At 65.9% G+C, this 461373-nt stretch carries 390 protein-coding genes, 1 tRNA gene, 1 other RNA gene, 2 pseudogenes and 2 riboswitches (2 of these 396 only partly in view); of the genes and pseudogenes, 187 read left to right on the top strand and 207 right to left on the bottom strand.

Features of this window, described 5'->3' with window-relative positions; all coding sequences use genetic code 11:
* Positions 1–1645, bottom strand: the 5' portion of a protein-coding gene (locus ABRP17_RS13425) for a Six-hairpin glycosidase-like protein (protein WP_349984616.1). Its footprint begins 569 nt before the window's first position; only the first 1645 of its 2214 coding nucleotides appear in the window; it begins with the start codon at positions 1643–1645; the stop codon falls past the left edge of the window.
* Between the two features lie 237 nt (positions 1646–1882).
* On the opposite strand from ABRP17_RS13425, the gene ABRP17_RS13420 reads away from it, so the two are divergent.
* Together ABRP17_RS13420 and ABRP17_RS13415 are read left to right on the top strand one after the other, a co-directional pair.
* The gene (locus tag ABRP17_RS13420; protein WP_349984617.1) at positions 1883–3937 is read left to right on the top strand and encodes a glycoside hydrolase family 97 protein; all 2055 of its coding nucleotides are present in this window, start codon (positions 1883–1885) and stop codon (positions 3935–3937) included.
* Positions 3938–4171: 234 nt separating this feature from the next.
* Positions 4172–6934, top strand: a complete 2763-nt coding sequence (locus tag ABRP17_RS13415; RefSeq protein ID WP_349984618.1) for a TonB-dependent receptor — start codon at positions 4172–4174, stop codon at positions 6932–6934.
* Between the two features lie 575 nt (positions 6935–7509).
* On the opposite strand, the gene ABRP17_RS13410 is transcribed toward ABRP17_RS13415, so the two are convergent.
* The gene (locus tag ABRP17_RS13410; RefSeq protein ID WP_349984622.1) at positions 7510–9126 is read right to left on the bottom strand and encodes an alpha-amylase family glycosyl hydrolase; all 1617 of its coding nucleotides are present in this window, start codon (positions 9124–9126) and stop codon (positions 7510–7512) included.
* A gap of 226 nt (positions 9127–9352) precedes the next feature.
* On the opposite strand from ABRP17_RS13410, the gene ABRP17_RS13405 reads away from it, so the two are divergent.
* Entirely contained in the window at positions 9353–10351 is a 999-nt protein-coding gene (locus tag ABRP17_RS13405; protein WP_349984623.1) for a polyprenyl synthetase family protein, read from the top strand.
* Between the two features lie 264 nt (positions 10352–10615).
* On the opposite strand, the gene murD is transcribed toward ABRP17_RS13405, so the two are convergent.
* The 3 genes from murD to ABRP17_RS13390 all read right to left on the bottom strand — a co-directional run bounded on the left by murD (position 10616) and on the right by ABRP17_RS13390 (position 16017).
* Positions 10616–12022, bottom strand: coding sequence for a UDP-N-acetylmuramoyl-L-alanine--D-glutamate ligase (gene murD, locus ABRP17_RS13400; RefSeq protein ID WP_349984625.1), 1407 nt, complete (start codon positions 12020–12022; stop codon positions 10616–10618).
* Complete coding sequence (gene murL / locus ABRP17_RS13395) at positions 12003–13355, bottom strand: UDP-N-acetyl-alpha-D-muramoyl-L-alanyl-L-glutamate epimerase (RefSeq protein WP_349984626.1); 1353 nt, start codon at positions 13353–13355, stop codon at positions 12003–12005. Before murL ends, murD begins: the two co-directional genes overlap by 20 nt.
* A gap of 67 nt (positions 13356–13422) precedes the next feature.
* Positions 13423–16017: a bifunctional aspartate kinase/diaminopimelate decarboxylase gene (locus ABRP17_RS13390; RefSeq protein ID WP_349984627.1), complete on the bottom strand. Its 2595-nt coding sequence runs from the start codon at positions 16015–16017 to the stop codon at positions 13423–13425.
* A gap of 75 nt (positions 16018–16092) precedes the next feature.
* Between ABRP17_RS13390 and ABRP17_RS13385 the strand changes: the two genes are divergently transcribed.
* Both ABRP17_RS13385 and ABRP17_RS13380 read left to right on the top strand, forming a co-directional pair.
* Entirely contained in the window at positions 16093–16965 is an 873-nt protein-coding gene (locus tag ABRP17_RS13385; RefSeq protein WP_349984628.1) for a PhzF family phenazine biosynthesis protein, read from the top strand.
* A gap of 30 nt (positions 16966–16995) precedes the next feature.
* Positions 16996–17871 (top strand): PhzF family phenazine biosynthesis protein, encoded by an 876-nt coding sequence (locus tag ABRP17_RS13380; protein WP_349984630.1) that lies wholly within the window; start codon positions 16996–16998, stop codon positions 17869–17871.
* 128 nt (positions 17872–17999) lie between these two features.
* On the opposite strand, the gene ABRP17_RS13375 is transcribed toward ABRP17_RS13380, so the two are convergent.
* Positions 18000–18434: an OsmC family protein gene (locus tag ABRP17_RS13375; protein ID WP_188326434.1), complete on the bottom strand. Its 435-nt coding sequence runs from the start codon at positions 18432–18434 to the stop codon at positions 18000–18002.
* 347 nt (positions 18435–18781) lie between these two features.
* On the opposite strand from ABRP17_RS13375, the gene ABRP17_RS13370 reads away from it, so the two are divergent.
* The 4 genes from ABRP17_RS13370 to ABRP17_RS13355 all read left to right on the top strand — a co-directional run bounded on the left by ABRP17_RS13370 (position 18782) and on the right by ABRP17_RS13355 (position 21011).
* Positions 18782–19180 carry an HU family DNA-binding protein gene (locus ABRP17_RS13370; RefSeq protein ID WP_188326433.1) on the top strand — a complete coding sequence of 133 codons (399 nt, stop codon included), beginning with the start codon at positions 18782–18784 and terminating at the stop codon, positions 19178–19180.
* 267 nt (positions 19181–19447) lie between these two features.
* Positions 19448–19756 (top strand): DUF3861 family protein, encoded by a 309-nt coding sequence (locus tag ABRP17_RS13365; RefSeq protein ID WP_349984632.1) that lies wholly within the window; start codon positions 19448–19450, stop codon positions 19754–19756.
* Positions 19757–19802: 46 nt separating this feature from the next.
* Positions 19803–20342 (top strand): hypothetical protein, encoded by a 540-nt coding sequence (locus tag ABRP17_RS13360; protein ID WP_349984633.1) that lies wholly within the window; start codon positions 19803–19805, stop codon positions 20340–20342.
* Positions 20343–20414: 72 nt separating this feature from the next.
* The gene (locus ABRP17_RS13355) at positions 20415–21011 is read left to right on the top strand and encodes a DUF1439 domain-containing protein (RefSeq protein WP_188326430.1); all 597 of its coding nucleotides are present in this window, start codon (positions 20415–20417) and stop codon (positions 21009–21011) included.
* A gap of 84 nt (positions 21012–21095) precedes the next feature.
* Here the strand turns inward: ABRP17_RS13355 and ABRP17_RS13350 are convergent, their stop codons facing one another.
* Together ABRP17_RS13350 and ABRP17_RS13345 are read right to left on the bottom strand one after the other, a co-directional pair.
* Entirely contained in the window at positions 21096–21638 is a 543-nt protein-coding gene (locus tag ABRP17_RS13350; RefSeq protein ID WP_188326429.1) for a type 1 glutamine amidotransferase domain-containing protein, read from the bottom strand.
* Positions 21639–21722: 84 nt separating this feature from the next.
* A complete protein-coding gene (locus ABRP17_RS13345; protein ID WP_188326428.1) occupies positions 21723–22190 on the bottom strand; it encodes an SET domain-containing protein in 468 nt (155 codons plus the stop codon).
* A gap of 209 nt (positions 22191–22399) precedes the next feature.
* Here ABRP17_RS13345 and ABRP17_RS13340 point away from each other — a divergent pair, with 209 nt between their 5' ends.
* From ABRP17_RS13340 to ABRP17_RS13305, 8 genes are read left to right on the top strand one after another with little or no spacing between them, the layout of a single operon-like run.
* A complete protein-coding gene (locus ABRP17_RS13340; RefSeq protein ID WP_188326427.1) occupies positions 22400–22855 on the top strand; it encodes an SUF system Fe-S cluster assembly regulator in 456 nt (151 codons plus the stop codon).
* A 16-nt stretch (positions 22856–22871) separates the two neighbouring features.
* The gene (gene sufB / locus ABRP17_RS13335) at positions 22872–24347 is read left to right on the top strand and encodes a Fe-S cluster assembly protein SufB (protein ID WP_192081467.1); all 1476 of its coding nucleotides are present in this window, start codon (positions 22872–22874) and stop codon (positions 24345–24347) included.
* On the top strand, positions 24344–24754 hold the full coding sequence (locus ABRP17_RS13330; protein WP_349984635.1) for a lysozyme inhibitor LprI family protein: 411 nt from the start codon (positions 24344–24346) through the stop codon (positions 24752–24754). Before sufB ends, ABRP17_RS13330 begins: the two co-directional genes overlap by 4 nt.
* Positions 24755–24798: 44 nt before the next feature.
* Positions 24799–25563, top strand: a complete 765-nt coding sequence (gene sufC, locus ABRP17_RS13325) for a Fe-S cluster assembly ATPase SufC (protein ID WP_188326425.1) — start codon at positions 24799–24801, stop codon at positions 25561–25563.
* Positions 25563–26825: a Fe-S cluster assembly protein SufD gene (gene sufD, locus ABRP17_RS13320; RefSeq protein WP_349984637.1), complete on the top strand. Its 1263-nt coding sequence runs from the start codon at positions 25563–25565 to the stop codon at positions 26823–26825. The genes sufC and sufD overlap by 1 nt, the downstream gene beginning before the upstream one ends.
* Entirely contained in the window at positions 26822–28078 is a 1257-nt protein-coding gene (locus ABRP17_RS13315; protein WP_349984638.1) for a cysteine desulfurase, read from the top strand. Before sufD ends, ABRP17_RS13315 begins: the two co-directional genes overlap by 4 nt.
* Positions 28079–28137: 59 nt before the next feature.
* Positions 28138–28677 (top strand): GNAT family N-acetyltransferase, encoded by a 540-nt coding sequence (locus ABRP17_RS13310; RefSeq protein ID WP_349984639.1) that lies wholly within the window; start codon positions 28138–28140, stop codon positions 28675–28677.
* Positions 28674–29006 (top strand): non-heme iron oxygenase ferredoxin subunit, encoded by a 333-nt coding sequence (locus ABRP17_RS13305; RefSeq protein ID WP_349984640.1) that lies wholly within the window; start codon positions 28674–28676, stop codon positions 29004–29006. Before ABRP17_RS13310 ends, ABRP17_RS13305 begins: the two co-directional genes overlap by 4 nt.
* Here the strand turns inward: ABRP17_RS13305 and ABRP17_RS13300 are convergent.
* Positions 29003–30049: a hypothetical protein gene (locus ABRP17_RS13300; RefSeq protein WP_349984641.1), complete on the bottom strand. Its 1047-nt coding sequence runs from the start codon at positions 30047–30049 to the stop codon at positions 29003–29005. The genes ABRP17_RS13305 and ABRP17_RS13300 overlap by 4 nt on opposite strands.
* Before the next feature lie 307 nt (positions 30050–30356).
* Between ABRP17_RS13300 and ABRP17_RS13295 the strand changes: the two genes are divergently transcribed.
* From ABRP17_RS13295 to ABRP17_RS13250, 10 genes are all read left to right on the top strand, one after another.
* Positions 30357–30662 carry a hypothetical protein gene (locus ABRP17_RS13295; RefSeq protein ID WP_349984642.1) on the top strand — a complete coding sequence of 102 codons (306 nt, stop codon included), beginning with the start codon at positions 30357–30359 and terminating at the stop codon, positions 30660–30662.
* Positions 30663–30779: 117 nt separating this feature from the next.
* Positions 30780–33104 (top strand): catecholate siderophore receptor Fiu, encoded by a 2325-nt coding sequence (locus ABRP17_RS13290; protein WP_349984643.1) that lies wholly within the window; start codon positions 30780–30782, stop codon positions 33102–33104.
* A 57-nt stretch (positions 33105–33161) separates the two neighbouring features.
* Complete coding sequence (locus ABRP17_RS13285) at positions 33162–33839, top strand: Fe2+-dependent dioxygenase (RefSeq protein WP_349984644.1); 678 nt, start codon at positions 33162–33164, stop codon at positions 33837–33839.
* Between the two features lie 164 nt (positions 33840–34003).
* Positions 34004–34402, top strand: a complete 399-nt coding sequence (locus ABRP17_RS13280) for a hypothetical protein (protein ID WP_349984645.1) — start codon at positions 34004–34006, stop codon at positions 34400–34402.
* Between the two features lie 147 nt (positions 34403–34549).
* Positions 34550–36931 (top strand): TonB-dependent receptor domain-containing protein, encoded by a 2382-nt coding sequence (locus ABRP17_RS13275; protein WP_349984646.1) that lies wholly within the window; start codon positions 34550–34552, stop codon positions 36929–36931.
* A gap of 116 nt (positions 36932–37047) precedes the next feature.
* The gene (locus ABRP17_RS13270) at positions 37048–37686 is read left to right on the top strand and encodes a PepSY-associated TM helix domain-containing protein (RefSeq protein WP_349984647.1); all 639 of its coding nucleotides are present in this window, start codon (positions 37048–37050) and stop codon (positions 37684–37686) included.
* A gap of 31 nt (positions 37687–37717) precedes the next feature.
* Positions 37718–38236 carry a DUF2271 domain-containing protein gene (locus ABRP17_RS13265; protein ID WP_188326413.1) on the top strand — a complete coding sequence of 173 codons (519 nt, stop codon included), beginning with the start codon at positions 37718–37720 and terminating at the stop codon, positions 38234–38236.
* An 88-nt stretch (positions 38237–38324) separates the two neighbouring features.
* Positions 38325–39128, top strand: a complete 804-nt coding sequence (locus ABRP17_RS13260; protein ID WP_188326412.1) for a DUF4198 domain-containing protein — start codon at positions 38325–38327, stop codon at positions 39126–39128.
* A 94-nt stretch (positions 39129–39222) separates the two neighbouring features.
* Positions 39223–40182, top strand: coding sequence for an FAD:protein FMN transferase (locus ABRP17_RS13255; protein WP_349984648.1), 960 nt, complete (start codon positions 39223–39225; stop codon positions 40180–40182).
* Positions 40179–41786, top strand: coding sequence for a flavodoxin domain-containing protein (locus tag ABRP17_RS13250; protein ID WP_349984649.1), 1608 nt, complete (start codon positions 40179–40181; stop codon positions 41784–41786). The genes ABRP17_RS13255 and ABRP17_RS13250 overlap by 4 nt, the downstream gene beginning before the upstream one ends.
* Positions 41787–41800: 14 nt before the next feature.
* Here the strand turns inward: ABRP17_RS13250 and ABRP17_RS13245 are convergent, their stop codons facing one another.
* The 4 genes from ABRP17_RS13245 to ABRP17_RS13230 form a co-directional block, all read right to left on the bottom strand.
* A complete protein-coding gene (locus ABRP17_RS13245; RefSeq protein ID WP_349984650.1) occupies positions 41801–42400 on the bottom strand; it encodes a HutD family protein in 600 nt (199 codons plus the stop codon).
* A 128-nt stretch (positions 42401–42528) separates the two neighbouring features.
* Positions 42529–43245, bottom strand: coding sequence for a murein L,D-transpeptidase catalytic domain family protein (locus ABRP17_RS13240; protein WP_188326408.1), 717 nt, complete (start codon positions 43243–43245; stop codon positions 42529–42531).
* A 31-nt stretch (positions 43246–43276) separates the two neighbouring features.
* Positions 43277–44335 carry a L,D-transpeptidase gene (locus tag ABRP17_RS13235; RefSeq protein WP_349984651.1) on the bottom strand — a complete coding sequence of 353 codons (1059 nt, stop codon included), beginning with the start codon at positions 44333–44335 and terminating at the stop codon, positions 43277–43279.
* 323 nt (positions 44336–44658) lie between these two features.
* Entirely contained in the window at positions 44659–44985 is a 327-nt protein-coding gene (locus tag ABRP17_RS13230) for a helix-hairpin-helix domain-containing protein (RefSeq protein WP_349984652.1), read from the bottom strand.
* A 342-nt stretch (positions 44986–45327) separates the two neighbouring features.
* Here ABRP17_RS13230 and ABRP17_RS13225 point away from each other — a divergent pair, with 342 nt between their 5' ends.
* The 4 genes from ABRP17_RS13225 to murU all read left to right on the top strand — a co-directional run bounded on the left by ABRP17_RS13225 (position 45328) and on the right by murU (position 48970).
* Positions 45328–46821, top strand: coding sequence for a M20 family metallopeptidase (locus ABRP17_RS13225; protein ID WP_349984653.1), 1494 nt, complete (start codon positions 45328–45330; stop codon positions 46819–46821).
* A gap of 91 nt (positions 46822–46912) precedes the next feature.
* Positions 46913–47185 (top strand): GlsB/YeaQ/YmgE family stress response membrane protein, encoded by a 273-nt coding sequence (locus ABRP17_RS13220; RefSeq protein ID WP_188326404.1) that lies wholly within the window; start codon positions 46913–46915, stop codon positions 47183–47185.
* 52 nt (positions 47186–47237) lie between these two features.
* Positions 47238–48260 (top strand): phosphotransferase, encoded by a 1023-nt coding sequence (locus ABRP17_RS13215; protein WP_349984654.1) that lies wholly within the window; start codon positions 47238–47240, stop codon positions 48258–48260.
* The gene (murU, locus tag ABRP17_RS13210; RefSeq protein WP_349984655.1) at positions 48257–48970 is read left to right on the top strand and encodes an N-acetylmuramate alpha-1-phosphate uridylyltransferase MurU; all 714 of its coding nucleotides are present in this window, start codon (positions 48257–48259) and stop codon (positions 48968–48970) included. The genes ABRP17_RS13215 and murU overlap by 4 nt, the downstream gene beginning before the upstream one ends.
* Before the next feature lie 433 nt (positions 48971–49403).
* Here murU and hda read toward each other — a convergent pair whose 3' ends face one another.
* The 3 genes from hda to ABRP17_RS13195 are packed head-to-tail and all read right to left on the bottom strand — an operon-like array spanning position 49404 to position 52416.
* Positions 49404–50114 carry a DnaA regulatory inactivator Hda gene (hda, locus tag ABRP17_RS13205; protein WP_188326401.1) on the bottom strand — a complete coding sequence of 237 codons (711 nt, stop codon included), beginning with the start codon at positions 50112–50114 and terminating at the stop codon, positions 49404–49406.
* A complete protein-coding gene (locus tag ABRP17_RS13200) occupies positions 50111–51283 on the bottom strand; it encodes an AI-2E family transporter (RefSeq protein ID WP_188326400.1) in 1173 nt (390 codons plus the stop codon). The genes hda and ABRP17_RS13200 overlap by 4 nt, the downstream gene beginning before the upstream one ends.
* A complete protein-coding gene (locus ABRP17_RS13195; protein ID WP_188326399.1) occupies positions 51280–52416 on the bottom strand; it encodes a DUF2066 domain-containing protein in 1137 nt (378 codons plus the stop codon). Before ABRP17_RS13195 ends, ABRP17_RS13200 begins: the two co-directional genes overlap by 4 nt.
* Before the next feature lie 98 nt (positions 52417–52514).
* Here ABRP17_RS13195 and purM point away from each other — a divergent pair, with 98 nt between their 5' ends.
* From purM to ABRP17_RS13165, 6 genes are all read left to right on the top strand, one after another.
* Positions 52515–53576, top strand: a complete 1062-nt coding sequence (gene purM, locus ABRP17_RS13190) for a phosphoribosylformylglycinamidine cyclo-ligase (RefSeq protein ID WP_342029532.1) — start codon at positions 52515–52517, stop codon at positions 53574–53576.
* 133 nt (positions 53577–53709) lie between these two features.
* Positions 53710–54150, top strand: coding sequence for a hypothetical protein (locus tag ABRP17_RS13185; protein ID WP_349985713.1), 441 nt, complete (start codon positions 53710–53712; stop codon positions 54148–54150).
* Positions 54151–54157: 7 nt separating this feature from the next.
* Positions 54158–54595, top strand: a complete 438-nt coding sequence (locus ABRP17_RS13180; protein WP_192081491.1) for a hypothetical protein — start codon at positions 54158–54160, stop codon at positions 54593–54595.
* Positions 54592–55257: a phosphoribosylglycinamide formyltransferase gene (gene purN, locus ABRP17_RS13175; RefSeq protein ID WP_349985714.1), complete on the top strand. Its 666-nt coding sequence runs from the start codon at positions 54592–54594 to the stop codon at positions 55255–55257. The genes ABRP17_RS13180 and purN overlap by 4 nt, the downstream gene beginning before the upstream one ends.
* Before the next feature lie 64 nt (positions 55258–55321).
* Positions 55322–56122, top strand: coding sequence for a DUF3108 domain-containing protein (locus ABRP17_RS13170; protein WP_192093976.1), 801 nt, complete (start codon positions 55322–55324; stop codon positions 56120–56122).
* 2 nt (positions 56123–56124) lie between these two features.
* Positions 56125–56808 (top strand): DUF3108 domain-containing protein, encoded by a 684-nt coding sequence (locus ABRP17_RS13165; protein WP_192081494.1) that lies wholly within the window; start codon positions 56125–56127, stop codon positions 56806–56808.
* Between the two features lie 103 nt (positions 56809–56911).
* Here the strand turns inward: ABRP17_RS13165 and ABRP17_RS13160 are convergent, their stop codons facing one another.
* From ABRP17_RS13160 to ABRP17_RS13150, 3 genes are read right to left on the bottom strand one after another with little or no spacing between them, the layout of a single operon-like run.
* The gene (locus ABRP17_RS13160) at positions 56912–57211 is read right to left on the bottom strand and encodes an EF-hand domain-containing protein (protein WP_349985715.1); all 300 of its coding nucleotides are present in this window, start codon (positions 57209–57211) and stop codon (positions 56912–56914) included.
* Positions 57208–58479 carry a UDP-N-acetylglucosamine 1-carboxyvinyltransferase gene (murA, locus tag ABRP17_RS13155; protein ID WP_349985716.1) on the bottom strand — a complete coding sequence of 424 codons (1272 nt, stop codon included), beginning with the start codon at positions 58477–58479 and terminating at the stop codon, positions 57208–57210. The genes ABRP17_RS13160 and murA overlap by 4 nt, the downstream gene beginning before the upstream one ends.
* Positions 58480–58500: 21 nt before the next feature.
* Entirely contained in the window at positions 58501–58731 is a 231-nt protein-coding gene (locus tag ABRP17_RS13150) for a BolA family protein (RefSeq protein ID WP_012510288.1), read from the bottom strand.
* 53 nt (positions 58732–58784) lie between these two features.
* Here ABRP17_RS13150 and ABRP17_RS13145 point away from each other — a divergent pair, with 53 nt between their 5' ends.
* From ABRP17_RS13145 to ABRP17_RS13060, 18 genes are all read left to right on the top strand, one after another.
* Entirely contained in the window at positions 58785–59810 is a 1026-nt protein-coding gene (locus ABRP17_RS13145; RefSeq protein WP_188326390.1) for a KpsF/GutQ family sugar-phosphate isomerase, read from the top strand.
* 62 nt (positions 59811–59872) lie between these two features.
* A complete protein-coding gene (locus ABRP17_RS13140) occupies positions 59873–60421 on the top strand; it encodes an HAD hydrolase family protein (RefSeq protein WP_349985717.1) in 549 nt (182 codons plus the stop codon).
* The gene (gene lptC, locus ABRP17_RS13135) at positions 60418–60978 is read left to right on the top strand and encodes an LPS export ABC transporter periplasmic protein LptC (RefSeq protein ID WP_192081499.1); all 561 of its coding nucleotides are present in this window, start codon (positions 60418–60420) and stop codon (positions 60976–60978) included. The genes ABRP17_RS13140 and lptC overlap by 4 nt, the downstream gene beginning before the upstream one ends.
* Before the next feature lie 54 nt (positions 60979–61032).
* The gene (lptA, locus tag ABRP17_RS13130; protein ID WP_192081500.1) at positions 61033–61542 is read left to right on the top strand and encodes a lipopolysaccharide transport periplasmic protein LptA; all 510 of its coding nucleotides are present in this window, start codon (positions 61033–61035) and stop codon (positions 61540–61542) included.
* Complete coding sequence (gene lptB, locus ABRP17_RS13125; RefSeq protein ID WP_188326386.1) at positions 61542–62261, top strand: LPS export ABC transporter ATP-binding protein; 720 nt, start codon at positions 61542–61544, stop codon at positions 62259–62261. Before lptA ends, lptB begins: the two co-directional genes overlap by 1 nt.
* Complete coding sequence (locus ABRP17_RS13120) at positions 62221–63750, top strand: RNA polymerase factor sigma-54 (RefSeq protein WP_372486786.1); 1530 nt, start codon at positions 62221–62223, stop codon at positions 63748–63750. Before lptB ends, ABRP17_RS13120 begins: the two co-directional genes overlap by 41 nt.
* A 54-nt stretch (positions 63751–63804) precedes the next feature.
* Positions 63805–64137, top strand: coding sequence for a ribosome hibernation-promoting factor, HPF/YfiA family (gene hpf / locus ABRP17_RS13115; RefSeq protein ID WP_188326384.1), 333 nt, complete (start codon positions 63805–63807; stop codon positions 64135–64137).
* Between the two features lie 21 nt (positions 64138–64158).
* Complete coding sequence (locus ABRP17_RS13110) at positions 64159–64611, top strand: PTS sugar transporter subunit IIA (protein WP_188326383.1); 453 nt, start codon at positions 64159–64161, stop codon at positions 64609–64611.
* Positions 64608–65558: an HPr(Ser) kinase/phosphatase gene (hprK, locus tag ABRP17_RS13105; protein WP_188326382.1), complete on the top strand. Its 951-nt coding sequence runs from the start codon at positions 64608–64610 to the stop codon at positions 65556–65558. The genes ABRP17_RS13110 and hprK overlap by 4 nt, the downstream gene beginning before the upstream one ends.
* 90 nt (positions 65559–65648) lie before the next feature.
* A complete protein-coding gene (rapZ, locus tag ABRP17_RS13100) occupies positions 65649–66530 on the top strand; it encodes an RNase adapter RapZ (protein WP_188326381.1) in 882 nt (293 codons plus the stop codon).
* Between the two features lie 149 nt (positions 66531–66679).
* Positions 66680–67072, top strand: a complete 393-nt coding sequence (locus ABRP17_RS13095; RefSeq protein WP_349985719.1) for a PTS sugar transporter subunit IIA — start codon at positions 66680–66682, stop codon at positions 67070–67072.
* Complete coding sequence (locus ABRP17_RS13090; RefSeq protein ID WP_188326379.1) at positions 67065–67334, top strand: HPr family phosphocarrier protein; 270 nt, start codon at positions 67065–67067, stop codon at positions 67332–67334. The genes ABRP17_RS13095 and ABRP17_RS13090 overlap by 8 nt, the downstream gene beginning before the upstream one ends.
* A 2-nt stretch (positions 67335–67336) precedes the next feature.
* On the top strand, positions 67337–69094 hold the full coding sequence (gene ptsP, locus ABRP17_RS13085) for a phosphoenolpyruvate--protein phosphotransferase (RefSeq protein ID WP_349985720.1): 1758 nt from the start codon (positions 67337–67339) through the stop codon (positions 69092–69094).
* Positions 69095–69232: 138 nt separating this feature from the next.
* The gene (mgtE, locus tag ABRP17_RS13080) at positions 69233–70594 is read left to right on the top strand and encodes a magnesium transporter (RefSeq protein WP_349985721.1); all 1362 of its coding nucleotides are present in this window, start codon (positions 69233–69235) and stop codon (positions 70592–70594) included.
* Positions 70595–70605: 11 nt separating this feature from the next.
* Positions 70606–70872, top strand: coding sequence for a hypothetical protein (locus ABRP17_RS13075; RefSeq protein ID WP_188326376.1), 267 nt, complete (start codon positions 70606–70608; stop codon positions 70870–70872).
* Between the two features lie 73 nt (positions 70873–70945).
* The gene (locus tag ABRP17_RS13070) at positions 70946–71746 is read left to right on the top strand and encodes a prolyl oligopeptidase family serine peptidase (protein WP_349985722.1); all 801 of its coding nucleotides are present in this window, start codon (positions 70946–70948) and stop codon (positions 71744–71746) included.
* 252 nt (positions 71747–71998) lie between these two features.
* Entirely contained in the window at positions 71999–72949 is a 951-nt protein-coding gene (locus tag ABRP17_RS13065) for a hypothetical protein (RefSeq protein ID WP_349985723.1), read from the top strand.
* Positions 72946–73437 carry a hypothetical protein gene (locus tag ABRP17_RS13060; RefSeq protein WP_349985724.1) on the top strand — a complete coding sequence of 164 codons (492 nt, stop codon included), beginning with the start codon at positions 72946–72948 and terminating at the stop codon, positions 73435–73437. The genes ABRP17_RS13065 and ABRP17_RS13060 overlap by 4 nt, the downstream gene beginning before the upstream one ends.
* A gap of 76 nt (positions 73438–73513) precedes the next feature.
* On the opposite strand, the gene ABRP17_RS13055 is transcribed toward ABRP17_RS13060, so the two are convergent.
* From ABRP17_RS13055 to ABRP17_RS13045, 3 genes are read right to left on the bottom strand one after another with little or no spacing between them, the layout of a single operon-like run.
* Positions 73514–74464: an aspartate carbamoyltransferase catalytic subunit gene (locus tag ABRP17_RS13055; protein WP_188326373.1), complete on the bottom strand. Its 951-nt coding sequence runs from the start codon at positions 74462–74464 to the stop codon at positions 73514–73516.
* Between the two features lie 17 nt (positions 74465–74481).
* Complete coding sequence (gene ruvX, locus ABRP17_RS13050) at positions 74482–74949, bottom strand: Holliday junction resolvase RuvX (protein ID WP_188326372.1); 468 nt, start codon at positions 74947–74949, stop codon at positions 74482–74484.
* A complete protein-coding gene (locus ABRP17_RS13045; protein WP_188326371.1) occupies positions 74942–75508 on the bottom strand; it encodes a YqgE/AlgH family protein in 567 nt (188 codons plus the stop codon). The genes ruvX and ABRP17_RS13045 overlap by 8 nt, the downstream gene beginning before the upstream one ends.
* Before the next feature lie 81 nt (positions 75509–75589).
* Between ABRP17_RS13045 and ABRP17_RS13040 the strand changes: the two genes are divergently transcribed.
* Both ABRP17_RS13040 and ABRP17_RS13035 read left to right on the top strand, forming a co-directional pair.
* The gene (locus ABRP17_RS13040; RefSeq protein ID WP_349985725.1) at positions 75590–77386 is read left to right on the top strand and encodes a DUF4153 domain-containing protein; all 1797 of its coding nucleotides are present in this window, start codon (positions 75590–75592) and stop codon (positions 77384–77386) included.
* Positions 77383–77919 carry a DNA-3-methyladenine glycosylase I gene (locus ABRP17_RS13035; protein WP_349985726.1) on the top strand — a complete coding sequence of 179 codons (537 nt, stop codon included), beginning with the start codon at positions 77383–77385 and terminating at the stop codon, positions 77917–77919. The genes ABRP17_RS13040 and ABRP17_RS13035 overlap by 4 nt, the downstream gene beginning before the upstream one ends.
* A 209-nt stretch (positions 77920–78128) precedes the next feature.
* Here ABRP17_RS13035 and ABRP17_RS13030 read toward each other — a convergent pair whose 3' ends face one another.
* The 5 genes from ABRP17_RS13030 to ABRP17_RS13010 form a co-directional block, all read right to left on the bottom strand.
* A complete protein-coding gene (locus tag ABRP17_RS13030; protein WP_192093984.1) occupies positions 78129–78836 on the bottom strand; it encodes a YitT family protein in 708 nt (235 codons plus the stop codon).
* Between the two features lie 166 nt (positions 78837–79002).
* Complete coding sequence (pilB, locus tag ABRP17_RS13025; RefSeq protein WP_188326367.1) at positions 79003–80727, bottom strand: type IV-A pilus assembly ATPase PilB; 1725 nt, start codon at positions 80725–80727, stop codon at positions 79003–79005.
* 686 nt (positions 80728–81413) lie between these two features.
* Entirely contained in the window at positions 81414–84461 is a 3048-nt protein-coding gene (locus tag ABRP17_RS13020) for a fused MFS/spermidine synthase (protein WP_349985727.1), read from the bottom strand.
* Between the two features lie 244 nt (positions 84462–84705).
* Positions 84706–87768, bottom strand: a complete 3063-nt coding sequence (locus tag ABRP17_RS13015; protein ID WP_349985728.1) for a fused MFS/spermidine synthase — start codon at positions 87766–87768, stop codon at positions 84706–84708.
* A gap of 113 nt (positions 87769–87881) precedes the next feature.
* On the bottom strand, positions 87882–88301 hold the full coding sequence (locus tag ABRP17_RS13010; protein WP_349985729.1) for a pilin: 420 nt from the start codon (positions 88299–88301) through the stop codon (positions 87882–87884).
* Between the two features lie 355 nt (positions 88302–88656).
* Here ABRP17_RS13010 and ABRP17_RS13005 point away from each other — a divergent pair, with 355 nt between their 5' ends.
* Genes ABRP17_RS13005 through coaE form a run of 3 tightly spaced genes read left to right on the top strand, consistent with a single transcriptional unit; the run spans position 88657 to position 91394 of the window.
* Positions 88657–89916, top strand: a complete 1260-nt coding sequence (locus ABRP17_RS13005; protein ID WP_349985730.1) for a type II secretion system F family protein — start codon at positions 88657–88659, stop codon at positions 89914–89916.
* 3 nt (positions 89917–89919) lie between these two features.
* Positions 89920–90783 carry an A24 family peptidase gene (locus tag ABRP17_RS13000; RefSeq protein ID WP_192081514.1) on the top strand — a complete coding sequence of 288 codons (864 nt, stop codon included), beginning with the start codon at positions 89920–89922 and terminating at the stop codon, positions 90781–90783.
* Positions 90780–91394, top strand: coding sequence for a dephospho-CoA kinase (gene coaE / locus ABRP17_RS12995; protein WP_349985731.1), 615 nt, complete (start codon positions 90780–90782; stop codon positions 91392–91394). The genes ABRP17_RS13000 and coaE overlap by 4 nt, the downstream gene beginning before the upstream one ends.
* 127 nt (positions 91395–91521) lie before the next feature.
* On the opposite strand, the gene ABRP17_RS12990 is transcribed toward coaE, so the two are convergent.
* Positions 91522–94050, bottom strand: a complete 2529-nt coding sequence (locus ABRP17_RS12990) for a hypothetical protein (protein WP_349985732.1) — start codon at positions 94048–94050, stop codon at positions 91522–91524.
* Between the two features lie 461 nt (positions 94051–94511).
* Between ABRP17_RS12990 and ABRP17_RS12985 the strand changes: the two genes are divergently transcribed.
* Entirely contained in the window at positions 94512–94925 is a 414-nt protein-coding gene (locus ABRP17_RS12985) for a hypothetical protein (RefSeq protein ID WP_349985733.1), read from the top strand.
* A gap of 108 nt (positions 94926–95033) precedes the next feature.
* Here the strand turns inward: ABRP17_RS12985 and ABRP17_RS12980 are convergent, their stop codons facing one another.
* The 4 genes from ABRP17_RS12980 to rimK all read right to left on the bottom strand — a co-directional run bounded on the left by ABRP17_RS12980 (position 95034) and on the right by rimK (position 98916).
* Positions 95034–96407, bottom strand: coding sequence for a sensor histidine kinase (locus tag ABRP17_RS12980; RefSeq protein ID WP_372486785.1), 1374 nt, complete (start codon positions 96405–96407; stop codon positions 95034–95036).
* Entirely contained in the window at positions 96370–97047 is a 678-nt protein-coding gene (locus tag ABRP17_RS12975; protein ID WP_188326358.1) for a response regulator transcription factor, read from the bottom strand. Before ABRP17_RS12975 ends, ABRP17_RS12980 begins: the two co-directional genes overlap by 38 nt.
* 146 nt (positions 97048–97193) lie before the next feature.
* Positions 97194–97688, bottom strand: coding sequence for a hypothetical protein (locus ABRP17_RS12970; protein WP_349985734.1), 495 nt, complete (start codon positions 97686–97688; stop codon positions 97194–97196).
* A gap of 349 nt (positions 97689–98037) precedes the next feature.
* On the bottom strand, positions 98038–98916 hold the full coding sequence (gene rimK / locus ABRP17_RS12965) for a 30S ribosomal protein S6--L-glutamate ligase (RefSeq protein ID WP_349985735.1): 879 nt from the start codon (positions 98914–98916) through the stop codon (positions 98038–98040).
* A 292-nt stretch (positions 98917–99208) separates the two neighbouring features.
* On the opposite strand from rimK, the gene ABRP17_RS12960 reads away from it, so the two are divergent.
* Positions 99209–102463 (top strand): ATP-binding protein, encoded by a 3255-nt coding sequence (locus ABRP17_RS12960; protein WP_349985736.1) that lies wholly within the window; start codon positions 99209–99211, stop codon positions 102461–102463.
* 28 nt (positions 102464–102491) lie between these two features.
* On the opposite strand, the gene ABRP17_RS12955 is transcribed toward ABRP17_RS12960, so the two are convergent.
* The 3 genes from ABRP17_RS12955 to ABRP17_RS12945 all read right to left on the bottom strand — a co-directional run bounded on the left by ABRP17_RS12955 (position 102492) and on the right by ABRP17_RS12945 (position 105880).
* Positions 102492–103337, bottom strand: a complete 846-nt coding sequence (locus ABRP17_RS12955; protein WP_349985737.1) for a hypothetical protein — start codon at positions 103335–103337, stop codon at positions 102492–102494.
* A gap of 380 nt (positions 103338–103717) precedes the next feature.
* Positions 103718–103791 (bottom strand) — tRNA-Gly (locus ABRP17_RS12950).
* Between the two features lie 274 nt (positions 103792–104065).
* Entirely contained in the window at positions 104066–105880 is a 1815-nt protein-coding gene (locus tag ABRP17_RS12945; RefSeq protein WP_349985738.1) for an autotransporter domain-containing protein, read from the bottom strand.
* Between the two features lie 187 nt (positions 105881–106067).
* Here ABRP17_RS12945 and thiS point away from each other — a divergent pair, with 187 nt between their 5' ends.
* The 4 genes from thiS to ABRP17_RS12925 all read left to right on the top strand — a co-directional run bounded on the left by thiS (position 106068) and on the right by ABRP17_RS12925 (position 109745).
* Entirely contained in the window at positions 106068–106268 is a 201-nt protein-coding gene (thiS, locus tag ABRP17_RS12940; protein ID WP_349985739.1) for a sulfur carrier protein ThiS, read from the top strand.
* A 61-nt stretch (positions 106269–106329) separates the two neighbouring features.
* The gene (locus ABRP17_RS12935) at positions 106330–107124 is read left to right on the top strand and encodes a thiazole synthase (protein ID WP_349985740.1); all 795 of its coding nucleotides are present in this window, start codon (positions 106330–106332) and stop codon (positions 107122–107124) included.
* Positions 107124–107858, top strand: a complete 735-nt coding sequence (gene trmB, locus ABRP17_RS12930) for a tRNA (guanosine(46)-N7)-methyltransferase TrmB (protein WP_192081523.1) — start codon at positions 107124–107126, stop codon at positions 107856–107858. The genes ABRP17_RS12935 and trmB overlap by 1 nt, the downstream gene beginning before the upstream one ends.
* Before the next feature lie 39 nt (positions 107859–107897).
* Complete coding sequence (locus tag ABRP17_RS12925; protein ID WP_188326350.1) at positions 107898–109745, top strand: SLC13 family permease; 1848 nt, start codon at positions 107898–107900, stop codon at positions 109743–109745.
* Positions 109746–109921: 176 nt separating this feature from the next.
* Here the strand turns inward: ABRP17_RS12925 and ABRP17_RS12920 are convergent, their stop codons facing one another.
* Positions 109922–110254, bottom strand: a complete 333-nt coding sequence (locus tag ABRP17_RS12920) for a Rieske 2Fe-2S domain-containing protein (protein ID WP_188326349.1) — start codon at positions 110252–110254, stop codon at positions 109922–109924.
* A 182-nt stretch (positions 110255–110436) separates the two neighbouring features.
* Between ABRP17_RS12920 and ABRP17_RS12915 the strand changes: the two genes are divergently transcribed.
* The 4 genes from ABRP17_RS12915 (at position 110437) to ABRP17_RS12900 (ending at position 113557) form a co-directional block, all read left to right on the top strand.
* Complete coding sequence (locus ABRP17_RS12915; protein WP_188326348.1) at positions 110437–110712, top strand: hypothetical protein; 276 nt, start codon at positions 110437–110439, stop codon at positions 110710–110712.
* A gap of 109 nt (positions 110713–110821) precedes the next feature.
* Complete coding sequence (locus ABRP17_RS12910) at positions 110822–111529, top strand: fumarylacetoacetate hydrolase family protein (protein WP_188326347.1); 708 nt, start codon at positions 110822–110824, stop codon at positions 111527–111529.
* Between the two features lie 52 nt (positions 111530–111581).
* On the top strand, positions 111582–111986 hold the full coding sequence (gene mscL, locus ABRP17_RS12905) for a large-conductance mechanosensitive channel protein MscL (RefSeq protein WP_188326346.1): 405 nt from the start codon (positions 111582–111584) through the stop codon (positions 111984–111986).
* 149 nt (positions 111987–112135) lie between these two features.
* Positions 112136–113557: a M28 family peptidase gene (locus tag ABRP17_RS12900; RefSeq protein WP_188326345.1), complete on the top strand. Its 1422-nt coding sequence runs from the start codon at positions 112136–112138 to the stop codon at positions 113555–113557.
* A 226-nt stretch (positions 113558–113783) separates the two neighbouring features.
* On the opposite strand, the gene ABRP17_RS12895 is transcribed toward ABRP17_RS12900, so the two are convergent.
* On the bottom strand, positions 113784–115238 hold the full coding sequence (locus ABRP17_RS12895) for an alanine/glycine:cation symporter family protein (protein WP_349985741.1): 1455 nt from the start codon (positions 115236–115238) through the stop codon (positions 113784–113786).
* Between the two features lie 409 nt (positions 115239–115647).
* Here ABRP17_RS12895 and ABRP17_RS12890 point away from each other — a divergent pair, with 409 nt between their 5' ends.
* A complete protein-coding gene (locus ABRP17_RS12890; protein ID WP_349985742.1) occupies positions 115648–116988 on the top strand; it encodes a YcaO-like family protein in 1341 nt (446 codons plus the stop codon).
* A gap of 221 nt (positions 116989–117209) precedes the next feature.
* Here ABRP17_RS12890 and ABRP17_RS12885 read toward each other — a convergent pair whose 3' ends face one another.
* The 4 genes from ABRP17_RS12885 to ABRP17_RS12870 all read right to left on the bottom strand — a co-directional run bounded on the left by ABRP17_RS12885 (position 117210) and on the right by ABRP17_RS12870 (position 123997).
* A complete protein-coding gene (locus ABRP17_RS12885) occupies positions 117210–118046 on the bottom strand; it encodes a TrmH family RNA methyltransferase (protein WP_349985743.1) in 837 nt (278 codons plus the stop codon).
* A complete protein-coding gene (locus tag ABRP17_RS12880) occupies positions 118047–119552 on the bottom strand; it encodes a sodium:alanine symporter family protein (RefSeq protein ID WP_188326341.1) in 1506 nt (501 codons plus the stop codon). It lies immediately after the preceding gene.
* A 168-nt stretch (positions 119553–119720) separates the two neighbouring features.
* Complete coding sequence (locus tag ABRP17_RS12875) at positions 119721–122846, bottom strand: efflux RND transporter permease subunit (RefSeq protein ID WP_349985744.1); 3126 nt, start codon at positions 122844–122846, stop codon at positions 119721–119723.
* Entirely contained in the window at positions 122843–123997 is a 1155-nt protein-coding gene (locus ABRP17_RS12870) for an efflux RND transporter periplasmic adaptor subunit (RefSeq protein WP_349985745.1), read from the bottom strand. The genes ABRP17_RS12875 and ABRP17_RS12870 overlap by 4 nt, the downstream gene beginning before the upstream one ends.
* A gap of 258 nt (positions 123998–124255) precedes the next feature.
* Here ABRP17_RS12870 and ABRP17_RS12865 point away from each other — a divergent pair, with 258 nt between their 5' ends.
* Positions 124256–125758, top strand: coding sequence for an amidase (locus tag ABRP17_RS12865; RefSeq protein ID WP_349985746.1), 1503 nt, complete (start codon positions 124256–124258; stop codon positions 125756–125758).
* A gap of 62 nt (positions 125759–125820) precedes the next feature.
* Here ABRP17_RS12865 and ABRP17_RS12860 read toward each other — a convergent pair whose 3' ends face one another.
* Positions 125821–126804: a LysR family transcriptional regulator gene (locus ABRP17_RS12860; protein ID WP_188326337.1), complete on the bottom strand. Its 984-nt coding sequence runs from the start codon at positions 126802–126804 to the stop codon at positions 125821–125823.
* Between the two features lie 209 nt (positions 126805–127013).
* On the opposite strand from ABRP17_RS12860, the gene cysK reads away from it, so the two are divergent.
* Positions 127014–127973, top strand: coding sequence for a cysteine synthase A (gene cysK / locus ABRP17_RS12855; protein WP_349985747.1), 960 nt, complete (start codon positions 127014–127016; stop codon positions 127971–127973).
* 135 nt (positions 127974–128108) lie between these two features.
* The gene (locus tag ABRP17_RS12850) at positions 128109–128705 is read left to right on the top strand and encodes an O-acetyl-ADP-ribose deacetylase (RefSeq protein WP_192081536.1); all 597 of its coding nucleotides are present in this window, start codon (positions 128109–128111) and stop codon (positions 128703–128705) included.
* A 60-nt stretch (positions 128706–128765) separates the two neighbouring features.
* Here ABRP17_RS12850 and ABRP17_RS12845 read toward each other — a convergent pair whose 3' ends face one another.
* The 9 genes from ABRP17_RS12845 to gap form a co-directional block, all read right to left on the bottom strand.
* The gene (locus ABRP17_RS12845; protein ID WP_349985748.1) at positions 128766–129893 is read right to left on the bottom strand and encodes an ABC transporter substrate-binding protein; all 1128 of its coding nucleotides are present in this window, start codon (positions 129891–129893) and stop codon (positions 128766–128768) included.
* Positions 129894–130022: 129 nt separating this feature from the next.
* A complete protein-coding gene (locus ABRP17_RS12840; RefSeq protein WP_349985749.1) occupies positions 130023–131027 on the bottom strand; it encodes a class I fructose-bisphosphate aldolase in 1005 nt (334 codons plus the stop codon).
* Between the two features lie 150 nt (positions 131028–131177).
* On the bottom strand, positions 131178–132644 hold the full coding sequence (gene pyk / locus ABRP17_RS12835; protein WP_188326332.1) for a pyruvate kinase: 1467 nt from the start codon (positions 132642–132644) through the stop codon (positions 131178–131180).
* Positions 132645–133005: 361 nt separating this feature from the next.
* Positions 133006–133635 carry an HAD-IA family hydrolase gene (locus ABRP17_RS12830; RefSeq protein WP_372487011.1) on the bottom strand — a complete coding sequence of 210 codons (630 nt, stop codon included), beginning with the start codon at positions 133633–133635 and terminating at the stop codon, positions 133006–133008.
* Positions 133636–133695: 60 nt separating this feature from the next.
* Positions 133696–134871, bottom strand: coding sequence for a phosphoglycerate kinase (locus tag ABRP17_RS12825; RefSeq protein ID WP_349986798.1), 1176 nt, complete (start codon positions 134869–134871; stop codon positions 133696–133698).
* 157 nt (positions 134872–135028) lie between these two features.
* A complete protein-coding gene (locus ABRP17_RS12820) occupies positions 135029–136375 on the bottom strand; it encodes a DUF3999 domain-containing protein (RefSeq protein WP_372487010.1) in 1347 nt (448 codons plus the stop codon).
* An 8-nt stretch (positions 136376–136383) separates the two neighbouring features.
* Complete coding sequence (locus ABRP17_RS12815; RefSeq protein WP_349986797.1) at positions 136384–139074, bottom strand: DUF2339 domain-containing protein; 2691 nt, start codon at positions 139072–139074, stop codon at positions 136384–136386.
* Between the two features lie 89 nt (positions 139075–139163).
* A complete protein-coding gene (locus ABRP17_RS12810; RefSeq protein ID WP_349986796.1) occupies positions 139164–140318 on the bottom strand; it encodes an N-acetylmuramoyl-L-alanine amidase in 1155 nt (384 codons plus the stop codon).
* 159 nt (positions 140319–140477) lie between these two features.
* Positions 140478–141482, bottom strand: coding sequence for a type I glyceraldehyde-3-phosphate dehydrogenase (gene gap, locus ABRP17_RS12805; RefSeq protein ID WP_188326327.1), 1005 nt, complete (start codon positions 141480–141482; stop codon positions 140478–140480).
* A 191-nt stretch (positions 141483–141673) separates the two neighbouring features.
* On the opposite strand from gap, the gene ABRP17_RS12800 reads away from it, so the two are divergent.
* Positions 141674–142303 (top strand): OmpW family outer membrane protein, encoded by a 630-nt coding sequence (locus tag ABRP17_RS12800; protein ID WP_349986795.1) that lies wholly within the window; start codon positions 141674–141676, stop codon positions 142301–142303.
* Between the two features lie 196 nt (positions 142304–142499).
* On the opposite strand, the gene ABRP17_RS12795 is transcribed toward ABRP17_RS12800, so the two are convergent.
* Positions 142500–143192 carry an aspartate/glutamate racemase family protein gene (locus ABRP17_RS12795; RefSeq protein WP_349986799.1) on the bottom strand — a complete coding sequence of 231 codons (693 nt, stop codon included), beginning with the start codon at positions 143190–143192 and terminating at the stop codon, positions 142500–142502.
* A 118-nt stretch (positions 143193–143310) separates the two neighbouring features.
* Here ABRP17_RS12795 and ABRP17_RS12790 point away from each other — a divergent pair, with 118 nt between their 5' ends.
* Both ABRP17_RS12790 and ABRP17_RS12785 read left to right on the top strand, forming a co-directional pair.
* Positions 143311–144138 carry a S1/P1 nuclease gene (locus ABRP17_RS12790; RefSeq protein ID WP_349986794.1) on the top strand — a complete coding sequence of 276 codons (828 nt, stop codon included), beginning with the start codon at positions 143311–143313 and terminating at the stop codon, positions 144136–144138.
* Positions 144139–144149: 11 nt separating this feature from the next.
* Positions 144150–144950, top strand: a complete 801-nt coding sequence (locus ABRP17_RS12785; protein ID WP_349986792.1) for an MBL fold metallo-hydrolase — start codon at positions 144150–144152, stop codon at positions 144948–144950.
* A 56-nt stretch (positions 144951–145006) separates the two neighbouring features.
* On the opposite strand, the gene ABRP17_RS12780 is transcribed toward ABRP17_RS12785, so the two are convergent.
* From ABRP17_RS12780 to ABRP17_RS12770, 3 genes are read right to left on the bottom strand one after another with little or no spacing between them, the layout of a single operon-like run.
* On the bottom strand, positions 145007–145588 hold the full coding sequence (locus ABRP17_RS12780; protein ID WP_372486783.1) for an energy transducer TonB: 582 nt from the start codon (positions 145586–145588) through the stop codon (positions 145007–145009).
* Positions 145585–146793, bottom strand: coding sequence for a TonB family protein (locus tag ABRP17_RS12775; RefSeq protein WP_349986150.1), 1209 nt, complete (start codon positions 146791–146793; stop codon positions 145585–145587). The genes ABRP17_RS12780 and ABRP17_RS12775 overlap by 4 nt, the downstream gene beginning before the upstream one ends.
* Entirely contained in the window at positions 146786–147148 is a 363-nt protein-coding gene (locus ABRP17_RS12770; RefSeq protein ID WP_349986152.1) for a BlaI/MecI/CopY family transcriptional regulator, read from the bottom strand. The genes ABRP17_RS12775 and ABRP17_RS12770 overlap by 8 nt, the downstream gene beginning before the upstream one ends.
* Before the next feature lie 206 nt (positions 147149–147354).
* On the opposite strand from ABRP17_RS12770, the gene ABRP17_RS12765 reads away from it, so the two are divergent.
* Positions 147355–149304 carry an acetyl-CoA hydrolase/transferase C-terminal domain-containing protein gene (locus ABRP17_RS12765; RefSeq protein WP_349986153.1) on the top strand — a complete coding sequence of 650 codons (1950 nt, stop codon included), beginning with the start codon at positions 147355–147357 and terminating at the stop codon, positions 149302–149304.
* Positions 149305–149493: 189 nt separating this feature from the next.
* Here the strand turns inward: ABRP17_RS12765 and ABRP17_RS12760 are convergent, their stop codons facing one another.
* From ABRP17_RS12760 to ABRP17_RS12690, 15 genes are all read right to left on the bottom strand, one after another.
* Complete coding sequence (locus ABRP17_RS12760; RefSeq protein WP_349986154.1) at positions 149494–150177, bottom strand: ankyrin repeat domain-containing protein; 684 nt, start codon at positions 150175–150177, stop codon at positions 149494–149496.
* Positions 150178–150397: 220 nt separating this feature from the next.
* A complete protein-coding gene (gene tkt, locus ABRP17_RS12755) occupies positions 150398–152398 on the bottom strand; it encodes a transketolase (RefSeq protein ID WP_349986156.1) in 2001 nt (666 codons plus the stop codon).
* Between the two features lie 226 nt (positions 152399–152624).
* Positions 152625–153953, bottom strand: coding sequence for a dicarboxylate/amino acid:cation symporter (locus ABRP17_RS12750; protein WP_349986157.1), 1329 nt, complete (start codon positions 153951–153953; stop codon positions 152625–152627).
* A 65-nt stretch (positions 153954–154018) separates the two neighbouring features.
* Positions 154019–155719 carry a BatD family protein gene (locus ABRP17_RS12745; RefSeq protein WP_349986192.1) on the bottom strand — a complete coding sequence of 567 codons (1701 nt, stop codon included), beginning with the start codon at positions 155717–155719 and terminating at the stop codon, positions 154019–154021.
* On the bottom strand, positions 155719–157530 hold the full coding sequence (locus ABRP17_RS12740) for a VWA domain-containing protein (protein WP_349986159.1): 1812 nt from the start codon (positions 157528–157530) through the stop codon (positions 155719–155721). The genes ABRP17_RS12745 and ABRP17_RS12740 overlap by 1 nt, the downstream gene beginning before the upstream one ends.
* The gene (locus ABRP17_RS12735) at positions 157530–158531 is read right to left on the bottom strand and encodes a VWA domain-containing protein (protein WP_188326315.1); all 1002 of its coding nucleotides are present in this window, start codon (positions 158529–158531) and stop codon (positions 157530–157532) included. Before ABRP17_RS12735 ends, ABRP17_RS12740 begins: the two co-directional genes overlap by 1 nt.
* Positions 158528–158977, bottom strand: coding sequence for a DUF4381 family protein (locus ABRP17_RS12730; RefSeq protein WP_349986160.1), 450 nt, complete (start codon positions 158975–158977; stop codon positions 158528–158530). The genes ABRP17_RS12735 and ABRP17_RS12730 overlap by 4 nt, the downstream gene beginning before the upstream one ends.
* Positions 158974–159894, bottom strand: coding sequence for a DUF58 domain-containing protein (locus tag ABRP17_RS12725; RefSeq protein ID WP_349986162.1), 921 nt, complete (start codon positions 159892–159894; stop codon positions 158974–158976). Before ABRP17_RS12725 ends, ABRP17_RS12730 begins: the two co-directional genes overlap by 4 nt.
* Positions 159895–159899: 5 nt before the next feature.
* Positions 159900–160937, bottom strand: coding sequence for a MoxR family ATPase (locus tag ABRP17_RS12720; RefSeq protein WP_188326312.1), 1038 nt, complete (start codon positions 160935–160937; stop codon positions 159900–159902).
* Positions 160938–161028: 91 nt separating this feature from the next.
* Positions 161029–161313, bottom strand: coding sequence for a YkgJ family cysteine cluster protein (locus ABRP17_RS12715; RefSeq protein WP_188326311.1), 285 nt, complete (start codon positions 161311–161313; stop codon positions 161029–161031).
* 242 nt (positions 161314–161555) lie between these two features.
* A complete protein-coding gene (locus tag ABRP17_RS12710) occupies positions 161556–163535 on the bottom strand; it encodes a type IV pilus secretin PilQ family protein (protein ID WP_349986163.1) in 1980 nt (659 codons plus the stop codon).
* Positions 163536–163556: 21 nt separating this feature from the next.
* On the bottom strand, positions 163557–164090 hold the full coding sequence (locus ABRP17_RS12705; protein WP_188326309.1) for a pilus assembly protein PilP: 534 nt from the start codon (positions 164088–164090) through the stop codon (positions 163557–163559).
* The gene (locus tag ABRP17_RS12700) at positions 164087–164773 is read right to left on the bottom strand and encodes a type 4a pilus biogenesis protein PilO (RefSeq protein ID WP_349986165.1); all 687 of its coding nucleotides are present in this window, start codon (positions 164771–164773) and stop codon (positions 164087–164089) included. Before ABRP17_RS12700 ends, ABRP17_RS12705 begins: the two co-directional genes overlap by 4 nt.
* On the bottom strand, positions 164770–165594 hold the full coding sequence (locus tag ABRP17_RS12695; RefSeq protein WP_188326307.1) for a PilN domain-containing protein: 825 nt from the start codon (positions 165592–165594) through the stop codon (positions 164770–164772). Before ABRP17_RS12695 ends, ABRP17_RS12700 begins: the two co-directional genes overlap by 4 nt.
* Positions 165594–166652 carry a pilus assembly protein PilM gene (locus tag ABRP17_RS12690; protein WP_342589185.1) on the bottom strand — a complete coding sequence of 353 codons (1059 nt, stop codon included), beginning with the start codon at positions 166650–166652 and terminating at the stop codon, positions 165594–165596. Before ABRP17_RS12690 ends, ABRP17_RS12695 begins: the two co-directional genes overlap by 1 nt.
* 218 nt (positions 166653–166870) lie before the next feature.
* Between ABRP17_RS12690 and ABRP17_RS12685 the strand changes: the two genes are divergently transcribed.
* Positions 166871–169291 carry a penicillin-binding protein 1A gene (locus ABRP17_RS12685; protein WP_188326305.1) on the top strand — a complete coding sequence of 807 codons (2421 nt, stop codon included), beginning with the start codon at positions 166871–166873 and terminating at the stop codon, positions 169289–169291.
* Positions 169292–169444: 153 nt separating this feature from the next.
* Positions 169445–170074, top strand: coding sequence for a hypothetical protein (locus ABRP17_RS12680; protein ID WP_349986167.1), 630 nt, complete (start codon positions 169445–169447; stop codon positions 170072–170074).
* 10 nt (positions 170075–170084) lie between these two features.
* Here ABRP17_RS12680 and ABRP17_RS12675 read toward each other — a convergent pair whose 3' ends face one another.
* The 6 genes from ABRP17_RS12675 to ABRP17_RS12650 form a co-directional block, all read right to left on the bottom strand.
* Positions 170085–170780, bottom strand: a complete 696-nt coding sequence (locus ABRP17_RS12675) for a pilus assembly protein (RefSeq protein WP_188326303.1) — start codon at positions 170778–170780, stop codon at positions 170085–170087.
* Between the two features lie 19 nt (positions 170781–170799).
* A complete protein-coding gene (locus ABRP17_RS12670; protein WP_349986169.1) occupies positions 170800–171810 on the bottom strand; it encodes a CfaE/CblD family pilus tip adhesin in 1011 nt (336 codons plus the stop codon).
* Between the two features lie 110 nt (positions 171811–171920).
* Positions 171921–174644 carry a TcfC E-set like domain-containing protein gene (locus ABRP17_RS12665; RefSeq protein WP_349986171.1) on the bottom strand — a complete coding sequence of 908 codons (2724 nt, stop codon included), beginning with the start codon at positions 174642–174644 and terminating at the stop codon, positions 171921–171923.
* A gap of 50 nt (positions 174645–174694) precedes the next feature.
* Positions 174695–175243 (bottom strand): CS1 type fimbrial major subunit, encoded by a 549-nt coding sequence (locus ABRP17_RS12660; RefSeq protein WP_372486777.1) that lies wholly within the window; start codon positions 175241–175243, stop codon positions 174695–174697.
* Between the two features lie 191 nt (positions 175244–175434).
* Entirely contained in the window at positions 175435–177393 is a 1959-nt protein-coding gene (locus tag ABRP17_RS12655; RefSeq protein ID WP_349986173.1) for an asparagine synthase-related protein, read from the bottom strand.
* A 73-nt stretch (positions 177394–177466) separates the two neighbouring features.
* Positions 177467–178117 (bottom strand): porin family protein, encoded by a 651-nt coding sequence (locus tag ABRP17_RS12650; RefSeq protein ID WP_349986174.1) that lies wholly within the window; start codon positions 178115–178117, stop codon positions 177467–177469.
* A gap of 238 nt (positions 178118–178355) precedes the next feature.
* Between ABRP17_RS12650 and ABRP17_RS12645 the strand changes: the two genes are divergently transcribed.
* Together ABRP17_RS12645 and ABRP17_RS12640 are read left to right on the top strand one after the other, a co-directional pair.
* Positions 178356–179051 carry a response regulator gene (locus ABRP17_RS12645; RefSeq protein WP_349986175.1) on the top strand — a complete coding sequence of 232 codons (696 nt, stop codon included), beginning with the start codon at positions 178356–178358 and terminating at the stop codon, positions 179049–179051.
* Entirely contained in the window at positions 179048–180379 is a 1332-nt protein-coding gene (locus ABRP17_RS12640; protein WP_349986177.1) for an ATP-binding protein, read from the top strand. Before ABRP17_RS12645 ends, ABRP17_RS12640 begins: the two co-directional genes overlap by 4 nt.
* Before the next feature lie 88 nt (positions 180380–180467).
* On the opposite strand, the gene ABRP17_RS12635 is transcribed toward ABRP17_RS12640, so the two are convergent.
* The 9 genes from ABRP17_RS12635 to ABRP17_RS12595 form a co-directional block, all read right to left on the bottom strand.
* Complete coding sequence (locus tag ABRP17_RS12635; RefSeq protein WP_197974546.1) at positions 180468–181787, bottom strand: citrate synthase; 1320 nt, start codon at positions 181785–181787, stop codon at positions 180468–180470.
* 255 nt (positions 181788–182042) lie between these two features.
* Positions 182043–182285: a type B 50S ribosomal protein L31 gene (locus ABRP17_RS12630; RefSeq protein ID WP_188326295.1), complete on the bottom strand. Its 243-nt coding sequence runs from the start codon at positions 182283–182285 to the stop codon at positions 182043–182045.
* 106 nt (positions 182286–182391) lie between these two features.
* A complete protein-coding gene (locus ABRP17_RS12625) occupies positions 182392–183327 on the bottom strand; it encodes a nucleoside hydrolase (RefSeq protein WP_349986179.1) in 936 nt (311 codons plus the stop codon).
* A gap of 454 nt (positions 183328–183781) precedes the next feature.
* A complete protein-coding gene (recG, locus tag ABRP17_RS12620; protein WP_349986180.1) occupies positions 183782–185893 on the bottom strand; it encodes an ATP-dependent DNA helicase RecG in 2112 nt (703 codons plus the stop codon).
* Between the two features lie 7 nt (positions 185894–185900).
* Positions 185901–186287, bottom strand: coding sequence for a RidA family protein (locus ABRP17_RS12615; protein WP_042614411.1), 387 nt, complete (start codon positions 186285–186287; stop codon positions 185901–185903).
* Between the two features lie 128 nt (positions 186288–186415).
* The gene (locus ABRP17_RS12610; RefSeq protein WP_349986182.1) at positions 186416–188572 is read right to left on the bottom strand and encodes a bifunctional (p)ppGpp synthetase/guanosine-3',5'-bis(diphosphate) 3'-pyrophosphohydrolase; all 2157 of its coding nucleotides are present in this window, start codon (positions 188570–188572) and stop codon (positions 186416–186418) included.
* A gap of 103 nt (positions 188573–188675) precedes the next feature.
* Entirely contained in the window at positions 188676–188975 is a 300-nt protein-coding gene (rpoZ, locus tag ABRP17_RS12605) for a DNA-directed RNA polymerase subunit omega (RefSeq protein ID WP_188326291.1), read from the bottom strand.
* Positions 188976–189085: 110 nt separating this feature from the next.
* Positions 189086–189754 carry a guanylate kinase gene (gene gmk / locus ABRP17_RS12600; RefSeq protein WP_349986183.1) on the bottom strand — a complete coding sequence of 223 codons (669 nt, stop codon included), beginning with the start codon at positions 189752–189754 and terminating at the stop codon, positions 189086–189088.
* Complete coding sequence (locus ABRP17_RS12595) at positions 189751–190611, bottom strand: YicC/YloC family endoribonuclease (RefSeq protein ID WP_349986185.1); 861 nt, start codon at positions 190609–190611, stop codon at positions 189751–189753. Before ABRP17_RS12595 ends, gmk begins: the two co-directional genes overlap by 4 nt.
* Positions 190612–190732: 121 nt before the next feature.
* Here ABRP17_RS12595 and rph point away from each other — a divergent pair, with 121 nt between their 5' ends.
* The 7 genes from rph to pepQ all read left to right on the top strand — a co-directional run bounded on the left by rph (position 190733) and on the right by pepQ (position 198069).
* Positions 190733–191458: a ribonuclease PH gene (rph, locus tag ABRP17_RS12590; protein WP_188326288.1), complete on the top strand. Its 726-nt coding sequence runs from the start codon at positions 190733–190735 to the stop codon at positions 191456–191458.
* Positions 191455–191847 (top strand): VOC family protein, encoded by a 393-nt coding sequence (locus ABRP17_RS12585; RefSeq protein WP_188326287.1) that lies wholly within the window; start codon positions 191455–191457, stop codon positions 191845–191847. The genes rph and ABRP17_RS12585 overlap by 4 nt, the downstream gene beginning before the upstream one ends.
* On the top strand, positions 191844–192458 hold the full coding sequence (gene rdgB / locus ABRP17_RS12580; protein ID WP_349986186.1) for an RdgB/HAM1 family non-canonical purine NTP pyrophosphatase: 615 nt from the start codon (positions 191844–191846) through the stop codon (positions 192456–192458). Before ABRP17_RS12585 ends, rdgB begins: the two co-directional genes overlap by 4 nt.
* 26 nt (positions 192459–192484) lie before the next feature.
* Positions 192485–193720 (top strand): radical SAM family heme chaperone HemW, encoded by a 1236-nt coding sequence (gene hemW, locus ABRP17_RS12575; RefSeq protein ID WP_349986193.1) that lies wholly within the window; start codon positions 192485–192487, stop codon positions 193718–193720.
* Between the two features lie 62 nt (positions 193721–193782).
* Positions 193783–196257 (top strand): DUF1631 family protein, encoded by a 2475-nt coding sequence (locus tag ABRP17_RS12570; protein ID WP_349986188.1) that lies wholly within the window; start codon positions 193783–193785, stop codon positions 196255–196257.
* Positions 196254–196610, top strand: coding sequence for a PilZ domain-containing protein (locus tag ABRP17_RS12565; RefSeq protein WP_188326284.1), 357 nt, complete (start codon positions 196254–196256; stop codon positions 196608–196610). Before ABRP17_RS12570 ends, ABRP17_RS12565 begins: the two co-directional genes overlap by 4 nt.
* A gap of 124 nt (positions 196611–196734) precedes the next feature.
* A complete protein-coding gene (pepQ, locus tag ABRP17_RS12560; RefSeq protein ID WP_349986189.1) occupies positions 196735–198069 on the top strand; it encodes a Xaa-Pro dipeptidase in 1335 nt (444 codons plus the stop codon).
* Between the two features lie 599 nt (positions 198070–198668).
* On the opposite strand, the gene ABRP17_RS12555 is transcribed toward pepQ, so the two are convergent.
* Together ABRP17_RS12555 and ABRP17_RS12550 are read right to left on the bottom strand one after the other, a co-directional pair.
* Positions 198669–200012: an aminopeptidase P N-terminal domain-containing protein gene (locus tag ABRP17_RS12555; RefSeq protein WP_349986340.1), complete on the bottom strand. Its 1344-nt coding sequence runs from the start codon at positions 200010–200012 to the stop codon at positions 198669–198671.
* Positions 200012–200560 (bottom strand): UPF0149 family protein, encoded by a 549-nt coding sequence (locus ABRP17_RS12550; protein WP_188326281.1) that lies wholly within the window; start codon positions 200558–200560, stop codon positions 200012–200014. Before ABRP17_RS12550 ends, ABRP17_RS12555 begins: the two co-directional genes overlap by 1 nt.
* Before the next feature lie 143 nt (positions 200561–200703).
* On the opposite strand from ABRP17_RS12550, the gene ABRP17_RS12545 reads away from it, so the two are divergent.
* The 8 genes from ABRP17_RS12545 to ABRP17_RS12510 all read left to right on the top strand — a co-directional run bounded on the left by ABRP17_RS12545 (position 200704) and on the right by ABRP17_RS12510 (position 204814).
* The gene (locus ABRP17_RS12545; protein ID WP_188326280.1) at positions 200704–200925 is read left to right on the top strand and encodes a TIGR02449 family protein; all 222 of its coding nucleotides are present in this window, start codon (positions 200704–200706) and stop codon (positions 200923–200925) included.
* Positions 200922–201215 (top strand): cell division protein ZapA, encoded by a 294-nt coding sequence (locus ABRP17_RS12540; RefSeq protein WP_188326279.1) that lies wholly within the window; start codon positions 200922–200924, stop codon positions 201213–201215. Before ABRP17_RS12545 ends, ABRP17_RS12540 begins: the two co-directional genes overlap by 4 nt.
* Before the next feature lie 149 nt (positions 201216–201364).
* Positions 201365–201550, top strand: a non-coding RNA gene (gene ssrS, locus ABRP17_RS12535) — 6S RNA.
* A 96-nt stretch (positions 201551–201646) separates the two neighbouring features.
* On the top strand, positions 201647–202234 hold the full coding sequence (locus ABRP17_RS12530) for a 5-formyltetrahydrofolate cyclo-ligase (RefSeq protein ID WP_349986338.1): 588 nt from the start codon (positions 201647–201649) through the stop codon (positions 202232–202234).
* Positions 202231–202710 carry an EVE domain-containing protein gene (locus ABRP17_RS12525; protein WP_349986337.1) on the top strand — a complete coding sequence of 160 codons (480 nt, stop codon included), beginning with the start codon at positions 202231–202233 and terminating at the stop codon, positions 202708–202710. The genes ABRP17_RS12530 and ABRP17_RS12525 overlap by 4 nt, the downstream gene beginning before the upstream one ends.
* Positions 202711–202774: 64 nt before the next feature.
* A complete protein-coding gene (gene rpiA, locus ABRP17_RS12520) occupies positions 202775–203422 on the top strand; it encodes a ribose-5-phosphate isomerase RpiA (protein WP_188326276.1) in 648 nt (215 codons plus the stop codon).
* Positions 203423–203454: 32 nt separating this feature from the next.
* The gene (locus tag ABRP17_RS12515) at positions 203455–203895 is read left to right on the top strand and encodes a DUF192 domain-containing protein (RefSeq protein ID WP_188326275.1); all 441 of its coding nucleotides are present in this window, start codon (positions 203455–203457) and stop codon (positions 203893–203895) included.
* Between the two features lie 73 nt (positions 203896–203968).
* Positions 203969–204814, top strand: a complete 846-nt coding sequence (locus ABRP17_RS12510) for a SirB1 family protein (RefSeq protein ID WP_188326274.1) — start codon at positions 203969–203971, stop codon at positions 204812–204814.
* Between the two features lie 42 nt (positions 204815–204856).
* Here ABRP17_RS12510 and ABRP17_RS12505 read toward each other — a convergent pair whose 3' ends face one another.
* Positions 204857–205048, bottom strand: a complete 192-nt coding sequence (locus ABRP17_RS12505; protein ID WP_188326273.1) for a rubredoxin — start codon at positions 205046–205048, stop codon at positions 204857–204859.
* Positions 205049–205149: 101 nt separating this feature from the next.
* On the opposite strand from ABRP17_RS12505, the gene thiE reads away from it, so the two are divergent.
* Positions 205150–205788, top strand: coding sequence for a thiamine phosphate synthase (gene thiE / locus ABRP17_RS12500; RefSeq protein ID WP_192094036.1), 639 nt, complete (start codon positions 205150–205152; stop codon positions 205786–205788).
* Entirely contained in the window at positions 205785–207065 is a 1281-nt protein-coding gene (gene hemL / locus ABRP17_RS12495; RefSeq protein ID WP_349986336.1) for a glutamate-1-semialdehyde 2,1-aminomutase, read from the top strand. Before thiE ends, hemL begins: the two co-directional genes overlap by 4 nt.
* Positions 207066–207151: 86 nt before the next feature.
* Here hemL and azu read toward each other — a convergent pair whose 3' ends face one another.
* The gene (gene azu / locus ABRP17_RS12490) at positions 207152–207604 is read right to left on the bottom strand and encodes an azurin (protein WP_223202983.1); all 453 of its coding nucleotides are present in this window, start codon (positions 207602–207604) and stop codon (positions 207152–207154) included.
* A gap of 104 nt (positions 207605–207708) precedes the next feature.
* Between azu and ABRP17_RS12485 the strand changes: the two genes are divergently transcribed.
* Positions 207709–208323, top strand: coding sequence for an HAD-IA family hydrolase (locus ABRP17_RS12485; RefSeq protein ID WP_349986335.1), 615 nt, complete (start codon positions 207709–207711; stop codon positions 208321–208323).
* 200 nt (positions 208324–208523) lie between these two features.
* Here the strand turns inward: ABRP17_RS12485 and ABRP17_RS12480 are convergent, their stop codons facing one another.
* The gene (locus ABRP17_RS12480) at positions 208524–209750 is read right to left on the bottom strand and encodes an acetylornithine transaminase (RefSeq protein ID WP_188326269.1); all 1227 of its coding nucleotides are present in this window, start codon (positions 209748–209750) and stop codon (positions 208524–208526) included.
* 64 nt (positions 209751–209814) lie between these two features.
* On the opposite strand from ABRP17_RS12480, the gene ABRP17_RS12475 reads away from it, so the two are divergent.
* On the top strand, positions 209815–210687 hold the full coding sequence (locus ABRP17_RS12475) for an ion transporter (protein WP_188326268.1): 873 nt from the start codon (positions 209815–209817) through the stop codon (positions 210685–210687).
* Positions 210688–210728: 41 nt separating this feature from the next.
* On the opposite strand, the gene ABRP17_RS12470 is transcribed toward ABRP17_RS12475, so the two are convergent.
* From ABRP17_RS12470 to ABRP17_RS12460, 3 genes are all read right to left on the bottom strand, one after another.
* Positions 210729–211676, bottom strand: coding sequence for a YiiG family protein (locus ABRP17_RS12470; RefSeq protein ID WP_349986333.1), 948 nt, complete (start codon positions 211674–211676; stop codon positions 210729–210731).
* A gap of 43 nt (positions 211677–211719) precedes the next feature.
* Complete coding sequence (locus tag ABRP17_RS12465) at positions 211720–212700, bottom strand: YiiG family protein (RefSeq protein WP_349986332.1); 981 nt, start codon at positions 212698–212700, stop codon at positions 211720–211722.
* Positions 212701–212770: 70 nt separating this feature from the next.
* Positions 212771–213589 (bottom strand): NAD(P)-dependent oxidoreductase, encoded by an 819-nt coding sequence (locus tag ABRP17_RS12460; protein ID WP_349986331.1) that lies wholly within the window; start codon positions 213587–213589, stop codon positions 212771–212773.
* 112 nt (positions 213590–213701) lie between these two features.
* On the opposite strand from ABRP17_RS12460, the gene ABRP17_RS12455 reads away from it, so the two are divergent.
* Positions 213702–214382 carry a hypothetical protein gene (locus ABRP17_RS12455; protein ID WP_349986330.1) on the top strand — a complete coding sequence of 227 codons (681 nt, stop codon included), beginning with the start codon at positions 213702–213704 and terminating at the stop codon, positions 214380–214382.
* A gap of 47 nt (positions 214383–214429) precedes the next feature.
* Here the strand turns inward: ABRP17_RS12455 and ABRP17_RS12450 are convergent, their stop codons facing one another.
* Positions 214430–215092, bottom strand: a complete 663-nt coding sequence (locus tag ABRP17_RS12450; RefSeq protein WP_188326264.1) for a serine/threonine-protein kinase — start codon at positions 215090–215092, stop codon at positions 214430–214432.
* A gap of 86 nt (positions 215093–215178) precedes the next feature.
* On the opposite strand from ABRP17_RS12450, the gene ABRP17_RS12445 reads away from it, so the two are divergent.
* Positions 215179–217170: a VTT domain-containing protein gene (locus ABRP17_RS12445; RefSeq protein ID WP_349986329.1), complete on the top strand. Its 1992-nt coding sequence runs from the start codon at positions 215179–215181 to the stop codon at positions 217168–217170.
* A 104-nt stretch (positions 217171–217274) separates the two neighbouring features.
* Here ABRP17_RS12445 and ABRP17_RS12440 read toward each other — a convergent pair whose 3' ends face one another.
* From ABRP17_RS12440 to ABRP17_RS12430, 3 genes are all read right to left on the bottom strand, one after another.
* Entirely contained in the window at positions 217275–217853 is a 579-nt protein-coding gene (locus ABRP17_RS12440; RefSeq protein ID WP_188326262.1) for an LON peptidase substrate-binding domain-containing protein, read from the bottom strand.
* Entirely contained in the window at positions 217850–219214 is a 1365-nt protein-coding gene (mpl, locus tag ABRP17_RS12435) for a UDP-N-acetylmuramate:L-alanyl-gamma-D-glutamyl-meso-diaminopimelate ligase (protein ID WP_349986327.1), read from the bottom strand. Before mpl ends, ABRP17_RS12440 begins: the two co-directional genes overlap by 4 nt.
* A gap of 492 nt (positions 219215–219706) precedes the next feature.
* Positions 219707–220273 (bottom strand): adenylate kinase, encoded by a 567-nt coding sequence (locus ABRP17_RS12430; RefSeq protein ID WP_349986325.1) that lies wholly within the window; start codon positions 220271–220273, stop codon positions 219707–219709.
* A gap of 135 nt (positions 220274–220408) precedes the next feature.
* On the opposite strand from ABRP17_RS12430, the gene ABRP17_RS12425 reads away from it, so the two are divergent.
* Positions 220409–221665, top strand: coding sequence for a 6-phosphofructokinase (locus tag ABRP17_RS12425; RefSeq protein WP_349986324.1), 1257 nt, complete (start codon positions 220409–220411; stop codon positions 221663–221665).
* Between the two features lie 46 nt (positions 221666–221711).
* On the opposite strand, the gene ABRP17_RS12420 is transcribed toward ABRP17_RS12425, so the two are convergent.
* Positions 221712–222215, bottom strand: a complete 504-nt coding sequence (locus tag ABRP17_RS12420; protein WP_192081326.1) for a hypothetical protein — start codon at positions 222213–222215, stop codon at positions 221712–221714.
* Between the two features lie 239 nt (positions 222216–222454).
* Here ABRP17_RS12420 and ABRP17_RS12415 point away from each other — a divergent pair, with 239 nt between their 5' ends.
* Positions 222455–224482, top strand: coding sequence for a sodium-translocating pyrophosphatase (locus tag ABRP17_RS12415; protein WP_192094047.1), 2028 nt, complete (start codon positions 222455–222457; stop codon positions 224480–224482).
* A 124-nt stretch (positions 224483–224606) separates the two neighbouring features.
* The gene (locus ABRP17_RS12410; RefSeq protein ID WP_349986322.1) at positions 224607–224864 is read left to right on the top strand and encodes a DUF2789 domain-containing protein; all 258 of its coding nucleotides are present in this window, start codon (positions 224607–224609) and stop codon (positions 224862–224864) included.
* A 13-nt stretch (positions 224865–224877) separates the two neighbouring features.
* Here ABRP17_RS12410 and ABRP17_RS12405 read toward each other — a convergent pair whose 3' ends face one another.
* On the bottom strand, positions 224878–225327 hold the full coding sequence (locus tag ABRP17_RS12405; RefSeq protein WP_349986320.1) for a hypothetical protein: 450 nt from the start codon (positions 225325–225327) through the stop codon (positions 224878–224880).
* The gene (locus ABRP17_RS12400; RefSeq protein ID WP_349986318.1) at positions 225324–225839 is read right to left on the bottom strand and encodes a hypothetical protein; all 516 of its coding nucleotides are present in this window, start codon (positions 225837–225839) and stop codon (positions 225324–225326) included. The genes ABRP17_RS12405 and ABRP17_RS12400 overlap by 4 nt, the downstream gene beginning before the upstream one ends.
* A 180-nt stretch (positions 225840–226019) precedes the next feature.
* On the opposite strand from ABRP17_RS12400, the gene ppa reads away from it, so the two are divergent.
* A complete protein-coding gene (gene ppa / locus ABRP17_RS12395; RefSeq protein WP_042614993.1) occupies positions 226020–226556 on the top strand; it encodes an inorganic diphosphatase in 537 nt (178 codons plus the stop codon).
* 153 nt (positions 226557–226709) lie between these two features.
* Positions 226710–227831: an HDOD domain-containing protein gene (locus ABRP17_RS12390; protein ID WP_349986317.1), complete on the top strand. Its 1122-nt coding sequence runs from the start codon at positions 226710–226712 to the stop codon at positions 227829–227831.
* 214 nt (positions 227832–228045) lie between these two features.
* On the opposite strand, the gene ABRP17_RS12385 is transcribed toward ABRP17_RS12390, so the two are convergent.
* The 5 genes and pseudogenes from ABRP17_RS12385 to thiC form a co-directional block, all read right to left on the bottom strand.
* On the bottom strand, positions 228046–230889 hold the full coding sequence (locus tag ABRP17_RS12385; protein ID WP_349986315.1) for a TonB-dependent receptor domain-containing protein: 2844 nt from the start codon (positions 230887–230889) through the stop codon (positions 228046–228048).
* Between the two features lie 47 nt (positions 230890–230936).
* Positions 230937–231836, bottom strand: coding sequence for an AraC family transcriptional regulator (locus ABRP17_RS12380; protein ID WP_188326251.1), 900 nt, complete (start codon positions 231834–231836; stop codon positions 230937–230939).
* 126 nt (positions 231837–231962) lie between these two features.
* The gene (locus ABRP17_RS12375) at positions 231963–234299 is read right to left on the bottom strand and encodes a winged helix-turn-helix domain-containing protein (RefSeq protein ID WP_349986314.1); all 2337 of its coding nucleotides are present in this window, start codon (positions 234297–234299) and stop codon (positions 231963–231965) included.
* A gap of 248 nt (positions 234300–234547) precedes the next feature.
* Positions 234548–235225, bottom strand: a complete 678-nt coding sequence (locus ABRP17_RS12370; RefSeq protein ID WP_188326249.1) for an ion channel — start codon at positions 235223–235225, stop codon at positions 234548–234550.
* A gap of 60 nt (positions 235226–235285) precedes the next feature.
* Positions 235286–237061: pseudogene (gene thiC / locus ABRP17_RS12365) on the bottom strand (phosphomethylpyrimidine synthase ThiC); the annotation flags it as partial.
* Between the two features lie 84 nt (positions 237062–237145).
* A riboswitch (TPP riboswitch) is annotated at positions 237146–237247 on the bottom strand.
* A 198-nt stretch (positions 237248–237445) separates the two neighbouring features.
* Between thiC and ABRP17_RS12360 the strand changes: the two are divergent.
* Positions 237446–239023, top strand: a complete 1578-nt coding sequence (locus ABRP17_RS12360) for a BCCT family transporter (protein WP_349986312.1) — start codon at positions 237446–237448, stop codon at positions 239021–239023.
* A 619-nt stretch (positions 239024–239642) separates the two neighbouring features.
* Here the strand turns inward: ABRP17_RS12360 and ggt are convergent.
* Positions 239643–241364 carry a gamma-glutamyltransferase gene (gene ggt / locus ABRP17_RS12355; protein ID WP_349986790.1) on the bottom strand — a complete coding sequence of 574 codons (1722 nt, stop codon included), beginning with the start codon at positions 241362–241364 and terminating at the stop codon, positions 239643–239645.
* Between the two features lie 508 nt (positions 241365–241872).
* Between ggt and ilvC the strand changes: the two genes are divergently transcribed.
* From ilvC to leuB, 9 genes are all read left to right on the top strand, one after another.
* Positions 241873–242847 carry a ketol-acid reductoisomerase gene (gene ilvC / locus ABRP17_RS12350; protein WP_188326247.1) on the top strand — a complete coding sequence of 325 codons (975 nt, stop codon included), beginning with the start codon at positions 241873–241875 and terminating at the stop codon, positions 242845–242847.
* A 39-nt stretch (positions 242848–242886) separates the two neighbouring features.
* Entirely contained in the window at positions 242887–244623 is a 1737-nt protein-coding gene (gene ilvG, locus ABRP17_RS12345; RefSeq protein WP_349986788.1) for an acetolactate synthase 2 catalytic subunit, read from the top strand.
* Positions 244607–244855 carry an ACT domain-containing protein gene (locus tag ABRP17_RS12340; RefSeq protein WP_349986787.1) on the top strand — a complete coding sequence of 83 codons (249 nt, stop codon included), beginning with the start codon at positions 244607–244609 and terminating at the stop codon, positions 244853–244855. The genes ilvG and ABRP17_RS12340 overlap by 17 nt, the downstream gene beginning before the upstream one ends.
* A gap of 87 nt (positions 244856–244942) precedes the next feature.
* Positions 244943–246043: a threonine dehydratase gene (locus tag ABRP17_RS12335; RefSeq protein ID WP_349986785.1), complete on the top strand. Its 1101-nt coding sequence runs from the start codon at positions 244943–244945 to the stop codon at positions 246041–246043.
* A complete protein-coding gene (locus ABRP17_RS12330) occupies positions 246040–247623 on the top strand; it encodes a 2-isopropylmalate synthase (protein WP_188326243.1) in 1584 nt (527 codons plus the stop codon). Before ABRP17_RS12335 ends, ABRP17_RS12330 begins: the two co-directional genes overlap by 4 nt.
* A 10-nt stretch (positions 247624–247633) precedes the next feature.
* The gene (locus ABRP17_RS12325; RefSeq protein WP_349986783.1) at positions 247634–248413 is read left to right on the top strand and encodes a methyltransferase domain-containing protein; all 780 of its coding nucleotides are present in this window, start codon (positions 247634–247636) and stop codon (positions 248411–248413) included.
* Between the two features lie 61 nt (positions 248414–248474).
* Positions 248475–249893: a 3-isopropylmalate dehydratase large subunit gene (leuC, locus tag ABRP17_RS12320; RefSeq protein WP_349986781.1), complete on the top strand. Its 1419-nt coding sequence runs from the start codon at positions 248475–248477 to the stop codon at positions 249891–249893.
* Positions 249893–250471, top strand: a complete 579-nt coding sequence (gene leuD, locus ABRP17_RS12315) for a 3-isopropylmalate dehydratase small subunit (RefSeq protein ID WP_349986779.1) — start codon at positions 249893–249895, stop codon at positions 250469–250471. Before leuC ends, leuD begins: the two co-directional genes overlap by 1 nt.
* Positions 250461–251525 (top strand): 3-isopropylmalate dehydrogenase, encoded by a 1065-nt coding sequence (gene leuB, locus ABRP17_RS12310; RefSeq protein ID WP_188326239.1) that lies wholly within the window; start codon positions 250461–250463, stop codon positions 251523–251525. The genes leuD and leuB overlap by 11 nt, the downstream gene beginning before the upstream one ends.
* Before the next feature lie 535 nt (positions 251526–252060).
* Here leuB and ABRP17_RS12305 read toward each other — a convergent pair.
* Both ABRP17_RS12305 and ABRP17_RS12300 read right to left on the bottom strand, forming a co-directional pair.
* Positions 252061–255225, bottom strand: a complete 3165-nt coding sequence (locus ABRP17_RS12305) for an efflux RND transporter permease subunit (RefSeq protein ID WP_349986389.1) — start codon at positions 255223–255225, stop codon at positions 252061–252063.
* A gap of 4 nt (positions 255226–255229) precedes the next feature.
* The gene (locus tag ABRP17_RS12300; protein WP_349986387.1) at positions 255230–256372 is read right to left on the bottom strand and encodes an efflux RND transporter periplasmic adaptor subunit; all 1143 of its coding nucleotides are present in this window, start codon (positions 256370–256372) and stop codon (positions 255230–255232) included.
* Between the two features lie 120 nt (positions 256373–256492).
* On the opposite strand from ABRP17_RS12300, the gene ABRP17_RS12295 reads away from it, so the two are divergent.
* The 3 genes from ABRP17_RS12295 (at position 256493) to ABRP17_RS12285 (ending at position 259344) form a co-directional block, all read left to right on the top strand.
* Positions 256493–257182 carry a TetR/AcrR family transcriptional regulator gene (locus ABRP17_RS12295; protein WP_349986386.1) on the top strand — a complete coding sequence of 230 codons (690 nt, stop codon included), beginning with the start codon at positions 256493–256495 and terminating at the stop codon, positions 257180–257182.
* A 139-nt stretch (positions 257183–257321) separates the two neighbouring features.
* Complete coding sequence (locus ABRP17_RS12290) at positions 257322–257969, top strand: protein-L-isoaspartate O-methyltransferase (protein ID WP_188326235.1); 648 nt, start codon at positions 257322–257324, stop codon at positions 257967–257969.
* Between the two features lie 16 nt (positions 257970–257985).
* Positions 257986–259344 carry a TolC family outer membrane protein gene (locus ABRP17_RS12285; RefSeq protein WP_192081306.1) on the top strand — a complete coding sequence of 453 codons (1359 nt, stop codon included), beginning with the start codon at positions 257986–257988 and terminating at the stop codon, positions 259342–259344.
* An 82-nt stretch (positions 259345–259426) separates the two neighbouring features.
* On the opposite strand, the gene ABRP17_RS12280 is transcribed toward ABRP17_RS12285, so the two are convergent.
* Positions 259427–260389 carry a hypothetical protein gene (locus ABRP17_RS12280; protein WP_349986384.1) on the bottom strand — a complete coding sequence of 321 codons (963 nt, stop codon included), beginning with the start codon at positions 260387–260389 and terminating at the stop codon, positions 259427–259429.
* On the opposite strand from ABRP17_RS12280, the gene ABRP17_RS12275 reads away from it, so the two are divergent.
* The 4 genes from ABRP17_RS12275 to ABRP17_RS12260 all read left to right on the top strand — a co-directional run bounded on the left by ABRP17_RS12275 (position 260388) and on the right by ABRP17_RS12260 (position 263754).
* Positions 260388–260666: a hypothetical protein gene (locus tag ABRP17_RS12275; RefSeq protein ID WP_349986382.1), complete on the top strand. Its 279-nt coding sequence runs from the start codon at positions 260388–260390 to the stop codon at positions 260664–260666. The two genes, ABRP17_RS12280 and ABRP17_RS12275, sit on opposite strands and share 2 nt — an antisense overlap.
* Before the next feature lie 239 nt (positions 260667–260905).
* Positions 260906–261574 carry a hypothetical protein gene (locus ABRP17_RS12270; RefSeq protein ID WP_349986381.1) on the top strand — a complete coding sequence of 223 codons (669 nt, stop codon included), beginning with the start codon at positions 260906–260908 and terminating at the stop codon, positions 261572–261574.
* Positions 261575–261640: 66 nt separating this feature from the next.
* On the top strand, positions 261641–263026 hold the full coding sequence (gene mgtE / locus ABRP17_RS12265) for a magnesium transporter (RefSeq protein ID WP_349986380.1): 1386 nt from the start codon (positions 261641–261643) through the stop codon (positions 263024–263026).
* On the top strand, positions 263026–263754 hold the full coding sequence (locus ABRP17_RS12260) for an MgtC/SapB family protein (RefSeq protein ID WP_349986378.1): 729 nt from the start codon (positions 263026–263028) through the stop codon (positions 263752–263754). The genes mgtE (ABRP17_RS12265) and ABRP17_RS12260 overlap by 1 nt, the downstream gene beginning before the upstream one ends.
* A gap of 52 nt (positions 263755–263806) precedes the next feature.
* On the opposite strand, the gene ABRP17_RS12255 is transcribed toward ABRP17_RS12260, so the two are convergent.
* Positions 263807–264763: a hypothetical protein gene (locus tag ABRP17_RS12255; protein ID WP_349986376.1), complete on the bottom strand. Its 957-nt coding sequence runs from the start codon at positions 264761–264763 to the stop codon at positions 263807–263809.
* Between the two features lie 103 nt (positions 264764–264866).
* Positions 264867–266168, bottom strand: coding sequence for a lipid IV(A) 3-deoxy-D-manno-octulosonic acid transferase (gene waaA / locus ABRP17_RS12250; RefSeq protein WP_349986374.1), 1302 nt, complete (start codon positions 266166–266168; stop codon positions 264867–264869).
* A 71-nt stretch (positions 266169–266239) separates the two neighbouring features.
* On the opposite strand from waaA, the gene ABRP17_RS12245 reads away from it, so the two are divergent.
* A complete protein-coding gene (locus ABRP17_RS12245) occupies positions 266240–267160 on the top strand; it encodes an LpxL/LpxP family Kdo(2)-lipid IV(A) lauroyl/palmitoleoyl acyltransferase (protein ID WP_349986373.1) in 921 nt (306 codons plus the stop codon).
* Positions 267161–267305: 145 nt separating this feature from the next.
* Here the strand turns inward: ABRP17_RS12245 and ABRP17_RS12240 are convergent, their stop codons facing one another.
* The 3 genes from ABRP17_RS12240 to ABRP17_RS12230 are packed head-to-tail and all read right to left on the bottom strand — an operon-like array spanning position 267306 to position 269947.
* Complete coding sequence (locus ABRP17_RS12240) at positions 267306–268637, bottom strand: O-antigen ligase family protein (protein WP_349986371.1); 1332 nt, start codon at positions 268635–268637, stop codon at positions 267306–267308.
* Entirely contained in the window at positions 268618–269733 is a 1116-nt protein-coding gene (locus tag ABRP17_RS12235) for a glycosyltransferase (protein WP_349986370.1), read from the bottom strand. The genes ABRP17_RS12240 and ABRP17_RS12235 overlap by 20 nt, the downstream gene beginning before the upstream one ends.
* 16 nt (positions 269734–269749) lie before the next feature.
* Complete coding sequence (locus ABRP17_RS12230) at positions 269750–269947, bottom strand: zinc-finger domain-containing protein (protein ID WP_042614687.1); 198 nt, start codon at positions 269945–269947, stop codon at positions 269750–269752.
* Between the two features lie 236 nt (positions 269948–270183).
* On the opposite strand from ABRP17_RS12230, the gene ABRP17_RS12225 reads away from it, so the two are divergent.
* On the top strand, positions 270184–273531 hold the full coding sequence (locus tag ABRP17_RS12225) for a GH92 family glycosyl hydrolase (RefSeq protein ID WP_349986368.1): 3348 nt from the start codon (positions 270184–270186) through the stop codon (positions 273529–273531).
* Entirely contained in the window at positions 273528–274232 is a 705-nt protein-coding gene (locus ABRP17_RS12220; RefSeq protein WP_372486764.1) for a basic secretory protein-like protein, read from the top strand. The genes ABRP17_RS12225 and ABRP17_RS12220 overlap by 4 nt, the downstream gene beginning before the upstream one ends.
* A 273-nt stretch (positions 274233–274505) precedes the next feature.
* Here the strand turns inward: ABRP17_RS12220 and ABRP17_RS12215 are convergent, their stop codons facing one another.
* Positions 274506–276797 carry an NADP-dependent malic enzyme gene (locus ABRP17_RS12215; RefSeq protein WP_188326222.1) on the bottom strand — a complete coding sequence of 764 codons (2292 nt, stop codon included), beginning with the start codon at positions 276795–276797 and terminating at the stop codon, positions 274506–274508.
* A 215-nt stretch (positions 276798–277012) separates the two neighbouring features.
* On the bottom strand, positions 277013–278356 hold the full coding sequence (locus ABRP17_RS12210; protein WP_188326221.1) for a dicarboxylate/amino acid:cation symporter: 1344 nt from the start codon (positions 278354–278356) through the stop codon (positions 277013–277015).
* Between the two features lie 232 nt (positions 278357–278588).
* On the opposite strand from ABRP17_RS12210, the gene ABRP17_RS12205 reads away from it, so the two are divergent.
* Together ABRP17_RS12205 and ABRP17_RS12200 are read left to right on the top strand one after the other, a co-directional pair.
* The gene (locus tag ABRP17_RS12205) at positions 278589–279749 is read left to right on the top strand and encodes a porin (RefSeq protein WP_349986366.1); all 1161 of its coding nucleotides are present in this window, start codon (positions 278589–278591) and stop codon (positions 279747–279749) included.
* Positions 279750–279805: 56 nt separating this feature from the next.
* On the top strand, positions 279806–282454 hold the full coding sequence (locus ABRP17_RS12200) for a PAS-domain containing protein (RefSeq protein WP_349986365.1): 2649 nt from the start codon (positions 279806–279808) through the stop codon (positions 282452–282454).
* 273 nt (positions 282455–282727) lie between these two features.
* Here the strand turns inward: ABRP17_RS12200 and ABRP17_RS12195 are convergent, their stop codons facing one another.
* The 4 genes from ABRP17_RS12195 to ABRP17_RS12180 form a co-directional block, all read right to left on the bottom strand.
* Positions 282728–283375, bottom strand: coding sequence for a response regulator transcription factor (locus ABRP17_RS12195; RefSeq protein WP_188326218.1), 648 nt, complete (start codon positions 283373–283375; stop codon positions 282728–282730).
* A gap of 87 nt (positions 283376–283462) precedes the next feature.
* Positions 283463–284515 carry an ABC transporter substrate-binding protein gene (locus ABRP17_RS12190; protein ID WP_349986364.1) on the bottom strand — a complete coding sequence of 351 codons (1053 nt, stop codon included), beginning with the start codon at positions 284513–284515 and terminating at the stop codon, positions 283463–283465.
* Positions 284512–285906 carry a sensor histidine kinase gene (locus tag ABRP17_RS12185; protein ID WP_349986363.1) on the bottom strand — a complete coding sequence of 465 codons (1395 nt, stop codon included), beginning with the start codon at positions 285904–285906 and terminating at the stop codon, positions 284512–284514. The genes ABRP17_RS12190 and ABRP17_RS12185 overlap by 4 nt, the downstream gene beginning before the upstream one ends.
* A complete protein-coding gene (locus tag ABRP17_RS12180; RefSeq protein ID WP_192081289.1) occupies positions 285893–286591 on the bottom strand; it encodes a response regulator transcription factor in 699 nt (232 codons plus the stop codon). Before ABRP17_RS12180 ends, ABRP17_RS12185 begins: the two co-directional genes overlap by 14 nt.
* Before the next feature lie 413 nt (positions 286592–287004).
* Here ABRP17_RS12180 and ABRP17_RS12175 point away from each other — a divergent pair, with 413 nt between their 5' ends.
* The 4 genes from ABRP17_RS12175 (at position 287005) to ABRP17_RS12160 (ending at position 292868) form a co-directional block, all read left to right on the top strand.
* The gene (locus tag ABRP17_RS12175) at positions 287005–288195 is read left to right on the top strand and encodes an OprO/OprP family phosphate-selective porin (RefSeq protein WP_372486763.1); all 1191 of its coding nucleotides are present in this window, start codon (positions 287005–287007) and stop codon (positions 288193–288195) included.
* Positions 288196–288242: 47 nt separating this feature from the next.
* Entirely contained in the window at positions 288243–289571 is a 1329-nt protein-coding gene (locus ABRP17_RS12170) for a CitMHS family transporter (RefSeq protein ID WP_188327188.1), read from the top strand.
* Between the two features lie 32 nt (positions 289572–289603).
* Entirely contained in the window at positions 289604–290344 is a 741-nt protein-coding gene (phbB, locus tag ABRP17_RS12165; RefSeq protein ID WP_188326214.1) for an acetoacetyl-CoA reductase, read from the top strand.
* 238 nt (positions 290345–290582) lie between these two features.
* Positions 290583–292868, top strand: a complete 2286-nt coding sequence (locus ABRP17_RS12160) for a TonB-dependent receptor domain-containing protein (RefSeq protein WP_349986341.1) — start codon at positions 290583–290585, stop codon at positions 292866–292868.
* Between the two features lie 508 nt (positions 292869–293376).
* Here ABRP17_RS12160 and ABRP17_RS12155 read toward each other — a convergent pair.
* Both ABRP17_RS12155 and rsgA read right to left on the bottom strand, forming a co-directional pair.
* Positions 293377–294630, bottom strand: a complete 1254-nt coding sequence (locus tag ABRP17_RS12155) for a flavohemoglobin expression-modulating QEGLA motif protein (RefSeq protein WP_188326212.1) — start codon at positions 294628–294630, stop codon at positions 293377–293379.
* Positions 294631–294760: 130 nt separating this feature from the next.
* Positions 294761–295864: a ribosome small subunit-dependent GTPase A gene (rsgA, locus tag ABRP17_RS12150; RefSeq protein ID WP_372486762.1), complete on the bottom strand. Its 1104-nt coding sequence runs from the start codon at positions 295862–295864 to the stop codon at positions 294761–294763.
* A 112-nt stretch (positions 295865–295976) separates the two neighbouring features.
* On the opposite strand from rsgA, the gene ABRP17_RS12145 reads away from it, so the two are divergent.
* From ABRP17_RS12145 to ABRP17_RS12135, 3 genes are all read left to right on the top strand, one after another.
* Positions 295977–297254, top strand: coding sequence for a pyridoxal phosphate-dependent aminotransferase (locus ABRP17_RS12145; RefSeq protein WP_188326210.1), 1278 nt, complete (start codon positions 295977–295979; stop codon positions 297252–297254).
* A 5-nt stretch (positions 297255–297259) separates the two neighbouring features.
* Entirely contained in the window at positions 297260–297871 is a 612-nt protein-coding gene (locus ABRP17_RS12140; protein WP_192094069.1) for an SGNH/GDSL hydrolase family protein, read from the top strand.
* A 67-nt stretch (positions 297872–297938) separates the two neighbouring features.
* The gene (locus tag ABRP17_RS12135; protein ID WP_349986344.1) at positions 297939–298598 is read left to right on the top strand and encodes a methyltransferase domain-containing protein; all 660 of its coding nucleotides are present in this window, start codon (positions 297939–297941) and stop codon (positions 298596–298598) included.
* 31 nt (positions 298599–298629) lie between these two features.
* On the opposite strand, the gene ABRP17_RS12130 is transcribed toward ABRP17_RS12135, so the two are convergent.
* Positions 298630–299409, bottom strand: a complete 780-nt coding sequence (locus ABRP17_RS12130) for a polysaccharide deacetylase family protein (RefSeq protein WP_349986345.1) — start codon at positions 299407–299409, stop codon at positions 298630–298632.
* A gap of 59 nt (positions 299410–299468) precedes the next feature.
* Here ABRP17_RS12130 and grxD point away from each other — a divergent pair, with 59 nt between their 5' ends.
* Positions 299469–300395, top strand: coding sequence for a Grx4 family monothiol glutaredoxin (grxD, locus tag ABRP17_RS12125; protein WP_188326206.1), 927 nt, complete (start codon positions 299469–299471; stop codon positions 300393–300395).
* Positions 300396–300494: 99 nt separating this feature from the next.
* On the opposite strand, the gene ABRP17_RS12120 is transcribed toward grxD, so the two are convergent.
* The gene (locus ABRP17_RS12120; RefSeq protein ID WP_188327187.1) at positions 300495–301034 is read right to left on the bottom strand and encodes a DUF924 family protein; all 540 of its coding nucleotides are present in this window, start codon (positions 301032–301034) and stop codon (positions 300495–300497) included.
* A gap of 186 nt (positions 301035–301220) precedes the next feature.
* Here ABRP17_RS12120 and ABRP17_RS12115 point away from each other — a divergent pair, with 186 nt between their 5' ends.
* The 6 genes from ABRP17_RS12115 (at position 301221) to ABRP17_RS12090 (ending at position 307011) form a co-directional block, all read left to right on the top strand.
* Entirely contained in the window at positions 301221–302624 is a 1404-nt protein-coding gene (locus tag ABRP17_RS12115; protein ID WP_349986347.1) for an amidohydrolase, read from the top strand.
* Complete coding sequence (locus ABRP17_RS12110; RefSeq protein ID WP_372486761.1) at positions 302624–303907, top strand: amidohydrolase family protein; 1284 nt, start codon at positions 302624–302626, stop codon at positions 303905–303907. The genes ABRP17_RS12115 and ABRP17_RS12110 overlap by 1 nt, the downstream gene beginning before the upstream one ends.
* Before the next feature lie 19 nt (positions 303908–303926).
* Positions 303927–304556: a 2-hydroxychromene-2-carboxylate isomerase gene (locus ABRP17_RS12105; RefSeq protein WP_192094073.1), complete on the top strand. Its 630-nt coding sequence runs from the start codon at positions 303927–303929 to the stop codon at positions 304554–304556.
* Between the two features lie 83 nt (positions 304557–304639).
* Positions 304640–305581, top strand: a complete 942-nt coding sequence (locus tag ABRP17_RS12100; RefSeq protein ID WP_188326202.1) for a DegV family protein — start codon at positions 304640–304642, stop codon at positions 305579–305581.
* Positions 305582–305653: 72 nt separating this feature from the next.
* Complete coding sequence (locus tag ABRP17_RS12095; protein WP_349986349.1) at positions 305654–305989, top strand: hypothetical protein; 336 nt, start codon at positions 305654–305656, stop codon at positions 305987–305989.
* 161 nt (positions 305990–306150) lie between these two features.
* Entirely contained in the window at positions 306151–307011 is an 861-nt protein-coding gene (locus tag ABRP17_RS12090) for a PA4780 family RIO1-like protein kinase (protein ID WP_188326200.1), read from the top strand.
* Positions 307012–307094: 83 nt separating this feature from the next.
* Here ABRP17_RS12090 and fghA read toward each other — a convergent pair whose 3' ends face one another.
* The 3 genes from fghA to ABRP17_RS12075 form a co-directional block, all read right to left on the bottom strand.
* The gene (fghA, locus tag ABRP17_RS12085) at positions 307095–307913 is read right to left on the bottom strand and encodes an S-formylglutathione hydrolase (RefSeq protein ID WP_349986350.1); all 819 of its coding nucleotides are present in this window, start codon (positions 307911–307913) and stop codon (positions 307095–307097) included.
* Positions 307914–307964: 51 nt separating this feature from the next.
* Positions 307965–309074: an S-(hydroxymethyl)glutathione dehydrogenase/class III alcohol dehydrogenase gene (locus tag ABRP17_RS12080; protein WP_188326198.1), complete on the bottom strand. Its 1110-nt coding sequence runs from the start codon at positions 309072–309074 to the stop codon at positions 307965–307967.
* 88 nt (positions 309075–309162) lie between these two features.
* Positions 309163–309438 carry a metal/formaldehyde-sensitive transcriptional repressor gene (locus tag ABRP17_RS12075; RefSeq protein WP_188326197.1) on the bottom strand — a complete coding sequence of 92 codons (276 nt, stop codon included), beginning with the start codon at positions 309436–309438 and terminating at the stop codon, positions 309163–309165.
* Between the two features lie 163 nt (positions 309439–309601).
* Here ABRP17_RS12075 and ABRP17_RS12070 point away from each other — a divergent pair, with 163 nt between their 5' ends.
* Entirely contained in the window at positions 309602–318313 is an 8712-nt protein-coding gene (locus ABRP17_RS12070; RefSeq protein WP_372486760.1) for a GH36-type glycosyl hydrolase domain-containing protein, read from the top strand.
* A 25-nt stretch (positions 318314–318338) separates the two neighbouring features.
* Here ABRP17_RS12070 and ABRP17_RS12065 read toward each other — a convergent pair whose 3' ends face one another.
* From ABRP17_RS12065 to ABRP17_RS12055, 3 genes are all read right to left on the bottom strand, one after another.
* On the bottom strand, positions 318339–318599 hold the full coding sequence (locus ABRP17_RS12065; RefSeq protein WP_349986354.1) for a hypothetical protein: 261 nt from the start codon (positions 318597–318599) through the stop codon (positions 318339–318341).
* Positions 318600–318789: 190 nt separating this feature from the next.
* Entirely contained in the window at positions 318790–319200 is a 411-nt protein-coding gene (locus tag ABRP17_RS12060) for a hypothetical protein (protein ID WP_349986356.1), read from the bottom strand.
* A gap of 131 nt (positions 319201–319331) precedes the next feature.
* Entirely contained in the window at positions 319332–320216 is an 885-nt protein-coding gene (locus ABRP17_RS12055) for a LysR family transcriptional regulator (protein ID WP_349986357.1), read from the bottom strand.
* A 104-nt stretch (positions 320217–320320) separates the two neighbouring features.
* Between ABRP17_RS12055 and ABRP17_RS12050 the strand changes: the two genes are divergently transcribed.
* Positions 320321–321373, top strand: a complete 1053-nt coding sequence (locus ABRP17_RS12050) for an NAD(P)-dependent alcohol dehydrogenase (protein WP_188326193.1) — start codon at positions 320321–320323, stop codon at positions 321371–321373.
* Positions 321374–321879: 506 nt separating this feature from the next.
* On the opposite strand, the gene ABRP17_RS12045 is transcribed toward ABRP17_RS12050, so the two are convergent.
* On the bottom strand, positions 321880–323244 hold the full coding sequence (locus ABRP17_RS12045) for a glutamate--cysteine ligase (protein WP_188326192.1): 1365 nt from the start codon (positions 323242–323244) through the stop codon (positions 321880–321882).
* Between the two features lie 153 nt (positions 323245–323397).
* Between ABRP17_RS12045 and ABRP17_RS12040 the strand changes: the two genes are divergently transcribed.
* Both ABRP17_RS12040 and ABRP17_RS12035 read left to right on the top strand, forming a co-directional pair.
* Complete coding sequence (locus ABRP17_RS12040; protein ID WP_188326191.1) at positions 323398–324255, top strand: AraC family transcriptional regulator; 858 nt, start codon at positions 323398–323400, stop codon at positions 324253–324255.
* Positions 324256–324356: 101 nt separating this feature from the next.
* Positions 324357–325322: an MBL fold metallo-hydrolase gene (locus ABRP17_RS12035; protein WP_188326190.1), complete on the top strand. Its 966-nt coding sequence runs from the start codon at positions 324357–324359 to the stop codon at positions 325320–325322.
* A gap of 129 nt (positions 325323–325451) precedes the next feature.
* Here the strand turns inward: ABRP17_RS12035 and yihA are convergent, their stop codons facing one another.
* Positions 325452–326051: a ribosome biogenesis GTP-binding protein YihA/YsxC gene (gene yihA, locus ABRP17_RS12030; protein ID WP_188326189.1), complete on the bottom strand. Its 600-nt coding sequence runs from the start codon at positions 326049–326051 to the stop codon at positions 325452–325454.
* A 123-nt stretch (positions 326052–326174) separates the two neighbouring features.
* Between yihA and ABRP17_RS12025 the strand changes: the two genes are divergently transcribed.
* The 5 genes from ABRP17_RS12025 (at position 326175) to fhuE (ending at position 331828) form a co-directional block, all read left to right on the top strand.
* Positions 326175–326963, top strand: a complete 789-nt coding sequence (locus ABRP17_RS12025) for a c-type cytochrome (RefSeq protein ID WP_188326188.1) — start codon at positions 326175–326177, stop codon at positions 326961–326963.
* Positions 326964–327066: 103 nt separating this feature from the next.
* Positions 327067–327723 (top strand): thiol:disulfide interchange protein DsbA/DsbL, encoded by a 657-nt coding sequence (locus ABRP17_RS12020; RefSeq protein ID WP_188326187.1) that lies wholly within the window; start codon positions 327067–327069, stop codon positions 327721–327723.
* Between the two features lie 100 nt (positions 327724–327823).
* Positions 327824–328636, top strand: coding sequence for a thiol:disulfide interchange protein DsbA/DsbL (locus ABRP17_RS12015; RefSeq protein WP_349985501.1), 813 nt, complete (start codon positions 327824–327826; stop codon positions 328634–328636).
* Positions 328637–328688: 52 nt separating this feature from the next.
* Positions 328689–329426 carry an endonuclease/exonuclease/phosphatase family protein gene (locus tag ABRP17_RS12010; RefSeq protein ID WP_192081356.1) on the top strand — a complete coding sequence of 246 codons (738 nt, stop codon included), beginning with the start codon at positions 328689–328691 and terminating at the stop codon, positions 329424–329426.
* A 236-nt stretch (positions 329427–329662) separates the two neighbouring features.
* Positions 329663–331828: a ferric-rhodotorulic acid/ferric-coprogen receptor FhuE gene (gene fhuE, locus ABRP17_RS12005; RefSeq protein WP_349985502.1), complete on the top strand. Its 2166-nt coding sequence runs from the start codon at positions 329663–329665 to the stop codon at positions 331826–331828.
* A gap of 67 nt (positions 331829–331895) precedes the next feature.
* Here fhuE and ABRP17_RS12000 read toward each other — a convergent pair whose 3' ends face one another.
* Positions 331896–334769 (bottom strand): TonB-dependent receptor, encoded by a 2874-nt coding sequence (locus ABRP17_RS12000; RefSeq protein WP_349985503.1) that lies wholly within the window; start codon positions 334767–334769, stop codon positions 331896–331898.
* A gap of 221 nt (positions 334770–334990) precedes the next feature.
* Here ABRP17_RS12000 and ABRP17_RS11995 point away from each other — a divergent pair, with 221 nt between their 5' ends.
* Both ABRP17_RS11995 and ABRP17_RS11990 read left to right on the top strand, forming a co-directional pair.
* The gene (locus ABRP17_RS11995; protein WP_349985504.1) at positions 334991–336970 is read left to right on the top strand and encodes a transglycosylase SLT domain-containing protein; all 1980 of its coding nucleotides are present in this window, start codon (positions 334991–334993) and stop codon (positions 336968–336970) included.
* A gap of 130 nt (positions 336971–337100) precedes the next feature.
* Positions 337101–338327, top strand: a complete 1227-nt coding sequence (locus ABRP17_RS11990; RefSeq protein WP_349985505.1) for a multifunctional CCA addition/repair protein — start codon at positions 337101–337103, stop codon at positions 338325–338327.
* Position 338328: 1 nt separating this feature from the next.
* On the opposite strand, the gene ABRP17_RS11985 is transcribed toward ABRP17_RS11990, so the two are convergent.
* From ABRP17_RS11985 to ABRP17_RS11955, 7 genes are all read right to left on the bottom strand, one after another.
* A complete protein-coding gene (locus ABRP17_RS11985; protein WP_188326181.1) occupies positions 338329–338763 on the bottom strand; it encodes an SseB family protein in 435 nt (144 codons plus the stop codon).
* Positions 338764–339013: 250 nt separating this feature from the next.
* The gene (locus ABRP17_RS11980) at positions 339014–342178 is read right to left on the bottom strand and encodes an autotransporter outer membrane beta-barrel domain-containing protein (RefSeq protein WP_349985506.1); all 3165 of its coding nucleotides are present in this window, start codon (positions 342176–342178) and stop codon (positions 339014–339016) included.
* A 204-nt stretch (positions 342179–342382) separates the two neighbouring features.
* Positions 342383–343450: a heparan-alpha-glucosaminide N-acetyltransferase domain-containing protein gene (locus ABRP17_RS11975; protein ID WP_349985507.1), complete on the bottom strand. Its 1068-nt coding sequence runs from the start codon at positions 343448–343450 to the stop codon at positions 342383–342385.
* Complete coding sequence (gene nagA / locus ABRP17_RS11970) at positions 343447–344595, bottom strand: N-acetylglucosamine-6-phosphate deacetylase (RefSeq protein WP_349985508.1); 1149 nt, start codon at positions 344593–344595, stop codon at positions 343447–343449. The genes ABRP17_RS11975 and nagA overlap by 4 nt, the downstream gene beginning before the upstream one ends.
* Entirely contained in the window at positions 344595–345623 is a 1029-nt protein-coding gene (locus tag ABRP17_RS11965; RefSeq protein WP_192081263.1) for an SIS domain-containing protein, read from the bottom strand. Before ABRP17_RS11965 ends, nagA begins: the two co-directional genes overlap by 1 nt.
* Positions 345624–345631: 8 nt before the next feature.
* A complete protein-coding gene (locus tag ABRP17_RS11960; RefSeq protein ID WP_349985509.1) occupies positions 345632–346699 on the bottom strand; it encodes a LacI family DNA-binding transcriptional regulator in 1068 nt (355 codons plus the stop codon).
* Positions 346700–346741: 42 nt separating this feature from the next.
* Positions 346742–348031, bottom strand: a complete 1290-nt coding sequence (locus ABRP17_RS11955) for a sugar MFS transporter (RefSeq protein WP_349985510.1) — start codon at positions 348029–348031, stop codon at positions 346742–346744.
* Between the two features lie 364 nt (positions 348032–348395).
* Here ABRP17_RS11955 and ABRP17_RS11950 point away from each other — a divergent pair, with 364 nt between their 5' ends.
* The 7 genes from ABRP17_RS11950 (at position 348396) to ABRP17_RS11920 (ending at position 356640) form a co-directional block, all read left to right on the top strand.
* A complete protein-coding gene (locus tag ABRP17_RS11950) occupies positions 348396–349415 on the top strand; it encodes a glucokinase family protein (RefSeq protein WP_349985511.1) in 1020 nt (339 codons plus the stop codon).
* Positions 349416–349580: 165 nt separating this feature from the next.
* On the top strand, positions 349581–352202 hold the full coding sequence (locus ABRP17_RS11945; protein ID WP_349985512.1) for a TonB-dependent receptor: 2622 nt from the start codon (positions 349581–349583) through the stop codon (positions 352200–352202).
* Between the two features lie 108 nt (positions 352203–352310).
* On the top strand, positions 352311–354653 hold the full coding sequence (locus ABRP17_RS11940; RefSeq protein ID WP_349985513.1) for a family 20 glycosylhydrolase: 2343 nt from the start codon (positions 352311–352313) through the stop codon (positions 354651–354653).
* A gap of 85 nt (positions 354654–354738) precedes the next feature.
* Positions 354739–355011 (top strand): hypothetical protein, encoded by a 273-nt coding sequence (locus tag ABRP17_RS11935; protein ID WP_349985514.1) that lies wholly within the window; start codon positions 354739–354741, stop codon positions 355009–355011.
* Positions 355012–355538: 527 nt separating this feature from the next.
* A complete protein-coding gene (locus ABRP17_RS11930; protein WP_349985515.1) occupies positions 355539–355790 on the top strand; it encodes a hypothetical protein in 252 nt (83 codons plus the stop codon).
* 81 nt (positions 355791–355871) lie between these two features.
* Complete coding sequence (locus ABRP17_RS11925; protein ID WP_349985516.1) at positions 355872–356147, top strand: hypothetical protein; 276 nt, start codon at positions 355872–355874, stop codon at positions 356145–356147.
* A 133-nt stretch (positions 356148–356280) separates the two neighbouring features.
* On the top strand, positions 356281–356640 hold the full coding sequence (locus ABRP17_RS11920; protein WP_349985517.1) for a hypothetical protein: 360 nt from the start codon (positions 356281–356283) through the stop codon (positions 356638–356640).
* Positions 356641–356662: 22 nt separating this feature from the next.
* Here ABRP17_RS11920 and ABRP17_RS11915 read toward each other — a convergent pair whose 3' ends face one another.
* The gene (locus ABRP17_RS11915) at positions 356663–357049 is read right to left on the bottom strand and encodes a VanZ family protein (RefSeq protein ID WP_349985518.1); all 387 of its coding nucleotides are present in this window, start codon (positions 357047–357049) and stop codon (positions 356663–356665) included.
* On the bottom strand, positions 357046–358230 hold the full coding sequence (locus tag ABRP17_RS11910) for an SAM-dependent methyltransferase (RefSeq protein ID WP_349985519.1): 1185 nt from the start codon (positions 358228–358230) through the stop codon (positions 357046–357048). Before ABRP17_RS11910 ends, ABRP17_RS11915 begins: the two co-directional genes overlap by 4 nt.
* 57 nt (positions 358231–358287) lie before the next feature.
* Between ABRP17_RS11910 and ABRP17_RS11905 the strand changes: the two genes are divergently transcribed.
* Positions 358288–359025, top strand: a complete 738-nt coding sequence (locus ABRP17_RS11905; protein WP_188326168.1) for a pteridine reductase — start codon at positions 358288–358290, stop codon at positions 359023–359025.
* 117 nt (positions 359026–359142) lie between these two features.
* On the opposite strand, the gene folK is transcribed toward ABRP17_RS11905, so the two are convergent.
* On the bottom strand, positions 359143–359643 hold the full coding sequence (folK, locus tag ABRP17_RS11900; RefSeq protein ID WP_349985520.1) for a 2-amino-4-hydroxy-6-hydroxymethyldihydropteridine diphosphokinase: 501 nt from the start codon (positions 359641–359643) through the stop codon (positions 359143–359145).
* An 86-nt stretch (positions 359644–359729) separates the two neighbouring features.
* Between folK and ABRP17_RS11895 the strand changes: the two genes are divergently transcribed.
* Positions 359730–360470 (top strand): 20S proteasome subunit A/B, encoded by a 741-nt coding sequence (locus ABRP17_RS11895; protein ID WP_349985521.1) that lies wholly within the window; start codon positions 359730–359732, stop codon positions 360468–360470.
* Positions 360471–360497: 27 nt separating this feature from the next.
* Here ABRP17_RS11895 and ABRP17_RS11890 read toward each other — a convergent pair whose 3' ends face one another.
* The 3 genes from ABRP17_RS11890 to ABRP17_RS11880 all read right to left on the bottom strand — a co-directional run bounded on the left by ABRP17_RS11890 (position 360498) and on the right by ABRP17_RS11880 (position 363021).
* Positions 360498–362015, bottom strand: a complete 1518-nt coding sequence (locus ABRP17_RS11890; protein WP_349985522.1) for an ATP-binding protein — start codon at positions 362013–362015, stop codon at positions 360498–360500.
* 138 nt (positions 362016–362153) lie between these two features.
* Positions 362154–362525: a hypothetical protein gene (locus ABRP17_RS11885; RefSeq protein ID WP_349985523.1), complete on the bottom strand. Its 372-nt coding sequence runs from the start codon at positions 362523–362525 to the stop codon at positions 362154–362156.
* A 118-nt stretch (positions 362526–362643) separates the two neighbouring features.
* Positions 362644–363021 (bottom strand): BON domain-containing protein, encoded by a 378-nt coding sequence (locus ABRP17_RS11880; protein WP_188326163.1) that lies wholly within the window; start codon positions 363019–363021, stop codon positions 362644–362646.
* A gap of 169 nt (positions 363022–363190) precedes the next feature.
* Here ABRP17_RS11880 and ABRP17_RS11875 point away from each other — a divergent pair, with 169 nt between their 5' ends.
* Positions 363191–364240, top strand: coding sequence for an oxidoreductase (locus ABRP17_RS11875; RefSeq protein ID WP_349985524.1), 1050 nt, complete (start codon positions 363191–363193; stop codon positions 364238–364240).
* Positions 364241–364314: 74 nt separating this feature from the next.
* Here ABRP17_RS11875 and gnd read toward each other — a convergent pair whose 3' ends face one another.
* The 8 genes from gnd to ABRP17_RS11835 all read right to left on the bottom strand — a co-directional run bounded on the left by gnd (position 364315) and on the right by ABRP17_RS11835 (position 372864).
* Complete coding sequence (gene gnd / locus ABRP17_RS11870; RefSeq protein WP_349985525.1) at positions 364315–365220, bottom strand: phosphogluconate dehydrogenase (NAD(+)-dependent, decarboxylating); 906 nt, start codon at positions 365218–365220, stop codon at positions 364315–364317.
* A 5-nt stretch (positions 365221–365225) separates the two neighbouring features.
* The gene (locus ABRP17_RS11865; RefSeq protein ID WP_349985526.1) at positions 365226–366518 is read right to left on the bottom strand and encodes a hypothetical protein; all 1293 of its coding nucleotides are present in this window, start codon (positions 366516–366518) and stop codon (positions 365226–365228) included.
* Positions 366519–366520: 2 nt separating this feature from the next.
* Entirely contained in the window at positions 366521–367096 is a 576-nt protein-coding gene (locus ABRP17_RS11860) for a DUF2242 domain-containing protein (protein WP_192081252.1), read from the bottom strand.
* A gap of 114 nt (positions 367097–367210) precedes the next feature.
* A complete protein-coding gene (locus ABRP17_RS11855; RefSeq protein WP_349985527.1) occupies positions 367211–369388 on the bottom strand; it encodes a carboxy terminal-processing peptidase in 2178 nt (725 codons plus the stop codon).
* Positions 369389–369702: 314 nt separating this feature from the next.
* Entirely contained in the window at positions 369703–370716 is a 1014-nt protein-coding gene (gene lipA, locus ABRP17_RS11850) for a lipoyl synthase (protein ID WP_349985528.1), read from the bottom strand.
* A gap of 42 nt (positions 370717–370758) precedes the next feature.
* On the bottom strand, positions 370759–371349 hold the full coding sequence (lipB, locus tag ABRP17_RS11845; RefSeq protein WP_240008889.1) for a lipoyl(octanoyl) transferase LipB: 591 nt from the start codon (positions 371347–371349) through the stop codon (positions 370759–370761).
* A 95-nt stretch (positions 371350–371444) separates the two neighbouring features.
* Positions 371445–371723: a DUF493 family protein gene (locus ABRP17_RS11840; protein WP_192081249.1), complete on the bottom strand. Its 279-nt coding sequence runs from the start codon at positions 371721–371723 to the stop codon at positions 371445–371447.
* A gap of 148 nt (positions 371724–371871) precedes the next feature.
* The gene (locus ABRP17_RS11835; RefSeq protein WP_188326155.1) at positions 371872–372864 is read right to left on the bottom strand and encodes a CsgG/HfaB family protein; all 993 of its coding nucleotides are present in this window, start codon (positions 372862–372864) and stop codon (positions 371872–371874) included.
* Positions 372865–373133: 269 nt separating this feature from the next.
* Between ABRP17_RS11835 and ABRP17_RS11830 the strand changes: the two genes are divergently transcribed.
* On the top strand, positions 373134–374195 hold the full coding sequence (locus ABRP17_RS11830; RefSeq protein WP_188326154.1) for a lipid A deacylase LpxR family protein: 1062 nt from the start codon (positions 373134–373136) through the stop codon (positions 374193–374195).
* 126 nt (positions 374196–374321) lie between these two features.
* On the opposite strand, the gene ABRP17_RS11825 is transcribed toward ABRP17_RS11830, so the two are convergent.
* Positions 374322–374453 (bottom strand): hypothetical protein, encoded by a 132-nt coding sequence (locus ABRP17_RS11825; protein WP_349985529.1) that lies wholly within the window; start codon positions 374451–374453, stop codon positions 374322–374324.
* A gap of 1124 nt (positions 374454–375577) precedes the next feature.
* Between ABRP17_RS11825 and ABRP17_RS11820 the strand changes: the two are divergent.
* Together ABRP17_RS11820 and ABRP17_RS11815 are read left to right on the top strand one after the other, a co-directional pair.
* Positions 375578–376042 (top strand): annotated as a pseudogene (locus ABRP17_RS11820) (ESPR-type extended signal peptide-containing protein); the annotation flags it as partial.
* A 192-nt stretch (positions 376043–376234) separates the two neighbouring features.
* Positions 376235–380911 carry a YadA-like family protein gene (locus tag ABRP17_RS11815; RefSeq protein WP_372487009.1) on the top strand — a complete coding sequence of 1559 codons (4677 nt, stop codon included), beginning with the start codon at positions 376235–376237 and terminating at the stop codon, positions 380909–380911.
* Positions 380912–381247: 336 nt separating this feature from the next.
* Here the strand turns inward: ABRP17_RS11815 and ABRP17_RS11810 are convergent, their stop codons facing one another.
* Entirely contained in the window at positions 381248–381466 is a 219-nt protein-coding gene (locus ABRP17_RS11810) for a hypothetical protein (protein ID WP_372486759.1), read from the bottom strand.
* A gap of 66 nt (positions 381467–381532) precedes the next feature.
* Between ABRP17_RS11810 and ABRP17_RS11805 the strand changes: the two genes are divergently transcribed.
* On the top strand, positions 381533–383290 hold the full coding sequence (locus tag ABRP17_RS11805) for an adenylate cyclase (protein ID WP_372486758.1): 1758 nt from the start codon (positions 381533–381535) through the stop codon (positions 383288–383290).
* Between the two features lie 386 nt (positions 383291–383676).
* On the opposite strand, the gene ABRP17_RS11800 is transcribed toward ABRP17_RS11805, so the two are convergent.
* The 9 genes from ABRP17_RS11800 to ABRP17_RS11760 all read right to left on the bottom strand — a co-directional run bounded on the left by ABRP17_RS11800 (position 383677) and on the right by ABRP17_RS11760 (position 394871).
* A complete protein-coding gene (locus ABRP17_RS11800) occupies positions 383677–384099 on the bottom strand; it encodes a hypothetical protein (RefSeq protein ID WP_349985533.1) in 423 nt (140 codons plus the stop codon).
* A 518-nt stretch (positions 384100–384617) separates the two neighbouring features.
* Positions 384618–385829, bottom strand: a complete 1212-nt coding sequence (locus ABRP17_RS11795; RefSeq protein ID WP_188326150.1) for a D-alanyl-D-alanine carboxypeptidase family protein — start codon at positions 385827–385829, stop codon at positions 384618–384620.
* A gap of 120 nt (positions 385830–385949) precedes the next feature.
* Positions 385950–387308: a septal ring lytic transglycosylase RlpA family protein gene (locus ABRP17_RS11790; RefSeq protein WP_349985534.1), complete on the bottom strand. Its 1359-nt coding sequence runs from the start codon at positions 387306–387308 to the stop codon at positions 385950–385952.
* Positions 387305–388453, bottom strand: a complete 1149-nt coding sequence (gene mltB, locus ABRP17_RS11785; RefSeq protein WP_349985535.1) for a lytic murein transglycosylase B — start codon at positions 388451–388453, stop codon at positions 387305–387307. Before mltB ends, ABRP17_RS11790 begins: the two co-directional genes overlap by 4 nt.
* A gap of 538 nt (positions 388454–388991) precedes the next feature.
* Positions 388992–390104, bottom strand: coding sequence for a rod shape-determining protein RodA (rodA, locus tag ABRP17_RS11780; protein ID WP_188326147.1), 1113 nt, complete (start codon positions 390102–390104; stop codon positions 388992–388994).
* Positions 390101–392242: a penicillin-binding protein 2 gene (gene mrdA, locus ABRP17_RS11775; RefSeq protein WP_349985536.1), complete on the bottom strand. Its 2142-nt coding sequence runs from the start codon at positions 392240–392242 to the stop codon at positions 390101–390103. The genes rodA and mrdA overlap by 4 nt, the downstream gene beginning before the upstream one ends.
* Position 392243: 1 nt before the next feature.
* Complete coding sequence (gene mreD, locus ABRP17_RS11770) at positions 392244–392729, bottom strand: rod shape-determining protein MreD (RefSeq protein ID WP_188326145.1); 486 nt, start codon at positions 392727–392729, stop codon at positions 392244–392246.
* A complete protein-coding gene (mreC, locus tag ABRP17_RS11765) occupies positions 392726–393703 on the bottom strand; it encodes a rod shape-determining protein MreC (protein WP_349985537.1) in 978 nt (325 codons plus the stop codon). Before mreC ends, mreD begins: the two co-directional genes overlap by 4 nt.
* Positions 393704–393824: 121 nt before the next feature.
* Positions 393825–394871, bottom strand: coding sequence for a rod shape-determining protein (locus ABRP17_RS11760; RefSeq protein ID WP_188326144.1), 1047 nt, complete (start codon positions 394869–394871; stop codon positions 393825–393827).
* Between the two features lie 348 nt (positions 394872–395219).
* Here ABRP17_RS11760 and ABRP17_RS11755 point away from each other — a divergent pair, with 348 nt between their 5' ends.
* Positions 395220–396158, top strand: coding sequence for a carbohydrate kinase family protein (locus ABRP17_RS11755; protein ID WP_192081238.1), 939 nt, complete (start codon positions 395220–395222; stop codon positions 396156–396158).
* Between the two features lie 194 nt (positions 396159–396352).
* On the opposite strand, the gene ABRP17_RS11750 is transcribed toward ABRP17_RS11755, so the two are convergent.
* The 3 genes from ABRP17_RS11750 to ABRP17_RS11740 all read right to left on the bottom strand — a co-directional run bounded on the left by ABRP17_RS11750 (position 396353) and on the right by ABRP17_RS11740 (position 399009).
* A complete protein-coding gene (locus ABRP17_RS11750; RefSeq protein ID WP_223202977.1) occupies positions 396353–396973 on the bottom strand; it encodes an HAD family hydrolase in 621 nt (206 codons plus the stop codon).
* Positions 396970–397698: a hypothetical protein gene (locus ABRP17_RS11745; protein ID WP_188326142.1), complete on the bottom strand. Its 729-nt coding sequence runs from the start codon at positions 397696–397698 to the stop codon at positions 396970–396972. Before ABRP17_RS11745 ends, ABRP17_RS11750 begins: the two co-directional genes overlap by 4 nt.
* A gap of 225 nt (positions 397699–397923) precedes the next feature.
* The gene (locus ABRP17_RS11740; RefSeq protein WP_372486757.1) at positions 397924–399009 is read right to left on the bottom strand and encodes an MBL fold metallo-hydrolase; all 1086 of its coding nucleotides are present in this window, start codon (positions 399007–399009) and stop codon (positions 397924–397926) included.
* A 79-nt stretch (positions 399010–399088) separates the two neighbouring features.
* Here ABRP17_RS11740 and ABRP17_RS11735 point away from each other — a divergent pair, with 79 nt between their 5' ends.
* A complete protein-coding gene (locus ABRP17_RS11735) occupies positions 399089–399724 on the top strand; it encodes a TetR/AcrR family transcriptional regulator (RefSeq protein WP_349985538.1) in 636 nt (211 codons plus the stop codon).
* Positions 399725–399966: 242 nt separating this feature from the next.
* On the opposite strand, the gene ABRP17_RS11730 is transcribed toward ABRP17_RS11735, so the two are convergent.
* Together ABRP17_RS11730 and ubiE are read right to left on the bottom strand one after the other, a co-directional pair.
* Positions 399967–401895, bottom strand: coding sequence for a M1 family metallopeptidase (locus tag ABRP17_RS11730; RefSeq protein ID WP_349985539.1), 1929 nt, complete (start codon positions 401893–401895; stop codon positions 399967–399969).
* 115 nt (positions 401896–402010) lie between these two features.
* Positions 402011–402772 carry a bifunctional demethylmenaquinone methyltransferase/2-methoxy-6-polyprenyl-1,4-benzoquinol methylase UbiE gene (gene ubiE, locus ABRP17_RS11725; protein WP_188326138.1) on the bottom strand — a complete coding sequence of 254 codons (762 nt, stop codon included), beginning with the start codon at positions 402770–402772 and terminating at the stop codon, positions 402011–402013.
* A 77-nt stretch (positions 402773–402849) separates the two neighbouring features.
* On the opposite strand from ubiE, the gene ABRP17_RS11720 reads away from it, so the two are divergent.
* Together ABRP17_RS11720 and ABRP17_RS11715 are read left to right on the top strand one after the other, a co-directional pair.
* Entirely contained in the window at positions 402850–403302 is a 453-nt protein-coding gene (locus ABRP17_RS11720; RefSeq protein ID WP_188326137.1) for a nucleoside deaminase, read from the top strand.
* Positions 403303–403446: 144 nt separating this feature from the next.
* On the top strand, positions 403447–403773 hold the full coding sequence (locus ABRP17_RS11715; protein ID WP_188327183.1) for a hypothetical protein: 327 nt from the start codon (positions 403447–403449) through the stop codon (positions 403771–403773).
* 138 nt (positions 403774–403911) lie between these two features.
* On the opposite strand, the gene ABRP17_RS11710 is transcribed toward ABRP17_RS11715, so the two are convergent.
* Genes ABRP17_RS11710 through smeD form a run of 3 tightly spaced genes read right to left on the bottom strand, consistent with a single transcriptional unit; the run spans position 403912 to position 409706 of the window.
* Positions 403912–405303 carry an efflux transporter outer membrane subunit gene (locus ABRP17_RS11710; protein WP_349985540.1) on the bottom strand — a complete coding sequence of 464 codons (1392 nt, stop codon included), beginning with the start codon at positions 405301–405303 and terminating at the stop codon, positions 403912–403914.
* On the bottom strand, positions 405300–408446 hold the full coding sequence (gene smeE, locus ABRP17_RS11705; protein ID WP_349985541.1) for a multidrug efflux RND transporter permease subunit SmeE: 3147 nt from the start codon (positions 408444–408446) through the stop codon (positions 405300–405302). Before smeE ends, ABRP17_RS11710 begins: the two co-directional genes overlap by 4 nt.
* A 12-nt stretch (positions 408447–408458) precedes the next feature.
* Entirely contained in the window at positions 408459–409706 is a 1248-nt protein-coding gene (smeD, locus tag ABRP17_RS11700; protein WP_349985542.1) for a multidrug efflux RND transporter periplasmic adaptor subunit SmeD, read from the bottom strand.
* Between the two features lie 179 nt (positions 409707–409885).
* On the opposite strand from smeD, the gene ABRP17_RS11695 reads away from it, so the two are divergent.
* Positions 409886–410536: a TetR family transcriptional regulator gene (locus tag ABRP17_RS11695; protein WP_349985543.1), complete on the top strand. Its 651-nt coding sequence runs from the start codon at positions 409886–409888 to the stop codon at positions 410534–410536.
* A 402-nt stretch (positions 410537–410938) separates the two neighbouring features.
* Here ABRP17_RS11695 and ABRP17_RS11690 read toward each other — a convergent pair whose 3' ends face one another.
* The 16 genes from ABRP17_RS11690 to ABRP17_RS11615 form a co-directional block, all read right to left on the bottom strand.
* The gene (locus tag ABRP17_RS11690; RefSeq protein ID WP_372487008.1) at positions 410939–411340 is read right to left on the bottom strand and encodes a fimbrial protein; all 402 of its coding nucleotides are present in this window, start codon (positions 411338–411340) and stop codon (positions 410939–410941) included.
* A gap of 556 nt (positions 411341–411896) precedes the next feature.
* Positions 411897–412673 (bottom strand): molecular chaperone, encoded by a 777-nt coding sequence (locus ABRP17_RS11685; RefSeq protein ID WP_349985545.1) that lies wholly within the window; start codon positions 412671–412673, stop codon positions 411897–411899.
* 28 nt (positions 412674–412701) lie between these two features.
* Positions 412702–415212, bottom strand: a complete 2511-nt coding sequence (locus ABRP17_RS11680; protein ID WP_372486756.1) for a fimbria/pilus outer membrane usher protein — start codon at positions 415210–415212, stop codon at positions 412702–412704.
* Between the two features lie 172 nt (positions 415213–415384).
* A complete protein-coding gene (locus ABRP17_RS11675) occupies positions 415385–416131 on the bottom strand; it encodes a fimbria/pilus periplasmic chaperone (protein ID WP_349985547.1) in 747 nt (248 codons plus the stop codon).
* 83 nt (positions 416132–416214) lie between these two features.
* Positions 416215–416763, bottom strand: coding sequence for a fimbrial protein (locus ABRP17_RS11670; RefSeq protein WP_349985548.1), 549 nt, complete (start codon positions 416761–416763; stop codon positions 416215–416217).
* 227 nt (positions 416764–416990) lie between these two features.
* On the bottom strand, positions 416991–417536 hold the full coding sequence (locus ABRP17_RS11665; protein WP_349985549.1) for a fimbrial protein: 546 nt from the start codon (positions 417534–417536) through the stop codon (positions 416991–416993).
* Positions 417537–417808: 272 nt separating this feature from the next.
* On the bottom strand, positions 417809–418354 hold the full coding sequence (locus tag ABRP17_RS11660; protein WP_349985550.1) for a fimbrial protein: 546 nt from the start codon (positions 418352–418354) through the stop codon (positions 417809–417811).
* A gap of 347 nt (positions 418355–418701) precedes the next feature.
* Complete coding sequence (gene hslU / locus ABRP17_RS11655) at positions 418702–420078, bottom strand: ATP-dependent protease ATPase subunit HslU (protein WP_372486755.1); 1377 nt, start codon at positions 420076–420078, stop codon at positions 418702–418704.
* 75 nt (positions 420079–420153) lie between these two features.
* Positions 420154–420705 (bottom strand): ATP-dependent protease subunit HslV, encoded by a 552-nt coding sequence (hslV, locus tag ABRP17_RS11650; protein WP_188326125.1) that lies wholly within the window; start codon positions 420703–420705, stop codon positions 420154–420156.
* 102 nt (positions 420706–420807) lie between these two features.
* Positions 420808–421344 carry a fimbrial protein gene (locus ABRP17_RS11645; protein ID WP_349985551.1) on the bottom strand — a complete coding sequence of 179 codons (537 nt, stop codon included), beginning with the start codon at positions 421342–421344 and terminating at the stop codon, positions 420808–420810.
* A gap of 178 nt (positions 421345–421522) precedes the next feature.
* Positions 421523–422416, bottom strand: a complete 894-nt coding sequence (gene xerC / locus ABRP17_RS11640) for a tyrosine recombinase XerC (protein ID WP_349985552.1) — start codon at positions 422414–422416, stop codon at positions 421523–421525.
* 8 nt (positions 422417–422424) lie between these two features.
* A complete protein-coding gene (locus ABRP17_RS11635; protein ID WP_349985553.1) occupies positions 422425–423102 on the bottom strand; it encodes a DUF484 family protein in 678 nt (225 codons plus the stop codon).
* On the bottom strand, positions 423099–423950 hold the full coding sequence (gene dapF / locus ABRP17_RS11630; RefSeq protein WP_188326121.1) for a diaminopimelate epimerase: 852 nt from the start codon (positions 423948–423950) through the stop codon (positions 423099–423101). The genes ABRP17_RS11635 and dapF overlap by 4 nt, the downstream gene beginning before the upstream one ends.
* Positions 423943–424206, bottom strand: coding sequence for a lipoprotein (locus tag ABRP17_RS11625; protein WP_188326120.1), 264 nt, complete (start codon positions 424204–424206; stop codon positions 423943–423945). The genes dapF and ABRP17_RS11625 overlap by 8 nt, the downstream gene beginning before the upstream one ends.
* Before the next feature lie 65 nt (positions 424207–424271).
* Complete coding sequence (locus tag ABRP17_RS11620; RefSeq protein ID WP_349985554.1) at positions 424272–424697, bottom strand: YbaN family protein; 426 nt, start codon at positions 424695–424697, stop codon at positions 424272–424274.
* An 82-nt stretch (positions 424698–424779) separates the two neighbouring features.
* Entirely contained in the window at positions 424780–426891 is a 2112-nt protein-coding gene (locus tag ABRP17_RS11615; protein ID WP_349985555.1) for a S9 family peptidase, read from the bottom strand.
* A gap of 123 nt (positions 426892–427014) precedes the next feature.
* On the opposite strand from ABRP17_RS11615, the gene ABRP17_RS11610 reads away from it, so the two are divergent.
* On the top strand, positions 427015–428214 hold the full coding sequence (locus tag ABRP17_RS11610) for a pyridoxal phosphate-dependent aminotransferase (RefSeq protein ID WP_372486754.1): 1200 nt from the start codon (positions 427015–427017) through the stop codon (positions 428212–428214).
* A 98-nt stretch (positions 428215–428312) separates the two neighbouring features.
* Here ABRP17_RS11610 and ABRP17_RS11605 read toward each other — a convergent pair whose 3' ends face one another.
* From ABRP17_RS11605 to ABRP17_RS11570, 8 genes are all read right to left on the bottom strand, one after another.
* Complete coding sequence (locus ABRP17_RS11605) at positions 428313–428804, bottom strand: dihydrofolate reductase (RefSeq protein WP_349985562.1); 492 nt, start codon at positions 428802–428804, stop codon at positions 428313–428315.
* Positions 428805–428809: 5 nt separating this feature from the next.
* Positions 428810–429604 carry a thymidylate synthase gene (locus tag ABRP17_RS11600; RefSeq protein WP_349985557.1) on the bottom strand — a complete coding sequence of 265 codons (795 nt, stop codon included), beginning with the start codon at positions 429602–429604 and terminating at the stop codon, positions 428810–428812.
* Entirely contained in the window at positions 429601–430491 is an 891-nt protein-coding gene (lgt, locus tag ABRP17_RS11595) for a prolipoprotein diacylglyceryl transferase (protein WP_188326114.1), read from the bottom strand. Before lgt ends, ABRP17_RS11600 begins: the two co-directional genes overlap by 4 nt.
* A 42-nt stretch (positions 430492–430533) precedes the next feature.
* The gene (locus tag ABRP17_RS11590; protein ID WP_349985558.1) at positions 430534–431028 is read right to left on the bottom strand and encodes a TPM domain-containing protein; all 495 of its coding nucleotides are present in this window, start codon (positions 431026–431028) and stop codon (positions 430534–430536) included.
* A complete protein-coding gene (locus ABRP17_RS11585; RefSeq protein WP_349985559.1) occupies positions 431028–431897 on the bottom strand; it encodes a TPM domain-containing protein in 870 nt (289 codons plus the stop codon). The genes ABRP17_RS11590 and ABRP17_RS11585 overlap by 1 nt, the downstream gene beginning before the upstream one ends.
* A gap of 3 nt (positions 431898–431900) precedes the next feature.
* Positions 431901–432524, bottom strand: a complete 624-nt coding sequence (locus tag ABRP17_RS11580; RefSeq protein ID WP_349985560.1) for a LemA family protein — start codon at positions 432522–432524, stop codon at positions 431901–431903.
* A gap of 598 nt (positions 432525–433122) precedes the next feature.
* The gene (locus tag ABRP17_RS11575) at positions 433123–433872 is read right to left on the bottom strand and encodes a TerC family protein (RefSeq protein ID WP_192081213.1); all 750 of its coding nucleotides are present in this window, start codon (positions 433870–433872) and stop codon (positions 433123–433125) included.
* Positions 433873–433902: 30 nt separating this feature from the next.
* Complete coding sequence (locus tag ABRP17_RS11570) at positions 433903–434283, bottom strand: diacylglycerol kinase (protein ID WP_349985073.1); 381 nt, start codon at positions 434281–434283, stop codon at positions 433903–433905.
* A gap of 199 nt (positions 434284–434482) precedes the next feature.
* Between ABRP17_RS11570 and ABRP17_RS11565 the strand changes: the two genes are divergently transcribed.
* Positions 434483–435202, top strand: coding sequence for an SGNH/GDSL hydrolase family protein (locus tag ABRP17_RS11565; RefSeq protein ID WP_349985072.1), 720 nt, complete (start codon positions 434483–434485; stop codon positions 435200–435202).
* 201 nt (positions 435203–435403) lie between these two features.
* Here the strand turns inward: ABRP17_RS11565 and ABRP17_RS11560 are convergent, their stop codons facing one another.
* The 3 genes from ABRP17_RS11560 to ABRP17_RS11550 form a co-directional block, all read right to left on the bottom strand.
* Positions 435404–436675 carry a HAMP domain-containing sensor histidine kinase gene (locus tag ABRP17_RS11560; protein ID WP_188326107.1) on the bottom strand — a complete coding sequence of 424 codons (1272 nt, stop codon included), beginning with the start codon at positions 436673–436675 and terminating at the stop codon, positions 435404–435406.
* Between the two features lie 104 nt (positions 436676–436779).
* Entirely contained in the window at positions 436780–437493 is a 714-nt protein-coding gene (locus tag ABRP17_RS11555; RefSeq protein ID WP_042613699.1) for a response regulator transcription factor, read from the bottom strand.
* 88 nt (positions 437494–437581) lie between these two features.
* Entirely contained in the window at positions 437582–438226 is a 645-nt protein-coding gene (locus ABRP17_RS11550) for an arylesterase (RefSeq protein WP_192081211.1), read from the bottom strand.
* Positions 438227–438301: 75 nt separating this feature from the next.
* Between ABRP17_RS11550 and ABRP17_RS11545 the strand changes: the two genes are divergently transcribed.
* The 4 genes from ABRP17_RS11545 (at position 438302) to ABRP17_RS11530 (ending at position 443220) form a co-directional block, all read left to right on the top strand.
* Complete coding sequence (locus ABRP17_RS11545; RefSeq protein WP_188326105.1) at positions 438302–438949, top strand: ABC transporter ATP-binding protein; 648 nt, start codon at positions 438302–438304, stop codon at positions 438947–438949.
* Entirely contained in the window at positions 438946–441462 is a 2517-nt protein-coding gene (locus ABRP17_RS11540) for an ABC transporter permease (protein WP_188326104.1), read from the top strand. Before ABRP17_RS11545 ends, ABRP17_RS11540 begins: the two co-directional genes overlap by 4 nt.
* A gap of 212 nt (positions 441463–441674) precedes the next feature.
* Positions 441675–442817 (top strand): alginate lyase family protein, encoded by a 1143-nt coding sequence (locus tag ABRP17_RS11535; RefSeq protein ID WP_349985071.1) that lies wholly within the window; start codon positions 441675–441677, stop codon positions 442815–442817.
* A gap of 64 nt (positions 442818–442881) precedes the next feature.
* Positions 442882–443220, top strand: coding sequence for a DMT family protein (locus ABRP17_RS11530; protein ID WP_188326102.1), 339 nt, complete (start codon positions 442882–442884; stop codon positions 443218–443220).
* A gap of 114 nt (positions 443221–443334) precedes the next feature.
* Here the strand turns inward: ABRP17_RS11530 and ABRP17_RS11525 are convergent, their stop codons facing one another.
* The 3 genes from ABRP17_RS11525 to ABRP17_RS11515 all read right to left on the bottom strand — a co-directional run bounded on the left by ABRP17_RS11525 (position 443335) and on the right by ABRP17_RS11515 (position 445522).
* The gene (locus ABRP17_RS11525) at positions 443335–443910 is read right to left on the bottom strand and encodes a Hemin transport protein (RefSeq protein ID WP_349985070.1); all 576 of its coding nucleotides are present in this window, start codon (positions 443908–443910) and stop codon (positions 443335–443337) included.
* Between the two features lie 174 nt (positions 443911–444084).
* Positions 444085–444279, bottom strand: coding sequence for a hemin uptake protein HemP (gene hemP, locus ABRP17_RS11520; protein WP_188326101.1), 195 nt, complete (start codon positions 444277–444279; stop codon positions 444085–444087).
* A gap of 268 nt (positions 444280–444547) precedes the next feature.
* On the bottom strand, positions 444548–445522 hold the full coding sequence (locus tag ABRP17_RS11515) for an aldo/keto reductase (protein WP_349985069.1): 975 nt from the start codon (positions 445520–445522) through the stop codon (positions 444548–444550).
* 190 nt (positions 445523–445712) lie between these two features.
* Between ABRP17_RS11515 and ABRP17_RS11510 the strand changes: the two genes are divergently transcribed.
* The 4 genes from ABRP17_RS11510 (at position 445713) to ABRP17_RS11495 (ending at position 450183) form a co-directional block, all read left to right on the top strand.
* On the top strand, positions 445713–447011 hold the full coding sequence (locus tag ABRP17_RS11510) for a NupC/NupG family nucleoside CNT transporter (RefSeq protein ID WP_188327180.1): 1299 nt from the start codon (positions 445713–445715) through the stop codon (positions 447009–447011).
* A gap of 42 nt (positions 447012–447053) precedes the next feature.
* Positions 447054–448016, top strand: coding sequence for a ribokinase (locus tag ABRP17_RS11505; RefSeq protein ID WP_188326099.1), 963 nt, complete (start codon positions 447054–447056; stop codon positions 448014–448016).
* 301 nt (positions 448017–448317) lie between these two features.
* The gene (gene dusB, locus ABRP17_RS11500) at positions 448318–449313 is read left to right on the top strand and encodes a tRNA dihydrouridine synthase DusB (RefSeq protein WP_349985068.1); all 996 of its coding nucleotides are present in this window, start codon (positions 448318–448320) and stop codon (positions 449311–449313) included.
* Between the two features lie 42 nt (positions 449314–449355).
* Positions 449356–450183: a methyltransferase domain-containing protein gene (locus tag ABRP17_RS11495; protein ID WP_192081206.1), complete on the top strand. Its 828-nt coding sequence runs from the start codon at positions 449356–449358 to the stop codon at positions 450181–450183.
* A gap of 121 nt (positions 450184–450304) precedes the next feature.
* Here the strand turns inward: ABRP17_RS11495 and ABRP17_RS11490 are convergent, their stop codons facing one another.
* Positions 450305–451339, bottom strand: coding sequence for a metal-dependent hydrolase (locus tag ABRP17_RS11490; protein ID WP_349985067.1), 1035 nt, complete (start codon positions 451337–451339; stop codon positions 450305–450307).
* A gap of 252 nt (positions 451340–451591) precedes the next feature.
* Here ABRP17_RS11490 and metK point away from each other — a divergent pair, with 252 nt between their 5' ends.
* Positions 451592–452803: a methionine adenosyltransferase gene (gene metK / locus ABRP17_RS11485; RefSeq protein WP_188326095.1), complete on the top strand. Its 1212-nt coding sequence runs from the start codon at positions 451592–451594 to the stop codon at positions 452801–452803.
* Between the two features lie 185 nt (positions 452804–452988).
* Entirely contained in the window at positions 452989–453495 is a 507-nt protein-coding gene (locus ABRP17_RS11480; protein WP_188326094.1) for an acyl-CoA thioesterase, read from the top strand.
* Positions 453496–453785: 290 nt separating this feature from the next.
* On the opposite strand, the gene ppc is transcribed toward ABRP17_RS11480, so the two are convergent.
* Positions 453786–456497, bottom strand: a complete 2712-nt coding sequence (ppc, locus tag ABRP17_RS11475; RefSeq protein ID WP_349985066.1) for a phosphoenolpyruvate carboxylase — start codon at positions 456495–456497, stop codon at positions 453786–453788.
* A 159-nt stretch (positions 456498–456656) separates the two neighbouring features.
* Positions 456657–459161 (bottom strand): prolyl oligopeptidase family serine peptidase, encoded by a 2505-nt coding sequence (locus ABRP17_RS11470; RefSeq protein WP_349985065.1) that lies wholly within the window; start codon positions 459159–459161, stop codon positions 456657–456659.
* Positions 459162–459269: 108 nt separating this feature from the next.
* Positions 459270–459344, top strand: a riboswitch (S-adenosyl-L-homocysteine riboswitch).
* A 35-nt stretch (positions 459345–459379) separates the two neighbouring features.
* Here ABRP17_RS11470 and ahcY point away from each other — a divergent pair.
* The gene (ahcY, locus tag ABRP17_RS11465; RefSeq protein WP_188326091.1) at positions 459380–460825 is read left to right on the top strand and encodes an adenosylhomocysteinase; all 1446 of its coding nucleotides are present in this window, start codon (positions 459380–459382) and stop codon (positions 460823–460825) included.
* Between the two features lie 138 nt (positions 460826–460963).
* Here ahcY and ybaK read toward each other — a convergent pair whose 3' ends face one another.
* Positions 460964–461373, bottom strand: partial view of a Cys-tRNA(Pro) deacylase gene (ybaK, locus tag ABRP17_RS11460; RefSeq protein ID WP_349985064.1) — the 3' portion only. 58 nt of this gene lie beyond the right edge of the window; the window shows 410 of its 468 coding nt (coding positions 59–468); its start codon lies off the right edge, out of view; its stop codon occupies positions 460964–460966.

Below are 461373 nucleotides of genomic sequence, written 5' to 3'. Positions count from 1 at the left end.
AGTCGGTGCCCATCTGTCGCGCGACAGGCGCCGCCGGTGTTGCTGGTGCGTAGGCAGCTGCGTCCGCAGCTGGGCGGTCGGCGGCGATGCGCTGCGTGGGCCCCAACGCGGGGGCCGGTAGCAACTGCACGGTGGTGGTGTCACCGCTGCGCTGCACCTTTCCGGCGATCAAAAGCTCACCCTGCAGCGCTTTCGGCTTCAGCAGCACATAGCGCTTGCCGTCCATCTGCAGGCTGATCCGGTCACGCGTACCGAACAGCTCCGGCACCAGGGCCACCGGCAGCTTCGGCTGCACCCGGCCATCGGATTCCACGCCGAACACGCCCTGCAGCACCATATCCAGGTATCCCGCGACCGACCATAGCTGGCGCTCGGAGTTGACCACGGGGCCGCTCAGCGCCCCCTCGTCGACGTGGACCTTCTGCGTCAGCAGTTCGTAGTTTTCCATGTTCGAACCGGCCAACGCGGCACCGCGCATCAGCGATTCGATCTCGCGCTGTATCCGTGGTGCATCGTCCAGCACCCGCGCGGCACGCAGTGAGTACGCACTGACGAACGGCCAGATCGCGCGGTTGTGATAGACCGGCTGGGTACCTTCCTGCGGCCACACCACCGGGCTCCCCGCCGCACTCGCCGGATACGCCGAAAGTGCGCGGCGCGCGCGTTCGGTTGGCAGCACGCCAGCCAGAACGCCCAGCGACGTGGCCAGCAGGTCGTACTTCGCATAGGGCACCGGATGCGCGGCCTCGCCGATGTAGCTCATGTACTGGCCGGCCTCTTCGCGCCAGAAACGTGCATCGATCTGCAGGGCCAGCGCATCGGCCCAGGCCTTGTACTGCATCACGCGGGTGATATCACCGTGCTGGCCCGCCAGCTGCTCGCCGAGCCGCAGGGCCTGGTAATGCAGCACATTGGTGGACAGCGCGAAGGAGTCGCCGATGAAGCGCACGTCCTCCCGGGTCCAGTCGGGATAGGTCTGCTCGCGCCAGTCCAGGAATGACGTCTCGCCACGGTACAGGCCGATGCGGGCGTCGAACACCATCGCACGGTCCTGTGCCAGCGTGCCCTGCAGCGCCTGCCAGACCCGTTCGGCAAAGCCTTTGTCATCCAGCAGATGACGTGCGGCCAGGAACCACACCACCCGATCGCTGCTGATCGGCCAGCTGCCACCGGAGCCGGTGTCCTGCGCTACGAACAGGCCGGCCGTATGGCCATCGCGTGCTTCGGACAATTTGAACTGCAGCGACTGTCGGGTGCGCTGCGGATCCAGCCGCGCCAGCGCCAGATCGGCGGCGAAACTGACATCGCGGGTCCATACGTAGGGCCAGTTGGCACCGGTCTTGAAGCAGTCGCACGGCACTGGCCGGCCTTCGTCGAAAGACGGATCGCGGATCGCCTCCACGCGGTCCTGGTCCATTTCCTGCTGCGCAAGCGCAAACAGGGCGTCGAACATCGGGCTGGCGGTGTCGCTGCGCATCGGCTGCGCGGCAATGCGCACCTGGCGATCCGGCGTGTGCAGCACGAAGCCGCCACCGGCCGCGGATTCGGCATGCGCCTTGCGGCCGTCGAATTCCAGGTCGGCCGCATGCGCGGCCGAACCCAGCGTCGTCGCGATGGCGACGGTCAGGCAGATCATCTTCAGCATCGAAGCGGACGACCGGCTTGCGCCTGTCACCCTCCCTCCCTCTTTGCATGTTGTAGGTCCCTGCCTGCCAAGCGGCCGACGGGGGCGCAACGCCTCCCTCAAGGCATCGTGCGGACATGGTAGACGGCGTTCGCAGGGCACGCCCCGCCTGCATACGTATTCATGGCGCGGGGTGCCAGGCGCCCCTGACGGCTGGGCTATGGTCGGCGCAGTTCCTGCATTGCCCTGGGAGGGGACATGTCACTGTTTTCGTTGTTGCTGCGTGGCCGCACCGCGCCTTGGCTGGGCGTGGCCCTGCTGCTCGCCAGCCCGGTCCTGCTGGCTGCCACCCTGCCATCGGCCAGCGTGGAATCGCCCGCAAAGATCCTGAAAGTGACGCTGCAGGTGGATGGCGGCACTGCCCGCTACCAGGTGGAGCGACTCGGCGATGCCGTGGTGGAGTGGTCCAAGCTCGGCTTCGAGCTGCGGGATGGCCGGCTGGACCGCGACTTTGAAATCATCGGCAGCAGCACCCGCGCCTTCGATGAAACCTGGGAGCAGCCGTGGGGCGAGCGCCGCGTCACCCGCAACCACTACAACGAACTCACCGTATCGCTGCGCCAGACCGCCGGTGACAAGCGTCGGCTGGACGTGGTCTTCCGCGTCTACGACGACGGCGTTGGCTTCCGCTACGTGTTCCCGCAGCAGCCGGGAATGGCCGAGGCGATCATCGACGAAGAGCTGACCGAGTTCGCCATCGCCCAGCCGTCCACGGCGTGGTGGATCCCGGCCGGCGAGCCGATCCACTATGAGTACCTGTATGCGCGCACGCCACTGCAGGAAGTGCCGCTGGCACACACGCCGATCACCCTGCGCAGCCACTCCGGCCTGCACGTGGCCATCCACGAGGCAGCGCTGGTGGACTACGCCGGGATGTGGCTGCGGCGCACGGATGGCCAGCGCCTGCGCGCGCAGCTTTCGCCGTCGGCAGAGGGCTGGAAGGTCCGCCGCACCCTGCCCTTCAGCACGCCTTGGCGCACCCTGCAGATCGCTGACCGCGCCGGCGGGCTGGTGGAATCGGACCTGATCCTCAACCTCAATGAGCCCAATGCGCTGGGTGATGTGAGCTGGGTCAAGCCGTCGAAGTACCTGGGCGTGTGGTGGTCGATGCACCTGGACGAAGAAAGCTGGGCCACTGGCCCGCGCCATGCCGCAACGACTGCGAAGACGAAGAAGGTGATTGATTTCGCCGCCGCCAATGGCTTCCGCGGCGTGCTGGTGGAGGGCTGGAACCCTGGCTGGGACGGCAACTGGGTGGACAACGGCTACGACTTCGACTTTACCCGCGCCACTCCGGATTTCGATATCGAGGCGCTGTCCGCCTATGGTGCGAAAAAGGGCGTGCACCTGGTCGGCCACCACGAAACCGGCTGCGCCATCGAACACTACGAAGACCAGTTGGGCGCGGCGCTGGACCTCTATGCGCGCTTGGGCGTGGATTCTTTCAAGACCGGGTATGTCTGCGATGACGGCCAGGTGGACCGGCGCAACCCGGCCGGTGGCCCGCTGCTGCGCGAGTGGCACGACGGCCAGTTCATGGCCCGCCACCATCTGAAGGTAGTGCAGGAAGCGGCCGCGCGCCGACTGTCAGTGAACCCGCACGAGCCGATCAAAGACACCGGTCTGCGCCGTACCTATCCGAACTGGATATCCCGCGAAGGCGCGCGCGGCATGGAATACAACGCCTGGGGTCAACCGCCCAATCCCCCGGAGCATGAGGTCAACCTGGTGTTCACCCGCATGCTGGCCGGGCCGATGGACTACACCCCCGGCAGCCTGTCGTTGAAGGGACGCAACGGCCAGGCGATTCCCAGCACCCTCGCCCGCCAGTTGGCGCTGTATGTGGTGCTGTACAGCCCGATCCAGATGGCTGCCGATCTGCCGGAGCACTATCTGCAGCACCGCGACGCGTTCCAGTTCATCAAGGACGTCGCGGTGGACTGGGAACAGACCCGCGTGCTGGACGGCGAGGTCGGCGACTTCGTCACCATCGTTCGCCGCGACCGCAACAGCCGTGAATGGTTCCTGGGCAGCATCACCGATGAACACGGCCGCGTGCTGCCGGTGTCGCTGGGCTTCCTGGAGCCGGGTGTGCGCTACCGCGCGGAGATCTATCGCGATGGCGACGGTGCGGATTTCCGCAGCACTCCTTTTGCCTTCGCGCGCGAAACCCGCGAGGTCACCAGCGCCGACCAGCTCACCTTGATCCTCGGCCCCGGCGGCGGCCAGGCAATCCGCTTCATTCCGCTCTGAAGGGCCACGCGCTGATGGACAGCGGCCGTCACTACCCACACCCCGTCGCCGTCATCACCAACATGTAATCGCTTACACCGCATGCAACTGCATTGAATACGTATGCAGGCTGATTCCACTACCCGGCGCGCTGCATACCATAGCGACGCAGTCAGCGGCCACCGTGCCGCGACCCGTATCGGCCGTGCCGGCGCGGACCACAACTAGATTCGGCACCATTGCCTGGGAGGGGAAATGTCGAACCACAAGCGCAACACGCTGTCATTGGCGCTGGCCGTCGCACTGTCACCGGTACTCGCATTCGCGCAGTCCACCACGTCCACCACCGCCGGCCAGACTGGTGCGTCAGCGACGAACCTGGACGCGGTGCAGGTCACCGGCATCCGCCGCGGCATCGAGAACGCCATCGCCGCAAAGCAGGACGCCACCTCGGTGGTGGAAGTGATCTCCGCCGAAGACATCGGCAAGCTGCCTGATGTCAGCATCGCCGAATCGCTCGCCCGCCTGCCAGGCCTGGCCGCCCAGCGTGTCGCTGGCCGTGCGCAGGTGATCAGCGTGCGCGGCCTGTCGCCCGACTTCGCCACCACCCTGCTCAATGGCCGCGAAGTGGTCAGCACCGGCGACAACCGCAGCGTGGAGTTCGACCAGTATCCGTCCGAGCTGGTCAACGGCGTGACCGTCTACAAGACCCCGGATGCGGCACTCGTCGGCCAGGGCCTGTCGGGCACCATCGACATGCAGACCGCGCGTCCCTTGAGTTTCCCCGACCGCGTGATCGCGGTGAGCGGGCGCTACCAGAAGAGCTCGCTGGGCGATGCCGCTGGCGTGGATGAGTTCGGCAACCGCTTCAGCGCGAGCTACATCGACCAGTTCCTCGACAAGACCCTGGGTATTGCCATCGGCTACGCGCACAGCGATATGCCCATCCAGGAAAACCAGGTCGGCCTGTACGAGCCGTGGACCACCGAGAACACCGACAACGGCAACCGCCCGGGCCTGGCACCCGGCGTGGCCTTCAGCGACGGCATCAAGGCGTTGCGCCGCACCGGCAACAACAAGCGCGACGGGCTGATGGCCACCGTCCAGTTCCGCCCATCCAACAGCTGGACCAGCACCTTCGATGCGTTCCACACCGAAGCCGAGCAGATCGACACGGCCAACCAGTTCGAGGTCAACCTCAGCAACTTCAATGGCGGTTACACGCCAGGGCTTCTGATCAGCAATCCGCAGGTGAATGCCGACGGCACCTTCGCGGGCGGCACGGCCAGTGGTGTCTATCCGCTGGTGCGCGGCATGTACAACAAGCGCGAAGACAAGATCGATGCGTTCGGCTGGAACAACGAGTTCACCTTCGGCAATGGCGTCAAGCTGGTGGCTGATGTGAACTACTCCAAGGCCACCCGCGATGAGCTGAACCTGGAAAACAACCTGCAGCTGACCCCGATGCCACAGCTGGATACCATCGGCCTGGTGGTGAACCCGAACGGCTTCTCGCAGATCACCCCGGGCCTGGACTATTCCAACCCCGATGCGCTGTTCCTGACCAACACCATCTACGGCTCCGGCTACGGCAAGGTGCCCACGGTGGAAGACCGCCTGAAGGGTGCGCGCGTTGCCCTGACGCTGCCCGCGCCGGAAGCGCTCTCCCCGGTATTCGCTGACTTCGATATCGGCGTCAACTACGCCGACCGCCAGAAGGACAAGACCCAGGCCGAGGGCAACATCCTGCTGGGGGCACAGGGGGATGCGAACATCGCCGCCGACCTGCAGCGTGACCGGGTGAACCTGGGCTTTGCCGGCATCGGCTATATCCCAGCCTGGAACGTACCGGCGGCCGTGTCGCGCTACATGGTGTTCAATCCGGTCACCGACCTGGATTATCTGATCCCGAAGTCGTGGACGGTGCAGGAGAAAATCACCACCGCGTGGCTGCGCGCCAACATCAATACCGATATCGGCGTGGTGGGCGTGCGTGGCAACATCGGCGTGCAGATGCAGCATGCCGACCAGAGCTCGCAGTCGAACTACTTCGACCGCTCGCGCCCCGTTGGCCAGAACGTGCTCCCGATCGACGCTGGCAAGACCTACAACGATTGGCTGCCGAGCTTGAACCTGGCCTTCATGTTCCCGCACCAGCAGACCCTGCGTTTCGCTGCCGCCAAGCAGGTAGCGCGTCCGCGCGTGGACCAGATGCGCGCCGGCCTGGAGTTCGGCGTGGACACCGCCACCGGCCGTCCGGGTGGCAGCGGCGGCAATCCGCTGCTGGATCCGTGGCGTGCCACCGCGTTCGACCTGTCCTACGAAAAGTACTTCGCCGAGCGCGCCTACGTGGCCGCCGCCGTGTTCTACAAGGATTTGAAGAGCTACGTGTACACGCAGTCGGTGGATGACTATGACTTCTCCGACCTGCTGGCCAGCTATGTGCCGCCGCCGGGCATGGTGTCGCCGGTGCTGCAGACCGGCACGTTCTCCTCGCCGCAGAACGGCAAGGGTGGCACGCTGCGCGGCCTGGAACTGACTGCCTCGCTGCCGCTGGACATGTTCACCGAATCGCTGCGCGGTTTCGGCGTGCAGGCCAGTGCAACCTTCAATGACAGCGATATCGAGATCCTGGATCCGGAAAGTGCCTCCAGCGTCGGCAGCGACCCCATCGCCCTGCCCGGCCTGTCCGATCGCGTGTACAACTTCACCGCGTACTTCGAGCGTAATGGATTCGAGGCGCGCGTCAGCCAGCGTCGCCGGTCGGACTTCATCGGTGAGATCGGCAACTTCAACGGCAACCGCACGCTGCGCTACGTGGTAGGCGAGAACGTGACCGACGCGCAGGTCAGCTATACCTTCAGCGACAGCAGTGCGATGGCCGGCCTGACGCTGCTGCTGCAGGGGACGAACCTGACCAACGAGCCGTACCGCACCTATGCCGGTACGACGGACCGGCCGCTGGAATATGTCGAGTGGGGTCGCACCTACATGCTGGGCGTGAACTACAAGTTCTGAGATATTCAAGCGTTGAAACAAGAGGGCCCGCTGCCAGCGCAGCGGGCCCTCTTGGTTGAGTCAGCCCGGGCAGCCCGCGACCAACTTGCCGTCCTTGTTGCACACGCGATACACATTTGCGGCAGGGAAGGCCCCGAACGCGGCCGCCGAACTGCCGTCATCGCGTCGGCAGCCTGCCCATAGGTGGCACGTGCCGCCACTGCCAGCCCTGTATTCGACCTTCGTGAGCTGACAGGATGCCGCAGCGGGGGAGCGGCTGAAAGCATCCACGCAGATGGCATCATCGGACGGGTCACGAAAGGGTTGCTCGGAGGCTTGGGCCGTGAACGCGGAAGCAACCAGCAGGACACTGGCTGTGACAAACATGATTCGATGGAACTTCATAGCGCTCTCGCTGTTTGTGAGTGAGAGTGAAGCTTGTCTGCCTTGGCGCAGAATGGCCCTGAGCCAAGGGCTCGTTGGCGGGTCGGAAAACGTCGCGCTGATGGTGAAAAGGACAATGGAAAGCGTCCATTAAAAAAGGGACGTCGCTTTTTACAGCGACGTCCCTCAAGTACCACCAACGGAGAAATCGTTCAGCCGATGCGTCGGCCGCAGAACACCGAGTGCGCGGGCAGCACCAGTTCGGTGCCATCGGTCATCCCCGCATCCGGCCCAGGGATCGCTACAGCCTGCCACAGGCCAGCGGGCAGCGCATGACGCACCGATACCCCCGAGAGGTTGAAGGCCAGCAGCAGCTGCTCATCGGCGAGGGTGCGCTGGAACAACAGGACCGGCTCGGCCGATTCAAGGAAGCTGATTGCGCCATGCAGCAGCACAGGCTGTGTCTTCCGCCAGGCGAGGAATGCGCGGAAGGCAGAGAGTACTGAGGTCGGATCTTTCTCCTGTGTCGCCACGGAGACTTCCCGGTGTGCGTCTGGAATTGGCAACCACGGGGTGCCCGTAGTGAAACCCGCCCGAGGATCGTCGTTCCAGGGCAGTGGCGTGCGGCAGCCATCACGTCCCTTGAAGTTCGGCCAGAACGTGATGCCATACGGGTCCTGCAGCGCCTCGAAGGGCACGTCCGCTTCGCCCAGGCCCAGCTCTTCGCCCTGGTACAGGCAGATGGATCCGCGCAGCGAACACAGCATGGCCACCAGCATCCGCGCCAGGCGAGGATCGGCCGGATGGCCACCCCAGCGGGTCACCGCACGCTCGACGTCATGGTTGGAGATCGCCCAGCACGGCCAGCCCTCGGTCATCGCCGCTTCAAGGCGTGACACGGTTTCGCGGATATACGCTGCACTGTAATCCTGTACCAGCAGTTCGAAGCTGTAGCCCATGTGCAGGCGGGTGTCGGTGGTGTATTCGGCGGTGGTGGCCAGCGAATCCTCAGACGATATCTCACCCAGGCTGACAGCCCCCGGATACTGGTCGAGCAGTGCGCGCAGGTCTTCCAGGAACGGCAGGTTCTCCGGCTGCGTATTGTTGAAATAGTGGTATTGGTAGGCGTACGGATTATCCGGACTGAAGCCACGCCCTACGCGTTTCTCCACCGGCTTGGGCGGGTTGTCACGCAGCAGCCGGTCATGGAAGCAGAAGTTGATCGCATCCAGGCGGAATCCATCCACGCCGCGGTCCAGCCAGTAGCGGACATTCTCCAGCGTCGCGTTCTGCACCTGCGGGTTGTGGAAATTGAGGTCCGGCTGCTCGGCGAAGAAATTGTGCAGGTAGTACTGCTGGCGCCGCGGTTCCCACTGCCACGCAACGCCGCCGAACAGCGACATCCAGTTGTTCGGTGGCGTGCCGTCTTCGCGCGGATCCACCCACACGTACCAGTCCGCCTTCGGATTGCTGCGGTCCTGGCGGCTCTCCTGGAACCAGTCGTGTTCGCTGGAGGTATGGCTGAGGACCTGGTCGATCATGACCTTCAGCCCCAGCGCATGCGCCTTGGCCAGCAATCGGTCGAAGTCGTCCAGCGTGCCGAACAACGGATCGACGTCGCGGTAGTCGGCGATGTCGTAGCCGAAATCCGCCATCGGTGACTTGAAGAACGGTGATACCCATATCGCATCCACGCCCAGCGCGGCGATGTAGTCCAGGCGCTCGATGATGCCGGGCAGGTCGCCCACGCCGTCACCGTTGGCATCGAGGAAACTCCGCGGGTAGATCTGATAGATCACGGCGCCGCGCCACCATGGCGTATTGGACATCTGGCCCCCTCCGGGCTCTGTGGGCCAGCGCAGGGACGCGGGCCGGAATGCATCGGTGGAAGCTTAGCGGCGGGGGCCATGACAGGGGGCGGCCTGCATACGTATTCACGGCAAAGGCGGCCGGCCACTGCACCGCAACCTCCGCGCGCCGCGCCCGTCCTCCCCCAATGCGCCCGAATTCACGGCCAGCGCCTATAATTGGCAGCGAGCCTTGAAGCCAGACCGCATGACCATTCTCGAAGACACCCGTGCCGCCCTGGGCCTGCCCCAGATCCAGTCGCTTGCTGCCGCCGACATGGCCGCCGTCGATGCCCTGATCCGGCGCCGGCTTTCTTCCGATGTGGTGCTGATCAACCAGATCGCCGACCACATCATCTCGGCCGGCGGCAAGCGCCTGCGGCCGATGCTGGTGATGTTGGCCGGCCACGCGGTGGGCGGTTCGGGGCCGGAGCACCACCAGTTGGCGGCGATCATCGAGTTCATCCACACGTCCACCCTGCTGCACGACGACGTGGTGGACGAATCCAGCCTGCGGCGTGGTCGCAGCACGGCAAACGCCTTGTGGGGCAACGCGCCGAGCGTGCTGGTGGGTGACTTCCTGTATTCGCGCAGCTTCCAGCTGATGGTGGAACTGGACCGGATGCCGGTCATGCAGATCCTGGCCGACACCACCAACCGCATCGCCGAAGGCGAAGTGCTGCAGCTGCTGCACGTCCACAACCCCGATACCGACGAAGCCGCCTACCTGCGGGTGATCGAGCGCAAGACGGCGGTGCTGTTCGCCGCGGGCACGCGTCTGGGCGCCCTCGCCAGCGGGGTTGACGCGGCCATCCAGCAGGCGCTGTACGACTACGGCATGAATCTCGGCTATGCCTTCCAGATTGCCGACGACGTGCTGGACTATTCAGCCAATGCGGATGAGCTGGGCAAGAACCTGGGCGACGACCTGGCCGAAGGCAAGGCCACCCTGCCGCTGATCCATGCCATGGCCCATTCTGACGAAAGCACCCGCCAGCGCCTGCGCAGCATCGTGCAGGATGGCGATGCCTCGGCAATGCCGGAGGTGCTGGCCGCCATCCACGCCACCGGCGGACTCAACTACAGCCGCGCCCGTGCCGAGGAATACGCTGCCGCCGCCGAGCGCGCCCTCGACAGCCTGGCCGACAACGACGCCGTCGCCGCCCTGCGCGGCCTGGCCCGCTACGCCGTACAGCGCAGCCACTGACCCAACCGGTAGCGCCAACCCATGGTCGGCGAGCGCAGCGGAGAACGCGTGGTCGCCAGCATTCCGCCGAGCATGGCTCGGCGCTACCACGGCAGCCCCGTAGCGCCGACCCATGGTCGGCGAGCGCAGCGGAGAATGCGTGGTCGCCAGCATTCCGCCGAGCATGGCTCGGGGCTACCACGGCAGCCCCGTAGCACCGGACCCACGGTCGGCGAGCGCAGCGGCGAGCGCGTGGTCGCCAGCATCCCGCCACCGCGCCCCTTCTTACAGGCCGATGCCGGGGATGGCGCTGATCAGGTCGGGATCGAAGCCGGCCAACTCCGCGAAGTGGCGGCCGCGGGCGACATAGTCGCGGTAGGCGCCGAAGCTGGGGGCACCCGGGGACAGCAGCACGACACCGCCCTCGCTGCCCAGCGCGTTGCGCGCCTGCTCCATTGCGTCCGCCAGATCCCGAGCGGCGTGCAGGCAGAATCGTCCTGCCTCGGACAGGGGCTGCAGCAGTGCATTGATGCGCGGGCCATTGTTGCCCATCGTGACGACCGCCAGCGGCGGCTGGTCTTCCGCCATGTGGTGCACGAAATCACGCCAGTCCAGTCCGCGGTCATGCCCTCCCACCAGCAGGGCAATGCGCTGCCCGGCGAAACACTCAAGCGCCGCCAGACTGGCGTGCGGCGTGGTGCTGATCGAATCGTTGATGTAGACGACGCCGTCGCGGGCGCCGATCCGCTGCAGTCGGTTCGGCAGCGGCTGGAACGTCTCCACCGCGGGGGCCAGCGCCACGGCATCCAGACCGAGTGCTTCCAGCGCAGCCAGCACCGCGCACAGGTTGCCGCGGTTGTGGCGTCCCGGCAGCGGCGTACGCGCGGTATCGAACACCGCCTGCGGCCCGCGATGGACGACGTCGCCGCGCATGTGCCAGCCCGCTGGCTGGTTGAACCAGACCACCTGGCTGCCCGGCAGGGACAATGCCGCAAGATGCGGATCGGCTGCGTTGAGCACGGCAATGCGGGGTGCGCCCTCCGTCACCAGCTTCAACTTGTCGTCGATGTAGCGCTGTTCACTGCCGTGCCAGTCCAGATGCTCCGGGAACAGGTTCAGCACCACCGCGACCTGCGGGTGTGTGCCACTGCGCGCCACCTCGCCCGTCTGGTAGCTGGACAGCTCAACCGCCCAATAGTCCGGCGCGGGATGCGGCTCCAGCACTTCCAGCAGGGGCAGGCCGATATTGCCGACCAGCCCGGTGCGATGACCCGCTGCACGCAGCAGGTGTGCCAGCAGGGACGTGGTAGTGCTCTTGCCCTTGGTGCCGGTCACACAGATCGTGTTGTGCACCGTGCCGTCGGCTGCCGCGTGTTCGGCAAACCACAAGGCCGTGCCGCCGATGAACTGCGTGCCCTGCGCGGCTGCGGCCTGCGCCACCGGCAGGTACGGGCTGATGCCCGGCGACTTGATCACCACCTCGAAGTGGGCCAATGCGCTGGCGGTCGGCTCGCCACGCACGTCCAGCGCATCGCGGGCTTCGGCACGTGCCGCGTCGATCTCGCTTTCAGGGCAGAACAGGGTCAGAGGCAGCGCCGGCAGCCGTGCGCGCAGGACGGCGAACGCCGCGCGCCCCTCGCGCCCCCATCCCCACAACGCGACCCGTTTCCCCTCAAGCTGTGAAATCTGCACGCACGTGCTCCCACAGTGCCGCGGGAATACGGTGCTCGCCCTGCAGCTCCAACAGCGGCTCCAGCGCCAGCTCGCTGGCATCCAGCTGCGGCAGGATCTCGTTGCAGAAGCGCTTCACCAGCGCATCTTCCTTCCAGTCCGCGCGGGTCGCCAGCGTCGCCATGGCGGCGCGCGATTCGGTGCCCTCGCCCACGCACTCGAAGGGTTTGTGGTCCTGGAATTCCAGCAGCGCGTCGAAACCGCCCGCCTGGTCGAGATCGTCCAGCAGATTGCGCCCGAAGATGCGCACCAGCCGCGCCTTGGACATGAACGGTGCAAGCGCCAGGAAGACGAAGTGGCATTTCGGGCAGACCCCGCACCAGCGGTTCACCGGCCGCTCGCCAAGTATGTGGAAGTTGCGGTTGCAGCTGGAGAAATGCGCGTCGTAGAAATCGGTCTTGGTGAACTGCCGTGCGACCGCCAGCTCGGACATCGGACGCAGCAGCGAGTAGTACTGCAGGTCGGCGGCGACGTAGCGCTGCACGTGGTTGCCAAACGCCTGCTCAAACGCCCAGCCCTTCGACCACTGGTGGTTGACCTCGCCAGTGCCCGGAATCTGGCTGCCATAGCTGGCCGACCGCTCGTTGGAGAACACCACCTGGTCGGCGCCCTGCAACAGGGCCACCAGCACCATGATCGCCGAGTTCACCGCAGTGACGGGAATATGCCCGTTCCACGCGCCCTGGCGATTGAGTTCAAACAGCTCAGGTGCCAGTGCGCGGCTCAGGTTCAAGGTCGGCAGACCCGTGCGCTCTGCGCAGGCGCGGATCAGCTGCGAGCCCCCAATCCAGGTCACCGTTTCTTCGATGCCGGCACGGCGCAGCGCTTCGATGCTGACCAGCGAATCCTTGCCTCCACCAATGGCGACCAGCGCATGGGAACGCAGCCCCAGCGTCGGGGCGGCGACCTGTTCACCCTGCACGGGCAGGCGGAAGCGCCCCCGCAGATCCAGTCCGTTGCGGTAGGCGAACTCACCCAACCCGTTCAGGTAGACGGTCTCTACCAGCGCCGCCGTGGCGGCGTCGATGCGGTAACCGTCGATGGTCACGGTATCCGGCACCGCCGCCTTGTAGTAGCTGACGCCGGCGATCAGGTGCAGCAACTGCAGCGCGCGTTGTACCGCCGCGGCACGCTCGGGCTCCAGCACGAAGGGCGCGCCAGGCACGGTGATGGTCTCCACCATCTCCGGCCCTTGGTCGAAGGCATAGACCAGGCGGGCCACGCCGGTATCGACGGCGAAATCGCAGCGCACGAAACGGAAGCAGGCAACCTGGTGTTTATCGAAAGCAGTCATTTTTTATCCGGGTGGGGCACGTGACGCGCAGACGCGCGGACGGTGTCGGCAAGCAGTCGCGCACGATTCATTCCAGTACGTCCTCGTGCGGCAGCTCCCGCTGGTTGTAGGTACTGGCCATGACGTACCCGTAGGCGCCGGTGTCGGCCACCAGCATCACGTCATCCGGCGCGGTGGACGCGGGCAGCTTGCGGCGCTTGCCAAAAACATCGCTGGACTCGCAGATCGGTCCCACGACATCGAACACCGCCTCGGCGTAGCCGCCCTGGCGGCTCAGGTTTTCGATGTCATGCCACGCGTCGTACAGCGCAGGGCGGATCAGGGTGTTCATGCCCGCATCGAGTCCTACCCGGCGCACGCCCTCCTTCTCCACCACCTGCGTGGTGCGGGTCAGCAACACGCCCGATTCGGCCACCAGGTAACGGCCCGGCTCGATCGCCAGCCGGAATGCGGGATGCACGGCCTTGACCTCGGCCAGGCCGGCGGCCCACGCCTCCAGGTCGAAGGGCTCGTCCTCTTCGCTGTACGGAATCGGCATGCCGCCACCGATGTCGATGGTCTGCACCGTGCCGATGCGGCGTGCAAAGCCAGCCAGCTCGTCGCACATCAGGCGCCAGTGCTGGGCCGTCTCCACGCCACTGCCCAGGTGCGCATGCAGGCCTACCACGCTGGTGCCCAGTTCCGTCGCTACGCGGACGAACTCATCCACGCGCGACATCGGCAGGCCGAACTTCGATTCCTTGCCGCCAGTACGCACCTTGGCATGGTGGCCTTCGCCACGGCCCAGGTCGACGCGCAGCCACAGTTCGCGGTTGCGGAACAGGTCCGGCCAGCGCTGCAGGGCCTCCACGTTGTCCACGGTCACGGTGACGCCGAGGGCGAAACCGGCTTCGTACTCGCTGCGCGGGCAGAAACTGGGGGTAAACAGCACGCGCTTGGGCGACAGGTCCGGCAGGACGTTGAAGACGTGCTTCAGTTCGCCCTGCGACACGCACTCCAGGCCGAAGCCCTCGGCTTCCAGTGTCCGCAGGATCGACGGATGGCTGTTGGCCTTGATCGCGTAGTAACGCTGGTCGATCGGGGTGATCGCTGCCAGCGCGCGGGCGCGGGCACGCACGGTGGGCAGGTGGTAAACGTAGCGCGGGGTGCCGGCCTCGGCCAGCTGCAGCAGCTGGGCGCGATGCCCGCGCCACCACGGCGTGCCACGCGGGCGCACGGTGCCGGCGATCTCACGCCAGCGCGGTCCGAACACGGCGGTTTCTTCCACCGGCATGGCGCCGCTGTCGATCAGTTCGGCATGCAGGATCGGCAGCAACCCGTCCGCGTCGGTCTCATCGATCACGAAGGTCAGGTTGAGGTCGTTGGACGACTGCGAAATCATGTGTACACGCTCGCGCCCGAACGTCGCCCAGACGTCGGACAGCTTGTGCAGCAACGAACGCATGCCGCGGCCCACCAGCGTGATCGCCGCGCACGGCACGATGATCTTGACCTTGCAGATCTGCGACAGGTCCGCCGACAGCGCCGACAGCACATCGGTGTTGACCAGATTCTCGGACGGGTCCAGCGAGACGGTGACGTTGGTTTCCGCCGACCCGATCAGGTCAACGGACAGCCCATGCTTCTTGAACAGCCCGAACACATCCGCCAGGAAGCCGACCTGCTGCCACATGCCGATGCCTTCCATCGACACCAGCACGATGCCGTTGCGGCGGCTGATCGCCTTGACGCCCGGCACCGGTGCGGCATCACCGTCGATGCTGGTACCCGGCAGCTCGGGGCGTTCGGTGTCCAGGATCGCCATCGGCACGCCGGCGTCGCGGCACGGCTTGATCGAGCGCGGGTGCAGCACCTTGGCGCCGGTGGTTGCGATTTCCTGCGCTTCGTAATAGTCCAGACGCGTCAGCAGACGCGCATCCGGCACATCCTTCGGGTTGGCGCTGAACATGCCCGGCACGTCGGTCCAGATCTCCACCCGGCTGGCGCCCAGCAATGCGCCGAAGTAAGCGGCCGAGGTATCCGATCCACCGCGCCCCAGGATCGCGGTACCGCCGTCGGCATGCCGCGAGATGAAGCCCTGGGTGATCAGCAGGCGCGTCGGCTGCGCGCGGAAGCGCTGCGCCCAGTCCGCATTGGACTTCCACTCGCAGTTGACCGAAAGCCGCTGCGACCACGTGCTCTGGTTGGGCTGCGGCGGCAGTGCATCCAGCCACTCGCGGGCGTCCATCCAGCCCATGTCCAGGCCGTTCTGGCGCAGGTAGGCGGCACCGATGCTGGAGGAGAGCAACTCGCCCTGCCCCAGCACCTCGGCCTGCCAGTCCAGGGTCCGCTCGCCGGCACGGGCATCGTCCAGCAGTGCCTGCAGGGCACTGAGGCGTTCCGCCAGCACGGCACGTTCCAGGCCCAGTTCGTCCAAGAAGGCCTGGTGGCGTTCGACCAGCGCCGCCACGCGGTCACGGCTGTCGGCCGCGCCATCGGCAATGGCGGTCAGTTCGTTGGTGACCCCGGACAGCGCCGAGACCACCACCAGGACGCGCGCGCCGGTTTCTTCCGCGCGTTTCTTCGCCAGTTTCCCGATCGTGTCCCAGCGATGGCGACGCGACACCGAGGTGCCGCCGAACTTGAGGACGATCCAGCGATCGACAGGAGAAGAAACAGGCATGGAAGTATTCTGGTCTAGGTGGGGAGCCCGCTCGCAGGGAGCGGAACCCCCGATTCTAAGCCCAAGAGACCGCCGATGACCGCTCACCGCTACCTCCAGCTCGATGTCTTCGCCCCGCAGCCCGGCACGGGCAACCCGCTCGGCGTGGTGTTCGACGCCGACCGGCTGACCACCGACGCCATGCAGGCACTGGCCGCTTGGCTGAACCTGTCCGAGACGGTCTTCTTCGTAACGCCGACCGTACCGGGGGCGGACTACCACATCCGCATCTTCACGCCTGGCAGTGAGCTGCCGTTTGCCGGCCACCCCAGCGTGGGCGCGGCATGGGCAGCGGTGACCAGCGGCTTGGCGAGCGCCCGCGAGGGACATCTGCTGCAGCAATGTGCCGCCGGCCTGCTGCCGGTGCGCGTGACCGGTACGTCCGAAGCGCCTGTGATCCACCTCGCCAGCCCGCCGGCCCGTGCATGTTCGGTCGAGGCGGGAACCCTTCCGCAGACGCTGCAGGCAGTGGCCGGGCCTGACGCTCAGCCCGAACTGTGGGACAACGGACCGCGTTGGTGGCTGCTGGAAGCGCGCGATGCGGCCAGCGTCCGCGCTCTGCGACCGGACATGGCGGCGCTGCGTGACTGGACCAACGAAACCGCCGCGACGGGCGTGGCCGTGTTCGCGCCTGAAGCGTGCGACGGCCACGACCTGGTGGTGCGTGCCTTCTGCCCGGGCGATGCGGTGAACGTGCCCGAAGATCCGGTCACCGGCAGTGCCAACGCCTTGATCGCCAGCGTGCTCGCCCAGCGCGGCCAGCTACCCGGCCAGGACGGGCGTTACATCGCCAGCCAGGGCCGCGAGGTCGGCCGCGACGGTCGTGTCCACCTGCATGTCGACAGCACCGGTGTCGCCTGGATCGGGGGCCACGTGCAGCCGATCATCGACGGCACGGTGCACTGGTAAGCTGCGCGGCCAAACCATGGAGCGTTGCCGATGACCACCCGCCGATTCCTGCAGCTGGATGTCTTCTCCACCGGTGCCGGAACGGGAAATCCGCTGGCCGTGGTCCTCGATGCCGAGGGCCTGGATGACGCGGCCATGCAGGCCATCGCCCGCTGGACCCGGTTGCCGGAAACCACCTTCGTGCTGCCCGCCGTCGATGCGGCCAGCAGCTACCGGCTGCGCATGTTCAGCCCGCAGAAAGAGGTGCCCTTCGCGGGCCATCCCAGCATCGGAACCGCGCATGCGGTGATCGAAGCCGGGCTGGCGTCGCCGCGGGAGGGCCTGCTGGTGCAGGACGGCATCGCCGGCCGGTTGCCGCTGCGCGTCGAGGGGGAAGGACAAGAACGCCGTATCGCCATCCGCACGCCACGTGCTTCAGTCGCTGAGGTCGTGGACGCCTCCGATCCGCGCCTGGCCGCTGCCATCGCGGGCTGGCCGCTGGGTACTCTGCCGCCGGCGCGCATGCAGGGCGGCCGCAGTTGGTGGGTCGTCGAGGTGGCCGAAGAATCTGCGTTGCGCGCCCTGACGCCGGACTGGGACGCCGTGGCGGCGCTGGCGGAGGACACCGGAAGCATGGGCGTGTTTGCGTACGCCCGGTCTTCCGGCAAGCCATGGGATGTCGCGGTGCGGGCGTTCGTCGGGAACGGAAGGCGCTTCGAAGATGCCGCGTCGGGCGCGGCGAATGCCGTGTTGGCAGCGTGGCTGGATGAGCGCGACGCCATGCCGCGCGGGCGACGCGAGTACACGGCCAGCCAGGGTCGCGAAGTGGGTCACGATGCGCGCCTGCACCTGGCCGTGGATGATGCGGGCGAGGTCTGGTCCGGTGGCCAGATCCTGACGGTGATCCGCGGCACCATCGACTGGTAGGCAGCACGCTGAGAGGCCTAGGTAGTGACGGCCGCTGGCCGTCACGATGTACGTTGTCCTGCTGACGGCCAGCGGCCGTCACTCCCGGTTGCCTGCTGACAGCCAGCGGCCGTCACTCCGTTGGTCGGTCAGTCGAGCAGCTTGGCGTCCAACGTCACGGGCACGGCGCTGAGTGCTTTCGACACCGGGCAGTTCTGCTTGGCATCTTCGGCGATCGCACGGAACTTCTCCGCTTCGATCCCCGGCACCTTGGCTTCGACCTTCAAGGTGATCTGGGAGAGCTGCGGCCCGCCTTCCATCGACAGGTCGACTTTGGCTTCGGTATCGAGCGAGGTCGGCGGAAAGCCCGCTTCGGTCAGTTTGGCCGACAGCGCCATGGTGAAGCAGCCTGCATGCGCGGCAGCGATCAATTCTTCCGGGTTGGTGCCTTTCTCATCACCGAAGCGGCTGCTGAAGGCATAACGGGTTTTGTCCATCAAGCCACTCTGCGGCGTGCTCAATTGTCCCTTGCCTGTCTTCAGGTCACCTTCCCAGTGCGCGGTAGCGTGGCGCGAAATGCCCATTGCATGACTCCTTCGGTTGGATTCGGGACCACCCTACCCACCGCGCCGTTAGCGCAGCGTCGGCTGATGCAACGCCACGATGAAGGTCCGCCGACGAACGGCGTGCGCGTGCTGCTTGCCCTGCCGGATTTCCGCACAGCGCGGTTTTTCCGAGCAAATTCCACGCCTTCCACCGTCCCGCGCATGCGGCGTGCAGCTGAGCGCCCCCCGACCAAGGTCGAGTGATCGCGAAAAAAGCAGGCTTTTCCGCGTATAACCTATTGGCGGCGCCTTGTAGTTGCCCTACATTGCGTTTGCCGACGGGGTCGGCATGACCACACAACCAACCGTTTACGGAACAGGAAACCATGGCAAAGACCGCTAAGAAGGCTGCCCCGAAGAAGGCAGTAAAGAAAGTCGCGACCAAGGCAGCTGCCAAGCCGGCCGCGCCGAAGCCGATCAAGGAAGTGCTGACCAAGTCGGGCCTGGTTGCACACATCGTGGAAGCCTCCGGCGTTGTCGCCAAGGATGTCCGCGCTGTACTGGCCTCGCTGGAAAGCGCCGTCGCCTCGTCGGTCCACAAGAAGGGCGCTGGCAGCTTCACCCTGCCGGGCCTGCTGAAGATCTCCACCGTCAGCGTCGCCGCCAAGCCGAAGCGCAAGGGCATCAACCCTTTCACCAAGGAAGAGCAGTGGTTTGCTGCCAAGCCGGCCACCACCAAGCTGAAGGTGCGTCCGCTGAAGAAGCTCAAGGACGCCGCGCTCTGATCGCGTAGGCATACCGGGTTTCACCGCGAACGGGACGGCTCAGGCTGTCCCGTTCGTCGTTGTGGACCGCGATGCGGCCCCGCGCAACACAGTGTGCCGCCGGCTCGCGTTTCGCTGCGCTGCACCTCGTTGGCCTTGCCGTGCAAGGTTGGCACCGCTTCCGCGGATGCCCGCTGGCGGGATGGTGGAACACTGCGTGCAGCCGGCTTGGTCGTCGCCCTGTCCTGACAGCCCTATGGTGGTCGCACCCCCCAACGGATGCCCGCCATGGCCAGCCCCTCCACCCGCTACCGCCTCACTGTCACCCCGATTGAAAAGGACGGCATCCAGTGCAGCGGGCGCTGCACCATCGAGCTGGAGCACCGTGCGCAGAACGACTGGATGCGCCAGCTGGAGCGCGCGCCGCGACTGGCCGGTTTCAGCGGGGACGAGCGCGCGTCGGTATTGGTCGCCACGCAGATCCTGCGCGATGTGCTGGACCGGCATTCCGACGAGTCCGGTCATCCGCTTGTCGCCCATGCCGGATCCCTGCGCGACGCATTGGACATTCTGGATGCCCTGCACCGCCCCGCCTGAGGTCGACGCTGGCTAGACTGTCCGCTGGCCAACCGGGATCTCGGGAATGACGAAGCGCGCTATCTGGTCTGTACCCGCGATGCTGATCCTGCTGTGCGCGTGCCAGCGGGTTGCCGACCCCACCCCGACGCGCAGCCCCGGTGAAAGCGAGAGCCCCGATCAGGCCGCTGACACGCAGCAGGCGACCTCCGCAGTGCCGGTGCGGCCCTTGTCGCTGCCGCTGCTGTCTGCGCTGCCGCCCAGCGCGCAGGACCCGGGCGGGGTGGTGCGCGACTATGCCGTGCAGCTGCTGAAGCGCGATACGACCGCGGCCGATGCGGCGTGGATGGTCCCCCCGCCCCCCGGCCGTGCCGATGATGCCGCCCTGCGTGAGCTGCGCGACGTGCTCACCCTGCGCGTGGACACGCAGTCGCCGCGGGCGCGCGACCAGCAACAGCCCAGCCATCTGATCGAAGTACCGGTGCGGGTACGTGCGGTCACATCGACGGGCACGCTCCGCTATACCGGCTGGTACCGGTTGATCCCCGACACTGCACGTAACGCCTGGTTGATCCACTCGGCCAGCCTGCAGCCGGTGCTCGACTGAGCGCGTTGTCCACGCGCCGTTCAGTGCAGCGGGCTATCTTTCCCCCTGTCCTTCTCTTTTCTGGCCACGACCATGCGTCTTCGTCCCATGCTTACCCGGTTTGCCACGGCCACCGTGCTGGTTGCCGCCGCCATCGGCGCGCAGGCCGCCCCGTCCATCGAGGGGCGCCAGCTGTCTGTCGGCGCCGGCGATGTGCAGGAGTATCTGGAGAGCAGCTTCCCGCGCACCCAGGATGCGCTGGGCGGCTTGATCGCCCTGACCATGAGCCACCCACAGCTGAGCCTGCCCGCCGGCGAGCGCCTCAACCTGGGCATGGACGTTGCACTGGCCACCGCCGGTGGGGCGCCGGCCAAGCTCGGCACGGTAAAGCTGAGCAGTGGGCTGCGCTACGACCAGCAGACCCAGGGTTTCCACCTGCAGCAGCCGAGCATGGATGATTTCGTGCCTGCGCAGCAGGGTGCACGGCTCGACTCACGCACCCGCTCGCTGCTCAATGCGTGGCTGACCGACTACGCGCAGCGCGAGCCGATCTACAAGATCGACCCGGCCGTCGCCGGGTTGTTGGGCACGTTGCAGGTGCAGTCGGCACAAGTGAAGGACGGCCGCCTGCAGGTCACGTTCAACCAGGATCTCGGCACGATGGTGCCGGCGGGCCTGCTGGGGCGCTGAGCCCGGCTGGATGGCAAAACGCCGAGCATGGCTCGGCGCTTCGGTTCAAAAACGCCGAGCGTGCCTCGGCGCTACGTTCTCCGGTCAGCCTTCCAGCGCCTTGGCAACGGCCTCGCTGAAGGCGGGGATGTCATCCGGCTTGCGGCTGGTGATCAGCTGCCCGTCGACCACCACCTCGGCATCGCGCCACTGCGCGCCTGCATTCTCCAAGTCGCGACGCACCGACGGCCACGAGGTCACCTGCTTGCCCTTCGCCAGGCCGCTGTCGATCAGCAGCCACGGGGCGTGGCAGATGGCGGCGATCGGCTTGCCCGCTTTCGCGAATGCTTCGATGAACGCCAACGCGTCCTTCTCGATGCGCAACACGTCCGGATTCATCTGCCCGCCGGGCAGCACCAGCGCGTCGAAGTCCCCGGCATCAGCGCCGGACAGCGCCAGATCCACCTTGACCGCGTCGCCCCAGTCTTTTTCTTTCCAGCCCTTGATGCTGTCTTCTTTGGCAGGTGACACGACCGTGGTCTTCGCACCCCAGCCCTCCAGCAGCTTCTTCGGCTCGGTCAATTCGGACTGCTCGAACCCGTGGGTGGCGAGGATGGCGACCTTCTTGCCTTCGAGACGCTGTGCCATGGGAATGCTCCTGGGAAATGGAGCCCCAGCATCACCGCCGGCGCATTTTCCGGCAGTGATACGGATGTGGACGGCGCGTGCGGATCAGCGCTTGGGCTGCAGCATCGTGCCGGTGCACTTCTTCGACCCGCAGCGGCATTCCCATACCTTCTTCAGGCGCGCGGTGTGCCGCTCGGCCAAGGTGATGCCGTAGTTGTAGACCAGCTCTTCGCCCGGTGCGATGTCACGCAGGGCTTCGATGAACACTTTGTCCTCACGCGAATTGCCCTCCTCGCTCTCTTCGATCAACGCTTCGCAGTTGGGATCGCAACTGTGGTTCATCCAGCGCGCCTCGTTGCCTTTGTAGTTGGCATCGATCACGTAGTCATCGTTCAGCGTGAACAGGAAGGTATGCCCGCTTTCCACGTCACCACTGTCGTCTGCGTCCACGTCGGCATGGCTGCGCAGCAGGCCCTTGTACTGGATCACCCGCTCCCCCTGCTTCAGCGGTGCGATGGCGAACACGCCGTTGCCATGGATGGCGGATTTGCGGGCTTTGATCTTCTTCGGCATGGGCGTCTTCGGCATGGGCGCGGGCGCGTTGTGGACAGTGGGACGTTGATTCTCCCTTAATCTTCGTGATTGCCAAAATCCGGGCCATGTCCCACCATTCGTGCGCCCCGCCGCCGCCACGCGCCCATCGCGGGGTTACGGTCCAACTTGGACGCCGGCGAAGAAAAGCGTACAATTTCGGTCCGCTTTGCAGAACAGCCGCAGACCCCATGCTTCGCGTCACCAAGCTCACCGATTACGCCACCGTCGTGCTGACCGTGCTCGCTGCCCGTCCGAGCGAAGTCCTCAGCGCGACCGAACTGGCCGAGTTCACAGGTCTGGAACCGCCCACCGTCAGCAAGGTCCTCAAGCCGTTGGCCCAGGCCGGGCTGGTCGAAGGCCTGCGCGGCGTGCGCGGCGGCTACCGCCTCACCCGCACCCCGGGCGATATCTCACTGTTCGAGGTCGTGGAAGCAATGGAAGGGCCGCTGGCACTGACCGAATGCAGCCATGACAACCATCAGTGCGGCATGGCCCCCAAATGCGGTGCGCGCAGCAGTTGGCGGCTGATCAATGACGTGGTGTCCGAGGCACTGCGTGCGGTCACGCTCGCCCAGATTCTCTCCCCTCATCCCCTTGTTGACGACTCCCAGCGCCGCGCCATCGCGGCCGCTGTCGTCTCCTGATTTACAGGCAGCCCCCATGGCCACCGACATCATCGACACCGTCGCCACCGGCGACACGCCCAACCGCGAGATCCACGAGCAGCTCGGCCGCAAGTATTCGGCCGGCTTCATCACGGACATCGAATCGGACTCCCTGCCGCCGGGCCTGGACGAGGACACCATCCGCGCCCTGTCAGCAAAGAAGGAAGAGCCCGAGTGGATGACCCAGTGGCGGCTTGAAGCCTACCGCCACTTCCTCACCATGCCGATGCCGGACTGGGCGAAGCTGAAGATCGCGCCGATCGACCTGCAGGGCCTGAGCTACTACTCCGCGCCGAAGGGCCCGAAGTATGCCTCGCTGGACGACGTGCCGAAGGAGCTGCTCGATACCTATGACAAGCTGGGCGTGCCGCTGCACGAGCGCGCCAGGCTGGCCGGCGTGGCGGTGGATGCAGTGTTCGACTCGGTCTCTGTCGGCACCACCTTCCGCAAGGAGCTGGCTGAAAAAGGCGTGATCTTCTGCTCGATGTCCGAGGCCATCAAGGAGTACCCGGACCTGGTGCGGCAGTACCTGGGCACGGTGGTGCCGGTGGGTGACAACTACTTCGCCGCACTGAACTCGGCCGTGTTCTCCGATGGCAGCTTCGTGTTCATCCCCAAGGGCGTGCGTTGCCCGATGGAGCTGAGCACCTATTTCCGCATCAATGCGGGCCATACCGGCCAGTTCGAGCGCACCCTGATCATCTGCGAAGACCAGGCCTACGTGTCCTACCTGGAAGGCTGTACCGCGCCGATGCGCGACGAAAACCAGCTGCATGCCGCCGTGGTGGAACTGGTGACGCTGGACGATGCCGAGATCAAATACTCCACCGTGCAGAACTGGTACCCGGGTGATGAGAACGGAGTGGGCGGCATCTACAACTTCGTGACCAAGCGCGCCGAGTGCCGTGGTGCCCGCAGCAAGGTCACCTGGACGCAGGTGGAAACCGGTTCGGCGATCACTTGGAAGTATCCCTCCTGCGTGCTGCTGGGCGACGACTCGGTCGGCGAGTTCCACTCCGTGGCGCTGACCCACCATCGCCAGCAGGCTGACACCGGCACCAAGATGATCCACGTCGGCAAGCGCACCAAGAGCAAGATCATCAGCAAGGGCATCAGCGCCGGCCACGGCCAGAACACCTACCGCGGGCTGGTCAAGATCGAGCGCGGCGCTGACGGTGCACGCAACTACACCCAGTGCGATTCGCTGCTGATCGGCAAGAAGTGCGGTGCCCATACCTTCCCGTACATCGAGGTCAAGAATCCGGGCGCGACGGTCGAGCACGAGGCCACCACCTCGAAAATCTCCGACGACCAGCTGTTCTATTGCCGGGCGCGAGGCATCAGCCAGGAAGACGCGGTATCGCTGATCGTCGACGGCTTCTGCAAGCAGGTGTTCCGCGAACTGCCCATGGAGTTCGCCGTCGAAGCCAAGAAGCTGCTGGATGTGTCGCTGGAAGGTTCAGTCGGATGATCCGTGTCCTGATCAGTCTGTGCCTGCTACTGGGCGCAGCGGCACCTGCGGCCACGCAACCGGTGGAGTGCGATCCCGGCGGCAGCCAGCTTGAGCTCAATGCCTGCGCCGACCGCGAGTTCAAGCAGGCAGACGCCGACTTGAATGCCGTGTATCGGCAGATCCTCGCCAAGCTGTCCGGCGAACCCGTGGCGCTGGCGAAGATGAAAGCCGCCCAGCGGGTGTGGGTCCAGCTGCGCGATGCCGACCTGGAAGCGCGCTACCCCGTGGGTTCCGACGAAAACCCGCGTTTCCTGTACGGCTCGATGTACCCGATGCTGTACTCCGACGCCAAGGCGGCGCTGACCCGTGCGCGTACCGCCTACCTGCGTAAAGAATTCCTCGAGCGCAGCGAATACGACCTCTGAGTCGCGCTGCCTCCAGCCCCCTATCTGACAAGACGATTATCGACATGCTGAAGATCGACAACCTCCACGCACGCATCGGCGACAAGGAAATCCTCAAGGGCCTGTCGCTGGACGTAAAGCCCGGCCAAGTGCACGCCATCATGGGTCCCAACGGCGCCGGCAAGTCCACCCTGGGCAATGTGCTGTCCGGTCGCGAAGGCTATGACGTCAGCGAAGGCAGTGTGCGCTTCGAAGACGCCGACCTGCTGCAGTTGTCGCCCGAAGAGCGCGCCGCCGCCGGCCTGTTCCTGGCCTTCCAGTACCCGGTGGAAATCCCCGGCGTCAACAACACCTATTTCCTGCGCGCCGCGCTGAATGCCCAGCGCCGTGCCCGCGGGCAGGACGAGCTGGATTCGATGCAGTTCCTCAAGCTGGTGCGGCAGAAGCTCGCCGTGCTGCACCTGAAGGATGAGCTGCTGCACCGCGGCGTCAACGAAGGCTTCTCCGGCGGCGAAAAGAAGCGCAACGAGATCTTCCAGCTGGCCGTGCTGGAGCCGAAGCTGGCGATCCTGGACGAGACCGATTCGGGCCTGGACATCGATGCCCTGAAGAGCGTGGCCGACGGCGTCAATGCGCTGCGCAGCCCGGAGCGCTCGTTCCTGGTCATCACCCATTACCAGCGCCTCCTCGATTACATCAAGCCGGACTTCGTGCATGTGCTGGCGGACGGCCGCATCGTCCAGTCCGGTGGCCCGGAGCTGGCCCTGCAGCTGGAAGAGCACGGGTACGACTTCCTGAAGAATCGCGTGGTGCCGGAGGCGGCGGTCTGATGAGCGCACTGCTGGATTCACTGGCTGCCACCTTCAGCGGCAGCGCTGCGCGCCGCGAGGTTCTGGATGCCGCGCTGCATGACGGGCTGCCCGGACCGCGCACCGAAGCGTGGAAGTACACCTCGTTGCGCCAGTTGGAGCGCCGCAGCTTCAGCGCCGCGCCTGCCGTGCCGCCGGCACTGGACGTGGCGCTGCTGGACGATATCCCGGCGCCGCGCCTGGTCTTCGTCAACGGCCGCCTGCATGACGGACTGAGTGACACGCACGGGCTGCCGGCCGGCGTGGTGCTGAAACCGTTGTCGACTGCCCTGGCCGCTGGCGAAGACAGCGCGCGCTTCCTTGCGCGCCGTTACGAGCGCAGCGATGAAATCTTTGCCCGCCTGAACGGCGCGCTGGCCGATGAAGGCGTCGTGCTGCGTGTGGACGACGGCGTGCAGTTCGATGTCCCGGTGCAGCTGGTGTTCGCCAGCGTGGCCGCAGACACCGACATGGCCTGGCACCATCGCACGCTGATCGAGCTGCGCGCCGGCGCACAGCTGGGTATCGTTGAACACCATCTGCAGGTCGGCGACAGCGCCCATCTGGACAACAGCGTGGTGCATGTCCACCTGGCCCAGGACGCGGTGCTCAAGCACGCCCGGGTGCAGGCCGGCAGCGCGCGGCAGACCAGCTTCCTGCGCACCGATGCCGTACTCGCACGCGATGCGCAGTACCACCGCGTGGACCTGGAACTGGGCGCCGCACTGAGCCGTCATGAGCTCAACGTGCGCCTGGAAGGCAACAATGCGCACCTGACCGCCAACGGCGTGCTGCTGGGGACCGGCCGTCGCCATGTCGACACCCGTCTGGGCATCGAGCACATCGCGCGCGACACCAACTGCGAACTGCTGTGGCGCGGCGTGGCCGCCAACCGCAGCCGTGTGGTGTTCCATGGCGGCATCCACATCCGCGAAGGCGCCGATGGCACCGACGCCAACCTGTCCAACAAGAACCTGCTGCTGTCCGCCGACGCCGAGATCGACAGCCAGCCGACGCTGGTGATCGATGCGGAAGAAGTGAAGGCCGCGCACGGCGCCACCGTCGGCCAGCTCGATGCCAACGCGCTGTTCTACCTGCGCTCGCGCGGCTTGCCTGCAGAGGAAGCCAAGGCCCTGCTCAGCGCCGCGTTCTGCCACGAGCCGTTGAAGGTGCTGCCCGATGCGCTGCGCGAGCAGCTCGGCCGCCGTTTGGACCGCGCACTGGTCGAGGCAGGCGTGGCATGAACCTGACCACCCCGCGTCCGCAGGCTGACACCGCTACCGCGCCGGACTGGGACCGCGTGCGGCAGGACTTCCCGCTGCTGATGCGCGAGGTTCACGGCAAGCCACTGGTCTATTTCGACAACGCCAACACCGGCCAGAAGCCGGTGCAGGTGATCGGCGCGGTGGATGAGTTCTATCGGCGCTACAACGCCAACGTCAGCCGGGCGGTACATGCCCTGGGCACCGAGGCCACCGATGCCTACGAGGGCGCACGCGACAAGCTGGCGCGTTTCCTCAATGTGCGCGCCAGCGAACTGGTGCTCTGCAGCGGCACCACCTTCGCGCTGAACCTGGTGGCTTATTCCTGGGCCCTGCCACGGTTGAAGCCCGGTGACGTGATCCTGGTGTCGCGCATGGAGCATCACGCCAACATCGTGCCGTGGCAGCTGGTCGCCGAGCGGACCGGTGCAACGGTCCGCGTGGCCGAGATCACGCCCGCAGGTGCGATCGACCTGGAGGCGCTGCGCAAGGCAATGACCCCCGAGGTCAAGCTGCTCGCCATCGCCCATGTGTCCAATGTGCTGGGCACCGTGAACCCGGTGCGTGAAATCTGCCGCGAAGCCCGCAAGCGCGGCATCGTCACCGTGGTGGATGGCTCGCAGGCCGTACCGCATCGCAAGGTGGACGTGGCGGCGATCGGCTGTGATTTCTACGCCATCACCGGCCACAAGATGTGCGGCCCGACCGGGACCGGCGCACTCTGGGCGCGTCGCGAGCACCTGGACGCGATGCCCCCGTTCCTCGGAGGCGGCGAGATGATCAAGGAAGTCAGCTTCGAGGGCACCGTGTTCAACGAGGCCCCGCACAAGTTCGAAGCCGGCACCCCGAACATCGCCGGCTTCATCGGCCTGGGCGTGGCGGTGGACTACCTGGAATCGCTCGGACTTGCCCACGTGGAAGCGCGCGAGGCGGAGCTGCTGGCGCATTTCACCGAGGAGCTGCAGAAGATCGACGGCCTGCGCATCTTCGGCACCACGCCGGACAAGGCGGCGGTGGTGTCGTTCCTGATCGAAGGCGCCCATGCGCATGACCTGGCCACCCTGCTCGACCTGGAAGGCATGGCGATCCGGTCCGGCCAGCATTGCGCCCATCCGCTGCTGCAGTACTACGGTGTGGCGGCCACCTGCCGCGCATCGCTGGCGTTCTACAACACGCATGATGAAGTCGAACGCTTCGTGGTGGCGCTGAACAAGGTCCGCAAACTGTTGGGCTGAGCTGCGTTGCCGTGGTAAGGCAAATGCCGCCGAGCATGGCTCGGCGCTACAATGGCGGCATGAGTACGCTGACCTTCCGCGCCGCTACGCCGGCCGACATTCCCGCCCTTATCGCCCTCGTCACCTCGGCCTACCGGGGCGACGCCAGCCGGGCGGGATGGACCACCGAAGCGGACATCCTGGACGGCGCCCGTATCGATGCAGAGGGCCTGCAGGCAGATATCGCCCGCGCCCGTTCCACCATCCTGCTCGCCGAACGCGACGGCCACCTGCTGGCCTGCGCCCACGTCGCCGATGGCGGCGAACACGGGTACTTCGGCATGTTCGCGGTAGATCCCACCCAGCAGGGCAGCGGCCTGGGCAAGCAGCTCATTGCCGAGGCAGAAGCGTACGGTGTCCGCGCGTGGGGACTGTCCAGCATGCTGATGACCGTGATCGATGTCCGCGAAGAGCTGATCGCCTTCTACGAACGCCGCGGCTACGTCCGTACAGGCATCAAGAAGCCCTTCCCCTACGGCGACGAACGCTTCGGCATTCCCAGGCGCGATGACCTGCAGTTCGAGATCCTGGAAAAGCACCTGTCAGGGCTGCCGCGATGAGCGATGCCTGGACCTTCGTGTGTGCCAGCAACGACCTGCTGCCCGGGGAAATGAAGACCGTCTTCGATGAAGTGACCGGTACGCCCATCGTGGTCTTCAACCTGGACGGCGAGCTGTATGCGCTGGAAGACCAGTGCACGCACGAAGAATTCGAGCTGTCTTCCGGCGAGTTCAATAGCGCCGAAGGCAGCATCGAATGCGTGCTGCATGGTGCCCGCTTCGATGTACGCGACGGACGCGCCCTGTGTGCGCCCGCGTACAGCCCTGCACCGAAGTTCCCGGTAAAGCGGGAGCACGAGGCGGTCTGGACGCGGGACGACCGGGATTAGGCGCTGTCTGCGCCGTGCTCATACAGCCACTGGGCCAGGTAAAGATCCAGCACCGGCAATCCGACGCAGGTCATCAAGGCGGGACGCGCTCTCGCCGGCTCACCACGTAGCGTGTGGTCGTGCAGGCTGCGGACCCTGAAAAGTCCGGCCAGATCGGACAGACGCAGGTTCTGCCGTGAAAAATAAAGGGGCAGGCTCTGCGAGTTGCGATGGCACACACTGTCCACGTCGTCGCAGATCACGGTGCCTCGCGCCAGCGCTTGTTCGATGAAGGCAACCGGCAGTTCATCGCCCCCCAGGTGCAGCACGGCGACCTCCTTGTGCAGCATGTCGGCAGACATGATGGGGCTTCCTGCGTTGGTCGCGGTGATCACCAGATCGGCCTGCCCCGGTCCATCCGCACCACTGCGTACATCCAGCCCACTGCGCGCGGCCGCCGCTGCGGCAAAGGCCTCCGCGCTGGCCGGGCGCCGGCTGCAGACCTGGATGCGGCTGATACGCTCGGCGTGATGCGCGTGCAGGTCGTCGACGACGCAATCGGCGATGGGCCCCGCGCCGTACAGGTAGACAGAAAACCGCTCCCTGTCGGCGAGCAGGAGGTCGACCGCCATCGAGGCGTAGGCGCCTGTCCTTCGCGCGGACACGTCGGTTCCATCGAACTGGGCCAGACGTGTCATGGTCAGCTTGTCGTACAGGATCAACTGTGACTGCGAACGCGGAAGCCCAAGGGCGTGGTTGCATGCATTGGAGCCGACGATCTTGACCGCGCAGTACCGCGCATTTGCGCTCAGCAGCGCATTGAGCTTCCAGTTCAATCGCTGGTTGCCCGGGCAGGATTCGGCGGCGGTTCGACCCAGCAGCGGGGCCAGTTCGTCGTCCTGTGGCTGCAGCACCACCTTGCTGCCGTACGCGATGCCTGCGGCCATGTGGTCCACGGCGAGGCGCGCGAGTCGGCCGATGGTCTTGGGATCCAGGACCGCGCAGGGCGTGGCAGGGGGCTCGGGTAACGTCGCGACATCGCCGCTGGAAGGTGGCAGGTGCATGGGAATGAGCCAGATGAGCCGATAGTGGCGCTGCAAAGCCTAAGACTCATTGCCGTGTGGAATCCTTGACTCAATGCCCTGTGCGGCGAGCGTCTGGGTTGTACGTACCCCATTTTCCGGAATTATCCGACCCCGATGTGATTTACCGCGCAGTACGACAATTCTGTAGATGCGAATAGTTCGCGTTACTGCTACGATTTGTAACATTCCGTGTCGGAACCCGTTCTGTGTGAATGCTGGCCTGCCCTGTCCTTCAGATCCTTCCACCCCTCCGCATAGCGGAGCGTGGGTAGCGTGGGCTGTGGTGATGGTGCTGTTGCTCTGGCAGGTCGCTGGCGTCGGTGTGATCCCGCTGCACGCAGACCGGCACAGCGCTGTGCTTCGAGCGGCTGACCCGGCACCCCATCCAGGCGTGCCCTTCGAGCAGGCCCTGAGGGCGACCGAAGCCGAACCGGAACCCGGCCGCAGCACGCCGCCGAGCATGAAGCCGGTCGCCCCCACGGCACTGTTCGCACGTGCGGCAGCCAAAACGCAGGCACCGGTCGAGGCGCTGGCGTTCCACGCGCAACGGCCGCGTCGTCCGCTGGGTCAGGCGCCTCCGCGCGACACCTGACCGCCGTCGCCCGCGGGCTTCGGCGCAATCCCCTATCTGCACGCCGCCGGCCGTTGGCCAGGCGCAGCCCTGTTGTGACCTGGCGGGTAGCTAACCGCCTTTACCGAAGCCCTGCCCATGAATCCGATCAAGAGCCGCAAGCATGCCTCCCCGTTCCGTCGCCTGCCGCTGGCCACCGCCAGTCTGGCCGCGGGGCTTGGCCTGGCCGCCCTGCCCTCGCTTGCCTTCGCCGATGACAACGACGGCGCACGCACGCTGGACAAGGTCGATGTGCACGCCACGCGCGGCTACAAGGCCGACAAAGTCGCCTCGCCGAAGTTCACCCAGTCCCTGCAGGACACGCCACAGACCATCCAGGTGATCACCGCGGACCTGTTCAACCAGCAGGGCGCCACTACCCTGACCGAAGCGCTGCGCAACAGCCCGGGCGTGGGCACCTTCTTCGTCGGCGAGAACGGCAACACCGCCACCGGTGATGCGCTGTACATGCGGGGCTTCGATACCTCCAGCAGCCTGTTCGTCGACGGCGTGCGCGACCTGGGCTCCATCTCCCGCGATGTCTTCAACACCGAACAGGTGGAGATCACCAAGGGTCCGGCCGGCACCGACAACGGGCGTTCGGCACCGACCGGTGCGATCAACATGGTCAGCAAGCAGGCCACCCTGCACGATGAAGTATCCGGCACCGCCAGCCTGGGCAGTGACCAGCAGCGCCGCGCCACCGCCGACTGGAACCAGTCGCTGGGAGCGACCAGTGCGCTGCGCCTGAATGCCGTGTGGCAGGACAGCGACCAGCCCGGCCGCGACCACGTGAACACCTCGCGCTGGGGCATTGCGCCGTCGCTGGCATTCGGCCTGGGGACGGACACCCGCTACGTGCTGAACCTGCTCTACGTGGACCAGGACAATGTACCCGACGGCGGTGTGCCCACCGTTGGCCTGCCCGGCTGGAGCCCGCAACCCACGTTGGAAGCCCTGGCTGGCCGCCCGGTGGATCCGCAGAACTTCTACGGCACGCGCGCGGACCATGACGAGGTCACCGCGAAGATGGCCACGTTCCGCATCGAACACGACTTCAACGACGCCGTGCGCCTGACCAACACCGCGCGCTGGGGCCGCACCGAACAGGATTACCTGCTCACCGCGTTCATGGGCACCGGCACGCGCGCCACCAACGGCGCGCCGAGCGGAAACATCCGCTATACCGACCGCAACGACCTGTCCACGTACACCATCGCGCGCAGCCTGCCCACGTTGAAGGACCAGCGCAACACGTTGCTGACCGACCAGCTCAACCTGCGCGCCGACTTCACCACCGGCGCCATCGCGCACAACCTCAGCACCGGCGTGGAGTTCACCCGCGAAGAAATGGACAGCTTCGGCCAGGCCGTCACCGCCGGCAGCAGTTGGCCGGCGGCGAATCTGTATGACCCGGACTGGAACGTGAAGGGACTGAGCTGGGCACACAACGGTGCCGATGCGCACGGCAAAACCACGACCTCCTCGGTGTATCTGTTCGACACGCTGCACTTCGGCGAAAGCCTCCTGCTGACGGCTGGCGTGCGCGCGGATCATTACGACACGGAGTACGCCAGCGCCGTGGTCTGCGGTGGCCGCGCGGGCCCCGCCTGTGGCGGCAACCCGGCAGGTACGGTGCTGGGCGTGCCCACCCTGAAAGCCTCGGACACGTTGCTCAACTGGAAGCTCGGCGCGCTGTACAAGGTGGGCGATGCGGCAAGCGTGTACGCGAACTACGCGCTGTCGCAGCAGCCGCCGGGCGGCAGCAATTTCGCCCTCAGCAGTTCGGCCAGCAGCCTGGACAATCCGCGCCTGGATCCGCAGGAAGCGAAAACGTTCGAAGTTGGCAGCAAGTGGGCGTTCCTCGGCGATGCGCTGGCGTTCAACATGGCGATCTTCCAGACCGATGTGGAGAATGAAATCAACACGCAGGTGCTGGACGATGCGGGCAACCCGACCCAGACCGGCAGCAAGCGCGTGCGGGGCGTTGAACTGTCGGCCGTGGGCCGGCTGACCGACAACTGGTCGCTGTCAGCCGGCTACAGCCATCTGGACACCGAAGTGAAGGAGGGGGCGAACGTTGCAGCCGATGGCACAAGCAACCTGACCTATACACCCGATGATGCGTTCACGGCCTGGAGCACGTATCAGCTTCCGTTCGGCCTGACCGTTGGGGGTGGCCTGCGTTACAGCAGCGCGATGCATCGCGGCACGGACGGGGCGGTGGGCACGCCAGCCTTCACCAAGTCCTACACCGTGTATGACGCGGTGCTGTCCTACCCGGTCAGCGACTCCCTTGTGCTGCGCTTGAACGCCTACAACGTGTTCGACAAGCAGTACGTGGCTGCGATCAACAAGAGCGGGTACCGTTACACACCGGGTGCACCGCGCACGTTCCTGCTCAGCGCGGACATCCGTTTCTGAGCCGTCAGGCGCGGGCCGCGCACAGCGGCCCGCGCCGCGCCCCACTGGAGCACTTCCATGCTGCTGCACATCCCCGACGTGCTCAATGCTGAAGAACTGGCCGGCCTGCAGGGTCGCCTGCGGTTGGCCGACTGGACCGACGGCCGCGAAACCGTGGGACGGCAGGGCGCGCCGGTGAAGCACAACCAGCAGCTGTCGGATAGCTCGCCGTTGAAGGCGGCGCTGGGCGCCACCGTACTGGCCGCGTTGCACCGCAACCCGCTGTTCTTCGCGGCCGCGTTGCCGTTGAAGATCCTGCCACCCCGCTTCAACCGGTACCACGGCGGCGGCCACTACGGGTTCCACGTAGACGGTGCGGTGATGGCCAACGAGGCCAGCGGCTACCTACGTTCCGACGTGTCGTGCACGCTGTTCCTGTCCAACCCGGACGACTACGACGGCGGCGAGCTGGTCATCAATGACACCTACGGCGAGCATGAGGTGAAGCTGCCCGCAGGCGATCTCATCCTCTATCCGTCCAGCAGCCTGCACCAGGTGAACCCGGTGACGCGTGGTGCCCGGATCGCGTCGTTTTTCTGGGTGCAGAGCATGATCCGCGACGATGCACAGCGGCGTTTGCTGTGGGAGATGGATACCTCCATCGAGCGGCTGCGGCAAAGCCAGGCCGATTCAGTCGCCGTGCTGCAGTTGAGCGGGGTGTATCACAATCTCCTGCGGCGCTGGAGCGAGGTGTAGGCGGCATTCCCTCGGATCCGCCACTTCAATAATCGTTCTCATTTGCAACGGCGAACGACTCTCACTACAATCACGCCCCGTGCACGCCGGCATCCGTCGGCTGCCCTATATCGGGGTCTACCTGCTTGCGTCATCCGCACCGCCACCATCAACTCGGTACCGCCATGCGCGGCCAGCGTCCTGCGCTGGCCAGCCTGCTGGCGTGGGTGGCGATGCTGGCGCTGTTGCTGGGGTCGCTGGCGGTGGTGTCGCACGAAAGCGTCGTTGACGTGCCATCGGCCCTGCTGCAGATGCCGGTGGAAGAACGCGGCGGTGGCGAACTGCCGCTGCACGAGTCGGCGCCGGCGAAACTGCGTCGCACTGCGCTGGCGGCCGAGGCACCCCGCTCCGCGCCGACGACCGCTACTGAAGCGGGCTGCCTGCGCGGCTGGACGATATTGATTGCGGCGGCGATCGCAGCGCCCGCCGATTCCCGCGACTGGCGCCACGCCAGTGCGCAGCCGCGCCGTGCCGATGCCCCGGGCCGACGCCAGCAGCGCGGGCAAGCGCCTCCGCTGGCCTGATCCACCTTCCGTGTCCGCCGCTCAGGCGAACGCGTTGATGCCGTACCTGCATCCGTTACCCGCCGCCCGCATCGGGCTGTCCCGCCCTGCACCGCATGCCCTGCGCACCGGTGCGGCGCCTTCCTGCATCTTCTCGAGGTTACCGCCATGGCCCAGCGCCATCGTCTGCGTTCGTCCGTTTCCCGTACCGTTCTGTCCAGCGCCCTGCTGTGCGCACTTGCTGCGCCCGCCTTGGCCGACGTCGCCGCGCCGCGCACCCTTGACCAGGTGGTCGTCACCGCATCCGGTTTCGAGCAGAAGATCACCGATGCACCGGCCAGCATCTCGGTCATCACCCGCGAAGAACTGGCCAAGCGTCCCTACATGACGCTGCTGGATGCCGTGCGTGACCTGGAGGGTGTGGACGTGGGCGAGACGCGCGACAAGACGGGCCAGGGCAGCGTCTCGATGCGCGGCATGGGCTCGGATTACACCCTGCTGCTGATCAACGGTCGGCGCCAGAACAATCACGGCGACATCTACCCGAACAACTTCGGTGGCAACCAGTTCAACCACATCCCGCCGCTGGATGCGATCGAACGCATCGAAGTGATCCGCGGCCCGGCCTCGACCCTGTACGGTGCCGATGCGATGGGTGGCGTGATCAATGTGATCACCAAGCGCAACCTGGACAGCTGGCACGGCTCGGCCACCCTCGGTCGCACGTTCGAAACCGATGACCAGTTCGGCGATGACACCACGGTCGACGCGTTCCTCACCGGACCGCTGGTGCCCGGCGTGCTCAACCTCAGCGCACGCGCCAGCTGGTACGACCGCAAGGCATCCAATCCGGTGTACTCGCCGTCCACCGATCCGGGCGGCGTCGAGCACACGCGTCCGCTGGGCTTCGGCGCAGGCGGCAAGACGGTGGACAACACCAACAAGGCGGGCGGTGTCAGTCTGGAGTGGAACGTCTCCGACGCGCAGCGCGTCACGCTGGATTTCGACACCTCGCGCCAGGAGTACGACAACTCGGTCAAGATCAACGACGCCGGCGTCGAGGAATACCCGGTCGGCACGGTGGACGGCATCGCCTCCATCTGGCGCGGCAACACCACCACCTGCATCACCCGCCGCAACTGTGTGCGCGCCGATCCGCGAGTGGGCTACAGCGCCAGCCAGGAGTTCACCCGTGATGCGTGGGCGCTTACCCACGAAGGCGACTGGAGTTTCGGCCGCAGCCTGGTGTCACTGGCCCACGTCGCCACCAACAACGATGGCCGCACGATGCCGTTCACCGTCGACGAACGCCGCCAGCTGCTGCAGATGCTCAACGCCACCGGCGCATACGCAGGGCAGACCGAGGCACAGCGCCGCGCAACGGCCGAAGCCACCTTCCTGCCACGCCCGAAGCGCACGCTGGAGAGCGCGCAATACACCCTGGATGCCAAGCTGGACATCCCGTTCCAGGCCGCGGGCGAGCACATCGCCGTGGTGGGTGCGCAGGTCATCCGCGGTGAGCTCACCGACGGTGTGTTCGGCATGGAAACCGGCAATCCCGGGCAGACCCAGGACCACAACATGTATTCGGTGTTCGCCGAAGACACCTGGAACATCACCGCGCCATTCGCGCTGACGTACGGCCTGCGGTTCGATGACCACGAAGTGTTCGGCAACCACCTCAGCCCACGCGTGTACGGCGTCTATACGTTCAACGACGCCTGGACCATGAAGGGCGGCGTCAGTACCGGCTTCAAGACGCCCAAGACCACCCAGCTGTATGACGGCGTCACCGGCTTCGGCGGCCAGGGCACCACCCCGCTGTATGGCAATCCGGATCTGCAGCCGGAAACCAGCACCAGCACCGAACTGGCGGTGTACTGGCAGCATCCCGCAGGCCACAGCGCCAACGCCACGGTGTTCCACAACAAATTCGACGACAAGATCGCGAACCAGCCGTGCGGCCCGGCGCTGACGCTGGCGTGCAGCAGCACCGGTGAGTTCGGCGAGCTCGGCTATGCCAACAGCAACCGCACGGTGAACATCGATGAGGTGGTCATCCAGGGCGTGGAAGTGGCGGGCCGTTGGGCGATCAGCGATCGCTTCGCGTTGCGCGCCAACTACACCTACACCGACAGCGAACAGAAGAGCGGTGCGGAAAAAGGCCTGCCGCTGGGCCTGAGTGCCAAGCACATGGCCAACGCCACCTTCGACTGGCAGGCCAGCGAGCGTTTCAACGTGTTCCTGACCGGCGAGATGCGCTCCAAGCGGTACCGAGGCGTCAGCACCCTCAGCGGACAGCCGCAGTACTACAAGGACTACACCGTGCTGCATCTGGGCGCTTCGTTCGAGGCAACGCAGTGGCTGACGGTCAACGCCCGCATCAACAATCTGCTGGACCGCGACTTCACTACCTACCAGGCCACCTTCAACGACTTGGACGGCGACGGCGCATTCGCGGACGGCACCAACGAGGTGCTGTTCGAAGACGACTACAACAACAAGGACAAGGCCCGCAGCGTCTGGTTGAGCCTGAACTTCTCGTTCTGACGACCCGCGAGTGACGGCCGCAAAGCTTGCCGGCCAGCGGCCGTCACCATCGGCTAATTGCGAACTATTCTCATCAATGCTGTAATGCCCCGTCTCCTTGAGCCCTACCCTTCCGCGTGAGCCGTTCCGTCTCTACCTCCGTGCAACAGCAGCAGAGCCGCGGTTTCTGGCTGCGGACGCTGCATCAATGGCACTGGATCAGCTCGGCGGTCTGCCTGATCGGCATGCTGCTGTTCGCGATCACCGGTATCACGTTGAACCACGCGGCGAAGATCGAGGCGACTCCGGACGTGCAGCATCGTCAGCTGGCGCTGCCCCCCGCGGTGCTGGGCCAGCTCGGCGACCGCGAAGAGGGCAGCGCACCGGTGCCGCGCGCAGTACGCCAGTGGCTGGATGGCGAGCTGGGCACCTCCATCGGCGGCCGCGCCGCGGAGTGGTCGCAGGAAGAAATCTACCTGTCACTGCCGCGTCCCGGTGGCGATGCGTGGCTGAGCATCGACCGTGAAAGCGGCGCGGTGGAATTCGAATCCACCTCGCGCGGCGCGGTGTCCTACCTCAACGACCTGCACAAGGGCCGCAACGCGGGCCCTGCCTGGGGCTGGTTCCTGGATGTGTTCGCCGTTGCCTGCCTGGTGTTCTGCATCACCGGCCTGTTCCTGCTGCACCTGCATGCGCGGCAGCGGCGCATGACCTGGCCGCTGGTGGGCCTGGGCCTGCTGATTCCGTTGCTGATCGCCCTGCTGTTGATCCACTGACCTTTCCGTCCCCTCCCTGCTGGAGCCGCCCATGCGCGTCACCCTCACCATCGCCCTCAGTGGCCTGCTGGCCACCTCGCCGGCCTACGCAACCACCCTGGACATCACCGTCGAGGTGCCCAAGCTCAACGTTGCCGAATACCACCGGCCTTACGTGGCAGTGTGGCTGGAAGGGGCCGACCAGAAGGTCGCCGCCAACCTGTCGGTGTGGTACCAGCAGACCGGCAACAGCGAAGGCCATGGCACCAAGTGGTTGCCGGACCTGCGCCAGTGGTGGCGCAAGAGCGGGCGCACGTTGGAGGTTCCCGTGGACGGTGTGACCGGCCCGACCCGCCCGGTCGGCACGCATGCGCTGTCATTCAAGGACAGCCAACCGGCGTTGAAGCAGCTTGCGCCGGGCAACTACACCCTGGTGGTGGAGGCAGTGCGCGAAGTCGGCGGCCGCGAGCTGGTCAAAGTGCCCTTCACCTGGCCGGCGAAAACCGCGCAGGCCGGCTCGGCGCAGGGCAGCACCGAACTGGGCAAGGTCACGCTGGCAGTGAAGCCCTGATCCCTTACGTCCTGCGGTCGGATCCGGTTCGCGTCGCAACCGGGCCCGACCTCTACCGCACTTTTTCTTCTTCCGGAGTCACACGCCCATGAAGCGCACGCTCGTTCTCGCCGCCGCCCTGGCCGCCGCCCTTCCCTTCTCTGCCCTTGCCCACAAGGCATGGCTGCTGCCGTCGCAGACCGTCATCGCCGGTACCGACCCGTGGATCACCGTGGACGCTGCGGTGTCCAACGATCTGTTCTACTTCAACCACGTGCCGATCCGCGTGGAATCGGTGGTGGTGACCGCGCCAGATGGCAGCACCGCAGCGCCGCAGAATGGCGCCACCGGTAAGTTCCGTAGCGTGTTCGACGTCGAACTCAAGCAGGCCGGCACCTACCGCATCGCCTCGGTCAACGATGGCCTGTTCGCCACCTATGAACTGAACGGCGAACGCAAGCGCTGGCGCGGCAACGCGGCGACGTTCGCCGAGCTGCCGAAGGAGGCGAAGAACCTGCAGGTCTCCCAGTCGGTGGGCCGCGTGGAAACCTTCGTCACCAACGGCGCACCCAATGCCACGGCGTTGAAGCCGACCAACAAGGGCATCGAGCTGGTTGCCGCAGGCCATCCCAACGACCTGTTCGCCGGTGAAGAGGCCACGTTCCGCGTGCTGGTTGACGGCAAGCCGAGCGCTGGCCTGGAGTTCGAGATCGTCCGCGGTGCCACGCGTTACCGGAATGCCCAGGATGAGATCAAGGTCACCAGCGACGCCAAGGGCGAGATCAAGGTGACCTGGCCGGAGGCCGGCATGTACTGGCTGGAAACCGGCACCGAAGACAACAAGACCTCGGTGAAGCAGGCACAGAAGCGCCGCCTGAGCTACGTGGCCACACTGGAAGTGCTGCCCCAGTAACGTCGATACCGGTGGGTGACGGCCACGCACCGTCACTGCAGAATGGGTTGCCGGGCACTGCCCGGCGCTACCGGAAACACGTACACCGATCCCGATGACCGCTTCCCGCTTCGATACAGCCCGCCTCGGCGGCACCACCATGGGCACCACCTGGAGCGCTTCGCTGGTCGTGCCCGGAACCCGTGACCTGCACGCGATGCATGCCGGCATCCAGTCCCGGCTGGACCGCGTCGTGGCGCAGATGAGCACGTGGGAGGCCGGTTCCGATGTGAGTCGCTTCAATCGGGCGGCAGCGGACACGTGGCACCGCATGCCCCCGCAGACGCGCACGGTGGTGGACTGTGCCTGCGACATCGCCCGGGCCAGCGACGGTGCATTCGATCCCACGATCGGCCCCTTGGTTGCGTTGTGGGGATTCGGTGCGCACGCTGCGCCGCGCGACCGCCCGGATGATCGCGCACTGGCCGCCACCCGCGCACGCTGCGGCTGGCAGCAGGTGCAGTGGAACGACGACGCGCTGCTGCAACCCGGCGGGCTGGAGCTGGACCTGTCTGCAATCGCGAAAGGCTTCGGCGTGGATGAGGTCGTGCGTTGGCTGCGCACGCAGGGCGTCGAAGCGGCGCTGGTCGAGGTGGGCGGCGAGCTGCATGGCTACGGCAGCAAGCCGGACCGCACGCCGTGGCGCGTGCTGGTGGAATCCGCACCGGACGAGGACGCGACCACGCCCACGCCGCCCCGCGTGCTGGCGCTGAGGGATCAGGCCGTAGCGACCTCCGGCGATCGCTGGCACCAGTACCAGCACGATGGCGAGCACATCAGCCACAGTGTCGACCCACGCAGCGGCCGGCCCGTACGCCGCGCGACCGCAGCGGTCACCGTGGTCGCCCCGACGGCCATGCTCGCCGACGCGTGGGCCACCGCGCTGACGGTGCTGGGCGTGGATGCCGGACTGGCCCTCGCCACGCGCCTGCACCTGGCCGCGCGCTTCCTTGAACGCAGTGCGGACGGTCCACGCGAACAGCTGTCCCCGGCATTTGAAGCCTTGCTGCCATGAACCTGCGTCCATCGCGTGCGCTGCTCGGCAATGTGCTGGTGATCGGCGCCTTGCTGCTGATCGCCGCCCTCCTGCTGCGCCTGCACGTGGACGACAGCGGGTGGCAGGTTGCCCCGCGCCCGCGTGACTGGCAATGGGCCGTCACCAGCCTGCTGGCCTACGTTGGCCTGTGTGGCGTGCTGTGGTGGCGTACGCGCCCGCGCATCGAACGCGTGGATCCCAGCCAACGGCCCGTGCTGGTCGTGTGGGCCAGCCAGACCGGCTTTGCCCTGCAGTTGGCCGAACGCACGGCCGATGCCCTGCGCAGTGCCGGGCTTGCCGTCCGCCTGCGCAGCATCGAAGCGCTGGATGCCACGTTGCTGGCGCAAAGCGATCGGGTGTTGTTCGTTGCCAGCACTACCGGCGAGGGCGATCCGCCGGATCACGCCGCGCCCTTTCTTCTGCGCATGGACCAGCCCATGCCGAGCCTCGCGCACCTGCAGTACGGCGTGCTCGCGCTGGGGGATCGCAGCTATGACCACTACTGCGCGTTCGGCCATCAACTGGATGGCTGGCTGCGCCGGCACGGTGCACGCGCGATGTTCGATACCGTCGAAGTGAACAATGCCGATCCAGCCAGCCTGCGCCATTGGCAACAGCTGCTCGGCCAGCTCGGGGGTGCACCCACCGAACAACCCGACTGGACCGCCATCGACTACCAGCCATGGACGCTGGTGAAACGCGAACATCTGAATCCCGGCAGCGTGGGCGGGCCGGTGCACTGGCTGCGCCTGCGGCCTCCTGTCGACCAGGCCGACGTCCGCTGGCAGGCCGGGGACATCGCCGAGATCGGGCCACGGCATGCACCTGCAGTGGTTGATGCCTGGCTGCGGTCGCACGCGCTGGACGGGGACGCGCGGCTGGATGACGGCCAGACGCTGCACCAGCACCTGTCCCGCTCCCACCTGCCTGGCGTGACCGCAGGCGGTGATCTGCCGACTCTACTTTCCCTCCTGCAGCCATTGCCGCACCGCGAGTATTCCATTGCCTCGGCCGCGCACGAGGACGCCGTCGACCTGGTGCTGCGCCGCCAGGTGCGTGACGACGGCACCCCGGGCATCGGCAGCGGCTGGTTGTGCGACATCGCGCAGTTGGGGGACACGATCGACCTGCGGGTACGCCGCAATCCGAATTTCCATGGCGTTGCCGCAGACGTCCCGTTGATCCTGATCGGCAACGGCACGGGTATCGCCGGCCTGCGTGCGCACCTGCGCGAGCGCGACGCCGCAGGTGCCAGCCGCAACTGGCTGCTGTTCGGTGAACGCAGTGCCGCCCACGATTTCCACTTCCGCACAGAGCTGGAGCAGATGCAGCAGCGCGGCATGCTGGAGCGGTTGGACGCGGTATTCAGCCGTGATGGCGCGCCGCACCGGTACGTGCAGCACCGCTTGCAGGCAGAAGCGCCGCTTCTGCGGCGATGGGTGGACGACGGCGCAACGATCCTGGTCTGCGGCAGCCTGCAGGGCATGGCGCCGGCCGTGGACGCGGTGATCGAAGAAGTGGTGGGGGCAGAACGCAGGGACGCCCTGGTGGTCGCCGGGCGTTACCGACGCGACGTGTACTGACGCAGCGCGACGGACTATCCCCATACGCGGATCGCCAGCAGCTCGCCACCGCCGTGCAACGCGTACCGCTTGCGCTCACCTGCCGCCAACCACGCCGTATCGCCCTGCTGCATGGAGGGCAAACCACTATCCGCGTCCAAAGCCGCCTGGCCGGCAAGCAGGTGGATGGCCCACGCGACGGTGGGCTCGGTGAAGAAATACATCGGCCCCACGATGGGACGGTGCAGTACCTGTGCGGTTAGCAGGCCGCGTCGCCACATCAGGTTGAAATCGTGGGTGACGCCGTCGACCAGCTCGCCGTGCAACGCGTCCTCGCCGGCAAACCGTACCCGTCCATGCGGAGGCAGCACCTCCTGTACGCGACCATTGTCGAAGTGCAGGCGGACCCCATTGCCATGCAGCAGCACCAGCTCGCGCTCCACGCCCGGGAAGGTCGAGAATGCAGCGTCGCGTTCGATCTCCGCGATCGACAAGCGCAGCGCCCAGTCGTCGCCTGTTGGCGGTAAACGCAGGATTTCCCGCGTCCATCCCAAGCCATTGCGCCAACGCTCGCGGCGGTAATCGACACTGTGGATGACCTGGGTGGGATGCTGCAGCGTGGTGGCGATGTCCATCCCGATAGTGTGCCGTGTCCTATGCCAGAAACGGTAGCGCCGACGGTAGAGCCGACTTCAGTCGGCTGCTTGCCCGCGGGATGACAGAGCAGCCTGCCTGACGCAGGAGCAGCCGACTGAAGTCGGCTCTACCGCTGGGCCAGCGCGCCGCCGCAATCGGCGTCCAGCAACTGGGAGCGCTTCAGCCAGTCCTGGTCCGGGTAATACGCGAACACCATCGTGCCGCCACTCAACGCATCGATCAGTGGCTTGGCGACTTTCAGGCGTACCGCCGGACAGCCGAGGCTGCGGCCGAGACGGCCCTGCATCCGCGCCATCGTCGGATTCACATAGGGCGCACCGTGGATGACGATGGCACGCTCGCGTGCGTGGTCATTGAAGCCCGGCTCCAAGCCGTCCAGCCGCAGCGAGTAGCCGTTGCCGCCGACATACGTTTCCTGTGCGGTGAAGGCCCCGATGCTGGACATGAAACTCCCTTCCCGGTTCGAGAAGTGCTCGGTACGGTCGGCACCGCTGTTGCGCCCATGTGCCACCCATTCCTCGAACAACAGACGCTGGCGCCGCAGATCGAACACCCACAGGCGTTGCTGGGTGGACGGTCGCGAATAGTCGATCACGCCCAAGCGGTCCGGCACCACCCCCAGTTCCGGCCGGCGCAGCGCACAGCGCATCGCGCTGGCCGCCAGTTGCAGCACCTTGCGGTCGGCATTGGGTGCTACCCGGGCCAGGATCGCGCCGAGGTCAGCACTGGCGCCCGGCGATGGCCGGGACTGGGCGTAGGCAGGCATGACGCAGGCCGACAACAGGCCGACGGCAGCCAGCCAGTGACGGCGTGGCGGTTTCATCAGAGCAGTGAGGCGCTATCGGACACAGACGTTACAGGGTGGACCCGACCGGCTCGGATTCCAACACCGGCTGCATGCCCGGTTCAGCCGCGCTTGGGCGCACCGCCGGCAACGAGGTCACCAGCAGCGTGGTGCCCGGAACCAGCGCCGCGTAGAGGTGGCGGGCAAAATCCGCGGGGAGGGCCATCGGCAGCGACGGCGTCGCCAACAGGTCCGGCGAGGCGTCTGCCGCCGCTTGGCCGAGCAACGGATAGGCCGTCCAGCGGTGCAGACGCTGGTGGTTGTCCAACGGACTGGGGGTATCGGTAAACCCTTCGCCCATCACGAACAACGTGGTGCCGGCAAACGCGGGCAAGGCGGACGCCTCCAGCGGCGATTCACCGATCAGCACACCGTCGCGCAGCACGTAGACGCGCTGATCGTGCAGGCTGACCAATACCCCGACCTGGCCGGCCGGCGCCGCAGCGTCGTTCCAGTACGCGCCCGTTGCGTCGGTGGTGGTCACTTCGGACAAGGCCACGCCACGGCTGCTGACCGGGGCCAGCACCGCGGGATAGGCCAGTGTCATCGGCGAACTCTTGGCATCGGCGACCACCACGGTATCGCCGCGCTGGGTCGCGCTGAACAGCTTCTGCGCGAAGGCCTGAGGCAGCCGGACACAGCCGTGCGACGCCGGATGCCCGGGCAGCGCCCCGCCGTGCAGCGCGATCCCATCCCAGGTCAGCCGCTGCATGTAGGGCATCGGCGCGCTGTTGTACAGATTGGACCGATGGTCCTTGTCTTTCTGCAGGATGGTGAAGACCCCGGTCGGGGTCTCGTGGCCTGTCTTGCCCGAACTGACTGTACTGACGCCGATGGCGATGCCATTGCGGTACACATACGCCCGCTGCTCGTCCAGGCTGACCACCAGCACGATGGGGCCGGACGGTGAAATCTCGGGGTGCCAGAGATACTCGCCCGGCTTCAGATCGGTGGGCCCGCGGACCGTGGCCTCGACCGGTGCCGGTGCCGGCTTCTGCGCGAAGGTCGTCGCAGGAAGGGCCAACGCGACGGCGCTGGCGAACATCAGGGAACAACGCAGCAGTCGCATCGGTAACGTCATCCAGGGCGTGGGGACTCCACGCTATCGTGTCCGGTCGCCGGAAAAAAGATTGCCCGGCGACACACCATGTGTCGTACCGGGCAACTGTCACATCCGTGTCGACCTCCTGCCGCCCCGCGCATCCTGCGATGGGGGCAGCGTGCTCCGTGCACGGAGGTCGCGATCATCCCTGGTTGTCTATCCCAGCCCCTTCCACAGGTCTGTGATGCCACCCTCCTGGTGCAGTTGACGCCTCCCTGCGCCGGTCGCTGCCGTCACGTCCCGTGACCGGCCCTGATCCACCTCCTGTGGATCGCGACAATCCCCTTGTGTCATCGCCTGGGTACGGAGCGCACCGGTACCGCTCCGGGTACCGGATCCACCGATGACGTCCTGTCACCGAGAGTGATCCGCTGTCGATTCCGTTCGACGATTCCTTTCCCTATGCCTTTCACCTGCGTCAGGTCCTCGACGCGATGGAAAGGCCCGTGCTGCTGCCTGTGCTCGACGATCGCGGCGGCCCGGCTGGGCCCCACCATCGTCAATCCCTGCTGCAGTGCAGTGGCATCTGCGAGGTTGATGTCGACCCGCTCGGCCGCGAAGGCCTGACCGATCCACAGTCCCAGCAACAGTGCCCTTGACACGATCCACCAAGGCACGACGTTGTTCTCCTTGTGATCCGGACCCGCTCCGACCGTCTTCCCGTCGGTTCGAAACAGTGTCCGTCACCACATGTGCACAGCCTATCGTCCACTGACATTTCTAACAGCCAGCTAAATACCCGACGTCGTGTAGGAAAACCCCTACCCCCTTGAGCGCCAGCTGACAGGCCAGTCACGACAACGGCCGGCGCGTGAGGCCCCGTCATGGCGGTACGTGCGTCCGTGGACAGCGGGTCGGTCAAGGCCGCCCTCACCGCGCCCGCTCCACCGGGCCCAGCGGTCGCCCCATCGCGGCCAGCGTAGAATGGGCGGATCAGTCATTTACAACCGGAGTTCCTGATGGACAGCGCCAAGCTTGGCCACTATGTCGACAAGAAGTGGGATGACGAAATCGTCCCGCAGTTGGTGGACTACATCCGCATCCCCAACAAGTCGCCGATGTTCGACGCCAACTGGGTGCAGAACGGCTACATGGAGCAGGCCGTCGTCCTGATGGAAACCTGGGCCCGCGCGCAGGACATCCCCGGCCTGAAGGTCGACGTGGTGCGCCTGGACGGCCGTACGCCCCTGCTGTTCCTGGAGATCCCGGCCAGTGGCAGCGAGACCGGCGATGACACCATCCTGCTTTACGGCCATCTGGACAAGCAGCCGGAAATGACCGGCTGGGATGATGATCTGGGTCCGTGGATCCCGGTACTGCGCGACGACAAGCTGTACGGTCGCGGCGGCGCTGACGATGGCTACGCGATCTTCGGCTCGCTGGCCGCCGTGCTGGCGCTGCAGGCCCAAGGCCTGCCGCATGCCCGTTGCGTGATCCTGATCGAAGCCTGCGAAGAGTCGGGCAGCTACGACCTGCCCGCTTACGTGGACCACCTGGCTGACCGCATCGGCAAGCCGTCGCTGGTGGTCTGCCTGGATTCGGGCTGCGCCAACTATGACCAGCTGTGGTGCACCACCTCGCTGCGTGGCCTGACCGGCGGCAACTTCTCGGTGAAGGTGCTCAACGAAGGCGTGCACTCCGGCGATGCGTCCGGCGTGGTGCCGTCCAGCTTCCGCTTGCTGCGCCAGTTGTTGTCGCGCATCGAAGACCAGGACACCGGCCGCATCCTGATCGACGGCATGCAGGTGGAGATCCCCGCCGAGCGCCTGGAGCAGGCCAAGCGCGCTGCCGACGTCGTGGACACCGCCATCTTCGACAAATTCCCGCTGGTCGACGGGTTGAAGCCGATGAACGACGACCTGACCGAACTCGTGCTCAACCGCACCTGGCGTCCGGCGCTGTCGGTGACCGGTATCGGCGGCATGCCGACGCTGGAATCGGCGGGCAACGTCCTGCGCCCGCACACCGCAGTGAAGCTGTCGCTGCGCCTGCCGCCGACCGCCGATGGCAAGCGCTGCGGCGAGCTGTTGCAGGAAGCCTTGCTGAGCGATCCGCCGAACGGCGCGGAAGTGACCCTGGATCTGGAAAAGGCGTCCAGCGGCTGGAATGCGCCGGCGATGTCGTCGTGGCTGACCCAGGCGATCGACGATGCCAGCCAGACCTTCTTCGGCAAGCCGGCGATGTACATGGGTGAAGGCGGCTCGATCCCGTTCATGGGCATGCTGGGCGAGAAGTTCCCGGGTGCGCAGTTCATGATCACCGGCGTGCTCGGCCCGCATTCCAATGCACACGGTCCGAATGAGTTCCTGCATATCCCGATGGGCAAGAAGGTCACCGCCTGCGTGTCCAAGGTGATCAGCGAACACCATGCGGCCAGCCTGCGCGGTGAGACCAGCGGTTCGCCGGTGGCCGCCGACAGCGGTACCCGCCACGGCGACCACGGTTGCTGCTGATCGGTTGCTGCTGATCTGACGCGGAGGTGCCCGCCGGTGGCTGGCACCTCCCGTAGACTGGGCTGACCTTTTTCTCGTTGGAGTCCCGCGCATGGACGGTTTGTTCGGCAGCACCAGTTGGCTCTACATCATCCTGGTCGGTTTCGTTGTCGGATTGCTGGGTCGCTTCTTCATGCCGGGCAACAACCGCATGGGCTGTCTGCTGACCATCGTGCTGGGCATTGTCGGCGCGTTGCTGGCAGGCTGGTTCGGTCAGTACATGGGCTGGTACGCCGCCGGTGAGCCCGCCGGTTTCCTGGGCGCGGTGCTTGGTGCCGTTGCCGTGCTGGCGCTGCTGCGTCTGGTCAGCGGCGGCCGACGCTGAATTCTTTTTCCTTCTCGATGCTGGTGCCTGCGGGTGCCCGGATGTTTCCTGCATGAACGATCCTGCTTCCCATCCCGAGCGCGCGGCGCAGCGTCTGCAGTGGGCGCGCCTGCGCCTGGACGATGCGGCGGCTGTGCTGGAGCGCGCATCGGTCGATGCGGGCATGCGCAGTTACTGGCGCGCCACCGGCCGCACCGGCACCCATATCGTCATGGATTCCCCCCCGGGCCTGGAGGATGTACGGCCGTGGCTGCGCATGCGCGGTCTGCTGGCCGCGCAAGGTCTGCGGGTTCCTGCCGTGCTGGCCGAAGACCTCGAGGCCGGCCTGCTGTTGCTGGAAGACCTGGGCGGCCCCACCCTTGCCAAAGTCATCGCGGCGGACACCGCGGATGCGTGGTTCGAGCGCGCGATGGATCAGTTGCTGGCCCTGCAGCAGATGCCGGTGCCGGATGATTTCGGGCGCTTCGGTGAAGCCCTTCTGCAGCGCGATGCGGGCCTGTTCGACACGTGGTTCCTGCAGCGCCATCTCGGCATCACGCTGGATGGCGATGACGCGCAGCAGCTGCAGCATGTGCAGCAGTTGCTGATGGACAACGCGCTCGGCCAAGCACAGGTGATGACGCACCGCGATTTCATGCCGCGCAACCTGATGCCCGTCGCCGACGGCCCGGCGGTGCTGGATTTCCAGGACCTGGTGCGCGGCCCCATCGCGTACGATCCGGTGAGCCTGTTCAAGGATGCGTTCCTGAGCTGGCCGCTGCCGCAGGTGGATGGCTGGCTGGCACGCTATCACCAGCGCGCGCACGAGGCCGGCCTGCCGGTGCCGACGCGGGGGGTCTTCCTGCGCGACGCCGATTGGTTGGGCATCCAGCGCCACCTGAAATGCCTGGGCATCTTCAGCCGGCTGCGTTACCGCGATGGCAAGGGCCATTACCTGGACGATGCACCACGTTTCATTGCGTACCTGGACGAAGTGCTGCCGCGTTACCCGGAACTGGCCGGACTGCAGCACCTGTTGGACACGCGCATCAAACCCGCGATGTCAGCGCTGTCCGAGCCGGCGATGGCACGATGAAGGCGCTGATCTTCGCGGCGGGGCTGGGCGAGCGCATGCGCCCCCTCACCCTGCACACGCCCAAGCCGCTGCTCAGCGTCGGTGGCAAACCGCTGATCGTGTGGCACCTGGAGCGGCTGGCGGCGCTCGGCATCCGCGATGTCGTGGTCAATATTTCATGGCTCGCCGAGGCCTTCGCGCCGACCCTGGGCGATGGCAGCCAGTGGGGCGTACAACTGCACTTCGTCAACGAAGGCGACACGCCGTTGGAGACCGGCGGCGGCATCCTCAATGCCCTGCCCATACTGGGGGACACGCCGTTCCTCGTGGTCAACGGTGACATCTGGACCGATTTCGATTTCGCCGCGCTGCCACGCGAACCGGCGGGCCAGGCGCACCTGGTGATGGTGGACAACCCGGCGCAGCATCCGAGCGGCGATTACCGCCTTGATGCCACCGGCGTGCTGCACCATGACCGCGCCGGCGAGTGCCTGACCTACGCCGGCATCGGCGTCTACCGGCCATCGATCGTGGACGACTGGCAGCAGGTGATCGGTACCGCACCGGGCAGCGAGCGCACGCCGCCGCGCTTCAGCGTGGTGCCGCTGCAGAAGCATTTCATGGCGCAGGGACGGGTCAGCGGGCAGCACCATCGCGGCCGGTGGACCGACGTGGGCACGGTGGAGCGCCTGCGTGCGCTGGATGCGGAGTTGGGTCGGTCGAACGGGTGAGACCCCCTCGCGGGTGGCGCCTGCAAGCCGCAGCTGAGCTTGGCGACGGGCGGTGGGGCTGGGCGGGGGACGGCAAGAGCCGCTCCTGCGTGCCTCGTTTCGCGCCATCCATGGCGCTCAACGCCCCCGCGCAGCCCCACCGCCCGTCGCCCTGACAGGTTCCCGGTGCCGCCAGCCGCGTATGAAAAAAGAAGAAAAGCGGTAGCGCCGACCCATGGTCGGCGAGCGCAGCGGGCCGTTTGCGGGAACATTCCGCCGACCATGGGTCGGCGCTACCGATGACGATATCCCGTCTGGTGGAGGGAGCCCCTGAGTCAGGGGCGGCCGCGAAGCGGCGGGGTGTGGGTGCTGGTGAGACGGGGCCCATGGTTTGCGAAGCAAAGCGTGGGAGCGGCAGCGCGAATGCGATGACGTGGCCCCCCCGGCCACAGCTTTAATACCGCGGGCGGCCGTCTTCCAGCACTTGCCGCAGGAACGGCACGGTGATGCGCCGCTTGGCCGCCAGCGATTCTCGGTCCAGCCAGTCCATCAGCGTGATCAGCCCACCCAGCTCACGGCCGGAGTGCGATAGCAGCCAATCGATTGACGCCTCGTCGATCGACAGCCCGCGGCGCAGCGCGCGGTCCCGCAGCACCGCCGCGCGTCCTTCTTCGTCGAGCGCCTGCAACACCACCCGCACGCACTGGCCCAACCGCGAGCGCAGGTCGGGCAGTACGAGCCCAAGATCGGCCGGTGCCACCTGCGCGGTGTACATCACCGTCGTACCGGCAGCGCGGGCACGGTTGTGGAAATCAAACAACGCCACTTCGTCGTCGCGCGATCCGGCGATTGCATCCAGGCCATCCAGCACGACCAGATCACGCTGCTCCAGGCCTTCCAGTGCAGCGCGCACACGGCCGGTGACGGCTGCCAACGGCACATAGGTCGGCGTCCGACCGGCCTGCTCGGCACTGGAACACGTCGCCAGCGCCTGATGGGTCTTGCCGGTGCCGGCCGCCCCTTCCAGATAGACCCAGTCCTGGCTCGCCCCCACCGCGATCGCGCGCAGCTGCGCCAGCGCACCGTCCGGCGCGCCGATGAAGGTTTCCAGCCGTTCGTCCTGCGGGTAATGCAGGGCCAACGGAAGCTGCGGTACCGCGCTCACTTCGTCTCCGGGCCCTTCGGCGTGGTGTCGATGATGATGGTGGGCTTGTCGATGTACGAATCCAGCACGATGGACGGTTTTTCGCCGGCGTACAGCTCACTTTCGCGATAGCGCTGGTGGGCGTAGCGCAGCAGCACGTTGCTCACCGCCGCGACCGGCAGCGCCAGCAACATGCCCAGGAAGCCGAACAGCTGGCCACCGGCCATCACCGCGAAGATCACCGCGACCGGGTGCAGGCCGATCTTGTCGCCGACGATGCGCGGGGTCAGCACGTAGCTTTCCAGCAGCTGGCCCACCGTGAACACTACGCCGACCAGCAACAGCAGCTTCAGGTCGAAGCCCTGCGACTGCACCAGGGCGGCGACCACCGCCATCAGGATCCCGGTGGTGGCGCCCAGGTAGGGAATGAAACTGATCAGGCCGGCGATGATGCCGATCAACAGACCCAGGTTCAGGCCGACCAGGGTCAGGCCACCGGCATAGATCACGCCGAGCGCGATCATCACCAGGAACTGGCCACGGATGAACGCGCCGAGCACATCGTTCGACTCGCGCGCCAGCTGGGTGATGGTGCCCACATGATTGCGCGGGATGACCGAGCGCACGCGCTCGACCAGCAGGTCCCAGTCACGCAGGAAATAGAACGCCAGGATCGGCAGCAGCAGCAGGTTGACCACCCACGTCACCATCGCAAAGCCGGAACGCTGCACGTAGCCGAAGAACTGCTTGGCAATCCCACCGGCCTGCTGCCAGTGGCTGCGGATGTAATCCATCACCCGCTCCGAATCCAGCCACTGCATCACTTCCAGACCAGTCTTCTGCTCGAACCAGGGAATGCCCTTCTCCATCAGCCAGGCCTGCGCCTGCGGCGCTGAAGCGATCAGCGTGCTGATCTGCCGTTCGATCATCGGCACCAGGATCAACAGCAGCGCGGTGATCACCAGCACCATCGCGACGAACACCAGGATCACGCCGGTATTGCGCGAGCGCCCGGTCGCTTCGATCCGATCCACCAGCGGATCGCCCAGCCAGGCCAACGCCAGGGCCAGCACGAAGGGGGTCAGGATGGGCGCCAGCAGCCACACCACCCAGCCGATCAACAAGGCCACCGCGACGAACTTGACGCGTCGCAGGAAAAGGGCGATTTCCGCCTCGGGGGTGTGGATCATCGCAGGCGGTACTCGTTGCTGGCCGGGGCCGGGTTCTGTTCGTCGCCTTCCAGGGTGATCGCCACCGGCGCGACCGGCACCAGGATGCCGTCTTCGCCCAGCATGCGGTTCAACCCGGCCAGGCCGGTGGTCATTTCAAGATTCAGTTCCAGGCGGCTGCCCACCGCGCGCAGCGGGATGGCATCACGCACCACCGGCACCTGGCGCAGACCGGCTGCCATGCGCATGTAATCGTCCGCACTGTCGATGCCGGTCACCACGATACGGTAGGTCCCGGCTTGGCCGGTTGCGGCACCGGCCTTGGCATAGCGACGCACCAGTGCGTCGGCGGCACCGTCGGCGCCGGCAGCCATCGCACGCATCGCGTTCGCATCCTTGGTGGTCCATTTGTTCAGCTCGCGGCCGTTGTCGACGAACACCCAGTCCGCCGTCCAGCCGCCGTCGGCGCGGTACAGCTTGCCGATCAACTGCATGGGCGGGGCGTAGCGTGCCGATGCCCGGGCCACCGCGCCGCTGTCCTGGCGCCAGATCGCACCGACCAGCGCCTGCTCGGCCGTGCTTCCCGCAGGCAGGCCCAGCTTGTAGCCGCGCTCGACCGCACGCGCCAGCACCGGGCGCACCGCATTGGCCTGCGGCACACTGACCAGCCGCGGGCCGCTGCCGTCATCGATGGCCAGCCACAGCACGGGCTTGGGACGCGGCTGCGGCCACACGGGCAAGCCCAGCGCGGCCACCATGGCATCCACATCATCCTCGCGGAAACGGGCCACCAGCAGGGTACGGAAGCTGGGCGCACCGCTCACGCCGGTGCTCTGGTCCTGTTTGTAGTCATAGCTCTGCACGTAATCCTTGGCATTGCGCAGGGCCTGCACCACGCCCGGGCGGGCCGTGATGTTGCGGTCGCCGGACAACTTGCCCAGCACTTCGGCCAAGGCGCGCGACATACCGCCATTGCGGTCCGCGTCGCTTTGGCCACGCACGGGCACCTCGGCCTCGTACGCGCCGCTGGCGGTTGCCACGTCTCCTTCGGTGCGCATGCCGCTCTGCGCCAAGGCAGCAAAGGGCAGGCACGCTGCAAGAAGCAGGGTGAAGAACGTGGTCCTGAGGGGGCTGCGGGGCATCTGGACTTCCATTGGCTCGACGTATCCGGGGAGATTGTTGCCCGAATAGGGTCTTTGCGCCAACGTGGCCTGTTAAAATCGGGATCTCACCCTTGCCAGCGCCGACGCCCGTGACCAACAGCCCGTCCTCCGCCCCTACGCCCCTTACCTACCGCGACGCGGGTGTCGACATCGATGCTGGCAACGAACTGGTCGAGCGCATCAAGCCGCTGGTCAAGCGCAGCTTCCGCCCCGAGGTGATGGGTGGGCTGGGGGGCTTCGGTGCGCTGTTCGACCTGTCCAACAAGTACCGCGAGCCGGTGCTGGTGTCCGGCACGGACGGCGTGGGCACCAAGCTCAAGCTGGCCCAGCAGTTGGGCCGCCACGACACGATCGGCATCGATCTGGTCGCGATGTGTGTGAACGACGTGCTGGTGCAGGGTGCCGAGCCGCTGTTCTTCCTGGATTATTTTGCCACCGGCAAGCTCGACATCGACACCGCCGCAGCGGTGGTGGGCGGCATCGCCAATGGCTGCACCGAGGCCGGTTGCGCGCTGATCGGCGGCGAAACCGCTGAAATGCCCGACATGTATGCCCCGGGCGAGTACGACCTGGCCGGCTTCACCGTGGCGGGCGTGGAAAAGAGCGAGTTGAAAGACGGCGCCAGCGTTGCCGAAGGCGACGTGCTGATCGGCATCGCCTCCTCCGGCCCGCACTCCAACGGCTACTCGCTGGTGCGCCGCATCTATGACCGCGCCGGCCAACCGGCCGATCTGGTGCTGGACGACGGGGTGAAGCTGGTGGATGCGCTGATGGCGCCGACCCGCCTGTACGTGAAGCCGATCCTGGCGCTGCTCAAGACCCACGGCGAAGCGATCCACGGCATGGCCCACGTCACCGGCGGCGGCCTGACCGAGAACATCATCCGCGTGGTGCCCGAAGGCCTTGGCCTGGAGATCGACGCGAAGAGCTGGACCCTGCCGCCGGTGTTCCAGTGGCTGCAGCGCGAAGGCGCGGTGGCCGATGCCGAGATGTGGCGCACCTTCAACTGCGGCATCGGCTTCGTGCTGATCGTGGCGGCGGATCAGGTAGCTGCCGTGGCCGACGCCGCCGCGGCGCAGGGCCTGCAGCACTGGACCATCGGCACGGTCGTGCCGGCCGTGGAAGGCGCCGAGCGGGTGCATATCGGCTGATAGCGGATCTTCGACGGGTAGCGCCGAGCCATGCTCGGCGAGCGCAGCGGCAACGTCCCGACAGTCCGCCGAGCATGGCTCGGCGCTACCGGCGCCGGGGCCCCTGCCCCATACGGCCACCAAGGAGACCGCCATGTCCACCACGCCCCTGAGTGCGCAGGACGCTGACCATCTGCGCCTGCTGTCGATCTTTCATTACATCGTGGCCGGGATCACCGCCCTGTGTTCGCTCATCCCGGTGATCCACCTGGTCATGGGCCTGGCCATCGTCACCGGCAAGCTGCCGATGGAAAGCCAGCAAGGCAACGAACCGTTCGACCCGCGCCTGTTTGGCTGGTTCTTCGTTGCGTTCGCTGGTGCGTTCATCGTCGGTGGTCTCACCCTGGCCGGCTTCATCGCCTATGCCGGGCGTTGCCTGGCACAGCGCCGCCGCCACCTGCTGTGCATGGTCGTGGCCGGCATCGCCTGCTGCTTCATGCCCTTCGGGACGGTGCTGGGGGTGTTCACCCTGATCGTCCTGCTGCGCCCGTCGGTCAAGGCCGCGTTCGGCGTTGCTCCCGTTACCCAAGCCTGAGGCCCGGATGTCCGCCACACCTCCCCCGTTGAATGTCCCGCGCGGCTGGACGTCGATGCAGGTCGCCTCGCACCTGCACACCCTGAAAATACTGTTCTATGTGCTGGGCGGACTGGAGCTGATCCTTGCCGCGTTCCTGCTGCTGGCGACGGTGGCCGGCTATGTCAGCGAGCCCCCCGGCAGCGGCCCGGACGCCGCCCCCCTGCTGCTGTTCGTGCTGCTGGGAGCAGGCACGGCCACGTTCGCCGCGCTGGGCGGGTTGAGCATCAAGGCCGCAGGCTGCATGGGCGCGCGTCGCCAGCATCGGCTGTGCCTGATCGTCGCCGGCCTGGCCTGCCTGACCGGAGCGCTGGGCATCGCGCTTGCGGCCTATGCGCTATGGGCGCTGTTGCGCCCGGAAGTGGTGGCCAGCTTCGACGGCACCGGCCGCGCGGTCGCCGCATGACCCGGCCTGCCCGCATCGCCGTCCTGGCATCCGGCCGGGGCAGCAACCTGCAGGCCATCCTCGATGCGATCGCACAGGGCGTCCTGCAGGCCGAGGTCGTGGGGGTGTTCTCCGACAAGCCGGACGCCGCCGCTCTTCTGCGCGTTCCTGCGGCACAGCGATGGGCGGCGGCACCCCGTGGGTTCGCAGATCGTGCCGCGTACGAGACCGCCTTGGCCGATGCCGTTGCAGGCAGCGCACCGGACTGGATCGTCTGCGCGGGCTACATGCGCATCCTGGGGCCGGCCTTCGTGGCGCGCTTCGATGGGCGACTGGTCAACATCCACCCCTCGTTGCTGCCGTTGTACAAAGGCCTGCACACCCATGCGCGCGCGCTGGAGGCCGGCGACACGCAGCATGGTGCGAGCGTGCACTTCGTCGTGCCGGAGCTGGATGCAGGCACGGTGCTGGCACAGGCGCGGGTTCCCGTCCACGTCGGCGATACCGCCGAAACGTTGGCCGCGCGGGTGCTGGAGGTCGAGCATCCCCTGCTGATCGCCAGCCTGGTGCTGCTGGCCAGCGGACGCGTAGCTGAACAGGGAGGTCAGGTGCAGCTGGACGGTCACCCCCTTTTCAGCCCGCTGGTCCTAGATTCGTCGGGTGTGCTGCGCTCGCCCCTCTGAGCTGAACACGCGCCACTGACCGTGGCGCTGGCATGCTGCCCCCTTCCCTTTGCCTCTGCCCGGTATGAAGAAGACGACGCTGCACCGACCCGCGCTGTTGCTGTCCGCCCTGTTCTGCATGGCGGCGCTGCCTTCGGCTGCGCAGCAGGCCGCGCCTGCCGTCCCGGCCGAAGCGCCGCCGGTGCCCGGCCTGGCGGCGATGGCGTGGGAGCCCCCGGTACTGGAGCCGTTCACCGCCACCTACCAGGCCCTCTACAAGGGCAAGGAAGCAGGCGATGCCACCATGCGCGTCACCCATGCCAGCGGCACCCAATGGCGGGTGGACATGCAGGTGGTCGGCCGGCGCGGCTTTGCCAGCGTGCTCGGCTTGAATCTGGAACAGAGCACGGTGTTCGAGAACCGCAACGGCCAATACGTGCCGCTGAGCCAGAGCACCGTGCGCAAGGGGTTGTTCCTCGGCAAGAAAGTGACCGGCACCTATGACTGGCAGGCCGGGACGGCGCGCTGGCTGGGCGACCTGAAGAAAGAACGCACCCAGCCCATTCCGCTGCAACCGGGCGACCAGAGCGCGCTGCTGCTGAACCTGGCGATCATGCGTGACGCGCGCCCAGGCAGCAGCCTGCATTACCGCTACGTCGATGTCGGCCGCGTGCGCCAGCATGACTACCAGGCCGCCCCTGCCACTGAAAGCGTGCAGGTCGGCGAACTGTCCTACGACGCGCTGCGCGTGTACCGCACCAACGGCGGCAATGACGAAACCATCCTGTGGATCGCAAACGGCGTCCCCACGCCGGTGCGGATCCTGCAACGCAAAGACGGCGAGGACAACATCGACCTGCGCCTGATCGAATACCAAGGAGTCTGAGCATGACCACGTTCCAACGCCCGCTGACCTGGATCGCCGCTGCCGCCCTGTCGGTAGCCAGCCTGCCCGCCATGGCCCTGCAGCCGTTCAAGGCCGATTACCTGGCCAGCTACATGGGCATGCAGGCCAACGGCACCATGACACTGGCCAGTGAAGGCACCGGCAAATGGCGCTACAGCCTCAAGGTGAAGAACCAGCTGGCCGACCTGAGCCAGAGCACCGTGTTCGAGGAAGCCAACGGGCGCCTGCGTCCGCTGAGCAGCCAGGACAGCTCGGTGCTGCTGGTGAAGAAGCGCAACGTGCAGGCCAACTACAACTGGACCAGCAACCAGGCCACGTGGACCGGCGACATCAAGCCCGACCGCGCAGGTCCGGTCGCCTTGAAGGCCGGGGACATGGATGCGCTGCTGATCAACCTCGCGATCGCGCGCGACCTCGCCGCCGGCAAGCCGCTGAACTACCGCATGGTCGACGAAGGCCGCATCAAGCCGATGACCTACCGCGTGGTGGGCAAGGAAGCCGTCACCGTGGCCGGCAAGAGCTACGAAGCGACGAAGGTGTCGCGCGTGGACGGCAACAAGGAACTGATCGCCTGGATCGTGCCGGAGTTCCCGGTGCCGGCGCGGTTGCTGCAGCGTGAGAGCGGCAAGGACGCGCTGGACCTGACCATCAAGGGCATCAACTGAGGCATGGGGAGTGACGGCCGCTGGCCGTCATTCGCCGATGTACCGGTAGTGACGGCCGCTGGCCGTCAGTCCCTGTGTTGACGGCCAGCGGCCGTCACTACCCTCATTCCGCCTGAAACACCGTGCGGCAGTCCACGCGGATCTGCTCGCCGGTCTTGCGCCACAGGAAGGTGCGGCACTCGCGGTTGCCTTCCTTGGTCTCTGAAATGCCCACGGCGTAGAACGCCTGCAGGATCTCGTCACGGGTCACCGTGCCGTCGGCGTTCCAGTCCATGTCCTTCTGCTCCACTCCCTTGGTGATGGCGAGGCCGGCAAACCAGGCACACGCCAGGTAGGCCAGCATCAGCAGCACCAAGGCCAGCAGCGCCTTGCGGCGGCGCGTGAACTTGCCGCGCAGGATCATTGCACGCGCCGGATGGTGGCACCGAGCGAAGAAAGCTTCTCTTCGATGTTCTCGTAGCCGCGGTCCAGGTGGTAGATGCGGTCGATGGTCGTATCACCATCGGCCATCAGGCCCGCCAGGATCAGCGAGGCCGACGCGCGCAGGTCGGTCGCCATCACCGGTGCACCGCTCAGCCGCTCGGCACCGCGCACGATCGCCGTGTGGCCTTCGACCTGGATGTCCGCGCCCACGCGCAGCAGTTCGTTGACGTGCATGAAGCGGTTTTCGAAGATGGTTTCGTTGATCACGCCCACGCCATCGGCCACGCAGTTGAGCGCCATGAACTGCGCCTGCATGTCGGTCGGGAACGCGGGATACGGCGCGGTGGTCAGGTTCACCGACTTCGGCCGCTGCCCGTGCATGTCCAGGGTGATGGTGTCGGCGGTGGTGCTGATGGTGGCGCCGGCCTCGATCAGCTTGGACAGCACCGCTTCCATCGTGTCCGGGCGCGCACGGGTGACGGTCACGCTGCCGCCGGTCATCGCCGCCGCCACCAGGAAGGTGCCGGTTTCGATGCGGTCGGGCAGCACTTCATGGCGCCCGCCATGGAGGCGCTTCACGCCTTCGATGACCAGCCGGGCGGTGCCCAGTCCTTCGATCTTCGCGCCCAGCGCGATCAGGCACTGCGCCAGATCGGTGACTTCCGGCTCCATCGCGCAGTTGTCCAGGACGGTGGTGCCTTCGGCCAGGGTCGCGGCCATCAGCACGTTCTCGGTGCCGGTCACGCTGACCATGTCGAAGGTGAAGTGGCCACCCTTCAGCCGCTTGGCGCTGGCCTTGATGAAGCCGTTTTCGACCACGATGTCCGCACCCAGGGCCTGCAGGCCCTTGATGTGCTGGTCGACCGGACGCGAGCCGATCGCGCATCCGCCCGGGAGCGACACTTCAGCTTCGCCGAAGCGGGCCAGCAGCGGGCCCAGCACCAGGATCGAGGCGCGCATGGTGCGCACCAGCTCATACGGCGCCACGTGCTGGTTGACCGGACGCGGGTCGACCACGATGGCGCGGCCACGCGACAACGTGCCCTGGTCGATGGTCACCTTGGCGCCCAGTTCGCCCAGCAGCTTCACCGTGGTCACCACGTCGTGCAGGTGCGGCACATTGGTGATCTCGACCGGTTCGTCGGCCAGCAGGGTCGCGCACAGGATGGGGAGGACGGCGTTTTTGGCGCCGGAGATGCTTACTTCACCGTGCAGCGCTTTGCCGCCGGTCACAACGATCTTGGCCATGTATCAGGGTCTTTTTCGGGTTCAGCCGGCTTCGGCCGGGGTCACGGTCTTCAGTGCCAGCGCATGGATCGCGCCGCCCATCAGATCGCCGAGGGTGGCGTACACCATGCGGTGGCGAGCCAGCGGCATCTTGCCCGCAAAGGCATCGCAGACCACGGTCGCCTCGAAGTGCACGCCATCATCGCCCTGCACGTCGGCACGGGCGCCGGGCAGGCCGGTTTCGATCAGATTGCGGATGGTGTCAGCGTCCAACGGGCTTTCCTAATAAAATGTCGGTTCATTCTACTCTGCTGCGTGGCATCCGAATGGCTGACACCAACCTGCCCCTCCCTCCTGCCGGCCTGCCGGGCAAGGCCCCGGCCGACCCGGCCGCGCTGGTCGCCAGCGGCAAGCGCGTGTTCCAGATAGAGCAGGAAGCGCTGCAGGCCGTGGCCGCCGGCCTGGGCGATGCCTTCCAGCAGGCCTGCCAGCACATCCTGACCGGCCGGGGCCGCGTGGTGGCCACCGGCATGGGCAAGTCCGGGCACATCGCGCGCAAGATCGCCGCCACCCTGGCGTCGACCGGCACGCCGGCGTTCTACGTGCACCCCGGCGAAGCCGGCCACGGCGACCTGGGCATGATCACCGAAGCCGACGTGGTGCTGGCGCTGTCTTATTCCGGCGAGTCGGATGAGCTGCTGATGCTGCTGCCCGTACTGAAACGGCAGGGCAACGTGCTGATTTCCATGACCGGCAAGCCGCAGTCCAGCCTGGCGCGCGCCGCGGACGTGCATCTGGACGTGAGCGTACCGGCCGAAGCCTGCCCGCTGGCGCTGGCGCCGACCTCCAGCACTACTGCCTCGTTGGCGATGGGCGATGCGCTGGCGGTTGCGCTGCTGGATGCGCGCGGCTTCACCGCTGATGACTTCGCCCGCTCGCACCCGGCCGGCAGCCTGGGCCGCCGCCTGCTGCTGCACATCACCGATGTCATGCACAGCGGTGACGATCTGCCACGCGTGGACATCGGCGCCAGCCTGAGCGAGGCGCTGGTGGAAATGAGCCGCAAACGGCTCGGCATGACGGCCGTGGTCGATGCGGACGGAGTACTGATCGGCCTGTTTACCGACGGTGACCTGCGCCGCGCGCTGGACAGCGAGTTGGACGTGCGCAGCGCGCGGATTGCCGATGTGATGACCCGCAACCCCCGCACCATCAATGCCGATCAGTTGGCGGTAGAGGCCGCGCGACTGATGGAAACGCATAAAATCAACGGCTTGATGGTGGTGGATGGCGGCGGGCACGCGGTGGGTGCACTCAACATTCATGACCTGTTGCGGGCCCGGGTGGTTTAACCGAACACGTCCCGCCCCCATTCATTGATTACCGCACGACGAATCCGGATACCCCCCTGACGATGCCCTGGTCCCCCCTGCCCGCTTTCCCCGCCCACCTGCATGCCGTTGCCGGGCGTATCCGGCTGGCCTGCTTTGACGTGGACGGCACGCTCACCGATGGTCAGCTTTACTACGACCGTGAAGGGAATGAGAGCAAGGCATATTTCGTGCAGGACGGGCTGGGACTGAAACTATTGCAGAAGCACGGCATCCATCCGGTGCTGATCACCGCGCGCAACAGCCAGTCGGCGTTGAAGCGTGGGGCAGACCTGGGCATCGACACGCAGATCGCGGTCGGCGACAAGCTGGCCAGCGTGCAGGCGCTGTGCGAACAGCACGGCATCGGGCTGGACCAGGTGGCCTTCATGGGCGATGACCTGCCCGACCTGGCCCCGCTGTGCCACGTCGGCCTGTCGGTCGCGCCGGCCAATGCGCACCCGTGGATCGCCGAGCGCGTGCACTGGCAGACCCGCGCCGAGGGTGGCCGCGGTGCCGCACGCGAACTGTGCGATGTGCTGCTCGCCGCGCAGGGCCGCGTCGACGCCGTGCTTGCAGGGTTCGGCGCATGAACTGGCGCACCGTGATCGGCGGCGTACTGCTGGTGGTGGCCGTGCTCAGCGGCTGGTCGCTGTTGCGTAACCGCGACAAGGGCCCGCAGGTCACCGTGGACGACGGCACCGTGGACTACGTCCTGCACGATTTCCAGATCGTGGTGCTGGACGACGAGGGCAAGGAATCGACCACGCTGCGCGCGCCGCGGCTTGAGCGCCTGCGCGCCGACCAGACCATGACCATCGCCACCCCGGTGTTCGAAATGCCGGCCAGCGATGGCAACCACTGGACGCTGCGCAGCCAGACCGGCTGGGTCAGCGCCAAGGGCGAAGAGATGCGCCTGCGCGGCGATGTGAGTGGCGACAGCCCCAGCGAGGGGGCGACCCCGCCGACCACGTTCCGCACCACGCACCTCAACGTCTTCCCGAAAGACAACCGCGCCGCCACCGATGCGCTGGTGACCATGACCCGGCCGGGCATGGAACAGAGCGGCGTCGGCTTCGAGCTGGATTCCAAGAACAACACGTATCATTTCCTCAGCCAGTCCAAGGGCCGCTACACGCCCCGGCGCTGATCCCTCTTTTCCTGCCCGGCTGGCCCGGGCACCCCATCCGGCAGAACGGACACGATGAAAATCCACTTTGCAGTTCTTTGCGCGCTCAGCTTGTTGTTCCCGGTGGCCGCCCATGCGAAATCCACCGACCGCAACGAGCCGATGAACATCGACGCCGGCGCCCAGGCCGGCACCCTGACCGGTGACGGCAAGACCATGCTGTCCGGTGGCGTGGTCATCACCCAGGGCTCGCTGGACCTGCGTGCCGCCAATGCGGAAATCCAGATCAGGGGCGGCGAAGCGGTGCGTGCGATCTTCACCGGCAAGCAGGCCACCATGCGCCAGCAGATGGACGACGGCAGCTGGATGGACGCCACCGCCGACCGCATCGACTACGACATCACCGGTGAAATCATCACCCTGACCGGCAACTACAAGGTCACCAGCGCGCGCGGCACCAATGCGGGCCAGCGCATGGTCTACAACACGCGCAGCGGTGAAATGAACAGCGGTGGCGACGGTACCCGCGTGCGCACGGTCATCCAGCCGAAGAACAAGGCACCGGCCGCAGGGAGCAGCAAGTAATGCTCGTTGCCAAAGGCCTGCGCAAAAGCTACAAGCAGCGCGAAGTCGTCAAGGACTTCGGGCTTACCCTGGAAGCGGGCGAAGTGGTGGGCCTGCTTGGTCCCAACGGCGCCGGCAAGACCACTTGCTTCTACATGATCGTCGGCCTGGTGGCCGCCGATGCCGGCAGCATCGTGCTGGATGGCAAGGACATCACCAGCGACCCCATGTACACCCGCGCCAAGCAGGGCGTGGGCTACCTGCCGCAGGAACCCTCGGTGTTCCGCAAGCTCACCGTGGCCGACAACATCCGCCTGGTGCTGGAGCTGCGCGATGACCTGGACCGTGCCGGCCGCGAACGCGAACTGGCCAGCCTGCTGGACGAACTGCAGCTCGGCCACGTCGCCGAACAGTTGGGTGCCAGCCTGTCCGGCGGTGAGCGACGTCGTTGCGAAATCGCCCGCGCACTGGCCGCACGGCCCCGCCTGATCCTGCTCGACGAACCCTTCGCCGGTGTCGATCCGATTTCGGTCGGCGAAATCCAGCGCATCGTGACCCACCTCAAGCAGCGCGGCATCGGCGTACTCATCACCGATCACAATGTCCGCGAAACCTTGGGAATCTGCGACCGCGCGTATATCCTCGCTGAAGGTACGGTGCTCGCCCAAGGTGCGCCTGCGGATCTGCTGGACAACGCGGATGTCCGCCGCGTCTATCTGGGAGACTCCTTCAAGCTCTGAAGGTGGCCGCCGGACCCTCCTCTTTCCGTTGGGCGGTGGCATGAAAACGCGGTTGCAGACATCGCTGGGGCAGCATCTGGTCATGACGCCGCAGCTGCGCCAGGCCATCCGGCTGCTGCAGATGTCGACGACCGAGCTGGATGTCGAAATCGCCGAAGCAGTGGAAACCAATCCGCTGCTGGACTGGGACGACAGCCCGGAGCCGACGCCCGGCAGCGAAGTAGGCAGCAGTGAAGCACCTGCCGGTCAGGACGCACCGGCAGACAGCGGGGCGCCGTCCGCGGATGCCGGTGGCGATGATCACTGGACGCCCGCAGAAGTGGACTGGAGCGGCTCGGGCAGCAGCAGCGGCTCGTTCGATGAAGATGACCTGGGCAGCGCCGCCGAGCGGGTTGCCGATACCGAAACCCTCGCCGATCACCTGCTGTGGCAACTGCATCTTTCGCCGCTGTCCAGCCGCGACCGCAACATCGGTGCCGCACTGATCGATGCGATCGAAGACGACGGCTACCTGCGGGAAGCATTTTCCGGCATCGCCGAAACGCTGCTGCCCGACATCCATGCGGGCGACGACGAAATCCTGACCGTCCTGCATCAGATCCAACGCTTTGATCCGGTCGGCGTGGGGGCGCGCACACTGGGCGAATGCCTGCAGTTGCAGCTGGATGTACTGCCCTTGGACACACCGGCGCTTGCGCTGGCCCGGCGCATCGCCGGCGGCCCGCTGGAGCGCCTGCCGCGCAGCGGCGTAGCCGGTATCGCACAGGAGCTGAAACAACCCGTGGCCGACGTGGACGCGGCGGTGACGCTGCTGCGTTCGCTGGATCCGCGCCCAGGCACGCAGATCGCCGCTGTGGCACAGGACACCTATGTCGTGCCGGATGTAGTCATCTGGCGACAGGCCGGCGTATGGCGGGCCGCGCTGGCCGGTCACGCCGGGCCCAAGGTGGTCATCCACCGGGGCTACGAGAGCCTGATCCGCCGCTGTGGCGAAGCAGATGCCGGGTACCTGAAAGCCCACCTGCAAGAGGCACGCTGGCTTTTAAAGGGGCTGGAGGCGCGCGGCGAGACCCTGCTGCGGGTAGTCGGCAGCCTGCTGCAGCACCAGGCCGGGTTCCTGGAGTTCGGCGCACAGGCACTGCGCCCGCTCACCCTGCGCGAAATCGCCGGAGAGCTCGGCCTGCACGAATCCACCATCTCGCGCGCCATCGCCCGCAAGCACGTGCGCACGCCACGCGGCACCTTGCCGCTGCGTGCCTTCTTCGCCTCCGGCATCGATACCGACGGCGGCGGGGAGGCGTCCAGTACGGCCATCCAGTCGATGATCCGGAAACTGATCGACGATGAGAACCCGCGCAAGCCGCTTTCTGACGCCAAGCTGGCTGACCTGCTGAAAACCTCGGGTATCCCGGTAGCGCGCAGGACCGTGGCGAAGTATCGTGAAGCCATGAACATTTCCGCCTCGCACGAAAGAGTCAGAATCGCTTGACGCATACCGCGCCCGGCGGAAAGGTTCATTGGCAAATCCAAAAGGAGATACCCGATGCGCATTGAAACGTTTGGCAAAGACGTCGAAGTCACCCCGGCCCTGAAGGAATATGTAGAGACCAAGTTCAAGCGGCCAGGCAACCACTTCGTCGGCGAGCACTGCGAAACTCGGGTCACGTTGAAGCTGCAGAAGAACGAACACCACGTGGATGCGACCGTGAACATTCCGGGGCAGACGCTGCACGCTGAAGCCCATGGCCAGACCATGTATGCGGCCATCGACATCCTGGCCGACAAGGTCGACCGACTGCTGACGTCGGAGAAGGAAAAGAAGCAGCAGAAGAAACAAGCGCACGTCCCCCTGCCGTTGGGCGACAATGACGGCTGATGCCTTCACTTCATCCCGCTCATGCCCCTGACTGATCTGATGGCAGCCGTGCAGACCCAGGTCTGCGCGGCCACCGACCGCGACGGCGTCCTGCTGGCTGCAGCGCACCTGCTGGCCTGCCGTCAGGCCAACACCGAACAGATCCACCGCAACCTGCGCGAGCGCGAGGCGCTGGGCAGTACGGCCATCGGCCACGGTATCGCCATTCCACATGGCCGCGCACCCGCCCTGGAACGCCCCCGCGGCGCGCTGCTGAAGCTGCTGACGCCCGTGGATTTCGGTGCGGAAGAGCCGGTGGACCTGGTGTTCGCGATCGCGGTGCCGTCTCATTACACCCACCAGCACCTGATGCTGCTGTCCGAGCTGGCCGAACTGTTTTCCGAATCCAGCATCCGCGACGCGCTGCGCGACGCCAAGGACGCAGACGCACTGCGCGCCATCATCGACTTCCCGCCACCGGCGAGCGCCGCATGAATACGAGCATCACCGCACGCGAACTGTTCGACCAGCAACGCGACAGGCTGGCCTTGCGTTGGGTCGCCGGACAGAAAGGCGACAAGCGCGAGCTAGAGGCCGGCAACACGGTTTCCCGCCGCCCATCGCTGGCCGGCTACCTCAATGCGATCTACCCCAACAAAGTGCAGATCCTCGGCACCGAAGAACTGACCTGGCTGGACTCGCTCGATTCCCGGCTGCGGTGGGAGACCATCGAAAAGATCATGCAGTCGCACCCGCTGGCACTGGTGATCACCCGCAACCAACCCTGCCCGGAAGACCTGCGTGCTGCAGCCGATGAATCCAATACGCCGCTATGGCTTTCGCCCAAGCGCGGGCACGAACTGCTGAACCACCTGTCTTACCACCTGGCCCGTACGTTGGCGCCGCGGGTGATCCTGCATGGCGTTTTCATGGAGATCTATTCCATCGGCGTGCTGATCACCGGTGAAGCCGGGTCCGGCAAGAGCGAGCTGGCGCTTGAACTGCTGAGCCGTGGCCACCGCCTGGTCGCCGACGATGCCCCCGAGTTCACCCAGATCGCCCCTGATGTGCTGGACGGCACCTGCCCGGAGCTGCTGCAGGACCTGCTGGAAGTGCGCGGCCTGGGCGTGTTGAACGTGCGCGAGATGTTTGGTGACACGGCGGTAAAGAAGAACAAGTACCTTCGGCTGATCGTCCACCTGACAAAGCCGATGACCGAACCCAGCGCTTACGGATACGAACGCCTGACCGGTGATTCCGGGACCCGCCACGTGCTGGACCTGGATGTGCCGCTGATCACCCTGCCCGTGATGCCCGGACGCAATCTGTCGGTGCTGACCGAGGCCGCCACGCGCCTGCACATCCTGCGCACCAAGGGCATCGACCCCGCCGCGATGTTCATCGCCCGCCACAGCAACCTGCTCGAACGCCGCAGCCCCTGAACCCGGTAGTGACGGCCGCTGGCCGTCAACCCACGGATCACCGCCACCCCGCCAGCAGCCAACACCCCGCCCGCCACCAGTGAGCCCGCCATGAACCGCCCTGCCCCGCCCGCCCCGACCCTGATCATCGTCAGTGGCCTGTCCGGTTCTGGAAAGTCCGTGGCCCTGAAAACCTTCGAAGACCAGGATTACTACTGCTCCGACAACCTGCCCATCGACCTGCTGCCCGGATTCGTGCGCAGCGTGCTGGCGGTGAAGGGCACCGCGCCGCGGCGCCTGGCGGTAGGCATTGATGTGCGCGGCCAGAGCGACCTCAGCCAGCTCGCGCAGTGGCGCAGCCAGGCCGAAGAAGCCGGCGTGCGCGCACAGTTGCTGTTCTTCGAAGCCAACGACGAAGCGCTGCTGAAACGCTATGCCGACACCCGCCGTCGGCACCCGTTGAGCCAGCTGGGCCTGTCGCTGCCGGAGGCCATCGAGCGCGAACGCGAGCTGACGTCTCCGCTCCGCGACGCCGCCGACGCCATCATCGACACGACCGCGCTCAACGTGCACCAGCTGCGCCGGCGCATCGTCACCGAGTACGCCCTCGGCCATGCCACGCCGTTGTCGCTGCTGTTCGAGTCGTTCGCCTACAAGCGCGGCGTGCCGGCCGAGGCCGACTTCGTGTTCGATGCGCGCGTGCTGCCCAACCCGCACTGGGACCCCGAGCTGCGCCCACTGAGCGGCCGCGAAGGCGGCGTGCGCGATTACCTGGAGGCGCAGCCCGAAGTACAACGCTACGTCGGCCAGCTGACCGACTTCCTCGACACCTGGCTGCCCAAACTGGGCAACGACACCCGCAGCTACGTCACCGTGGCCTTCGGCTGCACCGGCGGCAAGCACCGCTCGGTGTTCCTCGCCGAACGCCTCGCCCGCCATGCCCGCGAACAGGGCTGGCAGGACGTAGCCACCTACCACCGCGAACTCGACTGAAAAAAGGGGACGGAGGGGATTAAGTCGTTATCGGCGTGCAGTAGCCAATAACGACTTAATCCCCTCCGTCCCCTTTTTTATGAATACGGAACACTGAAGGGCTCTACGACTGCTATCGCAGCTTCATGCCGACCTGTTAACGTTCAGGCATGACCTGTGGCATTCTCCTCGTAACCCACCCTGGCGTCGGATCTGCCCTGCTTGATGTGGCGAACCGGCTGCTGCGGCATCTTCCGTTGAAGACTGAAGCGTTCGACGTGCCGTTCGATGCAGATCTGGACACCTTGCTGCCCCACGCATCGGCTGCCATGCGCCGTGTGGATGGCGGCGATGGGGTGCTGATCCTGACCGACCTGTACGGCGCGAGTCCCAGCAACCTGGCCGCGAAACTGGCCCGGCTGGGAACGCCGGCGCGGCGGGTAGCGGCCTTGAGCCTGCCGATGTTGTTACGAGTGATGAACTATCCGGAACAGGACCTGGATCAATTGCCCGCCACTGCGGCGGCGGGTGCGCGCAATGGAGCGATAGTCGACGATGCTTGAGAAAGAACTCACCGTAACCAACCGCCTGGGCCTGCACGCCCGCGCCACTGCGAAGCTGGTGCAGGAGCTGGCGCCTTTCCGCTGCAACGTGACCATGGCCGCCAAGGGCCGCGAGATCAATGCCAAGAGCATCATGGGCGTGATGCTGCTGGCCGCCGCCCAAGGCACACCGGTGACCATCCGCATCAATGGTGAAGACGAGCAGGCCGCGATGGATGCGGTGGTCTCGCTGTTCGAGCGTCGCTTCGACGAGGACAGCTGAGCATGCCGCGCGCCCGCGCTGGATTGTCCCCCACCGGCCTGCCGCCGGTGCAATGGCTGTCCGGCCATGGCGCGTCCCGTGGTACCGCCTTGGGGCGGGCGCGGGTGCGTCTGGCGCACTCGCTGGACGTTGCCGAAAAGCGCATCGCGCCCCAGCAGGTGGAGAAGGAGCTCAAGCGCCTGCACGCCGCACTGGACGCCGCACGTGCGGAGATGCACGACCTGCGGCAGCGGCTGCAGGGGGCGTTGAACCAGGAAGCCGGCGAGTTCCTCGACCTGCACGCGCTGTTGCTGGACGATCCCGAGCTGTTGTTCGGGCTGGACGAACTGATCCGCAGTGGGCCCTACAGCGCCGGGTATGCGCTGCGCCTGCAACGCGACCGGTTGGCCAAGGTCTTCGATGGCATGGACGATGCCTACCTGAAGAGCCGCATGGACGATCTGGACCATGTGATCGGACGCATCCACGCCTTCCTGCAGCCGGTGCTGCCACCTGCGGTGAAGGGCCTGGCCGGCGAGATCCTGGTCTGCGACAACATCGCCCCGTCGGAGATGGCGCAGTTGCAGTCGCAGGGCGTGGTGGCGATCGTCACCGTGGCCGGCAGCGCGCTGTCGCACAGCGCGATCCTGGCACGCAGCCTGCACCTGCCGCTGATCGTCAACGTGCCGGGCCTGCTCAACAAGGTCAGCGACGGCGACGTGCTGATCGTGGACGCCAGCGATGGCACCATCACCGTCAACCCGCGCGCCGAAGACCTGCGCGACTACCGCGTGCGTTTGAAAGAGCACGCACGCGAACAGCGCGACCTGGGCCGCCTGCGCAGCAAGCCCAGCCGTACGCTCGACCACGTGGACATCGCGTTGCTGGCCAACGCCGAATCGCTGGAAGACGTGACTCAGGCGCATGCGCTGGGCGCGCAGGGGCTGGGCCTGTACCGCACCGAATTCCTGTTCCTGCAGCGCAACGAACTGCCGGACGAAGAAGAACAGTTCCGCACCTACCGTGATGCGGCGCTGGGCATGGCCGGCCGACTGGTCACCATCCGCACACTGGATCTCGGTGCCGACAAAGCCGACCGCACCGGCCTGACCCTGAGCAACGAGGAAAATCCCGCACTGGGCCTGCGTGGCGTGCGGCTGTCGCTGGCCCGTCCGCTGGTGGCAGACACTCAGCTGCGCGCGATCCTGCGTGCCAGCGCCTACGGCAAAGTGCGCGTGCTGGTGCCGATGGTGAGCACGCGCGAGGAGCTGCTGGCCGTGCGCCGTCGCATGGCCAAGCTGACCGTGCAGCTTCGCGCCGAAGGCCATGCGATCAGCGAACGGGTGCCGCTGGGCGCGATGATTGAAGTGCCCGCCGCCGCGTTCGCGCTGGAGAGTTTCATCGACCTGGTCGATTTCCTGTCGATCGGCACCAATGATCTGGTGCAGTACCTGCTCGCCGCCGACCGCAACAACGAAGCCCTGGGTGAGCTGTATTCGCCGCTGCACCCTGCGGTACTGCGCTTGCTGAAGCTGGTGATCGAGACCGGTCAGCGTTACCGCATCCCGGTGGCGGTCTGTGGTGAGATCGCCGGCGACGCGCGGTTGGCTCCGTTGCTGCTGGCCTTGGGACTTACGGAATTCAGCCTGCACCCCGGCACGCTGCTGGAAGTGCGCCGCGCGATCCGCGAAAGCAACCTCGGCGAACTACGCGAGCGTGCGCCGAAGCTGCTCGCCGCCCGCGACCGCCGCAGCATCGAACGCTGGCTGGAAGCCTGCTGACCGGTAGCGACGGCCGCTGGCCGTCACTTTTTCCTGGCTTCTGCTTTTCACATAGCAGGACCATAATGACGCCCTGACCACCCCTGATGCGGCATCCTCCCCGGGATCGCAGCCTTTCTCTTTCCTGCGGGAGTTCCGATGGCCGAGGCCGTACGCCACGACAAGACCGCGCGCCAACTGCGCCTGCTTTCCGATGCACTGGACAGTGGTCGGCTCGGCCCGGTGCGCCGCCTGGTCAACACGCTGGCGCCGGCCGAAATCGGCAACCTGCTTGAGTCGCTGCCGCCCGGCAAGCGCGAGATCGTGTGGGGGCTGGTCGATCCGGAAGACGACGGCGAGGTGCTGGTCCACGTCGGCGACGAAGTGCGCGAGAGCCTGCTCGCCGACATGGACCCGGACGAGATCATCGCTGCGGTCGAAGACCTGGACATCGATGACCTTGCCGACCTGGTCGAAGACCTGCCGGACACCGTCATCGACGAAGTGCTCAAGTCGATGGACCGCGAGAACCGCGAACGCCTTGAGCAGGTGCTGTCGTATCCGGAGGACAGCGCCGGCCGCTTGATGAATCCCGACGTGGTCACCGTGCGCGCGGACGTCAACGTCGATGTCGTGCTGCGTTATCTGCGCCTGCGCGGTGAGCTGCCCGATCACACCGATCACCTGTTCGTGGTCAGCCGTCGCCATCAGTACCTGGGACGCCTGTCGCTTGCGGCATTGGTCACCCACGAGGACAACACGCCGATCAACCGGCTGATCGACGACGAGCAGCCCGCCATCGACGTCGGCGAAAGCGCGGATGAAGTCGCCCGGCAGTTCTCCGATCATGACTGGGTATCAGCCCCGGTAGTGGACGACAACAACATCCTGCTCGGCCGCATCACCATCGATGACGTGGTCGATATCATCCGCTCGCAGGCCGAACACCAGGCGCTCGGCGCCGCCGGCCTGGACGAAGAAGAAGATCTGTTCTCGCCGATCAAGCGCGCCGTGCGCGGTCGCGTGGTCTGGCTGGGCATCAACCTGTGCACCGCCTTCCTCGCCGCCAGTGTGATCGGCCAGTTCGAACTGACACTGCAGAAAGTAGTCGCGCTGGCCGTGCTGATGCCCATCGTCGCCGGCGTCGGCGGCAATGCGGCGGTGCAGGTGCTGACCCTGATGGTGCGCGGCATCGCGCTCGGCCAGGTCGGCCCCAGCAATGCGAAGATCCTGCTGTGGAAAGAACTGCGGGTCGCCATGATCAACGGCACCCTGATCGGCCTGCTGGTCGGCCTGATCGCCTTCGTCTGGTTCCACAACTGGCTGCTGTCGATCGTCATCACCTTGGCCCTGATGATCAACTTCTGTGCCGCTGCACTGGCCGGCGTGCTGTTGCCGCTGATGCTCAAGCGCATGAACGTGGACCCGGCCGTGGCCGGTACCGTGGTGGTCACCGCGGTGACCGACGTCATGGGCTTCTTCAGTTTCCTGGGCCTGGCCACCCTCATTCTGCTGCACTGACCGATACCGATATGGCCACTACCGTAAACAATTACTTCCAGACCGGCTGGCGCGACCAGCAGCACACCTGCGCCTCATGCGAATGGAAGGGCAGCTCGCGCACGATGGTGATGGAGCTGGCCGAGGACGTGACCGAATATGACTGCCCGGTCTGCGAAAACCCGTTGCTGATCGTGGTCCACCCGGATATCGAACAGGTACAGGCCGCTGCGGCGGCAGGCAACGAAGAAGCCCGCGAGCAGCTGGACATCATCGCGAGTTTCCCCCGCCCCGACTGATGCAGCGCAAGATGCCGCGGCGAAAGAAGAGGAATACGATGGAAGCGATTACATCACTGCCTCCTGGACTCCCATGCGCCGTCTGCTGCTGCGTTGCTCCGCACTTGCCGTCTTCATGATGACCCTCGCCGGTTGCGCCACGGCGCCGGACCCCACCGCCGGGCATTTTGAATCGCGCACGATCACCGTTGACGGTCAGGCGTCGCGCTACCAGGTGTTCGTTCCCTCCGACGCCATCCGCGCGGCCGGCCCCCTGCCGGTGGTGCTGTTCCTGCACGGGTCCGGCGAGCGCGGCCGCGATGGCAGGAAGCAGACCAAGGCAGGCATCGGGCCGTATCTGCGCGAACATGCGAAGACGTTCCCGGCCTTGGTCGTGCTGCCGCAGGTGCCCAACCGCGAGGAATGGAGTGGCCGCAACAACCGCATCGCCTTGGCTGCGCTGGACGCCAGCGTTGCCGAGTTCGCGGCAGATCCCGCCCGTCAGTACCTGACCGGCATGTCGATGGGCGGCTATGGAAGCTGGAACATCGCACTGGCCGAGCCGACGCGGTTCGCCGCCATCGTGCCGGTATGCGGCGCGGTGCTGGCCCCGCGCGAAGAGCGGGAGAGCCTGTTCGTCGAGGCGGTCGCCCACGAAGCAGACCCCTACACGGCGCTCGCGGCGCGGTTGAAGAACGTGCCGATCTGGATGTTCCATGGCGCCGAAGATGACGTCGTGCCGCCCGGCGACGACCGCAAGCTGCACGCTGCCTTCAAGGCAGTCGGCGCACGCGATGCCCGTTACACCGAATACCCGGACGGCAACCACAACGCGTGGGATGCCACGTACGCGGACGCGGCCATGTGGACCTGGCTGTTCGCGCAGAAGCGCTGAGGCCAGGTAAGGACGGCCGCTGGCCGTCAGCCCTCCCCCACCCCACGCTCAACCCTGCACCGACTGCGCCCCGCCCTGGCACCCCGCACGATGGGCCATGAGCAGCGAAAAATTGAACGCAGGTCGCCGATCCCTCTGCGGGCACCGTGACGCCCTGACGACCAGCGGCCGGCATTCACTACACGCGCGATTTTTGATAGCCCACGACCGCTTCGCCAGATAGGTTGAAAGAAGAAGCCGCAGGGGTCTGACATGAAACTCGACACTGTTTGTTGGCGGGCGCCATCCGCGAGGCTGACCCTGCTCCTTGCAGGGCTCATCCTATCTGCACTGGCTAGCGCTGCGCCCACTGAGACGCTCCTTGTCGCCTTTAAACGTGATGTAAAGGTTATCTCGTCGCGCGATTCAAAAGACCGTGCCGATCAGATACGACGTGCGTTCCTTCACCACTTCGGTGCCACGCCCGCTGATGCCCAGTCCTCCACCGAACTCCTGAAAGCACGGCTGTACGGGCTGGCGACGGTCGCACATCACGCGCCGGATGAGGGCTTGGCTAAAGAAGCTGCCGCGCTGGCCTCGATACTGCACGGCCGGCAGGCAGCAGATCATCGCGAGATAAGCTACGTCCATCGCATGCTGCTGGCCCAGCGTGATTTCGACGGCGCTTCATACTGGTCCAAGCGCTTCCCCGAGGTTCAACTGACCACCGTGCCGAAGGTGGAGCGGATGTCCGCCCCACAGCGACATAACGCCTACGCGGTCTCTGCAGATGGGTCGCGGCTGCTGGAGCTCCCCCTGGACATGCACCCATATAGCGGCGTGTTGATCCTGGGGCATCCTGCCTGCGGTTTCTCACGCGAGGCGGCAGCCTGGATGCGCACGATCGCGCCAGAGCGGCGTCCATCTACCGTGAGGTGGCTGACGCCAGTAGACGGCAACCTGCAATTACCGCTGATAGCGGAGTGGAACGCGGCACATCGGGATCAGGCTCTCCTTATCGCCCGCCACGAACGGGACTGGCCGTTCGTGCAGGTGTGGGATACACCGCAGTTCTTCATATTCTCAAACGGTACGCTGCAGTTGCATCTCGACGGATGGAACGAGCGGACCCAGCAGGCACTGACGAGGTGGCTCGACCTGCAGGGCCAGGCCCGCCCGATGAACAGATCCGCGAACAGGGGAAACAATGAGGATGACGCATGAGAAACCATACGCTTTCCATCTTTCTATCCATCGCACTTGCAAGCTCGCCACTGGCGTCGGCCGACCCGCAGGCAACAGCAGGTAGTGGCTCCCATTCCCCGTACGAGATCCGGACTGAAAACGAATTGGAGGCATGGCTGACTCACGAGCCACAGGACTCTCCATTAAAGCTGTTGACGGCAGATGACCGAGGCAGATTCCTAGACAGCCTTTATTTTTCAGATAAAGGATTGGCATCGTTCAGCTACACGCCATTGGATGGACTACGACCGTCGGAGCTGAGTCGCCTGCTCGCATTGTTCGGCGTACCGTCCAGCTTGGATACCGTATTGACGGCCCGGCAAGAGCGCGGGTCTGCTCCAGCAACGATACGCTGGCCTCCCCCCGACCACGACACCGGAATCGATTACAAAGGCTATGTATGCAGAAGCAGGGGCAATTGTGCCAAGGCTGAAATGGACAACATCTGCATCGGCTCAAACTGCTGAGGATTGCCCCCTGGCGTGGCGCCTGGGGCAATCGGGGTAACTACGGGGCAACGGACTGAGCCGTTGCCCCGCAGGGTCAACCCAGCAGCGTTTCCAGCACCGCCATGCGCACGGCGACGCCGTTGGCGACCTGGCGCAGCACCCACGACTGCGGGCCGTCGGCCACCTCGTCGGTGACCTCCACGCCGCGGTTGATCGGGCCGGGATGCAGCACGGCGGCATCCTTGCCGGCGCGGGCCAAGCGGGCGGCATGCAGACCGTACTGCGCGTGGTACTGCTCCAGTGACGGCACCAGGCCTTCTTCCATGCGCTCGCGCTGCAGGCGCAACATCATCAGCGCGTCCACGCCTTCCAGCATGGCATCGAAGTCGTCGCCGACCACGCAGCCGTGCAGGGTGTCATCGTCCGGCAGCAGTGACTGCGGACCGCATACCCGGATCTCGCCCACGCCCAGCGTGCGCAGCGCATGCAGGTCGGTGCGGGCCACGCGCGAGTGCTTCACGTCGCCCACGATCACTACCTTCATCTTCGCGAAATCACTGCCCTTGGCCATGCGCAGAGTCAGCATGTCCAGCAGCCCTTGGGTGGGGTGCGAGCTGCGGCCGTCGCCGGCATTGATCAGCGCGGTGCCTTCGCCCGCCGAGGCAGCCAGTTCGGCCACTGCCCCATCATCGGGGTGACGCACGACGAAGCCGCGCACGCCCATCGCTTCCAGGTTGCGCAGCGTGTCGGTGGCGGTCTCGCCCTTGCGGGTGGACGAAGTGGACGCATCGAAGTTCAGCACATCGGCGCCGAGCCGCTGCGCGGCCAGCTGGAATGAGCTGCGGGTGCGCGTGGACGGCTCGAAGAACAGCGTGCAGACCGCAGACCCGGCCAGCACGGCGCGCTTGTTGCCGACCCGGCCAACGGCGGCGTCGCGGATCTGCCCCGCGCGATCCAGCAGCTGCAACAGGGTGTCGCGCGGCAGGCCTTCAAGGGTGAGCAGGTGACGCAGGCGTCCGGAAGAATCGAATTGCGAGGCAGTCATGGGCAGGGGTCGGCAGGTCAGGAAACAGGAATGGCGTCATCCGGGCTGGACAACCAACGGTCGATGATCACGGCAGCGGCCACCGCGTCCAGCGCGGCGGCATCACGGCGACGCTTGCGCCCTTCGCTGCGCTCAACCGCGAAGCGGCGCGCGGCTTCGACCGAACTGGAGCGCTCGTCGATCATCACCACCGGCAGTTTGAAACGTTCCCGCAACTGGCGGGCGAAGCCCTGCGCACGCTTGCGGTTGGGTTGGTCCTTGCCGTCCAGAGTGAGCGGATCGCCCACCACCAGGCCGTTGGGCGACCATTCTTTGATCAATCGTTCCACCGCCGCCCAGTCCGGTCCGCTGCCGTGTACATCCACCACGGCCACCGCGCGCGCATGCGCAGCGAACGCACTGCCGATGGCTACGCCGATGCGGCGCGAGCCGACGTCAAAGCCCAGCACCGTGCCATCGCGGGGGATGGCGGCCGGCTCAGACATGGCCGCTGTAATCGGTCATCCGGAACATGTCCACGCCGATGCGCGAGGCCGCGCCCTGCCAGCGCTCGTCCAGCGGCGTGCGGAACAGCAGGTCGGCGTCGGCCGGCACGGTGAGCCAGCTGTTGTCCGCCAGTTCGCCTTCCAGCTGTCCTTCGCCCCACCCGGCACAGCCGAGGGTGACCAAGGCATTGGCCGGGCCATCGCCGCGTGCCATCGCTTCCAGGATGTCGCGCGAGGTGGTCAGGAACAGGCCGTCCCCCACGGGTAGGCTGGACTCCCACGCACGTGCGTCGTCATGGATGACGAAGCCGCGTTCGGGGTGTACCGGGCCGCCGTTGAGCACCACGCGCACGCGCAGCGCCTCGTCGTCGGTGGTGATGTCCATCTGGGCCAGCACCTCACCAATGGTGTAATCCGTGGGCTGGTTCACCAGCACGCCCATGGTGCCGTTTTCATCGTGCTGGCAGATCAGCGCGACGCTACGGGCGAAGGGCGCCTCTGCCAGCGAGGGCAGCGCGACGAGCAGATGATGGGCGAGGGATGTGGAGATCTCAGGCATGGGCCACATTCTACCTGCTGGGCCGTGTGTGGGTGCGTGAGACGGTAGGATGGCGGCCACGCCGCAGCTTGTGAGACCGCGATGCCCACCAGCCCCCCACTGCCCCCGTCCACCCGCAGTGCCATCGTGCTCATTGCGCTGTTGCAGGGGCTGATGCTGTATGTGGCGCAGGAACTGGCCGGGAGTTGGCCGCTGCAGGATATCGGCTCGCGCTACCGCTGGTATGCGTGGGTGCTGACCGTGCCCACCGCCATCGCGCTGACCGCCGTGGACCTGCGTGACCGCCGACTGTGGCTGCACGCCGCAGTGGCGTCGGTGGTGGTGCTGGGGCTGTCCAGCTGGATCGGCTGGAACCTGCAGGGCGAGACCGGGCTGCGCAGCGAACCCTTGCGCCTGCCGTTCTCGCTGGCGATGGCCATTGCCACGTTCATCAGCCTGCCGTGGTGGCAGTATCGGTTGCAGCACGGGCACTGGCGCGCCAGCTATGACGCGCTGTTCGAACGCGCGTGGCAGAACGGTCTGACGCTGGCCTTGGCCGCGTTGTTCACCCTGCTCACCTGGTTGCTGCTGTGGTTGTGGGCAGCGCTGTTCGGTCTGTTGAACATCACCTTCTTCAAGGAGCTGTTCGGCCAGGACGCCTTCATCGCCTTGGCCACCGGCACGCTGGCAGGCTTCGGCGTACTTATTGGCCGCACCCAGCAGCGCGCGATCCGGATCACCCGTCAGGTGCTGTTCGCCGTATGCCGCGGGTTGCTGCCACTCTTGTCTTTCATAACGGTGATCTTCACCGTCAGCCTGCCCTTCACCGGCCTGGACGCGTTGTGGAACACCCGCTCGGCCGCCTTCCTGCTGATCACCCTGACACTGCTGCTGGTGACCTTCGTCAACGCCGTCTACCAGCATGACAGCGACACACCGCCCTACCCTGCATGGCTGCGGCGTCTGGTGGAAGCCAGCCTGCTCGCGCTGCCGGTGCTCGCCGCGCTGGCGCTGTATGCCACGTGCCTGCGCATCACCCAGTACGGCTGGACGCTGGACCGCTTCTGGGCCGTGTTGATCGCTGTGGTGGTGATCGGTTACGCGCTGGGTTACGGCTGGGCGGCGGTGCATCGGCGCGGGCGCTGGCTGCAGGGACTGGAGCCGGTCAACCGGGTCATGTGCTGGGTGGTACTCGGCGCAGCCCTGCTGTCGAGCTCGCCCCTGCTGGACCCGGCGCGCATCACCGTCGCCAGCCAGCGCGCGCGTCTGCTGGCCAACCCCGATGGCATCAGCATCGCCGATGCGATGATGCTGCGCTTCGAGGTCGGCCGCCGCGGCGTGCAGGCCCTGCGTGACCTGCAGCAGGAGCCTGCATTTGTTGCCGACGCACGTGCGAGCAGCGTGGTCACCCAGGTGCTGGCCCGCACCGGGCAGTGGGGCACAGGCGAGCCGGCCATCGACGCGGGCATTCGGGATGTCACCGTGCTGCGCAAGCGCCTGCCGCTTGCCAGCGGATCAGCATCCCCGCCGGACAGCTGGTGGCAGGCGCTGCTGGCACGAAAGCTGGAAGCCGGTGACTGCCTGGATGGCGAAAAGCCCTGCGTGATCGTGAGCGCTGACTTCGACAACGACGGCCGACAGGACGTGCTGCTGTGTGCCTTGCCGCATCAGCTGGGCGCGTATTGCCAGCTGCACGCACTGGGCCGCCAGGGCTGGTGGACCGCAGGCAGTTATGCATTTGGTTCCGGTGATACCCGCGGCGGCAGTGCACAGCTGCATGCCGCCGTGCGCGAGGGCAAGCTGGTTCCACAGGCGCCGCGCTGGCCAGGTCTGGCGGTCGATGGCCGGCCGCCGGTCAGCATCGATAATTTTTCCGAAGAACCGGAGCAGACGCCATGAGCGGCTATTGCCTCATCGCCCCAGGCCATCCCGTACATGGCCATTACCATGACCACGAATATGGCTTTCCGCAGCGCGAAGAACGGGAGCTGTTCGAACGGCTGGTGCTGGAGATCAACCAGGCTGGGCTGAGCTGGGAAACCATCCTGAAGAAGCGCGAAGGATTCCGCCGCGCCTATGACGGGTTCGATGTGGATGTGGTGGCGGCCTACGAACAGCCGGACATCGACCGCCTGCTCGGTGACGCGGGCATCATCCGCAACCGCTTGAAGGTGGCCGCGGCGATCCACAATGCGCAGGTGATCCAAGGACTGCGTGAGCGCCACGGCAGCTTCATCGGGTGGCTGGATGCCCATCACCCGCTGGACAAAGCCGAGTGGGTGAAGCTGTTCAAGAAGACGTTCCGCTTCACCGGCGGCGAGATCACCGGCGAGTTCCTGATGAGCCTGGGCTACCTGAAAGGCGCCCACGCCGATGACTGCCCGGTACAGGCGCGGATACTCGAATTGAAACCCGCGTGGGCGTCCCGGTAACGCCTGCGCCCGGTAGCGCCGAGCCATGCTCGGCGAGCGCAGCGGCCGATCAGACGCCCATCTACCGGCCCCGGCGGTAACGCCTGCGCCCGGTAGCGCCGAGCCACGCTCGGCGAGCGCAGCGGCCGATCAGACGCCCATGTACCGGCCCCGGCGGTAACGCCTGTGCCCGGTAGCGCCGAGCCATGCTCGGCGAGCGCAGCGGCCGCTCAGACGCCCATGTACCTACCGGGGCGATGGTTGAACATCAGCACCAGGCTGAGCACTACCGCGCCGATCGCCGAATACATGACCTGGATCGGCGCCAGCACCGAAAACGACACCAACATCAGCATGGCATCGAAGCTCATCTGCACCTTGCCGGCACTCCAGCCACGGGTGCGCTGCAGGTAGACCGCCAGAATGCCGATGCCGCCCAGGCTGGCCCGGTGACGGATGAAGAACAGGATGCCCAGCCCCGCCAAAGCGCCGCCTACCAACGCCGAATACAACGGCGCGATATGCGCGAAATCGGCCCAGCGCGGTAACAGGTCGGTCAGGATGCCGCAGGCGGTGACGGCTGCGAAGGTCTTCAAGGTGAACTCCCAGCCCATGCGGCGCACGCCCACCCAGTAAAACGGCAGGTTGACCAGCACGAACACCAGCCCGAAGTTCCAGCCGGCGGCGTAGTGGATCAGGAAGGCGAGCCCGGCCATGCCACCGATCATCAGCCCGCCCTTGGCAAAGATGGCCAGGCCCAACGACGCCACCAGCGTGGCCAGCACCATGCCCTGCACGTCCTCGGCATACGAATGACGCAGTGATTTGGCATCCAGCGCAGTGCCGGCAACGTCCGGCGGCGGGGTCAGCGGACCGGCAGTGACGAGGTGGCCGTCAGCGTCGTCGCACGGCGCGGGGCCATGGGATTGGAGGGACATGAGCGTGGGGTGTCGCGGTGGGGAAACGTATTAGACACGATCGCGATGACAGTTTCAGTTGAAATTATTCACCGTCGTGATGACCGAGGCGATTCAGGCTAGAGACCGGTGATGAGGGCCGATGGCCGTCAGATCCGGGAATGACGGCCAGCGGCCGTCAGCACCCTCAGTCCTTCGTCACGCGGTTGATCTCAGCCAGGCTGGTCACGCCCTTGCCAGCCTTGATCAACGCGGACTGGCGCAGGTCATTCACGCCGATCGCCTGGGCGGCATCGGCAATCTGCAGCGCGTTGCCGCCAGCCAGGATGATCGTCGAGATCTCGTCGGTCATCGGCATCACCTGATACAGGCCGGTACGGCCCTTGTAGCCTTCGGTGCACTCATCACAGCCGACGGCTTCATACAGTTCGATGCCCGCATCCAGCTGTGCCTGGGTGAAACCCTCGGCCAGCAAGGCATGCGCCGGCAGGTCGGTGCGGCGCTTGCAGTTGTTGCACAGGCGACGCGCCAGGCGCTGGGCGATCACCAGCGTGACCGAACTGGTGATGTTGTACGGCGCGATGCCCATGTTCATCAGGCGTGCGATGGTCTGCGGCGCGTCATTGGTATGCAGCGTGGACAGCACCATGTGACCGGTCTGCGCCGCCTTGATCGCGATCTCGGCGGTTTCCAGGTCGCGGATTTCGCCGACCATGATGATGTCCGGATCCTGGCGCAGGAACGAACGCAGCGCGGCGGCAAACGTCATGCCGCGCTTGTTGTTCTGCTGCACCTGGTTCACGCCGGGCAGGCGGATTTCCACCGGATCTTCGGCCGTGGAGATATTGCGCGTTTCATCGTTCAAGATGCCCAGCGCGGTGTACAGCGACACGGTCTTGCCCGAGCCGGTCGGTCCCGTCACCAGCACCATGCCGTACGGCTTGTGGATGGCGTCCAGGAACAGTTTCTGCTGATCGGCCTCATAGCCCAGCTTGTCGATACCCAGCTTGGCCGCACTGCCGTCCAGGATACGCAGCACCACCTTTTCACCGAACAACGTGGGCAGGGTGCTGACGCGGAAGTCGATCTGCTTGGTCTTGCTCAGGTTGAGCTTGATGCGCCCATCCTGCGGCACGCGCTTTTCGGCGATATCCAGCTGCGCCATGACCTTCAGGCGCGCCGCGATGCGCTGGTTCAACTTGACCGGCGCACGCGCCACCATCTTCAGCAGGCCATCGATGCGCAGGCGCACGCGATAGTCATCTTCGTACGGCTCGAAATGGATATCCGATGCGCCCTTGCGGATTGCATCCACCAGCACCTTGTTGACGAACTTCACCACCGGGGTGTCGTCGCCCTTGGCGTCGATGCCCGAGTCGCTGGCCGCCATGTCGTCGTCGGTGCCGATCTCGAGGTTCGCCATGCCCTCGTCGTCGTCGCCCATGGACGAGGTCATCGAATCGTGGCTGGTCTGCCACTGCTCCAGCGCCCGGCGGATCTGATCGTCATCGACCAGGATCGACTCCACCACCAGGTTGGTGTGGAACTTGATTTCGTCCAGCGAATGGGTGGGATTGCTGGTGCCAACGTACAGCTTGCCGCCGCGCTTGAACAGCGGCAGCACGTGATGCTTGCGCAGCAGTTCCTCGCTGACCAGGCTGATCGCGCTCTGGTTGGCGTCGAACACGCTGACATCGAACAGCGGCATGCCGAACTCGAGCGCGTTGGCCGCGGCGAGCTGCGAGGCGGTGACGACCTTGTTCTGGGCGAACCATTGCGGCAGCGGCAACCGCGCAGCGGTCGCCTTGGCCATCGCATCACGGGCGCCGGCTTCATCCAACGCACCGTCCTGCACCAGACGGCGCGCGATGCCGGTGATACCGACGAGGTTAGCGGTGGCAACTGCGTTCATGCGGCTCCTCACTCCAGACCACCCGGCGCATCCCGCCCCGCATGGCCCTGCATTGTTGGTCCGCTGCCGGCTCCCCCTGCAGCCCTTACATCTTACCTGAGTCAGCCACGTTGCCCTGCACTGCCCCCAGCGGATCACCGCCTTGACCTGTCGGTAGCGCCGACCCATAGTCGGCGAGCGCAAAGCGCGGCCTGTGTCAGGCACCACAATCCCAGACAGAACCCGCCGAGCACGGCTCGGCGCTACCGGATTGCCGATCATCCGGTAGCGCCGACCCATTGTCGGCGAGCGCGAAGCGCGGCCTGTGTCAGGCACCACAATCCCAGACAGAACCCGCCGAGCATGGCTCGGCGCTACCGGATTGCCGATCGCCCGGTAGCGCCGACCCATGGTCGGCGAGCGCGAAGCACGGCCTGCGTCAGACACCGCATTGCCGGACAGAATCCGCTGAGCACGGCTCGGCGATACCGGATTGCCGATCACCCGATAGCGCCGACCCACGGTCGGCGAGCGCGAAGCGCGGCCTGTGTCAGACACCCCATTCCCGGAGAGAACCCGCCGAGCACGGCTCGGCGCTACCGGATTGCCGATCGCCCGGTAGCGCCGACCCATGGTCGGCGAGCGCGAAGCGCGGCCTGCGTCAGACATCCCACTCCCGGACAGAATCCGCCGAGCACGGCTCGGGCCTACCGGTCCTGTTTCCCCAGCGCAGCCATGTAGGTCAGCAACCGCAGCCGACCACTGGCACGTGCATCCGGCCCCAGCGCATCCCAGTAGCGGTCCGAAAGCGCCCGCGCCAATCGCGTGTCACCGCTCGCCCACGCAGCGTGCTGCAGCGCGCCGAACAGGTAATACCCTGACCGCGCATCTGCCAGCAGCCCTGCGCTATGCGGCCCTTCCAACAACCGCTGCCCGGTCGCCAGCACCTGTGCGTGGTCATCAGACGCGGCAGCCGACACCAGGGCCAGCGCATCAATCACCGTCGGATCGCGCAGCGGGCAGGGCCGCCACGTCGGCTTCACCCACAGCGCTTCGCGTTCTTCGGGTGCAAGGAACGGCACGGTCTCCCCCGCCAGGAAGAACACCAGCCCGGCCGTCTCCAGCGGCGTAATCTCCATCTCGCACCGAGCGCCCAACGTCCGCAGCGCGTCCGCCAACGCATGGTCGCCGCCGCCAGGCAGGTCCGCGCCATGCTGCAGGCGCTGGGACAACAGCTGCGCGGTGGTGCGACGCTGCAGCACCTGCAGATTCAACTGGCTGCCCTCCGCGCGGGGCAGTCGCGGCTCCGGCCCACCCCAGTCGCGGGTCAGCGGCCAGGGCGCGGTCATGATGGATTCCACGTCGCCGACATATCCCTGCTGGAAGCGGGCCACTGGCGCGCGCAAGGTCAGAATCGGGTGGTAATCGGAATGACGCGGCGACGGATACAAAGCCGGATACGCACGCAGCGCAGCATCTCCCATGGCGAAGGTGTCGCGCAGGTCATCCAGCCCATGCACGCCCACGCGCGCCAGCTCCGCACGCAGCGCCGGCTGGTCGAAGATTCCCGCATTGAGCTCCGGCAGCCGGCCTTTCGGCGTGGCCACGATGATCAGGTCTGAATCGTTGGCCAGATACGCACGAACATCGCTGAAATGATCCACCAGCCCATCCAGTACGGACGACACCAGCTCCGGCGTGATCTCGTACAACTGCAGCCACTGTACGAACAGCCCACCCTCGTTGAGCTGCCTTGGCACGAACGCATAGAACTCATCGCTGAACAACGACGCCGTGCCGCCCACCCACGGATTGGACGGCTCGGAGATGATCAGGTCGTACCGCTGCCCACTGCCCGCGAAGTGCGCCTTGGCATCATCGATGACGATATGCGAGCGTGGATCGGTATAGGCGCGCGACACACGATCACCGAACAGGCGCGCGCCCTCCACCATCGCCGGCTCGATCTCCACCGTGTCCACACGCCCCACGCGCGGATCGCCGAGCAGCGTGTGCGTGGTAAGGCCGGATCCAAAGCCGATCACCCCCACCCGATCAACGCCATGGCCCAGCGCCAAAGGCAACGCCCCCAGCAACACCATCGTGGACTCATCGCCACTGGGCTCCTGGTCCAGGGTGACCGTCATGCCGGCATCCACCTTGCCATTGGTGGCAATCGAACGTACTGGCCCTGCGCCGCGATCGGTCTCGAATACCGACACGGTGGCGGTCTGGCCATCCTTGAAGAACAGCATCTTCGCGCTGTCATGCAGCCGGGCGCCCCCGTGGCGATACACCGACGAACTGAGGACCAGCGGGTCGAAGCGCACCAGACTGACAGCAGCCACGACGCCGGCAAGACCCAACGCGACGGCAGTGAACGCGCCCGTCCGGGAGCCTGTGCGGCGGGGTGCCTTTTCGCGGCTCGCGATTGGCCACAACAGCCACACCCCCAAACCTATGTCTGCCACCGCCGCGACCAGCAGTGCGTACTTCAAACCCAGCATAGGCATCAGGACATGCACGGCGGCCAGCACACCGACGATCGCACCCAGCGTATTGAACGCATACACCTGCCCGATCACCTTTTCACCGCGCCCCTCGCGCAGCAGCGCCAGTGTCAGCAGCGGCAACGTCATGCCTGCGAAGAACGCCGCCGGGAACATCACCGCCACCGCGATTACCGCACTGGCCACGCTGTACAGACCGTAGCCTTCCGCACTGCGCACGATCACCCGCATCAGCCAGCCGACCCACTCGAAGGCCTGCGCATAGACGAACATCGACGCCAACGCGGCAAGGCCCATAAGCACCTGCACCCAGCCCGCAACACGCAAGGGAGAGGCCATGCGGTCGGCGCGGTGGCGCAGCCACAGCCCACCGAAGGCGATGCCGGCGATGAACGCGGCCAGCATCAGTTCGAACGAATGCAACGTGGTGCCCAGAGCGAGCGACAGCATGCGCACCCAGGTTATTTCGTAGACGAAGGAGGTCGCTCCGGTCAGCAGCGCGATGCACAGCACGGCCAGCACCGGCATGATCCGGGGCGTAGAGTGCCCGCTTTTTTTACTGGATCGCGGGGGTGTTGCTGGATCCTCGGCCTTCGCGCTGACTACGTAACCTGTTCCGGCCCGCGCCAGTGGATAGATCAGCGCGGCCACCAGGATATTCAGCGCCCCTGCCACCATCACCGCACCCGGCAAGCCCAACGCAGGCAGCAGCAGATACGTGGATGCCAATGCACCACACGCCGCGCCGATGCTGTTGGCGAAATAAAGGCCCGCCAGCACTTCCCCCTGCGCCTGCGGCTGCGCACGCAGGTAGCCCGCGCTCATCAAAGGGAACGTTGCACCGAGCAGGACGCATTGCGGCAAGACCAATACCGACGCCAGCAGCCACCGCAAGGCGGTGGCGCCCTGCCCTTGCAGCCCCGGCAACAGGTAGGTGTAAGCAAGGCCGGTGATGCCCTGGAACGTCCAGTCGAAGACGAGGCCGAGGATGCCGATCAGCAGCTCGATGGCGGCGTAGGCCAGCAGCGGGTAACGCCACGCGGTGCTACGCCGGCTGGCCCACCATGCGCCCAGGGCCATGCCGCCCATGAAGAGCATGAGGACGAGGGATTGGGCGTGGGACGAGTGGCCGAGGAACAGCCCGAGGTACTGACTCCAGATGGACTGGTAGATCAGGCCGGCGAAGCCGGAGAGGATGAAGATGGGGAGGAGGTAGATGCTGGGGTGGCGTGCGACGGGGGTCATGTACCGAGGGTGCTCCAGGCAGGATTCAACGTTCGTCCACCCGCCCGTATGCAACGACGAAACAGCCGCAGAAGTGCGGATATCCCGTTCTGACGTTGTCTAATGACGCGTGGACGCTACTGAATCTAGCATCGTCTCCGCTCGTGAACGACAAAGCCCCAGCCGGCGCTTTCCACCATTCGTCACTTCGAATCGAGACTCACCCGCAGCGGGAAACCGCCGTGGGTGAGTGTCGACCGAGGCGTCACCTCGTCGCCGCGCCCCGTTCCGGTGAACCCTTCGGATCATCGGTTGAAGCCATGTACGTGAGGAGTCGAAGGGTGCCATCGCGCTGGGCCTCCGCACTCAGCCGCTGCCAATTCTGGTCCATCAACGCTTTGGCGCGTATTGAATCGCCCATCGACCATGCAGCATGCTGCATGGCACCGAACAGATAGTAGCCTGTGCCGCTGTCCGCCATCAGCGCCGTGCCATCGACGCCGTCCAACAGGCGCTGGCCGTGCAGTAGCACCTTGCCATGGTCGCCATCCGCAGCTGCGGACAGCAACGCCAAGGCGTCGTTCACGGTAGGATTCGCCGCCGTGCATCCGAGCCAGGCCCGCTCACTCCACAAGCGCCTACGTTCCGGCTCCGCGAGATAGGGAATCGTATCCCTTGCCAGTTGGAAGAGAAGCGAGGTCGACACAACCGGCTGCGCATCGAGCGTGCAGGCCGCCGCAAGCCCCCGCACTGCTTCCACCTGCACGGTCTCTTCCACCGTCAAGCCATCCGGGTGCTCACCTGCTACCGCACGCTCCAGCGCACCCGCCCTTCGCCGCTTCTCAATGAGCAGGAGCGGAAGGCGTTGACCGTTTTCCGCCCGCGACGACTCCCGCTCGACGGTCGGCAGCATGGGCCATGCCGCCGTCATGAAGGACTCGAAGTCACCCGTAAATGCGCGCTGGAAACGAGCTACGGGCGCATTGAGCATGAGCGACGGGAAGTAGTCCGAGTTGCGCGCGGCAGGATAAAGAGGCACGTACATGCGCAATGCGGTGTCATCCATGGCCAGCGCATCCTGCAGATCCGCCACGCCATGCACGCCGATGCGAGCCAAGTCGCTGCGCACTGCAGCCTGCGAGAACACACTGTCGCTGAGCGCAGGAAGCTTGCCTTCCGGCACCGCGACAATGATCAGATCACCGTTATTGGCCAGATACCCGCGGACATCAGAGAACTGCTCCAGCAGACCTGACAGCACGGAACTGACAAGCTCAGGCGTGATCTCATACAGTTGAAGCCACTGCACGAAAATGCCGCCTTCATTCAACTGCTGCGGAATGAATGCATAGAACTCGGTGCTGAAAAGCGCTGCCGTACCGCCTACCCACGGATTGGAAGGCTCGGAGATGATCAGGTCGTACTTGCGTGGGCTGGCGGCGAAATGCGCCTTGGCGTCATCTATCACCACGTGCGAGCGCGGATCATTGAAGGCGCGCTCCACGCGGCTACCGAACAGACGAGCGCCGTCCACCATCGCAGGCTCGATCTCCACCGTATCCACCTGGCCAACGCGGGCATCCCCCAACAATGTATGCGTGGTAAGGCCGGATCCGAACCCGATCACGCCAACGCGATCATAGCCATCACGCAAAGCCAGCGGCAGGGCGCCGAGCAGGACCATCGTAGATTCGTCAGTCGTCGGCACCATATCGAGCGTCGTGGTCATGCCGGCATCGACCTTGCCGTTGGTGGCAATGGACCGGACGGTGTCCGCGCCACGCAGACCTTCATACACCGCGACCGTTGCCGTCTGACCGTCGCGGTAGAACAGCATCTTCGTGGAATCAGCGAGTCGCGTGCTCCCATGACGGTAGACGGAAGAACTGAGAACAAGCGGATCGAACTGAACCAGCATGACCGAAGCGCCGATGCCCACCAGCCCCAACACGCCTGCGTAGGCAGGTGCACCCGCCCAGGAAGCGCGGCGAGACGTTGAGACATGCGCAAGCAACATCACGCCCAGAATCAAATCGACCAGCGCTGCCACGATAAGCGCATATTTCAGGCCCAGCAGGGGCATGAGCAGGTGCACGGCGGCCAGAACGCCTACGATCGCACCGATGGTATTGAAGGCATACGCCTGCCCGATAGAGCGTTCACCACGCCCACTCCGGAGCAGCGCCAGGGTGAGCAAGGGCAACGTCATGCCTGCGAAGAATGCGGCGGGGAACATGACCAGCACCGCGATGACGCCGCTTGCGAGATTATAGGCCGCGTAGCCTTCCGCGCTGCGCACGATCACCTTCATCAGCCAGCCAACCCATTCGAATGAGTTCGAGTAGATGAACATGGAGGCCAGGGCTGCAAGCCCCATCCACACTTGCACCCAGCCCGCGACGCGCAGCGGCGATTCCATCTTGTCCGCGCGGTTGCGCAACCACAGCCCGCCGAACGCGATGCCGGCGATGAACGCTGCCAGCATCAGCTCAAACGAGTGGAGCGTAGTACCCAATGCCAGCGACAGCATGCGCACCCAGGTTATCTCGTACACAAAGGAGGAGGCACCAGTCAGTGCAGCAACCAGCAGCACCAGCCAGACCTGTCGCGCGTTGCTTCGGCGCTGTGCGTCGAGAGGGCCACTTGGTGGCTGCCCAGACGCCGGAACAGGTGCCAGTGAATCGCGGGCCAGCGGGTACACCAGAATCGCGACCGCGATGTTGAGCAATCCCGCCGCCATCACAGTGCCGGGCAGACCCACTGCGGGCAGCAGCAGATACGTCGAGGCAAGCGCGCCACATGCGGCGCCAAGGCTGTTGGAGAAATACAGGCCGGCAAGCACCTGCCCCTGCGCACCAGACTGCAGGCGGATGTAGCCCGCACTCATCAGTGGAAACGTTGCACCTAGCAGGATGCATTGCGGCAAGACGAGCAAGGTCGCGAGGGCCCAGCGGAAGGCCACAAGTGCTCCGCCTTCCAGACCCGGCATGACATGGGCGAACGCCCAGCCGGTAACGGACTGGAACAGACCATCAAAGCCCAGGCCGAGCACGCCGATGACGAGTTCGATGACCGCATAGACCAGCAGCGGCCTGCGCAGCCGCTCGCTGTAGCGGCTGATGCCCCAGGCGCCTAAGGCCATGCCGCCCATGAACAACATGAGTACCAAGGATTGCGCGTGGGATGAGTGGCCGAGCAGCAGGCCGAGATACTGGGTCCAGATGGACTGGTAGATCAGTCCAGCGAAGCCCGAAAGAATGAAAATCGCCAGCAGCCACGTCGCGCCACCGTACCGCCCCCTGCTTCCGCTTGCCATGCCCTGCAACATCTCCGCCCCCTTTGCAGCTTTTCCACTGACCCGTAACCCTGCGATCACAAAGTACTCGACAAAAAAATGCCCCGCAGGTGCGGGGCATTTCTACGCGATCCTACAGACTGCCGTTAGCGGCAATCGGTCGGAACGACAGCCTTGTTCGTAATCGTGGTGCTGCAAGCCCACTTCAGCTGGCCGCTGGTACCGACGGCCGTCGGGGTCAGCACGATGTTGCCGGTCGCATTCGGGACGGTCGACACCGCGGTGACGATACCGGTGGTCGGGGTGATGGTGATGCCCGACACGTACTTGGTGGCGCCCGGGAAGGTGTAACCGCTGTTAGCAACGGTCACGTTGGCCAGACCGCCAGTGGCGGAGGCGGTTTCAGCCACAGCCAGCTTCGCCGGGGCGGCCATCACGATCACTTCAGAAACCTTGGCGCGTGCGGTGTAATCCTGGTAAGCCGGCAGAGCGATGGCGGCCAGGATGGCAATGATCGCGACAACGATCATCAATTCGATAAGGGTGAAGCCCTTCTGATTCTTCATTTTGATACATCCCCAAGAAATGGTGGTGGTAAGAAAGAGTACTGCTGCCGGAGCCGGTGGCTCCACTGTTGAGCGGGCCGCAGCACCTTGCAGGAGGAGTAAAGCAGGTAGCGTGCCAACTTCCCCGACACCCCTGCCGGACTCCCCGCGCCAATGATGGCAGCAATTTCTGTACAGGGAACCCCTCACGGCAATATTCGAGACCCGGATGACAAAGTGACGCGCTGCGTCACCTTTAGCCCCGATCGACACGGGGTGACGGGGCTGGCCCACAGACGTACTGCCCAGAAGGCTCGGAATCCGCTAGCATCGCCGGATCGATGCCTGCTGGGGATGGCAGGCCGGGGAGCCCAGAATGTCCGCAAGTCGCAGTGCGATGAAAAAAGAGCCCGTGGCGCGCAGCACCATGGAGATGGCACCGTTTGTCTGGGAGGGGACCGACAAACGAGGCGTCAAGATGAAGGGCGAGCAGTTGGCCAAGAATGCCAACCTGCTCAAGGCAGAGCTGCGCCGCCAAGGCATCACGCCCAAAGTGGTCAAGCCGAAGACCAAGCCCCTGTTTGGTCAGGCAGGCAAGCCAGTGTCGCCCAAGGATATTGCCTTCTTCAGCCGCCAGATGGCGACGATGATGAAATCCGGCGTGCCCATTGTGTCGGCGCTCGAGATCATCGGTGGCGGGCACAAGAACCCGCGCATGAAGAAGATGGTCGATGGCATCCGCATGGACATCGAAGGGGGCTCTTCGCTGTACGAAGCGATCAGCCGCCATCCCGTGCAGTTCGATGAGCTCTATCGCAACCTCGTGCGTGCTGGCGAAGGGGCAGGCGTGTTGGAAACGGTGCTGGATACCGTTGCCAACTACAAAGAAAACATCGAGGCATTGAAGGGCAAGATCAAGAAGGCGTTGTTCTACCCTGCCATGGTCATCGCCGTGGCGCTGATCGTGTCCGGCATTCTGCTGATCTTCGTCGTGCCGCAGTTCGAGGAAGTATTCGCCGGGTTCGGCGCCGAACTTCCGGCATTCACCCAGATGATCGTGAATCTTTCCCGATTCATGGTCTCGTGGTGGTGGCTGATCGCGATCGCAATCGCGGGAGTGATCGCCGGTTCCATCATGGCCTACAAGCGCTCGCCAAAAATGCAGCACACGATGGACCGCCTGATCCTCAAGGTACCGGTTATCGGCCAGATCATGCACAACAGCTCGATCGCCCGCTTCGCCCGCACCACCGCCGTCACCTTCAAGGCCGGCGTCCCGTTGGTTGAAGCCCTCGGCATCGTCGCAGGTGCTACCGGCAACAAGGTGTACGAGGAAGGCGTGCTGCGCATGCGTGACGACGTGTCGGTCGGCTACCCGGTCAACATGGCCATGAAGCAGATCAACCTGTTCCCGCACATGGTGGTGCAGATGACCGCCATCGGCGAAGAGGCCGGCGCCTTGGACACCATGCTGTTCAAGGTGGCGGAGTACTTCGAGCAAGAGGTCAACAACGCCGTCGATTCGCTCAGCAGCCTGCTGGAACCGATGATCATGGTCTTCATTGGCGTGGTCGTTGGCGGTATGGTGATCGGCATGTACTTGCCCATCTTCAAACTCGGCGCGGTGGTTGGATAACACATGGCATTTCTAGACCAGCATCCCGGCCTCGGCTTTCCCGCCGCGGCCGGCCTGGGGTTGTTGCTCGGCAGCTTCCTCAACGTCGTCATCCTGCGCCTGCCCAAGCGGCTGGAGTGGCAGTGGAAGCGTGACGCGCACGAGGTGCTGGAGCAGGAGGACATCTACGAGCCGCCGCCGCCTGGCATCGTGGTGGAGCCGTCGCACTGCCCGCACTGCAAGCACAAGCTGGCCTGGTACGAGAACATCCCGCTGTTCAGCTGGCTGATCCAGCGCGGCAAGTGTCGTCATTGCCACGCCCCGATCTCCATCCAGTATCCGCTGGTCGAGCTGCTGACCGCCGTGCTGGTGCTGGCCAGCGTGTGGCAGTTCGGCTTCGGCTGGCAGGGCTTCGGCGCCATCGTGCTGTCGTGCTTCCTGGTGGCGCTGTCCGGCATCGACGTGCGAACGCAGCTGCTGCCGGATCAACTCACCCTGCCCTTGATGTGGCTGGGGCTTATAGGGGCTGTCGATAACCTGTATATGCCGGCCAAGCCTGCCCTGCTGGGTGCGCTGGTGGGCTATCTGTCACTGTGGTCGGTCTGGTGGATCTTCAAACAGCTGACCGGCAAGGAAGGCATGGGCCATGGCGACTTCAAGCTGCTGGCTGCGCTGGGTGCCTGGGTGGGCCTGAAGGGCATCCTGCCGATCATCCTGCTGTCGTCGGTGGTGGGCGCGATCATCGGCTCCATCCTGCTGTACAGCCAAGGCCGCGACCGCGCGACGCCGATCCCGTTCGGCCCCTATCTGGCGATCGCCGGCTGGCTGGTCTTCATGTGGGGCGAGCCACTGATCAATGCCTACCTGAGTTACGCGAACCTGCGATGAGCCGGTTCGTGGTCGGCCTGACCGGGGGTATCGCCTCCGGTAAAAGTGAAGTGACCCGCCGCTTCGAAGCGCTTGGCGTTACCGTGGCCGACGCCGATGTGGCTGCCCGCACCGTGGTGTCCCAAGGCAGTCCGGCGCTGGCGATGATTGCCGAACGCTTCGGGCCGGACATGCTACAGGCCGATGGCACGCTGGACCGCGGCCGCCTGCGTGCTCATGTGTTTGCCGCCGTGGCCGAGCGTAAAGCGCTGGAAGCGATCACCCACCCGGCCATTCGGCAGTTGCTGCACGACCAGTGCGTCCAGGCGGAAAGCCCCTACGCCATTGCCGCCATCCCGCTGCTCACCGAGGCCGGTGGCCGCGATGCTTATGCGTGGCTGGATCGGATACTGGTGGTGGACGCGCCGGAAGCGCTGCAACTTGCGCGCCTGATGCAACGCGACGGCAGCGACGTGGTGCTGGCGCAGCAGATGATCGACGCGCAGGCCAGCCGCGCGCAGCGGCTCGCCCTGGCGGACGATGTGGTGCCCAACGATGGCCACCCGGATGCATTGCAGGCGCAGGTTGAGCGGTTGCACGCGATCTACCTGCAAGCCGCCGCCGAGGCCTGATCCCTGGTAGCGCCGAGCCACGCTCGGCGAGCGCAGCGGCACTTGCAGAACCGAGATATCCAACAGCCACCGACCGTCACGACACATGGCGACCCGGCTCTGCAGGCCCATCAGCGCCGCGCCGGGCTCAACGCTCTACCAGCCCCACCGCGAACAGGGCATTGCGCACCTGACGCCAGGTGTATTCCCGATGCTCGACCAGCCCCGCCCGTCGGGCAAACAGCAGGTCCGACAGTTGATTGTGCTGCAAAACGACACACCCGTCCGGGTGATAGCGAACCGCTACAAGCGCCAACACGCCGGCTCGGCCCTCTCCGTCGACATAGTCCACCTGCGCGGCGTCGGTATGGATCGCGAACGTCTTTGTTCGACCATCCCAGTTCAGCCGGGTCCTGCCCGCAAGCTCGACAGCCGATCTGTCGTTGCGAATGCGGAATCCGTTGAGCGGAAACGGCCTTTCGGTTTCAAGATCGTCCGGCGCAGGCATCCGGTTGAACCCATAGTTCTCCAGTACCTGCGCCCCTTCTTCAGCGCTAAGCCCCTGCAATCCATGTTCTCGCATGAACTCTGTTTCGGCACCCGGCAACGCGGTCAGCCTGCGACCACCTGCCGGTGCCGACTCCAGGTACAGGGCACCCGTGCGACCGTTGCGGTCAACATAGAAAATCGCATCGTCGGCGATCTGAAAGGACGTGAAGTAGACCGCAGTCCTTGATACAGATGGATCGGTTCCGTGCGCGAACGTGACCGCGCCCACCTCTTTGCGCCGCAGAAGGCCTACTTCCCTGTCAACCGGGAGTGATGGCGTTGCCTCCAAGCGGATGAACAGATGATTGGACACGATCGGCTCGACCGGGCGATGGGGGTCGGGTTGGCGAGTACCCGTGCCCGCCTGCCGCAGCCCTGACATATCCTCGATGCGCGGAATCAGATTTTCCAAGCCCAAGCTGTCACTTTCCAGCAGCAGGCCATCCTCCGCAACGACAAGGCCACTCTCGCGCACGTCGATCCTGCTGAAACCGAAGTTCATGGCCGCCATCTCAGGCGCAGAGCGTCGCGCGAAGAACGCGAGGAAGTCCTGGCCGCCCCCATCGCGCCGCGCTGTGCGCAGCACCGCGAACTGGCCGGACGCGAGCATATGGTCGTCCCGAATGTGATGCGCTCGCCGGGACGCGTCGGAGATCACGGAGATCGTCGCCACGCTGAACAACCCATAGTCCCCCAGCCGTACGGGTCTACGCGGCGCGTCGTTCAACAGCTGATCCAGTCCGCCGTACACGCGGAACATTTCGTCCTCTTGGCCGGATTCGGCGATGGCCATGAATGCAACAATATCCCCCTCCTTACCGGCCGGGGTGGGGAATAGGTGCTTGAACTGCTCCACTGCGTTGCGATGAACGCAGAAAAGCACCTCTCGCCCTTCTACGCGGTTGTGGACGCCGGACAAGGGCAACTGCCTGATCTGGTGGCGGGCGCGACCGAGGCGGTCGAAACGCAGGCACGCCTTCTCCGGCCCTGCGACGTCCGCTTCAGGCGGCGTACGATGCGACGCTGCAGCAACGGCATTGGTGCCCCGTGGATGTGCGCCGATCTTTCCGGCTGTTCCGCCCTTGCTGCCGCGGTGAGCCGCCGCTTCCTGCGCCTCCGCTTGCTCTCGGGCAACATTACGGTTCTTGTGCTTCACTGCGCCGGCGAAAACCGGCCCCGCACCATCAGGCGGACTGAAGGTGTCGCGCCGGTGAGCATGGGCCGCGTGCGCATGCCCGCCCATTCCCGTGATGATCCGCCGCCGCTTCTGTACGCCAGCGGCGGCCTTGCCGCTATGACCTTTGTGCCCGCCACCCGGCGCATTGACGGGGCGGTTCCCCCTGCGTCTGGCCCCTTTTGCGTCCACGCCCCAATTATTTCCACCATCATCTGGTGGCCCGATGTCAGGGCGGTAAAGCAGCGCAGCCGCATGAGGAAAGGCCCCCGCTACTACCCGGCGCTCGGATGACCACGCAGTGTCCATCACTGCGTGACGATGCGCCGCCTCGCCGTGGTGTTCGTGGGCGCCTGACACATTGGAGAGGATACGCAGCGCGGCAACAGAGCCGGCGACCGCGCGCCCGGTGCGGGTTTGCGGCCACGTCGGATGATCGGACTGCAGGCGTTCCAGCAACAGCGCACACAGCGCCAGTCCGACCACCACGTCACTACGCGCGGCGATGGCCTGTAGTCCGGCCATGACAGGACGCCCCAGCAGCGCCCGGAGATGCGGCGTTGCGTCCGGCTGGGCAACTGCCGCGCATAGACCCGCCTCCACGGTCTGCAGCAGATCCCAGCGCATTGCCGCGCTCAGGCACCGTACCGCATTGAACAGACCCAGCGGCAGCTGCACTCCTGGAATGCACTGCGCCAGCAGCGCTGCTGCTTGGTGGAAGCACAGATCGGCACCCCAGCGCATCATCTGCACCGAAACCGCGCGGGCAACGCGACGCACCTCGCCCGGCGTGGGCGACTGGCTGGGCCGGTCGATCACGCTCAGCTGCCTGTTGGCCACCGCTACGACGCGCCCCGGGCATACCCTCGTCAGCAAGTGCGCCATGATCTGCTGCGGATGCAGGAATGACTGCCCACAAGCCGATTGCAGAGTGGATAGATCATTGCGCATCATCTGGCTGCCTGTGCAGGTGGAGTGGCGGGACCGAACGCCACCTCCCGCCCGGCTCACGTGCAAGCGTCATCAATACCTGCACGCGCCGCCTTCAGATTTCTTGCAGCCTATCGCACACTCGGCAACGCCCCGATTACCAGCGGCTGTGGGGATGGGGTGGAGCCGGCTCATGAAACGAATACAGCTTTCCTGATGTACGCACGTGGCAGTTCTGCCCACGATGACCGGGCTGGAACGAGCAGTTCCAGCCGGGATTGGAGTCCCGTTGCTCTCAACTGGATAACTCTGTTGTCGCCCGTTCCGGGCACGGCGGAGAATGCACTGCCCCGCCGTTCTGCGGCGGGCGGTGCGTGGGGATTCCCATATCCGCCGGTTATTCCAGTTGAAGCCCGGTACTCCAACCCGCACCGTCCGCCACCTCGCCGCTGGGCAGGTGGCTTTACGATTCTGCGAGGGCTTTCATGGCAGCATTCTCTCCCCCTGGTGCACGGCTACATGCCCTGATTGGCGATGCAGTGTTGGACATCCCCTTCCATCTGGTTGAACGGCTGGACGCGGCGTTGGCTGACGGCGGGATGCCCGAGCCAAAGCCTGCTCTGATCGACTTCCTTGATTCGATGCAGCGCGGTGATGCCGGTGATGGTGAGCCGTGGGGAGAAGCCGGAATGCCGGTCGATCGCTGCGCCGACCTTGCGCGCGTGAGCAGGAACCTGACTGCACTGAGTGCGGTGATGCGCCTGCTGCACGCCGTGCACCGGACACGGCAGCAGGATGATGGCCGGTCGTCGCTGGATGCGCGCGTCGAACAGGGCCTGCTGTTAGCTGGCAGGGAGTTGGCGGACTCGGCGGTGGCTGTATTAGACGCCGGGCGATGAAGCGCCTCGCGGGCCTGCAACGATCGTCATCCCGGTAGCGCCGAGCCACGCTCGGCGAGCGCAGCGGCAAGTGCGGACGGCCAGCGGCCGTCACTACCCTGATTGCCCTCAGCCCAGCAGCTTGGGGGCGAAGGTCAACGTGGCCACGACACCCCGGTCGCCGCCGGGGCGGACACTGACCTGCCAGCCATAGAGGTCGCACAGGCGGCTGACGATCGACAGGCCGATGCCGCCGCCCTGCGAGTGACCGGCGTGGGTGCCGCGGTAACCGCGCTGGAACAGCTTGGCGGCGTCTTCTTCGCTCAGGCCGGGCCCACTGTCGGCCACCGATACGGCGTTGTTGCCCACGTTGACCCGCACTTCGCCGTCCTGCGAGTACTTCACCGCGTTGCCGATCAGGTTGCCCAACGCCACCGACAATGCCGATTCCGGTGCATCCACGATCAGGTCGCGATCACCTTCCAAGGTCAGGGTGATGGGCTTCCCGCCCAGCTGTGCGCGGTGCGATTCGAGCAACTGTTCGGCGACCCGAGCCACGTTGCTGGTGCCCTGCCCGCGCTCATTGCGCGATAGCAGCAGCAACGCGCCGATCAGATCGCTGCACTGTTGTTCGGCACGCTGGATGCGCTGCAGCCGCTGCAATACTTTCTCATCCAGCCCGGGCCGGGTCAGCAGCAGTTCGGTCGCACCGCGGATGACGGCCAGCGGCGTGCGCAGCTCATGGCTGACGTCGGCATTGAACTCGCGGTCGCGCTGCACCACCTCAGTCAGCCGCGACGAATAATCGTCCAGCGCCTGTGCCAGCTGCCCCACTTCGTCGTCAGGAAAACGCGGTGCCAGCGGTTCGGGGTCACTGGTGCCGCCGCGATACGCACGCAGCCGCTTGGCCAGGTCCGATACGGGCTTCATCACCTTGGAAGCGGACCACCAGCCGAGCACCAAGGACAGCAGGCTGAATACCAGCACGGAGATCCACAGCGCGCGTTTCAGCTGCGCCTCACCCCGCGTGGCCTCGGTCATGTCGTAGGCAAGGAAGAACCAGGCGTCATCGGCTTTGCGTACAGCCAGCTTGTAGGCGTACGGCTTGCCATCCTCGTCCAGACCACTGACGTTGTGGTTGCCATTGGGCAAGCCAGCCCACTCGGGCCGCTCTTCGCGGACGCGGTCGAACTTGTCGCGTGGGTACAAGAACGCCCGGATCTGCTGCACGGGCAGGTCCGGGTTGCGGCTGCGATCGGAGTAGTAGCGCTTGGCGTACTCGTCGATGTTCCGGTTCATCACGTCTTCGACGAGCTGGTTCTCCACGCGCGCGCGCGCCCAGTTCGTGGCGAACGCAAACAGCGTGGTCAGACAGAAGCCCAACAGCACGAAGGAGACGATGATGCGGCTGCGCAGCCGACGACGGTAAGGTCCGCGCCGGCGACGCCCCCTGCGTACGGGGTCTTCAGGCATCCGGTGCAGCGATCCGGTAGCCGATGCCATGACGGGTCTGGATCATCGGAACTTCAAAAGGCTTGTCCACCACGGCGCGCAGACCATGGATATGCACGCGCAGGGAGTCCGAATCCGGAAGTTCTTCGCCCCAGACGCGGGTTTCCAGCTCCTGGCGGGTGACCACGGCCGGCGAGGCTTCCATCAGCGCCTGCAGGATCTTCAGCGCGGTCGGGTTGAGCTGCAGCAACTTGCTCTGGCGACGTACTTCCAAGGTGTCGAGGTTGTATTCCAGATCGCCCGTTTCCAGCACGCGGGTCTGCACGCCCTTGCCGCGGCGGGACAGCGCGTTCAACCGCACTTCCACTTCCTGCAGCGCGAACGGCTTGATCAGGTAATCGTCCGCTCCGGAATCAAAGCCGGCCAGCTTGTTGTCCAGCGAATCACGGGCCGTCAGCATCAGCACGGGGGTCTGCTTGCGGGCTTCGTTACGCAGCTTGCGGCAGACTTCAATGCCGTCCATGCCGGGAAGGTTCAGATCCAGCACGATGGCGTCGAACTCGTGCACCACGGCCAGGTGCAGGCCCGTCACACCGTCGGCGGCGAAGTCGACCGTGTGCCCGCGGTCCTCGAGGTAGTCGCCGAGGTTGGCGGCAATATCACTGTTGTCTTCGATGACGAGAATTCGCACTGGGACCTCTGGTTCGTGGTGGGATGCCTGCCTTGGCGCGGTCGCAACCTGGAAGGTTACGACCCGGGCCTGTTGGCGGCTGACGCCAACCATACAGCCCCGGGCATTAACATTTCACACGAAGGGGCGCGCAGGGCGCGTCAACGTCAGAGGTTCACGTCTTTCGGGCTGGGGCGCGTCAGGGTCCTCATGTCCTTGCGGGCACGCTCGGTCGCCTCGCGCCGCTGCGCAACCGTCAGGCAAAGGCGTTCGGGGCGGTTGGTGCCGGTGGCGCGCTCGCGGCGGCAGACCATGCGGCTGTCGGCATGGGCGCGGCCGAGGATGGTGTTGACCACCGCTTCGTCATTGAGCACTTCGGTGCGTGCCTGCGGATTGAGTTGCTCCACGGTGTCGTTGTCCCCAAGGCGGACGCGGATGCGGTTGATGGCGGCGCTGACCTGGCTCTTCTCATCCATGGTGATTTCGCTGTAGCGCTCGCTGTGCAGCGCACGCTCGACCCCGCTGAGCTGCTCCTTGGCCGGCACGTTCAGGTCCAGCTGGACGGGGGCGGCGTCGTTCTGCTTCGGGGATTCCGCGTACGCAGCGGTGCTGCAGGCCATGCCCAGCGCGGCCATCAAGACCGCCTTCTGCCACGATTTCATACCCGTCACCTCCATGAATGAGAAGAGACTGTACGAGGCATGTGACGACGGAATCAAGGGCGCACTGGCCCTTACGGCACGTCAGATAAAAAAAAGCCCGGGCGAACACGCCCGGGCCTTAAGATTTCATATCCCGATACCGATCCTGCTGATGAGGCAGAGCTGCGGTAGGGAGGAGATTACGACACGCGCAATTAAAGGGTCGTTAAAACGGGGACCGTGCGCTTGCGAAATTACAGGAAGCCTTTTTGTTTCAATTGGTTATATAAGCGACCTGCAGGCGGGCGCATGTGGGGGCTTCCCGCCGAGCGTGGCTCGGCGCTACCGGGGTGATGGCATCTACGGCCCGCTAGCGGCTGACGATCTTTTCAACGTGGGCGATGATTCGACCCGCGATGTCGACGTTGCAGGCGCCTTCCACGCCCTCCAGACCGGGGGTGGAGTTCACTTCCAGCACCAGCGGCCCGCGTGCGGAGCGGATCAGATCGACGCCGGCGACGCTCAGGCCTAGCGCCTTGGCCGATCGCACCGCCATCTGCGCCTCGGCCCGGCTGGCCTTGGCCGGATGCGCGCTGCCGCCGGCATGCAGGTTGGAGCGGAAATCGCCCTCGGGCGCCTGGCGTTGCATGGCGGCCACGACCTGATCGCCCACCACCAGGCAGCGCAGATCGGCGCCTTGGGCCTCGCCGATGAACTCCTGCATCAGGAAGTTGGCATACAGGCCGCGCAAGGCCTCGACGATGCCGCGCGAGGCGCTGGCCTTTTCAGTCAGGATCACCCCGCGCCCCTGGGTACCCTCGTTGAGCTTCACCACATGCGGCGGCGGGCCGAGCATGGACAGCAGGTCCACGGTGTCATCCGGATTGTCGCCGAACACCGTCACCGGCATGTCGATGCCCTTGGCAGCCAGAAGCTGGTGCGCACGCAGCTTGTCGCGCGAGCGCAGGATCGCGTCGGACGGATTAGGGGTGCGGGCGCCCATCAGCTCGAACTGGCGCAGCACGGCCGTACCGTAGCGGGTGACCGAGGCACCGATCCGCGGGATGACCGCATCCACCCCGGTCATCGGCTTGCCCTTGTAATGCATGGTGAAGCCGTCGGCGGCGATACGCATGTAGCAGCGCAGCGGATCAAGCACGCGTACGGTGTGGCCGCGGCTGCGAGCGGCCTCTACCAGGCGCCGGGTGGAATACAGCTTGCTGTTGCGCGAAAGGATGGCGAGTTTCATCGGAGCCGGGCCGTGCAGAAGCGCGCAGCATAGCGTGTGCGCGGTGACGATGCCCGGCGGTCGAGCGCGAATGAGAGGACGCTCGTTTGGACCTTGCCCTCGGTCCGCTCTCAGCGCCGCCAAGGCCGGAATGGGCCTCCCTGTCGCGCCTTACGCGCGCCCTCTACTGCTCTTACGGAGCGCGCCTTCACTGCACATAACGGTGAGGACGCGTCAGTGCTCATGCCCCCATCGACACGCCACTTTCTCATTGCCTTCACTAGGCTGAGTTTCCTGCACGAACTGAGAGAGGATGATGCGCCTTGGCATGATGGTCGGATGGCTGCTGGCAACGTGTTGCGCTGCCAGCAGCGCGCTGTCCCATGCTCAGGCACCTGAGCTGCCGCTGACGCCGGAACAACGTGCGTGGCTGCATGCCCATCCGGTCATCCGGGTCGGTGTCTATGACAACGATTGGTTGCCCTTTGAGAAAGTCGAAAACGCTCGGCTTTCGGGCTTCGCTCCGGAGACATTGCAAGCCGCAGCGACCGCACTTGGCGTGAGCCTGGAGCCCAGGACCTATCCTAGCTGGGAGGCGGTGCTTGAGGCTGCCTGCGCAGGCGACATCGACGTGGTCATGGACGTACAGCTCACGTCCGCGCGTACCCGCTGCATGGTGTTCACGCAGAAATTTGCCACGGCTCCCCTGGGCATAACGGCGCGCTCCAGTGATCGCCGGTCCATCACCAGCCTCGACTTGGTGGGTCTACGGATAGCAGTTGAAGATGATCAGGTCACCGCCGTCGGCGTGCGGGATCGCTATCCCCGCGCTCAGATCGTGCCTGCCAGCGGAACGCTGGCCGCCTTGAAGAGCGTGGCGCTTGAGGACGCCGACCTGTATATCGGCAACGCTTACGTCATACAGCACTTGACCAAGCAGGAATCACTGCGCGGACTGACCCTGCTGCAGCGTCCTGACGTTCCCCCCATGAACCTCTACTTCGGCGTTCCAAACGCCGCTCAGCCATTGGCCGAAGCCTTGGACGTGGCACTCAATTCGCTGCCAGAAGCCACGCGCGTTGCGCTGCGCGTGAAGTGGTTCAAGCCCTTGGAATGGGCAGTCAACACGGGCGTAAGGTTTTCTCCTGAAGAGACAGAGGCCCTCTCTCAGCCCATAAGGTTGGGCGTTCCCCTGAATTGGGAACCCATCGCTTTTCGCGACAAGCGGGGCAAACCGTCAGGGATTGCCGGAGATTACCTGCAACGATTCGTGGAAGCCGGCGCCAGGAATCTGCACATCGTGGAATTCGAGGACGGCGAGGCGCTGCAGCGGGCAATGCGGGACAGGACGATAGATGCGGCACTCGCCGTCCCCATGACCAACGCGGCAGAAAGCGCGGGATGGCGTTTCAGTGAGCCGTTCATCACCATTCCGAGCGTCATTCTCACCCGCGTTGGCGCACCAAGAGTCATCGACCTGCGCGATCTCAACAACCGGCGCGTCGTGCTGTCCGAGCCAGACAGGCTGGGACCACTCCTCAAGGCGCAAGCGCCCTACGTTCGACTCATCACTGCAGCCGATGCGGCGACAGCCCTCAAGCTCCTCGATGGAGACGGTGCAGACGCCTATGTCGGCAATCTTGCTGTGCTGGATCCGTATCTCCGCGATGCGTACGCGGGGCAACTGCAGATTGCTGCACCGGCGGGAATTGATGACCGTTTGACGCTGGCGGCCTTTGGGAGCAGCGCCGCCCTGGCCTCCGCGTTTGATCAGGTTGTCGGCAATGTGGCGGCAGGAGAACGGGAGCGCATTCGAAACGATTGGCTGGGCGTTGGCGCCCAACCGGCGATCAATTGGCGGCAGATCATGCTGTGGGCATTGCCCGCCTTGTTGATTCTCCTCACTGGCGGACTTGTCCACACCGTGGGCTACATGCGACTTCGACGCGAGGTGTCCCAGCGTCGCATTGCAGAAAACCGGCTGTCCCGGGTCACACGCAAACTACCTGCCATCGTGTACCAGGTCCACCGCGCCCCGGATGGCACCTTCACATTCCCCTATGTAGCAGGCGACGTCTTTTCACTTTTCGGCGTTGAGCTGTCAGACGTCCTTGAGGACGAGCGCGCGATGTTCGCTCGAGTCCATCCCGATGATCAGAAGATGCTGGTCGATGCGACAGAACGCGCCGCTGCCACAGGCACAGGGCTGTCATTCCAGTTCCGGGCCCTGTCCCCGGCAGGATGGCGCTGGATTTACTCCAAAGGCGAGCTTATGGAAAGCACGGAAGCCGGTACGGAGTGGAGTGGCTACTGGGTGGACGTGACCGAATCGCACGAAGCGTCGATTGCCTTGGAAGACGCTATTGCAGTCGCTGAGAAAGCCGGCAAAGCGAAGGACGAGTTTCTGGCCACGATGAGCCACGAAATCCGCACGCCGATGAGCAGCGTAGCCGGCATGCTGGAAGTTCTTGGGCATACCGGCCTTGACCAGGAACAGAGTGCGATTCTCGCCAAGATCAACCGATCCGCGGCGGTGTTGCGACAGCTGCTCGATGACACCCTGGACATGTCGAAGATCGAGGCAGGCGCGCTGACACTGGAATGGACGGCCGTTGATCTCGCCAATGCAGTGGACACGGTGCGCGCGATGCTTGCCCCTCAAGCCGCCGCCAAGGGGCTTGCCCTGTCGGCAACGCTCGCCTCTACCGTCGCCAGCCGCGTCCTGGCCGATGAACTTCGCCTTCAACAAATACTGATGAATCTCACCAGCAACGCCATCAAGTTCACCGCGCACGGTGAAGTATCCCTACGTGTCGACGTCGTGGCCGATGCGGTGGGTGAGCAACGCCTGGCCTTTTCTGTCACCGACTCTGGCATCGGCATCCCTGCCGACCAGCTGGAGCGCATATTCGAGCCTTTCACCCAGGCAGACCTTTCAACCGCGCGAAAGTATGGCGGCACGGGCCTGGGCCTCAGCATCAGTCGCCGCTTGGCCGAACTGATGGGAGGCGAGCTGGGACTGAAGAGCACGCCAGGCCAGGGAACCTGCGCCGTCCTTTCCTTGCGCCTCGCCGTGTTGCCGCCAGAACCTCCCACTGCTGAGGAGGTCGCACCGTCAGGCACTGGGCCAGTTCCCTTGTTGCCTGCCCCGCCACCGGGACGCAGATGGCGCGTTCTGGTAGCAGAAGACGATGCCACCAGCCGGGAGATCATCCAGTGGCGGATGGGGCAACTGGGCGTGGAATGCGTCGCCGTGGAAGACGGCGCACAGGCGCTCGCAGCAGTGCGCGACGGGCGGTTCGATCTCTTGGTGACGGATTGCCAGATGCCCGTGATGGACGGCTACACGCTGGCCCGGGAAATCCGAGCGTCGGACGGATCAGCACGCGATCTGCCCATCATCGCGCTGACCGCGAGTATCTTCCCTGACGAGATCGAGCTGAGCGCGTCTGCTGGCATTGAAGAACTGTTGCCCAAATCCGCGTCGCTCAACGAACTGGGAGATGCCGTCGCGCGCGCCCTGCTGGGTCGAATCGACGTAACACACCCGCTGCAGGGCAAACCGTAGCCGGGAGCCGAGAGGTGGCCTGCCGGACTTACTTGCCTGTGGGGCGCTTGCGGAAGGAATACTTGATGTCAAAGCCCTTCTTTTGAACCATGTGCTTGTCGTCCAGTTGCACCATGGGCATCTGGCGGCCTGGCATCACGCCACCAATGAACTGCGAAATCTGCTGGAAACAACTGTGCGGGTCGAGGATTCGCTGGAAGCCCAAATCCTTCAAGTTAGGGTTCCGCACCATCACGACGCTGTTCCGGGGCAGGCCCTCCCAACGGACCGGCTCTATATCCAGCGTCATGGTCGACGCAAACAAGAGCACCGGGGCCCCCTGCTCAATGTGAAGGTCAGTGAAGTCGTGGGCCAGCAGGCGATCCCGCACATTTTCATACCGCCGTTCCACGTCTCGCTCGCGTTCAAAAATCTCCACCTCCACTTCCGCGATTTCATGCGGGTCCCGATCGGTGTAACGGGCATGGTTGTCCATGACAACGGCCCGATAGGACTCAAGCGAAGGGGTGCCACACACGCCTACTGCTGCCGGATCATCATGACGGCTGGCGCTCACATCCACCCATATCGGGTAGACCTTACCTGCAACACTCAAAAATGCTTCGTGGAAATAGGGGCTCAACGACGCGCTCTCTGGCAGGATGTGATGACCATGTCGCTGCCAATACGGATACTGAGGATGATGGGTTTCAAAGACAACGGCCGCCCGCGGCCCGGCTGGCCCGCCGTACTTATCTGCGACAGCCCACGGAAGCAAGTCGCCTGGCAGCGGCAGCACATCCCTGCTGGGCTCCCGCACATACACAATGCTTTCATCGCGGCCATAGGCCAACACGGTGTCGTAGTAATCGTGTTGTTTGCTGATGAGCTTCATGCGCAACTCTTCGCAGTTTTGGTGATTCTACCGCCCGATGTTCTCAGACGCAGCTCAGGCAGGTAACTCCATTCCAGACGAAAAACGTTCCGGAATAGAAACAAAAAAGAGCAGATAGGGCTCCGGGCCGGATCATCCTGATTGGCATGCGGCGGTGCATTTCCATGCAGCGGGCAGCTACGGCTGGGGTGCGAACATCGCGTGCACACCAGCGCAGCGGATTGGCCGGCTTGGGGCGACTTTCCAGCACACTCTTCTGATGCAAGCGCGCCCGCATCGGCCAGCGTATCGATCTGGGGGGGGGATGGTGAGCGCCTTGCCGCATGGCATCGAATGCTGGGCATGGCTCAATCAATCACTTGCGGACTGATTTGGAACAGTGGAGCGGGTGAAGGGAATCGAACCCTCGTCAGTAGCTTGGGAAGCTACAGCTCTACCATTGAGCTACACCCGCATCGCGGAGCACAGTTTAGGCGGCGGGGTGGCATGAGCGCAATGCGCGCATGCGGTCACCCAAGCGATGGAGCCGACTGGTAGAGCCGACTTCAGTCGGCTGCACCGGCGCGTCAGAAATCCGGGCGGTGAAAGAAGCCGACTGAAGTCGGCTCTACCTGGCTGCATCCGCCAACCCAAGGATCCGGGCGGTGGGAGAAGCCGACTGAAGTCGGCTCTACCCATGCCCATAGCGGTCCGGAATGACGGCCAGCGGCCGTCATTCCGGATCAGGGTCAGAACGCGCCGCTGACGCTGGCGAAGATGGACGTGTCCATCGCCTTCTTCTGCATCGTGGTCGCGCTCAGGCCGATGTTGCTCTGCAGGCCGAACAGTTCCATGCGCGCACCCAGGATGGCGGTGGCGTAGTCCTTGTCGAACTTCAGGCCCGGCACGCGGTAGCTGCCCACGCCCGGCAGGCTCTGCAGGAAGGCGCTGCCGTCCTGGCGGTCTTCGAACTCGTGGTCATAGGTGATCTGCACGTACGGCTTGATGCTGCCGCCGTCCAGGCGCGCCTGCCAACCGAGGCGGCCCACGGTGGAATCGGCATCCTGGTTGTTGTAACCCAGCGCGGTGCTGCTGGCGTTGCTTTCCAGGTAGCCGTCCAGCTTGATCTTCTGCCAGATCACCGCGGCCACCGGGCCATGGCGGAAGCTGCCCTCTTCACCGAACTCGTAGCCTGCGTTCAGCGCGGCGGTCAGGTTGCTGCCTTCCGGCGATCCCTTGTGTTCGCGGGTTGCCGGGCCGAGGTGCACCTTGCGGGTGACGTCGTAGTCCAGCCAGCTATAGCTGACCTGCCCGTTGACCCATGCACGCTCGCCGTACCAGCCGGCGAACAGGCCGGCCGTGGTGTCGGACTGGGTGAAATCACCCTGGCTGTTGCCGAAGTCGGCATCCATGCGGCCGTAGCCGGCGAAGCCACCGACGACCATGCCATCACGTGCCCAGTCGATGCCGAACAGGCCGGCGGGGGCCATGCCGTCGTACAGGTCGGCGTGGTCGTAGCGCTGCATGTCGCCGCGCAGGCCGCCCCACCAGGACAGGCCTTCGGCCGGTGCACCGCCCAGGTGCAGGCTGACCTGGTCAGCGCGCGAACGGCCGACGGTCTGCGCCGAATGGGTCAGCACCTGCTGCAGGCGCGGTGCTTCCAGCACGGAAATCGCGTACTGGCCAAGCATTTCGTGGGTGGCTGCAGACGGATGGATGCCATCGGCGAATACATAGGCGGTCGCCGCATCCGGCGCGACCAGGCTGGTCGGATTGCAGGTGACCGACGAGGCCACGGTGCAGGCCGCGTTGGTCACGTTGCGGAAGCCATAGGTGATCGGATCCGCGACGATTTCACGCAGGATGGTGAACGTATCCAGCGGGATGAACTCAATGCCCGCCTGGGTCAGGCCGCCGTACAGGGCGTTGTTGTAGGCCGAGGCGACCGCGGTGTACTGCGCCATCGCCGCCGGGCCACCGGCACGGGCCATCGGGGTCAGGCCGATGTCCGGCAGGTTCGGCACCACCACGTATTTGGCACCGGCCGCCTGCAGGGTGCCGACAATGCCGACCTGGCTGGTCACGGCCGCGCCGATCACGGCAGGCGCCTGCGCCGGGCTGGTAATGCCCAGCAGATTGTTCGCACCACCCCACACCGTGTACAGCGCGTTCGGATCAGCCTTGCCGCCGTTGGCCGCCAGGTAGCGGCTGGCCTGGGTGGCCAGCGACGGGGTCGGGCCCAGCGGACCCACCACGTCGGTCGCCACGGTGGCGCCGCCGGCGGCGTAGTTGTCACCGGTCTGGCCGTTGCCGTTCGGGGTGGCGTTGGTGCCGTAGTAATCGGCCACGTGTTCGGCCCACACCCATGCCGGGTTGGTGGTGAACTTGCCGGTCACCGGTTGTACCGAAGCGGGCAGCAGCGGGCGGAAGTATCCGCTGTCGGTCAAGCTGTCGCCGATGAACACCGTGCGGTTGAAGGCCGGTTCGACCGCCATGGCCGGCAGCGCAGCGAGGGCGACTGCGGCGGCAATCAGGGTGCGGACGGGACGTTTGCTGAACAACATGTGGAACTCCTGTGGTATCAATCGCCGGCAGTACGCCAGCGCACGGTGCAATGGTTTCACCAGCGCAGCCAAAGTCACGCTGCGCCGCGACATGCATTGTCGCTTTGGGGGACCTTCAGCGACATCCCTGTCCGATGACGGGCACCACCCGCGTGCCATTGCCGGAAGCATCGGGGACAATGCCGACATGAACATCCAGCTCAATGGCGAAGCCCGCACCCTGCCCTCCGGCACCACCTTGCACGACCTGCTGCAGCGCGAGCAGTTGCTGGAACGTCGCGTGGCGGTAGAGGTCAACAACGAGATCGTGACCCGCAGCCTGCATGCCACGCATGTGCTGGCGGACGGCGATGTGGTGGAGATCGTGCACGCGTTGGGCGGTGGGTGAAGCTGACCGCTGCGTTCGCCGAGCATGGCCCGGCGCTACCAACTAGGGGATAATCCGCGACATGACCGAACATGCCCCCTCTGATTCGCTGGTGATTGCCGGCAAGACGTACGCCTCGCGCCTGCTCACCGGCACCGGCAAGTTCAAGGATCTGGAAGAAACCCGCCTGGCCACCGAGGCCGCGGGCGCGCAGATCATCACCGTGGCCATCCGCCGCACGAACATCGGCCAGAATCCGGGCGAACCGAACCTGCTGGACGTGCTGCCGCCGGATCGTTTCACGATCCTGCCCAACACTGCCGGCTGCTACACCGCTGAAGATGCCGTGCGCACCTGCCGGCTGGCACGCGAACTGCTGGACGGGCACAACCTGACCAAGCTGGAAGTGCTGGGTGACCAGAAGTCGCTGTACCCGGACGTGGTGGCCACGTTGAAGGCGGCCGAGATCCTGGTGAAGGACGGCTTCGAGGTGATGGTCTATACCTCCGACGACCCGATCCTGGCCAAGCGGCTGGAAGAGATCGGCTGCGCCGCGGTGATGCCGCTGGCTGCGCCCATCGGCTCGGGCCTGGGCATCCAGAACAAGTACAACCTGCTGCAGATCATCGAAGATGCCAAGGTGCCGATCATCGTGGATGCCGGTGTAGGTACCGCGTCCGATGCGGCCATTGCCATGGAGTTGGGTTGCGATGGCGTGCTGATGAACACCGCCATTGCCGGTGCCCGCCATCCGGTGCTGATGGCCAGCGCGATGCGCAAGGCCGTGGAAGCTGGCCGCGAGGCCTTCCTGGCTGGCCGCATTCCGCGCAAGCGCTACGCCAGCGCCTCTTCCCCCCTTGATGGATTGATCGGCTGATGACCGACCCGTTTTCCAGTACCGGCTCCAAGGCGCCCGCCAAGCCGTTCACCGTGCACGAAGGCCGCCGCGAGATCCGCAGTTTCGTGCTGCGCCAAGGTCGCTTCACCCCGGCCCAGCAGCGCGCGTTCGATGACCGCTGGCCGCGTTTCGGCCTGGACTTCACTGGTGAAGTCCGCGACCTGGCCACCACCTTCGGACGCGATGCGCACAAGGTACTCGAGATCGGTTTCGGCAATGGCGTTGCCCTGCGTTTCGCTGCGCAGCAGGACGCCAGCCGCGATTACATCGGCATCGAAGTGCATGCGCCGGGTGTCGGCCGCCTGCTCAACGCGCTGGCTGACGACGATGTGGACAACGTCCGCCTGTACCACCACGACGCCGTGGAAGTGCTGGAGAAGGAAATCGCCGATGGCGCGCTTGATGAAGTGCGCATCTATTTCCCGGATCCGTGGCACAAGAAGCGCCATAACAAGCGTCGCCTGGTGCAGCCGGCTTTCGCCGACCTGCTGGTGCGAAAGCTGCGTCCAGGTGGCCGCCTGCATTGCGCGACCGATTGGGAAGACTACGCCGAGCAGATGTGGGACGTGCTTGACGCGACCGATGGGCTGGTCAACCGTGCCGGTGCGCGCGGCCATGTACCGCGCCCGGAATGGCGGCCGCAGACCCATTTCGAAACCCGTGGCCAGAAGCTGGGGCACGGCGTTTGGGATCTGTTGTACGACCGCACGTAAAGATCCACCCTCCCCCACGCTGACCGGAACGCGTCCCCCATGGAAACCGCGCTGACGCTGACAACCGACATGAAGCTCGTCCTCGGGCTGGTCGGTTTCACGATGGCGATGTTCCTGTTCGACCGCATCCGCGCCGATGTGGTGGCGCTGGTGGTGCTGGTCGTGCTGGGCGTCACCGGCCTGATCGCGCCGGAAGAAATCTTCGCCGGTTTCTCCGGTAACGCGGTGATGAGCATCATCGCCACGACCATCCTCGGCGCGGGTCTGGACCGCACCGGTGCGTTGAACCGACTGGCGGCGTGGCTGCTGCGGCGCGGCCATGGGGTGGAGCAGCGCCTGCTGTTGATGACCACGGCCATTTCCGGCTTGAACTCGTCCTTCATGCAGAACCCGTCGGTGATGGCGCTGTACCTGCCGGTGGCCTCGCGCCTGGCCGCACGCACCGGGTTGACCCTGCAGCGGCTGCTGCTGCCGATCGCCGCGGCCATCGTGATGGGCGGCGCGCTGACCATGGTGGGCAACTCGCCGCTGATCCTGCTCAACGATCTGCTGGCATCGGCCAACAACAACCTGCCCTCCGGTCTGGCCACCATCGAGCCGCTGCGGATGTTCGCGCCGCTGCCGATCGGTGTCGCGCTGCTGATCGCCTCGCTGCTGTACTTCCACTTCTACGGCAACCGCAAGCTGGTGGAAGAAGAAACACTGGCCAATGACGGCGTCACGCCAGCGCGCACGGAGAGCTACTTCGCCAAGACATACGGCATCGAAGGCGATGTCTTCGAGCTGGTGGTCAGCGCCGAAAGTCCGATGGTCGGCATGACCCTGGGCGAAGCCGAAACCCTGCACGATGCGCCGCTGCTGCTGGCGTTGAAGACCGGCAACGACACCCGCTTGGCACCGCCGGCCGAGATGCGCATCTGGGTGGGCAGCGTGATCGGGGTGATGGGCTCGCGGCGGCTGGTCAGTGACTTCGCGCAGAACCAGTTCCTGCGCATGTCCTCCCGATTGAAGCACCTCGGCGATCTGTTCAATCCCAGCCGCGCCGGCATTTCCGAAGCAGTGGTGCCGCCGACCTCCGATGTGATCGGCAAGAGCGCGGCCGAGCTGCGCCTGCGCAAGGAACGCGGCCTGAGCCTGCTGGCGATCAACCGCGACAAGCAGGTGATCCGCGAGGACGTGCGCAAAGTGCAGCTGCGCGCCGGCGACATGCTGGTCTTCCACAGCATCTGGACCGATCTGGCGCAGGCCGCCCGCGGACGCGATTTCGTCATCGTTACCGACTACCCCAAGGGCGAGCAGCGGCCACACAAGTTCAAGCTGGCGATGACCATCTTCGCGCTGACCATCCTGATCGCGCTGACATCCAACCTGCCGGTGGCGCTGACCCTGATGACCGGCGTGGCCGGCATGTTGCTGACCGGCGTGCTGCGGATGGACGAAGCCTACGCATCGATCAACTGGAAGACGGTATTCATGATGGCCGGGCTGATTCCGCTCGGCTGGGCGATGGATTCCAGCGGCGCAGCGGCCTGGGTGGCGGGGCATACGATCGACAAACTGCCCGAGGGCATCCCGGTGTGGGTGCTGGAAGTGGCGCTGGCGTTGCTGACGACCGCGTTCTCGCTGGTGATCAGCCACGTGGGCGCGACCATCGTGATGGTGCCCATCGCGGTCAATCTTGCGTTGGCGGCTGGGGGCAACCCGACCGCGTTTGCGCTGATCGTGGCGTTGTCTGCGTCTAACAACCTGATGACCGCGTCGAACCCGGTGATCTCGATGGTCATGGGACCGGCCAATTACACCCCGCGTGAGCTGTGGCGCGTGGGGGGACCGCTGTCGTTGATCTATACGATGGTGGTGGTGGCGATGATCAACATCATGTTCTGAGCCGGATTGGGGTTGGGGTCGGCTGCTGGCTGCTGGCGGGCTTGGGCTGGGGGGGCTGGTGGTAGAGCCGACTTCAGTCGGCTGCCATTGTGGAAGCCGACTGAAGTCGGCTCTACCTCTGCTGTTGGAAGCCGACTGAAGTCGGCTCTACCGTGCGGGCGGGCGCGCCGGGCGGTTCATGCCAGGAAGACATGTCCGTCGCGCACCTGCACGGCGACCGCGCGCAATCGATCACCCTTGCACGGCCCTGCTACGCATTGCCCGCTGTCCAGCGCGAACGAGGCCCCATGCGCGGCGCAGACCAGGTGTCCTTCCCGGCTTTTCAGGAACTGGCCGGGGGCCCAGTCCAGCCGGCGCCCTGCATGCGGGCAGATGTTGAGGAACCCCCGCACGCTGTCGCCTTCGCGATACAGCACCAGCGACTCGGCATCCCCGTCGATCACCACCTCGGCCTCGGCGAAGCCACCGTCGGTGATCTTGTCGACTGCGATGAGCGCTTGGTCGGTCATTTCTGACTCTACATCGGGGAAAGCACTGATTGTCGCATGCCTGTCCAAATGGCTGGCTGTTACATGAATGCAAGTCGTTGATCTGTAATGAACGAGCGGCGTACTTAACGATTTTTTCACTCATGCGCCGAAGCATCGCCCTGATACTGGTTGTTCGCTGATTTCAGCCAAGTGAGTTACCCATGATCAACCGCACCTTCCAATTCGGCCAATTCCGCACTCTGTTTGCGCCGCGCAAGCCGCGTCACCCGCTGGTGCGCGTTGCGGTGGGTCTGCTTGGGGTCGCCATTCTGGGTGTGATGGTGTTCGTGGGTGTTTTCGTCGGTGCAGCGATGATCCTTGCCGGCTTGGCGTGGAAGCTGCTGGCCCAGCGCAAGGCGCCCACCCGCGTGGCCGATGCCACCGTGGTGGAAGGCGAGTACCGCGTGGTCCGCAAGCCTGCGCTGCCGACCCACTGACAGGCCGCTCCGCTCGATAAGGCATGGCGTAGCGCTGCCTCTCCCAGCAGGCGCCACGTTCGCCGGGCGCGGCGCTACACTGCGACGACCTGATCGTTAGGACGCGCGCATGACCGATGTAATTCCCGCCCATCCTGTTCCCCGTATCCCGGTTGTCGGTGGCGGCACGTTCCCCGTACACCGCATCTATTGCGTAGGGCGCAACTTCGCCGACCACGCAAAGGAAATGGGCGCCGTCGTTCCCGATGCCGCGGCGCGGGGTCGGCCGATGTTCTTCAGCAAGCCTGCCGACGCCATCGTGGTCGGCCACGATGATGTCATCCCCTACCCGCCTGCCACCTCCGACCTTCACCACGAAGTAGAGCTGGTCGTTGCCATCGGCAGCGATGCGCCGGAAGGCGTGCTGCCCATCGAGCAGGCGCAGGCATTGGTGTACGGCTATGCCGTAGGCCTGGACCTGACCCGTCGTGACCTGCAGGCCGCGGCCAAGCAGAAGGGTCACCCGTGGGACACCGCGAAAGGGTTCGACGCCTCGGCGCCGATCAGCGAGATCGTGCATGCCGGTGAAGTCGGTGACCTCGCCGCGCTGAACCTGTCGCTGGAAATCAACGGCGAGGTACGCCAGCAATCGCTGCTGGACCAGATGATCTGGAGCGTCCCGGAAATTCTGCATGAGCTGTCGCAGCTGTGGCGGCTGCGCGCAGGCGACCTGGTATTCATGGGGACGCCGTCCGGCGTGGCCGCATTGAAACCCGGTGATCGTTTCAGTGCACGATTGGAAAATGTCGGCGAACGCCATGGCGTCATCGCCGGCTGACATTGCCTGCGATAGGATTTTTCGCAGTCAGCCCCCCTATCAGGAGATCTCCATGGGATTCATCAGTGAGTTCAAGGAATTCGCAACGCGTGGCAACGTCATCGATCTCGCCGTCGGTGTTGTCATCGGTGCGGCCTTCGGCAAGATCGTTACCGCATTGGTCGAGAAGATCATCATGCCGCCACTGGGCTGGGTGATCGGCCAGGTTGATTTCTCCGACCTGGCGTGGACATTGGCGCCTGCTCGCTTGGCGGCTGACGGGACGGAGATCCCGGCCGTGGTGATCGGCTACGGTGATTTCATCAATACCCTGATCCAGTTCGTGATCGTGGCGTTTGCCATCTTCCTGGTCGTGAAGTTCATCAACCGTATGTCGAAGAAGAAGGAAGCCGCGCCCAAGGGCCCGTCCGAAGAAGTGCTGCTGCTGCGCGAAATCCGCGACAACCTGAAGCACTGATCGCGGCACACGGCCAGGCCCGTCCTCCCGCCGGAGCGGACCTGGCCCTTTTCCTCATCTGGCCATTTCCCATGGCCATGACCTAGGGCCCATGCGCGGGGCGGCGGCACTGCTAAGCTCGGACGCTTATGCCCCTGCTGGAGTCGTCCATGCGTCGCCGCGTCCTTGCCCTCGCCTCTTCCCTTGCCCTGCTCGCGTCACCGGCCTTCGCCGCCCCGCATACCACCACGCTGGCCCCCGCCTCGCTGGGTACCGCTGCTGAACTGCGGGAGCAGGCCCTGGCCGACGACACCGGCTGGAAAGTGGTGGAATCGCTGACGACCGAGATCGGTCCGCGCATTGCCGGCAGTGAGGCAGACGCGCGCGCCGTTGCCTGGGCCGAAGCCAAATTCAAGGCGCTCGGCTTTGACAAGGTGTGGAAGGAACCGGTGACGTTCCCGAAATGGGAGCGCCGCAGTGAGCACGCAGCGGTGGTGGGCGCGCACGCACAGCCTTTGACGATTACCGCCCTCGGCGGCAGCCCGGGAGGCAAGGTGCAGGCCGAGGTGGTGCGCTTCGCTGATCTGGCTGCGCTGCAGGCTGCGCCCGCAGGATCGCTGCAGGGCAAGATCGCCTTCGTCGATTACCAGATGCTGCCGTTCCGCGACGGCCGCGATTACGGTCGTGGCGGCGCCATCCGCAGCAAGGGACCGTCCGAAGCCATTCGCAAGGGCGCGGTCGGCTTCCTGATGCGCTCCGCCGGTACCGATTCGCACCGTGTGCCGCATACCGGCATCACCCGCTATGACGATGGCCTGCAGCCGGTCCCTTCGGCGGCATTGTCGGTGCCTGACGCCGACCAGTTGGCACGTCTGGTTGCACGGGGCAGCACCACGGTCAGCCTGGCGCTGGACTGCGGCTGGGATGGAACGGCGACCTCGTACAACGTCATCGGCGAAATAACCGGGCGCTCGCTGCCGAAGGAAGTGGTCGTCATCGGGGGCCATCTGGATTCCTGGGATCTGGGCACGGGCGCGGTGGACGACGGCGCAGGCGTCGGCATCACCATGGCCGCCGGGCACTTGATCGGCCAGTTGAAGCAGGCACCGAAGCGCAGCATCCGCGTCGTCGCGTTTGCCAATGAAGAACAGGGTCTTTACGGCGGCAAGGCGTATGCCGAGGCGCACGCGAAGGATGTCGTGCGGCACCAGTTGGCTGCCGAGAGTGACTTCGGCGCTGGCCGCATCTACGCCTTCAACACCGGTTCGCCGAACCCGGACGCCTCGCGCGATGCCACGCGGCAGATTGCCGAGGTGCTGAAGCCGCTGGGTATCGAGTACGCCGCCGACAAGGGCGGCCCGGGTCCGGACATCGGCCCGCTTGCGGCCAAGGGCGGCGCATGGGCTTGGCTGGCGCAGGACGGGACGGACTATTTCGACCTGCACCACACGGCCGACGATACCTTGGACAAGATCGACCCCAAGGCATTGGCGCAGAACGTCGCGGCGTACACGGTGATGGCCTACTTGGCCGCCGATGCCGACGGCACATTCGGCAGCGAAGCCAAGGCCACCGTTCCGCCGAACGAGTGATCCACCGGACCACGCAGCCCCCCGGTAGCGCCGACCCATGGTCGGCGAGCGAAGCGGCCCGCGGTGTCGGACAGCCCCCCGGTAGCGCCGACCCATGGTCGGCGAGCGCAGCGGCCACGCGGTGTCGGATCGCCCCCCGGTAGCGCCGACCCACGGTCGGCGAGCGCAGCGGCCACGCGGTGCAGGACCGCGCCAACGGCAGCCGGCTGAAGCCGGCTCTACCTGACTACGGATGCTCCCACAACGGTGCGTTTTTCAACCCTATCGCACGCGGGTTGAACACCGGGTCGATGCCTGCGTTGCGGCTTTTCTCGTAATCGCGCAACGCGGCCAACGCGGGCTTCTGCAGCAGCAGGATGGCGATGATGTTCAACCAACTCATCACCCCCACGCCAATGTCGCCCAGGGTCCACGCCACGGTCGCGCTGTGCAGCGAGGAATACGCCACCATGCCCAGGAACGTCAGTCGGAAGGCGTTGACCACCCAGGCCGCCGGCTTGTTCCGGCAGAGATAACTGATGTTGGTATCGCCCATGTAGTAGAGCGCCAGGATCGTAGTGAACGCGAACGGCAGGATCGCCAGCGCGACGAACGATTTGCCGAAGCCCGGCAACGCCGATTCCACGGCATGCTGCACGAATCGTGGCCCTGCCTCCATCCCGGGTAGATTGGCGACCAGCATGCGCGCTTCGTCAGGCACGCCGTTCACCGCGGGATCGTACACGTTGTACAGACCGGTGGAGAGGATCAGGAAGGCCGTCGCGCTGCAGACCACCATGGTGTCGATGTAGACCGAAAAAGCCTGTACCAGCCCCTGTTTGACCGGGTGGGAGACCTCGGCGGCCGCAGCAGGATGTGCACCGCTGCCCATGCCGGCTTCGTTGGACAACACACCACGGCGTACGCCCCACTGGATGGCCACGCCCACCATCGCGCCGAAGGCAGCGTCAACGCCGAAGGCACTGCGGACGATGAGGCCGATCACCTGCGGAATGCGCTCGTAGCTCATCACCATCACCACCAGTGCAACCAGCAGATAGGCGATGGCCATCACCGGCACGACCCACTGGGTAACCACCGCGATGCGGCGCACGCCGCCAAAGATGATGAGCCCCAGCAGGGACACCACCGCCACCGCCGTCGCGGCCACCGGCACGTCCCATGCTTCGTTGAGCGCACCGGCGATCGCGTTGGACTGGGTGCCGGCCAGCATCGCGGCTGCCGCGACGGTGCACAGGGCAAAGACCAGCGCGTACCAGCGCTGTCCCAGTCCCTTTTCCATGTAGTAGGCCGGCCCGCCGCGGTAGTGGCCCTGGCTGTCCCGTTCCTTGTAGATCTGGGCCAGGGTGGACTCGATGAAGGCGCTGGATGCGCCGAAGAACGCCACCACCCACATCCACAGAATCGCACCCGGCCCGCCAAACGCGATGGCCATCGCGACGCCCGCGATGTTGCCGACGCCGACGCGGCTGGACAGCGAAATGTTCAGCGCCTGGAAGGGCGACAAGCCCGCCGCGGAACCACGGTGCTGGAACATCAGCGCCAGCATCTGCGGCAGCGCACGCAACTGGATGAAACGTGTCCGGATACTGAAGTACAGACCGGCCGCCAAGCACAGGCCGACCAGGTAGGGACTCCATACCAGGGCAACGATCGTGCTTGTTGCCGACTCGATACTCATTGCGTGTTTCCTTGCTGCCGGTGGGTGGGCCCCACGTTGCCCAGCGTGATCGGCCACAGCAATGAGAAAAAAACGAAATGACGCATTGCCCGACGTCCCGCTCGACCCGGTTCGCCATTCGAATGCAGATTTCTGCTCCCCCCGACAGACGTGTTTTTCTGACCCAAGCAGCTCTTTCGCCGTCGATCAGGAACGGTTGCGACGCAAGCCGCTGTCTGTCGTCGCGCACATTGGCAAACCGCGCCTGAAGCTGTCAGGCCGGAGTGTCCCTGCGACATGACGACGGACGCAGCATCGTCGGTGCCAGGCATACCCCGCTGCCTGCCTGGCCCCGCCGACGTCCAATGACCCCACGTCAGCAACGTACCGCGGATGCAGGCAGCCACTCGATATCTTCAGGAGCGCACCAATGAATGCACGTCCTTTGCCCCTCTGCAGCTCACCGATCGCAGACGTCGCCGGGCTGGAAAACGAGATTCCGTTTGCTGTGGCCAACAACGCGGCAAGCGAGCTGATCGCCGCGATGAAGCTGGACCATGAGCAGATCTGTCTGGACACGCAGGGGCTGCACTTGGAGAGAGTCCGTCTGCAGACGCGTGCCCGTATCGGACATGACATCGAAGTGTGCGGATCCGGCATGGATCACGCGCAAGCCCTGCGCAGCGCCCTCTTCCCGGCCATCGCCCAGCTGCTTCATGCGGATTACGCCAACACATCACGCATGGTGACGTGCAAGGCGAGCGACTATCTGACGCTGCCAGGCGTAGAGCAGGCATTCTCCGAACTGATGCCGGTGATCGCCGAGCAGCCGCGTGCGAGCATCGCGACCACCCTGTTCCATGAAGTGAATGCAAGCCGCTCGCTGCCGGTGCCCACCGCCTTGGTGAATGCCCAGTACCTGCACGACGTGACGCGCGGATCCTCGCCGACGAAGGTCCATGACGACTTCGATTACACGCTGCTGGGACGGTATAGCAGCAACCGTAGCGTGGCGGCGGGGGCGACCCAGGACGAAGCCCTGCTGCAGGGCATGTTGTCGGCCCAGGAAGAGGTGGCGCTGGGACGCTTCGCGGTGCAGGGCATCGGCCTGCGCCAGCGGCGCTACCTGCGTCGCGTGGATAACGCCACCCTGCCAGCACAGATCCGCGCGCTGTGGGAAACCACGACCAAGCGCCAAGGCAGCCCGGTGCACCTGTTCGACATCGCCGGCCAGGGCACGGTGCCGACCTATCTGGCATGCGCGGAAGGACCGACGGCCGATGCCTGGTGCGTGGCCGCCGGCGCGGGCATCAGCCCGGAACACGCAGCGACGCGCGCATTGCGGCACCTGCTGCAGCAGCACGAGGGCAGTGCCTGGACGCCCGGTCGCCATGATGGGGATGCCGTGTCCGCTCAGGGCCGGCAGGGGTCCGTGCCGCTCCTGCAGGGTGAACATCGCCAGTTCGCGCTGCAGAACCTGCAGGAGGTGATCTCCTGTGCCAGCGTCGACCACGTGCCATTCGGCCAGATGCGCGAAGGTACGGTGGGTACGACGTTGGCCAGTCGCATCGTGTTCCTGCAGGAGAACTTCAAGCGCAGCGGACTCACGGTCTGGCAGACGCAGTACTTGCCGGCTTGGGAGGCAGCAGAGCAGTCGATTGCATGCGTGCAGGTACTGCTCGCGCCGTTCGACGCGAACTATCTGCTGCTGCAGGGCATACCGGTGGCGGTCTCGCTGGCGGCATTGGACGAGGCGTCCAACCAAGGCTGACCGCTCGGCTCCTGCCGACACTGACACGCGCCACAGGCGTTGAAAAAGTACCCGGCCGCATCGCGGCCGGGTCGCCGCACCACCCCACCCCACACGGTGGGGTGCATCCCTGCGGATGTACCGGCCAACGCCATCGTCCTGCAGACTGCCAACACGATGGTGCTGTTACACGTTGCGCCTATGCCCCGACCCGGGGCATAGGGAAAGCACCGGCCGGTGGATCAGGAATTACGTGCGCCTGCCCACTGTGCGAGCAGGACGGCCGTGGCCGACGCCACATTGAGACTCTCAACAGCACCGGTGCCGGGAATGGATACCTGCTGATCGCAGTCGGCGGCGAGCTGGCGGTCCATGCCCTCGCTTTCCGCGCCCATCACATAGACCAGGCGGTCCGGCAGCGAGGCGGCGAACACGTTGGTGCCTTCGTCCACCACCGTAGCAGCCAAGCCGAAGCCGGCCTGCCGCAGCATCCGCATCGCCTCGGCGGTAGCCGGCAGGCGTACCAGCGAAACCGATTCCGCCCCACCTTCGGCAACGCGGGCGGCCGCGCCTGATATGCCCAACGTGCTGGTTTCCGGCAACAGCAGCCCGGCCACACCGAAGTGCGCCGCAGAACGCAGGATCGCGCCGAGATTGTGCGGATTGCCTACCCCGTCAAGCCACAGCGCCACCGCAGGTCCTGCGGGCAGATCCTGCAGCCACGCTTCAAGGGTCAGCATCGGCGAGCGCTGCACGTCAGCGACGATGCCTTCGTGATGGGTCGTTCCGGAGAGCTTGTTGAGGTCGCCGTCTTCCACCACGCGGTAGCCGACGCGATTGGCCACACACCACTTGAGCAGCGGCTGCATGCGCGGGATCAGCGCCTCCAGCAGGTACACCTTGCGCACCGCCTGCGGCCGCTTGTTGAATGCGGCCAGGACCGCGTTGACGCCGAACAGCCGCAGCTCATCGGTGTTGCCGCGCCCACCGCCCGGCGGCGCCGGTGCTTCGGTACGCGGCAGCGGCGTTGCACGCGGCGGACGCGCGGACGGACGGCGGTTGTTCCAAGGATTGTTCACTTACGCAGCTTCCTGTTTCTTCTGCCAGAAATCGGCATTCTTGATACCCAATGCGACCGGATCGAAGGTCGGATCCAGGCCCAGTTTTCTCTGTCGCTCGTAGTCGCGCAACGCGATCATCGCCGGCTTCTGCACGATCAGGATGGCAACGATGTTCAGCCATGCCATCAGGCCCACGCCGATGTCACCCAGCGCCCAGGCCAGCTGCGCGTTGTGGAACGCACCGAAGATGACCATGCCGATGATGCCCAGGCGCAGGGCCAGCACCGTCAGCGGACGCTTGGCGTTGTTGTTGAGGTAGGTGAGGTTGGTCTCGGCCATGTAGTAATAGGCCATGATCGTGGTGAAGGCGAAGAAGAAGATCGCCACCGCAACGAAGGCCGCACCAAAGCCCGGGATCACGCTTTCCACGGCGGCCTGTGCATAGCCGGCGCCTTCGGCGATCCCCGCCAGTCCCTGGAACACCGGCTCGGCGCCAGCAACGGGCGAATACACGTTGTAGGTACCGGCGGCGAGGATCAGGAACGCGGTGGAGGTGCACACCATCATGGTGTCGAAATAGACCGCGAAAGCCTGTACGTAGCCCTGCTTGGCCGGGTGGGAGACTTCCGATGCCGCCGCCGCGTGCGGACCGGTGCCCTGGCCTGCCTCGTTGGCGTAGATGCCGCGCTTGACGCCCCACTCCACGGCCAGACCCATCATCGCGCCAAAGGCGGCATGGGTACCGAACGCGCTGTCGAAGATGATGCCGAACATTTCCGGCACGCGATCCGCGTTGAGGATCATGATGGTGACCGCCATCAGGATGAAGCCGGCGGCCATGAACGGCACCACGATTTCGGCGAAGCTGGCGATACGCTTGACGCCGCCGAAGATCACGACGCCCAGCAGCAGGGCGACGACGATGCCGATACCCAGCTTCAGCGCCTGCACCTGGTCCATGCCGAACGCCTGGCCATCGAGCGGACCGCACAGCGAGCTGCCGCGGCAGGAATTGATGATGCTGTCAGCGATGGCATTGGCCTGCACGCCAGGCATCAGGAAGCCGGCCGCGACAATGGTGGCCAGGGCGAAGGCCATCGCATACCACTTCAGGCCCATGGCCTTTTCGATGTAGTACGCCGGGCCACCGCGATACCTGCCCTCGGCATCCTTGGTCTTGTAGATCTGCGCCAGCGTGCATTCGATATAGGACGTCGATGCGCCGAGGAAGCCCATCACCCACATCCAGAAGATCGCGCCGGGTCCGCCGAAGGCGATGGCCGTGGCCACGCCGGCGATGTTGCCGATGCCCATGCGGCCGGCCATCGACATGGCCAGCGCCTGGAATGAAGAGACGCCGGCGTCGGATTTCTCACCGGCCACGGTCAGGCGGCACATCTCGAAGAAGCCGCGGAGCTGCATGAAGCGGGTACGGACGCTGAAATACAGGCCCGCCGCCAGGCACATGAAGATCAGCGCCTTGCTCCAGATGATGCTGTTGATGAAATGTACGGCTGCTTCCACGCGCTCTCTCCAGTCGGCGGAACAAAGGACGTCCCGTCGGCTGAAGGGAACCGCGTTGATTCTAGCTGGCGAACGGCCGGTAGTGACGCCCACTGACCGTCAATGTCCGGAAAGCCTGACGGCCAGCGGCCTAAAACTGACGGCCAGCGGCCGTCACTACCCGGTCTCTCAGGCGTGGCCGCCGACCGAGGGGGTGTCCTTTTCCTGCTTTTCCAGCTCGCGGGCCACCGCTTCCGGCGAGCGCGTGAACGGGGCAAGCCGGGCATAGAACGCCGGCACCACGAACAGCGACAGGAAGGTGGACAGGGTGACGCCGAAAATGATCACCACGCCGATCGTGCCACGGCTGGCCGAGCCAGGGCCGCCGGCCACGACCAGTGGAATCGCCCCCACCACGGTGGCGATGGACGTCATCAGGATCGGCCGCAGACGCACCCGCGCGGATTCGATGATCGCCTCGCGCACCGTCCGCCCTTCGTCGCGCAACTGGTTGGCGAATTCGACGATCAGGATACCGTTCTTCGCGGCCAGGCCGACCAGCATCACAATGCCGATCTGGCTGAACAGGTTCACCGTCCCCCCGCTCACCCACAACCCGACCAAGGCCCCGAGCACGCCCAGCGGCACGGTCAACATGATGGTCAGTGGATGGATGAAGCTTTCGAATTGAGCCGCCAGCACCAGGTACACCACCAGCAGCGCCATGGCGAAGGTCAGCAGCACGGCACCACCGGAGCTCAGGTACTCGCGCGATTCGCCCTTCCAGCTCACCTGCGCGTGCTGCGGCAGCTCTTCGCGGGTGACGCCCTGCGCCCAGGTGATGGCCTCGCCCAGCGGGTAGCCCGGCGCCAGGCCGGCACTGATGGTGATCGAGCGCAGCCGGTTGAACCGGTTCAACGAGCCGGCTTCCGCCACTTCGCTCAGTGTGACCAGATTGGAGAGCGGCACCAGTTCGCCGCCGCTGGAACGCACGCGGATGGCGGCCAGGTCGGCCGGCGTCGCCCGTCCATCGCGGCCAGCCTGCACCAGCACGTCGTACTCTTCGCCGTTGTCCACGAAGGTGGTGACGCGGCGCGAGCCCATCATCGTTTCCAGCGCTGAACCGATCGCCGTCACCGGCACGCCGAGATCGGCCGCGCGCTGGCGGTCGATGTTCACGCGCATCTGCGGCCGGGTCTCTTTGTAATCCGAATCCACGCCGACCAGGCCAGGGTTGTCGGCCATGCGCAGCAGCACCCGATCACGCCACTGCGCGATCTCCGCATACTCCGGCCCGCCGAGGACGATCTGGAACGGCTGTCCGCCACCACGCACCAGTCCCCCACCGACCTGGGTGCGCACGCGCACGCCGCGCACGGTATCCAGCTCTTTCTGCAGTTCGTCGGCTACTTCCGGGGTGGAGGTCGTGCGCTCGCGCCACGGCTGCAGGAACACGCTGATGCGGCCGGTATGCATTTCCTCGCTGGAGCCCCAGCCGCCAGGCACGCGCGGGTTGGCGCGGGCGATGGGATGTTCGTCGCCTACATGGCGCGCCACGATCGCTTCCACCTGCTGCACCTGGCCGACGGTGTAGTCGAAGCCCGCCCCTTCCGGACCGTCGATCATGATCTGGAACGAGCCGCGGTCTTCGGCCGGGGCCAGCTCGGAAGGCAGCGACTTGATCAGCACCCAGCTTGCCGCCAGCGCGGCGACCATCACCAGCAGATAGATCCACGTGCGGTCGACGTGGCGATCCAGCACATTGCCATAGCCGCTGGCGAGCTTGTCCAGGTTGCGGTTGATCACGCCGTACAGCCCGCGCGGCGCCTTGCCGGAATGCGGCTTGAGCAGTTTGGAGGCCATCATCGGCGTCAGCGTCAGCGCAACGAAGGCGGACAACGCGACCGCGGCCGCCAACGCCACCGCCAGTTCGCGGAACAGGCGTCCGGTATTGCCCTCCAGGAAGCCAACCGGCAGGAACACCGCCACCAGCACGGCCGTGGTGGCGATGACCGCGAAGGCCACCTGCGCGGTGCCGCGCTTGGAGGCCACCAAGGGGGGCTCACCCAGGTCGATGCGACGCTGTACATTTTCCACCACCACGATCGCGTCATCCACCACCAGGCCGATGCACAGCACCAGCGCCAGCAGGGTGAGCAGGTTGATCGAGAAATCGAACGCGTACAGCGCGATGAAGGCCGCTACCAGACACACCGGCACGGTCACCGCCGGAATCAACGCGGCACGGAAACTGCCGAGGAACAACCAGATCACCACCAGCACCAGCAGCATCGCCTCCACCAGCGTGGCGTAGACACGATCAACCGCGGCCTCGATGAAGGTCGTGTTGTCGAAGGTGACGCCGATCTGCGTACCCTGCGGCAGCGTTTCGGCGATGCGATCGGCCTGCTCACGCGCTGAGCGGGTCACGTCCAGCGCGTTGGCGGTGGAGGTCTTGACGATACCCAGTCCGACGCCGGGCTCGCCGTTGCTGCGGTAGTAGGCGCGCCGTTCCGCCGAGGCCAGCTCGATCTTGGCCACATCGCCCATCCGCACCACATAGCCGTCGCTGCCCTTGCCCAGCGGAATGGTGGCGAAGTCCGCAGGCTTCACGTAGTTGCGCTCCACGCGCAGGGTGAAGTCCCGATCGGCCGATTCGATGCGGCCCGCGGGCAGCTCCACGTTTTCGTTGCGCAGGGCGGTCTCGACGTCGCCGGTGGTCAGCCCACGCGCTGCCAACTGGTCGCGGTCCAGCCATATCCGCATCGCATAACGCTGGCGGCCACCGATGCGCACTTGCGATACACCGTCCAGGCTGGCGAACCGGTCCACGACGTAACGCTCGGCATAATCGCTCAGTGCCAGCGTGTCCATGTTCGACGAAGACAGGTTGAACCAGATGATGGCCTCGTCGTCGCTGTTGGCTTTTTCGATCTCCGGCGCGCGTGCCTCGTCGGGCATGCGGTCGGCCACGCCACTGACCGCGTCACGCACGTCGTTGGCGGCGGCTTCGATGTCGCGGTTGCTGGTGAACTCCAGGCTGATCTGCGCACGGCCATTGGTGCTGCGCGCGTTGATCATGTCGATGCCTTCGATACCCGACAGGGAATCTTCCAGCACCTGGGTGACCCGGCTTTCAATCACCGCCGCCGACGCGCCGGGGTAATCCACCGATACCGACACGACCGGCGGGTCGATGGCCGGCAACTCGCGCAGGGTCAGCCGGGTGAACGACATGATGCCCAGCACGATGAGCAGCAGGCTCATCACCACCGCGAACACCGGCCGCTGGATGGAGATGTTGGAGAGTTTCATCCGCCGTTACCCGCCGGTGCGACCGGGGTGACCGGTGCCGTCGGGGCGTCGGCTGCTGGCGCTGGCGTCGCCGGCGGAGGCGGCATTTTTTCCGGTTCCGGCGCCGCGACGGGCGCGACCTCGCGCGCCTCCACCTTCAAGCCGGGCCGCAGTTTGCCGGTGCCATCGATGATGATCCGCTCGCCGGGGCGGATGCCCTGCTTCAACTCGACCACGCCGGCACGGCGCGCACCGGTCATCACGTCGGCGCGTTCGACGGTGCTGTCGGCCTTCAGGCGATAGACGAAGGACTCGCGTCCGACCTGCACCACCGCGATCTCCGGCACGATCAGCGCCTGGCGTTCCGGGCGATAGATGTTCACGTCCAGCAGCATGCCGGGGCGCAGCGCGTGGTCGCCGTTGGCGAAGTCGGCGCGCACGGTCACCGCACGTGTGGACGGATCGACGCGGGCGTCAATGGTGGTCACTTCGCCTTCGAACGTACGACCCGGCCACGCCACGCTGGTGGCCTCCACCTTGTTGCCGTTGGCCAGCGAGGACAGCTCGGACTCGGGCATCTGGAAATCCACGTGCATGCGCTCGATGTCGTCCAGCGTGGCGATGGCGGTGGTCGGGGTGACCAGCGAGCCGGGGCTTACCTGGCGGATGCCGAGCACGCCAGCGAAGGGCGCGCGCACGTTGCGGTCACCGATCTCGGACTGCATCTCCGCCACGCGGGCCTCGGCCGAATCGCGGATGGCTTTCTGCGTATCCAGCGTGGAACTGGCGACCAGCCGCTGCTGTGCCAGCTCGCGCTGCCGACGGTACAGCTGATCCGCTTCAGCGAACGTCGCTTGGGCCTGGGTCAGTGCAGCCTGCTGTGCCTGTCCGCGCAGGGTCACCAGCGGTGCACCGGCGCGCACTTGTTGGCCGCTGTCGAAGTGCACCTGTTCAATGATCTCGCTGACCTTGGCGGTGATGGTCACCGATTCGCGTGCTTTTGCTGTACCCAATGCCTGCAACGTATCGCTCCACGCGGCCATTTCCACGACCTGCGCGGTGACCGGCACATCGGCAGCCTGGCGGCGTGCCGCCTCCGGTTCGCCCTTGCACCCGACCACCATCAGCAGGGCAAGGCCGGCGGCCGTGCCCATTGCGAAACGTCCCAACATGAAAGATCCCGCCTTCTGCATGACCGCCGAGTGTAGGGGCCAGCATGCGAAGACCGTATGTGCCAAGCGTTTACCGTCATGTGCACGGCCTGCGGTGGCAGCCGGAACCCTTTCCGTGCAAGGGCTTGGCGCGGCGTATCGCGATGTGTCGGGATGTGTCGGGCCTTGCCTCGTCAGCTCAACGGCGCATGTGCCTCTGGTCGGCGCGCCGGGCACCGTCCATGTTGAAGGTGTCCTGCCACCTGGAAGGCCTTCACCATGGCACCCATCAATCGTCGACAGTTCCTGGCCGCCGCAGCCACCCTTACCGCGAGAGGGGCGGCGACGTCACGAAGCCCGGCGCGCGCGCCTTGGCAGCTGACGGCGCGCCAGGCCGCGACAGGCCTGCGGTCGGGCACGCTGACGTCCACGGCGCTGGTGCGCAGTTGCCTGCGTCGGATCGACGAGGTCAATCCATACGTCAATGCCCTGAACTTCGTCGATGCGGAGGGCGCGCTGCGCGCTGCCGCTGAAGCCGACAAGGCACTGACCGAAGGGCGCAGCAGCGGCCCGCTGCACGGAATTCCCGTCGCCATCAAGGACAACACCAATGTGCGCGGCCAACCGATGACCAACGGCGTGGTTGCACTGCGTGACAACATCGCCATCGCCGATGCGCCGCAGATCACCCGCCTGCGCCAGGCCGGGGCGGTCCTGCTGGGCCGCAGCAACACCCCGTGTTTTTCTTTCAGCTGGGATGCCCGCAACGATCTGCATGGCACCACGTGGAATCCCTGGAGCCCCTTGCATACACCGGGGGGATCCAGCGGCGGCGCGGCCTGCGCGGTGGCGACCGGCATGGTGCCGCTGGCGCAGGGCAACGACATCGGCGGATCCATCCGCTACCCCGCTTACTGCTGCGGCGTGCCGGGCCTGCGCCCTACCCCCGGCCGGATCCCTGGCCTGTTCAGTCCTGCCCGTGGCGAGGACGCGCTGGGGCTGCAACTGATGTTGGTCGAGGGCCCTATCGCACGATGCGTCGACGATCTTCGCCTGATGCTGGACGGGTTCAGCGGTTTCGATCCGCGCGTGGCCGGATCGATCCCACTGCCCTTCCCGGGCAGTACCGGCAGTCAGCCTCCGGTGATCGGGGTGGTGCGCGAGGATGCCATCTGTGCACGCTCGGCCACGGTGAGCGCGGCACTGGAACGGGCCGTGATTGCCTTGCAAGCCGCCGGCTACCGGGTGCAGGAACTGCGCGTGCCGGAGCTGGAAGAGGCGTGGCGGTTGTGGTGGTTGCTGGTGATGGAGGAAACGCGTGCCTTGTTGCCGGACATCGAGCGCGATGGTGACGCACCGATCAAGGCGTGGATTCGCTACAACTACGCCATCGCCGCCGAAATGTGGGGGCCGCATCCCACCCTGTCCGACTACATCCGTGGCTACACACGCAGGGCCGCGCTGATCGGCCGCGTGCAACAGACGCTGCAGTCCTATCCGATCCTTCTGCTACCCGTCGCCAACGACGAACCGATGCTGCACGGTCAGCATTACGCCTCGCTGCCGGCGGCACGTGCGGCCATCGCATCCGGCTGGCCGTTGATGGCGTTACCTGTGCTGGGCTTCCCCTCGCTGGTCGTGCCAACCGGGCTGGCCGAGGGTCTGCCCACCGGCGTGCAGCTGATGGGCAGGCGGTTCCATGAGCAGGACGTCCTGCGCATCGGCGAGGTGATCGAAGCCGCGATGCCCCGATTGACACCGATGGAGCCTGTCGGCGGCTGACGGGCGGGCCGGAGGATGTGATGGGGCGGCGGACGGCCAGCGGCCGTCACTACCGGGCTTCTTCAGGAGGTAATGGTCTGGGTCAGCGATTCCCAGGTCGGCGGCAGCGGCCACGCGGGCGCCTGGTTGCCGTCCAGCACGCGGCGCAGGTCGCGGGGATCGATCTGCGGTGCCAATACGTGCACCAGTTCCAGCGCGTAATCACGCAGCACACGGTCGCGCGGCAGCACGGCCCAGGCAATGCACTCGGCGATCGGTGCAGGGGCAACCCAGGCACGCAGATCGTGATCTGCGGCGCTCACGGCCATCTCAGCCAGCAATCCCACGCCCAACCCGCTGCGCACATAGGTCTTGATCAGGTCTGCATCCAGCGCCGTCAGCGCGATGTCCGGCGTGAGCCCGGAGCCGGCGAATGCACGCTGCAGGGACGAGGCCGTGCGCGTGGAGGATTCATAGCTGACCAGCGGGTGCGCCGCCAGGTCCGCCAGGTCCGGCGCGCGTCCGGTCCGGTCCAGCGGGTGGCCCTTCGGCACCAGCACCAGCCGACGCCAGCGGTACAGCGGCACGGCGATGCCTGCACTGGGCTCACCGCCGGCCGTGCTGATGATCGCAATGTCCGCGTCCCCTTGGCTGAGAAGGTCCAGCGCATCGCTTTCGGCGGCCTGCTGCAGGTGTACGCTGACCTGCGGATAGGCCTGCTTGATCCGCGCCACCGCCGGCGGCAGCACGAAACGCGCCTGCGTGTGGGTGGTGGTCAACACCAGTTGCCCTTGGCTTTCGCGACGCTGGTTGGCCGCATAGGTGCGGATGTTGTTGGCCTCGCCCAGCACGGCGCGGGCGCGGCTGATCACTTCAACCCCGGCCGGTGTCACCGATTCCAGGCTGCGGCCCCGGCGCACGAACAACAGGAAGCCCAGCTCGTCTTCCAGCTGCTTGAGCTGCTTGGACAAACCGGGCTGGGTGGCATGCACGCGTGACGCGGCGAGCGTGATGTTCAACTCGGCGTCGGCAATGGCCACCAGATAGCGAAGCTGGGTAAGCGTCATGACGGTGCGGGCAGGTGGGAAAGGGAGGAGAGATCCACTGTAGGGCAGATGTCATCACCAGCTTATAACCAAATGTTGTTTAAGACAGGTATCTGGTCATTTCCTGCTGTCATATGGCAGCGCTACGGTCAACCGGCCAGGGCGGATGGCAGCATCCACCGCCTTTCCTTTCCCTCCGCGCATGGCGCGGCACGTCCCCGGAGCGCCCCATGGCCCTGTACGATTCCATCCTCGACACCATCGGCAACACCCCCATCGTCAGGCTGCAGCGCCTGGCACCGGACCACGTCACCCTGTACGCGAAGGTGGAATCGTTCAATCCGGGCGGCTCGGTGAAGGACCGGTTGGCGCTGGCGATCATTCTCGACGCCGAGCAGCGCGGCGCACTGAAGCCCGGTGACACGATCGTGGAAGCCACGTCGGGCAACACCGGCGTCGCACTGGCCATGGTGGCCGCCGCACGCGGCTACAAATTCGTCGCCACCATGGTCGAGACGTTCTCCATCGAGCGCCGCAAGCTGATGCGCGCCTATGGCGCGAAGGTCATCCTGACGCCGGCGGCCGAACGTGGCAGCGGCATGGTGCGTCGGGCCGCAGAACTGGCCAAGGAACACGGCTGGTTCCTGGCCAGCCAATTCGCGAATCCGGCCAATCCGGCCTACCACCGCAATACGACCGCACCGGAGATCCTGCGCGACTTCGCCGGCAAGCGGCTGGACTATTTCGTCAGTGGCTGGGGCACGGGCGGCACCCTGACCGGCGTGGGCGAGGTGCTGAAAGTGGCCCGTCCGCAGACCCGCATCGTGGCGACCGAGCCGACCGGCGCGGCGCTGTTGAAGGGCGATGACTGGAAACCGCACAAGATCCAGGGCTGGACCCCGGACTTCGTGCCCGAGGTACTGAACCGCGATGTGGTGGACGAACTGCTGACGGTGGACGACGACCGCGCCATCGCCACCGCCCGTCGGCTGGCCGCCGAAGAAGGCATCTTCGTCGGCATTTCGGCCGGTGCGACCCTGGCCAGTGCGCTGGACGTGGCCGACCGCGCCGAACCGGGCGCGGTCATCCTGGCCATGCTGCCGGACACCGGGGAGCGCTACTTCTCCACGCCGTTGTTCGCCGACGTCAATGAAGGCTCCGACGACGAGTGGCTGGCCGGTCTGCCGTGAGGATCTGATCGCCTGTTCTTTTCCTGTTCGCACCGTGTGAGACGGTCATGACGCAGCCTGCATGCAGCCCCCGGTACGGTGGCGCATGCAACGCGGGCCGTTGCGCCGTTTCAACGACATCCAGGAGAAGTACGCATGAAGATCGAAGTGTGGCAGGGGGACATCACCACCCTGGCGGTGGATGCGATCGTCAATGCGGCCAATGAGTCCCTGCTGGGTGGCGGTGGCGTGGACGGTGCGATCCACCTGGCAGCGGGCCCTGGCCTGCTGGAAGACTGCGAGCGACTGCCGCAGGTCCGCCCCGGTGTCCGCTGTCCAACCGGTGAGGTCGTGGCGACAGACGCGCACGCCCTGCCCGCCCGCTTCGTGCTGCATACCGTCGGTCCGGTGTGGCATGACGGCCAGCGCGACGAGCGCGCCCTGCTGGCCAACTGCTATTGGAAGTCGCTGCAACTGGCTGAAAAGCTGGGAGCGCGTTCGATTGCCTTTCCAGCCATCAGCTGCGGCGTGTACGGCTATCCGCTGTACCGTGCCGCCGAAGTAGCGGCTACCGAGACCCTGGCCTGGCAGCGCAGCCATCGTGAGCCGCGCCGCATCATCCTGGTGGCCTACAACACCGCCACCTTCAAGGCTTACCAGCAGGCACTGGCAGCTGCCGGGCAACCGCTTGGCGACGCGGAGTCGAGCAGCTGGGCGGAGCGTATGCATGCTCCGCTCGCCGCGATGGCGTGACGACCGGCGGTCGCCACGCCTTCTGAGAGCCCTACCGCGAGCGCGGTCGCCCCTTCGCGATCAGGGAGTGTCCACGTCCACTGCCTCGGCGACCGGCACGGCGACATCCGCATTGGCGGCATCCCGCAGCGACAGTGATTCGCCGCCTTCATTGCTCACGCGCACCTGCACCACGGCCTGGCGTTCTTCCAGGCTCGCAACCACCAACTGGTAGCGGCCGGCCGGCAGGTTGGCCTGCAGGCGTGCGTTGGTGCCGCTGCCGCCATCGTCGTCACTGAGATCGATGGTCGGTCCGTTGAGCTGCAGCGTGGTGTCCACCTGGTCAGACAACGCATCGATCCGCACGGGGCCGGCCTGCGGCACGTTCAACATGAAACGGCGCTCGCCATCTTCCCGGCTCAGCAGCGCCTGCACGGTGATGCCCGGCGAGATCGTGGTGCCGTCGGTGGACATGATGTCAGCCGACAGCGCGGTGTTCTTGACGTCCAGGCGGAACTGCCCGCTGCTGCTGTCGTCGATCGACTTGACGGCCAGCGTGTAGGTGCCCGGCTCCAGCATCAGGTTCATGCGTGAATTGGTGGAGCTGCCGCCGTCGTCGTCTTCTTCATCCACGTTGGGGCCATGCAGCTCCAGCACCGTATCGAACGCGCCGGAGGCCAAGTCGATCTGGTACAGGCCGGCCTTTTCGACCTGCAGGGTGTACTCCTGACGGTCCGACGCCAGCAGGTCGACGATCTGCCCGCTGCCGACCAGCGGCTTGCCATCGTAGGGCACTACTTCGGCTGCCTGCAGGCGATAGGGGCCGTACGCGGATGCGCCGTCACCGTTGACTGCCACGCGATAGCGACCTGCGCCGTCGGCACGGAAGGTCACTTCCACCGGACCCTCTTCCGAGGCTTCACCGCGCGTCACCAGCGTGCCGTCTTCGCGGAACACCGACAATGCACCGGACAAGGCGCCGCTCAGCTTCAGCGAGACCGCCTGCTTGTCCTTCAGTTCAATCGCGTAGAGCTGGTAGCGGCTGCCATCGCTGAAACTCAGCGGGCTGGCCGAGGTGATCTCACCGACGGCGGTCTTGTCGAATCCGAGTGACGCCGCCTTGGCACCGTCGGCGCCTGCCTGCTTCAGTCCACAACCGCTCAGTGCCAATGCGAGCCCAGCGGCCAGCAGCGTCGTTGCAATACGCATGAATGTTCTCCCTGGCCTGTAAGGGAAGTACCGCGGGTCGGCCAGGCCCCGGGATGGCGACACCATACCCGGAAAAAACAAACGCCGGCACATGGCCGGCGTCTGCAGTGCATCAAGGGACGGTAGGACTCAGCCGTTCCACTTGCCCAGGGCGGCCTGGCCGTTTTCCTTGGCACGCTCGTACACGGTCTTCTGTGCGGCGGCGTAGTTGGCCTTGGTGTCCTTGCCCCACAGCGTCAGCGCGGCCTGCTGCATGGCACGGCCATAGGAGAACGTCAGCGGCCACGGCAGGTTGCCCATCTGGTTCATCAGGTTGAGGTGCTCGGTGGACTGCTCGTCGCTCTGCCCACCGGACAGGAACACCACGCCCGGCAGGATCGCAGGCACGGTGCTCTTCAGGCACATCACGGTCGACTCGGCCACTTCCTCGGCGTCGGCCTGCTCTTCGCAGTCCTTGCCGGAGATGACCATCGAGGCCTTCAGGATGGTGCCTTCAAGCAACACGTTCTGCTGGTACAGCGCGTCGAACAGCGAACGCAGGGTCGCCTCGGTCACTTCGTAGCAGGTCTCGATGTCGTGGTCGCCATCCATGATGACTTCCGGCTCGACCATCGGCACCAGGCCACATTCCTGGCACAGGGCGGCATAACGGGCCAGCGCATGGGCGTTGGACTCGATGCAGGTGCCCGACGGGATGCTTTCGCCGATGTTGATGACCGCACGCCACTTGGCGAAGCGCGCACCCAGCTTGTAGTACTCCTGCAGACGCTCACGCAGACCGTCCAGGCCTTCGGTGACCAGCTCGCCCGGGCAGCCCGCCAGCGGGTGTGCGCCCTTGTCGACCTTGATGCCCGGAATCATGCCGTTGTCGGACATGTACTTGGCGAACGGCACGCCGTCCTTGGTGGACTGACGGATGGTCTCGTCGAACAGGATCGCGCCGGAGATGTGCTCGTTGAGCTTCGGCGTGGTCAGCAGCAGTTCGCGGTAGGCGCGACGGTTCTCTTCGGTGTTCTCGATGCCGACGCTGGCGAAGCGCTTGGCAATGGTGCCGGTGGATTCGTCGATCGCGATGATGCCCTTGCCCGGGGCGACCATGGCCTGGGCGGTTTCAGCCAGCTGTTCGATGCTCATGTACTTCCTGTGGCGGGTGCGGGAAAAACGTGATTATAGCCCGCGCACGCCGTGACCTCGACGTGGAGGTCGGATGGAAACGATTCCAGACCATCAGCACGATCAGGCCGGCTCCCCTCTGCGGACAGAAGGGAGCCGGCCCGTGCGGGGTCAGAGCTCGCCCAGCCCCTTGGCCGTGCCGTCCACGCCGACTTCCAGCAGGCGCAGCGTGTTGGTGGCGCCATGGGTTTCCATGTGCTCGCCACTGGTGAACACGACGCGGTCACCGGCTTCCAGCAGGCCGGCGTCGGCCAGCAGGCGGATGCTGCCACGCGCCGCTTCACGCGGGGTCAGGCCGCGGCTGTCGAAGTTGATCGGGAACACATCGCGCATCAGCGCCATCTGCCGGCGCGCGCCGTCATGGCGGGTCACCGCGAAGACCGGCGCGGAGGCACGGAAGCGCGACAGGTAACGCGCGGTGCCGCCGGACTCGGTCATTGCCACGATGGCCCGCACGCCCACGTGCTGCGACAGGAACATGGTGGCCATGGCGATGGCCTGGTCGGCCCGTTCCAGGTTGCGCGGCGAGGCACTGAAATCGGTCTCGGTCTGGAACTGGCGTTCGGCCCCCAGGCAGATACGCGCCATCGCTTCGACCGCCTTGACCGGGTACATGCCCGCGGCGGTTTCGGCCGACAGCATCACCGCGTCGGTACCGTCGATGACCGAGTTGGCCACGTCCAGCACTTCGGCGCGGGTCGGGATGGGGCTTTCCACCATCGACTGCAGCATCTGCGTGGCGGTGATCACCACCTTGTTCTGCGCCAACGACGCCTTGATGATCTTCTTCTGCAGGCCCGGCAGCTCGGCATCGCCGATTTCCACGCCCAGGTCACCCCGTGCCACCATCACCACGTCACTGGCGTCGACGATCTCTTCCAGGTTCTCGATGGCTTCGGTGCGCTCGATCTTCGACACCAGCGCGGCGTAGCAGCCGTGCGATTCGGCGATCTCGCGGGCATCGTTCATGTCCTGCGCGTTGCGGCAGAACGAGACGGCGATGAAGTCCACGCCGATCTTCGCCACGATGCCGATCAGTTCTTTGTCGCGCTCGGTCAGCGCGCCCAGCGACAGGCCACCGCCCTGCTTGTTCAGGCCCTTGCGATCCGACAGCACGCCGTCGTTGAGCACGGTGTTGATGATGCGCTCGCCCTGCACTTCCACGACCTGCAACTGCATCAGGCCGTCATCCAGCAGCAGCACATCGCCCGGACGCACGTCCTGCGGCAGGCCGAGGTAGCTCACGCCGACCTGGGTGGTGTCACCGGCCGGTACGTTGGTCGCCGCCACCAGGTCGAAGCGGTCGCCGGCCTTGAGATGGATCTTGCCTTCGGCGAAGCGCTCGATACGGATCTTCGGGCCCGGCAGGTCGGCCAGGATGCCCACTTCCACGCCCACGCGGGCAGCGGCGGCGCGTACTTCGGCGGCACGCTTGGCCTGACCGGACGGATCACCATGGCTGAAGTTCAAGCGAACCACGTTGACGCCAGCGCGGAAAAGCTCCTCGAGGATGCCCGGCGGATCAGTGGCTGGGCCGAGGGTGGCTAGGATCTTGGTGCGACGCTGACGCTCGAACATGGTGGATGGGCTCCCGTTAAAGCAGAGAAATTAGCACATCCTTCACACGTCATGTATGCGGTTACATCGTTGCAGCGCCTCGGTCTGCCCGATGTCTGCAAGACAATACGGGTCAGCATTGTGAAAGCAGGTTTGTCCGCAGCGCATGTGGGCGCTGCCTTGGCGCCGCCGCCGCATGGTCGGCGAGCGCGCAGTGCGGCCTGCGTCCGGCATCGCGATGCCGGATACAGTCCGCCGAGCGTGGCTCGGCGCTACAGGACGCCGGTCACCCGGTAGCGCCGACCCGTGGTCGGCGAGCGCGCAGCGCGGCCTGCGTCCGGCATCGCGATGCCAGACGCAGGCCGCCGAGCGTGGCTTGATGCTACGGGAGCAGGGTCAACAGCGCCGCGGGCGCTTCTGCCAGCGTGCCTGCGCCGGCAGCCTGCAGCTCATCGGCACCACCAAACCCCCACAGCACGCCGATGCTGCGCAGTCCGTGATGACGCGCCCCTTCGATGTCCATGCGGCGGTCACCGATCATCCAGCACTGCGCCGGCTGCACTGACAGCCGCGACAGCGCCTCGGCCACCAGTTGCGGCTTGCTGCTGCGTAACCCGTCCGCCGTGGCGCCGATCACATCCTCAAAGCAGTCCCCGAACGGCAGGTGCTCGACGATGCGCCGCGCATGCGGCTCGTTCTTCGCCGTCACCACCGCCAGCCGATGACCGCGCGCCTTCAGCGCGCGCACCACGTCTTCGATGCCGTCAAACACCGCATGCTCATTCCAGCCGTGGGTGTCGAAACGTTCGCAGTACAACGCGACGGCCTGCTCGACCTTCGCCGCATCGTTGAATACCGGACCGAAGCTGGTCCGCAGTGACGGGCCTATCCAGCTGCGCAACGTCGCTGCAGGCGGCGCCGGATGCTGCATCTGCTCGAACGCATGGGTGATGCAGCGGGTGATGCCCACCTGCGAATCAATCAACGTGCCGTCGAGGTCGAAGAACAGCATCTCATGGCCCGCATCGGCCAAGCGCGTCTCGACGCTGGCCGTGGTCAGGTCGTCCGACACTTACGCACCCCGCGCTTCGAGCGCGGCCACCGCCGGCAGGGTCTTGCCTTCCAGGAACTCCAGGAACGCACCCCCACCGGTGGAGATGTAGCTGACGTCGTCGGCGATGTGGAACTTGTCCACGGCGGCCAACGTGTCACCGCCACCGGCGATCGAGAAGGCCTTGGAGGTGGCGATCGCGCGCGCCATTGCCTCGGTACCCTTGCTGAAGGCGTCGAATTCGAACACGCCGACCGGCCCGTTCCAGACCACGGTTCCGGCCTGCTGGATCAACTGCGCGTACTGCGTCGCCGTCTGCGGGCCGATATCCAGGATCAGGTCATCTTCGGCCACCGCGTCGACCGCCTTCACCGTCGCTTCGGCGTCCGGCAGGAACTGCTTGGCCACCACCACATCGGTCGGCAGCGGGATCTCAGCGCCCCGCGCCTTGGCATCGGCCACGATCTTCTTCGCGGTGTCCAGCAGGTCCGGCTCATACAGCGACTTGCCGACCGGGTATCCGGCCGCCGCGATGAAGGTGTTGGCGATGCCCCCCCCTACGATCAACTGGTCCACCTTGCCGACCAGGCTGGCCAGCAGCTCCAGCTTGGTGCTGACCTTGCTGCCGGCGACGATGGCGAGCAGCGGCTTGGCCGGCTCTTTCAGGGCCTTGGCCAGCGCATCCAGCTCGGCCATCAGCAGCGGCCCACCGGCAGCCACCGGGGCGAAGCGGATCACCCCATGGGTGGAGGCCTGCGCACGGTGCGCCGTACCGAAGGCATCCATCACGAACACGTCGCACAGCGCGGCGTACTTCTTCGCCAGCGCCTCGTCATCCTTGCCCTCGCCCGCGTTCATGCGGCAGTTTTCCAGCAGCACGATCTGGCCCGGCTGCACGTCCACGCCGTCCACCCAATCGCGAATCAGCGGCACGTCACGGCCCAGCAGCTCCGACAGGCGGGTGGCGACCGGCTGCAACGAGTTTTCCTCACTCCACTGCCCTTCCTGCGGGCGGCCGAGGTGGGACGTCACCATCACCGCCGCGCCCTGTTCCAGCGCACGCTTGAGCGTTGGCAGCGAGGCCGTGATGCGCTGCTCGGAGGTGATCTGGCCGTTCTCGATCGGAACGTTCAAGTCCTGTCGGATCAGCACGCGCTTACCGGCAAGGTCGAGATCGGTCATGCGGACGATGGACATGGGCAACTCCTGGTCGATGGTAGGGGCGCCGCGAAGGGCGCAGCCCACTATTGTCCGGGGTGTCACGACGCATCGCAAACCGGGATAGGTGATTGACGTCTGCACGCCATTGCGTCGCCGCGCAGGGTTGACGGCCAACGGCCGTCCCTACCCTCGGTCAGGCGTCCGCAGGCTTCTGCCGCAGCACGCTCAAGGCCAGCCCACCGACCACCAGCACGCCCAGGATCAGCAGCGACCACAGCAGCCATCGCTTCCAGTCGCGCGGTGCCTGCAATGCCGCTTCACCCGCCAGCACCTCCGGCGGCCCTTCCAGGCGCGCCAGGCTCGGCTGCCACTCCGGTCCATTGCGTGAACGCAGGTCAGCAATCACCACGCCCACCGGTGCGTCCTGCCGCGATGCGGTCGCGCTGCCCACGGCCAAGGCATACGGCGCGGCCCCTTGGCTCAGGAACATCAGAACTTCGGGACGGTACCCCAGGCGCAGCAGCGGAACGGTGGCACTGTTCGCCGGATCAGCCACCAGCTTCCAGTAGCGATCCCGCGTCGTCTCGCCGAGCTCGCGCGGAGGCGACTGCTGCTGCCCGGCCGCGTCCGCCTGCACCTGATACGCCACCCACGGCGCCGTGCGGCGTTGCCAATCCGCGCCTGGATCATCGCGACTGAAGGCCGTCCATTGCACCAGGCTGTTGCCGGTGGTTGCCACGTCCAGCCGACCGATCGGGAAGCGACCGTCCAGCTCGAACTCGAACGCGCCATCGGCCTGTTGCTTCGGCTGCAGCGTCAGCCACTCCCAGGGAATCGTTGCCGGTGCCGGCGGCACCTCGGCCAGCACGCCGCGCAACGCCGGCAGTGCCTGCGCATCGTTGCCCAGCACGCGCACGTAGCGCGCGCCATGGCCGATCTCGATCCTCCGTTGCAGCAGACGCTTGCCGGCCCGCTGCAGATCCACCAGCGGCACCTGCGCATCGATCTGCTGCCAGTTGCGCAGGTCATCGCTGACATCCACCTGCACGTTGACCTGCAGCGGCTGCTCGCGCTCGGCCCAGTCCAGTACCAATGCCGCCAGCGGTTGCTGGCCCAGCACGCTGGCGTCGATCAGCCAGCCCGCGGAGGGACCTGTGCCCGTGCTGGCGCCCACGCGGGCTTCCACACGGCGGACGCGGCCATCGGCATCGCGTTCGGTGAGCAGCTGCAGATCGTTGCGGCTGCGCGCATCCAGTGCCGGCAGGGCGAACCACGGCAGCTCACGCTGCACCGGCGGCTGCGCAAGGGGCTGGTCCGGCGCCAGCAGGGCGGACGGCAGCGCCTGCCCGGTCGCGTTGTAGACCTGCACATCGGCCAGCTGCGGCGACCACGCACGCCGGTAGATTTCCGGCTCCAGTACGACCCGATACGCACCGGACTGCTCGCTGGACAAGCGCAGCGGCCATTGCTCGACATACTGCTGCCGGTGCTCCTGGGCCAGCGCGGCAGGGGTCACGCACAGCGCCATCATCAGCGCCATCCAGGTCTTCATGCAGCTTCCTCCACGGTCTGCGACGGGCGCGGGGGCGCCGGCGCGAAGTAGCCCACGACCGTGCACAGCAGGCCGTAGGCGATGAACGATGCAATGCCCAGCAGGTTACCCAAGTGGTTGCGATCAATCAGGATCAACTTGGCCAGCACCACGGCCATCAGCACCGCGCCGACGGTCCACAACACCCGCTGGCTGCGGCGCGAGCCCCACACCCAGGCAATAACGCCCAGCACGCTCCACACCACGGTGAGGCTGGTCTGCGCGAGGCTGGACGACCACAGCGCGTCATTCCAACGCACATCGCCCCAGTGGTGCACGGCGTGCAGGGTCACGCTGGTGATGGCGATGAAACCGGCGATGGCCAGTACCGGCACGCGGATCCGCTGCAGCACGGCCGGTGCCTGCGTCGAATACAACCAGCGCGCGGCCAGCAGCAGCATGACCCACTGTGCAAGTTCGGACGGATTGACCACCGGCAGCCACGGCAACGGATCCGGCCAGCCCGGCACGAAGTGCAGGAACAGCCAGGCGATACCCAGCACGCCGAACAGCACCATCTGCAGCAATGGACGTGCCGGATCGAACGCCGCCCCCAGTGGCTGGCTGATCCAGCGCCAACGGTGCATGGTCAGCGCCACCAGCACGATCCAGGGCAGCAGCACCATCACGATCTCCCAGCCCTGCGCGATGTTGAGGCGACTGGCCACCTGCTGCAGCGCAAGTGACAACACGCACGGCCACAGCAGCCACCACAGGAACTGCGCTAGCCGCGCCAGCTTGCCCGCGCCCTGGCGCAGCGCATGCAGCGAACGGGTACCGAGCACCGCGACCAGTGCCCATGCCAGGCCGCCATATCCCGCGAACGGCTGGCGGTGCATCGCCACCTGGGCCAGCAGCAACGGGAAGGCCAAGGCGAGCATCGCCAACGTGGTCAATCCGAGCGCACGCGCCGGCTGCCGGCGGTGCACTTCCGCTGCCAGCCAGCCGGTCAGCGCCGTCAGGATCAGCAGCGCAGCCGGTTCATGACGGCTGGGCAGGAAGCGCAGGCTTTCGGCCGACAGCCCCACCAGCCACCACGACAGCGCCCACAGGTAATACACCAGCGCGATGCTGTCGCGACCGTGGCGACGATAGCTCCACGCTGCGGCAAAACCGGCCACGGCAATCAGCAGCACGCCCATCGCGGTGGGATTGAGCAGGAAGCGTGCGTCGCCGTCCCAGTAATCGGCACCGGCCACGAACGCAAACGCGGCGGCGATCTGCAGCAGCGCACCACTGATCTGCGGCAGGCGGCGCTGCTGGCGCAGGCCGAGCCAGACAAGCCCAGCGCCTTCCAGCGCGAAGATGGCACCGGTAACGCGCGCGGACAGGGCCAGTGGCACCGCCAGCGTGGCAAAGCCCACCGCCAGTACCGCGTGCGACTGCGCCAGCACCGCGAACGAGCGGCGATGGATCAAGGCGCGGGCCAGCACGGCATACAGCGCTGCCACGCCGACCGCGATGCAGGCCAGCAGCATGGGTTGGTCATGCAGCATCGCGGCCTGCAGCGAGAACGCGACCAGCGGCGTGCCGAACACCAGGCTGCCGTCGACCAGGTCGCGCTTCTCCGCTGGCTGGCGACGCGCGTACAGCAACGGGATCAGCAGGTAGAAGGCGAAGAACAGCACGAGGAACGGCTGCGTGCTTGGCAGGTCCTGCGGCCGGTACTGCAGCACGCCCCAGGCGATGCCGATGCCGAAGGTGAACGCGAAGCCGAGCAGGTTCAGCACGCGCCACGGACGGAACCAGGCGATAGCGAAGATGCCCGCGTTGAGCACGGCGTAGTAACTGAAAAGACCAACGTGGTTGCCGCTGCCGGTGGACAGCCAGAGCGGCGCCATGAAACCGGCCAGGATGCCCAGCACCGCCAAGGTGCGCGAATCCTGCACCACGGCCAGCACACACAGGCCCGCCACCAAGGCGATGCTGGCGATGAACGCCGGCAGCGGATCGACCAGGTGGTAGATCTTGAAGGCAGCGAACACAGTCAGCAGCAGGACGCCGATCGCCCCGCCCTGCAGCGCCAACGCGAAGAGGCGGCGGCTGCCGCGCTGCTTCCAGCCGAATACCAGCAGGCCCAGCGCACCCACCGTGATGCCGGCCAGGCGCAGCTCGATCGGCACATCCAGCAGGCCCTGGTCACTTACATATTTCAGCAGCGCCGCAACGCCAGCCAGCAGCACCAGCATGCCGATCTTCACCGGCACGTTGCCTTCGGTGAACCAGCGCTTGGCAGCGCTCAGCGCGCGCTCCACCGCATTCGGGCCGGAGGGCGGCGGCGGTGCGACGTAGGCGGGCTGCGGCGTGGCCTCCTGGGTGCCGGGCGGAAGCGGCGGCGGCGCGGCAACGGAGGCGGCGACCTCGCGCACGGGCGGCGCGACCACCGGTCGCTCGACATCATCCGCATCGGCAGCCGCTGCCTGCACCGGCCACGGCTGGATCGGCGGCAGCGGATCCCACGTGGCCGAAGCGGGAGCGGCCGCATCAGCGATGGGCGGCTGCGCGTGCGGTGATGCCTCACGCCCCAGCAGGGCTTCTTCCAGAACGCCTACCCGGCGCCGCAGGCCGGCGATCTTCACCAGGGCGACCACCAGCAACAACGGAATAGCCAGCAGCACCAGCACCAGCATGACAATCAACGCTTCCATTCAACGGCTTCCTGCTGTCGCTACGGGGCCACGATGGCGCCGACGGGCCGTGCCATGCTACGTCAAGCCGAGCCTGCTGGGCGCGCTGGTCACTGGCAGACGCGTTCGCCCCCTGCACCCATCCCCTGCTGGAACGCGTCATAGCCCTCGCGCAGGCCCTCGGCAACGGCCGCCTGGAATTGCGGATCCTGCAGTGCAGCCGCGTCCTGCGGGTTGGTGTGGAAGCCAAGTTCGATCAGGATGGAGGGCGCCAGTGCAAGGCGGTTTTCACCGAAGTTGCCGGTGCTCGGCTGCACGCGCACACGATAATCGGCATAGGCCGGCACCTGCCGGATGGCATCGCGCATCTTGCACAGCAGCACATGCCCCAGCCGCTGGTCTTCGCTGCGACCGGACTGATGGAAGGCCATCATGCCGGTGGCCAATGGATCGGCGGCATTGGTATGCAGGTGCACCAGCACACCGGCCCCCACTTCATTGGCCATCAGCGGGCGGCTGCGGATATCGTCGTTGTACTCGCGCAGCGGCGTGCTGCGGTCGGCGTAGCTCTGCCAGATGTCCGGGCGGTCCGGATACAGCGCCTGCGCGTGATAGCGGGCGGCCATCTGCCACCAAGGTTTACCGGCGACCGGATGCAACGCCGTCTCCACCGAGCGCGAGAACGCCCAGCGCACCTTTTTTCCATCCAGGGCGTCCGCGAATTTCTGGGCGAACTGCGGCGTCATCAGATCTTCGATCATGCCGTTTCGGAGCGGGCGCTGCAGGTACCACGTGGTGCCGCCGTGCAGGTACCAGCCATGGCTGGCCGAAATGAAAACGTCGACCCCTGATGCCCCCTCATCGAGCGGATTGTGGGCACGCGGGCGCGCCGGCGGCGACGGGAAATAGTGTTCAAGGCGGTGGCCGTTGAAGCGGAATTCCAGCGACGGCGGCATGGCCCCCTGCTGCTCACGCTGCAGCATTACCGCCAACCGGATCGCCTGCAGGCGCGCATCCAGCTCAGCCGGTATCTGCGGGCCACGCACATCGGCGAGCAAACGGCTGCCCAGTTCAACGGTCCAGCTGCCATCGGCAGCCGTGGACGCGCGTACCGTGCCGGTCGAAGGTGCGAGCGGCCGCTCCATCTGCTGCACGATAGCCGCCACGATACCCGCATCGTCCGGCGGGGCAGCCGTCGCCCCCTGCACCGTTGCAACAACGCAGAACAGCCCTGCAGAAAGCAGTGGGAAGAGAGGGTTCGACATGACGGTGCCTTACGAAGAGGAACGACAGATTTAGCATCCATGGCGTGTCCTCGGCTGTCGGAAAACCGCCTGTCGCGTGGGCTTCGTGATCGCCGACACAGGCCTGAAACGACGAACCCCGGCATCGGCCGGGGTTCGCTTATCACGCGGTGAAGCGGCTTACTTGGCCGCGACGACCTTGGCCATTTCCAGGCACTTGTTGGAGTAGCCCCACTCGTTGTCGTACCACGACACCAGCTTGACGAAGGTGCTGTCCAGCGCGATGCCGGCATCGGCATCAAACACCGAGGTGTGGGTCTCGCCGCGGAAATCGGTGGCCACGACCTTGTCTTCGGTATAGCCCAGGATGCCCTTCAGCGCGCCTTCGCTCTGTGCCTTCACTTCGGCGCAGATTTCGGCGTAGGTGGCTTCCTTCTCCAGCTCGACGGTCAGATCGACCACCGACACGTCCGAGGTCGGCACGCGGAAGCTCATGCCGGTCAGCTTCTTGTTGAGTTCCGGGATCACCACACCGACGGCCTTGGCCGCACCGGTGGACGAGGGAATGATGTTCTCCAGGATGCCACGGCCACCGCGCCAGTCCTTGTTGGACGGGCCATCGACGGTCTTCTGGGTGGCGGTTGCTGCATGTACGGTGGTCATCAGGCCGCGCTTGATGCCCCACTTGTCATTGATGACTTTGGCCAACGGCGCCAGGCAGTTGGTCGTGCACGATGCGTTGGAGATGATCGCCTGGCCGGCGTAGGTCTTGTCATTGACGCCGTAGACGAACATCGGCGTATCGTCCTTCGACGGCGCCGACAGGATCACCTTCTTCGCGCCCGCATCGATATGCTTCTGCGCCGTTTCTTTGGTCAGGAACAGGCCGGTGGATTCGATCACCACGTCCACGCCCACTTCGTCCCATTTCAGGTTGGCCGGATCACGTTCCTGGGTCAGGCGCACTTTCTTGCCGTTGACCACCAGGTGACCGCCATCAACCGATACCTCCGCCTTGAAGCGGCCGTGCACCGAATCGTACTTCAGCATGTACGCCAGGTAATCCGGCTCCAGCAGATCGTTGATGGCCACGATCTCGATGTCGTCGCCGAAGTTCAGCACCGCCGAGCGCAGGACGTTGCGCCCGATGCGACCGAAACCGTTGATACCAACCTTGATTGCCATGTTGATGAGCTCCTGCGGCCGCGCACGGCGCGGCGGGATGGATAAGGCCGGTTAGTCTAGCAAACCGCCTTCACTACCGGCGGACAGGACGCGCCAGCCCTCGCGCCCGTCAGGGATTTGATCCGGATCAAGGCGTTGCGTGCAGGGCGGGCAGAGACTGCGGGCATCAACCCCGCAACGAGACCTGCACCATGCGCCGCACCGCCCCCCTGATGATGGCCACCCTGGCCGCCGCTTCGGCCCTTACCGCCGCCCCTGCCATGGCCCAATCCAAGGGCGACTGGACGCTGTCGGCCGGCGTCCACCAGGTTGCGCCGAAATCCAATAACGGCACCTTGGCCGGCGGTACGCTGAAGGTGGACGTGGACAGCGACATCAAGCCGACGATCACCGGCGAGTACTTCATCGCCGACAATCTGGGCATCGAAGTCCTCGCCGCGCTGCCGTTCAAGCACGACATCCGCATCGCCGGCCTGGGCCGTGTCGGCAGCACCAAACACCTGCCGCCGGTGGTCACCCTGCAGTACCACTTCAACAGCGCCGGCAAGGTATCGCCGTTCCTCGGTGCCGGCATCAACTACACCACGTTCTTCAGCGAGGAGACCGGCGGTGCACTGGCCGGCAGCACGTTGAAAATGGACGATTCGTGGGGCCTTGCCGCGCACGCGGGCGTGGACTTCGCCCTCAGCGAAAAAGCCGCCCTGCGGGTGGACCTGCGCTGGATGGACATCGACAGCAAGGTCAAATTGGATGGCCAGGACCTGGGCACCGTCAACATCGACCCGCTGGCGTATGGCGTGTCGTACGTCGTGAAGTTCTGACCGGCGGCGGCTGCTACCTCTGCAGTACCGGTAGAGCCGGCTTCAGCCGGCTGGGCCCTCCCCATGAAATGCCCCGCCGAGCACGGCTCGGCGCTACCGAGGCTGGACCCTCCCATGAAATGCCCCGCCGAGCACGGCTCGGCGCTACCGAGGCTGGGCCTTTCCCATGAAATGCCCCGCCGAGCACGGCTCGGCGCTACCGCTGCGCCAGCAGATGCTGTGCGGCCGCCTGCGCGTGCAGCGCCGTCGTGTCGAACAGGGGCACGCCGGCATCGTCATCCGCAACCAGCAACATGATCTCCGTACAGCCCAGGATGATCCCCTGCGCGCCGCGTTGCACCAGCCGCCGCATGACCCCGCGATAGGCCTCCCGCGAGGCCGGCAGCACGTGGCCGCGCACCAGCTCTTCATAGATCACCCGGTGCACCAGCGCACGATCTGCTGCATCCGGCACGACGACCTGCAGGCCGTGCTGGCGTTCCAGCCGGCCCGTGTAGAACGCCTGCTCCATGGTGAACGCGGTGCCCAGCAGTCCAATGCGCTGGATACCTGCCGCTTTCACCGCCGTGGCGGTCGGGTCGGCGATGTGCAGCAGGGGAACGCCGATAGCGGCCTGCACGGTATCTGCGAGGCGGTGCATGGTGTTGGTGCAGATGACGACCGCGCTGGCGCCGGCAAGCTCAAGCCGTTGGGCCGCATCGACCAGCAGCGTGCCTGCGCCATCCCAGTCGCCTGCGGCCTGCAGCGCCTCGATCTGCGCGAAATCGAAAGACCACAACAGCAGCCGCGCCGAGTGCACGCCCCCGCGGGCCTCCCGCACCTGCTCGTTGATCAGCCGGTAATACTGCGCGGAGCTTTCCCAGCTCATGCCGCCAATCAGGCCGACCATGGTTTCTGACACGCTGCTCTCCTCGACTTCCTGCGTAAGCCAGCATACCGCTGCGTGAGTCCGGCCCCCCGCTTTTCGGGGCAAGCCACCTTGCAGGCCGACCGCTAGAATAGGGCCGATGAAAAGCCCCTTCCCCCTCCACTCTCCCCTGCCCCTTACCGCGCTGGCGCTGGCACTGGCCCTCTGCTCCGCCGATGCGCTTGCGTGGGGCGCACAGGGCCATCGTCTGGTCGGGCGCGTCGCAGAAAGCAGGCTGACGCCCACCGCACGTGCCGAAGTAGACAGACTTCTGGCAAGTGAAGCCGATCCCACGCTCGCCGGTGTGGCCCCCTGGGCCGACCAGCTGCGCGCCACCGACCGGGATCTCGGCAAGCGTTCCGCCGGCTGGCATTACGTCAACATTGCCGAAGACAACTGCGTCTACCAGGCCGCCAAGCACTGCCCGGACGGCAACTGCGTGGTCGAAGCGCTGAAGGACCAGACCCGTATCCTGTCCGACCGCAGGAACAGCGACGCCGAGCGCGCGCAGGCGCTGAAGTTCGTCGTCCACCTGGTCGGTGATATCCACCAGCCCATGCATGCGGGATTCGGCCACGACAAGGGCGGCAATGAGGTCCAGGTGCAGTTCAATGGACGCGGCAGCAACCTGCATTCGGTCTGGGACAGCGGGCTGCTCAATACCCGCGGATTGGACGATGCCGGCTACCTGACGGTGCTGCAGGCATTGCCGCAACCTGCGCTGGCGCGCCGGGTCGACGTGCGCAAGGATGCGGAGGCATGGGCTGAGTCCAGCTGCCGTATCGCGGTTGAAAAAGGCGTTTACCCCACCTCGCGTAAGCTCGGAGACGATTACACCGACCGCTATCGTCCCGTGGCCGAGAGCGAACTGCGCATCGCCGGCGAGCGCTTGGCGCAGGTGCTGAACCGCGCACTCGGCCCGCGCTGAGGAGTCACCCGATGCCTGCCCATGTCCAGTCGTTCTTCCATCCCGACAGCAACACCTTCAGCTATGTGGTGCACGATGTGGCCACCCAGCAGGCTGCCCTGATCGATCCGGTGCTGGACTACGACCCGGAAACCGGCACGGTCAGCGAGACGGCGTTGACCCCTGTGCTCGGGCATCTGCAGGCCGAGGGACTGGAGCTGCGCTGGGTGCTGGAGACCCATGCGCATGCCGACCACGTGTCGGCGGGCCGCTGGCTCAAGCAGCGCTTCCCAGAGGCCACACTGGCCATCGGCGAGGGCATCCGCGCGGTGCAGGCAACGTTCGCCCCGCGCTACGGAGTGGACCTTGCCGCTGACGGGGAGGCGTTCGACCACCTGTTCGTTGATGGCGAAACGTTCGCGCTGGGAACCGTGCAATGCCGGGTGCTCGCGGTACCAGGACACACCAGTGACAGCATCGCCTACCTGATCGGTGACGCGCTGTTTCCCGGCGACTCCCTGTTCATGCCCGACGCCGGCACCGCGCGCTGTGATTTTCCCGGTGGCGATGCCCACCAGCTTTACCGCTCCATCCAGACGCTGCTGGCACTGCCGGACAGCACGCGGGTATACGTCTGTCACGACTACGGCCCGGGTGGCCGCGCGATCAGCAACGAGACCACCATTGCCGAGCAGCGCGCGCACAACATCCACGTACGCGTCGGCACGGATGAAGCGACCTTCGTCGCCAGCCGGCAAGCCCGCGACGCCACCCTGCCGCAGCCCAAGCTGATGCACCCGGCCATCAAGGCCAACCTGCAAGGCGGCGCATAAAAAAGGGGACGGAGGGGATTAAGTCGCAAACGGCCACATCTGTGGCCGTTTGCGACTTAATCCCCTCCGTCCCCTTTTCGTCGGACGTAGTGTCGGCCCTTCACTATTTCGAAAGTGAAGGCGTACAGCAGGCTCACCGGTATGGGCTCGATGCGGTCGGCACCTTCACAGTCAGACGGCTCGCGAGGAAGCTTGCCCGGCGCGAAGTGACAGACGGCGGCGGGCGAGAATCTCCAGTGCTGCACCGCCTCCTGGACCGCTTGCCGCAGCGCCCCGTTCTCGGCTGCCGCACCGGCCCGGCACTCCGTGCGGTCGGCAATCGGGAGACTGCGCTCCACCTTGCCGTCTGCATCGACCACCAGCTGGACGCACACCGTGGTCAACGCCAGCTCCTGGCGCTGTTCTCGATCCCCCAGCACCGGGGGCGGTGCCGTGTGCAGCTGCGGCATGCGGTAGCCTTCGCCGGGTTGCAGGGTGTAGGTCTCCACGGCGCCGGACCCGATACCGGAGGGGGGCAGTGGATCCAGGCGCTGGTGGTCGACATTCTCCTCGCGTGTATCCACCGCCTGGCGGATGTCGTGGCGGGTGCAACCGAGCATCATCAACGCCGCGATCGCGATGGCGGCACGTCCTGTCATGGGCCCACCGGCGGCTGGTCGAGAGCGAACTGCACGGGGATCTGCAGCGTCCCCGGTACGTTTCGCCCATCCCTCACCGCGGGCGTGAATGTCCACTGCCGCGCGGCCTCAACGGTGGCCGCCTCGAACACACCCGCCGGCGTCGCGCTCACGACCCTGACATCACTCGCCTTGCCGTCGGCGTCGACATCAACGCGAAGTACGACCTTTCCGGTGATACCTCGTTCAAACGCCTCTTCCGGGTAGTCGGGGGCCGCCATCTGGGCCGCCTTGATATCGCGGTCAACCGGCGCCGCCGATAGCGCCTGTGCCCTGCCTGCGCCTTGGCTTGCCCAGGCCATGCCGCCTGCACCGATACACAATCCCGCCACTATCAGATAACCGCAGGCGACGGGCACGCGTCCGCTCGTTCCTTGTTTCATCATGGAAATCCTTTCCTTCAACACAGGCTGTCCGCGCCAGTGGCAGGCCACCGGTGCGATCGGGTGGGCCAGTTGCGCTGTCAGCAACGCAGTGGCGTAAGACCGCCGATGGGCCGGATGTAACCGAAGAACGCGGGCATCACAGGCGAGTTCCTGGTCGCGCTGCAGGCGGCGCGCGCTCCAGGCAGCCAGCGGATGGAACCAGAACACGCAGCGCATCAGCAGCACGACGGCATTCACCCAGTGATCGCCATGGTCGCGATGGCTGCGTTCGTGCTGAAGCACGAGATTCCGCTGCTGCGGGTCGAAGCGCGTGTCGAATCCAGGACCCACGATGATCCGCGGCCGCCACACGCCCACCAGCGCAGGCAGCCCCGCGTCCACGTCTGCCTGCCAGCTACCGTCCTCGCGCTGCCGGAGCACGCCCAACTGTCGTTCGAACCGGCGTTGGGCGATGCATGCGCTGAGCAGAGCACGCCCTGCACCCAGCCCCCACAGCGCTGCCAGCAACGTGGGCCCTCCGCTCGCGGTCACCCACGGTCCATTCTGGTTCGCCGCACCCTTCGTCATGGCGAGCAACGCCATACCGTCCGGGAGCGAGGCCGGCGGATACGGCAGCGGCACCACCAGCAGCGTCAGCAGCAGGGGCAACAGCCACCAGCTGCGATACGCCAATGGCCCGCCGCCCAGCCGGAGCAGCAGCGGGCGCGCGACGGCCAGCAGCAGTACGCCCACCGTGAGCCACACGCTGGCCCGCAATAAGAGCATCAGCAGGTCAGTCATCGCCCATCTCTCCGATCAGCCTGCGCAGCTCGGCGATGTCCTGCGGGCTGAGCTGCCCGCGTTCACTGAAATGCGCGACCAAGGGCGCGACGCGGCCCTCGAAGACGCGCCCGATGAACTGTTCGCTCTGCCGGGCCACCCACGCCTCCCGCTGCAGCAGCGGGCGATACAGGTAGCGTCGGCCATCGCGTTCAGCCGCAATCGCGCCCTTGGCCAGCAGGCGGTTGAGCCATGTCTTGATGGTCGGCTCGGCCCAGTCCCGTGCACGCAGGGCCGCGATGACCTCCTCGGCAGCCAACGGCGCCCGCTGCCACAGCACCTCCATCACCACAGCTTCTGCATCGCTGATCTGCATGTACGTTTACGCCTGTAATCGATCATTCGATTACAGACGTAATCGCAGCACGTGTCAAGCAGGAGAAAAAGGGGACGGAGGGGATTAAGTCGCCATCGGCCACGCTGTCGGCCAATTGCGACTTAATCCCCTCCGTCCCCTTTTTAGACGGCGGTTCAAGGCGGTCATGCTGTAATGCGGTCATCACGAACAAGGAACCTGCGCCGATGACCGATCACCTGACCGACCTTGATGCTGCCGTGGATTGGTTGTTGGGACGGGTGCAAGGGGCGGTGCGGATCGGTGCGCCACTGGCCCTGGGCAAGCCGCATCGGCTGCTCAACGCGCTGTATGCACGGGTAGAAAACGATCCCGCACGCCCGCTGCAGATCTACACCGCACTGTCGTTGAACCCGCCGGTGGCGAGCGGCGACGGCCTGGAAGCGCGTTTCATGGGCCCCTTCGCCGAGCGCCACTTCGGCAAGGACGTGGTGCGCTTGGCCTATGCCGATGCGATGGCGCGTGATGCGCTGCCCGACCACGTGCAGGTGGAAGAGTTCTACATGCAGTCCGGTGCGTTGCTGCGCTCGCGGCAGGCGCAGGCCAGCTACACCAGCCTCAACTACACCCACGCCGCGGATGCGGTGGCGCAGCGTGCACCGCATGCCATCGTGCAGAAGGTAGCGCGTCGCGAGGGCAGCGACCGGCTGTCGTTGTCCTGCAACAACGACATCACCCAGGACACGATCGATGCGATGGCCGCGCGGGGATTGCCACGTCCGCTGCTGATCGCCGAGGTGGATCCGCAGCTGCCGTGGATCGGCGGCACGGCCGCCGTGGAGGAAGCCTTCTTCGATCTGATCATCACTCCACCGGGCCCCTACCCCGCGCTGTTCGGCCTGCCGCGGCAGCCGGTCAGCGATGCCGACCATGCCATCGGCCTGTATGCCAGCACCTTGGTGCGCGACGGTGGCACGCTGCAGATCGGCATCGGTGCACTGGCCGATGCACTCAGCCATGCCCTCGTGCTGCGGCATACCGACAATGCGTTGTACCGCCGCGTGCTGCATGCACTGGATCCTCAGTTGGCCACGCATCCGCTGGTGGCGGAGATCGGTGGACTGGGGCCGTTCGAGGAAGGCTTGTACGGTTGCAGCGAAATGCTCAACGAAGGATTTCGCAAACTCGTGCAGTGCGGCGTGATCAAACGGAAAGTGCACGATGACCTGACGCTGATGAAGCGTCTGGACAACGGGAGCGCCTACACCGCCGACCACGCCACCTTGGCGGCGGAAGGCGAGTACCTGCACGGGGCGTTCTATCTCGGCTCGCCCGAGTTCTACGACTGGCTGCGCAACCTGCCAGAGGACGAGTGTCGCGCAATCGGCATGCGCCGCATCAGCGAAATCAACCAGCTGTACGGCAGCAATGAAGAGCTTGAGCGGTTGCAGCGGCGTCATGCGCGCTTCTTCAATTCCTGCATGATGGCCACCGCGCTGGGTGCGGCGGTGTCGGATGCGCTGGAAGATGGCCGCGTGGTATCCGGTGTCGGCGGCCAGTACAACTTCGTGGCCATGGCACACGCCTTGCCGGAGGCGCGCAGCATCCTGATGTTCCGTGCCGCCCGCGATGATGCGGGGTCACGCCAGAGCAACGTGCGCTGGAACTACGGGCATACGACCATCCCGCGCCACCTGCGCGACATCTACCTCGACGAATATGGCATCGCGGATCTTCGCGGTCTGACGGACGCGGATTGCGTGCTTGCGATGGCGGGCATCACCGAGCGACCTTTCCAGGACCCGCTGCTGCAGCAGGCGAAGGAGGCGCGCAAGCTCGGCACCGATGCTCAGCCGGACCCGCGTGCACAGCGCAACACGCCGCAGCTACTGTCGGCCACGCTGGCCGCGTTCCGCAGCGATGGCACGTTGCCGGATTATCCGCTGGGTAGTGATTTCACGGAGCTGGAGCAGGTGCTGCTGAAGGCGCTGGGCTGGCTGAAAGCCAATACGCAGACGCGCGGCGCGAAGCTGCGCACCGTGTGGGCGGCGATCTGGCAACCCGCCGGCGATGGCGATGCGGTGTACCTGCAACGGATGGGTCTGCAGGCACCTGCGAACGTTGGTGAGCGGTTGAATGCGCGACTGCTGCGATTGGCGTTGGCGCGTACGGCGTGATGCGGTGGGCGGGTGCGACCTCCGTAGCGCGGAGGGGTGCTCGGCGGCGGGATTGCGTGGGTGGATCAGCCGGCTGAAGCCGGCTCTACCAAGCGACATTGCACGCGTTGCGCGCGCGGTGGTAGCGCGGTGGCGTGCTCGGTGGCGGGATTGCGCGGAACGATCAGCCGGCTGAAGCCGGCTCTACCCTCAGTTGCAGCTTGATCGGCCGGTCTTGTGGTTGATCGCGCCCTTTCCGATCAGCAGCTGCGCCACGTCGTCGAACCCGCCTTCGCAGGCACCGCTGAGCGGGCTTTCGTTGATTTTCGGTTTTTCGTTGATCGCCACCGCGTTCAGATCCGGATGGAACTGCAGGATGTACTCCACCGTCTCCAGGCGACCGTCCACGGCGGCCACCATGAACAGCGTTTCCTGGTCGCTCTCACGCGCGTCCCAGTCGGTCTCGTCGCGCAGCAGCCCGTGCAGGTATTCGACCACCGCCACGTTGCCGCCCATCACGGCGGACTTGAGCGCGTTGTAAACGTCGGCCCGGTCCGTCGCGCGGATGTCGGCGCCCTGCTCCACCAGGTAGTGGACCATGTCCTCGTAGCCGATGAAGGCCGCCCAGCCCAACGCGGTCTGGCCCAGTGCGTCTTCGTCCTTGGCTTCGAGGTTCTGACCTGCTTCCACGCGTCGGCGGACCTCGGCGAGATTGCCCTGCTTCACCGCGTCGAACCACGCCGCATCGGGACCGGTGGACCGGAAATCATAGAAATTCCGATGCCCCAGCAGATCCGGGTTCGAGATCTTATGCATCTGCTCGACGCTGTAACGGAACAGTGCCGGATCGGCCTTTACGGCAGGCGTGGCCGCCATGGCCGGCAAGCAGCTCATCGCTATCAGGCAGGCAGCGAGAAACGGGGTGGTTTTCATTGAAGGGCCGTCGCGGCTTGGTGCGGACGGGCCAGCATGACAAGGCCATGCACTGCTGGAAACAGGCCAGGCGACAACGCATCATTCCGGCGCCGCGGCCAGAAAACCGCGACGATTCAGCGCGGTCCGATGGACAGCGGGTGCAGCGGGTCGAGGACCCGCTGCACCCTCCAGGCCGTGTTTACAGCGCCTTGGCAGCTTCCACCACGTGCGCGGTGGTGATGCCGAAGTGCTTGTACAACGCGTCAGCCGGTGCCGATGCACCAAAGGTGTCGATGCCGATCACGGCGCCGTCCAGGCCAACGAACTGGCGCCAGAAACCGGTGACGCCCGCTTCGACCGCGACGCGCTTGCGCACGGCGTTGGGCAGCACGCTTTCACGATAGGCCGCGTCCTGACGCAGGAACACATCGGTGGACGGCATGGAGACCACGCGGGTCTTCAGGCCTGCGGCATCCAGCTCCGCCTTCGCCTCGGTGGCCAGCGAGACCTCCGAACCGGTGGCGATCAGGATCACGTCCGGCGTCCCCCCCTGCGCATCCGCCAACACGTAACCGCCGCGCTCGATCTGGATGATCTGCTCGGCGTCACGCGGCTGGTGCGGCAGGTTCTGGCGACTGAACACCAGGCAGCTCGGACCGTCCTGGCGGGTAATGGCGGCCTTCCAGCTGACCGCCGACTCCACCGCGTCACAGGGACGCCACACATCGTTGTTCGGGATGTAGCGCAGCGACGCCAAGTGCTCCACCGGCTGATGGGTCGGGCCGTCTTCGCCCAGGCCGATCGAGTCATGGGTGTACACGTGGATGGCATGTGCCGGGATCAGCGCACTCATGCGCACGCCGTTGCGGGCATAGTCGCTGAACACCAGGAAGGTCGCATCGAACGGCAGGAACCCGCCATGCAGGGCCAGGCCGTTGGCGATCGCGGTCATGCCGAACTCGCGCACGCCGTAATACACGTAGTTGGCATCGGCATCGTCGGTAGCAACCGACTTGCTCGCCTTCCACAGGGTCAGGTTGGAATGGGCCAGATCGGCCGAGCCCCCCACCAGTTCCGGCAGCAGCGGCGCGAACGCTTCGATGGCCAGCTGCGATGCCTTGCGCGAGGCGATGGTCGGGCCTTCCGCGGCGACCTGCGCGATGTAGGCGTCGGCCTTGGCGATGAAATCTTCCGGCAGTTCACCATGCGAGCGGCGGGTCAACTCCTCGGCTTCCGCCGGGAAACGCGCGGCGTACTTGTCGAACTGCTGCTCCCACTCGGCCTGGCGCAGGGTACCGGTACCGCCCGCACGCCAGCCGGCGTAGATCGATTCGGGGATTTCGAACGGACCGTATTCCCAGCCCAGCGCCTTGCGCGTGGCCTCCAGTTCGTCCTTGCCCAGCGGTGCACCGTGGCTGGATTCCTTGCCGGCCTTGGCCGGGGAACCGAAGCCGATGGTGGTCCGGCAGCAGATCAGCGTCGGCTTGTCGTCCTGGCCCAGGGCCGCCTCGATACCGGCCTTGATGCTTTCCGGATCGTGGCCGTCCACGTCACGCACCACGTTCCAGCCATAGGCTTCGAAACGCTCGGGCGTGTTGTCGGTGAACCAGCCATCGGTGTTGCCATCGATGGAGATGTGGTTGTTGTCCCAGAAGCAGACGAGCTTATGCAGGCCCCAGGTACCGGCCAGCGACGCCGCTTCGTGCGAGACGCCTTCCATCAGGCAGCCGTCACCCATGAACACGTACGTGTGGTGATCGACGATCTCCAGCTCCGGGCGGTTGAAGCGCTGGGCGAGCAGCTTCTCGGCCAAGGCAAAACCGACAGCATTGGCGAAACCCTGACCCAACGGACCGGTGGTGGTCTCTACGCCGGGGGTTTCGTGGTGCTCCGGATGGCCGGCCGTCTTGCTGCCCAGCTGGCGGAATGCTTTCAGCTGCTCGATGGGCAGGTCATAACCGCTCAAATGCAGCAGTGCGTACTGCAGCATCGAGCCATGACCGTTGGACAGCACGAAACGGTCGCGGTTGAACCACTTCGGGTTGTTCGGATTGTGGCGGAGATAGTCGTTCCAGAGCACTTCAGCGATGTCGGCCATGCCCATGGGCATGCCGGGGTGGCCGGACTTGGCGGTCTCGACTGCATCGGCGGCAAGGAAACGGATGGCGTTGGCCAACTGGCGGCGGGTAGGCTGCGTCATGGTTCTATAGGAATCAGGGAGGCGGCCGCGGACGTGCGGGCACGTCATTGTAGCGCCGCGCTACGCCGGGCGGACTCACACGGTAACCCCCCGGTCAGGCAACGGGGCAGTCATGCCGGTAGCGCCGACCCATGGTCGGCGAGCGCAGCGGCGCACGGGGGAACCCGCCGAGCACGGCTCGGCGCTACCAGGGCATCATTCGACCCGGTACCGCCGATGCGTGGATTCAAGCGATGCGATCAGGCGCAGGAGTCGGCACCAGCGGGTCTTCGACTTCGCCTTTCGCCACCAGCGTGGTCAAGGCCAGATCGCCGGTGACATTCAGCGCCGTACGGCACATGTCCAGGAAATGGTTCACGCCCAGGATCAGGCCGATGCCCAGCGGGTTCACCCCGACCATCGCGCAGATCATCGCCACCACCGGCAGCGAGCCCGACGGCACGCCGGCTGTGCCGATGCCGCCGAGGATGCAGACCGCCATCACCATCACCTGCTGGCCGATGCTCAGGTCCACGCCGAAGAACTGCGCCAGGAAGATCACCGTGACACCTTCAAACAACGCGGTACCGTTCTGGTTGGCCGTTGCCCCCACCGTCAGCACGAAACGCGACACTTTCTGCGGCAGGCCCATCTCGTCCGCCACGCGCAGCGCGGTCGGCAGGGTGGCATTGCTGGAGGCCGTGGAGAAGGCCATCACCGTGGCTTCCTGCGTATCGCGGAAGAACGCCAACGGCGAGCGGCCGGACAACCAGACGGCCACGCCGTAGGTGACCACCATGTGCAGCCCCAGCGCCAGCACCACCACGCCGACGTAGGCGCCCAGGCGGATCAGCAGCTCGAAGCCGAACAACGCGGCCAGGTTGAACATGAAGCAAGCGACCGCGTACGGCGCCAGGCGGATGACCAGGTTGATCAGGGTCATCGAGACTTCGAAAATACCTTCGATCGCACGACGCAGCGGCGCGACTTTCTCTTCCGCAGTGAGCACCATGCCGATGCCGAACATCAGGGCGAAGAACATCAGTGACAGGATCGCCCCATTGCTGGAGGCAGCGGCGACGATGTTGTTCGGCACGATGGACAGCAGCATGTCCGCGCCCTTCGGCTGGCTGCCGACGCCGGCGACGATCTCCTTGGAGCGCTCCAGGTTCTCGGCCAGGATCTGGTTGGCCATCGCCGGATCCACGCCGACGCCTGGCTTGAGCACGTTGACCAGCACCAGCCCGATGGCCACCGCGATGCTGGACAACACGATGGTGTAGGCCAGCGTCTTCCAGCCAATACGGCCGAGCGAACGCACGTCGCCCATTTCCGACACGCCCATCACCAGCGCGGAGAAGATCAACGGCACGATGAGCATGAAAATGAGATTGAGGAACAGGCCCGAGGCCGGCGTGGTGACGTAATGCATCACCCACTTGGCCGCCTCCATCAAGGCCGGGTTCTGCCCGCCCAGCGCGTGCACCACGAGGCCGAGGACCAAGCCAAGGGCGAAGCCGATGCCCATCTTCCAGTGCAGGGGCATCTTCTTCTTCGCGGGGCTGGCTGCTGTCATCGGGTCGTTTTCCTTACAAGTGAGCGTACTTTAGCAAAGCGCTGCACCCCGCCACGCGGCGTGTTTCAACCGCGCGGATACAGGGGGGGCAACCCAGTCTGCGCGATTTCCACGGGCTGCGACCAGTGCGGACCGTCATGGAAGGCCTCCTTCAGCAGCCGGCGCACCGCGACCAGGTCGCCCTCGCCCGCCCAGCGCGCCTGCTGCAGCGCCTGCAGCGCCGCGCGCTGACGGGGATCGCCCAGCTTTTCCATTACCTGCTCCAGTCGCGCCACCCCGGCCAGGGTGCACAGGGTGGACGCGACCACGGACAGGTCTTCGGACTCCAGCACGCGGCGCAGCGCTTTGGTGGAGGAACGCGTGGCACCAGCGCCATCCGCAGCCGCCACCGGGACGCTCACGTCAGCACGCTGGCGCCCGCGACGCCAGCCCCACCACAGGGTCAGCAGCCATAGCAGCACCAGCCCGCCCACCGCTGCGATCCACGGCCACGGAGCCGCCGCGCGCGGCGGATGCTGGCCGTTGGCGGACAGCTCGCCCTCACTACCCGGCAAGGCGGCGTCGGTATCCACCGGCTGGACCGGCGGCACGGGGGATGCCGCGCCGGCCGCCCCCGTCGCGACGGCCAACGTCAGGTCGGGCAGCGTGCTGCTGCGCGCCTGCCCGGCCGTCACATCCCACCAGCGCAGTTGCATGCCCGGCACGGTCAGGGCGCCCTCGCGGCGCGGCACGACCGCGTACTTGCGCGTGATCTTCAGCTGCGGCGATCCACCGACGAAGGTTTCGTCGTACTGCGCTGGCTCGGCGAAGACCTGGGCATCGGCCCCCACGTCCGGCACCGGCAGTTCGGTGAACTGCGCGCGCGTCGCGCCAACGGCAACTGCTTCGACCTCGATCGTCGCCGCTTCACCGCTGCGTGCACGGTCGGGTGCAAGCGTGTAGCGCAGCCGCAGATCGTGCAGCGGCAGCCAGGGTTGCGGTGCATCCGCCGGTTGTGCCTGCACCTGGAGCGTCTGGTCCGCAGCGGCTGCACGCAGGCGGCCATCGCCGCGGCCGCCGAAGAAATCATCGAAGAAGCTGCCCGCCGAGCGTCCGTCGAAGCGCGCACCAACCAGCGTGAGCGGCCCGCTGCGTTCCGGGATCAGCAGGTAGCGACGCTCAGCCACGTTATAGCGTCGTCCGTTCACTTCGCGCACGTCGGTGCGGTCCTGTCCGACCACCTGCAGCGACGCACCCGCGGGGGTATCCAGCACCAGCGAGCCGGAGGCAAGCTGCGCGGCGTAATACAACCGCACGACCACGCCAACGCTCTGCTGCACATACGGGCTGCGATCATCCACCTCGGTTTCAATGAAGGCCAGCGCGCTGCCGTCATTGCGTGCAGGCGCCGCCTCGCGTACCTGCAGCTGCAGGGCGGGCGTGGACACCGATCCCACCTGCAACGGCGGCAACACCAGGGTGCCGGCCCGTCGCGGTGACAACGCAACGCCGTGCAGCGTGCGGGTCTGCATGCGCCCGTTGCTCCACTCCACCTGGCGGCTGCGGGTCTGGTTGCTGAGCTGGAAGTCGGCGCGCAACGGCGCCAGATCCGGCGCTGCATCGCTGTCGGTCTGGATGTTCAACGTCGCCGTGTCGCCGAGGTCCACCTGGGCGCGGTCGAGCCAGGCACGGGTCTGCGCCTGCGCGCCTGCCGGCAGGCAGAGCAGCATCAGCACCAGCAGCCACGTCGGCATCCGCATGAGGGTATAGGGGGGGGCGTGTCGCATCATGGTCCTTCGCGTTTCCTGCGTTCGGTTTCCAGCTGGAACTTGGCCCGCAGCAGATCGCCGGGCTGGTCCGGTACGCGCCGCATCCAGGCTTCCACCGCCTGCTGCTGTTCGCGTTGCTGCGGAGTCCGGCCATCCGTGCGTTGCGCCGGCTGCTGTTGCTTGCCATCACCATCGCCCTGGCCGCTCTTCATGGCCTGCTGCATGCGCTGACGCTGTTCGGCATCGGCGCGTGCCTGTGCCTGCGGATCAGCGGAAGGCTTCTGCTGCGGCGCACCTTGGCCGTCGTTGTTGGATGGCTGCGCGTTGGGGGTCGTGTTCTGCTGCGACGGCGACGGTGGGGCGCCAGCGCCTGGCGAGCCGGATGCCTTCGGTGGCTGCGCAGGCGGTTGCGCCGGCGGTTGGCCCTGCCCTGCCTGCTGCTGCCCCTTCCCGCCCTGTGACGGCGGCGATGCGCCCGCTTTCGCACCGGGCGGCTTCTTGCGCTTGCGCGCCGCATCCACCACGGCCCGGTTGGCGACCGCATCCTCCATCGCCGGCCGCTGGATCAATGCACGGTCGTAGGCCTGTATGGCCCCGTCCAGATCACCCTGTCGCGCGCGCGCATTGCCGAGGTTGTACCAGCCCTCGGCGTTGTCCACCGCTTCGAACTGCCGCGCGGCGGTGCCGAAATCGCCCTGCTGGTAGGCACGCACGCCTTGTTCCAGACGCTGTTGCCGGCGTTGGTCCAGGCGCAGCCACGGGGTGGCCTTGTCGGCCTGCGCCGACAGCGCGGCTGCCGCCTTTTCCTGTGCCTGCAGCGGCACGGGCAGCATCGTCGATGCGCCCAGCAGCACCAGCACCGACAGCACCGCCGCACGACGGCGAAACGCCAGCAGTGCGAGCAGCATCACCGGCGGCAGCAGCCAGTAGCCCTGGTCCAGCCATTGCCGTGCACTGCCGCGCTCCTGTTCACCGGACACCTGGTCCGCCTGCAGCACGTCCAGTGCCTGCAGGTCCGTACCATCGCGAGCCAGCCGCTGGTAGCGGCCACCGCCAGCTGCTGCCAACCGTGACAGGCTCTTTTCATCAAGTGCGGCGTTGCTGATCTGGCCGCGCCCATCGCGATACGCCGTGCCTGCCGGCGTACCCACGCCGAGCACCGACACCCGCATCCCCTGCGCGTGCGCCTGCGCAGCCGCCGCTACCGCGCCGTCGTCAGCCTGATCGGTCAGCAGCAGGATCTGGCCACCGCGCATGCCGCTTCGCTGCAGCAGCAGCGTGGCCCAATCCAGTGCGCGGTCGGCGCGCTGGCCGTCGGCCGGCATCACCTGCGGCGACAGGGAATCAAGGTAAAGGGCCACATTGGCGACGTCGTCAGTGAGCGGGGCCACGGTGTAGGCGTCATCGGCATAGGCCACCAGCGCGATCTGGCCTCCCTCGCGCTGCTGCAACAGCGAGGCCAGCTTCGCGCGTACCTGCAGCAACCGCGATGGCGGCAGATCGGTAGCGCCGACCCGCGTGGACAGATCCAGCACCACCACCAGCGGCGACTGCGGCTGCAGCAGGGTCTGCGTCTGTTGTCGCCACCCCGGTCCAGCCACCGCCACCACCGCGAGCAACCAGCCCAGCAGTACGGCCCACGGCCAGCGCCGCGCGCTGGCACTTCCGCCCTGCAGCAGATGCGGCAACAGGTGAGCATCCACGGCCTGTTGCCAGCGACCCGCGACGCGACTGCGGCGCCATGCCCACAGTGCGATCACGGGAAGGACCAGCAGCCCCCACAGCAGGTGCGGGCGCGTCCAGTGCACCATCGTCAGAACGTCGGACATCATCGTTGCCGCCCCGGCCACAGCCATGCCAGCGCGCCCAGCAGCATCGCCAACGCCAAGGCCCAGAAATACACTTCGTTGCGTGGCCGCAGTGCCGGCCCGAGCGCCGTCACCGGCTCCAACCGGTCCAGCTCGGCATAGATGCCAGCCAGTTGCGCGGTGTCACGCGCACGGAAAAAACGTCCACCGGTGACGTCGGCGATCCTGCGCAGGGTGGCTTCATCCACCGGATCCTGCGCTTGCCCGATGTCCATGCCGAACAGTTTCATGCCGCCATCGCCGCCGAAGGCGACGGTGTACACGCGGACGTGCTCGGTGGCAGCCAGTTCGGCCGCCCGCAGCGGAGCCAGCACGCCGGCATTGTTGACGCCGTCGGTCAGCAGGATCAGCACGCGCTGCCCCTCAGGCTGGCTGCGCAGGCGTTTCACGGCCAGGGTGATCGCATCGCCGATCGCCGTCTCGCGCCCGGCCAACCCCACCACCGCATCGCCCAGCTGTTCACGCACGCTGGCCAGGTCCGCGGTGATCGGCGTCAACGCGTAGGCGCGGTCACCGAACACCAGCAGGCCGACGCGATCCCCTGCACGCCGGTCCAGGAAGTCCGCAAGCACGGCCTTGGCCGCCGTCAGGCGCTCGACCACCTGGCTGCCCAGCACCATGTCCGGCTCGCCCATGCTGCCGGACACGTCCATGGCCAGCATCAGCTGACGGGCCTGCACCGGCGGGCTCACCGCCTCGCCAAGCAGCTGCGGCCGCGCAAAGGCGATGCACAGGCAACACCAGCCCAGCCACAGCATCGCACGATGAAGGCGGGCGCCGTCATGGCGGGCCTCGCCGGCGATCTCCTGCAGATGCTGCGCCGACCACGGCACGCGCAGGGCAGCCCCTTGCTGGGCCGCCCGCCGCGGCCACCAGCGCATCAGCCAGGGCAGCGGCAAGGCGAGCAGCGCCCACGGCCACGCAAGCAGAAGATCCGGCCACGGCCAAGCGGGCAACGTCATCGCGCGCCCTCCTTCAACAGCGACACGTAGCGTGTGCGGGCCCAAGGTTCCAGCGCGGCAAGCTGCTGCGGGTCCACGTGGGGCTGGTAGGCCCCGTGCAGCAGGAGCGCTTTCTGCGGCGGGGACAGCGAACCCGTCGGGTCCACCACCTGCAACCACGCATCGCCCTGCAGCACCTCATCGCCGGGCCGTTGCTGGCGTGCTGCACGACGCAGCAGGACCAACAGCGCCGCCACCCGTGCAGCGGCCGTGCCGGCGGCGGCGAGCTCGGCATCGAACTGCCGTTGCCAGGCCCGTTCGCGGCGAAGGCGCCGCGCACGCAACAGCAGCGGGATCGCCAGCAGAAGCAGGACAACGGCGGCCACTGCCCACCACCCCGGCGCGGGCGGCCACAGACTCGGCGCAGGGGGCAGGTGCACGTCGCGCAGTGGCAGGTTCGTGCTCATGCCACGACCTCGCGTACGGCCGGTGACAGCCAGCTCGCGCTGTCTACGTTGGTGGCCACGACATGCACCGCGATACGTCGCGCGGCAAGCGTCTCTTGCAACTGCTGCAGCGGATCGGCGAAGTGGGCCTGCCAGTGACTGCGCACGGCACTGCTGCGCAGGTCCACGCGCACGCGTCGCGATTCGGCCAGGAACGCCAACGCATCACGCGGCGGCTCCAGCTCCAGGGGATCCACCATCAACAGCACATCGATTTCATGATGCTGGGCGAGTCCCGCCCATTGCGCCAGCGGGATCGCGGCGGCGCGCAAGGGATCGGCCAGCACCAGCATCCGTGCACCGGGACGCAGCACGCGCCGGGCCTGGTGCAGCGCATGCTCCAGGCCTGCATCATCCGGTGGCGGAGCGGCATACCAGCGGCTCAGCGCATCAAGCACCCGCAGCACACCACGCGTGCCGCCGGCAGGTGGAATCGGGGCCTCGGTCAAGCTGCCGCGCAGGGCGGCCAGCCGATCACCGCGACGCTGTGCCGACCAGGCCGCGACCGCACCGACCCGAGCGGCCTGCACGGATTTGAACCGCGTACGGGTGCCGAAATAGAGCGCCGGGTCGGTGTCGGCGACGATCAGGCTGACGCGTTCGCGCTCAGCCTGGAACAGCTTGGTATGGGTGCGGCCGCTGCGTGCGGTCACCCGCCAATCGATATGCCGCGCGTCATCACCGGCGACGTACTCGCGTGATTCTGCATACTCCATCCCCCGCCCGCGCATCGCCGACGGTGCCTGCCCGGCCTGCCCTACCCGGCCTCGCCGCGGCGCCGGCGGGCGCACGGCGGAACCGCGCAGCGCGACCAGCTCGGCCAAGGTGGGCACCAGGCCATCGCCTGCGGCGATGTCATGACTGTCGTTCACCGGCATGGGGTTCAGGGTGCCGGCACGCGGGCCAGCAGTTCCTGCACCAGCCGCTCGCCATCCCAGCCCTCGGCGACGGCTTCGTAGCTGGGCAGCACGCGGTGACGCAGCACGTCGCCGGCGATCGCGCGCACGTCGTCCGGGGTGACGAAATCACGCCCGGCCAGCCAGGCACGGGCACGCGCGCAGCGCTCCAGCGCGATCGAACCACGCGGACTTGCGCCCCAGGCAATGCGTCGTGCGAGGGCCGCATCGTAGCGTGCGGGCTGACGCGAGGCGAGGACCAGTTCAACCAGATAACGCTCCAGCGCCGGCGAAAAATGCAGGTCCAGCACAGCGCGACGCGCCGCGTAGACATCGGCCATCGGCATGCGCGGGGGCGCGGTCGCGGGCGCGTCCAGCGCACCCCGCGCACGCTCACGCGCCAGGCGCAGGATCTCGGTTTCCGCGCCCTCGTCGGGGTAACCGATGCGCACATACATCAGGAAGCGGTCCAGCTGCGCTTCCGGCAGCGGGAAGGTACCTTCCTGCTCGATCGGGTTCTGCGTGGCCATCACCAGGAACAGCGGCGGCAGCGGATACGTGTGTCGACCCACCGTGACCTGGCGCTCGCCCATCGCTTCCAGCAGTGCGGACTGCACCTTGGCCGGGGCGCGGTTGATCTCGTCGGCCAACAGGATCGGGTGGAAGATCGGGCCGGGCACAAACTCGAAGCGGCCTTCCTGCGGGCGCCAGATTTCGGTACCGGTCAGATCGGCCGGCAGCAGGTCCGGGGTGAACTGCACGCGGGAAAAATCCGCGTCCAGTCGGCTGGCCAGCGCGCGGATCGCCGTGGTCTTGGCCAGCCCGGGCGCGCCTTCCACCAACAGGTGGCCGTCAGCGAGAAGCGCGATCAGCAGCCGCTCGACCAGCTCGGCCTGGCCGACGATCTCCGTACTCAGCGCGGCGCGCAGCGTCTGGAAGTCGTCATGCAGTCGCGCATGCTCGGGCGTGGCCGCGATCAGGCCGGGGGTCGGAAAGGTGTCGGGTATGGAGGGAGGTGTATTCATGGCATCCATATGACCTCCGCAACGCGCGATAGGTTCCATGCCCATGATGGCAGGATCTGCATCGGGTCTGCGTCAAACCCGGTCAGCGGCATCAGCCCTGCGCAGAACCGTGTTCGTAGTAATCCTCGCGGATCGCCTCGCAGTAGGGTCCCGCCATGGTGAATCGGTGGCAGACGGCCGGCCGGATGTCATAGATACCGCAGCGCATCTGCGTACGGTCCATCGCCACACACCAGCCGTCCTCGCCCCGCGCCATCGCCCGCTTGCCGCTGGTGTGTTCGGTCGTCAGGTGCAGCGGAACGGCGTCGTCCGCCTCGAGAATGGCGGTCAACCTGCAGCACACTGCATCACATCTGGAACAATCCGCTACTGTCATTGGAGACCACCTCGGTCAGCCGCGGCGCGCTCCATCACGGGCGCAGCTCCCAGGCCGACAAAGCGGGGACGGTACGCCCCGCACCGTGCCACGGCAATGAATTTGCGGAAGGCATGTGGCTGGGCTTCATGTTCATGCGAGGCATTGATCGACTGCGAGCGGCCTCGCACAGGCTGCGGGTCGGGCCCATGAAAAAGGGCCGCACAAGGCGGCCCTTCTTCATACAGCAGTGCGACGACGCGTCAGTCGGCTTTCTTGGCCACGCGCAGCACCTTCGGGGTGACGAAGACCAGCAGTTCGGCCTTGTCCTTGTTGCGGCCACGCTGCTTGAACAGGTTGCCGAGGAACGGCACGTCGCCCAGGAACGGCACCTTGCTGATGCTGCTGCGGTCGGTGAACTCGTACACACCACCGATGACCACGGTCTGGCCATCATCCACCAGCACCGCCGTGTTGACTTCGCGACGGTTGATCGACGGCACCGTGCCATAGCCTTGCAGTTCGATCAGCTGATCGACTTCGTCCTTTTTGACCACCATGTTCAGGAACACACGGTTGTCGTTGGTGATGGTCGGGGTGACCCGCAGTTCCAGCACCACTTCCTTGAACTGCACATTGGCCTGCGCAGCGCCACCGGCACCGCCACCGCTGATGGTGACGTAGCCAATTTCCTTACCCTGCTTGATCAGTGCTTCGCGCTGGTTAGTGGTCACAACCCGCGGGTTCGAGATCACTTCGCCACGTGATTCACGCTGCATGGCCGAAAGCTCTACGTCGAGCAGGTAGCCAGCATTGAGGATCGACAACGCCAGCGATCCCGGATTGCTCGTGGACGCCACCGGCAGGTTGAAAATGGGATTGTTGACGATGCTGCGCGGATTGCGCACTGGAGCCGCACCGGTTTGCCCGCCCGCGATCCACTCGTTCAGCGCACGCTGATACGCAGTAGCACTGGCGCCATCGCTGGTGATGTTCGCAGCATTGCCTTCAAGCTTTCCGCCGAAATACACATTGTCACGGCTGCCACTGACACCAAACTTCGCGCCCAGCTCGCGGGCGAAGGTGTCGGTAGCGATCACGATGCGGCTTTCGATCAGCACTTGGTCGACCGGACGATCAATCACGCCGATCAGTTCACGCATGCGCGCGACCTTCTTCGGAATGTCGCTGATCATCAGCATGTTGGTGCGTTCGTCAGCCACGATGCGGCCACGCGAGGTCAGGAAGCCGCTGTCTTCCTGCTGTGCGCCGCCGCCGCCACTGCCACCACCACCACCACCGCCGGACGAGCCGCCGATGCCACGGGCTTCGGTCAGCGCTTTGAAGATCGCCGAGGCGCTGTGGTAATTGATCTGCACGTAATCGGTGATCAGGTCCTCACGGTTCTCGATCGCGATGCGGGCGTCTTCTTTTTCCTGCTCGAACTTCGCCAGCTCCTGCTGCGGGCCGACCCAGATCACGCTGCCATCGCGACGCTTGTCCAGGCCCTTGGCCCGCAACACGATGTCCAGCGCCTGGTCCCACGGCACGTTGACCAGGCGCAAGGTCACATTGCCCTGCACGCTGTCGGATGCCACGACGTTCAGGTTGGACTCTTCAGCGATCAGCTGCAGCACCGTGCGAACCGGCACGTCCTGGAAATTGAACGTCACCGGGCGCCCGCTGTAACCGCGCTGCGCAACGGCTGCCGCCGCCTGGTTGATGCTGCTGGTCGTGACCGCACCGGTGGCCGCAAGACCCTGCTTCGGGGTGATCTCCACCACGTATTCGTTGCCGCTCTGGTAGGCCAGCGACTCGAACGCGGTGTTCGTGCTGAGCACGAGCTGCGTACCACCGCCATACGGCTTGGCGTCGATGCGCTGCACCGGCGTGGCGAAGTCGGTGACATCAAGCGGCTTCTGCAGCTGCGCGGGCAGGCTGGCATTGCCGACGTCGATGACCACGCTGTTGCCTTGGCTGCGCAGGTCCGGGTTGGCGCCTTGGCCATCGAACTGCAGGATCAGCCGGCCTGCGCCGTCAGCGCCACGCTTGAAGTCGATCTTGGCGACCGACAGCGAAGCCGGCGCGGCAACAGGCGTTGCGGCGCTGGCGGCGGGCGCGCCGTTGGGCGCAGCCGCGGTCGCGTGGCCGCAGGCCAGCATCAACGCGACTCCCAGCGCGCCGATGCGGTTCAAGGTTGGGCGCCGGATCGGACGCAGCCCCTTGGCATTGTGAAAGGTCATCGTGCTATCCCCAGTAAACGATCATTGATCTTCAAGCGAGAGCGCGGCCGGCCGTTCCAGCCACCCGCCCGCGCCATCCGGCACCAGCTCAATCAGTTCGATGCGGTCCTCGAAGACCCCGGTTACCCGGCCATCGCTCTGCCCCATGTACACGCCCGGCCGCACCCTGTAGCTGACCTTGTCCGGCGCCATCACCACCGCGACGGTGCCCGGACCGGTGCCGAGGGTGCCGACCATGTCCAGACTGTCCAGCGGGAAGGCCTCGAGCGGTTCTTTCCGACGGTTCGGGTCCGGACGCAGGCCACTGCCCCCCTGCGGGTTGGCCCAGGCATCGGTGAACGGATCCCGCATGCCCTGTGCCGAGTATTCAAACGTTTCGAACTGCTGCATCACCGGCAACGGCTCGAGGGGCGGCGCCGGACGCGCACGCACGTCGGCCACCCACTTCTCCAGGTTCGGCGCATCGCCCGGCGTGCTGCTGATGCCGCGACCGCAACCGGCCAACAGCACCAACATCATCAAGCCGATACCACGCAGCATCCAGGAACGGGTCATTGCGCACCCCCGTTGGCGGCGGCTGCCTTGTCGGCGGCCTCCTTCTCCTGCTGCTCCATCTCCGCCTCGTCGAGGTAACGATAGGTCTTGACCGTACCGGACAGCTCCAGCGCGCCGGCGCGGATCGAGGCCGGGTTGATGCCGGTCTTGGGATCCTTCGGCTTGAGGTTGATGTCGTGCATGGTCAGGATGACCACGCGCGGCAGCGAGGCCACGCCACTGACGAACGCACCGAACTGGTGGTAACTGCCCACCATGCGCAGCTTGATCGGCTTCTCGGCGTAGAATTCACGCACCTCTTCGGACTCCGGCTCGAACAGCTCGTTGACCAGGCCACTGGACAGCGCGGTCTGCGAAACGTCGATGATCAGGTCCGGCATTTCGGTCTTGCTGGGCAACTGGCGCAGCATCTGCTGCAGCACCTGCTCCATCTGACCGAGCTGCTGCTTCAGCGGCTCCAGGTTGACCGCGCGCCCCTGTTCCTTTTCGAACTCGGTACGCAGCTCGGTCTCGCGCACTTCCAGCGAGGCCAGCTCATCGCGCTTGCCGCTGATCAGGGCGAACCAGGACACGGCCATGATCACCAGCGCGATCAGCACGCAGAAGACGATTTTCGCCTGCTGCGGCCAGTTGCCGATGTCATTGAAGTCCAACTCGTTGAGGTTGATTTTCTTCTGGCTCATTGCGAGCGCTCCTGGCCGCTGGCCGGCGGTGTCTGCGGGGCGGCCGGGGTCAGGCGGCTGCCTGCAGGCGCCGGCGGTGCGGTCGATGCCGGTGCTGCAGCGGGTGCAGGGCCGGCGGCCGGAGCGGCCGGAGCGGCTGCATCAGCCGGTGCCAGCGGTGCCAATGCAGCCGGATCGACCGGCGCGGGCGCCGTCGGATCCGCCACCGAGCCATCCGGATTGAGCGTGGTTTCTTCGCTCTGTGCCGGCAGCTTCACCTTCACCACGAACACATAAGGAAGCGCGCTGATGTCGGCAAGCGCGAGGGCCTTGTTGCCCTCCTTTTCCTTCTCGGGATCACGCGCTTCGATGATCGCCAGCTCCGGATTGGTCATCCAGCCGGACGTTTCCAGGTTGCGCATGTACGCCGACACGCGGGCATTGGACTGTGTCCGCCCCTCCAGGGTCAGCACGTCGCCTTCCTGCTTCAACGCGGTCAGCACGACGCCATCGGGGATGGTACGTACCAGCGCGTCGAACAGATGGACCATCTGCGACCGCTTGGACTGCAGTTCCTCGATGACCGTCTTGCGCGCCAGCAGGCGTTCCTTCTGCGAATCAAGGCGATCGATCTCGGTGTTCTGCAGCTTCACCTTGTCGATCTCAGCCTGCAGGAAGGTATTGCGTTCTTCCTGGCCGCTGACCTGACGGTCGTAGTAGAACCACACCATCAGCGACAACAGCAGGCCGCCGATCGCGGCCATGCCCAACATTGCGTAGAACTCACGCTGGCGTTGCTTGCGCCGCTCGGCGCGCCACGGCAGCAGATTGATCCGTGCCATCAGTCGAAGCTCCTCATCGCCAGGCCGGTGGCGATCATCAGCGCCGGCGCATCCAGGGCAAGCGCATGCGCCTGCACCTTCGGGCCCAGCGTCATCTGCGCCAAGGGATTGGCCACCACGGTCGGCACGCCCAGCTGCTCTTCCACCAGGTCAGGCAGGCCGGTCAGCGCGGCACAGCCGCCGGCCAGCACGATGTGATCGACGCGATTGAACTCGCTGCCCGCGTAGAAGAACTGCAGCAGACGGCTGATCTGCTGGACAGTGGCTTCCTTGAACGGTTCCAGCACTTCCATTTCGTAGCTTTCCGGCAGCCCACCCTGACGCTTGGCCAGTCCGGCTTCCTCATAGCTCAGGCCGAAACGGCGCATGATCTCGTCCGTCAGCTGCTTGCCACCGAATACCTGCTCACGGCTGTACAGGCTGCGTCCCCCACGCAACACGTTCAGCGTGGTCATGGTGGCGCCGATATCGACCAGCGCGACCACGCCGTCACTGGATACCGGCAGCTCGCTGGCGACCAGGGCAAAGGCGTTTTCGACCGCGAAGGCCTCCACGTCCATCACCTTGGCGATCAGTCCGCCCAGTTCCAGCGCCGACTGGCGCAGTTCCACGTTCTCCGAACGCGAGGCAGCCAGCAGCACCTGGACCATCTCCGGGTTGTTCGGGATCGTCCCGAGCACCTCGAAGTCCAGGTTCACTTCTTCGATCGGGTACGGGATGTAGTTGACGGCTTCCAGTTCGATCTGGGCCTCCATCTCGCTCTCGTCCAGATCGGCCGGCATCGGGATCACCTTGGTGATCACCGCAGAGCCCGCCACGGCGGCCGCTGCGAACTTGGCCTTGCTGCCCGAACGGTTGACGGCGCGACGGATCGCCTCGCCTACCGCTTCGACTTCCACGATGTTCTTTTCCACCACCGCATTCGGCGGAAGTGGTTCCACAGCATAGTGTTCCACGCGGAAACGATTGCCGCTACGAGAGAGCTGCAACAGTTTCACTGCCGTTGAACTGATGTCGACGCCTATGAGCGGCGACTGGCTTTTTGGGATGAGCCCCACGGTTTCTCCCCTGCCGACGGGCACTTGGACGCATCAGCTGCGCCCGCGCATTAATAACGTTTTTTTTGCAAATGGCAACCACGCGCCGTGAAGTCGTCTTCACAGAACGTCACACAACGTCGCAGCTTCCCCTTGCACTCCCCAGGACCGACCCCAGCCAGCCCCTTGTGTAATCTATACTCTGCGGCCATGAATTCTGCAATCGGAATCTGTCACCGATGACACGCCTTCGCCGCTGGCTGCGCTGGATCCTGGTCGTTTCGCTGATCCTGGCGCTGATCGGGGCGGCCGCTGCTGGCGGCCTCTATTACGTTGTTTCCTCCAAGCTTCCGGACGTGCAGACCCTGCGCGACGTGGAAATGCAGGAGCCCATGTATGTGTACGCCGCCGACGGCAAGCTGATGGCCGTGTTCGGGGAGACCCGGCGCACGCCGATCACCATGAAGGACGTGCCCGAGCGCCTGAAGCAGGCGTTCCTGGCGACCGAAGATGCCCGCTTCTACGAGCATGGCGGCGTGGACTACAAGGGCATCGCGCGCGCGGTCTGGCTGTTGGCCACCACCAGCGATCGCCGCGTCCCGGGCGGCTCGACGATCACCCAGCAGGTCGCGCGGCAGTTCTTCCTGAGCTCCGAATACAGCTACACGCGCAAGCTGGCCGAGATCCTGCTGGCGCGGAAGATCGAGTCCGAGCTCAGCAAGGACGAGATTTTCGAGCTGTACCTGAACAAGAGTTTCTTCGGCAACCGGGCCTACGGCGTGGCGGCGGCAGGCCAGTTCTACTACGGCAAGTCGCTGGACCAGCTGGACCTGGACGAGATGGCGTCACTGGCCGGCATCCCGAAGTTCCCCTCGTCGGGCAACCCGCTCTCCAACCCGGAGCGCGCGCAGCAGCGCCGCGACAACTATGTGCTGCAGCGCATGGCCGACCTGCGCTTCATCACCCAGGCCGAGGCCGATGCGGCCAAGGCCGTGCCGATGCATGCCACGGCACATGAGCCGCCGGTGCAGGTCGATGCGCCTTACGTGGCCGAGCTGGTACGCCAGGAGATGATCGCCCGCTTCGGCGGAGATGTGGTCAACAAGGGCTACCACGTGACCACCACCATCAACGCCGAACTGCAGACCGCTGCCAACCTGTCGGTGCGCGATGGCCTGCTGGCTTATGACCACCGCCACGGCTGGCACGGCGTGGAAAAGCAGGTGGAGCTGGGCGCCGCTGACGATGCCGCCAGCCTGGCAGCGCATCTGTCCGGCATCAGCGCCCAGGCCGGGCTGCTGCCGGCGCTCATCACCGCAACGGCCGCCGATGGCAGTGCCACGGCGCTGCTGGCCAACCGCACCGAGGTCACCCTGCCCGCCGGTGCGGCGCGCTGGACCAACAAGACCCCCGCAAAGCTGGTGAAGCGCGGCGACATCGTGCGCGTGCGCGTGGGCGAGAAAGAAGGCCAGTGGCTGCTTGACCAGATCCCGCGCGGCCAGTCCGCACTGGTGTCGGTGGATGCCAACAGCGGGGCCCTGAAAGCTCTGGTCGGCGGCTTCAGCTTCTCCGGCAACAAGTTCAACCGTGCCACCCAGGCACGCCGCCAGCCGGGCTCCAGCTTCAAGCCCTTCATCTACGCGGCGGCCTTCGACAAGGGCTACAACCCGGCGTCGATCGTGCTCGATGCCCCGGTGGTGTTCCGCGACCGCCGCGGCAAGACCTGGTCGCCGCAGAACGACGGTGGCGGCTTCCGCGGCCCGATGCGCCTGCGCGAAGCGCTGGTGCAGTCGCGCAACCTGGTCTCGGTGCGCCTGCTGGACGGCATGGGCGTGGACTATGCCCGCAAATACATCAGCCAGTTCGGCTTTGCCGAGGCAGAGCTGCCGCCCAATCTGTCGATGTCGCTCGGTACTGCATCGTTGACCCCGCTGTCGGTTGCCCGCGGTTATGCGGTGTTCGCCAACGGCGGCTCGCGCGTGGACACCTGGCTGATCGACCGCGTCACCGACCGCGATGGCGTGGAGGTGTTCAAGGAAAACCCGGCGATGGCCTGCCGCGAGTGTGCGGGCACCAGCAACGGCCAGCCTGCCAGCCAGGTCGTGGACGGGTTCAACTTCGGCGCCCCTGCGGCACCGGTGGCAGCCGGTACCGATACAGCGCCGGCTGCCGCGGAAGCGCCGGCCCCGGTCAATCCGGACGCACGCACGGCGCCGCGCGCGATCGACGCCCGCACGGCGTACCAGTTGGTATCGATGATGCGCGACGTAGTCCAGCGCGGTACCGGCACGGCTGCGAAGGTTCTCGGTCGCGAAGACGTAGGCGGCAAGACGGGCTCGACCAACGACCATCGCGACGCCTGGTTCTCCGGCTTCGGTGGCCCGTATGCCACGACGGTGTGGGTGGGTCGCGATGACTTCCGTTCACTCGGTTACCGCGAATACGGCGGACGCGCGGCGCTGCCGATCTGGATCGAATACATGCGCACGGCATTGAAAGACACGCCCATCGCCCAGAACGAACCGCCGACGGGGATGGTCCAGGCCAGCCTCAACGGGGCGACCGAGTGGGTGAAGGTCGAAGACATGGATCGCCTGCAGGACTACGACCTGAATCTCAATGCCCCGCAGGCTGACGCCGCCGCGTTCGATATCTTCTGATGGCCTGACGTCACGCGCCGATGCGTTGCGTAGCGCCGAGTGATGCTCGGCGCGTGCCCCACGCGGTGATGGAATCCGCCGAGCGGGTGAGCGCTCTACGCGCCGGTCACGTTGCCGGTGTACGCTGGCCCCAGGTCCCACAGGGGAACAGCGATGCACCGCGCACGCCCGCATACCGCCACGCAAAGTCGCGAGCGACGTCATCGGCTCGCCCACGAAGCCGCCCGCCTGATGGCAGAGAGCGGGATCGGCGATTACCACCAGGCCAAGATGAAAGCCGCCCACCAGCTGGGCATCCACGATGATGCCAGCCTGCCGCGCAACATCGAGATCGAAGCGGCCCTGCGGGAACATCAGCGATTGTTTGCCGGCCCCGACCATGGCCGCCAGCTGCAGCTGCGTCGGCACGCTGCGCTGCGCGCGATGGAATTCCTGCAGGCGTTCTCACCGCGGCTGGTCGGGCCGGTGCTGGAGGGCACGGCCGATGGCAACAGTCCTGTGCAGCTGCAGTTGTTCGACGATGATGCCGACGCGGTGCAGCGCTTCCTTGACGACCACGGCATTCCGGCCGACGTCCGGGTGCGACGACTGCGGCTTGATCGCCACCGCAGCCTGGACGCACCGGCCTGGCTGTTCGAGGCCGAAGCGCTGACCTTCGAGTTGGTCGTGCTGCCCTACGATGCGCTGCGCCAAGCCGCGCTTTCACCACTGGATGACAAGCCGATGCGGCGTGCATCGCTGGCGCAGCTGCGTCAGTTGCTGGCAGAACCAGAAGCATCGTAGCCGCGCGACGTCAGGGCGACAGCGTCGTCAGATGCTCACGATACCCGTCGCGACTGAGCCGGTAGCGCAGCTGTACCGTGTGGCCTGCCACCCGTGGGAACGGGAGGTTCAGGTGGCTGCCCGGATACAGGCTGCGCGACACATCATGGGCAGTGCACCGCGTGTCCTGGCAGTCGGCGATGCTGGTGATGCCCAGACGCAGCGTGCCCGTGTTGCGCAGGTGGTCGGCCTGCAGCTGCACCTCGACCACGCCGTCGGCCGGCAGCACATTGACCAGCGCGCCCCATATCAGGCTCAGCCCCACCTTCGCCTGTGCTCCCTCTATCACTTCGGTCGCGCTTTCCTCGTTTCCACGCACGCCTTCGAAGTAGACGCGGTAAGCCGTCTCGTGGGTGACCGGTTGTAGTGGGATGACCCGTATCAGTCGATTGCCCCCGCCGGACAGCGCGAATTTTCCCGGCGTGATCGCAATGGCGGCCTGGTCCGGCGACACCTCTATTTCATGCTCGCCCTCGTCGGCCGGGTCGACGATCTGCCGGAGCGAAGCCTGCACATACTGAGGCTGTGCGGATTGCGAATAAACCCGGATCTGCGTGCCCCGCGTGCCGTCCACCGTGGTCCGCATCGGGTGCACGGTGAGGTTGGCATGAGCGGGCAGCGCGAGCAGCAGAAACACCGGCAGCAAGGGTCGCAGGCGGTTGTTCATTGGCGTGTACTCCGTGGCATCAGGGGGTCGACGTGGGCAGGCGCATCTCTACTCTGAGACCGCCACTGTAGTAACCAGCGCGCTTGCTGGAGGAGGGAAAAGAAGGGGTTTCCAGCGTCAGCGGGGTGGGCACGCAGAACACCGGATCGATGCTGCCAGGCAGCTTCACCAACCGCAGGCGGACACTGTCCAGACCGGTAAGCAGAAGTTCCTCACCATTGCGCAGCCGCTTACGTGCGCCGCCGTGGGTGAGCGACACGGCATAGTCCACGCGCCGGCTCTCGTCCCGCTCGCCATCCTGGTGCCAGACCGGGAACAGGTCGCCCTGCGACGTGTCGCCTTCACTGTCGCGCACGGTAATCCCAACGTACGCGCTGTGCGACCCCAGCCCGTCATACAGGCACATGTCCAGCTCAGTGTGCCCTGCAATTCTCTGTCCGCCTGGGTCGTATCGCAGGTTCAGCCCCACCTGTGGGGTGACGGAGTCGAAGGCCGGGAAATAGACGCCTGCCGCATCTCGGTCGGTGATCGTGAGATCGAACGTGAAGCGATAGCTGGCCAGGTGCGGCTGGGAAGGAGATCCCAGTTCAAGCGCCAGTGTGGCCGTCCAGCGGCCGGCCACCAAGCGCTGCAGTTGGCCCGTGCGCAGCCACAGACCGGCACCGGTGCCCACTGCGCCGATGCATGGAAAACGAACGGATGTCCACAGGGGCTGCACGACAGGGGACCAGCGGTCGGCACCGCAGGTGCCATGGGAATCGACCCGTCTCAGCTCTCCCTCCACGTCCAGCTCCACCTGCACGCCGCTGCGTTGCTCGGTGAAGCGGACCGGGATCACGCTGACCAGGCCGCTGGCGCTGTCCTGGGTGTCGGTGGTGGGGCATCGCCCGGTGCCTGCGTCTGTACTCGAACGACAGGTAAGGAACGCCCCGCCATGGCCGAGCGTGCCTGCCTCGTCATAGGCCAGCAGCGTCTTGCGCGGCCACAGCTCGATGTCTCCAGGCGAAGCGGCCCGGTCCCACCGGAGCACAACATGCTGCTCGCTGGAGGTGGGAACGGTGTCAGGAGGATGCTGCGCGTTTGCATTGGACAGGCCCGCTGAGGCGACGGCAAGCAAGAGCGCTGTCGCCGCCATGCGGTTCATCGCCTGTCCGCCAACGGATCGGTCTGCGTGGTGTTCGCGATAAGCGCCTGCTCCTGCAACAGACGGGTTACGCGCGGCTGTTGGCGTATGTCCGCTGGCAGCTGTGCCACTGCCAGGGGGGTGCACTGTACGGCGCCGACCAGCAACAGCACATTGCGCCGTTCACGCACGCGTAGCGGGCAGTTCAGCAACCGGGCGCCGTGCAGCACGTAAAGCGTGGTTTCGCGACGCGCGAACTCGATGGCGAAGCCGCCGCTGGTACTCGTACCCGGCACGGCGGCGTTGAGGATGCGGGCATCCGCAACGGGCCCGCCAGCGATATCCTGCGCGTTGCCGATGAAGGTGTAAGTGACTTCAATGGGGATCGGCAGCGGCAGCAACCGGCCCGGGGCCAGGAACAGGGGCCGCGCACCCTCGCCCCCATTCACGCGCACGCTGGCGCCGTTGTCCTGGGCGCTGACGTCCTGCACTTCAGCCTGATACGCCTGGTAGGCCGACAGAGGCAGCAGACGGCGTTCGCCCACACGCAGTCGCTGCGCCTGCATCCCCCCCACGCTCACCTCAGCCGCCAGTCCCCCCAGGTCCAGATCGTCGGTGCCGCCGACCTCGGCAGCGACGCCCGCCTGCGCACCATAGGCGCCGCCCCAGTACAGGCCGTGCGCGCCTACCGCCAGCCCGGAGCTGTGGTTCAGTGCGTACGCAGGCTCGCTGCGCCCATACCGCCGACTGTGTGAGAACGAGATACCGCTGTATCCAGACCTGTTCTGCACCCGGGCACTGAGCAGCCCGCTCACGCGTGTATCTTTGCCGCCGCGCAGCTCAGCGCTCGCCTCGCGGTAACCACCGTGGTGGTCCTGGCGCACGCTTTGACTGGTGCTGTAACTGATGTCCGGACGCTGGTGGCTGGGCTGGCGCACGTCCATGCCATGGCGTCGCTGTGCATGGAGGCGCTCACCGCGTTGCAAGCGCGTAAAGCTGACGCTGAAGTAGACGCCGCGATCGCGCCGGCCCAGCACCGTGCCGAGTGTTTGCTTGCGCCAGACACCGAAACGGCTGGACACGCCGAACGCATTCCAGCGGTGCGAGCGCCCGTAGCTGGCCTGCCAGGTGGCGTCCCGCTGGGCAGATCGACCTGCCGGCATCAGCAGCGACGGTGGCGGACCCAAGGGGGGAATGCCCAACGGATCGTCAAGGCGGCTGACAGGGTCGTTGCCGCTCTGCCACGTCTGCCGACGTGTATAGGCCAGATGGGCACTGCCTCCGGCCACGGGCACGGCCACCGACGCACTCAGCGAATCAGCGCAGCCCAGGCTGTCCAGCGTGTCCCCAACGGCATGGCAGGCCATACCTCGCATGCGCTGCCGGTGGAGGTTCCACGAAGCGCGGCGGCGGTAGGAAATCTGCTGCTGCTGCCCCCGGCTGCCATCACTGCCGCGCAGCGCAGTAAAAGAGGCACGCATCTCCTGCGCTGCCAGAGGTGTGCGCAGATCCAGGCGCAGTTCGGCATAGCGCACGCCCGCCACATCCAATGCACCCGCCGCCAATGATGCCTTGCGGCCCACCGGCAGCCGCAGCCCCACCATGGTCGCCAGCGCGCCTGCACCGCGCTCCCGCCTGCGCTCGTCCCGCTGGCCGGCCTGCAGGAACCATTGCACCCCCTGCTCGCCCCAGTCCGCCCCTTTGTCGAACGGCGCCTCTTCACTGCGTACCAGCACACCGTCCTCGTAGACGCGCAGGGTGACGGAGTACGTACCGAACGGAAATGCACGGGTGTCCAACAGGTTGATCCCGCCCGGCAGATAGAACGTCTGCAGCAGCCGGTCGCCAACGAACGCATCCACGCGTGCGTCGCGGGCCAGCAATACCGTGAGGGGGGCCGCTTGAGCCGTGGCATCGGAATCGACGTAGGCGTGGGTCGTGCCCACGCGGGCGCCCTGGAAACGATCCAGCGGCAGCATGCTGAAGCTGAATGTCCCTCCTACCGGGCTGGAGAGGTTGCGACGGTCCATGCGCCCCAGTTGAACGTAATGCCGCTGGTCAAGGTCGCGCCGGAAGAATGCGTTGTCGAACTGCAGCGCATGCACCACGCGGCCGTAGTAACGCTGGTAGCTGAGGTTCCAGTTGGTGGACACGTGGCTGCGCGAACCGATGCCGACCACGCCGTCGCCCTGTGCACTCAAGGCTTGGTAGCCGCGTCCACCACTCATGTTGACCATCTGCTGGTGCAGGAACGCGTTCTCACTCTGCTCGCTGACGCGATGGAAACGCGACGGCGCCGTTTCACTGGCGATCCATTGGCGGGCGAGGAAGAGATACACCACGCCCTCGCCTTCGTCGTAGAGCGCTGAAACCGCATCGGCCTCCAGCGGCGGATCCAGATAGCCACATCCCCTGCCCTGCCCGGCATGGCGACAGGCCAGGTGGCTGTTGCGCGACAACGGCCGGCTGAGCGCAGGGAGCAGCGCGCGTTGTGCCTCTTCGGGTAGTCCCAGCGCGGCCATCACCTCTTGCGGCGCCTCCAATCGTATGTGTTCCAGGGTGACATGCACCGGCGACAGACCTGCCGAGCGGTTGAACAATCGGATATCGAGATGCTCGGTCTGACCGTTGGCTAGATCCTCGAAACCAGGCGGCACGTTGCCGGCCATCACCATCGGGCTGGCCGACGCCAGCGCAAGCGAAACCGCCAGCCGTGCGAGAGCAGGTGCAGTGACGTTCAAGCGATTTACCTGAGGCGGCCGGCCCGGTGACCGGGCCGGACCAGGAGACATTACGGCGCAGCGACCCGTTGGGAGAGGATGACGTTGACCTGGCCCTCGTACAGGCCCGCCGCACTGATGGGATCAGGTGGGGTGCCCGGCGTTTTGAAAGTGCCATGCCCGATGTACAGAGGCATGGTGATCGATGCGCCCGGCGCGACACCATCGAACAGGTTGCGCGCCTCGAAGATTGAATCTACCTCGCGCAGCTCCGTACCATTCAACATGACGATCAGCGGCACGGGCTGTGCGCCTGGCGCAGCGACCACCGGCAGCAACTGTGGTTTGTTCGCCAGCTTGACGGCGACATCCTTACCGGTGTCGTTGGAAAACACTTTTACCGGCTCTTCCCAAGGCATCAGCAACCCCGTGCCTGGATTGAAGCTCAGCTCTGCATCGTCGTAAAGCGGGCTGCCGTCCGGCTTCAACATTGCCAGCGTGGTATCAACATTCGCCCACACGTGGATGTCCGCGCGACTGTCCCCAGACGCAGCGTGCGCCGATGCGGAAGCCGCCGCCAACACCAGCGCGAGCAGTGCCTTCCTTCCTTGAGCCTTCATCTGAACGTCTCTCCTGTGAGTGTCAATGCGCCACCGAAGCTGCAGTGGCGGCACGATCATAGTCATCAGGGAAATTTATCGATTTCAGAAAAGTTGCATGGCTCTTATATCAGAACCGTGCAGAGGAAGGCTCTGGTCGCCCCTTCCAACCCGCATCGCCAACCCAGCAGACACGCCCTACCTGCCGGGAATCAATGCGACCGCAGATGATGCTCGTACCAGGCCTGGAACATCAGCACCGTCCACAGCAGCGGATGCCATCGACGTTCGCCGGCCAGGAACGCGCTCCAGATCCGTCTCACCCGTGCCTCATCCAACAGACCGTGCGCCTGCAACGCAGGCAGAGACAGCAGCGCTTCCGCCCAGGGCCTCAGCGGACCCGCCAGCCACGTGGCGATGGGGGGGCCGAACCCCCGTTTTGGGCGATGCACAAGTTCGGTGGGCAGGTAGCGGCACAGCGCCTGTTTGAGCACCCACTTGTGTTCGCCATGACGAAATTTGAGCTCATGCGGTAGTGCCCATGCATGTTCCACTGTTTGCTGATCGAGCAGCGGCGAATACACCTGCAGCCCGGCACTGGCCGCTGCGCGCTGGGTCTTGACCAGGATGCCATTGCTCAGCTCCATGGCGAAGTCCAGGTACTGCACCTGATCGGCAGGCTGCACATTACGCAGTGTGCAGCCGGTATCGTCGTACAGCGTGCGCGGCAGCACGGCGCCCTTCACCATCGCCGCCGGGTCGCGCCAGCGCACGGTGCGCAGCAGGAAATGATGCCGCACGTCATCGCTGGCCACGTTGGCCAGCAAGGCCGCCGCGCCACCCAGCCGGGGCTGCTCGGGGTCACCACGCAGCCCGCGCCGAGCCACTGCTCGCACGCAGGCGGGCAGTGCCTGGGCCAGCCGTGCGTTGCGCACGGCACGCGCGTGCGTCCCGTGACCAAACCAGAGTTCATCGCCCCCATCACCCGTCAATACGGTCTGCCCCCGCTCCAGCTGCAGGCATGCCTCCAGCGTCGGCAGCTGCGACGCATCAGCGAAAGGCTCACACCACACCTGCGGCAGCTGCTGCACCAGATCGCGCGCACGCCGTCCATCCAGCAGGGCCGAGCTGTGGTTCACCCCCAGCACGCGCGCAACCGCATCGGCCCAACGGCGCTCATCGTGTCCTGCGTCATCGAATCCGATGCACACCGTGGTAACCGGCGTGTGGCTCTGCGCCTGCAGGATCGCAGCCACCATCGAAGAATCCACGCCCCCGGACAGGAACGCGGCGCAGCCGGTAACTCCGCCAATGCGTGCCACCGACGCATGGATCCGACGATCCAGTGCATCGACTGCATGGGCTGGATCGATCACGTCGCGACGCGCTGCCGAGGCCTCGTAGACCTGCCCGGCATTCCAGTAGGCACGCTGGTCCACGCCGTGCAGGTGGCCGCGTGCGCCCAGCCGAATGCGGGTTGCGTCCAATTGCAGCATGCAACCGGCACGAAGCTGGAGCACCCCGGCGAACATGCAGTGGGGCGCAGGCACGTAGCCATGCCGGAGATACAGCGCAAGCACGTTGCGGTCCACCCGGCGCTCGAACGCGGGATGGCGGGACAACATCCCTGGCTGGCTTGCGAACAGCAGCATTCCATTGGTCAACGCGTAGTACAGCTGGCGCTGGCCTGCGCGATCGCGGAGCAGGGTCACGTGGTGCCGCTCGCGGTCATACACGGCCATCGCGAATGCCCCCTCCAGCTCGTTCACGGCACGCTGTACGCCCCGCGCATCAAGGACGTTCAGCCATGCGTCCCACACGTCCATGCAGCCTTGCTGCGCCTCCTCCCTGTTGCCTCCGCTCGCTGGCGCGCAGGAACTGACCAGCACGCCATCCAGGACGCTTACGTAGCGGCCGGACGGTGAGATTCGTAATCCACGGGCGCCCGCACACACCTGCCCGGACAGGGCAATGCCGCGCAACGTATCCTCCCAGCATCCTGCGCCATCAGACGACGCCGCATCGTGGTCGTTGCTCCGGTGGTGTGCCGCCATGCGCGCCACCTGCGCGTGCAGCGGCACCGAGCGCTCATCCAGTACCCAAGCGCCGGCAATAGCGGCGCCCATCGAAGGTTGAAGCACCGGGCCTGCTTGTGTGTGCGTGGGCATCATGATCCATTCCGTGCGGGCCGTACCGGCAGGTGCCGAAAAAGCGGGGCCACGCCATCGGCGCAGCCCGGCAGGCTCAGAAGTTGTGGCCGTAGGAAACCATCACACCCGAGGAGACCAGCTTGTTGCGGCCCAGTGCCTTGGCCACAGCGTCGTTGCCTTTACCCCGAAGCGTGGTCCACTCAGTGCGCACGAAGCTGTTCTCACCCACATGGAAGTTGGCACCGGCACCGAACTGCGTGGCCATGCCGCTGCTGCGCGCCTTGCTGATGGCGCTACCGGCCGTCGGGGTAAAACTGGTGTTCATGCGGCCCACGCCAGCACGACCAAACAATTCCACGCGCTCGCCCACCGGCATGATCACCAGGCCGGAAACGGTGTAGGCGCGGCTGTTGAGCGACCCGACGTCCCCGTTCGACTTGGCGTCCTTGCCGCCATCGCGGGAGGACTTTTTCTTGCTGTTGCCGACCTGACCGTGGACATTGGTCTCAACTGCAAGGTGGTCATTCAAGCGGTAGCCACCACCGACGGTGTAGTTGAACCTTCCGTTACCCACTTTCTGCTTGCCTTGATTGAGATCGACCTTCTTGCCATGCACCTCGGTCTTGGTCTTGCCCAGGCCAACCACGGCGTAGCTGCCGGAACGGTCCTGCACATCCGCCCACGCGGCGGCGGGCGCCAGTGAAAGTGCAACGACAGTGGCGATCGGGGAGAGAATCTTCTTCATCTGCGACTCCTGGTTGATGCGTTGGTTGGAGCCGTCATGATGGAGACACAGCCTCGCGGTTTCCTCAGCGCGACTGTGGTGGTTGTGTACGCAACTGCGACCGTGTGTGACCGCATGCAACCGGCAGGAAAATGGCACCTGAACCATCGGTGCGGCGGCAGGCGCCGTGTCGCTATTACCCATGCCATATCGTCAGAGAGCTCCGCAGCATGGGGCTTTGATGATGACGAGCATTCCGATGTCACGCTTGCTTCTGGTTGAAGATGACGACCGCCTCGCCGCGCTTGTAACGCGCTATCTGATGGGCCATGGATTCGATATACGACGCGTGGACTGCGGTGAGCAGGCCATCGCAAGCATCCAGTGCGCGCCGCCGGATGTGGTGCTTCTCGACCTGGGCCTTCCGGACATGGATGGGCTGGATGTATGCCGCCGCGTGAGGGCGAATTACAACGGCGTGCTGTGCATCTTCAGCGCGCAGGCCGATGACATCCAGCAGGTGCTGGGGCTGGAACTTGGTGCCGATGACTACATCGCCAAGCCGATCGAGCCTCGCGTGCTGTTGGCGCGCCTGCGTGCCCATCTGCGTCGGCAGACACCGATGCCGGCAGCACAGGACGGCGTTGCGCTGGTGTTTGGGCAGCTGCGTATCGAGCCGGATAGCCGCGATGTGCATCTGAGTGGTGAGCCGGTGGGTCTGACCACGGCCGACTTCGATCTGCTGGTGCTGCTTGCCCGCAACCCCGGCCGGATCATCGATCGCGAGACGTTGTTCCAGGGACTGCGCGGCATTGGCTTCGACGGCATGGACCGCTCGATGGATGCGCGCATCTCGCGCTTGCGCCGCCGTCTTGGTGATACCGAACCCGACCCGACCCGCATCAAGACCGTACGCGGCCAAGGCTATCTGTTCAGCCCGGCGGCATGGGAATGACCCCGCCCACGCGCCTGCGCGGGCCCTTGTCCCTCTACATCCGATACTGCGCCGCCTTCGTGACTGCACAATTGGTCCTGCTGTTCACCGGCACGATGATGTGGGAGCGTTGGAGCGATGACACGCATGACCAGTCGATGCGTTACGAGGTAGAGGGGACCCACGCCCTGATTGCCCAGCGGCTGTTGAGCCACGATGCGGGCGACCGGATGAAAGAGATGGACGCCTTGCAGGCGGTATTCGGCTACCCCATCTACCTGCGGCCACTGGAACAGGTGCAGGCACTTGTCCCTGAGGGCGAGCGGAACGCGCTGTCGCAGGGCGAAATCATCATGACCTCGCATGGGGCCTACAGCAACCAGCGCTTGGGCACTACCGACCAGGCCGTCACCCTGGTCCGCTTCGTCGACACGCTGCCGGACCTGTCCGAGCTGCACGCCAGCGAGGTGCTCTACCTGATGGGCCTGTTGTCCACCGTGGTGGCCGCCATCGCTCTGCCCTTGTACTTCCTGATCCACCGACTATGGCATGACGTGCATGTGCTGCACGACACCGTCCACCACCTGCGGGCCAACGCGTTCGACCACCCGATACCTGCGCTGCGCACCCACCTGCTTCGTCCGCTGGGGCGGGCCCTGCAGGATATGGCGCAGCAGATGCGCACGCTGCTGGACGGGCAGCGTTTGATGGGACAGGCCATGGCACATGAGCTGCGCACGCCGATCACACGCCTTCGTTTCACCGCCAGCCTGGTGGAAGAGGCATCTGCAACGGCCGACAGTGGCGCGCACGATCTGCTGCGCGAGATGCAGGCCGACCTGCAATGGCTGGAAGACCTGACGTCGGCGGGGGTGGAATATGTCCGCTTTGGCCGGATGCCGCTGGTGGAGCTGAACTGGGTGGACATGCCCGGCCTGCTGCACTCGGCCGCCGCCAACTTCATGAACCAGAAGGGGCCGCGCCTGCGATGGGCATGCGCGCCCGGCACCGGTGTACATGCCAATGCCGTCGCGCTGGAACTGGCTGTGCGCAACCTGCTGGGCAACGCAGTGCGTCACGCACGGACCGAGGTCAGGGTCAGCGTGGAGATGCGCCGGGATGGGCTGCACCTGCGGGTGGAAGATGACGGCCCGGGCATTCCGCCCGCACATCGCCAGGACGTGTTCACGCCCTATGTCCGCCTGAGCGAAACGGCAGGTGGATTCGGGCTCGGCCTGGCGATGGTGCGCACCATCGCCGAGCGCCACGGCGGTCGCGTCGATATCCACGACTCGGCCTTGGGCGGCGCCTGCCTGACGCTTTTCCTACCCCGTCACGACCGACGATGAGGCGGCCACCTGCCTGTCACCCACCGTGCGCCAGAAAAAAAGAAGCCCCGCAGTGCGGGGCGTTCTTCACTACGAGGTAGCTGGACGATCAGCCCTGGTAGTCGCGCACGTCGCTACCGGTGTAGACCTGGCGCGGACGACCGATCTTCATTTCCGGATCTACCTGCTGCTCCAGCCAATGCGCGACCCAGCCGGAGGTACGGCCCAGCGCGAACATGACGGTGAACATCTCGGTCGGAATCTGCAGCGCCTTGTAGATGATGCCGCTGTAGAAATCGACGTTCGGGTACAGCTTGCGGGCAACGAAGTACTCGTCCTGCAGCGCAGCCTGTTCCAGCTTCACCGCCACGTCGAGCAGCGGATCCTGCACGCCCAGCTGCTTCAGCACCTTGCCGGTCATCTCGCCGATGACCTTGGCGCGCGGGTCGAAGTTCTTGTACACGCGGTGGCCGAAGCCCATCAGGCGGAAGCCGGAGGTCTTGTCCTTGGCCTTGAGCACGGCGGACTCGACGTTGTCGGCCGAACCGATCTCTTCCAGCATCTTCAGCACGGCTTCGTTGGCACCGCCGTGGGCCGGACCCCACAGCGCGGTGACGCCCGCGGCGACCGACGCGTACGGGTTGGCACCGGTCGAACCGACCAGGCGAACCGTCGACGTCGACGCGTTCTGTTCGTGGTCGGCATGCAGGATGAACAGCAGGTCCAGCGCCTTGACGACGTCCTGGTTCAGGTCGTAGCTGCCGTCGGCGGCTTCGAAGGTCTGCTTCAGGAAGCGGCTGACGTAATCCAGCGAGGTATCCGGCGTGTTCGCCGGCAGGCCCTTGCCATGGCGGTAGATCAGGGCCGACAGGGTCGGCACCTTGGCGATCAGGCGCACAGCGGCCTGGCGGCGCTGTTCGGCGTCGGCCAGGTCCAGCGACGCGTGGTAGATACCCGACAGCTGCGCGATGGCGGCGGTCAGGATCGCCATCGGATGGGCATCCTTGGCGAAGCTGCCGATCAGCGTGTTGATCGACGCGTCGACGGTGGCTTCAGCAGCCAGTTCTTCGTTGAATGCCTTCAACTGGGCGGCGTCGGGACGCTCGCCGTTGATCAGCAGGTAGGCAACTTCAACGTAGCTCGACTTTTCCGAGAGCTGCTCGATCGGATAGCCGCGATACAGCAGAACGCCCTTGTCGCCATCGATGTACGTGATGGCCGACTTGCAGCTTGCGGTGGCAGTGAAGCCGGAATCGTAGGTGAAATACCCCGTTTCCTTGGTCAGCTTCGAAATGTCGACGCAGTCGTTGCCGAGAGTGGGTTTGATGACCGGCAGAACGACCGACTTATCGCCGGCGTTGAGCGTGACCTGATCAAGATCGGACACTGTGTGCGCTCCTTCAAGGGGAAGGCGCCTGCCCAAGCGCATTGGTCAGGCACGTGAATGACGTCCACGACCTCTGCCGCGGATCGCGCCATTATCGCACAGCAGCATTTTCACGGGGTTAGACGGAAGTCGTAGATGAGGTGATCGTCGCGGCGTAGCCCCTGCCTACGGGCAAATCACCGCATCACGGCTGTACGGACGCAGCGTTCCAGCACCATACGGTGAGGCGGGCCATACGCCGGAAAGCAAACGGCCGCGCAATGCGCGGCCGCTGGCCCAAGCATGGAACTCGACGTATCAGCGCGCGTAACGCTTCTGGAACTTGTCGATACGGCCGGAGGTGTCGATCACCTTGTGCTTGCCCGTGTAGAACGGATGCGAAGCAGAAGAGATTTCGACCTTCACGAGCGGGTACTCGTTGCCGTCTTCCCACTTGGTGGTTTCCTTGGCGCCCATGGTGGAGCGGGTCAGGATCTTGAAATCGGAGGTGACGTCATGAAAGACGACGTCGCGGTACTCGGGATGGATATCGGCCTTCATGGGCTCACACCGTAAATATGGGTAAGGGAAACGCAAGAGCGGCATTATAAGCCCCGCCGCTCCTGGGGGCAACCTGCCTGGTGGCAGGGCGCCACAGGCAGCCCGGTCAGGCTCCGAGCGCGTGGCGCACCAACGCTTCGAAGCGGTTCTGGTCGTACGCCATCAGCAGGTCGCAGTTGTCCGGCTGGCCCGTCTGGCGGTTCCAGTCGACGATCGTGGCACCGCGGCTGAACACGCCGTTCAGTTCGATGTTCACCGGACGCGACTCGACCCGCTGTTCGCCCTCCGGGTTGAGCGCCCACGCCATCGCCAACGCGTCGGCGGTGAACCAGCGATCGCCCTTGCTGTCCTCCGACAGCGCGCGGGTCTTGCGGGAGATCAACTCGTAGAAGCGCGCACGGTCCGAGTCCGCGGCCAGCCAGGTTTCTGCCTGCGGCAGCGGCAGGCCGTGGGCCACGGTCGCTTCCCAATCCGACACCAGCAGGTGCGGGAAGGCGGCAAACACCACGTGCGCCGCCTCTGGATCAAAGGCGATGTTGAACTCGGCGGCCGGGGTGATGTTGCCTTGGCAGGTCACTGCCCCGCCCATCACCACGATGCGCTTGATGCGGGTCGGCAGCGTCGGGTCCAGCTTCAGCGCCAGCGCCAGGTTGGTCAGCGGCCCCAGCATGACCAGCATCAGCTCGCCCTGGTGGTGGTGCGAAAGACGCAGGATGGCCAATGCGGCGTGCTCGGCTTCGGCCGTGCGGACCGGGGGTGGCAGGTCGACGTCACCGTAGCCATCCCGCCCGTGGACATGGGCGGCATCCACCGAAGGATGCAGCAGCGGATCCGGACTGCCGGCGAAGACCGGCACATCATCCCGGCCAACGACTTCACACAGCTTGAGGGCGTTGCGGACGGTGTAGTCCAAGCCGACGTTGCCGGCAGCGATGGTCAGTGCAACCACCTCGTGGCGCTCATCGGCGAACGCGATCAGCAGGGCCAGGGCGTCATCCACACCGGGGTCGGTGTCGATCAACAGCGGGATCTTGTGGGTCATCGGTGCCGTCTTCTGAGCGGCAACGGAGTGTCGCACCCGATCACCTGCAAATACAACCGCAGCGTCGGGTGACGCGGTTTCGGGGGGGCCGGGCGAGCGGCTGCCGCATTCCGGTGGCGCCGACCCATGGTCGGCGAGCGCGCAGCGCGTCCGGCATCCGGCATCCGGCATCCGCCGAGCGTGGCTCGGCGCTACCAGATCACGCGGATGCTACCGGCCATCGCATCGCCTGATGCGAGCCGCGCTTCGCGCTCGCCGAGCACGGCTCGGCGCTACCACCTTTCTGCTTTCTTCCTTGCTGGACGCGCGCGCAGAGTGTCAGGGCCGGGCGGGAGGGGCTTGCAGGGGCGTTGAGCGCCATGGATGGCGCGAAACGAGGCCCGCAGGAAGCGGCTGTTGCCGTCCCCTGCAATCCCCTCCCGCCCGGCCCCTCCCCTGGCTCGCACGCACCGGATCACGCGGAGGCGTAGCGCACGGCGGTGCCGATCCAGCGGTCCACCACTCGGTCGGCCAAGCCGGGCTGCTCCTGCAGCAGCCGTTCGGCCAGTTCGTGCACGACCGGCAGCAACCCGGCATCGCGCGCCAGGTCGGCGATACGGAACCCCGCCAGTCCGGTCTGCCGCGTTCCCAGCAGCTCCCCGGGTCCGCGCAGCTCCAGATCCTTCTCGGCGATCACGAAGCCATCGTTGGTCTCGCGCATGGTCTGCAGGCGCTCACGCGCCATGGCGGACAACGGCATCTGGTACAGCAGCATGCAGCGCGATACGGCAGAGCCCCGGCCCACCCGGCCACGCAGCTGATGCAACTGCGCCAGACCAAGACGCTCGGCATTTTCGATCACCATCAACGACGCGTTGGGCACGTCCACCCCTACCTCGATCACGGTGGTCGCCACCAACAGGTCGATCTCACCCGCCTTGAACGCCACCATCGTGGCCAGCTTCTCCGCCGGCTTCAGCCGCCCGTGCACCAGTCCCACGCGTACGCCCGGCAGCAGCGCCTGCAGCGATTCGAACGTGGCCTGCGCCGGCGTGGCGTCCAGCTCTTCGCTTTCTTCGATCAGCGTGCACACCCAATACACCTGGCGCCCTTCACTGCAGGCCAGCGCGATGCGCTCGATCAGCTCCGGACGGCGGTCTGCGTTGAGCGCCACGGTCTGCACCGGCGTGCGCCCGGGGGGCAGTTCGTCGATGGCCGACACATCCAGATCGGCGTACTCGGACATCGCCAGGGTGCGCGGAATCGGCGTGGCCGTCATCACCAGCTGATGCGGCACGCTTTTGCCGCCCGCCCCCTTGTCACGCAGCGCCAGCCGTTGATGCACGCCGAAGCGGTGCTGCTCATCGACAATGGCCAGTGCCAGGTCCTGGAACACCACAGCGTCCTGCATCAACGCATGTGTTCCCACCACCACCTGTGCCTGCCCGTTGGCCACCTGCTCCAGCACCTTCGCACGCGCCTTGCCGGTCACTTTGCCGGCCAGCCAGGCGACCTGCACGCCCAGCGGCTCCAGCCAACCACGCAGGTTGTTGAGATGCTGCTCGGCCAGCAGTTCGGTCGGCGCAGCCAGCGCCACCTGCTTGCCCTGCTCTACCGCCAGCATCGCGGCCAGCGCCGCCACTACGGTCTTGCCCGACCCCACATCGCCCTGCACCAGTCGCAGCATGGGGCTGGGCCGCGCCAGGTCCTCACGGATCTGGGTGAAAACCCGCTGTTGTGCGCCGGTAAGGGCGAACGGCAGCTGCTTCAACAGCGCCTTGGCCAACCGGCCGGGGCCGGCCAGCGGGGGGGCGTGATGCGCCTGCAGTGCGATGCGCTGGCGGCGCAGGCTGAGGTGGTGCGCCAGCAGCTCTTCCATCGCCAGCCGCCGCTGCGCCGGGTGGATGCCGCTGGCGAGCGCGGACAGATCCGCATCCTGCGGTGGACGATGCACGGTCAGCAGTGCACTGCGCAGTGACGGCAACCCCAGCCCCTCCAACCACCCAAGGGGCAGCAGTTCCAGCGTGGACTCTTCGGGCAGGCGATCGAGCGCCTGGCTGATCAGCTTGCGCATCGTCGCCGGCCCGACCCCTTCCACCGTGGGATACACCGGATCCAGCCGGTCACCCAGCGCCGGATCTTCGTTGCGGCCCAACACCTGGTAGCTGGGATGCACGATCTCCAGCCCCACCTGACCCGGCTTGGGCGTACCAAAGCAGCGCAGCCGGTTGCCGACCGCGAACTGCGCGACCTGCTGCTGGCGGAAATGAAAAAAGCGCAGCACCAATGTGCCGCGCCCTTCGTCTTCGATGGCGACCTTCAGCATCGGCCGATAGCGCATGCCCCGCTCCACCGCAGCGACCCGGCCTTCTACCTGGGCCGGCACACCGGCACGCAGGTCTTCGATCAGGGTCAGCCGGGTACGGTCCTCGTAGCGCAGCGGCAAGTGCAGCCACAGGTCCTGCAGCGTGCCCAGTCCGCGCGCCTGCAGCTTGCCGGCCACGGCTGGACCGACACCGGCGAGGATCGCCAGCGAAGCCTCACCGGCGGGCGCCAGTGCCGGGGTGGCGACGGCCTTGCGTGCCACGCCGGTTTCAGCCGATGACCATCACCGCATCGACTTCGAAGTTGGCGCCCTTCGGCAGTCCGGACACTTCGATGGTCGAACGCGCCGGGAACGGCGCCTTGAAATAGTCCTGCATCACGGCATTGACCTTGGCGAACTCGGCCAGGTCGGTCAGGTACAGACCCAGGCGGACGATCTGGTCCAGCGAGCCACCGGCCTCTTCGGCGACGGCCTTGAGGTTGTCGAATGCGCGACGCGCCTGCGCTTCCACATCACCCACGCCGACGATGTCGCCGGTGGCGGGATCCAGCGGGATCTGGCCGGAGAAGTACACGGTGTTGCCTGCGCGCACGGCCTGCGAGTAAGGACCGATGGCGGCCGGGGCCTTTTCAGTGTTGATGATCTGGCGGGTCATGCGAGTACTCCGGTAACAGGAAAAACAGAGCGCTCATTGTACCGGGCACGGCTCGGATATCGATGACCGGAACAGGCCGCGCTGCACGCTTGCCAGACATGGCCCGGCGCTACGCTGCAGCCCGCGACCTATTGGCGGCGGACCGATTGCACCACCGACAGCCGGCGCAGGCGGCGCATCACTTCGGCCAGGTGGTTGCGGTCGCGGACCTGCACGTTGAAGGCCAACACCGCGGCGTTGAAATCGCGATCCAGGTAGTCGACGCGCTCGATGTTGGACTGGCTGTGCGCGATCGCTGCTGCCAGCTGTGCCAGCACGCCGGTTCCGTTTTCGACCTCGACCACCAGCGAGGTGTCGTAGTCGCCGGACACCGACGAATCCCAGCCTATCGGCACCCAGCGCTCCGGCGACTTGCGCAGCTCGGCCAGGTTCGGGCAGTCCATGCGGTGCACCACGATGCCCTTGCCGGCGGTGTGATACCCCATGATTTCATCGCCGGGAATCGGTTGGCAGCAGTTGGCGAACGTCACCACGCCGCGCTCGCTGCCATTGATCAGGATCTTTTCCTGCGAATGATGGCGGGCACCACCGCGCAGTTCGGCATAGGCCATCAGCGCCTGCGCCGCCTGGTTCGGCATCCAGTTGCCCAGTGCGACTTCGGCCAGCAAGGCTTCCAGACGCGGGAACCGGTGCTCGGCGAGGAACGCATCGAGGCGCCCCTTCGGCAACCGCTCCAACGAAGAGTCCATGGCTTCCAGCGCGCGATCCAGCATGCGATGGCCCAGCTGCACGGCATCTTCGTGCTCCAGCTGTTTCAGCTGGTGGCGGATGGCAGTCCGCGCCTTGCTGGTCACCACGAACTCCAGCCACTGCGGTTTCGGCGTGGCCGAGCGGGCGGTGATAATTTCCACTGTCTGGCCACTGACCAGCTTGGTCCGCAGCGGCACCAGTTTCTTGTCCACCCGCGAGGCGACGGCCGTATTGCCGACGTCGGTATGCACGCCGTAGGCGAAATCCAGCGCGGTGGCGTTGCGCGGCAGCGCCATGATCTTGCCCTTCGGCGTGAACAGATAGACCTCGTCAGGGAACAGGTCGACTTTCACGTTGTCGAGGAATTCCAGCGAACTGCCCGCGGCGCGCTGCGAGTCGATCAGCTCGACGATCCACGCATGCGCACGGCTCTGTGCACTGTTGGGCGTGTCGCCGCCGAACTTGTAGGTCCAGTGCGCCGCCACGCCGCGCTCGGCGATCAGGTCCATTTCCTCGGTGCGGATCTGCACCTCGATCGGCGACCCGTACGGCCCGAACAGCACGGTATGCAGCGACTGGTAGCCATTCGCCTTGGGGATCGCGATGAAATCGCGGAAGCGCCCGTCGAGGGGCTTGAAGGCAGCGTGCACGGCGCCAAGCGCGTGGTATGCATTCGGCACGCTGCGCACCACCAGGCGGAAGCCGAAGACGTCCATGACCTGATCGAAGGATTTGTTCTCGTCGTGCATCTTGTTGTAGATGCTCCACGGGGTCTTGATCCGGCTGACCAGCCGATGCTCGAGCCCTTCCTTCGCCAGCCGCTGACTGAGCTGCACTTCCACCTGCGCCATCGCCTCGCGGCGCACCACCGGCTGGCTGCGGATGTGTTTTTCCAGGATCGCGTGGCGCCAGGGGTACAACGCCTTGAAACCCAGGTTCTGCAGTTCGCTCTTGACCAGGCTCATGCCCAGCCGCTGTGCGATGGGCGCGTAGATCTCCAGCGTCTCGCGGGCGATGCGGCCACGCGCCTCGCTGCTCTGCGCACCCAGGGTACGCATGTTGTGCAGGCGGTCGGCCAGCTTGATCATGATCACGCGCAGATCGCGCGACATCGCCAGCAGCATCTTGCGGAAGCTCTCGGCCGCCGCTTCCTGGCGGTCGCGGAACTTCAGCTTGTCCAGCTTGGTGACCCCGTCCACCAGCTCGGCGACCGGCTCGCCAAACTCTGCGGCCAGCTCTTCCCGGGTCAGCGGGGTATCTTCAATCGTGTCGTGCAGGATCGCCGCGATCAGCGCTTCCATGTCCAGGCCCAGCTCGGCCAGCACCTGCGCCACCGCCACCGGATGGGTGATGTAGGGTTCGCCGGACTTGCGGGTCTGCCCCGCATGCGCAGCGGCGCCGACCTCCCAAGCGCGACGCAGCAACGGCAGCTGCTCCGGCGGCAGGTAACGCGCAGCGCGCTCAAGCTGAAGGACATAGTCGGGTACATCCGCGCGCGGGGGCGCGGCTACCTTGGCAGTGGGGCCTGGGTTCATGGCCGAAGCCTATGCCAGCGTCGCGTTTTCAGCAAATCCTGAATGCGAAACAGCCCGCTTGCGGCGGGCTGTTTCGTGTCTGACCTGAAGCGACGGATGCAGCTCAGTCGTCGTTCTTGGACATGTCTTCGTCGGCAACCACTTCAGCGGCGGCCCATTCCAGCGCTTCACGCTCAGCACGCTCACGCTCGGACTTCTCGACTTCGTCGATCAGCGCGTTGTCGATCTTGCGGGCTGCGATCTCGCGCAGCGCCAACACGGTCGGCTTGTCTTCGGTTTCGCTGTTGTCCAGCGTGGCCGGCACGCCATTGGCGAGCTGGCGAGCGCGCTTGGACGCCATCATGACCAACTCGAAACGGTTGTTCACGACTTCCAGGCAATCTTCTACGGTAATGCGGGCCATACGGGCTCCCGGCGACCGTCAGGCCGCTCAGTCGAATGAGGGAAAGGGGACGGAGTGTAACCGCAGCGACTAGGCGAAATCAAGCCAGCCCCTGGATGATCCTTTTGCAATCAGTCAGTTGCGCCCGCATCCGCGGTCAACAGCGCCTGGATCAGGCCGCCATGACGCACCTTCTGTGCCTCCCGGCGCAGGCGGCTGGCGGTGAAAATGGCACACAACTCATTGACCGCAGTATCGAACACCTCGTTGACGATGACGTAGTCAAAGTCGTTGAAGTGCAGCATTTCCTCGCGCGCCGCTGACAGCCGCTGGGTGATCACCGCCTCGCTGTCCTGCCCCCGCTTGCGCATGCGGTCCTGCAGTGCCTGCTTCGACGGCGGCAGGATGAACACGGTGACCGTGCCCGGCACCAGCTGGCGCACCTGCTGTGCACCCTGCCAGTCGATCTCCAGCAGCACATCCTGGCCAGCCGCCAGCTGCGGCTCCACCGACTGCCGGGCCGTGCCCTTCCAGTCCCCATGCACCCAGGCATGCTCGAAGAAATCGCCATCGGCGATCATCTCTTCGAACCGCTCTGCACTGACGAAATGGTAGTGCTCGCCATTGATCTCGCCCGGCCGTGCCGCGCGCGAAGTGAAGGAAATGGACAGCGCGATCTGCGGATCACGTGCCAGGGTGGCGTTGACGATGCTGCTCTTGCCGGCACCGGAAGGCGCCGCCACGATGTACAGCGTGCCGCGCGCAGGCGTGGCCGACGGAAGGATCGACAGGCTGCTCATTCGATGTTCTGCACCTGTTCGCGGATCTGGTCGATCAGCACTTTCAGTTCCACCGCCGCGTTGCTGGTGCGGCTGTCGACGGACTTGGAGCCGAGCGTATTGGCTTCACGGTTGAACTCCTGCAACAGGAAGTCGAGGCGACGGCCCACCGGCTCGCGCTGCTTCAGCACGCGGCGGATCTCCACGATATGGCTGGACAGGCGGTCCAGTTCCTCGTCCACGTCCAGCTTCTGCAACCACATCACCAGCTCCTGCTCGGCACGGCCGGGATCGACCGGATGCGGCAGGTCGGCCAGGCGCGCGGCCAGCTTGGCACGCTGCCCTTCGCGGATGGCCGGGATCAGGGTGCGGACCTCGGCGGCGACGCGGTCGATGGCGTCCACGCGCTCGCTGATCGCGGTGGACAGCGTGTCACCCTCGCGTTCGCGGGCAGCGACGAAGCCATCCAGCACGTGATCCAGCAGGGACAGCGCCTCGGCCTGCAACACGGCGGCATCGGCGGCTTCGCCCTGCAGCACGCCCGGCAGCTGCAGCAGCTCGGTGAAGTTGACCTGCAGGTTCGGGAAATCCGAGGTAAGCCGGTGCGCGAGCTGGCCCAGCTGGCCCAGCAGCGCATCGTTGACCTGCAGGCTGGATGACGCCTCCGGCGTGCGCAGCCGCATGACCAGGTCCAGCTTGCCACGGCTCAGGCGGGCGGCAATCCGCTCGCGCAGCTGCGGTTCCAGCGCGCGCAGCTCTTCCGGCAGGCGGGTACCGACTTCAAGGAAGCGGTGGTTCACCGAACGCAGCTCGCAGCCCAGCGTGCCCCAATCGGTGGCGCGCTCGCCGCCAGCGTAGGCGGTCATGCTTCGGATCATGGGATTTCCAGATGCTTGCAAAGAGGGAATGGTACCCTAGCGGCTTCTTTCGAGCCTCCCTGCCTGCCCCGATCAGGGTGCGGGCGTGGACGCGTTCTTCCCGCTCCAACGGTACCCCGCCATGTCCAATACCCGCCCCAGTGGCCGCCAGCCCGACCAGATGCGCACTGTCACCCTGCAGCGCGGCTTCACCCGCCATGCCGAAGGTTCGGTGCTGGTGTGCTTCGGCGAAACCCGCGTGCTGTGCACCGCCACGGTGGAGAACCGCGTACCGGGTTTCCTGCGCGGAAAGGGCGAAGGCTGGGTCACCGCCGAATACGGCATGCTGCCGCGCGCAACCCACACCCGCAGCGACCGTGAAGCGGCGCGTGGCAAGCAGGGCGGCCGCACGCTGGAAATCCAGCGTCTGATCGGCCGCAGCCTGCGCGCCTGCGTGGACCGCAATGCACTGGGCGAGCGCACCATCACCCTGGATTGCGACGTGCTGCAGGCCGACGGCGGCACCCGCACCGCGGCCATCACCGGCGCTTACGTCGCCCTGGCCGACGCGGTGAACCTGCTGATGAAGCGCGGCGACATCAAGCGCAACCCGATCATCGGTGCCGTCGCAGCGGTGTCGGTCGGCGTCTACCGCGGCACCCCGGTGCTGGACCTGGATTACGCCGAAGACAGCGATTGCGACACCGACATGAACGTGGTGATGAACGATGGCGGCGGCTTCATCGAGCTGCAGGGCACGGCCGAAGGCCACGCCTTCCGCCGCGACGAGCTGGACGCGCTGCTGGCGCTGGCCGACAAGGGCGTGGGCGAACTGCTCGCCGCCCAGCAGGCGGCGCTGTCGGCATGAAGCGTCGGCTGGCCCTGACCACCTATCTGGTCGATGACTACGACCGCGCCATCGCCTGGTTCACCAGCGCGCTGGGCTTCCAGCTGCAGCAGGACATCGACCAGGGCGCCGGCAAGCGCTGGGTGGTGGTGGCGCCAGCCGCCGACGGCGGGGCCGGCCTGCTGCTGGCCCGCGCCAGCAGTGACGTGCAGGCCTCGCGCATCGGCGACCAGGCCGGTGGCCGCGTTGCCTTCTTCCTGGAGACCGATGATTTCGCACGCGACCATGCCGCGATGCGTGCGGCGGGCGTCGAGTTCCTTGAAGCGCCGCGGCAGGAGTCCTACGCCACGGTCGCCGTATTCCGCGACCTGTACGGCAACACCTGGGATCTGCTGGAGCTGCGCGCATGAAGGACGCCGTGAACGGGCGCCTGGTACTGGCCAGCCACAACGCCGGCAAGTTGAAGGAAATGCAGGCGATGCTGGCTGACCTGCCGCTGCAGATCGTCTCGGCAGCCGCAGCGGGCGTAGGCGATGTGCCGGAAACCGGCCTGACGTTCGTCGAGAACGCGCTGATCAAGGCACGCGCCGCCTGCCAGGCCAGTGGCATGCCGGCGCTGGCCGATGATTCGGGCCTGATCGTTGATGCCTTGGGCGGTGCCCCTGGCCTGTACAGCGCACGCTACGCCGGTAGCCCGACTGACGATGCTGCCAACAACGCCAAGCTGCTGGCCGACCTGAGTGACGTGCCGGCCAGCCAGCGCACCGCGCGGTTCTTCGCGGTGATCGTGCTGCTGCGCCATGCCACCGACCCGCAGCCGCTTATCTGCGAAGGCCGCTGGGAAGGCCTGATCCTGGACGCGCCGCGCGGCAGCAACGGCTTCGGTTACAACCCGGTGTTCCTGGACCCCCGCCACGGCCTGACCGCAGCGGAAATGGAGCCGGCGCTGAAGAACACCCTCAGCCACCGCGCGCTGGCGCTGCAGCAACTGAAGCAGCGACTGTCTTCGATCGTCCTGTAAGCGAAGCGCCCATGCCTGCCCCTATGCTGCCTGCCCTGATTCCGCCGCCGCTGTCGCTGTATGTGCACCTGCCCTGGTGTGTGCGCAAATGCCCGTACTGCGATTTCAACTCGCACCAGGCCAAGGGCGCGTTGCCCTTCGATGCCTATATCGATGCGTTGATCCGCGACCTCGACCAGGACCTGCCGCTGGTGTGGGGCCGCGTGGTGCACAGCGTGTTCTTCGGCGGCGGCACGCCCAGCCTGTTCCCCGCCGAAGCGATCGACCGGTTCCTGCAACAGGCGTCGGCGCGCCTGCGCTTTGCCCCCAACGCCGAAATCACCCTGGAAACCAATCCCGGCACCGCCGAGCACGGGCGTTTCGATGGTTACCGCGCGGCCGGCGTGAACCGCCTCAGCTTCGGCATCCAGACCTTCGACGATGACGCGCTGAAGCGGCTCGGGCGTATCCACGACAGTGCCGAGGCCGAGCGCGCGGTGAAGATGGCGCAGGACGCCGGCTTCGACAACCTCAACATCGACCTGATGTACGCGCTGCCCGGGCAGACCCTGGCCGGCGCGGAGCATGATCTGCACCGTGCCTTCGCCCTGCAGCCGGCGCACATGTCGCACTACCAGCTGACCCTGGAACCGAACACCGTGTTCTTCGCCCGCCCGCCGCAGGGCATCCCGGACGAAGACAGCGCCTGGGACATGCAGGAGCATTGCCAGTCCCTGCTGGCACAGGCCGGCTTCGAGCAGTACGAAGTGAGCGCGTATGCGCGACCTGGCCGACAGAGCGCACACAACCTCAACTACTGGCGGTTTGGCGATTACCTGGGCATCGGCGCCGGCGCGCACGGCAAGATCAGCTCCGGCGCGGAACAGCAGGTGCTGCGTCGCTGGAAACCCAAGCATCCGCAGACCTTCATGGAGACCGCCGGCAGCACAGCGGGGATCGGCGGCGACGACGTCATTGCCGCCGCTCGCCTGCCCTTCGAGTACATGTTGAACCTGCTGCGTCTGCATGAGGGCTTCACCCTGCGTGATTTCGAATCGCGCACCGGGCTGTCGCGCAGCGCGCTCGACGGTCCGCTGCAGCAGGCCGTGCAGCGCGGCTGGCTGGAGATCGTGGATCCGGCAGCGGGCGAGGTCGCGGGCACCTGCGCGGACGACGCCTGCGCCGATCACCACGATCACCGCCCTGCCGACGCCCTGCTGCGCCCGACCGAACTGGGCCGCCGCTTCACCAATGACGTGGTGGAGCTGTTCCTGGGCGAGTAGCGCCGCACCGGCCGACAGGGTAGATTCCGAGCCCGACCAGGGGAAAACGGACGTCCACCATCATGTCAGCCTCGCCGCCGCCGATGCCCGGGGACGCCGCGCGCTTTGCCGCGGTCGACGCACCTCCACGCGTGCGCCGGCTGCTCGGCGCGTTGTTGGGTCTTGCCCGGCAGTCCCTGACCGCACCGCTGACCCTTACCGTGGTGGAGCTGGAGCATGAGCTGCTGCGGGATGCAGAACGCGCCCGCAATGGCCAGGTGCAGGCCGACCTGCTCGCCCAGGCACGGCAGATCCACCCTTTCTCCGAGGGCTTCAGCCAGCGTTTCCTGGAGCAGCTGGCCCAAGCATTCGCCGCCCTCTTTGCGCCGCCGGGCGAAGCACCCGCACGGGCCGAACCCGTGCGGGCGGCCATGCCCACGCTGACCTTGGTCAATGACGTCGATATCGATCGCGACATCGTGCTGGTGGACATCATGCGCCGCGAACTGCAGCGCTCGGCCAATGCCCTGCAGCTGCTGGGCCAGCGCATGGCGGTGCTGGCAGCCGCGCCCGCACTGGACGCCGAGCACGTGCCGCTGGGACCGTCTACGCTGTGCGCCATCGTGCGCAGACTGGGCGACGAAGGCGGGCTGGAGCTGGATGCGCAGCTGGCGCTGTACCGCAGTTTCGAACGTCAGGTACTGGAGCGTCTGGGCGAACTCCTGGAACGTGCCAACGTGCTGCTCGGCCACGAAGGCGTGCTGCCTGGCCTGGTGTACACGCCCTACCTCGCCCGCTCGGCGGCGACCCGGCGCATCGTGACCCAGCCGGGCCGCACTGCCGGCGCGGCAGCAGCGGCACGACCGCGCGCCACGCCGGTGACCTCATGGAACGGCGCCAACAGCAGTGCCACCCGCTCATGGTCGGCGATGATGCACGACACGCTGGGTGGCATGGCCGGGCCCGAGCCGCCTGTGCCCGCGCCCACTTCCGGCTTGCCCTCGGCGTCCGCCGCCAATGCCGCGACACCGCCCCCCTTGCCTTCGCCGTCGGTGGATCTGGCCGCGCCCGCCATGAGCGCCCTGCATCAACTGCTTGCCGGCGCACGCGGCGCGATTGCGCCGGCGGGTGATGCCGGCAACGCCGGTCACACAGCCGACGTGGGCAGCGCGGGTCTCGCAACGCAGGCGGCGGCACCCGGGAGCGCGGCAAGCGCGGCCACGCAGGTACGCCCGGTGGCCACGGCCGTGCCCAGCGCGACCGTCGATGCCGTCCTGATGCAGCTGCAGACCCGCATCGCCCATGGTGCGGCCTCGCACAGCATGGCCGACCTGCAGGCCGCCCTGCTGTCGCAGCTGCGCGCCGAACACGGGGACGACGCCGCGCTGACCGTGAAGGATGGTGACACCCTGGACCTGCTGGGCCTGCTGTTCCAGCAGATCCGCCACGAGCAACGGCCACAGTCGACCACCAATGACCTGGTGGGTCGCCTGCAGGTCCCGTTGGCGCGCGCGGCACTGGCCGATCCTGGCTTCTTCGTGCGCGACGAGCATCCCGCGCGCGAGCTGCTGAACACCATCGCCGAACTGAGCGCGAGTGGACTGCAGGCCGACGATCTCGATCCGCAGCTGGTGCAGAAGATCGAACGCACCGTGGAGACGGTGGTGGAGCAGTACCACGACGACCCGGAGGTGTTCGCTGCGGCCCACGACGAAGTGCAGCAGCACCTGCGCGCGGCCGCGCACAAGGCCGAGCTGGCCGAGCGGCGCCATGTGGAAGCGGCGCGCGGCAAGGAGCGGCTTGAGGTCGCACGCCAACAGGCCACCGCATTGATCGAGCACTGCTGCGCGCAGCACCAGCCGCCGCGCTTCGTGCAGACGCTGCTGCGCCAGGCATGGGCCGATGTGCTCACCTTGACCCAACTGCGTCATGGCGAAGACTCCGCACTGTGGGAGCAGCGGTTGCAGCAGACCACGCGCATCGCGGACATCACGTCCCAGGCACCGGGGGGCGAACACGCCGCCGATGACCTGCTGTGTGCGGAGCTGGAAGCCGCAGTGCTGCAGATCGGCTGCCATCAGGACGAGGCGCATGCGATCGCCCGGCGCCTGTCCACGCCGGGCGGCGAAGATGACAGCAGCTCGCGCACCGAACTGACAGCGCGCCTGAAGGCGCGCACCCGGCTGGGCGAGCAGGCCAATGGCCACGACACACGGCGTCTGGCGCCGCTTGCGCGCAGCGCTCTGGAAGAAGACTGCTACCGCCAACTGCGCACCCTGCCCTTCGGCACCTGGTTCGAGTTCGTGATCAACCAGCAAGGCGACCTGCACCGGCAGCGTCTGTCCTGGTACAGCCTGGTGACCGAGCATGCGCTGTTCGTCAATCCACGCGGCCAGAAGGTCGCCGAGTACACCCTGGATACCCTGGCGCGGCTGATGGCGCTGGAGCAGGCGCGGATCGTGACGGAAGACAACGGCCGCCTGATCGACCGTGCCTGGCAGGCCACGCTGCGTACACTGCGCACGCTTGCAGGCAACCGCTTGGGAGACCCCGCATGAACGGCGTCGAAGACACTCCGGACACCCGCCGCGCGCCCCGGCGCAATGTCGCCGACCTGGTGCCGGTGACCGACAGCATGACCGAGCGGGTGATCGGCCGCCTGGGCAACGTCTCGGAAACCGGCATGCTGATGCTCGCCTCGGTGCCGCTGCGCGAGGATGCCCTCTACCAGTTGCAGTTCACCCTGCCGCTCAGTGACGGACATCGTGCGCCGATCGATGTGGGTGTTCATCTGCTCTGGGCCGATCCCGCGCACGTGGCTGGCCAGACGTGGGCGGGCTTCCGCTTCATCACCCTGGGGCGTGAACACCGCGACCTGCTGCGCAGCTGGATCGGTCAACAGCCCGACTGACGCCGTCCTGCCCGGGGTTTGCGCGGTGCCGGGCACTCCCCATCACGCCCAGCGCCGGTTCCGGCACAGCAGCCAGGCAGCGCTTGCGGCACAATCGTGGATTGTTTTCCAACGAGTCACCGCGATGATCCAGCATGACCCCGGCGTCCTCTATCCCGACCACCTGGCCGTGCTCTGCCAACGTGCAGAGACCGCCTTGGCCCGCGGCGGTTTCGATCATCTGGTGATTCCCAGCGGTACCCTGCACTATCAGGTGTTCGACGATCGCGATTACCCGTATGCCGTCAATCCACAGTTCAAGGCGTGGTTGCCGCTGACGCGCGTGCCGAACAGCTGGTTGGTGTTCACGCCGGGCGAGCGTCCCAAGGTGATTTTCCACCAGCCCTTCGACTACTGGCATGTGGTGCCGGATGCACCGAGCGGCTGGTGGGCAGGCCACTTCGACATCCACATCATCCGTACGCCGGAAGAGGCGCTGGCGCTGCTGCCCAAGGACCGTGCGCGCTGCGCCGTGCTGGGCGAACCGCAGAGCACGCTGGGTGACTGGGCGCCGAACAATCCGGCGGGCGTCGTCAACTATCTGGACTACTACCGCGCGTACAAGACGCCGTATGAGATCGCCCTGATGCGTCAGGCGCAGGTATCGGGCGTGCGCGGCCATCGTGCAGCAGAAGCCGCTTTCCGCGGGGGGGCCGACGAGTTCTCCATCCACATGGCGTACTGCGCCGCCGTCGGCCAGGATGCCAACGAGTTGCCCTACGGCAACATCGTGGCGCTGAACGAACACGCCGCGGTCCTGCACTACACCGAACTGGGCCGGCAGGCGCCGCAGCCGCTGCGCAGCTTCCTGATCGATGCAGGCGCGAGCGCGCACGGTTATGCCAGTGACATCACCCGCACCTACGCCATGCACGGCCACGATGAGTTCGCCGCGATGATCGCCGCCGTGGACGCAGCGCAGCAGCAGATGTGCGCGTCGGTGCGCACAGGTGTGGACTACAAGCAGTTGCACGTGGACGCGCATCTTTCCTTGATGGGCGTCCTCAAGGATTTCGGCGTCATCACCGTGTCGCCGCAGACGGCCGTGGAGACCGGCGTCAGCGCCGCGTTCTTCCCGCATGGCCTGGGCCACCTGATCGGGCTGCAGGTGCACGACGTCGCGGGCTTCGCGGCGGGCGAAGACGGTGGCCGCATCGAACGCCCCGCCGGTCATCCCTACCTGCGCATGACACGCGTACTGGAGCCGGACATGGTCGTCACCATCGAGCCGGGCCTGTACTTCATCGACATGCTGCTGGACGAAGTGAAGCAGGCCGGTCATGGCGCCAGCATCGACTGGAACCGGGTGGATTTCTTCCGTCCGTATGGCGGCATCCGCATCGAAGACGAAGTGCTGTGCACGACCGGCGAAGCGGACAACCTGACCCGTCCGGAGTTCGCGGCGGCAGCGAACGGGTGAGACCCCCTCGCGGCGGGCTTTAGAGCTGAAGCCGTGGATGGGCCGGACGGTGGGGCTGGTCGGGGGACGCGCACAAGTACATCCATGTAGCGCTCGTTTCGCGCCATCCATGGCGCTCAACGCCCCCGCCCAGCCCCACCGCCCGGCCCCTGACAGGTTCCGTGGCCGCCCGCCGCGTATTAGAAAAAAGAAAAGCGGTAGCGCCGACCCATGGTCGGCGAGCGCAGCGGGCCGTTGGCGGGAACCCTCCGCCGACCATGGGTCGGCGCTACCGCAGGCATCGTTGACCCGTCGGGTGGAGGGAGCCCCTGAGTCAGGGGCGGCCGCGAAGCGGCGGGGTGTGGGTGCTGGTAAGACGGGGCCCACGGTTTGCGAAGCAAAGCGTGGGAGCGGCAGCGCGAATGCGATGACGTGGACCCCGCCATGGATGGCGCGAAACAAGGCACGCATGGATGCGGCCCTTGCCGTCCCCCGCCAACCCACCCCGCCCCGCCTACACGCAGCCCAGCAGCCTTTGACGTTGCCTTTGCTGTAGCTGTAGCTGTGGCTGTGGCTTTGGCTTCAAAGCCCCCCCGCCGGGCGCAACCCCGGCAAACCCCTCATCCCTGCATGAACGCTTCGATCTCGTCCGCGCTGCGTGCCAGACCCTCGGTCAGCACCCGGTGCCCGTTGTCGGTGATCAACACGTCATCCTCGGTCCGGATGCCAATGCCGCGCCAACGGGCGTCCACGCTCGTATCGTCCGCGCTCACATACAGCCCCGGCTCGATGGTGAACACCATGCCCGGCTCCAACAGGCGGGACTCGCCAGCCAAGCGGTAATCGCCGACATCGTGCACGTCCAGGCCGATCCAATGACCGGTCTTGTGTCGATAGAAGCGCTTGTAATGCGCCTCGGCGATGTTGGCCTCCAGCGTTCCCTTCAACAGCCCGAGCCGCAGCAGGCCCTCGGTCAGCACGGTGACCGCTGCCAGATGGCCCGCCTCATACGCCACACCCGGCCGTGCCTGCGCCAACGCCGCAGCCTGGGCCGCACCAACCAGGTCATGCAGCGCCCGCTGATCGGCACTGAAGCGTCCATTGACCGGAAACGTACGGGTGATGTCGCTGGCGTAGTTGCGATACTCCGCACCTGCATCGATCAGGACCAGGTCGCCATCGCGTGAGCGCGCATTGTTGTCGCGGTAATGCAGGATGCAGGCATTGTGCCCGGCCCCGACGATACTGGAATACGCGGGGCAGGCATCGTGGGCGCGGAACACGCGCTCCACCTCGGCCTGCAGTTCGTACTCATGGATGCCGGGCCGCGCCACACGCATCGCAGCCTGGTGCGCCTGCACGCTGATCCGCGCCGCTTCGTCCATCACCGCCACTTCCGCCGCGGATTTGAACAGGCGCTGTTCGTGCAGCAGATGGCCCAGTTCGAGGAACTCGTGCGGCGGTTGCGCACCGTGCCGCACCTGCGATCGCACGCGGTTCACCCAGCCGATCAGCTTGAGGTCGAACTCCGCATCGCGGCCAAAGTGGTAGTAGACGCGCGAACGCCCTTCCAGCAGGCCCGGCAGGATGTCGTCCAGATCGTCGATCGGAAACGCATCGTCCATGCCGAAATCCGCTACGGCGCCCTCCTGGCCGGCCCGCGCGCCGTCCCATGCCTCCCGTTCGGCATCGCGCTCGCGGCAGAACAGGATCACTTCCCCATGGCGGCGGCCGGGCACCAGCACCAGCACGGCATCCGGCTCCGGGAAGCCACTGAGGTACCAGAAATCCGAGTCCTGCCGGTACGGGTAATGCGTATCCAGGCTGCGGACTTTCTCCGACGCTGCCGGCAGTACCAGGATCGCATCGTCGCCCGCCATCTCCATCAACTGGCGACGGCGGCGCCTGTATTCGGCGGCACCGATGCCGGTGCGCTGACGAAGGTCCGCGCGCGCCCCGCCCATCAGTTCAGGCGCTGGCGATGGCGTGCAGCCATCACGCAGTCCCCGTGCAGCAGCAGCACCGCGATGCGGATGAACTCCTCGATTTCCGCGAGGGCTTCCTCGTCGTCCTCGGCGTCACTATCAAAATCCTCGCTGGACGCCTGGGCCAGCTTGGCCAGATCGTTGAGCGCTTCTTCGCCTTCTTCGGACAACGGCGGCCGGCTATGGCCCGAGCCCAGCCCGAATCCGCCAAGGAAGGCGCGCGCCCATCCAAACAGGGCATCGACCTGGTCGTTGGTCGCCGTGCTGTCGGTCAGCAGCAGCTCGAAGCCGAAATCGCGGTCTTCCAGCTGCTTCACCGACGCCTCCAGCAATTGCGCCAGCGCACTCCCTTCGGCCACGGAAGGCAGCGCATCGTCCGCCAGCACGCGGGCCGGCCAGTCATTTCCCGGCGCACCGCCGGCAGCCAGCCAGCCACACAGGCCGCCATGCAGTTCGGCGGGGGTCGCGCCAAGGCCCAGCGTGGCACTGGCACGGAAGACGTCGTCGACGGAAGGAAGTTCGGTCATCTGCAAGCTCATCTCGGTAAGGGGGCGACCTGCGCGTTACCGCTCGTGTCGCCGATGGGCTAGTTTAGAACGGGACGCGTCACCTCGCAGCCTATCTGCGCCGACGCTTGACCGTGGTCAAACCCCCTGAGACTCTTGCGCCCATGGACCATCCCAGCCCCTTCGACCAGTTGCAGGCCTTCGCCGCCCGGGTGGAGGCGCTGCTTGAGCGCAACCAGCGCCTTGCCGAGGAGAACCGCAGCCTGCGCCACCAGCAGGAACAGCTGGCCACCGAGCGCTCCACCCTGCTGGCCAAGAACGAACAGGCCCGCTCGCGCGTGGAAGCGATGATCACCCGGCTCAAATCCCTGGAGCAGCACACATGAGCGGCGCAGAACCGGTCAACGTCCGCATCCTGGACCGTGATTACACGGTGGGGGTCGGCGCAGAAGAGCGCGACAGCCTGATGGCCGCCTCGCGCCTTCTAGATGCGAAGATGCGCGAAATCCGGGGCAGCAACCGGATGGTCGGCGTAGATCGCGTGGCCGTACTGGCAGCCCTCAACCTGGCCCACGAACTGCAGCAGCTGCGCGACGAGAATGCCCGCCAGGCCGTTGCCCTGCAGCAGACCCTGTCCGACCTCAATCGCCGCCTCGACCGCGCGATCGACCAGTAAAAAAGGGGACGGAGGGGATCAAGGCGTTTTTGACACTGCGTATCGCGCCTTAATCCCCTCCGTCCCCTTTTTTTCTGTTTCTGAATTGGTACGCACTGTTGCCGACGAACGGACTACCCCTCCGCAGTGGGCTCGCTATACTGTTGGTGCGTTCTCTGCGGTACACGACGGCATGTGCAAACATTCGCCTTGTCCCTTAAGAACGACACCGGGAGCGCGACGGAGCCGGGAGTGCAGGTCCGCCTTGTAGCGGGAAGCCCGATGGCCCCCCAGCGTTCCCACTTGAGCCCCTGGGTTCAAGGTCGTTTCGCATGCATCGTCATTGCGGAGAATGCAATATTCGACAAAGGCGGCGTCTTCGGATGTCGCCTTTGTTTTTTCCAGCGCGGCACGCGGCACAATGGGGCGATTCCCTCACCGCCGAGCCGACGATGACCGATCCTCGCCAGGACCTGCGTGCCCTTCTGCGGCAGCGCCGTCGCGACCTGCCTGCTGCCGTCCGCATCGACGCGGCGGATCGCTTGGCCGAGCGCCTGTTCGCCCTGCCTTTTGCGCCCCGACACGGCCATGTCGCCGGTTACTGGGCGATGGATGGCGAGATCGCCCTGCATCGCTGGCAGGTGGGACTGCCCGAAGCAGTGACCTATTGCCTGCCCGTGCTGCACGGTGACGTGCTGCGCTTCGCGCCGTGGCGTCCGGGTCAGCCGCTGCGGCAGAACCGCTTCGGCATACCCGAACCGGACCTTGCCGCGGCCGACACGCTGCAAGCCGCTGACATGGACCTGGTGGTCACGCCCTTGGTGGGCTTCGATGCCGGCGGTGGGCGCCTTGGCATGGGAGGCGGCTGGTATGATCGCAGCTTCGCCTTCCGGCACGATCGCCCCGCTCCGCCGTGGTTGGTCGGCGCGGCCTTCGCCGTGCAGCAGGTCGATGCATTGCCGGTGGCGTCGTGGGACGTCCAGGTCGATGCCATCTGCACCGAGGCGACCACCCTTTTCACTTCCCCCGTGAACGCATGACTGCCCGCAAGCGCTACTGGCTGATGAAGTCCGAACCGGACGCCTTTTCCATCGACGACCTGCAGCGCGTCGGCACCGAGCCGTGGAATGGTGTACGCAACTACCAGGCGCGCAACTTCATGCGCGACGGCATGCACGTCGGCGACGGCATCCTGTTCTACCACTCCAATACCAAGGTGCCCGGCATCGTCGGGGTGGCCACCGTGGCAAGTGCCGCCTATCCCGACGACACCCAGTTCGATCCGACATCGGACTACCACGACCCGAAGAGCACCCGCGAAGAACCGCGCTGGATGCTGGTGGACGTGGCCTTCGAACGGAAGCTGGCCCGGGTGATCGCGCTGGACGAGATAAAGCAGCACACCGATGAACTCGGCGATGGCTTCCCGCTTACCGCCAAGGGCAATCGCCTGTCTGTGTTCCCGGTGACGGCCGCGCAGTGGAAGCTGCTGTTGTCGCTGGAAAAGAAAGCCTGACGCCGCCCCGCCTGCTGCGACCTGTCCGCCTCCCTCCCGCCATTCCCCTCCTGAGATTCTCCGCATGTCCGAAGCCAAGCGCCTGGCCGCCGAAAAAGCCATCGAGTACGTTGAAGACGGCATGATCGTCGGCGTCGGCACCGGGTCTACCGTGGCCTATTTCATCGACGCATTGGGCCGTATCCAGCACCGTATCAAGGGCGCCGTGTCCAGTTCCGAGCAGAGCACCGCGCAGTTGCGGAAGCATGGCATCGAGGTGATGGAACTCAACCACACCGGCACGCTGTCGCTGTATGTGGATGGTGCCGACGAGTGCGATCCGGGCAAGTGCCTGATCAAGGGCGGTGGTGCCGCGCTGACCCGCGAAAAGATCATCGCCGAGGCCAGCGAGCGCTTCATCTGCATCGTCGACCCGAGCAAGCAGGTGCCCGTGCTGGGCCGGTTCCCGCTGCCGGTGGAAGTCATCCCGATGGCGCGCAGCCTGGTCGCCCGGCAGATCCGCGACATGACCGGCGGGCAGCCGACGTGGCGCGAAGGCGTGGTGACCGACAACGGCAACCAGATCCTGGACATCCACCATCTGCAGATCACCGATCCGGAGAAGCTTGAGCGCGAGCTCAACCAGTTGCCGGGCGTGGTGTGCGTCGGCCTGTTCGCACGGCGCCGTGCCGACGTGGTGATCATCGGCGGTGAACCGCCCGTGGTGCTGTGAATCCTGCCCGCTCCCCCGAAAAGGTAAACACAATGTCGATCCGTACCCTGCTCCTGCTGCCCCTTCTTGCCTTGGCCGGCTGCGCCACCGGCGCGCCCCAGCACTGGGTGGAACTGGAAGGTGCCCGTTACCAGGTCGAGCTTGCGCAGAACGACGAGACGCGTGCGCGCGGCCTGATGTTCCGCGACAGCATGCCCGAGGACCACGGCATGCTGTTCATCCATGACCGCGAGGAACAGCAGGCGTACTGGATGAAGAACACCAAGCTGGGCCTGGACATCCTGTACTTCGACAGCGCGCGCAGGCTGGTCAGTCAGCAGCGCGATGTGCCGCCCTGCTCGGCGGGCGACATGTGCCCGCCGTACCCGAGCACCGGGCCCGCACGTTACGTGCTGGAGCTCAATGCGGGGCAGGCCGAAAAGATGAAACTCAAGGATGGCTCGGAACTGAAGTTCGGTCCCGGCATCCCGTAATCGCGGTTGCGGCGCGGCCTGATTTCACGCCGCGCAGCTTGAATACTGCCGGCGATGCCTCCAGTCTGTCTGCATGCAGGACTGGATGACATTGCCCGACTGGGATTCGCTGGCCGAACTCGATGACGAGTCGTTGCCCCTGTTGCCGACCGCCCTGCTGATCGCCCGCGATGAGTATCCTGGGCTGGATCCCGCACGCTACGACGCCACCCTGCAGGGCTATGTCGAGCACCTGCAGGCGGAGGTGGACACGATTACCGCCGCGCCGCTGAAGATGGCCGCCATCAACCGCCATCTGTTCGACGAGCTCGGCTTCAGCGGCGACCACGACGAGTACTACGACCCGCGAAACAGTTACCTCAACGAAGTGTTCGAGCGTCGTCTGGGCAATCCCATTTCGCTCGCCCTGGTGCAGATGGAAGTCGCCCGCCGCCTGGGCATCACCCTGGATGGGATTTCGTTCCCAGGACACTTCCTGGTCCGCCTGCCGATGGACGAGGGGGTGCTGGTCATGGACCCCTTCAACGGTGGCCGGCCCCTCAGCGTGGAGGAGCTCCGCGAGCGCGCCAGTTCGCATCTGGGCGGCCAGCTGCCCGATGACCAGGTGCTGGCGCAGATACTGGATCCCGCCCCCAGCCGCGCGATCCTGATGCGCATGCTGCGCAACCTGCATGGCGTCTATGCCGAGAACCATCAGTGGGATCGCGCCGCCCGCAGTGCGGATCGCCTGCTCAAGCTCGCGCCGGACAGCGGTGACGCCCTGCGTGACCGCGGGTTGGCGTACCTGAAACTGGATTACCTGGCCGGTGCGCGTCGCGACCTCGGCCGCTACGTCCAGCGCAACCCGGACGCGGGCGACGCCCAGGCATTACGAGAGAAACTGGTCGACCTGGGCGGGCCGCGCACGCGGCTGCATTGACCGCCGCCAGGCTGGGCGTTCGGCGCAGCGTCGCGTCGGGGCTCAGTCGATCTCGACCATCTCGAAGTCATCCTTGCCGACGCCGCAGTCCGGGCAGGTCCAGTCCTCCGGCACGTCGTCCCACGCCGTTCCCGGGGCAATGCCCTCTTCGGGCAGGCCATCCACTTCGTGGTACAGGAAGCCGCAGACCACGCACATCCACGTGCGTGCCGCGTTCGGGCGACTCTCGCTCATCGCACGTTATCCTTAAAGATCACATTACCCTTCAAGATATGGCCTTGCCTCTGCATCCTGCGGCCATTGTCCCACTGCGGCCGCACAACCGGTAGCCATCCATGACCCGAGCCCCTGTGGCGCCTCGCGGCGTCTATCTGATCACCCCCGACGAAGCCGACACAGCGCGCCTGCTGGTTCGCGTCGCCCCATTGCTGGCGGCGGGTGCGTGCTGGCTGCAGTACCGTAACAAATCCGCCGATGCAGTGCTCCGCCACGAACAGGCCGCCGCCCTGCAGGCCCTGTGCGATGCGCATGGCGTGCCGCTGATCATCAACGATGACGCGGTGCTGGCCCAGCGCATCGGCGCTGCAGGCGTGCATATCGGCGAAGACGACGGCGACATTGCCGCCGCGCGCGCCCTGCTGGGCCCCCGGGCCATCATCGGCGCCTCCTGCTATGACGACCTGGGCCTGGCCGAACGTGCCGTGGCAGCGGGCGCCAGCTACATTGCCTTCGGCGCCTTCCATCCCAGCAGAAGCAAGCACACCACCCGTCGCGCACACCCGGACCTGCTGCGGCAGAGCGCCGCACTGGGTGTACCGCGGGTGGCGATCGGCGGGCTGACGCCGGACAATGTCGGTCCCGTCATCGCCGCCGGCGCCGAGCTGGTGGCCGTGATCAGCAGCGTGTTCGAGGCCGACGATCCGGTCGCCAGCCTGCACGCCTACCTCGCATGTTTCCAGGATTCCCGCGCATGAACCACGATCAGTCCCACGCCCTGTTTACCCGCGCCCAGGCGCTGCTGCCCGGCGGCGTCAATTCGCCGGTGCGCGCGTTCAAGTCGGTCGGCGGCGAGCCGTTCTTCGTCGAGCGCGCTGATGGCGCTTATCTGTACGACGTCGATGGCAATCGCTACATCGACTACGTCGGCTCGTGGGGCCCGATGATCGTCGGCCACAACCACCCGACAGTGCGCCAGGCGGTGAAGAAGGCAGCCGACAGCGGCCTGTCGTTCGGCGCGCCCTGTGCGGCCGAAGTCACCATGGCCGAGACCCTGACCCGGCTGGTGCCGTCGTGCGAGATGGTGCGCATGGTCAACTCCGGTACCGAAGCCACCCTGTCCGCGATCCGGCTGGCCCGCGGTGCGACCGGCCGCAGCCGCATCGTCAAGTTCGAAGGCTGCTACCACGGCCACGGCGATTCGTTCCTGGTGAAGGCCGGCAGCGGCATGCTGACCCTGGGAGTACCGACCTCACCGGGCGTCCCCGCCGGCCTGAGCGAGCTCACCCTGACACTGCCCTACAACGACTTCGATGCCGCCACGGCGTTGTTTGAAACGCAGGGCGAGCACATTGCCGGCCTGATCATCGAGCCAGTGGTCGGCAACGCCAACTGCATCCTGCCGCGCGAGGGCTACCTGCAGCACCTGCGTGCACTGTGCACGCGCTTTGGCACCGTGCTGATCTTCGATGAAGTGATGACCGGCTTCCGCGTGGCGCTGGGCGGCGCGCAGGCGCATTACGGCATCACGCCCGACCTGACCACCTTCGGCAAGATCATCGGCGGCGGCATGCCGGTGGGTGCTTACGGCGGCAAACGCGAACTGATGCAGCAGATTTCCCCGTCGGGCCCGATCTATCAGGCGGGCACGCTGAGCGGCAACCCGGTGGCGATGGCCGCCGGCCTGGCGATGCTGGAACTGGTGCAGCAACCGGGCTTCCATGCCGACCTGTCCGCCCGTGCCGCACGCCTGTGTGCCGGTCTGGAACAGGCCGCAGCCGATGCTGGCGTACGCGTCACCACCACGCAGGTCGGCGGAATGTTCGGCCTGTTCTTCACCGATCAGAAGGTGGAGACCTACGCCCAGGCGATCGCCTGCGACATCCCCGCGTTCAACCGCTTCTTCCATGCGATGTTGGAGCAGGGCGTCTTCCTCGCCCCGTCTGCCTATGAGGCTGGCTTCCTGTCCAGCGCGCACGACGACGACGTGATCGACGCCACCCTCGCCGCCGCCCGCATCGCCTTCAACGCCTGAGCAAAAAAGGGGACGGAGGGGATTAAGTCGCATCCGGCCTGCAACTGGGCCAGATGCGACTTAATCCCCTCCGTCCCCTTTTTTTATCAGCCGAACGTCAGCTTGCCTTTCATCATGGCGAAGTGGCCGGGGAAGGAGCAGAAGAAGGTGTAGTCGCCGCCCTTGCGCAGGAGCGTGGTGGGGAAGCGGAGGGTGGTGCTCTGACCGCCGCCGATCACCTTGGTATGAGCGAGTACGCGCGCGTCGGCCTTTGGCACGTAGCTGTCGGCCAGGGTGCCGCGCATGCCGACCATCGCCACTGCCTGGTAATCCGCTGTACGGGTCAACACCCAGTTGTGCCCCATCGCCGTCGCAGCCAGCTTGCCGGTGTGGCGCAGGGTCAGGTTGACCTCGCTGCAATCGGCCGCCAGCTTGATCTCCCGGCTGCTGAAGGTCATCTGGTCGGTACTGTCGATGCTCACGGCACATACCCGCGCCATGGCGGCCGGCGCCATCAGCAGCGCCCCCATTCCTGCGATCCACACCCACGCACTGCGCATCCGTCTACTCCCGTTCTACCCAGCCTGCATTGTAGGAACTCCGGCATGACGGTGGCTGCGACAGGGGGTCGCAGCGGCGCGCAGGAGTCAGGCATGCTGCTGTGATGAATCCGCTTATCGACGTGCTGCTGCTGGATGTGGACGGCGTGCTGCTGGACTACGACGGTGCGCGGCGAATACGCCATCTTGCCGAGGCCCTGTGTGTGCCTGCCCTCCGTGTTTCGCACGCGCTGCAGGCGGGTGGGCTGGACACTGCTTACGATAGTGGCGACGTGGATACCGTCGGCTACCTGCAACGGCTGAGCAAGGCGCTGGATGCGGACGTCGACGCCCCGACCTGGGTCGCTGCCCGCGTCGTGGCCAGCCGACCGTGTGATGCGGTGATACAGCGCGTGCTGGCCCTTCCTCCCACGCTGCGGATCGGCCTGCTGACCAACAACGGACCGATGATGACCGAGGTGCTCGCGCAGTTGCTGCCGACGCTGTGTGTGCGGGCGCGTGGTCACATTCTGTGCAGCGCGATGCTCGGTGGCCGCAAGCCGGATCCGGCGGTGTACCTGCGTGCCTTGGATTGGGTGGAAGCGACGCCGCGGCGGACGTTGTTCATCGATGATTTGTTCCGCAATGTGCGCGGCGCACGCCTGGCCGGCCTGCATGCGGAGACGGCAGACGATGGCCGCAGCCTGGGGCGTGTGTTCAAGCGCTACGGTCTGGCGTAGCGCTGGACATGGGGGGGGGCACCGCGCGGGGGGCGCGGGGGGCTGCGCGGGATGGCGCTTCGCGGGCGGCGGGGCTGCCGGGGGGGGCCGCGCGGGCTGCGGCGGGGCTGCGCGGACGGACGGGGCCGGGGGGTAGAGCCGACTTTAGTCGGCTGTTCTCCGATGTTGAAGCAGCCGACTTAAGTCGGCTCTACCTCGCGTCAGCGGGCGGCGATGTAGCTCGCTACCGCCGCGTGCAGGCGCTTCAGGCCCTCGGCGATTTCTTCGTCGGTGATGTTCAGCGCGGGCACGAAGCGCAGCACGTCCGGGCCCGCCTGCAGGGTCAGCAGGCCGTGCTCGGCGGCGTGATCCAGGATCACCCCGGCCTGGCCTGCATGCGCCTTGGACAACACCGCGCCCAGCATCAGCCCACGCCCGCGCACCTGGCCGAACACGCCGAACTCGGCATTGATCCGCTCGAACCCTTCGCGCAGTGCGTGCGACTGGCGGCTGACGTTGCTCGCGATTTCAGGCGACGCCAGCTTGCGCAGTGCCACGCGGGCCACCGCGGCCGCCAACGGATTGCCACCAAAGGTCGTGCCGTGCGCGCCGAACTGCATGGTGTCGGCCACCTTGGGACCGGCCAGCATCGCGCCGATCGGGAAGCCGCCACCCAGCGCCTTGGCCAAGGTCACCATGTCCGGCACCACGCCATCCTGCCAATGCGCGAACAGCGTACCGGTGCGGCCCATGCCGACCTGGATCTCATCCAGCACCAGCAGCGCGTCATGCTGGTCGCACAGGTCGCGCACCCGCTTCAGGAACCCGGGTTTGGCCGGCATCACACCGCCCTCGCCCTGCACCGGCTCGAGCATCACCGCCGCCACGTCGCCGGCGGCCATTGCGGTCTCCAGCTGCACTTCATCGTTGAAGTCCACGTAGCGGAAGCCCTGCGGCAGCGGCTCGTACCCTTCCTGATACTTCGGCTGCGCTGTCGCCGTCACGGCTGCCAGCGTGCGGCCGTGGAAACTGCCGCGGAACGTGACGATGACCCGTTTGTCGACCGGACGGCCCTGCGAGGACGCCCACTTGCGCACCATCTTGATGGCCACTTCGTTGGCTTCTGCACCCGAGTTGCACAGGAACACGCGCTCGGCGAAGCGGCTGGCCTTCACCAGCTCCTCGGCAAGATGCAGCGGCGGCGCGCTGTAGAACACGTTGCTGGTGTGCCACAGCTTGCCGGCCTGTTCGGTCAATGCCGCCACCAGGTCCGGATCGTTATGGCCCAGGCCACATACCGCGATGCCAGCGGCCAGGTCGATGTACTCGCGGCCCTGCGAATCCCATACGCGCGCGCCCTGGCCGCGCTCGAGCACGACCTGGCGCGGCTTGTAGACCGGCAGGTAATAGTGCGAAAGAGAAATCAGCGGATCGGTGGCAGCGGTCATGGCAGTCCGGAGAGCTTCGGAAGGTGCCCATTCTCGCCCCGCGACCCGTGCTGCACAATGGACCATGCGCCCCTTCTCTGCTCCCCAGCTCAATCCTGCCGCCGCGTCCGGCTGGCGTCGCTACTGGTTCGACATCATCTACCGGCACGATACGCCACCGTCGCGCAACTTCGACCTGTTGCTGGTGCTGGCCATCATCGGCAGCGTGATCGTGGTGATGATCGACAGCGTGCAGCACCTCCACCTGCGCTGGGCGACCGCGCTGTACGCGCTGGAATGGGCGTTCACGATCCTGTTCTCGATCGAGTACGTGCTGCGCCTGATCGTGGTGAAGCGCCCGCTGCGCTATGCGGTCAGCATCTGGGGGATCATCGATCTGCTGTCGATCCTGCCGGCCTACCTGTCCCTCTTCATCCCCGGCGCGCAGACCCTGCTGGTCGTGCGTGCGCTGCGCATCCTGCGGGTGTTCCGCATCCTCAAGCTCACGCGCTATGTCGAGGAAAGCGGCGTGCTGATGCTGGCGCTGTGGCGAAGCCGGCGCAAGGTGCTGCTGTTCCTGTTCACCGTCATCACCATCACCATCATCGCCGGTGCCTTGATGTATCTCATCGAAGGTCCCAACCACGGCTTTACCAGCATTCCCAGCAGCATGTACTGGGCCGTGGTGACGATGGCCACGGTCGGGTTCGGCGATATCGTGCCGCAGACGGTGCTCGGACGTTTCGTCACGTCGATCCTGATCCTGATCGGCTACAGCATCATCGCGGTGCCCACAGGCATCTATACCGCCGAGCTGGCCAGCACGCTGCGCGATGCCGGACACGAGCAGAAGCGCGATGCGCGCGGCTGCCCACGCTGCGGCGTGGAGGGACACGAACCCGATGCACGCTACTGCCGGCAGTGCGCAGAGCCCCTGCCGGAGATCTTCAACCAATGACCGGGTGACTACATACCGTCGTCACCCGATACGCAGCGCGATCAACGCGCCATGCGGTTGCTCATGTCGACCAGATCGTTGTAGCTGGCCAGCACGGCCTGGGGGGTGCCACCCGGTGCCAGCGACGAGCCGCTTTCCAGCAGCATCTGCTCGCTGCGGTTCAACGGCTGCCCGGACTTCAGCCGCTCGATCCGACGGCCGCCTTCGCTGGCCAGCTTGTCGGCCGCGCGCTCCATGTGGCCCCACATTGCATCGCCCTGGCCCACCTTGGCCTTCTGCGCCTCTTCCAGGGTGGCCTGGTAGCGCGACAGCTGCGCGGTTGCCGCAGCGACGTCCGGTGTTTCAGCATTGAGCAGCTTCACCAGCTGCTTGCCATCGCCGATGATTTTCAGGTGGTAGTACGAGGCGTTGCGGCCCTCTTCCTTCTCGATGGCTTCAATCTGCGCCAGGCGGCGCGTGTCTTCGTTCTGCTCCAGCGCTGCGTCCATCGCATCGCTGGCTTCGAAGAAGGCCGCGTACGCCTGCATCAAGGGCGCATGGCGCTGCTTCAGCCCTTCGCCGCCGTCGCGCTTGTAGTCCTCACGGGTGTAATAGCGCCCCGCGTCCTCGATGCGCTCGTTGAGCGTGGCAAAGCGTTCCTGGTAGGTCTTCGCCACCGGATCCAGGAGGGGGTTGGCCGGTGTCTGCGCCAGTGCGGCGGTCATCGGCGCGCCGCACATCTCGACACGGTGCGACAGCACGGTGCCCGGCGCACGGATGGTGCTTTCCTTGCCGGTCGGCCCCGTTTCCGGATTGGCGATCCAGCTGACGTAGGTCTCGTAGCTTTCCTGGATGGGCTGTTGCACGCCATTGAAACAGGCGATGTAGGCGTTGATCTTCTCGGCGCCGTCGACCGCAGCGGCATCGGTGCCGTGCTTCTGGCAACCGGCAAAGAGCGTGGCGAAGGCGATGGCTGCAGCAAGCGGCAGCAGGCGGGTCGAAGCAGTCATGGAGTATTCCCTACGGTATGAAAAATGAACGACAGGCGCCGACTTACTGGCGATTGCTCTGGAAGACAAGGTCGTTATAGGTGCGCAGCAACCGACCGGGAGACCCTTCCGGCGCCAGCGTGGGACTGTCCAGCCATCCCTTCTCCATCTGCGTGTAGGCGGTCTTTTCGCTCACGCGCTTGACCCGCGCCTTGCCTTCGCGACGGAATTTCTCTGCGGCCGTTTCGAAGCTGTTCCAGTCCAGCTTGCCCGGCTCGGCGTCAGCCACCTTGGCGTGCGCTTCGTCAGACAGTTGGTTGAATCCTTCCAGCAGCGCCGTGGCGCGCGCGACATCGAAGGCGTCCTCCTGCAGCAGCCCCACGATCACCTTGGCGTCGAGCATCATCGCCAGACGGTAATACTCGCGGGTACGCCCCTCCGCCTGCTCGAGTACCTTCAACTGCGCACGCTGCGCCGCGTCGTTCTGTGCATCCAGCTCCGCACTGAAGGCTTCACTGGCCTCGACGAACGACGACAGCGCGCGCATCAGCGGGTCATGCAGCTGCTTGCCTTTGGCGAACTGGTCGTCTTCGTGGTCCTGCCGCTCGTAGTAATCGTGCACCTGGTGGCTGAGCGGCTGCAGGGTCATCAGCGCGTCGCGATAGCGTCCGGCGGCCGCGTCAAGCGCGGGCAACGCCGGTGTCGCGGCGATCGCACCCGACAGCGGGGCATCGCAGAGCTTCATGTCATGGTCGCTGATGTCATACGGCGCATAGACGGTGGCCTCCTTGCCGGATGGTCCCTTCGTCGGGTCATCCATCCAGCCCGTGTAATGCCCTGCGCCGGTGTGCACCCGCGCATCCACCTGGTTGAAACACGCGATGTAGGCATTGAGCTTGGCGGTCAGCGCCTGGTCTGCATCGGCTTGCGGCGCGGCGACATCGGCCGTGGACGCGGCAGGTGCGGTACCGGCATCACCGCTGCAGGCAGCCAGCAGCGTCGATACGGCAGCAGCCAGCACGGTAATGCGAAGGGTCGGGAGCATCGGAACATCCTTGTTGAAAACGATTTCAGCCGCGCACCATAGCAAAAATCGTTGTCGACGCCCCGTGTAGTCAGTCGAGGAACAGATCCGGCAGCAACGGCTGCGCGGGATCCACCGCATAGCCGGAAAGATCAGTGATGCCAGCATCGGCCAGCACCTCGTCGTCCAGCAGGAAGTGACCATGGAACCCCGCGGCCTCACGTACCAGCACCGCATGTGCGGCATCGGCGACGATCTGCGGCGTGCGGCAGCCGGCCACGTCCACGCCGGGAATCATGTTGATCGCATCGGTAGCGATCACGCTGCGCGGCCACAACGCATTGACCGCCACGCCCCGCGGACCGAACTCCGCAGCCAACCCCAAGGTGACGAAGCTCATGCCCATTTTGGCGAGGGTGTAGCCGGTGTGCGGCGACCACCACTTCGGGTCCAGGTTCGGCGGCGGCGCCAGGCTGAGGATATGCGGGTTGGGCGCTTCCAGCAGATGGGGCAGGCACGCCTGCGCGCACAGGAAGCTGCCGCGCGCATTGACCTGCTGCATCAGGTCGAAACGCTTCATCGGCGTCTCCAGGGTGCCGCGCAGCCAGATCGCGCTGGCATTGTTGACCAGGATGTCGATGCCGCCGAAGGTATCCACGGTGGCCGCCACGGCCGCGCGCACCTGGTCCTCCTCGCGGATATCGCACTTCAGGGCAAGCGCCTGGCCGCCAGCGGCGGTGACCGCCTCGGCGGCACTGTGGATGGTGCCGGGCAGCTTCGGGTTGGCCACCGATGACTTCGCCGCGATTGCCACGTTGGCACCGTCACGCGCGGCACGCAGCGCAATGGCCAGACCGATGCCGCGCGACGCACCGGTGATGAAAAGGGTCTTGCCCTGCAGCGTGGCCATCGTCTTTTACCCGCGAACCGGCCGTAGCCTGATGGGGCATTATGCCCCGCCTCGACGCGCGCTTAACCGCGGTCGCCGATACTCCCGCTGTCCCGTGCAAAGGCAGCGTGCCATGCAGATCCGGTATCAACGGCTTCTCCTGCCTGCCTGCGTACTGCTGCTGGCGGCGTGTCAGGACCGCACGCCCCCGTCGCCGCCGTCCGCGCCTCCCCACGCTGCGGACGCCACGGCAGCCGGCGCCCAGCCGGCCGCAGCGACTCCATGGAGCAGCCACAGCGTCTGGAACGGCGATCTCAATGCCTGCCGGCAGGGCGACGCAGCCGCGACCCGCGACTGCCTGTTGCAGGCCATGCGCACCGCCGGTGCCAGTGCGGCGGCGATCAGCGCCGCCGAGCAGGTCTCCAGTGGCGGCGAGCTCGGCCATGTGTCGGCCTGGCATCCGCACGAGGGCATCGGCGTGGCAACGGTCGAGTATCCATTCCGCGCCAACACCAACCAGAGCACGCGTCTGGTCGATGCAGCCGGCAAGCGGATCGATGTCGATGCCGATCCCACAACGGGCGAGCTCGCGGCGGTCCCCGCATTGCGCTCGCTGCTGGCGTCGCATCCGGATGCAACCCTGTTCGCTCCGGCACAGTCCGTGGGCAGCGCACCGCTCGACGGCGGCGGCGTTCGCCTGATCTACCAGACGCCGCTACGCGACTGTCATGCGTGTGCGGATGTGGCGATGCTCAAGGTGGGGTATGACTTCGACGCGCAGCGGCGCTTCGTGGGCAAGGCACTGGTGGAATGAGCGGATGGGCGTGACCGCCAACGGGCGTGATCTGCGCGGGTGCGCGCTCAGGGCTTTGGCCCCTGCCCTTCGTTGTCTTCCCAGTGCAGGATGCGCCGTGTAACGAAGCGATAGACCGGCTTGCCCGTAGCGAACCAGACCTCGCGTACCCACGACGTCCGCTTGAGCAGGCGTTTTTCCACCGGCGTCAGCGCCTCACGGCAGTACATCCGTTTGTGTTTCAGCAGATGACGCAGGTCTTCCCGCGCCAGCAGACGCATCCAGCGGGAGCGCGGCGCGCCGATCACCGCCAGCTGGAAGTCGATCAGCGCCGGACGGCCGTCTTCCGTCACCAGCCAGTTCGCTTCCTTGGCCAGGTCGTTGTGCGCAACGCCACGGCGGTGCAGCGTCTGCAGCAGCCGGCGCGCGGCGCGGAACCAGGCCAGATCGCCGCGTGGTGGCCGCTGGTACATCGCATCGCCGGCCATGAAGCTGCGATCCAGCCACCGCCCATCCCACGCCAGCAGCCGTGGCACGTCGTGCATGCCCTCGATGTGCTGCAGCGCGCGGGCTTCGCGTCGCGCCAGCCACCAGGCGGGCACCCGCAGCCACCAGGGGGTGGCACCCAGGTCACGCCGCACGAAGCGACGCCCGCCCTCCTCTACCAGCAGGATACGGCCGAAGCTGTCGGACTTGAGCGCATGCTGCGCAGAGTGGGGATGATCGGCCATGGCCCATTCTATTTGATAGATCGGTTCATCACTGGGGGGACCACGGGCAGGCACCCAGTCACCCACGGCCCTCTATAATCGGGCGGATGGACTCTTCATGGATCGACGCCACGCTTGCGTGGATTGCCGCCCATCCGGTACTTGCCGGCGCGGCCATCTTCCTCATCGCCTTCTGCGATGCGGTCATCATTCTCGGTGCGATCGTGCCCGCCCTGCCGCTGTTGTTCGCGGTGGGTGTGTTCATCGGCCTGGGCCAGATCTCCGGACCGTACGCCGTGGCCTGCGCGGCAGTGGGCGCACTGGCCGGCGACGGCATCAGTTACTGGATCGGGCGCCGCTGGGGTGACCGCCTGCGCGGCGTCTTCCCCTTCAGCCGCTATCCGCAGCTGCTTGATCGCGGCGAGACCATGTTCCGCCGCAATGCCTTCAAGAGCATCCTCGTCGCCCGCTACGTCGGTGCCATCCGTCCCTTCGTGCCGGCCATCGCCGGCATGATGAAGATGCCGGTGAACCGCTACCTGCAGGCCAGCGGCATCGCCAGCATCTCCTGGGCAGTGCTGTTCCTGCTGCCGGGCTGGGTCCTGGGCGGCGCCTACGATGCGGTCGCGGCGGTTGCCGGTCGACTGGTCGTGGTGGTGGGTCTGCTGGCAGTGATCCTGGGGCTGGTGTGGGCCATCGTGCTGTACGGCTACCGCTGGTCGGCCGCGCGCATGGACAGCTGGTTGGCGCGCCTGCTGGCCTGGTCGCAGCGCCATCCCACGCTCGGTCGGTACTCCGTGTCCGTGTTCGATCCACAACGCCGCGAATCCGTGCCGCTCGCCATGCTGGCGCTGATGCTGCTGATGCTTGGCTGGGGCTGGTTCGTGCTGCTGACGGTGGTGGTCGCCCATGGTGAGCCGCTGCGTATCGATCTGGCCGTGCACCAGGCCATGCTGGCGCTGCGCAATCCATTGGCCGACTACCCGATGGCCGCCTTGGCCTCGTTGGGTGCATGGCAGGTGCTGCTGCCGGCCACTGCCGCCGGCATGGGCTATCTGCTCTGGCGGCGGCGCTGGATGGCCGCCGCGCACTGGCTGGCCGCCCTGGCCTTCGGCCTGGCGCTGACCCTGCTGCTGGGCGCCACCGTGGATGTCGTACGCCCGCCGGATGCCAGCAGCGGCTTCGGCTTCCCGTCGGTGTCGGTCACCATGGCCACCATCACCTTCGGTTTCTTCGCGGTGTTGATTGCCCGTGAGCTGCCCGGCCGCACGCGGGTATGGCCGTACCTGGTGTCCGGTTTCGTGGTCAGCCTGATCGGCTTCGCGCGCATCTACCTGGGCGCCCACTGGCTGAGCGATGTCATCGGCGGAATGCTGTTCGGCATGTTCTGGCTGCTGGTGCTCGGCATCGCCTACCGTCGCCGCTTCAACCGCTCGTTCTGGGTCAAACCGGCCGCATGGCTGTTCTATGGTGTCTTCACCATCGCCGCCTGCTGGTACGCGCCACGCAACATCCCGGTCAAGCTGCAGCGGTTCGAACCGCATCAGGCGGCACCGGTCGCCTTGCCGTACACGCAGTGGTGGCAGCACGACTGGAAGGCGCTGCCGTCGCGCCGCAACGAGTTCGATGATGACCAGCGCTGGCCGCTGGACGTGCAGGTAGCCGGCCCGCTCGGGCCGCTGCAGGCCCGCCTGGAAGCGCAGGGCTGGAAGGTGCAGGCCCAGGCTGGCTGGGAAGAAGCGCTGCTGATGCTGGACCAGGACACCGGTCCGGACCAGCTGCCGGTGCTGCCGGCCACGCTCGACACGCAGGTGGAGAGCCTGCTGATGGTGCGCGACGGCGAGCGTGCCGACGAACGCCACGTACTGCGCCTGTGGCCTGCCGCGAAGGTGTTGCAGCCGGGCAATGTGCCGTTGTGGCTGGGCAGCGCGCAGACCCTGCGTTTCACCCGTCACTTCGAATGGATCGGCATGTGGCATCCGCTGCGGGGCGTGGACCCCGCGCTGGCGGCGGTCAAGACGTCAGTCGACGGCATGCCGATGCAGGAAGACGTGCATCCGGAGAGCGGCCTGCCCGTGCTGCGCCTGCGCAGCGAATGAGCTGACAGCGTCCGCAGGGCAGACGCCGGGCATGGCTCGGCGTTACCGGGTCTTCGCTGATTGCATCAGCTGGGGGCCGTGCCCGGCGCGGCGCACCGGATGGATCAAGGCAACCAGCCGAGCATCCGGTCCAGTCGCTCGTGCACGTCGTCCAGCTGCAGCAGCTGCAATCGCTGGGGTTCTTCCAGCGGCAACAGCTGCGCCAGCCGCCAGCCGACCCACGCGGCCTGGTCCAGCTGCGCCGGCGAGGTCGGCGCGTAGTCGCTGCCGGCCTGCTCGATGATGTGCTGCAGCAGCGTGGACAACAGCGCGTGCTCCGGCCTCAGTTCGTCATCGTCATCTGCAGGGCACCAGCGGACCTCACCGACCACCAGACCGTTGTCACGCACGCGTGTCTGCTCCACATGGAAACGCCGGGCGCCGCGCAGTCGCAGCTGCAGTACGCCGTCGCGGCCCATGTCGAAATCCTCGACGCGCGCTTCCACGCCGAACGCGGCAGGCAGCGCCGCTGCACCCACTTCCTCGCCCTGCAGGATGAGGCACGAACCAAAACTGCTGCCTTCGCGGCTGCAGTCACGCAGCATGTCGAGGTAGCGTCGCTCGAACACCCGCAGGCCGATGCTCGCGCCCGGCAGCAACACCGCGTGCAGCGGGAACAGCGGTAGTGCAACGCGCCCGCTCATCGTGCCTGCAACTGCGCAAGGAAACGACGCGGCGCGGCGTCAAAGCCGCCGTTGGACATGAACACCACATGGTCGCCGCTCCGGGACGCTGCCTGCAGACGTGCGAGCAGGGCATCGGTGTCAACCACGGCATGCGCCTTGCCGCGCACCGCTTTCACCACGCTTGCCGCATCCCAGGCCAGCTCCGGCCGGTGCAGGAACACCACTTCATCTGCCAGCGCCAGCGACGGTGCCAGTGCATCCGCGTGCGCGCCCAGCCGCATCGAATTGCTGCGCGGCTCCATCGCCACGACGATCCGTGCATCGCCTACCTTCGCGCGCAGACCCTCAAGCGTGGTCGCGATCGCCGTCGGGTGATGGGCGAAGTCGTCGTACACGGTGATACCGCTGGCCTGTCCGATGACCTCCAACCGGCGCTTCACACTGCGGAAGCCCGACAGCGCCGGCAGCACCGTCGCCAGCTCAACGCCGACGGCATGGGCGGCAGCCAGGGCAGCCAATCCATTCAACACGTTGTGCCGCCCCAGCAGCGGCCAGTGCACCTCGCCGACGCGTTCGCCATGATGATGCACGGTGAATGCACTGCCATCGGCGCGGATCAGCTCGGCGTGCCACTCCAGTGCCGGATCGAAGCCAAAGCGCTCCACCGGGGTCCAGCAGCCCATCGCGAGGACTTCTGCCAGGTGGGCGTCTTCACCGTTGACGATCAGGCGGCCACGCGCCGGCACCGTGCGTACCAGATGGTGGAACTGCCGCTGGATCGCGGCCACGTCCGGGAAGATGTCGGCATGGTCGTACTCGAGGTTGTTGAGCACGGCGACCAGCGGGCGGTAGTGCACGAACTTGCTGCGTTTGTCGAAGAACGCCGTGTCGTACTCGTCAGCTTCGACCACGAACTCGCGGCCCTGACCAACGCGGGCCGACACCCCGAAGTCTTCAGCCACCCCGCCGATCAGGAAACCCGGCGAACGGCCCGCCGATTCCAGCAGCCAGGTCAGGATGGTGGAAGTGGTGGTCTTGCCGTGCGTACCGGCGACCGCCAGCGTATCGCGCCCGGGCAGCACCTGTTCGCTGAGCCACTGCGCGCCGGAGATATAGCGCTGTCCCGCATCGAGTACCGCCTCGACAGCCGGGTTGCCGCGCGAAAGCGCATTGCCCACCACCACCTCATCGGTGCGCGGCGGCACGCTGTCGGCGCGATAACCTTGGTCCAGCTGGATGCCCAGCGTTTCCAGCTGCGTGGACATGGGCGGATAGATCGCCTGGTCGCTACCACTCACTGCGTGGCCGAGTTCCCGCGCCAGCGCCGCCACGCCGCCCATGAAGGTACCGGCAATTCCGAGGATATGTAGGTTGCTCATGCATCACATTGTCACCGATCATCTGGGGCGGCGTGCAGGGGGTCAGGCGGTCATGGGTAAGAAAAATCTGACCTTTCGGTGAGGAAAAGCCAAGCACATGTCAGGGAATTCCCGATAGCGGCAAAGTATGAACACGGACACAATTCATCTCGCCAGCCGCAGTTCCCAACCGGTCCTACTCCCCAAGTGACCATCCCCATGGGAGCTCACGCTGCGGGGCCCTGAGCAAGCCCACCTGCTGGCACCTCAAACGACACAGGCCTGGTCCGAGCGGACCAGGCCTGTGTTTTTTGGATCGGGCGCGGCATGAACGACGGAAACGCTGAAGGTCGATCTGCTGACGGGCGATCTGCTGGTGGTCGCTCCGCGGGCGGTCGATCTGCCATCGATCGATCCGCCGGTAGAGCCGACTTCAGTCGGCTGCTCCACCGCACGGCAGCCGACTGAAGTCGGCTCTACCGGCGGCTCTGCCGTTGGCCCTGCCCTCGTGCGTCAGGCCTTTGGCAGCGCAGCGTGGATGCGTGCTTCCACTTCATCCAGTTCGCCGATGCCGTTCAGCCGCGACAGCGTGCCGCGTGCCGCATAGAAATCCACCACCGGCGCGGTCTGCTCTGTGTAGACCTGCAGGCGCTGGCGTACCGAATCCGGATTGTCATCGGCGCGGCCCTGCTCCTTGGCACGCCCGGCGAGGCGCTCGATCAGCTGATCAGCGTCCACGTCCAGTTGCACCACCGCGTCCAGCGGCTGCTTGATGTCGGCCAGCACCCCGTCAAGGGCCTGCGCCTGCGCCACGTTGCGCGGATAGCCATCCAGGATGAAGCCCTTGGCCACGTCGTCCTGCCCCAGTCGCGAACGCAGCATGCCCAGCAGGATGTCGTCGGACACCAGGTTGCCTGCATCCATCACTGCCTTGGCCTGCTTGCCCAGATCGGTGCCGGCAGCGACTTCAGCGCGCAGCAGATCGCCGGTGGAGATGTGGGCGATGCCGAGCTTTTCCTTCAGGCGGGTGGCCTGCGTACCCTTGCCCGAACCGGGCGGCCCCAACAATACCAATCGCATCGAGCTGACTCCAACGTGTTGAAATTCATGAAAGTGCGAGGACCGGACGGGCCGGTATCGCTGCACTGCAATACCCGCACTTTACCGCATCCGGGTAATGTCCCTGCAATGTCCCTCCCCCGATATGGAGTTTCCATGCGCCAAGGCACTCTGCTGTACGCCCAGTCCGGCGGCGTTACTGCCGTCATCAATGCCACCGCATCGGCCGTCATCCAGGAAGCGCGCGCCCGCGGCATCAAGGTGCTCGCTGCCCGCAACGGCATCCTCGGCGCGCTGCGGGAGGACTTGATCGATACGTCGCGCGAGTCGATTGCCGCCATCCGCGCCCTCGCCCACACCCCCGGCGGCGCCTTCGGGTCGTGCCGCTACAAGTTGAAGTCACTGCAGGATGATGGCGACCGCTACGACCGCCTGCTGCAGGTCCTGCAGGCCCACGACGTGCGCTGGTTCCTCTACAACGGGGGCAACGACTCGGCCGATACCGCGCTGAAAGTGTCGGAGCTTGCCCGTTCGCGCGGCATCGAACTGACCTGCGTGGGCGTGCCCAAGACGATCGACAACGACCTGGCAGTCACCGATACCTGCCCGGGCTTCGGCTCGGCCGCCAAGTACACCGCGGTCTCGGTGCGCGAGGCCGCACTGGATGTGGCGGCGATGGCCGAGACGTCCACGCGTGTCTTCATCTACGAAGCGATGGGCCGCCACGCGGGCTGGCTTGCCGCCTCCGCCGGGCTGGCGGGCACGGGTGAAGACGACGCGCCGCACCTGATCCTGCTGCCCGAGCGCGCGTATGACGAGAAGGCGTTCCTGGCCAAGGTCGATGCCGTGGTCAAACGCGTCGGCTACTGCGTCGTGGTCGCATCCGAAGGCATCGCCACGGCAGACGGCACCTTCGTTGCCGATGCCGGCGGCGGCAAGGATTCGTTCGGCCACACGCAGTTGGGCGGGGTGGCGGCGCACCTGGCCGCACGCGTCAAGACCGGACTCGGTTACAAAGTGCACTGGACCCTGCCTGACTACCTGCAGCGCTCGGCCCGTCATCTCGCTTCGAAGACCGACTGGGACCAGGCCCAGGCCGTAGGCAAGGCGGCCGTGCGCTTGGCGCTTTCAGGCCAGAACGGGGTGATGCCGGTGATCGTACGCACCAGCGACAAGCCGTACCGCTGGAAAATCGAAGCCGCGCCGCTGGCGAAGATCGCCAACCATGAAAAGAAAATGCCGGCCGGCTTCATCCGTCGTGATGGCTTCGGCATCACCGAAAAAGCACGCGCGTACCTGCAACCGCTGATCAAGGGCGAAGCGCCGCTTCCCTACGGCCCGGATGGACTGCCGAAGTACGTCACCCTGAAGAACCTCGCGGTGAAGAAGAAACTGGACGCGTTCGCCGGGTAAGCATGCGGGGCGTCGCCGCCGAGCATGGCGCGGCGCTACCCGTGCATCAGTTGCAGGCCTTGCCTTCCATGCTCAGCTGCGCGGCGAACATCGTCACCGGCGGCACCTTGCCGCTTGCGGCCAGCTTCTTCGCGTCTTCCAGATAGATGCGCGACTGGCCCTGGCCGTCGCGCTCTGCAGTCGGCGTCACCGGCAGGCGCCACACGCGCACCACCGCCTGCTGCGAAGGACAGGCCGCCGCCGGCACACGGATCACGTCATTCAGCTTCCAGCCCTTGTCGCTGGTGGGCTGCGCCTTGGCGTAGTCCACGAACCGGGCACGTGGCTGGCACTGCTCACTGGTACGCACCGGGGCGAATCGATAGGGCTGCGCCGCGTCACCGGTGAAGGTGCCTTCCAGCCGTGCACAGGCCTCGGGGATCTGCCGCAGTGTATGCACCGCACCCACCGCCTGCGCCGCACCCACCGCACGCTGCAGCTCGGGCGTTTCAGCGGCCAGTACCGGCAGTGACGGCAACAACAGGGACATCATCAACAAAGGCAGGCGCATTGGCGTTCTCCACGGCAGGAATGGCCGAACAGTCGCAGCCTCCGGCTTAACCGCGCGCAAAGACGCTGGCGCCCCCGCACGGCGGCCCGCATACTGCGGCCACCAGGGAATGCTGAACACCGCCATACGTCGGACGACCGCCAAGGTCGGCACGGGTCGGTTCCAACGTTGCAGCCCGTCGTCCCCCTCGTGGTGAAGTTCACCACCGCTGGATGCCTATCATCCACCTCGGAGGGGTCATGCTCGAACGTCATGGACTGTCATTGGCGCTGGTCTGCGCCGTCATCGCCATTCTTTACGGCATCATTTCGGCGCGCTGGATCCTGCGCCAGCCCAGCGGCAACGCGCGCATGGCCGAGATCGCCGAAGCCATCCAGGAAGGCGCGCGCGCTTACCTCAATCGCCAATACCTGACCATCGGCATCGTCGGTGCCGTGCTGTTCGTCCTCGTCGGCTTCTTTCTGAGCTGGTACACGGCAATCGGCTTCGCCCTTGGCGCGGTGCTCTCCGGTGCAGCGGGTTACATCGGCATGAACGTGTCGGTCCGCGCCAATGTGCGTACCGCCGAAGCGGCGCGCCACGGGATCAGCGCCGCGATGGATGTCGCGTTCCGCGGCGGTGCCATCACCGGCATGCTGGTGGTCGGGCTGGGCCTGCTCGGCGTGGCCGGCTACTACGCACTGCTGCTGCGCCTGGGGCTGGATGTCGCCCAGGCCCTGCATGCACTGGTGGGCCTGGCGTTCGGCTCGTCGTTGATATCGATCTTCGCCCGCCTCGGCGGCGGCATCTTCACCAAGGGGGCCGATGTCGGTGCTGACCTGGTGGGCAAGGTGGAAGCGGGCATCCCCGAAGACGATCCGCGCAACCCGGCGGTGATCGCTGACAACGTCGGCGACAACGTCGGCGACTGCGCGGGCATGGCGGCCGACCTGTTCGAGACCTATGCCGTGACGGTGATCGCGACGATGCTGCTGGGCAGCCTGATGATCAGCGAAGCCGGCCGCAATGCCGTGTTGTACCCGCTCGTGCTGGGCGCGGTATCGATCCTCGCATCGATCGTCGGCGCGATGTTCGTCAAGGTGAAGGACGGCGGCTCGATCATGGGCGCGCTGTACAAAGGCGTGATCGTGTCGGCGGTGCTGGCGGCCATCGCGTTCTATCCGGTCACGACCGCGTTGATGGGTGACAACGTGCATGGACCCTACGCGTTGTACGGGTGCGCGCTGATCGGCCTGGTGCTGACAGGTCTGATCGTCTGGATCACCGAGTACTACACCGGCACCCAGTACAAGCCGGTGCAGCATGTTGCGCAGGCATCGACCACCGGGCACGGCACCAACATCATCGCCGGCCTGGGGATTTCGATGAAGTCGACCGCCTTGCCGGTGATCGCGGTATGCGCCGCGATCTGGGGCGCGCATGCGCTGGGTGGGCTGTACGGCATCGCCATCGCGGCCACGGCGATGCTGTCGATGGCGGGCATGATCGTGGCACTGGATGCCTACGGACCGATCACCGACAACGCGGGCGGCATTGCCGAGATGGCCGAACTCCCGCCCGAGATCCGCGCCATCACCGATCCGCTGGATGCCGTGGGCAATACCACCAAGGCGGTCACCAAGGGCTATGCGATCGGCTCTGCCGCACTGGCGGCGCTGGTGCTGTTCGCCGATTACACCCACAACCTGCAGGCGGCGAATCCCGGCCAGGAATTCCGTTTCGATCTGTCCGACCACACGGTGATCATCGGCCTGTTGATCGGCGGGCTGATTCCCTACCTGTTCGGCGCGATGGCGATGGAAGCCGTGGGACGCGCAGCGGGCGCCGTGGTGGAGGAAGTGCGTCGCCAGTTCCGCGAAATCCCCGGCATCATGCAGGGCACCGGCAAGCCCCAGTACGACCGTGCGGTGGACCTGCTGACCCGCTCGGCGATCCGCGAGATGATCCTGCCGTCGTTGCTGCCCGTGGTGGTGCCGGTGGTCGTCGGCCTGCTGCTGGGGCCGCGTGCGCTGGGCGGGCTGCTGATCGGCACCATCGTCACCGGCCTGTTCGTCGCCATTTCGATGACCACCGGGGGCGGTGCCTGGGACAACGCCAAGAAGTACATCGAAGACGGTCACTTCGGCGGCAAGGGCAGCGAGGCACACAAGGCAGCGGTGACCGGCGACACCGTCGGTGACCCGTACAAGGACACCGCGGGCCCGGCGATCAATCCGCTGATCAAGATCATCAACATCGTGGCGTTGCTGCTGGTTCCGCTGCTGTAACCCCGTCAGATGCCGGGCGACGGATGGCTGTCCGCCGCCCGGCACTGCGCACATCCGTCACATCACAGCGTCGCGGCCGCCCGGCATAATGCGGGTCGATACTGAAAATGGGACTCACGCCACGATGATCACCACCGAACCGAACATGACCAACCTGTTCCTGCAGCTTGGACTGGATGAAAGCGAAGAAGCCATTGCGGCGTTCATCGTCGGCAATCAGCTGCCCTCGGACGTGAAAGTCACCCAGGCATCGATCTGGAGCGAGAGCCAGCGTCAGTTTCTGTCCGAGTCGCTGAAGTCCGATGCGGCATGGGCGATCGTCGTGGATGAATTGAACGAAGCGCTGCATTCCGATGCAGACAAGGCGTCATCCGGGAACTGAACGCCGCTGGCGATCACAGGCAATCCGTCAACGCGTCGTAGGCGCTGATATCGCGACCGGGCAGTCGCGTGTCCAGCGCATCGCGTCCGCTGAGCGTGCTGAGCAGCACCGGCAACGGCGTTTCCGGTGCAAGCGGCACACCACAGATCCACGTTCTGGCCTCCACCACCGGCAGCGGATCGTTGCCGGTAACGGTGGCATGGCTGCCCGCGAAGCTCCACGCGCACTCCGCTACGATGCCGCTCCGGGCGGTGACTGCACAGCGCAGTTGCAGCGCGCGCAGGTTGTTGTAGTCGCCTTCGCAGAACGTGTCGCCACAGATGTCATCGAACCCGCGCACCAGGGCGTGCTCCATGCCCGCAAAGGCCGCGGCGCCCTGGCCAGGCAGAGGATAATCGCGCGCGTCCACATACGCCGGTGACGGCGACATCGCGGCGATGACCAGCATCAGCAGGGGCGTCATGTGCGGCTCCCCCGTGCCGCCAGACATTCCTGCACGCCCTGCCGCAACGTGGCGGATGCCCCTGGCAGGCGTACCGACAGCGGGTCGTGCACCTCCAATGCAGCATGGAACTGCTCCACCGCGATGGACGTCGGCAGCGGCAGCAGGCACCGCCAGACGATGACGTCGGGCTCGATGTGGCCCGTCGCGCTTACCGTCAGATGGCTTCCCGCAATGACCCAGGTGCAGGCGGCCACCGTGGCCTGCGGCGTCTGCACCGAACAGCGCAACTGCATCGGCCAGAGGAAACGGCGCGGTACACAACCGCCATCGGCACAAGCGTCATGGAAAGCGCCGGCCAGGCGATCTTCCAGCGAATGGAAGCGGTCCCAGTTGGCCTCCTGGGTCGGGTAGTCGATGAGGTCGACGAACGCGACGCTGGAACCGGCGGCAGGCACGATCGGCGGCGAAGGGGCGATGGCGGCCAGCAACGCCACCCCGCCCACCCGCTGCAAGCCTTTGAACGAAAACATGAAATAGACCCTCTGCGGTGACTGTCAGCATCCCGCCTGCAGAGCCGAAGCACGATCGGCGCAGGGCCCTGCGCGCCGTGGGTGCCGCGCACCCGGCGCTGTCGGACGTTGCCACGACACGTGGCGCGGCAAAGGCATAAAATGGAGCTCTTTCGCCCCCCCCGCAATCGGAGCACAGCAATGGGTCTGGAACTCGTATCCCCCGGCAAGAACCCGCCGGAAGAAATCAACGTCATCATCGAGATCCCGAAGGATTCCGAGCCGGTCAAGTACGAAGTGGACAAGGACACCGGCGCGATCTTCGTTGACCGTATCCTGTCCACCCCGATGCGCTACCCGTGCAACTACGGCTATGTGCCGAGCACCCTGTGTGGCGATGGCGATCCAGCCGACGTGCTGGTGGTGCTGCCGCTGCCGCTGATCCCCGGCTCGGTGGTCCGCTGCCGTCCGGTCGGCGTGCTGAAGATGAGCGATGAAGCCGGCAGCGACGAAAAGATCCTGGCCGTGCCGATCTCCAAGGTGTTCAGCGGCTACGCCCACGTGGAAGACATCGCCCAGGTGTCGAGCCACTGGCTGGAGCGCATCGGCCACTTCTTCGAGCATTACAAGGATCTGGAAAAGGGCAAGTGGGTCAAGCTCGATGGCTGGGCAGGCGCGGCTGAAGCCAAGGCCATCCTGGTCGAAGCCCACCAGCGTTACCTGGACGGAAAGGCCTGATCGAACGGCCTGCAGGCGCTCTGGCGGACCCCGCCAGAGCGATGCAGCGCACGTTTCGGCCTTGTGGCACATCCCCCGTCACGCAGGATCGGTTAAATTGCGACACTTCACATCGACCATGGCCGTTGCCATGGTCCGCCAGGGGAACGTGTCGTGCGCATTCTGTTTGTTGGGGACGAAGCCAGCCTGCCGGCTGAGCTGAGCGAATTCATTGCCGATCTTGGGGAAGACTGGCATACCACTGCGGTGATCGATGGGCATGCGGCGATGGCCGCGGTGTCGGCTACCGCGCTGGATGCGGTGATTGTCAGCCCATACCTGCCCGACATGGACGCGACCATGCTGCTGGGGCAGATCCGTACCCTGCGGCCGCAGACCATCCGTGTGGCACTGATCGATGCACAGCAGGGCACCCGTCCGCCGCCGGCGCGATTGATCGGCGTGGCCCATCGTTTCCTGCCGCTTCCGCTGGCCCCTGAGGTCCTGCTCGAAGCACTCAGCAGCCTGGAAGAGCTGCGCGAACTGCTGGACAGCCCGCGCCTGCGCGATGCCATCGGCCGCATCGAGAAACTGCCCTCGCCGCCGCACCTGTACATGAGCCTGACCCGCGCGCTGGAGCATGACGACGACGCCGACACCGCCGAAGTCGCCAAGCTGGTCGCCGCCGACCCCGCGATCGCAGCCAAGGTCCTGCAGTTGTCCAATTCGGCGTTTTTCAGCAGCGGCCGTACGATTTCCGACCTGCGCTCCGCCGTCACTCGGCTGGGCTTGGCTACTCTGCGCGATCTGGTGCTGGCCAGCGAAGTGTTTTCCACGCCCACGCTGCCGGTGTCGGAGCGCAATGCGCTGCAGCAGCGCGCGCTGATGGCCTCGCGACTCACCGCGCGTCTGCTGCCGACCTCCAGTGCCGAACTGGGTGCCACCGCTGCGCTGCTGGCCGACATCGGCCTGTTGCTGCCGGGTGTGCGCAACGAGCGCACCGAGCCGGCCGGCGACGAGGATGCGCGGCCCGGCCACGCCGAGGCGGGTGCCTACCTGCTGGGCCTGTGGGGCCTGCCGATGCCGATCGTGGAAGCCGTGGGTTTCCACCTGCAGCCGCAGCGCTCCAACACACGCAGCTTCTGGGTGACCGGCGCGGTGCATGTCGCGCTGGCGCTGGTGAACGGTGAAGCGGTGGATGAAGACTATCTGCAGCGCGCCAACGTCCTGCACAAGCTGCCGGAGTGGCGCGAGCAGGCGAACGCGCTGATGGGGTTGAGCACGGCCGAGGCGTGATCGGCTGAAGCGGGTCAAGGGCGCGGCGCGGTGTAACCGCGGACAGCCCGCTGCGCTCGCCGACCATGGGTCGGCGCTACCGTTTCCGATGCTCCTGTAGCGCCGAGCCACGCTCGGCGGAAGGTATCCGCGGACAGCCCGCTGCAAACGAACAAAAAAAAAGGGCGGGCCTTGCGGCCCGCCCTTCTCATTCATGCACCACTGCTTCGATGGATCAGAAGCGCTGGGTGTACTTCATGTACATGAAACGACCCACGTCGAAGCCGCCGTAGTAAGCGAAGCTGCTGTTCGGTGCGGTGTACTGCAGCGCACCGCGGTGGTCGAACACGTTGTTGGCGCCAACAGCGATCGTGGCATTCCACGGCGCGTTGTAGCTCACCTGCAGGTCGTGGAAGGTGTTCGAGCCGGTCTTGCGGATCGGCGCGGTCTCACCATTCTGGAAACGATCCGGGTTGGTGCAACCGATCGCGATGCAGTCTTCCTGGATGCCCGAGTAGTAACGCGCGGTCCAGTTGACGCCCAGGTCACCCTTGGTCCAGCTCAGGGTAGCGTTGGAACGGACGCGGAACAGGCCCGCTTCGCCCACGCGACCGATGGTGATGGTGTCACCGGCGCTGTTCTGGCCTTCTTCGTCGTACGACGACAGGTAGCTGGTCTGCCAGTCGATGGCGAAGTTGCCGACCGCGAACTCCGGCAGACGGTACTTCACGCCCAGATCCCAGCCCTGCGTTTCCAGCTTGCCGAGGTTGGCAGTGCCGTAGGTCAGTGCGGTGATGTTGCCGGCCGGACCGCGGACGACGCTGGCGCAACGTGCGGAATCACCCAGCACGTAGCAGTCACGCAGGATGCGGTCGACGCTGTCAGCGATGATCATGTCGCTGATTTCGTACTTGTACCAATCCAGCGACACGTCCAGGCCCTGCACCCAACGCGGGCTCCAGACCAGGCCGGCGGTGGTGCTCTTCGACGTTTCCGGGTTCAGTTCCGGGTTGGCGCCGGAGATGAACTGGTCGTTGGTGGCGCACGGCAGGGTCAGGCAGGGCTGGTTGCCCTGGCCGAGCTGCGCGTAGTTGGCCGGCACGCCAGCGGCGAGGCAGGCGGCATTGCCTGCAACGCTGCCCGGAGCGCCGACGCCGCACGGATCGGTGTAGCTTTCGAAGCTGGAGCTCAGGCCGCCGTACAGATCGCTGATGGTCGGGGCACGGAAGCCTTCGGCGTACGTACCACGGACCAGCAGTTCATCCAGCGGACGCCAGGTGATGCCGAACTTGCTGTTGACCGTGTCGCCGAAGTTGCTGTAGTCCGAGTAACGGCTGGCCAGGTTCAGGCTCAGTTCCTTGGCGAACGGCATGTCCGACAGGATCGGCACGTTCAGTTCGAGGTAGACCTCGTCCAGATCGTACTCACCGCGGGTCGGCTTCTGGCCCAGGCCGGTCGACTGACCCGACTGTGCGAACGCGTCCGGCACGTAGCTGCCTTCTTCCTCGCGGTGCTCCACGCCCACGGCGAAGCCGAGGTCGCCGGCCGGCAGGGTCACGATGGAACCGGCCAGGTTGGCGGTGAAGCTGGTGGTCTTGGTCTCACCACGGGTGGTGAAGGTCGGGAACAGGTATTCCTGCAGCGCCGGGTCAGACAGCGAACCCTGACCCGCCACGCCGAACGGCAGCAGCGGGTTCCACGGCACGCAATCCGCGATCACCGGGCCGCCGGCAACACCACAGGTCGCCACGCCGGCGCCGTTGATGTACGACGGGCCCAGGGCCTGTGCGGTGGAGATCAGGCTGGCATCGCCACGGCTGGTGACGATGGTTTCGTTGCGGTTGTACAGCGCGCCGACGTCCCAATCGAAGGTCTTGCCGGCGAAGTCGAAGAAGCCGCTGACGGTCGGCGCAAAGCGCGTGGTCTTCAGCTGGCTGTCGGTGGTGCGCGGCACTTCCCACAACCGGCGACGGAACTCGACGTTCTGGCCGACCGGGTTGAACGCACTGTCAGCCGACAGCGGGGTGTCGAAGGCCTGCGACTGGTACGGATAACCGGCCAGCTGAGCGAAGGTGTTGCGCTCGTTGTACAGGAAATCGGTGTTCAGGCTGATCGAATCGGTGAAGTCGTAGGTGCCGTTGATATAGACGGACTTACGCTCGACACCGGTCAGTACAGTCATCTGCTCGTTGGAGTTGGCGAACTCGCTCGGCGTGATGACGTGGTAGTCAGCTGGGTTGTTAGGGTTACCGCCCGCATTGAGGGTCTGCCACACCGAGGTGGTGGAGGTCGGCGAGCAGTCATAGACCAGCGGGTTGCAGAAGCTGCCGTTCTGGCTCAGCGCGCTCCAGGAAGCCGGGGTGGAGTTCGGACCACGGTTGCCGTCACGGCTGTACCAGCGGTTCTTCGCCCACACCGGATCGGCCTTGGAATACTCAGCCGCCAAGGTCACGCTGCCGCGCTCGCCGGTGGAGCCCAGGGTCATGGAGTACTGGCTGGTGTCGCCGTCGCCTTCGCCGTACTGGCCGAAGTACGCGGTGGCTTCGCCACCTTCAACATTCTTGCGGGTGATCACGTTGACCACGGCGGCAATCGCGTCCGAACCGTAGATGGCCGAAGCGCCATCCTTCAGGACTTCGATGCGCTCCACGGCGCCGATCGGAATCTGGCTCAGATCCTGCAGACCCGAGGTGCTGGCACCCAGGCGCTTGCCGTTCATCAGCACCAGGGTGCGCTCGGCGCCCAGGTTACGGATATCGACGTAGTAGCCGCCGACGTTCTCGCCCGAAGACAAGGTGTCCGAACGCGAGATGGCTGGCGAGCCGGCCGAGGTCAGGTTGTTCAGCACTTCGGCGACCGAGGAGAAGCCCTGCTTTTCCAGGCTTTCGCGGCTCAGGGTCAGCACCGGCTGCTGCGTTTCGACGTTGGCTGCGCGGATGCGCGAGCCGGTAACCGAGATGCGGTCCAGGTCGGTGGTGCCTGCTGCGGCTTCCTGCGCCGAGGCAAAGCTCGGGCTCAGCGCCAGCGCAATGCCGGCAGGCAGCATGCCCAGCCGCACGGCGGGGTTACGAAAATTCATGTCTCTCTCCAAGGTACGTTAGTGGCGTGTTAAAGCGCCCCCAAACGTTACGATTGTGTTGCGGTCCTTGGTTTGCGTGAGGCAGCGAGAGACTTTGCCGACTGTGGCGACAGCTTGTCTGCGTTCACACGGAAGTGGGATGCCGACGTACCAAAACGGGCACGAAAGGCCCGCGCAAAGCTGCAACAGTTGTCAAAACCGCTGGCTGCAGCCACTTCGCCGATCATCATGTCGGTATCACGCAGCAGGTCAGCCGCGCGTTCCAGCCGCAGGCGTGCGGAAAGCGACTGCGGGCTTTCTTCGTACAGACTCTGGAAGGTCTTGGAGAGGTACCAGCTGGAGAAGTTGGTCAGCTCGGCCAGTTCACCGATCCGCACCACGCGGTGGCTGTTGCCTTCCAGGTACAGGCGCGCGCGCTGCATGCGGCCGAATACCTGGCGTTTGCGACTGCGCGAACGGCCAGGGCAGCGCTGTACGGTACCGGCCATCGTGCGCTGCAGTGAAGCCAGATGCAGCAGCATCGGGCGCAGGGCCTGCGCTGGCAGGCCGCTGTCCAGTGCGTCGCGCCACAAGCGCAAGGCGACCCGCAGCTCCGAGCGGTTCATCTGCCCACGTCCGGCATACAGCCCGCAATCGGCCAGTTCCATCAGCATGCGCAGGGCATCGGTATTGAGCGCAAGGCCGACGCACAGGCCATCGCGTCCGGCCTGGACCAACGGCCGCGATTCCTTCTCGAAGGCGATCCACTCGCCGCGCCGCAGGCGGAAACGCCCTTCCTTGGCCTCCACCCATGCACTGCCCCGCACCTGGATCCAGACCGTGAAGCAGCTGCCGGCCGTCTGCAGGCTGCCCAATCGGGCGACGCTCAGGCAGATCGGCGTGGCGTCGTCGAGCGACTTGTCGAGGGAGAGGGACTGGCCGCGATCGGCGAGGGCGAGCTGACGCATAGGGGCACCACGGGTTTGCCAATACAGGGCATCCGTTTTGCCAAATGAGCTGCCAGCGGTCAGGACGTTGCGACGACTTCGCCACGAAATCGACACGAGGGGCCGACGAAAAACTTACGAAAGAAACTAGTCTTTCAGAATCAATGGCTTGATGAACGCCGGGAACACCTCGCCAGTCGATTCGGGCAGCTGCATCACGCCGACATCCGCGCCGTCAGATATCGCCAGCGCCACGTACAGGTCACGTCCGTCATCGCTGGTACTGAATCCGGTGCCTGAACTCAGGCGGCGGGCATCCAGGCAGCGGGTAAGCGGCTCGGCGCCCGCGGTGAGGCGCTGCAGGCCGGTACTGCATCCCGCCCAAGCGTCCACATAATCGATGCTGCCATTGCCGGCCACGCTCCACGTGCGGTAGCGCCAACGCGACGGCCTGTCGGCACTGACCTGCTGCACGCTGGCGGCGGTCAGAGCATCGTCCACCGACCACAAACCGCCCGCCCCGAAGCGGGTGAACAGCACACGCCGACGTGCCGCGTCGAACCGCGCCTGCGACACCCCATCCAGAGTGGCCAGCCGCTGCCACGGCGTACTGCGCCGGTCGTACAGGATGAGTCGCGTGCGCTGCTCGTCATCGCGCTCGATCACCAGTACCCGGCCAGGATCGGCCGTATACAACGCCTGCAGGGGACGCGACGCGGGAACCGGCAGTTGGGTGACCTGCTCGTCCCGGGGGGTGATTTCGTACACATGCGGCTCGCCATGGTCGTCACGCCCCAAGGCCAACAGGTGGCGGCTGTCCGGCGACCAGTCCGGTGGCTGGCGCGCCTCCGGCCGCAGGCCTTCGATCGGGCGCAGCGACTGTGGGTGCTCTTTGTCTGCCCACCACAACGCATAACTGCCGGAGCGATCGGAGGCGAACACCAATTGCCTGCCGTCCGGCGCCAGCATCGGCTGGCTGTCACGGCCATTGGAGGCGAAGATCCGCTCGGCCTTGCTCACATCCTGCAAAGGCACTTTGTAGAGGGCGAACTGGGCCTTGCGATGGACGAAGGCCAGCATGTTGCCGTTACGCGCCACGGCGGGCCACTGTGCATCGTCCAGGCCGACATCGCGCAGCAGGCGGCTTTCAGTATCCAGGCGGTACAAGCGGACTTCACTGTCCACGCGCCGTCCGAAGACGATCTCCCGGCTGTCGCTGAGCCAGGCCCAGCCGCGGATCTCGGCGGAATCATCGGTCAACTGCTCCAGTGGTCCTCCGCCGGCCGGCATCCGCCACAAATCACCGACCTGCGGATTGCGCACGAACACCAGCCAACGACCATCCGGCGAGATCCGTGGCGCATAGTCGAAGTCATCGTCCCGGGCGGCGTACGCCAGCGGCTTCCACGCACCGGTGGCGAGGTCCAACAGGCGGATGCCGCGATGCGCGTAGGCGCCGACCATGCTGCCGAAGACCAGCGAACGGCCATCCGGTGCCCAATCAAAGCTGAGCAGTTCGGTGCCATCGCAGCGCGTGGCCTGGCGCAGGTTGCCACCGGTTGCGCTGGAAATCAGGACTTCGCAGCGGCCGTCGTCGAAGAAGCGGGCGAAGGCGATCTCGCGACCGTCCGGCGACCAGCTCGGGAATCGATCCGTTGCCCCTGGCGGACGCTCGACCAGGTCACGCGCCGGGGCATTGCCCGAGGTCTGCACCTTGATCTGGCCGCCCTCCTCCTCATCGCTGGCCTCGTAGGCCACCTGCGAGCCGTCCGGCGACAAGGTCGGATAGGTCTCAAACCCGGCCGTAGCGGTGATCAGTCGATAGGGTCGCTGCGGGCTGCCGATGACACGCGTCCCGTTCTCCACGGCCGCATCGACGGGTGACTGCTGCGGAGTGCGCTGCAGCAGCCACGCCATCACACACAGGGCCACCAGCATCGCTACCCCGATCGCCAGCAGCACCCACCGGCGCACGCGCCGCCAGGTACCACGCCGTGAAGCGGGGACCCGCGGCGGCAGTTCGGCATTCGGGCGCGTTGCAGCGACGGGCTCACCTACGGCGGCACCTTCCAAGGCGACGGAGCGTAATTCGGATGGCGCGTCATCGATGATCGCGGCAGGTTCTTCGGCCTCGACCACGATCACGGCGGCCAGCAGGCGATACCCGCTTTTGGCGATGGTCTCGATATAGGTGGTGGCGCCGTCCTCATCACCACTGAAGGCCTTGCGCAGCTGGGTCACCGCCTGCGTCAGCACATCGTTGGTCGGCAGCGTATCGGGCCACACTTCGGCAAACAGCTCATCGCGGGTGACCACGCGGCCACCGCTGGTCACCAGCACACGCAACACCCCTGCTGCCTTCGGCGTAAGCCTGCGCAGACGACGCACGCCCGGGACCTGCACTTCACGCGACGAGAAGGTCACGGTGCATTCGCCTATGCGCAGGATGTCCGCGTCACGCAGGGAGTTGTTGCTGATGTTCATGTATCTCGAACGTAGGGGCGCACGGGTCGCGGTACAGCCGTGCAGTCATTCCAGGACGTGGAAACCGAACGGCCAGACTCTGCACACACCATGGACGCAAACCGCAAAAAAACTGGAGCGCGCGAATACTAGCCTATGCAGGTTGACCGCACATGCAGCGTCAAACATCCGGCACTCTCTCGCCTACGTATTCAGATAATAAGTTTCATCATTCGCGCTCTCCGGGGCGCGATTTTTTTATCTGGCATTCATTTTCGAGGGTGCTGCAGCATGGTCAATCCCACCAGCCGGGATACCACCAATGCCACGTACATCACCCCGGAAAACTGCGCCAGCATTACCAATGCGCGCGCCTGCGGGTGCACGGGGACCACGTCACTTAGCCCGACCCCGGACAATAAACTGAAGCTGAGATAAAGCAGCTCCATCCACGTGCGGAAATCCGTGCTGCTCGCCGCCAGGAAACTGCCGGGGTACCACTGCTGGCACACGGAAAATGCGAACGCGAACGCCCACGCCAACAGAGTGAACGTGGCACCTGCGGCGAACAGTTCATCGCGCGTGACTTTATGGTCCTGCAGCATGTAGGCGATCAAGGCGCCTGCCGTATAGAAATACAGCAGGCTCTCCAGCAACTGCGCCGCCGTGCCCAGGCCTGTATTGCCCAGCAGCACCGCGGCGATGGAAAACACCACCGACGGCACCGCCAGCAACAGCGCCAGCCAGGTTCCCAGCGGGCTGCGCTGTACCACCCACAGGGCAAGGCCAAGCACCGCGATGCCGAAGGTGCCCACCGCCGCACGCCCTGCGGCGGTCTCGTCCATCGCCGGATACATCAACACGCCGAGCAGTTGCACGCCGAGCAGCCACGCAGAGGGGTGGCGACGGGCAATGGCCAGCCAGCGAAGGGTGGGCGGAATGGGCATGGGCGGGCCTCTCGGAGCGATCGCGGCAGCATACCCATGAAGGGCGTGATGGGGTCATCCAGCCTGGTCACGCACCTCCTGGCTGATCTTCATGGAGCAGAAGTGCGGCCCGCACATCGAACAGAAATGGGCACTCTTGTGCGCGTCCTTCGGCAGGGTCTCGTCATGGAAGGACTTCGCCTTCTCTGGATCCAGGCCGAGATTGAACTGGTCCTCCCAGCGGAATTCGAACCGCGCCTTGCTCAAGGCGTTGTCGCGCACCTGGGCGCCGGGGTGGCCCTTGGCCAGGTCGGCGGCATGCGCGGCGATGCGGTACGCCATGATGCCGTCACGCACGTCCTCGCGGTTTGGCAGTCCCAGGTGCTCCTTCGGCGTGACGTAGCAGAGCATTGCCGTGCCGTACCAGCCGATCATGGCCGCGCCGATCGCACTGGTGATGTGGTCATAGCCCGGAGCGATATCGGTGGTCAGCGGCCCCAGGGTGTAGAACGGTGCTTCGCCGCACACCTGCAACTGCCTGTCCATGTTCTCCTTGATCAGGTGCATCGGCACGTGGCCCGGCCCTTCGATCATCGTCTGCACATCATGTTGCCAGGCGATCTTTGTCAGTGCGCCCAGCGTGTCCAGTTCAGCGAACTGCGCCGCATCGTTGGCGTCGGCGATACAGCCCGGGCGCAGGCCGTCACCCAACGAGAACGTCACGTCGTAGGCCTTCATGATCTCGCAGATCTCTTCGAAGTGCGTATAGAGGAAGTTCTCTTTGCCATGCGCCAGGCACCACTTGGCGAGGATGCTGCCACCGCGCGAGACGATCCCGGTCACCCGGTTGGCGGTCAACGGCACATGGCGCTGCAGTACGCCCGCGTGCACGGTGAAGTAGTCCACACCCTGCTCTGCCTGTTCGATCAGTGTGTCGCGGAAGATTTCCCAGCTGAGTGCTTCCGCCTGTCCGTCGACCTTTTCCAGCGCCTGGTAGATCGGCACTGTGCCAATAGCTACCGGCGAGTTGCGGATGATCCACTCGCGGGTCTCGTGGATGTGCTTGCCGGTTGACAGGTCCATCACCGTATCGCCGCCCCAGCGGATCGCCCAGACCAGCTTCTCCACCTCTTCGGCGATGCCCGAAGACACCGCACTGTTGCCGATGTTGGCGTTGATCTTGGTCAGGAAATTACGGCCGATGATCATCGGCTCACTTTCCGGATGGTTGATGTTGTTCGGCAGCACCGCCCGCCCGCGTGCGATCTCGTCGCGGACGAACGCCGGGGTGATGGTCTGCGGAATCGAGGCACCAAAGGCCTGCCCGCGATGCTGCTGCAGCAATCCGGCATCCCGCACCTCCTGCAGCCGCTGGTTCTCGCGGATCGCCACGAACTCCATCTCCGGGGTGATGATGCCGCGCCGCGCGTAGTGCATCTGGGTCACATTGGCGCCGACGACCGCACGGCGCGGTGGGTTGCGGGAGCCGAAGCGAACGGCATCCAGGCGCGCGTCGAGCTCGCGCGAACGACCGAAGGCGGAGGTGACGCGGCACAGCGCTTCCGTGTCGCCGCGCCCTTCCACCCAGCCCGCCCGAAGCGCCGGCAGGCCCTGGGACAGGTCTATGCGCACATCGGGATCGGTGTAGGGACCGGACGTGTCATAGACCGTCAGCGGCGCATTGTCCGCGCCGCCGAACATCGCCGGGCTGGGTGCCAGCGTTATTTCGCGCATGGGCACCTGCACATCTTCGCGGGACCCCGCGACGTGCACCTTGCGGGATCCGGGAATGGGCCGGGTTACGGCGGCGGAGAGCTGCTGTGCCTGTTGCTGCAGGCTGTCATGCGGTGCGTTCATCGGGCATCGTCCAGTAAGGTCAGGGACGAAGCGGCGGCGCACTGGCGCACGCGCACGGACACGCCAGGGGCGGATTCCACGCACGGTCGGCATTGCGAAGCTTCCCTACGCCGGTATCAGCCGGATCAGGTTCCAAGGGACTATCTCAACCGCAGCCCTATGGCCGCGGTACCCCCGCTTCGGCGCGCATTACAGCACACAAGCGCTGTCGCCGACGACACTGACAGCGCCGTGACGATGCAGCCCGTACACTGCGTCCGCGCGTTCCTGCGCCTGCCTTCTGGTTCCAACCGCTGGCAATCCGTCTGCACTGCTGGCGTTTCGCTGGCAATGCGCTGCAAGCTTCTGCTCGCTCCCTCATGTCCTGAACGGAGAAGCCCCTTCATGGTGTTTCGAATTTCCATCGCACTGGTCGCCGTACTGGTGCTGCTCGCCGGCTTGATGCCGGGCCCTTTCAATTCAGTGGTCCAGGCCATGCTGGCCGAGGTTGTCCGCGGTGTTGGCTGGCTGTATCTGCTGGTCGTTTTTCTGTCTCTGACGTTTCTCATGTATCTCGCGTTCGGCCGCTTCGCCAGCCTGCGCATCGGCGGAGAAGACGCTGAACCGGATTTTTCCCGGGCCAGCTGGTTATCGATGCTGTTTGCTGCGGGCATGGGTATCGGCCTGGTGTTCTGGGGCGCTGCCGAACCGATCTCGCATTTCACCAAACCCCCGGAGGGACTGGAGCCGATGGGGATGGAGGCCGCGCGCGCATCCATGCGCTATGCCTTCTTCCATTGGGGCCTGCACCCGTGGGCGATCTACGCGCTGATCGGCCTGGCAATGGCGTGGTTCCAGTTCAACCGGAATGGACGCGGGCTGGTCAGCGACATGCTGCAGCCCATCATCGGCCGGCACCATCGCGGCTGGATAGGTCATGTCGTCAACATCGCCGCCGTGGTCGCCACCGCCATCGGCGTTGCCACCACGTTGGGCTTCGGCACCGTACAGATCGCGGCAGGGTTGGAGCGGGTGTTCGGGATCCCCGCCAGCATACCCACGCAGATGGTCATCATCGCCGTGGCGTTCGTGTTGTACATGGCCTCTACCCTCAGCGGCGTGGGCCGTGGGGTGAAATGGCTGTCCAATTTCAACCTGTGCCTGGCCGCGCTGTTGTTGGCGATGGTGCTTGTGCTTGGGCCGACCGGCTTCATCTTCGACACCTTCACCACCACGTTGGGTTCTTACCTCAACCAATTGGTGACGATGAGCCTGCGCATGTCGCCGTTCTCGGGCAGCACCTGGGTGGCGGACTGGACCATCTTCTACTGGGCGTGGTGGATCGCCTGGGCCCCCTTCGTCGGCTCCTTCATCGCACGCATTTCGCGCGGCCGCAGCGTGCGCGAGTTCGTCATCGGCGTAGTGATCGCGCCGACCGTGCTTGGCTTTGTCTGGTTCTCCGTATTCGGCGGCACGGCGTTGTGGTCACAGCTGTTCGGCCATGTCGATCTGGTGGCAGCACTGGGCAACGGGTACGAGACGGTTTTGTTCACCATGTTCGACAGCTTGCCGATGCCACTGGTCCTTTCCAGCGTCGCATTGGTGCTGCTGATGATCTTCTTCGTGACCTCGGCGGATTCAGCCGTGCTGGTCCTGGCCAGCATGTCCACGGACGAGCCTGGCGACCCACCGCAGAAGCGCAAGCTTGCCTGGGGCGTTGCCGTGGCGCTCATCGCCGCTGCGCTGCTGCTCGCGGGTGGCCTGTCAGCCTTGCAGGGAATGATCACCATCACCGCATTGCCATTTGCCTTCCTGATGGTGCTGGTGATGGTGTCGCTGTACCGCGTACTGGACGAGGAATGGACACGTGAGCGGCGCAAGGCGCAGCGCGCGCGGCACATGATCGAGTCCTGGATCGAACGCGAGATGGCGGCACAGGAAGAGACCCGCGAGGAGTCGGCACGGGCCGCAGCGCGCGACTGACCTGTGGATGGGTGGCCGGGCTTGCAGCCCGGCGGCCCGCTTGAAGCAACTGCAAGTGCAACTTCAACTGCAACGGCTGCAGTGCTGCGTGCTGGTGGGGCGGGGTGGAGTGGCGGGGGAAGGCAAGAGCTGCATCCATGCGTGCCTCGTTTCGCGCCATCCATGGCGCGGGTCCACGTCATCGCATTCGCGCTGCCGCTCCCACGCTTTGCGTCGCAAACCGTGGGCCCCGTCTCACCAGCACCCACACCCCGCCGCTTCGCGGCCGCCCCTGACTCAGGGGCTCCCTCCACCCGACGGTATACCGTCATCGCGGTAGCGCCGAGCCGTGCTCGGCGGAATGTTTCCGCCAACGGCCCGCTGCGCTCGCCGACCATGGGTCGGCGCTACCGCTTTTCTCTTTTTTCATACGCGGCGGGCGGCCACGGAACCTGTCAGGGGGCCGGGCGGTGGGGCTGGGCGGGGGCGTTGAGCGCCATGGATGGCGCGAAACGAGGCACGCAGGAGCGGCTTTTGCCGGACCCCGCCCAGCCTCACCGCCCGGCCCCAAGCAAGCAGCCCGCTGTCAGCGCCCACCGCGAGGGGGGTCTCACCCGTTCGACAGCCCGCCAGTTCGACGTCAGTAGCCCGCCGCCTGGCCGTCCTTGCGGCTCTCCGACGCGCCGTAATACACGCCGGTATCGGGATCGCGCATGATCGCCTGGTAGCCACCGTACGGACCGTCCGCGAACACGACCCGATGGCCCTTGCGCATCAATGCCCGGATCGTGTCATACGCAAATCCGGTCTCCAGATTCACCTCGCCCCCGTCGCTCATCGCCGTCGCCTGGCCCGTCGGCTCGGTTGAACCTTCGTGCTGGATCCGCGGCGCATCGCCGGCTTCCTGCAGGTTCATGCCGAAGTCCACCAGGTTCATCACGATCTGCGCATGGCCCTGCGGCTGCATCGCACCGCCCATCACCCCGAAACTGGCGTACGGCTTGCCGTCCTTGGTGATGAAGCCAGGAATGATCGTCTGGAAGGGCCGCTTGCCCGGCGCATACCCGTTGGGATGATCCTTCTGCAGCACGAACATCTCGCCACGGTCCTGCAGGATGAACCCTAGTCCCGGCGGGGCCATGCCGCTGCCCATTCCGCGGTAATTCGACTGGATCAGCGAGACCATCATCCCGTCCGCATCGGCGACGGTCAGATAGATCGTATCGCCTTCCTCCAGTTGCTTCGGCGTGCCCGGCTGTACTTCCTTCAATGCCTTGTCCATCGAAATCAGCGCGCGTCGCTGGGCCGCGTACTGCTTGGAAATCAGCCTGGCCACCGGTGCGGCGGGCTGGAATGCCATGTCGGCATAGAAGCGCGCACGATCGGCGAACGCCAGTTTCTTCGCCTCGACGAACAGATGCACATGCTCGGGCGAGCCAAACGGAATCTTCGAGAAATCGTAGCCTTCCAGCACGTTGAGGATCTGCAGCGCGGCGATGCCCTGGCTGTTGGGCGGCAGCTCCCATACATCGAAGCCGCGATAGTTGCTGCTGACCGGCTCGATCCATTCCCCGTGGTGCGCGGCCATGTCATCGAAGCTCAGGTAGCCGCCGTTGGCCTTGAAATAGGTATCGATGGTGCGCGCGATGTCGCCCTTGTAGAACGCATCACGCCCGCCGTCGGCGATCTTCTGCAGCGTATCGGCCAAGTTGGGGTTCTTCCACATGCCGCCCTTGCGCGGAGCATGGCCGTCCACCGTGAACTGTTCCTTGAATCCCGGGTACACGGACAGGCGCGGCACGGAGCGATCCCAGTAGTAGGCGATCACTTCAGCGACTGGATGGCCTTCGCGCGCGTAGCGGATCGCCGGCGCAAGGTTGTCCGCCATCGGCTTGCGGCCGAAGCGTTCGTGCAGTGCGAACCAGCCATCCACGGCACCCGGGACCGACACCGGCAACGGACCCGTGGCCGGGATTTCCTTCAGTCCACGGCGCTTGAACTCCGCCAGGGTGAGTGAACGGGGTGAACGCCCCGAGCCGTTGTAGCCATGCAGTTTCTGGGTTTTGGGATCCCACACGATCGCAAACAGATCACCGCCTACCCCATTGCCGGTGGGCTCCATCAGGCCCAGCGCGGCATTGGCCGCAATGGCCGCATCAACGGCGCTGCCGCCGTTCTTCATCACATCCAACGCAATCTGCGTCGCAAGCGGCTGCGAGGTGGCGGCCATCGCGTGCGGGGCGATCACCTCCGAGCGGGTGGCAAACCCTTGGCCGGTAATGCGATCAGCCGCCAAGGACAGTGTCGGCAAGGCAGCAAGCAGGGCGGCGGCGAGCAGGCCGCGGGCAATTCGTCGGGTCACGTCGGGGGCATCCATGAGGAAGATGATCGATAGTCGCGCGTCTGCGCGCTGCTGCCTATGCGGCATAGGTCACCTTGGGAAGGTGGGTACTGGAGATATCGCGCGAATGACGCGATCGACGCCTGCGCGACCATGGCCGACAGGTCGTTTCAGGCGCAACAATGCAGGCCCTACAAGGGTTTCGCATGGATGCACGGGTAACCAATCCGCGTGTTCCGCGAAGGGTTGACAGTCCCCGTCGCGCATGTTTTCCTCGAACCCATGTTGCAGCGCCACACGCCACCGCCGACGAAGTCCGAGCCCGCCATCACCGGCGCCGCCTCGCTGCGTTCGCTCCTCGTACTCGTACTTATTAGCCAGCCCACCGGAGCGGGACGAGCCAGCGTGTAAGCAACAGACACACAGGTACTCGATCAAAACCCGCACCGGTCCCGGCGCGGGTTTTTTCGTTTCAGAACATGGCAACACCCTCCCTCCTCACCCAACACCTCTGCAAGGAACCACCACGATGAGCACCAACGACCTGCCCCAGACCAAGATCGCTGTCGTCGGCTACGGCAGCCAGGGCCGCGCGCATGCGCTGAACCTGCGCGAATCCGGCTTCGACGTGGTGGTGGGCCTGCGCCCCGGCGGTCCGACCGAAGTGAAGGCACAGGCCGATGGCTTCACCGTCAAGGCACCGGCGGAGGCCGTCAAGGATGCCGACCTGGTCGCCGTGCTGACCCCGGACATGGTGCAGAAGAAACTCTACGAGGACGTGCTGGCGCCGAACATGAAGCAGGGCGCGGTGCTGCTGTTCGCGCATGGCCTGAACGTGCATTTCGACATGATCACCCCACGCGATGACCTGGACGTGGTGCTGGTCGCGCCCAAAGGACCGGGTGCGCTGGTCCGTCGCGAATACGAGATCGGCCGCGGCGTACCATGCATCTGGGCCGTCCACCAGGACCGCAGCGGTAACGCCGCCACGCATGCGTTGGCCTATGCCACCGGCCTGGGTGGCGCACGCGCCAACCTGATCCAGACCACGTTCAAGGAAGAGACCGAGACGGATCTGTTCGGCGAGCAGGCCGTGCTGTGCGGCGGTGCCTCGGCGTTGGTGCAGGCAGGGTTCGAGACGCTGGTCGAAGCCGGCTACCAGCCGGAGATCGCGTACTACGAGGTGCTGCACGAGCTGAAGCTGATCGTCGACCTGTTCTACGAAGGCGGTATCTCGCGGATGCTCGAGTTCATCTCCGAGACGGCGCAGTACGGTGACTACGTCAGTGGCCCGCGGGTGATCGATGCCGGTACCAAGGAGCGCATGAAGGAAGTCCTGAAGGACATCCAGGATGGCACCTTCACCAAGAACTGGGTGGCCGAGTACGAAGCGGGCCTGCCGAATTACAACAAGTTCAAGCAGGCCGACCTGGATCACCCCATCGAGAAGGTAGGCAAGGAACTGCGCGCCAAGATGGTCTGGTTGCAAGGTCAGGCCGCGTAACCCGCGCGGCCCTCCCCCACCCGCTCTGCAAGGTTTCCCATGAACAACCCCGCACCACGCAGCGCGCCGCCCAACGGCGCGCGCTGGCTGACCCAGGCCCTGGAGGCCGAAGGCGTGCAGACGCTGTTCGGCTACCCCGGTGGCACCATCATGCCGTTCTACGATGCACTGGTGGATTCGCAGCTGAAACACGTGCTGGTCCGCCACGAACAGGGCGCTGCGCTGGCTGCCAATGGCTTCGCCCGTGCCAGCGGCCGCGTCGGGGTGTGCATCGCCACCTCCGGACCGGGTGCCTCCAACCTGATCACCGGCATCGCCGATGCGATGCTGGATTCGGTCCCGATGGTCTGCATCACCGGCCAGGTCGCCACGCCGCTGCTGGGCACCGACGCGTTCCAGGAACTGGACGTGTTCGGGCTGACCCTGCCGATCGTCAAGCACAGCTGGCTGGTCCGCAGCGTCGATGATCTGCCGCGCGTGGTCGCCGATGCCTTCCGCATCGCCCGTGAGGGTCGCCCCGGGCCGGTGCTGATCGACCTGCCCAAGGATGTGCAGGTCGCCGACGCCAGCCATCTGCCGTCGCACGTGCCGGCCGCCGTGGAGCCGCCACCGGCTCCCGCCGAACAGGCGATCGCCGACGCCATCGCCGCGATCGCCGCGGCGGAAAAGCCGGTGATCTATGCCGGCGGCGGCATCGCCCTCGGTGATGCGGTGCAGGCCCTGCGCGATTTCGCCGAGGCCAGCGGCATCCCTGCCGTGCTGACCCTGCGCGGCCTGGGCGCCCTGCCCGCCGGCCATCCACAGTCGCTGGGCATGCTGGGCATGCACGGCACCCGGGCGGCCAACATGGCCACCCAGGAAGCCGATCTGCTGCTGGTGCTGGGCGCACGTTTCGATGACCGCGCCACCGGCAAGCTGGGGGAGTTCGCACCGTTCGCCCGGGTCGTGCACATCGACGCGGACGCCTATGAAATCTCGAAGCTGCGCACGGCTGACATCGCCGTGCCCGGCAACGTGGCCCATGCCATCCGTGCCCTGCACGCGGCCTTCCCGGCGCCGCTGGCCAACCACGCCGCATGGCGTGCGCGCTGCGCGCAGAACCGCGAGAAGTTCATTGCGCGCTACGACGCCCCTGGCAAGCACATCTACGCACCGGCGCTGCTGAAGCGGCTGAGTGAACTGGCGCCGGCCGATGCCGTGATCGCCTGCGATGTCGGCCAGCACCAGATGTGGGTCGCCCAGCATTGCCGCTTCAACCATCCGCGCAACCACCTGACCAGCGGCGCCCTGGGCACGATGGGCTTCGGCCTGCCGGCGGCGATGGGCGCGCAGTTCGCCTGCCCCGACCGCACCGTGGTGCTGGTGTCCGGCGACGGCAGCTTCATGATGAACGTCCAGGAGCTGACCACCATCGCCCGCTGCCGCCTGCCGGTGAAGATCGTGCTGCTGGACAACAGCTCGCTGGGCATGGTCCGGCAGTGGCAGGAGCTGTTCTTCGCCGAGCGCTACAGCGAGATCGACCTGTCCGACAATCCCGATTTCGTCGCCTTGGCCAAGGTGTTCGGCATTGCCGCCACACGCATCGATGCGCGTGACGATGTCGAAGGCGGCCTGGCCGCGCTGCTCGCCGAGCCGGGCCCGGCGCTGCTGCATGTCGGCATTGATGCGCGGGCGAATGTCTGGCCACTGGTGCCACCAAACACCGCCAACAGCACGATGCTGGAATCCAACCCCGCCCATGTCAGCCAGGAGACCCCCAATGCAATACCGGCTTGATCTGGTGCTGCACCCGGCCGAAGGTGCCCTGCTGCGGGTGATCGGCATGGCCGAGCGCCGTGGCTTCGCACCGCGCGCCATCCATGGCGCCCCCGATGCGCAGGACCAGGGCCGGTGGCACCTGCAGTTGGTGGTGGACGGTACGCGCCCCCCGGAGACGCTGTGCCGCCAGATAGAAAAGATCTACGACTGCATCTCGGTGCAGGTCACCGCACTGGGAGTCGCCGCATGAACGCCCGCACCTCCAATGGGGTGCTGGCACGGGGGCGTCTTCTTCGCCGCCCGCCGCCGTCACCGTTCGCGCCGCGCGTGGATCGTCATGCCCGCCCCTGACCGCGCTGCCAGCGAGCCCGACGTAGGCGATGTAACCGTCGCCGACGTGCTGGCCGCGCAGGCCCGCCTGCGCCGCTTCCTGCCGCCGACGCCGCTGCACCATGCAGAACGCTTCGGCACCTGGCTGAAGCTGGAGAACCTGCAGCGCACCGGTTCCTACAAGGTGCGCGGCGCACTGAACGCGCTGCTGGCCGGACGCGAGCGCGGCGACGCGCGACCGGTGATCTGCGCTTCGGCCGGCAACCATGCCCAAGGCCTGGCGTGGGCCGCACACCGGCTGGGCGTACAGGCGATCACCGTGATGCCCCATGGCGCACCGGCCAACAAGATCGCGGGCGTGGCCCATTGGGGCGCCACCGTCCGCCAGCACGGCGACAGCTACGACGATGCGTGGGCATTCGCCGTGGAGCTGGCCAAGCAGCACGACTATCGCTTCCTGTCTGCGTTCGACGACGCCGATGTCATCGCCGGCCAGGGCACGGTCGGCATTGAACTGGCCCCCTATGCACCGGATGTGGTGATCGTCCCCATTGGCGGCGGCGGCCTGGCCTCCGGCGTCGCACTGGCACTGAAGTCGCAGGGCGTGCGCATCGTCGGCGCACAGGTCGAGGGCGTCGATTCGATGGCCCGCGCCATGCGCGGTGACATCCGCCCCATCGCACCCGTTGCGTCACTGGCTGACGGCGTGCGGGTGAAGATCCCCGGCTTCCTGACCCGCCGCCTGTGTGCCTCCCTGCTGGACGACGTGGTGATCGTGCGCGAAGCCGAACTGCGCGAGACCTTGGTGCGGCTGGCCCTGGAAGAGAACCTGATCGCCGAAGGCGCCGGTGCGCTCGCGCTGGCTGCTGGCCGCCGCGTCGCCGGCCGACGCAAATTTGCCGTCGTCTCCGGCGGCAACATCGATGCCTCCGTGCTGGCCGGCCTGCTGACCGACGTGCGCCCACGCGCGCCGCGCAAGCCGCGCCGCCGTCGCCCTGAAACCCTGCGAGCGCCCGCCATGGCCGTCGCCCTTCCCCCTTTGAAACCTGCTGCTTCCCCTTCCCATTTGAACGCCGCACTGCCCGTTGTCGAGGAGACCTCCCCATGAACACGCCGACCATCGAACGAATTACCCCGCCGCGCATCCGCATCTTCGACACCACCCTGCGCGACGGTGAACAGTCCCCGGGCTGCAGCATGAGCCCGCAGCAGAAGCTGGTGATGGCGCGCGCGCTGGACGAGCTGGGCGTGGATGTGATCGAAACCGGTTTCCCGGCCAGTTCGCAGTCCGACCGCGAAGCAATGACGATGATCGGCCGTGATGTGCAACGCCCCATCCTGGCCGTGCTGTCGCGCTGCCTGGCCGCTGACATCGAAACCTCGGTACGCTCGCTGGATTCGGCGGCGCATCCGCGCCTGCACGTGTTCCTGTCCACCAGCCCGCTGCACCGTGAGCACAAGCTGCGCATGACCCGCGAACAGGTGCTGGAGTCGGTGCGCAAGCACGTGGCGCTGGCGCGCTCGTACATCGACGATGTCGAGTTCTCCGCCGAGGATGCAACCCGCACCGAACTGGATTACCTGATCGAGGTATCACGCGTCGCCATCGCCGCCGGGGCCACCACCATCAACCTGCCCGACACTGTGGGCTTCACCACCCCGGAAGAGATCCGCGCGATGTTCCAGCAGGTCATCGCCGGTGTAGCCGACGTCGCCGGCGCCGACCGCGTGGTGTTCAGCACCCACTGTCACAACGACCTGGGACTGGCCGTGGCCAATTCGCTGGCCGCCATTGAAGGCGGCGCACGCCAGGTGGAGTGCACGGTGAACGGCATCGGCGAGCGCGCCGGCAACTGTGCCGTGGAAGAAATCGCCATGGCGCTGAAGGTGCGACAGGCCTTCTACGAGCAGGACACCGCGATCAACACCCAGCGCATCGTATCCACGTCGCAGCTGCTGCAGCGGCTGGTCGGCATGCCGGTGCAGCGCAACAAGGCCATCGTCGGCGCCAACGCGTTCGCGCATGAATCGGGCATCCACCAGCACGGCATGCTGCGTCATCGCGGCACGTACGAAATCATGCGGCCCGAAGACGTGGGCTGGGAGGATTCGCAGATGGTGCTGGGTCGCCACAGCGGCCGCGCGGCCGTCGAGCAGCGTCTGCGCGCACTGGGCTTCTGGCTGGAAGAAGACGAGCTGAAGCTGGTGTTCGAGCAGTTCAAGGCGTTGTGCGAGCAGCAGCGCGTGGTCACCGACCCTGACCTGCAGACGCTGATGCAGGGCGGTGCCAGCGCCCCCGGCTATCGCCTGGCCTCGATGACCATCAGCGATGTCGGCAGCCGTGCCAATGCGCTGGTCGAACTGTCCGACGCCGATGGCAACCGCGTGGCCGAGACCGCCCAGGGCGACGGGCCGGTGGATGCGCTGTTCGGCGCGCTGTCCTCGGCCACCGGCGTCAGCCTGCAGCTGGACAGCTACCAGGTGCACAGCGTGGGCATCGGTGCCGATGCGCGCGGCGAGGCCAACCTGAGTGTGCGCAACGGCGATGAGGTTTTCGAGGGGACCGGCACCAGCCGCGACATCATCGAAGCGTCCGCCCTGGCGTGGCTGGACGTCGCCAATCGACTGCTGCGCCAGCGCGATGCCGTTGCTGCCAGCAACGAAGCCCCCCACCCCGCCACGGCCTGAGGACACTTCGATGAACGCTTTCGACACCGCCGCGCCACCTGTGGATGCCGGCCAACGCTGGAACGCGCAGGACTACGCCATCGATGCCGGGTTCGTTCCGGTGCTCGGCGGTGCCGTGGCACGCCTGCTCGATGCGCGCAGCGGCGAACGCGTGCTCGACCTGGGCTGCGGGGACGGCGTGCTCAGTACCGAACTGGCGCTGACCGGCGCCCGGATCACCGGCGTCGACGCATCGCCCGAACTGGTGATCGCCGCCCGTGCACGTGGCCTGGACGCGCAGGTGATGGACGGCCATGCCCTGACATTCGACGGAGAGTTCGATGCGGTGTTCAGCAATGCAGCACTGCACTGGATGCGCGAGCCGGACCGCGTGCTGGCCGGCGTGCGCCGCGCGTTGAAGCCCGGCGGACGCTTCGTCGCCGAATTCGGAGGACAGGGCAACGTGGCCACCATCGTCGGTGCCATCCAGGCCGCACGCGTGGCCCACGGTCATGGCGAAAGCCCGTTCGCCTGGTACTTCCCTACCGCTGACACCTACAGCGACCGCCTGCGCCAGCATGGATTCCATGTGCAGTTCGCCGAACTGATCGAGCGCCCCACGCCCCTGCCCACCGGCATCGAAGGCTGGTTGCGCGTGTTCGCCAGCCCCTTCCTGGATGACCTGCCGCCTGGCGCCGCCGCGCGCGTGCGCGAGGGCGCCGCCTCACTGCTCAGCGAACTGCCCCGGGATGCGTCCGGACAGCCATTGGCCGACTATGTGCGCCTGCGGGTGCTCGCGCGTCGCCGCTGACCTTGACCGTTTCCCGTTCTGCCTTGATGTTCACCACCGTATCAACCTGCCAGGCCATCGCATGACCCCCGCACCCCGCACCCTGTACGACAAACTGTGGGACACCCACGTGGTCGTCTCCGAATCCGACAGCGCACCCGCCGTGCTGTACATCGACCTGCACCTGATCCACGAGGTCACCTCGCCGCAGGCGTTCACCGAGCTGCGCGAACGCGGTCTGTCGCCGCGCCGGCCCGACCTCACCAAGGGCACCATGGACCACTCCACGCCGACGCTGCCCGCGCGCGCCGATGGCTCCCTGCCCTACGCCAGCGCCGCCTCCGAAGCCCAGGTGGCGATGCTGGCGCGCAACTGCGCCGAGTACGGGGTTGAACTGTTCGACATGGCCTCGGCCAGCCGCGGCATCGTGCATGTCATCGCGCCGGAACAGGGCTTCACCCAGCCCGGCATGACCATCGTCTGCGGCGACAGCCACACCTCCACGCACGGCGCCTTCGGTGCGCTGGCCTTTGGCATCGGCACCAGCGAAGTCGGCCACGTGCTCGCTACGCAGTGCCTGCTGCAGCGCAAGGCCAGAACGATGGCGATCACCGTCGATGGTGCCCTCCCCCCCGGCGTAGGTGCCAAGGATGTGGTCCTGCACATCATCGGCGTGATCGGCGTCAACGGTGGCACCGGCCACGTGCTGGAGTTACGCGGCAGCACCATCGCCGCCATGGACATGGAGCAGCGCATGACCCTGTGCAACATGTCCATCGAAGCCGGTGCACGCGCCGGCATGGTGGCCCCGGACCAGATCACCTTCGACTGGGTCGCCGCCACCCCGCACGGGCCCAAGGGGGCTGATTTCGATGCCGCCGTGGCGCGCTGGTCGCAGTTGCGCAGCGATGACGGCGCACGCTTCGATGCCGAGGTGTCGATCGATGCAGCGGACATCCGCCCCACGTTGACCTGGGGCACGCATCCCGGCACGGCCATCGCCGTGGATGCACCGATTCCCGCCGCCCACGATGCCGCCGCGCAGAAGGGTCTGGACTACATGCAGTTCCATGCCGGAGACACCCTCGAAGACACGCCGGTGGACGTGGTCTTCGTCGGCTCCTGCACCAATGGCCGCCTGAGCGACATGCGCGAAGTCGCGCACGTGCTGCAGGGCCGTCGCGTGGCCGACCGCGTGCGCATGCTGGTGGTCCCCGGTTCGGAGATCGTCAAGCGCCAGGCCGAAGCCGAAGGCATCGACGCGATCGTGCGTGCGGCCGGGGCCGAGTGGCGCGAACCGGGCTGTTCGATGTGCATCGCCATGAACGGCGATCTGGTCGCGCCGGGCCAACTGGCGGTGAGTACCAGCAACCGCAATTTCGAGGGCCGCCAAGGGCCCGGCTCGCGCACCCTGCTGGCTTCGCCGATGACCGCCGCGTGGGCCGCGGTGAACGGCCACGTTGCCGACGTCCGTGACCTGTTCACCCAGGAGGTAGCGTGATGCCCGGCTTCCGTACCCTGAGCTCGGCCAGCGTCGTGCTGCGCCAGACCAACATCGATACCGACCAGATCATCCCGGCGCGCTTCCTGTCCACGACAGAGCGTGCCGGCCTGGGCCGCAATGCCTTCAATGACTGGCGCTGGACCGCCGACGGCACGCCCAATCCGGATTTCGCCTTCAATCAGCCAGAGAATGCAGGCCGCAGCATCCTGCTGGCCGGTCGCAACTTCGGCTGCGGCTCCTCGCGCGAGCATGCGCCGTGGGCCCTCACCGATCTCGGCCTGCGCGCGATCATCAGCAGCGAGATCGCGGATATCTTCCGGGGCAATGCGCTGAAGAACGGCCTGCTGCCGGTAGTGCTGGACGAGGCCGACGTGCAGGCGCTGATGCAGCGCCCGGACGATATCCTGACCCTGGACATCGCCGCGCGCGAGGTCCGCACCCCCGATGGTCGCGTCTACACGTTCCCGCTGGACGGCTTCTCGCAGACCTGTCTGCTGGAAGGTGTCGACCAGTTGGGCTACCTGCTGGGCCGTGTCCCCGACATTGAACGTTACGAGAGTGAACATGCACGCTGAGATCGTCGTATTGCCCGGTGATGGCATCGGCCCGGAAGTAGCTGCTGCCGGTGTCGCCGTGCTGGAAGCCATTGCCACCCGTTTCCATCACAGCTTCAGCTTCAAGGAACACGACATCGGCGGCATCGCCATTGATCGCCATGGCGCGCCGCTGCCGGCCAGCACCCTGGATGCCTGCCGTGCCGCCGACGCGATCCTGCTGGGCGCCGTCGGCGGCCCGAAGTGGTCCGACCCCAACGCCACCGTGCGACCCGAGCAGGGCCTGTTGGCGATCCGCAGGGCGCTGGGCCTGTACGCGAACCTGCGCCCGGTACGCACGCACGAAGCCGCGCTGCACGCTTCGCCGATCAAGCCCGAGCTGCTGCGCGGCGTCGACTTCGTGGTGGTTCGCGAGCTGACCGGCGGCATCTATTTCGGTGAAAAGACCCGCACCGCGGATGCGGCCAGCGACCTGTGCAGCTACAGCGTGGTGGAGATCGAGCGCGTGCTGCGCAGCGCGTTCCAGCTGGCACGCCAGCGTCGCGGCAAGGTCACGTCGGTGGACAAGGCCAACGTGCTGGAAACCTCCCGCCTGTGGCGCGACGTCGCCACCCGTCTGGGCCGCGACGAATTCGCCGACGTGTCGCTGGAGCACCAGCTGGTCGATTCGATGGCCATGCACCTGCTGGCCAAGCCGCGCGAGTACGACGTGATCGTGACCGAGAACATGTTCGGCGACATCCTGACGGACGAAGCGTCCATGCTGGCTGGCTCACTGGGCCTGCTGCCGTCCGCATCGCTGGGTGAGCCCGGCGCGGTCGGCATCTACGAGCCGATCCACGGCTCGGCACCGGACATTGCCGGCAAGGGCATCGCCAATCCCTACGCGACGATCTTCAGCACGGCGATGCTGCTGCGCCATTCGTTGGGGCTGGACGCGGAGGCCGCTGCGGTAGAAGCGGCCGTACACGCGGCGCTGGATGCCGGTGTGTTCACGGCGGACTTGGCTGCGGCCGGTGCGGCGGTGTCGACGCAGCAGGCTACGGCAGCGGTGGTCGCACGACTGCAGGGGTAAGGGTTGCCGGGCTGCGCCCGGGGTCCACGTCATCGCATTCGCGCTGCCGCTCCCACGCTTTGCTTCGCAAACCGCGGGCCCCGTCTCACCAGCACCCACACCCCGCCGCTTCGCGGCACGGGTCCACGTCATCGCATTCGCGCTGCCGCTCCCACGCTTTGCTTCGCAAACCATGGGCCCCGTCTCATCAGCACCCACACCCCGCCGCTTCGCGGCCGCCCCTGACTCAGGGGCTCCCTCCACCCGACGGATTGCTGTCATCGGTAGCGCCGACCCATGGTCGGCGGAATATTCCCGCCAACGGCCCGCTTCGCTCGCCGACCATGGGTCGGCGCTACCGCTTTTCTTCTTTTTTCATACGCGGCGGGCGGCCACGGAACCTGTCAGGGGTCGGGCGGTGGGGCTGGGCGGGGGCGTTGAGTGCCATGGATGGCACGAAACGAGGCCCGCATGGATGCGGTTGTTGCCGTCCCCCGACCAGCCCCACCGCCCGACCCTCCCGCAGTAGCCTTGAAACAGCCGGCCGCGAGGGGGCTCAGCCCGTTCGACCGTCTTCCTTCCGCACCCGGAACCACGCCGCGTACAACGCCGGCAGGAACACCAGCGTCAGCACCGTGCCGACGATCAACCCGCCCATGATCGAAATCGCCATCGATCCGTAGAACGCGCTGCGTGACAGCGGAATCATCGCCAGCACCGCCGCCAGCGCGGTCAATACGATCGGCCGGAAACGGCGTACCGTCGCATCCAGGATCGCATCCCAGCGGTCATGCCCAGCGTCGATGTCCTGCTGGATCTGGTCGATCAGGATCACCGAGTTGCGCATGATCATGCCCGCCAGCGCGATCGTACCGAGCAGCGCGACGAACCCGAACGGCACCCGGAAGATCAGCAGGAACAACGTCGCGCCGATGATGCCCAGCGGTGCGGTGACCAGCACCATCGCCGCGCGGGAAAAGCTCCGCAACTGCAGCATCAGCAACGTCGCCACCACCACCAGGAACAGCGGCATGCCGGCCTTGATCGAGTCCTGGCCGCGTGCCGAATCTTCCACCGTACCGCCGGTTTCCAGCAGATACCCACTGGGCAGCTCGCTGCGCACGTCATCCAGGGTCGGCAGGATCTGTTGCACCACGTCAAGCGGTTGCATGCCATCGCCGATGTCGGCGCGCACCGTCACGGTCGGCAGGCGATCGCGGTGCCAGATGATGCCGTCCTCAAAACCCTGCTCCAGCGTGGCCACCTGCGACAGGCTGATGCTGCCACCACTGGCGGTCGGCATCGACAGGCTGGCCAGCAGCGCCAGATGGGCACGCTCGTCGGCCGGGCCGCGTACCAGCATTTCGATCTGCCGGTTGCCCTCGCGGTACACGCTCACGCTCTGCCCGGCCAGTGAACTGGCCAGGAACTGGCTGACCTGCGCACTGTTCACCCCCAACGCGCGGGCGCGGTCCTGATCGATCACCAGCCGCACCACCTTGCTCGGCTCGCTCCAGTCCAGGTTGACGTTGATCGTATGCGGATTGGCGCGCACCTTTGCCTCAACCTGACGGGCCAGCGCTTGTACCTGGGCCACATGTTCGCCCGACACACGGAACTGCACCGGGTACCCGACCGGCGGACCGTTCTCCAGCCGCGTCACCCGCATCTGCACGTCCGGGAACTGCGGGATCACCTCGTCCATCAACCAGTCCCGGGTGCTTTCGCGCGCGTTGGTGTCGTTGGCCAGCACGACGAACTGGGCGAAGTTGGTGGCCGGTAGTTGCTGGTCCAGCGGCAGATAGAAGCGCGGTGAACCGGTGCCGACATACGCCACGTAGTTGCGGACGCCCTCGCGACCCGCCAGCAGTTTCTCCAGCTTGATGGCCTGGTCGCGGGTAGCGTTCAACGACGCGCCTTCGGCCAGCTCGATGTCCACCATCAGCTCCGGCCGGGTGGAATCCGGGAAGAACTGTTGCGGCACGAAGCGGAACAGCACCAGCGAGCCGACGAACAGCAGCGCGGTGGCGGCGATGACCCACCAGCGGTGGCGCAGGCAAGCGTCGAGGAAGCGGCGGAAGCGCACATAGAACGGCCGCTGGTAGGGATCGTGGTCGTGGCCGTGCTGCGGCGGCGCGACCAGGTTCGACACGGCCGGCCAGCGGTCCGCCCACGCCTGCCGGCGTGCATGCCAGCGCGCGGTGAAACTGCCCGGTTTCGGCGGCTGGCGGTTGAACAGGTCCGGCAGCATCTTGTCGCCGAGGTAGGGAATGAACAGCACCGCTGCGATCCACGACACCACCAGCGCGATGGTCACCACCTGGAACAGCGAACGGGTGTACTCGCCGGTGCTGGAGGCCGCCGTCGCGATCGGCAGGAAGCCGGCCGCGGTAATCAGCGTCCCGGTCAGCATCGGGAAGGCGGTGGACTCCCACGCAAAGCTGGCCGCACGCAGGCGATCGTAGCCCTGCTCCATCTTGGTGGCCATCATCTCCACCGCGATGATCGCATCGTCCACCAGCAGGCCGAGCGCCAGCACCAGCGCACCCAGCGAAATCTTGTGCAGGCCGATGCCGAAGTAATGCATGACGAAAAAGGTCATCGCCAGCACCAGTGGAATGGTCACGCCTACCACCAGCCCGGTGCGCAGGCCCAGCGAGAAGAAACTGACCAGCAGCACGATCACCACTGCTTCGGTCAGCACCTGCACGAACTCACCCACCGACTCTTCCACTGCCTTGGGCTGGTCGGACACCTTGCGCAGCTGCATGCCCGCCGGCAGGGTCTTCTGCAGTCGTTCGAACTCCGCATCCAGATGCGCACCGAGGGCGAGGATGTCACCGCCGTCCTTCATCGCCACCGCCAGACCGATCGCATCGGCACCCATGAAGCGCATCTTCGGCGATGCCGGATCGGCGAAGCCCCGCTTCACCTCGGCGAGGTCGCCCAGGCGCACGGTACGTTCACCGGCACGGATCGGAAACGCGCGTATCGCCTCGATGCTGTCGAACTGCCCGCTCACCCGCAGCTGCACGCGGTCGGTGGCGGTTTCGAAGAAGCTGGTGCCGGTGATCGCGTTCTGGTCGGCCAGCGCCTGCTGCACCTGCTGCATCGACACACCCAGCGTGGCCAGCTTGGCATTGGACAGCTCGATCCAGACCTTTTCATCCTGCAGCCCGACCAGGTCGACCTTGCCCACGTCGGGCACGCGCTGCAGCTCCAGCTGGATGCGGTCGGCGTAGTCGCGCATCACCGCGTAATCGAAGCCTTGCCCCGTCAGTGCGTAGATGTTGCCGAAGGTATCGCCGAACTCATCATTGAAGAACGGACCGACGATCTCCCGTGGCAGCGTGGCCTGGATGTCGCCCACGCGCTTGCGTACCTGGTACCACAGGTCTGGAATCTGCTTGGAGCGCAGGTCGTCGCGGGCCATGAAGATCACCTGCGATTCGCCGGGGCGCGAATAGGAGCGGATGAACTCGAACTCGCCGGTGTTCATCAGCGCTTTTTCGATCGGCTCGGTCACCTGCCGCGACACCTGCTCGGCCGTGGCACCGGGCCACAGCGTGCGCACCACCATCGCCTTGAAGGTGAAGGGCGGATCTTCGGACTGACCCAGATGCTTGTAGGACCACACCCCGATCAGGGCGAAGGCCAGCATGGCGAACAGCACGAGCGGGCGGTTGGCCAAGGCCCACTCGGAAAGATTGAAACGGCGCACGGGCTTACTCCTTGCCCTTCGGCGCAGGGGCAGGACCGCGGACGGCCGGCTTCAGGACCGGCTGGTTCTGACGGTCCACAGCCACCACCGGTTGTCCGGCGCGCAGCAGATGGCCACCGGCGGCAACCACCCAGTCCTGTGCGGTGATACCGCTCGACACCGGCACGCTGTCGCTGCCGTAGGCACCGGTGGTCACGCTCACCGCCTTCAAGGTGGCGGTGTCGGGATCCACGACCCACACGCTGGCACGGCCGTCGGCACCGCGCTGCAGCGCGGCCAACGGCAGCTGCAGGGCGCCGGCACCGGAGCCCGAAGGCGCCACATGCACGCGCGCGCTCTGCCCCAGGCTCACGTCGGCCAGCGCATCCGCCGCCAGGCTGACGCGCGTGGCATAGGTGCGCGACTGCGGATCAGCGGCGGCGGCGATCTCACGGATGGTGCCCGGCAACATCGCCCCGGCACGGTTCCACAGGTCCACCTGCACGGCCTGGCCCACGGCAAAGTCGCGCAGCGTGGCTTCCGGCAGATCGATCAATACCTCGCGCCCACCATCGGCGGCCAGGTTGAAGATGGTCTGCCCGGCCGTCACGACCTGCCCGGCTTCGGCCTCGCGGCTGGCAATCACCCCGTCCGTCGGCGCGCGCAACTGCGCATAGCCCGCCTGGTTGCGCAGCACATCCAGGTTGGCCCGCGCCGCATCCGCCTGACCCTGCGCCGCTTTCAACGCCGCGGACTGCTGGTCCAGTTCGGAGCGGCTGACCAGCTGCTGCGCGGCCAGTGCCTCATAGCGCCGGTGGTCGTCGCGTGCGCGCACCAGGTCGGCCTGGGCGGCGGCCAGCTGGGCCTGCGACGCACGCGCCTGCAGGGCGAAGTCGGCCACATCGAGCTCGGCCAGGACCTGGCCTTTGCGGACGCGTTGGCCGGCATCGACGTCGCGTTTGACCAGGTTGCCGCCCACCCGGAAGGACAGCGCGCTTTCCTGCCGCGCGCGGACTTCACCGGGGAACACGGTGCCGCCCTGACCGGTCACCACGCCAGGATGCACGACGAGCACCGGGACGGCAGCCACCGCCTCCTCCTTGTTGCCCGAGCAGGCAGCGAGCACAGCCACACCCAAGGCAAGTCCCATCCAGCGCACGATCTTCATCGATAGTCGTCCTGATAACGCGTTCAAAGTGGTGGCGGCCACGCGGTGCGGGGCGCCGGGCGATTAGTAAACCCGGCGGTATAGTATAAATATCGAACCGATTGGTCTAGTATTAGCGTGATGATGTGTCCCTTCTCCCCCAAGCGTGCCGCGAAACCTGCTGGCAAGACGGCCGGTCCCGGTCGTCCCAAGGACCTGGGCAAGCGCGCCGCGATCCTTGATGCCGCCAAGGCGCTGTTCGTCGAGCAGGGCTACACCGGTGTCAGCATGGATACGATCGCGGCCCAGGCCGGTGTCTCCAAGCTCACCGTCTACAGCCATTTCGGCGACAAAGAAGCCCTTTTCACCGAAGCGGTGAAGTCCAAGTGCATCGAGATGTTGCCCGATACCCTGTTCGTGGCAGAGGCCGAAGGCCCCCTGCGCGACCAGTTGCTGGGGATCGCCCACGCCTTCTTCGACATGGTCACCTCCGATGCGGCGGTGTCCGTGCAACGGGTGATGATGGCGCCGGAGACCGACGACCGGCTGCGCGAAATGTTCTGGCAGGCGGGCCCGAAGCGCACTACTGATGCGCTGGCCGAGTTCCTGCGTGCCCGCGCGACGGGCGGTGAGCTGGAGATCGACGACTTCCCCACGGCCGCGCTGCAGTTGATGACGCTGGTAAAAGGTGAGCTGCATACGCACCTGATGTGCGGCCTGATGCCGGCGCTGGCGGCCTGCGATGCCCGCACCCATGTCGCGGCCAGCGTCGACTTCTTCCTGCGTGCCTACGCGCCGCGCCCCGTGGCCGCGGCACCCGGCGGTGGCTGATCCGTACAACCTGAACAAGCCGGAGGTCGCGATGACTTCCGGCACTGCGTCCCCGGCCGCCCTGAATACATGCTCTGGGCGCGCCGACGGCCTCCGGCACCGGTAAAATGGCCGGCCCACTGCGCTGGATTGGAACCTCATGACGATTGACTACGCACACGCCCGTGAACTGATGGTGGAACAGCAGATCCGTCCCTGGGACGTGCTGGACATCAAGGTGCTCGACGTCCTGGCCCGCCTGCCGCGCGAAGCCTTCGTGGCTGAAGCGCACCGCGCGCTGGCTTATGCGGACATCGAGCTGCCGCTCGACGGCGGGCAGAAGATGATGAAGCCGGTGGTGGAAGGCCGCACGCTGCAGGCACTGGATCTGCAGCCGGGCGACGAAGTGCTGGAAATCGGCACCGGCAGCGGCTACCTCTCGGCCTGCCTCGGCGCGCTCGCGCGCGACGTACTGAGCCTGGAGATCGACCCGGAGCTGGCCGCCACCGCGCGTGCGCGACTGGACAGCACCGGGCTGGGCACCAATGTGCGCGTGGAAGTGGCCGACGCCCTGGCGTGGCAGACCGAGCGCCGCTTCGATGTGATCTGTGTCACTGGCGCAGTGGACAAGGTGCCGTCACAGTTCGCCTCGTGGCTGCGTCCCGGTGGTCGCCTGTACATCATCCACGGCCGTTCGCCGGTGATGGAAGCGATCCTGGTCAACGCCGATGGCAGCACCGAATCGCTGTACGAAACCGATATCGATTACCTGCGCGGTGCCGCGCCGGCCCCCCAGTTCCACCTCTGAGTCCAAGGAAGCCGCAATGATCCGCCGAACCCTCGCTATTGCGCTGGCCACCGTCCTGCTGCCGTTGTCCGCCCATGCCGCCGACCTGCTGCAGGTCTACGAAATGGCCCGCAATGGCGATCCGCAGCTCTCGGCTGCCGAGTCCACCCGGTTGTTCGACAAGGAAGGCGCCGTGCAGGCACGCGCCGCCCTGCTGCCGCAGATCAACGGCGTCGCCTCGTTGAACCGCTCGCGTACCGAAGACCGGGGCAACAACACCGGCACCTTCGAAAGCCGTCGCCGCACCTACACCATCGATGGCAGCCAGACCCTGTTCAACTGGAGCCAGTTCAGCACGCTGCGTGCGCAGCGCGAGCTGAGCAAGGCGGCTGATTTCACCCTGGATTCGGCCAACGACAACCTGATCGTCCGCACCTCGGCCGCCTACTTCAACGTGCTGGTGGCGATCGAATCGCTGAACGCGGCCAAGACCAACGAAGAAGCGGCCAAAAAGCAGTTCGACTTCGCCGACAAGCGTCTGGAAGTCGGCCTGGCGCCGATCACCGACGTGCATGAAGCGCGCGCCCAGTACGACCAGGCACGTGCCAACACCATCGTCTCGCAGAACACCCTGGCCGATGCCTACCAGGCGTTGACCGAACTGACCGGCCAGCCGGTGACCAACCTGCGCGGCTTGCCGGAAGACTTCCGTCCGGAAGTGCCGGCCAACCGCGGCAACGTCGACCAGCTGGTACAGAGCGCCGTCGCGCAGAATCCGGCGCTGAAGGCGCAGGAACTGCAGGTCAGCGCCTCCGAAGCCAGCGTGCAGTCCGCACGTGCCGGCCACCTGCCGACGCTCGCGCTGGGCGCCAGCGTGGGCCAGGGCGCAACGTGGGGTGACAGCGTCGGCTCGGGTGGCCTGAGCCCGGACACGCGCACCAACAGTGTCGGCCTGACCTTGAACGTACCGATCTTCTCCGGCGGCGCCACGCAGTCCGCGGTGCGCCAGGCGCTGGCCCAGCGTGACATCGCCCAGGACGGCTACGAGCAGCAGAAGCGCGCGCTGGACCGCAACACGCGCAATGCCTACCAGACCCTGGTGGCCGGCATCAGCGAAGTCGAAGCGCGGCGTCTTGCCGTGGTGTCCGCGCAGAGCGCGTACGACGCCTCGCAGGTCGGCCTGGAAGTGGGTACGCGCACCGTGCTGGACGTCATCCAGAACCAGCGCATCCTGTTCTCCGCGCAGCTGGACTACGCGAACGCACGTTACACGTTCCTGCAGAACCGCCTGCTGTTGAGCCAGGCTGTGGGTGGCCTGGACATCGCCGAACTGCAGGAGATCAATCGCCTGCTGACCGTCGATGCCGGCAACCCGAGCACCACCGTCGGCAACTGATCACCGCTGCGGTGTGAACACAGGAAAGCCACCCGCATGCGGGTGGCTTTTTTCGTCATGACGGCCGCGGGCCGTCAGCCCATCACCACACCATGTTCACCGCGACCTGCGGCACGAACACCGCACTGCTGTTGCGGCCGGCAAGCGACACCTGCGCGCCGGCCACCAGGGCGACATTGTCGTTCCAGTGGTACTGCACCGCCGGCACGACCGAGAAGCGCCAGCTCGACGGGTCACGCCGATGGAATTCGTCGCGTCCGGCCGCTGCCGGCTGCGTGCCATGCAGACTGCTCTCACTCTCACGCTCGTGCAGCAGTTCGCCCGCCAGCACCCAGGTGCGCGACAGGCTGTACTCGGCGGCCAGCAGGCTGGTCATCGCCGCACCCATCCGCACCCGCCCATCGAAACCGCTCGGGGTACCGAAGGCGCTCTTCCCTCGCACACCGGCGTTGGCACCTGGCGTGCGCCACAACGTGCTGGCGCGCAGGCGCAGATGGCCATCGACGAAATACGCCTGGCCGTGCAGACCGAAACTGGTGGCACCCACGCCGGTACCGCTGGCCACCGAAATGGGGCGCTCTTCCAGGCGGTCGTGATGGCCGGTGGCGATGCTCTGGCGCACCGCGAGGGTCAACGTCGGGCGGTTCGGGCCGTCGCCCTTGTACAGCCCGATCAACGCCGACAAGGTCGTATCGCCGATGTCGAACGCACGCGTCTGATCGCCATCGCGGTTGTACGACGCGTTGAAACTCGCTGCGACGGTGACCCGCTCGTGCAGGCCGTACTGCACCGGCACGGCCAGGTACCACCCGTTCGGGCCACTCGCATCGTGTCGATCACCTTGCCCGTCATACACACCGCGCAACTGGCTGTTGATCAGGTACGGCTCGATGTTGAGCATGCCCACCGGCAGCGGGGGCGCAGGACTCAGCAGAGGACCGGCGAAACGTGGCGACGATTCGGCGAAAGCGGCAGGCGTTGTCATGACGCTGCCCAGCAGCAGGCAGGCGCGTGACACGTGCTGCCGGGTGGTTCGTTCGTGCATGGTGTTCCTCTCTCCAAATCAGGCGTTTTTGCCTGCGCTGACGACGCTAGGGCGCAAGCCGCCAAGCGGACATGGGGAAAGTTGGGACATCGCAAATACGAAACCTATCGAAATTCTTTTTACTGAATATTGCGGCTATAAGTGGTGTGCCGCGGCGCAGGCGGCATCACATTGCACTGTCGTGATCGACGCCCTATGGCAGCCGGCGTTGACCTGCAAACACGAAGATTCGTACCGCAGCGCACGGATATGCGCGCGTGGCCGGGATTCTGCTTGACCTGCACTTGTCCAATTGACCACCATGCGCGCACTTCATCGCCCCGGGGGCCCCTGCTTGGACAGTCACAGTAGATTCTGCTTTTACTGAGCGGATCCGACACTGCCAGGCAGGTCGCGTCCGCCAGGACGAGGCCCTACGCCGTCCCTTGCCGACGGCCTGATCTTCGAACATCGCATTCTTTACCTTCGGCCCAAGTGGGAGCCGCTGGCGTATCCGTTTTTTTCCGGAGTACGACCATGCGCTTCACCTCTCTACGCCTTGCCCCGCTGTGGGCGACCCTCACCGTCAGCGGCCCCTCGCACGCTGCGGCCAGCCTGCTGGTGGACGATGCCGGCACCACGCCCGAATCCACCTGCCAGTTGGAAAGCTGGATCCGCAACACCACCGGCCATAGCGAACGCACCGCCGTGCCGGCGTGCACCGTGGCAGGCACGGAGTGGTCCTTCGGACTGAGCCACCTGCACGGTAGCGGTGAGACCGCGTGGGCGGTTGGTGCCAAGCGCACGCTGCGCGGTTGGCACGCCGACCGCATCCAGTTGGCCGGTGCCCTCCAGACAGGTGGTGACCTCCGCCACGGTGGGGCCCGTGGCTGGGCCGTCAACGTCCCGTTGAGTATCGCGGTGGATCGGCAAGGCGACGTGTTGATCCATGCCAACACGGGCTGGGTGCGATCACGCACCGAACGCGGGCTGACCTTCGGCGCCGCCACCGAAATCCGGATCGCACCGCGCTGGTCCGTGCTGGCCGAGCAACACCGCGATGCCGCTCGCCACCGCAGCAGCCAGTTCGGCGTGCGCCGCCTGCTACGCAACGACGCCTCGCTGGATCTGCTCGTCGGCTACCAGCACGGCGCGGCCTCTGATTCGTGGCTCACGGTGGGTCTGAACCTGCCACTGACCCGATAACCCCCTTCCCGTCAACGCCGCTGTTCGCGGCTATCTGCCTATCGCACCCTGTCCAGGAGACTTCCCATGAACCGCGAAGAGATGATGTTCGCCGTCCGCCGTTTCGCCCACGCCCCCGATCGCGCGGCCTTCGCCGAGTTGGTCCGCACCTGCCACCCGTCCGATCTCGCCGATGCCCTGCAGGCGATCGGCGTCCGCCCTGCCTCGACGTTGCTGCAGCTTCTGGAGACGCCACAGCGCGCGATGCTGTTCTCGCACTTCGACGCCGAACGGCAGGATGCGCTGGTTGCCGTGCTGCCGGCCAAGGAGCTGTCGGAGCTGTTCGCGCAGATGCCAGCCGACGACCGCGCCGACCTGTTCAACCGGCTGGATGCCCCGGGAAAATCCGGTCTGTTGGACGGCCTGGATGACATCGAGCGCGATGACGTCCTGGCCTTGTCCGCCTACCCGGAATCGGCAGTCGGATCCGCGACGACATCGGACTTCGTGGCCATCGGCAGCAGCATGACCGTGAGCGCAGCACTGGACCATATCCGCGCAACGGCGCCGGATAGCGAAACGGTCTATGTGCTGTACGTGCTCGATGCCCAGCGGCACCTGCAGGGGACGGTGTCCCTGCGCGACCTGGTGGTGGCGAAGCCCGACACCCGCGTGGCCGGACTGCTGCGGCCGGATGCGGTTTTCGTGCGTGCGGCGTGGCCACGCGTGCAGGCCGCTGACCTGATCCGCCGTTATGACCTGCTCGCGGTACCCGTGCTGGATGACAAGGACCGCATGATCGGCATCGTGACCGTGGACGATGCGATGGACATCGACAAGCAACAGGATGCCAATCAGCTCGCACGCTTTGGTGGCACGTCCACCGGCAAGGGGGGCGACCTGGATGTGATGACCACCCCGCTGCGCAGGATGTTCAGCGTGCGCGTGTTCTGGCTGGCCGTGCTGACCTTCTTCGGCATCATCACCAGCACCTTCGTCGCCGCCCAGGAGGAACTGCTGAGCCAGGCCATCGTGCTGGCCGCCTTCATCGCCCCCATTGTCGACATGGGCGGCAATACCGGCAGCCAATCCGCCACGCTGGTGATCCGCGGCATGGCGCTGGGTGAGCTGGGATTGAACTGGCGCCACGTGGGGTTCGTGATCCGCCGTGAACTGCCGGTGGCGGCCATGCTCGGCATCACCATCGCCCTGCTGGAAGCCGTGCTGGCGTACTTCAGCAAGGGCGTGGGCACGGACGTATTGCTGGTGGTGGGCCTGAGCATGCTGGTCTGCACCGCACTCGGCGGTGTCATCGGGGCACTGCTGCCGTTCCTCGCGCGGCGCTTGGGCACCGATCCGGCGACGCTTTCCTCGCCGCTGATCACCTCGGTCATGGACCTGATCGGCGTGTTCGTCTACTTCGGCTTTGCGTGGGCGTTCCTCGGTGACCAGTTGACCGGGGCGGCGGCCTGATGCGCCTGTTGCAGCACCTGGACATCACCGCCACGCTGGATACCCTCACCAGCCTGTCCCTGGCCTTCCTGCTGGGCGGCCTGGTGGGACTGGAGCGGCAGTATCGGCAACGGACTGCCGGCCTGCGCACCAACGTGCTGGTTGCTGTCGGTGCGGCGCTGTTCGTCGACATCGCGATGCGTTTCCACGCGCATTACGGTGGCACGCCGAATCCGCTGCAGGTGGTGGCCTATGTCGTATCGGGCGTGGGCTTCCTGGGGGCCGGCGTGATCATGCGCGAAGAGGGCAACATCCGCGGCATCAATACCGCCGCCACGTTATGGGGGTCGGCCGCGATCGGCGTCGCCGCAGGCATCGGCATGCTGGCAGAGGCCGTGCTGGGAACGGTATTCGTGCTCGCCGCGAACACCCTGCTGCGGCCGATCGTCAACGCGATCAACCGCCGTCCACTGGATTCGGACACGGTGGAAGTGACCAACATCGTGCATGTGATCGTAGGACGCCACCGCCAGCGCGAACTGATGGCGGCGCTGGAAAGCGCGCTTGAGCGGCACGCCTATCCGGTCACCGATCTGCAGGTGACCGCGTTCGGCGAAGAGGACGTGGAGATCGAAGCCGTCCTCACGGCAACGTCCGTGGATGCCGATGCCATGGACGGCATGGTGCATGCGTTGCAGTCGCTGCCTGGCGTGCGCCAGGCATTCTGGAGTCCAAGCACGAGTGGCTGATGGGCGGCGCGCCGCTACCTTCATGGCAGCGGCGCGGCCGGCCTGGCCGGAGTCAGAACGCGACGTTCAACGCAACCTGCGGCGCCACGATAGCACTGGCGTTGCGCCCGGCAACGCCCAACTGGACGCCCGCGATGACGCCGACCTGGTCGCTGAAGTGGTACTCCACCGCAGGCAGTACAGACAGCCGCCACGAGGCGGGGTCCCGCCTGTCCAGCGCCTCACCCTCGGCCATCCGTCCGCTTACATGCGCGCCACGATCTTGCTCGTACAGAGCCTCGGCCACCAGGGTCCAGTGCGGATGCACGCTGTATTCGGCTGCGACGCTGGAGCTGAAGGTGCTGCCCAGCCGCGCCGAACCGCGGAATCCGGCGGCAGTACCGTAGACGCTCTGCCCGCGGATGCCGGCCCGGCTGCCCGGAAGGCGCCAGCCTGCCACGGCGCGTGCGCGCAGCATGCCGTCCAGGAAGTAAGCCTGGCCCTGCACGGAAAGCGCCGTGGTCTGCGCACCGCTGCCACTGCCTGCGCGGTCGGTGTACTGCAGGCGATCATGGCGCCCGGTGGGCAGGCCACGCTGCGCGGTGACCGCCCACGCGGTGCGGTGGCCTCCTGTACTGGCATACACCGCGTACTGCGCTTTCACTGACGTATCGCCAATGACCAGGTCACGCCGTCCATCAGCGCCCTGATCGTACTGGCCAGCGAGGGTGGTGCCGAGGGTCAGTCGATCGGTGACGCCCACGTTCATCGGCACGACCAGATCCCACTGCGCGGGCGCATCACTGTCGAGCCGATGACCGTCCGCATCGAAGCGGGACGACGACGTGCTGTTGATCAGATAGGGTTCGATGTTGACCATTCCTTTCGGCACCGGCTGGCCTCCACTGGCCAAGGGACCGAGGAATCGGGGGTGTGCGTCGTCGCTGCGACCCTGCGCCAGCAGTGAGGCGGGCAGCAGCAGGGCAGACAGCACGCCGATACGGACGTGCGACACGGGTGAGAGGGACATCGGCTTCTCCGGGAGACGCAGCCAGTGGCTGCTCTCCCGAAGCTAGGCAGGCCGCGTGGACCAGAGAATCGGAAAAAGCCTAAAAACGCGGTAATCGAGCCACTTACGACTCAAGTGCTGGCGGCAGGTGGGGTTCCACCAACGCGATCGTCCGCTTCAACGCACCGCGTCCATTGCTTACCAGCGCACAACCGGCCTGTGCCATGTCCTCACGTGCGGCCGCGTCAGCCAACAGGTGATGCAGGTGAGCGCCCACCGACTGCGGGTCATTGCCGACAAGCAGCGCGCCCGCCTCAAGCATGCGGCGCGATATCTCGGCGAAATTGTGCAGGTGCGGCCCGGTCACCGCCGCTGTGCCCATCGCGGCCGGCTCCAGCAGATTGTGGCCGCCGATGGCCTGCAGGCTGCCGCCGACGAAGGCCACCTGTGCGCAGGCATAGAACGACATCAGTTCACCGAGCGTATCGATGACGAAGACGTCGTCGCCTCCGCCGGGCCACTCCTGCACGCGGCGGGTGGTCACCTGCCAGCCCTGATCGCGGGCCAGCGTCTCCACCCGGGCGAAACGCTCTGGATGGCGCGGGGCCCATAGCAGCAACAGCCCGGGATGCTGCAGCCGCAACTGCTTGTGCAGTTCGATCACGGCCTGCTCTTCGCCCTCGTGCGTGCTTGCCGCGATCCACACCGGCCGATCACCGGCAACGGACTGCTGGAAGCGTTCGACGAATGCCTGCACGTTGGGCGTGGCGATATCGAACTTCAGGTTGCCCAGCGCCTGCACCTGCGCCGGCGACGCGCCCAGCTGGATGAAACGCTCTGCATCGTCATCGGACTGGGCTGCAACGCAGGTGACCGTGCGCAGCGCGCGGCGGATCAACGCCGCCAGTACCCGGTACCCGCGCAGCGAACGCGCCGACAGCCGGGCGTTGAGGATGTAGACCGGAATGTCGCGGCTGCGGCAGCCGAACAACATGTTCGGCCACAGCTCGGTCTCCAGGATCAGCGCCAGGCTCGGCTGGAAATGATTGAGGAAGCGGCCCACGCTGCCCGGCACGTCGTAGGGCAGATAGACGTGGTCCACCGCCTCGCCCCACAGCGAGCGCACCCGCTCCGACCCGGTGGGTGTGATGGTGGTGATCACCCAGCGGATGTCCGGGCGCAGCGCCCGCAGCGCATTGACCAGCGGCGCCGCCGCGTTGACTTCCCCGACCGACACCGCGTGCAGCCACACACGGGGCTGGCAGCTGGAGTGGGGATAGGAGGCATACCGCTCGTCCCAGCGCCGGAAGTACTCGCGGACCCGGAAGCCGCGCCAAACCAGGTGGTACACGGTGATCGGCAGCAGCAGGTAGAGCACGGCCGAGTACAGGCCGCGCAGGATCCATTCGACGGGGTCTTTGCGCATCGCCAAAGGATACGGGAGCCCTACCGGAAAGACACGCAGCGTGCCCGCAGCGCCTTGCTAGAATGCGGGTCATGTCTGATGCCACCACCGCCCCCCGTCCGTCGCTGCGCGAACCGCGCAACTGGCCCATGTTCGCCGCCATGTTCGGTGCCTTCGCGATCGCGCGGCTGCCGTGGTTGCTGCAGCGTGCGCTGGGCCGCGGCGTCGGCTGGGTGGCCTGGCGGCTGGCCGGCAGCCGTCGGCGCGCGGCCGAAGTGAACCTCGCCCTGTGCTTTCCCGAAAAAGATGCGGCGTGGCGCCAGCGCCTGCTGCGCGACAGCTTCGATGCGCTGGGCGTGGGCATCTTTGAATTCGCCCGCGCCTGGTGGGGCAGCATCGATGCGATCCGCCCGCGCGTGCATCTGGAAGGGGTTGAACACCTGCATCGGCTGAAGGCCGAAGGCCGCGGCGTGCTGCTGGTGTCGGGACACTTCATGACCCTGGAGATGTGCGGGCGCCTGCTGTGCGACCACGTCGAGCTGGCCGGCATGTACCGCAAGCACCGCAATCCGGTGTACGAGTGGGCGGTGAAGTTCGGCCGCCTGCGCTACGCCAGCGCGATGTTCGCCAACGAAGACATCCGTGCGAGCGTGCGCCACCTGAAGAAGGGTGGCTTCCTCTGGTACGCACCGGACCAGGACATGCGGGGCAAGGACACCGTATTCGTGCCGTTCTTCGGCCATACCGCCTCCACCATCACGGCCACGCACCAGTTGGCGCGGATGACCGGCTGCGCCGTGGTGCCGTACTTCCACCGTCGCGAAGGCGGCGATTACTACCTGAAGGTGGGCGCACCGCTGGAAGATTTCCCGACCCAGGACGTCGAGGCCGATACCGCGCGGGTCAACCAGGCCATCGAACAGATGGTGCGCGAAGCACCCGACCAGTACCTGTGGATCCACCGGCGCTTCAAGCGCCAGCCGGGCGGCCGCAGCGATTACTACCGCTCATAGGTAGAGCCGACTTCAGTCGGCTGCCCCTGCTCCGGTAGAGCCGACTTCAGTCGGCTGCCTCTGTTCTGGTAGAGCCGACTTCAGTCGGCTGTCTCCGCCAATGCAGCCGACTGAAGTCGGATCTACCCCCGCCCGCCCGCCGCATCTACCCTGCGCTTGGCGCCTCTTCGTCCCGTGCCAGCAGGCTGCCGGCATACAGGGCCGCGAGCAGCACCGTCAGGCCGCCCCAGAACGTGGAGTGGAAGGCCAGGTGGGTGTTCAAGGGAAACACGGTAACCGCCAAGGCCAGCATGGCCGGACGCGCCCGTTCGCGCGCCTGCGGTGGGGCGAATCGCCACGCGCGCCACGCCTGCGCGAAGGCGGCCAGCCACAGCAGCAGGCCGATCACACCGGTTTCGGCAAGGATTTCCAGGACGATCTGATGGGCGTGCAGGGCCGGACCTTCACCCCAGACACCCTGCGTCCCGGCCTGCGGATCGCAGGCGGGATAGGCATCGCGGAACCCCCGTGCGCCGACGCCGTTGATCGGATGTGCCCGGATCATGCAGCCCGCCGCGGACCATATCCGTCCGCGCCCGGACAGCGCCTGCTCCACGCCATCGTCGTTGCCTTCCCAGGCCTGCGCGGTGCGCACCACGCGGTCGCGCAGCTGCGGCACGCTGTACGCCAGCCCTGCGGAAAACACCGCCCCCAGCGCACCCAGCAACAACAGCTGTCGTCCGCCCAACACGCGCCAGCCGCTGTACACAGCCACCAGGCCGAAGGTGATCCATGACGCACGCGACCCGGCCAGCAGCAGTACGATGCCCACCGCGCCTGTAGCCAACAACCAGCCAGGACGCCCGAAACGCGCAGCGACCGGCAGCAGCAGGAAGGCGGAGAGACTGGCCAGCACCTGGCCGAACTTCAGGTTGCAGGGACCCAGTGCACCGCTGAGGCGGTCGGCCAAGGCCGCTTCCGCCGGGCTGCACAAGCCGTGCCCGCTGACCAGCTGCTTCACCTGATCCAGCGACCAGAACCACGGGCTGGTACCGGCCACGGCCTGCACCAACGCATCCAGCGTCCACGCCGCCGTGATCACGGCGAGGCCACCGAGGGTCAGCGCGCGTCGTTGCGGACTGGCCACGGCAATCGCCACCAGCCACATGAAAGGGAGATAGCGCAGCCCGGCGGCCGCCTTGGTCCAGGCCGCGGCGGGGTCCACGGCATCCGGTGCGGAGATCGCCTGCGGCAGCCAGTACCCCAGGAACAGGATGCTGGTCAGGGCCCATGCCGCTGTACTGAGCAGGTGCGGTTGACCGCGCAGGCGTCGCATCACCATCCGCGTGGCGGCGTAGATCGCCCCCAGCGCCAGTACGCCTTCGGCGATGCCGGGCAGCGGCCACAGGGCCACGAACGCCAGCACCACCCACGGGGCCCAGCGACCGGCGCGGTCGTCGATCAGGGCAGAGCGGGAGTCAACCGGCGAGGTCGGCATAGAGTCGGAGCGTGTCGCGTTGCATTGCCTGCAGCGTAAACGGGATGCGGCTCGGCAGCGACGGGGGCTGTGCAAGCAACGCCAGCGCGCGTTCACCCAATGCCTGCTGATCACCCAGCGCGACCGCGCCCGAGGGCTGAAGCTGACGCAGGAGTTCGCCCACCCCGCCGTGATCCCAGCCCAGCACTGGCCTGCCCACTGAGAGGGCTTCCACCACGGTGCGGCCGAACGCTTCGGGCTTGTCCGACAGCTGCAGGACCAGATCGCAGCCGGCGTAGGCCTGGGCGATGCGCGAGGTGGGCGGGCTGATGTGCAGCGCGGCGTCCACGCCCAGCTGCTGGGCCTGTGCACGCAGTTCGCTCAGATACGATTCGCGCCCGGGTTCATCGGTCCCCAGCATCCACAACCGTGCAGGCACGCCGGCCGCGCGGATCCGCGCCAGCAACGCCAGTGCATGGATGTGGCCCTTCAGGCGGGTACCCCGTCCCGGCAGCAGCAGCAGGGGGCCCTGTTCTTCAAGCAGCCACGGGACGTCCTTCGCCAGCGCCTGGCGGGGCCGCAGGTCGTTGCGCGCCACGCGCGGAAACTGGGCGGTATCCACACCGCGCGGTATCACCTGCAGGCGTTCGGCCGGCACCGCGGGGTAATGCTGCTGGACGAAGCGGCGTACGGTGTCCGATACACAGATCACCCGCTCGCCGGTGGTCATCACCGCGCTGTAGCGACCCGGCGTGTTGAGCCCATGCACCGTCGTTACCCAGTGCGGGCGACGGTCCACGGGCAGGCCGCGCACCGCATGCAGCCCAAGCCACGCCGGCAGTCTGGAGCGCGCATGGACGATGTCCGCTCCTGTTTCGGCGAACAACCGCCGCAGGGTCGGCATGTGCCGCAGCGTCAACAGCGACTTACGGCCGATATCCAGGGTGAGATGTTCGGCGCCGCTGTCCAGCAGCGGTTGCACCAGGCGTCCTCCCGCCGACACCACCACGGCGCGGTGGCCGGCGGCGACCAGCGCGGCGGCGATTTCCAACGTAGAACGCTCTACCCCGCCGGAGTGCAGCGCCGGCAGCAACTGCACCACGGTCAATCGACGCATCGGTGCGCGCTTCCGCTCAGTCGGCCAGCACGAAGACGGCGCCGCAGTAAGCGCACTTGGCCTCGCCGTTGGGTTCGTCTTCGATCGGCAGGTAGACGCGCGGATGTGAGTTCCACAGCGCCATCTCCGGGGTCGGGCAGCTCAGCGGCAGGTCGCCGCGGTGCACGGTGTAACGCTTTTCAGCGTTGGCGGGAGCAGTGGCGGTATGGCTCATGGCGGGCATCGTGAAGGGAAGTACGAGGACGATGATTCTAGCATCCGCGTCGGCGCGAGGCCGTCCCGCTTGCCATGCGGTGCGCAACTCCGAATCGACACATGGATCGATCCATATGGCGCGCCGCAGCATCGCCTTGAAACAGCAACGCAGCGATTTGGATCGAACCAAATGCACTTGTCAGCGCCAACTTGCCTGTAGCAGGATGGTCCGCGTTGCTCTGGGAGGAGAACGCAATGCCCCTGTCTGTGCCCCACCGTGCGCGCCGTGCGCCCCTGTTCGTTGCACTGGCCCTTGTGCTGGTTCCGGTGGCTCACGCTGCCCCGTTGCTGACCTCGTTCGAGCCCGGCCAGCCCTCGCTGGTGTCCGGCCAAGCCGGTCCGCTGCAACTGCGTGTCGGCGCGGGCCCCCGCGATCCGTACGCGGCCAAGGCCGGAATGGGCTACACCGGGATGCACGCAGTGCACTACGCCAGCCCCGGCGGCGCGGCGCGGCAGGTACTGCTGCAGACCGACCAGGTGATCGAGGCGGACACCACGCTGAGTTGGCTGGTGCTGCCGGAGATCGTCGACGGCGATACGGTGTCTTCCACCTACGCGTCGCTGGACCTGCTGTTGGACGATGGCCAGCGTGTATCGGCCAGCGCAGCGCGTGACCAGCATGGGGTGGCGCTGGGCGCGCGTGCACAGGGCGACTCCAGGACGTTGTATCCGCAACAGTGGGCGCGCAAGGCGGTGCGGTTGGGCGATGTGGCCGGCCTGCAGGGGCGCCGCGTGGTCGCCGTGGAGCTGGAAGTAGCCAGCGCCGCAGGTGCGCCGGTGTCGGGCTGGATCGACGACGTGCAGCTGGCGCCGCAGCCCATGCGGGCCCCGCAGCGCCCGTCGGACTGGGTCCTGACCACGCGCGGCACCCAATCGAACGGCCGGTTCTCGCGCGGCAACAACATTCCCGCGACGGCGGTACCGCACGGCTTCAACTTCTGGACGCCGGCCACCGATGCCGGCGTGATCAACTGGCTGTACCGCTGGAACGAGCACAACGACACCGACAACCGACCCCGCCTGCAGGCCCTGTCGCTGAGCCATCAGCCCAGCCCGTGGATGGGTGACCGCCAGACGTTCCAGGTGATGCCGTCCGCCAGCCGCGGTGTGCCGGAGGCAGACCGCCGCAAGCGCGCGCTGGCCTTCAGCCATGACCAGGAAACGGCGCGCCCGCATCGCTATGACGTGCGCTTCGACAATGGCATCGGCGCGTCCATCGCGCCGACCGACCACGCGGCCCTGTTCCGCTTCGAGTTCCCTGCAGAGGGGGATGCCAATCTGCTGTTCGACAATGTGGATGCGCGCGGCGGGTTGACGCTGGATGCCGCCACGCAGACGCTTACCGGCTACACCGACGTGCGCAGCGGGCTGTCCAACGGCGCCACGCGGATGTACGTGGTGGCCAGCTTCGACCGGCCATGGCGCAGCAGTGGGGCGATTGAAACCGGACGTCCCACCGGCTACATCAAGTTCGATCCGGGCAGCGAGCGGCGCGTGCACATGCGCATCGCCACGTCGTTGATCTCGGTGGAGCAGGCGCGGCACAACCTCGCCCTTGAACTGGCCAGTGACGATGACATCGAGCGCGTGGCCGGACGCGCGCAGGATCTGTGGGATGCACGGCTGGGCGCCTTCGACATCGGCGATGCCAGTGCGGACCAGAAGACCACGCTGTACTCCAACCTCTACCGGCTGTACCTGTACCCGAACTCGGGCCACGAGAACGTAGGCAGTGCGCAGTCGCCGGAATGGCGTTACGCCAGCCAGGCCAGCGCTGCGGAAGACAATACCGATGGCAGCGCGGTGCGCAGCTTCGCGCCCATCCGCGATGGCCGGGTGTACGTCAACAACGGCTTCTGGGATACCTTCCGCACCACGTGGCCGGCCTACGCCCTGTTCCGCGCCGACGACGCCGGCAACCTGGTGCAGGGGTTCCTCGAACAGTATGCCGCTGGCGGCTGGGTGGCCCGCTGGTCTTCTCCGGGCTATGCCGACCTGATGGTCGGCACCAGTTCCGACGTCGCCTTCGCCGACGCCTGGCTGAAGGGCGTACGCGGTTTCGACGTCGATCAGGCCTATAGCGCGGCGCTGAAGAACGCGACCGTCGTTCCGCCGGATCGCCATGTCGGACGCAAGGGCATGGACCGCTCCACGTTCCGCGGCTTTGCCAGCAGCGATGTGCACGAAGGCATGTCATGGACCATGGAAGGCGCGCTCAACGATTTCGGCATCGCCAACATGGCGAGCGCACTGGCGACGTCTGCCAGCACGCCAGCGCAGCGCGAACGCCTCACCACCGAAGCGGACTATTTCCGCCACCGCGCGGCAGGCTACGCGACGATGTTCGATGCCACCGCAGGCTTCTTCCAGGGCCGCCGTGAGGATGGCAGCTGGCGCGTGCCATCGAAGGACTACGATGCCCGCGTCTGGGGCCACGATTACACCGAATCCAACGGCTGGACGTTCGCGTTCACCGCCGCGCACGATGGCGAAGGACTGGCTGCGTTGTACGGTGGGCGCGAAGCCCTTGCAGCGAAGCTGGATGCATTCTTTGCTACCCCGGAGACTGCGGATCCGGCCCTGGTCGGCTCGTACGGCGGCGTCATCCACGAGATGACCGAGGCCCGCGATGTACGCATGGGCATGTACGCGCACAGCAACCAGCCTTCGCACCATATCCCCTGGATGTACCTGTACACCGGGCAGCCGTGGAAGACGCAGAAGCATGTGCGCGAGATCCTTGCACGCTTGTACGTGGGTAGCGAGATCGGCCAGGGCTATCCGGGCGATGAAGATAACGGCGAAACCTCCGCGTGGTACCTGTTCGCCTCGCTCGGCCTGTATCCGCTGCGCATGGGCGCGCCGGAGTATGCGATCGGCTCGCCGCTGTTCCGCCATGCGAAGGTGACGCTGCAGGATGGCGCGGTATTGACGGTGAATGCCGCCGACAACTCGCCGGAGAACGTGTACGTGCAGTCGCTGAAGGTCAACGGCAAACCGTGGACGAAGACCTGGCTGCCGCATGATGTCATCGCTGCCGGCGCAACGCTGGACTTCCAGATGGGCCCGCAGCCCTCACGCTGGGGAACCGGCGCGGGCGATGCGCTGCCCTCGCTGACCCCGCGTGGTGCCCGCCCTGCCCTGCTGCACGACCTGCTGGCACGTGGTGCGAAGGCCGCGCTGGAAGACGGACGCGTGCTGGACGCCCTGCTGGATGATGATGCCGGCACCGCGGTTCCGCTGGGTGCGAAGGCGTCCGTGGTCTTCACCGGTGCGGCCGCGGGTGTGCCGTCGATGTATACGCTGACCAGCGGTGACGGCGCGATCCGCGGTGGTGAGTGGACACTGGAAGCGCGTACCACGAACGGCCGCTGGACCACGCTGGACGCGCGCAAGGCGGAAGATTTCGCCTGGGCTCGACAGACGCGGCCATTCCGCATCGCCAAGCCCGGTCAGTATGCCGAGTACCGGTTGCGCATCAGTGCACCCGGTCGCCTGCAACTGGCCGAGGTAGAGCTGCTGGCACCGGGAGCCACGCCGTGATCCGCGTCGCGCGTGGTGCCCTACCGCTGAGTCTGGCTACGTTGGCATTGTTCGCCTCTGGGGCTGCGTACGCATTCGAAACGACCCAGCGCCAAGGCGACGTGACCCTGCACTATCAGGACGCCAGCGACGCTGTTCCGGAGGGCGTCCGCACGCGGATCATCGATACGTTCTTCAAGGCGTATCTGCCGCAGCGCACGGACTTCCATCCGCACGCTGCCGCCGAGGTGGCAATCGTCATCGATCCGGCTTACGACGGCATCGCCTACGTCGGTGAGAAGGCCAAGGCGTCAACAATCACCATCAACCCGGCCTGGCTGGCCAAGCATCCGGGTGACACCGATCTGGTGACCCATGAAGCGATGCACATCGTGCAGGGCTACCCGGAATATGCCAACGCACGCGTCCCGGGCTGGCTGGTGGAAGGCGTCGCCGACTACGCGCGTGACCGCTACGGGGTCGACAACGCAGCCGCCGGATGGGCACTACCGCTGACCGTGAAGGAAGGACAGACCGCCGAGACCGGTTACCGGGTGACGGGCGCCTTCCTGAAGTGGAGCGAAGCCGCCCACCCCGGACTGGTGAAGGCCTTGGACGGCGCACTGCGCAGCGGGCGCTACACCCCCGCCCTGTGGCAGACGCACACCGGCCACACCCTGCCGGACCTGTGGACCGCGTACGCCAAGGCGGCCACGCGGTAGAGCCGACCGGTAGAGCCGACTTCAGTCGGCTGCGTCCGGCGGATCGAATACCTGAAACCAGCCGACCGGTAGAGCCGACTTCAGTCGGCTGCACCCAGCGGATCGAATACCTGAAACCAGCCGACTGAAGTCGGCTCTACCGTCCCCGCCCAGCGGATCGAATGCCTGAAGCCAGCCGACTGAAGTCGGCTCTACCGTCCCCGCCCAGCGGATCGAATGCCTGAAGCCAGCCGACTGAAGTCGGCTCTACCGGTTCCGCTGCGAAAAAGGCCGTCAGGCCTTTTTCTCGGCTTCCAGCTGCTTGCGTATCTGTGCATCCACCGCCGCGATCGCGGTCATGTTGAGGATGCGGCGCGAGGTCGCGCTGCTGGTCAGGATGTGTGCCGGCTTGGCCACGCCCATCAGGATCGGGCCGATCGCTACGCCGTCGGTGAATACGCGAACCAGGTTGTAGGCAATGTTCGCCGCTTCCAGGTTCGGCAGCACGAACAGGTTCGCACGACCGGTCAGGGTGGAGCCCGGCAGCAGCTTCTGGCGCAGCGCTTCATCCCACGCGGTGTCGCCCTGCATCTCGCCATCCACGTTCAGACGCGGGTTGCGCTTGAGCAGCATCTCGCGGACCTGGCGCATCTTCAGCGCGTCCTTCGAATCGTGGCTGCCGAAATTGGAGTGCGACAGCAGTGCGACATTCGGCTCGATGCCGAACAGCTTCATGCGGTAGGCCGCCTGCAGCGTGGCTTCGGTCAGCTGCTCGGCCGTCGGATCTTCCTGCACGTGGGTGTCCACGAAGAAGAACACGCCCTGCTGGTTGATCACACCGGTCATCGCCGAGGTCGAGGTGACCTTCGTTTCCAGCGGCAGCACGCTGCGCACATAGCCCAGCTTCTTGTGGAAGCGGCCGACCACGCCGGTCAGCAGCGCATCGGCTTCACCGCGCGCCACCATCACCGCAGCGATCAGCGTTGGCCGCGAGCGCATCAGGTTCTTCGCCGCCGCTACGGTCACGCCACGGCGACCCGTCAGCCCGTGGTAATACTGCCAGTACTCGTTGAAGCGCGGGTCGTCATTGATGTTGGTGACCTGGATGTTCTCGCCGATCTTCAGGCGCAGGCCCAAGCGCTGGATACGCGCCTCGATGACGTCCGGGCGGCCGATCAGGATCGGGTGCGCCAGGTCTTCGTCCACCACGTTCTGCACGGCCTGCAGCACGACTTCTTCTTCGCCTTCGGCATACACCACGCGCTGCTTGTCGGTGCGCGCGCGGTCGTACACCGGCTTCATCATCAGGCTGGTGCGGTACACGAACTCCGACAGCTTCTGCCGGTAGGCGGACATGTCGGCGATCGGCCGCGACGCTACGCCGGAATCCATCGCGGCCTGGGCCACCGCGGCGGACAGCTCCACCAGCAGGCGGCGGTCGAACGGACGCGGGATCAGGTACTCACGGCCAAAACTCGGCGTCTCACCGCCGTACGCCGAGCCCATGTCGGTGGCGGCACGGCGTGCCAATGCGGCGATGGCGCGCACGCAGGCGATCTTCATTTCTTCGTTGATCGCGGTGGCGCCCACGTCCAGCGCACCGCGGAACAGATACGGGAAGCAGAGAACGTTGTTGACCTGGTTCGGGTAATCCGAACGGCCGGTGCCGATGATCGCGTCGGCGCGTACCGCGCGCACGTCTTCCGGCATGATTTCAGGCGTCGGGTTGGCCAGCGCGAAGATCACCGGATCCGGCGCCATCGTCTTGACCATGTCGGCGGTGAGGATGCCCGGCGCCGACAGGCCCAGGAAAATATCCGCGCCGTCGACGATTTCAGCCAGCGTGCGCTTGTCCGTGTCGCGCGCATAACGCAGCTTTTCCGGATCCAGGTCGGTACGACCGGTATGGATCACGCCCTCACGGTCGAAGGCCAGGATGTTGTCCGGCTTCAGGCCGAGCTGCACCAGCATGTTGACGCACGAGATGCCAGCCGCGCCCATGCCCGTGGTCGCCAGCTTCACTTCTTCGATCTTCTTGCCGGTGATCGCCATGGCATTCAACACCGCTGCACCGACAATGATCGCGGTGCCGTGCTGGTCATCGTGGAACACCGGGATCTTCATCCGCTCGCGCAGCTTGCGCTCGACGATGAAGCACTCCGGCGCCTTGATGTCTTCCAGGTTGATGCCGCCAAAAGTCGGCTCAAGCGAGGCGATGATGTCGACCAGCTTGTCCGGATCCATCTCGTCCACTTCGATGTCGAACACATCAATGCCGGCGAACTTCTGGAACAGCACACCCTTTCCTTCCATCACCGGCTTGCCGGCCAACGGGCCGATGTTGCCCAGGCCGAGCACGGCGGTGCCGTTGGAAATCACAGCGACGAGGTTGCCGCGCGCGGTGTACTCGCTGGCCATCGCCGGATCGGCCTTGATGGCTTCGCACGCATACGCGACGCCGGGCGAGTAAGCCAACGACAGATCACGCTGGGTCAGCATCGGCTTGGTCGCCGTGACCTTGATCTTGCCCGGCGGCGACATGCGGTGGTAATCGAGGGCGGCCTGCTTGAAATCTTCGTTGGACATCGACGTTGGGCACATGAATGGGCAAGAGGGACAGGGGATCATACCCCCGTTGTACGTTGCGGACCTGTCGCTGGGCTGTCGCTGCGGATGCTGCAGCGCACCACCCGAGGGATTCTGCCCGCATGCCGCGCGTGGTCCGGCGCGGCGGGTCAGCTCTGAAAAAACGACGGGGCCACGTCATCACTGACGGGCCCCGCCTCCTGACGTGGAAGGGGTCAGATGTTCGCGGTCACGGCGGGCAGGGGCGCATCCACCGGCGGCGGCAGCTCGCTTTCGCGGCCGTCCAGCGCCAGCTTCAGGCGGTCGCGGTCCAAGGCGCCTTCCCAGCGCGAGACCACTACCGTCGCCACGGCATTTCCGATGAAATTGGTCAGCGAGCGACACTCGCTCATGAAGCGGTCCACCCCCAGGATCAGGGCCATGCCGGCCACCGGCACTTCCGGCACCACGGCCAGCGTGGCCGCCAATGTGATGAAGCCGGCGCCGGTAACACCTGCGGCGCCCTTGGAGCTGAGCATCGCCACCAGCAGCAGGGCGATCTGGTGGCCCAGGGTCAGTTCGGTATTGGTGGCCTGCGCGATGAACAGCGCCGCCAGGGTCATGTAGATGTTGGTGCCGTCCAGGTTGAACGAGTAGCCCGTGGGGACCACCAGGCCGACCACCGACTTGCTGCAGCCTGCACGTTCCATCTTTTCCATCAGCGACGGCAGCGCCGACTCGGAAGAAGACGTGCCCAGTACCAGCAGCAGCTCGGCCTTCAGGTAACGGGCCAGCTTGAATACGGAGAAGCCGCACAGGCGCGCCACCGCGCCCAGGATCACCGCCACGAACAGGAACGCGGTCAGGTAGAACGAACCCACCAGCCAGGCAAGGTTGATCAGCGAGCCGACGCCGTACTTGCCGATGGTGAACGCGATGGCGCCAAACGCACCGATCGGGGCGGCCCGCATGAGGATGTGCACCAGCTTGAACACCGGGGCGACCAGCGCTTCGAGGAAGGACAGCACCGGCTTGCCCTTCTCACCGACCAGCGCCAGTGCGATACCGAACAGCACCGCCACGAACAGCACCTGCAGGATGTTGCCATCCACGAACGCGCTGACCAGCGTCTTCGGGATGATGTCCATCGCAAAGCCGACCAGGGTCAGGTCGTGCGACTTTTCCACATAGCTGTTGACCGCGCTCTGGTCCAGGTCGGCCGGATTGATGTTCATGCCGGCACCGGGCTGCACCACGTGCGCCACGATCATGCCCACCACCAACGCCAGGGTGGAGAAGAACATGAAGTACGCCATCGCCTTGGCGAAGACCCGGCCCACGGTGCGCAGGTGGGTCATGCCGGCGATGCCGGTCACGATGGTCAGGAAGATGACCGGCGCGATGATCATCTTCACCAGGTTGATGAACGCATCACCGAGCGGCTTCATCTTTTCGCCGACCAGCGGCTCGTAATGGCCAAGAACGGCGCCCAGGACGATGGCGACCACCACCTGGAAATACAGTTGGCGATAGAACGGCAGCGGCTTGGTGGGCACCGGTGTGGCGGTGGGAACGTGCATGACGAGCTCCGGTAGGTGAAAATGGCGCTCCCGGCACGTTGCGTGCGTGGCGCGGCATCTGATGGCGCTCTTTGTACGCGCCCGGGGCCCGGTAGCAGATAGCCTATTGGTACTACCCCCCCGGTTCAGGAAGATTCCCTGCCGGTTCTGCCCCTACACTGCGCCGGTCGCGACGTACCCGCCCACGCGGATGACGTGTTGTTCCACTTCCCGAATAGAGATCCGCCGTCCCATGCGAATGAACCCTACCCTGCTTGCCCTGTCCCTGGCCGCGAGCCCCCTGCTGGCCAACGCGGCCGGCTTTGACAACTGGCCGACCAAGGTGGCGTTCGCTGACGGCACCGAGTTGGCCGCCACCGGCAACATCGCTTACGACTGGAACAACTTTTCCGGCGACATCGAAAACGCCGACGCCGTGCGCCGCAAGGAATTCGGCGCCACGCTGAAGAAGAAGGGCGTGTACGACGCCATGGTGTACTACGACTTCCAGTCCGACACCTGGCTGGACGTGTTCCTGCGCGTGGAGAGCAAGGCCTTCGCTGGCCAGGATATCGGCAAGTTCCGGGTCGGTTACATGAAGACCCCGGTCGGCCTGGATGCGGTGACCAGCTCGCGTGCCGGCAGCTTCATGGAGTACGCGATGCCGGTGCAGGCGTTCTACGCCGGCCGTCGTACCGGTCTCGACTGGGTGCTGGAACGTCCGGCCTACCTGCTGCAGGCAGGCGTGTACGGTGGCAAGGATCTGCAGGGCGACAACCCCGGCACGATGCAGGCCGTGCGTGCGGTGTGGACGCCGGTGAAGGCCGAAGCCAACGTGTTGCACCTCGGCCTGGCGCTGTCGCAGGAAAACCCGCGCGGCTGGCGTGATGGCCGTGATGTGCACCATGAGGCCACCGCCCGTTTCCGTGCGCGTCCCGAGGCTGGCCTGACCGATCTGCGCCTGGTGGATTCCGGTGCGCTTGTCACCGCGGACAAGGTCAATCGTGCAGGCCTGGAAGGCATCTGGATCCGCGGACCGTTCTCGGTGCAGGCCGAGGCGCTGCAGGCCACGATCACCCGCGAGGGCAAGCCGGATTACACCGGCAACGGCCAGTACGTGATGGGCAGCTGGGTGCTGACCGGCGAGTCGCGCCCGTACAGTGCCGGCAGCGTGTCCAACATCAAGCCGGCGCGCGAATACGGCGCGGTGGAACTGCTGGCGCGTTACAGCCGGCTGGACCTGGACGATGCCGACGTGCTGGGTGGCCGTGAACACAACTGGACCATCGGTGCGAACTGGTACCTCACCAGCCACTTCAAGTTCCAGGCCAACTACGTGAAGGCCGATGCCAGCCGCCGTGGCGTGCACACCACCCCGGAGATCTTCGAAGTCCGCGCGCAGATGCATTTCTGATCCGATGCCGGCGGGCAGGTCGGGTCAACGACCTGCCCTGCCCGTAGACTCGGCGCATGTACCGGCTCACCCGCTACCGCAAGCTGGCCATGACCCTGCTGGTGCTGATCGGTGGGACCGTGCTGTGTGCGGTCTCCGCCGGCCACTTCGCAGGCCAGCGCGCGCTGGCGGGCGAAAGCGCGCAGGTACAGCGTCAGCTGCAGTTGTACGCCCAGGGCCTGCAGCAGCGGATCGATCGCTTCGGCACCCTGCCGCAGGTGATGGCCCTGGACCCGGATCTGCTGGACGCGCTGCGCCACGCGCCCGACGATGCAGACCGCCAACGGCTGAACCTCAAGCTCTCGCAGGCCAACCAGGTCACCCGCGCGTCGACGTTGACCCTGGTAGGCCGTGACGGCGTGGCGGTTGCAGCGAGCAACTGGGACCAGCCGTCCAGCAATGTCGGCGAAGACTACAGCTACCGGCCGTATTACCGGCAGGCCATGGCCACCGGACACGGCCGGTTCTACGGCATCGGCATGACCACCGGGGTGCCTGGCTACTTCCTGTCCCACGCCATCGACGATGCGGACGGCATCCGGCTGGGCGTGGTGGTGATCAAGATCGAACTGTCCGCGCTGGAACAGGAGTGGCTGACCACCTCCGATATCGTGCTCGCCAGCGACAACCATGATGTGGTGTTCCTCGCCAACCAGGACGCCTGGCGGTATCGCCTGCTGCGTGAGCTGGGGCGCGGTGAGCGCAGCGAAATGCTGGCCAGCCGACAATATGCCGACCGTGCGCTGCAGCCGTTGCGCGCGCGTACCGAGCGCGTGCTGGACGACGGCGGCCGCATCGTGCGCATGGCCGACCCGGCCATGCCGCGCTCGCTGCTATGGCAGACCGTCGACCTGCCGGAAGAAGAGTGGCACCTGCACCTGCTGCATGACGCCAGTGCGGCCAGCGCCGTGGCCCGCAGTGCCGCGATCGGCGGCGGCGCGGCCTGGATGGCGCTGGGCTTCCTGGCGCTGTTCATCCAGCAACGACGACGGCTGTCCGCGCACCGCCAACGCAGCCGCCGCGAACTGGAGACCCTGCTCAAGCAGCATGCGCAGGAGCTGCGCAGCGCGCAGGACGGGCTGCTGCAAGCGGCGCAGGATGCCGACCGCGGCTTGAGCCGCAGCCTGGAGCACTTGCCGCAGGGTGTGGTGATCATCGACCGTGAGCAGCGTCTGGTCGCTTGGAACTCGCGCTATCTGGAGCTGTTCCGATTTCCTTCCGGGCTGATCCAGGTGGGTCGCCCCATTGAAGAAATATTCCGCTTCAACGCGCGTCGCGGCCTGCTGGGACCAGGCCCGATCGACGAAGCCATCGAACGCCGGCTCAACCACCTGCGCAGTGGGCGGCCGCATATGCGCGAGAGTGAAAAGGATGACGGCACCGTGCTGGAGATCCGCGGCAACCCGCTGCCCGACGGCGGCTTTGTCACCAGTTACGCCGACATCACCAGCTACAAGAACGCCGCACGCGAGCTGCGGTCGCTGGCCGACGCCCTGGAGCATCGCATCGTCGAGCGCACGCACGACCTGGACGAGGCACGCCGCGAGGCGGAACAGGCCAACCGCTACAAGACCCGCTTCGTGGCCTCTGCCGTGCATGACCTGCTGCAACCGCTGAACGCCGCGCGCATGTTCGTGTCGGTACTGCGCGGGAAGCTGGCGGACGCCGAGCAACACCAGACCGTTGATCACATTGAAGCCGCGTTGTCGGCACAGGATGCGATCCTGGTCAGCCTGCTGGACATCTCCCGGCTGGAATCGGGAAGCCTGCAGACGCGGGTACGCTCCTTTGCGCTCAATCCCCTGCTGGAGACCATGGCACGCGAGTTCGGCATCGCCGCCGAAGGCCGCGGGCTGCAGCTGCACTGGGTGCCCACCCGCGCCGTGGTGGTCAGTGATGAAGACCTGCTGCGGCGTATCCTGCAGAATTTCCTGTCCAACGCTCTGCGCTATACACCGCGCGGCCGCGTGCTGCTGGGATGCCGCCGCGACGGCGCGCGGCTGTGGATCCAGGTGCATGACCAGGGCCCGGGTATTCCGGAGAGCCTGCACAAGGAGATCTTCGAGGAGTTTCGACGGCTGCATGATGGACAGGAGCGCGGCACCGGGCTGGGCCTGGCCATCGTGGAGCGTATCGGCCGCCTGCTGGGGCATCCGATCCGGCTGCGTTCGGCACTCGGCAGCGGCACGATGTTCGAAGTCGCGGTGCCGTTGGGCCACTCAGGCGATGTCGTGGAATCGGCGGTGACCCGCGCGCCGGTGGTGCTGGAAACCACCGCGGACAGCCCTCTGCGCGCACGCCGTGTGTGGGCCATCGACGACGATGCGCATGTCAGCGCCGCCACCCGCGCGCTGCTGGAGAAGTGGGGCTGTGAGGTGGAACAGTCCGACGGACCGCAGGCGGCGCTGGAGGCTGCACGCGCGGGGCACGCGCCGGAACTGCTGCTGCTGGACGTGCGCATGGGCGAGTTCCATGGGCCGCACCTGTACGAAGCGCTGTGCAATCGGTGGGGCAGCCGCCCCCCCGTGGTACTGGTCACCGCCGAGCGCGATGATGCGCTGAAGGCGCTGGCGTCGGCGAATGGCTGGGGGTTCCTGTCCAAGCCGGTGCGCCCCCCTGCACTGCGCGCCCTGATGACCCAACTGCTGCTGCGGCACCAACGGTAAACGCCGCACCATGGTCGGCGGATGTCTGCCGCGGGAACGGACGGTTTCCGCCGAGCATGGCTCGGCGCTACCACGGCATCAGGCATCAGCTTCCCGGTAGCGCCGAGCCACGCTCGGCGAGCGCGCAGCGCGGCATGAGGCATCAGCTTCTCCGGTAGCGCCGAGCCACGCTCGGCGAGCGCGCAGCGCGGCATCAGGCATCAGCTCCCCCGGTAGCGCCGAGCCACGCTCGGCGAGCGCGCAGCGCGGCGTGTACCTGCACCCAGCGCGCCTCTACACCAGGCTCGCGTCGCCTTCCGGCTCCAGCGCCTTCACCAGCACGGCAGCCTGCGTGCGGCTGTGGCACTCCAGCTTTCTCAGGATCGCGGTGACGTGTACCTTCACGGTATTCTCGGCCAGCCCCAGGGTGTAGGCGATCTGCTTGTTCAACAGGCCATCGGCCAGGCACAGCAGCACCCTGAACTGCTGCGGCGTCAGCTGGGCCAATCGGCTGGCCAGCAACGCATCGGCATCGGAGCGCTCAGCGGCCATTGCCGGAAACCACAAGCCGCCATCCAGGACGGCCACCACCGCTTCGCTGATCGTTTCCGGCGGCGCCGACTTGGGAATGAAGCCGGCGGCACCGAACTGCTGCGCCCGCCGGATCACCCGCGGATGGTCGTTGGACGACAGGATGACCACCGGGATGTCAGGGTGCGAACCGCGGACATGCAGCAGCGCCGAGAAACCGTGCGCGCCCGGCATGGTCAGGTCCAGCAGCACCAGGTCAACGTCCGGCTGCTGATCCAGCGCCTGTTCCAGCGCCTCGGCACTGGCCACCTCGCGCACGTTGACGTGCGGCATCCCCTGCCGCAGCGAATGCACCACAGCGGCACGCAACAGGGGGTGGTCATCGGCCACCAGCAGGTTCAGTTCGCTCATGCCGCCATTGTAGAGCCGACTTCAGTCGGCTGCCTCCAAAGACTCCTTCCAAAGGCTGCAGTCGATGACTGCACCCCAGTGCATCGTCTACCGCGCCGGACGCACGCTGCTGTTCCATGCATCCAGGAACTGCCGGCGCTTGAGCGCGTCCAGGTACACCAGCAGCCCGGGGCCGAGCTGGATAGGCCGCAGGCTGCGCTCCGGGCTGCCATTGCCGATGCCGCCGCCGCGCACGATGGGCATCAGCCGCGCCTCGCGGGACAGCACCTGCTGGCCGCGCGGGGACAGCAGATAGTCCAGGAAGCGGCCGGCCTCGGCGCTGTTGCGTGCGGTACGCGGGATCAGCGCGGTGCGCAACATCACCAGGGTGTAGTCCTCCGGCTCGACGATGCCCAGCGGCTGGCCATCGTCGATGCGCGCCTGCGCGTAGGACCCCAGCACGTTGTAGACCAGCGACAGTTCGCCGCTGCTCACCTTGTCCAGCAACACACCGGTGCGTTCTTCCAGCACGACGCGGTTGTCACCCAGCGCACCCAGCAGCGCACCGGCGATGCTGCCGCGCTGGGCATCCTGCGTGGCCAGCAGATAGCCCACGCTGCTGCGGTTGATGTCATAGGTGCCTACCCGCCCGCGCAGTGGCGCATCCGGCGCGCGCAGCAGGTCCAGCAATTGCCGCCGCGTGCGCGGCACGCGCGAAGCAGGCAGCGTGCGGGTGTTGTAGACGATCGCCACCGGCTCGTAGCTGATGCCGAAGGCTTCGTTGCGCCATTTCGACCACGCGGGAAGTGTGTCGGCCTGCGCCGAACGATGAACCAGCGCGTGGCCATCGTTCACCAGCTTGGCCTGCAGATCCATGCCACTGGAGATCAGCAGATCGGCGGACGACGCGCGCGTGCGCTCACCCAGGAAACGCGCGTGCAGGTCCTGGGTGATGATGTCTTCGTAGATCACCTCCGTGCCCGGATGCAGGCGCTGGTAATCAGCGATCACCACCGCGAACACCTCGATGTCCGTGCTGCCATGGATGCGCAGGGCCCCCGTGGCAGGCCCGGTCGCCGGAAAGCGCTGCACGTCCCCCGGCTCGGCGTGCGCGGCAAGGGCGCTGAGCAGCAGCAACAGGGCAGCCAACAGACGGCTCATGCATGACTCCGGGGCAGGGTGATGGTGGCGACCAGCCCGCCTTCGCGGCGGTTGGCCAGGTCGATGTGGCCGCCATGGGCATCGACTACCCGCTTGACGATGGCCAGGCCCAGCCCGGCTCCGCCCGCGGCAGCGCCTTCCCCACGGGCGAAGCGCTCGAACACCCGCTCTGCATCGGCAGCGGCGATGCCGGGGCCATGGTCGGCGATCGTCAGCACAGCACTGTCGCCCTCGGTCGTCAGCGCCACCTGCAACGGCGCGGCCGCACTGTACTTGATGGCGTTGTCGATCAGGTTCTTGATCGCCTCGCGCAGCAGCAACGCATCGCCCTGCACCCACACCGGTCCAGCGGTGACCAGCAACTGCACCCGCGGAATCGGATCCACCTGTGGCACTGCCTCATGCAAAGCCTGGTGCACGGTCTCGGCGAGATCAACCGGCGCGTAACGCTGCAGGTTCGACCGGTGGATGACGCTGGCGTCACTCAGCAGCTGGTTGAGCAGGCGGCTCATGTGGCTGGCGTTGCGCTCGATGGCCTGCAGACTCCGACGCATGTCTTCCGGGTCGTCATCGTCCAGCGCCAACTGCGCCTGCGCGCGCAAGGCGGCCAGCGGCGTGCGCATCTGGTGGGCGGCCTCGGCCATGAACGACCGCAGCGTTTCGTTGCTGCTGGACAGGCGTTCCATGAAGCGATTCAGCGCCGCGACCATCTGGTCCATCTCGCGCGGCACGTGCGCATCCAACGGTCTCAGGTCGGAGGGCTCTCGGCGCGACAGCTCGCGCTCCACGCGCACCAGCGGACGGAATGCACGGTGGACGCCTACGCCGACCAGGGCCAGGGACAGCAGCGACAGCACACTGATGGCCAGCAGGGCACGGTTGACCATTTCCTGTGCCAGCGCTTCGCGCGCTCGCCGCGTCTGCCCTACCTGCACCCGCACTTCTCCCTGCGCGGACGGCGAAGACAGGGTGCGTGCCACCACGGCGAAGCGCACGGTCTCGCCACTGTAGGGGGCATCGAACAGCTGCGGCGCCGGGCCTTCCCGCGTGGCATCGCGTGGCGCCGGTGGCAGGTCGCCGTAGCCGGTGATCAGGCTGCCGCGGCTGTCGGCCACCCGATAGAACACCCGGTCTTCCGGTGCCATGGCCAGCAGGTCAAGCGCGGCATAGGGCAGGTCGACCTGCCACTGGCCATCCACCAGCGCCACCGAATCGGCGATGGACAGCGCCGAGGACACCAGCAGGTGATCGTAGGATCGATTCGCTGCGCGTTGGCCGTAGTCACGTGCAGCAAACAACAGGGCCACGGCGAACACCCCCAGCAACACGCCCAGGTACAGCGTCAGCGTGCGGCGCAGCGACGGCGGCGCCGTCCGCTCACGGCGCTTCATCGATGTCCCCGGTGGCGGACTGGGCCGCCTCGAGCATGTAGCCCACGCCGCGCACGGTGACGATCCGCAGCGGCGCGGCCGCCAGTTTGCGGCGCAGTCGTCCGATGTACAGTTCGATGGCGTTGGGTCCGGCTTCGTCGTCGAAACCGAACAACCCGTTGCCGATTTCGTCCTTGCCCACCACTTGGCCCCTGCGCCCGACCAGGATCTCCAGCAGGCGGAACTCACGGTTGGGCAGTTCGATGAGCTCGCCGTCCAGGCTTACCCGGTGCGCGGCGTTGTCGAACTGGAAGCCGCCGATCTGCACCAGCTCGCTGGCCTGGCCGCGGCCCCGTCGCAGCAGGACGCGGCAGCGGGCCTCGAACTCGCGGAAATCGAACGGTTTGCCGAGGTAGTCATCGGCGCCCACATCCAGTGCCTGCACGCGGTCTTCGATGCCATCGCGTGCGGTCAACATGAGCACGGGCGTGCTGTCGCCGCGTTCACGCATGCCCGCCAGCACGCGCAGTCCGTCCAGCTTGGGCAGGCCGATATCCAGCACCACCAGGTCGAAGGCCTGGTAGCGCAGGACGCTGGCCGCGGCCAGGCCGTCAGCCTGCCAATCCACGGCGTGCCCGTTGCGGCGCATGCGGCGGATGATGGCATCGGCGAGGTCCGGGTTGTCTTCGACCAGCAGCAGGCGCATGCGGTTGTCGGGTGCGGGGGAGTTGAGATGCTAACGCACGGGGAGTGGGTCGAACGGGTGAGACCCCCTCGCGGCTGCCCTGAAGCTGGACTACCGGTTGGCGACGGGCGGGGTGGGTATGCGGGGCACGCGCAAGTACGTCCATGTAGCTCTTCGCGGCTCCTGCCGCTCAAGGCCCCGCATACCCACCCCGCCCGTCGCCCTGACGGTTTCCCGGTTGCTGCCTGCCGCGTATGAAGGGAGATGAAAAGCGGTAGCGCCGAGCCGTGCTCGGCGGGCGGAATGCGCGGAGTTCGCTGCACTGCACAAACCGCTGACAGGCGCATGACAGCTTGCGGGGAAGAGACTGCGGCCTCGCACCTGTTTCGGGTGCCCACGTTGGCCGCGCGCCGGGCGCGCACCTGGGAGGGTTTGTGGAAGAGTTTTCTGTTCGTTGGGCGGGCTTCGGTCGTCGTGCGCTGGTCGGGGCGGTGTGGTTGTCTGCTGCTGCACCGGTGTTTGCTGCGGATGATGAGCGCCCGGTCACCGCTGCAATCGGTGGCCGTCTGCATCTGGATTTCGCCACGTTCGACAACGATGGGCGCGGCACGCCGAACAAGGACGACACCGAAGTGCGGCGCGCGTGGATTGACGTGTCCGGCAAGTTCTTCGTCGTCGATTACAAGATGGAAGCCGACTTCTCCGGCGACCGTGTCGAAGCCAAGGATGTCTACCTGAGCCGCGGCTTCGGCGATGCCGGCCGGCTCACCGTCGGTCAGTTCAAGCAGTACTTCTCGCTCGATGACCGCACCGGCTCCAACTACGGCAGCTTTCTGGAGCGCGGCAACGCGGGCACCTCGCTGGCGCCGTTGTATCGCCTGGGCGCGTCCTGGCAGGCCAATCCGGGTGACTTCACCTGGGCGGCCAGCCTGTACAGCCTGGAGAGCATCGACGCGTGGCAGGTCAAGGGTCGCGCCGCCGGCGGCCGTGCCACGTGGGCGCCGAGTCCCGCGGCCGGCGACGTCCTGCACCTGGGTATTTCGTTGGCGCGCGAGCTGTACGACAACCCCGGTGCCAGCGGCGCCCCGGCGCTGCGCATCCGCCCACGTCCGGCAGGCCACCTGTCCGATGAAAGCCGGTTGACCCTGGTCGACTTCTCCGCCGGGCGCGATACCGATGTGGACAAGTGGTCGCTGGAGTATGCGCAGGTACGCGGTCCGTGGTCGTGGCAGGGCGAGTTCAGCGGGGCCACGTTCGACGACGGCCTGCAGCACGGCAAGGTGCTGGCCGGCTACGGGATGGTGAGCTGGTTCGTCACCGGTGAGTCGCGCGGCTACGACCGCAAGACCGGGCGCTTCGCGCGCATCCAGGATATCCGGCACAAGGCCGGCGCGTTCGAGCTGGCACTGCGCTATGACCAGATGCGGGGTGACCAGCATCTCATCGGCTTGCCCGACCTACGCGATGGCAGCACCGAGGCATGGACGCTGGGCGGCAACTGGTACCTGCGCGACAACCTGCGCTTCATGCTCAACCTGATCGAGAGCCGCAACCGCGATCGCCTGGCCGACGTCACCGTCGACCGTACGCGCGCGGTCACCGGGCGCCTGCAGTTCGACTTCTGACCCCTCCCCTTCCCCTCCCGCCCTTTTCCGCAAGGAGTCCGCAGATGATGCTCAGCATCCTCGGCTTTGGCATGGTCATTACGTTCATGTATTTGATCATGAGCAAACGACTGTCGCCGCTGGTCGCCCTGATCACCGTCCCGATCATCTTCGCATTGCTCGGTGGCTTCGGTGCCGGCATCGATGAAATGATGCTCGACGGCATCAAGAAGATCGCGCCCACCGGCGTCATGCTGATGTTCGCCATCCTGTACTTCGGGGTGATGATCGACGCCGGCCTGTTCGATCCGCTGGTCCGCATCATCCTCAACGTGGTGAAGGGTGATCCGCTGAAGATCGTCATGGGCACGGCCGTTCTGGCGATGCTGATCTCGCTCGATGGTGATGGCTCGACCACCTACATGATCACCGTCTCGGCGATGCTGCCGCTGTATCGGCGGTTGGGCATGAACGCATTGAACATGACCTGCGTGACCATCCTGGCGGGCGGCGTCATGAACCTCACCCCGTGGGGCGGCCCGACCGCACGCGCCGCCACGGCGCTGCATGTCGACCCGGCCGATGTGTTCGTCCCGCTGATTCCTTCGATGGTCATCGCCTGCGCCGGCATCCTGGTGCTGGCGTGGTACCTGGGCATGAAGGAGCGCCGCCGCCTCGGCGTGGTGTCGCTGCCGCAGGGCGGCTCATGGATGGATTCCAGCGTGTCCGATGATGGCGATGCGCTGCCCACGGTTGAAGACGCCGAAGACATCAAGCGGCCGAAGCTGTTGTGGGTGAACTTCGGTCTGACCGCCGCGCTGATGGCCGCCCTGATCATGGGCCTGCTGCCGATGCCGATCCTGTTCATGGTGGGCTTCGCCATCGCCCTGGTGATCAACTACCCGAACCTGGCCGAGCAGCGCCGCCGGGTGGTCAACCACGCAGGCAACGTGCTGTCGGTGGTGTCGCTGATCTTCGCGGCCGGCATCTTCACCGGCATCCTCAACAACACCGGCATGGTGGAAGCGATGTCTCACAGCTTCCTGGCGATCATTCCGGAGAGCTGGGGGCCGTACCTGGCGGTGATCACCGCGCTGGCCTCGATGCCGTTCACGTTCTTCATGTCCAACGATGCCTTCTACTTCGGCGTGCTGCCGATCCTTTCCGAGGCCGCCGGCAACTACGGCATCACGCCGGTCGAAATGGCCCGCGCTTCGCTGGCCGGCCAACCCGTACATCTGCTCAGCCCGCTGGTGCCCTCAACGTACCTGCTGGTAGGCCTGGCCAAGGTGGAGTTCGCCGACCATCAGAAGTTCACCCTGAAGTGGGCGGTGTTGATTTCCCTGCTGCTGATGGCGGGTGGCCTGTTGTTCTCGCTGTATCCGCTGTCCGCCTGAGGCGGCCCGTATTCCGCAACCTGGAGAAACCAATGACGCTTCGCATCGCATACGTCACCAGCGGCATGGGCAGTGTGGGCACCGCGATCTGCCAGACCTTGGCACGCTCGGGCCACACGGTGGTCGCAGGCTGCGCGCCGAACTCGCCGCGCAAGGCCGGTTGGTTGCGTGAACAGCGCGATCTCGGCTTCGATTTCATCGCATCGGAAGGCAATGCCACCGACTGGGCCTCCACCGCTACTGCGTTCGACAAGGTGCGAGCCGATGTTGGCGCGGTGGACGTGCTGGTCAACAACTCAGGCGGCAGCCGCGATGTGCTGTTCCGGCAGATGAGTGCCGATGACTGGAACGCGGTCATCGCGTCCAACCTCAACTCGCTGTTCAACATCACCAAGCAGGTCGTCGACGGGATGACCACGCGTGGGTGGGGGCGCATCATCAACATCGGCTCGGTCAGCGCGCACAAGGGGCAGATCGGCCAGGTCAACTTCGCCACCGCCAAGGCCGCCATGCACGGCTTCAGCCGTGCACTCGCCGCAGAGACCGCAGCGCGGGGGGTCACGGTCAACACCATTTCGCCCGGTTATATCGCCAGCCAGGCGATCAGCAGTTTCCCGCCCGATGTGCTGGACCGGCTGGCGGCCTCGGTGCCGATCCGCCGCCTGGGCAAACCGGAGGAAGTGGCGGCGTTGTGCGGCTGGCTGGCCTCGGACGACGCCGCGTACGTGACCGGGGCGGACTATCCGGTCAACGGCGGTCTGTACATGGGGTGATGCGATGCGGTGGCACGCGGGGGGGGTGACGACGGGTGGTCTTCACGCCCTTTCCGCTGCGCTCGCCGAGCATGGCGCGGCGCTACCCTGGGTGCCAGCGTGCGTTCCCGTTGCATAAAGCGAACAGCGTCGCAGTTACAACGAACGTTCGCTTTACCGTCAAAAAGCCGTCATTTCCGCTTTGCATAGTGGTTGGTGACCTGCAGCACGCAGGCCTTCCCCCATGCAACGGACCGACATGCAGACCCGACACCTGACGATTGCCGTGGCGATCGCCCTTTGCGCCGCCAACGCCCACGCCGCCGGCGAAACCCTTGCCGATACCGCCGTCACGGCGCAGACTCTGGACGCCGTTTCGGTGATCGGTCAAGGCGAAACCCGCCAGGTGCAGCGCATCACGGCCGTGGACAAGCAGGTACTGCCGCCCGGCACCAGCGGACAGAAGATCCTGGATCGCCTGCCCGGCGTGTCGGTGCAATCCAACGATGCGTTCGGGGCCAATGAGGAATCACAGACCATCAGCCTGCGCGGGTTCGACAAGAGCCGCCTCGGTTACACGCTGGACGGCATCCCGCTGGGCGACAACAGCTACGGCAACTACAACGGCCTGAGCATCGCCCGCGCACTGATCGCCGAGAATCTTGCCGGCGCCGAGCTCTCGCAGGGCATCGGCTCGCTGGGGGTCGCGTCCACCAGCAACCTGGGCGGCGCCATCCAGTATTTCTCGATGGACCCCTCCACCGAGTTCGGTGGTCGCGCCAGCATCACCGCCGGCGATGACAACCAGCGTCGCGGCTATCTGCGCGTGGACACCGGCGACCTCAACGGTTTTTCCGCCTATGTCTCCGGTGTGCACCAGGACGCCGACATGTGGGCCGCACCATATCAGAACCAGACCACGCGCCAGTTCAATGCGAAAGCCGTATGGCAGGTCGGTGACAACCGTTTCGGCGCCTTCGCGGCGACCTCGCGCGCCAGCCAGGCGAACTATGCGTACCTGTCCAAAAGCATGCTGGAACGGGGCTTGGGCTATGACTGGAACATCTACGCACCGGACTGGGACCGCGCGGTTGCCGCCGCGTACTGCGCACCGGCCACACGCGATCCGGCACGCTGCGCCTTCAGCGGCGGCGTCAACAGCATCGATGATGCGTACTACCAGAGCCGTGCGCTGCGCGACGACAACCTGTACGCGCTGGATGCCGACGTCAAACTGGGCGACGCAGCCGGGTTGAAGCTGCTGGCTTACCACCACGAGAACCGCGGCCAAGGCCATTGGTGGGCACCGGGCCAGCCCTCCCACCCCGGCACCGACCGTGCGCTGCCGATCTCGATCCGCAGTACCAATTACACCATCAACCGCCAGGGTCTCACGGCGGCGCTGACATGGCGCGTGGGTCTGCATGAGCTGGAGGCCGGCCTGTGGTACGAGAAGAACGACCACAACGTCGAACGCAACTTCTACTACATCGATGGCCCGTTCCTGGACGACACGTACCTCAACCATCCGGATCGCCGCCTGTTCGACCAGGACTTCGACATCCGCACGCGGCAGTTCTACGTACAGGACCGCATGCGCTTCATGGACGATCGCATGACCGTCGATGTCGGCATCAAGAGTCCGAACACCCGGATGACCGCACGCGCCAAGCCGGGCACCGAATCGCTCTATGCATCCGGCACGCTGACCGCAAAGGAATCGGTGCTGCCGCAGGCCGGCATCAGCTTCAAGCTGAGTCCCCAGCAGGAAGTGTTCGCCTCGTATGCAGAGAACATCGCGGCCTTCGTCGGCGGCGGCAGTGGCGGTCCCCTGCAGGTATCCCCGGAGTCCTTCGCTGCCAGCGTGGATGACCTGGAGCCGGAGAAGTCACGCACGTTCGAGGCAGGGTTCCGTCGCTTCGGCGAGAAGTACCAAGCGTCCGTGGCGGCCTACCACGTGATGTTCGACAACCGCCTGCTGTCGCTCAACCCGTGCACCAGCATCGAAGTCGGCACGCGGCCGGAATGCATCACGCGCTTCATCAACGTCGGCTCGGTCAAGAGCCAGGGCGCCGAGTTGACCTTTATCTTCAAGCCGATCGACGGCCTGCAGTGGTACAACGCGCTGTCCTGGAACAAGACCACCTACGAAGACGACTACACGTCCGGCGGCGCCGTCGTGCCGGTGGCCGGCAAGATCACCGTCGATACCCCGCAGCGCATGGCCTCCAGCGAACTGAGCTGGAACCGCGACGGCTTCTTCGCCAGCGTGCGTGCCAAGTACACCGGCAAGCGCTACTACACCTACACCAACGACCAGTCAGTGCCGGGCGTGACCACCTTCGATGCCGGACTGGGCTATTCCTTCGGACCGGGCATGGGCCTGCGCGACATCAAGGTATCGCTCAACGCGACCAACCTGACCAACAAGCGCTATGCCGGGCAGTTGAGCTCGTTCGCCCCGACCGATCCGACCGGCACCCGCTACGCGATCCACGCCAGCGCACCACGCCAGGTGTTCATGACAGTGGGTGTGGATTTTTAACCTTCGGCGGGTGTTTGGTTTCATGGGTTGAGGCGGGGCGAGGGAACCATGCAGGACACGCCGCAAGTACGTCCATGTAGGCTCCTTTCGCCCCGTCCGGGGGCTCAAGGGTCCTGCATGGCTCCCTCGCCCCGCCTCCGGACAGTGTGCCGCCCCCGCCGGGTTGGGGGAGAGAGAGAGCAAAAGCAAAAGCAAAAGCAAAAGCCGCCGAGCATGGCTCGGCGCTACCGAAGGCGGATCCGGCTCGTCTGGTGGAGGGAGCCCCTGAGTCAGGGGCGGCCGCGAAGCGGCGGGGTGTGGGTGCTGGTGAGACGGGGCCCGCGGTTTGCGCAGCAAAGCGTGGGAGCGTCAGCGCGAATGCGATGGCGTGGACCCGCGCCATGGATGGCGCGAAACGAGCGCTACATGGACGTACTTGTGCGCGTCCCCCGACCAGCCCCACCGCCCGGCCCACCCACGGCTCCTGCTCGACAGCCCGCCACGAGGGGGTCTCACCCGTTCGCCGCACTCACTCCGGCAACAGCTGATCCATCCGTATCCGATTGGCGAACAGGGAAAACGCCAGCATCCCCGCCAGCCCATTGGCCCGGCTCACCCACTGCGGCAACCAGCGCGGTGGCTGCAGGATGCCCGCCTCGAACAACGGTGCGAAGGTGATCGCATCGGTCAGCGTCATCTTGCCAGCGAACAACCACCGGCAGACCTGCAGGCGATCCTCGGCCAGCATGTGGCGGAAGAACGTGTGCACCGACACCAGCCCGCGCAGGTACACCGTGTCCTTGGTGAAGGCCATGCCACCGCTGGGTGGTACACCGCGGAACACCCGCTGCGCAGAGGCAAAGCTCTCTTCCGCGTTCTGCCCCGCCGCGCAGAAGTAACGGTAGACCTCGATGAAGTCCGCGCCCTCCCGTGCCATCGCGATGGCCTCCGTCCGCAGGCTGATGCGCTTCAGGCGCTGGATGTCGATGCTGCCGGTGATCTGCTCGGCAAAGGTCGCCAGGCCTTCCTGGGTGGCGGTGACGCGCGGCGAGGACAGCGCCAGGCTGGGCAGCACAGATTGCTCACGCCCGTTGAGCGCGGTCAGTGAATGCACCAGCGCTTCATGGTGGAACAACTGCGCGCGGTCATAGGCACTGAAGCGCGCACTGGTCCGCAGGCGGAGGCGGGTAGCACCGGCAGCGGCCTTGGAAACCAGCTGCGGATCCAGTTGCACCTGGATGATGCGCGACTCGAAGAAGGCATCCAGATCGCCCTGCAGCTGCAACTGCAGCGCCGTCGCCGAGACCGGCACCTGCTCTTCCGGCGCCAGCAGTTCGTGATCCAGTTCAGTGGCGATCTGGATGAAGTGTCGGGCCGCATCGCGGGTGCTCGGTCCGTTTCCCGGCAGCGGCTGCTCGGGCGATCCGAACAGCTGCACCGAGCAGGCATCGACCGCGGCCGTGCCCAACCCTTCCAGCAGCTGCGCGGCGACATCCCAGCTCTGCGCCGACTCGGCGACATAGCGACCCAGCGGATGATCGGCATCGCACTCGGCGGTCAGCGCGGCCAGCGTACGTCGCGCATCGCTGAAATCCAGCTGTGGATACTCCACGTGCGGCAACCGCGGCTGGCCACTGGCCATGCTCGCCAGGAACGGGGACTGCAGGGCGGCGGGCCAGCTGGTGAGGCTCAGCAGCCGGATGCCACCGACGGCCTCGACCAGCCGCGCATCAAGCGCAGCGTGGTGGGCCACTTCGCGATCCAGCGTCGTGCTCTGGTCCATGAGCAGACTATACGGCAGTGATGGCCGCTGGCCATCAACAGGAAGGGCTGACGGCCCGGTAGTGATGGCCGCTGGCCATCAACATCAACGGCTGACGGCCAGCGGCCGTCACTACCCGCCCCAACCGGCGTCAGCGCCGGCGTGGTTTGCCGGCGCCGCGGCGTGCGGCCGTACGTCGCTCCTGCGCCGTCTCCGCTTGGCGTACCGCCAGCTTGGCGGCGGCGGCAGCCACTTCGTCCTTCAGCTTGAAGTAGTTCAACACGCGGGTCTCTTCGATCGTGCCGTCCTCGATCGCCGCGCGTACCGCGCACCCGGGCTCCTGCTGGTGCAGGCAGTTGCGGAACCGGCACTGCTCGGCCAGCGCCTCGATATCGGCAAAGCCCCCTTCGGCCAGCGTCTCTTCGCCGGTCGGCTTGAGCTCGCGCATGCCAGGCGTATCGATCAGGCAGGCGCCCATCGGCAGCGGCATCAACGCACGGTGCGTGGTGGTATGGCGGCCGCGCGAGTCATTGGAACGCACGCTGTTCGTCTTCATCCGCTGCTCGCCCAGCAGCGTGTTGGTCAACGTCGACTTGCCGGCCCCGGAGGACCCGACCAGCACCACCGTGTGGCCCGGGCCCAGCCACGGATGCAGCGTGGCGACACTGTCCGCATCCAGTCCGTTCACCGCACGCAGGGCGATGCCCTGCGCTTTCAGTTCATCCAGTACCGCCAGCGCATCTTCGCTGTACTCGGTCTGGTCGGCCTTGGTCAGCACCACCACCGGCACGGCCCCGCCGCCACCGACCAGCAGCAGATACCGTTCGATACGGCGTGGATTGAAATCCGAATCCAGTCCGCAGACGATGAACACCGTATCGACGTTGGCGGCGATGACCTGCTGGTGATAATGCTCGCCCGCCGCGCCGCGCTTGATCGCGGTACGACGCGGCAGCAGCGCGACGATGCGCACCCCCTCCAGCAGGACCCAGTCGCCGACGGCGGGCCGCTCATGGCTGGGGAAGCGCGGGCGCTGCCATTCGGGAAGCGATTCGGCCTTGATTGACGCATCGGGACCGTCTGCCACCACATAGTGCGTCCGGTGCTGCTCGATCACACGCGCCGGCCGCGCCTGCGGATGCGCCTCCATCGCGGCGTACCAGTCGGCCTGGTCGTCCGCCGTGGGTGCTCCCGGCCAGGGCCAGCCAATCGTCTGCAGGGCGTTGTAATCAGGGGTCTCGGTCATCCTGCGCATTCTACCGGCAGCGGGGCATGCGGGCGCGGCGTCAGGCCCCACGCCCCCTTGCCATGCGCTGCAGCAATTCAGCTAGTATGGGCTTTCCATGCCCATTGACGGCCCGTCTGCCATGTCCACCCCCACGCCCAAGCCCCTGGCCATCCGTGAACGCCTTTCCGAAGTGCGCTACGAGATCCGAGGAGAGCTGGCGCGACGAGCGCGGGAACTGGAAGCGCAGGGCCGCACGCTGATCAAGTTGAACATCGGCAACCCGGGCAATTTCGGTTTCCGTGCACCGCAGCACCTGCAGCGCGCGATTGCCGATGACATGGGCCGCACCGACCCGTATACCCACCAGCAGGGGCTGCCTGTGGCCCGCGAGGCGATCGCCGCGGCCTACGCCCGCCGTGGTGCACCCGATGCCCATCCGGACCGCGTATTCGTCGGCAACGGCGTCAGCGAACTGATCGACCTGTCCCTGCGCGCCCTGCTCAACCCGGGCGATGAAGTGCTGGTGCCCTCGCCGGACTATCCGCTGTGGTCGGCCGCCACCATCCTTAACGACGGTCGCCCGGTGTATTACCGCTGCGCGCCGGAAAACGGCTTCCAGCCCGATCCGGACGAGATCGAAGCCCTGGTGTCTTCGCGCACCCGCGCCATCGTGCTGATCAACCCGAACAACCCCAGCGGCGCGAGCTATCCGCGTGAACTGCTGGAGCGCATCGTCGCCATCGCGCGCAAGCACAACCTGCTGCTGATGGTTGATGAAATCTACGACCAGATCCTGTACGACGACGCGGTGTTCCAGCCGGTGGCCCCGCTCGCCGGCGACCTGCCCTGCCTCACCTTCAGCGGCCTGAGCAAGGTGCATCGCGCCTGCGGCTGGCGGGTGGGCTGGGCGATGCTGTCCGGCGAGGCGGAACGGCTGGGCGACTTCCGTGCGGCGATGGACCTGCTGAGCGCGTTGCGCCTGTGCGCGAACGTGCCGGGCCAGTACGCGATCGACGCGGCCGTGAACGGGCCCGATACGATCAGCCCGCTGTGTACGCCGGGCGGCCGCCTGTACGAAACCCGTCGCGCAGTGATCGACGCCTGTGCCGCCAGCGAGCATCTTTCGCTGGTCGCTCCCGCCGGCGCGCTGTATGCCTTCCCCGCCATCGTCGGTGATGCCGCGAAGGGCGTGGATGACCATGAGTTCGCGCTCGACCTGATGAACAACGAAGGGGTGCTGGTGGTACCGGGCTCAAGCTTCAACGTGCCGTACCGCCATCATTTCCGGGTCACCCTGCTGCCGGAAGCGGCCGTGATGCGCGATGTATTCGCGCGCATTGATCGCGCCCTGGCGCGCCGTGCAGAGGCCAACCGCAAGGTCGTGCCGCTGAAGCCACGCCGTTCGGCGGTCGCCTGACCGCGATGACACTGCGCTGGCTGGCCCTGGGTGATTCCTACACCATCGGTGAAGGCGTACCGGTGGCCGGTCGGTGGCCGCAGCAACTGGCGGCGCTGCTGCGTGCCCGCGGGATTGCGCTGACCGATCCGCATACCATCGCCACCACCGGGTGGACGACCGACGAACTGGATGCCGGCATCGATGACGCTGCGCCCCGTGGTCCCTTCGACTTCGTCAGCCTGCTGATCGGCGTCAACAACCAGTACCGCGCGCGCGCCGTGGATGCGTACGCGGTGGAGTTCACCGCGCTGCTGCAGCGCGCGCTTGCCTTCGCCGGCGGCAACGCCGGACGGGTGCTGGTGCTGTCGATCCCGGACTGGGGCGTCACTCCGTTTGCCGAGGGTCGCGACCGCGCGGCGATCGCACGGGCGCTGGATGACTACAATCGTGCGGCCGAGGAGATCTGCAACGCACACGGCGTGGTTTTCGTGGATATCACCGACCTGTCCCGCCAGCACGGGGCCGAACCGGCCATGCTGGTCGACGATGGGCTGCATCCTTCCGCCGCGCTGTATGCGCTGTGGGCGCAGCGCGCCCTGCCGCTGGCCGAGCGCCTGCTCGCCCGCGACGCCTGATCGGGTGACCGGCGCGCCGTCCTCCGCAGCGCACTTGCCCTCGCCGCTGCCGCCGTCGCAGGCACGCATGATCGCCACCGCCTTTCTGCCCGACAGCCCCTGGGGCAACCGCAGCCGCTACTACTACGTGCAGGCCAAGCTGCGCAGCGACCCGCTGTATCACGGCGTACTGCAGGCCTTGCCGACCGATGCGTTGCCCGTACTCGACCTGGGCTGCGGACTGGGCCTGCTGGGCCACGTGATGCGCCTGCAGGGTCGTGCGCAGGGGTATGTCGGCGTGGATCTCGATGCGGGCAAGATCCACCACGCCCACCATGCGCTGCAGCGTGCCGGGCTGGTCGACGCCCGTGTCGATCCGCTGGACCTGCGACGCCCCCTGCCAGCGCACTGCGGGCACGTCGCCGTGCTGGATGTGCTGCACTACCTGGACGCGCCGTCGCAGACCCTCCTGCTGCGTGCGGCCGCCGCGCGGGTGGCCGCAGGCGGACGCCTGCTGCTGCGCACGCCGCTGGACACAGGCGATGGCCGTGACCGCACTACCCGGCTCACCGACCGGCTCGGATGGCTGTCAGGCTGGATGCGCACCCGGCCGCGCCACTATCCCAGACCGGAGGCGTTGACCGAGGTACTGGTCGAGGCGGGTCTTGAGGTCGAGCGTCCGCGCGCCCTGCATGGGCGAACACCGTTCAACAGCTGGCTGCTGGTAGCCCACCGCGCCGCAGGCTGATGGCCGGAAGGCGCTGTGGCGGGCCGGCCCATCATTCCGCAGGCAGACGGGCCTTCAGTCCACGCGCGTCCAGCGCCTGCAGCACGCCTTCGATGATCGTCAGGTTGTGCCCATGCGCACTGCCCTCGTGCAGCAGCACGATCGCCCCTGCCCGCAGATCAGGCGCCAGCCGCGCTAGCACCTGCGCCGGCGTGCAGGACACGCCGTCGAAACCGCGCGCACTCCAGCCGACGCGGGTCAGGCCGTGCTGTCGCAGCAGGGGGGCGACGAACGGATTGGTCATGCCGACCACCGAGCGGTACCAGCGCGGCGGCTGCCCCGTCAGCGCCTGCAGGGCGTACTGGCACCGTCCCAGCTCGGCTGCCATGGCCGTCGCCCCCAGACGCCAGAAGCGCCGCTCCGGGTGCGTGTGGCTGTGGTTGCCCAGGTCGTGCCCGCGCGCCACGATCTCGCGCACCAGCTCCGGCTGGGCCAGTGCGCGCTCACCGACCAGGAAGAAGGTCGCCCGTGCCTGGTGCCGGTCCAGCAGATCCAGCACGCGGCGCGTATCCGGCCCCGGGCCATCGTCGATGGTCAGCCAGACCGCGTCGAGCGCGGCCGGCAGCCGGCTGACGACCGGGGCGTAGAAGCGGCTGTTCGGCAGGAATACCGGCAGCAGGAACAGCGCATGGCTGGCCAGCAGCAGGCACAGGCCCCAGGCCCAGCCAGCCCACAGCCACACTCCCAGCGCCAGCACCTGGGACACGGCGAACGCGGCCAGGGCATGCCATGGCCAGCGCGGGGGGCAATGCAGCGTTTCCACAGCGGTCATGCCCCATGATGCCACGGGGGGTAGAATCAGCGGTTCGATATCACCGGATTTCAACCGCCATGTCCCTCGATCCCGCCCTGCGCTCGCGCATCGACACCATTCTCGCCAACGACCGCGTCGTGCTGTTCATGAAGGGACAGCCGGCCATGCCGCAGTGCGGGTTCTCGGCCAAGGCCGTGGGCGCGCTGCAGGATCTGGGCGTGGAGTTCGGCCACGTCAACGTGCTCGCCGACCAGGACATCCGCGAAGGCATCAAGCAGTACGGCGACTGGCCGACCATCCCGCAGCTGTACATCGATGGCGAACTGGTCGGCGGCAGCGACATCATCCTGCAGATGGCCTCCAGCGGCGAGTTGAGCAGCGTGCTCGGCCTGGCCGCGCCGGATCGCACCCCGCCGTCGATCACCGTCACCCCGGCCGCCGTGGAGATGCTGAAGGGCGCACTGGCCGATTCGCCCGGCGCGTCGCTGCAGCTGGGCATCGATGCCCGCTTCCAGCCGAACTTCCAGCTGGCCCCGTTCGATGCCAATGCCATCGCTGCCGAATCCAACGGCCTGCGCGTGCAGTTCGACCTGGCCAGCGCGCGCCGCGCCGACGGCGTCACCATCGACTGGGTGGACGACATCCGCGGCAAGGGCCTTGCGATCGACAACCCGAACGCCCCCAAGGCGATCACCGAGCTGTCGGTGCGCGATGCCGATGACCTGGTGCGTGCCGGTACGGTCGTGCTGGTCGACGTGCGCCCGGCCGAAGAGCGTGCGATCGCTGCCGTCGGCGTGCCGTTCAAGGTGTTCGATGGCAACGGTCGTGCCGAGCTGGAAGCGTTGCCGAAGGACACCGCGCTGGCCTTCCTGTGCCACCACGGTGGACGCAGCGCGCAGGCCGCCGAACAGTTCCGCGCATTGGGTTTCAGCAAGGTGCACAACGTGACCGGCGGCATCGATGCGTGGTCCGACGACGTGGACAACGGCGTGCCGAAGTACTGAGCCCTCCCCGGATGGCGGGCCGCTGTGCCCGCCTTATCAAAGTGGCGCCGAGCCATGCTCGGCGAACCGGGCAACAGCGTGGCGGGTCACGCACCTGCACTACCCGCTGAAACCGCCCTCTGCCAGATAGTCCAGCTCGTCCAGCGTCGGCATCCGGCCGAGCACTGCATTGCGGTGCGGGAAGCGCCCGAAGCGCTGGATCAGCTCACGATGCAGTTCGGCGAACTGCAGGTACTCCTTGTCACCCAGCACGTCGAACATCGACACCGACCGTTCCTGGTCCTGCGGGTCTTCGGAGTGCTCGAACGGCAAATAAATGAAAGCGCGCAGTTTCGGCACCAGCTGCAGGTCCAGTCCTTCCTCCACGGCCCGCATGGCGTAATGCCTTGCCAGTCCATCGGTGGCATACGAGTGGGCGGTGCCGCGGAAGCAGTTGCGCGGGAACTGGTCCAGCAGGAGCATCAGCGCCAGCGCGCCCTCCGCCGTGGACAGCCAGTACTCGCGTGCCCGTGATGCGGCAGCATGATGCTCCTCAAGGAAAAGACGCCGGAAGTGGGCATCGAACGCATCATCGCGCGCGAACCATTTCGCCGGACCGGCTTCGGTCCAGAACGCCACGACCTGTGCTGCCATGTCCATGTCCTGCTCCACCGGTTGGAGGGGGAACTGCGTGCTCTTCATGGGGCGATTCTACGAGACACAACGGGCTGTGCGTGACCCGGCCCGCAGCACCGCGCTGGCGGCGCCAGGCCGAAGGTCACTTGGCAAGCAGCGGTCCACTCCGCTAGCTTCAGCGACCTGCACCACCACGCTTACGGGGACATCATGCACAACCTGCTGCGCGCCGGCATCGGCCTGGCGCTGCTGTCGCTGGCCGCTGCGCCGGCCATCGGCGCTTCGCGCTTCATCCAGGATCCGTATCCGAGCACGTACCAGCCGCGCAGCAGCGAAGCCGTACTGATCCACAACGCCACCGTCCTTACCGGTACAGGGCAGCGCCTGGACGATGCGGACGTGCTGCTGCGTGATGGAAAAGTGGCGGAGGTCGGCCGCGGCCTGCAGGCCGGCACCGACGTCCGCCGCATCGACGCGCGCGGCCGCTGGGTGACGCCGGGCCTGATCGACGTGCATTCACACCTGGGCGTCTACCCCAGCCCCGGCGTCAGCGCGCACAGCGATGGCAACGAGATGACCGCCCCCGTCACCGCCAATGTGTGGGCCGAACATTCCGTGTGGCCGCAGGACCCCGGTTTTGCCGAGGCACTCGCCGGCGGCGTGACCAGCATGCAGGTCCTGCCCGGTTCGGCCAATCTGGTGGGCGGGCGTGGCGTGGTGCTGAAGAACGTACCGACCACCACCTACCAGGCCATGAAATTCCCCGGCGCCCCCTGGGGACTGAAGATGGCCTGCGGCGAAAACCCCAAGCGCGTCTACGGCGGCAAGGGCACCGCGCCCGGTACCCGCATGGGCAATGTCGCCGGTTACCGCGCCGCGTTCATCGATGCCAGCGAGTACATCGCCAAGAACACCAGCAAGCCGGCCAAGCCCAAGCGCTGGTTCGGTGGTGACAAGGAAGACAGCAGCGGCGACAGCGGCGGCAAGCGCGACCTCAAGCTGGATACGCTGGCGGGCGCCATCCAGGGCGACATCCGCGTGCACATCCACTGCTATCGCGCCGATGAAATGGCGACGATGCTTGATCTGGCCGACGAGTTCGGCTTCAAGATCGCTGCCTTCCACCATGGCGTGGAAGCCTACAAGCTGGCAGACCGGCTCGCCGCAGAGGGCGTCTGCGGCGCGCTGTGGGCGGACTGGTGGGGCTTCAAGATGGAGGCCTTCGACGGTATCCAGGAGAACATCGCGCTGGTGGATCGGCCCGCCAACAGCTGCGCCATCGTGCACTCGGATTCGCCCGAAGGCATCCAGCGCCTGAACCAGGAAGCGGCGAAGGTGATCGCGTCGGCCCGCCGGGCCAACATGCCGGTCATCGCGCCGGAACGGGCCATCACCTGGATGACCTACAACGCGGCCAAGGCGCTGGGTATCGAGCAGCACACCGGCACGCTGGAGGCCGGCAAGAACGCCGACGTGGTGGTGTGGAACGGCAATCCTTTCAGTTCGTATGCACTGGCCGACGAAGTGTTCATCGACGGCCACCGCTACTTCGACCGCGCCGATCCGGGCAGCAAGCCGGTGTCTGATTTCCGTCTTGGCCAGGAGGTGCGGTGATGGGTAGTCGCTCGACCATGAAGATCAAGCGCCAGCGGGCGTGGCTTGCCCCGGCGATGGCGTTCCTCGCCGTGGCCTGCGTGCTGCCGATGACGGTCACAGCGCAGGATCTGCTGATCCGCAATGCAACCGTGCATACGGTGGGTGCGCGCGGCAGCCTGGACAACGCCGATGTGCTGGTCCGTGCAGGGCTGATCCAGTCCATTGGTACGGGCCTGGCCGCACCGGCCGGGGTGCCGGTGGTGGAAGCCAACGGCCGCCCCCTGACGCCGGCCCTGTTCGGTGGCATCACCGAGATCGGCATCGAAGAGGTGTCGGGCGAAGAGAGCACCGTGGACAGCACGCTGACCCTCGATTCGCAGCCGCTGCGGCCCGAGTTCGACGTCACCCTGGCCTACAACCCCGCCTCGATCCTGGTGCCGGTCGCCCGCGTGGAGGGCATCGGTTTCACTGCACTGGGTGCCCATACCGGTGGCGGCTTCGTGGCCGGCCAAGGCGGCGTGGTGCGACTGGACGGCAGCGCCGATCCGATCGGCCCGCGTGCGCTGTACCTGCGCCTGGGGTCGGCTGCCGCCGAGCTGACCGGCAAGTCGCGCGCCGCGCAGTGGATGCTGCTGCAGCAGATGATCGACGAAGCGCGTGGCCGGGTCGGCACCGATTCACCGCATGCCCTGCTCACCGCCGCGGGGCGCCGCACGCTGGCCGATTACCTGGCGGGCAAGGGCCGCATCATCATCGAGGTGGACCGCGCATCGGACATCCGCCAGTTGCTGCGCTGGTCCGCACGCGAGAAGGTCAAGATCGCGATCGTGGGAGGCGCCGAAGCCTGGCAATTGGCCGCAGAGCTCGCGCAGGCACGCGTGCCCGTGTTCGTCGACGGCCTGGGCAACCTGCCCACGACCTTCGACCAGATCGGCGCCACGCTGGAAAATGCCGCCCGCCTGCGCAAGACCGGCGTGGAGGTCAGCTTCGCGCAGAGTGGCGATGCCTCGCACAACGCGCGCAAGATCCGCCAGTTGGCCGGCAACGCCGTAGCGCATGGACTGCCGTGGGCGGACGGCCTGGCCGGTCTGACCCGCGTACCGGCCCAGGCACTCGGTGTCGGCGATCGCATCGGCAGCATCGAAGTGGGCAAGCTGGCGGACCTGGTGTTGTGGGAAGGCGATCCGCTGGATGTGGCCCACTATGCCGAACAGGTGTGGCTGGGCGGGCGGGCGATGCCCATGCGTTCGCGCCAGACCGAGCTGCGCGACCGCTACCTGCAGCGCACCGCACAGCCCTGACCCCGACGGAGACGATGCAATGGCGCTGCGCTGGTACTTCGATTTCGTCTCCCCGTACGCCTATCTGCACTGGCAGAAACTGAAGACCCTGCCGCAGTTCCCGCGTATCCAGCCGGTCCCCATCGCCTTGGGGGCCGTACTGCATCACCTGGGCAACCTGGGGCCGGCCGAGATCCCGGCAAAGCGGCGCTTCGCCTATCGGCAACTGCTGTGGACGGCGCAGCAGGAAGGGGTGGCCCTGCGCTTTCCACCGGCCCATCCGTTCAATCCGCTGCCCGCCCTGCGCCTGTGCATCGCTGCCGGCTGCACCACGGCAGCCGTTGATGCGCTGTTCGACTGGATCTGGGCTCAGGGCCGCGCTGCCGATGAGGCGGCTGCGCTTGCCCAGCTGGCGGAGGTGCTGGACGTGGAGGATGTCGCCAGCGCCATCGCCGCGGTGGAGGTGAAGGAGGCCTTGCGCCGGAACACCGATGCCGCGATCGCGGCCGGGGTATTCGGCGTGCCGACGCTGTCGGTCGATGGCGAACTGTTCTGGGGCAACGATGCGCACCGGTTGATGGCAGCCGTGCTGGACGATCCGGCCCTGCTGATGCAGCCGGACTGGCAGGCCGTGCTGGACCTGCCCACCGCCGTGCACCGGAATCGCTGAACGTCCGGCACGCGCGCGGCCCTCCATTTTGCGATAGCGTTCACGCTTTCAAGCCAGCAAACGCGCCTGGAGGGGGCCTGCGAATGCGTATAGGAATCGTCGTCGACTCGGCCTGCGACCTGCCGCAGGACTTCATCACCCAGCACAGGATCGTCCTGCTGCCCATCACCGTGCGGATCGGTGAAGCCATCCTGGCCGACCACCGTGACGAGCAGGCCACCCTGAGTTTCCTGCATGCCCACGTTGCCGAGCATGGCGCCGAAGCGGAGACCATCCCTTTCAGCGTGCAGCAGATCCGCGACCTGTTCCTGCAGCGCCTGGTCATCGATTACGACCACGTGTTCTGCATGACCATCACCAAGACGCGCAGTCCGATCCACGACAACGCGATGCAGGCCAGCTTCGCCATCCTCAACGATTACAAACCCGTCCGACAGGCGGCGGGCTTCAACTCGCCCTTCGCCCTGCGGGTGATCGACACGCAGAACCTGTTTGCCGCCCAGGCGGTGACCGCGATCGAGGCCGTGCGCCTGCGTGAAAGCGGCGCCAGCGTGCAGCAGATCCGCGAGCGGCTGGAAGAACTGGCCGGCAACGTGCATGGCTACATGATCACCCGCGACCTGTATTACATGCGCGCGCGGGCCCGGCACAAGGGCGATCGCAGCGTCGGATTGCTCAGTGCGGCGCTGGGTAGCGCGCTGGACATCAAGCCGGTACTGCACGGGTATCGGGGCGAAACCGGCCCGGTGGCCAAGATCAAGGGCTTCGACAACGCCGTGACCAAGCTGTTCGATGTGGTCGGCCAGCGCGTACGTGCCGGGCTGATGACCCCGACCGTATGCCTGAGCTATGGCGGCGAACTGGACGAACTGCGTGCCCTGCCTGGCTACGCGTCGCTGCGCCAGGTCTGTGGGGACCATGGCGTGGAGGTGTATGAAACGGTGATGAGCCTGACCGGCATGGTCAACGTCGGCAAGGGGGCGCTGACCGTCGGCTTCGCGGATGGTCCGCATCGTTTCGAATGATGAGGCCAGAGCACTCTGCACACGGTTTGCACTTCGCCCCTGCAACGCTTGGCACATTGAACGGAGATCCCGATGACCACGTATTACATCAGCCTGCCTGACCCGGCCAAAGCCCGCGGCAATGACACCGCCCTGTCTTTCCATTCGCAGGGCGCGCAGGGATTTGCTGAAGAACTGCAGGCCGCGTTGACCTCCACGGCACTGTTCGACAAATGGAAGGCGAAGCAGAACGACCCCGATGCTGTCCCCGCGCAGTGGGGCGTAACCGATCCGAGCGCCACCGTGAGCGGCACCCAGGACGACCTGCGGATCAACCTGCAGGTGACCACCAGCATCAACGGCGACGTCTTCCGCCAGCGCATGGGCCTGCTCGCCGGCCACCACTGGGAACTGCGCGAAGTCCGCTGAAGCAAAAGGGGACGGAGGGGATTAAGTCGTTTTCGGCCATGCCGCCTGCGCCTTGATCCCCTCCGCCCCCTTTTTGCGGCGGGTGGCCGCAGCGGCGGGAAGGTGCGAAAATCCCCCTCTTTCTGGCCAGCCATTGGCGTCGGCCGCCCCACCGAGGTTCCGTGAAGACCCCCCCAGGCTTGCAGTCGCTGATCGACGACGGCGTTATCGATGAAGTGCTGCGTCCGCTGAAAAGTGGCAAGGAAGCGGCTGTGTACGTGGTACGCAGCGGCGACGATGTGCGCTGCGCCAAGGTCTACAAGGACATGGCCCAGCGCAGTTTCCAGCAGCGCGTGCAGTATCAGGAAGGCCGCAAGGTCCGTGGCAGCCGCGAATCCCGCGCGGTGGGCAAGGCCAGCAAATACGGCCGCAAGCAGCAGGAAACCGCGTGGAAGAACACCGAAGTGGACGCGCTGTACCAGTTGCGCGACGCCGGCGTACGTGTACCCGAACCCCACGGTTACTTCCATGGCGTGCTGGTAATGGAGCTGGTAACCGATGCGGACGGCTTCTCGGCGCCCCGGTTGGGCGAAGTCGAGCTGGAACCGGACCAGGCCCGTGAGTTCCATCAGGTACTGGTCCGCCAGGTCGTGCGCATGCTCTGCTGCGGCCTGATCCACGGCGATCTGTCGCCCTACAACGTACTGGTCGGCCCCGATGGACCGGTGGTGATCGACTTCCCGCAGGTGGTCAGCGCTGGCGGCAACAATGCAGCTCGGACGATGCTGCTGCGCGATGTGAACAACCTCACCGCCTACCTCGGCCGCTTCGCCCCGGAGCTGCTGGACAGCTGGTATGGCGAAGAGATGTGGGCCCTGTTCGAGGCCGGCGATCTGCTGCCGGACAGCCCGCTGACCGGCATCTTCGTCCATGACGAATCCACCATCGACCTGGACAGCGTGCGCCATGCCATCAACGATGCGCGCGAAGAAGCCCTGATCCGCCAGCAGGGCCGCGAAGCCGCTGAAGAAGACGACGACTGAAGAATTAAAAAAGGGGACGGAGGGGATTAAGTCGTTTCTGGCCGTCAGGCCGAAAACGACTTAATCCCCTCCGTCCCCTTTTTTCAGCGGGCGTGGTGGGCGATGTGCTCGCCGATGAAGGTGGCGATGAAGTAGTAGCTGTGGTCGTAGCCGGGCTGCATGCGCAGCTGCAGCGGGTGGCCCGCGGCTTCGCAGGCGGCCTGCAGGCGTTGGGGTTGCAGTTGTGCACCCAGGAACTCGTCTGCGTCGCCTTGGTCGATCAGCAACGGCAGCCGCTCGCTGGCGGTCGCCACCAGTTCACTGGCATCCCACTGTGCCCAGCTGTTGCGGTCGTCGCCGAGGTAGGCAGTGAACGCCTTCTCGCCCCACGGCACCTGGCTGGGCGCGACGATGGGAGAAAACGCAGACACGCTGCGGTAGCGGCCCGGGTTGCGCAGTGCCAGCACCAGCGCGCCATGTCCGCCCATCGAATGGCCGCTGATGCCTCGCTGGTCGGTTGCCGGGAAATGGGCTTCGATCAGCGCCGGCAGTTCCTCCACGACGTAGTCGTGCATCCGGTAGTGCGACGCCCACGGATCCTGGGTGGCATTGAGGTAAAACCCCGCGCCCTTGCCAAGGTCGTAGCTTTCCGCATCGGCCACGTCATCGCCACGTGGACTGGTGTCCGGCGCGACCAGGATGATGCCGTGCTCGGCCGCGTAGCGCTGCGCGCCGGCCTTGGTGATGAAGTTCTGCTCGTTGCAGGTCAGTCCGCTCAGCCAATACAGCACCGGCAGCTTGCGCGTCGCCGCCTGCGGGGGCAGGTACACCGCGAACTTCATGTCGCAGCCCAGCACCTCTGATCGATGCTGGTATACGTCCTGCCAACCTCCCGCGCAAGCGCGGTGTTCAATGCGTTCCATGAGGGTATCTCCGATTGTCCAGGAGGCGCCGGCGCCAGGCCGGCGCGCGCTTCAGAAATGCACGACCGAGCGGATCGATTTGCCTTCATGCATCAGCTCGAAGGCGTCGTTGATCTGCTCGAGGTCCATGGTGTGGGTAACGAACGGTGCCAGCTCGATGTCGCCCTTCATCGCATCCTCGACCATGCCCGGCAGCTGGCTGCGGCCCTTGACGCCACCGAAGGCACTGCCCTTCCAGCTGCGGCCCGTCACCAGCTGGAACGGACGCGTGGAGATCTCCTTGCCGGCACCGGCAACACCGATCACCACCGACTGTCCCCAGCCGCGGTGTGCGCATTCCAGCGCCGCGCGCATCACGTTGACGTTGCCGATGCATTCGAAGCTGTGATCAACGCCCCAACCGGTCATTTCCACCACGACCTGCTGGATCGGCGCTTCATGATCATTCGGGTTCACACAATCGGTGGCACCGAACTCGCGTGCCAACTCGAACTTGGACGGATTGGTGTCGATGGCGATGATCCGGCCGGCCTTGGCCTGGCGCGCGCCCTGGATCACGGCCAGCCCGATGCCGCCCAGGCCGAACACCGCCACGCTGTCGCCTTCCTGCACCTTCGCGGTGTTGTGGACGGCACCGATGCCGGTGGTGACGCCGCAGCCCAGCAGGCAGACCTGCTCCGGGTTGGCGTCCGGGTTGATCTTGGCCAGCGATACCTCGGCCACCACGGTGTACTCGCTGAAGGTCGAGCAGCCCATGTAGTGGTAGATCGGTTCACCGTTGTAGCTGAAGCGGGTGGTGCCATCGGGCATCACGCCCTTGCCCTGGGTGGCACGCACGGCGACGCAGAGATTGGTCTTGCCGCTTTTGCAGAACAGGCACTCGCCGCACTCGGCGGTGTACAGCGGAATCACGTGATCGCCCGGCTGCACGCTGGTCACGCCCTCGCCGACTTCCACCACGATGCCGGCGCCTTCGTGGCCCAGCACGGCGGGGAACAGGCCTTCCGGATCATCCCCGGACAGCGTGAAGGCATCGGTATGGCAGACACCGGTATGGGTGATCTTGACCAGCACCTCGCCCTTCTTCGGCGGGGCAACGTCGATCTCGACGATCTTCAGCGGCTGGCCGGGACCAAATGCAACAGCGGCGCGGGACTTCATGGTGGATTCTCCAGAGGACAGGCAAGGACAAGGGTAGGCAGGTGCGCGTTTCGCGCTTGTTTACTAGGGCCCGCGCGGCGGGCCAGGTTCATTTCAGATAAGAACGGATCAGCGCGCTCATGTCGCGCACGCGCTCGGCGCGCTGTGCATCGGACGCTGCCGGCTGACCGAACTCTTCGCGCAGATGCGCTTCCATCACTTCGGACATCAGCCCGTTGACCGCGCCACGGATGGCGGCGATCTGCTGCAGCACGGGCGCGCACTCGGCGCCGGCCTCCAGTGCGCGATCCAGGGCATCGCACTGGCCGCGGATCCGGCGCACGCGAGCCAGCACTTTCTTCTTCTCTTCGACGGAATGCGGCATCGCGGATCCAGACTGATGAACTATACTGGGGGATAGTATACACAGCGATGCGGATTCGGCGCAAAGGCACTCTCGGCGCGCCGCGTCATCACACCCCTATCCCCCTGCGCATGCAACAAGTGAATACATTCCGCGGTCATCGTCGCCGCTATCAGGATCTTCCATGCTTCAGGTCCTGCGCGTTCTCGCTCGCTGGTCACGCCAGCGCCGACGTCTCTGGCGCCGCTTGCGCCAAGCCACCGTCAGAACGCCGATTCAAGTAGAAGAGCCCCTCCGCGCGTCCTTGTTCAACGTTGAGCAGATGGAACGCCACGGCCATGCACTGGCCCGCTCGCACGACGTGCACTCGCGGCCCAGCCAGGAACGCCTGCTGGGCCGGCTTGCAGAGAATGAGAGCCTGCTGTCCGATGCCTTCAACCTGCTCACGGCCATGGTGCAGGAGGAGATGCGCATCACGCCTGCGGGCGAGTGGTTGCTGGACAACTACTATCTGGTCGAAGAGCAGATCCACACGGCGCGCCGACACCTCCCCACCGGCTACAGCCGCCAGCTGCCGTCGCTCACCCAAGGTCCGTCGGCCGGGTTCCCGCGCGTGTACGCGCTGTCCCTGGAAGCCATCGCGCACGGTGATGGGCGTATCGATGGTGAAACGCTCAGCCGCTTCATCGCGGCGTACCAGACGATCGCGCCGTTGAAGCTGGGCGAGCTGTGGGCGATCCCGATCATGCTGCGCCTGGCCCTGATCGACAACCTGCGCCGGATGGCCGTGCGCGTGGTGCACGACGGTACCGACCGCAGGCTGGCCAATTCCTGGGCCGCACGGCTGAACCAGGTCGCCGCGACCAGCCCGAAGGACGTCGTGCTGGTGATCGCCGATCTGGCGCGCTCGCGTCCGCCGCTCTCTGGCGCGTTCGTGTCCGAGCTTTCACGGGGGCTGCAGGGCCGCGGCGGCGTCTTCGCCATGCCCATCACCTGGCTGGAGCAGTGGGCCGCCGCCGAGGGCCATCGTACTGAAGAGCTGGTCCACCTGGAGAGCCAGCAGCAGGCGGCAGACCAGGTGTCCATCAGCAACAGCATCGGCAGCCTTCGCTTCCTGGCCACGATGGACTGGCGCGACTTCGTGGAAAGCATGAGCGTGGTCGAACACGGCCTGCGCCAGGATCCCGCAGGCACCTACCCGCTGATGGACTTCAGCACGCGCGACAGCTATCGCCACGTCGTCGAGCGGATCGCGCGGCTGGGGCGCATCGATGAGCGCCTCGTCGCCGACTGCGCGGTGGAACTGGCCCGTGCCGCGGCGCAGACGACGCCAGGTGACTTCCGCTCCCACGTCGGCTTCTATCTCGTTGACGATGGAATGCCGCAACTCAAAGCGCGCCTCTCGCAGACCCTGTCCGGGTCCAGGCGCCTTCGCCTGCGACCGCAGCGGATCCCGCTGGCCGTCTACCTGCTGCCGATCGCCACCATCGTCGGCCTGCTGACCTGGGGCCTGCTGGCCACCGCGCTGCCGTTGCACAGCGCGTTGCTGGCGTTGGTGGCCACGCTCGCCGTGCTCGCCTTCAGTGAGCTCGGCATCGTGCTGGTCAACTGGGCCGCCACCGTACTGGCGTCTCCACAGCGGCTGCCCCGCATGGACTACTCGACGGGAATATCGCCGCAGGCGCGCACGCTCGTCGTGGTGCCGAGCATGCTGGGGAGCCTCCAGGAGGTGGACAGCCTCGTCGAAGCACTGGAAGTCCGCTTCCTCGCCAATCGCGATCGCTACCTGCATTTCGCACTGTTGACCGACTTCCTCGACGCCGACCAGGCCAGCCTGCCGTCGGACACGGCGCTGCTTGAACGCGCCGCGCACCTGATACACCAACTCAACCAGCGCTACGTGGCAACACACGCCCATGGCGATGAAGACGACCTGTTTTTCCTGCTGCACCGCCCCCGCCAGTGGAATGCCAGCGAACAGCGCTGGATGGGCTACGAGCGCAAGCGCGGCAAACTGGCCGCACTGAACCGGCTGCTTCGCGAGGGCGCCACGGAGGACTTCCTGCAGGTCACCGGCAGGATCGCGGTGCTGGCCGACGTGCGCTATGTGATCACGCTGGATACCGACACCCGCCTGCCACGCGATGCCGCGCGGGAACTGATCGCCACCCTGGCGCATCCGCTCAACCAGGCCCAGTTCGACCCGACCCGGCGCCGCGTGGTGCGGGGCTACGGCATCCTGCAACCGAGCGTGGGCACCAGCCTGGGCGGTCGGCGCAGCTCGCGCTATGCCCGCATGTTCGGCAGCGAGGGCGGCATTGATCCGTACACGCGCACCGTGTCGGACGTCTACCAGGATCTCTTCGGCGAGGGCTCGTTCGTCGGCAAGGGCATCTACGATGTCGATGCGTTCGAGCTCGCTCTGGCAGACCGGTTCCCGGACAACCGCATCCTCAGCCACGATCTGCTGGAAGGCTGCTACGCACGGGCAGGGTTGATCAGCGACGTGCGCTTGTACGAGGACTACCCGACCCGTTACGCCGCCGACGTCAAGCGTCGGCACCGCTGGATCCGCGGTGATTGGCAGCTGTTGCCGTGGTTGCTGCCGTGGGTACCGCGCAAGGACGGCAGCTACGAACGCAATCCCCTGTCGTGGCTGTCACGGGGAAAGCTGCTGGACAACCTGCGCCGCAGCCTTGTGCCGATCGCCATGACGGTCCTGCTGGTACTGGGCTGGTTCATCGCACCGGCGCCGCTGGCATGGACGGCATGGCTGATCAGCCTGTGGCTGCTGCCAGTGCTGATTCCTGCACTGCGTGACCTGTTCCTGATGCCCGTGGACATGCCCATGGAGGCCCATCTGGTCCGCCTCGGCCAGGCCACGTCGCAGCAACTGCTGCGCGCGGCGGTCAACCTGGCCTGCCTGCCTTACGAAGCGCTCTTCAGCCTGACGGCCATCGGCCGCACGCTGTGGCGAAGCCTGGTCAGCCGTCGCCATCTGCTGCAGTGGAATCCCTCAAGCGAGGTGGAGCGAAGCCTGGGCAATGGCATGCAGGCCGAGCTGCGCAGCATGGGACCGGTTGCCTTGGCATCGCTGGGCCTGGCCGCAGTGATCGCCGCACGGCAGCCTGCCGCGCTGTGGGTCGCCCTGCCCTTCCTGATCCTGTGGGCCGGTGCGCCGCTGATCATGGCGCGGCTCGGTCGACCGGCGTTGCACCGCGACGCGAACCTGTCCACGCTGCAGGTCGCGTTCCTGGGCAGGCTCGCACGGCGTACGTGGGCGTTCTTCGAAACCTACGTCCGTGCAGAAGACAACTGGTTGCCGCCTGACAATGTGCGTGAGCACCCCACCCACGTGGTGGCCCGACGTACGTCACCGACCAACATCGGCCTCTCGTTGCTGGCCAACCTGTCGGCGCACGACTTCGGCTATGTGCAGGCCAGGACGGTGCTGGAGCGGACCCAGCGGGTGTTCTCCACGCTGGACGCGTTGCCACGCCATCGCGGGCATTTCTACAACTGGTACACCACCGACACCCTGCAGCCGCTTCCTCCCGCGTACATCTCCACCGTCGACAGCGGCAACCTTGCCGGCCACCTGCTGACCTTGCGCCAGGGCCTGCTGGCGCTGGCGGATGCGCCGGTGCTCGCCCCTGCGACCTTCGCGGGTCTGGCCGATACGCTCGGCGTGCTGGAGGAAGACCGGCTTTCCGGCCACGCGGACAATGCCGCCCTGTCCACCGCGGTCGGCACGTTCCGTGCGCTGCTCACGCAGGTCCAGCAGCAGCCTCCCGGCACACTGGGCACGGCAGCCGACAGCCTGGCGTCGTTGGCGCGGCACGCCGAGGCGATTGCGCAGGCGTGGCCTGCTGCGGCTCCCGCCGACGTCCCGGTTCCGCATTGGCCCACGGCGCTGGCCAACGCCTGCACCGACGCGCTGGCGGAACTCCAGTACTTTGTCGGCACGGCGATGCCCGCAGACGCGGCACTGCCCAGCCTGCGCGACCTTGCCGCGCAGGTGCTCGACCCGGCCGCCGCCACACGTGCGCGCGAGACCATCCGCGAGATGGAACGACTGGCGCATGTCGCGGGCCAGTTCTCCCTGATGGAACAGGCCTTCCTGTACGACCGGTCACGGCACCTGCTGTCGATCGGCTACAACGTCGACGAACGCCGCCTGGACAGTGGCTGCTACGACCTGCTCGCCTCTGAAGCACGCCTGTGCAGTTTCGTGGCCATCTCGCAGGGGCAGGTACCCCAGGAAAACTGGTTCGCGCTCGGCCGCCTGTTGACCGAGGTCAATGGCAACGCCACGCTGCTGTCGTGGAGCGGCTCGATGTTCGAGTACCTGATGCCGCAGCTGGTCATGCCGAGCTACCCGGATACGCTGCTGGACCAGACGGCACTGCATGCCGTCCAGGCGCAGATCGCCTACGGCGCACAGCACAACGTGCCCTGGGGTATTTCCGAGTCCGGCTACAACACCGTCGATACACGGATGAACTACCAGTACCGGGCCTTCGGCGTACCCGGCCTGGGACTGAAGCGCGGGCTCGGCAAGGACCTGGTGATTGCCCCGTACGCAAGCATGATGGCCCTGATGGTCGCGCCGGAGGCTGCCTGCCTCAACCTGCAGCAAATGGCCGCGCTCGGCTTCAGCAGCGATTTCGGATTCTACGAGGCCATTGATTGCACCCCGGCACGCGTGCCGCACGGGCAGGACCATGCCGTGATCCGTGCGTTCATGGCACACCACCAGGGTATGGGGTTGCTGTCGCTGGTCTATCTGCTGAGACAGCAGCCCATGCAGCAGCGCTTCGTTGCCGACGCGGAGTTCCAAGCCTCGCTGTTGCTGCTGCAGGAGCGCGTACCACGCAGCGGCATCTTCCACCCGCACCAGGCGGAGGGTGTCGGCGAGCCCGCCATGAACGCGGAAACCGAAACGCACCTTCGCATCTTCCACAACCCCGGCACGTCCAGGCCGGCCGTGCAATTACTGTCCAATGGCCGTTACCACAGCCTGGTAACCAGTGCCGGTGGCGGCTACAGCCGGCAGCGCGACCTGTCCATCACCCGCTGGCGCGAAGATGGCACCCGCGATCATTGGGGCACCTTCTGCTATCTGCGCGATGTACAGACCGGTGATTTCTGGTCGACCTCGCTGCAACCCACCTGCGCGCCGGTAGACCAGTACGAAGCCATCTTCTCCGATGCGAAGGTGGAGTTCCGCGGACGCCGGCAGCGCTACGAAAGCCATCTCGAGATCGCCATTTCGGCAGAGGACGACATCGAGCTGCGCCGACTGCGCCTGAGCAACCGCAGCCGGAACACCCGCACCATCGAGATCACCACCTATGCCGAAGTCGTGCTGGCACCGGCAGCGGCGGATGAGCAGCATCCTGCCTTCAGCAATCTGTTCGTGCAGACCGAGATCGTGCGCGACAAGCAGGCGCTGCTGTGCACGCGGCGACCGCGCTCGCATGATGAAATCCCACCGTGGATGTTCCACCTCGTGGCAGTGCACGATGCCGACATCGGCGCGATCTCGTACGAGACCGACCGTGCGCGCTTCCTGGGACGGGGCAACACGCCGCGTGCTCCGCACGCGCTGCTCGCCGTTGACGCGCTGTCGGACAGCGAAGGCTCGGTGCTGGATCCCATCGTGGCGATCCGCTGCCGGATCGAGTTGGCCCCTGGGCAGACGGTCATGGTCGACATGGTGCAGGGCGTTGGTGCCGATCGTGATGCGTGCATCGCGCTGGTCGACAAGTACCGGGATCGGCGCTTGGCTGACCGCGTCTTCGATCTCGCCTGGACCCACAGCCAAGTGGTCCGCCGCCAGATCAATGCCTCGCAGACGGATGCCCAGCTGTACGAGCGGCTGGCGGGGCTGATCGTGCATGCCAACCCGTTGCTGCGTGCCGACCCCGCCGTCCTGCTACAGAACCAGCGTGGTCAGTCGGGGCTGTGGGGGCACGGGATATCCGGCGACCTCCCGATCGCCCTGCTGCAGATCGCAGACGCCGACAACATCGAACTGGTGCGGCAGATGGTGCAGGCGCATGCGTATTGGCGCCTGAAAGGCCTGCGTGCGGATCTGGTGATCTGGAACGAGAGCCAGCCGGGCTACCGCCAGCTGCTGCAGGACCAGATCCTGGGAATGATTTCGGCGGATCCAGAAGCCAATGTGCTGGATCGTCCCGGCGGCATCTTCGTGCGGCCGGGTCACCAGATGTCGGCGGAGGATCGCGTGCTGCTGCAATCCGTGGCGCGGGTCATCATCAGTGACCAGCGTGGGACGCTGGCCACCCAGGTCGGCCGTCACGAGCCCGCTGACCGACTACCGCCTGATCTCGTCATCGATGCACCGGCAAAGCCGGCCGACGAGGTGACGGGATGGGTGGATCCGGGCAACACCGCCTCTTACCCTGGGACCGTCATCGGCACGGCACCGAGCCCCTTCCGCGACGTCGCTGAGGGGCGGCTGCAGGACAACGGCATCGGTGCCTTCTCGGCCGACGGCCGCGAATACATCATCACCCTTCGCGAAGGAGCGCCCACGCCGGCCCCCTGGTCCAATGTCCTGGCCAACGAGAAGCTGGGCACCGTGGTCAGCGAAAGCGCGCCGGGGTACACCTGGTACGAGAACGCGCACGAGTTCCGCCTGACGCCATGGCACAACGATCCCGTGTCGGACAGCGGCGGTGAGGCGTTCTATCTGCGCGACGAAGAAACCGGACATGTCTGGTCGCCCATGCCGCTGCCCTGCCGTGGTCGCGGTGACTACCGTGTGCGCCACGGGTTCGGCTACAGCGTGTACGAGCACACCGAAGACGGCATCACCTCGGCCCTGTGGATCTATGTCGCCGTGAGCGACGCGGTCAAGTATTCGGTGCTGAAGCTGCGCAACGTATCCGGTCGTGCACGCCGTCTGTCCGCAACGGGGTACGTGGAGTGGGTGCTGGCAGACCTCCGCGGGAAATCACAGATGCACATCGTGTGCGAGCAGGACGCCGAGACCGGCGCACTGACTGCACGCAATCCCTACAACACCGATTTCAGCGGTCGTGTCGCGTTCTTCGACACCGATGCCCGCGACGGCAGCCACACGGCCAGCCGCACCGAGTTCCTCGGCCGCAATGGCAGCGTGGCCTACCCTGCCGCGTTGCGGCGCGAGCGCCTGTCCGATCGCCTGGGCGTTGGACTGGATCCGTGCGCGGCGCTGCAGGCACCGGTGGTGCTGGACCATGGCCAGGAACAGGAAGTCATCTTCCGCCTGGGCATGGGCAAGGACCGCGAGGAAGCGCTGCAGCTTGCACGCGCGGTGCAGGGCAGCCGCAGCGCCCACGATGCACTGGAAGCGCTGCACACCCACTGGGAGGACTTGCTGGGTGCGGTGCAGGTCGAAACGCCCGACCCCAGCGTGGACGTGCTGGTGAATGGCTGGCTGATGTACCAGACGCTGGGCTGCCGCTATGTAGCACGCAGCGGCTACTACCAGTCCGGTGGTGCATTCGGCTTCCGTGACCAGCTGCAGGACACCATGGCCACCGTGCATGCCGATCCTGCATTGAGCCGCGCCCATCTGCTGCTGTGCGCTGCCCAGCAGTTCCCGCAGGGGGACGTGCTGCACTGGTGGCATCCACCGCAGAACCGCGGTGTGCGCACGCGCTGCTCCGATGACTACCTCTGGCTGCCGTTTGCCGCCTGCCGCTACGTGCAGGTCACCGGCGATCAGAGTGTGCTTGATGAGGTCGTCGGCTTCATCGAAGGCCGTCCGGTCAATGCAGACGAAGAGTCTTATTACGATACGCCGCTGATTTCGCCGCTTCGGCAGCCGTTCTACGAGCACTGTGTGCTCGCCCTGCGCCGCGGGTGCGAGCTCGTTGGCGAACGCGGACTGCCGCTGATGGGAACGGGTGACTGGAACGATGGCATGAACCGCGTAGGCGATGCAGGGCGCGGCGAAAGCGTGTGGCTGGGCTTCTTCCTGTTCGACACCCTGCAGCGCTTCGTCGGCCTCGCCCATGCCCGCGGTGATCAAGCCTTCGCGGACTACTGCAGCACGCAGGCACAGCGCCTGCACGATGCCCTGCAGGCCCATGCATGGGATGGCCAGTGGTACCGACGCGCGTGGTTTGACGATGGCACGCCACTGGGCTCCACACAGAGCGATGAATGTCGGATCGATTCCATTTCGCAGAGCTGGTCAGTGCTGTCCGGTGCGGCGGATCCGCAGCGTGCCGACACCGCGATGGCCTCCTTGGCGGAGCATCTGGTGGATCGCGATGCCGCCCTGGTGAAGCTGCTGGATCCCCCCTTCGACAGGACATCCACCGATCCGGGCTACATCCGCGGCTACGTGCCCGGCGTGCGCGAAAATGGCGGCCAGTACACGCATGCCGCGGTGTGGGCGGCCATGGCCTTCGCGCAGCAGGGCAACGCACGGATGGCCTGGTCGTTGGCCGACATGATCAATCCCATCCACCATGCCGTGGATGCCGAGGCGCTGGCGATCTACAAAGTGGAGCCCTACGTCCTGGCGGCCGATGTCTACGCAGTTGCCCCGCATACGGGCCGCGGCGGCTGGACCTGGTACACCGGCTCGGCCGGCTGGATGTACCGGCTGCTGACTGAGTCACTGCTCGGCCTGCAGCGTGCGGGAGACCGGCTGCTGCTCGCTCCCTGCCTGCCTGCGGCATGGACGCACTACACCCTGCGCTATCGCTTTGGCTCCGCTCTGTACGTGATCCATATTCAACAGGCTGATGACGCAGCAACGCAGCTGGTCCTTGATGGGGTCACCCAGGCGGACTTGAGCATTCCACTGCAGGACGATGGCGCCGTGCATCATGCGGACGTACGGTGGAATCAACCCAGCGCAGCGGAGTCTTGACCCCGCACACGAAGCAGCCTGCGCCTCAACGGCGCGCGTTGCCCCAGCCACCGCCGTAGTGGTTGCCGGAGTTGCATCCAATGTTGCCGATCGTGATGGAGCCTCCGATCATCAGGGGGGCCCATTGAACAGACAGGATGCCAGGGTCGAACGTGACCACCGGCGGCATCGGTAGACGCTGCGGCTGTGGTGGATGCGGCGTGTCGTATGCCATTGGGCTGGCGCCCTGGATCGGCCCGGTATGCGCGGTAGTGTGCACGTACAGCTCTACCGGTGATTCGAACACCAGTTCCCCTTCGACGCGCGCATGCGCCCCGATGACGATGCGTGGCCGGTGGCACGACGCGCTCGTCGGCCGGTGCAGGTGAACGCCGCCCCCACCGTTGAGTCCGCCGCCACCGTCAGGTCAGACGACACCACATGGATATTTCCCTCCACCTCGGTGGCATGCAGCGCGATATCGCCACTGACTGAGTTCACATCGCCTTGTATGCGGCAGCCGTGACCTGTATTGATCGTGCCACTGGTGGACTTGACCCCCTCTTCCACCTGGACATCACGGCCGAGCGTGATGTGGCCACGCACGGTTTCGCACTACGAATCCAGGCTTTATTGCCGACCACTACGTTGCCGCTGATGCTCCTGACCGGCCCCACCGCCGCCTCTTCGCTTACATGGATATCCCCGCTGGTCGTGTCGGCGCCGCCCACGATGGCCCAGGCCGCAATCTCGACGCTGCCACTTACCGATTTCAGCTGGTCGTAGCGCCGTCCGGGCTCGGTACGAAGATGATTGCTGACGCTGCGCATCGAGTGCACTGGCGCGTCGGGCGGGACCGATCCGCGGGCGCGCCCGGCGGTCGCTGCAACAGAGAGGGATGCGTACATGCGCGTGCTCCTGAGACGGATGACAGGGTGCCGCTGCGGCGTGCGCGGCAGCATCTAAACTCCACCTTAGCGGCGCCCACGCAGCCTGCCTGCCAGGAATGTGGCATCGCCGGCACACCCTCCCTACTCCGCTAGCCGCGCACGATATCCACGAACGCGCGCAGCGCCGAGGTCATTTGCCGCTGCCGCGGGTAATACAGCACGAACCCCGGAAAGGGCGGACTCCAGTCTTCGAGCATGCTCACCAGCTGGCCCGAGTCCAGCCATGGCCGCGCAGCGTCTTCCAGCACGTAGGCGATCCCCAGCCCATCCAGCACCGCGCGCACGATGGTGGTCTGCTCACTCAAGGTCAGTCGGCCCTGCACGTCGATCTCGAAGGTCTCTTCGCCCTGTTCGAACTGCCACTTGTAGAGATGCCCACTGGCGAAGCGGAATCGCACGCACTGGTGCTGCAGCAGATCGCGCGGGTGCAGGGGCGCGCCGTGCACGGCCAGATAGGCGGGCGACGCGACGATCATGCCGCGCAGCGGCGGCCCCAGGGGCACGGCCACCATGTCTTCCGGCACGAACTCGTGCAGGCGGACGCCCGCGTCGAAGCCCTGCGCCACGATATCCACCAGACCGTCGTTTTCGGTCACCTCGATGCGCACGTCCGGATGCGCCTGCAGGAAACGGCTGAGGCGTGGACTGAGCTGTGTCGGCACGGCGGCCCGTGCGGCATTGATGCGCAGCAGGCCGGCCGGGGTGGCGCGGAACTGGTTCATTTCCTCCAGCGCGTCACTCACCTGCCCCAAGGCGGGTTGCAGGCGCTCCATCAACCGCTGCCCGGCTTCGGTGAGCGATACGCTGCGGGTGGTGCGGTGGAACAGGCCTACGCCCAGCCGCTCCTCCAGCGCGCGGATGGCATAGCTGACTGCCGACGTGGACAGCGCCAGTTCGGCGCCGGCACGGCGGAAGCTGCAGTGCCGGGCCACGGCGGCGAAGGCCGCGAGGTGGGTCAGGTTATCGGTTGCCATTGTGCAGTGCGCCTTGATGAATCATCCCGATCAACGGCCTATGTCGCCCGCCCGAGCCGGCGTATTGTAAAGCGCCTTTCCATAAACCCTGCCAAGGATCCCCCATGTCCCTCGCCAAATCCTACGCCGTGCATTCCAACACCGCGCCGCTGGTGCCGTTCTCCTTCGAGCGCCGCGCCGTAGCCGCCGGTGATGTGCGCATCGAGATCCTGTACAGCGGCATCTGCCATTCCGACCTCCACCAGGCCCGCGATGACTGGGGTGGCGCCAAGTACCCGATGGTCCCCGGCCACGAAATCATCGGCAAGGTGGTGGAAGTCGGTGCCGACGTCACCACGCTGAAGGTCGGCGACTTCGCCGGCGTCGGCTGCATGGTCGATTCCTGCCGCCACTGCGACGCCTGCAACCACGATCTGGAGCAGTACTGCGCCGAGGGAGCGACCTTCACCTACAACGGTACCGACCGTAAGACCGGCGAAGCCACCCAGGGCGGCTACTCCGACCACATCGTGGTCGAACAGCGCTTCGTGGTGAAGGTATCGGAGAAGCTGGACCTGAAGGCCGCTGCACCCCTGCTGTGCGCCGGTATCACCACCTATTCGCCGTTGCGCCATTTCAAGGTCGGCCCGGGCCAGAAGGTCGGCGTGATCGGTCTGGGTGGCCTCGGCCACATGGGCGTGAAGTTCGCCAAGGCACTGGGCGCACGCGTGGTGATGATCACCACCACCCCGGAAAAGGGCGCCGATGCCACGCGCCTGGGCGCTGATGAGGTACTGGTGTCGCGTGATCCGGAACAGATGAAGGCGCATGCGGGCAGCTTCGATTTCCTGCTCAACACCATTCCGGTCGGGCATGACACCAACCCGTACATGGGCCTGCTCAAGCGCGATGCCACCATGTGCCTGGTCGGCGTGCTGACCGAACTGGACCCGCCGCTGACCGGCGTGAGCGTGATCTTCGGTCGCAAGCACCTGACCGGTTCGGCGATCGGCGGCATGGCCGAAACGCAGGAGATGATGGATTTCTGCGCCGAGCACGGCATCGTCAGCGACGTCGAAGTGATCAACATCCAGGACGTCAACGAAGCATGGGAGCGGATGGCGAAGAACGACGTGCGCTACCGCTTCGTGATCGACATGGCCTCGATCAAGGGCTGATCGTTGCAGCGAACGGCTGAGCCCCTCGTGGTGGCGTCGTAGAGCCTTCTACGATTCGGGCCGGACGGTGGGACTGGTCGGGGGACGCGCACAAGTACATCCATGTAGCGCTCGTTTCGCGCCATCCTTGGCGCTCAACGCCCCCGCCCAACCCCATCGCCCGGCCCTGCCGGAATTCTGCGGCGGCCCACCACGGAAAAGAAAAAGAAAAATCAGATCGGTAGCGCCGACCCATGGTCGGCGGAATGTTTCAGGCAACGGCCCGCTGCGCTCGCCGACCATGGGTCGGCGCTACCGCTTTTCCTTCTTCTTACGTGGCGGGACGCAGACAGTCTGTCAGGGCCGGGCGGGAGGGATTGGTGGGGGCGTTGAGCGCCATGGATGGCGCGAAACGAGGCCCGCATGGATGCGGTTTTTGCCGTCCCCCACCAAGCCCTCCCGCCCGGCCCGATCCCAGCAATCCGCTTCCAGCAACCCACCACGAGGGGCTTCACCGTTCGCAGCAATCAGTACGCGAACTCGCGGAACACGTGGTCCACATCCCCGTTCCAGCGGCCATGGAACAGCGCCAGCTTGCGTTCGGCCGGCGTCAAGCCGGACTCGACGATTTCCTGCAGCACATCCAGGTAATGGCTTTCGTCCATGCCGTCGGCGTTCAACGCCGCACGACGCTTCAGGCCACCCACCGCGATCTTGACCGCTTCGCGCGACAGGTCGCGCACGGTGCCGTTGCGGAACGGCAGGTTCATCGCATGCCGCGGCACGCCGTCGCGCAGTGCATGGCGCTCCACCAGCGTGAAGTCACGCACCAGATCCCACGCGGCATCCAGCGCTTCATCGTCGTACAGCAGGCCTACCCAGAACGCAGGCAGCGCACACAGGCGGCTCCAAGGACCACCGTCCGCGCCGCGCATCTCCAGATACTTCTTCAACCGCACTTCCGGGAACGCGGTGGTCATGTGGTCCGCCCAGTCGGTCAGCGTCGGCAGCTGGCCCGGCAGCACCGGCAGCTTGCCGGCCATGAAGTCGCGGAAGCTCTGTCCGCTGGCATCGTGGTACACGCCATCGCGGTAAGAGAAGTACATCGGCACATCAAGCAGGTAATCGACGTAGCGCTCGTAACCGAACCCGTCGTCGAACACGAAATCCAGCATGCCGGTGCGGTCCGCATCGGTATCGGTCCAGATCTGCGAGCGGTAGCTGAGGAAGCCGTTGGGCTTGCCCTCGGTGAACGGCGAATCGGCAAACAGCGCGGTGGCGATCGGCTGCAGGGCCAGCGACACACGGAACTTTTTCACCATGTCCGCTTCAGTGGCGTAATCCAGGTTGACCTGCACCGTGCAGGTGCGCGTCATCATGTCCAGGCCGAGCGAACCGACCTTGGGCATGTAGTTCTTCATGATCTGGTAGCGGCCTTTCGGCATCCACGGCATTTCGTCGCGTGCCCACTTCGGCTGGAATCCCATGCCGAGGAAACCCAGCTGCAGTTCACCGGCGACCTGGGCCACCTCGTTCAGATGGGTGCCGGTTTCCACGCAGGTGTGGTGGATGGTTTCCACCGCGGCGCCGGACAGTTCCAGCTGGCCAGCGGGCTCCAGCGTCACCGAGGCGCCATCGCGCAGCAGGGCGATGGTGCGGCCCTGTTCCTGCACGGCTTCCCAGCCGAATCGCTGCAGACCCTGCAGCAGCGCTTCGATGCCGCGCTCGCCATCGAAGGTCGGTGCACGCAGGTCGTCCAGGCGGAAGCCGAACTTTTCATGCTCGGTGCCGATGCGCCAGGCGCTGCGCGGCTTTTCTCCCGAGGCAATCACTTCCACCAGTTGCGAACGATCGGTAATGGGCGTCTGCGCGACGTGGCTGGGGCTCGACAAGGGACAGGACTCGCTGGTGGGGTGGCCGATGGAATGGGGCTGCCGCCCCTTCATCACAAGGGCGCACTATAGCGTGCGGCCTGCCCGCGTCACGCCTCCGTGACGGACTTCAGCATCCCACCCGCGGGGGCTTGACCCTCGTACACTGGGCCAATGACACCCGCGCTTGCCGACCTTGCCGACCTTGCCGATTGCGACAGCAGCGACGTGCTGGCCGACATGGCCAGCCTGGCCGACTGCGCCCGCGCCGAGGGCTACGCCTGCGTCACCGCCCTGCGCGAACACGGTGCACGGTCGGTGGAGATCCCCGCGCCGCAGTTCGCGATCCTGCTGGAGGGCGAAAAGCGCGTCCGCACCGCCAGCCAGTCACTGCGCTTCGTGCCGGGCGACATCTTCCTGATCACCCGTCGTTGCCGGATCGATGTGGTCAACGTGCCCGATGCGCGCAGCGGCCGCTATGTCAGTGCGATCGTGCCGTTCTGCGATGAGGCCCTGACGGCTGCACGCACGCTGTGGAATGAGCCGCTGCCTGCCGCAGGCGAGGTACTGGTCCGCTTGCCGTTGCGGGAACACCGCACGCTGCTGCGACGCTGGCGTCAGTCGCTGCAGGATGGCCACTACAGCGATGCGCGGCTGGCCTTGGCGACGTTCGCGATGGCGCTCACGCGGCAGGGCCACGGCAGTCTGCTGCTGCCCCCGCAACCGTCGCTGGCCGAACAGGTGCGCGACCGCATCGCCGCCGAGCCCGCGCGTGACTGGCCATCGCATGAGGTGGAAGCAGCCCTCGGCCTGAGCGGCGCCACCCTGCGCCGACGGTTGGCGGCCGATGGCACCAGCCTGCGCCAGCTGCTGATCGAGGCCCGCCTGGCCCACGCCATGGGGCTGCTGTACACGACCCGCTTGCCGCTGAAGTCGGTGGCAGCGCGCGTCGGCTACCGCTCGCTGCCCAGCTTCAGCAAACGCTTCGTCGAGCGCTATGGCCTGCAGCCGGCAGACATCGGCCGCGCTTGACGTTGCCGCGAGCGTTGCACGCACCAGCTTGAGCGCATCGCGCACACGACGCACGCCACGATGACGCCATGCGGCCTTCGCCGCGCCATCGAGAACGCCCCATGCCCGTCTTCCCCTTGCCCCGTGCCGTCCTGCTCGCGCTGGCCTCGCTGCCGTTCAGCGGGCTGGCCGCCCCCCACTCCCCTGCCCCGACCGAACAGGTCGCCGGCGTCTACCACCAACGCATCGGCCAGTTGCAGGTCACGGCCCTGTTCGACGGTGTGGTGGCCCTGGGCCGCCAGGAACTCACCGGCATTGATCCCGCCACGGTGACCCGGGCACTGGAGGGGCGCTTCGTACCTGAAAGCAAGAAGGGCCTGCAGACCGCGGTCAACGCGTTCCTGATCCGCGACGGTGGCCGCCTGACGCTGGTGGACGCGGGTACTGCCGACTGCTTCGGGGCCGGCCTGGGACAGGTGCTCGGCAACCTCCGCGCGGCCGGTGTGGATCCGTCCGATGTGGACGACGTACTGCTCACCCACGCCCACCCTGACCACCTGTGCGGGATTCTCGATGCACAGGGCAAGGTCGCCTATCCGAACGCGACGGTGTGGCTGTCACAGGCTGATGCGGATTACTGGTTGGACCCCGCCAGCGAAGCCACCGCACCCCAAGGCGTGCGCTTCGCCTTCGCGCTGGCACGCAAGGCAGCGGCACCCTACCAGGCCAGCAAGCACCTGCGCACCTTCGTGCCGGGACAGCCACTGCCGGGGCACGCCGTCGCGCTGGATACGCACGGCCATACGCCGGGCCACGTGTCCTACCGGTTCGACAGCGAGGGCGAGTCCCTGCTGGTGTGGGGCGATGTGCTGCACTACCACGCCGTGCAGTTCGCCTATCCGCAGGCGTCTTTCGAAGCAGACAGCGACCGCCAGGCAGCCATCGACAGCAGACGCACCATGTTGCAACAGGCGGCGGACGGAAAATGGTGGGTCGCGGGCGCCCACCTGCCCTTCCCGGGAGTGGGTCACGTTCGCAGCGAGCGCGGGGCATACGCGTGGGTGCCCGCGGAGTTCTCGCCGCTCTGACCGGGGTGAGGGCCGCTGGCCCGGTGGGAACCGCGCGGTAGGTGGGAATCGCGCGGTAGTGCCGACTTCAGTCGGCACCGGGTTTCCACAGCCGACTGAAGTCGGCTCTACCCCGTCATTGCCGTCGGCTTACAGGCCCAGCCAGCCGCCGATGATGCCGCGCGCTTCATCCACGCCCAGCCGGCTTTCGCCGGAGAACACCTGCACGCCGACGGTATCGCCGAAGGCCTCGTGCAGCTCTTTCTTGACCTTGTTCAGCGAGATCATCTGCTGGCTGCGGCTGAGCTTGTCCGCCTTGGTCAGCAGCGCGTGCGCCGGCAGGCCACGCTGTACGGCATAGGTCAGCATCTGCCGGTCGTATTCCTTCAGCGGGTGACGGATGTCCATCACCACCACCAGCCCACGCAGCGCTTGGCGGGTGCGGAAGTACTGGTCGATGAAGGCCTGCCAGTGCGCCTGAAGGTCCAGCGGCACCTTGGCATAGCCATAACCGGGAAGATCGACCAGATGGGCGGCAGGGGTGACCTGGAAGAACACCAGCTGCTGGGTCCGCCCGGGGGTTTTGGACACCCGGGCCAGCGCGTTCTGGCGGGTAAGGGCGTTCAGGGCGCTGGATTTACCGGCGTTTGAGCGGCCGGCAAAGGCCACTTCGGCCCCCTCGTCAGGCGGCAATTGCCGCATGTTGTGGGCCGAAACGAAGTAATGCGCGCGTTCGATGAGAAGAGACATGCCTATAGGATCGCATGTTGCGACGCCGCGCGCCCGGGGAGCGATTGACCGTAGCGTGAAGCGGCGCTGATAATCAGGTGTATCCGGGCGGAGGGCCTGGCCGGACCAAAACGGAGCTTTAGCATGCGCCACGCTCGCGTTCTTGCCGTTTCCGTACTTGCTGTCTCCGTTCTGGCCGCCGCCGCTTGGGCGCAGACCAGCATCACACCGCTGCCCGACAACGGGCCGATTCAGACCGCATCGCTGGAAATCGACTTCAGCAAGACCACGTGGGGCGACGCCAAAGCGGGACAGGGAAAAGCGGCTGCCTGCGCGGCCTGCCATGGCGTTGACGGCAACGCCAGCATCGAGATGTATCCCAGCATCGCGGGCCAGAGCGAGCGCTACAGCGCCCAGCAGATGGCCCTGATCGCCACCGGCCAGCGCACCTCCGGTGCCTCGGTGGCGATGGTGCCCTTCGTCAAGGACCTGACCGCGCAGGACATGCGCGATATCGGCGCCTACTTCGCTACGCAGAAGGCGGGTGCCGGCATCGCCGACGACGGCGCGGTCGCCGAGGGCCCCTACAAGGGGCTGAAGTTCTATGAGATCGGCCAGCAGCTGTATCGCGGCGGCGATGTCGCGCGCGGACTGCCGGCGTGCATGGCCTGCCACGGCCCGACCGGCGCGGGCAATCCCGGCCCGGCCTATCCGCATATCGGCGGCCAGCACGCCAGCTATGTCGCGCGTCGCCTGCAGGAATACCAGGCCGGGCGCACCGGCGAGACCGACAAGGCCCACTTCCAGATCATGGCAACCATCGCTGCCAAGCTGACCGAGCAGGAGATCCAGGCCTTGGGCAGCTACCTGCAGGGCCTGCATGACCGGGCCGACGATGTGGCCGCGCAGGGTGCACCGCTCGCCGCTCCCTGATGACCGCCTGGCCGCTGCGGTATCCCCCGCGGCGGCCGCCTGAGGTATGTTCATCTCCGCGCTGGCACACCGCTGGCGATCGTTCCTTTGGAGATGTGTGTCGATGAGGTTGATTCCCCGTCTGTTGCTGTCCCTGCTGGCGCTGGCGCCGCTGGCCCTGTCCGCCGCGCCCGCCGCCACCGCTGCGACCGACCTGCAGGAAGGTCGCGATTACGAGCTCATCGCCCAGCCCGGCCCCTTCCAGCCGCTGGCCGGCAAGATCGAAGTGGCCGAAGTGTTCGGCTATACCTGTTCGCATTGCGCGCATTTCGAACCGCAACTGGTCGCCTGGGTCGCCAAACTGCCCAAGGACGTCCGATTCACCCCGGTCCCGGCTGCGTTCGGTGGCCCGTGGGACACCTGGGCGGCTGCCTACTACGCCGCTGACCAGCTGGGCGTCGCCAAGCGAAGCCACAGTGCCGTGTTCAAGGCGCTGCACGAAGACCGCAGCCTGCCGATGCAGAACGTATCGCCGGAAGAGCTGGCCACCTTCTACGCGCAGTACGGCGTGAAAGAAGCCGCCTACGTGGCGGCGCTGAAAAGCGATGCGGTGCAGGCGAAGGTAAAGGCAGCGCGCGAGTTCGCCCTGCGCACCAAGACCCCCGGTACGCCGACGCTGATCATCAACGGCCAGTATCTGGTCAAGGGCACCAGCGCCGCCGACCAGCTGCGCATCGCCTCGGCACTGATCGCCCGGGCACGCAACGGCAAGGCCCGCTGAACCACACGCCACCCACACGCGGAGGCAATGCCCCTGCGTGTCATCATTCGTTCCTGGCCGACGCACGCCGTCGGCTTCAACCATGGCTGGAGAAGCTTTGATGAAGACCCGTTTCGCCCTGACCCTGCTGGCCCTGCTGCCCCTCCTTGCCGCCTGCAAGGCGGACGATGGCTCGGCCAACGTGACCGCGCCGACCGAGACCGCCGCCACCGCCACACCGGCTGCCGATACCGCCGCAGCAGCCAACAGCGAACAGGCTGCAGGCACCGAGCAGGCCGCTGGCAGCGAGGCAGCCCCTGTGGCGGCCGATGCGCCCATGCGCCTGACCGGCCCGGAGCCGGTCGCAGGCACTGATTACATCGTGATCGAGAATGGCCAGCCCTTCCAGCCGGTCGCAGGGAAGGTCGAAGTGGTGGAGATCTTCGGCTTCGTCTGCCCCGCGTGCGCTGCGTTCCAGCCGCTGGTCGGACCGTGGAAAGCCGGTCTGCCGGGTGATGTGAACTTCCTCTACGTGCCGGCGATGTTCGGTGGCACCTGGGACGACTACGCTCGTGCGTTCTATGCAGCGCAGACGCTGGGCGTGGAAGAGAAGACCCATGACGCCCTGTATTCCGCCATCCACGCCGAGCAGACCCTGAAGGGTGAGCGCGGCCGTGATTCGGTCGAGGACATTGCCGGCTTCTACGCCAAGCACGGTGTTGATGCCAAGCAGTTCACCGCCGCCATGAGCAGCTTCGCGGTCAATGCCAAGACCAATGCCGCCAAGCAGTTCGCCCAGCGCAGCAAGATCTCCGGCACCCCGTCGCTCATCATCAACGGCAAGTATCTGGTGAAGGGCAACTCCTTCCAGGATTACCTGCGCATCGCCGACCATCTGATCGCGCGCGAGCGTGCGGCCAAGGCCGGCAACTGATCCCGGCACAGCGCATCCCGACGTGAACTCCCCCCACGCACGTACCCTGCGTCTGTTGACGGCCAACATCCAGGCCGGCTCCAGCACCCGCCGCTACAGTGACTATGTGACCCGCAGCTGGTCGCATGCGCTGCCGGCCGGGCGCAAGCGGAGCAGCCTGGATGCCATCGCCACGCTGGCGCGTGGGCACGACATCGTCGGCCTGCAGGAAGCGGACCCGGGCAGCCTGCGCTCGGGCTTCACCAACCAGACGCATTACCTCGCCCAGCAGGCCGGCTTCAATTACTGGAGCCACCAGCCGAACCGGCGCATGGGCGGGGTGGCGTCGTCGGCCAACGGGCTCCTCAGCAGGCTGGAGCCGGTAGAAGTGCAGGACCACGCCCTGCCCGGCCGGATAGGCGGGCGCGGCGTGCTGTTGGCGAAGTTCGGTGACGGAGCCGAGGGGCTGGCCGTGGCAGTGGCACACCTGTCGCTGGGTGCCGGCTCGCGTCTGGCGCAACTCTCGTTCATCGCCGACATGCTGTCCGACCACCCCAACGCCGTGCTGATGGGCGACTTCAACTGCCTGGCCGAGCGGCCGGAAATGCAGGTGCTGTACCAGAAGACCACCCTGCAGCCCCCCGGCTGCGTGGTGCCGACCTTCCCCAGCTGGCGCCCCGACCGCGCCATCGACCACATCCTGGTCAGCAGCAACCTGCAACAGCGCAGTGTCGAAGCGGTACCCGCCGCGTTCTCCGATCACCTGGCCCTGGCCATGGAGATCGAAGTCCCCGCCAGCGCCCTCCGCTGAAAAAAGGGGACGGAGGGGATTAAGTCGTTTTTGGCATGCAGGCAGGCCAAAAACGACTTAATCCCCTCCGTCCCCTTTTTTATCTATTGATGATGCGAATCACTCCCATTATCATGGCGCATCGTGACCGCGCAGGACCGTGCGCGACTGCGACAGCTCGCCCCCCACTCTCCGCTCCGCCCGGCCACCAGGGATTCCCGGCCAGGCGCTTGTAGCGACCTGCCTGGTTGAAGCCGATGACCCGTTCTGCCCCCCTCACCCTGCATCGCCTGCCGCAGGCGCTGCTGGTCGCCCTGTGCACCCTCGCTGCCGCACCTGCGTTTGCCCAGCAGGGTGTCGCACCCGACGGCGCCAGCCCCTCGGCGACCACCCTCGACGGCGTGGTGGTCAAGGGCGAGCGGGCCGAAGGTTACTCGGTGCGCCGCACGTCGGCCGGCACCCGCTTCTCGCTGGCGCCGCGCGAGATTCCGCAGTCGATCAGCATCATCAGCCACCAGCGCATCGAAGATCAGAACCTGGATGACATCCTCGACGTGCTGGCCAACACCACCGGCGTCAGCAGCACCCAGTCCGATACCGAGCGCACCGAGTTCTACGCGCGCGGCTTCTACATCGACAGCTACCAGTTCGACGGCCTGCCCACGCAGATGGTGCAGAACTGGAGCTATGGCGATTCCGGCCTGGATCTGGCCCTGTACGACCGTGTGGAAGTGGTGCGCGGCGCGACCGGCCTGCTGACCGGCGCCGGCAATCCGTCGGCCTCGGTGAACCTGATCCGCAAGCATGCCGACAGCGCCGAGCTGGCCGGCAGCGTGTCGATCAACGTCGGCAGCTGGGGCCGCACCCGCACCACGGTGGACGTGGGCAGTGCGTTGAATGCCAGCGGCACGGTGCGCGGTCGTGTGATCGGCAGCTACCTGGATACCGAATCGCAGATGGACCGCTACAACCAGCACAAGACGCTGGGCTACGCCGTCATCGATGCCGACCTGACCCCGGACACCCTGCTCAGCGTGGGCTACGACTACCAGCAGAAGCGTGCCAACGGCGCGACCTGGGGTGGCTTCCCGATGCTGTTCTCCGACGGCAGCCCGACGCCGTTCGACGAATCGTTCAGCGCCAACCCGGGCTGGACCTACTGGGACACCACCAGCAAGCGGCTGTTCGCGACCTTGGAACATGCGTTCGCCAACGACTGGAAGGTCAAGCTCGGCGCTACGCATGACACCACCAAGGCCGACGACAAGCTGTTCTACCCCGCCTACAACGACTGGACCACGGGCGCCTCGCTGCTGGACAAGACTACCGGTGCCGGCGTCACGCCCTCGGCCGGTTTCTACAACACCGAGCGCAAGGTCAACGCGGTGGACGGCTTCGTGGAAGGTCCGTTCCAGCTGTTCGGTCGCGAGCACCAGTTCATGGCCGGCCTGAGCTACAACAAGCGCGAGTTCGCCAACTACGGCGACTACCAGGTCGGCTGGGCGCCACTGGACAACTACCTGACCGGCGTGGGCGATTTCCCGGAACCGAACTGGGCTGCCACCCTGCCGTTGCAGAGCGAAGGCACCATTACCCAGAAGGCCGGCTACGCGGCTACCCGCCTGGCGCTTGCTGATCCGCTGAAGCTGATCCTCGGCGCGCGCTACACCGACTGGGAGAGCACGGGCGAAGGGGCCGACCGCTCGCACAAGGTCACCACCCCGTACGCGGGTCTGGTGTTCGACATCAACGATACCTACTCCACGTACGCCAGCTACACCGAAATCTTCCAGCCGCAGACCGCACGCGACCGCAGCGGCAGCTACCTGGATCCGGTGGACGGCAAGAGCTATGAGATCGGCGTCAAGGGCGCGTGGTTCGACAACCGCCTGAACGCCTCGGTCGCGACCTTCCGTATCGAGCAGGACAACGTGGCACAGGTCACCAGCGAGCTGATCCCGAGCCGCCCGGGCGAGTTTGCGTACATCGCTGCACGCGGTACGGTCAGCCGTGGCTTCGAGCTGGAGCTCAACGGCGAACTGACACCGGGCTGGAATGCCACCTTCGGTGCGTCGCGCTACGTGGCCAAGGACATCAACGACGCCGACATCAACACCAACCTGCCGCAGACCACGATCAAGCTGTTCACCAGCTACACCCCGCAGTCGCTGAGCGCGCTGACGGTCGGCGGCGGTGCCAACTGGCAGAACCGCATCTACTACCCGGTGCCGGCCTACGGTCGTATCGAGCAGGAAGGCTATGCACTGGTCAGCGCGTTCGTGCGCTACCGCATCTCGCCGGAGTTCAGCGTGCAGGCCAACCTCAACAACCTGCTGGACAAGAAGTACCTGTCGCAGATCAACGGCTACGGTGCGTTCGGTGACGGTCGCAATGGCTCGCTGACGTTTACCTACAACTTCTGAGTTTCGTTGACTGAAATCGGGGTCAGAGTGCTTTCGCAAAGCGAACGGACTCTGACCCCTTTCTGCATCAGAACCGCAGATCCGCCCTCGCATACCAGAAGCGGCCACGCGGAATGTCATACGTGGACGCGTCGTACCCGTTCAACGAGCACGACAGGCAGATCGGTGGATCCTTGTCGAACACGTTGTTCAATCCCAGGCTCAGCTGCAGGCCCTTCATCCAGTCGACCTTGTAGCCCACCTGCATGTCATGGAAGGTGGTCGCCGACAGCTCATTCGTGCCCTCGGCCTGGTTGCCGCAGATGGGGAACGCCACGGCATCGCCACACTGTTCGGTCAGCTTGCTGATATGGCGCACCGTCCATGAGGCGTTCCAGTTGTCCAGCGCCCACGACACGCTGGCGTTGCTGGTCCATTCCGGAATCGAACTATCGGCGACTTCCACGCCCGGTTCCTGCGGCTGCCGCTGCCCGGCTGCACCCAGTGCCTCGTAGCGTCCGACGAAGGTGTTCTGCCAGCCCAGCTTGAACTGCCCCATGTCAGTCTGCGGCAGGGTGTAGAACAGGTCCACATCCCAGCCATCGGTCTTGATCGAACCGAGGTTGGTCAGCCGGTTGTTGAAGCTGCTGATCGCACCGGTATTGGCACGCGTGATGCCACTGCAGTACAGCGGGTCCAGCGAATCCACGCACAGGTCCAGCTGGGTCTGCGCGTTGATGGCTTGAATCGCGCCTTCGATCGTGTGGCGATAGAACGTCACCTCCACGTCAAAACGCTCCGACCACTCGGTGTTGTTGGCGAACCAGGGGCTCCACACGAAGCCGGCGCTGAAGCTGCGCGAATGCTCCGGGTCCAGCTCGATGTTGCCGCCGGTGGTGACCGAAATCTGCGAGTTCGCCGACTGGAAGCCGGTCGGCACGCCCAACGCCGCGCAGTTGGCAGCACTGCCGCGCGGTGCATCGCCGCCCAGCCCGATGGAGCATGGATCGAAGATCTGCAGGTCGGCGCGCGCGGCCGAACCGTACAGCTCGCCGATGGACGGTGCACGGAAGCCTTCGGCATAACTGGTGCGCAGCACGAAGTCATCGGTCACCTGCCAGCGCAGGCCGTATTTAGGCGTGAACTCGCCGCCGAAGGTGGAGTAGTCCGAGTAACGTCCGGCCAGGCTCAGATCCAGCTTCTCGCCCAGCGCGCTCTTGGCGAAGATCGGGATGCTCAGCTCCAGGTAGGCTTCATTGACGTCGTAGGAACCGGATGTCGGCAGAGACGGAACACCGTTGTAATGGCCGATCACGGTCAGCGGATCAGGCTGGTAGGAGCCCTCGTACTTGCGGTACTCGTAGCCTGTCGCGAAGGCCACCGGACCGGCGGGCAAGGTGAAGAGCTCGCTGGACAGGTTGGCGGTGAACAGGCTCAGCTCATTCTGGCTGCGGTCACGGACAACCGGCTGAATCCACTGCAGCATCTGCGGGGTGATGCTTCCTTCGCCGCCGAAGATGTTGAGCGGCACACAGCCCGGCGTTGCCGCACATGCCGCAGGATCCCCCAGCGCGGTGGCAATGTTGAAGATGTTGTAGCTGCCGTAGTTTGTCTGCTCGGCCTTGTTTTTGCTGTACATGCCGTTGACGTCCCAGAACCAGCTGCGATCGGCTGCCTGGAAATCGCCCACGAGGCCGGTTGCCACATACGTCGTGTTGACCTCCTGTTCGAACACACGCGGACCGCCCTCAACGGGGCGCCGGCCGATGAACTGCATGTTGCCCGAGGAAACAAGATCGAAGCCGAACGGGTTGAACGGGTTCAACGCCGAGATCGTGATGTTGTCCGCCAGCGGGTTGCCGGTAGCGCCATCGGGCCCGAAGAACAGAGGCTCAGGCCCAGCCTGGTTGGTGGACTCGCGGCGATTGCCCAGTGCCTTGACGTACCACTGCACGTTGTCGCTGATGTCGAACCGGAATTGACCGAACACACCCTTACGCTCTGATGGGGTCAACAGCAGGTTGTACTCGGCGAAGTTGAAACGGTCTGCGGTGGTGAAGCAGTGATAGTCATCGGCGCGGCTGCACCCGGCGCTGCCGTCATAGCTGGGGGTGCTGGCGCCGGTGTTCGGCACCAGGTCCTGCACGGCACCGGTGTTCGGATCGATGAAGCGGAAGCGACCCTGTGGAATGCCACCACTGCCGAAGGTCAGGCCTGTACCCGGGATGGGCAAGCGCGACTGCTCCCGCGTATTGGCATACACCGGATCCTGCTTCGTATAACTCGCCCCCAGGAACAGGCTGTAGCGATCTCCCTGCGTACCCCAGGCCAGGTCCACGCCCTTCTGCGCGCCATCGCCTTTGCTGTACTCACCGTAGTTCATCGTCACCTGCGCGCCATCGAAATTGCGGCGGGTGATGATGTTGACCACGCCGGCAATGGCGTCGGATCCGTACAACGACGAGGCACCGTCTTCCAGCACCTCGACGCGTTCCACGATGGCCAGTGGAATGGTGTTGAGGTCGGTCGCAGACCCCACGCCGGAGGCCGACGATTCGTTGACCCAGCGGATGCCATCGACCAGCACCAGCACGCGCTTGGCGCCCAGATGACGCAGATCCACCTGCGCCGAGCCCGCCCCCACCCCGCTGCCATCCGGCGGGAAACCGAAGTTGCCGGACGAATTGAACTTCGCGTTGAGCGCCGACCCGGAACCGGTGAGCTGCTGCAGCACCTCGCCGATGGAGGTCAGGCCGGTGCGTTCGATTTCAGTGCGCGTGAGGGTCTGGATGGGCAGGTGGCCCTCCACTTCGGCCCGCTTGATGCGCGAGCCGGTGACCTCGACGCGGTCCAGGTCGGTGGCGACCCGCGGCGTCTCCTGTGCCATGACCATGGCCGATGACATCAATCCTACGCACAGCGATACAGCGACCGCCAAGGGGCGGCAATGCAGATTGTTCATTCGCTTCTCTCTCTCCAGATGGGCGGGCAAATCAACTGCTGGGATCACACAGCGTCCTAGTTGTAAACAAGTTGTAAAGCGGGTGAAGTGATCCACGCCTCGCTTTCACTTGGATTGCACAAAGCCGAATACGCATGAGCGGTCGCTGCAAACGCCCGTTCAAGTGCCTGCATGCAGCGTGTGCGAAACTGAATTCAGCCTTCCACCGCTATGCTGGGACCATGACTCGACATCCTTGCCCTGCCCTGTCCCTGCTCGCCGTGGCCACCTTGCTGTGTGCCGTTGTACCGAGCGCTTCCGCCCAATCCAGCGACGCCCAGCGCGCCCAACTGAAGGCGGCCATCGCCGATGCCGAGCGCGGCCAGTTCAACGCTGCCCAGGCCGGCACGCTCAGCCGCAACCCGGCGTATGGGTGGCTGGAGTACGCGAACCTGCGGCGCAACATCGAAACGGTCAGCAACGACCAGGCGCAGTCGTTCCTCAAACGCTATGACGGCCAAGCCGTGGCCACCACCTTCCGCAGCGTATGGCTGCCCGCTGTAGCGCGCCGCGAGGACTGGGCGACCCTGCTCGCCAACTGGGCGCCCACCGAGAACACCGGGCTGCGCTGCGCGCAGCTGAGCGCCCGCCAGGCCACCGGCAAGATCGACGCACAGTGGACCAGTGAAGCGCAGGAACTGTGGCGCAAGAACGGCAAGGCGCTGCCCGATGGCTGCGATGCCGTGTTCACCGCGCTGCAGGCACAGGGCGGGCTGAGCGATGCACTGCGCTGGGAACGGATCGATGCGGCGGCCGACGCCCAGCAGCCGGCGGTGATGCGCAGTGCGGCCCGCGGTCTGCCCGCGGCCGATCTGGCGCTGGCGACCGACTACGCCGCGTTCGTCGATTCCCCCAATGCAAAGGCACTGAACTGGCCACGCAACGAGCGCAGCAAACGCATCGCCACCGATGGCCTGGAAAAGCTGGCGAAAGCCAACCCGGACGCTACCGAGCAACAGTTGCCGCAGTATGCGCAGGCGCTGGGGCTGAGTGCGGAGCAGCAGGCGCAGGTGCGGTACCAGATCGCCCTGTGGACGGTGGCGTCGTACCTGCCCGATTCGGCGCGTCGCCTCAATGCGGTGCCCGATTCGGCCTATGACGAACGCCTGCACGAATGGCGCGTACGTGAAGCGATGTCGCGCGGTGACTGGCCGGCGACGTTGGCGGCCATCCGCAAGATGGGCCCGACCCAGCGTGCGGACTCGCGCTGGACCTACTTCGAAGCACGCATGCTGGAGAAAACGGGACAGGCCGCGCAGGCCAAGGCCGTGTTCGCGCGTGCCGCCAGCTCGCCGACCTTCCATGGTTTCCTGGCCGCCGACAAGCTGCAGCAGCCCTACATGCTGTGCCCCTGGAAGCCCAACGACAGTGCCTCGGCACGTGCCGCCGTGTCGCGCGACCCGGCCATCGTGCGGGCCATGGAGCTGTACCGCATCGACCGCGCCAGTTGGGCAACGGCCGAATGGAACAGTGCGCTGGCCAAGTTCGATGACACCCAGCGCCGACTGGCGGTGGAAGTGGCACAGGAAAACGGGTGGTTCGACCGGGCCGTGTTCTCGCTGGGCAAGCAGCCCGACGAGCAGCGCCTGTATCACCTGCGCTTCCCGCTGCACCACGATGGCAGCATCCGCCGCGAGTCATCGCGCAACGCCATCGATCCCGCCTGGGTGGCGGCCGAGATCCGCGCCGAGAGCATCTTCAGCCCGAACGCACGCTCTCCCGCCAATGCGATGGGCCTGATGCAGGTGCTGCCCGCCACCGGCGCAGCGGTCGCCAAGAGCATCGGCCTGACCAATTACGGCGGCGCGTCGAGCCTGTACGACCCGGACACCAACATCGCCATCGGCACTGCGTACCTGCGCCAGCTGATGAACAAGTACGACGGCCTGCCCTACGTCACGATCGCCGCCTACAACGCAGGCCCCACGCCCACCGCGCGTTGGCAGGGCCAGCGGCCCGGCTTCGATCCTGACCTGTGGATCGAGACCATCAGCTACAAGGAAACCCGCGAGTACGTTGCCCGCGTGCTGGCCTTCAGCGTGATCTACGACTGGCGTCTCAATGGCGATGCGCTGCCGCTCAGTGATCGATTGATGGGCAAGCTGGTGGACACCCGCAAGAAGTTCACCTGCACCGCTGCAGCGGGTTCCAAGGCGGATTGATCGCGCCGCACGCCGCGATGACCGGTAGCGCCGAGCCATGCTCGGCGACCGCAGCGGGAAGCACCCACAGCGGAAGCGTGGCGGCCAGCAGCGGTTACTCCCTGCGCCGAACCCGCCGTATCATGGGGTCATGAAGATCTATCTCGTCGGCGGCGCGGTGCGCGACCGCCTGCTGCAGCGTCCCGCCGGTGACCGGGACTGGGTGGTCGTCGGTGCCACGCCGGCCGACATGCAGGCCCAAGGCTTCCGTGCCGTGGGCCGCGACTTCCCGGTGTTCCTGCACCCTGACAGTGCGGAGGAGTACGCGCTCGCCCGGACCGAGCGCAAATCCGGACGCGGCTATCGCGGCTTCGTGGTCGACGCCGATCCATCGGTGACGCTGGAAGACGACCTGCAGCGGCGCGACTTCACCATCAACGCGATCGCCAGCGATGAGGCCACCGGCAGGCTGGTCGACCCCTATGGCGGTGTGCGTGACATCGAGCAGCGCGTGCTCCGCCACGTCGGCCCGGCCTTCGTCGAAGATCCGCTGCGCGTGCTGCGTGCCGCGCGCTTCATGGCGCGCTTCGCCCCCCTGGGCTTCAGCGTGGCGGAAGAGACCATGGCGCTGATGCGCGAGGTCGCGGCCAGTGGGGAACTGGATGCCCTCGTGCCGGAACGCGTATGGCAGGAACTACGTCGTGCGCTGGCGTGCGAGCGCCCTTCCGCGTTCCTGCGCACCCTGCACGATGCGCATGCGCTGGGCCCGATCCTGCCCGAGCTGGAGGCCCTGTACGGTGTCCCGCAGCGCGCGGAATACCATCCTGAAATAGACACCGGCGTGCATCAGGAAATGGTCAGCGACATGGCCGCCCGGCTGGCACCCGGCGATGATCTGGTCGGTTTCGCGGCCCTGACCCATGACCTGGGAAAAGGCCTGACGCCGCCGGAAGAATGGCCGCGCCACATCATGCACGAACAGCGCGGCGTCAAGCCGCTGAAGGCCCTGTGTGCACGCCTGAAGATCCCCGCCGAGCACCAGCAATTGGCCGAAGCGGTGTGCCGCGAGCACCTCAACGTGCACCGCATCGACGAGCTGCGCGATGCCACGGTACTGGAACTGCTGAGTCGCTGCGATACGCTGCGGCGGCCCGAACGCATCGCCCGCATCGCGCTGTGCTGCGAAGCGGACAAACGCGGGCGACTGGGCTTCGAGGACAGCGATTATCCCCAAGGGGAGACGCTGAACCGGCTTCACCGGGCGGCGCTGTCGGTGCAGGCGCGTGACCTCGACACCACCGACCTGCAGGGCCCCGCCATCGGCCAGGCCCTTGCCAAGGCGCGCATCGCCGCGATCGCGCGCGCGCGCCGGGGCTGACTCAGCGCGCTTCGCCGCGGGTGAACGCGTCGGCGCGCTGCTTCAACTGGGTGACCGCATCGGGGATCATCTCCATGCCGATGTCGTAGCCCGGGTTCAGCACGATGCCCACGCCGTCGGAGATAGCGCTCAGCAACCAGCGCATTTCCACCTGCAGCGCATTCTCGAACTGCGGCAACTGCTCACTCCAGGCGCTGGCACGTTCGACGGCGGAGAAGATCGCGAACATCGGCTCATCGCCTTCACTGGTCAGCACCAGCGGGTTGATCGACTCATCCCAGTCGGCGTCCGGGCCGACCGGCTTGTCCAGCAGCACGAAGACCTGGTCCGCCAGCAGGCTGTCCAGGAATTCCGGGGCCTGCAGCGTCCCGTCCTGGGCCTGCAGCAGTCGCACTTCCAGCTCGTTCAGTGGTTCAAAGGGGGCTTCGGCTTCCACGGTTACTCCTGCTTGCGTGCGGTCACGCGTGATCGTTGCCGCAACTTTAGCAGGCCGTGACGTTGTCATCCTGTGGAACGACGCAACCACCGCCCCAGGCGCGGGGACCTGGTCGCGGGGATCTGGCCGTGGGGACCTGGTAGAGCCGACTTCAGTCGGCTGCTGTTGCAATGCGCGCAGGCCCCAGCCGACTGAAGTCGGCTCTACCGGATAGGCGCTCTACCGGAGATTGCGTGGGCAGGAACCCGCCCTACCAGTCAAACCGCAGGCCGATGTTGCCCTCTACGCTCTTCCTTTCGCGATTGCGGTCTTCCAGGTCGCGGGTGTAGTCCGCGACCGCATACGCGCTCACGTTGCGGTTGAAGCGCCCGACCACGCCCACACCGACTTCCCATGCGCTGGTCTCCTGCCCGGCCACGATGCGGTTGCTGCCGAAGTCCACGCGGTCATCGCCGTCCAAGGTCTTCCAGTAATTGAGCTTGAAGTACGGCTGCCAGCCGTTGTCCGCCAGTCCGTAATCGCCGGCAATCCGCAGGCCGATGCGGCCGGTCCATGCGGTGTCCGCACCGAAACCGATCGCCGCCACCGCATCCGCTGCGTCGTCCAGCGATTGCCGCTGCCAGATCACCTGCAGTTGCGGCTCCAGCCACCAGGCTGATTGACCGAACCGCAGCAGCGGCTTGCCTGCCTCAAGCGAGGCACTGGTACCGTCGCCGCGTACGTCGATGCCCAGTCCGCGCGTGGACCACGCCTCACCGCGGTAGCGGCTCTGCATCACCACCGCGTCCAGATAGCCGCCGGCAGATCCCACGCCGGTCCAGCTCAGCCCGACGTGCTTGTCATCCAACCGTGTCTGGCCAACCTGGACGTTCTCCCACCCGAGTGCGAGTCCGGTGATGCGGCCCGTGGCGCGGGTGCGCCCGACGAACACGCCCCACTGGCTGCGGAAGGTTTCGTCGCCACTGGCATACAGATCAATACCCGCCTGCAGGCCCTGCAGGTCACCGTCAAAGCCGGTCAGCGCGTCGCCGTTCCAGTGCTGCTCTTCGCTGCTGCCGATCAACCGGCCCCACGCGCCACGCGCCGCACCCTGACCCACCAGCAACCGCTGCTCACCCTGCCGCTCGTGGAAGGTGCCCAGCGAGGCCTGGGAGACCGTACGCAGCAGCGACGGCACCACCGCGTAGGCCGGTGTCTCAAGCCTGTAGATGGGTGTGACGGCAGCCTGCGAAGGGCGCGCGCCGGGCGTAGGCGGCAAAGCGAGCGGGCCGGGTACCACGGCCACCTCATCCGGCACCGCGGGCGGCGTCTCCAGGACCGGAGGCGCTACCGGCGCCGGCTCCGCAGGTGCCGGTGGCGGCGCAGGTTCCGGCGCGACCGGGTCTGGATCCGGCGTGCCCGGATCCACCGGGACATCCGGCGGCGGTGGCGGTGCGGGCGGCAACACCGGCGGCGGCGTACCGATGGGTTCCGGCGGCGGCGGCTCGGGCAGCGGGGGCGTCACCGGCGGCGGCGCAGGTGCGGGATCGGCACTCGCCACGATGGTGGACCGCAGGTACCAGTTCTCGCCTGTCCCGGCATTCACCCCGCCCTTGAACAGGAAGTACTCGTACGCGCCGACAGACAACGGGTTGAACAGCGCGAAGGCATCGGCCGTGGTCGTTGCACCATTGCTTGCCTGCACCAGCAGGATGCCATCGGCCACAGTCGCCGCGCCGCCACCACCGGCGTTGAATACACCGATGCCGGTCGTGCCGCTGGCGGTGCCACCGGACACCACCAGCCGGTCGCTGGCCGAACTGTCATCGCCCAGCACTGTATTGAGATACAGGCCGCCGCCGTTGCCGGTGTAATTGCCGTTGACGGTGAACACATCACCGGCGACGTCGTTGCTGCTCATGTCGAGGCGTCCGGCGTTTATCACCGTCGCCAGCGCTCCCGCCGTAAAGGCGGAAATGCCGTTCGCACCGCTACCGAACAACGCACTGGTCGGATCGATATCCAGCGTACCGGTTGCCGTGCCGATGTCGCCCAGCACCAGCGTGCCATCGAAGATCAGCTGGCTGTCGTTGCGCAGCGCTATGCTCTCCCAACCGGCATAGCGCGCCACGGCGGTGCTCTTGACGTTGTCCATCACCAGCGCATCCACGCCGACGCCGCCCTCAAGACGCGGGACCGCACCGAGATGGGATTCGTTGAGGTTCGAAAGGCGTGCGGTGTCGTTGCCCTCGCCCATGTCGATCAGGTCATGCACCACCCCGCCACCGCTCCAGTCCAGCGTATCGTTGCCCACGCTCATGCGGATCTCGCCGCGCACGGTGCCGCCGGTCAGGGTCACGCTGTCATCGCCGCCACTGACGCTGATGTTGCCGCCGATATAGCCGTCGGACAGGATGATCGTGTCGCGTCCAAAGCCGGTCACCAGATTGCCGTCGATGGTGCCGCCGGACATGTCGAAGACATTGTTGTCGAGCTTCATGTTGACCCGGCCGATGCGCCCACCGGTCATCTCGGCGTAGTCGCCGTCCTCGAACGCACCGATGATGCGGCCACCGGTCATGCGGAAGGAGTCGTAGTTGTCACCCTGCAGCAGGGCGCCGAGGGTGCCGTCGGTCATCAGGAAGTTGTCGATACCGTTGCCCTGCTGCACCGTCCCGGTGACGCTGCCACCGCTGATCTGCAGGCTGTCCACACCGTCGCCCTGGTCCAGCGAGGCCAGCGTGCCCGCGCTCAGCACTGCGGTGTCATCGCCCGCGCCCTGCGTAGTAGCACCATTGACCACGCCACCTTGCACCTCCAGCCGGTCGTTGCCGGCCCCCTGTGCAAGGGCCCCGGCGAGGGTCCCGCCGGCGCGCAGAATCGCCGTATCGTTGCCCGCACCCTGGTCCACGCTGCCGTCGATGCGCCCGGACAGATCCAGCAGGTCATCGCCGGCACCGAGCACAACATTGCCGGTCACCAGACCTGCATTGATGAAGTCCAGCGCGCCCCCGCCGGTGGCCGCTATCGCGGTGCCGTCGGCCTGGATGACGCCGGTGCCAGTGTTGACTACACGGTTGCGCCCGGTGCTGTTGTCGAACCCGATCGCCGCCGCGTTGGTGGCGGTGAGGGTGCCGCTGTTGCTCAGCACATTACCCACCCCGGCGAAGCTGACCACGCTGGCATTGTTGACCACGACGCCTGCCCCCGATTGCACCTCCACCGTGCGGCTGTCGTCGGGCCCGCCATCGCCGCTGCCCACCGTCGAGGTCCACGGATTCGGCACAGTGGCATCGCAGACCGTGGTGGTACCCGTCGTCACGCAGTTGGCACCTGCAGGAAGGGCTGCCACCAGCAACGCCGTACCGGCGAACGCGCGCCGTGTCAGCAGAGAAGCAATGCACAGGAAGAGGGGCGATCGCGCGGAACGTTGCATAGGACGTCTCCAACGGGGGAATGGACGAGCTACGAGGAACGTGGCAGTAATGAATCAGAGTTCACATACGTGGACCCTACGCCTCAGGGTCCTGCAGCCGTCGATGACCGCTACGTACTTTACGGGCCATAAACTGAGACCTGATACGCATAGAAGCCGTGAAGACTGTCCACTCTCACGCGGCGCGCACACGCGTGAATCACTTCATATCTTGACGTAGATGCGTCGCCGATCCAGCCACCACGCGACGACCCACCACGCCCCCACGAAACCACCTGCGACGAGCAGCGAAGCCATCGCAGGCTGCGTGGGCAACGCATCGCGCATCAAGTGCCACGCACGCGCCCACGCACCCGTAGCGCCCAATACGACCGACAGCACGGATGCCCCCAGATACACCGTGATCGCGTTCACGCCGAACCGCCGTCCCAAGGCCGGCCAGCCTCGCCGGTCCACCACTACGTACGTGACCAGCAGCAGCAGCGTTGCGAGCCCACCGCTCCACAGAACGTAGGTCGGCGTCCACAAGGCTTTGTTGAAGGGCAGTACGCCCGCTCCTGCGACGCCCAGCGCCGCGCCTGCCAGCCCTACTAACAGCAAGGCACCACGGCGACCCGAACGCAACAGGCCACCGGCGATCACGCCCAGCAAGGTCGTCGCCAACGCACCCAGGCTGCTCAACAGCCCCTCCGGATCGTGGCCCAGCCCGTTGTCGGGATGCCACTGGTACACCCACGGTGCGAACAGCGCAGTATCGAGCCGGCTGGCCGGATCCAACAGGGGCTGCAGCGTGTCTGCAGCAAGCAGCAGCGCCGCGTACACCGCAAGCAGCAGCACCAGCGCGATCCACTGCACGGCTGGTCGCGCGAACACCACCAGCACCCCCACCAGCGCGGAGCACAGGGCGATCCGCTGCAGCACGCCCCACAGGCGGTAATGCGGCAGGTCCAGCAGCCACCACGCCAGCGCATGCAGCAAGGCACCGGCAAGCAGGATGCGCGCTGCACGTTGCAGCACGCCACGCACCAACGCGGGACGCGCCGCCGGCAGCACCGCACGTGGCACCACGCTGAAGGCCATCGACACGCCGACGAGGAAAAGGAAGAACGGGAAGATCAGGTCGGTGGGCGTGCACCCGTCCCACTGCGCATGCAGCAGCGGCGCATAGACGTGGTTCCAGCTGCCGGGATTGTTGACCACCAGCATCGCTGCCACGGTGAGGCCCCGCAGCGCGTCGATGGACGCAAGGCGCGGGCCCGCTCCAGTGCTCATGCGGCCTCGTACTGCCCGGCGATCCAGGTCCCACGCACCTGCAGCGCATCATCCAGCACCACCAGGTCGGCCTGGAATCCTTCCGCGATATGCCCCATCCGATCATCCACGTTGAGGAACTGCGCCGGATAGGTGGATGCCATGCGGGCCGCTTCGGCCAATGGCTGGCCCAGCAGCTGCACCGTATTGCGCACAGCCGTCGCCATGTCCAGCGCAGACCCCGCCAGCGACCCCGCTGCATTGCGGACGACACCCTCGATGGCGGTGATGGTTTCGCCGTACAGGACGTAGCTGGGGTCGGCCGCGCCCACCGGCGGCATGGCATCGGTGACCAGCAGCAGGCGCCCACGTGGCTTCGCAGCCAGCGCCACACGCAGGCTGCCCGGGTGCACGTGCACCCCGTCGACGATGATGCCGACCCAACTGTCGCGGTCTTCCAGCGCCGCCCCGACCGCACCGGGTTCGCGCCCCTGCAGCGGTGACATCGCGTTGTACAGATGGGTGAAGCCGCGGATGCCGGCATCCAGCCCGGCGCGCACTTCTTCGTAGCTGGCGGCGGTATGCCCGGCGGCGACGATCACCCCGCGCTCCACCAGCGCGCGGATGGTCTCCAGCGGCACCCGCTCCGGGGCAAGCGTCAGCAGGGTCACGCCATTGTCCAGCGAGGCGGCCAAGGCGATTTCATCGGCATCGGGCACGCGGAATTTGCTGGCGTCATGGGTGCCCTTGCGCGCCGGTGCGATGTACGGGCCTTCCAGGTGGATGCCGAGCACCCCTGGCACCGCCTGCGCAATGGCGTCATGCGTGGCCGCGATCGCTGCACGCATCACCTCCAGGTCATCACTGATCAGCGTGGGCAGCATCGCGGTGGTGCCGAAACGCCGGTGGGCTGCGGCAATGGTGCGCAGTGTCGCCACGTCCGGCGTGTTGTTGAACAACGCGCCGCCACCGCCGTTGACCTGCACGTCGATGAAACCGGGCAGCAGCCAGCCCCCCTGCAGGTCTACCTGCTCGCCGGCATGGCCAAGCGACGGTGCCGCGTCGGGCAACACGGCCGTAATGCGGCCCGCTTCCAGCACCACGGCAAGGTCATCGCGGAACTCATCGCCCACCAGCATGCGGGCATTGCGCAGCACCTGTTTCATCAGACGGTCTCCGTGACCTTGTTCAGATGCGGCGGCAGGTCCGGATTGTGCCCGCGGCGCAGCGCCAGTGCGTTGATCGCGCGGTAGAAACTCTGCACCGTGAGCAGCGGGGCGCACAGGGGATGCGGTGCTGCCGCGACCGGCAACTCGCCGCCGGCACCGGCCAACCAGACCTGCGCGCCACGCGCGGCGAATTCATCGGCCACCGCACGCGTACCGGCGCCGGTCTCGTCAGGCTGGGCAAAAGCCAACACCGGGAAGCCAGGGCCGACCAACGCCATCGGGCCATGCTTGACCTCGGCCGAGCTGTAGGCCTCTGCATGCAGCCCGCACGTCTCCTTGAACTTCAACGCCGCTTCCTGCGCCGCGCCCAGGCCCAGGCCGCGCCCCAGCACGAACAGATTGCTGGCTTCCACCAGGCCATCGGTCACCGCACTCCAGTCCGCCTGCCAGGCGCTGCGCAGTGCATCCGGCAATGCCTGCAGTGCTGCCCGCAGCGCGCTGTCCTGCTTCCAGTACGCCGCCAGCTGCAGCAGCGCGGCCAGCGAGGCCAGATAGCTTTTGGTGGCCGCAACACTGCGCTCGGCGCCGGCATGCAGCGGGATCACCGTATCGGCCAGCTGCGCCAGCGGTGAATCCTCCACGTTGACCAGCGCCACCACCCGCGCGCCTGCGGCCTTGGCCGCTTCCGCGTTGCGCAGCAGGTCCGGACTCTTGCCGGACTGCGAGATCACGATGAACAGTGCGCCACGCAGCTGCAACGGCGCAGCGTACACCGACCCGACCGACGGCGAGGCAGAGGCCACCACCACCCCCAGCTGGGTTTCCAGCAGGTACTTGCCGTAGGTAGCCGCATGATCCGAGCTTCCGCGCGCGCAGGTCACCACGAATGGCGGAGGCGACTGGCGCAGGCTGGCAGCCAGCGACTCCATCACGCCATGGTTGCGCGCGAACTGGGCGGCGATGACTTCCGCCGCTTCAGCGGCTTCACGGTACATCAGGGTGTCGGCAGGTGCGGGCAGCGTCATGACGGTACTCAGGGAGGATCGGAAGGAAGGGTGCGTGGTGCCGACGGACGCATCGGCGCAGTGGATCCGCGTACCACCAGCTGCGGCACGAAGCCCTGGTTGTGCAGCGGTGACGGCGTGTCGTCGTAGGCGTCGCTGCGCAGCTGCGCGATCAACAGGCGCGCGGCGTGGCGGGCGATGTCCTCGGTGGCCTGTTTGGCCGTGGTCAGCGGCGGCCACGACTGCCGCGAGAACGGACTGTCTTCGAATCCGGCGATCGACAGATCGTAAGGCACGTTCATGCCAGCCGACTTCGCAGCGGCAAGCACGCCGGCCGCGATTTCGTCGTTGGAGCCGAAGATCGCCGTCGGCGGTTCACGCAGCGCCAGCAGCCGCCGTGCACCGCGGAATCCGTCGTCGAATGTGTAATCGCCCTGCACCACCAGATGCTTGTCCACGGTCATGCCGTAGTCCTTCAGCGCGGCTTCGTAGCCGGCGTGCCGCTCCACCGAGGACCGGTGCGAACTGCCACCCCAAAGGAAGCCGATGCGCTGGTGACCGAGCTGGATAAGGTGCTCGGTCACCTCATAGGCCGCTTCGCGGTCGTCGACGAACACGCACGCACCATCGGCCGGGTCTTCGGTGGCCGCGATGATGCGCACCAGCTTGATGCCACGCGCGGTCAGTGCCTGCACCAGGTCGCGGCGCTCGGACATCGGGGCAGTCAGCACCAGTCCGGCCAGCCGCGAACGCGCCACCCAGTCCGCCAGCTCCTCGGCAAGCATCGGCGAGCTGGAGTCGCAGGGATGGATCTGCAGGCCAAAGCCGGTTTCCCGACACGCCGCCAGCACGCCGTTCTGTACGCCGATGATGTGGTACGGATTGGGGTTGTCGTAGACCAGCCCGACCACGAAGGTCGTGCCGCTGCGCAGGTTACGCGCCGACGGATCGGGCTCGTAGTCCAGTTCAGCCACGGCGCGCAGCACGCGCGCACGGGTCGCCTGCATCACCGATGGTTCGTTGTTGATGACACGCGATACGGTCTTCAGCGAAACCTTCGCCTTTTCGGCGACGTCCTTGATGGTCGCTCTGCGCATTGCCGTTCCCCGCGGTTGGTCTGGTGCGTCCATGATCGCCGATCAGGCCGCATCGCGCGGCAGGCCGGCGCGATGGCCGATCACCGAGTAGAACAGGATGTACAGGTAACACGGCACCATCAGCAGCAGGAACACCAGCTGGAAGTCCGCATGCTGCTTCAGCACCGCGAATGCCTGGGGGATGATCGCGCCGCCGGCGATACCCATCACCAGCAGCGCCGATCCGGTTTCGGTGAAGCGTCCCAGCCCACGGATGGCGAGCGGGAAGATGGCCGGCCACATCATCGCGTTGGCGAACCCGAGCAGGGCCACGAAGGCCACCGAGGCATAGCCGTGGGTGAAGTAGGCCCCCAGGCAGAACAGCACGCCCAGGCAGGCGGAGATGCTCAGGTAACGCGACTGCGAGACCACCTTGGGAATCAGCAGCAGGCCGACCACATAGCCCACCAGCATCGCGCCCAGGGTGAGCGAGGTGAACATCTTGGTCTGGTCCAGCGGCAGGTCGAAGCTATGGCCGTAGGTGCCGATTGCATCGCCGGCCATCACCTCCACGCCCACGTAGACGAACAGGCACAGCACGCCCAGCCACAGGTGCGGGAACTGGAAAATGCTGCTGCGCTCCACGCCGCCCTTGCCGGCGGGACTGGCGTTGGCTTCAGCGGTCTTCAGCTCGGGCAGCGGCGAGAACAGCACCGCTACCGCCAGCACCACCAGCAGCGCCGCCATGCCGAGGTAAGGCGCATGGATCTTCGCAGCGAACTCGTTGAGCAATGCCGCCCGGGTCGCCGCGTCCGCCTGTTCCACCGCAGTGGACAGATCTCCTATGCCGTGCAGCACCAAGGTGCCGATCAGCAGCGGGGCCAGCATGCCGGCGATCTTGTTGCAGATGCCCATCATCGCGATGCGTCGCGCGGCCGTCTCGATCGGCCCGAGGATGCTGATGTACGGATTGATCGCAGTCTGCAGCAGCGCCAGGCCACTGCCGATCACGAACAAACCGCCCAGCGCACCGGGATACCAGCGCTGCGTAGCGAACTCGCCGAACAAGGCGGCGCCGGCCGCCATCACCAGCAGGCTCAGGCTCAGTCCCTTCTTCATGCCGGTGCGGCGCAGGATCCACGACGACGGCAGGGCGAGGAAGAAGTACGACAGATAGAACACCATCAGCACCAGGAACGCGCCGACTTCGTCCAGCTCGAAGGCCAGCTTGACGAAGGTGATCAGCGGCCCGTTGAGCCAGGTGAAGAAACCGATCAGGAAGAACAGGACGCCGACGATGGCGATGGAGGTCGTGACGCTGGTACGTGCGGGTGCAGCGGGGACGGCGGACATCGGCAAGGCTCCTGCTGCGACGCCGCGGTCAGCGTCGTCGACGAATGGCTGGGAACAACGTTGTCACATTCTTTCGACGAGCACGGGGGATTTGTCAACTTGCTCATGCCGCCGTCACCCCGGATGCTGCAGCGCCGCATACGACACGTGATTTCGATCTGAATACGTAGAGGGCGCTGTGCCACTGATGTGGAAGGCGCTGCTCCCGCCACTGCTTCCCAGCAATGTAATCGTTTCCGGTCAAAACAATCTCTTGCAGCGCAGCAACGAAATATTCACAAGCTCGTTGACATCGTTGTCAACAGAGCGCCATATTCCGCTTCAACCGCGGGTCATTCTCGATCCGCACCCTGCAGGAGCCCGCGTGACCGCTGCCAGCCATCCCGCCCCCGCCCACGTGCTGTCCAGCGCTGCGCCGAGCTTCCTGGCCGCAGATGTCGGCGGAACCCATGTACGGGTGGCCCGCGTGCAGGCCAGCGGCGACGACGCCCATCCGGTCCGTCTGCTGGATTACCGCAAGTACCGCAACGTCGACCATCCGGGACTGGCTGCCATTCTTTCGGATTTCCTCGGCGACAGCACCCGCCCCGCTCATTGCGTCGTGGCCACTGCGGGTTATGCCCGCGAAGACGGCACTGTGATCACCGCCAATGTGCCGTGGCCGCTGTCGGCCCGCCAGCTCGAGACCGACACCGGCGTGCAGCACGTGCATATCGTCAACGATTTCGAGGCCGTCGCCCATGCTGCCGCTCAGGTGGATGCCAGTGGCGTGCTTCACCTGTGTGGACCCGACAGCGCGCCGCGTGGACCGACCCTGGTGGTCGGGCCCGGCACCGGGTTGGGTGCGGCGCTCTGGATCCCCACCGCCCATGGTCCGGTGGTCCTGGCCACTGAAGCCGGACAGGCCAGCCTTGCCACCAGCGATGAACTGGAAATGGCGATCCTGCGCCACATGCTGCGCGCACGGTCGCATGTGTCGGTGGAACACGCCCTGTCAGGCCCTGGCCTGATCAACCTCTATACCGCGGTGTGCGCCGTGGAAGGCCAGCCCGCCACGCTGCGCACGCCCGACGCCGTGACGGCCGCTGCGGTGGCGGGCACCGATGCGCAGGCACGCAGGGCGCTCGAAGTCTTCTGTGGACTGCTCGGCAGCACCATCGGTGACATGGCCCTGCTGTATGGCGCCCACGGCGGGGTTTACCTCGCCGGCGGCATCCTGCCGCAGATCCGCGAGTTCCTGCGCGCCAGCACCTTCGTTGCCCGCTATCTCAACAAGGGTCCGATGAGCGAAGCGCTGCAACGGATCCCGGTCAAGGTGGTCGAGCACGGCCAGCTGGGCGTGATCGGCGCCGCCAGCTGGTACCTGGGCCAGCAATCCCGCTGATCTCTGCAGCACGCGCAGGCGCGTGCAGGCAGCAAGAACATGCAACAACCGGAACACGCCGTACGCACCACCCGGACTACCCGATCACGCCGGCCGCGGCGCGATCGCACGACAGCAGCAACCACGCGCCGACGAGGCGAACATCGAGTGATGAGGAGAGACATCATGAATACCCGCAAGTCCGTACTTTCGGCCGCCGTCGTCAGTTGCCTGGCCTTCGCCGCCCATGCCCAGCAGACCCCGCAGGACCTCGACACGATCACCGTGGTCGGCATCCGTGCCAGCCTGGAGAAATCGCTCGACACCAAGCGCAACAACGTCGGCATCTCCGAAGCGATCACCGCCGAGGACATCGGCAAGTTCCCCAGCACGAACGTCGCCGAAGCGCTGTCGCAGATCCCGGGCGTGACCCTGGACCGCCGCTTCGGCCAGGGCGAGCGGGTCAGCATCGATGGCACCGATCCCAGCCTCAATTTGTCCTTCCTGGATGGCCACCCCGTCGCGCAGGCGATCTGGTTGTACGGCGAGCAGCCCAATCGCGGCTTCGATTACACCCTGTTGTCACCGCAGATCCTGGGCCGCGCGGAGATCATCAAATCCTCCGAAGCACGCCTGACCGAAGGCAGCCTGGGTGGCACCGTGCTGATGCACACGCGCCAGCCGCTGGATCTGAAGAAGAACGAAGTCGCCGCCTCGGTGGGCTACAGCTACAGCCAGCAGGCCAGCGAGGGCAAGCCGAACGCGGCAGCACTCTACAGCTGGAAGACCGATGACGAAACCTTCGGAATCGCGGTATCTGCGCAGCACTATGAAGAGGCCGTCGACCGCCAGGGCACCGAAGTATTCGGCTATGCCAAGGCCAGCAGCTTCCCCAACGCCACCGGTGTGGCGCCGGACGTGGACGTGCCCAACTCCATCAACGCGGCGTGGTTCCAGCAGGAACGCAAGCGCGACAGTGCCGTGGTGAACCTGCAGTTCAAGCCGAACGAAGACCTGGAGTTCAACCTCAGCGGCCTGTACATCAAGGAGAACTTCGACAACTACAACCAGTCGATGTACTCCTTCCTGACCTGGAACGATGGAACGCGCAACGCGGTCGATACGCTGGGCGGCGTGCGCAACGGGGTCGCCACCACGGGCCATTCCGGGGCCAACAGCGATCTCACCAGCGGCACGGTCATCTATGACAACAACGTGCGCGAATCCGAAGTCACCACCAAGGGACTGGACCTGCGCGGTGCCTGGAAAGGCGAGACCTGGGGCGTCAGCGGTCAAGCAGGCCAGAGCAAGTCCGAGAACAAGAACCTGGCGCAGTACTTCATCGAGCCCGTCTACAATGGCGCCTACGGCTGGAGCCTGGACAAGGGGCTGAGCTTCGATGATCCGGCCGCTGCACGCGACCCGGCCAACTGGGGCGCACCCGGCGGCTGGCTCGGCAACAACGGCGTGTTCGCCACCGAAAGCAAGGACACCTACGCGCAGCTGGACTTCAATGTGCAGTTCGACAGCATCTTCAACCAGCTGCAGTTCGGCGTACGCCACGGCAAGCATGAAGAGAACTTCGAGCTCAACGTGTATGGCGGTGTGCGTACCGGCAACCTGGTCGACGTCGGCACGATCGGCCTGACCGACATCCAGGGCTTTGGTGATGACCAGGCTCGCCACATCCAGGTCGGCCGTGACAACGTGCTCGCCTGGGTCAAGGGCAGCCCGCTGGACTTCGCGAATCCGGATCCGTCCAGCTACCTCAACAACAGCTGGGCCCTGGAACAGACCAACAACGCAGCCTATGCGCAGTTGAACTTCTCCAACGGTCCGATGCGCGGCAACGTCGGCGTGCGCTACGTCGACTCCAAGACCCAAGGCAGCGGCTTCGTCTACGGCGGCACCCCCACGCTGACCGACCTGGACAGCAAGTGGCAGACGCAGACGAAGAAGGAGGACTTCGTCCTGCCCTCGTTGAGCGTGGCCTGGGATACCGACAGCGACTGGGTGTTCCGCTTCTCCGCCGCGAAGGTGATCGCCTGGGCGCCGTACAACCAGATGGTCAACAACACCTTCCTCAACGACACCCAGCTGACCGGCTCCGGCGGCAACGCCGCCCTGTCGCCGTATGAATCCTGGAACTTCAACGTATCGGCGGAGTACTACTACGCGCCGCAGGCGGTCGCTGCGTGGTCGGTGTTCTACAAGAAGATCGACAACTACATCGACACCTCGGCCACCGTCGAGCGTCAGTACAACTCGATCCGCGATACCTCACCCACCACCTGGGCCAGCGTGGTCGGCACCAACGGCTGCACCGTGGATGGCTACTGCGATTACAGCATCCAGCGTCCGCGCAATGCCGGCAGCGGCCACGTCAAGGGCTTCAACCTCAGCCTGCAGCAGCCGTTCGGCGACAGCGGCTTCGGCCTGACCGCCAACTACACCTATGCCAACGGCGAGAACAACAGCGGCGATCCGCTGCCCTACCAGTCGCGCAACTCGATCGCCTTCAGCCCGTACTTCGAGAAGGGCCCGCTCAACGCACGCCTGACCTACAACTGGCGTGACAGCTACCTGGCCGGTGGCTACGTCGCGGGTGCAGCACCGGCAAGCGTGGACGACTACGCCGAACTGGGCGCCAGCATCGGCTATACGTTCAACGAAAACTGGTCGCTCAACGTGGACGCGCAGAACCTGCTGGACGAGACCTACTTCCAGTACCTCGGCGACAAGGAGCATCTGGCGGGCAAGTACAAGAGCGGCCGCCGCTACATGGCGACCGTGCACTTCAAGTTCTAAGCTGACGTTGTTCCCTCGCAACGGGCCCGGTCATCCGGGCCCGTTGCATGAGGGGGTCTGGAAAAACGGCGACGCCCCGCAGGTCGCCCTAAACAGGAGTCTGTTCTGATGCGTCTGGTATCCCTGGCACCGCTGCTGCTGAGCATGGCGTTCGCGCCTCTGGCACTGGCCAACGACCCACCCGCGATCAACAACGCACCCGGCCCGCAACTGCGCAGCGGCAGCGTGATGGTCATCCCCGCCCCGGCGCAGGTGCATCGCACCACCGGCGAGGGCTTCACCATCACCGCCGCGACGGCCCTGCAGGCCGAGGGAACCGCCGCACGGCGCGTGGCTGCGCAGTTCGCTGATCTGCTTGCACGCAGTGGTGGCCCCACGCTGGTGCCGGGCAAGGTCACCGCCCAGGGCGGCGTGCGCTTTGTGCTGGACCGCAGCGCCCCGGCCACGCGTCTGCCGGCGACACCGGATGAGCGCTATGTACTGGAATCCACGGCCCGCGGCATCACCGTGCGGGCGACCAGCGAAGCCGGCCTGTTCTATGGCGCCACTACGCTCGCGCAGCTCGCCACCGGTGGCAGCAACGGGCTGGTGCCCGCCGTGCGTATCGAGGATGCCCCCCGTTTCACCTGGCGTGGCCTGATGCTCGATTCGGCGCGCCATTTCCAGAGCCTGGACGAGATCAAGCAAGTGCTTGATGCAATGGCCGCGCACAAGCTCAACACCTTCCACTGGCATCTCACCGATGACCAGGGCTGGCGCATGGAGATCAAGCGCTACCCGAAGCTGACCGAAGTCGGCAGCTGCCGGATCCCGGCCGGCGACGGTGGACGCGATGCGATCACCGGCGCCCCCCGTCCGTACTGCGGCTTCTATACCCAGCAGCAGATCCGCGAGGTCATCGCCTACGCCGCGGCGCTGCACATCCAAGTGATCCCGGAGATCGACGTGCCGGGGCATGCGACGGCCGCCATCGCCGCATATCCGGAACTGGGCGTACTGGACACTCCACTGCAGCCGTTGAGCGAATGGGGCGTGTTCCCGAATCTGTTCAACACCGAGGAGAGCACCTTTGTCTTCCTGGAAAACGTGCTGGAGGAAGTGATCGATCTCTTCCCGGCGGCCTATGTGCACGTCGGCGGCGATGAGGCCGTAAAGGACCAATGGATCGCTTCGACACGTGTCCAGCAGCGCATGAAGGAACTGGGGGCGGCCGATGAAATGCAGATGCAGAGCCATCTGATCAAACGTCTGGAGACCTTCCTCGAACAGCACGACCGCCGATTGATCGGATGGGATGAGATTCTCGAAGGCGGGCTGCCGCCGCAGGCCACGGTGATGTCCTGGCGTGGCACCGAAGGTGGGTTGAAGGCGGCCAGCGAAGGCCACGATGTGGTGATGTCGCCGGTCACCGACATGTACATGGACTACCTGCAGACGGCATCGCCCAACGAACCACCGGGTCGGCCCCTGCTGACCACGCTGGCACGCACCTACGCTTTCGAACCGGTCCCGGCCACGCTGGCGGCGGACAAGCAGCACCATATCCTGGGCCTGCAGGCCAACATGTTCACCGAGCACACGCGCACCCATGCGCGCCTGCAGCACAACCTGTTCCCGCGCCTGGCCGCCGTTGCCGAGACCGGCTGGAGCCCAGTGCAGCAACGTGATTTCCGCGATTTCCTCGCCCGCCTGCCCGCACAGCTGGAACGCTACCGCGCGTGGGGACTGGCCTATGCGCAGACGCCTTTCGAGGTGGCCGTGAACCAGCAGGACGACCGCCGTAGCGGCAGCGTGCAGGTCCGCCTGGCAAATCCACTGGGCTACGAGGTGCGTTATCGCACCGATGGCCAGCCGGTCACTGCCGACGCGACGCTGTACACATCGCCGCTGCAGGCCACCGTGCCGGTCACCGTGCAGGCGGCTGCCTTCTTCAACGGCCAGCCGCTCGCGGCTGCACCGACCCAGACGGCCTACACCGCCCAATCGCTGCTGACCCGCCGCGATGATGAACTGCTGACCTGCCCCGGCCCCGGACAGCTGCTGCTGCGACTGGAAGATGATGGTCCGGCCGATGGCCCGCGCGCCGTGTTCAACGTCAACATCTTCAATCCATGCTGGCGCTGGGCCGATGCAGACCTCACCGGTATCCGCACGCTGAAGGTCCGCGCCGGCCGCATTCCGTACTACTTCCAGCTGGCCCACGACGAACCGCAGCGAAAGTTCGAGGCGGCCACGCGGGCACACGGTGAGATGAAAATCCGTCGCGGCGACTGCAGCGGGCCGGCGCTTGCCGAAGTCCCGTTGCCCGCCAGCCTCGGCGCCGATGGATTCGTCACCCTGGAAGCCGCGTTGCCCAAGCGACTCACCGGCAAGGGCGATCTGTGCATCAACTTCACCGGCGACACCCGCCCGGCGATGTGGGTGCTGGACGAAGCAACCCTGGCCGAGTGACGGCAAGCGCTGACAGAGGATGCAGCCCCGTTCATCCAGGCTGTTGGAGCGGCATTTCCGCCGCTTCAACACGCTGGAGAAGACAATGAACAAGAACATCCCCGGCACGCTGCTGCTTGCCTGTGTATCCACGTTCAGTGCGGTAGGTAGCGCTGAGGCCGCAGAGACCAGTTTGTTATACGGAACGGCCTCCGGCCGGCTTATCCATTTCTTCGATGTCGCCAGCCGGGCCAAGCTGCAGGCCTGGGCAGAATGCGACTCCTTGTCCGGCACAAGGACCGACTGGTTAACGTTCGATAAGGTAGTCCGCGATGGCGAGAACGTAATCACCACCATTTCCCAAGTCTGCGTGATCTAACCGGCAGCGGGACGGAGCGCACGCTGCCAGCGTCCGCCTCAGCCCCACAAGCGCAGCAGCGGGCCGCGCCACGGCGTCTGCTTCCACAGGTAGGCGACTATATAGCGGCAATGCGTTGCCGCTGCCCTGCCTGGACGCCACGATCCCGCATCAACGCCTCTGTGCGTTCAGAAGGACGGCCCTGTGCAGTCCATCGCTCTGATGGGGGAGACATCAACCGTCCCCACGGGCAACCGTCAAGACGTCACGATACGCTTCGCATCTTCTGCGTGCCCTGCCGCGCTCCGGCGCGCCCACACCTGAGCCAGCCTGCCCGGCGCGCAGATCCTCTCGTCGATGCAACAGTGCGATCGTGATATCGGTCCGCCACCGACGTGACGCTCAACAAATCACTTACGAAACTCCCAGACATATTCGAGCCTGCCGCACGCGACACAAGGGTGCTGCGCCTACTCTCAATTTTCTACCTGAAACGTAGCCTATCTCTCGCGGCGACTGGCCGCGTCCAACCAAACCAGAGATACATCATGAAGAACGCTAAGCTCAATGCCCTGTTGTTTGCTTTTGTCGCCGTAATGGGCGTCGCCGGTAGCGCGAATGCTGCCGTCTCACGACTGAGCACCGAGGCGACCGGCATCAGCCTGGAGCATGCAAAGATGACCGCCGCGCGCAATCTGAAAATCCAGTGCAACATGATGTTCGGTGAACTGATCGGAGAGCCTGAGTACACGCTTGAAGAGGGGTTCACCGTAAAGGCAGAGCAGGATTGCAACCACTGACCGAGGCACTGTTCCTGGAGCATACCCAGCGTTTTCGCTGGGCGTGCTCCAGGCACTCCCAGCACAACCAGGAGATAGGACATGACTTTCAGAATCCGCGTATCGTCCGCTTCCGTGGCGATATTCCTGTTCGCCTGCTGCGCGAATTGGAGCGCGCAGGCTGCGATCTCCAACCTGACTACCACCGCGAGTGGGAGCACCGTCCACGATGCAACCTCCACCGCGAAACGACTCATCGCCATCCAGTGTGACCTGATGTTTGGCACCCTCCTCGGCAAAATGGAGATCTCAGACGTCGTAGAGGACGAAGAGGAAGACCTCTTCTACCTGACGGCGCGACAGACGTGCAACCACTGACAGGGAATGACGTTCTCGATCTGCAATGACGTCACCGATGACGCCGAGACTATAGACGTCACGTAACGCTGGTCTCGGCGTTTCACCTGCACTGGCCTGTCTCCACCGGCAACTCGCCGCGTCCAACCGGGAGATGGACCATGAGGAACCCCAGGCTCTGGGTGCACCCTACGATGAATTCGGCACCGCCGGCGGCGAAGAAGACGCTTGGCAGCGCAGCAGGGATGCAGCCACCAACGAAGATGTCACCATGAATACAAGATTTCTGTCCCTCCTGCTGGCCCTCGTGCTGGCCGGCACAACACCCGATTCAAGCGCTGCAGTCAGCAGGCTACGCGTTGTGGTGTTGAATACGGCGGACCTCAATGAGGCAATCATCAAAGGCCAGCAGTTACTTCATTTTACCTGCTACAGCTTATTCGGAACGCTGCTGGGCCCGTTGACCATGGTCGTGGGCGAAGACATCGAGTTTTTCCAGGACTGCAACCACTAGGTGTCCCCGTTCTCACCCAGGCTCACCCTTTCATGCGGAGGAGCGTGTCCCGCCACGGGCTCAATGCCGTGGCAAGACCCGCGATGACGCCTGCCGTATTGGCCACCGCATCGGCCGGGTCGGCCATGCGGGCTTCGGTCAGCGCACCCTGTGCAAACTCGATGCCAATGCCCATCAGCACCAACCCGATTCCGGCCCATGCCAGCACAGCCCCGCGGCGATAGAGCTGTACGGCGCTGCCCGCCAACAGAAAATACGCCAGGAAGTGCTCCACCTTGTCACTGCCCTGCGGCAGCGCCAGCGGAGGCGGCGGAATCAGGCAGACCACGATCACCGTCAGCACGGCCGCCAACCAGGCAGCCAGCCAGAAACGGGGATGGCGCAGCGGCTTGAGCCACGTCTTGCTCACAGCCGCCAGCTCAGGTCACCCAGTTCAAAGGCGGGTTCGAAGTCGATGTTCCGTTGCAGGCCGATGACCTGGAAACGTTCGCCCATCCCGCTCGGCAAGGTGAGCTTTTTCACTTCCTCGCGCAGCTGCACACGCCCCACTTCGTCGGTACGTTCGTCGGCCAGGGTCAGCACGTGATCCAACCCATTGCCGAGCAGAAAACTGGCCTGGCTGCAGTAACCGGCGAGATCGAAACCCGCATGCAGGCCCGCCTCGGCCATGGCGGTGAAGTCCACCGACGCGGTGATGTCCTGCAGCCCGGGCCACAGGTAGACATCGTTGTGCACATGGTGGCGGTAGAAAGCGCGCACCGTTCCATCGTCCCGCTCGGGCAGGTAATACTCGCGCCGGGTGTAGCCATAATCCACGAACAACATCGCGCCGCGTTGCAAGCCGCCGGCCACCGCCTGCAGCCAGTAGGGCAGCTGCGGTAACAGTTCGGACCGGTAGCCTTCGGCGAAGGGGGCATCGAGGTAGCGCTCCAGGTGCCGCACGGCACCGCTGAGCAGCATGTCGGCCGGTTGCGCGCCGCGTATGAACTGCCCGTCCGCATCCAGCTGCACCGTTTCCTCATGCACCTCGCCATCGCGGATCAGGAAGCGCGGTGTGGGCAGCGCATCGATGACTTCGTTGGCAAACACGATGCCCTCCCAGTCGTCATCGAAAGGACGATCCAGCCATTCCACCCGGCTACCGATGTCCGCCGGGAGATTCTGTTGCAGGCGCTCACGCTGGCGCTGGCGCAGGTCTGCACTGGGCTCCAGGATCGCGTAGCGCGCCGGTAACGCCTGTAGCTCCGCCAGCCGCAGCAGCACGGCTTCGGCAAACGCGCCGCTGCCGCCGCCGAGTTCCAGCAGGCGTGCCTGCGGGCCCAGCTGACCCAGCACCGGGGCCAGCGCATTGGCGACCGTGGCGGCGAACAGCCCGCCCATTTCGGCGGCCGTGGTGAAGTCGCCACTGGCGCCGAACTTGCTGGCACCGGCGCTGTAGTACCCCCAGCCCGGTGCATACAGGCACAGCTCCATGAAACGCGAGAAGGGCATCGCCCCGCCCTGCGCGCGGATCTCTTCGCGCAGCGCGGCGGCCAGTTGTTCGCTGTGGGCCAGGGCATCGGCTTCGGGCAGGGGGATCGTGGACTGCATGGCGTCTTCAATTGCGGTGACAATGGTGCACAGGATAGCCGAGCCGTGGAGTACCCGATGACCGACACCGCCCCCGTTGCCCTGATCACCGGCAGCGCACGCCGCATTGGTGCGGCCATTGCCAGTCACCTGCACCAGTCGGGTTATCGGGTGGTCCTGCATGCGCATCGTTCCAGTGACGAACTGCAGCAGCTGGCGTTCGCCTTCGAACTGGCGCGTCCGGGCAGCGTGCTGGCGCTGCAGGCCGACCTGCGCGATGCCGAGGCTTTGCCGGATCTGGTGGAACAGGCCGTGGCCCATTTCGGACGGCTCGACGCGCTGGTCAACAATGCCTCCACGTTCTTCCCGACCCCGCTGGGGCAGATCACAGCGGAGGCCATCGACGAACTGTACGCAGTGAACGCACGGGCACCGCTGCTGCTCGGCCAAGCGGCTGCGCCGCACCTGCGCCGCAGCCTGGGCTGCATCGTCAATTTGACCGACCTGCACGCCACCGATCCGATGCGCGACCATCCGGCCTACAGCATGGCCAAGGCCGCGCTGGAGATGGCCACGCGCTCGCTGGCGCTGGAGCTGGCGCCGAAGGTGCGGGTCAACGCCGTGGCGCCTGGCGCGATCCTGTGGCCGGAGAGCGGCAAGGATGATTTTGCCCGTGAAGCCCTGCTGGCGCGCACGCCCCTCGCCCGGATCGGCACGGTTGAAGAAATCGCCGAGGCCGTTCGCTGGCTGATCGCCGATGCGGGCTTCGTCACCGGCCACACGCTGCGGCTGGATGGCGGGCGCACGCTGTCCTGAGGCACCGCTGTCGGTAGCGCCGAGCCACGCTCGGCGAGCGCGCAGCGCGGCCTGAGTCAGGCATCGCGGCTTGGGTGCGCCCCCGCGGCGACGGACCGGAGCCCGCCGAGCGTAGCATTACGCTTCGGCGTCGGGACCCAGTTCCACGACATCAAACGCTTCGTCGTATTGCCGGTGGGCACGCCACAGGGCGGCCAGGGTCAGGCCACTGACCGGGTCAACGAAGGTCGGCGCGATATCGGCCAGCGGCTTCATCACGAAGGCATGCTTGAGCTCGGGCCGCGGAATGCGCAGATGGCCCGGGCCCTCGACGATCAGGTCGCCGTAGAACACCACGTCGATGTCCAGCGTCCGGTCGGAAAACCGCGGTCCGCTGCGATCACGCCCGTGTTCGTCTTCCAGCGCATGGGCCCATGCATCCAGCGCATCCAGGTCCAGGTCGGTATCGATCGCCACCGCATTGTTGATGAAAGCAGGCCCATCAAAGCCCACGGCCGCCATCCGGTAGGCGGGCGACACGGTAATCTTGCCGAAACGTGCGGCCAGGGCCGCGACAGCGGCATGCAGGTGGCGGCGGGGCTGGATGTTGCTGCCCAGGCTCAGTAGCACGGTGGTCATGCGATCCATCAGAGGGAGGGGAGGAGATAATGCCTTCGTAACGGCAGTACCCTTACCATTGGACCGCACTTGATGGGGCGATGCCAATGACTTATTGCGTCGGAATCGAGGTGGACGAAGGCCTGGTCTTCGCCGCCGACACGCGTACCAACGCATCGGTTGACGATGTCCGCATACATCGCAAGCTGCATGTCTTCGACTATCCGGGCCAAGCGGTTTTCGTGCTGATGGCTGCCGGCAACCTCGCCACCACGCAGTTGCTGGTGTCGCGCCTGCAACGGGATGTGGAGGAACAGCGCGAGCCCAACCTGCGCAGCCTGCGCCACCTGTTCGAAGTCGCCGAGTACGTCGGTTCCCTGCTGGTGGACAGCCAGGTGAAGTGTCGCGACGTGGAACATGGGCACGATGGGGTCAATACCCAGGCGACGCTGATCCTTGGCGGGCAGATCGCCGGCGAGGGGCCAGGCCTGTACATGGTGTATCCCTTGGGAAATGCGATATCGGCCTCGCCTGAAACGCCCTACCTGCAGATCGGCGAATCCAAGTACGGTAAACCGATCCTGGACCGCATCATCCGGCCTCATACCCGCTTGGATGACGCAGCGCGGACAGCCGTGGTTTCCCTGGATTCGACCATCCGTTCCAATCTGTCGGTCGGCCTGCCCCTGGACCTGGCACTGATCCGCCGCGATGAACTTCACATCGGCGGGCAGCTGCGGCTGAGCGGCGACTCGCCCCTGTATGCGGACATCCATCACAACTGGGCGCATCGACTGGAGCAGGCGGTCGCCGCCTTGCCGCGGTTCCCCTGGGAACAGCAGATGTAGCGACGCATCGGTGCGCGCTGAGCGTACTCAGCGCTGCTTCGTCAATGCCCTCGCCACGGAGTGGAAGACCTGCTGCATGTCCAGCGGCTTGCGCAGCACGTGCACGTCGACGCCCTCGGCAACGGGCAATGCGGCGTCATCGCTTTCATCAAGCATCAGCAGCGCCGTGCCCTGGAATCCCTGCGCGGCGAGTTCGGCCAGCAGTGCATGGGCAGGCAGCAACGCAGCGCCCCCATCCAGGATGGCCAGCGCGGGCATCGCATTGGCCTGCAGCATCCGCAGCGCAGCGGCGCCATCGGAAGCGAGGTGCAACAGATAGCCTTGGCTGGACAACGCATTCCCCAACAAGGACAAGCGCGTCGCTTCGCCATCCACCACCAGGACGGCCGGGCCACTCCCGCCCGCAGGGGGCGCAGGTAGCACCTGATGCGCTTCGGAAGAATCACTGACGGGCAAATGCAGGTCAAAGCGAGTGCCCTGCCCCGCCACGCTGGTGACCTCGATACGCCCTCCGCAGCTTTCGATGATCCGCTTGCACGACGTTAGCCCCAGGCCGGTACCGTCCGGCTTGGTGGTGAAGAAAGGACTGAACAACTGGGCGAGCGTCCCGGCATCCATGCCGATGCCTTCGTCGGTGACCGTAATGCACAACCAGAAGCGGCCCTCATGGCGCCCCGTGCGCTCGGCGCGAAGCCCCAGCCGTCCCCCGTGCGGCATGGCCTGCAGCGCATTCAACGTGAGGTTGAGCAGCACCTGCTGCAGTTCGGTGAAATTGCCCTCCACGGTCAGGTCGAGGTCCTCCTGCCGCACCTCCAGTGATACGGCCGCAGGCAGGCTGCCTCGCAGCAGCAGTTGCACCGCCTCGAACAAGTGACCCACCGGTACCCGCTCGCTGGGCTTGCGTGACCCCCGCACGAACGACAGCATCGATTCGGCCATTTCGTGGCCACGGCGCCCGCACTCGGCGATGACATCGGCCATGTGTCGCAGTTGCGGGTCGTCGGTGCGGGCCTTCAGCAGCTCCGGCATGATCAGCAGGGGCTGCAGGATGTTGCGCAGGTCGTGGCTGAGCCCTGCCGCCAGCAGCGAAAGACTCTCCAGGCGCTGCGCGCGCATCAACTCGCCTTCCACCCGCACCCGGTCGCTTTCGGTCCGCGCATCGCGCACGGCGCGCGACACTGCCGCCGGCAAGCGCGCAGGCTGGTGCTTGAGAATGTAGTCGTTGGCACCCCGTTGCAGTGCAGCCACCGCCGCCTCTTCGCCGGTGGTGCTGGTCAGGAACAGGAACGGCAAGGCGGGCTGGACCTGTCGCACCACGTCCAAGGCACGGAAGCCTGAAAAACCGGCCATGGTCAGCTCTGCGAGCACGACATCGGGCTGGAAGTCCTGCAGCGCGCCCAGCAACTGCGCTTCTTCCTCCACCCGCTGGAAGCTGGCCCGCATGCCGGCGGCGAGGATCTGTGCAATGACGCGCTCCGCATCCTCAGGCATGTCTTCGACCAGCAGGATGCGCAGATCGCCTGTTTCAGCCGATTTTACTGCCATGGTGTCACCTGGCCTCCCTAGGCCGATCCCCTGCCCCACTCCACGTCGCCGCCCCTCGCGTGCCCGCCGCCCCACCCGGCGGTTCGCGTGAAGCCACTATAGTCCAGGGTGACGGCGTCCGTGCAAGACCTGCCGGGGTCAACCGTGCGACTTGCGCAGGGTCAGATCAGCTTGCTGCCAGCTCAGTGCGGCGCGCGATGCGGGCGCGGCTTGTGGGCTGCCTGCAGCCTGCGGTCCGGACATGTTGAAAATGGGCCAGCCGAAGGTCCAATAAGCCATCGAACCCAGTGCGGCCAGCGTGGTCACCGCGACGAGTGCCCGTCGCCAGTTGACGCGGCTGGGTCCGTTCACCGAGGCCGGGGGGCCGAGCATCACCAGCGGCGCGTTGCCGGCATCCACCAGCAGAAGCCGATGCTCTGTCGGTTGAGTGCGCGGCACCGACGGCGGCGCAATGTCCGCCGAGCCAACTGCCGACCCTGTGGAAACGAAAAGCTTCATCACGACGTCCAATCAGCGAAACAGCCGATCATTTGACCAAGCGTCGGCTGGCCCGGCCAGCGTCAACAACGACAAAGGCGCCTTGAAGGCGCCTTTGTCATGAAGCAGGTTCAGCCACTCGGGAGACGGCTTACTTCATCGGGGTTGCAGCAACTTTCAGCTGCGCCGCATCCACGCGGGTCACGCCCTTGATGTTCTTGGCGGTGGCCACGGCCTTGTCGTGCTCGGCCTTGTTGGCCACGTTGCCGCTCAGGCTCACCACACCATTGACGGTGGTGACGCTGATATCGGTAGCCGGGACGTTGCTGCTGACCGCCAGGTCACCCTTCACCTTGGTGGTGATCCAGGTATCGGTCACCGGCTCGTTGGAGTCATGGCGATCTGCATGGGTCTTGTCGTGGCCGGCATGCATGTCCTTCTTGTCCTGATCATTGGCCATCGCCAGCGGCGCTGCCAGCAGCATGCCCAGGCCGATGGTCGCGGTGAGCAGTTTCGAGTTCGTCTTCATGGTGCGGTCCTCCTCGTTGGTGGGTGAAGTGTCCCGTAGTGCGCGTCCAGCCCGTGTGCGGGCGCCGTCATGCCGGGGTGAACCACCGCGCTGCCAGCGACAACCGTTCATGTTTCATCCTCGGCGCGGGGGCCGTTACGCTGGGCATCCCCCCCATGAAGGAACCGCCATGGCGATCGACCTCCAGCTTGCTCTGATCGGCTACGGCCTCGCCGGACGGGTGTTCCATGCCCCGTTGATCCAGCACACACCGGGGTTGGCGCTGCACAGCGTGGTCAGCTCGCGACGCGATGAGCTGCGGCGACATTTCACCGACGTCCACGTGCGTGCGCAACCGTCCGATGTGTTCGACGACCCCGCCGTGGATGCGGTGGTGATCGCCACGCCCAATGACCAGCATGCCCCGCTGGCCATCGCCGCCCTGCGCGCCGGCAAGCACGTTCTGGTGGACAAGCCCTTCGCGCTGGATGTGGCGCAGGCCGAGGCCGTATTGCGCGCCGCAGAGGAGGCGGAGCGCTGTGTCACGGTGTTCCAGAACCGTCGCTTCGACGCGGACTTCCTGACGCTGAAGGCGGTGCTGGACAGTGGCCAGCTGGGCGACGTCGCCGAATGTCATTCGCATTTCGATCGCTTCCGGCCGCAGGTACGTGACCGCTGGCGCGAGCGCGATCTCCCTGGCGGTGGCCTATGGTATGACCTGGGTCCACACCTGTTGGATCAGGTGGTGCAGCTGTTCGGCTGGCCACAGGCCATTACCGCGGACCTGGACTGCCAGCGCGCGGCTGGCAGCATCGACTACCTGCATGCCGTGCTGCACTACCCACGCATGCGCGCCATCGTGCATGCCGGTTCGCTGGTCAGCGTCCCCGCGCCGCGCTTCACCGTGCACGGCAGTGCGGGCAGCTGGATCAAGCACGGGCTGGACGTGCAGGAAGCGCAACTGGCTGCGGGAAAGGCGCCCGGGGCGCCGGGCTGGGGGCTGGACCCCCACCATGGCGAGCACAGCTGGGTGGATGGCGAAGGCAACCTGCAGCACCGCACCGTGGACAACCTGCCCGGTGACTACCGCCGGATCTACGCCGCCTTTGCGGCAGCGATCCGCGGCGAAGCAACGGCCGACGTCACCCCACGGCAGGCGCTGCACCTGATGCAACTATTGGATGCGGGCAGGCGCAGCGCCGCTGAGGGCCGCACCATCGGGCTGGAATCTGCAGGGTAGCGCCGAGCCACGCTCGGCGGCGTTTCGGGGTGCGCCGAGGATCCGCCGCGCAGGGCGCGGCGCTACCTCGCGGATCAGCTTTTCTTGATGGCGTGCCCGCCGAACTCGTTGCGCATCGCCGACAACAGACGGTCACTGAAACTGTTCGACTGCCGCGAACGCAGGCGCTCAAGCAGGGCCAGGGTGATGACCGGCGCGGGCACGTCCAGCGCGATGGCCTCGGCGACCGTCCAGCGTCCTTCGCCGGAGTCTTCGACATAGGGAGCGATACCGTCCAAAGACGGATTTGCCTGCAGGGCTTTCGCGCTCAGATCCAGCAGCCACGAGCGCACCACGCTGCCATGGCGCCACACCTCGGCCACCTGGGCCAGGTCCAGCTCCAACGCTTCCTTGCGCTCCATCAAGGTGAAGCCCTCCGCATAGGCCTGCATCATTCCGTACTCGATGCCGTTGTGGATCATCTTGGTGTAATGCCCCGCCCCGCTGGGCCCCACGCGTGCCCAGCCCTTGTCGGCGGCGGGCGCCAACGTCTGGAAGATCGGCGCCAACGTTTCTGCTGTTGCGGCATCGCCGCCGATCATCAGGCTGTAGCCTTCCTGCAATCCCCACACGCCGCCGCTGGTGCCGCAGTCCAGATAGAAGATGTCGTCGTCGGCCAGCGAACGGGCACGGCGGATGGAATCCTGATAGTTGGAATTGCCCCCGTCGATCACCACGTCGCCCTCGGCAAGGTGCGGCACCAACTGCGCCAACGTCTGGTCCACGGTATCGCCGGCCGGAACCATCAGCCACACCACGCGCGGTACCGGCAACGCCGCCACGGCCGCGGCCAGCGAATCGAACACCGCCATGCCCGTTTCCGCTGCGCGCGCACGTGCCGCTTCCATCGGATCGTGGCCGACGACGCGGTGGCCACCCTGCTGCAGACGCTGGGCCATGTTCGCCCCCATCCGGCCCAGGCCGATCATTGCAATATCCATCTTTTTCACCTTTGCGTTGGGGGACCGGGGCGGGGTGCGCCCTGCGATCCGGAATCAGAAGTCAGGCTGCCTGGCATACCGGTCACCGCGCAGTGGCGCAACTGCGCCTGCTGCCAGCGCCGATACAGCGAGGTGTGCAGTGTGTGCATCGTCAGCTCCACGGTGAACGGCGTCCGCGGATTACGGTCCAGCAGGCGCGCGATATGGAAGCCGATGGGCTTTATACCGCGCGGGTGGACGAAGATCAGGAACTGCCGGTAGAACGGATCGTCCAGCAGGGCGTCCATGCGCGCTACCAGCGCGGCTTCGTCCACGGTCAGCGACGCACGCAGCGACGGATCGCGCTCCGCCAGCAGGCGCTCGAAGAAGCGCACGCCGCGTCGGGGTATCTGCCGGGACAGCGCCCACAGCGCCTGGTTGCGCTCGTCATACCAGCCCAGTCCGCCGTGCACACGCAGCGCCTCGGCGGCCTCGGCACCCACGTCCACCACGATGAAGTTCTCGGCCTGGTTGTTGAGGTCATCCAGCGTGTCGCGGCCGAAGGCATGGGTGATGTAGCCGGGCGCGCCCATGAACGCCTGTCGCCCCATAGCCGAGGTCCGCACCGCTTTGCCATCCGCGAACGGTTCAGTGGCCTGGCGGCCGAGCAGGATGCTGTCGGTGTCGTGCAGGCCAACGAAGGTGCCGATGCTCACCTCGCCCGCAGTGAACGCCTGATCGAAGCCTGCATCACCGTGCAGTTCGCGCTGCGTCGCCAGCTGGGCCACCTGGCGGCCAACCCCGCATTCGCTGCGTACCGCACCGTGGTAGAAGGCGTCCATTGCCGCGCTGTTGCGGGCAACAGGCTGGTAGCCACGGCCGAAGCTGCGCGTGCGCTCCCACCCCTGGTCAGCCGCCCCCCGCAGACCGAAGCCGATCCAGCCCAGTTGCAGGCCGGAGAACCGGTAGCCTTCATTGTCTTCAAGCGCGCGGGCCGCCTGCCGCGCGGCGTCACCCACGCGCATCGCATAAGCGCACAGCGTGGCCGGATCTTCCAGAAGCTGTTGCATGAGGGCCGTCCGCGAGGGCGGGTCCAACTGCAGGGGCAGGACCACCTGGAGGTCACCGTGGGCGCGTGCGTCCTGCAGGTCAGCACGTGTGCAGACCCGCCCGCCCTGTACGACAGGCGTGCTGATCGACGCATCCGTGAAGCGCCATCCCAGCCGCTCCAGCAGCCCCTGCATGCAGTCCGCAGGCACGGGCGCAGCGATCGCCGGCATGGCCAGCAACACGCCCAGCAGGCTCGCTACTGCGCGCATGCTCAGCGCAGTCCGTCGTCCACCGTGTCGGCCGGCGGCGACGGCGTGGCGGCCGCAGGTGCGGTTACCGGCAGGTACTGCTGCAGGCGCTGGAAGAAGCGACCGTAGAAATCGCCATCCTGCACCGTGCTGCTGGCTACTTTGACCAGCGAATCATCATTGCTGCCGAACGGCAGCGACACCGAGCCCAGGGCACCCACGCCCACGCTGGCCGAGGTCGGGCTTTTCTTGAGTGCATAGCGATCCTGCACCGCGCTGACGAAGACCAGTGCCTGGTCGGCACGCGGCGCGCAGGATATCCGCAGGACCAGCTGCTCGTGGTCATCATCGCGCGGCTGGAAGTTCTTGCTGCCTTCCACGGCAGTGTTGTCGGCACGCGCGATCGCATACCCCTGGCTGAGCAACGTGCGGCGCGCCGCTTCGCAGGCTTCGCCGGGGGATCCATCGACGGTACGGGAGTACATGTCGCCGGAATCGAACGACTCGCGCAGCAGCATGCTGTCAGCCGCACGACCGCCACCGCAGGCGCTGAGCGTCAGCGTAGTGAGGGCGGCGAGGAACGGAAGGCAGGGGCGCATGGGAACTCCGGGCAGATCCATCGGCATGAGCTTAGCCGGGTGCCTGTAGGCGTGGGGTCAGGGATGCCGGGGAAAGGCCCTTTCGCGGTGGCGAAAGGGCCCTTGGTTCACTACTCAGTCTGCCCAGCGGCCAGCACCAGTGGACTGCGGTAGCACCTGGGCCGACAGCGGGCGGTCCACTTCCAGCAGATTCACGGCATCGGCCAGGATCGAAGCAGACTCTCGCAGCAGCGGGTCCGGGCGCTTCTCGGCGGCCTTTTCGCGTGCGGCATCCTTGACGATGTCGCGCTCGTTGCCGGTCAGGCCGTCATCGTTGCTGTCATCGGCCAGCGGATCCAGATCCAGCCCGAGCTCCTTGCGTACCGCCTGGCGGTCCGTGCGCTGCTTGTCCTGGCGTTCACGCTCGGTGCGACGCTCCGCTTCGTTCAGCGAGATGTACTTTTTCGCCTTCTCCGCGCGGAACTGCTCGACATCTTCGTTCCACCACTGGAACTCCTTGTCGGCTGCGATGCGCGTGTCATGGCGGGTTTCCAGCTTCGGCAGCAACGGACCAAAATTGCCGTACTGGGTATGCGGCACGGCGGCGATGCGGGTCCACGGCAACGCGTTGTCGTAGGTGCTTTCGCCGTACTCGCTGGCATCCACACTGGCCGGGAAGGCCAGGTCCGGCACCACGCCCTTGTGCTGCGTGCTGCTGCCGCTGACGCGGAAGAACTGGGCGATCGTCAGTTTCACCTGGCCGAAGCGCTGGCTGTCGCCACTCGGCCAACGATCCAGGTCGACGATGTTCTGCACCGTGCCCTTGCCGAAGGTTGTTTCGCCAATCACCAGCCCGCGGCCGTAATCCTGGATGGCGCCGGCGAAGATCTCCGAGGCCGAGGCCGAGCCGCGGTTGATCAACACCGCCAGCGGGCCGTCCCAGGCCACCACTTCACTGCGGTCGCTGTTGACGGTGACGCGGCCACCCGACTCACGCACCTGCACCACCGGGCCCTGTTCAATGAACAGACCGGTGAGCTCGATCGCTTCGTCCAGCGAACCACCGCCGTTGTTGCGCAGGTCCAGCACCACACCGTCCAGCTTGTCGGTCTTGAAGCCGGCCAGCAGCTTGGCAACGTCGCGGGTAGCGGAGGCGTAGTCGGTCGCGTTGCGACGGCGTCCTTCGAAATCCTGATAGAACGTGGGCAGCTTGATGACGCCGACCTTGCGCGCGGGCTCGCCGTCCTTGCCCGGGATCGTCAGGGTTTCGCCCTTGGCAGCCTGTTCGGCCAGACGCACCTTCTGGCGCGTCAGCACCAGCGTGTGGTGCTTGCCGTCCACGCCCTCTTCGGCCGGAATGAACTCCAACCGCACCTGGGTGTCCTTGCTGCCGCGGATCTTGGCGACCACGTCGTCGATACGCCAGCCGATCACATCTTCGATCGGACCCGAGGTGCCCTGGCCGACGCCGACGATGCGGTCACCGGGCTTGAGCTTGCCATTCACCGCAGCCGGGCCACCGGCGATGATCTCGCGGATCACCACCATGTCGTCCTGGCGCTGCAGCTGCGCGCCGATGCCTTCCAGCGACAGCGACATCGCCTGGTTGAAGTTCTCGGCCGTGCGCGGGGTGAAGTAATCGGTATGCGGGTCGACGGCACTGGTATAGGCATTGAGGAAGAACTGGAACACGTCCTCGCCCTTCAGCTCGCCCACCGACTTTTCCAGCGTGGCGTAACGCTTGTCCAGCGTAGTGCGGATCTCATCCGGCTTCTTGCCGGCCAGCTTCAGTCGCAGCCAGTCATTCTTGACCGACTTGCGCCATAGCTCGTCCAGCTCGGCGTCGCTGGCCGCCCACGGCACGTCCTTGCGGTCGTACTCGAACCGCTCGTCGGTGCTGAAATCAGGCTCGCGCTTGAGCAGGCTGCGGGCATAGCCCACGCGCTGCGCAACGCGCTGCTTGTACACCGCGAACACCTGAAAAGCCGGCTCCAGCTCGCCGCCCCGGATGGCCGTGGCGATGCCCGCCTCGAACGGGGCGAATTTCGCCACGTCCGCCTGGGTGAAGAACTGCTTGCCGCCATCCAGCGACTCCAGGTAGCGCTTGAATACGTCCTTGGACGTGGCTTCGTCGAGCGCACGCGGCCGATAGGCGTACCGGCTGTCGGAGAGCAGCCCATAGACAAGCTTGGAGGTGGTCGCCTGATCGGCCGTGGCCGCCGCCGGCAGCGCGGGGGTATCCGCCTGCGCGGCCAGCGACAACGGGGCAGACAGTGCCAGGGCAATCAGGAATACGGGGGCTTTGAATTTCATGGAGTTGCTCAGGGCACCTTGCCGAAAGGAAGACTGCGTGCATTTCAGACACCACGACAGTGCCGAAAGTTGCGCGCTTTGTCACCCGCGTTCATGCAACGCGGATTTCCAGCGTAGACCGGCGCCTGTAGCAAATTGTGAACGAGCGGCTTTTCCGCGAACGGCCCGCTGCGCACCACGCCAACCGGGGGTCGGTGAGCTCCGGTAACGCCGACCCATGGTCGGCGAGCAATCCCTGGTAACGCCGACCCATGGTCGGCGAGCAATCCCTGGTAGCGCCGACCCATGGTCGGCGAGCGCAGCGGCGCAGAGCGTCAGGCGACGCCGGCGCCCTTGGCCTGCACGTCGGCGTGGTACGACGAGCGCACCATCGGGCCGGACGCCACGTGGCTGAACCCCAGCGCGTAGCCGTAGTCTTCCAGCGCCTTGTAGTCTTCCGGCGTCCAGTACTTCAGCACCGGATGGTGGTGGGCGGTCGGCTGCAGGTACTGGCCGACGGTGATCATGTCCACGTCATGCGCACGCAGGTCGCGCATTGTGGCCTTGATCTGCTCGAACTCTTCGCCCAGCCCCAGCATGATGCCGCTCTTGGTCGGCACGCCCGGATGCTGCGCCTTGAAGTTCTTCAGCAGGGTCAGCGACCACTGGTAGTCCGCACCCGGCCGCACGTTGCGGTACAGGTCCGGCACCGTCTCGATGTTGTGGTTGAACACATCCGGCGGGTTCTGCGCCAGGATCTCCAGCGCGCGCTCCATGCGGCCCTTGCCGCGGAAGTCCGGGGTCAGCACTTCGATACGGGTGCCCGGCGATTTCGCACGGATGGCGGTGATGCAATCCACAAAGTGCTGGGCACCGCCGTCGCGCAGGTCATCGCGATCAACGCTGGTCACCACCACATACTTCAACCCCATGTCGGCGACGGTCTGGCCCAGGGTCGCCGGTTCACTGGCATCGGGCGGCTTCGGCCGGCCATGCGCCACGTCGCAGAACGAGCAGCGTCGGGTGCAGACCTCGCCCAGGATCATGAACGTGGCCGTGCCATGGCTGAAGCACTCGTGGATGTTCGGGCAGCTGGCTTCTTCGCAGACCGTCACCAGACGGTTCTCACGCAGCTTGGCCTTCAGGTTCTGCACGGCATTGCCCGAAGGAATGCGCACACGGATCCACGACGGCTTGCGTAGCACCGGGGCATCGGCGAACTGCACGGGCGATCGGTTGATCTTGTCGCCGCCCAGCTGTTTGACGCCTGCCTGCAGTGGCGCGGCGGCGGGAGCGGGTTCGCCCTGCAGCATCTGCAGGGGAATGGAGCGGGCAGTCTGTTCGGTCATGATGTTCCCGGCGGCAACGCGGCCGCATGGTGTCAGTTCAAGTCAAGCGGACAAATCGGGCAGGTCCGGCGTCGGCTGCAGCAGCAGGCCAAACTGGCGGGCCAGCTGGTCCAGCAGCACCGGCGTGACGGCGGCGAGGCCGGACGGACCGCCCAAGTCTACCATCGTGGTCACCCGCAGCCCTTCGTAGCCACAGGGGTTGATGCGGTGGAACGGCTCCAGATCCATGGCGACATTGAAGGCCAGGCCATGGAACGTGCAGCCACGCCGCACGCGGATACCCAGCGCAGCGACCTTCGCCCCGCCAACGTACACACCGGGGGCGCCATCCCGGCGTTCGGCGCCGATGTTCCACTCGCCCAGCGTATCGATGATGGCCTGTTCGATCCGGCACACATAGTCGCGCACGCCGATGCCCAGCCGCGGCAGGCGCAACAGCGGGTAGACCACGATCTGGCCGGGGCCGTGATAGGTCACCTGCCCGCCGCGGTCCACCTGCACTACCGGGATGTCACCGGGGGCCAGCACATGTTCGGGTTTGCCGGCCTGGCCGAGGGTGAACACCGGATCGTGCTCGACGACCCACAATTCATCCAGGGTGTCGTCGCTTCGTTCGTCGGTGAAACGCTGCATTGCGCGCCACACCGGCTCGTACGCTTGGCGGCCGAGATCACGGACGATGGCCGGCTGCGGCTGACGGCCAGCGGCCGTCACTACCGCCGTTGGCGCTAGATCGTCCACTTTACTTCCGGGTGCTCGCGCAGCACCTCGTGGGCCAGGTCGTACTGGGCGCGGTCGCGGGCGGCGAACGCCATGCGCACGGACACGTACTTGCCGTTGGACGAGTGTTTCCAGCTGATCTGTTCGGTCAGCACCTCGATGCCGGCCGCAAGCAACAGCCTGGGGAGTTCCACTTCCAGACCGGAGTTGGCCGGGCCCATGGCGCTGAGCTCGAACGTGCCGGGAAACTGGAAGCCGTGTTCGGGATTGTCGGATTTGATTTCCATCCGCCCATTATCGGGCTGGTGAAGATCAAACCCAAGGGGGGCGATGAACCCCGCTGCGCTCGCCGCGCGAGGCTCGGCGCTACCGATATCCTGGGTAGCGCCGACCCATGGTCGGCGGGCGCAGCGGGCGTTCGGCAGATGACTGCCCTTACTTGGCCAGCTGCATCAAGGTCGAATTGACCCAGCCCTTGTTGCCCATTTCATCTTCCACTTCCCACATGGTGCCTTCCTTGACGCCGGTCGGGTACAGCAGCATGCCCGGCTCCAGGTCGCGTACCGACGCGCCGGTGCCCTTCGCATTGGCCAGCAGGCGACCGGCTTTCAGCATGGTCACCGCCTGGCTGCTGTTGGCGGCGGACGCGTTCTCCGGCAGGCCACCCAGCTCGGCCACCATGTTGGTGTACGCCTGCAGGTAGGCCAAGGTGATCACCTGGCCGAGCTCCGTGTTGGCATAACCGCCCACGCCCATCGCGCCGATACCGCCGCCGCCGAACAGGCCGCCACTGGCGCCCCAGCCGAGGTCGGTCTTCTTGGAATTGCCCTCGACGATGGCGACCTGCTCGGAAGAACGCACATCGGTCAGGGTCAGGGTGACGTCGGCCGTCTTGCTGCGGAAGTTCAGCCCACCCACCACGGCGCCCGCCTTGCCACCGATCAGCCCACCCAGCAGGCCGCCGATGGCGTTGCCGCTGGCATTGTTGTTCTGCGAGATCAGGTCCGGCACCAGCACATAGTCGGCAGCGCGGATCTGGCCCTTGCCGATGTTCGAGCGGCCACGCAGCTCGCCTTCCGACGCCAGCGCGCGTTCGGCCTGTGCGGCGGCCATGCCCACGCCGCGGTCCACCAGGGTGAAGCACTTGGACTTGTTGACGAATACCTTGATCAGCTTGGACGGTGCCGGCAACTGCTGGCCGGTCCACCAGTTCACCGTGTCCTCCGGTTCGATCACCGAGATCGAGCCGAGCGGCTTGCTGCAGACCGGAATCTGCGCCTGTCCCTGCTTGCCCTGTTCCTGGGCGGAGGTGCGGCTGGACGCGAAGCTGTCCCGCAGACCGGCAGACGCCGGGGCACTGACAGCCATCAGGCCGACGCCCAGCACGGCGGTGACCACGAGGGTGGCGAACGAATTCTGTTGGGTCATTTCTGTTGTCCAGCGCTCTGGCCCGTTGCGGGCAAAGCGCAATCCATTGGGTTGAGAGAGGCCGGTGGCGGCAGGCCAGGATCCTTGAAAGCGCCGGGGCGCCGGCGCAGAGGATATGACACCGCCTGCCCAACGGCAACCTCAGCTGAACGCCGGCGCGAGGGGCTCAGGGCACGGAACAGAGCAATGCATGTGACGTCATCGACCTGCCTTCACATAGGCGATACCGTGAATGCGCGAGAAACGACAAAAATCCATCTTGGAATCCCATGCACCCAACGCGCATTGCAGCAGCTATCGGACTGACCGGCCTGCTGGCCGTGGCCCTCCCCCTCCACGCCGCCGAACAGTGCAGCCAGAGCGCGTTGGCTGACCATCCCCCGCAGATCAACTTCCGCGTGGACAACGACCTGCTCGGCGGCGCCGACCAGGATCAGGGATATACCAACGGGGCGCAGATCACCTTTGTCTCGCCGAACCTGGTCGACTTCACCAACGACCCGTGCCTGCCGCGCATGGCGCGCTGGGTGAACCGCCATCTGGAGGCCCTGCACCCGGGCGAGTTCGAACAGCAGAACATGATCTTCAGCGTCGCCCAGGGCATTTTCACCCCGACCGACTTCACCCGCCGCGACGTGATCGAAGATGACCGCCCCTATGCCGGCGTGTTGGTCGGCAGCTTCGGCTACAACGCCCGCAGCGGGAACTACCTGCAGACCACCCAGTTGACCTTCGGCGTGGTCGGTCCCTGGGCGCAGGGCAAGGAAGTACAGGACGCCGTGCATGACCTGCTGGACGACGACAAGTTCCAGGGCTGGGACAACCAACTGCACAACGAACCCGTGCTGATGCTCACCCACGAGCGGATGAACCGCTGGCCGCGCGATGCCACGGACAATGCCAGCGGCTGGGGCTGGGACGCGATCAGCCATTACGGCGGCGCCGTCGGCAACCTGGCCACCCACCTGAACGCGGGCGGCGAGGTGCGCTTCGGCTGGAAGCTGCCCGATGACTTCGGCAGCACCCCGCTACGCCCGGCCGGTGAAAACACCTCACCGTCGCGTGGCGGCCGGCCGAGTGGCTGGTCATGGCATCTGTTCGCCACCACCGACGCGGCGTGGGTGATCCGCGATATCACCTTGGACGGCAACACCTTCCGCAACAGCCACAGCGTGGACAAGAAGCACGTGGTCGCCCAGGGCGGCTACGGCGTGGCCGTGATGCGGGGCCGCTGGAAATTCGCCGTGGCGCGTTACCACAGCACCAAGGAATTCGACGGCCAGCGGCAGTCGCCGATCTTCGGCAGCTTCACCATCAGCCGCAGCTTGTAAGCCGCGACAACGCGCAAATTACCGTGCACCGGTAGCGCCGAGCCATGCTCGGCGAGCGCAGCGGCGCAGCGCCGCCGCATTGGTAGCGCCGAGCCACGCTCGGCGAGCGCAGCGGCGCGGCTGCACTCAGTCGCGGCGTGACAGCCGACGCAACAGCTTGCGCCGCAGCGAGCGCCGACGACGGCGTGCCGTGAACTCCTCAGCAAACACCAAGGTGAAGCGGCAGACGAACTGAAATATTGGCGTGATCCTGTTCATACCGCCATCGTCGCAATCAGCCCGCCAGGCACCCATCAGACCGGTCGCATTTCCTCGCCTGCGCCGACGCGGGTGTCGGTGCGCACACCGCCTGCCGTTTGGATGAGCTGAGCGGCTTGCCTGCTCGCCCTCGGTCAACCCTGCCGGGCAGCGGAGGCAGCGGGAGCAGATTCAGGGAGCGTGCTGCGGTAGAGCCGACTTCAGTCGGCTGCTCCCCGCCAGCCGACTGAAGTCGGCTCTACCTAGCGGCTTCCTGCCAACAGAGACCTGGACCTAAATCTCAAAACGCACGCACTGCGAATCGCGAGCTTCTTGCCGTCGAGGTTCACGCCGACCCATGGTCGGCGAGCGCAGCGGGCCGTTGGCGGAACAATTCTGCAGCGCTAAGCCGGCCCACTCTTTGCACCGACTTCCGCGTCTGCGGCGGACAGTGCGTGGGGGATCGCAGGATCCCGCCGGTATGTCTTTCTGTGGCGACACACTCGCCGGCATGCCAACCCGCACCGTCTGCCACCTTGCCCTCCGACAGGTGGCCGCCTTGCGAGGTCTCACCGCATGCCCGAGCTCCACTCCGCCAGCGTACGCCTGCACGCCCTGATCGGCGCCGCCACCAATACGCTATCGCCGGCCCACATCGAACGGATCGCCGCCACGCTGGCCGAGGCCGCCGCACCGACACCCCAGCCGACGTTGCTGGCCCATCTGCAAGAGATGAAACCGGACCGCTGCGCCAATGGATCGACGTGGGTAGAGCGTCGATTGAACGCTGGCCGCTGCAACGACCTAGCCAGCGCCCGTCGCCGGCCAGCGTACTGCGCTTGCTGCACGCTGCACGCAGTCTGGCGGATTCAGCCGCCAGCCACTGCAGTCCCCCCACATGGGCGCGTAAGTCCCACCCCCAGCTGCTGGCCGACGTTTCCGGCTGCACACGCTCGGATCACCTGCCTTAACGAAACCCACACAAATACGTAGGGGAGCGAGCCACTCGCGACGCTTTAGGACCTGACCGATGGGATCAAAAAGGGTGAAAGACAACCATGGCGTCATTCCGGAAACACCGGAAGGCAACTTAAGCCATCACCCCGCACGACGCCCCCGTCGCGCCCCCATTGAGAGAAATCCTCATGAATGCTGTCTACAAATTGATCTTCAATGTTTCTACCGGGACGTGGGCCGTCGCCTCCGAACTGACCGCATCGCGCGGCAAGAAGAGCCGCACCCGCCTTGCCGCAGCCATGGCCGTTGCCCTTGCCCTGCCGGCCGGCGCGGCCATGGCTGCCGACTCGCCGCTGCAGTGCAAAGTGAATGAGTCCATCTCAGCTGACGGCCTGCGCTGCCAACCTACCTCCTCGCCGGTGCCCATGTCGGGGGGCATCGGCATCTTGGGGTCTCTGGACGGCGGCAGTGCGAGCGGAAACCCAAGGAATGTTGCAATTGGACCCGGAGCCAAGGCTTCTGCGGGCGTTGGCGGTCGCGTTGCGGTCGCGATCGGTCAAGACGCCAATGCAACTAACATGGCCACAGTTGCCATCGGCGGCGACTCATGGGCGACGGGACTTGACTCAACTGCCATCGGCTGGGGTGCGAAGGTAAGCGGCGCCGACTCAGTAGCTCTAGGACGGGGTGGTAGTGTTTCGGGCGCGACATCCGTCGCGCTAGGGAATTACGCATCCGTATCTGCGCCCGCGAGTGATGCCGTTGCGCTCGGCACCCGATCGACTGCGACGGAAGCGAGCACCGTCTCCATCGGCAACGCGACGCTCAAGCGTCGCTTGGTCAACATGGCTGCCGGCTTCGCCGACACCGATGCCGTCAACGTCGGCCAGCTGAAGCCGGTCGTGGCCGGTCTCGGCGGCGGCGCGAAGGTCGACGCCGCCGGCGTTGTCACCGGCCCTACCTACACCTTCCTCGACGGCACGAGCCACACCAATGTGGGCGGCGCGCTGGGCAATCTGGATACGCGCGTCAACAACATCGCCACCAGCGCAGGCTTGGTTACCCGTGACACCTTCGGTGATATCCATGTGGGCGCCGGCGTTGCCGGCGGCACCGTGAGCCTGCGTGACAGCGGCGTTGACTCCCGCATACTGACCGGTGTCAAGAATGGCGTCGGCAACACCGATGCAGTCAACATGAGCCAGCTGAAGCCCGTCGTGGACAGCCTGGGCGGCGGCGCCAAGGTGGGGCCCGATGGCACCATCACCGGTCCGACGTACACCGTTGACGGCTCCACCGTGACCAACGTGGGTGATGCGATCACCAACATCGACGGGCGCGTCACCAACAATACCGATGACATTTCCGGCCTGAAGGATGACCTGGCTGCTGGCACGGTGGGTCTGGTGCAGCAGGCTTCGGACACTGCCAATCTGACCGTTGGCAAGGACACCGGCGGCACGGCCGTTGACTTCACCAATGGCGATAACGCCAGCCGCAAGCTGATCGGCGTTGCCGCTGGCGCGGTGAGTGAAACCAGCAACGAAGCGATCAACGGTTCGCAGCTGCACGGCACCGCCAAGAGCGTGGCTGACAGCCTGGGTGGCAATTCCGCCGTCGGTACAGACGGCACCATTACCGCCCCGGTCTATAAAATTGGTGACACTGAATACACCGGCGTGGGTGAAGGGTTCAAGGCAGTAGACGGCTCGCTTACCGACCTGGACGCGCGCATGGACGGCCTGATCGGCGGCACCGAAGGTCTGGTGACCTATGACGATTCCACCGGCATCGTCAGCGTGGCCACCGGCAAGGATGGCACCAAGGTGAACTTCGCCGGCAATGGTGTGGATCGCACGCTGAGCGGCGTGGCCGCCGGCATGGCCGATAACGATGCGGCCAACGTCGCCCAGCTGAAGGGCGTGACCGCTGGCCTGGGTGGCGGTGCGACCGTCAATCCGGACGGCACCATCACCGGGCCGACGTACACCGTTGACGGCTCCACCGTGACCAACGTGGGTGATGCGATCACCAACATCGACGGGCGCGTCACCAACAATGCCGATGACATTTCCGGCCTGAAGGATGACCTGGCTGCTGGCACGGTGGGTCTGGTGCAGCAGACTTCGGACACTGCCAATCTGACCGTCGGCAAGGACACCGGCGGCACGGCGGTGGACTTCGCCGGCACCAGCGATGACCGCAAGCTGATCGGCGTTGCCGCTGGCGCGGTGAGTGAAACCAGCAACGAAGCGGTCAACGGTTCGCAGCTGCACGGCACCGCCAAGAGCGTGGCTGACAGCCTGGGTGGCAATGCCGCTGTCCGTACAGACGGCACCATTACCGCCCCGGTCTACAACATTGGTGGCACTGACTACACCGGCGTGGGTGAAGGGTTCAAGGCAGTAGACGGCTCGCTTACCGACCTGGATGCGCGCATGGACGGTCTGATCGGCGGCACCGAAGGTCTGGTGACCTATGACGATTCCACCGGCATCGTCAGCGTGGCCACCGGCAAGGATGGCACCAAGGTGAACTTCGCCGGCAATGGTGTGGATCGCACGCTGAGCGGCGTGGCCGCCGGCATGGCCGATAACGATGCGGCCAACATCGCCCAGCTGAAGGGCGTGACCGCTGGCCTGGGTGGCGGTGCGACCGTCAATCCGGACGGCACCATCACCGGGCCGACGTACACCGTTGACGGCTCCACCGTGACCAACGTGGGTGATGCGATCACCAACATCGACGGGCGCGTCACCAACAATGCCGATGACATTTCCGGCCTGAAGGATGACCTGGCTGCTGGCACGCTGGGTCTGGTGCAGCAGACTTCGGACACTGCCAATCTGACCGTTGGCAAGGACACCGGCGGCACGGCCGTTGACTTCACCAATGGCGATAACGCCAGCCGCAAGCTGATCGGCGTTGCCGCTGGCGCGGTGAGTGAAACCAGCAACGAAGCGATCAACGGTTCGCAGCTGCACGGCACCGCCAAGAGCGTGGCTGACAGCTTGGGTGGCAATGCCGCTGTCCGTACAGACGGCACCATTACCGCCCCGGTCTACAACATTGGTGGCACTGACTACACCGGCGTGGGTGAAGGGTTCAAGGCAGTAGACGGCTCGCTTACCGACCTGGACGCGCGCATGGACGGCCTGATCGGCGGCACCGAAGGTCTGGTGACCTATGACGATTCCACCGGCATCGTCAGCGTGGCCACCGGCAAGGATGGCACCAAGGTGAACTTCGCCGGCAATGGTGTGGATCGCACGCTGAGCGGCGTGGCCGCCGGCATGGCCGATAACGATGCGGCCAACATCGCCCAGCTGAAGGGCGTGACCGCTGGCCTGGGTGGCGGTGCGACCGTCAATCCGGACGGCACCATCACCGGTCCGACGTACACCGTTGACGGCTCCACCGTGACCAACGTGGGTGATGCGATCACCAACATCGACGGGCGCGTCACCAACAATGCCGATGACATTTCCGGCCTGAAGGATGACCTGGCTGCTGGCACGGTGGGTCTGGTGCAGCAGGCTTCGGACACTGCCAATCTGACCGTTGGCAAGGACACCGGCGGCACGGCCGTTGACTTCACCAATGGCGATAACGCCAGCCGCAAGCTGATCGGCGTTGCCGCTGGCGCGGTGAGTGAAACCAGCAACGAAGCGATCAACGGTTCGCAGCTGCACGGCACCGCCAAGAGCGTGGCTGACAGCCTGGGTGGCAATGCCGCTGTCCGTACAGACGGCACCATTACCGCCCCGGTCTACAACATTGGTGGCACTGACTACACCGGCGTGGGTGAAGGGTTCAAGGCAGTAGACGGCTCGCTTACCGACCTGGACGCGCGCATGGACGGCCTGATCGGCGGCACCGAAGGTCTGGTGACCTATGACGATTCCACCGGCATCGTCAGCGTGGCCACCGGCAAGGATGGCACCAAGGTGAACTTCGCCGGCAATGGTGTGGATCGCACGCTGAGCGGCGTGGCCGCCGGCATGGCCGATAACGATGCGGCCAACATCGCCCAGCTGAAGGGCGTGACCGCTGGCCTGGGTGGCGGTGCGACCGTCAATCCGGACGGCACCATCACCGGTCCGACGTACACCGTTGACGGCTCCACCGTGACCAACGTGGGTGATGCGATCACCAACATCGATGGGCGCGTCACGGTCAACAAAGACAACATCACCACCATCAATACCCGTCTGGACGGACTGGCTGATGGCACCGTGGGTCTGGTGCAGCAGGCGGGTGCGGATGCAGAACTGACCGTGGGCAAGGACACCGGTGGCGCTGCCGTCAACTTCGCCGGCACCAGCGGTGACCGCAAGCTGACCGGCGTGGCCGCTGGCGACCTGACCGAAACCAGCACCGATGCGGTCAACGGCTCGCAGCTGAAGGAAACCAACGACCGTGTGGCTGTCAACGAGGACAACATCACCAACCTGGATGGTCGCGTCACCACCAACGAAGGCGACATCAACAACCTCAACACCACGGTCAACGAGCTGAGCAACGGCACGATCGGTCTGGTACAGCAGACCGCGGCAAATGCAGACTTGACCGTCGGTGCCACCACCGGCGGCACTGCGGTCAACTTCGGCGGCATCGACGGCGCGCGTCGCTTGTCCGGCGTGGCCAATGGCGAGGCCGACACCGACGCGGCTACCATCGCACAGCTGAAGGCCTCTGGCCTGGTTGATCGGGATGGCGAAGCACTGGGTGCGGTGGTGTACGACGACATGAGCCTGGCCCGTGCCACCTTGGGCGGTACCAACGGAACGGTACTGGACAATGTGGCCAATGGCCTGATTGCCAGCGGTAGCCGCGAGGGCATCAACGGTGGGCAGCTGTACGACATGGAAGCACTGCTGCGCGGCAAGATCGATGGCTTGGATGGCCGCGTGGGCGTGATTGAACGCGGGGTGGCCGACGGCTCCATCGGCGGCGGCGGTGAGAGCGGCACCGGCCCGATTGATCTGGGCGGTGAAGGCGCGGGCTCAGTAGTGATCGGCGATGGTGCTGCCTCGAAGGGTGATGGAGCAGTGGCGATCGGTGAAGGCGCGAGTGCATCGAACAAGGACTCTGTTGCCATTGGCAGCGGCTCCACCACCGACCGGGACCGTGAAGTGTCGGTCGGTGCCCCAGGCGCGGAACGTGTGATCGGCAACGTAGCCGCCGGCACCCGCCCGACCGATGCAGTCAACCTGAAGCAGATGGATGACCGCTTCGCTGCTGAGCGTGACTGGAGCAACAGCCGCTTCCAGGCCGTTGACAAGCGTATCGACCGCATGGGCGCCATCAGCGCTGCATACGCCGGCATGGCCATGAACACGGCCGGCCTGAGTGGTGAAAACCGTTTGGGTGCGGGTATCGGTCAGCAGAACGGCCGCAGCGCGCTGGCAGTGGGTTATCAGCGTGTGATGGGCGTCAAGCAGAACGTGTCGGTTTCGCTGGGTGGTGCCTTCAGCGGTAGCGACAAGAGCATGAGCGCTGGTGCGGGTTTCAGCTGGTAACAGCTGGATGAAATGAAGGCCCTGCCTTCACTGTAGTACCCCAAACCCACAGCCGAAAGGCTGTGGGTTTGGCATTTCTGCGTCGCGGCTTTTGCCCCGCAGCGTGTTGGCCTGGGGCTGTCCAACTCGCCTCGCAAGGCGGGCCACCTCGGCGACCGACCGTTCACTCGCAGACCGGCTCCACGCTCTCCGGCGGGGTGATTGCGACCATCTCTTTGTCCCCACAGCGCGGTTGCGCTATCGTCCGCCTCAGGGCGTCCGTCGTGCGGCTCATGAAAGCCCGCTGCCTTGCCCTTATCCTCCTTCCCTCAGCCATGTTCCCGCTCGATGTAATCATCAGGGAGCATGATGGAAAACAAGATTCGACGCGCCCTTGAGCGCGACCAGATCGACCAGGCGTTGCAGAGGTCGGAAGAATGGACGCGTGCTCAGCCTCACCTGCCTCGTGCCCATCGCTGGCACGCCATTGCATTGCAGCGTCAGGACCGTGTACCTGATGCGGTAGATGCCATGCGCCGGGCAGTGGCGCTTGCTCCCGACGACATCGACCTTCATGCCAAACAGGCGAGCCTCTTGCTGGCGTTGCGCCACTATCAACGCAGGCAGATGGCGACACTATTGATGGAAGCCGACGTCGCCTTGGCCCGGGGTGATCTGGACGCAGCGGATCTGCTGACCACCCGTGCGCGTGCGTTGGAGCCAGGCAATGCGGATGTCGACGCGATGCATGGACTGATCAAACTACACCGCCACGATGCCGCCGGAGCATTTGCTGCACTCAACACTGCAGCCCAGTCACGTCCGGACGACCCCCTGCTGCTCTATGCACTGGGTTTGACCGCGCTGGGCAGGGAAATGCCGGCCATCGCCGAACAGATTTTCATGCGCGCAGCGTCGATGGACGCGGGCATTGCCGCATTGCCGGGGTTGCTCGCCCACAGCGCGTTGCAGCACCGTGACGCCGCGGCTGCCTTGGCGCATATCGAAGCGGCCTTGACACAGCCCGGGCAGGCAACGCCGGCACTGCGCCGCATGGCTGCAGAGCTGGCGCTGGGTGCGCGCCAGTTCGACCGCATACTTGAGTTACTGCTTCCGCCGCTGGCAGAGCACGCCGACGATCCGCAGGCGCTGCAGTTGCTGTTGACGGCGTGGCAGCAATTGCAGCTGCCTGCTCAGGCGCGCTACGAGCTGGATGCCGTGTTGAGCGATAAGTCGGGGTCCGACAATCTGTGGCGGGCACGCATGTCGGTGGAGGACACGGGAAGCAACGCCGCAATGACGGTGGTTGACCGTTGGATCGCGGCCAAACCGGATCATGTGCCTGCACTGGAAGCACGGACGCGACTGCACGATCTGCGCAATGAGCCTGAGAGTGCCGAAGTGGTGGCCCGGCGAATCATCTCCCTGGAGCCAACCCATGCCGCTGCACAGACCCGATTGGTGGATCGCTTGATGCTCCGCGATACGGCTGGGGCAGTAGCCCACGTCGAGGCGCTGATTGAAAAAGCCGAAGGCAGCCGTCGCCTGGATCTGCGAACGTGGCTGGGCGAGGTCCATGACCGTGCCGGTAATCCGGAGGCCGCGCTCAACGTGTGGCTGGACATCCAGGCAGATATGCTCAAGTACCGATTGGACCTTCCACCGCAATCAATGGAACCGAGCAGGTGGCCCGCCATGGGCGACGCTTCGCCCCCCACCGGGCCTCGCCCGATGTTCCTGTGGGGGCCGCCGGGTGCCGGCGCCGAGCGGGTGATGAAGGCACTGGCCGAAGCAACACCGTTGGTCCGCCACGACCGCTTTGGCCCCACGCCGCCGCGCGATGCTTTCCAGGAATACACAGCGTTACAGCAGTTGGTAACGCGCGAAGTGACGCCTGCCGCAATGATTGAAAGGTGGCGTAAGTCCCTACCTTTACGCGGCGTGGACGGTGACGCTGTGATCGATTGGCTGCCGTTCTGGGATAATGGGTTGCTCTATGCCCTGCGACCGGCCTTGCCTGAAGGACGTTTGCTGTTCGTCATTCGTGATCCCCGCGACATGTTGCTGGACTGGATTGCTTATGGGTCAGCAGCAAAGATCGGGTTCCCCGGCGTGACTGAATCCACAGCGTGGTTGGCGCGTGCGCTTGACCAGATCGCCGTGCTGAGCGAGCAGAACCTGTACCCCCACCTGGTGGTACGCATCGACACGACACTGGAGGATCCTGAGGCCATGGCGCAGTTGCTGTCGCAAGCGTTCAACACCCACGTGCCGCCTACCGCGACACTGGGGCCGCAGCGCCTTCCCGCAGGCCATTGGCGCCGTTACCGGGGCGTGCTGGCAGATGCTTTCGCCGTACTGTCCCCTACGGCTGTCCGGTTGGGCTATCCGCAGGAATGAGGTGAATGAGGCGAGCCCTCAATAGAACACTGCCGCCGGCCAAGCCTGTTTGGGCTCAGGCATCCAGCACGCCCCATCCAATCCAGGATCAATGAAAGTAGGTGTACACCCGCCGACGCTTGCGCCGGCCCTTGGACGGCACCGCCATCGGGCGTCTGGGTAACAGGGCGGCCAGCACGCTGCGTCTGGCATCCCTGCGGCGGTTGGCCAAGGTAGCCTGCGCTTTTAAAAGCCATTTCAATACGTTACGGGCGACGCGCATCATTTGCTCACCAAGATCGGATCGCGCCCTGTTTCATGCAGTGACTGCGAAGGAAATGGAATGATCGCAATCCACATGAAGTGGCCCCATCGTTCTGGACTGAAAGCGTTGCGGGGGCTGGATCCTATGTGCCCATCGTGGGAGAGTGCAGCGCGCTGGCAGCCGAATCCGCCAGACAGCGCGCAGCGTGCAGCAGACCGTCGATCTCGCAGGCACCCAATTGCTGATCAAGCTCGGCTTCGCTGGCGGTCAGCTGGGCGGCGTGCAGCAGGCGCAGCACGCTGGCCAGGCCGTGCAGGCAGCGGCTGGCGCTGGCCAGGTCGTTGCAGCGGCCTGCGTTCAATCCACGGTCCGCCCAGGGTGAGCCGTTGGCGCAGCGGTCCGGCTTCATTTCCTGCAGGTGGGCCAGCAGCGCCGGCTGAGGGGTTGGCGCGGCGGCCTCGGCCAGCTTGTCGGCGATGCGCTGGATGTGCGCCGGCGATAGCGTGTTGGCGGCGTCGCCGATCAGGGCGTGCAGGCGTGCGTTGGCGGACTGGCGTTCAAGCATGCAGGGATACCTCGCAGTGCGTGCGGGCCACCTGCCGGAATGCAAGGTGGCGGACGGTGCGGGTTGGCATACCGGAGAGTGTTGATGTAAAGGCAAGAACAGACCGGCGGGATCCCGGGATCCCCCACGCACCGCCCGCCGCAGACGCGGAAGTCAGTGCATTTTCCCCAATGCTTTGCATGCACTGGGCCCTTTACATCAAACGACTCTATCGGGATGCCAATCCCGGCTGGTGCGGTTGCAACCAGCCTGCACAGCGTGCGGGCGACTGGACGAAAGCGTCTATCAGGCAACCTGTAAAGAGTGCGGTAGCGCCGCGCCGTGCTCGACGGAATTCATCCGCCAAGGCCCGCTGCGCTCGCCGACCATGGGTCGGCGCTACCGGTTACCGGACGCCATGGCCGGGTAGAGCCGACTTCAGTCGGCTGGCGGGAAGCAGCCGACTGAAGTCGGCTCTACCCCGGGTTGGCGCCATGGTCGACGCCGCGGCTTGACGGCCAGCGGCCGTCACTACCGGATTATTCGGATTCCCACCACATCCAGAAGCTGTCCCACAGGCGCTTGAAGAAGCCAGCTTCTTCAACAGCAGCAATCGCCACCAGCGGCGCCTGCGCGACGACCTTGCCATCCAGGGTCACCTTCAGCGTGCCGATCTGCTGGCCGGCAGTGAACGGCGCCGTCAGGCTCTTGGGCACGTCGATGCTCGGCTTCAGGTCGTTGTAGCGACCACGCGGCAGGCTTACCAGCATCGGCTGGGCAACACCCAGCTGCACGTTGTCGACCTTGCCCTTCCACACCTTGTGCTCGGCCACGACCTTGCCGGGTTCATACAGGCGGTGGGTCTCGAAGAAGCGGAAGCCCCAGTTGAGCAGGGCCAGGCTGTCATCGGCACGCTGCTTTTCCGACGCGCCGCCCAGCACCACCGCGATCAGGCGCTGGTCACCGCGCTGCGCTGAACTCATCAAGCAGTAACCGGCCGCCGAGGTGTGGCCGGTCTTGATGCCATCCACCGTGCCGTCGCGCCACAGCAGGAGGTTGCGGTTGGGCTGCTTGATGTTGCCCACGGTGAATTCCTTCACCTTGTTGTAGGCATACGTTTCCGGGTAGTCGCGCACGAAAGCGCGGCCCAGCAGGGCCAGATCGTGAGCGGTGCTGTGATGACCTTCGGCGGTCAGGCCGTGCGCATTGACGAAGTGCGAGTTCTTCATGCCGATCTTGGCGGCATAGCTGTTCATCAGCGAGGCGAAGGCTTCTTCGCTGCCGGCCACGTGTTCGGCCAGGGCGATCGCGGCATCGTTGCCGGACTGGATGGCCATGCCCTTTTCCATGTCTTCCAGACGCGCCGTCTGGTTGACCGGGAAACCGCTGTAGCTGCCATCCGTGCCCGCGCCGCCTTCGCGCCAGGCGCGCTCGCTCATCATCACCTGATCGTCCGGCTTGACCTTGCCGTTCTTCACTTCGGCCGCGACGACATAGCTGGTCATCACCTTGGTGATGCTGGCCGGCGCCAACTGCGCGTCGACGTTCTCACCGGCGAGGATCTGGCCGGAGGCGTAATCCATCAGGATCCAGGCCTTGGACACGCTGGGCACCGGTGCGGGCGGCGTGGCGACGGTAGTCGGCGCAGTGGCCGCTGCCGGGGCAGCCGGCGTCGGCAGCGCGGTCTGGGCATGGGCCAGACCGACCACCAGGGTGGCGGCCAGCGCGGTGGCAGCGAAACGGAATTTCATGGGACTGCAGACTCCTGGAGCGGCCGGAATACGGCTGGATAGGCGAGATGGTGAACGCGAACGCCATTGTAGGCGGTCACGGCATGGGCGCGGCAGGCGGCGGTCGCCTGCCGCTGCCGATCATTCCTTGACGATCTGCGGTGCGCCGAAACCCAGACCGGCGATGCGGCCAGCGAGTTCCGTGGCATTGGCGTGATCGTTGGCGGGTACGCGCAGGCGCCAGAGCGTGCGGCCCCCGGCGGCAATGTCGCTGATGGTCGCGCCGACGATGCCGGCGGCGGTGAGCTGGCCCTGGGCGCGGGTGGCGTTGTCACGGCTGGCGAAACTGGCGACCTGCAGCAGAACGTTGCCCAGCACCTGCTGGGACAGCGTGGCGGTTGCGGTGGTCGGCTTGGTTCCGGGGGATGGGTCAGGTTGACGGGCGGCGGCCGCCACTGCCGCTGCGGGGGATTTGTCGGGTTGACGGCCGGCGACCGTCGCTACCGGGGTAGTCGGTTTGCCGGTGGCGACGCGCACGTTGTTGTCGCGCATCCAGCGGTCGAAATTGTCGGCCGATCCGGGCTTCGCACTGTCGGCAACGCGGTAGCGGTAGGCCTCCGGGCCGGTCGGCGGCTTGCCGGCGACGGCAGCGGTGCGCGGTGCGGGCGCCGCGATGGCGGCGGCGGCAACAGGGGCCGACGCCGGTGGCAGACGGTTGACCAGGCTGTCGATGGCCGACGGTGCTGCATCAGCGGCAGCGACCATCGTGGTGGCGCGACGCTCGGCACGGGTGGGCTTGGCGCTGGCCAACAGATTGCCCTCACCCGGCTGCAGCGCACTGACTTCCACATTGCCCGTGCCGCGCTGGGTGATGCCCAATCGCACGGCTGCGGCGTAACTCAGGTCGATCACCCGGCCGTCGTGGAACGGGCCGCGGTCGTTCACCCGCACGATCACCGACTCGCCGTTGTCCAGGTTCGTCACGCGCGCGAAGCTGGGCAGCGGCAACGTCTTGTGGGCAGCGGTGAACTGGTACATGTCATAGACCTCCCGGTTGGAGGTCAGGCGGCCATGGAACTTGGCACCATAGTAAGAAGCCGTGCCTTTTTCCGCATAGCCCTTGGTGCTGTCCATCACCTTGTACTGCTTGCCCAGCACTTCATACGGCGTCTTGTTGCCGATCGGCGAGCGCGCCAGATCCTGTACTTCCGGCTCAGGGATGCAGGCTACGTTGGGAATGTACGTCGGGGTGGTGTCTTTCACCCCCGGCTTGTACAGACCGCCGGCGGTGTAGTTTCCGCGCGTGGCCAGATCTTCCGCTGCCGCTGCATACGGCGAGCCATCAGGGCAGTGGGCCGGTCGGGTGCTGCCCTTGCCCTGCACGACGGTGCCGGGTGGCTTGCCCGGACCGATGGCGGTTCCGCCGGGTTTCTTGGGCGCGCTGCTGCATGCGGCCAGCGCAAGGATCAACGCTCCGGGGACCCACCATCTGATGTTCATGCCGGCGGCAACTCCTTTCCTGCGATGGCCTGCGACAGCTGGAATACCGCCATCGCGTACATTTTGGAGATGTTGTAACGGGTGATGGCGTAATAGTTCTGGAAGCCCAGCCAGTACTGCTTGCCGGTGCTGCCTTCAAGCGTGATCGGCGTGGCGGTCGCGCCCGGCTGCACCGCGCCGACCGGCTGATAACCGCGCGCGGCCAGATCCTGCAGCGACCAGGTGGGCTTCCACTCGGTCGGATTGAACTCTTCGCGGCCGGTGGCCAGCGTAGCCTGCACCGCTACCTGCCCGCCGCGCACCCAGCCGCCCTTCTTGACGAAGTAATTGGCGATGGACGAGAACACGTCGTCGTAGCTGTTGAACAGGTCACGGCGACCATCGCCGTTGCCGTCCACTGCGTAATCCAGATAGCTGGACGGCATGAACTGGCCCATGCCCATGGCACCGGCATAACTGCCTTTCAGCGTGGTGATGTCGAGCTTTTCATCACGCGCGAGAACAAACGCCTTGGCCAATTCGTCGCGGAAGAACAGTTCACGCCGCACCTCGCGTTCCAGCTTGGCGGGATCGCCGCTGCGCGGGTAATAGAAGGCCAGTGTGTAGAGCGCATCCAGCACCCGGTGGTTGCCGGTGTTGCCGCCATAGCTGGTTTCCACGCCGATGATGGCCACGATCACCTCGGCCGGCACGCCCGTGCGCTGCTGCACGCGCATCAGCTCATCCCGATGTTCGGCCAGGAATTTCTTTCCGCCGTCGATGCGTGCCTGGCTGATGAAGATCGGCCGGTACTCGTTCCACGGCTTGACCCGTTCTGCCGGACGCGACATCGCCGCGATGATCGGCGGACGCACCTGCGCCTGGTCGAGCACGCTGGCGATATAGGCAGGATCAAGTTTGTGCGCGGCAGCGGTATCGCGGATGAAATTGGCGCGCGCGACGTCGAACGGGACGGGCGTCAGGTCAACCGGCGGTGCGGTAGCCGCAGCGGCCTCGGGCGCGGCTTCTGCCGGTCCCTTGGTGTGTCCGCTGGCCGGTTCATGCGGCGCAACGGTGGCCTGCGAAGGCGATGGAGGACTCGACGGCTGAGTCGCGCAAGCGACCAGGCCGAGGGTGAGCATGCAGGCCAGAGTACGTCGGATCATCGCCGCAGGTTAGCAGGTCATGGATGAAATAAAACCCCTAAGACCATGAATAGCAAAGGATTGATTAAGTGAGTCAACCTTTGTAAATCCTGCGTGAAAAAAGCAGTGACAACAAACCGGTTGCGCCCCCATCCCCCTACGGGCGCAACCGGCCTGCCGGACCATGCGATTGGGCCGCCTGCATCTCCCCAGAGCAGGTGGCTAACGTGCGGTCTTGCTGCTCCTGTCCGCAGGTCGGCGGTAGATGAACGCGCCCTGCATGACAGGCCGCCATTGTGCAGCGGGTTTGCGACAAAACCATTGATCAAAATCAAAAATTCGTTAAGAAGTGTGATCGAAGGCACATTTGATGTGTGAAATCTTCACGACGTCTTGCTGGGTCGAGCCGACTTCAGTCGGCTGCGCTTAAGGCGTACGGTCAGGCAAGCCGACTGAAGTCGGCTCTACCGAGTGGGCGCCGACCGTGTGGGCACCTCCGCGCGTGGTGGGGCAAGCCGACTGAAGTCGGCTCTACCGCGCCAGCTCTACCGCGCCGGCTCTACCGGTAGCCGCCGTGGACCGGGTTGTGGCTGCGTACGGCCATCACCAGACCGAAGCCTGCCAGCAGGGATACCGCCGAGGTGCCGCCGTAGCTGATCAGAGGCATGGGTACGCCCACCACGGGCAACAGGCCGGAAATCATGCCGCCGTTGACCAGCACGTAGACGAAAAAGGCCAGGCCGGTGGCGCCGGCCAGCAGGCGCGAGTAGGAATCCCGCGACTGCCCGGCAATCCACAGGCAACGCCCGATCACCACCAGATACAGCGCCAGCACCAGCGCGACACCCATCCAGCCGAACTCTTCGCTCAGCACCGAAAATGCGAAGTCCGTCGTCTGCTCCGGGATGAAGTTCAGGTGCGACTGCGAGCCCTGGCCCCAGCCCTTGCCCTCCAGGCCGCCCGATCCAATGGCGATCTTCGACTGGATGATGTTCCAGCCCGCGCCCAGCGCATCCATCTCCGGGTCGAGGAACATCATGATGCGGTCCTTCTGGTACGGCATCAGCAGCCAGAACCAAGCGACGGGTGCGACCGCCGCGATGCCCCCCACGCCCAGCCCGACCCACCACCACGGCAGGCCGGCCAACAGCAGCACGAACACGCCGCTGGCGGCGATCAGCACAGCGGTGCCGAAGTCCGGCTGCAGCATCACCGCCGCCGTCGGCGCGCCGATGATCAGCAGGCTAACCAGCACCGTCGTGAAACGGGGCGGCAACGGCATGCGGTGCAGGTACCAGGCCACCATCATCGGCAGGCTGACTTTCAGCAGTTCGGCCGGTTGCAGGTAGAACAGCTTGAGGTCCAGCCATTGCCGGCCGTACTTGCCGGTACCGATCGCGAACACCGCCAGCAGCGGGATCATCGAAATGGCGTAGATCATCGGGGTCACCGAGCGGATGCGCAGGATCGGCACGCGTGATATGCCCCACATGGCCGCCAGGCCGACGGCGAAGCGTGCGCCCTGGGCGAAGACCAGCCCGTCGCCACCCGCGCTTTTCAGCGTGGCGAGACCGATCAGCATCAGTGCGCCTAGGGCGGCACACAGCATCCAGTCCAGCGTGCTGAAGAAGCGCACCAGCATGTCGCCGGCCCAGCGCAGGAAATCCTTCATCGGGCGGGCTCCGAGGGGGGGATCCGCCGAGCATGGCTCGGCGCTACCGGGGTGGCAGGCTCCGAGGGGGCTGCTCGCCGAGCATGGCTCGGCGTTACCGGGGTGGCGGGCTCCGAGGGGGGCGCCGCGCCATGCTCGGCGGGCACTGCCTGCGGGGACGGCAGACCGACCTGCACCGGCAGATCACCGGCCGCCAGCGCCGCGACTTCTCCGTTCGCGCGCGCGGCGTTGTCTTCGTTATCGAACACGGTACCGCCGAACGCCACGCTGCCACGCTCTACATCCAGCGGCAACACGCCCTCCGGCATCTTGCCCAGCAGCCACGCATCAAAGACCTTGCGCGCGATCGGGGCCGCCGCCGAGCCGCCGTAGCCGCCGCCTTCCACCGCCACGGCGATAGCGATCACCGGATTGTCGGCCGGCGCGAAGCCGACGAACAAGGAGCGATGGCGCAGGTGCAGCGGCAGGCTGCGCGGATCCACGGCGGCGGTGCCCTTGCGGCTGATCACCTGCGCGGTGCCGGTCTTGCCCGCCATCACATATGACGCGCCGGCCGCCATGCGCGCGCCACTGCCACCCGGCTGCATGGTGGCCATCATGCCTTCGCGCACGGCCTGCACGTTGTTCGGATTCGGGCTGATCGGTTTGGTTTCGCTGGGCGGCGTGATGGTCCAGTCACTATCGAATCCATCGCGCTGCTGCATCACCAGATGCGGCGTGCGCAGTTGGCCGCTGGCGATGCCGCTTACCCCGTGCGCCAGTTGCAGCGGCGTCACCTTCCAGTCGCCCTGGCCGATGCTGACGTTCACCGTGTCGCCGGGGTACCAGCGCTCTTTGCGCGATTTCATCTTGTACGCCGGCGACGGCAGGATGCCCCCGATCTCGCCGGTCAGGTCGATGCCGGTCGGTGCACCGAAACCGTAATAGCCCATGTAGTGGTCGAAGCGCTCGATACCGAGGTCCAGCGCCAAGCGGTAGTAGTACGTGTTGACCGACTGCGCGATGGACTTGCGCAGATCGGTCCAGCCATGGCCACCGCGGTTGGCGTCGCCCCAGCCGCGACTGGTGCCGGGCAGGTAGAACATGCCCGTCGACAGCACTTTGTCTTCCGGCCGGCGCACGCCAGCATCCAGCCCGGCCAGTGCGATCAACGGCTTCAGCGTGGAGCCCGGTGCCACACCGCCCAGCACCAGCCGGTTGAACTGCGGGCGTGAGGGATTGTCGTTGAGCGCGCGGAAGTCGGCGTGCGATATCCCGTTGACGAACAGATTGGCGTCATACGAAGGCAGGCTGACCATCGCCAGCACTTCGCCGGTACGCGGGTCCATCGCCACCGCCGCGCCTTCCTGCACGCCGAAGGCGGCCACCATGGCCCGTTGCAGGTCGGCATCGATGGACAGCCGCAGGTCGGTGCCCGACTGGGCGGCCACGCGGCCGACCGTACGGATCGCCCGCCCCTGCACATTGGTTTCCACCTGTTCGTAGCCGACCTTGCCGCGCAGCTGCTGTTCGTAATAACGCTCCAGCCCGGACTTGCCGATATGGGTCAGCGCGGCATTGCCCTCGCCGAGCATTTCCAGGTCTTTGTCATCCACCCGGCCCACGTAGCCGATCACATGCGCGAACAGGTCGCCAAAGGGATAGCGGCGGGTCAGGTAGGGCTCCAGCTCGACCCCGGGGAAGCGCCAGCGGTCCACCGCGAAGCGCGCCATTTCTTCTTCGCTGACGCGCAGCTTCAGGGTCACCGGCAGAAAGCTGCGACGCGCCTTGCGCGAACGGTTGAAGGCCTCGATTTCTTCCTCGCTCAGCGGGAAGATTTTCGCCAGCCCGGCCAGGGTGGCGTCCATGTCCTTGACCTTGTCCGGGGTAACGTCCAGACGGAACGCCGGCACGTTCTCGGCCAGCAGGCGGCCGTTGCGGTCGTAGATCATGCCGCGACCGGGCACCACCGGACGGGGCTTGATGCGATTGGCATCCGAGCGCGTGGTGTAGATCTCGTGGTCCAGCACCTGCAGCTTGAAGTACCACGCGCCCAGCCCGCCCAGGCACAGCACCACGGCCAAGAAACCGAGCACCGCGCGACGGCGGAACTGCTCGGCCTCGGCGTGCGGATTCTTGACCGCGCGGCGGGTGTTCATGTCAGCGCCCGCGCCGTCCGAAACGCACCGCGTCCAGCAGCACGAACACCAGCGGCCACAACGCCATGCCCAGCAACGGGGCCCACCAATAGGCCCACGGCAGGGTCGGCTCGCCGACCACGATGTGCACCACGGCGCTGACGATGCGGTCGTTGAACAGCAGGCCGCCGATGGCGAGGATCTGCTGCGACATCGGGAAGAACCGGATGCGCGCACGGAAGCGTTGCAGGATGAAAGCCAGGATCACCAGGCGCAGCGCCTGCTCGCCCAGCACGCCGCCATAGAGGAAATCGGCGACGACGCCGCTGGCGAAGGCCACGCCCAGTCCGACCCGTTCAGGCGCTTCAATGACCCAGTAAGCCAGCACCAGGGCCAGCCAGTAAGGGCGCAATGGCTGCAGGAACGGTGGCAACGGCAGCAAGCCCAGCATCAGGGCGGCGATCACGCTGACCGGCAGCACCCAGCGGTTATCACGCAGGCGGCTCACGGGCGTGTCTCCGTCGTGGGGGCGGTCGGTGGTGACGATGCGGTGCCTGGTAGTGAAGGCCGCTGGCCGTTAGCGTTCAGAGGTTGACGGCCAGCGGCCGTCACTACCGGGGGCGTCGGTGTCGGCGGGATGCGGATCGGCGAACCGGGCCGCAGCAGCAGCACGTCGCGGCCGCGATCCAGCGCGGCGGCCGGCTTCAGTTCGCCCACCAGGAAGGCATGGGTGTCGTCCGGGCGCAGCGCCGCGATGGTGCCGACCGGGAATCCCACCGGGAACCGGCCGCCCAGTCCAGAGGTAACGATCTCATCGCCCACTTCCACCCCGGCACTCAGCGGAATGTCACGCAGCTCCAGCGTGTCACCACGGCCATAGACGATCAGCCGCACGCCGTTGCGCGCCACCGTCACCGGCACCGCGTGGTCCGGGTCGGTCAGCAGCAGCACGGTGGAGGTGCTGCCGGTCACGCTGATCACCTGCCCCATCAGGCCGCCGGCATCGATCACCGCCTGACCTACGTGCACGCCCTCACGGGTGCCAGCCGCCAGTACCAGGCGCTGTTTCACCGGGTCCAGGTCGATATCCAGGATCGGCGCTAGCTGCACATCCAGCCCGCTGCGCTCGGCGACGTTCAACAGTTCGCGCAACTGCGCGTTGTCCAGCGCAGCGGTCTGCAGCCGGGTCAGCCGCGCATTCGCCACCAGCAGGCTGTTGCGCAGCTGCCGGTTCTCCGCCACCAGCTGGCCATGGCTGGCCGCATTGTCGCGCACCTGGTTGCCCAGCCGCCCGGGCAGGCCCGCCAGGTTCCACGCCGGCTGCACCAGCACATTGGCCTGCTCGCGCAGGCGCGCCAGCCAACCCGCCTGGTCGTCCAGCACGATCAGGGTGATCGCCAGCACCAGGTAGGTGAGCAGCCGCAGCGGGCTCGCGGCATCGCCGGAGCGGGAAGCAATGGGGGGTCCGGCGTAGGGCGGCACGATGCAGCTTCAGCAGAAAAGAATCGGGAAGGAAACACGACGGCGCCCCGCCGGTGCCGGTCTGCCATGCAGGCAGGCCGCACGCCGGAAGGGCGCGGCGCTCACGACAAGCCGGCCGGGCTTACTCCGGCGCAAAGAACTCGTTGCCGTGCATGTCCACCAGCTCCAGCGCGCGGCCGCCACCGCGGGCCACGCAGGTCAGCGGATCATCGGCCACCTGCACGTGCAGGCCGGTTTCTTCGGAGATCAGGCGATCCATGTCGCGCAGCAACGCGCCACCACCGGTGAGCACGATGCCGCGCTCGGCGACGTCGGCGCACAGCTCCGGCGGCGTCTGCTCCAGCGCCAGCTTGACCGCGCTGACGATGCCCGACAGCGGCTCGTGCAGCGCTTCAAGCACCTCGTTGGAGGTGATCTTGATCATCTTCGGAACGCCCTCGGCGAGGTTGCGGCCGGAGATTTCCATCTCGATCACTTCCGCCTGCGGGTAGGCGCAGCCCAGCTCCACCTTGATGCGCTCGGCGGTGGCTTCACCGATCAGCATGCCGTGGTTACGGCGCACGTAATTGGTGATGGACTCATCGAAGCGGTCGCCGCCGATACGGACCGAGGCCGAATAGACGATGCCGTTCAGCGAGATCACGGCGACTTCGGTGGTGCCGCCGCCGATGTCGATGACCATCGAACCCCGCGCTTCGGTCACCGGCATGCCGGCGCCGATCGCGGCCGCCATCGGCTCTTCGATCAGGAACACATCACGCGCACCGGCCTCTTCGGCCGATTCTTTGATGGCGCGACGCTCCACCTGGGTGGAGCCGGCCGGCACGCACACCAGCACGCGCGGGCTCGGGCGCAGGAAGCGCGACTTGTGCACCTTCTTGATGAAGTGCTTGAGCATCGCCTCGGTGTAGGTGAAATCGGCGATGACGCCGTCCTTCATCGGGCGGATGGTGGTGATGTGGCCCGGCGTACGGCCCAGCATCTGCTTGGCCTCGGTGCCCACTGCGGCCACCGAACGGGTGCCTCCGATGGCACGGTCCTGGCGCACGGCGACCACGGACGGCTCGTTCAGCACGATTCCCTGCCCGCGCACGTAGATGAGGGTATTGGCCGTGCCCAGATCGATGGACAGGTCATTGGAGAACATGCCGCGGAGTTTCTTGAACATCGAGGAAGTGATCCTGAGGAGGTGCGCTGCCTCTGCCTGGAGTGGCGGAATATGGGCAGAAATCGAGACGTGCAAGCCTAGCAACCCGCCCCCCTGCGAGCAAGGACATATCAAGCTGAACCCGCGTATTCAGAGGCTTTCGGCTGGATTGGTACAGGTTTGGCGACCATCGTACTCCTCGCCGCTGCCGCGTGGTGCCACAGCGGACGACAGCGCGCCCCGCACCGTCCGGCGCTACCCTTACGCGGCTGCAGCCGGTAACCTTTGCGCCGTCGGGCGCCCACGGGCGCCGTTTGCCTGCCCGCCCTGCGGCACGCACTCCACCCATTCCCGCATAGGCTTACATCGATGTCCGCTTTGATCTGTGGTTCTCTTGCCTTCGACACCATCATGGTGTTCCCGGACCAGTTCAAGAATCACATCCTGCCGGACAAGGTGCACATCCTGAATGTGTCGTTCCTGGTGCCGCGCATGCGCCGCGAGTTCGGCGGCTGCGCCGGCAACATCGCCTACAACCTGCACCTGCTGGGCGGCGACCCGATCCCGATGGGCACGGTCGGCACCGATTTCGGCCCCTATCGTGAACATTTCGATGCACTGGGCATCGACCTGTCCCGGGTACGCGTGATCGACGAGCTGTTCACCCCCCAGGCCTTCATCACCACCGACCACGACAACAACCAGATCACCGCCTTCCATCCCGGCGCGATGATGCGTTCGTATGAGAACCACGTGCGCGACGTGCCGGGCGTCAGCCTGGGCCTGGTCGGCCCGGATGGCCGCGAAGGCATGATCCAGAACGCGTTGGAGTTCCACGAAGATGGCGTGCCCTTCATCTTCGATCCCGGCCAGGCCATGCCGCTGTTCAACGGTCCGGAGCTGCGCACGTTCATCGAGCAGGCGGATTACGTGGTGGTCAACGATTACGAGTCGAACCTGCTGCAGGAACGCACCGGCTGGGACGAGAAGGAAATCGTCAGCCGCGTACAGGCCTATATCACCACGCGCGGCCCCAAGGGTGCGGTCATCCACACCCCTGAAAAGAGCTACGACATCCCGCCGGCGCACGAACGCCGCGTAGTGGACCCGACCGGTTGCGGCGACGCCTTCCGTGCCGGCCTGATCTACGGCATCCAGAAGGGTTTCGACTGGCTGACCATCGGCCGCATGGGCAACCTGATGGGCGCGCTGAAGGTGGAGCACCCGGGCACGCAGAACCAGCGTTTCACCTTCGACGAGTTCAACGAGCAGTTCAAGCAGCAGTTCGGTTACGCACTGAACGTCTGACGCCGAGGGACGCTGCGCCGCATTCGCCTGGTAGCGCCGAGCCATGCTCGGCGAGCGCAGCGGCAGCCCCACCACCGTTCCCCAGGTAGAGCCGACTTCAGTCGGCTACCAGCAATCACGAACCCCCAAGGTAGAGCCGACTTCAGTCGGCTGACAGCAATCGCGAACCGCAGCCGACTGAAGTCGGCTCTACCTCACCGCCACGCCGACTGCAGCGCCGCGCAGTCCGCGAAACGCCAGTCTGCCATCCCAGGCCATGGGTCACCCGGTGTATTGACCAGCACCGTCTGCGTGCCCGCAGCACGTCCCGCCGCCAGGTCCATGCGGTGATCCCCCACCATCGCCACCTGTGCCGCTTCGACACCCCAGCGCTGCAGGTGATACACGATGCCGGCCGGCGACGGCTTGGGGTCGGCCTCATCGCGACCGATGATGTGATCATCGGCGAACAGATCGGCCACCCCGATCGCTTCCAATGTCAGCTTGGCCACCGCATGATCATTCCGGGTCAGGATGCCAAGCTCGCAGCCACGCCCATGCAGCGCGCGCAGTAACGCCACCGCGCCGATGGCCGCCTGCGCGCCCAGCGCCAGCTCACGCTCATGATCGAAAAGCCAGGCGCGCTTGGCCCGCTCATCCTCGTCGGGCAGTGCAACCAGATGCTCGATGATGTCTTCATGCGCGGCTATGTCCAGCGCGCGCTTGATGGCGGCGAAATCGTGCACGGCCACGGTCAGCGTGCCGTCCAGGTCGAATATCCAATGACGCACGCCCGAAAGAACGGCATAGCTGGCCGGCGGCATCGGCTGCATCATTTCCACGGCATCTGGCTCGCATCCAGGCCGCCGGTTTCAAAGACGGCCGTGCGCGTACCACCGGCCTTCACCGGGAACTCGATGCTGATTGCCTTGGCCTGACGCGCCAGCTTCCACAGCGCGGCGTTGTCGGTGATGAACATGGCGATTGCCTCATCGGTGTCCGGACGCCATGCGGCCATCGCGCGCGGGGTTCCACCGTCCACGCTGACCTGCACCTTGCAGCCGCCGGGGCAACGGAAATCACCGGCCTGCAGCACCAGGTACGCGTGCCGCTTCCACTCCGGATGATCGCGGAAGACCAACTGCACCGGCTTGGGGCCACTTCCGTCGACGTCGACGCGCTCCTTGCCGTAGATCGATGCGGACCGCTGCGTTCCCTTGGTGCCAACGGGAATCTGGTTGTACTGCCACAGCGCCTGCATCCGGCGCAGGTCGCGCGCTTCGTCGGCCTTGGCCTTCACGTCAGCGAATCCCGCTTCGATGCGAGCAGCCGCGGCCGTTCCTTTGTAGACATCCAGCAATGACCCGCCGTGGATGCGTGCCCGCTCCCATTCCTGCGCTGCCACGGCGGTGTCGTACTGCTTGGCGACCTCGTCGGCCTTGGTTTCCTTCTGCGCCTGGGCGGCGGCGGCCGCCGCCTGCTGCGCCTGGCGCTCGGCCTCCGGGTCGCTACAGGCGACCAGCGCCAGCGCGCAGGTGGCAACGAGAATCAGGTGTTTCATGCAGGCTCCGCGTGTGGTCGTTGAACCCCTACTGTAGAGCCGACTTCAGTCGGCTGCATCTCCTGCCGTGGTAGAGCCGACTTCAGTCGGCTGCAGGCAAGCCGACTGAAGTCGGCTCTACCGGTCGAACGATCCACCGATCCACCGTCGAACGATCCACCGTCCACCCGTCCAGCGATCCACCATCCAACGATCCCCCTGGCCACCTACCCGTTCCCTGCCGCGTTACCGCACTTGCCGCCACCACTGGGTGGATGGCGCCGGTGCACCGATATCCAACCGCTCGCCCATCTGCGGTGCCGTCAGCACCACGCCCTGTTCCTGCGCCAACGCGGTGATGCGCTCGAAGGGTTCCGTCCACGGATGCAGCGCCAGGTCGAAGGTGCCGTTGTGGATCGGCATCATCACCTTGCCGCGGACATCCAGATGCGCCTGCAGGCTCTGTTCGGGCTGCATGTGCACGTCGGCCCAGTCGGCGTCGTAAGCGCCGGTCTCGACGAGCGTCAGGTCGAACGGACCGTACCGCTCGCCGATCTGGGCGAAGCCGTCGAAGTAGCCGCTGTCACCACTGAAGAAAATGCGCTTGCGTCCACTGTCGATCACCCACGACGCCCACAACGTGCGGTTGCCATCGGACACGCCACGACCGGAGAAATGCTGTGCCGGCGTGGCAGCGATCTTCAGACCGTGCACCTGCGTCTCCTGCCACCAGTCCAGCTGCTGGATCTTGTCGGCGGGCACGCCCCACGCCCGCAATCGATCCCCCACACCCAGCGCGGTGATGAAGTGGTCGACCTTCGGCGCCAGCGCACGGATGGCATCGTGGTCCAGGTGGTCGTAGTGGTCATGGGAAATGATCACGCCGGTCAGCGGCGGCAGCGCTTCAATATCAAGCGGTGGCGCATGGAAGCGCTTGGGCCCCATGAACGACATCGGCGAGGCGCGCTCTGAAAAAACCGGGTCGGTCAGCCAGAAATGACCATCCAGCTTCATCAGCACGGTGGAGTGTCCCAGCCTCCACAGACTGTCGTCCGGCGCGTCCAGCAGGTCCTGGCGGGTCAACGCATGCACCGGAATCGGCGCGGGCGGGGTGGCATCCTTGGGCTTGTCCACCATGAAGCGCCAGAGCACCCCCAAGGTGCCGACAAATCCCAGCGACGACTTGCCCGCAGGATTGTGGAAGCGTCCATCCTGGTACTGGGGAGATTCTTCGTAGGAAGCGGCAGGACGCGCGCCGCAGGTCAGCAGGCCAAGTGTCATGGCGATCAGTACCGTAGAAAGGAGGAGGAAGCGCGGCAGGCGACGGGTCATTCGGGCTTGCCCTGAAAAGTACACCGAAGAGTCTACTTCTATTTCGTTGGAAGTAAACTGAACGGTGTAAAATATCGGTATGAGTGCCGATACCCGCCCTACCCGCCTGACCGACCGCAAGCGCGCCGCCATCCTCGCGGCAGCGGTGACGGAGTTCCGCAGCTTCGGTTTCGCGGCCACCAGCATGGACCGGATCGCTGCCACGGCAGAGGTGTCCAAGCGAACGGTCTACAACCACTTCGCCAGCAAGGACGAGCTGTTCACGGCCATCCTGTTGCAGCTGTGGGAGGCCAGCCAAGATCTGGATGCGCCGGACTACGCGCCGGCCCAGCCGCTTCGTCCGCAACTGCTGGGATTCGCCGCAAGGAAGATGCGGCTGATGGCCGATGAGAGTTTCATCGACCTGTCGCGGGTGGCGATCGCCGAACTGGTGCATGCCCCGGAGCGCGCGCGGGCGATGATGGAGCGGCTGGCGGAGAAAGAAGAAGGGCTGACGGCCTGGATGCGGGCGGCACAAGCAGATGGTCGGCTGCGCACACTGCCCTCACCGGCTGAAGCCGCGCATCAGCTGCAAGGCATGCTGAAGGCGTTTGCGTTCTGGCCGCAGGTGGCAATGGGGCAGGCGCCGCTGGCACCGGAAGCGCAGCAGCGATTGATGGAAGAGTGCGTGGACATGTTCCTGGCGCTGAACGCACGGGAACATACGCCGGTCTAGCCCCGAGCGGCGCAGGAGGTTGGTTGGCATTGGTAGAGCCGACTTCAGTCGGCTGGCGGCGGGAAGCCGACTGAAGTCGGCTCTACCAAGCAGCAACAGCGACAGCGACAGCGACAGCAACGGCAGCAGCGACCGCAACGGCAATCAAGAAGGCGAAGGCAGCGGCAGCCGCGATGGCAACATCAACCGCGCCCGCCCCAGCAAGAGCGGGTGCCGACCGACGTCGGCACCCGCTTTCGGTGTTACTGGGCTTCGGCCTTGGACAACATGTCCTGCACCGAGCCGGTGGTGATCGGGTGGTAGCCCGGCTTGGCCTTTTCAAAGGCAGCCTTGGCAATCTCCAGACCTTCCGGCGTCTTCACCAGTTCGGCGTAGATTGGCATGATCAGCTTGCGACGGCCCACCCGCTCGATGAACTCGGCGGCGGCCGGGGTCGCCTCGGCGTAGCCACTGCGGATCGCCAGCGGGTACCAGCGCATGGCGATCTCACCGTTCGGCGTACCGGTGAACTTGAACGCACGGTCCAGCGCGGTGAGCTTGTCCAGCGGCTGCTTCGCGCCCAGCCCGTCGATGAAACGCACCCATTCCTGCGTGCTCCATTCAGCGGTCAGCTGGTTGGTGGGCAGCTTGCCGGTACCTTCCCACGCAATGCGCGCGGTATCGACATTGCTGAAGTTGCGCGACTGCGCCTTGGCCGCGAATGCCGGGACGCCCGGCTCGTCGAGCCATGCCTTCAGTTCGGCATCCGTCACGGCGCCGGGCTTCTTGTCGAGCAGGTTCTTCTTCAGATAGTCGACGAACTGATCGGTGTTCGCGCTCTGGAAGGCATGGTCGTTGAACCAGCCACGCAGGAAGGGATCGAACACCTCGCGGCCGAAGCGCTGTTCCAGGAACTCCAGGAACCAGGACCCCTTTACATAGGCAACCTGGCTCAGCGCCTCGTCCGGGTCACGTTCGTTCAGCGGAGGCAGGGCCAGCGCCTGGTCGGCCGGGCTCATGTCCTTCACCTCGGCCAACAGGTCGGTCTGGTCGATCTGCCGCTCCATCTCGGCCATTTCCTTGCCATACAGCGCTTCGGTAATGCGACCCTGCACGTAGGTGGTGAAGCCTTCGTTGAGCCAGATGTCCTTCCAGCTGGCGTTGGTCACCAGGTTGCCCGACCAGCTGTGTGCCAGTTCATGGGCGACCAGCGAGACCAGCGACTTGTCGCCCACGATCACGGTCGGGGTGGCGAAGGTCAGGCGCGGGTTTTCCATGCCGCCGAACGGGAACGACGGCGGCAGCACCAGCATGTCGTAGCGGCCCCAGCGGTACTCGCCGTACAGCTTTTCGGCGGCGCCGATCATTTTCTCGGTGTCCTCGAACTCCTTCGCTGCCTTGCCGACCATGGTCGGTTCGGCCCACACGCCGGAGCGGCCGGAAATCGGCTCGAACACCAGGTCACCCGCAGCGATCGCCAGCAGGTAGGACGGAATCGGCTGCGGCATCTTGAAGGTGTAATCACCGTCACGCGCGGCCTTGGGGTCGTTGTCGGCGCTCATCAGCACCATCACGTCCGGGCGCGAGACCACGTGCGCGCTGTAGGTGAAGCGAACGCTCGGCGTGTCCTGCAGCGGCACCCACGAACGCGCGTGGATCGCCTGCGACTGGCTGAACATGAAAGGCAGCTTCTTGCCTTCGGTCATCGACGGCGCCAGCCACTGCAGGCCCGAAGCAGTCGGTGCGGTGTGGTAGCTGATTTCGACCTTGGTCGGCTGCGTGGGGGTTTCGATGGTCAGCTTGCTGCCGAACACCTTGTCCACGGGCGCCAACACGAACGGCAGCGGGCTGCGCGCGCCATCGGCCGCGATGGCCTCGACCTTGGCGACGGCCAGCTCACGCGTGTCCAGCACCAGCTGCTTGGCGTCCTTGTTCTTCCACTCCAGCGTGTAGGTCGCGGTGCCACCGATCTGCTTGCTGTCGAAATCCAGCTTCAGGTCGAGGGCGATGTCCTTGATGACGACCTTGTCCGGCTCGGCATACGAGCTTTCGTCGTGACTGCGGTTTTCAGCGTTCACGGGGGCAGCCGGCGCGCTCTGCGCGGGGGGAGTGGCGACCGGCGCGGCGGTCTCCTGGGAGCAGCCGGCGGCGAGGGCCACGGCCAGCGGAAGGAGCAGGAACGGGGTACGCATGCATCGAGACCGTTTCAGGGGTAAAGGCTGATTTTACCCCTGTTGGACCCGCGGTAGTGACGGCCGCTGGCCGTCAGTGTCCACCGTTTGACGGCCAGCGGCCGTCACTACCGGATTACAGCTTGTAGCCGGAATGGATCGAGACGATGCCGGCCGACAGGTTCTTGTAGTGGCAGCGTTCGAATCCGGCCTCACTCATCATCGCCTTCAGCGCATCCTGCGGCGGGTGCTTGCGGATACTTTCGGCCAGGTACTGATAGCTGTCCGAGTCGCGCGCGAACAGACGGCCCAGCTTCGGCAGCACCTTGAACGAGTGGAAGTCGTAGATCGGCTTGAACCAGTCCAGTGTGACCTCGGAAAATTCCAGCACGCGTGCCTGCCCGCCCACTTTCAGCACGCGATGCATCTCGCGCAGCGCCGCATCTTTATCGGTCACGTTGCGCAGCCCGAACGCGATGGTTACCAGGTCGAAGCTGGCATCCGGGAACGGCAGCGCTTCTGCATTGCACTGCACGTAGTCCAACCCGGCCACCAGGCCGCGGTTGGTCAAGCGATCACGGCCCACCGACAGCATGCCGGCGTTGATGTCGCCCACCACGACCGCACCGTCGGTGCCGACCCGCTCCTTCAGCAGCGCGGCAATGTCACCGGTACCGCCGGCCAGATCCAGCACGCGGTCACCCGGCTTCACCTGCGCGGTGGCCACGTAGTAGCGCTTCCACACCCGATGCACACCCAGGCTCATCAGGTCGTTCATCAGGTCGTAGTTGCGCGCGACCGAGGTGAAGACCTGGCCGACCAGCTTCTGCTTGTCCTTTGCATCGACATCGCGGAAGCCGAAATGGGTAGTTCCGGACTTGTAGGGGGATTCGCTCATGGATGGATTATCGCACCGCGCGGAGCCGGCGGCACCCCCTGCCCGTATCATGACCCTCTGAATTCACGGAGACCCCCATGATCACCACGCCCGACTACCACGCCCTGCTGCAGACCGCCCTCGCCGAAGCCCGCCAGGGCATGGCCGAAGGTGGCGTGCCGATCGGCGCGGCGCTTTATCACAATGACGGTCGGCTGCTGGGCTGTGGCCACAACCGCCGGGTGCAGGAAGGCGACCCCTCCGTGCACGGCGAGACCGATGCGTTCCGCAAGGCCGGCCGCCAGCGCGGCTACAAGAACACGATCATGGTCACCACCCTGGCCCCCTGCTGGTACTGCAGCGGGCTGGTCCGCCAGTTCAACATCGGCACCGTCGTAGTGGGCGAGTCGCGCACTTTCCAGGGCGGCATCGACTGGCTGCGCGAGAGCGGCGTCAACGTGATCGACCTGGACAGCCAGGAGTGTGTCGATCTGCTGGGCGCATTCATCGAACGTCATCCGGAGATCTGGGACGAAGACATCGGCGAGTAAGCGGGACTCGCTGAATATTTCAGCCTTGGCATGTCAACAACGACCTTGGAACGCCGATTGCACGCAGCAATGACGCTGCGTGCACTGGCCGATAGCGATGATCGGGACTCCCCCACCCCCACATCATCAGAAGAAGTAACAGCCATGCGCGCAGATGTACCCAATGTCCCTCCGGTCATCGACGTGGAGGCAGAGCTGAACCACTGGCGCCAGCGACACGCCGAAGGCGCCATGGGCCCGGGCTCTTTCGGCCATTTTGTCCCGTGGATCAAGTTTGCCTGTGACTCGCTGATCACCCACCCCCGCGCCACCAACGAGCAGCGCGAGGATGCGTTCCAGACCCAGTACGCCCTGCAGATCATGCCGCGGCTGACCGAAGCCCAGGCCCGCGCCTTCATTGAACAGGTATGGGACCACGTCTATGTGGCCAGCATGGTCCGCACTGACGATCGCCCGCGCCTGATCGCCTGATCAGCGCGCTCAAGCGGCGGCCGGCGGTCATCTGAAACGGCCACCGAGGGGGCGATGGCCGTTCATCCGGACGAGCGATCAGCGCGCAGCCGGGTTAAGGGGCAAACGGTTGAAGGGGGCAGCCGACTGAAGTCGGCTCTACCGCCCTGACTCGCGCCAGCCGCCGCCCAGCACCTTGTACAACGTGATCCGGTTTGCCTGCTGTGCCAACGCGGTCTGCAGCTGGCTCTGCTGTGCGCTGTAGGCGGTACGCCGCGCGTCCAGCAGCGTGACGAAGCTGTCCAGCCCGGCGTCGTAGCGCGCCTGCGACAGGCGTTCGGCCTGCGTCGCGGCCTCCACCAGTCCACGCTGTGAATCGGCCTGGGCATCCAGGCTGGTGCTCAGCGCCAAGGCATCGGCGGTTTCGCGGAAGCCGACCTGGATCGCCTTCTCATACTCGGCCAAGGCGATGTCACGGTCCGCTTCGGCCACGGCCAACCCGGCACGCAACCGGCCGCCCTGGAAGATCGGCAGGCTGATCGTCGGCAGGAAGCTCCACATCCGCGTGCCGCTGTCGAACAACCCCGACAGTTCGTCGGACCGGCTCCCCAGCGTGCCGGTCAGGCGGATGCTGGGAAAGAACGCCGCACGTGCCGCACCGATGTTGGCGTTACCCGCCAGCAAGATGTGCTCGGCCGCCATGATGTCCGGGCGGCGCAGCAGCACATCACTGGGCAGGTCCGCCGGCGGCGGCGCCAGGGCCAGCAGTTGCAGTTCGTTGTTGCCGGACGGCAGCAACGCGGCGTCCACCGGCCCGCCGATCAGCAGTGACAAGGCATTGCGGTCCTGCTCGACCTGACCGCGCAGGCGCGCGGCATCGGTGCGGGCGGTTTCCACCAGCGTACGGGTCTGGGCCAGCTCCAGCGCCGAGCTGCCGCCGCGCTCGAAACGCGCCTGCGCCAGCCGCAGCGAATCTTCGTGGCTGGCCAGCGTGGCTTCGGAGATGCGCAGCTGTTCGCTGTCGGCACCGAAGGTCAGCCAGGCCGTGGCGGTTTCCGCGACCAGGGTCAACTGCGCATTGCGCCGGTTGGCGGCCACCGCGAAGTACTGCTGCAGTGCCGCCTCGCTGAGGTTGCGCACACGTCCGAACAGATCGAGCTCGAACTCGGTGATGCCCAGCCCGGCCGTGAACTGCTCACTGACCGGCATGTCACCGCCGATGCGCTCCATCTGCCCCTGCACAGCGAGCCCGGGGACGCGGTCGGCGCGCTGGATACGGTATTGGCCGCGGGCACGTTCGACATTCAGCACGGCCACACGCAGATCGCGGTTGTTGTCCAGCGCCTGGGTGATGACGTCCTGCAGACGCGCATCGGTAAAGAAGTCACGCCAGCCCAGCGCGGCGACGTCGGTGGCCCGTCCCTGGCCCGCCTCAATCGGCCACTGCGCGGGTATGGCCGGCGCCACGTCGGTGCGCTCAGGCACCAACGTGGCGCAGCTGGTCAGGCCGAGGCTGGCCACCAGGGCCAGCAGCAAGGGGATCTGCTTCATGGGGTCTCACTCGATTGCGGCGCGGTGCGCAGCTTGCGGTTGAACACGCGCTGCACGACGACGAAGAACAGCGGGATGAAGAACACGCCCAGCAAGGTGCCGGCGAGCATGCCGCCCAGCACACCGGTGCCGATCGCGCGCTGCGCACCCGAGCCGGCGCCGGAGGCGATGGCCAGCGGCAGCACGCCCAGGCCGAATGCCAGCGAGGTCATGATGATCGGGCGCAAGCGATCGCGCACGGCGTGCATGGTGGCCTCGATCAGTCCGGCGCCCTTCTCCAGGTTGTCCTTGGCGAACTCCACGATCAGGATGGCGTTCTTCGATGTCAGGCCCACCGTGGTCAGCATCGCCACCTGGAAGTAGATGTCACGCTCCAGCCCGAGCAGCGTGTTGGCCAGCACAGCACCGAGGATGCCCAGCGGCGCGACCATCAGCACCGAGGTCGGCACGCTCCAGCTTTCGTACAACGCAGCGAGGCACAGGAACACGATCAGCAGCGACAGCGAGTACAGCAGCGGGGTCTGCGAGCCGGCCTGACGCTCCTGATAGGACAGCGCGGTCCACTCGATCTCGTAACCCGGCGGCAGATCCTTGGCGATGCGCTCGATCTCGTTCATGGCATCGCCCGATGCCACGCCCGTGGCCGGTTCACCCTGGATTTCCATGGCCGACACGCCGTTGTAGCGCTCCAGACGCGGCGAACCGAAGTCCCAGCGCTTGGAGGCGAAGGCACTGAACGGCACCATCTCGCCGGCCGCATTCTTCACCGACCACACGTTGAAGTCGTCCGGATTCATGCGGAAGTCTGCATCGGACTGCACGTACACGCGCTTGACCCGGCCACGATCGATGAAGTCATCGATGTAGCTGCTGCCCCACGCGGTGGCCAACGTGTTGTTGATGGACGTCATGTTCAGGCCCAGCGCATTGGCCTTTTCCACGTCCACGTCGATGCGCAGCTGCGGGGTATCTTCCTGGCCGTTCGGTCGCACGTTGGCCAACAGCTTGCTCTGCCCGGCGGCACCCAGCAGTTGGTTGCGCGCGTTGAGCAGGGCCTCATGCCCCTGGCCACTGTTGTCCTTCAGGAAGAAGGTGTAACCCGAGCCGATACCCAGTTCCGGCATGGCCGGCGGCGGGAAGGCGAAGATGAAAGCGTCCTTGATACCGCTCAGTGCGCCCATCGCGCGGCCGGTTACGGCTTCCACGCTCTGCTCCGAATCGCGATCCTTCCAGTCCTTCAGCTTGACGAAGGCCATGCCCGCGTTCTGGCCCATGCCGGCGAAGCTGAAGCCTTGGATGGCGAAGATCGACTCGATCGCTTCGCCTTCGTTCTCCAGGAAGTGGTTTTCCAGCTTGGCCATCGCCTCCAGCGTGCGCTCCTGGGTGGAACCCACCGGTGTCTGCACCAGCGCCATCATGATGCCCTGGTCTTCGTTGGGCAGGAACGAGCTGGGCAGGCGCATGAACAACAGCACCATCACCAGCGACAGCGCCGCGAATACGCCCATGAAACGCCACGGGCGGGAAATGATGCCCTTGACGCCACGCTGGTACTTTTCGCTGGACTTGTCGAAACCGCGGTTGAAGCCACCGAAGAAGCGACCCGACCAGCCCTTGTGGGCGACGTGATGCTCGCCCTTTTTCAGCGGCTTGAGCATGGTGGCGCACAGCGCCGGCGTGAGCACGATCGCGACCAGCACCGACAGCGCCATCGCCGAAACAATCGTGGCCGAGAACTGCCGGTAGATCACACCGGTAGCACCGCCCATGAAGGCCATCGGCACGAACACCGCCGACAGCACCAGGCCGATACCCACCAGCGCGCCGGTGATCTGGGTCATTGATTTGCGCGTGGCCTCCAGCGGCGACAGGCCCTCTTCGGCCATGATGCGCTCGACGTTCTCCACCACCACGATGGCATCATCGACCAGCAGGCCGATCGCCAGCACCATCGCGAACATCGTCAGCATGTTGACCGAGAACCCCAACACCGACAGCACGCCGAACGTACCGAGCAGCACCACCGGTACGGCGATGGTCGGGATCAGCGTGGCGCGGAAGTTCTGCAGGAACAGGTACATCACCACGAACACCAGCACGATCGCTTCGATCAGCGTCTTGATCACGCCCTTGATCGACACCTGCACGAACGGGGTGGTGTCATACGGCACCACCGATTCCAGGCCGGCCGGGAAGGTCGCCTTCATGTCCTCCAGTGCCGCGCGCACGCCATTGGCGGTATCCAGCGCGTTGGCGCCGGTGGCCAGGGTGATGGCGATGCCGGTGGACGGCTTGCCGTTGTACCGGGTGACGAAATCGTAGCTTTCCGCGCCCAGTTCCACACGGGCCACGTCGCCCAGGCGCAGCTCGCTACCATCGGTGCCGCCACGCACCAGGATGTTGCGGAACTGCTCCGGCGTCTGCAGGCGATCCTGCGCGTTGATGGTGGCGTTGAGCTGCTGGCCCTTCACCGACGGCGCACCGCCGAGCTGGCCGATCGCCACCTGTGCGTTCTGAGCGGTGATCGCTGCGGTGACTTCATCCACCGACAGCTTGTAGGTGTGCAGCTTGTTGGGATCCAGCCAGATGCGCATGGCGTACTTGCCGCCGAACACCTGGATGTTGCCCACGCCCGGCACGCGGCTGAGCGGGTCGACCACGTTGGAGCCCACGAAATCGGAGATGTCGTTGGCGTCCATGCTGTTGTCATTGGACACAAAGCCCAGCACCTGCAGGAAGCCGCTGCTGGACTTGGCCACGTTGATGCCCTGCCGCTGTACTTCCTGCGGCAACAGCGGCATCGCCAACTGCAGTTTGTTCTGCACCTGCACCTGGGCGATGTCCGGATTGGTCCCGGATTCGAAGGTGAGGGTGATGGTGGCCTGGCCGTTGGCCGAGCTGTTGGACGAGAAATAGATCAGCCCGTCGAGGCCTTTCATGTTCTGCTCGATGATCTGCGTCACCGAGTCTTCCACCACCTTCGCCGACGCACCGGGATACGTGGCGGAGATCTCGACGGCGGGCGGGGCCACTTCCGGATACATGGACACCGGCAAGGTGGTTACCGCCAGCGCACCGGCAAGCATGATGATGATCGCGATCACCCACGCGAAGATGGGTCGATCAATGAAGAAACGTGCCATGGAGTTCTCCGCTTACTGCGCGTCGGTGCCGGCCGGAGCCTGGGCGGGTGCAGCGGCGTCGGGGGACGCGGCGGCCGGATCTGCGGCGGCCGGTGCAGCCGCTGGCTTGCCATCTGCCGGCTTCACCGGCTCGCTGCCCTTTTCGATGGCCTGCACCGGCATGTCCGGGCCGATCTTCTGCAAGCCCTCCACGATGACCTTGTCGCCTGCCTGCAGGCCATCCTCGACCAGCCACTTGTCACCCAGCGCGCGGCTGACCTTCACCGGACGCACTTCCACCTTGTTGTCCTTGTTGACCACCATGGCACTGGTATCGCCCTTGGCGTCGCGGGCGATGCCCTGCATCGGGACCAGCAGTGCGCCATTACGCACGCCGCCGCCGATCACCGCGCGCACGTACATGCCCGGCATCAGTACGCCATCCGGGTTCTCCACCTTCACCCGCAGGCCGTAGCTGCCGGTTGTCGGGTCCACGCTGACTTCGGAAAACTCCAGCGTGCCCTTGTGCTCGAACGGCGTGCCGTCATCGAGCAGGATGCTGACGGGCAGGCTCTGGTTGTCCTGCAGGCGGCCGGCCGCCAGCTCGCGCCGCAACTGCAGCAGCTCGGCGGCAGACTGGGTCAGATCGACATAGATGGGATCCAGCTGCTGCACCGTCGCCAGTGCCTCGGGCTGAGCGGCACTCACCAATGCACCCTGGGTGACACTGGACTTGCCGATGCGGCCGCTGATCGGCGCGGTGATCCGCGCATAGCCCAATGTCACGTTGGCCGCATCCAGCGATGCTTTTGCCGCGCCGACATCGGCCTCGGCCTGCTTCTGCGCGGCGACCGCGTTTTCCAGATCCTGCTTGCTGACCGCATCCACCTTGGCCAGCTCACTGATGCGAGCGGCGCTCAAGCGCGAGGCGTTGGCGGTCGCCTCCGCACGTGCCAGCTGGGCGCGTGCATTGTTGGCCTGCGCGCGGTAGCTGGCATCGTCGATCTGATACAGCGGCTGGCCTTCGGTCACCATGCTGCCTTCGGTGAACAATCGCTTGTCGACCAGGCCATTGACCTGCGGCCGCACTTCAGCAACCAGGAATGCATTGGTGCGCCCCGGCAACTCCCGGGTCAGCGAAACCGATTCGGCTTTCAGGGTGACCACGGTCACTTGGCCGGGTCCTTGCTGCGGCGGTTGGTCATCACCGCCACCGCAGGCGGCAACGGCCGCGGCGATGGCCAGCGAAAGAACGAAAGGACGGGCACGGTTCAAGAACATGGGGGAGGGGTCTCGATGTCATGGGTTCTGTAGCGCCGAGCCACGCTCGGCGGCCGTCCCTCCGGCCCTCTTAAAAAGCGAGCCAAAAGCGACGGCGATCATGGACAGGAAATATACATACATGACTGTTTGTTTGCAAACGGCTACACTTGCTTGACGTTCTGCATCCACTCTGAGCAATGGCCCGAAAGACCAAAGAGGAAACCCAGGCAACCCGCGAAGGCATCCTCGACGCCGCCGAAGCCTGTTTTCATGAGCACGGGGTGGCACGCACCACGCTGGAGATGATCGGCGCCCGCGCCGGCTATACCCGCGGCGCGGTCTACTGGCACTTCAAGAACAAGATCGACGTGCTGGCAGCCGTGATCGAACGGGTCCGCCTGCCCTTCATGCAGGAACTGGATCGTGCCGCCACCGAGTCCCGCGACACGCCCGTTCTGGACCTACGCTCGGTGATATTGGGCTCGTTGAATGACCTTGCCGCTGACCCACGCCTGCGCAATACGATGGAGATCATGCTGCGCAGCGATGCGTCGGCCGACAGCAAGGTGCTGACGGACCTGCAACAGGAAGGCTTCCGCGATGGGCTGGAACGCATGGCGCGCGCGTTGCGGCGTGCCGAACAACTGGGTCAGCTGAAAGTCGGGGCGAACCCCGACGTGGCCGCGCGGATGCTGCACGCCACGGTGTTAGGCGTGCTGCACGGAGCGATGGTGGAGCCGGATCTGATGGACATCCGCCGCGATGGCATGCTGGCGTTGGACATGACGCTGAGTGCGTATGTGAAAGACGGGATCTTCGAGACGGGTAGCCCGCCGACCATCTACTAAGCGGGCCTGAGCAGACCACCCACACCAGTGGATTTGCGAGCCGAGCGACGTCCGCGCATTACTTGAGCAGTACATCTTGTTGAAACAGGTTTCGCAGGGTGCCGGCCGGCCTTCGCACGCATGCTGGCTTTGCAGCTTTCCCATCGCTCAAGCGGCTGGCAGTCGCGCCTCGGTCAGCGCGAAAAATCGCTTCAAAGGCACTACCTGACCCATCCGTTCTCGGCACATCTTCCTGCACTGGCCCAGGCCCCGGCGTCGCCAAATGTCAGCTGCAAAGGGATCCTTCAGCGTGGTCTAAAGCACTTCAAGCGTGCCGGCCAGCGGCCGGCACGACCCGCGGATCTGGTGCAGCTTTGTTCAAAGCTTCCCAAAAGCGGCAGGCTTCAAACTGCGGCTCCATTATCAATAATAGGTGAACCGAAGAGTGGCTACAGCGTTGGCTGTCCCCGGCCTCAGATCGCCAGTACGATAATAGCGCCCGGAGATGGGGACATTGACTGTACTGCTTGCATTGTTTTGAACCGCGCGTGCGGTGTTGCGTACCAGCACGGCTGATCCGTGCATCACCTGCACCCCCAACCCACTTGCGCTTCCCGGCCCGCCCGTAAGCGGGATGACACTGGTCGTGCCTGCGACCGTTGCCGTGGTCAGGGTCATCGAGATGTTAGGCGCGTATGAACAACTAAGGGTGACATTCGATGCCGCACTTTGTGGCGACACTGCGCCTACACTCGGAAAATCACCCGCTCTGAAGTCTCCGAGGCGCACCGATGTCCCTGTCACGCGACAAGTCCGCACTTTCATAGTGAAATTATCAGATCGACCAGACGAAAAAACCCATGCCTCGTTACTACCGCCATTAAAAACAGCGCTCGGCCCCGGCGGATCGGTGCCGGTGCCTGAAATGGCCATAAGTTTGCCTTTATCTCGTAGAAACGGCTGTATGGAAATTACCGTTGTCGGATAAGTCGCATTGCGCGTGTATGTCTGCCTTCTCTCGCCGAGAAATTCCGATCCCCCTACATATATTTTATATCCCACCGCATCCCAGAGCGGGTGCGTCCAAAGGCCAGAAGAATCCCGATACGTTCCGAATCTCGCCTGGATCGCAAGGACGGTCGAGCCGAAGGGTCCGCAATTGGCAAAGTTTCTGCCAGGCACCGTGAAGGTCCGCGCGGGTCCGATGGCTTGTCCATTCAACAAACGCGAGTCGACGTCGTAGTCCTGGCCCCTCCACTCAAGGCGTGCGGGGCCTGAAGTTGCCCTGCAGCTCTGTCCCAGCACCGTGAGGGGCGCCAAAGCCAGCATCAACGTTGCCAGCCAGCACCACATTTTGCGTGAACTACGAGTCATCATCCTATTATTCCATCTCATGAATATTCCTCTGAGCAAGCAGGGGCAGGCGCACGGTCCGGAGTAGTCCGCCGTCGTCCAGATAATTCATTTCCACGTTTCCCTGTATGCCCACATCCGCATCCATCACGCCGTCAACGCCGAATGATAAAACGTGACCGGGACCAATTGCCTCAACGGCGACCAGTCCTCGCCGGCTTGCACCCTGCGTCAGCGTGCCGGAGACAAGGTTGACGAAGTAAGGCGACGGGTTGGTCACAGTCAAGGAGCGACCCGCTTTGTCCAATGAAAACTCGAGACTTGCCACTGCACTCGCTACATTCCCCTTCAGCGTAACCGGGCGATAGATCAGTTTTATTCGCGTCTCGATGGCAAGCTCCATCATGCCAGGGGATGGAATCGACCCCGCAGCTTGCCCAGGTATTGCTAGAACGCTCAACCAGAACAACGATTCCTGCTCACCAGGAAGATCATTGGGAATCTGCAGGATACGCAGCGTCGAACGCTGCCCCTCTTCAATCCTGAAAAGAGGCGGAACAATGACGAAGGGCACCTTGGCATCTGCAGGCGTGGCTTCACTTTCATCCTCGGATATCCACGCCTGAATCAGGAACGGCTTCTTACTTTCGTTTTGCAGTCCAAACGTTACTTCCTTCTGCGCGCTCGGATAGATCAGCCGGGTGCCAGCGAGCACAATGCCATCACTATCTTCCTCACTGGCGTGGACCAACGAAAAAGGCAGCAGCGAGATCACAAGTATCAAGCAGAGATTCACCATGGGCATGTTCGTTTTCCTTGAAATGACCAGAGCATCAATCACGTACCGGGACAACACACTGAGCGGTGAGCAAGCCAGCTGGATCACTGCTTTCCAGTGCATAGTCGATTGCGCATTCCTGGCCCGGCTCGGCACCCCATTTCACCGTCAAACGCCCGGTTTCTTCGATCCCGCGCACCCAAAGCCGGCTGCCCTGTCCAACCACACCGACCACCGCGCCCGCCTGATCGTAGACATCCATTCCGAACGGCAGCGCCTGCCCATCGGCCCTCCGCGCCTCGATCAGCGCACTACGTCCCGTGGTCGTCGGCACGACCAACTTGATTACCGCACCGGCTGTCGGCACGCCAATGGCTGAAGTCGTTTTCAACTCCACATCCATCGGTAGTCCCTTCGGGTCTACATTTACCTGGTTACGCCTGAAAGGCGTCATGTAGGGAACCACGGCATAACCGTTTCGATCCGTCTTGACCCCTACCGAACTGTCCAACAACGCCCCTACCGCGCCGGGCACCTGCACCAGTCCAATGGTATCGCCCAGCCGTTGAGCAAAGGCGACCCCATCGCTGTGGAAAACAATGCCGCCGGTGGCGCCCAGATTCAGCCCGTGGCTGCTCGGTGTGAACGTATAGCCGGCGCTCACAATGGCCGCAGACGCCTGATAGCTGGCGCCAGCATCGTAGCTGGCGCCCTGCCCGCCGTCTTGGCTGACAGCTGCACTGTAGCTGGCCTGCCTGTCCTCGCCAAACGTGCCCGCGATGCCCACGCGCGTGCGGTCACCGCCTTCGCTGCGGCGATCGGCCGAGACCGTTGCCTGCGGCGCATTACTGCGGCTGCCCAACGGCATGGTTAGATTGAAGTAAATGCTGTTGGCCTCACGACCCGCCCCCCCACCCAGCCTACGCTGCACGCTGCGCTGCGCCGTAAGAGAATAGCTTGCCAGCCCCAGCGTGCCCGCAAAGCCGACCGAAAAGTTGGTCTGCCGCTGGCTTTGATTCCAGTAATCTACGCTGTTTGCACTGACAAAGAGTGACCCGGCGCGATCACCCAAGCGCTGGTTCAGTGTCAGATCCAGTCTGCTGCGCTGGCGCCTGTTCAGCAGGCTGCCCTCACCGTTCCCGGCCTGTTCCGAGCGCAATCGCGCCGCGTCCGCCAGCGACAGATATCCATCAGTGGAATAGCGATAAGCTGCCATCGACACGTTCGTGCCATAGTCAGGCAAGTCCTTGCTGAACGTCAGGCGATAGGACTGTCCCTGCATCGTAGTGCCGAATGAAGGCAAAGCAAGGGGCAGTTGCGCTCGAGAGACGGTTATGTCACCTGAAAAGGCGCCCCACTGCGTGTCCAGCGCGCCACCTACCAGTAACGCGCCGTAGCCTGGGCTCGCAGTGATGCCGCCAAAGGCGGTGACACGGTTGCTGAGTCCTCTGCGCAGTGTTGCCTCTATGAAAGAGGGATAATTCCGCAGCCAATTGTCATTCAGCGTACCAACCGTGGCGCTGAAGCGTTGCTGGCCGACGCGAAGCAACTGCGGCACCGAGGCAAAAGGTACCCGGAACCGTTGTACACGGCCGTCGTTTTCAGTTACTTCCACGTCCAGGTCGCCTGCATAGGCGGTCCCATACAGGTCACTGATCTCGAACGGGCCTGCAGCGACGTTGGTCTGGTACAGCACAGTGTCTCGCTGGCGGATGACCACCCGCGCGCTGCTCTGCGCGACGCCGCGCACGACCGGCGCGTACTCGCGTTGCGAGTCGGGCAGCATCCGTGGATCAGTGCTGAGGCTGATGCCGCGGAAGCCCACACCATCGAACAGGTCACCACGCGTGCTGGCCTCGCCTGCAGTCAGCTCCATGCCCCACGAAGCAATTGAACGTTGCGCGAAGCTACGTCCTGCACGGTAGCCGCCGCCATGTCCGCCGCCCACCGACAGGTAACCATCATGTCGCAGACGCCATGCGCCCAGGTTCACGCCAGTGTTGAGCATCACATTGGTGGTTTGCTGGGAATATCCCGAGCTCTGAATCTGTTGGTGGCTGATGCTATAACCCAGCAACCCAACGTTTATGCCGTCATCCCACAGTTCCGGGCTGACCCAGCCGCGCGGATCCCGAGAAAGATAAGCCTGCGGAATGGTGATCTGCAACGCCTGCTCACCAGCGTCAAAGTGAGCGGTGCCCTGCGGGACAAACGTCGACAGGGGTTCGCAGGTAACAGAGTCCGGCAGCGGCCTGACTTCCACTGGTTGGCCGTCGGCATCAACACCATCCCCCGCTCGTGGCAAACGAGCCGGGTCTATGCCCAGCACTGTAAACAGATCAGGTGACAGACACAGCACGGTCGTGCCGTTCGCTGATGCACGCACTTCCACGTCACGGCGAGCAACTAATACGTCGTTGACCTTCACGTCTGCGCTATAGATGCCAGGAAGGTCGTCGCCGCTCGAGAAGCGTTCCAGATCCAACTGGCCTGTCAGGTTTCCCTGCAGGAATTGTGGATTGAACTCCACGTTGGGTGCGGCGTGACTCATCGCAGACAGCAGCACGCCTGTCACAGCAACCGCAAGGCGGCTTGGCAGTGGCACTGACGATGTAGCTCGACGCACTGACATTGAACAATCTCCGCAAAGCAAGCAGCAGCCATGCCTCCCGGATGGGCAGGTCAGGTGCACTGGATAATGGTTGGCGCTACGTAGCAGCAGCCACGATGTCGACGGCTCAGGAGACCGACAAGGGAACAGATTGCGCTGCAGTACCGCCCTGGTCATTGATATACTGGAACTGCACGTTCCCGCCCTTCGGGCTCGAACGAAGATCCTGCAACGGATAGCGCTGTGTGGACATCGGCGCAATCATCGGTGCGTCTGGACTAAGATGAGTCACACCGCCCACTCGCAACCCTAATGTGCCGAAATGTACGTAGTACGGCGTGGGATTGGTTGCCTGCAGCGCCCAGCGCTTGCCATCTTCCACCAGCTGCCACTGCAATTTCTGCGGGGCCCTGGCCACGTCATTCAGCCCCTTGGGGCGATAAATCAACTTGATGCGGGTGCGCAGGCTGAACTGGAGGTAGTTACCGGTTGATATCTCGCCGTCCTGTGGTGTCGGGGGAATGTCGAGAACGTTGAGGTAATAAATGCTCTCTTGGTCCTGCGGCAGGGCGGTGTCGGCTAACAGTATCCGAAGATTTTGGGATTTCTTGCCATCAAGTCTGAACACCGGTGGGCGCAGAATGAAGGGAGTGACGATGTCCTCTGGCTTCGCCGACTTGTCACCGGCGTCAGTCCACGCCTGCACCAGCGATGCATTGGATCCCACATTTTCCACACGCACCGTGATCTCACGCTGTTCCCCCGGGAATATCTGCCGGGTGCCGTGCACGATGACAGCGGCTTCCGCAGGGATACCCGCAAACATTGAACACGCTGCTGCAATGCAGATGCTTCCGATGCGTAACAGCCTCATGTCACTTCACTCCAGAAAACGGGGTCGCGTAAAGTGGCCGGGACCAAATGTCCCGACCGCTCAGTACGTCAAAATCCCATTGATTACTTGTAGTCGACGGTATAGTTCACAGCAGAGGTGACCTTACCGGCGCCGGCGCCGGTAGCTGCGCTTGCGCGGTACTCGGCAGCAAAGTCGATCTGCTGGGTGGTGGACAGATCGATTTCAGCCGAACGCCACGGCTTGCGGATGTCGATAGCGGCATCGGAATCATCACGCAGGGCGATCTGCACACCGGGGGCCGCGTCGACCGTTGCCGTATTATCCAAGAAGCCGTTCGTCTCCTTGGCATCGCGGTTCGGGTTCAATTCCAGCGCTGCAGTGCCGGTGGTGCAGGTGCCGGTGCCCGTACCGATCACCAGTGATACCGCCTGCTTGCCTGCGGTAGCACCCGCAGCCGCCAGCGAGGTGGTAGGCACAGTCGGCAGAGTGACGATCGGATCCTGAGCCGTACCACCGGCGCCTGGCCATGTAATCGCACAGGTGGTCGAAGTGACTTCACCATTGAAGGTGATCTCACCACTCTGCGCGGACGCCGACGCGGACGCGCCCAGAGCCAGTGCGGCAGACAGGGCGATAAAGAGCTTGTTCATTTGATTCCCTTGTTGAACTTATTATTTCGGGCCCAGATTGGGCGGGTGTTGGGATGGTTTTGAACCGACGACGTCAAGAGGGCAAGCACAACCCTCACTAGAAATCCTATTAAGGAAAGTGAATCCATGAAATAGGACGAGGCGCAAATCAAATAGGACGTGTCGTAAATAGGCAGCTGATCTTCAATCGACTTTTGCCTACTGATTCGTTGCTGTGAGGCAAGTGCTCAGCGATAAGTCAATGTGTATCCCAAGGGCGCCCGAAATATGCCGGGCATTCCGTCATTGACATCGGCGTAGTACTCGGAAGAGAAGTGGATATCGACGCCGCCTCCGACCGCCGGCGTCCCCGTCAATATCACACCCCCGGTCAGGTCTATCGGCTGATCCTGCCGATCGCGCAACGCCACCGCTACGTTCGTTCCGCCACCGATGCCGGGACCGGTGTTGATCAACCGACCATTACGTAGATTGGCCGCGCGCGTTGCATTCAATACAACAGACACCGTACCGCTGGAACATTGCGGGTCGGCACCATTGACATGCATGACTACTGGTGTCAGCCCGCCGCTTTCGCCCATGCGCAGTGAACTTGCCGCAACAGTAGGCAGGATTATGGTCGGGTTGTCTCCTACGACACCATTGAACGATACTTCGCACGTGACTGACGTTACTTGGCCATTGAAGGTTATTTCACCACTTTGTGCGTGCGAAGCGCTGGCCAGCGCGATGGCAAACAGGGCGAGAGGAATACGGATTGCAGAGTGCTTCATGAGGATTCTCCTACGTTACAGGCGGTGCATCACGATGCTGCGGCGCATCGGCAGCAGCGGGTCATCCTCTATTCGCCTTCTTGCCGTTCTCATAAGACAAGACTGAACCACCCCGAAGCCCACCAAAAACGTAGACTGCAGCTCATAACGCAAGTGATAGTCCGCACATAAACTAATCAGTGGCGACGACCACGGCCCCGCGATGGCGCCGGCTGCGCCATTCAAAAAATTCACTTCTTGATTGCTTCATCTACATCCATGATGAAAAACGCTCATGGATAGATAATGTCGTATTGGACAGAGGTACTCACGCTGCCAACGCCGGCCTGCCCGGTCGCGTAGTATTCAGCAGCATAGTTGAGAAAAACGTAGCCGTCCGTCGGAACAGTGCGCACCTGAGAATTGGCATTGGTTACCAGGTTGATGTCCCGATCACCATCGTCCCGGTTGGTCAGCACCACATCGACGTTGTTGGCGACCCCGGCATTGTTCAGTCGACCCGCTGGGTTGACGTTGCCGCTGTTGCGAAATCCCACTTGCACTCTTGGCACCAGACAGGGGTTGGATGCGGTGCCCACCTGTAGCTGCCAGAAAGATCGGCCCGCACGCGCACCCACCCTATTCAGCGCTACCGTGCTGACAATGGGCAGCGAAACAGTCGCATCACCCGTACCGCTACTGTTGGCCGAAACCTCACACGTACTCGATAGCAGGTTTCCGGTGAAATTTACCTGGACGTCTTGTGCCTGACCGTCCGCGCATGCCAACGAGGCGACGGCCATGACAAGGCGTCGCAAGATAAGGTATCGGGTGTCCAAGCAACGCTCCATCAAACACAAGGCTTTCTGGCCCGCATCCTAGGCGGCTGATGGCCGCTCGGACATAGGACCTCGCTGAAACCTCTGATGAGCCAAGTCACGGGAGGGGTGAGCAGACGCGAGATACCAACGTGTCGATCTTCACTCACCGCAGGTGGCGGGATCGAGCTGCCTGCCCCACATGTATGTACCGGATGCGCGGCCCTGTGCGCGTGCCTGCGCTCGCGAGGCCGGCATTGGCCGTACCGGCAACACCCTTGGCCCGGCAGGGATAACCAGGGCATGGATCGGTGCGGCGCCCACACATAGGACGCCGCCCAATCACCTTGGTTCACCCCTATGCGGCGTTACAGGATGTAACGGCTCAGGTCTGGATCCTTGACCAGCTCGCCCAGGTACTTGTCCACGTAGGCACTGTTGATTTCAATCGCTTCGCCACCGCGGTCCGGCGCCTCGTAGCTGAGCGTATCCAGCAGCCGCTCCAGCACCGTATGCAGGCGACGCGCACCGATGTTTTCCTGCCGCTCATTGACCTGGAAGGCAATCTCGGCCAAGCGGTCAACGGCATCTTCGGTGAACGTGATGGTCACGCCTTCGGTCAACAGCAGCGCTTCGTACTGCTTGGTCAACGCCGCCTTGGGCTCGGTGAGGATGCGGATGAAATCCTGCTTGCTCAGCGCACTCAGTTCCACGCGGATCGGGAAACGACCCTGCAGCTCGGGGATCAGGTCGCTAGGCTTGGCCAGGTGGAACGCACCGGAGGCGACGAACAGGATGTGGTCGGTCTTCACCGTGCCGTACTTGGTCGACACATTGGAGCCCTCCACCAGCGGCAGCAGATCGCGCTGTACGCCCTCACGCGATACATCGCCACCGGACGAGCCGGCGTCGCCCCGCTTGGCGACCTTGTCGATCTCATCGATGAAGACGATGCCGTTCTGCTCGCAGGCTTCGATGGCAGCGCTGCGGATATCTTCTTCGTTCACCAGCTTGCCGGCTTCCTCTTCCTGCAGCAGCGGGCGCGCCGCCTTGATGGTGACCGTACGCTTGTTCGATTTACTGCCACCCAGGTTGGCGAACATCGACTTCAGCTGCTGGCCCATTTCCTCCATGCCCGGCGGGGTCATGATGTCCATGCTGACGTTGGCGGCGATATCCAGCTCGATCTCGCGATCATCCAGTTCACCGTTGCGCAGCATGCGGCGGAACTTGATGCGGGTTTCATTGTCCTGCGCGGATGGCTCGTTGCGCGCGGCCTCCGGATCAAAGCCGATGCCGCCGCTGCGCTTGGGCAGCAAGGCATCCAGGATGCGGTCTTCGGCACGCTCTTCGGCCTGGTTGCGCACGCGTGCCTTGGCCTGTTCCCGATACAGCTTCACCGCTGTGTCGGCGAGGTCGCGGATGATCTGCTCGACGTCCTTGCCGACGTAGCCGACCTCGGTGAAGCGCGTCGCCTCCACTTTGACGAACGGTGCGTTGGCCAGAGTGGCCAGGCGACGCGCGATCTCGGTCTTGCCCACGCCTGTCGGCCCGATCATCAGGATGTTCTTGGGCATGACTTCGTCGCGCAGCTCCGCCGGCAGCTGCATGCGACGCCAGCGGTTGCGCAGGGCGATAGCCACCGCGCGCTTGGCGTCATGCTGGCCAACGATGTGACGGTCCAGTTCCTGCACGATCTCGCGCGGCGTCATGGTGGCCGAAATGTTCTCGAACTTCTGCGACATGGGAGTGCTCACGAAGGGGGGATCAGTGGCGCCGGATTCGGCCCGGCGGATGGGGAACGCCGTTGACGCCAGGCGTCAGAGCTCTTCCACCACCACGTTGCGGTTGGTGTAGATGCAGATGTCACCGGCGATGCCGATGGATTCGCTGGCGATGGTGCGTGCATCCAGTTCGGTATGCGCCATCAGGGCGCGTGCGGCAGACAAGGCATACGAGCCGCCAGAGCCGATCGCGATGATGCCGTCTTCCGGCTCGATCACATCGCCGGTGCCGCTGATGATCAACGACGTCTCCCGGTCGGCGACGGCAAGCAGCGCTTCGAGCTTGCCCAGGCGCCGTTCGGTCCGCCAATCCTTGGCCAGCTCCACGGCAGCGCGGGTCAGCTGGCCATGCTTTTCCAGCTTGGCCTCGAACAGTTCGAACAAGGTGAAGGCATCGGCGGCGGCACCGGCGAAGCCAGCCAGCACCTGGCCATCACGGCCAAGCCGGCGCACTTTGCGTGCATTGCCCTTCATCACGGTATGGCCGAGGGTGACCTGGCCATCGCCAGCGATGGCCACATGCTCGCCGCGACGGACGCAGACAATGGTAGTGGCGTGGAAAACGGTGGGGTTCTGGCTGGGGTCCATGCGGCCTCCGGAATGCTGTCCGAGCAACATGGGGACAGCGGGGGCCGCCATCAAGCGGCGATAGTGTGTCGCCGTTCATCCCTCAGCCGTTGCCTCACCCCGTCAGGGGTAGGTCAGTGTGTAGCGCACCCGCGCGGTGACACTTCCCGGCTCCGCCCGCGCGGTCGCGTAATAGCTGGCGAACCAGGACATCACGCCGATCCCTTTGTCGTCGATCGGCACCACCTGCGAATTTTCGTTGCTGCCCAGATCGATGTCCTGCGCCTGCGGATTGGTGATGGCGATATCCACATTACGCGCGCTGCCCCGATTGCTCAGCCGTCCCGCTGCGTTGGTATCCCCCGCGTCGCTGAACAGCGCACGCACGCTGGGCTGGTCGCATGGTTGCGCCCCGGAACCAACGATCAGGTGGAATGGAATGGGCGTGCCGCGCTGGCCGGTCGCATCCAGGTGCGTCTGCGCGATGGACGGCAGCGCAACCACCATATCGGCCCCGTCGACCAGCCCGCCACGTGGCTCGACAACACAGGTCACCGCCTCGATCTGGCCCTGGAAGGTCAGCTTGCCGTTCTGGGCGTGCGGCTGCTGGCTGAGCCCGACCAGCAGGATCGGCATGATCGCGATGTACGTTCTGCTCATCTGCGGGCTCTCTTCGTACGGCCGTCCGTGAATGCATATACGTTGACAGCTTCATCGAAAGAAACGCGCGACAGCGGCGCAATTGCAGCGTGCCGCGTCGGCGTGGGTCGGTTCCGGTTCGTTAACGGCGGCGCAGGCCGCTGACGTGGCCTGGCGAGGTATCCGGATACGACGCCGCTCAGGCCTCGGCGGGCGGCTCTTTTTTCTGCCGTTTCGCCCGCGGATGTGCTGCGTCGTACACCTTGGCAAGATGCTGGAAATCGAGGTGCGTATAGATCTGCGTGGTGGCAATGTCAGCGTGGCCGAGCAGTTCCTGCACGCCGCGCAGGTCGCCGGACGATTCCAGGATATGGCTGGCGAAACTGTGGCGCAGCATGTGCGGGTGCACATGCTTGAACAGCCCTTGGCGCTGCGCCAGCTGCTTGATCCGCACCTGCACGGCACGCTGGCTGATCGGCCCGTTGCGTCCGGGAAACACCGGCGCGGCAGGGGCATCGTGCGTTTCCATCCGCCACGCCTGAAGTGCGTCGCGCGCGGGGCGACCAAAGGGCACCCGGCGTTGGCGGTTGCCCTTGCCCAGCACGGTGACCAGGCCACTGGCGAAATCAAGATCGCGCCAGGTGAGTCCGCACAGTTCGCTCAACCGCAACCCGGAGGAATAGAACAGTTCGAGCAGCGCGCGATCACGACGGCCGAGCTCGCCGTCGGTCGGCAGCTCCACCAGTTGCACCGCCTCGTCAGCATCGAGTACCTGCGGCAGGCGGCGCGGCGCGCGCGGTGCTTTCAACCCGGTGGTCGGATCCACTGTCAGGCGGCCATGCTTCATCTGCCACGCATAGTAGCCACGGCAGGCTGACAGACGGCGCTGCAGGCTGGTGGCGGACAATCCACGTCGATGCTCATCGGCGATGAAGCCGCGCATCTGCTCGCCATCCAGTGCATCCACGGACACATCACGTGCGTGCGCCCACTGCTGCAGCGCGGCCAGGTCACGCCGATAGGCGTCCAGCGTGTGGGCCGACATGCGGCGCTCCACCGTCATGTACTGCAGGAACGGCTGGACGGCGTCCATTGCGGCGGTCAGGCCGGTTTGAACCGCTTCAGTGCCACGACCAACGCCTCGCCCATCATGCGCAGGAACAAGGTGCCCATGCCCGGATAGAAGCGATTGCCATCATGGCTGCCCACGGCGATGAGTCCAACGCCCGGCAAGGGCAGCAAGGCGGTGGTCTGTATTTCTTCAGCGCGTGCGCCGTACAGCACCGCGTTCTTTTCCGGCTGCAGGCGCCCACATAGCGGCTCGCCGTCCTTCAGGCAGTCGCGGAACGGGCCGAGCAGCGGACTGTCGGCGGGAATGATCTGCAGCCACGGCGCCTGCTCCAGTCCTGCCACGGGCGTATGCATCACCAGACGCACCAGATCGCCGTCGAAATCCTCTTCCAGCGATGCCGCCATCGCCCGCAGCGTATCGGCCACCGTGGATTGTTTCATCAGCGCGAGCGTCAACTGCTGGGTACGCACGGCAAGCCGTTCGTTGACCTGTGCGGTGTGGCCGAGATCGGCCAGGCGGCGCGACAGTTCGCGGTTCTTGTCGCGCAGCACGTCCAGCTGGTAGCTGGCCAGTGACGCAGTGGGGCCGTCGTCACGCGGCACCACCAGGGTCAGCGCCAGGTCCGGGAACTGCTTGAGGAAACCCGGATGGCGCCGCAGCCAGGAGGCGACCTCATGTGCAGCGATCTTTTCGGTGGTTCCGGTCATGCACGCCACTCCCCTTCGAAAACGAATGCGGCCGGACCGGACATGAAGACCGGCTGGCCCTCTCCGGCCCACTGGATGCGCAGGTCGCCGCCGGGCAGGCTGATGCGGGCACTGGATGTGAGCCGTCCGCGTTGCATCAGTGAAACCGCCGCCGCGCAGGCGCCACTGCCACACGCCAAGGTCTCGCCCACGCCGCGCTCATACACACGCAAGCGCGCGTGGTCCGGCTCAAGCACCTGGGCGAAGCTGACGTTGACCGATTCCGGGAACGACGCATGGTGCTGCAGCGAGTGGCCCAGCCGTTCCACCGGGGCCGCATCGACCAGGCCGACTTCGATGACCGCGTGCGGGTTGCCCATCGACACCGCACCGAAGCGGACGGTCTCTCCCTGCAGGGGCAGCAGGTACTCGCCGCGCGGATGTGCAAAACCGATCAGCGGAATCTGCGCCGGCTCGAACACCGGCACGCCCATCTCCACTGAATAATCGCCATCGGCCAGCCTGCGCACCGGGTGCGTCGCCAGGGGACTGTCGATGGTGAACGCGTCCTCGCCGGTGTCACCGTTGCGGACCAGCCACGCCGCCACGCAGCGTGCGCCGTTGCCACATTGCTGCGAAGTGGATCCATCGGCGTTCCAGATGCGGTACGACGCCACGGAGCCCGCCGCGCGCGGCGCCTCGATCGTGATGATCTGGTCGCAGCCCACGCCGGTGTGCCGGTCAGCCATCTGCGCGGCCAGCTGCGGTGACGGCGGCGACGCGCCATTGCGCAGGTCCAGCATCACGAAGTCGTTGCCTGCGCCGTGCATCTTGCTGAAACGCAGGCGGTTGCCTGCTGCCTCAGTCATTGCTGCCGCCGGTGGTGTCATCGATGGGCGATGCGATCGGGTCGGGCACGGTGCTGGGGTTGCCCGCATCGGTGGGCTGGGTGGCCGGCGGCGTGGCGTCGTCGGTGGCCGGGGCATCGACCGGCTCGACCACTTCTTCCACCGGTACCGGCTTCTGCGGCAGCACCAATGGGCCCTTGTTGCCGCAGGCGCTGAGGAACAGCAGCGCGCACGCTGCCAGCGGAATCACGATGAGGTGTCGGCGGGAATTCTTCATGCGCCGAGTGTAGCGCCGAGCCATGCCCGGCGTCGCCCATCCGGCTCATGCGGCGCGTGGCGGATTCATGGTCCGGCAGGGGGCAGCGGGCGGCTCCACAGCCAGAGGCACACCACGGTCATGCTGCCGATGGAAAACCATTTGACCCAGGCGATCGGCACGCACCACAGCATGATCCCGGCACACACGGCCATGGTGATCGTCGCCATCCATTTGCCGTACCGGCTGACCGCCCCGTGTGCCTGCCAGTTACCGATGGCCGGACCGAAACGGGGGTGCTGCAGCAGCCAGCGGTGCAGCCGCTCCGAACCGCGCGAGGCGGCCCACGCCGAGATCAGGATGAACACGGTGGTCGGCAGGCCCGGCACGAAAATGCCGACAATGCCGGTGCCCAGGCTGGCATAGGCCAGCAGCCACCACGCCCACTTGAAGCGCACCCGGCGTACAGGTACCGGGTCTGCAACGACGGCAGGACGATCAGGCAGGTTCATGCCGACAAGGATACCGGTAGTGACGGCGGTCGGCCGTCACTGACCTGCTGACGGCCAGCGGCCGTCACTATCGGTGGGCCGGTCAGGGACCGGACACATCCAGCTGGTCCAGCACGAACGCATACGATTCAGCCAGTTCCTTGTAGCGCTGGAATCGACCGGACTTGCCGCCGTGGCCGGCTTCCATGTTGGTGCGGAACACGATCGGGTAAGAACCGGTGTTGTCGTCGCGCAGCTTGGCCACCCACTTGGCCGGCTCCCAGTACTGCACCTGCGAATCCCACAGTCCCGTGCCTACGAACAATGCCGGGTACGCCTGCTTCACCACGTTGTCGTACGGCGAGTACTTCAGCATGTAGTCGTAGAACGGCTTCTTCTCCGGGTTACCCCACTCGTCGTACTCGTTGGTGGTGAGCGGAATGGTCGGGTCGAGCATGGTCGTCACCACATCGACGAACGGCACCTGCGCCACCATCACCCGATAGTCCTGCGGCGCCTGGTTGGCCACCGCGCCCATCAGCAGGCCACCGGCACTGCCACCGGACGCCGCCACGCGATCCTTGGCGGCCCAGCCCTGCTGTACCAGCCCACGGGTGACATCGATGAAGTCGTTGAAGGTGTTCTGCTTCTTCAGCAGCTTGCCGTCCTCATACCAGTCACGGCCCATTTCCTGGCCGCCACGGATGTGCGCGATGGCATACACCACGCCACGGTCCAGCAAACTGACGGCGGTCTGGTTGAAGTACGGGTCCATCGACATGCCATAGCTGCCGTAGGCGTACTGGAAAAGCGCCGCCGTGCCGTCTTTCTTGAAGCCCTTGCGGTACACCAGCGACACCGGCACCTTCACCCCGTCGCGGGCGGTGATCCACACGCGGTCGGTCTCATACTTCGACGCGTCGTAGCCGATCACCGGCTGCTGCTTGAGCTGGCGACGCTCGCCGGTCTGCGTGTTGATCTCGAACACCGTGGTCGGCGTGGTCATCGAGGTATACGCATAGCGCAGCCACGGCGTGTCGGCCTCGGTGTTGTCATCCAACCCCATGGAGTACGCCGGCTCATCGGCCTTTACGTAATCCGTGCGGCCATCCTTGAACAGCAGGCGGATGCGCTCCAGGCCCTCGGAACGCTCGGCGATGGCGCTGAAGCCATCGAACAGCTCGAAGCCTTCGATGTAGACCGCCGGGTCATGCGCGATCCAGTCCTTCCACTGCGCGCGCGAGGTCGCGTCGGTGGGCGCGGTGACCAGCTTGAAGTTCTTCGCCCCGTCATTGGTGCGGATCACCCAGCGGCCGTCGAAGTGGTCCGCATCGTATTCCACCTCGCGATGTCGCGGCGCGAGCACGGTGAACGTGGTCGGATCGCTGGCCGGCGCGTAGCGCTCTTCGGAAGTGACCGTGCTGTGCAGCCCGATGGTGATGAAGCGGTCGTCGCGGGTGCGACCGATGCCCATGTAGAAGCTGTCGTCCTTCTCTTCGTACAACACCACGTCGGCGCTGGCCGGCGTGCCCAGCACGTGCTTCTTCACCCGCACGGTGAGCAGCGTTTCCGGATCGTTCTCCACGTACAGCACCGTGCGGTTGTCATCGCCCCACACCACGTTGCCGGACGAACCGGTAATGACGTCGTCGAGCACCTTGCCGGTGCGCAGATCCTTGAAGCGGATGACGTACTGCCGACGGCCCACGTCATCGTCGGCCCAGGCCAGCAGATTGTTGTCCTGGCTGACTTCCATCGTGCCGACGCTGAAATAGCCCTTGCCGGCTGCCATCTGGTTCACGTCCAGCAGGACTTCCTCGGCGGCCTGCATGTCGCCCTTGCGCCGCGCATGGATCGGATAGTCCTGGCCGGTCTCGAAGCGACTGTAGTACCAATAGCCGCGCTCGCGGGCCGGTACGCTGGAATCATCCTGTTTGATGCGGGCGACGATTTCCTTGTACAGCGTGTCCTGCAGCGGCTTGAGCGGTGCCACGACCTGGTCGGTATAGGCATTCTCGGCCTGCAGATAGGCCAGCATCGCCTTGTCTTCGCGCTTGTCGTCGCGCATCCAGTAGTAGTCGTCGTTGCGGGTCGCACCGAACGGGGCCTTGACCACGTGCGGTCGCTTTTCGGCATCCGGCGGGACAGGCGGGGTGGCAGCGTTGGCGGTCGTGGTCATCAGGCTCGCAAGCAACAGGCAGAGAGTAGTCTTCAAGAGGTGTGGCTCCGTACGGAAGATGCAAGGGGGCCAGATCCGTCTCCCCCCGTTGCAGCGATATGACCGCAGATCGGCGCGCAGGACAAGCCTGCCGTTGGTCACCGGCGTACCATGCGGGGCATGAGCACCCTGCCCTCTGCCCCCGCTGCGGGTCCGGCTTACAGCCGGCGCAGTCATGAAATCGCGCCCTTCCACGTGATGTCCCTGCTGGCCCGTGCACAGGCGCTGGAACAGGCGGGCCACGATGTGATCCACCTGGAAATCGGCGAGCCGGACTTCACCACGGCCGCGCCGGTGGTGCAGGCAGGCCAGGCCGCGCTGGCCGCCGGCCATACCCGCTACACCGCAGCACGCGGCCTGCCGGCACTGCGCCACGCCATCGCAGGGCACTACCGCAGCCGGTACGCGCTGGACATCGACCCGGAACGGATCCTGATAACACCGGGTGGATCCGGCGCGCTGCTGCTGGCCAGCAGCCTGCTGGTGGATCCGGGCCGGCACTGGCTGCTGGCCGACCCGGGCTATCCCTGCAACCGCCATTTCCTGCGCTTGGTGGAAGGGGCCGCGCAGCTTGTGCCGGTCGGATCGGGCACGGCATACCAGCTCACACCGGACCTGGTGGCGCAGCACTGGACGACCGACAGCGTCGGCGCCCTGGTCGCTTCGCCCGCGAATCCGACGGGCACCGTGCTGTCGGCAGAGGAACTGGCGGCGTTGTCGCACGCACTGCACACACGTGGTGGCCACCTGGTGGTTGACGAGATCTACCACGGCCTGACGTACGGACTCGATGCGCCCAGCGTGTTGCAGGTTGATGACTCGGCCTTCGTGCTGAACAGTTTTTCCAAGTACTACGGCATGACCGGGTGGCGACTGGGCTGGCTGGTCGCCCCGCCGGCCGCCGTGCCGGAACTGGAGAAGCTGGCCCAGAATCTCTACATCAGCGCATCCAGCATCGCCCAGCACGCTGCGCTCGCCTGCTTCACCGATGAGGCGACGGCAATCTTCGAACAACGCCGCGAGGCATTCCGGGAGCGCCGCGACTTCCTGCTGCCTGCCCTGCGCTCGCTGGGGTTCCGCATCGACGTGGAGCCACAGGGGGCGTTCTATCTCTACGCCGACGTCAGCGCGTTCACCGACGACGCGCAGGCGTTCTGCGCGCACTTCCTGGAGACCGAGCACGTGGCGATTACCCCCGGCCTGGATTTCGGCTCGCATCGCGCCACGCAGCACGTACGCCTGGCCTATACCCAGGAAGTTCCCAGGCTGCAGGAAGCAGTGGAACGGATCGCACGCGGGCTGAAGACATTCACGGGCTGACACATGCCCGATACACGTAAACCGGTAGCGCCGACCCACGGTCGGCGAGCGCAGCGGCCGCTTGATCTCCAGCAGCATCCGCCGAGCACGGCTCGGCGCTACCGTCGCGTGTAGCGCACGAAACGAAACGCATACGGGTGGCGCGCATCCGCTGCGTGCAATTCACTTTCTGCTTCCTGCCATACCGCCGGATCAACCTCCGGAAAATGCGTATCCGCAGGCACCCCGGCTTCTACCCAGGTCAGGTACAGCGTGTCGGCCTGACCGATCAGCAGCCGGTAAATCTCACCGCCGCCAATCACACACAGTTCGGCAGCCGCTTCGTCACCGGCCACGGCCAACGCCTCATCCAGCGATGCGACCGCGCGCATGCCCTCGAACGGGACCTCGCCACGACGCGTGAGCACCAGATTGGTCCGTCCGGGCAGTGCACGGCCAAGCGATTCGGCAGTCTTGCGCCCCATCAGCACCGGCTTGCCCACGGTCAGCGCCTTGAAGTGCTTCAGGTCGTCCGGCAGGTGCCACGGCAGCGCATTGCCCTGCCCGATTCCGCGATTGCGGTCCAACGCAGCAATCAGCGAAAGCCGTATCGCCGTCATACCGCGACCGGCGCCTTGATCGCCGGGTGCGGATCGTACCCGGCGATGCGGATGTCATCGAAGCGGAAGCCGAACAGGTCGGTCACCTCGGGATTGAGCCACAGCGTGGGCAGCGGACGGGGCGCGCGGGCAAGCTGCTCGCGGGCCTGATCGTAGTGATTGGAGTACAGATGCGCATCGCCCAGCGTGTGCACGAAGTCGCCCACCCCCAGGCCGGTGGCCTGCGCCACCATATGGGTCAGCAGCGCATAGCTGGCGATATTGAAGGGCACGCCAAGGAAGATGTCACCGCTGCGCTGGTACAGCTGGCAGCTGAGCTTCCCGTCCACAACGTAGAACTGGAACAGGTTGTGGCACGGCATCAGCGCCATCTGCGAGAGCTCGCCGACATTCCATGCGCTCACCACCAACCGCCGTGAATCCGGGTTGCGCTTGATCTCGTCCACCAGCCACTGCATCTGGTCGATGCTGCTGCCATCGGCCGTCGCCCAACTGCGCCACTGCTTGCCGTAGATCGGCCCGAGGTCGCCGTTCTCGTCGGCCCACTCGTCCCAGATCCGTACCTGGTTGTCTTTCAGGTAGCCGATATTGGTGTCGCCCTGCAGGAACCACAGCAGCTCATGGATGATCGAACGCAGGTGCAGTTTCTTGGTGGTGACCAGCGGGAACCCCTGGCTCAGATCAAAGCGCATCTGCCAGCCGAAGACGCTGCGCGTACCGGTACCGGTGCGGTCACTCTTTTCGGTACCGTGCTCCAGCACATGCGACAACAGCTCCAGGTAGGCTTTCATGCCTTGGCCCCGGCAGAGACAGCAGGCAGCACCGGCTGCAGCACCGGCGCACGCCGCGACAACCACAGCAGCACCAGGCCCAGCGCTACCAGGGGCAGGCTGAGGATCTGCCCGCGGGTAAGCCAGTCAAAGGCCACGTAGACGCCGTTGTCAGGCATGCGGACGAACTCCACGGCGAAGCGGAACAGGCCGTACATCAGCGCGAACAGTCCGGAAATCAGATAGCGGTGGCGCGGCTTGGCCGACACCATCCACAGCACGACGAACATCACCAGTCCTTCCAGGAAGGCTTCGTACAGCTGCGAGGGATGGCGTGCGTACTGGTTCAACGCACCGGCGGCGAACTCTGCCTTCAGCGCGGCCGTGTCCAGCTGTGCCAGCGGTGCGGGCAGGCCGGTCGGGAAGACCACGCCCCAGCTGCCATCGGTGAACTTGCCCCACAGCTCATCGCCGATGAAGTTGCCGATGCGACCGAATCCGAGACCCAGCGGGACAAGCGGCGCGACGAAATCCATGGTGTCGAAGAAGTGCAGGCGGTGCCGGCGCGACCACCACCAGCTGGCGCCCAGCACGCCCAGCAGGCCCCCGTGGAAGCTCATGCCGCCATCCCATACCTTGAGCAGCAGCAGGGGATTGGCCAGGAAGTCACTCAGCGCATAGAACAGCATGTAGCCCACGCGCCCGCCCACCACTACGCCGAGCATCCCGTAGAACAGCAGGTCGGAGAAACCATCGGTGTTGACCCCCGGCAGGCGGCCGGCGGCGATGCGGCGCTTGCCCAGCCACCAGGCCGACGCGAAGCCAAGCAGGTACATGATGCCGTACCAGTGCACCTGGATCGGCCCCAGCGAGATGGCGATGGGGTCGATGTCGTGGAAATAGATCATGGGCAGCGCCTTGCAGAGATCGGGGTATTTTAGCGCCTGTGCTCAGCCAAGAATCTGCGGCGTGTCGGGCAGCGCATCTTCGTGTGACCGCGTGGACGGCGGAAAGTGCCCGGCCAGCAGGGCCGATACCTCGTTGATGGCCAGCACCAGCGCGGCTTCCGGATCACCGCCCTGCAGCCCCGCACGCAGGTGAGCGCAGATCGCCTGCCACTGCGTCTCGGCCACGCGCCCCTGCAGGCCACGGTCGGCGACGATCTCGATGGCGTGGTCGGCGAGCAGCAGGTAGATCAGCACGCCGTTGTTGGCGGCGGTATCCCAGGTACGCAGGTGCGAGAACGCACACTCGGCCGCCTGCCGTGGCGTCACGTGGCGCCACAGCGCGGCGAGGGGCAGATCCGCCTCCACGGCGAACATCACCTGACCGCCATGGCGCCGCTCGCCTGCTGCGATCGCGTCAGTGATCGCCTGCAACGTCGCGGCAGGAAAGGTGCGTCGCACCGAGGGAGACGCCACATGGCGCAAGGCACGCGCGATCATCACCATCCTCCCGAAGCGCCGCCGCCGCCAGAGCGGCCACCACCGCCACCCCAGCCACCACCACCGCCGAACCCGCCGCCGCCCCAACTGCCGCCGCCCCAACCCCCCCCGCCAGCGAAGCGCCCGGGGTGGCCGGAGGTGACGGCCATCAGCAGGCCGACCAGACCGGCGATGCCACTGGCCAGCAGCAATGAGGTGAACAGGAACGCGGCCAACGCCGCGCCGCCTCCGGCAATCAGCCCGCGCACGGGGCGCGGCAGCCGACCCAGCACGGCGCGCAGGAACGAGCCGACGAAGAAACCAATCACCACCGCGACGATCCAGCCATCGCCCCCGTTCCCACTCTGCTGCGCACGATGGCCACTGACGGGTGCCGGAAGCGGTTCTCCTTCAATGAGCCGCGCCAGCACTCCGGAAGCCTCGGTGATGCCACCTGCGTAATCCCCCGCGCGGAACGCAGGCACCAGATATTCCTGGATCACCCGGTTGGCGACGGCATCGGGAATCGCGCCCTCGAGCCCGTAACCTGGCTCGATACGCACGCGCTTGTCATCCTTTGCCACGACCAGCAGCACCCCATCGTCCACGCCCTTGCGACCTACCTGCCATTGGTCGAATACCCGGGTGGTGTACTGGGCGATGTCTTCCGGCTGCGTGGTCGGCACGATCAGCACCTGCAACTGGCTGCCCTTGCGCTGCTGCAGCGCCGTGGCCTGCTGCACCAGTTGCTGGGTGCGGACCGCATCCAGTGTGCCGGTGGTATCGACCACCGGCGAGTCCAGCGCGGGAATCGGCGCCAGCGCCTGAGCGTGCACGCTGCCCAGCGGCAGCCAGCACAGCAGCACCAGCAGCAGGGTGGTCAGGCGCATCGATCAGCTGCCCGGCTGCGGAGCGGGCTGTGCTGCCGGCTGGCGATTACCGAACTTCACTTCCGGCGCGTTGGAAATCTGCGCTTCGTTCTCCACGGTGAAGTTGGGCTTGGTCTTGTAGCCGAAGATCTTCGCCGTGATCACCTGCGGGAACGAACGGATATAGGTGTTGTAGTCCTGTACCTGCTGGATGTAGCGGCCGCGCGCGACGGTGATCCGGTTCTCGGTGCCTTCCAGCTGCGCCTGCAGGTCGCGGAAGTTCGCATCGGACTTCAGCACGGGATAGTTTTCCGTCACCACCAGCAGTCGGGACAACGCGCTGCCGAGCTCGCCCTGCGCCTGCTGGAACTGGCGCAACGAGGCCTCGTCATCGGCGTTCACGTTGACCTGGCCCACCCGCGCGCGGGCATTGGTGACCTCGGTGAGCACCGTGCGTTCCTGGTCGGCGAAGCCTTGGACCGTGTTGACCAGATTGGGCACCAGGTCGGCGCGACGCTTGTACTGGTTGAGCACTTCGGACCAGCTGGCCTTCACCGACTCATCCTTCTGCTGGATGTTGTTGTAGCCACAGCCGGACAACAGGGCGGTCAGCAGGAGCAGCGGGATGAGGCGGGTCAACAGGCGCATGGCCGGGCTCCACGGAGGTTGCGGGAAGCGGGAGCATGCCACGACGGAAGTTAATGCCGTGCTGCGATGGTCGAACGGGTGAGACCCCCTCGCGGAGGGCTGCTGCAAGGCTGCTGCGGCTGGGCCGGGCGGTGGGACTGGTCGGGGGACGGCAAAAGCTGCTCCTGCGTGCCTCGCTTCGCGCCATCCATGGCGCTCAACGCCCCCGCCCAGCCCCACCGCCCGGCCCCCTGACAGGTTCCGTGGCCGCCCGCCGCGTATGAAAAAAGAGAAAAGCGGTAGCGCCGACCCATGGTCGGCGAGCGCAGCGGGCCGTTGGCGGAGACATTCCGCCGAGCACGGCTCGGCGCTACCGCAGACCCCATCGACCCATCTGGAGGAGGGAGCCCCTGAGTCAGGGGCGGACGCGAAGCGGCGGGGTGTGGGTGTTGGTGAGAAGGGGCCCACGGTTTGCGAAGCAAAGCGTGGGAGCGACAGCGCGAATGCGATGGCGTTGACCCGTCCCCCGCCAACCCACCCCGCCTCGCCTCGCCAACCCGCGGCTCCGCGGCTGTTGCCGTTGCCGTTGCCGTGAAGCGCATCCCAAGCCGCAGGCCCTTTACCAGTTACCGGCACCCGGCACGTTGTGTTGCACCGCGCGGCGGCGCATCAGCAGGTTCAGCCACTCCACCAGCACCGAGAACCCCATCGCCGCGTAGATGTACGGCTTGGGCACGTGCACATCCATGCCATCCAGGATCAACACCGCACCGATCAGCAGGATGAAGGCCAACGCCAGCATCTTCACCGTCGGGTTGGCATCGATGAAACGACCCAGCGGGTTGGCGGCCAGCAACATGACGGCCACCGACAGCAGGATCGCCGCCACCATCACCGGCACATGGTCGGCAATGCCGACGGCGGTGATGACCGAATCCAGCGAGAACACGATATCGATGATCGCGATCTGCAGGATCACCATGCCGAACACGGCCGAGGCCTTGGTCGTGGTGGGATCTTCGTCTTCCCCGCCGGTGATCAGCTCGCGGATCTCCATGCCGCCCTTGATGATCAGGAACAGGCCACCCAGGATCAGCACGAGATCGCGGATGGAGATGCCCATGCCGGCCACCGTGAACAGGTTGGCCTCCATGTGCGCCAGATACGCCAGGGACACCAGGAGCAGGATGCGGGTGATGCAGGCCACCGCGATGCCGAGCTTGCGCGCGAAGGGACGGCGTTCTTCCGGCAGCTTGCTGACGGCAATCGAGATGAACACCAGGTTGTCGATACCCAGCACGATTTCCAGCGCACTCAAGGTGAGCAGGGTCAACCAGACGTTCGGATCGGAGAGCAGTTCAAGATACATGGGGGGAGTCTTCGAGAAGGCAGGAAAGGGTCAGAACAGCCGGGGAACCAGGATCATCCCCCAGCACAGCAGTACATTCACCAGCAGCACGAACACCGCCGCCGAGCCCATGTCCTTGGCACGACCGGCCAGTTCGTGGATCTCGGGACCATAGCGTTCGATCACCGCTTCAATGGCGGAGTTCAGCAGCTCCATGGCCAGCACCAGCAGCAGCGAGCCGATCATCAGCACGCGCTCGACCGGGCTGTCGCCCAGCCACAGGGCCAGGGGGGTCAGCACCAACAGCAGGCATGCCTCCAGCCGGAACGAGGACTCGTGCAGCCAGGCGGCGCGTAGCCCCTGCCACGACCAGCGTGCCGCCTGCAGCATGCGCCGCGGCCCGCGCGGCATGTGTCCGAACTGGTCAGCCATGCAACGCACCCCGTGCAGATGCACAGGCAATCAGGTCGCAACGCGGCAACCGCAGGGGCAGGAAGCGGACGATCATGGAAAACCAAGGTAGGCAGCAGGGCGCTATTTTGCCATAAGGCCGCGTGGGGCACGGGCGCGGCGGAGCGTGCGCGACGGCGGTCCCGTTATCATGCAAGGCTGCAACCCGCTGGAGCCCCTGATGAAAACCCGTCGCCGCCCACTGCTGCTTGCCCTGGCCCTCGGCCTGTCCGCCACCGGCCTGGCCCATGCCTTGTCTCCCCCTGCTCCGCCGCAGGTGCCTGAGCAGGTGTCCAACGTGGCCTGGGCCACCGACATGACCGAGTTCAGCAAGAACGACGCCACGTCGCCGCCACCGCGCGGCGGCATCGAGTTCATCGGCAGCTCGTCGATCCGCATGTGGGAATCGCTGGCCGCGGACTTTCCCGGTAAACCGGTGTTCAATCGCGGCTTCGGCGGGTCCGAAGTGCGGGACAGCACCTGGTACGCCTATCGCATTGTCATCCCGTATGCGCCGTGCAAAGTGTTCCTGTATGCCGGCGACAATGATCTGAACAGTGGCCGCACCCCCGTGCAGGTGCGCGATGACGTGGTGGCCTTTGTGCAGCGTGTGCACGAGGTCCTGCCGAAGACCACGGTGGAGTACCTGTCGATCAAGCCCAGTCCGTCACGCGCGCACCTGCTGCCGGGCATCAACCAGGCCAACACACTGATCCGCGAGGCACTGTCTGCACTGCCCAACACGGGCTACACGGACATCTACACGCCCATGCTGGGCGCTGATGGAAAGCCGGATCCGTCGCTGTTCCGTGAGGACATGTTGCACATGACGCCGGCTGGCTACGCGATCTGGACGAAGGCGATCGCACCGAAGGTACAGTGCGATGGCGTGTCCGGTTGATCCGGTAGCGCCGAGCCGTGCTCGACGGAATCCGGCAGGCCGCGGCACACCCAACCCCGCCGCGCTGCGCGCTCGCCGAGCGTGGCTCGGCGCTACCGTGATCGTGCGCTGACAGTTCGAGGGGCACGCGAAGACCGGTAGCGCCGAGCCGTGCTCGGCGGAATCCGGCAGGGCGCGGCACACCCAACGCCCGCGGCCGACTCAGCGGAAAATGATGGTGCCTTCGGTGCCCTTGCCGGGCTCGCTGGTCAGTATCACTTTCCAGCCGAAGCGGTCGCACAGGCGGCGGACGATCGACAGGCCCAGGCCGGTACCTTGCGGGCGATCAGGCTCGGCGCGATAGAACGGCTCGAAGGCCTTCGCCAGCGCTTCGGGTGACATGCCGATGCCCGTGTCGCGTACCCGCACGCGGTCCTGTTCGACAAACACGTCCACGCGGCCTTCGTCGGTGTAGTTGCAGGCGTTGCGCACCAGGTTGCTGATCACCACCTGCAGCACGCGCGGTGGACCATGCAGCTCGACCACGCCGGGCGTATGCAACTCCACATGCACCGGCCGATCAACCATCAGCTCGGTGGCCGTATCCACTTCATGGCGCACGACCTCGCTGACGTCGAACATCTCCAACTGCGGATCGACGTCAGCTTCGCGCGCCAGGATGAGGAAGGCATCGATCACCGCCTCCATTTCGCGTCCAGCGCGCTGGATCCGCTGCAGGCTGCGCAGTTGGCGCGGCGAGGCGGTTTCATCGGCGAGTGCCATGTCGCTGGCGACCCGGATGACGGTCAGCGGCGTTCGCAGTTCGTGGCTGGCATCGCGGGTGAAGTTGCGCTCGCGCGCCACATTTTCGGTCACCCTGCTGGCCAACGAATGAAGTGCAGCCGCCAGCTGGCGGGTCTCGCCCTGCATGTCGGCGGGCAGTTTCTGCGGATCCAGATCGCTGGCCTGGGGCTTGCCCGGATCCCAACGCGATACACGACGGGCCAGCCAGTTCACCGGCGACACCAGACGCTTGGAGGCCCGGTAGGTCACCCAGCTGGCGCCGTACACGGCGAGCAGGGTCAACAGAACCGGCACGATGCCGAACCAGAATGCCAACAACTCCGCGCGGGAGCGCAGGAACACCAGATACAGCCGCCCCTGCGGCTGCACATCCACCCAGACCAGCTGATCATCCCGGCGCAGCTCATGGAAGCCGGCCGGCAGGTCACGCAGGTTCGCTGGCAGGTTCAGGCTGGAACGCCCGGTTTCCACCAGATAGCCACGGATGTTCTGGGTATTGGGAGGTGGCTGCGACGGCGATGCGTCGTGCAGCGTCCAGTAATAGGCGGCCTCCTCGCGCAACGCCGCACTGACCAGACTGTGCTTGATCACCAGCGAGACCAGCCAGGCACCGAGCAGGATGCCAAGGCTGGCCAGCACGGCCTGCAGGATGAAGGCGATACGTATCTTGCGCGGCAGGCCGTGCGGCATCGGACGGGATCACTACAGAAGATGGCCGCGCCGAGTATAGGCAGCGGGTACGTCAGCCCCCTGTGCAGGCGTGGATGGCCTGCACAGGGGGCATGACTGCGACTTCAGCCCATCGGCTGGGCGATGTCCGCGATGCGGTAACCGGCGCTCTGCACGGTGTGCAGCAGCGGGCGATCGAAGGGCTTGTCGATGATCTTGCGCAGGTTGTACAGATGGCTGCGCAGGGTGTCCGAATCCGGCAACCCATTGCCCCAGATCTCGCGCTCGATTTCCTGACGTGTCACCACGCGCGGCGATTCGCGCATCAGGATGGTCAGCAGACGCAGGCCGATCGGCGAAAGCTGCAGCTCAGTGCCAGCACGCGTCGCACGCATGCTCACCGGATCCAGCACCAGATCCGCGACCTTCAGCACTTCCGAACCCACCTGACGACGCTCGCGACGGATCAGCGCACGCAGACGCGCCTCCAGCTCCTGGATGGCGAACGGCTTGGTCAAGTAGTCATCCGCACCGAAACCCAAGCCAGTGAGCTTGTCATCCAGCGTGTCGCGCGCGGTCAGCATCAACACCGGCGTCGACTTGCGGGCGTCGTTGCGCAGGCGGCGGCAGACTTCGATGCCATCCAGGCGCGGCAGCATCAGGTCCAGCACGACGACGTCGTAACTGTTCTCAGCCGCCAGACGATAACCGTCCAAGCCGTCCTGGGCATAGTCGACCTCGAAACCGCGGCCTTCCAGATACTCACCGATCATCTCGGAGATATTACGGTTGTCCTCCACGACCAGAACAAGGCCGGAGGTTTCCTTCGTCTGACGCATGGTCTTCCCTCTAACTTCAGCTTTGTGAAACATGCCGGATCGAGGGTGCACGGGATGTGAAGTGCCTGCACGGTGCAGGCGACCTGTTTCAGAGCAGCGGCTGCAACAGCGGCCAGACGTTGGCCAGCACCTTGGGTTGCGCCTGCGCGGTGGGATGCAGGCCGTCAGATTGCATCATTCCGGGCTGCAGGGCCACGCCTTCCAACAGGAACGGGAGCAGCGGCACCTTGTACTGGTCGGCCAGCGCGCGATACACCGCGGCCAAGCGCTGGCGGTAGGCCGGCCCATAGTTGGGCGGCACGTCGATGCCCAGCATCAGCACCTTGGCCCCGCTTTTCTGGCTGGCCTGGATCATCTTCTCCAGGTTGCCGCGTATCTGGGCCGGGGTCAGGCCACGCAGGGCATCGTTGCCGCCCAGGGCAAGCACCACCACCCCGGGTTTCTCGCGCGCCAGCAATCCCGGCAGCCGGGTTGCCGCGCCGGCGGTGGTTTCACCGCTCATGCTGGCATTGACCACGCGCGCTGTCGGACCCGAACGGGTGCTGAGCCGCTTGCCCAGCAGGTCCACCCAGCCGCTGCCGGCCGGGATATTGTGGGCAGCGCTGAGGCTGTCGCCGAGCACCAGCACCGGCCCGGCTTGACCTTTGGCACACGCCAGCACCGGCAACAGCAGCAACCATGCCAGCAGCATCCCCATCCGGCCCCACGGCCGGTTCTGTCCTGTAATGCGCATTGGAGTCTCCTTATCGACAGCCTGTCCCCCCGCAGCGCGCCCGTCGCCATCGCCGTCGACCAGGTCGGCAAATCCGTGCATGGCCCGGAGGGTGAAGTCCACATACTGGACAACATCAGCATGACCGTACATGAAGGGACCTCGGTTGCCATCGTCGGCGCGTCCGGTTCCGGCAAGACCACCCTGCTCGGGCTGCTGGCCGGGCTGGACCTGCCCAGCCGCGGCCGCATCACGCTGGCCGGCAGCGAGCTCGGCACGCTGGACGAGGAAGCGCGGGCGCAACTGCGCGCGCGTGAAGTCGGCTTCGTGTTCCAGAGCTTCCACCTGCTGCCTGCCCTCACCGCTGCCGAGAACATCGCGCTGCCGCTGGAGCTTGCTGGCCGCGAAGACCGCAAGCGGGTGGACGAGGTGCTGGCGGCAGTGGGCCTTTCGCACCGTGCACGACATTATCCGCGCCAGCTGTCCGGCGGGGAACAGCAGCGCGTCGCGCTGGCGCGTGCCTTCGTGGCCCGCCCGCGCATCCTGTTCGCCGACGAGCCCACCGGCTCGCTGGACCAGTCCACCGGCCAGCAGATCAGCGACCTGCTGTTCGCGCTGAATGCCGACACTGCCACCACGCTGGTGCTGGTCACCCATGACCTGCGGCTGGCACAACGCTGCCAGTACATCCACCGCATCGACAATGGACGCCTGCAGCAGGTGCACCACGAGGCCGTCGCATGAACCTGCTGCGCCACGCCCTGCGTTCGCTGCGACGGGAAGCGCTGGCCGGCGACCTGCTGACGGTGTTTGCCGCGCTGGTGCTCGGCGTGGCGGTGATGACCGCGGTGGGCACGTTGGTGGACCGGGTCAACCTGGCGCTTGCCAACAGCACGGCTGAAATGATCGGTGGCGACCTGGGCGTCAGTGGACGCGCCGAGCCACCTGCGGAATTCGCCGCCGAGGCCACGCAGCGCGGTCTGCGCAGTACCCGCATCGCCGCGTTCGGCAGCGTGTTGTTCCATGGCGAGGCCAGCCAGATGGCCACCATCAAGGCCGTGGAAGCAGGCTATCCGCTACGCGGCCAGCTGCGCGTACGCACGGGCAGCGATGCGCGGCTGGACGATGCCGCCGCCGCGCCTGCACCGGGCCAGGCCTGGGCCGACCCGCGCCTGCTGCAGGCCCTGGACCTGCGCATCGGCGATGACCTGGAGTTCGGCGCGGGCACCCTGCGCATTGCAGGCAGCATCGAAGCCGAGCCGGACACCTCAAGCGAGCTGCTGACCCTGTCACCGACATTGCTGGTCAACCGTGCAGACGTGGAAGGCACCGGCCTGCTCGATCCAGGCAGCCGCATCAGTTATCGCACCATGTTCGCCGGCGAACCGGAGGCCATCGCCAGCTTCCGCGCGTGGCTGCAACCGCGCGTGCAAGGACTGCGGCTGGTCGGGCTCGGCGATACCCAGCGCGGCGTGCGCGAGTCATTCCAGCTGGCCGGACGCTTCCTCGGCCTGAGCGCGCTGCTGGCCGTACTGCTGTCCGGCGTAGCTACCGCGCTGGCGGCGAACCGGTTCGCCCTGCAGCGCATCGATCAAGTGGCCGTGCTGCGCTGTCTGGGCGCCCGCCAGCGTGACATCCTGGCCGGCCTGGCCCTGCAGTTGCTGCTGATGGCCATCCCTGCCTGCCTGGTCGGCGTGCTGATCGGCATGGCCGCGCAGGAAGGGCTGGTGCAGATTCTCGGCGGACTGGTCCCGCAGCGATTGCCGTTGCCGCAGGCGATGCCGGCCCTGACGGGCGCAGGTATCGGCCTGCTGCTGCTGATGGGCTTCGGCCTGCCGCCCCTGCTGCGCCTGCGCAACGTCGCGCCGATGCGCGTGCTCAACCGCAGCTTCGCCACCCTGCCGCCCACCTCGGTGCTGGTGTACGCCGGCGCGTTGCTGGCCAGCCTGGCGCTGACCGTGCAGGTCACCGGCGACCTGAAACTTGCCCTCTGGGTACTGGGCGGGCTGGCCGCGCTGGCACTGCTGGCCGGGATCGGTGGCTTCGCGCTGCTGACGCTGGTGCGCGGGGTGCAGCACCGGCTGCATGGCAACTGGCGGCTGGGCCTGGCCGCGCTGACCCGCCGCCGAGGCCTGGCGGTGATGCAACTGGTGGGTCTATCCCTGTCGCTGTGCTCGCTGCTGATGCTGGCCGTCGTGGGTCCGGGCCTGCTGCAGCAGTGGCGTGACCGCCTGCCGGCCGATACTCCGAACTATTTCCTGATGAACATCCAGCCGGACCAGCGCCAACGTGTGCTGGACGCATTGCAGGCGCAGGGTGCCGTGGATGCGAGCGTGGAACCGTTCGCGACCGGTCGCCTGCTGGCGTTGAATGGTGAAGCCCCGCGCCGACGTGGTGATGATCAGCAAGCCGAGCAGGATAATGGCCCGCAGCAGCCTGCCGGGGCCGACAACGATCGCGACCGGCCACTGAACTTCAGCTGGCGCACGACCTTCCCGCCTGCGAACCAGCTGCTGCAGGGTCGGTTCTGGGCAGCCGACAGCACCGCGGCGGAGGCCTCCGTGGAAGAAGGCTGGGCCACGCGCTACGGCGCCAAGCTGGGAGACCGCATCACCCTTCAAGTGGGCGAGCAGCAGCGCGACTACACCGTCACCAGCATCCGCAAGGCCGAATGGAATAGCTTCCGGGTGAACTTCTTCCTGCTGGTGAATGCCAATGCGGTGGGCGATGCGCCCTACAACCTGATCTCGGCCTTCCACCTGCCGCGCGCGAAAGCCGCCGGCCTGGGCAAGCTGGTGCGCGAGCAGCCCAACCTGTCGCTGCTGGATATCGATGGCCTGATCAGCGAGGTGCGGCAGGTGATGGACCGCGTTGCGCAGGCGATCCAGGTGGTCATGGGGTTCAGCCTGTTGGCCGGCGTGCTGGTGCTGCTTGCTGCATTGCAATCCACCGCCGGTGAGCGTCGCTATGACAGTGCGGTGCTGCGCACGCTGGGTGCCACGCGCCGGCAACTGCGTGGCGCAGTGCTGGTGGAGTTTGGTGCGCTGGGCCTGCTTGCGGCGATCCTCGCCGTGGGTGCGGCCGCGATCATCGGCGTGGTGGTGTCGCGGCAGGTGTTCGAACTGGCCTTGTCGCCGCCGTGGACCGGGCTGTTGCTGGGTGGCGCAGGCGGGGTGGCGCTCAGCGTGGTCGCCGGCTGGTGGGGCACGCGGCGCATCCTGCATACCCCGCCAGCCTTGGCGCTGCGCGAGGTATAGGGGAACGGGTCGCCACCCGCCTGACCCTCTGACCGGCTCCGGAAGCTGAAAAACGGTAGCGCCGAGCCATGCTCGGCGGAACGTGTCCGAACCCATCGGCAACGTGCCGCCGCGCATCGCAGGCGTGTACCGACGCGCACGTCAGTGCTTGGCCGATGACCTCCAGAATCCGACGCGATTAGCGTGGAGGCTCCCTCAAGGAGGTCGCTCCAATGCGCACACCTGCGTTGCTGCTCTCGTTCACCCTGCTGTCCCCCCCCATCGCCCACGCGCAGGCCTTCATCCATCCCGGCATCCTGCTCGATGCGCCGGCGCTGCAGGCAACACGCGAGGCGCTGCGCGCCGGCGATCCGCTCAAGACCGGCGCCATGGCCGCCCTGCGGCAGAGCCCTTTGGCGTCGCTTGATCATGTCGCCACCCCGTTCGCGAAGGTGGAATGCGGGTCGTACGACAAGCCCAGCATCGGCTGCAAACCCGAACGTGATGATGCCAAGGCCGCGTACACCCACGCGTTGCTGTCGGCGTACCTTGGCGATGAGGCGCATGCACGCAAGGCCGCGGAGATCATGGACGCCTGGGCGACCACGCTTTCCGGCGGCCACGAAAACAGCAACGCGCCGCTGCAGGCATCGTGGACGGCGCAGCTGTGGACGCGTTCGGCGGAGATCATCCGCCATACCAGCACGGTGTGGGCGGCAGCGGATGCGCGGCGCTTCGGTGATTGGCTGATCGCGCAGTACCTGCCCGACATCAACCGGATGGGGCCCTGTCCGGGAGGAAACTGGCATGCCAGCGGTATCGAGGCACGCATGAACATGGGCATCTACACCGATCGACGCGATCTCTACGACAGCGCGGTGAATGATTGGAACACCCGCTTGCCTACCTATGTGTACATGCCGGTGGATGGCGCCACCCCGCTACCGCGTCCAGGCTGCGCGACGCCCATCGAAACCTTGTGGTTCGGCCAGACGGTCATGGCGGCCGGACTGGCAGAGGAGACCTGCCGCGACCTGGAGCACACGGCCTACGGCCTGGCCGCCTACCTCAATGCAGCGGAGACCAATCGCCTGCAGGGGGGCAGCCTGTACCAGGCGCAGGGCGAACGGCTCGTGGCAGCGATGGAGTTCCACACCGACATGCTGGGCCGCCCGGACATCCCGACATGGTTGTGCAAGGGGAAACTGGTATCGGATGTGCGCGGCACGCTGGAGATCGGCTATTCCCATTTCGCCGGCCGCCTGGGACAGGCACTTCCGCACACCGCCGGATGGTTGGCCGCGCACCGTCCCAGCCAGGGTGACTTCCATTTCCTGTGGGAGACCCTGACGCACGGCTCCGCACTCAAGGACTGAAGGCCGTTGACCTGTCACGCACGCCGCAGGCGCATAATCCGCCCACTCCACCGGCGTGATCGACATGGCCCAGTACCTTTATCCCGTGCTGCTGCTCCTGGGCAGCAACATCTTCATGACCTTCGCCTGGTATGGGCACCTGAAGTTCAAGACCGCGCCGCTGATGACGGTGATCCTGATCAGCTGGGGAATCGCGTTCTTCGAGTACTGCCTGCAGGTACCGGGCAACCGACTGGGCAGTGCGGTGTATTCGGCACCGCAGCTCAAGGGCATGCAGGAAGTCATCACCCTGGTGGTGTTCGCGGTGTTCTCTGCGTTCTACCTCGACCAGCCGCTGAAATGGAACCACTACGCCGCGTTCGCGCTGATCGTGGTCGCCGCGTTGCTCATGTTCAAGGAGTGAGTGAGCGCCCCGGTAGCGACGGCCGCCGGACGCGGTAGTGACGGCCTCGCCTTCGGTAGTGACGGCCGCTGGCCGTCAGCTTTTCCGACTGGCACCGGACAGGCCGTGCGCCTGTCACCGGGCAATGCTTCGCTGTGCGTGCTGATGCAGCGCCGGCCGGGGCGTATCAACGGCGCCGTCGGCACTTTCCAGCCGCGCGATGCGTCGCGCTGCCGCGCTTCCCAGCGACGACAGTGGCGCCAGGCTTGCCGCGAGGCCACTGCCCTGCTCCACCGCGTGCAACTGCACGACACACATGCGCCACCGCTGACCACCGAGGCTGCCGGCGAGGCGGCGCCATAGTCGCTCGCCCACGCTGGCATCCTCGCTGCCTACCGGGCGTACGGCGAGACCGCTGACAAGCCGGTCCCATGCCAGGAAGTCACTATCAGGCAGCAGGTACAGGCGCCAGCAACAGCGGCCTCGCGCATCGGTGAAGCACAGGCTTTCGCGCACGCCTTCGCTGTCCAGGCCTTGGCAGGCGTGGGCGGCCACTGCCTGTTGCCAGCCGGCCAGTTCATTGCTGTCGGCGCGATAGAGGCACAGCACGGTGCCGAGCGCCGCGAGCTCGGAGGCGCTCGGGCGGTGGATGGGCTGCAGCGGCAGGCTGCGCGGCAAGGACGCGCGCACTGCAGGCAAGGCTCTGCTCATGGAATCACCTCGTGGAGATCGCAAGGAGCGGAAGAGGAGCCCCCGGCCGCCGCCATCGCCACGAGGGCAATGGGCGGAAGACGAGGGGGAGAGAGACAGGTGGGGCGACCGCCTGTGACAGTGTCAGGGCACCGGGTGCGCTGAGACCGGGAGGGAGGGAGGCGGCCGACCCGGTTACTTGGTCAGGATCAGCTTGTCGTTGCTGGTATGGCGCAACCGGTAGAACCGGTCACCGTGCTGGATGAGGATCTCGCGGCGCCCTTTCAGCAGGGCTTCGCTGTCGATCACTTCCTCGGCAGGCACGGCACGAACCGGGCGATCACGGAGGGTCAGAACTTCGGGGCGCAGCAGCACAGCTTGAGCATTCATCGTCTGGACTCGTTGCGAGGGGCGAGTCAAATGATAACGATTCTCAGTTCGCAATCAACACCCATTCTCAATTTGATTGATGGGATTGATGATCACTTAATCAATATCGATAGCCCCTGTCTATCAAATTAACGTGTTTCGGGAGGTCGGTAGCGCCGAGCCACGCTCGGCGAGCGCGCAGCGCGCAGCGCGCAGCACGGCGCTTCAGGTGCCCGCCGAACACGGCTCGGCGCTACAGGCAGGATGCGGACACGTCCGCCCGCGGACCTCAGCCGGCGAACACGGCTTCGACCTGGGCCCATACATCGTCATCCACTGCGGTCAGCAGCTCCAGTGCCTGCAGGTTCTGCAGCAACTGCTCCACCCGGCTGGCACCGAGGATCACGCTGGACACGTTCGGATTGCGCAGGCACCAGGCAATGGCCAGCGTGGCCGGCGACTGTCCCAGATCGGCTGCCAGTCGTGCGTAGCGACGCAACTGTGTCATCCGCGCCGGACCGTCCGCCCCCAACACCAGGTCCTGCAGCCATTCCATCCCGTCCCGCCCCAGTCGGGAGCCAGCGGGGAATCCGTCGTTGTACTTGCCGGTCAGCAACCCGGACGCCAGCGGCGAGAAGGTGGTGATGCCCAGGCCCGGATCCGCATACAGCGCGGCGTACTCGCGTTCCACCCGGTCGCGATGCAGCAGGTTGTACTGCGGCTGCTCCATGGTGGGACCGTGCAGGTTGTGGTGCTGCGCGAACTCCACTGCCTCCTGGACCTGCAGCGCCGACCATTCAGAGGTGCCCCAGTACAGCACTTTGCCCTGCCGCACCAACGTATCCATCGCGCGCACGGTCTCCCCGATGGGCGTATCCGGGTCTGGCCGGTGGCAGTAATAAAGATCCAGATAGTCCACCCGCAGCCGCTTCAACGCCGCATGGCAGGCATCGGTGACGTGCTTGCGCGACAGTCCGCGCTGGGTCGGCCCTGGGTCGGCCGCACTGCCGAAGAAGACTTTGCTGGACACGCAGAAACCATCGCGCGGCAGGCGCAGGTCGGCGATCACATCCCCCATCACCTGTTCGGCGCGACCGTTGGCATAGGCCTCGGCATTGTCGAAGAAGTTGATGCCGTTATCCCACGCCGCAGCTACCAGATTGCGCGCTTGGTCCCGGGCGATCTGCTCGCCAAAGGTGACCCAGGCGCCGAAGGACAGCGCGGAAAGCTTCAGCCCGGAGGACCCGAGACGGCGGTAGAGCATGCGAATCTCCTGATGCAGGCCCGCAGACCGGGCTTCAAGGTCCATATTCTACCTGCAGGGATGCCTTGCCCTGCCTGCCACCCGCAGGCCGTTTCGCCGCTGATCGCATCTTGCTCGCCGCTTTTCCTTGCCCCCGCCCCTGCCCTGCACTAGGCTTCCCGTTTTTCGCGGTGCCCTCAGGGGATTCATCATGGTCGAAGGTTTGGGCAGGATCGGCTTCGGCCTGTTTGGTCTGGCGGTGCTCATCGGCATCACTTGGCTGTTCTCCAACAACAAGCGTGCGGTGGACTGGAAACTGGTCATCACCGGCCTCGTCCTGCAGATCGCCTTCGCCGCGGTGGTGCTGCTGGTGCCGGGTGGTCGCGATGTGTTCGATGCGCTCGGCCACGGTTTCGTGCGCGTGCTGAGCTTCGTCAACGAGGGCTCCGGCTTCATCTTCGGCTCGCTGATGAACGTGGACAGCTACGGCTTCATCTTCGCCTTCCAGGTGTTGCCGACCATCATCTTCTTCTCTGCGCTGATGGGCGTGCTGTATCACCTGAACGTGATGCAGGCGATCGTGCGCGTGATGGCGCTGGCGATCACCAAGGTCATGCGGGTATCCGGCGCGGAAACCACCAGCGTGTGCGCCAGCGTGTTCATTGGTCAGACCGAAGCCCCGCTGACGGTGCGTCCGTACATCTCCAAGATGACCGAGTCCGAGCTGCTGACGATGATGATCGGCGGCATGGCGCACATTGCCGGCGGTGTCCTGGCGGCGTATGTGGGCATGCTGGGCGGTGGCGATCCGGAGGCGCAGGCGTTCTACGCCAAGCACCTGCTGGCCGCCAGCATCATGGCCGCGCCGGCCACGCTGGTCGTCGCCAAGTTGCTGATTCCGGAAACAGGCACGCCGCTGACACGCGGCACCGTGAAGATGGAAGTGGAGAAGACGTCCAGCAACATCATCGATGCGGCCGCCGGTGGCGCCGCCGATGGCCTCAAGCTGGCGCTGAACATCGGCGCCATGCTGCTGGCCTTCATCGCCCTCATCGCGCTGATCAACGCACCGCTGACCTGGATCGGTGATGTGACCGGCCTGGCGGCAGCCATTGGCCGCCCGACCAACCTGTCGACCATCTTCGGCTATCTGCTCGCGCCGATCGCGTGGGTCATCGGCACCCCGTGGGCCGATGCCAGCACGGTCGGTTCGCTGATCGGCCAGAAGGTGGTGATCAACGAATTCGTCGCGTATTCCGAGCTGTCGCGCATCATCAACGGCCAGGTCGCAGGGGTTACCTTGTCCGACGAAGGCCGCCTGATCGCCACCTACGCACTGTGCGGCTTCGCCAACTTCAGCTCCATCGCGATCCAGATCGGCGGCATCGGCGGGCTTGCGCCGGAACGCCGCCACGATCTGGCCCGTTTCGGCCTTCGCGCGGTGTTGGGCGGTACCATTGCCACCTTCATGACCGCCACGATCGCCGGCGTCCTGACCCACTTTGGTTGATACGCTTCGGATCAACCGCGCTTCACTGAGAACAGTTTTCCTATGAGCAGCAACGTCGTTGTCGTCGGTTCCTTCAATGTCGATCATGTGTGGCGCTGCGAAGCGCTGCCGGCACCCGGGGCGACCATCGCCGGGCGCTACAGCACCGGCCCGGGCGGAAAGGGCTTCAACCAGGCCGTCGCGGCACGCCGCGCCGGTGCAGACACCACCTTTGTCTGCGCCCTGGGCGACGACGCGGGTGGCGCCATGGCCCGTGGCCTGGCGGCACAGGACGGCTTCACCCTGACCGCCGAGGCGAGCAGCGAGCCGACCGGCACGGGCGGCATCTACGTCGACGCCCGTGGCCGCAACACGATCGTCATCGGCCCCGGTGCCAACGCCGCGCTGAGCATTGGCTTCGTCCAGCAGCAGCAAGCGCTGCTTGCGGCTGCCAAGGTCGTGCTGGTGCAGCTGGAATCGCCCGTGGAGACCATCGAAGCGGCGCTGGCGCTGGCCCGCGAGGCCGGTGTGACCACCGTGCTCAATGCGGCACCGGCCGACGCGCCGTCCAGCATCGGCCTGCTCAAGCTGGCCGATGTGATCACCCCGAACGAAACCGAGTTTGCCGCACTTCTCAGCCGCCACGTAGGCGAGCGGATCGACCCGAACGATGTCGCCGCCTTGGACGGTGCCAGCCTGCATGCGCTGTGCCGCAAGCTGGTGGGCAGTGGCACGGTCGTGGTGACGCTGGGCGCCGTGGGCGTGTTCGTGTCGCACGACGAAGATACCCTGCGCGGTGACAGCCAGCCTTACTACCGCGTGGGGGCCGAGCAGGTCCACGCGATCGACACCACCGGGGCCGGCGATGCCTTCAACGGTGCGTTGGTGGCGTCCATCGCACACGCGCCGGACGCTCCGTTCGCGCGCCACGTGCGTTTTGCCAACCAGTTCGCCGGACGTTCCACGGAAAAGGAAGGCGCGGCCGCCGCTATGCCGCACTTCACCCCGGACGACCAGCACGCCTGATCAGCGGATGGTGACGGCCGCTGGCCGTCAATCCCGGCCGCCGCTGGCCGTCACGGTGCCGCCGCTGCGCTCGCCGAGCGTGGCTCGGCGCTACCGTGTGGTTGCCCTGGTAGCGCCGAGCCCTGCTCGGCGGGGTTCGTTCGACAGACCCAGCCGCCCACCATGGCCCCGCGCTGCGACCGGTGGAAGCAACCGTCAAGCATCTGCTGATGCCGGTGCGGCATGAGCCCCTTCCAGATCGGCCTGAACCGGACCGCTGCCGGGCGCCTCCGGCCCGCACACCGGCACTACAATGGCCGCCATGCAGATCGGCCCTTATTCCATTGCCCCCAACGTCGTGCTCGCGCCCATGGCCGGGGTCACCGACAAACCGTTCCGCCTGCTGTGCAAGCGGCTGGGCGCAGGGCTGGCTGCCTCGGAAATGACCATCAGCGACCCGCGCTTCTGGACCACGCGCAAGTCGCTGCATCGCATGGACCACGCGGGCGAGCCGGATCCGATCAGCGTACAGATCGCCGGCACCGAGCCGCAGCAGCTGGCCGAGGCCGCCCGCTACAACGTCGACCATGGCGCGCAGATCATCGACATCAACATGGGCTGTCCGGCCAAGAAAGTGTGCAACGCCTGGGCCGGATCGGCCCTGATGCGGGATGAAGACCTGGTCGCGCGCATCCTCAGCGCGGTGGTCGGTGCGGTCGACGTGCCGGTCACCTTGAAGATCCGCACCGGTTGGGACTGCGACCACCGCAATGGGCCGCGCATTGCCCACATCGCCGAAGACAGCGGCATCGCCGCACTGGCGGTGCACGGCCGCACCCGCGACCAGCACTACACCGGCCAAGCCGAGTACGAGACGATCGGCGCGATCAAGGCCGCACTGCGCATCCCGGTGATCGCCAACGGCGATATCGACTCGCCGCACAAGGCCGCGCAGGTGCTGGCGAAGACCGGCGTGGATGCGGTGATGATCGGCCGCGCCGCGCAGGGCCGACCCTGGATATTCCGCGAAGTCGCCCACTATCTGGCGACCGGTCAGACCCTGCCGCCGCCCTCGCTGGCGGAGGTCCGCGACATCCTGCTCGGCCACCTGTCCGCACTGCACGCGTTTTACGGCGAGCCCCAGGGCGTGCGCATCGCGCGCAAGCATCTGGGCTGGTACGCCAAGGATCGGCCCGAGAATGCCGCGTTCCGCGCAGTGGTCAACCGCGCTGAAGACCCGCACAGCCAGATCGCCTTGACCACTGAGTACTTTGATCGGTTGATCGCCGATGCGCGCGAGACAGCGCTCGTCGATTGACCCTCTCGCCGAGCACCACTCGGCGCTACCCGGATACCCCCCATGACGCCGCCGATTTCTTCGCCCACCTACCTGCATGGCTTTTCCAGCACTGAACAGGAGCGCCTGATGACCCAGGCGCGCCTGCTCGAACCCACCATCTTCGGGCAGATCGACTACACCGGCGTCAGCCGGTTGCTTGAAGTCGGCAGCGGCGTGGGCGCACAGACCGAGATCCTGCTGCGCCGTTTCCCGGAACTGCATGTCACCGGCGTGGACCTGAGCGAAGCCCAGCTGGCGACCGCACGGGCCAACCTGGAGAAGACGCCGTGGTGCAGCGACCGCTACGTGCTGCATCACGCCGATGCCGGCGAACTGCCGTTCGGTGCGCGCTCGTTCGACGGCGCGTTCCTGTGCTGGGTGCTGGAACATGTGCCGTCGCCGGCGCGGGTGCTCAGCGAAGTGCGCAGGGTGCTGTCGCCGGGCTCGCCGGTGTACATCACCGAAGTGATGAACGCCTCCTTCCTGCTGGATCCGTACTCGCCGCACATCTGGCGTTACTGGATGGCATTCAACGATTTCCAGCATGACAACGGCGGTGACCCGTTCGTCGGGGCGAAACTGGGCAACCTGCTGCTGGCCGGGGGCTATCGCGATGTACACACCGAGATCAAGACGATCCATCTGGACAACCGCGAACCCGCCCGCCGCAAGACGATGATCGCGTTCTGGGAACAGGTGCTGCTGTCGGCGGCAGAGCAGCTGCTGCAGGCCGGCACCGTGGACGAAGAGACCGTGGACGGCATGCGCCGCGAGTTCCGCCAGGTGCAGAACGATCCGAATGCCGTGTTCTTCTTCTCGTTCGTACAGGCCCGCGCCACGGTCTATTGACCATCGCCCCGATACGCACGCGATCTGCCCTGGTAGCGCCGAGCCGTGCTCGGCGAGCGCGCAGCGCGGCCTGCGTCAGACACCATCACGCCGGACAGATCCCGCCGAGCATGGCTCGGCGCTACCGTTTGGGTTCCTGCCAGATGCGGTCCCACATCTCGCCCAACCGGCGACTGACGTCGGCGCGCGCTTCGGGGCTGCTGTAATCACTGCGCAGCTGCTCCGGCACGATGCCGCGCCATTGCCCGTCGCGCTGTTCGGCCACTGCGAAGTTGAACGTGTAATCCGGCTCCAGGCCCATCCGCAGGTCACTCAACACCAGACGCCCGTCGACCACCTGCGCACGCATGAAGCCACGATTGAACCAGGTCAGGCGCTTCACCGACGGGATATCACCGGCTTGCCGCAGCGCCTGGACGTTGGAGGCGAAACCTTCAAAGTGCATCGGCCCCTTGTCGGCCACCAGCGAACGGTCCGCCACCACATACCCGCTCGGCGTCATCGCCACCACCCGCCACAGCAGCGTGTTGAACGGCATCGGCACCGAGAACCGCGGGGCGTCCCCCAGCCCCATCGACGCCAAGCTCTGCTGCGCGGCGCGGTCGACCTGTGCCTTGGCCAACAGGCTCCAGCCCAGATAGCCGCTGCTGACCACCAGCGCGACCGCCAGTGCCCTGCCCGCCCACGGGCGGCTTCGGCCGAACCACGCCAGCACACAACCCAGCAGCAACCACACCGTGTACAGCGGATCGATGATGAAGATGTTCGAGCCCATGGCCGGCGAGGGCTGCAGCGGCCACCACAGCTGCGTGCCATAGACCGTCATCGCGTCCAGCAGCGGATGGGTGACCAGCGCCAGCTGCATCGCCCAGAACCAGCGCACCGGCGCCTGCGCCACGCGTCCGTTGCCGAACCGTTTGAACAACCACCACAGCGCGGCGGCGACCCACGGCAGCACCAGCAGCGAGTGGCTGAAGCTGCGGTGCTCGGTCATCACCGCCACCGGGTCGGCCGCCATGAAGCCCAGCCACAAGGCGTCGAGATCCGGCAGCGTGCCCAGCGCGGCGCCGGCCAGCAATGCAGCGCGACGGTGGCCGGCCGGGGCGATGACAGCGGCTACGGCGCCGCCAAGTACGATCTGGGTAAGGGAGTCCATCGGCCGATGCTAGCAGCCGCGCGCTGCGTGTGGACTGTTGTCGCTGCGCTCGCCGAGCGTGGCTCGGCGCTACCCAAGCTGCCGAGCATGCCGCCGCGCTACCACGCGCCGGTCATCGTTCCCCGCTACCCTCACATCCGGGCACAACACCTTAACCACGGGCAACCCGTTGCAGTCCACAATGCACGTGCGACGCGCGCCGTGTATCATTCGCGCCCATCTTTCCATCCGAATCAAGGGATATAACGCCTGATGTCCAGCTACCTGTTCACATCCGAATCGGTCTCCGAAGGCCATCCGGACAAGATCGCCGACCAGATCTCCGATGCGGTTCTGGATGCGATCCTGGCCAAAGACCAGCGCGCCCGCGTGGCCTGCGAGACCATGGTCAAGACCGGCGTGGCCATCGTGGCCGGCGAGATCACCACCAGCGCGTGGATCGACCTCGAAGCCCTGACCCGCCAGGTGATCCTGGATATCGGCTACAACAGCTCCGACGTCGGCTTCGACGGCGCCACCTGTGGCGTGCTGAACCTGATCGGCAAGCAGTCCCCGCACATCGCGCAGGGCGTTGACCGCAAGAAGCCCGAAGAGATGGGTGCGGGCGATCAGGGCCTGATGTTCGGCTACGCGACCAACGAAACCGACAGCTACATGCCGGCAGCGATCCACCTGTCGCACCGTCTGGTCGAGCAGCAGGCGAAGATCCGCAAGAAGAAGAATTCGCCGCTGTCGTGGCTGCGTCCGGACGCCAAGAGCCAGGTCACCCTGCGCTACGAAGACGGCCAGGTTTCGGCCATCGATGCCATCGTGCTGTCCACCCAGCATGCCCCGGGCATCAAGCAGAAGGACCTGATCGAGGCCGTCCGCGAAGAGATCATCAAGCCGGTGCTGCCGGCCAAGTGGCTGCACAAGGGCACCAAGTTCCACATCAACCCGACCGGCAAGTTCGAGATCGGCGGCCCGGTGGGCGACTGCGGCCTGACCGGCCGCAAGATCATCGTCGACACCTACGGCGGCTGGGCCCGTCACGGCGGTGGCGCGTTCTCGGGCAAGGATCCGTCCAAGGTCGACCGTTCGGCTGCTTATGCTGCCCGCTACGTCGCCAAGAACGTCGTAGCGGCCGGTCTGGCCGACCGTTGCGAAGTGCAGGTCTCCTACGCCATCGGCGTGGCCGAGCCGACTTCGATCTCGGTCACCACCTTCGGCACCGGCAAGATTCCGGACGAGCAGATCGAAAAGCTGATCCGCAAGCATTTCGACCTGCGCCCGTACGGCATCATCAAGATGCTCGACCTGATCCACCCGATGTACCAGCAGACCGCGGCCTACGGCCACTTCGGCCGCAAGCCGAAGGAGTTCAGCTACATCAATGGCACCGGCGACACCGTCAATGCCACGGCCTTCTCCTGGGAGAAGACCGACCGCGCCGCCGCCCTGCGCGCGGATGCGAAGCTGAAGTAAGCGGTAAGCACCACGCACCATCCGAAGGGCCGCGCAAGCGGCCCTTTTTTTCGCCAATCGAACGCCCGCGTGGGTTGCGGGTAGAGCCGACTTGAGTCGGCTGGCATTTTCCATCAAGGCCCCGCAGCCGACTGAAGTCGGCTCTACCAGGGCACTGGCTTGCCGCCCCATGCGAAGATGGCCACATGTCGACCGAACTCAAATCCCACCAGCTCACCATGACGGTGTTGATGACACCGGACATGGCCAATTTCTCCGGCAAGGTCCACGGCGGTGCCGTGCTGCGCCTGCTCGACCAGGTGGCCTATGCCTGCGCGAGCCGCTTCGCCGGTCATTACGTGGTCACTCTGTCGGTGGATCAGGTGATGTTCCGCCAGCCTATCGCCGTGGGCGAGCTGGTCACGTTCCTGGCGTCGGTGAACTACACCGGCACCTCGTCGATGGAGATCGGCGTCAAGGTCGTGGCCGAGGACATCCTCAAGCGGAGCGTGCGCCACGCCAACAGCTGCTTCTTCACCATGGTGGCAGTGGATGAGGAAGGCCGCCCCACGGCCGTGCCTGCGTTGCAGCCGACCTCCTCCGACGAGAAGCGCCGCCACGCCGCTGCACTGCTGCGCCGCCAGTTGCGGCAGGAGATGGAACAGCGGCATCTGGAACTGCTTGCATCGAACCCGCCTGCGCCGGAAGGGTGAGGTAACGCCGACCCGTGCGCGGCGTGTGCCACACACCGCCGTGCCGGATAGATTCCGCCGAGCGTGGCTCGGCGCTACAGACCCACGAACGCGGCCCACCCGGTAGCGCCGAGCCATGCTCGGCGAGCGCGCAGCGCGGCGTGTGCCACCACCGTGCCGGACAGATTCCGCCGAGCGTGGCTCGGCGCTACGGGCGCACGGAAGCGGCCCACCTGGTAGCGCCGAGCCGTGCTCGGCGAGCGCGCAGCGCGGTGTGTTTCAGACCTCAGCTGGCTCGGCGCACCCAAGCGTCAGCCGGTATTCTGCACGCCCTGCGACACGCCATTGACGCACGCCACCAGCGCGCGCAGCAGGTCGTCGTCTTCGCCGCCGCTGGCCCGCCAGCGCTGCAGCAGATCCACCTGCAGCACGCTGATGGGATCCACGTAGGGGTTGCGCAGGCGGATCGACAGCGCCAGCCGCTGGTCATGCTCCAGCAGTGACGGCTGGCCGGTCAGCGCCAACAACCAGCGCTCGGTCAGGGCCCACTCGTCCTGTACCTTCGGGAAGAAGCTGCCGTGCAGTTCGCCGGACAGCCGTGAGAACTGTTCGGCGATGGTGATGTCGCCCTTCGAGAGCACCATGGCGATGTCATCCAGGAAGGTGCGGAAGAACGGCCAGTCCTGCGCCATCTGCCGCAGCGTGTCTTCGTGGCCGGCATCCACCGCGGCCTGCAGGCCCGTGCCCACACCGTACCAGCCCGGGATCACCGCACGCGCCTGGCTCCAGGCGAACACCCAGGGAATGGCGCGCAGGTTGGTCAGCGCTGCGTCCTGGCCCAACCGGCGCGAGGGACGCGAACCCAGTGTCATCCGCTCGATCACATCGATCGGCGTCGCGGTGCGGAAGTAATCCATGAAGCGCGGTTGGCCGACGAACGCACGGTAGGCGGTGCTGCTCGCATCGGCCACCACGTCCATCACCGGCCGCCATGCCTCCTCGCGCGGCTCAGGCGCGCGAGGACGCAGGCTGGAACGCAGCACCGCGCCGGTGGCCTGCTCCAGCGAGCGCACCGCCAGCGCGCGGATGCCGTACTTGCGGTGGATTACTTCGCCCTGCTCGGTGACCCGCAGACGACCGTCGATGCTGCCACGCGGCGATGCGTCCACCGCGTGGGTGGTCTTGCCACCGCCACGGCTGATCGAACCACCGCGGCCATGGAAGAAGGTCAGGGCGATGCCGTTCTCAGCGGCCACGTCCAGCAGTTCCACCTGGGCGCGCTGCAGGCCCCAGCGCGATGCCGCGATGCCGCCATCCTTGCTGCTGTCGGAGTAACCCAGCATCACCATCTGCACGTCATTACGCGATGCCAGATGAGCGCGATAGACCGGATCGGCCAACAGGTCGCGCAGGGTCGCGGTGCCATGACGCAGATCGTCCACCGTTTCGAACAGTGGGGCGATGTCCAAGGGTACAGCTCCCTCCTCATCGACCAAGCCGCCGCGGCGGGCCAGCGCCAGTACTGCCAGCACGTCACCGCGATCATGCGCCATCGAAATGATGTAGCTGCCCAGCGCATCGGCACCGTGGCGTTGGCGTGCGTCAGCGAGTGCGGCGAACACCGCATCCAGGCGTTGGTTACCCTCTTCATCGGTGACCGGCAGCGCCTCGTCACCACTGGCATACGGCCCCAGCAGCGCGGCACGCGCGGCGGCGTCGCGGGCCTGCCAGGCGTCTTCGCCGTCCAGCGCCAACGCCAGCGCACGTGCATGCACGCTGGATTCCTGGCGTACATCCAGCCGTGCCAGATGGAAGCCGAACGTCTTTACCCGCCACAGCAGCCGCTGTACTGCAAAGCCGCCGGCGTGTTCGCCGCGATTGGCGACCAGGCTGTCCAGGATCAGCTGCAGGTCCTCGATCAGCTCACCCGGACCCGCATAGGCGCCGTCGCCATCATCCAGCGTCGCCTGCAGGCGAGCGCGCATGCGGTCGTTCAACAGGCGGTACGGCATGTCGGCATGGCGCGGGCGCGACTGCACGTCGGGCAGGCGCTGCAGATAGTCGTCCAACCTTGCCTTCAATGCAGGACTCACCGCCACCCGCTCGGTGGACTGGCTGAGCAGGCTGGCCAGCTGCAGTAGTTCCTTCTGGTACTGGCCCAGCACCGCGCGGCGCTGCGCATCCAGTGTGTTGCGGATGGTGCCGGCATCCACGTTGGGGTTGCCATCCATGTCGCCGCCCACCCACGTGCCGAAGCGCAGCAGGCGTGGCAGCGGCAGATTCTCGCCGTAGGTGTCGCGCAGGGCCTGCTGCAGCGACTCGTACAGCACGGGAATCACGCGGTACAGCACCTGCACCAGATAGAAGCCGACATGTTCGCGCTCATCATCCACGGTCGGCCGCACCGGTGAGGAATCGGTCGTCTGCCAGGACGCCGTCAACGCCATGCGGAAGCGTGCATCGTCGGCAGCCGCTTCACCGGGCGTTCGCTGGCCGTCCAGGTTGTCCACCAGGCTGGCGACCATCAGCTGCTCTTTCTCCAGCAACGCGCGTCGCACCGCCTCAGTGGGATGCGCGGTAAACACCGGTTCGATGTCGATGCGCGGCAGCCAGCGTTCCAGCTCGTCCAACGTCACGCCCTGCGATTTCAGGTGCTGCAGCGCATCCTGCAGGCCATCGGGCTGCGGGGTCTGCGTGCCAGCGCGCTGGTAATCACGGCGTCGGCGGATGCGATGCACACGCTCGGCGATGTTGACCACCTGGAAGTACGTGCTGAAGGCCCGGACCATCGCCTCGGCCTGCTGCGGCGAGCGGCCCGCCAGGCCGTCGGCCAGGTCGGACAGCGGTGACGCGTTCTCGCGGCGGGCAATGGCCCGCGTGCGCACACTTTCCACGTCGTCGAAGAACGCCTCTGATACCTGCTCCACCAGCAGATCGCCCACAAGGGCGCCAAGCCGGCGCACATCGTCGCGAAGCGGGATATCAGGGGTAGCGAACATGATGCTGCTGCGGAACTCGTTCATCGGCGACGCACGAACCTCAAGCCAGGAGCCTGTACCAAGCGTAGCGCAGTTCAATTGCGTGCCGACGGTTGGTTTCAACGGTGACGGCCGCGGCCTCGATACAGACGGCCGCCGCGTCGGTAGTGACGGCCGCTGGCCGTCAGATGCATCACGCTCCGGTCACCGGCCGATGCGCTCGCCCTTGCCGATGGTCTGTTCCAGCCAGCGCTCACTCTCGGCCAGCATGGTCATGATCGACTCGCGTGCGCGGTACGCGTGCGATTCGTTGGGCAGCATCACCAGCCGCGAGGTCCCTCCCAGCCCCTTCACTGCCGCGAACATGCGCTCGCTCTGCATCGGGAAGGTGCCGGAGTTGTTGTCGTCCACGCCGTGGATGAAGAGGATCGGGTCCTTGATGTTGCCCGCGTAGTTGAAGGGCGACATCTTCAGATAGGTGTCCTGCGCCTGCCAGTAATTGCGCTCCTCGGCCTGGAAACCGAAAGGTGTCAACGTACGGTTGTAGGCACCGCTACGGGCGATGCCGGCTTTGAACAGGCGGCTGTGGGCCAACAGGTTGGCTGTCATGAAGGCACCATAGGAGTGCCCGCCGATGGCGATGTGGTCGCGGTCGGTTACGCCGCGCCGTACCACTTCATCCACCGCGGCCTGTGCGTTGGAAACCAGCTGCTCCAGATACGTATCGTTGGGCTCCTTGTCGCCCTCGCCGATGATCGGCATGGTCGGGCTGGCCAGCACCACATAGCCCTTCGCAAGGAACGCCTGCGGACCCCAGTAGCTGATGGCGTTGAACAGATAGGGCGAGCCGGTGACCTGACTTGCGGCTGCCGCACTCTTGTACTCGCCCGGGTAGGCCCACATCAGCAGCGGCCGCGGGCCATCGCGCTTGGGGTCATACCCCGGTGGCAGCAGCAGCGTTGCAGTGAGGTCAACGCCATCCTTCCGCTTGTAGCGGATCTGTTCCTTGCTGACAGCCCGCAGTGCCGGCAAGGGATGGGCGAAGGTGGTCAGCGCGCGCGGTGCCACGCCAACGGCAGCGTCACCCAGCGGCTGCACGTAGAAATTCGCGGGCTGCTCCGGGCTCTCGCGGGTGAACAACAGCGACGATGCATCAGCACCCAGCAGGGCGATGGGTACCGAGTACGTCGGCGCCTGCGAATGGAAGAGCCGCGTGGTCTTGCCGCTGGCCAGCTCATAGCGGTCAAGGAACGGCCGGTCGCCTTCCGGCGATGCGCCGGCTCCATAGAAGTAAATACTGTTGCCATCGGCGCTGGTCTGCAGCAGCGCGCGGCCGTTGTCATCGCGCAGTGTGCCCGGCTTGCCCGGATCGCTGTATCGGTCCTGTGCATCGCGGTCGAACAGCAACTTCGGATCGGTCGCTGCCTCATCCGGGGCGATCAGCCAGGTCTTGCTGCGGCGCGTCTTCCACCACGCTTCATTGAGCAGGGCCAGGTCACCGCGCGCCCAGGTGATGCCGGCATAGCGGCTACCCAGTTGCGCCAGCGTCACCGGCGGTTTGTCGAACGGTGCGGCCTGCATCAGCACCGCATCGCGGATCGCCGCCTCGCGGTTCGGGTCGCCGCCGTCCTGCGCCTCGGCCCATACCAGGGTTGCCGGCACATCTGCGCGCCAGCTGATGTCCCGCACGCCGGTCACCTCGGCGTCGTTGCCGGTCGGCAGGCCTTCCACCAGCGGCCGCACGGCGACGGTGTGGACCAGTTTGCCGCCGCGGTCGAGCACCTCGATGCGGCGTGGGAAGCTGCTCACCGGCACCACGTAGGAATAGGGCCGCTGCGCACGTTGGCTGAGCAGGTAGCCGCCATCAGGCGACAGGCTCAGGCCGAGGTAGACACCGGCCATGCCCACCGCCTTGGCCTGTCCGTCCAGACCGATCTCGGTCGGTTGGCTGGTGGCGTAGTAATCGAACAACCGGGCGTCGGCTTCGTTCTTCAGCAGGTCTTGATAGGTGCGGATGGACACCACACCGGCGCCCGCACTGGTCTGCTGCACGGCCGGGCCGGTGGGGGCGACATCGCTGGACGGTGGCGCCCCTGCGTTGGCAAGGCGGCTCATCACCAGCAGGCCGCGACTGTCCGGCAGCCATTGGTAGCCATCGCCGAGCACGGTATTCAGGTCACCGCGCAGGCGTCGTGCGCTGGCGTTGGCCACGTCCACCAGCCACAGCTCATTGGCGCCACTCGCCGGATCGACCTGGTTGAAGGCCAGCCACTTCTGATCCGGTGACCACGCCAAGCTGGCAACAGACAGCACGGGCGGCAGCCCGCTGATCTGCCGGTCCTTGCCGTCCCCGATGCCCATCAGCCACAGCTTCGCACCGTAACTGAAGCGGCTGTCGGAGAACGTGCGCGGGTTGATGCGGCGGCCGGCGAGCTTCAGCTCGGGCTGCGCCACCACGCCAATGGACGGCAGCGGCGGCATCTGCAGCATGGCGGCCAGGTCGCGCTGCGGCGACAGGAACAAGCCGGGTGCGCGCGGCTGGTCGACGACCGCCTGCAACGCGGCGGAGGGAAGCTGGTAGCCGGCGACCTCGGCACTGGCCGTTGTCACCTGCGGGGTCGCGGCCCACGTGGTCGGCATGACCGCCAGCAACGCCATCGACAGCACCGCCCCCTTCCATCGGCCCGTACGCCGCACACGCTTGCTCATGACTACCCCTTCGTTGCTTGTTGAACCCCGACCTTAACAGCCGCCGCGCCGTTCACACCCTGCCGATGGTTGGGGCCCCCCCGGGCCGCGATATAATGGGCATCTTCCCCTGCCGAGGGGCGCTGCGACCGGACAACCCGGCCAGGCTCGGAGGGTGGCAATGTAAAACGGCGCCCGGCTAGATACGAGCAACCGCTCGTCCACAACCGGAGCAATGAATGAACGCTGTTGCCAAGACCTTCTCCACCGAAGGTGATTACAAGATTGCCGATATCTCGCTGGCCGACTGGGGCCGCAAGGAACTGGACATCGCCGAGCACGAGATGCCGGGCCTGATGTCGATCCGCCGCAAGCACCAGGCCGACCTGCCGCTGAAGGGCGTGCGCGTGACCGGCTCGCTGCATATGACCATCCAGACCGCCGTGCTGATCGAAACGCTGAAGGACATCGGCGCGGACGTGCGTTGGGCGTCGTGCAATATCTTCTCCACCCAGGACCATGCTGCCGCTGCGATCGCCGCGACCGGCACCCCGGTGTTCGCCTGGAAGGGCGAGACGCTGGAAGAGTATTGGGACTGCACCCTGGACGCGCTGACCTTCACCCTGGCCGATGGCACGCTGACCGGCCCGGAGCTGGTGGTCGATGACGGCGGCGACGTGACCCTGCTGATCCACAAGGGTTACGAGCTGGAAAACGGCAGCACGTGGGTGAACGAGCCGGCGGCATCGCACGAAGAACAGGTCATCAAGAACCTGCTCAAGCGCGTGGCCACCGAGCGCCCGGGTTACTGGGGCCGCGTCGTCCAGGATTGGAAGGGTGTCTCTGAAGAGACCACCACCGGCGTGCACCGCCTGTACCAGCTGGCCCAGGCCGGCACGCTGCTGATCCCGGCCATCAACGTCAACGACTCGGTCACCAAGAGCAAGTTTGACAACCTGTACGGCTGCCGCGAGTCGCTGGCCGACGGCCTGAAGCGCGCGATGGACGTGATGCTGGCCGGCAAGGTGGCCGTGGTCTGCGGCTACGGTGACGTGGGCAAGGGCTGCGCCGCCTCGCTGCGTGCCTACGGCGCGCGCGTGGTGGTCACCGAGATCGACCCGATCTGCGCCCTGCAGGCGGCGATGGAAGGCTTCGAGGTCAACACCCTTGAGTCCACCTTGGGCCGTGGCGACATCTATGTCACCACCACCGGCAACAAGGACATCATCCGCATCGAGCACCTGAGCAAGATGAAGGACCAGGCCATCGTCTGCAACATCGGCCACTTCGACAACGAGATCCAGGTCGATGCCCTGAACGCCCTTGCCGGCGTGCAGAAGATCAACATCAAGCCGCAGGTCGACAAGTACGTGTTCGACAACGGCAACGCGATCTTCCTGCTGGCCGACGGCCGCCTGGTGAACCTGGGCTGCGCCACCGGCCACCCGAGCTTCGTGATGTCCAACTCGTTCGCCAACCAGACGCTCGCGCAGATCGACCTGTGGGCGAACAAGGACAGCTACGAGAAGAAGGTGTACCTGCTGCCGAAGAAGCTGGACGAGGAAGTGGCGCGTCTGCATCTGGAAAAGATCGGCGTGAAGCTGACCACGCTGAGCAAGGAACAGGCCGATTACATCGGCGTGCCGGTGGAAGGTCCGTTCAAGCCGGATCACTACCGCTACTGATCCAGCGGTTCACCGCGATGATCCATGGACGGGCGCCTTCGGGCGCCCGTTTCTGTTTGAGGATTGCCGTTTTGCCTGTCGAACACGCGAGCGCCGAAGGCAGCGGCGGGAGCCGCTGCCACCGTGCACCGCTCGGCATTACCGTCCGATCGCGCAGAACACCGCACGGGTGAGCCGCGCCAGATCACCCGGCGCCAGCTCCACTTCCAGGCCGCGCCGTCCCGCACTGACATTCAGTGTTGCCAGCGACTCGGCGCTGATATCGATGAACGTACGCAGCCGCTTCTTCTGCGCCAGCGGACTGATGCCACCGACCAGATACCCTGTCGCGCGCTGCGCGGCGTCGACATGGGCGAGCTCGCACTTACGGCAACCTGCGCTGTGCGCCAATGCTTTCAGATCAAGCTGCCCGGACACGGGCACGAGGGCGACCAGCAGTTCGTGGCCCTCGGTACTGACCACCAACGTCTTGAACACCTGTTCCGGCATCAGTCCCAGCTTTTCCACCGCCTCGTGACCGAAGGAATCCGCGTGCGTGTCATGGACGT

It is taken from the genome of Stenotrophomonas sp. WHRI 8082, from assembly GCF_040223995.2.
GTDB lineage: Bacteria > Pseudomonadota > Gammaproteobacteria > Xanthomonadales > Xanthomonadaceae > Stenotrophomonas.
The sequence above is the reverse complement of the archived record's forward strand: the minus strand, read 5'-3'. Positions and strand labels throughout refer to the sequence as shown.

Coding starts and splice junctions, on each gene's coding strand:
- ABRP17_RS13420 (WP_349984617.1), top strand. CDS start 1,883: ATGTCACTGTTTTCGTTGTTGCTGCGTGGCCGCACCGCGCCTTGGCTG.
- ABRP17_RS13415 (WP_349984618.1), top strand. CDS start 4,172: ATGTCGAACCACAAGCGCAACACGCTGTCATTGGCGCTGGCCGTCGCA.
- ABRP17_RS13410 (WP_349984622.1), bottom strand. CDS start 9,126: ATGTCCAATACGCCATGGTGGCGCGGCGCCGTGATCTATCAGATCTAC.
- ABRP17_RS13405 (WP_349984623.1), top strand. CDS start 9,353: ATGACCATTCTCGAAGACACCCGTGCCGCCCTGGGCCTGCCCCAGATC.
- murL (WP_349984626.1), bottom strand. CDS start 13,355: ATGACTGCTTTCGATAAACACCAGGTTGCCTGCTTCCGTTTCGTGCGC.
- ABRP17_RS13390 (WP_349984627.1), bottom strand. CDS start 16,017: ATGCCTGTTTCTTCTCCTGTCGATCGCTGGATCGTCCTCAAGTTCGGC.
- ABRP17_RS13385 (WP_349984628.1), top strand. CDS start 16,093: ATGACCGCTCACCGCTACCTCCAGCTCGATGTCTTCGCCCCGCAGCCC.
- ABRP17_RS13380 (WP_349984630.1), top strand. CDS start 16,996: ATGACCACCCGCCGATTCCTGCAGCTGGATGTCTTCTCCACCGGTGCC.
- ABRP17_RS13375 (WP_188326434.1), bottom strand. CDS start 18,434: ATGGGCATTTCGCGCCACGCTACCGCGCACTGGGAAGGTGACCTGAAG.
- ABRP17_RS13370 (WP_188326433.1), top strand. CDS start 18,782: ATGGCAAAGACCGCTAAGAAGGCTGCCCCGAAGAAGGCAGTAAAGAAA.
- ABRP17_RS13365 (WP_349984632.1), top strand. CDS start 19,448: ATGGCCAGCCCCTCCACCCGCTACCGCCTCACTGTCACCCCGATTGAA.
- ABRP17_RS13360 (WP_349984633.1), top strand. CDS start 19,803: ATGACGAAGCGCGCTATCTGGTCTGTACCCGCGATGCTGATCCTGCTG.
- ABRP17_RS13355 (WP_188326430.1), top strand. CDS start 20,415: ATGCGTCTTCGTCCCATGCTTACCCGGTTTGCCACGGCCACCGTGCTG.
- ABRP17_RS13350 (WP_188326429.1), bottom strand. CDS start 21,638: ATGGCACAGCGTCTCGAAGGCAAGAAGGTCGCCATCCTCGCCACCCAC.
- ABRP17_RS13345 (WP_188326428.1), bottom strand. CDS start 22,190: ATGCCGAAGAAGATCAAAGCCCGCAAATCCGCCATCCATGGCAACGGC.
- ABRP17_RS13340 (WP_188326427.1), top strand. CDS start 22,400: ATGCTTCGCGTCACCAAGCTCACCGATTACGCCACCGTCGTGCTGACC.
- sufB (WP_192081467.1), top strand. CDS start 22,872: ATGGCCACCGACATCATCGACACCGTCGCCACCGGCGACACGCCCAAC.
- ABRP17_RS13330 (WP_349984635.1), top strand. CDS start 24,344: ATGATCCGTGTCCTGATCAGTCTGTGCCTGCTACTGGGCGCAGCGGCA.
- sufC (WP_188326425.1), top strand. CDS start 24,799: ATGCTGAAGATCGACAACCTCCACGCACGCATCGGCGACAAGGAAATC.
- sufD (WP_349984637.1), top strand. CDS start 25,563: ATGAGCGCACTGCTGGATTCACTGGCTGCCACCTTCAGCGGCAGCGCT.
- ABRP17_RS13315 (WP_349984638.1), top strand. CDS start 26,822: ATGAACCTGACCACCCCGCGTCCGCAGGCTGACACCGCTACCGCGCCG.
- ABRP17_RS13310 (WP_349984639.1), top strand. CDS start 28,138: ATGAGTACGCTGACCTTCCGCGCCGCTACGCCGGCCGACATTCCCGCC.
- ABRP17_RS13305 (WP_349984640.1), top strand. CDS start 28,674: ATGAGCGATGCCTGGACCTTCGTGTGTGCCAGCAACGACCTGCTGCCC.
- ABRP17_RS13300 (WP_349984641.1), bottom strand. CDS start 30,049: ATGCACCTGCCACCTTCCAGCGGCGATGTCGCGACGTTACCCGAGCCC.
- ABRP17_RS13295 (WP_349984642.1), top strand. CDS start 30,357: ATGGTGCTGTTGCTCTGGCAGGTCGCTGGCGTCGGTGTGATCCCGCTG.
- ABRP17_RS13290 (WP_349984643.1), top strand. CDS start 30,780: ATGAATCCGATCAAGAGCCGCAAGCATGCCTCCCCGTTCCGTCGCCTG.
- ABRP17_RS13285 (WP_349984644.1), top strand. CDS start 33,162: ATGCTGCTGCACATCCCCGACGTGCTCAATGCTGAAGAACTGGCCGGC.
- ABRP17_RS13280 (WP_349984645.1), top strand. CDS start 34,004: ATGCGCGGCCAGCGTCCTGCGCTGGCCAGCCTGCTGGCGTGGGTGGCG.
- ABRP17_RS13275 (WP_349984646.1), top strand. CDS start 34,550: ATGGCCCAGCGCCATCGTCTGCGTTCGTCCGTTTCCCGTACCGTTCTG.
- ABRP17_RS13265 (WP_188326413.1), top strand. CDS start 37,718: ATGCGCGTCACCCTCACCATCGCCCTCAGTGGCCTGCTGGCCACCTCG.
- ABRP17_RS13260 (WP_188326412.1), top strand. CDS start 38,325: ATGAAGCGCACGCTCGTTCTCGCCGCCGCCCTGGCCGCCGCCCTTCCC.
- ABRP17_RS13255 (WP_349984648.1), top strand. CDS start 39,223: ATGACCGCTTCCCGCTTCGATACAGCCCGCCTCGGCGGCACCACCATG.
- ABRP17_RS13250 (WP_349984649.1), top strand. CDS start 40,179: ATGAACCTGCGTCCATCGCGTGCGCTGCTCGGCAATGTGCTGGTGATC.
- ABRP17_RS13245 (WP_349984650.1), bottom strand. CDS start 42,400: ATGGACATCGCCACCACGCTGCAGCATCCCACCCAGGTCATCCACAGT.
- ABRP17_RS13240 (WP_188326408.1), bottom strand. CDS start 43,245: ATGAAACCGCCACGCCGTCACTGGCTGGCTGCCGTCGGCCTGTTGTCG.
- ABRP17_RS13235 (WP_349984651.1), bottom strand. CDS start 44,335: ATGCGACTGCTGCGTTGTTCCCTGATGTTCGCCAGCGCCGTCGCGTTG.
- ABRP17_RS13225 (WP_349984653.1), top strand. CDS start 45,328: ATGGACAGCGCCAAGCTTGGCCACTATGTCGACAAGAAGTGGGATGAC.
- ABRP17_RS13220 (WP_188326404.1), top strand. CDS start 46,913: ATGGACGGTTTGTTCGGCAGCACCAGTTGGCTCTACATCATCCTGGTC.
- ABRP17_RS13215 (WP_349984654.1), top strand. CDS start 47,238: ATGAACGATCCTGCTTCCCATCCCGAGCGCGCGGCGCAGCGTCTGCAG.
- murU (WP_349984655.1), top strand. CDS start 48,257: ATGAAGGCGCTGATCTTCGCGGCGGGGCTGGGCGAGCGCATGCGCCCC.
- ABRP17_RS13200 (WP_188326400.1), bottom strand. CDS start 51,283: ATGATCCACACCCCCGAGGCGGAAATCGCCCTTTTCCTGCGACGCGTC.
- ABRP17_RS13195 (WP_188326399.1), bottom strand. CDS start 52,416: ATGGAAGTCCAGATGCCCCGCAGCCCCCTCAGGACCACGTTCTTCACC.
- ABRP17_RS13185 (WP_349985713.1), top strand. CDS start 53,710: ATGTCCACCACGCCCCTGAGTGCGCAGGACGCTGACCATCTGCGCCTG.
- ABRP17_RS13180 (WP_192081491.1), top strand. CDS start 54,158: ATGTCCGCCACACCTCCCCCGTTGAATGTCCCGCGCGGCTGGACGTCG.
- purN (WP_349985714.1), top strand. CDS start 54,592: ATGACCCGGCCTGCCCGCATCGCCGTCCTGGCATCCGGCCGGGGCAGC.
- ABRP17_RS13170 (WP_192093976.1), top strand. CDS start 55,322: ATGAAGAAGACGACGCTGCACCGACCCGCGCTGTTGCTGTCCGCCCTG.
- ABRP17_RS13165 (WP_192081494.1), top strand. CDS start 56,125: ATGACCACGTTCCAACGCCCGCTGACCTGGATCGCCGCTGCCGCCCTG.
- ABRP17_RS13160 (WP_349985715.1), bottom strand. CDS start 57,211: ATGATCCTGCGCGGCAAGTTCACGCGCCGCCGCAAGGCGCTGCTGGCC.
- murA (WP_349985716.1), bottom strand. CDS start 58,479: ATGGCCAAGATCGTTGTGACCGGCGGCAAAGCGCTGCACGGTGAAGTA.
- ABRP17_RS13145 (WP_188326390.1), top strand. CDS start 58,785: ATGGCTGACACCAACCTGCCCCTCCCTCCTGCCGGCCTGCCGGGCAAG.
- ABRP17_RS13140 (WP_349985717.1), top strand. CDS start 59,873: ATGCCCTGGTCCCCCCTGCCCGCTTTCCCCGCCCACCTGCATGCCGTT.
- lptC (WP_192081499.1), top strand. CDS start 60,418: ATGAACTGGCGCACCGTGATCGGCGGCGTACTGCTGGTGGTGGCCGTG.
- lptA (WP_192081500.1), top strand. CDS start 61,033: ATGAAAATCCACTTTGCAGTTCTTTGCGCGCTCAGCTTGTTGTTCCCG.
- lptB (WP_188326386.1), top strand. CDS start 61,542: ATGCTCGTTGCCAAAGGCCTGCGCAAAAGCTACAAGCAGCGCGAAGTC.
- ABRP17_RS13120 (WP_372486786.1), top strand. CDS start 62,221: ATGTCCGCCGCGTCTATCTGGGAGACTCCTTCAAGCTCTGAAGGTGGC.
- hpf (WP_188326384.1), top strand. CDS start 63,805: ATGCGCATTGAAACGTTTGGCAAAGACGTCGAAGTCACCCCGGCCCTG.
- ABRP17_RS13110 (WP_188326383.1), top strand. CDS start 64,159: ATGCCCCTGACTGATCTGATGGCAGCCGTGCAGACCCAGGTCTGCGCG.
- hprK (WP_188326382.1), top strand. CDS start 64,608: ATGAATACGAGCATCACCGCACGCGAACTGTTCGACCAGCAACGCGAC.
- rapZ (WP_188326381.1), top strand. CDS start 65,649: ATGAACCGCCCTGCCCCGCCCGCCCCGACCCTGATCATCGTCAGTGGC.
- ABRP17_RS13095 (WP_349985719.1), top strand. CDS start 66,680: ATGACCTGTGGCATTCTCCTCGTAACCCACCCTGGCGTCGGATCTGCC.
- ABRP17_RS13090 (WP_188326379.1), top strand. CDS start 67,065: ATGCTTGAGAAAGAACTCACCGTAACCAACCGCCTGGGCCTGCACGCC.
- ptsP (WP_349985720.1), top strand. CDS start 67,337: ATGCCGCGCGCCCGCGCTGGATTGTCCCCCACCGGCCTGCCGCCGGTG.
- mgtE (WP_349985721.1), top strand. CDS start 69,233: ATGGCCGAGGCCGTACGCCACGACAAGACCGCGCGCCAACTGCGCCTG.
- ABRP17_RS13075 (WP_188326376.1), top strand. CDS start 70,606: ATGGCCACTACCGTAAACAATTACTTCCAGACCGGCTGGCGCGACCAG.
- ABRP17_RS13070 (WP_349985722.1), top strand. CDS start 70,946: ATGCGCCGTCTGCTGCTGCGTTGCTCCGCACTTGCCGTCTTCATGATG.
- ABRP17_RS13065 (WP_349985723.1), top strand. CDS start 71,999: ATGAAACTCGACACTGTTTGTTGGCGGGCGCCATCCGCGAGGCTGACC.
- ABRP17_RS13060 (WP_349985724.1), top strand. CDS start 72,946: ATGAGAAACCATACGCTTTCCATCTTTCTATCCATCGCACTTGCAAGC.
- ABRP17_RS13055 (WP_188326373.1), bottom strand. CDS start 74,464: ATGACTGCCTCGCAATTCGATTCTTCCGGACGCCTGCGTCACCTGCTC.
- ruvX (WP_188326372.1), bottom strand. CDS start 74,949: ATGTCTGAGCCGGCCGCCATCCCCCGCGATGGCACGGTGCTGGGCTTT.
- ABRP17_RS13045 (WP_188326371.1), bottom strand. CDS start 75,508: ATGCCTGAGATCTCCACATCCCTCGCCCATCATCTGCTCGTCGCGCTG.
- ABRP17_RS13040 (WP_349985725.1), top strand. CDS start 75,590: ATGCCCACCAGCCCCCCACTGCCCCCGTCCACCCGCAGTGCCATCGTG.
- ABRP17_RS13035 (WP_349985726.1), top strand. CDS start 77,383: ATGAGCGGCTATTGCCTCATCGCCCCAGGCCATCCCGTACATGGCCAT.
- ABRP17_RS13030 (WP_192093984.1), bottom strand. CDS start 78,836: ATGTCCCTCCAATCCCATGGCCCCGCGCCGTGCGACGACGCTGACGGC.
- pilB (WP_188326367.1), bottom strand. CDS start 80,727: ATGAACGCAGTTGCCACCGCTAACCTCGTCGGTATCACCGGCATCGCG.
- ABRP17_RS13020 (WP_349985727.1), bottom strand. CDS start 84,461: ATGACCCCCGTCGCACGCCACCCCAGCATCTACCTCCTCCCCATCTTC.
- ABRP17_RS13015 (WP_349985728.1), bottom strand. CDS start 87,768: ATGTTGCAGGGCATGGCAAGCGGAAGCAGGGGGCGGTACGGTGGCGCG.
- ABRP17_RS13010 (WP_349985729.1), bottom strand. CDS start 88,301: ATGAAGAATCAGAAGGGCTTCACCCTTATCGAATTGATGATCGTTGTC.
- ABRP17_RS13005 (WP_349985730.1), top strand. CDS start 88,657: ATGTCCGCAAGTCGCAGTGCGATGAAAAAAGAGCCCGTGGCGCGCAGC.
- ABRP17_RS13000 (WP_192081514.1), top strand. CDS start 89,920: ATGGCATTTCTAGACCAGCATCCCGGCCTCGGCTTTCCCGCCGCGGCC.
- coaE (WP_349985731.1), top strand. CDS start 90,780: ATGAGCCGGTTCGTGGTCGGCCTGACCGGGGGTATCGCCTCCGGTAAA.
- ABRP17_RS12990 (WP_349985732.1), bottom strand. CDS start 94,050: ATGATGCGCAATGATCTATCCACTCTGCAATCGGCTTGTGGGCAGTCA.
- ABRP17_RS12985 (WP_349985733.1), top strand. CDS start 94,512: ATGGCAGCATTCTCTCCCCCTGGTGCACGGCTACATGCCCTGATTGGC.
- ABRP17_RS12980 (WP_372486785.1), bottom strand. CDS start 96,407: ATGGCATCGGCTACCGGATCGCTGCACCGGATGCCTGAAGACCCCGTA.
- ABRP17_RS12970 (WP_349985734.1), bottom strand. CDS start 97,688: ATGAAATCGTGGCAGAAGGCGGTCTTGATGGCCGCGCTGGGCATGGCC.
- rimK (WP_349985735.1), bottom strand. CDS start 98,916: ATGAAACTCGCCATCCTTTCGCGCAACAGCAAGCTGTATTCCACCCGG.
- ABRP17_RS12960 (WP_349985736.1), top strand. CDS start 99,209: ATGATGCGCCTTGGCATGATGGTCGGATGGCTGCTGGCAACGTGTTGC.
- ABRP17_RS12955 (WP_349985737.1), bottom strand. CDS start 103,337: ATGAAGCTCATCAGCAAACAACACGATTACTACGACACCGTGTTGGCC.
- ABRP17_RS12945 (WP_349985738.1), bottom strand. CDS start 105,880: ATGTTGTTCAGCAAACGTCCCGTCCGCACCCTGATTGCCGCCGCAGTC.
- thiS (WP_349985739.1), top strand. CDS start 106,068: ATGAACATCCAGCTCAATGGCGAAGCCCGCACCCTGCCCTCCGGCACC.
- ABRP17_RS12935 (WP_349985740.1), top strand. CDS start 106,330: ATGACCGAACATGCCCCCTCTGATTCGCTGGTGATTGCCGGCAAGACG.
- trmB (WP_192081523.1), top strand. CDS start 107,124: ATGACCGACCCGTTTTCCAGTACCGGCTCCAAGGCGCCCGCCAAGCCG.
- ABRP17_RS12925 (WP_188326350.1), top strand. CDS start 107,898: ATGGAAACCGCGCTGACGCTGACAACCGACATGAAGCTCGTCCTCGGG.
- ABRP17_RS12920 (WP_188326349.1), bottom strand. CDS start 110,254: ATGACCGACCAAGCGCTCATCGCAGTCGACAAGATCACCGACGGTGGC.
- ABRP17_RS12915 (WP_188326348.1), top strand. CDS start 110,437: ATGATCAACCGCACCTTCCAATTCGGCCAATTCCGCACTCTGTTTGCG.
- ABRP17_RS12910 (WP_188326347.1), top strand. CDS start 110,822: ATGACCGATGTAATTCCCGCCCATCCTGTTCCCCGTATCCCGGTTGTC.
- mscL (WP_188326346.1), top strand. CDS start 111,582: ATGGGATTCATCAGTGAGTTCAAGGAATTCGCAACGCGTGGCAACGTC.
- ABRP17_RS12900 (WP_188326345.1), top strand. CDS start 112,136: ATGCGTCGCCGCGTCCTTGCCCTCGCCTCTTCCCTTGCCCTGCTCGCG.
- ABRP17_RS12895 (WP_349985741.1), bottom strand. CDS start 115,238: ATGAGTATCGAGTCGGCAACAAGCACGATCGTTGCCCTGGTATGGAGT.
- ABRP17_RS12890 (WP_349985742.1), top strand. CDS start 115,648: ATGAATGCACGTCCTTTGCCCCTCTGCAGCTCACCGATCGCAGACGTC.
- ABRP17_RS12875 (WP_349985744.1), bottom strand. CDS start 122,846: ATGAAACTCTCCAACATCTCCATCCAGCGGCCGGTGTTCGCGGTGGTG.
- ABRP17_RS12870 (WP_349985745.1), bottom strand. CDS start 123,997: ATGTTGGGACGTTTCGCAATGGGCACGGCCGCCGGCCTTGCCCTGCTG.
- ABRP17_RS12865 (WP_349985746.1), top strand. CDS start 124,256: ATGGCACCCATCAATCGTCGACAGTTCCTGGCCGCCGCAGCCACCCTT.
- ABRP17_RS12860 (WP_188326337.1), bottom strand. CDS start 126,804: ATGACGCTTACCCAGCTTCGCTATCTGGTGGCCATTGCCGACGCCGAG.
- cysK (WP_349985747.1), top strand. CDS start 127,014: ATGGCCCTGTACGATTCCATCCTCGACACCATCGGCAACACCCCCATC.
- ABRP17_RS12850 (WP_192081536.1), top strand. CDS start 128,109: ATGAAGATCGAAGTGTGGCAGGGGGACATCACCACCCTGGCGGTGGAT.
- ABRP17_RS12845 (WP_349985748.1), bottom strand. CDS start 129,893: ATGCGTATTGCAACGACGCTGCTGGCCGCTGGGCTCGCATTGGCACTG.
- ABRP17_RS12840 (WP_349985749.1), bottom strand. CDS start 131,027: ATGAGCATCGAACAGCTGGCTGAAACCGCCCAGGCCATGGTCGCCCCG.
- pyk (WP_188326332.1), bottom strand. CDS start 132,644: ATGTTCGAGCGTCAGCGTCGCACCAAGATCCTAGCCACCCTCGGCCCA.
- ABRP17_RS12830 (WP_372487011.1), bottom strand. CDS start 133,635: ATGCTGTTCTTCGACCTCGACGGCACGTTGATTGATTCGCAGGTGGGC.
- ABRP17_RS12825 (WP_349986798.1), bottom strand. CDS start 134,871: ATGTCCATCGTCCGCATGACCGATCTCGACCTTGCCGGTAAGCGCGTG.
- ABRP17_RS12820 (WP_372487010.1), bottom strand. CDS start 136,375: ATGGCGCTGATGATGGCGCTGTGCGTGACCCCTGCCGCGCTGGCCCAG.
- ABRP17_RS12815 (WP_349986797.1), bottom strand. CDS start 139,074: ATGGAAGCGTTGATTGTCATGCTGGTGCTGGTGCTGCTGGCTATTCCG.
- ABRP17_RS12810 (WP_349986796.1), bottom strand. CDS start 140,318: ATGTCGAACCCTCTCTTCCCACTGCTTTCTGCAGGGCTGTTCTGCGTT.
- gap (WP_188326327.1), bottom strand. CDS start 141,482: ATGGCAATCAAGGTTGGTATCAACGGTTTCGGTCGCATCGGGCGCAAC.
- ABRP17_RS12800 (WP_349986795.1), top strand. CDS start 141,674: ATGCGCCGCACCGCCCCCCTGATGATGGCCACCCTGGCCGCCGCTTCG.
- ABRP17_RS12795 (WP_349986799.1), bottom strand. CDS start 143,192: ATGGTCGGCCTGATTGGCGGCATGAGCTGGGAAAGCTCCGCGCAGTAT.
- ABRP17_RS12790 (WP_349986794.1), top strand. CDS start 143,311: ATGAAAAGCCCCTTCCCCCTCCACTCTCCCCTGCCCCTTACCGCGCTG.
- ABRP17_RS12785 (WP_349986792.1), top strand. CDS start 144,150: ATGCCTGCCCATGTCCAGTCGTTCTTCCATCCCGACAGCAACACCTTC.
- ABRP17_RS12780 (WP_372486783.1), bottom strand. CDS start 145,588: ATGACAGGACGTGCCGCCATCGCGATCGCGGCGTTGATGATGCTCGGT.
- ABRP17_RS12775 (WP_349986150.1), bottom strand. CDS start 146,793: ATGACTGACCTGCTGATGCTCTTATTGCGGGCCAGCGTGTGGCTCACG.
- ABRP17_RS12770 (WP_349986152.1), bottom strand. CDS start 147,148: ATGCAGATCAGCGATGCAGAAGCTGTGGTGATGGAGGTGCTGTGGCAG.
- ABRP17_RS12765 (WP_349986153.1), top strand. CDS start 147,355: ATGACCGATCACCTGACCGACCTTGATGCTGCCGTGGATTGGTTGTTG.
- ABRP17_RS12760 (WP_349986154.1), bottom strand. CDS start 150,177: ATGAGCTGCTTGCCGGCCATGGCGGCCACGCCTGCCGTAAAGGCCGAT.
- tkt (WP_349986156.1), bottom strand. CDS start 152,398: ATGACGCAGCCTACCCGCCGCCAGTTGGCCAACGCCATCCGTTTCCTT.
- ABRP17_RS12750 (WP_349986157.1), bottom strand. CDS start 153,953: ATGACAGCAGCCAGCCCCGCGAAGAAGAAGATGCCCCTGCACTGGAAG.
- ABRP17_RS12745 (WP_349986192.1), bottom strand. CDS start 155,719: ATGCGACACGCCCCCCCCTATACCCTCATGCGGATGCCGACGTGGCTG.
- ABRP17_RS12740 (WP_349986159.1), bottom strand. CDS start 157,530: ATGTCCGACGTTCTGACGATGGTGCACTGGACGCGCCCGCACCTGCTG.
- ABRP17_RS12735 (WP_188326315.1), bottom strand. CDS start 158,531: ATGACGTTGCCCGCTTGGCCGTGGCCGGATCTTCTGCTTGCGTGGCCG.
- ABRP17_RS12730 (WP_349986160.1), bottom strand. CDS start 158,977: ATGAGCACGAACCTGCCACTGCGCGACGTGCACCTGCCCCCTGCGCCG.
- ABRP17_RS12725 (WP_349986162.1), bottom strand. CDS start 159,894: ATGCCGGTGAACGACAGTCATGACATCGCCGCAGGCGATGGCCTGGTG.
- ABRP17_RS12720 (WP_188326312.1), bottom strand. CDS start 160,937: ATGAATACACCTCCCTCCATACCCGACACCTTTCCGACCCCCGGCCTG.
- ABRP17_RS12715 (WP_188326311.1), bottom strand. CDS start 161,313: ATGACAGTAGCGGATTGTTCCAGATGTGATGCAGTGTGCTGCAGGTTG.
- ABRP17_RS12710 (WP_349986163.1), bottom strand. CDS start 163,535: ATGACCTTTCACAATGCCAAGGGGCTGCGTCCGATCCGGCGCCCAACC.
- ABRP17_RS12705 (WP_188326309.1), bottom strand. CDS start 164,090: ATGACCCGTTCCTGGATGCTGCGTGGTATCGGCTTGATGATGTTGGTG.
- ABRP17_RS12700 (WP_349986165.1), bottom strand. CDS start 164,773: ATGAGCCAGAAGAAAATCAACCTCAACGAGTTGGACTTCAATGACATC.
- ABRP17_RS12695 (WP_188326307.1), bottom strand. CDS start 165,594: ATGGCACGGATCAATCTGCTGCCGTGGCGCGCCGAGCGGCGCAAGCAA.
- ABRP17_RS12685 (WP_188326305.1), top strand. CDS start 166,871: ATGACACGCCTTCGCCGCTGGCTGCGCTGGATCCTGGTCGTTTCGCTG.
- ABRP17_RS12680 (WP_349986167.1), top strand. CDS start 169,445: ATGCACCGCGCACGCCCGCATACCGCCACGCAAAGTCGCGAGCGACGT.
- ABRP17_RS12675 (WP_188326303.1), bottom strand. CDS start 170,780: ATGAACAACCGCCTGCGACCCTTGCTGCCGGTGTTTCTGCTGCTCGCG.
- ABRP17_RS12660 (WP_372486777.1), bottom strand. CDS start 175,243: ATGAAGGCTCAAGGAAGGAAGGCACTGCTCGCGCTGGTGTTGGCGGCG.
- ABRP17_RS12655 (WP_349986173.1), bottom strand. CDS start 177,393: ATGATGCCCACGCACACACAAGCAGGCCCGGTGCTTCAACCTTCGATG.
- ABRP17_RS12650 (WP_349986174.1), bottom strand. CDS start 178,117: ATGAAGAAGATTCTCTCCCCGATCGCCACTGTCGTTGCACTTTCACTG.
- ABRP17_RS12645 (WP_349986175.1), top strand. CDS start 178,356: ATGTCACGCTTGCTTCTGGTTGAAGATGACGACCGCCTCGCCGCGCTT.
- ABRP17_RS12640 (WP_349986177.1), top strand. CDS start 179,048: ATGACCCCGCCCACGCGCCTGCGCGGGCCCTTGTCCCTCTACATCCGA.
- ABRP17_RS12635 (WP_197974546.1), bottom strand. CDS start 181,787: ATGCGCTTGGGCAGGCGCCTTCCCCTTGAAGGAGCGCACACAGTGTCC.
- ABRP17_RS12630 (WP_188326295.1), bottom strand. CDS start 182,285: ATGAAGGCCGATATCCATCCCGAGTACCGCGACGTCGTCTTTCATGAC.
- ABRP17_RS12625 (WP_349986179.1), bottom strand. CDS start 183,327: ATGACCCACAAGATCCCGCTGTTGATCGACACCGACCCCGGTGTGGAT.
- ABRP17_RS12615 (WP_042614411.1), bottom strand. CDS start 186,287: ATGACCCGCCAGATCATCAACACTGAAAAGGCCCCGGCCGCCATCGGT.
- ABRP17_RS12610 (WP_349986182.1), bottom strand. CDS start 188,572: ATGAACCCAGGCCCCACTGCCAAGGTAGCCGCGCCCCCGCGCGCGGAT.
- rpoZ (WP_188326291.1), bottom strand. CDS start 188,975: ATGGCCCGCATTACCGTAGAAGATTGCCTGGAAGTCGTGAACAACCGT.
- gmk (WP_349986183.1), bottom strand. CDS start 189,754: ATGAGCAGCCTGTCGATCCTTCCGTCGGCCACGCCTGCGCGCGGCACG.
- ABRP17_RS12595 (WP_349986185.1), bottom strand. CDS start 190,611: ATGATCCGAAGCATGACCGCCTACGCTGGCGGCGAGCGCGCCACCGAT.
- rph (WP_188326288.1), top strand. CDS start 190,733: ATGTCCAATACCCGCCCCAGTGGCCGCCAGCCCGACCAGATGCGCACT.
- ABRP17_RS12585 (WP_188326287.1), top strand. CDS start 191,455: ATGAAGCGTCGGCTGGCCCTGACCACCTATCTGGTCGATGACTACGAC.
- rdgB (WP_349986186.1), top strand. CDS start 191,844: ATGAAGGACGCCGTGAACGGGCGCCTGGTACTGGCCAGCCACAACGCC.
- ABRP17_RS12570 (WP_349986188.1), top strand. CDS start 193,783: ATGTCAGCCTCGCCGCCGCCGATGCCCGGGGACGCCGCGCGCTTTGCC.
- ABRP17_RS12565 (WP_188326284.1), top strand. CDS start 196,254: ATGAACGGCGTCGAAGACACTCCGGACACCCGCCGCGCGCCCCGGCGC.
- pepQ (WP_349986189.1), top strand. CDS start 196,735: ATGATCCAGCATGACCCCGGCGTCCTCTATCCCGACCACCTGGCCGTG.
- ABRP17_RS12555 (WP_349986340.1), bottom strand. CDS start 200,012: ATGGGCGGGGCGCGCGCGGACCTTCGTCAGCGCACCGGCATCGGTGCC.
- ABRP17_RS12550 (WP_188326281.1), bottom strand. CDS start 200,560: ATGACCGAACTTCCTTCCGTCGACGACGTCTTCCGTGCCAGTGCCACG.
- ABRP17_RS12545 (WP_188326280.1), top strand. CDS start 200,704: ATGGACCATCCCAGCCCCTTCGACCAGTTGCAGGCCTTCGCCGCCCGG.
- ABRP17_RS12540 (WP_188326279.1), top strand. CDS start 200,922: ATGAGCGGCGCAGAACCGGTCAACGTCCGCATCCTGGACCGTGATTAC.
- ABRP17_RS12530 (WP_349986338.1), top strand. CDS start 201,647: ATGACCGATCCTCGCCAGGACCTGCGTGCCCTTCTGCGGCAGCGCCGT.
- ABRP17_RS12525 (WP_349986337.1), top strand. CDS start 202,231: ATGACTGCCCGCAAGCGCTACTGGCTGATGAAGTCCGAACCGGACGCC.
- rpiA (WP_188326276.1), top strand. CDS start 202,775: ATGTCCGAAGCCAAGCGCCTGGCCGCCGAAAAAGCCATCGAGTACGTT.
- ABRP17_RS12515 (WP_188326275.1), top strand. CDS start 203,455: ATGTCGATCCGTACCCTGCTCCTGCTGCCCCTTCTTGCCTTGGCCGGC.
- ABRP17_RS12510 (WP_188326274.1), top strand. CDS start 203,969: ATGCAGGACTGGATGACATTGCCCGACTGGGATTCGCTGGCCGAACTC.
- ABRP17_RS12505 (WP_188326273.1), bottom strand. CDS start 205,048: ATGAGCGAGAGTCGCCCGAACGCGGCACGCACGTGGATGTGCGTGGTC.
- thiE (WP_192094036.1), top strand. CDS start 205,150: ATGACCCGAGCCCCTGTGGCGCCTCGCGGCGTCTATCTGATCACCCCC.
- hemL (WP_349986336.1), top strand. CDS start 205,785: ATGAACCACGATCAGTCCCACGCCCTGTTTACCCGCGCCCAGGCGCTG.
- azu (WP_223202983.1), bottom strand. CDS start 207,604: ATGCGCAGTGCGTGGGTGTGGATCGCAGGAATGGGGGCGCTGCTGATG.
- ABRP17_RS12485 (WP_349986335.1), top strand. CDS start 207,709: ATGAATCCGCTTATCGACGTGCTGCTGCTGGATGTGGACGGCGTGCTG.
- ABRP17_RS12480 (WP_188326269.1), bottom strand. CDS start 209,750: ATGACCGCTGCCACCGATCCGCTGATTTCTCTTTCGCACTATTACCTG.
- ABRP17_RS12475 (WP_188326268.1), top strand. CDS start 209,815: ATGCGCCCCTTCTCTGCTCCCCAGCTCAATCCTGCCGCCGCGTCCGGC.
- ABRP17_RS12470 (WP_349986333.1), bottom strand. CDS start 211,676: ATGACTGCTTCGACCCGCCTGCTGCCGCTTGCTGCAGCCATCGCCTTC.
- ABRP17_RS12465 (WP_349986332.1), bottom strand. CDS start 212,700: ATGCTCCCGACCCTTCGCATTACCGTGCTGGCTGCTGCCGTATCGACG.
- ABRP17_RS12460 (WP_349986331.1), bottom strand. CDS start 213,589: ATGGCCACGCTGCAGGGCAAGACCCTTTTCATCACCGGTGCGTCGCGC.
- ABRP17_RS12455 (WP_349986330.1), top strand. CDS start 213,702: ATGCAGATCCGGTATCAACGGCTTCTCCTGCCTGCCTGCGTACTGCTG.
- ABRP17_RS12450 (WP_188326264.1), bottom strand. CDS start 215,092: ATGGCCGATCATCCCCACTCTGCGCAGCATGCGCTCAAGTCCGACAGC.
- ABRP17_RS12445 (WP_349986329.1), top strand. CDS start 215,179: ATGGACTCTTCATGGATCGACGCCACGCTTGCGTGGATTGCCGCCCAT.
- ABRP17_RS12440 (WP_188326262.1), bottom strand. CDS start 217,853: ATGAGCGGGCGCGTTGCACTACCGCTGTTCCCGCTGCACGCGGTGTTG.
- mpl (WP_349986327.1), bottom strand. CDS start 219,214: ATGAGCAACCTACATATCCTCGGAATTGCCGGTACCTTCATGGGCGGC.
- ABRP17_RS12430 (WP_349986325.1), bottom strand. CDS start 220,273: ATGCGATTGGTATTGTTGGGGCCGCCCGGTTCGGGCAAGGGTACGCAG.
- ABRP17_RS12425 (WP_349986324.1), top strand. CDS start 220,409: ATGCGCCAAGGCACTCTGCTGTACGCCCAGTCCGGCGGCGTTACTGCC.
- ABRP17_RS12420 (WP_192081326.1), bottom strand. CDS start 222,215: ATGCGCCTGCCTTTGTTGATGATGTCCCTGTTGTTGCCGTCACTGCCG.
- ABRP17_RS12415 (WP_192094047.1), top strand. CDS start 222,455: ATGCTCGAACGTCATGGACTGTCATTGGCGCTGGTCTGCGCCGTCATC.
- ABRP17_RS12410 (WP_349986322.1), top strand. CDS start 224,607: ATGATCACCACCGAACCGAACATGACCAACCTGTTCCTGCAGCTTGGA.
- ABRP17_RS12405 (WP_349986320.1), bottom strand. CDS start 225,327: ATGACGCCCCTGCTGATGCTGGTCATCGCCGCGATGTCGCCGTCACCG.
- ABRP17_RS12400 (WP_349986318.1), bottom strand. CDS start 225,839: ATGTTTTCGTTCAAAGGCTTGCAGCGGGTGGGCGGGGTGGCGTTGCTG.
- ppa (WP_042614993.1), top strand. CDS start 226,020: ATGGGTCTGGAACTCGTATCCCCCGGCAAGAACCCGCCGGAAGAAATC.
- ABRP17_RS12385 (WP_349986315.1), bottom strand. CDS start 230,889: ATGAATTTTCGTAACCCCGCCGTGCGGCTGGGCATGCTGCCTGCCGGC.
- ABRP17_RS12380 (WP_188326251.1), bottom strand. CDS start 231,836: ATGCGTCAGCTCGCCCTCGCCGATCGCGGCCAGTCCCTCTCCCTCGAC.
- ABRP17_RS12375 (WP_349986314.1), bottom strand. CDS start 234,299: ATGAACATCAGCAACAACTCCCTGCGTGACGCGGACATCCTGCGCATA.
- ABRP17_RS12370 (WP_188326249.1), bottom strand. CDS start 235,225: ATGCCCATTCCGCCCACCCTTCGCTGGCTGGCCATTGCCCGTCGCCAC.
- ABRP17_RS12360 (WP_349986312.1), top strand. CDS start 237,446: ATGGTGTTTCGAATTTCCATCGCACTGGTCGCCGTACTGGTGCTGCTC.
- ilvC (WP_188326247.1), top strand. CDS start 241,873: ATGAGCACCAACGACCTGCCCCAGACCAAGATCGCTGTCGTCGGCTAC.
- ilvG (WP_349986788.1), top strand. CDS start 242,887: ATGAACAACCCCGCACCACGCAGCGCGCCGCCCAACGGCGCGCGCTGG.
- ABRP17_RS12340 (WP_349986787.1), top strand. CDS start 244,607: ATGCAATACCGGCTTGATCTGGTGCTGCACCCGGCCGAAGGTGCCCTG.
- ABRP17_RS12335 (WP_349986785.1), top strand. CDS start 244,943: ATGCCCGCCCCTGACCGCGCTGCCAGCGAGCCCGACGTAGGCGATGTA.
- ABRP17_RS12330 (WP_188326243.1), top strand. CDS start 246,040: ATGAACACGCCGACCATCGAACGAATTACCCCGCCGCGCATCCGCATC.
- ABRP17_RS12325 (WP_349986783.1), top strand. CDS start 247,634: ATGAACGCTTTCGACACCGCCGCGCCACCTGTGGATGCCGGCCAACGC.
- leuC (WP_349986781.1), top strand. CDS start 248,475: ATGACCCCCGCACCCCGCACCCTGTACGACAAACTGTGGGACACCCAC.
- leuD (WP_349986779.1), top strand. CDS start 249,893: ATGCCCGGCTTCCGTACCCTGAGCTCGGCCAGCGTCGTGCTGCGCCAG.
- leuB (WP_188326239.1), top strand. CDS start 250,461: ATGCACGCTGAGATCGTCGTATTGCCCGGTGATGGCATCGGCCCGGAA.
- ABRP17_RS12300 (WP_349986387.1), bottom strand. CDS start 256,372: ATGAAGATCGTGCGCTGGATGGGACTTGCCTTGGGTGTGGCTGTGCTC.
- ABRP17_RS12295 (WP_349986386.1), top strand. CDS start 256,493: ATGATGTGTCCCTTCTCCCCCAAGCGTGCCGCGAAACCTGCTGGCAAG.
- ABRP17_RS12290 (WP_188326235.1), top strand. CDS start 257,322: ATGACGATTGACTACGCACACGCCCGTGAACTGATGGTGGAACAGCAG.
- ABRP17_RS12285 (WP_192081306.1), top strand. CDS start 257,986: ATGATCCGCCGAACCCTCGCTATTGCGCTGGCCACCGTCCTGCTGCCG.
- ABRP17_RS12275 (WP_349986382.1), top strand. CDS start 260,388: ATGGTGTTCCTCTCTCCAAATCAGGCGTTTTTGCCTGCGCTGACGACG.
- ABRP17_RS12280 (WP_349986384.1), bottom strand. CDS start 260,389: ATGCACGAACGAACCACCCGGCAGCACGTGTCACGCGCCTGCCTGCTG.
- ABRP17_RS12270 (WP_349986381.1), top strand. CDS start 260,906: ATGCGCTTCACCTCTCTACGCCTTGCCCCGCTGTGGGCGACCCTCACC.
- mgtE (WP_349986380.1), top strand. CDS start 261,641: ATGAACCGCGAAGAGATGATGTTCGCCGTCCGCCGTTTCGCCCACGCC.
- ABRP17_RS12260 (WP_349986378.1), top strand. CDS start 263,026: ATGCGCCTGTTGCAGCACCTGGACATCACCGCCACGCTGGATACCCTC.
- ABRP17_RS12255 (WP_349986376.1), bottom strand. CDS start 264,763: ATGTCCCTCTCACCCGTGTCGCACGTCCGTATCGGCGTGCTGTCTGCC.
- waaA (WP_349986374.1), bottom strand. CDS start 266,168: ATGCGCAAAGACCCCGTCGAATGGATCCTGCGCGGCCTGTACTCGGCC.
- ABRP17_RS12245 (WP_349986373.1), top strand. CDS start 266,240: ATGTCTGATGCCACCACCGCCCCCCGTCCGTCGCTGCGCGAACCGCGC.
- ABRP17_RS12240 (WP_349986371.1), bottom strand. CDS start 268,637: ATGCCGACCTCGCCGGTTGACTCCCGCTCTGCCCTGATCGACGACCGC.
- ABRP17_RS12235 (WP_349986370.1), bottom strand. CDS start 269,733: ATGCGTCGATTGACCGTGGTGCAGTTGCTGCCGGCGCTGCACTCCGGC.
- ABRP17_RS12230 (WP_042614687.1), bottom strand. CDS start 269,947: ATGAGCCATACCGCCACTGCTCCCGCCAACGCTGAAAAGCGTTACACC.
- ABRP17_RS12225 (WP_349986368.1), top strand. CDS start 270,184: ATGCCCCTGTCTGTGCCCCACCGTGCGCGCCGTGCGCCCCTGTTCGTT.
- ABRP17_RS12215 (WP_188326222.1), bottom strand. CDS start 276,797: ATGTCCAACGAAGATTTCAAGCAGGCCGCCCTCGATTACCACCGCATG.
- ABRP17_RS12210 (WP_188326221.1), bottom strand. CDS start 278,356: ATGCACGTTCCCACCGCCACACCGGTGCCCACCAAGCCGCTGCCGTTC.
- ABRP17_RS12205 (WP_349986366.1), top strand. CDS start 278,589: ATGCGAATGAACCCTACCCTGCTTGCCCTGTCCCTGGCCGCGAGCCCC.
- ABRP17_RS12200 (WP_349986365.1), top strand. CDS start 279,806: ATGTACCGGCTCACCCGCTACCGCAAGCTGGCCATGACCCTGCTGGTG.
- ABRP17_RS12195 (WP_188326218.1), bottom strand. CDS start 283,375: ATGAGCGAACTGAACCTGCTGGTGGCCGATGACCACCCCCTGTTGCGT.
- ABRP17_RS12190 (WP_349986364.1), bottom strand. CDS start 284,515: ATGAGCCGTCTGTTGGCTGCCCTGTTGCTGCTGCTCAGCGCCCTTGCC.
- ABRP17_RS12185 (WP_349986363.1), bottom strand. CDS start 285,906: ATGAAGCGCCGTGAGCGGACGGCGCCGCCGTCGCTGCGCCGCACGCTG.
- ABRP17_RS12180 (WP_192081289.1), bottom strand. CDS start 286,591: ATGCGCCTGCTGCTGGTCGAAGACAACCCGGACCTCGCCGATGCCATC.
- ABRP17_RS12170 (WP_188327188.1), top strand. CDS start 288,243: ATGCTCAGCATCCTCGGCTTTGGCATGGTCATTACGTTCATGTATTTG.
- phbB (WP_188326214.1), top strand. CDS start 289,604: ATGACGCTTCGCATCGCATACGTCACCAGCGGCATGGGCAGTGTGGGC.
- ABRP17_RS12160 (WP_349986341.1), top strand. CDS start 290,583: ATGCAGACCCGACACCTGACGATTGCCGTGGCGATCGCCCTTTGCGCC.
- ABRP17_RS12155 (WP_188326212.1), bottom strand. CDS start 294,630: ATGGACCAGAGCACGACGCTGGATCGCGAAGTGGCCCACCACGCTGCG.
- rsgA (WP_372486762.1), bottom strand. CDS start 295,864: ATGCGCAGGATGACCGAGACCCCTGATTACAACGCCCTGCAGACGATT.
- ABRP17_RS12145 (WP_188326210.1), top strand. CDS start 295,977: ATGTCCACCCCCACGCCCAAGCCCCTGGCCATCCGTGAACGCCTTTCC.
- ABRP17_RS12140 (WP_192094069.1), top strand. CDS start 297,260: ATGACACTGCGCTGGCTGGCCCTGGGTGATTCCTACACCATCGGTGAA.
- ABRP17_RS12135 (WP_349986344.1), top strand. CDS start 297,939: ATGATCGCCACCGCCTTTCTGCCCGACAGCCCCTGGGGCAACCGCAGC.
- ABRP17_RS12130 (WP_349986345.1), bottom strand. CDS start 299,409: ATGACCGCTGTGGAAACGCTGCATTGCCCCCCGCGCTGGCCATGGCAT.
- grxD (WP_188326206.1), top strand. CDS start 299,469: ATGTCCCTCGATCCCGCCCTGCGCTCGCGCATCGACACCATTCTCGCC.
- ABRP17_RS12120 (WP_188327187.1), bottom strand. CDS start 301,034: ATGGACATGGCAGCACAGGTCGTGGCGTTCTGGACCGAAGCCGGTCCG.
- ABRP17_RS12115 (WP_349986347.1), top strand. CDS start 301,221: ATGCACAACCTGCTGCGCGCCGGCATCGGCCTGGCGCTGCTGTCGCTG.
- ABRP17_RS12110 (WP_372486761.1), top strand. CDS start 302,624: ATGGGTAGTCGCTCGACCATGAAGATCAAGCGCCAGCGGGCGTGGCTT.
- ABRP17_RS12105 (WP_192094073.1), top strand. CDS start 303,927: ATGGCGCTGCGCTGGTACTTCGATTTCGTCTCCCCGTACGCCTATCTG.
- ABRP17_RS12100 (WP_188326202.1), top strand. CDS start 304,640: ATGCGTATAGGAATCGTCGTCGACTCGGCCTGCGACCTGCCGCAGGAC.
- ABRP17_RS12095 (WP_349986349.1), top strand. CDS start 305,654: ATGACCACGTATTACATCAGCCTGCCTGACCCGGCCAAAGCCCGCGGC.
- fghA (WP_349986350.1), bottom strand. CDS start 307,913: ATGGAACGCATTGAACACCGCGCTTGCGCGGGAGGTTGGCAGGACGTA.
- ABRP17_RS12080 (WP_188326198.1), bottom strand. CDS start 309,074: ATGAAGTCCCGCGCCGCTGTTGCATTTGGTCCCGGCCAGCCGCTGAAG.
- ABRP17_RS12075 (WP_188326197.1), bottom strand. CDS start 309,438: ATGCCGCATTCCGTCGAAGAGAAGAAGAAAGTGCTGGCTCGCGTGCGC.
- ABRP17_RS12070 (WP_372486760.1), top strand. CDS start 309,602: ATGCTTCAGGTCCTGCGCGTTCTCGCTCGCTGGTCACGCCAGCGCCGA.
- ABRP17_RS12060 (WP_349986356.1), bottom strand. CDS start 319,200: ATGTACGCATCCCTCTCTGTTGCAGCGACCGCCGGGCGCGCCCGCGGA.
- ABRP17_RS12055 (WP_349986357.1), bottom strand. CDS start 320,216: ATGGCAACCGATAACCTGACCCACCTCGCGGCCTTCGCCGCCGTGGCC.
- ABRP17_RS12050 (WP_188326193.1), top strand. CDS start 320,321: ATGTCCCTCGCCAAATCCTACGCCGTGCATTCCAACACCGCGCCGCTG.
- ABRP17_RS12040 (WP_188326191.1), top strand. CDS start 323,398: ATGACACCCGCGCTTGCCGACCTTGCCGACCTTGCCGATTGCGACAGC.
- ABRP17_RS12035 (WP_188326190.1), top strand. CDS start 324,357: ATGCCCGTCTTCCCCTTGCCCCGTGCCGTCCTGCTCGCGCTGGCCTCG.
- yihA (WP_188326189.1), bottom strand. CDS start 326,051: ATGTCTCTTCTCATCGAACGCGCGCATTACTTCGTTTCGGCCCACAAC.
- ABRP17_RS12025 (WP_188326188.1), top strand. CDS start 326,175: ATGCGCCACGCTCGCGTTCTTGCCGTTTCCGTACTTGCTGTCTCCGTT.
- ABRP17_RS12020 (WP_188326187.1), top strand. CDS start 327,067: ATGAGGTTGATTCCCCGTCTGTTGCTGTCCCTGCTGGCGCTGGCGCCG.
- ABRP17_RS12015 (WP_349985501.1), top strand. CDS start 327,824: ATGAAGACCCGTTTCGCCCTGACCCTGCTGGCCCTGCTGCCCCTCCTT.
- fhuE (WP_349985502.1), top strand. CDS start 329,663: ATGACCCGTTCTGCCCCCCTCACCCTGCATCGCCTGCCGCAGGCGCTG.
- ABRP17_RS12000 (WP_349985503.1), bottom strand. CDS start 334,769: ATGAACAATCTGCATTGCCGCCCCTTGGCGGTCGCTGTATCGCTGTGC.
- ABRP17_RS11995 (WP_349985504.1), top strand. CDS start 334,991: ATGACTCGACATCCTTGCCCTGCCCTGTCCCTGCTCGCCGTGGCCACC.
- ABRP17_RS11990 (WP_349985505.1), top strand. CDS start 337,101: ATGAAGATCTATCTCGTCGGCGGCGCGGTGCGCGACCGCCTGCTGCAG.
- ABRP17_RS11980 (WP_349985506.1), bottom strand. CDS start 342,178: ATGCAACGTTCCGCGCGATCGCCCCTCTTCCTGTGCATTGCTTCTCTG.
- ABRP17_RS11975 (WP_349985507.1), bottom strand. CDS start 343,450: ATGAGCACTGGAGCGGGCCCGCGCCTTGCGTCCATCGACGCGCTGCGG.
- nagA (WP_349985508.1), bottom strand. CDS start 344,595: ATGAAACAGGTGCTGCGCAATGCCCGCATGCTGGTGGGCGATGAGTTC.
- ABRP17_RS11965 (WP_192081263.1), bottom strand. CDS start 345,623: ATGACGCTGCCCGCACCTGCCGACACCCTGATGTACCGTGAAGCCGCT.
- ABRP17_RS11960 (WP_349985509.1), bottom strand. CDS start 346,699: ATGCGCAGAGCGACCATCAAGGACGTCGCCGAAAAGGCGAAGGTTTCG.
- ABRP17_RS11955 (WP_349985510.1), bottom strand. CDS start 348,031: ATGTCCGCCGTCCCCGCTGCACCCGCACGTACCAGCGTCACGACCTCC.
- ABRP17_RS11945 (WP_349985512.1), top strand. CDS start 349,581: ATGAATACCCGCAAGTCCGTACTTTCGGCCGCCGTCGTCAGTTGCCTG.
- ABRP17_RS11940 (WP_349985513.1), top strand. CDS start 352,311: ATGCGTCTGGTATCCCTGGCACCGCTGCTGCTGAGCATGGCGTTCGCG.
- ABRP17_RS11935 (WP_349985514.1), top strand. CDS start 354,739: ATGAACAAGAACATCCCCGGCACGCTGCTGCTTGCCTGTGTATCCACG.
- ABRP17_RS11930 (WP_349985515.1), top strand. CDS start 355,539: ATGAAGAACGCTAAGCTCAATGCCCTGTTGTTTGCTTTTGTCGCCGTA.
- ABRP17_RS11925 (WP_349985516.1), top strand. CDS start 355,872: ATGACTTTCAGAATCCGCGTATCGTCCGCTTCCGTGGCGATATTCCTG.
- ABRP17_RS11920 (WP_349985517.1), top strand. CDS start 356,281: ATGGACCATGAGGAACCCCAGGCTCTGGGTGCACCCTACGATGAATTC.
- ABRP17_RS11910 (WP_349985519.1), bottom strand. CDS start 358,230: ATGCAGTCCACGATCCCCCTGCCCGAAGCCGATGCCCTGGCCCACAGC.
- ABRP17_RS11905 (WP_188326168.1), top strand. CDS start 358,288: ATGACCGACACCGCCCCCGTTGCCCTGATCACCGGCAGCGCACGCCGC.
- folK (WP_349985520.1), bottom strand. CDS start 359,643: ATGACCACCGTGCTACTGAGCCTGGGCAGCAACATCCAGCCCCGCCGC.
- ABRP17_RS11895 (WP_349985521.1), top strand. CDS start 359,730: ATGACTTATTGCGTCGGAATCGAGGTGGACGAAGGCCTGGTCTTCGCC.
- ABRP17_RS11890 (WP_349985522.1), bottom strand. CDS start 362,015: ATGGCAGTAAAATCGGCTGAAACAGGCGATCTGCGCATCCTGCTGGTC.
- ABRP17_RS11880 (WP_188326163.1), bottom strand. CDS start 363,021: ATGAAGACGAACTCGAAACTGCTCACCGCGACCATCGGCCTGGGCATG.
- ABRP17_RS11875 (WP_349985524.1), top strand. CDS start 363,191: ATGGCGATCGACCTCCAGCTTGCTCTGATCGGCTACGGCCTCGCCGGA.
- gnd (WP_349985525.1), bottom strand. CDS start 365,220: ATGGATATTGCAATGATCGGCCTGGGCCGGATGGGGGCGAACATGGCC.
- ABRP17_RS11865 (WP_349985526.1), bottom strand. CDS start 366,518: ATGCGCGCAGTAGCGAGCCTGCTGGGCGTGTTGCTGGCCATGCCGGCG.
- ABRP17_RS11860 (WP_192081252.1), bottom strand. CDS start 367,096: ATGCGCCCCTGCCTTCCGTTCCTCGCCGCCCTCACTACGCTGACGCTC.
- ABRP17_RS11855 (WP_349985527.1), bottom strand. CDS start 369,388: ATGAAATTCAAAGCCCCCGTATTCCTGATTGCCCTGGCACTGTCTGCC.
- lipA (WP_349985528.1), bottom strand. CDS start 370,716: ATGACCGAACAGACTGCCCGCTCCATTCCCCTGCAGATGCTGCAGGGC.
- lipB (WP_240008889.1), bottom strand. CDS start 371,349: ATGCAGCGTTTCACCGACGAACGAAGCGACGACACCCTGGATGAATTG.
- ABRP17_RS11840 (WP_192081249.1), bottom strand. CDS start 371,723: ATGGAAATCAAATCCGACAATCCCGAACACGGCTTCCAGTTTCCCGGC.
- ABRP17_RS11835 (WP_188326155.1), bottom strand. CDS start 372,864: ATGACCCAACAGAATTCGTTCGCCACCCTCGTGGTCACCGCCGTGCTG.
- ABRP17_RS11830 (WP_188326154.1), top strand. CDS start 373,134: ATGCACCCAACGCGCATTGCAGCAGCTATCGGACTGACCGGCCTGCTG.
- ABRP17_RS11825 (WP_349985529.1), bottom strand. CDS start 374,453: ATGAACAGGATCACGCCAATATTTCAGTTCGTCTGCCGCTTCACCTTG.
- ABRP17_RS11815 (WP_372487009.1), top strand. CDS start 376,235: ATGGCTGCCGGCTTCGCCGACACCGATGCCGTCAACGTCGGCCAGCTG.
- ABRP17_RS11810 (WP_372486759.1), bottom strand. CDS start 381,466: ATGAAGGTCGATGTCGTCGGGAGCAAGCGCCACTGCCCGGCGCATGGC.
- ABRP17_RS11805 (WP_372486758.1), top strand. CDS start 381,533: ATGGAAGCCGACGTCGCCTTGGCCCGGGGTGATCTGGACGCAGCGGAT.
- ABRP17_RS11800 (WP_349985533.1), bottom strand. CDS start 384,099: ATGCTTGAACGCCAGTCCGCCAACGCACGCCTGCACGCCCTGATCGGC.
- ABRP17_RS11795 (WP_188326150.1), bottom strand. CDS start 385,829: ATGAAATTCCGTTTCGCTGCCACCGCGCTGGCCGCCACCCTGGTGGTC.
- ABRP17_RS11790 (WP_349985534.1), bottom strand. CDS start 387,308: ATGAACATCAGATGGTGGGTCCCCGGAGCGTTGATCCTTGCGCTGGCC.
- mltB (WP_349985535.1), bottom strand. CDS start 388,453: ATGATCCGACGTACTCTGGCCTGCATGCTCACCCTCGGCCTGGTCGCT.
- rodA (WP_188326147.1), bottom strand. CDS start 390,104: ATGAAGGATTTCCTGCGCTGGGCCGGCGACATGCTGGTGCGCTTCTTC.
- mrdA (WP_349985536.1), bottom strand. CDS start 392,242: ATGAACACCCGCCGCGCGGTCAAGAATCCGCACGCCGAGGCCGAGCAG.
- ABRP17_RS11760 (WP_188326144.1), bottom strand. CDS start 394,871: ATGTTCAAGAAACTCCGCGGCATGTTCTCCAATGACCTGTCCATCGAT.
- ABRP17_RS11755 (WP_192081238.1), top strand. CDS start 395,220: ATGTCCGCTTTGATCTGTGGTTCTCTTGCCTTCGACACCATCATGGTG.
- ABRP17_RS11750 (WP_223202977.1), bottom strand. CDS start 396,973: ATGATGCAGCCGATGCCGCCGGCCAGCTATGCCGTTCTTTCGGGCGTG.
- ABRP17_RS11745 (WP_188326142.1), bottom strand. CDS start 397,698: ATGAAACACCTGATTCTCGTTGCCACCTGCGCGCTGGCGCTGGTCGCC.
- ABRP17_RS11740 (WP_372486757.1), bottom strand. CDS start 399,009: ATGACCCGTCGCCTGCCGCGCTTCCTCCTCCTTTCTACGGTACTGATC.
- ABRP17_RS11735 (WP_349985538.1), top strand. CDS start 399,089: ATGAGTGCCGATACCCGCCCTACCCGCCTGACCGACCGCAAGCGCGCC.
- ABRP17_RS11730 (WP_349985539.1), bottom strand. CDS start 401,895: ATGCGTACCCCGTTCCTGCTCCTTCCGCTGGCCGTGGCCCTCGCCGCC.
- ubiE (WP_188326138.1), bottom strand. CDS start 402,772: ATGAGCGAATCCCCCTACAAGTCCGGAACTACCCATTTCGGCTTCCGC.
- ABRP17_RS11720 (WP_188326137.1), top strand. CDS start 402,850: ATGATCACCACGCCCGACTACCACGCCCTGCTGCAGACCGCCCTCGCC.
- ABRP17_RS11715 (WP_188327183.1), top strand. CDS start 403,447: ATGCGCGCAGATGTACCCAATGTCCCTCCGGTCATCGACGTGGAGGCA.
- ABRP17_RS11710 (WP_349985540.1), bottom strand. CDS start 405,303: ATGAAGCAGATCCCCTTGCTGCTGGCCCTGGTGGCCAGCCTCGGCCTG.
- smeE (WP_349985541.1), bottom strand. CDS start 408,446: ATGGCACGTTTCTTCATTGATCGACCCATCTTCGCGTGGGTGATCGCG.
- smeD (WP_349985542.1), bottom strand. CDS start 409,706: ATGTTCTTGAACCGTGCCCGTCCTTTCGTTCTTTCGCTGGCCATCGCC.
- ABRP17_RS11695 (WP_349985543.1), top strand. CDS start 409,886: ATGGCCCGAAAGACCAAAGAGGAAACCCAGGCAACCCGCGAAGGCATC.
- ABRP17_RS11690 (WP_372487008.1), bottom strand. CDS start 411,340: ATGAAAGTGCGGACTTGTCGCGTGACAGGGACATCGGTGCGCCTCGGA.
- ABRP17_RS11685 (WP_349985545.1), bottom strand. CDS start 412,673: ATGCCCATGGTGAATCTCTGCTTGATACTTGTGATCTCGCTGCTGCCT.
- ABRP17_RS11675 (WP_349985547.1), bottom strand. CDS start 416,131: ATGAGGCTGTTACGCATCGGAAGCATCTGCATTGCAGCAGCGTGTTCA.
- ABRP17_RS11670 (WP_349985548.1), bottom strand. CDS start 416,763: ATGAACAAGCTCTTTATCGCCCTGTCTGCCGCACTGGCTCTGGGCGCG.
- ABRP17_RS11665 (WP_349985549.1), bottom strand. CDS start 417,536: ATGAAGCACTCTGCAATCCGTATTCCTCTCGCCCTGTTTGCCATCGCG.
- hslU (WP_372486755.1), bottom strand. CDS start 420,078: ATGTCGCAGAAGTTCGAGAACATTTCGGCCACCATGACGCCGCGCGAG.
- hslV (WP_188326125.1), bottom strand. CDS start 420,705: ATGGACCCCAGCCAGAACCCCACCGTTTTCCACGCCACTACCATTGTC.
- ABRP17_RS11645 (WP_349985551.1), bottom strand. CDS start 421,344: ATGAGCAGAACGTACATCGCGATCATGCCGATCCTGCTGGTCGGGCTC.
- xerC (WP_349985552.1), bottom strand. CDS start 422,416: ATGGACGCCGTCCAGCCGTTCCTGCAGTACATGACGGTGGAGCGCCGC.
- ABRP17_RS11635 (WP_349985553.1), bottom strand. CDS start 423,102: ATGACCGGAACCACCGAAAAGATCGCTGCACATGAGGTCGCCTCCTGG.
- dapF (WP_188326121.1), bottom strand. CDS start 423,950: ATGACTGAGGCAGCAGGCAACCGCCTGCGTTTCAGCAAGATGCACGGC.
- ABRP17_RS11625 (WP_188326120.1), bottom strand. CDS start 424,206: ATGAAGAATTCCCGCCGACACCTCATCGTGATTCCGCTGGCAGCGTGC.
- ABRP17_RS11620 (WP_349985554.1), bottom strand. CDS start 424,697: ATGAACCTGCCTGATCGTCCTGCCGTCGTTGCAGACCCGGTACCTGTA.
- ABRP17_RS11610 (WP_372486754.1), top strand. CDS start 427,015: ATGAGCACCCTGCCCTCTGCCCCCGCTGCGGGTCCGGCTTACAGCCGG.
- ABRP17_RS11600 (WP_349985557.1), bottom strand. CDS start 429,604: ATGAAAGCCTACCTGGAGCTGTTGTCGCATGTGCTGGAGCACGGTACC.
- lgt (WP_188326114.1), bottom strand. CDS start 430,491: ATGATCTATTTCCACGACATCGACCCCATCGCCATCTCGCTGGGGCCG.
- ABRP17_RS11590 (WP_349985558.1), bottom strand. CDS start 431,028: ATGATCGCGCGTGCCTTGCGCCATGTGGCGTCTCCCTCGGTGCGACGC.
- ABRP17_RS11585 (WP_349985559.1), bottom strand. CDS start 431,897: ATGCGCCTGACCACCCTGCTGCTGGTGCTGCTGTGCTGGCTGCCGCTG.
- ABRP17_RS11580 (WP_349985560.1), bottom strand. CDS start 432,524: ATGCGCCTGTTGACCCGCCTCATCCCGCTGCTCCTGCTGACCGCCCTG.
- ABRP17_RS11575 (WP_192081213.1), bottom strand. CDS start 433,872: ATGTATCTTGAACTGCTCTCCGATCCGAACGTCTGGTTGACCCTGCTC.
- ABRP17_RS11570 (WP_349985073.1), bottom strand. CDS start 434,283: ATGGCTGACCAGTTCGGACACATGCCGCGCGGGCCGCGGCGCATGCTG.
- ABRP17_RS11565 (WP_349985072.1), top strand. CDS start 434,483: ATGAAAACCCGTCGCCGCCCACTGCTGCTTGCCCTGGCCCTCGGCCTG.
- ABRP17_RS11560 (WP_188326107.1), bottom strand. CDS start 436,675: ATGCCGCACGGCCTGCCGCGCAAGATACGTATCGCCTTCATCCTGCAG.
- ABRP17_RS11555 (WP_042613699.1), bottom strand. CDS start 437,493: ATGCGTCAGACGAAGGAAACCTCCGGCCTTGTTCTGGTCGTGGAGGAC.
- ABRP17_RS11550 (WP_192081211.1), bottom strand. CDS start 438,226: ATGCGCATTACAGGACAGAACCGGCCGTGGGGCCGGATGGGGATGCTG.
- ABRP17_RS11540 (WP_188326104.1), top strand. CDS start 438,946: ATGAACCTGCTGCGCCACGCCCTGCGTTCGCTGCGACGGGAAGCGCTG.
- ABRP17_RS11535 (WP_349985071.1), top strand. CDS start 441,675: ATGCGCACACCTGCGTTGCTGCTCTCGTTCACCCTGCTGTCCCCCCCC.
- ABRP17_RS11530 (WP_188326102.1), top strand. CDS start 442,882: ATGGCCCAGTACCTTTATCCCGTGCTGCTGCTCCTGGGCAGCAACATC.
- ABRP17_RS11525 (WP_349985070.1), bottom strand. CDS start 443,910: ATGAGCAGAGCCTTGCCTGCAGTGCGCGCGTCCTTGCCGCGCAGCCTG.
- hemP (WP_188326101.1), bottom strand. CDS start 444,279: ATGAATGCTCAAGCTGTGCTGCTGCGCCCCGAAGTTCTGACCCTCCGT.
- ABRP17_RS11515 (WP_349985069.1), bottom strand. CDS start 445,522: ATGCTCTACCGCCGTCTCGGGTCCTCCGGGCTGAAGCTTTCCGCGCTG.
- ABRP17_RS11510 (WP_188327180.1), top strand. CDS start 445,713: ATGGTCGAAGGTTTGGGCAGGATCGGCTTCGGCCTGTTTGGTCTGGCG.
- ABRP17_RS11505 (WP_188326099.1), top strand. CDS start 447,054: ATGAGCAGCAACGTCGTTGTCGTCGGTTCCTTCAATGTCGATCATGTG.
- dusB (WP_349985068.1), top strand. CDS start 448,318: ATGCAGATCGGCCCTTATTCCATTGCCCCCAACGTCGTGCTCGCGCCC.
- ABRP17_RS11495 (WP_192081206.1), top strand. CDS start 449,356: ATGACGCCGCCGATTTCTTCGCCCACCTACCTGCATGGCTTTTCCAGC.
- ABRP17_RS11490 (WP_349985067.1), bottom strand. CDS start 451,339: ATGGACTCCCTTACCCAGATCGTACTTGGCGGCGCCGTAGCCGCTGTC.
- metK (WP_188326095.1), top strand. CDS start 451,592: ATGTCCAGCTACCTGTTCACATCCGAATCGGTCTCCGAAGGCCATCCG.
- ABRP17_RS11480 (WP_188326094.1), top strand. CDS start 452,989: ATGTCGACCGAACTCAAATCCCACCAGCTCACCATGACGGTGTTGATG.
- ppc (WP_349985066.1), bottom strand. CDS start 456,497: ATGAACGAGTTCCGCAGCAGCATCATGTTCGCTACCCCTGATATCCCG.
- ABRP17_RS11470 (WP_349985065.1), bottom strand. CDS start 459,161: ATGAGCAAGCGTGTGCGGCGTACGGGCCGATGGAAGGGGGCGGTGCTG.
- ahcY (WP_188326091.1), top strand. CDS start 459,380: ATGAACGCTGTTGCCAAGACCTTCTCCACCGAAGGTGATTACAAGATT.